The sequence below is a fragment of the Shewanella sp. MTB7 genome (assembly GCF_027571385.1).
In the GTDB taxonomy this organism is placed as follows: Bacteria; Pseudomonadota; Gammaproteobacteria; order Enterobacterales; family Shewanellaceae; genus Shewanella.
The window spans coordinates 5110858-5572230 of sequence record NZ_CP085636.1; the positions used below are offsets into that span (position 1 = coordinate 5110858).

Sequence of the window (461373 nt, forward strand, 5' to 3'; positions counted from 1 at the left end):
TCAGAATGATTGGCGATCCTAACACGCGTTATCGTGAAGATCCTGTGCGCATGCTTAGAGCCGTACGCTTCGCGACCAAGCTTGGTATGACTGTTGAAGAGAAAACTGCGACGCCTATCTATGAACTAGCGCCGCTACTTAAAGATATTCCTGCAGCCCGTATGTATGAAGAAGTACTCAAGCTTTTCTTCAACGGTCAGGCTGAAAACAACTTTACCATGATGCGTAAGTTTGGCTTATTTCAACCTCTTTTTCCGCTTGTAGACTTGCTACTAACCGAAGACCCTAAAGGTCCTACGACTAAGATGCTGCAAGTGATCATGAAAAACACTGACGCACGTGTACACGCTGAAAAAACGGTAACACCCGCTTTCTTCTATGCCGCTATCCTGTGGTATCCATTGACCCAACGTGCCGATGATATTGCACTCGAAAGCGGTCTAAGCTTGTATGATGCTTATTATGCGGCGATGGGGGATGTCATGGAGCAGCAGTGCCAGACCATCAGCATTCCTCGTCGTTTCAGTACGCCGGCGAAAGATATTTGGCAGCTTCAGTTACGCTTTGATCGTAACCAAGGTACCCGCGCCTTCAAGTTTATCGAAAATCCTAAGTTCCGCGCAGCCTACGATCTGTTGCTATTAAGAGGTGATGCTGAAGGCGGTGCTGTTGCTAAATCCGCTTCATGGTGGAGAAGCTTTGTCGATGCTGGAGAGGAGCAACGTAGCGTGATCGCTCGCTCAACCAATAAAGGGGGCAGTCGTAATCGTAACTCAAATCAGCGTAAGCGACGCAAGCCAGCCAATAAGACAGAAAAACCTGCTGAGTAATGACTAAGGTTTTTGTAGCGTTAGGGGCAAACCTTACCGATCCGGTGTCTCAGTTAGATAATGCGTGTCTTGCACTGGCTGAACTCGCTGAGGTTAATCCTGTTAACGGGTTAACCTCCCTTAACGTCTCCCCCTACTATCGCTCAGCGCCAATGGGTGAAGTTGAGCAGCCTGACTATGTCAATGCTGTTGCCAGCTTCGACACGGCTCTTTCTCCTATCGCACTGCTTGATGCATTACAAAAAATAGAGAACGAACAGGGCCGAGTGAGATTGGAACGCTGGGGCCCACGTACCTTAGATCTTGATATTTTACTCTATGGTAAGCAAATCATAGATTCTCCTAGACTCATCATCCCTCACTATGGCATGAAGCAACGCAGCTTTGTTCTTCTACCTCTGGCTGATATTGCACCTAGGATAACCCTGCCCTGTGGGACACCACTCAATCAATTAATTAATGTTGAATTAGCGGCTCAAATCGAACAAATAGTCAGATAACATTGAACTCAGCCCTTAGTTAGCATATAAAGCACACTACTAAGATTAAAACTGATGCCCAAGCAAGCTCGAAATGCAGGATTCAGCATATCTAGTATTAGCTTGGGTATAGACCTAAGTAACTGCCTCATTGTGTTGCTACTTATGTATCGTTTTTACATTAATAAACCCGATTAAGATCACCACTATGTCTAAGATAACTAGCTCTACCCTGCTCAAATTTAAGCAGGAAGGTAAAAAGTTCACTGCACTAACCGCCTATGATGCCAGCTTCGCCAGTGCATTCGATAGCGAAGGAGTCGACGTTTTACTCGTCGGGGACTCCATGGGAATGGTGCTTCAAGGACATGATGATACGCTACCAGTTTCAGTAGAAGATATTGCTTACCATACTCGCTGTGTTCGCCGTGGTATTAAGCATTCACTGCTTATTTCCGACATGCCATTTATGAGCTATGCCACCCCTGAACAAGCCATGCTCAATGCCACCACACTGATGCAGGCAGGTGCTAACATGGTTAAGGTTGAAGGCGGACATTGGCTGCTTGAAACCGTCACTAAACTGACTGAACGTGGTATCCCTGTTTGTGCTCATTTGGGCTTAACCCCTCAATCCGTTCACGTATTTGGTGGTTTTAAAATCCAAGGGCGAGATGCTGATAATGCTCAACGTATTCTTGATGAAGCTAAAGCATTAGAAGCTGCCGGTGCCCAGCTACTCGTGGTTGAATGTATTCCAGCAAGCTTAGCTCAAGCAATAACCGCAGCCCTGACTATTCCGGTTATAGGCATAGGTGCTGGTGCTGACACCGATGGTCAAATCTTAGTTATGCATGATGTCCTTGGGATCTCCAGCGGCTATATTCCACGTTTTTCTAAAAACTACCTCAAGCAAACCGGTGAAATTCGTGAAGCCATCCGTGCTTACATCGATGAAGTAGAGAAAGGGATCTTCCCTGGTAGCGAGCATACATTTAGCTGAAAATAAGAGTAAAGCCACTAGTTAGCTATCTATTAATGGCTTTTAAACTAAGTTATATGCTGACTATCTACCTTCAATAGTCAGCAGTGATTAAGGTATTACAGTAGTAAAATGATCACCACTCAAGAGATTCAACAGATCCGAGAACAGGTTCGAGTTTGGCGTGCAAAAGGCGAGAGTATCGCGTTTGTGCCTACTATGGGAAACTTACATCTAGGCCATATCACCCTAATTAAAGAGGCTGTTCAACGCGCTGACCATGTTGTTGCTTCCATTTTCGTTAACCCAATGCAGTTTGGACAAAATGAAGACCTCGATGCTTACCCCAAAACCTTAGCCGCAGATACACTCGCCTTGAGTGAAGCGGGAGCAGAGTTATTGTTCACCCCAACGCCTGAGATCATCTATCCCAAAGGTACGGGTCAACAGAGCTATGTTGAAGTGCCAGAAATTGGCGATCAACTCTGTGGTGCTAGTCGCCCGGGTCACTTCCGTGGTGTAGCAACCGTTGTTTGTAAGCTATTTAATATCGTCCAGCCAGATATCGCGCTATTTGGCCGTAAAGATTTTCAACAACTGATGATCATCAAAACCATGGTAGAAGATCTTTCATTGCCAATTGAAATCATTGGGGTCGATACCATACGCGAGGTTTCTGGCTTAGCCATGAGTTCACGTAATGGTTATTTGACAGCAACACAAAAGAGTCAAGCTGCCATATTAAAACAGACCATGGACAAGCTCTGTGCTGACGTCAAACAGGGCAATTCAATTGAATTAGCGATTAAGAAGAGTAAGCAGACTCTTATCGAAGCAGGCTTTACGCCTGACTATCTAGAGCTTCGTAGCGCAAACGATCTGTCTAAGGTCACTGATGAGCAAAGCGAACTCGTCATCCTTGTTGCAGCCTATATGGGAAAAACTCGTCTTATCGATAACCTCTGCTTTAAACGATAGTTGTTTAGGGGCATAACTGCTTATACCAATCAGTATAAAGATTTGATCGCTCAGCGAGAGTTTAGCGGTCCTGAGGCAAGGCAACGAGTGAAGAGCATAGTTATTCTACGGTTAAGCTCGTTAACACAGGATCAGAACCGCTAAAACTCGCCTGTAAGGAGTGTTTTTGGCTGCCTATTTCTGCGTTGAATGAACTCACAAGGGAACAACCATTATGTCATCCATTCGCCTTGAATTAGTTTGCCAAAAAACACTCTGAGTAGATCAACTTCTTATACTGATTGGTATTACGCCCCTACTCTCTCCTTTTCACCTCGTTACACTCAAAATTACTGTTACTTTTCAATGTACCCTGTTAAATCTAAGTTGCAAAAAACTGGTTTTATTGGTCAAGTTACGCCATAGTATTTAGAATTAGTTGATTAAGTGCTCCACAAGAGATATCAACGGTTTTTATCCTTAGGTCATTCTGACCAACAACTGTAATTAATAAGGGCAATACATAGGATGTACAGCCAATTGGCCAGAATATTCATTACAATCATAGCGCTATTTATAATGAATCAGGCACAAGCCGATATCATCTATAAGTGTGTCAAAGGCGAAAAGGTCGTATTCAGTCAAACCACCTGCCCCAAAGAGTTCAGTCAACTAAAAATAGAGTTTGATCTAGGAATAACAACCGAGACGGATTCCGATAAGCGTGAAAATAAAATCGATCCAATTAAAATATTACTCACCGATGACTCTCTCTCTATCGAGAAACAGATGCGCCTACTCGAAGCTGAGACTTATCGGTTAAATCAAGAAAATAGTTACTTCGAGATCCTAAGAACCAGTGAGTTACAAAAAGTCAGACGTCAAAAGTTTTGGCAGAAAAAAGAGACCAGTGATCCTGAATATCTTGCTGAAATAGAAACAATAAATATTTACTTTGATGAGATAATAGCTAGTAATAAAAAAATTATAATACTCCTCGATACTCGCAAATCACAAATTAAAATGGAAGTGGAAGATAAAGCAGCGCAATAATCTTACGCTATTCCTCACTCATTCAACTTCTGTTAACCGCGATCATTATGTGGCGGAACTTCACAAAACTGGTGACCAATACAGATGCCGCCATCCACGGCATTACCGCCCGATACAGACTCTAATAAAGCGTCCTCAATAAGCGTTATTCTATTATTTTGAACACTGCCAGACTCAGCTAAAGTTTGATTTGCGATGCTTGCTTTATCTTTATTCGTAGTTGTTTTCATTTTTCCATCCTTAAATTAAAACTCTGCCAAATTGGCACTGTATTTTCCCTATAACACCCGGTTCATCGCTACCCATCACATACCCAATGTGTTAACAATGGTTAGGTGCACACTGTACGAATCACTAACCTGATGCATTTTAACAATAGAAGTAAGGATGATTTGAGGGCTTAACAAGGTTGATTACCTCGCAAAACTAGGGTTTGTTAGCTTAGTAAACTATTAACAAACAAAAGAAAAAAACTAAAAACGTCCAAAATTAAAATTGGTTGCCGAAAAGCATAACATTAAAGAATAAAGCCTAAGATTGAACAAAAAGTTCAACATGAGCCCTGAATAACAGATTAAAATTAACAAGGATGAACCAGTATGTTCAAAAACTATCACTATAGCTTGGTCAGCTATTTAGTGTTTTCCCTTAGTCTTCTCTTTTCCCCGGGAGTCTATGCTGAAACTTGTTTAACCAGTCGTAATGAAATTAAAGATACCAGTCAAACAATCTTAATTTGTCAGCAGCAACTAAAACAAACCGCTCATGACTCTGAACGTTTTTACTCTCTGTCCCTCTCTCTTGCAAAACTTTATCAACAATCGGGCGATCTAAACTCTGCAAAGCTAATGCTAAATCAAGTATTAGCCAAATATACCAAGATTAACCAAATAGAGCAGGTCCAGGTAAACAGGCAGTTAGGGGTTATCTACTTTCATCAGCGTGATTATGAAAAATCATTTGATACTTTTGAACAAGCACTCAGCCTATCAATCAAGCTTAAAAACAGCACGTTTATCGCACTTGGTTACAATGATCTGGCCAATATTTATCATATCTATGGCGATCTCGAAACCAGCACCAGCTTGCTCTTAAAAAGCTACGACATTCATACGGCAGAACATAATGAACTTGGCCAAGCCAGTGTGCTCAATAATTTAGGTTCCCTCTATAAAGATAAAGGTGATTACAATGAGGCCATCGTTTCATACAGGAATGCTTACACTATCTACACTCGATTAGGCCGAGAGCTTCAAGCTGCTTTAACACTTTCAAACCTAGGTGAAACCTTTCAATTAAATGGTGATCCTGTTAAGGCTATTGAACTATTAAGTCAATCTGTTGAGAGCCTAAAACAGCTCAATTCATTTAGATTCCTAGCTGAGATCTACATTTTACTGGCTCAAATATCGGTTGACAATGTTTCAGCTGAGCAAGCTCAGTACTGGCTAGATCAATCCAGACTCACCACCAACTTAATTCAATCCTCGGAAAAAAACCCTAAATACTGGTTTGTTCAAGGCTTAGTATGGGAGAAAAAAGACCAACTTGATAAGGCTGCTGAAAACTATGAAAAAGCATTCCAACAGGTTAATCAGTATAAGGAGTATCCTTTTCAAAAACAGCTCTACACGGCAATGGCTGAACTCAATGAACAAGTACAAGACTACGAGGCATCCAGTAAGTATTGGCGCATCTATGCGGATACTCTTAACTCGCAGTTGACACTGAAAAATACCATTCACTCAAAGAATATTCGCAGCACCTTTACTTTTGAACCAAGCGAGTCATCAGGCTTAAATACCACGATAATACTTATTCTTATTTTATCGGTGTTACTTGTTTGTCTCACCTTGTATATTTTTCTTTCGAGAAAAACCAAATTGACTCCGACATACAAAGAGGAATCTGCTAACGGGAATGGTTCAATAAAACAACTTGAAAAAGTCCCCTTTGGTAGCAGTGCTGCCACCGACACTGATGCTGTTCAAGCAGAATCTCGAATTTCGACTCTGAGCCTAAGTGAGAGTGAACAAGCAGAGCAGATCCGACATCAGTTGATTGAGTTAATGCACTTAGCGCTACAGATGTGGGAGGAATCGACGCAAACCAGCAAGCTCGAACTCGCTCAACAGAGTAAAATATGGAGTGTGGGAATTGACGATGGACGCATAAGAGCCCGAGCCATGGAGCGGTACTTCGGTCTAAATACCTTACCGCAAAAACCCAGGTGGCGCTCTGTTGTACGAACCTGTAATTACGTTTTACAAAAGTGTCAGGGTAAAAGTCTTTATCGAGAGGAGCTAGAGGGTAAGCTAAAACATTTTCAGGATATGGTAAAAAGAAAAGCCATTATCGACAGTAAAAGCCCTGGGAACGATGAAGAGATCTGTGACCACCATTAACAAAACGCCCTTGTTTTATATCAATCTAGATAAAACAAGGGAGTTAATACCGTAAACAATTATCTAGCACTCGATGCTACCGGCATAGTATGTGTTGGTAGGTTATCCACTCTTCTCGCTTTACCGTAGTCTTCTTTATTCACCTCGATACACTCGCCTTTGACAAACTTAACAATTCTATCAGCAGACATAATCGTTTGCGGCCTATGAGCAATCATTACTCGAGTAATATTCAACTTACGTATCGAATTATTCACATGCTGCTCAGCGTGTAGATCTAAACTCGATGTTGCTTCATCTAAAAATAGAATTTTAGGGCGCTTATACAAGGCTCTGGCTAAAAGTAATCTCTGCACTTGCCCACCAGAAAGTGATGAGCCCATATCACCTATCAGCGAACGGTATCCCATAGGTAGCACCAATATATCCTTATGTATCCCGGCTAATTGGGCGCACTCCTCTGCCCAATTCTTATCCGGATCTTGGCTGAAAAAGCTAATATTTTCCATTATGGTACCTGACAACAGCTGATCGTTTTGCAACACACTGGCAATTTGGCTTCTGAAATTGAGCAGTCCTGTCTTTCTAATATCTTGATCATCAACCATCACCGCACCAGATGTAGGTTTGAGTAAGCCTAACATCACCTTCATCAAGGTGCTTTTACCACAACCTGACGGCCCCACTATAGCCACTGATTCACCTGGTTTCACAGAGAGGTTAATCTCACTCAGGACATCTGGCTCTTCATCAGAATAACTAAAACAGATCTTATTCATCAACAAGGATCCAGTCACATTAAACTCTTCATCGACTTCACCTAAATCAGCCTCCTCTTGAGTCAGAGTGATGTCACCAAGACGCTCTAGGTGCAATGAACACATCTTAAATTCAATATACTTATCGATTAAGTTACTTATTTTCTGTTCGAACTGAGTTTTATAAGAGACAAAAGCCAGTAGCATCCCCACAGTGAGCAGATTATCCATCACCATAGAGGCACCGTAATAGATGACTAAAATATTCTCTAACCCAAAAATCAACATACTAGTCCAACTAAAAAGCACACGTAAACGCTCCACTTTAATCGAAGTATTTGCCGTATCAACATTATAGTTATCAAATAGATTCAGTCGGTCACTCTCTTTAGTGAACAGCTTAATGCTTTGTATCCCTCTAACTGACTCCATAAAGTTACTGTCTTTCTTTGCCGTACACACAATATTCTCACGGCTGACACTTCTCAGTTTTTTATAAGAGATTGAACGAACAATCAAATATAAACCTGATGCAGCTAATACCAACAGCATCAAATCGACATTATAGATATACATCATCACCAACAGGCCTATCACAATTAATCCATCAACCAAGCTCTCAATCAAGGTTGTGGTTAACAGGTTTTTGAGAGAATCCAATGAGCGAAATCGTGAAACAACATCACCTATATGTCGCTTTTCAAAGAAATCCATCGGCAACTTAAACAGATGCCGAACAAGATTTGAGTTCATCTGCAATGACAGCTGGTTTCCCAGTAACATTATCACCAAAGAGCGCAGCGCCGTAGAGAGCGCCTGTAAGAGCAACACACCACCAAATCCGAATGCCAGTATACTCATCAGACTGTAATCATTAGAAATGAGCACATCATCAACGGTGAGCTGCATATAAATAGGCGTAACTAAGATAAAACTCTGTAACAACATAGAGAACAGGAATACGGTCAAGAGAGATCGTTTCCAGCCAACAAGGTTTGACCAAAAAGAGGTGAGTGTGGCTTTAGGTGGCTCCTCCTGAACTTTAAAGTTACCAGATGGGGTAAACTCCATCGCCACCCCAGTAAAGCAAGTCGAAAGCTCCTCTTTGGTACAGATACGCTCACCCAGTGCGGGGTCATGCAAGTGATATCGATTACCAGAGACCTTCTTTAACACCACGAAGTGATCTAAATTCCAATGCAAAATACAGGGTGTTTTGAGCTGATTAACAACATCAAGATCACACTTAAGCGCTCTGTGAGTTAACCCCACCTTGCCAGCAATGTCTGTCATCCCTTTTAAGGTAGAACCCTTCATCGACACGCGATGCAGTTGGCGTAACTGGAACATGTCAGTATTGTGGCCATAATAACTCGCGATCATCGCCATGCAGGCAAGTCCACACTCAGCCGATTCTGTTTGTTGAATAACGGGTAATACATGACCGCCTGAAAAATTGATTCTATCGATAAGAGATGACATTTATCTGTTCCTCAAGCTATAAATTGGTTCCAAAACCCACTGAACTAAGCTGCGATTCTCCAGTTTTACACTCGCCTCCAACTCCATTCCTACGCCCAATGTGATCTCTTCACCTTGAGCGCTCACTGACTGCGAATCTAAGCCAACGATCACCTTGTAGACCGCTCCAGCTAACTCAACACTGGTTTCCAGTTCCTCCGGAAGAGAGATCACTTTAGACACGCTCAACACCTTACCGGTCTGCAGACCAAAATGTTGATATGGGAAAGCGCTGTAGCGCATAGACACCTCTTGAGCTGGCTTAATAAAGCCGATAGACGTCGCCGGTACGTAAAGCTCAGCTTGAAGCTGTGAATCTTGTGGGATTAGGCTCACCATCACGTTACCAGGACGAACAAACTCCCCTACATGGGTCAGCTGATTGCCTATCACCCCATTTAATGGTGCATAGACCCGGTAATCGATATTGGATGAAACCTCAGTGATCCTTTGCTTATTCTCAATCAAGTTGCGCTTCAGGCGATTGAGCTTCTCTTTGAAGTGGCCAGGTTTAAGTTCAAGTTCATTGTTAAGCTCAACCAACAGGGATTGAGTCGAATTTAACTTCATCAGTAGATCATTTCGCTTAGACTGCAGCGATAAATGCTCCTCAATCACTTGGTCCAACTGAGCTTGATTGGTATGACCCGCCTTTAATAACTTTTCATTACGAGCCAGACCAGCAGAGGATAACTCAACTCTTTGATCGTAAATGGCTAGCTGCTCATTGATCTGTCTAATCTCAGTGGCTTTCGATGAAACTTTGCTTTTAATTAAAGCAACCTCTAAGCCTAATGCCTCCTCTGCGATGGTAATGTCTCGCGCCAAGGAAGACTGCAGCTCCATCTGTTGAGCTAAGATGCTTTGATCTAAGTTTTGGTCAAAAGAACTGTGTCTATCTGTCGAGATCACATAAAGAAGATCACCTTTGTTTACCGAATCTCCTTGCTGAACTAGTTGTTCTATAATTTGGCCCTCTCGCCTCGCACTGACCTTAACTAATCCCTTATCAACCGTAATCACACCAAATACGTCAGCGTATTTGGTGTAAGAACCAACAAAAAGAAAAACCAATAAGCCGGAGACAACCAGAAACATTAACACAGCTATCCACTGATACTCCTTAGGTTGCCTTAGAAAAACGGTCCCTAGAGAGTGGGTATCACCTTTCTCTAAAACCTCTTTTCTAAATAGCTGTTTAGATGGACTTAGCTCTTCCATGACAGGCTCCTATAACCATATGTTTAAATTAAGCCGCATCAGAAAGTTCTGCATGACGTCGAGCTAACTCTTGTAGCAATGACTCACTACGTTTAAGCTCTGTGTTTAATGCCATCTCACATAAACTTTTAGATGTATAACGCTGAGGATATTGCTTATACCAGCGCATAAATGTGTGTTCACCTAGCTGATCATAAATAAACTCATACTGCCAACGCTTCTTATTCATTAATGCTGTTTTACGCTCAGATAGAGAATAGCCATCTAGCTCACTCTCAGCCGAAGCAACACCTTCTGCTGTCATAGGAGAGTGATGAATATAGCCACCAAAAAAATCCTTACAGAACTGACCGTAGTCACGGGTAAATAACATAAAGTTATGCCACATTTCATCCAACACCACTAATGCACGGTCGATAACAACAGGCTGATCAATTCCTTGTTCACGCGCTTCTGCAGCCATCCATAACCAACGTTTTACATCTTCAAATATCTCTACTGCTTCAGCTTCTTCAACGCCATAGAGCTTAATAAAACGATCGGTAACATTTTTATTCTGGTAAGCGAGTACAGCTTCTATCTTTGACTTTTTCATATAGCCTCCGAACAGGTTATTTAGGGGGAATCACTCAGAAATACAAATAGGCATACATATAGGGTCACAACGACCCGGCAAACAAATATCAGAGCACGAGGAAGCTAGTCCGCCAGCAACGTTATTCAATAACTGCTCCTCAATGAGTACAAACTTCTCATCCTGTGCTTGTTGGCTGCCAACATGACTTGGTTGATTATCTACAGTTAATTTTTTCATAGTGAGCTCCTGCATAATGAGGTTTCTGTACGCCTTAGACAGCAATGGTTTGCTTAGTAAATTGGCTCAGTTCAGGGGTAAGCACCGTCTCGTCACCTAATCGTTCTTGACGATTCAAAGCCAGATTTAATAAAGCACTAGGGGTATATTTTTTAGGGTATTCCCTGTACCAGAGCAGAAACTCCTCTTTACCTAACTGGTCATACACAAACTCATATTGCCAACGCTTTTTTTCCAACATCTCCTGAGCAATCACCTGTGGCTCCTTGCCCTCCATTGAATCTCTGAACTCCTTTTCCATCGACTTAGTCATTGGCATATGGTTAATATAATGACCAAAAAAATGTTTACAAAATTTGATGTAATCGTTAGAGCAGAGAATAAAGTTGTGCCACATCTCATCGATAACGATAAGGGGAGTATCGATAGATAACTGAATATCTATGCCCAGATTACGTCTTTGGTAACAGAGCCACAGCCATTTTTTTGCACTATTGAAGATGACGCTTGTATCCGCTTTATCTATGCCATAAATCTCCATAAAGCGCTTCTCTACTGCCGGATTACTGTAGGCCAGTACCTCACTTAATGTTGTTTTCTCCATGATATATCTCCTTGTAAGGCAGGATGCTCGGAACACTGCAGTTCCGAGCATTAGCCTAATACTCTATTTAGTCATCGAAACAAAGTGATAGACAAAACTCGAGACAAAGCTCCAAGCAAAATGCTTCCGCACGTCCACCAGATACGTTTTCTAACAATGCTTCTTCAATTAGTTCAATCTTGTTATTTGTGTTCATGGGTAAATCCTATTTAATTTATTAAATGTTTAATTCAATTTGTAGTTAATATTAATTTAGTCATCAAAACAAAGTGATAAGCAAAACTCAAAACAAAGCTCCAAGCAAAATGCTTCCGCACGTCCACCAGATACATTTTCTAACAGTGCTTCTTCAATTAGTTCAATTTTATTATTTGCGTTCATGGGTAAATTCCTTATTTAAGTTTATTTATTTGTATTTTAATTTGCGTTTAACGAGCATTGAGATAGCTAAACTCTATTAATCAGGTTGAAAAATACATTGGATGCAACTAAGACAGCTGATACAGAATTCCTGCTCTCGTCCACCAGATACATTTTCTAACAAGGTTTCTTCAATTAGCTCGATTTTGTCATTTGTTTCCATGGTTAAATCCTCATTTCAATTTATATATAGTTAGTTATTTATGCCGTAAAGTGTTTATTTCCCTAAAACCTGTTTCACTAACCTGCTCTCATGTCATGTTTTGGTTTGAGAAGTTAAGTCCCTATATAGGTCGTCAACTCTTATCTATATACACGTCAATCAAACTTGCTTTTGAATCAGCCCTTCTGGGATTGAACAACTTCGGGGCTGACTTCATTTAGCGATATTAAAACCATGATGGGTAGGAGCATTAAGGGGTATTCACAGGAATATACGGGGTGTAACGACGGGGTCTTTTAAAAGTTAATTTACTGATAAAATTTAAATTTTTAGTGAATCCGTCCTAAAACGCCCCGCTAAAAAATTGCCATTGACGATTATTATTGGCGTTAAATAAGGGGGGTTTATTGATTAATTGAGGATAAATAGAGAAGTGTTTAACATTTGATAGCGGAAATGAGCTAATTAATGAGCTTAGTGATTAAATTTATATGAAGAAAAGAGAAAATATGACCGAAATTAACTGGCCACTGTTGTAGTGCAAAGCTTGGGGCTAAAGATTTTCCCCAAGCTTTTGAAGTCATACGCTACCTAGAAAATGAAAATTAACTTCTTAAGCCAATTCCACGGCTAATTAAGTAATAAGCCAACGCCCACAAACTGACACAAAATCCAACCATCACAGCGATCGAGAGTGGAATGCTGATATCCGCATAGCCTAAGAAACCATAGCGAAATACATTAATCATATAGACCACAGGATTAAGCTGGGACACCCCTTGCCAAAAATCAGGCAACAGAGATAAGGAGTAAAATACGCCCCCAAGATAAGTCAGTGGCGTCAGTACAAAAGTAGGGACAATACTGATGTCATCATAGCTTTTGGCAAATATCGCATTGATTAAACCGCCTAATGAAAACAAGATTGAAGTTAGTAATACCGTCACAGCAACCAATCCAGCATGTTGTAAGCGAATATCAACGAAAAACATGGCCACAAACGTCACAATAGCACCGACACATAAACCTCGAGCGACACCACCGCCCACATAACCAGCAATAATCACATAATGTGGTACTGGTGCGACGATTAACTCTTCTAGATTACGCTGAAACTTAGCGCTAAAAAATGAGGAAGCTACATTAGAGTAAGACGCGGTGATCACAGACATCATGATAAGGCCAGGAGCGATAAACTCCATATAAGAAACCCCTCCCATCTCACCAATACGTTTACCCACTAAATTGCCGAAAATAAGAAAATAGAGCGTCATGCTTATCGCCGGAGGCACTAACGTTTGTACCCAGATACGCGTAAAACGATTAATCTCTTTGGTTAAGATACTCTTAAATGCTATTGCATATAGGGCTCTCATATTCATGCTGATGCCCCTTTATCAACCGCTACATTGTTAACTGACGCTTGTAGTTCACCACTCTTATTTGTCTGAATAGCGCCTCTTTTCACCAACTCCACAAACAACTCCTCTAAACGGTTCGCTTTATTGCGCATAGATAGAACCTCAATACCTTGCTCACTCAACTGAGCAAAAACATGGTTAATACTCTGCTCTTTGGCAACATCTATCTCTAAAGTATGGGCAAAAGTTAAACGACAGGGAAAGCCTTCGAGCTCTGGGACTTGGCTCAAATCAGCACCGAGATCTAAAATAAAGGTTTCAAGATTCAAACGACTAAGCAGTGACTTCATACTGGTACATTCAACCAAGACTCCCTTGTCAATAATACCAATATTACGGCACAGCATCTCAGCTTCCTCCAGGTAGTGAGTGGTCAAGATAATCGTCACTCCCTGTTGATTTAGCTCAGTCAAAAAGGTCCACATAGAACGTCGAAGCTCAATGTCTACACCTGCTGTAGGTTCATCTAGGATGAGTAATTTTGGTTCATGCATCAAGGCACGAGCAATCATAAGGCGGCGTTTCATACCACCAGAAAGCGCCATGGCTGGACTATCTCGTTTCTCCCATAAATCCAACTGAGTCAGGTACCTCTTCGCACGCTCCATAGCAACAGATCGTGAAACGCCATAATAGCCCGCTTGGTTAACGACTATCTGTAGTACCTTTTCAAACTGATTAAAATTAAATTCCTGTGGCACTAGGCCAATGCACAATTTTGCCAGTTCAAGTTCATGGTCAATATCATGCTCAAACACTGACACTTTGCCCGATGTTTTTTGTACCAGTGAGCTGATCACGCCAATCGTCGTTGACTTACCTGCACCATTGGGACCAAGAAGCGCAAAAAAGTCACCTTTCTCAACCGCTAAACTGACCCCTTTGACCGCTTCAACACCACCTTTATACGTTTTTCTTAGATCAGTGATCTCAAGGGCGTAAATAGGGGCATTCTCTTTATTTGCCATGTGAATCCTAATGTCGATATGTCACCGAGAAGAAAAATCTGAATATGTTCTATTGAGTAAACTGCTGGTATTAGACGAAAATAATAATAGTTCGCTAACCATCAGGCTATATTGGAACATATGATTAAAAAAAAACCCGCCTGCGGCGGGGTTTTTCAAATTAATTAAATAAGTAACTTAATCTAATGGAATCACTTTAGCGATATAGGGTAGATTACGATACTGCTCAGCATAATCGATACCGTATCCGACAATAAACTCATCAGGAATGGTAAAACCAATAAAATCGACATGAACATCAACTTCACGACGCTCAGGTTTATCAAGTAGAGTACAAAGTGCGAGGCTTTTAGGTTCACGTAAGCTCAGCATCTCACGGATCTTATTCAGTGTATTACCAGAGTCGATAAGATCTTCGACGATCAATACGTCTCGTCCTTTAATATCAGACTGTACATCTTTGAGAATTTTAACTTCACGAGTACTCGTCATAGCGTTGCCGTAACTAGAAACAGACATAAAGTCGATCTCTACATGGCCTTTTATACGACGACAAAGATCCGCCATAAATACCACGGAACCCTTAAGCAAACCAACCATGAGTAGGCGTTCGCTATCGGCATAGTGTGCATTGATCTGTTCAGCTAACAGATCCAGTTTCTGGTCAATCTCTTCAACAGAGATCATCTCTTCAATCGTGTGTTTCATAGTGCTCACAGCATAGCCTTATAAGATATCTTACTTGATGCGATCTTTGGTATTATTTTTGCTCATAACCCCAGCGATTTGATAATTCATGTTCCACGCCCAGATGATCAAGAATCCGAGCGACCATGAAGTTTACCAGATCTTGAATCGATTTGGGATCATGATAAAAGCCAGGGGAAGCTGGCATGATGGTTACCCCTAGCCGAGAAAGTGATAACATATGCTCTAAATGTATAGAACTAAAGGGAGTTTCTCTCGGAACCAAGATTAATTGTCCGCGCTCTTTAATGACCACATCGGCAGCCCGTTCTAACAAACTATTGCTCATACCTGTCGCGACGGAGGCCAAAGTCCCCGTACTGCATGGGCAAATCACCATCTGTTTTGGCGCTGCAGAGCCCGAAGCTGGCGGTGAAAACCACTCATCCTTACCTAACAAATGAAACTCACCAGTAAACTCCACGCCTAATCCAGCAAAAAATGCCAAGATTTGCTCTTTAGCCTTATCACTGTTGCCGCTCAGTTTTAGGCCTTGTTCGGTGGCTAACACCACTCGGGCGGCGCTGGATATCATTAAGAACACCTGATAATCAGCAACTAATAAACACTCAAGTAACTTAAGCCCATAAGGAGCGCCAGAAGCGCCAGTCCAAGCTAAGCTAATGGATTTAGTTTTTTTTGGGTAATTCATAAAATCTCATCAAATATCAAAAAATAGTTTCAAGCTATAAGTACTGAGCTTTAAGCCAAATCTGAAAAAGCGGCGAGTCACGAGTTCAAGATTGAACTAAGACAGCAGCAACAAAAACAAGACCGTCATACTCAACTTTACTGTTACTAATGAGTGGCATCTAGCTCTCATCTTGATTGCTCGTAACTCGTGTCATATCGCTTATAACTCGTAACTGCTCTTAACTCTTAGCGTTTAACTGCTTCAATAGCTTCTGATGCAAACCGCCGAAACCACCATTACTCATTACAATAATGGTATCACCGCACTGAGCTTTACCCACTACCGCGTCAATGATCTCATCGATGTCATATAGCACATTAACCGGCAATGTTGCTTTTTTCATCGCTGCGGCCAAATCCCAATCTATATTATCTGCTTGATAAAGGTATGCTTCATTAGCAAGGGACATAGAACCCGCTAAGGTATCTTTATGGACACCACTCTTCATGGTATTTGAGCGCGGCTCCAGAATAATCGTTATTTTAGCTTCACCGACTTTAGCTCGAGTGCCCTGTAACGTCGTAGCTATGGCCGTCGGATGATGGGCAAAATCATCATAAACGTCAATCCCATTCACAGTGCCAATAAGCTCCATTCGACGCTTAGGCGACTGAAAGTTAACTAATGCTTCTATAGCTGATTGTGGTTTTACGCCGACATGGCGTGCAGCAGCAATCGCCATTGTGGCATTCTCAACATTATGCTGGCCGATCAAGCTCCAATCTAGGATCCCCTGAGATTTACCCTCGAAAAACAACTCAAATTGATGACCATCATCGGCAATCAGGCGCGTTGCCCAATCTCCTTGAACTGCATTTGGCTGAGATTGAAATTGGGTATTAAGTTCAGTATTAGAGTGAGAATAAGTCTCCTGTTCACTCCAACATCCCATCTCAATCACCTCAGCAACGACTTTACTCTGCCTAGGCCAGATGATTTTCCCTTCGCTCGGCACGGTACGGATAACGTGATTAAACTGACGCTGAATCGCTTTTAAATCATCGAAGATATCCGCATGATCAAACTCTAGATTATTGATAACTAAGGTGCGAGGCTGATAATGAACAAACTTAGAGCGCTTATCAAAAAAAGCACTGTCGTATTCGTCTGCTTCCACCACGAAAAAGGACGAGTTGCCCAAACGGGCCGATACCCCGAAGTTTTGTGGCACACCGCCAATCAAAAATCCAGGCTCATAACCACAATCCTCTAATATCCACGCTAACATGCTTGCCGTTGACGTCTTGCCATGGGTGCCGGAAACAGCCAATACCCAACGATCTTTGAGAATCTGCTCCGCCAAAAATTGTGGGCCGGAAGTGTATCTAATACCACGATTTAGCACTGCTTCGACACATGGATTACCACGGCTCATGGCATTACCTATGACCACTAAATCAGGGCCATCATCTTCATTTTTGCCAAGTTGACTAGGATCAAAGCCTTGGATCAATTCGATACCTTGTTCTTCAAGCTGAGTGCTCATCGGTGGATAAACATTAGCGTCGCTACCGGTAACCTTATGCCCTTGTGATCGAGCCAAGAGTGCGAGGCCCCCCATAAAGGTGCCACAAATACCAAGAATATGTACATGCATCGGGTAAGTACTCTGATGAGGAATAATCTGAAGGGTATTCTAACGGCATGGAAGTCCAATGTCAGTTATCTATGGTTTAAATAACCTTAATTCTGGATAAGCCATGATCTGTTACCTAGGGACTGGTTTAATTAACAGCCTTCGGTGTCTATAAAAAAACTTTCTGTAGTACCAGTGTGATTATAACTGGCGTAGCATTTATCTGCGATGAGCGTCCCAGTGCCATAACCTATGCGAGAATTACCATTATCTTCATAAACACTAAGGTCACCATAGGAAACAAAACGATTAGTATTGGTTTTAGTTTCAGACACAGCCCCTGATAGACCAAAAAAGGTTTCTAAGAAGTACATATTAGGATTGGTTGCTTCACTTTTGTTTTCAGGATAGCCACGCCAAAACTCATAATTCCCATAATCAGTTTCAATCGTAACTTGATCTCCTAGCTGTCCTTTTATTTGCGCTTGAAGATGCAATAACGTTGTCATTGACTTCATGTCACCTAAAAAACTCTTAACAGCACTCACTTTTGCATCTTGGCTTAAGTTAATAAATTTGGGAGCTGCAACGACAGCTAAAACCCCCAAAATGATAATAACAACCACCAACTCAATCAAGGTGAATCCACTGGGTTTACCTGAGAATTTAGACGAATACATCAAAAAACCAAACCAATAATTATTTTAACCTATTAAATCCACCTTTAACATCAAAGTCAATTTCATTCACATTCGACTGCGGATCAATTAACAATCATCAGTGACTAGCTCATAGATGACGCTACCACCAGCAACACCGGGATAGTACACAGATAAAAAACATTGAGTTGCAGCTGAGGCTGGATTATCGGTAAAAGAGATTAAGAAATGAGGCAATGTTGGACCGGTGCCACCATAGTGCTTACTAATTGTCAGTTCATCATCTAATCCAGCATACTCCTTAGCCGAAACAACGAATTTTATTAAACCGTAATAACCAATTAAATCCGCTGTACCATCGTTATCCATATCGATATTCGCTGATGAAGCATCTACTAACTCTTGACCTTGTATAACAGCTTTACTGTAACTGAAACTATTTGCTGTTGATAACGCTCCTTTAGCTCCCTCTAGAGCAGCCACCTTTGCGTCTTTATTTATAGAGATAAATTTAGGCGCTGCAACAACAGCTAAAACGCCCAAAATGATAATAACGACCACTAACTCGATTAATGTAAATCCATTGTGATGACGGAACAATCTCGCTCCTCCTACCTAAAATAATCGCGATAGTCAATATTAAAATAGCGATTAAAAATAATCACTATTTATCAATACTACAATATTTACTCTTAGATAGTAATAGAAAAGGAAGCTGTTATTTAGGCAGAGACAAAGGACGAAATTTTAGGGTGGAACTTTCATTAATCATCTTTATACAACTCTTGAATCGCTTTAATCTCCGAGGTGCTGGCAACAAAAACATCAACTAGATCAGGATCAAAGTGAATGCCAGATTGCTCCTTAATATAAGCCATAGAATCATCAAGGGTCCAAGCCTCCTTGTAAGGTCGTGAGGTCGTTAGCGCATCAAATACATCGGCAATACACATATTCTGCCTTCAATGGGAATTGCTTGTCCCTTAAGTCCTTTACTGTACCCCGAACCATCCCACTTTTCGTGATGATGAATAGCAATCGATCTTGCCATCTGAATCATCATAGAGGGATGCTCATCAAATAATTGCCTCACACTATCAACATGTTTTTTCATTAGAGAAAATTCATCATCATTAAGCTTACCAGGCTTTGTTAAAATATCTGAAGCGATCATGATTTTACCTATGTCATGCATTGGTGCCGCTTTCTCTATCATAAAGGCAACTTGTTCGTTTAAACCCAGTTTACGCGCTAAAAGGCCAGAGTACTTACCTACTCTAAGAATATGCTTACCTGTGGTTTCATCATGTAACTCAGCAACTATCGCCAGTTTATTAATCAGGAACTCTGTAGCTTGTTCCAGTTCTAACGTACGCAACTGCACTCGCTTCTCGAGCTCATCATTCAAGCGAGATTGTAGTCGATGCGCTTTGATAATGTTGAGCTGGTTCACCACTCGCAGCTTAAGTTCATACTCATTAAACGGTTTGCTTATAAAATCATTTGCGCCACCTTTTAATGCCTTAATATGTGATTTTTGATCGCTAAGACCGCTGACAACGATAACTGGCAACGCCTCTGAGCTATAGTCAGTCCGAATCAGATCCAGCACTTGATAACCACTAAGGTATGGCATTTCCAAGTCAAGGATCACCAACATTACATTCAAGTTCAGCCATCACCTTACGAGGATCGGTGACACTAGTAATGCTTAAATCCATATCAATTGTTTTAAGTATCTCATTCATAACAAGAACATTAGTGACGGAATCATCACAAATAAGAACTGTCACCTTACCTAACTCACCAGCATTTACACTCATGTTGCAATTCCCTATCAACGTACACAAGACAGATTGATAGCTTAAGAAACTATTAGTCCTATTTTAAATAGTCCTATTTTAAAAGTAGCGTCACTCCTAAGACATAACAAACTTATGCTTGATAAATCTTGTATCTTAATCTTACAAACTCTGCTTCTTACTCTGATGCATCTTAAACTCTACTGTTTCAATCAATTTCTCGGCATCGACTTCAGAGATCATGCCATCGTGAGTGAGATTCTGGATCATTTTACGCTCAGTATTAAGTAGTATCCTTAAGGCAAGATAAGACTCCACACGCTCGACCAAATGCGGTGATTGCTCTTTAAAATCGATTAATGTTTTTTTGGCGAACTGATTAACCAACTCAACTTGACCTAATGCAAATTCAAGCTGTTCCGGTTCTAATGACAGACTCGGCGCCAGCTCTTTTATATACTCACTCGCTTCAAATAAACCTCTTGCTGTCTCGAACATAATCACGTGTTGTCGATAGCTTGCAGCCCTCGCATAGGTACCAATAACAGGCACTGTACTGCATCTAACCGACCACTCAGGAATCATCCAATGCTTGATTATTGAAGTTCTCGGCCAGATCTGGGGCGTCCCATCTAAGGCTTTCTCGATTGCTGCAACTAAAATGTGGGTGGCATTTTGACTCAAAAGTCCCTTGGAAAATTGATTCCAATAAAACTGGCGTTCAGATTCCAATAACTTTCGCAGATATTCGACTTGAGTATCAATCTTCTCCTCCTCCACAAAATCCTTACCTACAGAGACGATATTCTTATCCACAAGAGGCCAGTTCACAGATTTCAGATACTCATCCTTCTGCAACTGCCCCCTCACTTTAACCATCTCATTAGATATTTTATGTTGTACCTTAGCAAAGGTCTGCTGCTTAGCTTTAGGCAGTTTATCTAGCCCCAATTTAGCCATCACGAAACGCATGGAGCTACCATTGACCACTATGGTTAACACCACAATTCCTGCTGTTAGAAAAAGCACCTGATCCCTAAGTTGAATATCCAAAGCCTCATTGGTCGCCACAATCAGGGCTAACGCCAGAGAAACAGCCCCACGTAAACCTCCCCATATCAAGACGATAGATTTTTCCTTAGTCAAGCCCACGCCTATTCTGGCAAGAATGGGCATCAAACCTAAAATCACGCTCGCTCTTATAATCAGTATTCCTAAAAAAATAACGGCGAGGTATTCCCAGTTAGCCAGATCCGCCAAGCCTAATCTCGTTGACACCACTAGTCCCACCAAAATAAAAATAAGCGTATTAAACAAAAATGAGAGGGTATGCCAGAAATGATGCAGATGTTCCATTACCTCTGGTGAGAATCGCGTTCGACCAGGACCGGCATAAATAAGCGCTAAGGTCACGACACTCACTACACCTGATGCGTGAAAAATATGCTCACTAACATAGAAAACCAAATAGGGTAAAACTAAGGTCAGCGCGATTTCAATCATGCTGTCATTAAACAATGAACCAATAAATGCTAGGCTAATCACGGCAACCAGAGCACCGATTATCCCCCCGATAGCAACAACACGGACAAACTCAATGATCACCTCGCTAGCCTTAAACTCTGGCTGAACTTGAGTCGCTAAAGAGAGAAACAGGGTAAAAAGAACGATAGCCGTACCGTCATTGAGCAAAGACTCTCCCTCAATCAAGGTTTGTAATCTAGCCCTAGAACACATCTCTTTTAACAGAGAGACGACAGCGACAGGATCCGTGGCACTGACAATGGCACCAAACATCAATGCTGCACCTATCGACCAGTTCCATGGCAGGACAGTTAGGCTCAATAATGCAGTAATTAAGGTACAGATCACCATGCCAGGAATAGCCAACACGGCAATTTGTGAAAACATGCGTTTAAAGAGATGAACTTCGAGTGAGAATGCTGACTCAAATACTAACGCAGGAAGAAAAATAAACATGATAAGATTCGCATCTAGCTGACTGGCAAGCACAAATGATTGCTTAAGCTCGTTGATCACAGGAGTTTGAGTCTCAAAACTTAAAGACCCACCAATCAACATTCCCAAAGTTAACAGGGCTACCGAATAAGGAATAGCAGTATTTTTCAATAGTCTGCGCAACATGATGCCCAGTAATATCGCAACGACAAAAAAAACCAATAACAGCAGGGTTGTCTGCATAACATAACCTCATACTTCAACCACACTATTAAAAATAGTCGTTAATCCACAATTATCCAATTGAAGCTAGAACTGAATGATACCCATCAGGTTTTATATAAAAATCTTAACCCTTTTTCAATTCTGCACCGTTTGTACCCATATCAAACGATCTGATAGAGTCATCAAGCACAGAAAAGCTGCTCTAATCATTAACCCCTTTTTAATCAAGTTTTGGAGTTGTTATGAAATATTCACTTTTACAAAGCATACTGGCAAGCACGTTCATTAGCGCGAGTTTATTTGCTGCACCTGCTTTACAAGCCAACGAAGCAGATTTCCCACACCTTGAAACTGTGGGAGTAAGCCAGTTAATTGTCGCGGCAGACATGGCAGAGATCAACGTCGAAGTCACCATCAAAGATAAAACGGCTAAAGGGGCTAAAGCGCTTTCAGATAAGGCGGTTGCCAAGTTTATCGAACGCCTGAAAGCTGCTGGAATAGCCCAGACAGATATACAAAGTGCTAATTTGAATCTCCAGCCTCAATATCACTACCAAAAAGATAAGCCTGCCGAGCTCACTGGCTACAACGCTAGCAGGCAAATTACCGTCACAGTAAAAGAGCTATCACGCCTTAACAATATCTTAGATTCAGCACTGGAAGAGGGGATCAATCGCATCAATAATATTGCCCTTAAAACCAGTAAAGAGAGTGAGTATATTGCTAAAGCACGACAAGCCGCCATTATCGACGCCCAAAGCAAAGCCAAGTCTCTGGCCCAAGGTTTCGGTGTAAAAATCGATAGTGTATGGGACATACGTTACTTCGCACAACATCCTGTCCAGCCTGTCATGCTAAGAATGAATGCAGCAAGTTCAAGTTTTGACGCCGCTGAAACTTATCAACAAGGGCAAGTCACCTTTACGGACAGAATAGAAGTCGTGTTCAAATTGAAGAATTAAACTTTCAGCTTGGTAGAGTAAAACCACTTTTGAATCGCTAAATAGTAAAAAGCCTGCGCAAATGCGCAGGCTTTTAGGGTAATCAAAACAGAGCTCAACATACAGCCCTTTAGCGACTTCTATTTAAAGAAAGTCACCGAATTTTGTCCCTTCACGCCATTCAACACCACAAACTCACCTTTGGCTAAAGTCAGGCCTTGAGCATTAGTAACATCACTAAAGCTGTATGCCGCTTCAATGCGATTACTGCGGGTAGACATCACTAAAATCTGCTCCGCACTTTGGCTTAACAAATAGGCCTTATCTTGCTCAATAACCAGACCTGTCACCATAGGGTATTTGTCAGCAGCATTAAGGATCTTAGCTTCGCTGTTCAACTCAAAATCTTGGTTACTGAAACGAGACACAACAAAGTTGTTGCGCACCTTAGCTGGTAGGGTAATTGTAACATACTCTTGAGTCACCGCATCCCAACCTAAACCACCAATGTAGTTGTACTTAGCTCGAACGGTAGAGAATCGACTACGTTTAAGCTCCTTCACACCATCAGTGCCATCCATGAACAACCAGTAACTATCAGCAATTTTAGCCAATGGATCGTACTCAAGACGCACATAGCTCTTATGATCAGCCGTCACTACCACGCTGTTATCACCGTCGAAAACCACGCCTGTAAGATTAGATACCTCAACTGAAAAAGCACCATCTATCATCACTGAAGCCAACACCTTACTTAGCTTACCATTGAGGAAATGAACCCAGTTATCACTCGTCACAACCGCATAAATATCACTATTTGGGCTGTAACTGATCCCCGTTGCTAGACCCGTGATCTCAACAGGTAACATCTGGGTTCCCACTAAGGTCAAATTCACATCATTGACTATGTCACTTCCTTCAACCACTGGCATATTGCCAAAGTCTGGACGCTCAATAGCGAAACTGCCACGGGCTGATAACGAAGAGAGCTTAGGCCAATTAGCCGTAGACCAAACAACCTTATCATTGTCGAAAGTCATACGGTACGGGTTACTCTGACCGATGAATGGGAAAGGTCCTGTCTGGCTAAATGCCTGCACGATATTGAAACCAATCACGACTAAGAACACCATCACAGTCGATTTGTTTAGCATCGTCCAACTGTTCTTATCCTCTTTCTCACTTAACTTATCACCCTGCAGCATCAGTAATACTGCTGCGAATAACAGGATAACCAGGAAAACAACCATCACCCACACATAAGTGTGCACGCCAAAAATAGCCGGACCAAAGCCTTGACCAATATCTTTTAATATATGGTTAGAGCTATGACGGTACCCAGCCCAAAGGCCATAAACAGAGGCAAATATTAGCGCCCCAAGGTACTTAGGCTTAAGTCCATAACGGGTTATGAATATTGCAATCAGTGCCACTAATACCATGGCAGTGCGCTCTTGCCAGCACAGAATGCAAGGGGTATCACCTAAGCCATAGCCTAAAATGATACACGCTATCCCAACAGGTAAGGCAATCAATGCCATAGCAGCAAGAGATACGATTTGGTTTACTGTCGATTCTTTCATTTTCATGCTCTTATAGATTCCCTGCTGGTACTAACATGCCCCAAGTGGCAATAATCCAAATGAGAATACTCATACCAATGCTGGCGCATAAACAAATATCAGCCATGCCCTGTTTATGAGGTTTAAATGCCACTAGGTAAGCAGTAAAGAAGATGAGACAGAAGAGTAAAAATTCCATAGTTTGATCCAAGTTATAAAAAATAAACGCGTCTTAGCGGTTTTATGACCGTTCAATTCAGATACCGATCTAAAGTCAGTGGTAAGCAACCAAAAAACGCTTCCTCTAACCCTGTTCCCCAACGAAGATCTTTGATGGTATGAATTCAAACGGACTCATGATGAATATTGCCAGCGACTCAAGTTCACTGATCAATTTCACGGTGTAAAATAACAAGTTACATTAGGGATAGATGCGATATAACGCATAGAAGTACCTCTAAAATTAAGACAACTCTTATATTTGGGAGTTACGTTTGACTGCATGACATTTTGTGACGATACCTATTTTTAGGTATATTAGAAATGTGAGCTAAACTTGGTTGCTATCGAGTCATTACATGGTCCACAAATAGGTAACACGGCACGACAGAAAAATGACTTACTGAAGAAAGGGACTTAAAGATAAAACAAAGGGAATGATAGCGTCACTCCCTTCAATAAAACGAAAACAAACTTGAATTAAGGTTAGTTAGGCCATAACCAAGCGGCGCCTCTTACTCCAGATGAACTGCCAAATCGATTTTTCACCACTGGCGTCATACACTCGCCGCCAAGTACATATTGTGACAACAGCTCAGGTAATCTTGAATAGATAGCGTCCACATTAGACATGCCGCCCCCTAATACTATGATGTCGGGATCCAGTACATTGATGACATGGGCTAAAGATCTCGCTAACCTGTCCATATAGCAATCAAAAGCCAGCATGGCAGAAGCATTTCCAGCTTTGACCAACGCCATGATCTCACTACCAGATGTGACTGTTTTGCCCTTATGCACTTGATGATAATCGCGCATAAATCCGGTTCCAGAGATAAACGTCTCGATGCAATTCTTATAGCCACAAAAGCAATCGGTAGTGTTATATTCATCAATCTTTAACCAAGGTAACGGATTATGGCCCCACTCACCACTGAGACCATTACAGCCCTGATGAACCTTACCACTCACGGCTAATCCCCCACCACACCCTGTGCCTATGATCACCCCAAACACTAAGCCTTTTCCTGCACCAGCTCCGTCAACAGCCTCAGAAACAGCAAAACAGTTAGCATCATTGGCGACTTTCACTTCACGGTTTAAGCGCTTACCTAAATCTATGTCTAATGCATGCCCGTTGATCCAAGTGGCATTAGCATTTTTCACCAAGCCCGTTTGCGGTGACAAAATGCCAGGGATCCCCACTCCGACGCTTGCCTGTTGCCCTAGCTTAGCTTCCACCTCTTCCACTAAGCTAACTATGCCGTCCAAAGTTGATTCATACCTACGTGGTGTCGGAATGCGCTTTCTAAATAACTCCTCACCCCGATCCCCTAAACACACCACTTCAATCTTAGTGCCGCCTAAATCAACTCCAATCCGTAGCATCTATCTAGTCCCGTTTATTTATCAAAAAAATATGTGTAAAGAACACCACCTCTAACCAACATGAGTTAACTCACATTACTTACAGGAGGTGCTCTGTTTATCAAAATGAGTTCTCTTATAAAGAACTCGTGGTAACAACAGCGTCATCAAGCTCTGAATATAAGTCTTTAGCCACCATAACTAAGCTTAATACTATACCGACTCAATTTCTCATGACTTACGTTGAAGTTTTGATCGAGAATAGTGAGCAGACCATTCACATCGCCAGTTTTAAACATGCCTGCCACTTTGATTTTTTTAAGATCCTCATCATCCGCCAGCTCAAAATGAATATCGGTATAACGGCTAATCTCCTCCATCGCCTCTTCAAGTGATTCGCCTCTGAATATCAAATTTCCGGTACGCCACGAGAGTTTAGTGGCAATCTCACCTGGGGTGACTTTCGATGCAACTTGAGGCAAAGGCTCTTTATTGTTGAGCATCACTCGCTGATCTTTTGCCACGGTCAATGCCGAACTGGTCACCTGAGGTCGTGACTCTTTACTCTCTTTCAGGAATGCTGCCGCACTCTTTTTCACTACCAGCACCTTGCCATCGGTCACTATCAATTCAACACTGCCAGGACGCACATCGACATTAAATGCGGTGCCCACAGCTCGAATAACTTTACCACCCGCGAGCACACTTAAGGGACGAGATGTGTCATGGGCAACCTCAATATTTATCTCCCCTCGCTGCAGCTCAATAATTCGTTCATTAACTGTATATCTCACCTGCACAAAGCTGTTGGTGTTTAACACTAAAATACTGTTATCAGGCAGGTTAATCGTATTGCTTTCACCGACTGCAGTTTGATAGCTGCTCTGCATCGCAATCAAACTCGAGGGCTGGCCATTAGGTTCAATCTCTTGGGTGAACAGATAAATACCAATACTTAAAAAAAGTAAAATAGACGCGGCGATAGCGCCCATCCACACCGGCAACCGTTTATTGGTCGGCTTAGTTTTAGGAAAGATATCTGACAGTCGTCCAAGCTCATCCATCTTGTCCCACATTTGGGCAATTTCGAATAACACTTTTAGGTTTTCAACATCACTGTGCAACCAAGTCGCTAACGCTAAACGTTCCTCATCAGTCAGCTCACGATCCATCTTGGCAATCCACTCACTGGCACGATCTAATCGTAGATCCTCAGCATTGGCGTCAGCATTTAATTGATGAATGTTACTCATGGCCACCTCCGCACTTGCCAGATGTGGGCACCACGTTCGCTTGAGTCTTGCTATTCTGGGTTTGTCGCATAAATACCGTACACCGTTTAATACCTTGAGAGATGTGCTTCTCAACTGTGCTTTCACTCAATCCTAGCTCACTAGCTATCTCTCGCTGAGAATAGCCATATACCTTTTTTAACACAAACACCTTGCGGCACTGCAGAGGCAGTAACCTAACCGCTTCGCAGAAGTGATCAAACTCAAGGCTAGTGATCGCATTGTCGTACACCTCATCATGTCTGTCACAAAGCGCCTTTTCAAACTCATGCCAATCTTCAACCCTATCTACCAGCCTGACACTGGCTCGTTTTTGATGATCTAACGCTAAATTCCGCGCCATCTTGAACATAAAGGACTTGGCAGAGTTAATGCTCTCTTTGTTCTCCACCTGGCATAAACGTACATAGGTTTCCTGCACGATATCCTCTATCTCATGGGGAGGAACAATCCGGGAAACCACCCGAGCAATCCCCTCTCTCGAGGCAAGGTAGGTCTTGTATATCAAGCTATCTTTTAACATATTGTCTTATCTATACCAGCCAATGACACTATCCAATCCTATTAAGACGAATCAGCTTCAAAAATCCGCCATAAGGTTGATTTTACAATTAGTCAAAGATGACCAACACCATCACCAAGCCGCACCATAAACTAGAATAAGGCTTTTACACCAAGCATACAACTGGATAACCTAGCAATAATAGCTATATTAAAAACAATAAAACTAAAACACCAATATGTTGTTTTAATAGAGCTTTAAATTGCTAACAATAAAAATATACACTTTGCACAATAGATGCATTGACAAAAAAAGCAGCGAAAAGCGAGCAGGTGGTTACACAAATGTTGCACAAAAATATAAAAATAATTAATTTTTTATGGAGGAAAAATTTCTATCAATCGTCTTCCTTTGGTGCATGGCGAAAAACCATACACATGAGGGACCGAAAACGGGTTCGGCAGCTCTTTTTTTTCTGTTTAGTCTCAGGTTTCACGCCAGGACTCATCGCTAAAGAAGCCATCGACAGTGTCGTTTTCGATATCCCCCAACAAAGGGCCTATTTGTCACTCATCTATCTGGCTGAGCAGGCGGACATCACCTTGCTCTTTTCATTTGAAAAGGTAGAGGGGATCGATGCAAATGCGATACATGGTCAATACGGAACCATGAAAGCCTTGGAGCTTATGCTCGAAAACACTGGGCTTGTTGCACAGATGAACGACAGTGGGCAGATCTCAATCTTATATAATAAAAATCATAAGAGACAAGACGATATGACCACCTACAACAAAAATAAAGTAGCCAGTGCAGTGCTCGCCGCAATGGGAACATTAGCCACATCACAACTATTAGCCGCAGACGTCGAAACCACAGCCGAACCTGCAATAGAAGTGATTGAAGTGACGGGGATCCGCGGATCCTTAAGTCGCTCCATGGATGTAAAACGCAGCGCCGAAGGGGTTGTCGATTCGATCTCCTCTGAAGATATCGGTAAGTTCCCTGACACCAACTTAGCCGAGTCGCTACAGCGTATTACTGGCGTTTCCATCGATCGCTCTGGGGGAGAGGGCCAATCGATCACCGTCAGAGGATTTGGCCCACAATTTAATACTGTGTTGGTCAATGGCCGCCAGATAGCCAGCGAGAGTGATACTCGCGGCTTTAGCTTCGACACCATCGCCGCCGAACTCGTGAGTAGCTTAGACGTATACAAGACCTCATCGGCCACCATGCAATCTGGCGGTATCGGCTCAACCATCAATATCAATACCGCAAAGCCTTTTGCCATCAATGGCTTTAAAGCTGTCGGTAGCGTCAAGGGGATCTATGATGAGAATAGTGAAGAGACCACTCCACAGTTTTCAGGCTTAATCAGTAACACCTTTTTAGATGACTCATTTGGCGTACTGCTAGGTGTTTCACATCAAGAGCGAAAGACACGCCTCAATCAAGCACAGATCGATGGCTGGTTAGAAAATGTCGGTATCCCAAACCCTAAAACTGAGTCCGGTGAGGACTACACAGGCAATATCTTCTCTGCCCGCAACTATGACCACAAAGTGACGTTCGAAGAGCGCAAGCGAACCAATGCCAACTTAGTGCTGCAGTACGCCCCCACTGACAACTTAGTGATCACCGCCGATGCACTCTACTCTGATTTCGATGTCGAAACCAACGCCACCTCTTACGGCCACTGGTTTACTGCGCCTAACGTAATAGGTGTTGATGGCGGCAGCCCGATTGTCGACGCTAATGGCACTGTGGTCGATATGTACCAAGAAGTGGGTCTAGCAACGGATTTCCATGCTAAAAAATTCGATCGTATTACCGATTCACAATCTTTTGGCATCAATGCCAATTGGGATGTGAACGACAACCTCAATATGAGTTTCGATTACAGTCATTCAGAGGCGAGTCGAGAAGCCAACAATGGTCGTGGCAACCAGTTATCACTCATAGGTTATGCCAACCGAGTTCGCTTTCAGGTGAACGACAATGTTCTGCCTAACGCCTCACTGTTTGAAAGTGCCAACCCCAATATCTACAGTGGTCAACAAGAGCTCGATGGCACAGCTTACGACCCATCTGTTACCCCCGCTGGCGTACAAGATTACCTAAGTACAGACAATAGTCGTGCCCATGTGATGCTACGTCGTGGTTGGGAAGTCAACGATGAACTAGACCAATTTAGATGGGACAATACTTGGCTTGCCGATGGTGATTCAGGCTTTAGTGCCGCACGATTTGGCTTGATGTACTCAACCGAAACTAAAAGCCTGAATCGCTGGGACAACGAAGGCCAAGGACTGCATTGCGCTTATTGTGGTTATCCGGACAGCCCAGTGATCAGCCCTGAATCACAATATATTTTTGATGCAGGCAGTGATTTCCTTAGCGGCGTCAGTGGTAGCGGCCAAATGCCAACATCCTGGCTTGCCCATGATGGTGAAGCTAACTTTGCCTTTTTGGAACAGTACTACGCCAGCACTCACAGCGACAGTATCAGCTTCGATGCAGTACTGCGTGATAAGTCCTACAGCGTTCAGGAAGATATTTATGCCGCCTACTTCGAAGTGGATTTTGAAGGTGAAGTCGCCGGCATGGTGATTTCGAGTAGTGCAGGCGTAAGGTATGAAACCACAGACACAGATGTTAAGGGCCGTGATAAACCGATATCTCAGCTCAATATTCTCGATAAAACCGAGATGCTCCCCGCCTACGGCACCGTTGCTGCCATCAGTCAGGCCAACAGCTATGATGCAATTTTACCGAGCTTTACGGTTAAATTAGAGATTACCGACGATCTGATCGCGCGATTAGCGGCATCGAAAACCATGACCCGTCCGACGTTAAACAGCATGTCGCCCATCACAGTAATCAACACCACCCGCCCTGGTGGCGATCTCACCTCCAACCAAGGTAATCCAAGGCTAAAGCCTTTCAGTTCAGAGAATTTAGATCTCTCTCTTGAGTGGTATTACGGCGAGGTCAGCTATGTCTCGGCGGGCTATTTTAGAAAAAATGTTGAAAACTTTATCGTCAATACCCAAGAGGATCTGACTTTTACCTTGAGTGATGGCAGCTTGTTAACCGATCCCTCAACCGGTGATGACACAGATAATCCCGACAGCAACGACGGCGTCGCTCATTTCACCAATACCCGGCCTAATAACGGTGAATCGGCAATTGTCGACGGTTGGGAACTTGCCATTCAGCACGGTTTTGGTGAATCAGGTTTCGGAGTGATGGCCAATGCCACCTTAGTAAGCAGCAACGCTGAACTCGATCCCGCGAACATCAGTCAAGTGTTCGCACTCACAGGATTAAGTGATTCGGTCAACTTGGTGGCCTTTTATGAGAGTGGCCCAATCCAGACTCGTATTGCCTGGAACTGGCGTGACTCATTCGTGCAGTCACTGACGCAAACCAATGGTGACGGCCCAACCATAGTCGAGAACTACGCTCAGCTCGACTTAAGTGGCAGTTATGCGTTCACCGATAATTTTGCCATCTTTTTTGAAGGCATCAATTTAACTGAAGAGTATGTCCATAAACGCGGACGCTTTGAAAACCAACTACTCTCAGTTGAAGACAGTGGCCGTCGATTCGCAGTCGGTTTACGCGGCTCATTCTAAGCCACTGACATTCAGTTTGTTTAGCCTACATCACCGACGATGTAGGCTAATTTCTGTCTCTAATAGTGAGCAGCATTATGCATAAACCAACAAAAAAAATTGTGATTGTCGGCGGCGGCACCGCAGGCTGGATAACGGCAGGCTGGCTGGCGGCGCACCACAGAAGCCATGATTCAGGCTGCACAATCGAAGTGGTTCTGGTGGAGTCTCCCAATACCAAATCTATTGGTGTTGGCGAAGGTACTTGGCCGACCATGCGCAACAGCTTAATTAAAATGGGCATCAGTGAAACCGACTTCATCCGTGAATGCGATGCCACCTTTAAACAGGGTGCTAAATTTGCCAAATGGGTCGATGGTACTCCGGATGACTTTTATTACCATCCACTGGTGCTGCCCCAAGGTTTTACCCAACAAGATCTTGCTCCCTATTGGTCATCTCAACAAGCCCGTGCTACCGAAGAGAATAAACATTCCTTCTCCAATGCTGTCTGCTTTCAAGAGAGTGTTTGCGAGCATGGCTTAGCCCCAAAAACCATCCGCACCGCCGAATACTCAGATGTTGCCAACTACGCCTACCATCTCGACGCGGGTAAGTTCTCCAACTTTTTAAAACACCACTGCACCGAAAAGCTTGGTGTCACTTACGTTTCAGCCGATGTTGTCGCTGTTAATGAACACGCCAACGGCGATATCGCCTCATTAAGCACTCAGGCCTTAGACCTGTCGAATAACGAGATAAGCGCCGATCTCTTTGTCGACTGCTCAGGATTCTCATCCCTGCTACTGGGTAAACACTACCAAGTGCCCTTTATCGATTGCAGCGATGTGCTGTTTATCGACACCGCATTAGCCGTGCATGTGCCCTATGACAAAGCCGATAGCCCAATAGCCTCTCACACCATTTCTACCGCTCAAGAGGCGGGATGGATCTGGGATATCGGTCTGCAACATCGACGCGGCGTGGGCTATGTCTACTCGAGTAAGTACACCGATGAGCCCACAGCGATGCAGGCCTTAGCCGACTATGTCGGACCTAAATTTGATTCATTAAAAGTACGTAAAATCCCCATTCGCAGTGGTCATCGAGCTACCTTCTGGCACAAGAACTGTGTCGCCGTTGGTCTGTCGGCTGGTTTTCTGGAACCATTAGAAGCCTCTGCCATCGTGCTTATCGAACTGTCGGCCCAGATGATCAGTGAACAGCTGCCGGCCAATCGTGAAGTGATGGATATCGTCGCCAACCGCTTTAATCAAACCTTTAGTTATCGCTGGGAGAAGATTATCGACTTTCTCAAACTGCACTACATCTTGAGTCGACGGGATGACACTGACTTTTGGAAAGATAACCGCGATCCCGCGACGCTCCCTGACAGCCTCAAAGATCTACTCAAAATCTGGCAACACAGAGCGCCTGCGGACATGGATTTCACCAGCAACAACGAAGTATTTCCCGCTGCCAGTTATCAATATGTGCTCTACGGCATGGGCTTTGAAACTGACTTTTCGATGATGCCTCATATGCTCAATGATTGGCACACAGCCCATAAGCAGTTTGCCAAGAACGAGCATCTTATTGAGCGAGCATTAGCGTCATTGCCGACCAATAGAGAGCTTATCAATAAGATAAATCAATATGGTTTTAACGACATTTAGCGCCATCGGGTTAATGCTATCGAATTAACGAATAAGAGAAAGAGAAAGAGAGTCTTAATATGAGTAATCTAGCTCAATTAAATTTGGCCAGTCACCGCAATATACAACTAGATCCACAGCAATGCGCCCAACATGGTGCTGAGCTAAACCTGATCCCAGTGATCTTGACTGAATTTCGCCAGTTAGTGACCCAGTATCCTATTGTGATCGCTAAGAATGGTGACTCGGGCGCTTTCACTCTGGTCGCCATGCTCGGCTTTGCTGACAAGGAAAACCTCTTCTGGCAAGACCATCAATGGCGCAGCATCTACCTGCCACTGCAGATCCGTCGGCAACCCTTTTTTGTTGGCCCTAAAGATGCCGCTACGGGAGAACACCCAGTCTGTATCGATATGAATAGCCCAAGCATCAGCCAAGCACAGAATGCGGTAGCGCTATATAACGACAGGGGGGAAGAATCAGATTATTTGCTTGAAGCCAAACAAAATCTCGCTCAATTACTGCAGGGAGAAGCTGATAATTACGATTTTATCCAGATATTGCAAAAGCTCAAGTTACTGCAAAGCCTATCGGTAGAGATAACGTTTGAACATGCCGCTCCGACTCGCCTCAATGGGCTTTACACCATAGATGAGAAACAATTTAACAACCTAAGCGATGCACAACTGCTGAGGCTACACCGTACTCACTTTTTTGAGCCTATCTACATGATGATCGCCTCACTAGGGCAGATTTATCATTTGATTGATCTTAAGAATAAGCGCGGTGGCACTGAAGATGATTACTAATATGAATGAAGACTTAACCTCAGCTGTGGGCGCTAAACCCACCTCCGATGTGAGCATTCACATAACCCCAGATCTGATCACTGAAACATTGGCACAATTTAACCCCGATGCCTGTGTGACAGTCCATTATGTGGGAGCCGAAAAAACACCTGTCATCATCATCGATGATCTACTCGCATATCCTGAGGCCATGGTAGAACTGGCCTGTCAGCCCGCAGAGTTTGTGGAAAACAGTCAAGATTTCTACCCTGGAAAACGCAAAACAGCGCCCCATGCTTACAGCGAACACCTTAAGCGGCAATACGCGGATCTTATCCGCTCACACTATCAAATTGAGCCAACAAGCCAGCCCAATTGCTTGTTATCAGCTTTTTCGCTCACCATGACCAAACCTCAATACCTGCGGCCCATTCAGATGTTGCCTCACTTCGACAGTCCCTTAAGCGAACAGTTTGCAGTGGTCCATTATCTGTTTCGTGGCCCACAGGGAGGCACCTCTCTCTATCGCCACAGGGAAACAGGCTTTGAGTCGATCACTCACTCGCGGCTCAGTCAATATGGCCAGAGATTAAAGCAACAAGCCTATGGCATGCATCTGCATCATGCGCCCGCCTACACCAACGGCAGCGGCCCCCTGTTTGAGCGAATACATACTATTGAAGCCAAATTCAATCGAGCGGTGATCTACCCCAGCAACTGCTTACATTCCGCCGATATCAGCAGCACAGCTGAACTGCCAGATGACCCAAGGACGGGTCGGCTTACGCTCAATAATTTCATCCTATTCCAGTAATAGATAGACCCAAAATAACTCAAATAATAAAGAGAACACTATGCAGCAACTTTCAACATTAGATGTCAGTATTTTCATCATCTACGTACTTGGGCTCATTACCATTGCCTATTTTGTGTCACGGGAAAAAGTGGGTCACCAAAAAGATGCTAGCGACTACTTTCTTGCGGGCAATAGCCTGCCTTGGTGGGCCATCGGCGCCTCACTTATTGCAGCAAACATCTCAGCGGAGCAGATTATCGGCATGTCAGGTTCAGGCTACGCCATGGGATTGGCTATCGCCTCTTATGAATGGATGGCGGCGATCACTTTGATCATCGTCGGTAAGTACTTCTTACCCATCTTTTTGAAAAATAAAATCTTCACCATGCCTCAGTTCCTCGAACAGAGGTTCGACCATAATGTCCGTATGGTGATGGCCTTCTTCTGGCTAGGGGTTTACATCTTAGTCAATCTCACCGCCATTTTGTGGCTCGGAGCCTTAGCCATCAACACTGTCACCGGCGTCGATATCACACTGGCTATGGCGTTCCTTGGTTTATTCTCCCTCGCCTACTCCCTCTATGGCGGCCTCAAAGCCGTGGCCTATACCGACATTATTCAAGTGGTACTCTTGGTCTTTGGTGGCCTATTTCTATGTTACACCACCCTCAATATGCTCAGTAATGATAACGGCGTAATAGCAGGGTTTGGCCTACTGCTAGAGCAAGCGCCACAGAAGTTCGACATGATATTAAGCCCTGATCACGAACACTACATGAGCTTGCCCGGCCTCTCCGTCCTATTTGGCGGCATGTGGATCATGAACATCTCTTACTGGGGTTTTAACCAATACATCATACAACGCGCATTGGCCGCCAAGAGCTTAGGTGAAGCGCAAAAAGGCATCGTGTTTGCCGCATTTCTGAAAGTACTGATGCCTGTTATCGTGGTCTTGCCAGGAATCGCCGCCTACATGCTGATGCCTGATTTAGATCCAGCAGACAAAGCCTACCCTATGTTGATGAGCCTGATGCCATCGGGCATTAAAGGTCTGGTCTTTGCCGCTTTGGTTGCTGCAATCGTGTCATCACTGGGTTCGATGACCAATAGTATCTCCACAATATTCACCATGGATATCTACAGTCACTACCGCAAAGGCAAGTCTCAACAACACTATGTGAGCGTCGGTCGCTACGTCAGTTTACTTGCCATGGTCATTGCTCTTATCACCACTAAGCCTCTGCTCGGTGAACTAGATCAAGCCTTCCAGTATATTCAAGAGTTTACCGGGTTCTTCACCCCAGGGATCGTGGTGATCTTCGTGATGGGCATGTTCTGGAAACACACCACAGCTAAAGGCGCGCTCACCGCGGCTTTAGGTTCAGCGGTGCTCTCGCTGGCCTTCAAACTCGGCTGGCCCACATTGCCATTTATGGATCGCGTTGGCTTAGTGTTTATTGCGTGCTTAGTGTTGGCAGCTGTGGTGTCCCATTTCGATAAGAGCTCTGCTCAAAGTCAGAATCAGTCTGTGGATATTGCCACGGTGGAGTTTGCCACGAGCCGCTCGTACAACGTTTCAGCTATAGCGGTTATTCTGATTGTCGGAGCGTTTTATGTGTGTTGGTGGTAGATGGGAGCTTATGTATATGAACATAGGTTGAGTCATTTTTTAGGTTAGTTTTGGTTTGTCCGTCATCCCGGCGATGCTTTTAGCCGGGATCTATTCTTTGTTGTAGAAGGTTAGCCTTCCCAAACTTCATTTGGATTAAGGTCGAGCTTCATCTCCCAATATTTATAATCAGACTCCGTCTAACAACTAACGTCGTGCAATTCCATTCCCATCTTGCAATAAAAAGTAGGGCAAGGAGGACAGCTCGTCTATCCAAATGCATCCATGCACAAAGGCCAGCTCGACATCCTTGTCTCTCGCTCATAAGCTCAGTTACCAAAGGTAACTATTCGCTGGGCGTCGGGAGATAGGAGATAAAAGACTCTGGGAGAAATTAGTTAATACTAAATTGAAGAGATAAAAAATCCTGTGTAGATACGGTTGCGGACGTTGATGGCAAGGCCAACAATGTTCCCTACATTTTCCGGCATTTCCTATATCCATATAGGTCAGATGCCATCGTCGAGCCCTCAAGGATGAGTTTATGGCGTTTTGCAGAGGTATTTGCACATGATGCCAATGAAGGTTGAAAGACCGGACAGCCTACACCATTAATATCCTTTGATTTACCTCCAGCTCTTCTCCGTGAGCTCTGTGTAGCGCAGCCTCTGTGGTGAGATAGATCTTTTGATTTTGCCTTAAGGCTTTTAGCTCGTAAGTCACCGCTATTCTAGAACATCACAAGATAAAGCGATTCACCACAGAGAACACGGAGAAGAGCAACAAGCTAAGGCTTAAACATTCATCTCTTGAACTTATCGCAGCGAACGTCCTCGTAGGCACAAAGTGCCGTCCTAGCAGGGCGAAGCCCGCCCTTCATTGCTTAAATTCAAAAGAATGGGTCCCAGAACAAGCCCGGGATGACGGCAATGGTAAATGCTCAGTTTTACTTTTACGGTAAGTAAAATGTTCCTGTAGCCATAGTCTATTCCGTATGCAACGCGTTCCGTACTCAAGTGAGTCGCCCGCGACATTCGTCTCAGTTTTTTCTAGCTGTGAGCGAAGCGTCCCGTCAACCGTCAGCGCAGCGTTCATCTCAGCTCTACACTTTGACTTTAAAAGAATTTAGACAACAAGGAGAGAGTACACCGACATAAGGGACTGCGTAGTGATAAATATCAATTGGTTACAGATTGATACATCGTCCCTGATGCAAGTGTCCGCCGATAACAATGAAGTTATTGGGGCTCATCCTTGTTAGACATGAATATATCGTTCCACACGCCATAAGTCGAACATTACTTCAACTTTCACCTTAAATACCAAACACTTAAAACAACCTTAAATTAGATTATTGTTTCAGTTCGAAAACAGATGGCAGTGCTTAACGCCTAAAAGCTGACTTAAATAAAGTAATTAACTGCTCTTGCAGGTCAACACAGATTTAAAAACTACCAATTTTCACTCGTAACTCGCAGCGAAACGCTCTAGCAGTGAACTTGTGAACGTCCTCGTAGGCACAAAGTGTCGCCCTAGCAGGGCAAAAGTCTGCCCTTTCCTGTCTTAGCTATTGAGCAAAGTGAGCTAGCAGGTGATCGATGGCTAAGCGTGCTCGCATCGGTAGAAATCGGCGATTTTGATACACCACCCAAGTGTGCGAATCGGTGCGCCAAAACGGGGCCAATATTGGTGTTAACTTGCCAAGTTTTATGGAGCGGGAAAAGTTACGCTGTGGCATATAAGCAATACCTAGGCCTTGTTCGCATGCGCTAATAACCGCATGAGCATTGTTGCTCTTCCATCGCCCATGCACTTTTATATTGTCCTGATAGCCTTGGTGTTCAAATAGCCAATGGTCATTATTAGAAACAATACAACTGTGATTTTTCAGCTCGTTTGGGTGCTTGGGTATCCCATATTTCGCTAAGTAAGATTCACTGGCAACAGCCATCATAGGATGAGCCAACAATTTACGTGCAATTAAACCTGAGTCTTCTAACTTGCCATATCTAATCGCAAAATCGATACTATCTTCAACAAAATTGACTTTCTTGGTATTAAAGTTGATCTCAATGGACAGATCTGGGTGCTGCAGTGCAAATTCGATTAACACAGGGGCGACTTGCTGTTCAGCAAAATTCCCTGCGGCACTGACTCGTAAAGTGCCCATAAGTTTAAGTTGCTGGGTACTAATTTGTTCATTCGCGACTTGTAGTCCAGTGACGAGATCTCGGCACTGATGGTAATAGTTTAATCCTGCTGGTGTCAGGCTCACCAATCGAGTAGTACGAGCGAACAAAGCACTGCCTAGCCTAGCTTCTAGTTTTGAAATTTGTCGACTAACATGGCTAGTACTACAGCCAAGTTGCTTTGCCGCCGTTGAAAACCCTTGGCTCTCAGCAACAGAAACAAACTCAATAATACCGTCAAAATTGTCTATTACCGTCTCTATTGTTGCCATATAACAATAGTAATTTGTCATTCTACCATATTGTTGTCAATCGGCTTTATTAATAAGATGCACTCAAGCTTAAGAGGGCAAATCAACACCGACTAAAAGGCACCTACAATGAAAAAAATACTTATCCCCGTGACTAACCACGCCACATTAGGCACTACAGACCAGCAAAACGGCACTTTCTCACCAGAGCTGACCCATGCACTGCATGTTTTTTTAGACGCTGGATTTGATTATGATATTGCATCGATTAAAGGCGGTAAGGCACCAGTTTACGGCGTCGATATGGAGGGGGACGCTGTTAACACTGCAATACAAAGCGACTCAACATTTACAAGCCGAATTGAAAATACCATCCCTGTTTCACAAATTAATGGCGATGATTATGATGCCATCTTTTACCCTGGTGGCTTTGGCTTGTTATCGGACTTAGCCACTAACTCTGACTTTGCTGCGATCAGTGCTAAGCATTATGAAGATGGCGGAGTGTTATCTGCTGTTTGTCATGGCCCTGCAGGCCTGCTACCTATCATATTAAGCAATGGTGAAAAGTTGTTAGCCAGCAAATCGGTCACTGGTTTTACCCGTGAAGAGGAGGTCGATTACGGCACTATTTCTCATGTTCCTTTCGTACTGGAAGAGTCTCTTGCCCGTACCGCTGCTCGTTATAGCAAGGGGCAGCCTTGGGGCGTGCTTGTCATTGAAGATGACCGTGTTGTTACCGGCCAAAACCCTGCCAGTGCGCACGATGTCGCTCAAGCAGTTGTGAAATTGCTAGCTAAATAAGCTAGCACAACAACCTTGAAATATGGGCGACTGATAGCAAATGCCACCACCCATTTTTTATATCGTGAACAGGCTATTCATCCTGTTGTAGTCCAATAAAGCTAACTCTGACCTTGCCGTCTCTTCCAAGCTTTGAGGCTTTAAAAGTGCTGAGTAGGCATGTAAAAAGCTAGCGGGGCCAACACTGAATCGAACAATGCCACATTTAAACAACCTATCGACAGAGCTGAGGCTATTATCGACCATCAAGTTCAACGGCATATTGATGTCACTAGCAAGCTCAGCGGCTATTTCTTCACAAACAAGTCCAGGAATAAAACCACTATTAGCGCCAGCGGCTTGATAGCGAGTTAAACGATGCTTGGTCATCTCAGTTGCCGCTTTTCCTACTGCTAACTCCCGAAGAAATACATCGGTGCGGGCATTAATAAACAGATTTCGACAACTCTTTGATGCCCGTATCGCTGCAATTTTAGCCATTAAAAGCTCAGGTTGTTGGTCACCATCTTCTAAGTTAATTCCAATAACGCCAAGGTTAACCAGCTCAGTGACCAAAGAGACCACCTCTGAGGGACTATCACTATAACCAGACTCTATATCTACACTGACGGGCAGTTTACTAACACGCACTATACGACTCACAGCGCCAATAAACTCTTGCCTAGGCAATACTTGACCATAGGGGTAACCCAATGACCGAGCCCGTGATGCACTACTGGTTGCCAGCGCCTTAGCTCCAGACTCTTGCAGCAATACTGCACTCGCTGCGTCCCATACATTCACTAACACGAGTGGCGCTGCTGTAACTTGGGTGACTGTCAGGGGATTAGTGGACTGGGTATGTAACTCTGTGAAGGCCTGTAAACGAGATTCAAACATAATTGCTCCATAATAAATTTAATACTCATGCGCGATATATACCAATCCTATTAACTATCTTATCTTTCAGCGGGAGCCTGAACTCATTACGTATTTAATGAGATTGGTATTACCCACTGTAGCAATCGAATCCCGTTTAACCTCGCGCTAAAAGGAACTTAATGTTGAAAATCTATTTAGGCATTATGTGCAGGCTTAAATATCTTTCAGACACTCGGTGATGCCTCTATCTCTCGGTTAGTTTCACTAACCCAGCCTCGCTGCCCAGTCACTGTAACCTCTACGTTTAAGGTTCCCAGAGAAGGTGAGCTAATGCCTTGCTGAGGGCTGATGATAGAATACACTCTGCCAGTGTCTGTATACCCCAATCTGGAAATGTCAGGGGCAAACATTTGAAAACAACGCTTGGGATTCAGGTTACCTTTTTCAGTCTCCCAACTGAATTCAGGCCATTTTACGGCTTGCTGACGCAGGTCAATATTAGCCATATTATCGAGCATAAGTAATGAAGTTAGCAGATTAATTACAGGAGAACATTACAATAAATTACAGTGACATACAGATGAGCAATATCATGTTTGACTCAACACATCTAAAAGTATATTCAGGGAGACACTTGGTTAAAAGAGGAATTAAACGGCTAATTACTTTCAATGCTCCCCAGATTAGTCACCATTTAACATTAACGTAAAAGCCAACCACCTTAATATCCAACACGGTTCTGAACTCACACACGTATAATCTCCACAAATAAACGCCATACATCCAAAGTATTAAATCACATCAAACAAACCATCTATCCAACCATAAATATAATAATTTTAATTGTATTTAAACCTATAAACACAGAGACACTTCCCGTGATTACTTTGTGACAATTAAACGGCCCCAATGTGACTAAAAAGTGATGACAGCGTGATAATCCTGCGATATTCAGGTCGCATTATCTCCAAGCAATCAAATTAAACCTGCAATTAAATAACCTGCAGAATTAATATTTCTTTTAAAATCGTGACAAATCTGGTGACTATATATGTATAAAAAATATTTATTATTAATTGTCGGTGCACTGACTATCAATCCCTCTCTAGCCGCGTCATTGGTAGTGGATTATAAAGATTCAAAAATTATCTATAACGGGGAGTCATCTGTAAATAAGGACGAGTTAATCGCTCAAGCTAAATTAATTGATATAGCAGATCGTCGATTTGAAAACAAATGGAAAAATAAAAACTCAACAGGGATTGCTAATGAATATACAGAATTCGGTATATTCATGAAACCAGGTGAAACGCCAAAGATAGGTAAAGCAGCGATAGCAGAAGAGTTTAAAAAAAGTATAAAAGGAGTCGACCGAGTCGAATTTTTTCAAGATGAATTAGAATTTTTTGATGGCTTAACGTCGGCTTATCAACGTGCACATATGTTGGGGTATGTCGATAGTTCTAAAATGCCAGTGTTCAAAGGTTCTTACATCATATTGTGGAAAAAGGTTAGCGGCCAATGGTTAATTCACTACGACATGTTTAATGCTGATGAACAATATGAAGACACTAGCATTAGCTATAGCGGTGTCGACAAAGTCAGTAGAGATGTCTTACTACAAGAAGCCGCAAAAATCGACATTGCTGACCGCCGATTTGAAGCAAAATGGAAAGCCAAAGACTATATCGGAATATCTGAAGAATACACCCATGACGGTATATTTCTCAAACCTGGCGTACCACCACGCGTTGGTCGTAAAGAAATCGCCAAAGAATTTAAAGATAGCGTTCAAAGTATTGATCATGTTGAGTTCTTTCAAGATGAACTTGAGTTCCTACCCGGTATGAAGTCAGCATTTCAACGAGCTCATATGACGGCTTACGTCGCAGGCAGAGACCACCCAGTATTTTTTGGTTCATATACTATTTTGTGGAAAAAAGTAAACCAAGATTGGTTGATCCAATACGACATATTCAATACTGACAAGTAGAACATTCACGCCATTAACGTTTCAATATTAGGGGTCATAATATGAGAGAAAAATTAGAGAGAAATATCAATTTTCATGAGGTAGCTGAGCAGTTTGGTACTCCTTTTTATGTTTATGATGGCAAAACATTAGTCGAAAACTACCAACAGTTAGCCAATAGTCTACCGCCTTGTGTGGATATTTTTTATGCGTTTAAAGTCAATCCTAATGTGTCTCTTTGTGCATTACTTAGAGCACAGGGTGCCAACGCTGAAGTGTGTTCATTAACCGAGTTAGAAATTGCGCTAAAAGCGGGATACGAACCTAATAATATTATTTTTTTAGGCCCATCAAAAACGGATGAAGAGATTAAACGTGCACTTGAAGTTGGTATATTTGCTTTAGTCATCGAATCAAGTGAAGAGTTCTACCGAGTAGATAAGATAGCTAAAAACCTTGCTAAGATGGCTAATGTTGCAATCAGAATTAATCCTGAATTTTCAACTAAGTACGCACCACTTAAAATGGGTGGAAGGCCAACACATTTTGGTATAGAAGAAGCGCAATTGTTTAACATTTTCACTAATTTTCTTGACGCCAAAAATGTCAATATCATGGGACTACATGTGTATAACGGCTCTCGTATTTTGGAAGCGCGCGGTATATACGAAAACACGCAGTACATTCTGGGATTATATGAAAGAATCAGCCAGACATTTAATCACAAATTCTCAATGGTCGATGTTGGTGGAGGTATGGGGGTTCCTTATTTCATCAACGAAAAGGAATTAAATATGGCCGAACTTGCTGACTTGTTAACGCCACTATTTATGCAATTCAATAAGCGCTACCCTGATACACGAATTCTAATGGAGTCAGGACGTTACATTGCAGCAACATCAGGTGCTTTTGTCTGCCGTATTAACAGCGTTAAACAATGTTATGGCGAAGAATTCTTAATCACCGATGGAGGCACCCATTGTCACCTTTCTGCCGTTGGTATTGGTGCTGTTGTCCAACGAAACTTCCCAACAGAAAACATTTCGGCAAATAATATTCTAGCTAAAAAAACTTATAATGTTGCGGGTGTGCTCTGTAATCCTGAAGACCTATTAGCGCGAAAGATTGAGCTTCCATTAAGTAAGACGGGGGATCTTATCGCCATATTCAAATCTGGTGCATACGGGCCATCTGCTTCTCCTGCTTTTTTCCACAGCCAGGGACATCCTAAAGAGATACTGATCCATCAAGGTCAAAGCTACCTCATTCGCATGCAAGATAAGCCGAAAGACATTATCAATCGGCAAATATTAGTCGATTCCATTTAATACCATTATCACGTAATTAAGCCATTGATCCACGATAGGTAAACCATTTACCTATCGTGGATCAATATTGCCAAATTAAAATAAAGAGAGGGAAATAAAATGAATGACATAATTGAATCAGTAAAAACAGCCTTAAGAGTCACAATAAACTTACCGGAAGATTTCACCATCACCATGGAGTCTCACTTACGTGATGATCTCGGTATTGACTCGTTAACTTCAATGGACTTTTTAATGTACTTAGAAGATCACATTGATGGGTTTCAAGTAGATGCGAGCACATTGACACCAGCACATTTCAACAGTGTTAGCGCCATTGTCGAATATATTTATTCCCAACTGCCACAAATAGATACCGCTAAGGTTATTTAAGGTGTTTTCAATGATCACGGATAGCAAAGATACAAGTATCAATATCCATTCGATGAATTCGGAAGCGAGTTCTAACGTTAATATTCATAATAACCTAAACAATAACACGATAAATAACATGGCCGATTATCTCTCGATAACGGCTAGGTATATTCCGGATAAAGTGGCACTAACCTGTGGCAGTTCAACATTCACATTTAAACAACTAGATCGTTATTCAAATAACCTAGCAAGCCTTTTTTATCAACGAGGACTTACAAGAGGCGATCGCGTTGTATGCAGCAATGGTAATACTTGGCAATCAGTGGTGTGCTTTTGGGCTGCACTTAAAGCTGGTGCGGTTATTTCATTGGTAGCTGATGATATATCACTTAGAATGCTTAAATATATATTGTCTGATTCAGAGGCTAAATTCCTAGTTACCTCCCCTCTTAATACTAATAAAGCAGATATTAACCCAATTAATATAGTGGAGGAGTTACTGGCGATAGATAGCTTGTCATTTATTATCAGCACCGATCAAATAGATGGTGACTTTTCACAGTCTATTTTAAGTTTTGAAGAATCTATCAATGTCGAAGTTCCAACTGTTGTTAACCACTGTTTGGATATTGACTTAGCGGCGATTATTTACACATCGGGTTCAACAGGTGACCCCAAAGGTGTCATGCTGACCCATAGAAATATGATCACCGCGACTGAATCTCTTAATCGTTATTTAAACTACACATCTGACGATGTTGTACTGTCAGTGTTACCCCTGTCATTTGATTATGGGCTGTATCAAATGATCATGAGTACTTCTGTTGGAGCAATGCTAATCCTTGAAAAGGATTTTACTTGGCCAATACTTTCACTGAAAAAAATAGAAACTGAAAAGGTCACTATCTTACCCATTGTTCCTACCATTGTTATTTTATTCGAAGATTGTGCGAACAAAATAAATTTCGATTTATCTTCAGTTCGTCTAATGAGTAATACCGGTGCAGAGGTTAACAAAAAACATTTGGATATCATTGCAAATAGATTTCCAAATGCACAAATGTTCTCTATGTATGGGCTAACAGAATGTAAACGCTGCTCCTACCTTTCTCCACAAGATCTACTGAAAAAACCCGGCAGTGTTGGTATCGCTATTCCAAATACTGAAATTTGGATCCTTGATGAGACAGGAAATCAGTTAGCGTCAGATCAAATGGGTGAAATAGTTATTCGCGGCGGAACTGTCATGAAAGGCTATTGGAGAAAACCAGAACAAACCGCTAAAAAGTTAAAAGATGGCCCTATTCCCGGCGAGAAAGTACTGCATACAGGTGATTATGGGATCAAAGATCAAGATGGATATCTCTATTTCAAGGGACGAATGGACGAAATCCTTAAATGCAGAGGAATGAAAGTAAGTCCACTGGAAGTAGAAGCGTTTTTAATGAGTATTGAAGGGGTAAAAGAAGCAGCGATTATTGGTGTTCATGACGAGATTCAAGGCACTATTTTACATGCTTTTGTTGCTCACGAAATGACGATATCAGATCCTGCTGAACGGATTTTAGAACGGTGTAAACAGGAACTAGCACCAAACAAGTGCCCGTCAAACATAACATTATTAAAACTGTTACCCAAAACGACTAACGGAAAAATAGATAAACACACCTTACGATCTAGTTTGAATTTAGCAACACTTGAACTGAACACGAGGGATAAATAATGAATATCAAAAACCTATCTTATGAAACGTCTTGCTCAACACTTTTTCACCATAACGAAATGGAATTCACGTTAAAAAATGGCCAAACAGTAGCGGCTACATTATCAGGAGATCCAACAAAGCCAATCGTTATTGCGCTACATGGTTGGTTGGATAACGCCAATTCATTCAGCTTAATCACCTCATTAATGCCTGACTATCGAGTGTTAGCACTTGATTTGCCAGGACACGGGTTATCCCAGCATATTGCAGCATGTCGTTATTATTACCCTTGGGAAGATGCGATTGTTGTTAAAGAAATAATGGAGATAATTGAAGCTAATCAATTATCTCCACAGCGACAATACGCATTAATCGGACATTCAGCCGGTGGCGGTGTCGCGACCATTCTAGCGAGCACCTTCCCGAATAAAGTTCATAAATGTATTTTAATTGATAGCCTCGGACTCGCGTTTACCACTGAGTTAGACCATTTAATCAAGCATTTCACTAGCACGGTTCGACGGGCTGATATGGCCGCGAGTTTAACACTCGACGGGCACTCTTCAGAAAACTTAGCCACTTTCAACAATATTGAGCAAGCCATTATTGAACGAGAAGAGGGGTTTTCAGGCAAGCTCAGCATTGAGGCGGCGACGGTATTAACCCACAGGTCACTGAAACAAGTTGCAGGTGGTTATCGCTGGCGATATGACCCCAAACTCATTCTTCAACCTGCCATTCAACTCACCCAGAGCCATGCCGAATCTTTTATTGCCGCGATAAAAGTGGATGTATTAGTGATACTTGGTGATAAAGGACTGTTTGGTGAGGGGCAAGGGAATAAACGGCTATTGCACTTTATCAATGCAAAAGTACATACGCTCGAAGGTGGTCATCATTTACATCTTGAATCCGCTAAAGAACAAGTCGCAGCACTGATAAATCAGTTTTTATCCACTGTCCCAGATCTAGATTAAGGAGTGACATCAATATGTCTAAAATAAACATGTCTCCAAGCAAACTGTCATATTTATCATTGCTCGCGCCTATGTTATTCGCGGTAACTACTCACGCACATGCAGGTGGCAGATTAGTGTTAAATGAAAATGCGTTTATTGATGCAAATTTAGGCCTCAAAGCGTCTGTTGCTTATGCCGAAAACCAAGCGCCAAACGGTAAAGATAACGCCTTCAATTTTGATCTAGAAAGTGCACGTTTTTATTTATCAGGCCAGCTATTTAACAATCTTACTTTTGAATTTACCACTGACTATAGTAATTTTGGTGATGCAGACAATAATAGTGATCTCCAACTACTCGATGCCTCAGTGAATTACCAGTTTAGCGAACGATTGAATGTTAAAGCAGGTCGTTTTATCCGTCCAATGGATCGCTCAAATCAAGCAGGCCCATACTTTTCAAATACATGGGATTATCCCGTCATTGCGGCAGTTAACGGTATCGCACCTATTATCGCTGGACGCGATGAAGGAGTTGTCGTTTGGGGGTACACCAATGGCGGCAAGTTTAAATATTATGGAGGTATCTTTGAGGGAGTTAAAGGGGGCAGTAATCAGTCCAGCTCACCATTATTGACCACGCGATTAGAGTACAATTTCTGGGATCCAGAACCTGGATATTATAGCGCAAACGCCCATTACGGTGATGCCAACATATTTGCATTAGGCTTTAATTATCACACTCAAGATGATGCGATATCTGCAGTAAATCAAACCGATAATGTGACGACAACCTCTGTCGATTTGTTAATCGAGAAAGTATTGAATAACGAGGGTGTTGCTACCTTAGAAGCCGCTTTTTATGACTATGATTATAACGAATTGAGTACCTTGCAAGGAGACGCCTATTTGGTGTCTATTAGCTACTTATTTCCAGCATCGTTACCTTCGGATAATCGTTTTCAAATCCTAGCTCGTCATCAACGTTTTAATCATGATGATGTCATTCCTGCTGTAATTACTGACTCATACAATCTACGCAATGAAATCGGTCTTAATTATATTATCAACGGTCATTCGGCAAAATTGAGTTTGGTTTACGCAAATGAAAAAATAGATGGCGGCGACAATGATGTGTTGAGATTTGGTGTGCAGTTTCAAACTTTTTAGGAAGAGATTATGAATGATTATTTAATTTCACCATCGATTTTAGGTGCTAATTTTGCGCGCTTAGGTCAAGAAGCCCAAGATGTACTGGAAGCTGGTGCTGACATGATCCACATCGACGTAATGGATAACCATTATGTGCCTAATTTGACCATGGGCGCGATGGCCTGCTCATCCTTGAGAAACTTTGGGATCACCGCACCATTAGACGTTCATTTGATGGTTAAACCCGTTGATCGTATTGTGGGTGATTTTATCGATGCGGGGGCCAGTATTATTACTGTTCATCCAGATGCCACAATACACCTAGATCGCACCTTACAGAGGATTAAAGAAAGTGGTTGCAAGGCCGGATTAGCGTTTAATCCAGCTTCGTCATTGGACGCGTTAAAGTATGTACTTGATAAAGTTGACAACATACTATTAATGTCGGTTAACCCTGGTTTTTGTGGGCAAACTTTTATCCCTAATGTATTGCATAAATTGCGAGAAGCCAAAAGGCTCATCATGCAATCAGGCCGTAATATTAGATTAGAAGTCGATGGTGGAATTACCATCGACACAATTAAAGCCGTCGCCGATGCGGGAGCAAACACCTTTGTCGCTGGTAATGCAATTTTTAAATCAGCTGATTATCGAGAAACAATTAACAAGATGCGCGAACAGCTGAAATAAAAACTGAAAAGATTCGATCTATTTAGGGAACAATACCAAGATGACCGCCATCTATCGGTTACTAATAATTGATAGATGGTGCTAAGTTGGTTAAGTGCTTCTACCGGAAAACATCATCATAGAAGTGGAGAACTGTTTATTACCCAAGCCAGTTCAAAGTGCAGGGTTTAATGATACCAATCAGTATAAGCCATTTACACTAAAGCCATTTTTGCTAAACTGAAGATAACAATCGACGCAGTGCAAAGGATAAAACCACATTTGAAGCCACTTTTAATGCTCTTCATCTGGTTAACCACAGCAAGCTTTATCACTGCTTGTAGTGAACAACAGATAACTCAAGCGCCGGAATCAATGCATCGCTATACTGACGTACGTCTTGTTGCCGCTCAATTGTCTCTAGATGCCAGTTTGTCTGCACTGCTCACCCGTGGCCAAGAGATTTCAGTTTGGGAGAACCAGAACAAGACTCTGATCCATCGTTGGAGCTCTACTGATCTGTTCGAACCTAGCTATATGTTAGCGCTATCAGGGAACAAACAAATCTTAGCCACCGCAGGTAAGCAACAAGTCACTCTATTTAATATTGTCACAGGTAAATTACACGCCAACTGGAGCGTAACGGGCTTTAAAGAGAACGCCACCATCGCCAGTTTATCCCTCAACCATACGGGCTCTGCAGTGTTAATAGGCTTAACCGAAGGGACCATAATTAATGCAAACTTGAGTAACGATACGCTCTCCATGTTCCACCTTCATAGCGGCCCGGTAACCAATGTGAGTTTTGCCGCACTAGGTGAGCAAGTACTCTCTTCATCTCACGACGGAAAAGTGCTGTTATGGGCAGCCAGTGATGGTCAGATCATCAAAGAGTTTAGCCGGGAATTTAGGATCACAAGTTTGGCTTATGATGAAAAAAACAGACGCCTCTTTTATGCCGACATCATCGATAACAACAGTATCGTCGATCCCACAAATGCTAAAGAGTTAAGCACACTTAATTATCTGGATCGCTACCGTTACTTCCGCCAAGCGCTTTTTGTCGAACGAGGAAACACCTTAATTACTTCATCATCAAAGCAAAGCTTAACCCGTTGGGATACAAAAACAGGGCAAGAACTAAGTACGTGGAATATCACCGCATTTACCCCCGGTACCACTGTACTTTCGATGGCATTAGACAGTGAAGGGAAGCTTTGGACGATTAGCTCAGATGCAGCGTTAGAGGAGTGGCTGTATTAGTTAATAGATGTCGGTAAGTACTTGACTCACCGATTCAACAAGACTTGAATGTAGCGGATATTTTAGTTGGGTGTTTAGAGAAGTTACTGTGTTAATAGTTGTCGGCTATATCCTGAACATGGATATAGCCGACAACATAGACGCACTAAGTATTAGTGCGCTAGAGACTAGACGTTAAACCTTAGACTTTGTCCCGGTTAAATATGGACGCGCCAGCAGGAATATCCCCACGAGAAGGAAGGGAATACTTAACATCTGACCCGCATTCAATACAAAACCATCCGCATAAGCCGCTTGAGTGACCTTGATAAACTCGATAGCAAATCTGGCACTGAATACTAGGCAGAGGAATAAGCCAAATATCGCGCCCTCTTTCTGCTTCATCTGCGTGTATTTATAGACGGCTGACAAAATAATAAAGATAGCCAGATAAGCAAAGGCTTCATACAACTGCGCCGGATGACGCGGCAACATGTCGATACGCTCAAACACAATCGCCCAAGGCACACTACTTGGCACACCTAAAATCTCTGAGTTCATAAAGTTTGCCATGCGCACGAAGAAGCCAAATATCGCTGTTGCTATCGCCAACCTGTCCAGCAGATATAGGAAAGGCATCTTGGTCTTTTTGTGATAATAGAATAGGGCCAGAATCGCACCTAAACCGCCGCCATGACTGGCGAGTCCACCTTCCCAGATGGCAAATATTTTAAGTGGATGGCTAAAATAATAAGCCGGATCATAAAAGAGGCAGTGAGCCAGGCGCGCACCAACAATAATTCCCACGACGCAGTAGATAAGCAAGTTATCCAATGATGCCACATCATGGCCTTCTTTAATGTAGATGCGTTTCATCACTTGAAAACCACAGGCGATTGCAGTGGCAAAAAGTGCACCATACCAATGTACAGTCAGTCCCATAAACGAGATTAATACGGGGTCGATATTCCAAATAAAGTGATCCAAAATAAGCCTTCCAAAAATTTGATGGGTCAATAATTACCAAACTGATTTTTCAGTTAACTCGGAGTTTTACCCTGATGCGGATCAATAGGCAAGGGATTACCCAATTGTTATGTAAGAATTCATCTTTTAATTGCGAAGGATCTGATAGACATGATGAATGACGACTAGCGACCAAAGACCAAAAACAACCACCGAACTTAGATCCCGACCTTATCACTTCTACGATCCATTAAAACCACATCACGCCATATCCCCTGCATTTCCCCCAATTTGTCTCTAACACCCAAGATTTTGAAACCACATTTTTGATGCAACTTAATGCTCGCTTGATTCTCAGGAAAAATAGCTGCCTGAAGTGTCCAAAAACCTTCGCCTTCAGAGTGTTTTATCAGCTCACAGAGCAAGCCATAACCAACACCATTCCCCTTGGCTTTATCACTGACATAGATACTCACCTCGGCCACACCAGCATAAACTTCACGAGTCGAAGTCGCAGACAACCCTGCCCAACCAACGAGCTTATGGTCGATTTCAGCCACGAGTCTACAACTGGTTAACATGGCTGCATCCCACTCTGACCAAGTTTTAGTTTTCAATGCGAATGTGGCATTACCGCCATCGATCCCCTCTTGGTAGATAGCGTTAACATCAGTAAAGTCTGTTGGTTCAAATGCTCTTGTTTTCATTATTTTGCTTCCTGTATGTCATCAGGCACATGTTTATAAAAGATGCATGTCGCCTCAAGCTCCCCATCAATACTAAAGGCAAAACCAGGGATATCTCCGACTCGCCGATAACCCCGTTTGAGGTACAACTTGTAGGCTAAAGAGTTTGTTTGTGTATCTAGGATTAACAAGCTGCGTGCTAACTCTTGTGCCACGGCTTCAATCTGGTGCATAAGCACGTTTGCAATGCCCTGCTTTCGTGCATCAGGATGCACCATTAACTTCTCTATTTCGGCTCGGTGTAAGCCATTTTTCTTATCTGATAAAGAGAGCTGAACTGTCCCTATGATCTGCTCATCTTGAGTCGCAATCAGGAGTCTTCTGCCACCTTTTTTCATGTCAGAGCCAACGCTATCCCAGTATTGCACCGCTTCAGACTCAGTAAAAGGAAGCATAAAACCGATAGAAGCCCCATGTTCGACGCAAGTCATCAGCAGTGAGATCAGGCCCTGTGTAAAGGATTCATTTGAAGAGGTAAGACTCGCTATCTCAATTATCTGCATTTTGACTCGTTAATTTGTGCTTTATTGCGCAACAAGTATGCAGATAATGTTCCGCTTTCTCTTTTTTCCTTTGCGCAAAATCGGCCAAGATTGGCTATTCAAACAATGACAACGGCAGACTAGACAGGAAAAAATAGTGAGATGCTGAGACAATATAGTCCCTATACAAGTTCAGGGTGATTATACCAATTACATTAAGTATCTGTTCATTCAGCGGGAATTCAAAGCGCTGAAGGCAAGGCGGATGATTGAAGCTAATAGTTATTCTATATCTAAATCATTCAACACAGCATCCAGGGCTTTGAAACCCGCCCTGCGGGAGGCTCTCAAACATTCCACTTCTGCTTTGCATTGACTTACAAGGGAATAACCATTCTTTCATCAATGCGCCTTGAATTGAAAAGTTTGAGCGCCTCTGAATTGATAACATATTTAATGTAATTGGTATTATATGGTTCACGAGTGCAAAACAAAGAAGCCTGACAATGTCAGGCTTCACTCATAGCTCAGCAGTTTAGCTTTTTGCGACATCATTAAACAGTTGTACGAACTTATCCAAACCTTCGCTAATGATCTCATCACTGATAGTCAGCGCAGGCAAAAAGCGGATAACATTACCGTAGAAGCCACACGCCAACAAGATTAGGCCATACTCCGCAGCCTTAGCAATAATGGCTTGAGTCAGCGCTGGATTGGGCTGTTCGCAGTCACCATCAATCACCAACTCAATGGCGATCATGGCGCCTTGATTACGCACTTCACCGATCAATTGCGGATACCTAGACTGCAGCGCCGTTAATTGCTCATTGAACGTGGCACCAATCTGAGCCGCACGCTCAACTAACTTCTCCTCTTTGATCACATCCAGTACCGCAAGAGCTGCCACACAGCCAACCGGAGAACCACCATACGTGCCACCTAATCCTCCTGGAAGTGGTGCATCCATAATCTCACTTTTGCCGACAACCGCTGCGATAGGGAATCCACCCGCAATGCCCTTAGCCATAGTGATCAAATCAGGCTCAACACCTGCATGTTCAAAGCTAAACATCTTACCCGTACGACCAAAGCCAGTTTGGATCTCATCAGCAATCAACACGATGCCATGATCATCACATAACCCACGCAGCGCTTGCAGAAACTCTGCAGGCGCAGCATAAAAGCCACCTTCACCTTGAACAGGCTCGACAATAATCGCCGCCACATCACAGGGCGCAATATCGACCTTAAACAGGTTATTTATCGCTTTGAGTGACTCCTTAACCGAGACATCGTGATAACTCATAGGATACGGTGCATGAAAGATATCACCGGTAAAAGGACCAAACTGGTGTTTATAGGGACTGATTTTTCCCGTTAGCGCCATGGTCAAATTGGTACGACCATGAAAACCACCGTTAAAGGCGATAACACCGCGACGACCCGTATGAGCACGGGCAATCTTGATGCAGTTTTCTACCGCTTCGGCGCCTGTGGTAACAAATATCGCTTTCTTATCACTCTCCCCTGGCGCAATCTCAGTCAGTTTTTCTGCTAACTCCACCGCTGACTCATAGGGATTAACCATCACACAACTGTGGCTGAAATTGTCCAGTTGAGCTTTAACTGCAGCGATGACTTTAGGGTGACTATGGCCGGTATTACACACCGCAATACCGGTACCAAAATCGATATAACGTTTACCTTCTACATCCCAAAGCTCAGCATTTTTAGCTCGCTCAACATAGGCTGAATACACATTACCTTGACCGCGCGCTATGGCCTTAACTTTTCTCTCTTGCAAGCTGCTATTTGTCATGATTTTTGTCCTATTCTAAACGCTATACAATTTCTAGGTTCTAGGTTCTAGGTTCTAGGTTCTAGGTTCTAGGTTCTAGGTTCTAGGTTCTAGGTTCTAGGTTCTAGGTTCTAGGTTCTAGGTTCTAGGTTCTAGGTTCTAGCAGGCGATACTAGCGATCTATACCGCCCATACAGAGGTACTTAATTTCTAAGTAATCGTCTAAACCGTACTTAGAACCTTCACGACCATTACCTGACTGTTTAACACCGCCAAAGGGAGCGGCGGGGTTGGAGATAATCCCTTCATTCACACCCACCATGCCATATTCAAGTCCCTCACCTACGCGCCACACACGGCCAATATCACGGGAGTAGAAATACGCTGCCAGTCCATATTCAGTATCATTAGCCATCTCAATCGCTTCGGCTTCGGTATCGAAAGTGATGATAGGTGTGACAGGGCCAAATATTTCATTGCACGCCAGTGCCATATCATTGGTCACATTGGTCACGATAGTCGGTTCATAAAAGCTGCCGCCATCAGTGCTGCGCTTACCGCCTTTGATGATGACACCGCCTTGCTCCACCGTCTTATCCACTAATGCCTGTACACCATCTACCGCAGTTGATGAGATCATAGGGCCTATATTGATGCCGACATCAAGCCCGTCACCCATTTTAAGGGTTTCTACCGCAGCGACGAACTTATCGGTAAATGCTTGGGCCACACCTTTTTGCACTAAAATTCGATTAGTACACACACAGGTTTGCCCTGCATTACGATATTTAGAGACTAACGCCCCCTGAACCGCGGCATCAAGATCAGCATCATCAAACACGATAAACGGCGCATTACCGCCAAGCTCCATGGAGATCTTCTTCACGGTCGTGGCCGTTTGAGTCATCAAAATTTTGCCTACCGCAGTAGAACCTGTGAAGGTGAATTTGGCGACATCAGGATGCTGAGTCAACACCTTGCCCATACCCGCGGAGTCCTCACCCACAACGACATTAAACACACCCGCAGGCACGCCTGCACGTTCGGCAAGCTCAGCCATAGCCAACGCAGAAAGAGGCGTTGAAGGCGATGGGCGCACAACAAATGTACAGCCTGCTGCCAGTGCCGCCGCCGCTTTACGCGCGATCATGGCATTAGGGAAATTCCATGGTGTGATTGAAGCGACAACGCCGACTGGCTGCTTGATGACGACGATGCGCTTATCAACCGACGGCGCTGGGATCGTATCACCATAAACACGCTTACCTTCTTCGGCAAACCATTCAAGAAACGCTGCTCCATAAGCAATCTCACCTTTGGCCTCTGCCAGTGGTTTACCTTGCTCAAGGGTTAAGATGCGGCCAAGATCATCTTGCGCCGCCATCATTAAGTTAAACCAAGTTCGTAGGATCACAGCTCGTTCATTGGCCGGCTTTTTTGACCATGCAGGCAGTGCGCGTTTTGCCGCTAATACTGCCATTTCAGTCTCGGCTATGCCAGCATTACGTACTTGGGCGACAACCTGGCCATTCGCGGGGTTGGTGACATCAAATCTTGCCCCTGTACCACTCCATTGACCGTCGATGTATGAACTGAGTTTAACTAATCCTGTGTCTTTAACTGCTTGCATGTTCACTCCTCCTTTGTGTACCACTGACGCTTGAGCCTTAAATAATTATCAAGATCTGCGGGTCACTTTGAGACTAAAAAGCGTTTCGAATAGAAACTATTGAATAACAAATCCACTTCATGTTAAATATAAAACATTAAACCTTATGTTTTATGTAGGTAAAACTTTGAAGAAACACTCCATCATTCCTAAAACCATAACTGAATATGATCTACGTCTGCTACGTATTTTTCGTACTGTGGTTGAAAACGGTGGCTTCTCCGCTTCAGAGACTGAACTAGGGATCACCCGCTCTACCATCAGCGTTCACATGTCGAACCTAGAGAGTCGGATGAAACTTAAACTCTGTAGTCGGGGTCGAGGTGGATTTTCACTGACCGAAGAGGGACAGGCCGTATACCATGCTTGCATCTCACTATTTGACTCCCTTAATGACTTCTCAATGTTAGTTAACAATTTAGGCCAAGAGTTAAGTGGGGAGTTAATCTTATTTTGCGCCGATCAGCTCGATAGCACCATGCAAAAAAAGCTGGCCGAAGTGATCCGTTTCTTGCATCAAAAAGAACCTCAGTTGCATCTGATCTTAGATGGGGATTCTATCCATAATATTGAACGTGCTCTATTGCAGGATAAAGCCCATGTAGGCTTACTTCCCAGTTATCACCAAATAGAAGGCTTGAGTTACCAAACCATATACAGCGAACCTATTTATCTGTGTTGCAGTCGCCAACATCCCTATTTCGATATGAAAGATGATGAGATCACTGTGGAGATATTAGCTCAAGCGCCCTCAATTCATCCCGGCATCGATATCGACTCAGAAGGCCGAGAACAACTTAAAAAACTCAATCTTTCTGCCAAGGCATATCAGTTTGATACCAGAAAGACCTTGATATTATCCGGCTGCTACATAGGATATCTACCCGTGAGTTATATTAAGCATGAACTTGCCACTAAGCAGATGCGGATCATCCATTTTAATACCACACAATATCAATTTAATCTCTCTATGGTATTTAAGAAAAATCCAAGAGAAACACACAAAGTTGCGCTATTAAAAGCCGCTTTCGACAAGGTATTTTCTTAACAGATTGAAAGTGTATTCAGAATTCGTATTTCGAAGCAGACAAGCATGGCGTTTATCTTCTTTAATAGGTTTGCCTAATTTAATATTCCTTCCTCGAATAAAGATAATTAACATTCAGGTTATCTTGTTAATCGTCTCTGTCCAATTAATAACCAAGTAAACAGGGGTAGATGGTTAAATTGACAGAAACCTCTTTTCATTTTCGGTATCACAAGCATCTAATATCTATGTCCAGATATATCAATTAGGGTCGTTCACATATCAAGTTTATGCATAACTTCACCCCAAAGAGCTGTAAAGCAAAGAGTATTTTATGCTAAAAAATCAAATGTAGTACCCCTTTGCTACCACGTTAACAGGCTAACGCATTACATTATCCCTTATTCGTCATAGGAAGTAGGTTGTCGTCATGGGCGAACATATGGTCTTTTTACTGGCTCGCTTCAAAGCACAAAGCGGTAAAGAGGATGCACTTCTTATACTACTAGAAAGTGTAGTTATGGCGGCTAGAAATGAATTAGGTTGCGTAGAATATGAGCTTCATAAAGAAAATAATAAAAGAGGACATTTCGTCTTTTTTAAAAAATTTGTTGATAATGATGCCTATGAAAAACATCAAAACACCATACACTATAAACGTCTGATGAGGGAGGCACCCAAGCTAATATCTACACAACCCGAAATTATCATACTATCAAAACATCTATAAATACCCTCATGAAATTAACAATGGTTCCGATAAGATACATAGCTACCAATTTATTTGCTGTTAATGAAATAATTGTAGAAAAGTATTATATGTTTAAATTCAACATATTAAAAAAATTCGGTTGAGGAGTTTAAATTAACCATTATGAGCAATCTTTTTTTCGATAACCCGACTAGTCACTATCTGCCTATTCAGAAATCCATTCGAATTCAGGGACACGTGACCAGTATATCTTTAGAAAAGCTCTTCTGGGATCTGTTAGATCAAATAGCGGAAAGCCAAGGGGTAAAGAGAAATCAATTTATTGCTAGCTTGTATATTGAAGCGCTGAATCATCATGGTGATGTTAAAAATTTCACCTCACTGCTTAGATCTGCTTGTGTCCAACATATTTTGTCAGATAAAGGCCGATAGTCAATAACCTCAGCCCTTCGAATAAAACTCTGACTAGTTAAAGCCTTTCAACATATCCTCATCAAACTGCTCCAGTGACACAGTAAGCTTATCTTCAGCAATAACATGCTGCAGTTCAGCAATGTCTTTCTCGACCTTACTCATTGTCAACGTGTTGTTATCTAAGAAATAAACTTGTTTTAAACTCTCATAGTAGTAGTTCAAAACGATCAAAGCATTGAGGTCATGTTTTTTTGCTGCGACTTTAATGGATTTCAGTCGACGATAGATGCGATTCTGTAGCGCCTTAAGCCGCCACACATAATAGACCTCAGTCATAAATAATGTACCTTTTATGCGAAGCATCACTACCACACAAATTACCACAGCAAAAATCACTCCAAGCAAATTAAGGCGAAAGTTTCCAGTTGATCCTTCACCTGCTATATTCTCGCTAACGTTGCTCCCAAAGGCTGCAATTAACAAGGCACCGAATGCCAAAGATAGAACACTCAAACCAATGACTAGAGCAATACTCACCAGATTAAGGTGTTTTTTATAGCGTTTTTTATCAATATCGATTAGTTTCACACGATTTCTCCTTCAATCTGCTTAACCAGATCCAGCGGTTCTTCTATTTGGTGGGATCGTTATCATACTATAAAGGTGGTGCTGAAAAGTTCCTAAATTGGTATGAAGTTTCAAACTATATTTAGCCATCATCGATACAACATCGTTTAGAAGTAAAAACATCTAGACGTCTAGATTGACAGGCATCCGAAAATCTCATATTCTCTCCACTATTGAGATGTACCATACTGCTATATTATTCAAAATGACGTTAGCAGCGTGTTCCCGCTAGGAGGGCAATGGAAACTTATGGTTCGATACATACCCAAACCACTTGGGTGTAAAATAAACAAAGAAAGAGAGAACACTTTGACGACTTCAAACAACACAACACCAAACCACACCCAAGGTATTGCGCCTACAGCCTCCTTCTTGGCTCTAGTTCCACTGTTTCTATTTTTAGCGCTATTTATCGGTGCTGGGGTATATTTCCAGAGCCAAGGTGTCGATTTCGCTTTCTATCAACTGCCAAGCGTTGTCGCTATTTTACCCGCCATTATCTTTGCACTTATCATCTCAAAACAGAAATTGAATCAGAGCATAGAGACCTTTATCGGCGGCATAGGCCACGCAAACATTATTGCTATGTGCCTTATTTATCTGTTAGCTGGTGCCTTTGCAGCTGTCGCTAAAGCAACCGGAGGCGTAGATGCCACTGTCGCACTCGGCTTGTCGTTAGTGCCATCTAACTTATTACTTCCTGGTTTCTTTGTCATTGCTGCTTTTATTGCTACCGCAATGGGTACCTCAATGGGCACCATCGCAGCCGTAGCCCCTATCGCTTTAGGTGTGGCTAACGAAGCGCAAATTGAACTGGCCCTTATGGCAGGTGCAGTTATATCTGGCGCCCTATTTGGTGACAACCTTTCTATCATCTCAGATACTACGATTGCCGCAACCCGTACCCAAGGTTGTGATATGAAAGATAAATTCAAAGAGAACCTAATTTTCGCCATTCCAGCATCGATCATCACGCTTATCGTCTTTACCTTAGCGGGCCAAGGTCAGGCTGATGTGGCGACCCAAGAATTTGATTTCGTTAAGGTCATCCCCTACTTAACCATTTTAGTGCTTGCTGTTTCAGGCTTGAATGTCTTTGTGGTACTGACTATCGGAATACTGCTAGCAGGTATAACAGGCCTATTTACCATGGATTACGGAGTGATCCAGTTTGGTCAAGATATCTATGCAGGCTTCAGTAACATGCAAGAGATCTTTATTCTCTCTATGCTAGTTGGTGGCCTAGCGGCACTGATGCAGCAGCAAGGCGGACTCGCCTTTGTCAGTAAGCAGATTGAAAAACTTATCACTCGATTCTCTAAAGCTAAAGGTGGGGCGTCGACACGGGCATCAGAGCTTGGTATGGCCGGTATTGTTGCGTTAACTAACACCTGTGTGGCTAACAACACAGTCTCAATTGTGGTTACCGGTGATATCGCTAAAGAACTAGCACAAAAGCATCAAGTAACCCCTAAACGTGCTGCTAGTATCTTAGATATCTTCTCTTGCATCATTCAGGGCCTAATCCCTTACGGTGCTCAAGCCCTACTTATCGCTTCTGTCTTTAGCATATCGCCATTAGAAGCGGTAACTCACGCTTGGTACTGCATGATCTTGGCCATAGTCGCTGTCACTATTGTCATTTTCCGCAAGCGAGTCGCTTAGTCAACAACCTAAACGACAATACTGGAAATCAGTCTTTAATTTGATAAGGGAGTGCAGATAACTGCACTCCCTTTTTATTTGCTAACCATTTAATCCCTATAAACAGTCCAGCAAAGAGCAATATATTTGCTAACAATTTAATGCTGATTAACACTGCCGTCCTATTGAGAATTGATATCACTTAAGGCAAGTTTATATAAGCAAGAAAGTGTGCATGTGATAAGGAGATCTAAAATGAGACTCAGTTCTCGTTTAATTTAGCAGTGCTGTAAAAGCACTCTTTAATTCCTTACAAAAGTGAACATAATGCCACAAGAACAAGAACTTGATACGCATTCACCTCGTTATGATCTTCACCGATTAGTGGTACTAATGATATTCGCTGGCGCTTTTATCTCCGCCATCGGAATCATTACGTCAGTCTGGGGAAAATACCAAGTTATCGGTGCTGAGGTATTTGTCAGGCGAGCTGATTTTTTAGGCGATTACATTAATTCCCCTCTCGCCTATATCTACAATCTCTCATTAGTTATAGCGGGGACTTGTATTTTGCTCTCTATGTATGGCTTATTTAGGCTCAGACTAGGCTACTACAGTTATTATATCGCTGCTGCTGGCTTCTGGGTCGGCCTATCCATCATCCTTATTGGGGTGTATCCCATTAACTATCCCGATGAACACCGCCTAGTATCCACCAGCTTTCTTATCAGTACTTTTGCGCTTCACCTACTGACTATTACTATGCGTTTTAATCATAAAGATATCTCCTCTAACAAACTTGTTTTAATTAGTACGTTAGGCTTAATGAATGCAACAGGGTTAATCTATCAGCTTGATTGGCAAACCTTAGATTTTGGCCACTGTCACCATCTTCAAAGAAAATTATGTTGGGTATCGTTAAACATGTGGTTTCAAATCAGTACCACCATGCTTTGGTGCTTGACTCTAGCGCTAACGGTCAGAAAACTGGCTAATAATACCAAGCTCTTTATGACGTAACGAGTTATAGACTAAATAATGGTAAACTGCGCTCAGTCAGCCTTATATGTGTATCCTAAGAAAGATGGAACAAGATCCCAGCAAAATGCGTCTGGCTAAATATTTAGCTCAAACCGGACTATGCTCCCGAAGAGCCGCGACACGATATATCCGAGATGGTCTAATCACTTTAGATGGGCGCTTAGCCAATCATATCGATACCGTGACCCTAAGCGGCACTTCTGACACTGCATCTTGCCTTGAAATGCTAGCGTTTGATGGTAAACCCATCACTGGCGTAGAGATGAAACAGTATTGGGTCTTACACAAGGCTGTGGGAACAGATTCACGCCTGTTAATCGATGATCCAGCCAGTCTACTACACCTTCTGCCAGCGACACCAAGACTCTATCCTGTGGGACGCTTAGATAAAGATTCTAGGGGCTTGCTACTGCTCACTAACGATGGCGAGTTAACTCTGACATTGATGCACCCAAATTTCGGTCACTGTAAAATTTATCATGTCAGAGTCGACCGTGCGTTTGACGATAACTTCCTCCACTTAATGGCTCAAGGCGTCAGCTACCGTAAGATCACGACACTCCCATGTTCAATGAAACGATTAGCTGACGATCAATTTGAGATAATACTGACTCAAGGGCTAAATCGACAGATCCGCCGTATGACTCAAACACTAGGATTTAAGGTTATCGATCTTAAGCGGGTGCAGCTGCAAACACTCCAACTTGGAAATCTAAATGAAGGAGTGATGCGAGAGTTAACAGCCCCAGAAATAGCGGCATTGAAAGAAAAAATAGACTGATCGTCAAGAGTCATGTTGAACTTATGTCAGGATCCAGCTTGAGCCACACCTCGATAAACCATCAGCTTCGCTTTATCAAAAAAGCGCCCGCTTTAACTTTTTCATCAATCCCTCGGTTTAAACTCAATTATAAATTCTATTGAAACAACGACCTGAATCCATTAGGTCATTTTTACCCTATACCGTCAGTTTCTCCAATGCTAAAAATACTCGCATCTACTACCAATCAGTATATAGATGTGATCATTCACAAGGAGAATACAGTGAAGAAAGTTAAGATTTTCAAACAAGGGTTATTGGCAGCGAGTTTAATTTCTGCCAGCATTTGCAGCTACGCTGGGGACTGGAACCTCGGCAGTGGCATTTATGACATTACAGGACCCGCCGGTGACACGCATATGTTGGGCTATGGATTCCTCAATCCTACCCAAGGAATTCAAACCCGGCTTTGGTCGCGTGCCTATGCGATAGAATCCTTTGGCACTGGCGATATGGTTATTTTCGTCTCCACGGATCTGCACAGTATGCCTCAGGGCGTAAAACAAGGGGTAATGGCTAAATTAACCGCCGCATATGGCGAGCGATACTCTGATGCCAATGTGATGTTAACTGCTACCCACAATCACAATGGCCCTGGTGGCTTCGATCATAATGTGCTGCTTAACGCCGGCACTCTGGGCCATGACAAAAGACACCACGAGGCAATTGTTGATGGCATTTTTCAGTCAATTAAAAAAGCGATTGAAACCCGAAAGCCCGGCGAGATCTATTTCAATAAAGGGGAGTTGAGCGAAACAGGGGTTAACCGTAACCCGACTGCTTACGCACTCAATCCAGATCGTGGGCAGTACGGTACTAACATTAATGAAAATATGACTCTACTAAAACTGGTGGCTGACGATAACACAGAGATAGGTAGCATAAATTGGTTTGGAGTACACAACACCTCATTCAGTCAAAATCAAAGACAGATCAGCGGTGACAACAAAGGCATCGCCAGTCAGTTATTTGAAAAAAGTAAAGGCAGCAACTATCAAGATGCTAGCACCTTTGTCGCTGCCTTTGCCAACAGCACGCTAGGAGATGTCTCTCCCAATATCTGTGGACAACGTAATGGCTGTCGTTACACCGATTCAGGCAGTGCTCTGCTCTCTGGCACCAAGCAATTTGATAAGGCTAACGAGCTGTATCGACAAGCAAGTTTTCGCTTGAACAATGAACTGCAATTCCGTCATCAATATGTCTATATGCCGGAATATACCGTCAATGAAGAGTTTGCCTATGAACAAAACCAAGCGAGAGTCTGCGAGGGGGAGTTTGGTCTGTCATTTCTAGCAGGTTCTTGGCATGACGGTTATGCGTCAATTCTTGGTACTTGGGAAGGAATGAGCTTAATCAATAATCCAGCCTTTGCCATGCCGGGACTACATTGGTTTGCACCTATAGCCCATAACCAAGTTAGCCGTAAAATCTGCCAATATCCTAAACCTGGCTTTATTGCTCGCAGTACGGTCATTGGCGATCTCTATACTGCCCATATTCCTTTCCAAATTTTCACTTTAGGTGAACTTGCTATTGTCGCAGCCGCTGGTGAAATGACCACCATGGCAGGACGACGCTTAGAGAATCAATTACTGGATCAACTTCGAAGCATCGGCGTAAAACATGTTGTAATAGCGGGCCTCGCCAACGCTTACCATGGTTACATCACCACACCGGAGGAGTATCAAGCCCAAAGATACGAAGGGGCTCACACCATTTTTGGACCTAATACGGCGCCAGCCTACATGCAAATCTACGCTGAGATGGCAGATGCCATAGTGAGTAACAGACCCGTTGCTGCAGGGCCCACACCTCCAGATCTCTCCCTCAGTCAGGTCTTACTGACACCTGACACGGTTGCTGACGGCAAACCCATTTATGAACACTTCGGTCAAGTACACCATGATGCCAACCCTGAGTACTTGGTCAATGATGAGGTCTATGTCAAATTCAGAGCTGGTACACCAAAGAACAACTATCTGACCCAAAATACGTTTTTAGAGGTACAGCGCTGGACAAATGGTCAGTGGCTAACCTACCGCACTGACAATGATATCGACACCACCTTTATTTGGTATAACGACCCTAACCTGCTGTGCATCGACTGCTCATTCGCTGAGGTGAAATGGACACCAGATGTTAAAACGCCAACGGGTATGTACCGAATCATGCATAAAGGATACTGGAAAGACGGCTTCAATCAGCACTATTACGAAGGTTATTCGCAGGATTTCCATGTCGCGAACATCAAGAACCACGTGGCATTAAGCAGCACTCACAACACTTATCTGTCCGCGGATCAAAATGGAGGGCAAGGACTCAATGCCAATGGGGTGGCTATCGACAGTTGGGAAACCTTCGGTGTAGTACGGTTTGATGAAAACCGCACTGTGGCTCAATCAAATCAATGCATCAAACATGGCGACACTATTGGACTAAGAACTGGAAATGGTCATTATTTCAGTGCTCCTGGTAATGGCGACTTGGATGCCGACCGTTCACACTTTAGAGCTTGGGAGCGTTTTAGACTCATCAACCTCAGCAATCCTAGCGGTTGCTTGCAAACAACCGATGCCGTCGCCTTGCAACACACCAGTAGCCAGAAATTTATAGCCGCTGAACCCAACGGACAAGCCGTGGCGAAATGGGCAGCCTTAGGGGCATGGGAAACCTTCGGAGTGACACTTATCGAAGAGAAACTTAAGCATGAGGAGATATCACTGCTCAGTGACCATGGCACTTATGTGTCTGCAGATAACGCTGGGGGCGGCCATGTATTTGCCAATCGGAATCACATGCAGAAATGGGAAAAATTCCAGCTGAGAACCCTGGAACCTGACAACGTATCCAACTGTATCCGCAGCGGCTCGCGCATCAGTTTACGCACCGACCGAGGCTTCTTTTTCAGTGCCCGCAGCAATGGAGACATGCTGGCTAATGGCGCAAGATTAGCCGAATGGGAAAAGTTCACCTTAACCAATCACAGTAACAGTGGTTGTATGCAGGATGGCGACGTTATTTCACTGCAAAGCACTCACGGTAAATACATGATGGCCAATGCTACAGGGCCGATGAAAGTGACTGCTGGTAGCCAACAAATCGCAGCATGGGAACGGTTTAGAATAACGATCCACTAAGCCAAATATTCACTAAGAAATGCTCGATTTAGTCGACATCTAGGGTACCTTTCAACGATTCTGTTTGTTAGGTGCCCTACTACTCTTTCACATCACTATTGTCTGTATAGCTTGATTCACTAAGATTTATCGACGGGATTTTTCAACAAGGCAACAAGTTCACTGCGACTGGCGATCCCCAACTTTTGGTACATACGATATAAGTGGTTAGACACCGTTGACGGTGATAACTCCAGCACTTTGGCCACCTGCTTAAAGGTCATCCCTTTTTCAAGCCAAGATGCGATCTCTAGCTCCCGCAAAGTCAGCTTATCCAAAGGTCCAATCAAGCGAGCCTCGATTTTAAACAAACTTTCAGCCGCGACGATATTGAACATCACTTCATCACACTTTATTTCTGCCGGCCCTTCGATCTTATAGGGAAAATAACTGCTATCGACAGAGTCTGACTCTAGACCGCTTAGGAATTGCTGAAAACCCGAAGAAATATGCCAGTAATAGCCATGTCGGTCGCAAATAGCGAATGCTTCACCATCACCTTGCTCGGGTAAACTGAGTTTGTAATTATGATCGCCAGCCGATACCAGATGTTGAACCAAACGATTAATAAGCAGCTGTTCTTCCTTGGTAAAGTCTTTTGACTCATCGGAACGATACAAACTAATTAACGAATACAGTTCACTGGACTTCTCTTTATATGCCGTCGAGATAATTCGGCTTATTCCGTAAGGCTTAAACAATATCTGGTAGAGCTCTGAAGAATAAAACTCGTCATCCGGTAAAATATCACTCATTAAAACACTGGTATTAAGGTTTTTCATCACCATCTTGGCCATCGGGTTATAGATAAGGCTATTCCTTAACTTTTCACCGTATTGATTATCCAGCCCATAGACCTCACAACAATGGAACTCATAAGTTTGATAACTTCCCGTGCCCCATAATGCAGCATCGGCGGAACACAAGTTAGCAAACTGCTCTAGAGCCCAAGCTCTAAAAGAGATCGGCTCCCAGTCACTCGCTCGGCAATATAAGTCTCTAATGAAGTTTTCCGAACCTGTCACCGTACACCTCTGCAATGTATGAATAAAATATTGTCCTAAACAACAAAGAACGGTACACGAGCGCAGTAACATCCGCTAGACATCATCAGCACTGTAGTGATTAACGCCAAAAAATAAGATTGATACAATACCACGTACTGAACAATCTTAATTGACAGCACAATGTTTCTCGATTGTAATCGAATGAAAAACTAACTGACTTGAGTCGTATTCGTCAATTTATTTCTGAATATTCTCTCTACACATAAAGTAAAAAACAGATTTAAACTTGTTATCTTCTTTAATCCTCTTTACGGTCCCCCGTGAACTAATGTGTAGATATTTTTGCGAAGTAATAGTTTTGCTCTTGGAGCACTCCTGCAGAGATTAAATGTCCGCTCATAGCACTCTATGAATCTAAAGAGATTGCCAACGTCTAGTGAACTGGGATTATAATGGTCGTGAATCGCACAAGAGTTAACTGCTAATGAAAATTTTAATAAACAATGACCGAGAAACTGTCGCGCGTTTGCGCGAGCGTATTCCGACATTCGAGTGTGTGCCGGGTTGTCACGATTGCTGCGGGCCAGTAACCACGTCCTCAGTAGAGATGGCGCGCCTACCGGTCAAGACTGACGCCGAACATGATGCCGCATTAGAGAAGTGGGATTGTGTGCACTTGGGCCCTAAAGGCTGCAATGTATACGAGCAACGCCCCTTGATTTGCCGAGTGTTTGGCACCACACCCAATATGCCCTGCCCAAATGGTTGTCGGCCAAAAGAGATGATAGACACGAAAACAGAGGCTGAAATTCATCACTACATCGCCAACACACGACAAGTATTGGTCTAATACCATCGGCATTAGCCCAATCGACAAGAGTCACCCGACCTGACATAAAAAAAGGCGTCTAAGTTTTCACTTAAACGCCTTATAGAACTTATAACTCGTAACCTGAGGCTAGTTAACAATTTCCATTTCGGCTAACAAGTTATCGGCATTATCCAGATACTTCATTACCCATAGCATATAACGGCTATCGACCTGAATAGAGCGGTTAGTCTCAGTATCGTAACCCCAATCACCAATGATGCTCTCATACACACCATCAAACAGCAGACCCACTAGCTCAGCACGACCGTTTAAGGTTGGCGAACCTGAGTTGCCACCAGTAGTATCTAAAGTTGACAGAAAATTAACAGGGACTGAATCGATTGATTTCATATAGAAATCGCCATACTGCTTCTGCTGAATAAGCTCAAGCTGCTTAGACGGTGCATCGAATGGGTTCGCACCAGTATCTTTCGCTAAGATACCCTCTAGACGAGTGAAAGGCACCGCCTTTAAACCATCTTGAGGCGAGTAGCCTTTCACATGCCCAACAGTCACTCGCAAGCTTGAGTTCGCATCAGCATAAACTGGATTGCCTTGCTCAGTATTAAAAGCGATGATGGCATCCATATACTGAGGGCGTACCTTCATCAACTTACCCTCAAGCTCTTTATCTTTCTTCTCAGAAGCCATATCGGTGTCATACATGTCAACGGCAAGCTGAATGAAAGGATCGTTTGATGCCTTAAAGTCAGCAACAGACTTGTTCATCCAAGCGAGACGAGTCTCCATATCACCGAGTGTTGTCTTGGCATACATCATGTCTAAAGTCTTAGACAGTTTCTTCTCATCTAAGGTCTTACCAATACCAAATGCCTTGTCCAGCGCAGGAATACGCTCACTCGCAGGCAATACGGCATAGCGCGTTAGTAAATCAAGCAGTACCGCTTTATCAACACTCGCCGCATAACGACGGTCGATACGTTCCATACCTGATTTAAAACGAACGATGTCACGCGCTTGATAACCTGGCTCACGCGCCATATCATCAAGCTGCTGTTCGTTGGCTAAACGGTAGAGTTTACGAGCTGTTGGCACCATAGTGGTATATTTGATATAGCCTAGGATAATGTCACGGGCTTGATTTTCTTGCCCTTCCACGATCAACTTATCCAGTTCAGCCATTGTCTGACCATATTGCTGCTGACGTTTACTGTCTTTGTTAATCCAGTTGGCCAACTCAGATTCACGTCCTTTACGTTCATTAAGCATGGTCGACTTACCATAAAACTCAATCATTGAAGTAAAGTTCTTGGCGTAGTTGGCTAAACCAGCGATCAGGTTTTCATACTTAATACGCTCATCACTGCCTTCTGGCGCTGTCTCTTTGATTATCTCAATAAAACGCTCACGCAGCATCTTGCCTTCTGGGTATGCCCATTCAAAAGTATTTTCAACTTCATTGGCTGTGCGGTAACGATTGGTACGGCCTGGATAACCTGCCACCATCACGAAATCACCTTCACTGACACCTTTAGCAGAGACTTTCAAAAAGCTCTTTGGCTCGTAAGGCACATTGTCTTTACTGAAATCAGCAGGCTTGCCGTCTTTAGACACATAACCACGGTAGAAGGAGAAATCGCCGGTGTGACGTGGCCACATCCAGTTATCGATATCGCCGCCGTATTTACCAACGCTTGCAGCCGGGTTATAAACCAGACGCACATCGCGGATCTCTAGCTGCTTCACTAAGTAGTACTCAAGGCCGCCGTGAAAACTATAAACCTTACAGCGATAACCATCTTCGGCCTCACATTCAGCCACTAACGCTTTCTCTTTCTGCTCAATGCCTAGGTAATAGTCGTTACCAACCTGACTCTCTAAGCCTGTTTTTACCTTATCAGTCACATCGGTTACCACTTCAGTCACGTAGATACGTGAACCGGGCGTTGCCTGTAACTCTTCACTATAAGATTTAGCTAAGAAGCCATCCTTAAGCAGGTTTTTCTCAGGTGTTGAATTGTATTGAATTGAACCATAAGCACAGTGATGGTTAGTCACGGCCAGTCCTTTAGAGGAGACAAACGATGCAGTACAGCCACCTAGGCTGATAACCGCATTCATCGGGAATTCAGTCAGCTTAGAGATAGATTTTACATCAATCTCTAGCCCTTTCGCGTTAAGTTCATCTGCCATTGCTGGCAGTTGGTGTGGTTGCCACATACCTTCGTCAGCCTGTGCGCCAAATGTGGCAGCAACAGCGACGGTGAGAAGCCATTTCTTCATGTTGTTAAATCCATTTTTTAATTATTAGTTTGATGATTCTCATCCTGTTTTACTCGCATCAATTGCTCAGCAGTTGCAGCCTATAAACTTCGCCTTAGCAAAATCGGAGCATAAAAAAAGCCGAGTTCGATATTTTCATATTCGAGCTCGACTTTATCATAGGCAAAGTGGCTTACAAACCCTTTGCATTAATCCCTTACAAAGCGAAGTAATCGGCAAAGTAAAGGATGTTATACGGTTACTTATCACTCAGTATTAAAGCGCCACCATCAACTGGGCTGCAATAATGACGATACCTAATACGCCAGTAATGGCTAGCGCCGGCTTGCCACCGCACACTTGATAACCTCCGCTCGCTTTAGGACGCTGTTTCAGTATCATCATAATCGGTAGGAAGATAATGATAAACACCAGAGGCACCGCCGCAAAACCCAATACGGCAACGAAGCCTTCAGGAATATAGAGGGCACATAACACTGGTGGAACGAAAGTAATTAACCACGTTTGAACCCGACCCACTACAGTGCTTTTCGCGCGAGTTAACTCACTAATAAAGTCATACAGACTTAAGGTCACACCGATAAAAGAGGTCACTAAGGCAAAGTCTGCAAACAGTGAAATGCACTTACTAACCCAAGGTTGTGAGGCGATATCTTGCAAGGAGGTAATCAACCTTGGCAGTGAACCGCCAAAGCTGTGGATCTCTTGTGCTCCCACGGTGCCCAAAGTCACTAATAACCACAGAACATAACAAAATAGTGGCAAGGTCGAGCCGATTAGCAACACCTTGCGTAAATTAAGCGCGTCGCCGTCTAAGTAACGCACTAACGTTGCGATACAAACATGAAAACCAAAAGAGGTGAACACCACAGGAATTGCGGCCATCCACAGGTCAACTTTCCCCTCTTCCATTGCCATTACAGCCATTTGTGATGGGCTGACTTCAGGAAGTAGAAAGCTAACAGTGATGACCAACAGCGCGATCATTAATGAAAATAAAACCCGTGATACCTTATCGACCCAAGCCACACCTAACCCAGCAAGCAAACCAAGCGTCAGGGTAAATACCACTACAGCAAGTTGATTATCTAAAGATATGCCGAACATGGTTTCAGCTTTCAACATTAGCAAAGATGAGCCACCAGTAATGTAAGCAGCAGTTAAGGCGAATAACAAACTGAGAAAGGAGGCGCCCTGTATTAGCTGCCCTTTCTTACCCAATATTTTGCCAGTAATTGCGTGCAGATTATCACCTACCCCAGCACGTAGATTAACTTCTAGCATCAACAGAGAGGTGTAAGCTGATAGACCCCAAATAACAACGAGTAGCACGATAGCGGGGATAATACCGAGTGCAGCAGTAGCTAAAGGCAGCGCTAACATTCCGGCGCCGATGGCCGTTCCTGCGACGATAGCGATAGAGCCAAGCATTTTTAAATTCACAAATTTGTCCTGTTAGATATATTTTTATTCTAGATTTTTGGTAAGTCTGATTTAGAACGATTTGGCAGGAATGGTTTAGCAAGATATGAAATCATGATTAACGGCCTCCAATCGAATCAGGTCTGCTGACCTTTGTGATCACAATTGGCCTCAATGACTAGTTAATAGTGTTATTTTCCCTATCGACAAAGCCACTGAGGCTGAATAAATCGAGAACAAAATAGATATACAGATTTCACTACAGCATAACTCTTGTAAAATGACAGAGGGGGACATTAACAGAGCCAAACCCAGTCGGCAAGCCACTTGTGAACAAATTAGACACAGACTCAAAATAGCAACATTTTGATATCATAAGGTTAAACTTTTCCTCTATCCGCTAAACATAAATTGCTGAGATTCACCTAGGCTGAAACCCGTGACAGTGATAACGCTTTCGACCTAAGCGTTTGATGCCTTGTTGCACTCTCGTTTTGAATCAGTATAATTCGCCCACTACTTCAGGGGAGTAGCCACCAAATGTGCCACTAGCAAACGGATTCATTTGGGTGAACATCAACATACTTGGCCACATCGTCATGGTATTCACGACAATCAAACATTAAGTAGAGATTGTTAGGCAAGACCTGAGCGCAGTTACCGCCAATATTGCTTGCAATATTTTAAAAGGGGGCCGGTTACTGTTCTCAGAATTTTAGCCCCCTGGGAACTCACTTAGTGGAAGCTTTACTCGCATCAACCTTCACCGTCGCCATTGCCGAAATCGGCGATAAGACTCAGCTACTCGCGCTTATCCTTGCAGCTAGATTCAGTCATCTTAGCGGAGCAAAAACGGCGATCATTCTCGGGATATTTATCTCAACCTTAGCCAACCATTTTGCCGCCGCTTGGGTAGGCCAATGGGCTATCGGTTTTATCAGTCCAGACCTAGCACGTTATATCGTTTCAGGGGCATTTTTCATCATTGCACTTTGGGTGCTAATTCCGGATAAGATGGATGAAGAGCAGAGTCGCTTTTATAAGATGGGACCATTCCTCGCCACCTTTATTCTATTTTTTATTGCCGAAATGGGCGATAAAACTCAAATAGCAACCGTCGTACTCGCTGCCAAATATGATGACCTTGCAATGGTGGTGATGGGCACAACATTGGGCATGATGCTCGCCAATGTACCTGTGGTTATCCTTGGGCATTTTAGTGCAGAGAAGTTGCCTATGACCTTGATACACAGGGGATGCGCTGTACTATTTGCACTATTAGGTGTCGCTACATTACTGTTTTAATCAAGCCACGAGTCACGGGCTAAAGACAGAGCAAAGAAAGTTGCGAGTTCAAGCTGAGAAAAGCTCTCAATCCTTAACCCGCAACCTTCGTTTTTAGTTTCTTTTGGATCTAAGCTTATAGCTCTAAACTGCTTTTAACTCGTAACTCGTAGCTAGAAACCCACAGCTGCTCTTAGCTGGCTTTACTTAAGCTCGTCAGCACTAATGCCCAGAGCCTTGGCAATACCTTCGCCATAAGCAACATCAGCCTTCATACAGTTCTGGATATGACGGATCTGAATATGTCTATCAGCACCGCCAACTTGAGCTGCAGTATTGGCAAATAATCTTTGCTGCTCATCACTGCCCATCAATCTGAACAGATCGCCAGCTTGACTGTAATGATCATCACCACTTTGGCTATAAGCATCCGCATCACCATCTATCTGCATTGGTGGCTCACTAAAGTCAGGCTGTTCCTGCCATTGGCCTTGAGAGTTTGGCTCATAACCTATGGTGCGACCCGCATTGCCATCGGTGCGCATTTGTCCATCTCTGTGGAAAGAGTGGAATGGACATTTAGGTGCGTTAACCGGGATATGACTATGGTTTACACCTAGACGATATCTCTGAGTATCACCGTAAGAGAACAAACGTCCCTGCAACATCTTATCAGGTGAGAAACCGATACCAGGTACGATAGTTGTCGGTGCGAATGCAGCCTGCTCAACATCAGCAAAATAGTTATCCGGATTACGGTTAAGCTCTAGTTCACCCACTTGGATCAAAGGATAATCCTTGTGTGGCCATACTTTAGTTAAATCGAAAGGATTAAACGGACAATCACCTGCCGCAGTCTCTTCCATGATCTGAACGTATAGAGTCCACTTAGGGAAATCACCTTGCTCAATCGCATGCAATAGATCAGCTTGATTACTTTCACGGTCCTTAGCAATGACCTCAGCAGCTTCTTGATCCGTCAAATACTCAATACCTTGCTGAGTTTTGAAGGTGAACTTCACCCAGTAACGCTTATCATCTTTGCTAATAAAACTGTAAGTGTGAGAACCAAAACCATCCATATGACGGAAAGATTTAGGGATACCACGATCACCCATGGTTATCGTTACTTGATGTAATGATTCTGGTGACAAGGTCCAGAAATCCCAGTTGTTGTTAGCGCTGCGCATGTTCGTGTGAGGATCGCGCTTCACCGCATGGTTAAGATCTGGAAATTTAAGTGGATCTTTAAGGAAGAAGACAGGCGTATTATTACCCACTAGATCCCAGTTACCTTGCTCGGTGTAAAACTTAATTGCAAAACCGCGAATGTCACGCTCAGCATCCGCAGCGCCACGCTCACCTGCAACCGTCGAGAAACGCACAAAAACTTCACTCTCTTTACCAATCGACTCAAACATCTTAGCTTTAGTAAACTTGCTAATGTCATGGGTAACAGTGAAACGACCAAAAGCACCAGAACCTTTAGCATGCATACGACGTTCTGGGATCACTTCACGGTCAAAGTGAGCTAGCTTCTCAAGAAACCAAGCATTCTCAAGCAGCATAGGGCCGCGCTTGCCTGCTGTTTTAACATTTTGATTATCGGGTACCGGTGCGCCAAACGCTGTGGTCAATTTCTTATCCATAATAAACTCCTAGAACTCACATCAATCATTATAATAAAGTTGGTCATCAGCTTAAAAACTTTAATTAAATTAATAATATCAGCATGAAAACAAACTGGTTACTTGGTCGTTCAAGAAAGCGAATAATCACGCTTTTCATTAACCCAAGTTTCGATCAGATCATAAATAGTTGCCATGGTCACCGTTCCTAACGCTTTATATTTAATAACGTGTAACTATGTCGATGAGATAAGAGTAGTTAAAAGTCACACAAGAATAAAGCGATTAAAACAGATTAACCTAAAAGGATTTGACGATTAATATTATTTCAGTAAAGGAACTCAGCAGCTTTTCATTTGCTGGAGAGTATTCTTTTAAGTTGTTAGTCACATTGATGTAAATCAATTAAGTGAATTAAATTTAATTTACTATCAATTAGTTAATGAAAATTAATAAACGTAAAGGAAAGCGTTAAACTGAGCTTAATAAATAAGAATCAAAATCTGGCAACGATATCAATCAGAAGCTGCGGGGTTATCTTTATGAAGCTTAACCAAGTAATAGGCATCGATGAGTACGATAAAGAAGTTAACCAATGCCACAGGAATGGCATCGATGGCTAAGCCATAGGCAACAAATAAAGCAGCACCAATCAGATTCCACCAGCGGAGTTTCTTGATATTTGACATCATCAATGAAATTGCAATCACAACTGAAGCTAGATACCCAAGCCACTCCCAAATGGTTGCGTTATCCATATAAGCTCTCCTGATAATCCCTTTGCTAGATAATCGTCATTATGAACAAAATCTGCTCACTGGAAAAGCTTAATTAATCAAATAACAACAATCCATTGATAACTAACGTTTAACGCTTAACAACCGCCGCAGTCATTCTAGGATTTACAACAAAAGCAGCATATGTTGCCGAACATAACTGCGCTAGTCAGCGATGACTATTTGATTTTTAACGCTTAACAACCGCCGCTGTCATTCTAGAGATGCAACATAATTCACCAGCGCTATTATGGATAAGCACTTCCCATACTGAGCTACGTTTACCTAAATGAACGGCTTTAGCTGTCGCGGTCAATATGCCATTACGTGATGCTTTAAGATGATTGGCGTTAATCTCTTGGCCGACGCAGTAGTACTGCTCAAAATCAACCGCAAAATTAGCGGCATAACTAGCAACAGTTTCCGCCAGAGCCACATTCGCCCCACCATGAACGATGCCAAGCGGATTGTGAATAGCAGGCGTTGCAGGCATCGTCGCTTTCATATAATCAGCACCGATTTCAGAGATTTTTATCCCCATGGTCTGCATCAAAGTCCCCTTTCCATGCATTCCAGAATCCATTTTAGCACAATCTTCTAAACTTACAGGTCTAAACCAGATACTCATACCTTAGCCTTTTATTATCATAATAAGCTCACAGTTTACTGGGTCACGCAGAAAATTTAAACAAGTGTTTGAGTTGAGTCTCGTTAAGAAGACAAAGCAAAGAATGATGGGTGGCTCTCGAACATTCTTATTTTTGATGCCAATTCGTTTGAAAACGATCGGCTTTAAGTGAACATTCGGGAGCCGTAGGGCAAGCGGTATCACTATTTTTCTTAACTAGCCCGGCAGATAAGCTGGGCTAGCTTAAATAGAGATTAAAGATCTTGGCTAACCGCTTCTAATGTTAACTTGATCATCTCATTCAGCGTCTGTTGGCGCTCTTCAGCCGTTAAGTGAAGTCCCTGTCTGATATGATCTGTCACTGTCATCATCGCCAGCGCATTAGCACCGTATTCAGCTGCCACACCATACAAACCTGCCGCTTCCATCTCGACACCTAAAATGCCGTACTTTTCCATAAGATCGTAACGCGCTTCATCGGAGCTATAGAAAAGATCAGAAGAGTAAAGGTTACCCACATGGTAGTTAACACCTAGTTTATCAGCCGCATCGGCCGCTTTTCTCAACAGATTGAAATCTGCAATCATAGCGAAATCGGTATTTTCAAAACGAGTACGGTTAACTGCAGAATCCGTACTAGCCCCCATGGCCATCACGACATCCATCAACTTAATCTTGTCACTTACAGCGCCACAAGAACCGATACGAATGATGTTCTTCACGCCATATTCAGTGATCAACTCTTTAGCATAGATAGAGATAGAAGGAATCCCCATGCCTGAGCCCATCACAGAGATCTTCTTACCCTGATACTCGCCCGTATAACCCAGCATGTTACGGACATCCGTCACCAACACTGCGTTGTCAAGAAAGTTTTCGGCGATATACTTAGCTCTTAGTGGGTCGCCAGGCATAAGGACAGTCGTTGCAAATACGCCAGCTTCAGCATTGATATGTGGAGTCATGTGTTTTTCCTAATAAGTTCAGTGCCGCTTCAATTAACGACACAATAAAATAATGTTAATAGCGATTAATGCGCTAAGGGTTAACTCGCTAAACTAAACAGTAAGCCTGCGATGGTACCGCTCATTAAGTTGGCTAATGCAGCAGCAATAAGCGCCTTCATGCCTATGGTACTAAGGTCATGGCGACGCTCAGGACAAAGTGCTGCTAAGCCACCTATCACCATAGCTAAAGAGCCGATATTGGCAAAACCACATAAGGTGAAACTGATAATAATCTGGGTCTTCTCAGACAGTTGATCGGCAACCTTAAGGAAATCGATATAGGCGACAAACTCATTGATCACCATTTTTTGACCAATAAACGACGCCGCTTGAACTGCTTCACTCCAAGGTACACCCATGACCCAAGCAAGTGGTGCAAGCAGATAACCTAAGATCATCTGCATGGTCAATTCACCAAAGCCGAACCAGCCACCAATCCCGCCGATGATGCCGTTCACCATCGCGATCAACCCGACAAAGGCTAACAACAGCGCCGATACCGCGATCACTTGTTGCATGCCCATTGCCGCACCGCCAGCTGCAGCATCTAAGACGTTGGCTGGTCTATCTTCCTGCTCATCCATTATCTTCTTGATGTCATTTTGAGGTTGCTCTGTTTCAGGCCAGATAAGCTTGGCAAACAGTAATCCCGCAGGCGCCGTCATAAAGGCAGCGGTCAAAACATATTTAACATCAACGCCCATCTGGATATAACCGATCATAGTGCCGCCGGCAACTGAGGCTAAACCACCGGTCATCACGGCAAACAGCTCAGAGCGGGTCATATGCTTCACGAAAGGGCGCACCATTGAAGGCGCTTCGATAGGACCAACAAAAATATTGGCTGTCGCTGAAAGGGATTCAGCACGGCTGGTGCCAAGCAGTTTCGAAAGACCGCCACCAATCACACCGATAATCAGCTGCATAATCCCTAAATAATAAAGAACGGCAATGAGCGAGCTGACAAACACCACCACAAACAGCACGTTAATAACGAAGATGAAGCCAACACCAAATTTGGCTAGGTCACCAAACAGAAAAGATAAACCCTCATTAGCATAACCAATGACGTGCATCACACCACCGGAAGCGCTGTCTAACATAGACTGCCCCATAGGCACATACATCACAAACGCACCGAAGGCGACCTGAAAGGTTAATGCACCTAGAACAGTGCGCAAATTGATCGCGGTTCTCTTTTCTGAAATAAGTACAGCCAAACCGATAAGGCTGATCATTCCCAACAAACTGATGAAAACTTCCATACATTTTTTACCGAGATAACGTTTAGATGTCGGCAGTTTATACAGGCTTAAATTAGCTGCAAGCGATATGCGTCAATTTATAAGAATTAAATGTCACTTTTAGCCGATTAAACCGCACAATAGTGCTTAAACGATAAAAACATCCCAGCAAGCACAACATAAAGATCACAGACTTCATAAAAAATATATGGAAAACAAGTAGAAAAACATAAAATAAGACGCAAATGCGTCAAGATGTATCAAGCGCATTCAACCAACCTATCGTCCATATCACGTTAGATTAAGATCTAAATAATACAAAACAGTAATTCAATAACCTATAGAAATAGCCTGTTAATCATAAAAATGACAGTTAAGCTGCATTTCTAGAAAGAAGGGGATATAAAAACCGCCTTAGGCTAAGTCGTTAACGATTTTAATAGCTAAAGGTGAGGGTTAACGTGTTCTAATGAGTCAGGATCACATCCTAATGCAGTGGAACTGCCCACATAAGTAATGCCTTTGTTAATATCAAAATCAGCAGCAATAATTTGAGTTTGTTTCTTGAAGAATTGATACAACAAATCAGCATCGACAAATCCTGTGTTGATGGCTTTATCTAACTTGGGATAATCATTGCCACCTGCCGCATTATAACTTGGGAGCGTAAAGCTATAATTATCACGTATATTGAAACCCCGATCGCCAATTTTACTGATGTCTACTGTGTTGTCAGTGCAGTTGACTAGCATCTCTATTCCGGTAATTTGCGCATAACCTCCAGAGCCTCTCGTTATCGTAGCAACTGACGTTAAATATTCTTTTATTTCAGCCCCCGTCATTGTATTGAAGGTGATAGTATTGCCAAAAGGTTGTACCGACAGTACGTCCCGGTAAGTGATCTCACCGGCTTCAATAGATGCACGCACTCCACCTGAATTCATGATGGCAAAATCAGCTTTTACTGGCCCACTGCTCTGTGCCATCGCGATTAAGCGACCTAAGTTAGTTTGTTGACTGCGCACCAAATCGCGATCGCCAATAAGCTCCCCTTTAGTGAAGCCGATAACCTCATCGAGCTTATTTTGTCCACGTAATTGAAAGGGCTCTAGAAAATCCTTCAGTTGTTGATCGGGCTTGATTGCTTTACCGACTAAGACTCGTTCAGCATTGGCGTCTTTAACTTTCAGGTTCACTGGAATTAACTCAAACTTAGCCAGATTCAATTTACCATTGAAGAATTCAAAATCTGCACGGCCCACATATTTGCCCCATTCATGAGCCTGCATTATCCATGTGCCATTTTGCTGATCAGGAATACACTTATCTCCAGGGTTAAAATTGGCATACTGTTCTGTATTGGGCTCCATACAAACCGGATTTTGGGAATGTCCACCAAAAATAGCCTGTAACATTCCCTCATCAACAGATCTTGCCATCAATACATCACCAGGCGCATTACTGCCATGTTGACCATTGTCATAATGTCCCATATGAGTCACTGCAAAAATAATATCAGCCGAGTGCTGCTGTTCTATCTCTGCGATAACATTTTTAATTTCTTGTTGGGGATGGGTAAAAGTCAGCTCACTCACATACTCTGGGTTACCAATTCTAGCCGTGTCTTCTGTTGTCATGCCAATGACGGCTAGCTTAAGGCCATCAAGCTCAAAAATTTTATAGGGTTCAAAGTAGCGCACCTGCTTAGCGACGCCATCAACTTCAACTGATGTATAGATGTTTGCTGCCAGCATAGGAAATTTGGCCCATTGCCTTTGCTTTTCCAGTATTGTTAGTGGGTTATCAAATTCATGATTGCCAACAGCCATCACATCATAACCAATATGAGACATACCTTTAAAATCTGGCTCTGCGTATAACAAGTCCGATTCAGGTACACCTGTATTAATATCACCACCAGAAAACAGTAAAACACGGTTTCCTTGGCCTTCGACTTCTTGACGTATGGAGTCAATCAAGGTTTTTCGTGCTGCCATGCCATATTCACCGTGCTTGTTCTCCCAAAAACGACCGTGGTTGTCATTGGTATGCAAAATGGTGAATTGAGTGCAGGCATCACCTGCTGCGGCGCACGTTGCAAAAGTCTGCGGGTTACCACACCCAGATAAAAGCGGCATGACTATTATAACTAGCAGGCTGCCGATAAAATTAACACGCATAGTAAACCTCACCATTTTATTGTGGCTTTGTGATCTATCCAAAGTGACGTTTGAGTGGGATAAGAAAAAGTCGAGATAGTTTCTCTCGACTTTTGTTTGCACTGTTATATCAACTAAGACTTAGCTTTTACGTCTACGCCACATGGCTAGTGGCAACAATAATCCCAGCAGACCACCGAGTGAACCAGCACCATCTAGCTCTGTCCAGCCATCACCTTGCACGTTTTTCACTGTAACAGTCACATTCTTGCTCACTGAGTTTATACCGTCAGTTGCAGTCACAACAAATATCAGTGAGCTATCAAGCAACACCTCAGGTGCGGTTAACTTAAGTATCGCCCCCTCGCCTTCAAACTCCACAGTTTCACCGGCAATTTGCACCCAACTAAAGCTAATTGCTTCGTTTGCTGGATCGGCACTGGCCTCTAATGTGATTGGTTCACCTTCTTCAACTGAAGTTTCGCCTAAGATGTTAATCTCGATAGCTAATGGCGCATCTTTTACCAGTAAATCGACCACTTCGTATGCTTCAAACTCACCATCACTTACCGTTAGTTTAAATTGGTATGGCGTGTCGACAGCAACAATTGGCGCTACTGCGGTTAACACCGCACCATCAGTGTCAAAGGCAAGTTCAGGCCCAGACACTTGAGTCCAAATGAAGGTTAGTACTTGTCCCTCTGCGCCTTTTGTCCCTGTTGCATCAAAGGTAAAGCTAGCGCCTTCGTTCACCTCAGTAGGCGCATCGATGACAAAGTCCACATCTAAATCAGGAACTGGCGCATCGTTACATAGAGCACCATAGATATCTTGCACCCATTCCGGACGGTCGATGTAGGGATTACGGTTACCTTGATACTCATAGACAGCCGTGTTGCGGTTTTGCTCTAAGGTATCAACGGGATCTTGTTTGTGCCACGCATACAAGGTACACAGTTTACCGGCTTCTAACTTCTCGCCATCGGTGCCTATGGAATCCACTAACTTAAGATCGCCATTATTACTCGAATGCCCGCCTTCATAACGAGTATCCATATAGAACATCATACGAGCCACATCACCTTTAACTGCATCTCTAGGCTCAAAGGTTCCGAGTTTAGTATCAACTAAGTTATCTGGTGCTTGTGATACTGGAGTACCACCGTTGTCGAAATCGTAGTTACTACGAGCACCGTTAACTTGTGGCATAGCGGGTCGTAAATGGTGAGCATCTGTGTTGCCATATCCCCCCTCTACACCGTGACTCTGGGGCCATACATGTTCACGGTTCCAGTCATCAGTATTGCCACCATTATCATGCTTGGAAATTGATTTACCGCTGTAAAGCATGATCACATTGTCTTTGTTTTCAGGGTCTTCATCTGAATAAGTTAAGATACTCCAGACCTGTTTATAGCTCACAGAAGTGTGACCAGTTGCAGCAATCGTTGTGAGCGCTTGCTTCTTGGCTGCTACGTCGGCAAAGTCGCCGTTTAGTACATCTGAGTAATATTCATCAGGGAGGTAGGTACTAGCATCGGCCACTTTGTCGATGATGTCACAGTTATTACAAGGTGCTGGATCGGGTTCCGGCTCCGGCGGAGGCGTAGTGCCATCACATGCACCTTCACCTGGACACCCTAGTCCATCTGAAGTGTTCATTTCAAACACAAGCCACTGATTATCATCACCAGGAAAACTGGATTCAGCTCCTGTGTCCCCCGTGGTTACACTGGCTTTACGGCGTAAGGTTTTATTCATGGTGGAAAAATCCGGATTACTAGGATCTGTCCAAGCAGGATCAGGCTGTTCGCCAACTTTGCCAAAACGGTCAAGGATCACATTATCCTTTGTCAGAACCAGCGCATCATCACCGTTATACCAAGTTACATTAGACTCAATACTACCAGTTAAGATAAATTCTGGATCGGCAGAGGCGTTATGGATTAACACACTAGCATTCGGTGCAAGCATGCCAGTAAGTACGGCGGTATTACCTGGGTCATCAAAACCTTTGCCATTAGAGTATAAGGTTAGTACGTACTCGTTAGCATCAAGGTTGACAGTCTCTGTGCCCAAATTGGAAATCTCTATTGCTTTATTGTTGCTAGAGCCTTCAATGTATTCGGTTATTACAAGATCTGCATTGGCATAGGTGGATAGAGTGCCACAAAGCATCGCCATGGCCATAGCGACTTTGGTTGGGTTGGTCTTCATATATATCCTTTGTTCTAATTATGTCCGTGGGACCATCAATTTTGCCGCCCAGATGCGTGGCATCTGGGCGGTCAACGATGTTGAATAGAATTAACCTCGGTTGAAGAAACGCCTGCGTAATCCAGCCAGACCTAACAGAGATAGCAAACCGATAAAACCGGTAGTACCGCCACTGCTATCGTTTGGTTCAGTGACCAAAGTAGGCACTAGGGTGTCACGACTCTTCACTTCGATAAGCAAGCTAGTCTGTGAACCTGGCACGACTTCGCCATCTCGACGTAGCTCCATATCGGCATGATAGAATGCTGCAGGGGCACCAAATACTTCCATCTCCACCAATAACTGCCCAGCTTGCTTGAGTACCACATTTGGCAATACCAACTGACTCAAGTCCAAACGGTCTTCGTCATTTCTCGGCGTCAAACTTACTGTTGCGATATCACCTTCCTGCGCGATATCACCCGGCACCAAGTAAGGCACAGTCATCAACTTGTCCCACAGAGCCAAGCGAACAGCATCACCACCATAGGTTTCGCCCTGCTGGTAACTTAAGGACATAATCGCAGGATCATGATCTGATGAGCGGAATTGATCTTCGGCGTAGAAATGTGTAGGTAGATCATCCGCTTTATACTCAGTGTTGTAATCATACAAAGCGGACTCTATCGCATTGATATGCCAGTCAGTGGCATCAATCAAACGATCAGACAATGACGGGCTAATGAGGATATGATCCAGTGAACCGACCTCATCATTGTATGAATAACTCCAAGGAGTCTCGCCACGTTCCTTCGCTTTTAGCCCGAGTACATCGATATAGCCATAGCTATGGGTGATAGCAACAGGATCACCCGCTGGATTAAACTGCGGCTGTTTATCGATGAAAGTGTGGCTAGCAGTCATCACGGTTTTATTACGGGGATTGCTGGTTAACACCAGCATAGGATCTTCCTGAGCATAGGCATTGAGATCACCGATAATGATGCGATCCCCGCCAATCTTCTCAAGCTCATCTCCCAAGCGAACCGCTGCGGCTACACGCAAGTTCTCACAAGAACCCTGCTTATCAGCATCCTTTGGATCATCTTCCCAGACCGTCGCATCACCAAACTCGACGCCCTGCCACTCCTCCCAACAGGTTGAGCCCTTGGATTTTAGATGGTTTACCGCCATAGTCAGACGTTTACCTGTCTGGTTAACGATAAAAGTCACCACTAAGGCATCACGGTTATAGTTTTGACCACTTTCCAGTATTTCACCTTTATCGTCTTTAATTATTTCATTGAAATCATTAACGATACTGGGCGCTTTTTGCTGAGGCAGAGCGATGACTCGAGTACGTTCAATGCTCACCTTGCTGGGGCGATAGATAATACCAGTAGTAATCGCATCGGAGCCAATGGAATCCAATTCATCAAAGACTTGGTTACCATTGTGATCGAAACCAACAAACACATAACGATTTTCAGTGGACTCATGTGGCTCAGCATCTGGGTACTCATCCCAGTAGTTACTGTTGACAGCATTAACCAAATCGGCGACTGCGCTATCAAGGCCAAAGCCATTGTTTTCCATCTCCATCAGACCAAGTACATCGGCGTCAAGCTTAAGAATTGCCTGTACTAATTTGGCCTTTTGCTGCTCATATTCATCATTACTGTCTGCACCACGATTTTGACCAAAATTATTTTGATCGCCACCGAAAGGAGAATTAAAGAAATTAAACAGGTTTTGGGTCGCTAAGGTAATTGTAAAGTGATCGTCTGGTGCCGTTTTATTCAAATCAGGCTTTTCACTGCGCTTAATATTACGCACAAAATTAGCCGATGTAAGTTCATTGGACACGGTCAGGCTGAAATTATTATAGCTGTAGCTTATTACGCCTTCCAAACCCACAAGACTGTCATCGATGCGAACATAGTTACGCTGAGGATCATCATAAAAACCTGGGTAGTAAGGAATGTGGCCATTCGGTGCTTTTACTGAGCTTTCGATGATTAAGCGATGGTCATCATTTTGCGCCTGAGCTGCAATTGCTTCGGGGCTACCAGCCACATTAAGCTGGTTAGGTTGCATATTGGGACGCAAATAAGCAGCAGATATGTTGTTACGGTAGCTATCGTAGTTAAATCCAAAGGTTTTCGAAACGCGTATATCTTGCTTGCCTTCAACCATAGGGTTTAAATCAGCTGGTAAGCGAACTAGCATGCCCTCATAACGCTCAAGGGTGTTGCCAAATAGTCCATTGTCGGATTCTAAAACCTGAATATCGACAGCATCAGTAGGCGTATAACTTGTATCAGTGATTAACGGATCATTAGTGGAAAGTTGAGTATGACCGTAATGCTCTACTACCTTACTTTCAAAACAAATGGTCTTACCTTCTAAGCTATCACCATCACCTTTGAAGGAAACATAGATACCGTCAGATGTCAGCGGATCATTATCTGAAACGAGATCTCGAATGTACAATCCAGAAATTGGGATCTTCTCTGATTTAACCACCACGCCTTCGACTATCACTGTCTCCCCAACAAACTCTGATGCGGCGCCAGAACCTTGGATCTCACCAATGCTATGGGTCACTTCACAGACAAAAACCTCAGGCGCCTCATACTTAGGTGCTAATACGGGAGAACCCATACCTGTAGTAACTGCAGGGCTAGTATTTAACCACTGCGTATCATCAAATGTAGCCGATTGCTCAGGAGTAGCTCCTTCAGCGGTAACTCGGCGCTGGAATGTGCTATCGAGTGCCCAATCGGTATATTGTGAATTAGGGCCTACGATGTCAATGATTTGGCCATTATGCTTTAAGAGAAAATTATCATCACCATTGATATACACATTGTCATAGTTGCCACTCCCTTCACCAACCAGATAAGTGCCGCCAGCGGCTTCTATCTGCGCTTTATAGCTCTCAGTGGCACCACTATTTAATAGCACCACCGATTTACCTGCTGGGATGGTAAAACCGGTTAGTAATAGGCTGCCATCAGGATTTTTTAAATCGTTAGAATGTTTACCACTAGCAAGAACTACAGCTTTAGTTACATCTGTAAACGTAAAGTCTTCAGAAGCATGGGTGTTCGTTATCTCTATAGATCCCATAGCGGGATTTTTTTCGTTTTGCACAATCTCAGTAATGAGCAGGTCGTTAACCCCAGCCTGAGCTCCAGTGGAAATTGCGCTGGCAATGGCCAGACAAATAATGCTTTTTTTCATATTAAACGCTACCTGTATCTTTATAATTGGTATGGTTCCGGTTAGAAAAACATCCGGACATAGGCATAGGCGGCTTCAGGAGCCTCCCCGACACGGCCTTCTAGTGAAAGCTCAATACTTCGTCCTGGTCGGAAATTGAAGCCTAAACTGCCCCAAACTCGCTCTTTACCAAAGACTGGTGGGAGTAGCTCATAATCATAATTAGGCCCCTCTATGTCCCAATTTTCATACCGTTCAAAGTTGTAAGAACTGATCAGTTCCCAAGCATCGTTAATTTGATATTTTGCGGAGAGCATTGCACCGTAGTTACGAAAGGTTTCATACTCTAAATAAGTTTCACCAGAGCGGTGAGTGGCGATGTCTTCATCTTCAATGAATCCATTAAAACCGAGCATCAGTTTTGGCAGAACAGTCAATCGTACACCTAACCCCAATAGTTGTTGTTCACCGTATTTACTAATACCGTTTGAACCACCACGAGTTTCAGCCCCTACAACAGCTGAGAAAAAGTCAGTGAAATAGCCAAAATATCCATTAACAATATCTCCCTGAAAATCACCCGCTTTATGTTCCCCCTCATAGGTATACGAGGCTCCAAAACGTAAATTAGTGAATTCAGCTTGATACTTTATGGTATTTTCTTGATCCCCAGCTTCACCTGTTTCAATGGATTTATTGAAGGTAAGATCACCAAAATGATCATAATCGTCAAACGCCGTATCGGTTAAACCGAATTCAACCCATTGATTTTCATCAAAGGCATAGCCTAAGTACAGTTTATCGATAGCTAATGCTAATTCACCACTACCACCTAACCAGTTTTCTCGCTGATAATCGACTTCGAGACGGTAAAGGAATTGTGAATGCTGCCCAGTGATGCCTAGAGTGGCAAAACTGTCATCTACATAACTTTTGGCATCATAAAATTCATCGTGATTATAATCGCTGTTGGCACCAATATGCCCACCAACACCTACCTCACCATAAATATTCATGTGATCACCATTATCATTGGTGTGTATTGTCGCGGCCTGCGAAATCCCCATAACAAATGAAGACGACAGTGTTATTGCAATGATTGTTCTTTTAAACATTGCTACTACTTCCATATGAGTTAAAGATTGGTTTTACCAACCCTAATAGATAGAAAAAGATGTACACACGTCAAAATTAAACATTTTCACAACATGATGCTTATTATTAAGTGTGATTATTCGGTAACAAAATACTTAGTTTGGAAATGTTTACACTGATCACATACTTGCAATATTAACAATCACTTATAAACACTTCCCCGCAAATCATCTCACACTCTATTAATAATTTACCTGTCAGCGTTCACAGTAATGCTCAAAGTAATTATTTTATACAACCGAATAGTTGAAAGTTGTTTATTTCAATATGGAAAAGTAAATAAGAGAGCGGATATAACTATCTGCTGCAAAAAAATTAGAAATACTCATTAACTTGACACCTGTCACACAAATTAAGCTTTCAGGGATTTTGTTTAAACGTTTAAATATTAAACTGGAATGGACAACTTAGTGAATGTGTTTTGTAATATTAAGGATATGGTGCTGTTTTCATTCCTCAATAGGAACCACTATGCAGTTACTTTTTACTCTGAAAAGCAAGCTAACAAATTTAGAGCTTATTGATTCAACAAGTAGCAATGCACTTCATAACTCACGGATTATAAAAACATTGTTGTAAAGCTTCGTAAGCTGACACGAAAATACGATAGCTTTGTGAGAGTTAGGTATGCTTAATGCAAGAAGGAGGGTCAGTGACTTATCAACTCAAAGGGCATGAGCCACAACTTAATCACAACGGCTGAATTTAACGTAATTTCAGTGATACGTTAAACCGATCTGAGGTTGATTTTATTAAAACTTAGCTCAAGAACTGAGGGCCAAGTGTTCAGCATAGTTTTGCGCCCACCGGAGTAACTCTACCCGATTACGGGAGTGAGTCTTTCTGAAAATAGAGGAGATATGGGCCTTTACGGTATGTTCGCTGATGCATAAATCATCGGCGATCTCCCGGTTTCGAGCGCCGCTGGATACCAGCCGAATAATAGTACGTTCGCGTTTGGTCAATATTTGTAATATATCTTCCGCATTTTGAGAATACTCATCACTGGTTTCTAACCGTTCGACCAACTTGCGAAACATTTTACTGATCAAGGTGCGATCATACCAAAGCTCATCCGCAACCATCTTTCTTAATCCCGTCAACATAAGATCCATACGCTGATCTGAATAGAGCAAGCCACGGATCCCCAACAAGAGAGCAGATGAGGGATCTAACGTATTTCTATTGACCTGATACAGAGCAACTGGAACATGGGGAACAAGGCGAATAGCGAGTAAGGGGATCCCTCTATTGTCTAGCGCTGCGCCTTCTTGAGCAATAAGGTAGAAGCTGTTACGAACACTTGCGGGATCAAGTTCGTAAACCTGTTTAATCACCCGAGTCTTCAATCCGATAGACTCAGCTAAAATAGCCAAATTACATGGCGTTGATACCTGATGGATAAAAACCAGCTCATCAACTTTACCCATCCATTCTTCTCCCTGAAAAATTTCTTAACTAATGTAAACAATTTGGCCAATATGAACAATTAGGCTCTATTGATCTTTCAAACATAAAGCCAACACATGTAACCATTCTGTCTCGTTTTCATTGGTTTGAATAGCATTAGTTTCCCCTCATAGTGAAAAATCATCAAACGATTATCAAATGATTACGGAATACTTATTAGCCAAACTCACCATCCGATGACCTTTTTTGATAAGAATCAAACTTTAAAAAAATCAGATTCTTAGCAGTGAGATTTACCTCAGACTAAGAGGCAAACCTAAAGATAATAGTTTTATCCCTTCAGCTGTGACAGCTGTTTATCATGGGTTGTCACCAAAAACAGCAGTCCCAAGATAGCCCCAAACAAAGCCATCCCCATATCGGACTGTGTATCCCAGATATAGCCCTGAGTACCTAAGAAAGCTTCCGCATCTTCACCGGTTAGTAGCGCAACCCACCACTCAATTAGTTCATAAAATGCCGACAGTGCGAGGGCAAAACAGACACAGATAAAGTTGCACCAAGAGCCCGATTTCAGTACTTCATTACGAATAAAAACCTCCCTAGCGATAAGCGCAGGAATAAAGCCTTGGGCAAAGTGACCTAGCTTGTCGTAATTATTCCTGTCACTACCCGAAACGTCTGCCAACCAATCAAACAGAGGCACTTCGGCATAGGTATAGTGCCCGCCCACCATCAAAATGACGCAATGGATCAGTATCAAAACATAGAGCAGGGGCGTTAATGGAAACCTTTTTCGAGTCAAAGCCAACAAAGGTAATGCAATTAACACCGGAGCAACTTCCAAAAACCAAGTGAATTGATCTTTAGGATCAATAGCGGACCAAATCAGGACGGAGAAGAATATAGCCAACCAAATATGCTGTTTATTCAAAATAAGAACCTCATAAATGTATAATCTCTATTGTTTTGTGATCAGAATAATAACTTTAGCCATCTAGCCCTCCACTCTGAACAAAAAAAGTGCTAATTTACTCTAGAGTAATAGACTGTATATAAAAATAACCTAAAACAACATAATACCAATAATTGAAGAGGCTACCTAAATCATGACGAAACATTCGCTGGACAAGGATAAGATCAAGATCCTGCTTTTGGAAGGCGTCCACCAATCTGCAGTAGATGTATTCAAGCGTGCTGGTTACTGCAATATTGAATACCACAAGGCATCTCTTGGGGAAGACGAGTTAATTGAATCGATAAAAGATGCTCACTTTGTTGGACTGAGATCACGCACTCAGTTAACTGAAGCGGTATTAAGCCAGGCAGAAAAACTGGTCGGGATTGGTTGCTTCTGTATCGGCACGAATCAGGTCGCTCTTAAGGCGGCTGAGAAACTTGGTATACCTGTATTTAATGCCCCATTCTCCAACACACGCAGTGTGGCTGAACTGGTACTCGGTGAGATCATCATGTTATTCCGCGGTATACCTCAGCGAAATGCCATGGCTCATCGTGGCGGATGGCTCAAGAGTGCAAGTGGTAGTTTCGAAGCCCGCGGTAAAACGCTCGGTGTTATCGGCTATGGTCATATTGGTACCCAACTGGGTATTTTGGCTGAAACACTAGGCATGCGAGTGATTTTCTTCGATATCGAAGATAAGTTATCACTGGGGAATGCCCAGCAAATTCATTCGATGCAAGAGCTAATGTCTCTTGCCGATGTGGTGAGCTTACATGTACCAGAAAACCCGCAGACCAAGAATATGATCGGCGCAACAGAACTGGCTTATATGAAAAAAGGTGGCATCTTAATTAACGCCTCTCGCGGTACGGTTGTCGATATCGACGCCTTAGCCTCGGCCCTTAAAGCTGAAAAGTTAGCTGGGGCGGCCATTGATGTGTTCCCAGTCGAACCTAAGTCTAACGATGATGAGTTTACCAGTCCCCTACGTGGTCTCGATAATGTCATCTTAACGCCACATGTGGGTGGAAGTACTCAAGAAGCCCAAGAAAATATCGGTATAGAAGTCGCCGGTAAGTTAGCTAAGTATTCAGATAACGGCTCGACAGTGACCGCAGTGAACTTCCCAGAAGTCTCACTAGCACCACATAAAGATGCGTCCCGCTTGCTGCATATTCACCACAACCGTCCAGGTGTGTTGATCAAGATTAACCAAGCGTTTGCAGAGAAGGGCATTAACATTGCTGCTCAATATTTACAAACCTCGGCTGAAATTGGCTACGTGGTAATGGAAGTCGATTCCGATCAAGCTGAAGAAGCACTCGAACAGATGAAGTCTATCGAAGGCACTATTCGAACTCGTCTACTTCACTAATTCCATACTAAAAGGGAGATGCGACGATAGTGGCAAATCCTCCTAAATAATAGCCCGTATAATTTATCGATTATGCGGGTTATTTCATTTAAGTAGACGCCGATTGGCGTTACACTCTTCACCACTTAACGCCCTTTTTGGATAATGATATGACCCAGTCAGTTTCTCAGCCCTGTTGGAATTCAAGCGAACCGCAAGCACAACTCATCTTTGCAAGATTGTCTCACATGGGACTGATGAGTGTGACAGGCGAGCAGGGCCGCAGCTTTATTCACGGCCAAATCACCACAGACGTCAGCTCGCTAGAAAGTAATCAGTGGAGTTGGGGAGCACACTGCGATCCTAAAGGTAAAATGTTAGCTTGCTTCAGAACCTTTGCTGTTGGAGATGCATTATTCATGATGATGCCATTAGACACCCTAGCAGCAGATCTGCCTCAGTTGGCTAAGTATGCCGTGTTCAGTAAGGCCGATCTTGCCGATGTGACTGCCAACTGGACTATCTTAGGTGTTGCGGGCGAACAGGCACAGGAGTGGATTAACAACTACTTCGGCGAAATCAGCCAAGCGCTCACCAAGATTCCTAGCGGCGTACTGCTTAAAGATGGAAAGCGCTTTATCATCGTAATAGAAAAAACTGCCGCAGAAGTACTAATAAACTCAATTAATCAGCCAATTCAAGATCAAAGCGTTTGGCAGGCTCAGGAGATCCAAGCTGGCCTGCCAAATATTGGCGCCTCACATCAAGGTCAATTTGTGCCTCAGATGTGTAACGTTCAAGCCATTGACGGCATCAGCTTCAAAAAAGGCTGCTACATGGGTCAAGAGACCATCGCACGCATGAAATACCGTGGCGGTAATAAGCGTGCCCTCTACATTCTATCTGGTACCAGCTCACAACCACTCACCTTAGAGAGTCGCTTAGAGCTGGCCATTGAAGATGACTTTAAGAAAGTGGGGGCAATTATCGAGCTGATTCAATCTGACAATCAGGTGTTATTCACCGCCGTACTGCCAAATGACACCGAAAACTCAGCCGTGCTCAGAGTAGCAGGTGATGAAAACTCAAGTCTGACGATTCAACCACTGCCCTACTCACTTGAAGAGCAACCCTTAGTTTAAGCTATAAATGACGAGTTGCGGAGTTGCGAGAAAGAAAGAAGCCTAGGGCGCCTTTCTTTCTCAGAATTAATCTGCTGGTTACAGAGTGCGGAAATAGTCTGAGAACTGTTCTAGAGAGGCTTCAATACTGCCACTATTATCGATAACCACGGCCTGCTTAGGCAGTACAAGAGGATAGGCTTTGGCCCGTGCTAAGCGCTCAATGATTTGCGTATCGGTTTCCCGGCCCCGCAAACGCAGCCGTTCAGCTAACGTCGCCTCATCAAGCTGCATCAACACAGGAAAGAGTCGATAACCGAACTTACTCTGCATTTGACCTAGGTATTCTCTCGAACCATTAATCACCACATCTAAGCCCTGATTGAGCCAGCTATCGATCTCATTTCCAACAGCATAATAATGTTGATGCGCCTGCCAATCAACCGAGAACAGCCCCATCTTTTTGCGGTACAAAAACTCTGGCTCCGATAACTCAATATGGTTTTCGCCTCCCGCAGCAGCACTACGAGTGATATAGCGATGAGCGTACAATATGACATCTGGCCACTTTGCTCTGACAGCCTGAATAAACGTGTCTTTACCTGATCCCGACGGCCCCATCACATAAAACAACCTGCCCATACCTTTACCCTCTTCACCTTAACTCTGGATCCATAACCACTCGCCTGAAGATAACATATCCCCCATAGCAAATGCTGCAAACTCCGCAGCAGAAATGCCTTAAGCAGACTTCGAAACAAACTTGAGATAGCTTATACCTACTAGCGATCAATAGCTGCGATCAACAAGGGCTCGGCTTTACAGCCCCTGATTATCACGCTAGCTTGATAGTTACTCCACTCTATCGAGGGCAGAACATTTTGAAACAAGCTGAACTTAGTGAAAACGAAAAACAGCAGTTACTGGCCAAACTAAAGCTTGAGCTCACCGAGCTTGAACAACAGCTTGAATTAGTCCATGAACGCAGCGCACCAGTGATGCTAGATCAGCAAGCTGTTGGGCGGGTTTCGCGCATCGATGCCATTCAGCAACAGGAGATGGCACAAGCCAGTGAGGCACTGATGCAACAACATATAGTGCGTATCAAGCGGATATTCCTCGACACACAGGAGTATGGCTTTTGCCTTGAGTGTGGCGAGTCAATTGGGCTGGGCAGGCTAACGATACACCCTGTAGCTGAGATGTGTATTCAGTGTCAAAGTGAGGCTGAAAACTGTTAGGTAGCAGCCCTCTTTAATATGGCCATCCAAGATTATTTACCTTTCAAGACCCTCGACTAAATAAACCTAGGTATTATATTGAAATCACACTCCACAAAACATTTATCAGTGTGAAACCATTATCGAAAACCAAAATATCGGCTATTTGATCTGTGAGTAGACAACCGAAGTACCGAACATAAGTTCGGTAAGCTTTTATTAATCATAGTGTTCAGTAACTAAGCGGTTTTGTTAAGTACTATCTAGCCATCGTCGACAATTTGCAGCACCTTGCCTTCGCTTACGTTCTAAGTGCTCACAGTAGGTATCGAGTTTTTCAAGCGTTCCTACTGCACCTTAAAATAATCGACTAAACTCAGTAGTGAGTTTTATCCAGTTTTCTGCTGGAATATTAAGTCGTTGGAGTATCTGTAAAGAGGTTCCGCCTATTGCACCGCGCTTGTCATTACGAACAATACGCCCTGTATCATCAACCAGCTATAGGTAGTCTTTGGCACTGAACATTAATCCTTTAGGGAGGTCCTTACGCTCATTGCCTACAAAAGGCAGTAAAGCACTAGGCTGCTCACCTTTAATAGCTGACTTGATTCTAAGTTGAATACTCGTATGGTTAAATTCCTCTGGCTTATCAGCCATTTTAGCCCTGATAGGGTTTAAGTCAACATAGGCCATACAAGCCAGAACGGCAGCCTCATCAAGCAAAGCTTGATGATGCCGCGCGCGAAAACTTTTAACAAAGAGTGAGAAAACTGTGAAAACTTTCTTTTTTATATATTGAAACTCTCTTTAAAATACTTAAAGCATAACAACCACAAGAGATCCTGGTGCAGTATGGTGCCCGTTTACTAATTTGATTGTCTTCTTCCGATTATGGAATATAAATAATCAAAGCCTCAGTAAAATGTTAGGGCTTTTATTCATACTAGATATCCACCTCTTTACTCGTAGTCGCCTCAGCAAACTCAGGCAAGCCTAATAAGTAAGCATAGGCCGCTTCTCTGGGAGTTAAGTCAGTATAAGTTTCATCATCTAGACGTAACTGAAAGACTTTAACGTGACGACCCTCTCTATACGTATCAATCGGTGGTAATTTATCGGTAACTGCCTGTTCACTAGCAAATACTCCCAGTTGGAAATTACAGTTATGTGTCCCACCTTCATGAGATAAAACCTCATTATCATCATTGAGGCTTTCACTAATATTCGCACTGTTACTTGTGGCTAGTTGTGTGATAACCAAGCAAGGGTTTTGCACAGTAAGGCTTGATGCGAGGGTTAATTGCTCTAATAGTAAAGACATAATGGTTCCTTGATTATTGTTCAGTAATTAACAGGGTTAGATTTTGATTGTGAATATTTTGAGTCGCATGAAAACGTATCTGACTAATGACTTTTATCCGGTAATGAAAATCATTGGTACTGGTGTTGTTATCTACAGTGGTCGATGAACCGCTTAAATGTTCAAAGCTGTGGTAACGATTCGTTTCCTGGTCATACTCAACTGTCGTAGTGCCGTTAAATATTCCGCTGGATATCGTGCTCCATCCCCCACTTCCAATCTTCCTTTGTAATTGCCAGCTAAGCTTAGGCTGTGCAGGATTCGTGCTATTACTTGTACTTGAGTAAGAGGCCGAGAGATAGAATGAAACCACCACCGTTTTACTATTACCATTAGTACCAAAAGGGCCAATAGTCAGCGGATAGCTATTGCTCGGGTATGGGGTTTTAACGGTGACAGTGCCACCATTTTTAAAGACGCCTGCCGACAAAGTTCCACCAAAATATGCATCACCATTAGCCGAAAGATATGTAATGGCGTTCGACTTTTTAAGTGCGTTGTAGTTAGGATTTGTCCCCGTGAGCAACTTAGGCCCGTACCACTCAACCAGACCATCAGGTCCAAACGGAGTCGCGCGCATCACTTTCATGAAGCCAGTGCCGACAAGACGAAATTCACCGCCCTGAATGATGGGGGATTCAATCAACTGACTCGCCTTAAAATGGCGTCCCTCGATGGCATCAGCGGCAATAGCATTGGCCGTTAAGCCGCCAAAGGTTGCAAGTTGGGCCGTTAACTGATTAAACAGAGCTGATGTACCTACAAGCTTTGTAATAAGCGCGGTATCAACTGACAGTTCATTGGCCGTTAAGCCTCCAAAGCTGGCCAATTTAGCTTTTAACGTGTTGAATAGACCTGTGTTAGCCAGGAACTGATTTGCCGAAATAATACCGCCGCCAACGTCAGTCACTGAAGGGTTAAACCAGTAATCCTCAGTGTTCACTCCAGCGTTATAGTAATTAAGTGCCCTTAACCTAACTTGCTTAGTACCCGGTTTTAATTTACAAATTGACCACACATTAAGTGAGTCAGGCACAGCGGCAATATCCACTTCACTGCCGACGATATAACCGCGCATCTGATGTGTTGCTCCAGTAGCAATATCACCCGACCAAAAATAAAAGTTAGTCGTGGATGACCCACCACTCCTAGTGCTCGCATTATAGTATTCGACACTGCCATCCGGCCCCCCTGTCGCATGCATACCAAAATAGCGCGTCCCCGTTGCGCCGCCACTTTTACGATAAATGCTAAAGTTCACTTCATAGATTTTGGTGTGGTCAATATCAAAGTAACTTGAGAGACCTTGGTAATTACCGGAAGTAATAACCTGCATAGCCTTCACGGTTTGACCTTTATGCACATGATTAACTAACGGCTTTGTAGACCAACCCGTTGTCTCTCCCGTCGCTGTAAAGTTATTCACAAGATTTCGGGCACGAACATCGAGCTTTTCAGTGGTAATGGCCTTAGCCGCTATGGCATTGGCCGCTAACCCGCCAAATTGGCCAAACTGGGCCTGAATTTGATTAAATAACCCTTGGTCTGCAATCAACTTCTGAATTAATGCGATGTCAACTTGCAACTTATCTGCCGTCACTGCATTGGCTTGCAGATGAATAGTGGCAATCGCTAAGGCAGCAATAGTCTCAGCTGTAAGTCCACCAAAATTCGCCATTTTTGATTTTAACTGGGCAAATTGAGCAGCATAACCAATCAAATATTGAATGGTGATATTGCCCATTAATACCGCATTTAAACGCTCAAGATTAAGGGTTGTGACCGAGGCTGGGGCATAAGAATCATAACTGTTGTTTGAATGGTCATAATACAAGTCTTGATTGTAATAAGGCGTAGCATTTAACGGCTGATCACTGCCAAAATGATACGATGCGCCACCAGGCCCACCGCCACGCAGCATAAAACAAAAGCTTTTATTATTATTGCAGTGGAAGAGATCGGCCAACAACGTTGTATAAGTTGAGGCATTCTGCACAAGGTGTGACTTATATGTAGCGCCTCCCCAGCCGCCAAAATTCCCCTCCCAATGCAACATGAGAGAGCCTTTGTGAGTCGGTATCCACCAATCATCTGGCCCTTGCTCGTAATAACTTCTCCATATCTTAATATTACGGTTCGCGTACTGATCACCACCATGGATGATCACTGGGTAATACCGATTAGAATCACCATAGACGACTAATCGCTGATAATGGGGTAAACCCGATTTGGATAAACTGTTTTTCAGCTGTCCAGACTCAACCAGCGTTAAACGACTATCAAGTGTCGATAACGCATAACTACTGGCACTTGCCTCGGCTAAATTAGCTTTGGATAATGCATAAGTCTCCGCAGCGGCTTGCGCACTGTTCGCCTTATTGCTCGCATCGGTACTGGCAGATAAACGGGCATCGTTGAGGTTAGATAATGGCTGTAAATTTATGTTACGGATACCCGCCGCAACATTTACAAAAGAGGAGTCCATATAAAGTTTAAGGTTTACTGGGGCACTCACCGTTCGCACCACCACGCCATTAATGAAGTATTTAACCTGAGTGCCGTCATAAGCCACAGATAAGGTGTCACCAACCACTGGGGCTACTGCTAACACCATCCCTTTGCTTAGCCCGCCTTCATAGACATAATACAAACTATTCGTGGGATAAAACGCATAATCAAGAGTGTTATAGCTAGCGTTAGAACTGGGATCGGCATTTAAACCAAACATAAAGCGGATCGCCCCCGCATTACCACTGGCGATGGTACAAGAGGCAACGGCACCACCTGTGAATGACTCTTTAGAATAAGCTTGTGAAGACCAATCACCTTGATAGCTCCCCGTTCTTGCCACGCTGCGACCCGTGGCAACCACGGCCCCCGTTGTTACCAGCTCAATATCAACCGAAGCCGCAATAGCAGAACCTTGCGCCGCCGCAGCCTTATTCAAAGCATCTAACGCAGCATTGGCCTCGGCAACACTTTGAGCATTATTAGCCTTGGTGGTGGCATCATTGGCCGCTGTAGATATCGCGCTACTCTTAGCAGCATCAGCCTTAGCCTGTGCCCCCGTAGGCGTTTCACCGCCTAAGCTATCTGCATTGATCCCCTGATTAAGCAGTTTATTAGCATCAAGCAAATCATTAGACAGCGAGTTGTTATTTAACGCATCTTGCAGGGCTAACAAGTCTTTGCTTCCGCCAGGCAACTTGCCAGCCATCAGATTATCAAGCGCAAGCTCTTCACTTGGAGTAAAAATACTCCCAATATCAGCAGCTATACGAGACCAGGCATAATCTTGATAATTTCCACTTGGGGTGGCGACGCTCTTCTCGTTAGCAACCCCCATATAAGCTTTGCCATCAGATAAAGTGCTGTCCGTAGTAAACCCCGCTCCTTCGTTATCATCAGCCCAAGCAAACCAGGTATAAGCACCTAGTCGCGCACCTATCTCGTTTTCAATCAGATTAAGAATGGCGGTTGGATCATCACTGGTTTGCGCCAATACAGGGCCGAACCAGGCACTGTGTCCAAAATTATTAATTGAGCGAGCCCAAATATAATGACTGGTATTAGGACTGCGACTCGGCCAGATAACTTCTTTACCTTTGCCTATTACAGCGGCACCGTTAAGGTCATTGCTTAAGCTTCCCATGACCTCAAACTCTGTGGTATTGGCGATTAAGGTTGAGGTGGTTGGACGTAACAGTAACTCAAGCGGCCCCGCGTTAACCTCAATTCCCACTACCGGCGGGGGCGCGCTGGCTCCTATAGATAACATGGCCGCCACGTTGGAGCGATTGGCAAACATGTTCACCGCCCATACGCTGATGTGATAACTACCAGCATCGAGTTTAGGGATATGATCGCGAGGGATGTCCGGATTGGCCTGATAAACCAGATCGCCTGTGGTGTTTGCCACTTCGAGACGATATCGATAACTCGAATTTTCACCTGGAGCAGACCAGCTAAGCACTCCCTGCCAGTTAGCGTCATCCCCAAGCGCTTGCCACATCAGATTGCGGACTGTGGGAACATTCGAAGGGTTAGGTAAATACGTATTGGCAGCTAAATCTCGCTGGGTATAACTTCCCATAGCAAAATCAAATATTGCTGGGGTTGATTCACGTAAAATAAGGTTAACTGGCTTCCCATAATCAAATACCCAATCAGCCACCATAAAGGTGCCATTGATCCCCAGCTCAGGCAGTTGCAACTGCACAACCGTGCCTACCGAAACCGACAAACCAATCATCTTACAAGGGAACGTGACCTGCATACCTGCACGGTTCATTTCGAGATGAAGTTTAGCCAGACGCTGCGCAGTCCAGTTAGACTGAGTGAACGGCAGATCTATATCATGATCGATATATTCATCATTATCTTGGGCCCGATAATAATCTGACTCATACGGGCTGAAATCTGTAGGCTGATAAAAGTTATCAGGGTCAACAAAGGTGCCTCGCACTGCATTGCATAAACTGGCTCTGGGTGTATACGGGCGAACATCAATCTCACCCGCACAATCATCTTCATTCAGCGTGACGACTGTAGGCCCTTGATACACACCAGCATAAAGATGATATTTCCCGCCGACATAGACCTGCATACCCGCACCAGCAGACAGTAACTTCTCTAATACAGAGGCCGGACTGGTATCTTGATTATAAGTCCCATTACAGCAATAACGGCGTTCAAACTCTTCACTTTGATATTCCACCTGTTGATCACTGTCATTCGCAGCACTCGCATAGCTGACATAGTCAACCTCGCTGGGCAATGCACCCACACCAGATTCAAAACAGGTATAGTCCAGCACACACAAGGCCCAGTTTTCACTCCACTGCCAGGTAGAATCATCATCAAATCGGTGACTACCAGTACCGCCAGCGCTGCTGTCTAAACGCGGATCGTACACTCGCTTCCCTTTCACCAGCGCCTTGATATTCGGCACGCCATTGGGAAACACTTCATTATTGTGCTTAAGACGCACATACAGATAAGTGATCCCATAACCAATGTGTTTATCTGTCCAGGCCAGGCATTGAGCAACCAAGGTACTATCAGCGGTTGTTTGATCGCCTAAATGCGCTTTAACCATCGCATCGTTGCGATACTGTCCTTCCATACCGGTTGCAGGCGTCCAAGCGAGATCATCCCCAAAATAGACCTCTTCGATGGCATCACATTGATGACCAGCCAACGCGATAACGAGGTGTAGATATTCATTATCATTTCCGCTTTCTTCCACAAAAATGAGCGGGCCAGAGACCATTGCACGGCCATAAATACCGCGGCGTGCTTCCGCCGGACTGCGCAACATCTGCTGCTGCGCATAGGCCTCATTGGAAAAGCTAGGTGCTGACACCGAGGGTGTCATTGCATAACTGAAGGCAGCAGCGGCCACCCCAATCGCAATCGCAGCGCCAACGGACACCGCTCCGGCAGCTGCCACACCAACGGCAATACCGATTATGACTGGCGGCATGACACCCTCCAGCCTTTAATGACTTCATCCACCGCTAAATGAGACACACCACTGGGCGTCATGACCCATACGATTGCTCCCCACACAATGCCCAATGTTGGCTCATCGACATGATTCATCACCAAGGCGATATCCCCCCGTGTGAGTTGCAGTGGTGCGAGAGACTGACCCAAACGGTCGTTAGCAATCTCCTCAATAGCGTTAAAACCTGCTCGTTTGAGGGCACGTTTAGCGCCCAGTTCGGTACGGTACTTACCTCTTAAGACCTGTGCTGGATCAACTTCTGTGACAAGGCGCACCCAATCCGCAGCGAACAAGCAACAATCTTGCTTACCCCAAGCAAAAGGTCTGTCACGTTTTCCGGCAATAAAGGCTTCAAATTGCACCATCTTATTTCATCCTCTGTGTTCGACCTGAGCCACGGTTACTGCCCCCGCTTCCCCCAACAACTTTGCCTGGTACGCCCCAGTGGATCTCTTTTTCAGCCATTTGGGAGACAAATTCAAAGAAGTTATCATCACGATATCGAGAGATTTGGTCTGCGTGGGTGTAACGACGATTACGTGAGTTTTTCCAATCGACGCCGCGACTATTTAAATCGAGTTGAATGGTTGATGGGTTAGCAATGCGCACATTCATGACATCCATGCGACCAGCAAACAGCGTATCGACAGCCACAATATTGCTATAGGGATCGAGTGCTGCGAGATACAACGCGCCGTGGCGATTCTGATATTTTTCACCTAGGGCAACGGCAGCCAATTCCTTTGGTATTCCCGATAATGTAAAGCGAAGACGATGAGGCTGAACCTTGCTGCCTTGTTTCACCGCCCCCACTTTCCCCAGCACGCCCGTGCCCTTAAACGTATGCTCCTGCCAAATGGCATCTCCAACACCACTGTGACAACGCAGCCAGCCAGACTCAAAATCCAACTCGGTCATCAAAATAGCACTCATGTCACGACGACGTAGGTATTGCTGCATCTCTGGACTGGCAAATTCAATCATGGTGTTAGCCTCCTCTCTGGTATTACGTTTATAGGGTTCATTGACTCACATCCTCAATAAAAGTGAGTGTTAACCCTGAAAGCACTAAGCGTTTAGATGAGCGTCGACCGCCCTGATTGTCATCTTTTAACATCATGACTGCGCTCGCTTGTTGAGTGATGATGGGTGAGCCATTGACGGGGGAGTAACGCAGTGGTGCTTCGAACGTCAGCAGGCAATTACCTAGACTATCCGCCATGGCATCACGGGTTAATATCACCAGTTGATTCGCTATCTGACAGTAATCACCCAAACGCAAAAAACGCATGGATGGCGTGACACCACTGATATTGAGCTGTCCACCTAACTGGTTAGCACCATTGACCACCGCATTTCCGCCAGCTAAACCGCGGGGTGAAGCAAAAGCATGATCCCACAACTGGATCCGTCCAGATGGCCCCCGTAACTGACTGACTAAGGCATGAAGCTCTGCCCCTTTGTCACGACTCAGGTTGCTAAAAGAGAGCTGAGCTTGCCAGTAAGCGCCAGGCAGGCTCATGGTCTGACGGGTGCCATTAAAGGGATTGCTAAATACCATGGTGCGAGGCACTAAACGCCAGTCACAACTGGTGGGATGAATATCGGTGGGAAAGGCGAGTATCATCATTAGCCCCCAGCCTGCCACACGTCACCGCGTTGATTTAAGTCATCAACCACCGCTGATTTCGTTAGTGCGACCAGCTCAGGTAATACTTGCTCTAAGGTGTCCACATCACGTTGGTTATTTACCACGATGGTGTTGTGCTGCTCAATCGAGACATTACGCCCACCTTTATTCGGGCTTGAACTCGCTGTCATCGCGTTCATCAAGGTTTGCTGTTGGTTGCGGGTATAGACCGTCTCGCCACCATCGAGGAGATAGGTACCTTCGCGGGGGATGGTTCCGCCACCATGAAATTGACCAATGATGGATGGAATAAGTGCCATCGCAGCCATCATGGCCATCATCCCGAAAGAGGGCGCACCGCCCATGGTCGCTATCGATGCAGTAACGGCTGCCGGAGCCATCGACGCCGTGATTGAAGCTCCAGTGGCCGCTGCTGTGGTGGTCGCTGTCGCCGCTGACGTTGTCATGATGCTCTGTTCTATCGCCGCCATTGCCAGTTTCTTAACGCTAATTTCAACCAATCCGGCAACCACACTTTTCAACGCCCCTTTGCCTATGCTCATCATGGCATCACCAAAGTTTTTCGACTCGAACAGTGCATCTGCAGTTGCACTACCAATGCCTGCAGCAAACCTATCGAAGGACTCTGACCACATGGCATCGAACTGAGTGGATACACCGCCATTAATCTCACTCATCGCCATTGCATGGCGCTGCTGCTCAGCTTCAATCAACAGGTTTATCTGATTACGTTTAAGGGCTTCAGATCCTGGCGTGTTCTGCAGTTCATCATTCAATATCCCTAGGTTCTCACTGTAATTTTGATTCTCACTGAAAGTAGGATCTAAATTGCCACGCAGTTGATCAAACTCGCTTGTTTCCTGTGGTGCTGCATACTCTTCCTTCAACGCGGCAAGCAGGGCTCGGCGTTTTTCCAGTGGCACATTAGTTTGTTCAAAGTAGATTTTAAGTAAGCGTTCCTTGTCGGCCACCTCATTGCTTGCTGCCGTCAGTGGATCTAATACCGCCAACAAACTCTTAAGCTGTTTTTCTTGTTCTTTCACTGCATCTGCCGCTTCTTTGGTTCCAACAGCGGCTTTTTTCTTCGCATCTAATGCTTTGGCTTCAAGTAATATTTGGGCATTAATGGCGGGATCGAGTTTTTTCAGCGAGCCATATTCAATCTCATAGCGCACTTTAGCCGCTTCACTCACTTCACCATAAAGCTGCTTTTGCTTGGTTAACCTGTCCAGCAGCTGTTGTTGGGCTTTATCGACCGGTTTTTTGTTCTTTATCGTTGTGGGTTGCTTATCAATGTTAGGTAAACCTTGATCAAACAACGCTTTTTGTGTCGCACTCGCTTCAGTCAACTTGTCGGTTAATTCACTGGCTTTGGTTTTCAAAACATCGAGTTTAACGTGCGATTGCAGCTCACCAGGTGTTCCTCTCAACAACAAAGCATGACCATTGACTCGCTCCATTTCAGCATTGGTTTTAATCAATTCACTGCGCCAGGCTTTCATCTGAGTGGAGAGCTTACTGATTTTGATTTGACGTTCTTGCTGGCTAAGCGCCTTAAATTGACCGTTAAGCTTTGCAACTTCCTCAGCCAAATTTAAGACTGGCTCTTTTGCCTCATCAGCCTGCATAGCAAAATAGGCAATCCCTGCCGCAGCCATCATGACAACGCCCACTGGCCCACCGGCTAAACTCATCGCCCCATTCATGGCGCGAGTGGCAAACGTCGCCCGATTTGTTGCGGCCGTGAGCGCCGCTCTTGCGGCGGTTAACCGCGTATCTGCAACAACAGCTTGGCCGGATGTCAGTACCCCTTTGCGTTGCGCCATCGCTTTTTGCAGCTCTGCTTGAGCCCCACTGATGGCCGCCGCTCTTGCCACGCCATCGGCGCGTGCTTTACTCAATGATGCAGTAGCTCCACTCACGGCAGCTGCACTGGTACGACTCATGGCAATGACTAACGCGCCGCCTAACACATCCATCAGCAGTTCAGCATTGTCCGTCGACCACATTAAGCCTTCAGTAAGAGTGGATAAAACAGGGGTTAAACTTGAATTAATCGGGGTTTCAAAGGCGACAATAAGCTGCTGATAGGCATTTTTCATGTCACGAGACTGGGCGCTGATGTTGCTAGCCGTCGCGGCTGCAGCCCCATCATATTCGCCAAGCGCCTTGATAAGGTTGTTACGTAAGAAATCTGCAGTGACCTTGCCATCAAGCACCATTTGTCTGAAGCCACCTGCAGGTAGGCCAGCTGCTCTGTCCATCTTATTCAGCAGACCAGGCATAGGCTCAACCAATTGATTCAACTCTTCGGCGCGAACGATGGGCGAAGCTAACGCTTGAGACAGGCCATACATGGATTGACCTAACTGATTAGAGCTCGCTCCCAGTGCAGATTGAGCGTTACTCATACCTTCTAGTATTGTGCGAGCTTGAATTTGAGTGAGCAGACCTGAATCTTGCAGATTCAATAACGCCGCGTAGTTATCCGCTAATGGGATTAGCTCTTTGTGGTGCGCTCGGGTGATCTGCATCAGGTATTCTTCATTGGCAGCATAGGCAGCGGTTGTTCCAGATAAGCTCTGCAGGCGGGTACGGATATCTTGAAAGGCCGCTAAATCCTGAGTGATTTTTTGCCCTAGATTGATGGCTGACAATCCAGCAAACGCACCAACGGCATAACTGCCCATGCGTTTGAGTGATTTGCCTGCCGCATCGCCCTGGCGTTGCACCTTCGCTAACCCTTGCGCAGCCTTGTTACCTGCTGGAGCGGTACGGTTCAAGCGGGTATTTAAGTCTGATACGACACGATCTGCACCTTTGACAGTACCAATCAGTTGTTTGCCATCTGCAGTTAAGGTCAACGCTAGCTTTAAATCACCCATGTTTCCCCTGCTTTGTCGTTAAAAATGGTGGTCACCGTATGTGCGATGAGTCTGAGCTTTTGATAATCTTGCTTGTCATACTCTGTGCCGCTCAGCTCACTGTCCGCTTTCACCGCTAAGACATCTAAACCCTCGCAAACCGCAATGCCAGGGCCATAGCTGTAACGCATCAAGTCTTGCACTTGCAGCCACCAGGTGATGGCTGTTTGATGTTCATCCCAAAACTCAATGTGTTGCTCTATCGTGGTTGTGGCTTTTATGCCCAACAGAGACATTTCCTCATCAATTTGACGTTGCTCGGCTTGCGATACTGGAGTACGAACATAGAGTTCCCGCACCCCATCTACGAGTTTTTTCTTGCGGCCTCACCTGAATTAGCCGCCCGATAGGCATGCAATAACGCATCGGTAAAGGGGGCATGTTGATAGAGGGCGGCACGGTTCTTTTTCGTGTCTGCTAACGGTTTTTTATCGCCTCCGGCAATGCCATCAAACCCTGCCAAAATGGCATCGAATAGCCGATGATTGCTCTCGCTGAGATGGGCCATATAGTCATCGACAGGCAGCAGGTTAAAATCGAGACTTATCTCTATCTCCTCCACCTTGCCGTTATCCATCGACAACTTGATGATGGCTGGCCAGTGTTTAACAAGGCGCGTTGGGGTAAATGTGAACATGTCATTCCTTATTTTTAGCGATAACTTTTAAGTGGCACTCAGTGAGCGGTGAGCTACTTATTGATAAGCACATCAACATTGCTCAATGGACGAATAGGAAGCTCATAGGTCAGCGTGCCATCTTGGTCGCCATACTCAGCGCGGCCCAACTGCAACTGCGCGGTTTTCCAGATAACTAGGTTATTGGCAACGCCATGTGACAGCTCAAACGTCAGCACCTGGGTATTGGAGGAAAAGGGGTCAAAAGAGGCCAACGAAGCTGCTTCAAATACCAGTTTCCCGCTTGGGGCATAGTCGGTAATTAACACCTCTTCATGGCCCACATACTCTTGATGAATGACTTCGTTGCCTTGGTCGTACTCGAAACTAATCAGCTTGATAGCACTGCCACCTAAGCTGCACGCAGAATTAGCGGCGCCCACCTTCATCGGGGTTTGCCAGGCACTGAAATCGGTAATAGGAAGTACTGCCGCGCTCACAGGCACAAACAAACCGGTAAAGGTGAACATCAGCTTAGGAAACTCTTTGGCTTTGGCCTCTAATTTAAAGCTCCCTCGTGCCCCGACTAATGCGTGCAGGGTGCCATCCATATAGAAATAGAAGGTGGCAGAGTCTGTCCCATTCTCATCAATGCTTTGCTCAACGCTGTCTGCTTTGACGGTGGTTTTTCTCAAACACGCCCCTAACAGTTTGTCATAGGCCGCAGGCGTCACGGCTGCACCAGAGCCAGCCCAATCGACACCAAACTCTAGTGACACATAAGTTTCAGTCTCAATCTCAGCACTATTACCTAGGTTGCCATCGTCGTATTTTAGCGCCGTATTTTCACCGGCTAACGGCGTGATTTTAACCTCGCGCCCCAATACCGCCACACTGGGCTCAGCGGCGGCAATAGCATCAACGCCATACGTTGCCTCTTTGGCAAAGACCAGGGCTTTTTTAGCAAATTTACGAGCCATGTTATTCTCCTGCGTTAATTCACATCTTCTGTATATTCGGTTATGAATCGGTCAAGCCAGGCCACATAATGACTGCCTATTTTGAGTAAACTGCCACCGGCTAATGCCAAAGGCTCTGCCTCATGATGAGGTTGCCAACCAAACAAGCGTTGACGCACTCGCTCCCGAATAGGCGTTAAACTGGGGTTCTTATCATTAATACTGGCCATCACGACAACCACCCCGAGTTCCAATTGCACTGTCTGCAGATAAGGGCCTGAGCCACGCACATCTGGTGTGGCCCGCTCGGACATCTCAATGACATACAGTTTGGGCAAACGCCTCGGCGTTTTATCATCCAACTCAGAAAGCTTAAGCAGCCCTTCGACCTCCAACCAAAGCTCTCCTTGTGGGGCGAGTTGGGTGATAAGCGGGGTGACTAAATCCAGCATCAGATAAAGCCTGTAGATTGACGGCGATTAAACACCGCACCATCACTCTCAATGGCGGGCAAATCATTACTGACTGGGCTATCACCTTCGGTTGTAATACCTAAGGTTATTCTTCCTGCCGCCACCATTTCCAAAAAGCGCACCGCGTCATCAAAGCGCTTACTCACTTGCTCACTTGCGCCGTTGTCATACAAACCATAACGGGCGATATCACAGCTGAGACGTTCAAGCATTTCAGGCGCGGTCACTAATGGCAGGGTGTAGCGTCCGGCTAGGTAACCATTAATAAGTGCCGTGGCATCGTTAAGGGCCACATCGAGCACGCTGCCAACAATCCCCTCCGCACTGCCATCACGGTCGGTGAGCGAGACAAGTTCATCCTCACCAAATCGAGCAATCATCTGCGCACTGGTGGCGTAGACCATGCAGGCAGGCACTGAGCCAGGCATTATTCTGTATCCTGACTGGCGGCTTGTGTTGATGAGCCATTGCTTTGAAGATGCTCAGCCCACAAACGGTCACGCTCACTGGCAGAGATAGGCTGACTCATCAACCTGCTCAGCACATCACATTGCGGTTTACCATCACCGGTGAAGTGGTCTTTATTGTCATGTTCTAGCGTTAAGACTGCCTCGGCAAAGCTCAGTACCATAAGCCCTTGCTCATTCGCCTTAACGTCTGAGCCCTTTGCTTGTAATGCGTCAGCCTCCACAAACTGGAGCTTAAGCCTTGGGTCGTCATGAAGCAGTGCCAGCTGTGACTCACTAAAGTCATCGACATTGAATGTGTTCTCACCTTTGCAAAAACTGACACCCGCGCGCCGATAACCGTGGTGCGCAAAACAGGTGATAACAGCAAGGCGTTGTTTATCTGCACCCGTAGACATTGATTTGGTCATTTAATGGTTCCTCCGATAGAAAAGTTCGAATTACATGAGCATAGGGCTACTAGCCGGAGCATCCAGCCAAGGCACCACGAGGATTTCAACCGCGTTATACAGTGGGTTTGTTCCGCCACCAGGCAGCTCACGCGTCTGGAATATCTCCTCCGCTGCAGATTCATGGTGTGGGCCAACGACCAGCAACTTAGGCATCACATTCAGTGGACGCCCTTCATCGGATTTAAGGCTCTTCATGGACGTTCGTGCGGCTTTAAAGTTGGCAGGGTTTAAGGTGGCTTTAGAGCCAAACGCTAACTGCCATAAACCAAAGCCAGCATTCACGCGGGCATCGATGCCATAACGATATTCATCACGCATAAATACGCTTTCATCGTCGTCTTTGGTCATCGCCTTAATGTCGTAATTTCTACGACGCTGGAACATCAGCGGTTTGATAGGGCGATTCACATCCAGCAGGAACCAAGGGGCACCGCTACCGGCTTGCATATTACTGACGGACGCAATGCCGTTATCTTCATTGCCCACAGGATGGTCGCTATCAAAGAAGTTCTGCTTGTCATAACACAAGTTGTTAAAACCAGCCCCAAGCAAGGTATACACCAGCTCATCGGGGTGAGTGGCAACGGCGTAGCCCATCTCTTCAAATAGCGGCGTAAACACACCGTAAGTATCGTCATCGATGTCATCACGAGGGATGGCCACACTGGATTCAAACTTTTTGTTTTTAACGCTGTAGTCATGTAAGGCCAAGCTTTTGAGCTGGCGGTCGCCTAACCATTCGCGCATACGAGGGAACTGGCCAAGCCAGGCATAGGTGGTGGTACTGGTGGTTGATGGTACAAGTGTCGCCACCTTACTCCACAACGGCGTGGTGTCTTTTAAACCCTTATTAAAGGATGTTTTAATCGCGGTAAATAGCGCCGCCAAATTGGTTTTATTGATGATCATGTTTTTCGCTCCTAACGGATAAATGGGCTAATGGCTGACGGGCTAAACGATATCGACCCAGACGCCTATGACATCCACATCGATAATCGTACCGAGCATCGAACGTGTGCCACCTCCATCACTTTTTGCGACGGTCTCGTCATCGACCACGAACGCATTGTTGCCAATATCGGCACGGGTGATGGAAGAGTCATTGATAAAACGGTGACAACCATTGGTGCTAGGGATGGACTCATCACCTGCTATACCGCTGCGATTGTCCACGTGTTCTCGTGCGACACCACGGGGCGTTAACCCTGTGGCCGTTTTCCCTGCTACGGCATTGCCAGCAACGTCGAGCATGACAATGGCACCAGCATAAATGAGAACTGCTGCGGCCATGGGGTCATGATGGTCACGATTGGCGCGAGTTGGGGTGGCTCTGTCTTGAGTTAGCATTAGGCTTCTTCCTCCTTCATTGAGGCCTTAAACTCTTCGGTTGAAAGGCCCATGTTTTTACAGACGGCTAATTGCTCAGCACTAAGCTGTGCATTGTTTTCACCTGGCTGTTGTTTACCCTGGGTTTGCGTGGTGGTCAGTGCTGCAATGGCGGGACGGTCTTCGAGCATGGCTTTAAGTGCTGCAACACCTTGCTGTTTGCCAAAGTCAGTCAGGTAGTCAATTTCAGCCTTAAGCACCTTGTCAGCGTTGTCTTTTAATAACTGCTCAACAGAATCTTTATCACTGCCAGCTTTTAGCGCAGCCATCGCGGTAACAGTTGCGTCATAAGTGGCTTTGGGTACGTACTTGCTCAAGTCCACTTCGCCGCCTTTGCTATCAGCACCACTAGCTTTAAGCGCTGCAACAGACTCGTTAGCTGTATTTAGCTCCGCCTCCAAGGTGCCTGTTTTATCGGCTTTTACCTTTAGGGCAGCAATAGTAGTGGTTGCTGTGTCGGTGACTGCTTTCAGGGCCGCTGCGTCACTTAAATCGCCAGGCTTCTCGATACCCAGCAAGCCAAGTAATAGTGTTAATGCCTCATTCATGGGTTTGTTTCCTTGTGTTGATTGAGAGGGAGTATTTGAATTAGCAGAATTGGAGTGAGCACTGGCGTTAAGCGCACCTTGCTTGAGTGCCGCAATCGCCTTCATGCCATCAAGGGCGGGGTCATTGGTTAGCGCAACGTGCAGTAACGCCAATGGGCGACCAGATTGGGCGTCATAGCTAAAAACAGCGGAGGTGTAGCGATACTCTTTATTGGCAATATATTTGGCAGCCGCAGAAGTCCAGTCGACATTGAGCGCAAATAAGCCTTCACCAGGGATATATTCCAAGTCACGAAACCACCCTGCAGCAGGTGCAGGTTTACCATTAGCATCGCTGTTGAGAGTTTGGTGTTCGTAGTCAAAATGAAAGTCGTTGCTGCGTTCAGTAACGTTGGTTTGAATGTTGGTATAGGCCAGCGCATCCATCAGCCACTTACCGCCAGGCACTTCGAAGGGCCGCCCATCTTTGGCCGCAAACTCACCATCAGGCAGCAGCTGCACGCGAGAGCTGTTATTATTGTTGTTAATGCCGAGCTGAGCTGTCTCACCATCAAAAGCGAAGGTGAGTACAGCCACTGCATTTTCATCTGAGCCGCGATGACCGTTACTCAGTGCCGCAATGGTGACGGGCTTAGGATGAGGCTCTTTAACGTGAGAGCTGAGAAGATTTGATGTCATAACTCCACAATGACCTATGTGGAGGAGAAGCTGTATTAACCTGAGTTAGTAAAGTTATTAAGGTTTAAATTCAAGCTAGCTATCTAGATAGTCTCCAAGAGTAGACTGTCTCGGTTTTTGATAAAAACGGGTTAACTTGTCGGATAACAAATTTTAAATGTCTTCTTTGATTGGGTTTATTAGGCTGGTTTTGTATTTGATTATTTGTTGACCCCTATCTGGTCGCATTGATAAGACTTATCGCCCTCCGCTCTACTCAGTAACCCCATTTATAAACCTTTTATAAACGCCGTAAGGAATTCTTAACAACTTTCACGTCTCTTTGTCTCATTTCATTTATAACATCGCTTAAAATGCGTTTGAGGGAGTTAATGAGTTCTTTTCAGATGATGCTCTATTAAATTGATAATCTCTTTACGCTCGAAGGGAGCAATGCCTAGAAACTCTCTAGCGACGATCTCTTGATTAGGCATCATGCTCTGTGGGCTTGTAGTACCACCAAACTGATGCATGGCGGCGTATTCTTCATTGCTCCCCAACTCAAGTTGATTGCGGCCTAATTGGTAATGAAGGCTATCTGCTAAGGTTCCCGATTCCGTTAATATGCGATCGGTGCGCTGCTTACGCTCTAAAGTCGTGCTACTGAGTTCGGCCCAGGGCGAGCCATCAGGGGCTTGCTGATCGATAAAGCGTTGTTGAGTGGACTCAAGCAAGTATTCACCTATCTCACCAAGTACCGGTGTCAGATCACCGCTTTGCTTGAGTAGGTTGTTAAGTGCTTTGGTGATCGCTGTTCGCCCCTTAGCTTCAACCTTGATATGAGTACCAGCCATTAGCTATTAGCCTGCTCATCAGGATGAAAAGCTGATTCGAGTCGCATAGCAATGAAAGTGCGTTCAGGCTCTACAGCCCTAGTAGCAATAGCATCACATTGGGCTTCTATATCATTTGGCCAAGGCTTATGGGCCAAGAGTGTATCTATCTGTTGTAAGTACTTTAGCTCCATCATAACCTCCCTAATTCAAGCATTTTCTCATCAAACCAGTTTACTACATCTGGCCATACTAGCTTCAGTTCATCTCTTCCCAGCATATAAGCTGTAAAGTGCTCTGCAAACCATTCTCTTTCTTTTATCGGATCACCATAATGTGTTAGATAGTCTTTGCTCGCTGGACTCGGTACGCCTAATTTATAATGAACTTGATGGCCCATTTCATGTACCCAAGTAATAAATCGACTTGTGTCATCATGAATGCTGCCGCCTGCTTCAGAAAATGCCCACCATAAAGATTTGTTATTAATGTCGTAAGGCCCCGACATATTATCACCTTGCTTAATGATGTCACGTATACCGTCGAGCATCTTAACCACATTGATATTATTGAAACGATGTAGGCTCGACACTTTAACAACAACATGATCAAAGCTCTGGCTGGTAAAGCCCTCAGGTTTCCGTTTAGAGGTAAATCTGGCTCTTGCCGCTAACGGACTAACACCTAAATAGTGACCCACCTCAGCCGCTATAGTGCGGCTTCTTACACCACCAGCCATTTCACTTGATTTGATAAATACCGTTTTACGATTGGTTTTCTTAATAAAACGAGCAAGTTGCTGAAACTGTGGTGCTGCCGGTGTATCCATCAACTGGGTGAATATGTGGTTTAGTCCATCAATATCGACACCTTTAACCGTGCTAAAAGCTGTCGGTATAAGACGTTCTGGTGCTTGGTAAACCGGAGCCTTTTGTGTAGCGAGTTGTTGTTGCTTAATCTGATTAGTCGAGCGCTTAGGGATATAATCAAAGCCAGGGTCAATACCTTTTGGGATTTGATGTACTTCACCCGTGGTTTTATCTTCCCAACCACGCATACCATCATTAGGGCGAGACGTAACAGATAACCCTCTTCGCTCAAACTCTGATTGACCTATTCCATAGATACGACACTTACAGCCCCAACCATTCGAAGCAAAATGAGTTTGCCACCATGGATCACTTTTTGGCAGAAGAGTGTCATGCCACTTAAGATGCAGCTCACGAGGGTAGCGGCTATCACCATGAGCATAGCGCCAATACTCGAACTGCTGCAGCTGTTCATATCGTCCGGCATTATAGCTTTGACGCATATTGGTATCGAAGATAACCTTCGCACGCCAGCTAGCCTTGCCAGTGTGTGCCCAGCCATGCTTGGCGACGATAGTATTAAACTCTTTTTTAAACCAAGTAAGCGACTTGCCATCAGCTATGGCAGCATCAACCGCACGCCTAAAGTCATTAAGCAGATCATCCTTCATCGCCCCTGCAACGCTAAAGCCCGAGTTATGACCATGACGCCACAGGTCACTCCAAGACTCTGTAGGCACGTTAAGCTTATTGCGAAAGAAGCTTATCTGTTCATTAAAGGGCAAAGAGCCATAGCGGGCATTTGAAGGCATTAGTTGCTCTCATTTACATCATGTTGGCCTGCTAAATCGGCGGTAACTAATGCCAACTGCAGTACTTCACTGGCTTCATCGATACTCAGGTTTAACTCGCTCAAACTCTGTTGAAGATCTTCCAAAGAATTTGCACCTTCAACGAGTTGACGCACCTCATCGGTGAAACCTTCGAGAATAGGCGACATGTCGGCCTGTAGCGTTGCCGACATCAAATCAACGGTATCGACTTCTTGTTGAGATTTAAGCGCCACTATCCGCTTAATGGCCATCTTTTTGAGTTTGGCTTGCTGCGCATCAAGTACTAATTCTGTGTCAACGGGCTTGGCCGTAACCTGTTTAGCCAGTACAGTCTCATTATCCTGAGCTACGGGGATCTGTAATTTGTCCTGGGCCCACTGCTGAGGAATCGCAAAACCGATATCCACCAACTTAGGCAGAGACTCTGCGTACCCTTTGAGGTCTTCGGCTTCAACCACATTAAACACTAAGCGAGGACTACGATTAGGCGTGCGATAGCTCTTACCATTGAGCATGTACATCGGCAGCACTAAGTCACAGGTTAAGGTGTTACCTATCTGCTTAAGATCTGAATCTCGCAGCTCCTGGCGTACTTCGTTATGCACATTGCCTAATGCATTGGTTGAGCTTTTACCGTCGGCTTGGCTGGTTAATGTACCGCCCAAAATGGCCTTAGAGATGGTTTTTTCCATTAAAGAGATCATGTATTCAAATGGGTCTTTATTGCCCTTAGCTGCCTCTTTAAAATCAATTTCCATTCCCTTGGGGATGATCCCCCCTGCATTGTGGCCAATGCTCATTACCGCTCGCAGCAGCGTCGCTTTCTCGCTTTTATCCGCACCTGTCGGGTATTTACCCAGGCGTAACGGTAAGCCGTAGATCTCCAGAAACTCGGCTAAATCACGTACGCCATAGTTTTTAAACAAAAATGGCCAAGCAAGTACCCGCCCTAAACCATTACGCCCTAAATAACCTGACTTAGTTTTATGCACATGACTTATCCAGCCAAAGCGCTGCAAAGCTGCGCCATTGAGCGTGTTATCACGTAGACGCAATTCGTTACGGTCGACAGCCTCGATATCATTCGCATTAGTTTGACCCGTCATAAACCAGCTGGGGTCTTTAAAGTTAAAGGCTGTGGGTAGCCAAAGCTTACTTTGTTGCTGCCACACTATTTCACTATTTGAAAAGCCTTTTAAGATAGCGTCACTCATATCAAAAATGAGATCGTCTAAGATCTGCATGTCTTCAAGCTGCTCAGCTAACATTTCAGCATCTTTAGTCTCGGCGGCACTGGCATTACGAGGTGGCATTATCTGCCATTCAACGTCCAATAATGCGCGGCGACGCTTTTGTAGCTCAGAGAAAATATGGCCGTCTTTCTCCTCCATATCTTCTGCCAGCTCACACTGTGCTATCAGATCGCCTTGTTCGGCCTGAACCAATATTCGAGCAAGTTTAGCCGGTGTTAACCCTCTGCTCGGGTGCTGGGCATAATGACTATGCAAGTGACCCAACTTGGCATTATCTGTTTGTGGCTTGGCTAACGCCTTTGAGCTGTTTTGTTTTATCGTGAAGCGAGTGCCATTCTTATCCGTATGAGTATCGCTTTTAAGCGTGTTATCTGAGGTGTTATCTGTATGAGTCGCCATGGTTAATAAGTTCCTCGATCAAAGCTGTAATCGTCATCAGTGTCATCGTCTTCATCAGCACTGCCTTTGCCTGGAATAGCGGTAAACTCAATGACGCCGCCATCCATCCAACTGGCACGTACAGCCATCGCTAACCCCACCGCAAAGTCACCGTGGCGCTGTTGGCCTGTGGTCGCGCTCTTATCAGAGCCTTTATCAATCTTGGGCGTACCATTGGTGACTTTGATTTTTGCCATGTCATCGAGGATGTCTTGATGGCGAGGAATACTGAGATTGAGATCTTCAAACTCAGCCTTAAGCTTGGGCATCCACTCGCGGTACCAGGCTTCACTTATCATCACTTGCTCGACCATCTCGGTGCCATAACGGAACATCGCCGCTTCAGCTAAGTAGCCACCATTACCCGTTGCATCGAAAGACATCCCCTGCAGGCGTGGCAAGTTGTCACAGATATAAAACAAAATCTCTCTTTGAGCGTCATAAGTGAGCTTTGCCAGCTCCACCACGAATGGGGTGCGCTTACTCAAATCAGGCTTGATTGTTAACGGTACAAATACAGACAAGTCACCACGGCGGGCAAAATCCTCACCAAAGGAATGATTCCAAAGCGGGTTTAGCTTATCCAGGTGGGGCTTAATCTGTTCACACCACTCTTTAACCTGAATATGTCGATGAGCCTCCGACCAGGTCTCAAAGTCTTTAGGCGCATTTAAGGTGATAATCGGAATAGAGTTATCTTTGACCATCGCCTCTTCGATAAGCACTCGTTTGATGTAGGTACCACCACCTTGCTTAGGCACGCAGCCATACTCCTCAAGCGCATCTTCTTCACAAGCCGTGGCTCTAAGCAGTCCGGCTTTCCATTCATCCTCTAGCGTCTGATCCCATTCAAGCTTACGGATTTGGCAGATACGCTGATATAAACCCTCAGCACAGGCATCGTCGAGAGTAATGCGGTGGACGCTGTAATCTTTTTTACCCGCTCTGGAATCATTAATCAGCTCATTAAACTGGTTATCGGTGCCGTTATGCGTACTGATAAGGCGCACCTTCGCGCCCCACATCGTCAAGGCCAATGCAGCCTTGAGCACTTCACCTAAACGGTCGTGAAATGCAGCTTCATCGATGGTGACGTTACCCTGCATACCACGTAGATTGCTGGGGTTAGAACTGAGCGCTTGGATTTTAAAACCGGAATCGAAGTAGATAGCAAAAGTGAGAATGTCTTTATCTTCGTTTTCATCACGAAATATTTCTTCCTTGATTTCTCCTGCAGCCTTGTTGAATGCTTTGGCCCACATGGCTGCAGCATCGATAAATTCGCGCGCCATCTCCTTATTCGAGCCCACATAAAAATGATTGGTGCCACCTGCACTGCGAGCAGCTGCTGCGGTTAACACACCATCAGCAGCTTCCGCCCAAGTTAGTCCAGTACGACGGGATTTTTCAGCAATCTTCAGTTGTGACTCATCGGCTATCCAACGCTTCTGGTAAGCCAGTAACACTTCAGTTGAATCAAACTGTGCCATTTCGGCTTGGATAGCCTGGGCAACTTGTGACACTTTGGGGTGAGTTTCAATCTGCGCGGATCTCACTAAGCTATTCCCAAGATTTCTTTCTTGAGTAGGCTAATGGCATCCTTAGTTAATCCAGCTGATTTGGCAACCTTTTCGGCAGTGTTCGCCGCTTCTTCGGCAAAGGCCTTACGGATTTCTTTTTCACGCTTATGGCTGGCCATAGCAGCAGATTCGAGACGCTGCACCGCGAGCATGGCATCTTTTATCATGCCGACATCTGCCGTTTCACCGTCTTCGTTTAATAGGGCTTTAAATAGCTGTGAACGGGCCATTTCTAAAATGAGTTTGGTTACTTCCCCCGTAGGTTTATCGCCAAGTTCGGCTGTCCATACTTTGGTGATTTCACGCATTTCACGCAGACTTTTACCCACGTTTTCCATCTTGCTGGCATAACGGTTTAACCCGGTGCGTGAGAGCTGTTGCTCTTCGGGCAGACCTGCAGCTTCTATCAGTGCATTAACTTCGTTAAGCAACTCCATTTGAGTGATAGACCCATCACGTAAACCACTGTCGAGGGTTTTGCGAATAGCATCGGGCAACAAATCGACTTTAGAGCGACGGCCACGAGTTGGAGAGTCAGTCATTAGCTTTGTTCTCAACATCTAAGCGCTCAAACTCTGAAAGCCAATACTTTCGGACTTCCTTTATCTGCTTTTGTAGTTCTGATTGAGCTGCATAGACCTTAGGTACGGCATTAAGGAGTGTTATTTCTAACTCAGGTAAATGAGGGGCCAGAGCGACGCTCTTAGCTAATACATTTTTTTTCAAATCTTCAATAACAAACAAATCAGCAATTAAACGTATGCCATCACGTTCGCCTTTATTTAGCTTTGCTCTAGCCATTACGACTCTCCTGCTCGTGGGCGCTTTATGCCAGGCACAACTGCACGGCCAACAGAAACATCCTCGCCCCTAGCAGTCAGTACAGCCTTTTGAGTTCCGCCGACTTTAGCTAGGTTAAGCATGCCTTGTTCGGCCAACCAGGCCAGCTGAGTTAGCAAGCCGTCTCGGCTAATATCGAGGCCATAGGCATTGAGTCCATCTTGTAAGATGGACTCATTTAAATCGAAGCCAGGAACCTCACCCAGTAGACGTAAAATAACCAGTCGTTGATGTTCTGACATGATCTCTTTTAGTGCCATTAGTCGTTCCTTAATTCGTTTTCCAGTAGAAGATCCGTTTTACGCTCAAGGCGACTAATGCCTTCTTGGGTGGCATTAATGGTTTCACTGAGACCGCTTAAGGTTTTATCCAAGCGGTGTACCTCTTCTTTCGTCGGCAAATGCCCAATATTGGCTTTTACCTGAGTGATTTGCAGATCCATGTGCGTGAACTTAACGGTTAGCGATTCATGATCTTTTCGAAGCGTAAAACGTTGGTTAAACCAAGCTAATAGGCCAACAACACCTAAGTAGGCTAAGGCTGATAACCATTTAAAATTGTTATTGATAAACTCAAGAAATTCGTTCATTTCATGCCATTTGTTAGCAACTGATTTTTCTCTTGACTAGATTTGGATGAGCCAAACCAAAAATTAAGGATTTGTGGGATCGCAGCGGTCAATACGCCAATCACAGTCCCTAACATGCCAAAAAGTAACGGATTAATTTCAATGCCTTCTTGCCAATTAACAGCGTAATAGGCCAGTAGCCCAGTAATGGTGAAGTAGCCAAGTACAAATAGGGCTGATAGCAGGACTTGTGGCCAGCTGTTTTGCTTGAACAATTCACGGGCATTGGCCCTATCTTGGTACTCCAAATCTTGCTCTTTAATGTTGAGTTCTTTGAGCTGTACTTTGAGACCAGCATCTATATTACGCAGAGCAATGAGCTGTTCTGGAGTCGCGTTCTTGATCTGTTTAGCCAACGCCTCCGGCTCCGTTTCATCGCTACCCAGTGCCAGCTGAATGGCTGATATTCCTAACGCTGCAAATGGGCCGCCGATGATCTTGCCTGCCAGTGGCGCAATGGCCGATATGGTTTTACCTAAATCAAAGTCGTCAAACCAGCTCATGATTAGCTCCTTAACATTTGGTGAATTTCACAGAGTGATTGCTTAGCAATACCAGGCACTGAGGGAGAGTGTTTTGCTCGTTGTTTTAGCCGCTCAGCCTGAATATCGACTAAATTCACGCTGTTCCAGCCCTGAATAAATTGGCTCTGCCAAGTAGCATCATGGCTATACAGAGGGCATGGCAAAGCCCTGACACAGTCATCCGCGCGTTCAGTTTCTGCTTTTAAACGCTGCTCGCGTCCTGATTGAAAGCGTTCACGTTGACGGCGGTTCATGCAGACGCTCGTATTGAAGACCTTGATTGCCATCCTTGCCAACCATAACGGTTAGCAGCTTGATAGGTAGCGAACTGGAGCTTAGTGAGTCGGTGCATCCAACCTAAAAGAAATGTTGCCTGGCTGGGGTCATTCATCACTATTCGGGCATATTTACGCCCACGTCGAGCCAGATAAAGAGTTAATAAGTCATTGTGATTTTGTCGGTCGATTGCCGCTAAGGTGTTGGGGCCAATGATGCCATCAGGTTTGGCTTTAATGGCACGTTGAATCATCTCAATAGCCATGCGTGGCCCGTGATTTACCGCAGCATCAAACACTGCGATGGCCAGTACATTCGGTAACTCATCACAGCGACACACACGCCAATAATCACGGTGATAGATACGTTTAGCTTTTTCTAAGGTAAGTGTATTGAAATCAAGGTTAGGATAAGCGCGGCGACTGAGGCCATATAACGTCTCACCACCTCGATCGGCAACATGATTAGAGTAACCCCCTTCAGCGGAAAGTATCCAATGAAAGCCAAGTTGGTAGGTCTGGCTAAGAAGCGCGAGTGTTGATACTGATTGGTTCGATGATAGCGCTTGATGATTTGATTTTTTCATACTGCCAGAGTGACAGTATGAGCTGAAAAGCTGTATTAACCTGAGTTAGTAAAACTTATAATCCTAACCATTGAAAAACTATAGTACTTTGGAAAGCCGCCATCGCTAGCGCAACATGTATAAGACCAACAAAAAGAACAGTATGATCAAAGTGAGCTTGAGGTGACTTCATGTTCTCTCTAATTAATTGGGTTATTTCAGTTTCAGGTACATGGCTTCTTAATTTAATTGACCAAGCATTTAGAAGTTTCTTACTTTGAGACAGTGCTGCCGCAGCGTGGAGGTATCTAGCGATGAAGCTCAGTATTAAATAAATACTAATGGTTGTAAAAAAAACTTCTGCCCCATGGCTTTGAAGTAAATCTCCCAATATTGCGCCTTTCGCAAATGAACCAACAGTAAAAATAAATGCTATAGATAACAAATCCTTGACTAACCCAGAACTCAAATCGGTAGATTTTTCGGCATACTTTGATGAAAACTGTTCGATATCTTCGTAAACTTCCTTTAACTCTTTTCTATACTCATTATTTCTTTCTGCTATGACAAATGAATACTTAGATTTAGCTTGTTCTAAGGCTGTATTCACATGCTCGATACCGTACTTAAGCAAGCTTCCACCAGCAGGAATATCGAGTGATAACCTATCTGATAGTAATTGCAATCGAGTTTCCGATTCATTGCCGTTATAGCACCACATAACAGCTTCTTTTAATTTTATAAGTTGATTTGTTGAAATATCATTAACCATAGAACGAAGTGAAACATTTAGGTGTTTGACACCATGCAATACTATTTTATCTTCAGAAAAAAAGTGCTGAGCTATACATGCAAAGAGAACTTTTGCATAAGCTAACCTAAAAGGCTTTGCGTATTCCCCCCCCCAGAACCCCCAGCTTAAATCGAAACTAGACGGACATATTCGAACACTATCATCAGCAATAATGTAAATACTTTTCTTTAATTTAGTTTCACTAGGGAAAGCACTATCAGTCAAACCAAACTCTTCTGGTAAATCTTCTCCAGCAGCAATTATTGCTAAGTTTCGCCCTCCAAATTCTTGCTCTTTTTTTAGTCCATAAACATGAATAATGACAGGTTTATTTTGGTTAATAGACCCAGTAGTAAATGGAGCCTTTAACCCTAAAGATGTTCTTGTATGATTTACAAAAGATAGAACTGAACAAAATAAAATTCTATGTTGATGGGAGTCTTGAACATTAAATAATTTAGCAATGAACCCCTCTTTATCGAAAGTAAGAGTCCAATCTGCCGTATCGCTTTGATTTTGAGTAGAGGAAAAGCTTTTAAGGAATTCATCTACATCCAAATGTTCAGTATCGACTTCTAAATTCAGACATTCTGTAAATTCATGAGATTTGGCTAATGTACATAATTCAAACAGAGTTGAGCGAACAACTTCATTCCAGTTACCAGCTAAAGCGTAGGCAGCCAGAGTTTCATTATTGGTGCCGGTAGCTTGTTTGATCAATAGCTCAATGCTATTGCATACACTATTTATCAATGACATTATAACTTTGTGAAATCACTTTATGTTCAATAGTCCCATCTGCTAATGTTGTAATAGTCACACCAGCATCTTCTGGTTTACCAGGCCACTCAATAATAACTTGCTTGTTGGTTTTAATTTTAGTCACTTCATCCTTTGCCACAATAGAATTTTTTCTCGCAACAAACTGCACACCATTAAACTGATGCTTATCCATAAAGGTATCGAAACTAGCGATGTTATCAACTTGCTTATGTGCATCAGGATCTAAACATACAAGATCTCGAATGTCATCCATACTTATCGAGCTGCCATCATTGGCTTTAATATAGTCAACAGCTTTGGCTTTTTTTAGATACGCTACAGGATCTCCATTGGCTTTAGCCCATTGATAAACCTTGGTTGGGACCATTCGACTGTAGCTAGAATCAACTCTCTGAAGTTGAACACCAAGAAAGTCTTTAAAATATTTGGTAATTGCTATTTCAGTATCAAGTGTACTTGCCGTTTTTCCTCGCTCAACAGCTAATACATCCCAATCAAAAGTGCTACTGACATCGATCAAAGCTCTTTTTTGAATAGCTTTCTTATCTTCAGATAGAGTATCTGCAATTTCAGTAAAGCTAACATGGCCTTTGTTATTAGGATCTCGCTTTTGAGCAAGTACTTTGGTGTAATCCACTTTTAGAAGAGCTATAAAATATTTCTTTACATTACCAACAATCATACTTGCATATGCAACAATTACGATACCATCTGACATGGGCCCTTGATGAATTTTCTTGAAGTCAGAAACAATCAATTTTGAAATACCTACAAATTTGTTATCCGGATCTGCAATGATTTCCTGACAATGCTTTACCAGCGTATTGTTTGCTTTATCAGAGAATTGATAGCGAGTTCCTTTAGCGGTTTCAAGTAACATGTCTTTAAAGAAATGTTCTTGTGTTCCAGTAAGTTGAACTGATTCTAGGTAATCGGGTTTTGGGGATTGGGTTTCAATAATATGATAAATGAAATGGTGAATTTCAAGAGAATCTCTCACACCTTGATTTAAAATACTTTCTCTTTCGCTCATCTTATATTCCTTCATTGATGATAACAGCAAAGAAGTGTTTGTTTGGCTTCCTTGCCTCATCTGATTGTGTGGTGTTTCTTTCTCTATCAACAGCTTAACTAAACTAGTACAAAGTTAATACGGGTTTAATTAAAAATTGTGAGATAAAAATTATTTTTATGTCTATTTTTTATCTCTGTAGGTTAGACAAAGGAGGAGCGTGAATGAATACTGCTTATGTTTTTAAATATTATGTGAATGCAAAGTAATCAAAGCCCGACTTTTTAGACTGTATTCTTACGAAGATGTGATGTAGATCTTTTGGTGCATCAATTGTGATGTTTTTAAAACTTTTTAAGTCACAAGCAATATAGCTGAATCAAGGTAATCATAAAGACCTTACACATTGAATTAAAATGTTATTTTTCATTAATGCTCCCCTTCAATTATGTACTTGATACTGTCACATAACTTACAAAAAACCATACCAACCTAACCCCAAAACAAGAGCGATAAGGGCTGTAATCAAGATGTATAGAACTTTATCAGTAATAGTTTGTCGGATGCGCCTTTCAGCCTCTAGTGCATGTTTAAGATCAAACAGCCGTTCATTAGGAAGTTGTAAAGCTTCATTATCACTTTTTAATCTCAGGTTTAATTGTTCAATTAAACGACAATACCATTCCATTAAAAAGCATTTGGCCTTATAAAATTCTTTACTAGATATGAGTTGATAACGAGGAGGAGTAGCTGAATCGTTAGAAACGTTAGAAACGTTACAATGATCACTTAAACTCTTCCAAATAACCCAAGATTCCTGCCCATTTTCCTGCAAAGATTCTAACTCAGTGATTTGAGTGACTAGCTTTTTAAGCTCAATAGATTCTGAAAAATTAATACATTCATCGACACTACGCTGGCCAAATGTAGCATCACTTTTCTCAGATGAAGATGAAGTTATTACTATATTCCCATGCGCAACAATATTGCTATTGCCGCCCACTGATTGGCCCTTTTCAAGTAAGGCTGGATCTTCCAATTTAAGCCTGGATGTATTTTCAGGCTTTTCGAGCATGCTATTACATTTCTCTGTTGCTTTGTTAGACATCATGCCTTTCACAAAACTGTCAGTATCTATGTCTTTGTCATCCATGAGTAATTACCTCGCGTGCTATTACTTTTATGTCGCAAATAACTGTATAACTTTAGCTCCTAATTCAACAGGATCGACTTCCACACTTTCGTCCTGTGCTTGTTTAAGGACCTGGTATATCTCCATCGCAACTGGATAAACCATTTCAGGATATGCCAATTTTAATCCTGAACGATGAATATATTTGGCGACAATCTCTATTGCTTTCTCTTGTAAATTAAAATCAAAGTCAGCTGAAAAACTACGTTTCCCAGTGATAATAAACTGCACATCAAAACCAAGTTCAGCCAATAAAGCGAGTTTGTCTGAAGGTATTGCATAACCAGCTTCCCATCGAATAAAGGTACCTTTATTTACCCCTATCTCTTCGAAAACTTCCTTTTGAGGAAGATTTAAATAGATTCGCTCAGCCTTTAAAAAGTTCAATTATTCACACCAAATGGTTGACAAGTTCAATATATTAAACCTATACTGAGCCCATCTTATTAACTTGTTTACGAATTGCACTTCGTAAACAACATATATGTACCAGAGGATTAAATCATGAAAGCCAATGAAATTAAAGCTGCTTTGCAAGAGCGAGGCCTCACTTACTCAATGATTGCTGATGCTACAGGGATTAAAATTGCCCATATCAGCGCAATTATCAACCGCCATAACAAATCCATGAGGGTTGCCAACATAGTGGCTAAAGCAATAGAACAACCTGTGGAACAGGTATTTCCCGAGCATTTTTCCGTGCTAAATCAACGTAAGAAAGATCAAGAGCGGCGTCAGGTCGCAGTTGATATTCTTCGTCAGCGTTTAGCTTCGTAGGTATAGAGGAAGGAACAAATAACAGACTCCGCCAATGGCTAGCTAGAGTCACATCATCCAGTTGATAAATATTTATTTGGGAAATATTTGTATGGCTTTCAATAAAACCAAAATGCACTATGAGCTTAATACGCATCAAACTCCAAGACAGCAGTTGCAGCATAGTGATGTCTTGCACCCAGACTCCCCATTGCACTACCTGCTGCCTTTGTGCCGAGTTCAGATGCGCCAACTGCTCAAACAAAGTACGAACATTCCCTATATCACTAGGCAACATAGGCGTACTGAGCAAGTTGATTTCAGCCAAAGTCTCTTCACTAAGAGCCTCGCCCAACCAATGGTTAAATACCTGACAACTTATATCCGTTTGCAATGTGCTGATTTTTTGCCTGCTCATAATTGCTTCTTGCTTGATTACCGTGTGACTGAAAATTTAGCTGATGGCCGCATAGTTTGTATAGATGCAGAGCAATACTTTGTTTGGAAGCACGCTTACAAAAGGAGTTTCTAATGGCTGCCCGAAATTGGAAAAGGCAAGTCCCCAACTCACTCAATCACGCGCTACGTCTGTGTAAAGAGCATGGTTTGGATAAACAGAACCTGTCAGTAGAACGGATTGCTGAGCGGATGGCCACCACCGTCGATACTCTATATAAATGGTTGGGGAGTGGCAGAATGCCAATCAACCAGCTAATTAACTATGAAAGCTTAACTACTGGCAATAGCCGCACTGGCCGCCCCTTCGTTACTGAATATTTAGCCCACTCTCAAGGCTACCTGCTAATAAAAATGCCCACGGGCCGTCAAGCTGAACACACTGAAGTGCTAGAACTGAATATCTTTATGCAACAGTTCATAGCCGAACTACTTAGTTTACAGGCGGGAGAAGGCGATGCTGACAAAGCCATCGTTACAGTAAAAACGTTAATTCAAGATCTGGCATTTCAACATAAGAATATTGAGCAGCATCAATCACCGCAGCTGGATTTAGGAGAGGATTCATGATGAAAAACACTACCAATAACGACAGCCAATATATCTCTAGTCACCTGCAACGCGCGTTTAAAGTGATTGATATCATGGTTGGGCATGAGGTTCTGGGGATCACCCCTGGAACATTGGCCAAATTAGCCAACACCGCACCAGCAAACATCACTCGCCTTCTAGATAATTTGGCATTAGCGAATCTTGCCGAACGTCTACCTAATAATCCAACCCGCTGGCGTTTAACGGCAAAGTTTGCCCAATACTCAAATTCAATATCACTAAACTTAAATCAAGCACAACTGCAACTACAGCAAGACCAACAAAACTACAGTTTACTGGCCGTTTAGCGCTAAGGAATTCTCATGAAAAAGACAGACACAAAAGTCAGAGATCTATCTCCAGAACAAGAAAAAGCGGTAGTAGATGCCAAAGAGGTGCTGGCATCTAAGCAAGATACGTTATTGCAATTAGGACAAGTCCAAGCATTTAATTTTATCAGCAAACTGGTAACTGTTACCGAATTGAAGGTTTTGCAAAACATTAAGGAATCTAAGTCTTATAAGGGCTTAACCTATAAAAATGAAAATGGCGAACTGGTAACAGTTACCAGTTGGGATGAATGTTGTCAGTACATATTACTCACTGACAGAAGAAATGTTGATAACCGACTAATCACTTTAGAACAGTTTGGCGAAGAGTTTTTTGAAGCTTCTAAAAGTATGGGGCTAGGTTACCGTGATCTTCGTAAGTTACGCCAGCTGCCGGAATCAGACCAAAATCTAGTCATCGATAGCGAAGCTATTGACATGGGCGACAAGGAAGCAGTGAAAGAGCTAATTGAAGATCTTACCGATAAGCATGCAACAGAGAAAGTTCACCTGAAGGAGCAATTGGGCGAAAGCCAGAAACTAGCAATGGTACGCAACAATCTACTACAAGACGCCAACAACCGCCTGAATATTACCACCGAAGAGCTAGAGCAGTTCAAGGTCCAAAAAAATAACGCACCAGAGCCAAATCAATGGGCCAAACAGGTACATGAAATAAACCAACTGAGTACCCGACTAGCTGCAAAGGCCATTGAATTAGCTGAACAGCTTGATGATGTGTCTGAAACGATTATGGCCACAGAGGTCAATGAGCAACACAGTGAACGCGCCATGGAACATATGGCCGCAGTGCAAGTGCATTGTGTCGACCAACTCTTTTTAGCCGTTAACGCTCTGTCAATTGAAACACGTCAACGCTTCGATTTTTACGTTAACCAAGGACGCCCCATGTACAGCGAGGCGGAAATTTTGGCGCTAGAAACTGAAATAGATGCACGAGGTTAACCATGGCCACACATACCCCTTCAAATATTAATATGCAGGACAGTTATCGCCAGCTGGCCAAGCAGTTAGATGCAGCACCTTCGGGTCATCAGGGGGTATTGCGTATTGCGTTTGAGGAAATGCACAACGTCTCTAAAAGAACCGTTTACAGTAACCTCAAAAAAATTGGCTGGAGTAGTGGACGCAAAATACGCTGCGATGCAGGAACAACCTCTATTGATGAAAAAACACTTGAAGAATTGGAAGCAGTAACCCGTTTAAGCCTACGTGCCAATGGTAAACATACTATGCCAACTACCGTTGCAGCCTCCATGTTAGTCGGCAGTGGACGAGAGATTAACTTGTCCAACTCACGCCTCAATGAATTACGCCGTCAGCGCAAGAGTACCGCGCAAGATCAAAAACGTGCCAGCCCACACCAGCAATTACGAACGTTATACCCGAATCATGTACATCAAGTCGATCCGTCTTATTGTCTGCTCTATTACGCACCAAGCGGTGAGCAACATGTGCAGAAGTTTGTTGATGAGTCCGACATGTATGCTAACAAACCTGAGAACCTGGAGAAGATAAGCAATCTTAAGTGTTGGCGCTATGTACTAACAGACCATTATAGCGGCAGCATTATCGTTCGCTATTATCAGAGCAAAGGTGAGACCAGTGCCAACTTATGGGATTTTTTACTCTACAGCTGGCAAAGCATCGACTCTCGCCCGTTTCGAGGGGTACCAGATATCATGGTGTGGGATAAAGGCTCAGCTAACACCAGTGGCGCGATTAAAAATGCACTTGATGCATTGCAAGTTGAACACATGACTCATATGGCCAAGAATCCTCGTGCGAAAGGTCAAGTAGAAAGCAGTAATAACATAGTCGAATGCCATTTTGAGAGCCGCTTGAAATTTGAGCCGGTAAACAGTGTCGAAGAACTCAACCTGGCTGCCGAAGCCTGGTACAACGCTTGGAACTCCAATCAACTCCCACGCCAAGACAGCCGTTTGCATCGTCGTGGTATGCCACAACCCATTGCACGATTTGATTTATGGCAGCGTATTTTGAAAACGCCGGAGAAACTGCGAGAACTTCCCCCTATAGAGATGTGTCGCTACTTATTGAAAGCCGCTCCAAAACCCAAAACGGTACAAGGCAGCTTAGATATCAGCTTTAAGCATCCTGCCGCACCTAAAAGCCAGCTGTACTCCCTCAAAGGGTTAGCCCATGTAGCAATTGGTGAAAAAGTGGCTGTAGCCCCGCTGTATTACGGTAACTGTCAAATCATGGTGACAATAAAAGATGGCTTAGGTGAAGAATATCATCATGTTGTAGAGCCTAAAGAATTCGATGACGCAGGTTTTGCCCTCGACGCACCGATATGGGGTGAGTCGATTAAAGCAATGCCAGATACCGAAGTTGAGAAGCGCAATAAAGCCTCTGACAGAACAGCATTTCCCAATATGGATTTAGATGACATTAAGAAAGCTAAAGCCAAACAGATCACCCCGTTTGAAGGCACCTTAAACGCCCACAGCCATTTACAAGACATCAAGCAACCCATCTTTATGCGTCGTGATGGCAGCAATATCGAACTCGCTGAGCAATATCAACCAGCCTCACGTGAGCCACTGAGCCGTATTGCGCTGAAGCGTTTAGTCGTGACGCAGCTAGACCGAGCGCTAAGTATTGAGGAAAGCCAACGCCTTGAGAAATACACGCACGTATTTGATGAAGATATACCGCAAATTGTAGCCACTTTACTGCAGCCTGTACAGCCACTAAAACGAGTGAAATAAGGACATTGAAATGAACGAATTAACGATTGACCATGTATTAAAGCGTCATGACATGACACGAATGGCGCTACTGAGACAATTAAATAACGAAGGCTATTCGATTGGTAAATGCTCTATGCGCAATCTTGCCGAAAAAAACCAATGTCCACGTCGTGCTCCTGCCGCTGCGGTGAGAAATGCACTTGGCCATTTATTAGGGAGCAGCATAAAAGAAGAGGAATTGGACACGATCTTTAAACATCAACCCAATGGAGGAACTAGCAACGTGGATATATCACAGCCCGTGTATGGCGTGATTGAGCAGCTTCAAATAAATGACCTGAGTCAAATGCAAGTCATTAACGCGTTAAAACACGATGGGATCACTCTATCACCCACCGCCATGAGCCAAATTCTACGCCACGGTATTTGGCCCAAAACGGTTAAACGCGTTGATATTGAAATGTCCATTAACGCTTGGCTCGCCCAATTTGTGTCTAAAAAGCAACTTAATGATATGTGGAAGGTACGTGGTGCAACAGTCAATGCCAATCCTAAAAAATCGTTAACCCCCTTGGACAATGTTGCACTTAAGTCACGTATCACTTTTGAGCAACCGGAGCCTGAAATGCTAAATCAAACCACGTTACGCCATTTTAAATTAACCCGTCATCCTTTTGAAAATGAAATACGAACGGAGGCAGACTTGTTCATGAGTGAGCAGCAAATGATGTTACGTGAAGCCATGGTGCAAGCCAGTATTGGCGGCAGCATCCTTGCGATAATTGGCGAGTGTGGCTCAGGAAAAACAGAAATACGCAAAGGCTGTTTGGAATACCTCAGACGCCATCATCCCGAAGTGATTGTGATTGAACCAATGGTGATCAACAAGAAGCGCCTGACTGCTGAGATGATTTTTGATGCCTTAGCCGAGGAACTGATGCTGACCTCATTGCCTGGAAGCCTTGAGCGTCGAGCACGTAAAGTTGAGAGCGCGCTGAAGCGTAGCGTGAAAGCGGGTAATCGTCATGTGCTGATTATTGAGGAGGCTCACGATCTGAGCAATGACGTTGTGAAATACTTGAAAAGAATATGGGAATTGAGTGATGGCTTTAATCGTTTAATCAGCATCATCTTAGTCGGCCAGCCTGAGCTTTCACAAAAGCTTGCCCCCTCAAACTACGAAGTACGAGAGTTCTCCCGCCGTTGTAATGTGATGAAGGTACCGCCACTGGGACGTTCACTTACTGACTATATTGCCCATAAGTTTAACCGTTGCAGTGTGGACTATTTAAATGTGATTGAGCCTTTGGCCATTGAGGCATTGCAACTAAGACTGCAAGCCAAGGTGAGTTATGGCATGGCGGCAAAAGCGAGCGAGCATCAGGACATGAGTTACCCGCTAATCGTGAACAACTGGTTAGTGTGCGCCATGAACTTGGCCGCCAACCTCGGTGAAACTCCCATTAGTGCAGATGTGATTAAGGAGCTGAAATGAACAAGGTCAATGAACTCGTAATGATGAATTTAGCCTATGCACTGAGGTGTGCGGCGGTTTTAGATAAAAATGGGATCACGATGAACCAGGTGATTTTAGACAGACGTAAGCCCTGTATAGAGGTCATAAATAATAAAAAGCTGGAACAATTAACCCCCGTTTCAATTGCTATTTCGAATCAGAATGGTCGCCGCTATGAGCGTTTATCTGCCGAAATAGAAGGCACTAATGTGCAGTGGCTTCAACCCATTAATAACTAAACCATCAATTAAACGGAGTAAGCCATGAATGAAATAACGTTACCACCAGGATTTATGTGTGATGCCAAGGGCAATCTAGTCGCGCTCAGTAACATTAAAGCCATTGACCTTATCCGCGATGAGTTAGTGGGTAAATTGTCCGGCTTAGCCATTAAGCAGCAGGCACAAATGCGAGCCTTTAAGACGTCTATGCTTAATGAACTTGAATCGTTTGTATCCCTGTCAGCCGATGAGTACCAGCTAAAACTTGGCGGCAAGAAAGGCAACATTACCTTATTAAATTTTAATAGTACCTTGAAAATTCAAATAGCAATAAGTGATCAACTGCAATTTGATGAACGGTTACAAGTAGCTAAGCAGTTAATTGATGAATGCATTCATGACTGGTCAAACGGGGCGAATGACCGCATTCGAACCTTAGTAGAGCATGCGTTTCAAGTTGACAAAGAGGGCCAAGTGTCAACAGCAAGAATTTTGGGCTTACGCAGACTCGATATGGAAGATGAACGTTGGGATCGTGCCATGAAAGCCATTGCCGATTCAATCCAGGTGACGGACAGCAAGTCTTATATTCGCTTTTACAAACGCAGCGACACTGAAAATGCGTGGCAAGCGATATCACTTGATATAGCAGCACTTTAGGAGGGAAAAATGGATAAAATAAGCGACGATTTCCAAAATATAGCTGATAACGCAAGAAGCACTGCAATTCAAATTCAGCCCATATTAAACCATGTTGCCCAGCTTATGGCTCATGAAGAAGTTGATGTTCCCATTGATGAACATTTTGATTTAATGTCGACATTCCCCGTTGAAACAGTCTTTGTACTCGCAACATTAGCAAAAGAGTACTCCGAGTTGAAATGCTCATTAGTTAATTGTCTTGATCTTAAGTCTGTTGCAATTTATGACATCTCTCTAACAAGCGAGAGAGACTTAACACTATTTAAAATAGGAGTGATTGCTGCACTGAATTTAACCTCTAATCCTTCTGCACTAATGGCTACCGATAACAATGATCAAACCAATTTATCTAAAAGCAACCTTTTAAGGATTCATGATGAAAAAGCAATTTAAGCCTAGATCTTGGTACATCAAGATGATCCATATTGGTAAGAATCAGTTAAAAGTTGATGAACAATCCTACCGTGCAAACTTGATGGAGCTAACAGGTAAGCGATCGTGCTTGGATATGGAGATCCCAGACCTCTTTAAGGTTTTGGAGTTTCTCAAGTCTAAAGGCTTTAAATTTAAGGCAGGTAAAGCAACCAAGTCAACCAAGAAGTCAGCACCAACACAACTTGATAAGCTACGCCATATTTGGATAACCATGAACCATCAGGGCTTTTTAAGAGATGGATCTGACCATGCATTAAATAAGTGGAGCATGGGGCAAACTAAACGCCTCAATAATGGTAATGCTATCGCCAAGCTGGAATGGCTACAACCCAACATGATTAGTGCTCTGATTGAGCAGCTTAAAAGATGGCACATGCGCATGCTTAGCGAGGCTATCGAGCATCAATATTTAGCGGCGGGTTTACTAAGCCAGGAAGGGCAGCTTAATGCAGAGGACTATCAAGCTTTTGTTGATCTTGATGATTGCTTAAAAAAGTCGAAAAACCAAGAAAACCTGAGTGGTATTTATAACGCATTAAGCATTATTTTGTCACATGACAGAACCACGCCTAAGCATAGTTGGTGATTAATGAGTCCTGTAATGGCTCTACGTATATATGTGGGGCCAGGGCAAAACATAACGAGAGAAATTTATGAGTCAACGTGAACGTTCTGCAGCATTTCTACTCGATATGATTATTCATATCGAGTCTTTGCTTATTGAGTTTGGCATTGAGAAAGATAAAGCTACAAAAGTCGCTCAGAATACTGTTGATAAAATCCGCCTAGCATATGGCCGTGAACAGTTTTACTTCCCACGTGGTGACAGCTTAGATGTGGTACTTTCTCATCATAAGATCTATGCAAAATTCAGAGGCAATAATCATGTCGAACTTGCTAAAGAATTTGATCTTTCAGTTCCCTATGTTTATCGCATTGTAAAAGCCATTCAAAGTGCAGAGATCGCAGAAAAACAGTCTGAATTATTTTAATCATTTGCGTTATCTCTTTCCTTCCTGAGTAACTGGTGTGTATTAAAAAGTATCAATAAAAAATCTATCACTAAACTGCCCCAGAATCAGTTTCAGATGATGAGCTGCACAGATAAACAATAGTCTGTTGACCTACTTTTGCTAACCGATAAGTGAATGCTACTGACTGCTTTAGATAAGACATCAATTTCAATGCTCACTTTCAATTTGCCGTGCTCGTTTATTCAGTGCCACTCTGGTAGAATGCTTATAAATCAATAGCTTTACTTTAGTAATCCTTAAATAATAGGTTTATTGAATGTGCATGCCCGTTTTGCAAAATATACGCGCATGCGCACTATACTAAGACGTTAGGCATTTAAGCTGTCAATTCAAATTTCGAGTATAAATAAAATATGTCAGACTTTTTAGTAGGTGTTCTATCTAGTGTTACAGCTACAATTATTATCGCAGTAATTGTCAAATGGATTTGGCCAGCCTTTAAGAATAAGTGCCTTTATAATGGTATTCGCATCGATGGTGAATGGGATATTGTTGAGCTACGGAATAATAAAAATACTAAAGTTGGGCGTATAAAGTTAAACCAAGACGGGCGTTACATTTCTGGTAGTAGCCACAGATCAAAAACACGAGATGGAAAGCAGTCAGAACGTAAATTTGAGTATTCTGGAGTAATATCTGGGAATCAAATTACTTTAATTTTTGAAGATTCTAACGGTGTTGGTTTTGATACGGGGACTTACGTATTCACAGTTCTTAATGACAAGAAAACCATGGATGGTATGGCTACATTCCACGGTAGAAAAGAAAATAAAATTGTCTCTGAACCGAGAACTCTAAGTAAAGTTTTAACGTAGTAAAATGCCTAACAGAGCGTTATGCACTTAAGTGGTTTACCGTCATCAAGGAGATTAAATGGCGTTTGCAAGCATGTTAAAAGACACCTTAACCATTCATCGAGCTAACGGTGAAACGATAGAGAATGTTAAGGGTAGTGTTCAAAAAAATAAAATTTACATTCAGCGTTCAGATATTTTAATAGAGTCAAAAGACAGAATTCAACGCTCCATGTCAAATGGTGGTGTAGAGGAATATGTAGTAATTGAGCCAGGGTTTCACGAAGGTTTAGGTAGTATTAAAGCTGGCTACCAAATGACGGTTGAAAAAATCCAAGGTGAAAATGAAAGTAGCACTAATACTGTTAAGGATGAAGTGTTGAATAACAAAGTTTTTATAGTCCATGGTCATGATGAATTAGCAAAAATAACTCTTGCACGATTTCTTGAACAAGGTGGGCTAGATCCAATTATTTTGCATGAACAAGCCAGCTCAAGCCAAACTATTATCGAAAAAATTGAGTCCCATAGTGATGTGGGTTACGCAATAGTTTTGTATACACCATGTGATGCAGGGGCAAAATCTGGATCTAAACTTGTTCCTAGAGCTCGTCAGAATGTTGTGTTCGAGCATGGCTATTTCATAGGAAAACTGGGACGTTCTAAGGTTACTGCTTTAGTCAAAGGACATGTAGAAACGCCTAATGACATTAGTGGTGTTGTGTACATAGACCTAGATGATCGTGGTGCTTGGAAAATGGACGTAGCTAAAGAGTTAAATAACGCTGGGTTTTCTTTTGATTTAAGTAAAGCAATGTGAGACTGACATATGAATTTACCAAGTTTAGAGTGGGTATTTGAAAGCTTAGAAAGTTGGATGAGGAATGCTTCAGTTCAAGAGCAGGAAGCTATGGGTTTATTTCTTGATGCGCTTAGCTCTACTCAAAAATATTTAGGTAGACTGCAAAGGGATATGTCATTCGCCAATATTGAAAGTGAGCATGAGTTATCAGATGCATGGAATGCTGCTGCAAAGGCTGTGCGAAAATATGACTACGATTTATATCAAAGATGCCTAGCGAAAGCTTGTCACTGGACTGGTTCCAATGAATTTAGAGGGTGTGAAATTTCCAAGTTAAATATTTCAATCGAAAAAATGATTAGTATTGCATCAAGTAAAAAACGTGCATAACGTTGATCAAACGGACGGTGTCTATTTTATTGGGTGAAGATCAGTGTAACAGTTGGCTCACGCTCGTTCCTCGCAAGTTTAGCCAACTATTTCACGCCGCTTAGCAAGGCGTTGAGGCTGTAGAATTATTCCCAAGCTGAAATTATGGGTGAAATTTACGTTCAGAGAATGCGTTAATGCAATTTTTTAAAAGACTACTGCCTCAGAATTCACGCAGCTACGCGTTTTTGGGCTTAATTTTTATCATTTTGTGAGTCTATTTTTTCTAGAAGAGTAATTCTACAGGCTCGTTACCGTATATCCACTTGCCATATTTTTCCTAATGATACTTATCACTTTAAGAGCCTTAAGCCTAAATCATTTATGTCCAGAAACGTGTTAGTGAGTGAATAATCAACAAAGACCATGCCAAGCTAGTACTCTTTTCTAGCTTGGTATGGCTGGTTAAATCAGGCATGATCTAGTTATCATAATCTGCTTAAACCCTCATTCTTTTAGTCCTATTGGATTTTAGCTTTGCACCAATTGCTAAAGGTAATACCCAATGAATCATTCAACAAAGAAAAGAAAAATCTCGAACAGGAGGTCTACCTAGATCACAATTTCTATTTTCACTATTTGAAACTCTTTTTAATATATCATCCCGCCAGATCTTAACTGATCCCTCCAGATCCCAGAGTTTTCTCGCTCTTTGCCAATAGTTTTCTCTCTCTGTATCAGCTTGAGACTTAAAACGCCCTTCCCAGAACCGCCCCGTGCAGTTATCTTCTTTATTCGCCATGCGGGCAATCGGCTCATTGAGTGCCCGCAACTATTTTGAAAACGTTAGCAAGATATATCGCTTAATCTACTTAGGTATTGAGCAATTGAATGCTTTAGACCACTAACTTCAACACTTTCAATTAATTCACCTTTAGCAAACTTTTGGGTGCTATCAGTGCCTTTAAATAATTGATGCCAATGTTCCACGACCTCTCTATCTGTCCAAGCATTTGCTTCATAGATATTAATCCTCAACACCAAGTGAAAATGATTAGACATCACCGCATAAGCGCTGACATCTATGGCAAAGATAGTGGCTAATTCTAACAATCTGGATTCAACCCAATCTCGGCGATGTTCATAAGATTGACCAGTATATTTATCAACTCCCGTAAGCCAGGATTTGCGCACACACCTAGACACACAGTGATAAAATGGCGTGTCTTCTAAACTGATTAACGTACTTCTTGGCCTAGCCATAGCAACCTCAATCCAACGACAATTATTAAAGCTTAGTCAGAGGTTGTTAGTTCATCCAGAGTTCTGGGTGGCCATGTTATTTATGTTATTTGTTCTAGGGACGAGTGGCGTGTTGCTCTCGTTGGCCGACTTTACTCATATCACGACTCCAGCGTAATTGCTCAATAAGACCAACTACGTTCTTTTCTTCAGGTGAAAACAGTAAAATACTATGTGCTAACATGCCTCTTTGTACCTTACCGCGTCCTGCATGGTCTAAGTCACCTTTTATCGAACGATGTTGGTATATGAGCGTGGTGGTATCTTCTAGAGCAAGTAATAAATCATGTTGTTGCGCTCGCTCTACTGTGGCTTGAAAACCAGACTCAGCGATGGCTTCAGCTTTGATGTTATCGTTGCGGATAAAGCGATACGCACCTTCCATATCTGCAGGAGACTGTGTCACATTCACGATAGGTTTCCCTGGTTCATTAGCTAGAGTAGAAGCTAACTTTACCAGACGAGCAGTTCTTCTAGGATCTCCTAAATCAGATTGCCCAAATTGCTGTTGTGCCCACTGTAGATGTTCATGAATCATCACTTTATCTCCTTAATAAGGTTAAAAGTTCGGATCATAAAATTGAAAATTAGTTCAAAAAAATCCCTGTTAATTTCTTAACAGGGATTTGTGTATAAGAGACAGCTAAAAAGCCCCTTAACCACATCGCTATTTTAAGTTAGTTAAACGCATTACGCTTAACCAAGGTGCGGCCATTAGACAGTTCAGCAGATCTACTATCTGCCAATGAAGCTGTACAGTTAGTTTTATTATAGATATTGCCACAATCCCAACCAATAGGCAGCTCTATCACAGATCCACCGAAGTTGGCACCGACACGAATCGCAGTTTTTAAATTGTTGAAGTTGAAAGTTTTATTACCTGAGTTGCTAAATACGTGAGTTTGAAAGTAAAGCGGTTTACCAACTTGAGTTAATGCTTGATAGATATTTCCACCAGTAGCTCTTTCATTATGCAGTAAGCTATTGTTGCCCAGTACACAACGATTTCCAAGTTGACGACGACAGAAGTTAAACAACTGAATCGTTTTGTTATAGCTAGTAGATGCGTTACCTGTACCATAGTTATACTGTTGGTATAGATGGCTGGCAAACAGCGTTGGCGTTTTTTGCCACACAGCATGAGCATTCACCTGATCTTGCAGACACCTAAAATCTTTTTCATTAGTGTAAGGTGCAGATCTACCCGCGCTGTTAGTTGCATTACGCATTCTAGAGATATTGGTCGCACGCACTTCAGAGCGACCTGTACGGTTCCACATAATCTCAGTATGGAACGTCATACACATCGCCGCACTTACTGCTCCAACTGAGATATTATTGTCATATCGGTTAGCCAACGCGGCCATCATATTACGGTAATCAGTTTTATACCTTCCCTGCCAAAACAGCGGTAAACTGTGCGTTTGGTTTGATGATGTATTCTTAAAGTGCCAAGTAACAGAACCAACACGATTCTTTACCCATTGTGGAGCATGAACTCCAGCACGGATACGAATAAGCACCTTGTAACCATTTTGGTTAGATATCCCATTTCTACTATTGTAAGCTCGTGCATCTTGAATCGCGGTATCAATAAGGCTGAAGTTAAACCGCCCCTTTACAGGCTCCAGATCTGACCAGCGAATTTGGCAATATCCACCGTCGACATCACCTCTAGGGAAATCACAAAAACTGGTTGCACTAGGTGCCTTACCTCGTAATACCAAGCCACTCGGGAACTTTTTTAGCGTTGCTCCGTGAGCTTCAATACTATTAAACCCAGACAGCATGATAGTTAATATACATATAGTTATAGCTAGTTGTTTCATTACTTTATCCTCATTTTATTTGAGTGTGTGTAACGTGTGTACAGATTACATAATCAAAACAACATATCATATTTATAATACTATAGGGTCTATAACAAGAATCTTAATAATGAACTTAAATAAAATTAAACAATAAAACACTCCAACAAAATAAGTAATATATTGAATAAATGACAAATACACATGCTTATACCATTTAATTATATAGTATAAGCATGTGTGTGAAATAAAATTACGAATATACTAACTTACTAGAAACAATGTTTCTTCCAAGGCACATTTTAATCTCCCACCTTCGTCCAGGAGATATTATGCATGCTATTGAGTATTAACGAGATCTTATTTATGAAGATCACATTGACAAAGAAAATAACCAATCTAGACAAGTACCACTCGATTTTAAATAGACAAAAGTATTACGTTATATACCATACCCTTATTGCCAATCTACTTTAGCTATTAAAACAATCGATACAATTGATTTGTACCTACCCATTTTTAATGTAATTTAAACACACGACATCAAAAAGAAACAAATATGAAACATACAGTATTTTGTTTATTTAAATTACTATTAATTTGTAATTCAGCACTCGCTGAAGTCCCTGACAACTCTATTCACTCTATCGCTATTCAGTTTTTTGAACCTTTACCAAACAAGATGCCAGGAAATAAAGATGACAATGATATAAAAATAGCACTGGGTAAAAAACTCTACTTTGACAATCAACTTTCCATCAATAAAACCCAGTCTTGTAATTCATGCCATAACTTATTAGACACAGATTCTAATCCTGGCTCAGGCACCGATAATTTAGCGGTGTCTGTTGGTGCTTTAGGCGTGTCAGGAACGAGAAATAGCCCTACGACTTGGAACGCTGGTTTTCAATTCTCTCAGTTCTGGGATGGACGAGCCAAAAATCTGATAGAACAAGCGAAATTCCCAATACTCAATCCCATTGAAATGGCTCTACCTTCAGAGAGGGAAGCCATTACTAGGTTGACAGACACAGGCTATTTAGACCTTTTTATTAAAGCCTACCCAAATCAAGTCTCTCCTCTCAATTTTAATAATATTTTAGGTGCACTGTCCGCTTTTCAAAGAACCTTAATATCTGAAGATAGATTTGACCAGTTCTTAAAGGGAGATAAAAATATTTTATCTCCAAAAGAGAAGACAGGCTTAAAAACATTTATCACTGCGGGTTGTGTCGCATGCCATAACGGGCCTCTTCTCGGAGGTCAGATGTTTACCCGAATGGGAGTCGTCAATCCATACCCCAATAAAGTTGATAAAGGCAGAGCTCATATCACGCAGGATCCAGCCGACAATTTTTTATTTAAAGTACCGCCATTAAGAAACGTGTCCAAGACCGCACCTTATTTTCATGATGGTGCCGGAATAACATTAGAACAAGCAGTTAAAGATACAGGATTCCATCAGCTTGGTATCACATTAACAAATGAAGAGACCCAGGGGATAACGAGTTTTTTAAACACATTAGAAAACTTAAAAGTCGTGACCAGATGAAATTTACTTTATAGAAGAAATCGAAATAACCTCAATATTATTCGAACTTATATTTTAATGTAACGGAGTCATTATTATGCTAAAAAAAACAATACTATCTTTTATGATATCAGCGGTGATGGTCACTGCGACCTCCGCAGCCGCAAGTGAAACCCCAAAATCAAATCACTTTTGGTGGCCTGAGCAGTTAGATTTAACCCCTCTTCGAAATCATGCAGCCGAATCAAGCCCGATGAATAGCGAGTTTGATTATGCTGTAGAGTTCGAAAAACTGGATTTAGCGGCAGTTAAAAGCGACATCGATAAAGTACTCACCAATTCGCAAGATTGGTGGCCAGCAGATTATGGTCATTACGGTCCCTTCTTTATTAGACTGGCTTGGCATGCAGCAGGAACCTATAGAACGCACGATGGTCGAGGCGGAGCTGGAGGTGGACAGCAGCGTTTTGACCCACTCAATAGTTGGCCAGACAATGTCAACTTGGACAAAGCAAGAAGGCTTTTGTGGCCCATAAAACAAAAATACGGCCAAAGTATCTCGTGGGCAGATCTGATTGCCTTAACCGGTAACGTTGCATTAGAATCAATGGGATTCAAGACCTATGGTTATGCTGGCGGTAGAGAGGATGATTGGGAACCTGATCTCGTCTATTGGGGGCCGGAGAGTAAGTTTCTAACCGATGAAAGACGTGATAAAAAAGGTAAACTTAAAGGCCCGCTAGCTGCGGTTGAAATGGGCCTTATCTACGTGAACCCTGTCGGCCCACACGGGAATCCTGATCCACTACTGGCCGCTAATGATATTAGAATGTCTTTTGGCCGTATGGCTATGAATGATGAAGAGATTGTTGCGCTTATTGCCGGCGGACATACGTTCGGCAAAGCCCACGGGGCGGCAAAGCCTGACAAGTGTGTAGCAGCAGAACCCGCCGCTGCCGGTATTGAGGAGCAAGGTTTAGGTTGGAAGAACAAGTGTGATGAAGGTTCTGGCGCTGATACGATATCCAGTGGATTAGAAGGTGCATGGACAATTACACCAACACAATGGACCACGAATTACCTCGATAACTTATTTACCTTTAACTGGGTTAAAACCAAGAGTCCAGCTGGCGCCATTCAATGGACACCCGATACCGATACCGCCTCAAAATTAGTTCCCGATGCCCATGATTCCACAAAGCGTCATGCCCCCATCATGTTCACGACCGATATCGCAATCAAAGAAGACCCTAAATTTAGAGCCATTGCTGAGAGATTTAGAAAAGATCCGAAAGAGTATGAACTCGCTTTCGCGAAAGCATGGTTTAAGTTAAACCATCGCGATCTCGGGCCTAGATCTCGCTATCTAGGTAATGAAGTCCCAACAGAAGTCCTCATGTGGCAAGACCCGATCCCAGAAGTAAACCATAAGCTCGTCAGCCAATCTGATATCACGAAATTAAAATCTGAAATCATGAAGTCAGGTCTTTCAATTCAAGATCTTGTGCTTACCGCTTGGGCTTCTGCATCGAGCTACCGAGGAACCGATATGCGTGGCGGTGCAAATGGCGCTCGCATCGGGCTTTCCCCGCAAAAAGATTGGCAAGTCAACAATCCTAAACAGCTAGCTAAAGTGTTAAAGACACTGGGGAAGATTAAAGATAACTTTAATAAGAAATCTAAAAAGGTCAAAATTTCTCTTGCTGATATCATCGTATTAGGTGGTGCAGCAGCCATTGAGAAAGCAGTAAAAGAGGCTGGATTTAATAATAAAGTGCCATTTGCCCCAGGCAGAATGGACTCAAGCCAAGCAATGACAGATGTTGCGTCTTTTGAAGTGCTTAACACCCCAGCTGATGGCTTTAGAAATTACTACTCTACGGACAGTACAAAGTCTCCTACTGAGATGTTAATTGATAAAGCGGATCTACTCACGTTGACGGTACCGGAGATGACAGCATTAGTCGGCGGGATGAGAGCATTATCTGCCAACGCTGATGGGTCTAACAATGGCGTGTTCACCGATAACCCTGGCGCGTTATCAAATGATTTTTTCGTCAACCTACTCGACATGTCGGTTAAGTGGTCAAGGAAACCTGGCAGTGAAAACATCTATGAAGGATATGACAGAAAAACAGGCAAGCTAAAATGGACCGGCACACCTGTTGATCTCATTTTTGGCTCCAATACCGAGCTGCGTGCCATAAGCGAAGTGTATGCTTCTGCTGATGCCGAACAGATGTTTATTACTGACTTTATCGCAGCTTGGCACAAGGTCATGACAAATGACCGATTCAATCTGCAATAAAAGAAGATTAAGCCGTGCGTATTGGTAGCCTTATCATCACACGTTAAACATAGCCCTCCCCCATTATAAATACACTTTATTCTGGGGACTTGGCTATACACGAGAATGCAAAAAGCAGTAGACCTGCAACCCTATGAAGCCGACTTTAAAATTTACCTGATGGAGCAACTTCGCATTTCAGCAGACAGGACAAGACAAGTGTCGGATCGAGCACACCAAGCAGACTAAAATTAAGGAGTGTTAACCTGATCGTTAAAATCTTCAAAACGAGCTATTTTTCGCACTTCATGATGCTATAGTCAGGCTATTACAAAATAATGAGTTTCAATTCACCGTTCAGGGGTTACCTATGTTAAATGAGAATCATGCACTTATTTTTGACTTCCCAGAATTTAAACAAGACATTGTTTATTTGAATCATAAAGACGAAACATTCCAAACATTATCCAAACAATATCACCTATTAGATTATGAAATTCGTGAACTAGAAGTAGCTGGCAGCCCAACCGATGATGAGCATATGCATCTGTTAAAAATAAAACGCGCGACTTTAAAAGATGTATTATTTCAACTATTAAAAGATCACCACGACAAGGCAATATCAACAAATTAAATCTAAAATAAGAGCTGGTAATGGATGGTACACCAGCTCAGATTTTTGTTGTTTATCACCTTATCAGTTCACTTACTAAGCATCATGACTTCAGCTCGTTACTCGCCTTCAACTGATAATACCAACCCCCATCAACATTAGCGCAATGTAAACGAACGCTCTTTTTTATTAGTGCTTTGATATGAAGATCAAATAGAACAGTTGCCCAATTCAACATAAATCAGTATGTTTTATATGATATTGGACAGTACCAATATATTGCACTAACTCGACTTACCATCGAAATTAAACCAAAAAATAATAGAAAAGGAATTTATTATGTCATGGGATATTAATAATGTAGCTCATCGTCTCTTGTGGAGATTTTCTCGTTCAATGCATGTTGATTACGTGCTCTCAATGGATCCACCAACCACTTTTAAACAAGGAGGTGAATGGACCAATTCCTTTGTCATTGAAGTTGCTTACGGTGCGGGAGCAGCAATGGTTCGTTCCCATGCTGAACAGTTCGCGTTGAAGTTTAATGCATGGATGATCATTCAAAAAGATGCTCAATATGAAGATGATTATACTAAGGATATGGCTATTAATGAATTATCTGACAGTCTAAGTGTTGCAGGCAGCAAATTGAGCTCCGTAGCTGACACAGTCAATAAAATATACTTATGTGTTGGTGAGGTGAAGGATGCATAAATTCATATTAGGTGTATTACTCGCAACCCAATCAATTAATCTTGCTTTCGCTGATGATGAATTTGAAAAGTCATCTCAAATACTCTGCCCTAGTTACTTGAATGAAACGCTTTGTACTGAACGTTTAGCCATGTTTAAAGAAGTCATGCTCAGTGAACCTAGCAACTTTGAAGAATTTTCTGATCAATTCAAAGCGTCTTTGGCCAAGAGAGTTAATGACTCCGAGGTGATGAACGATCTCTTATCCAGCCCATTTATGCGAGATAAGCTCAGCGCCTTACCTTTAGAGTTAGAATTTAAAATGTTGGACCGAAAGGAAGGTGATTCAGTCATAGGTCTAGGATTTAACTACTCAAGGTCTTTTAGTCGAAAAAACTTTGAAAGTGAGGGGAAATATAACACTTCCTTTCAATTTGCCTTTGATTTAAATGGCGTGGTCACACAAAATGCCGATGAAAACCCAACTAACTTTATCGTCTCAAAACTATCGGCTTACGGCAGTCTTGTGCCCTCTTTCAATTTAAATAAAGTCACTGTTGCAACCGTTCCTGATATTTGTGAAACTGCTGAATATGTTAACGACCGTGATTGTATTTTGTATGACGCAAATCAAATCAATGCATTTTTTGAACCTATTGCCAGCGCCTTTTATTTAGATTATGGCTTAGATATAGGTTACGAGACAGATCAATCATTTGAGGCATCAAACACAACAATTGGTGGCTTTCTAAATCTGGGCTATGAAGATTTTTCTAGAGACAGTTTTATGGGTTACTACAGCATTCGCCCCTCAATTCGCCTTGCTGTTGAACAAATAGCACCTTCTGACGAGACTCCAAGGGCGCTATTAGGTGAAGATGATTCGTACCAACGACTATATGGCGAAGCCTCAATTGTGTTGCCTTTACAGAATTTCATCAATATTCCCTACTACTTTAATTTCAGTTATCGGGCTTATGAAGAGATGAGTGCTTCAAACATTGTAAAAGATGCAAATTTAGATGCATTTCAATTGCGTACATATAGTTTGGTGACCCCATTTGGTGTAGCACTTAGCTACACTTCTGGCCGGCTCCCCTTTGGTGTAGAAAATGAGAAAACGGTTGAATTAGGTTATAAGATTTATTTCTAACCCTTAAGCGCCTTTATTGTAATACCAGTCGGTATAAAGATGTGATCACCCAGCGAGAATTTAGCGCTTCGGAGGCAAGACAGCGAGTGAAGAGCATAGTTATTCTACGTTCAAGCTCGTTAACGCAGCATCAGATGCGCTAAAACTCGCCTTTTAGGCGGCTTTTTGGCTGCCTACTTCTGCGTTAAATGAATTCACAAGGGAATAACCATTCCATCATCCATTCGCCTTGAATTAGTTTGCCAAAAAGACTCTGAGTAGATCACTTTCTTATACTGATTGGTATAATGCGCTGATTTTTATCTTGTTTAACTGCCTTTTCATCAAAACTCTTCCCATATAAGTTCTCTGCTTTAATCAGAAACGCACCCCAAGCATGTAACCAAATCTTGATCAATTTGTAAAAAAATGTAAAACTACTTGTTTCATTTATATGATAAATGATATTTATTTGGTTAACTCAATTTGGGATACCCGATAATGAAAATACCGATTAAAAAAATGACCATCAACATTACGACTTCGTTACGCTGGCCAGCAATGGGTCTTCTATTGTGGGGCTCAGCTATCGCAGCTGAGCAAACTCAACCCAATGTGGTCGTGGTCTTAGCCGATGATATGGGGTTTGGTCATGTGGCAATGAACCTAGATTTAGCAACTGCTGATAGCTATAACCCACAGAACCTTAAGCGTGACAGCGCGCGTCACACTCCGTCATTAGCACGAGAATATGCTCAGAAAGCCACCCCTATGCTGACTCAACTAGCCAGTGAAGGGGTAAGATTTACCAATGCCTATGTGCCTAGCCCTTTGTGTGGTCCCAGCCGAGCAGCCTTGATGACAGCTCGTTATCCTCAACGCTTTGGCGTATATAATAATGCCGATGTTAAAGCCGCTGGCGTCCCTGTTTCTGAGAATATACTAGCCAATAATTTCCGAAAAGCTGGCTATCGCACAGCTGCCATCGGCAAGTGGCATCTAACCAAAGGTAATGATAAAGGTACTGATGAGTTACCTCAGCATCCACTCGACAGGGGCTTTGACTACTTTTTTGGTTTTGACCGCTCTGGCACGCCTTATTATGGTTCCAAGATACTCAAAAAAAATCGTAAGCCGGTTAAGGCTGAAGGGTACCTCACCGATCAATTGACCGATCATGCGCTGGAGTTCATCAACAGCGATAAGGAGAAACCCTTCTTCCTCTACATGGCTTATAACGCGGTTCATGGACCATTAAACAAACCTGCACCTAAACAATACCAACAAGCCTTCAATAGTGGCGATAGGTATCTGGATAACTTCTATGCCTATCTTTATGCCTTAGATCAAGGTGTCGCCAAAATCGTCAGGCAACTAGAGAAAAATGGCCAGCTAGACAACACCATTATAATGTTTCTTAGCGACAACGGCGCTCCCGGCGGTAAACCATTTCCATTGCCGGCGAATGCACCATTTACAGGGTATAAAGGTCAGGTTTGGCAGGGTGGAACTCGGGTGCCTGTTGTCATTTGGGGCCCGGAACATCTGGTGAAAGGGGGGCGTGTGGATGAATCAGTGATCTCCTCCATGGATCTGTTGCCAACAGCATTAGCAGCGACGGGAGCATCATTGCCTGACAATTTGGACGGTAAAAATCTATTGCCTAAACTTAAGCAGGCAAAAGATGACTACCGACAGTTATTTTGGGCCAGTCAATTATCCCATCACTGGGGTTTTATTCGCGATGCAAAGGGTAAAAAGATTGAAGATAAATCGACAGCCGAACCTGCCTGGGCGGTGCGCAGCGGCAACTGGATGTTACGTTATTGGGCTGATAGTCAGTCAACAGAATTATTTGATATGACCTTAGATCATGGCGAAAGACAAGATATAGCTAACATGCACCCTGCAGTAGTGAAGCAACTGACGGCTGACTATAAAGTCTGGTTCGACACTTTAGCTAAACCTGCCGGTTGGCAAGCAAGTTATTGGGAAAGGTTGCGGATTAAATAGCGCCATCAGAGCCGGATCCTTTGAGGTCCGGCTTGGTGCTAACCAAGCTATTTTGATGGTGTTACTTAATACAAATAGATGGAAAAACAGTGATGAAAAAAACGTTCTCTTTATTATTAAGCAGTCTGCTCAGCGTGGGAGTCGGTGCCCACCAGTTGGAGCCACTGCACACGTTAGAGGCACAAACATCTGCTGTTAATTCTTCTCAGCAACCTCACAATGTGCTGCTGCTGTTAATCGACGATCTAGGCTGGACCGATTTAGGCGCTTATGGTAGTCAATATCACGAATCCCCCAATATTGACGCACTGGCTTCAAAAAGTCGTTTGTATACACAAGCCTATGCGTCGTCACCTGTTTGTTCGCCAACTCGAGCGGCGTTGTTGACTGGAAAGCATCCCAGCAGATTGAAAATCACCACTCATTTTCCCGGCCATAAAGAAAAAACACCCAAGCTGCAAGAACCCTGGAAAACAGACCACCTAGCCTTATCTGAGTTTACCCTCGCAGAGGCTTTCCAATCACGTGGTTACAGTACATTTTTTGCGGGAAAGTGGCATTTGGGCGGTGAAGGAAAGTTACCCACAGATCAGGGTTTTGATATCAATATTGGCGGCTTTAACAAAGGCTCTCCCAGAGGCGGTTACTACGATCCCTACAAAAATCCTAATTTGCCAAACCGTACCCCTGGCGAGCATCTAACCAAGCGACTTACAGATGAGACCATCGATTTTCTCAAGCAAGATCATAATGAACCATTTTTTGCCTTGCTGTCGTATTACGCGGTGCATACACCACTGGAGGCTGGGCCGGATAAACATGAGTACTTTGAAAAGAAAGCCAATAAAGTCGCTGGCGCTAAGGCTTTTTTGATTGATACAGATCACGATAGTCGCACTCAGCTTAACCAAGTCGATGCAAAATACGCATCTATGATTTGGGCAGTCGATAAGTCTGTGGGGCGTATACTCGCAGCACTGGAACAACAGGGGCTGGATAAAAACACCCTAGTGGTATTAACGTCTGATAACGGCGGCTTCTCTACTCGCAAGCAGGGAGACACGAGAGTGACAGCTACCGCCAATTTACCTCTACGTTCTGGCAAAGGGTGGATCTATGAGGGAGGCATTCGTATCCCGTTATTGATCCATCAACCGGGTCAACAAATACAGAGCCAACATGACACCTTAACGACAACCGTCGATCTTTACCCTACATTAACTGCAGTCGCGGGTGCTAAAACAGCAAAGAATATTGATGGTACTGACTTATTGATGCTGGATAACAACCCCGATATTGCCCGTCAACGCCCTGTTGTTTGGCATCATCCTCATTATCACGGCAGTGGTAATACACCCAGTGAAGCTATTCGTGTTGGTGATTGGAAACTGTTGCATTTTTATGAGCACGATACTGTCGAGCTATACAATCTTAAACAGGATATCGCTGAGCAAGTTAATCTAGCGGACAGTGAGCCTGAAAAAAAGCGCCAGTTACTGAACTTGTTGGATGAATGGTACACAGATAATGACATAGAAAGAGTCAGTCTTATTGAATAGGTAATACCAATCTAGGCTGACTGGAAACGCTCTAAAAATCAGTCAGTTTCAACAGAAAAAAACGCCACTGAATACAGTGACGTTTTAAGACTGCGAGTATTGTATTTCAAGCAATTGATTTAGTTTAGTTGTATATCAGGCACAGGTGTTGTTCGTTCGATAAACTGAGACTCAATAAGTTCAAGCGCTTCATCCAAGATCTCTTTTGATGCTTTATAAGCGGCGTCACTGTCTCGAGATTTAATGGTATCCAAAATATGTTGATGCTTGATCACATCAGCACCCGGGACACCTTTAATTTTATTGGTGTAACGGATACTAACTCTTAATGCCGTCGCGATAAAGTTGGTGAGCTGGTAGAAAAAACGATTACAGCTTGCTTCAAGAATTGCGGTATGAAATGCAATATCAGCTTCTAACGGATCATCTAAACCATTATCGGCATCACGCATTCTATCCAGCGCATTCTCAATGTTTCGCAGTTGTTCGGCATTGGCTTGTAGAGCAGCTAATGCGCAAGCTTGAGGCTCAATTGCCACTCTCATCTGAGTAAACTCATGTAAAAGCTGAATCGAGGGTTTACTGCTTAAAATCCAGCTTAAAACATCTGTATCGAATAGATTCCAATTGTGTTCTGGCATCACGCGGATACCTTGCTTAGGGCGTGAAGAGATGAGTCCCTTGGCTGACAGCATTTTCACAGCTTCCCGAGTTGCGCTCCGGCTCACACTGTATATAGAACAGAGTTCAGCTTCTGATGGGAGGCCACTTCCTACAGAATAACGGCCCTTAACAATCTCCATCCCAAGATCATGGGAGAGTTGATGAGTTAAATTGTGTTTCTCACGTAGATTCATAATACTCTTATTTATCATGTAAATAGCTGATGCATTTCCCTTTTATGACAATGCTATTAACGTCAGGGGTTAGCTCATACTACCTCAGATGTAAGCCTCTGGAAAACAAGTAAATCAAAAAACGTCATGAATATAAGCGTTACAGGTAGAAGCTGTAGTGAAAAATAGAAAGAAGTTGACTTAATGTTAAATATAGTATTAATATGATAATAGGGCAAGGAGATGATAATACAGACACTGTTAAAATAATTATATTAAATAATTTTAAACTTAGTGATTAATAGTATTTACCTACTGATCATCATCAAAAACTCACTAACAAGCAATGAGTTAAAGGTATTTCAATTGATTTATTGTCAGTGTGGTGGACGAAAGATGGCCTTTTTAAACCGAGTTTAATTGGTTGAAAAAGTTGCAAAAATGAACAAGCTGATACAGCTTTTCATTAGGGCCATTGATTAGGAGAAGAACTATGACCATCTCACAGCTTGATTACCGGCTTGGCGGACGCGGTGTATTTGTAACCGGAGGCGCTACCGGGATCGGGGCTGCACTTGTAAAAGCATTTATTGAGCAGGGAGCCAATGTTGTTTTTGTGGATATTAACAACGGAGCTGGTGAGGCTCTGTTACATGAACTGATGCCTAAAGCTGATCAGCAATTGCGTTTTTTACCACTGGATGTAACCGACACACAGCTACTGCAGCAAACCATCGCAGAACAAGCCGCGTTATTAGGACGCTTGGATGTCATGATTAATAACGTTGGCAACGATAATCGACATGATGCAGCAGAATTGGATGAACAGGACTGGATGCAGTGTATGGCAATTAATCTGCATCCTGCATTTTTTTCATCCCAAGCAGCCTTTAAGGCGATGAAAGAAGCCCAGTCAGGAGTAATACTCAATTTCAGTTCCAACATGGCCTATATCGGCGAACGTAATATGGCGGGTTACATCACAGCTAAAGCTGGGCTTGCTGGGATGACTAAAGCCTTGGCAAAGGATTATGGTGGTGACCACGTCAGAGTTAATGCCATTGTGCCTGGCTGGGTAGCCACAGAGCGTCAACTAGAGCAATGGCTGTCACCTGAACAAGAGCAACAACTAATGGAAATGGTTGCCATACAGAAACGTATTACACCAGAGGAGATTGCCCGTTTGGCACTGTTTTTAGCCTCTGATGACAGCACATTTATCACTGGTCAGTGCATGGTGATTGACGGAGGCAGAATATAAGTGATGGGGCAAGCTGATGTAATCGTGATTGACTGGGGGGCCAGTTGCTTAAGAGCCTATTTGTGTGCTGAAAGTAACGATGGCCTCAGAGTATTAGAACAGATCACAGGACCTGGTGTGACTAAGATTGGCCGCGAGTTCGAGGCTGAACTCACTAACGCGATAGCGCCTTGGAGCAAACAACATGGCCTGTTGCCCATTTTCATGTCGGGCCATATAGGTTCTAGTTTGGGCTGGCACGAAGCGCCTTATCTTTTTTGTCCAGTATCACCAGAAGATGTGGCTAAACACCTTGTACGGTTCAAATCTGCAGGTCACAAAGTCTATCTGGTTCCTGGGGTTAGCTGTATTGAACCTGGAGTTCATCGGGATGTAATGCGAGGTGAAGAAACCCATGTTTTGGGCTGGCTTAGATTAGATGAAGCCCATCGCCAAGGTAAACATCTGTTGTGCTTACCTGGCACCCATACTAAATGGGTATTGGTAGAAAACGGCCTAATAACCGTTTTCAAAACGGCGATCACCGGTGAGTTATTTGATCTACTCAGTCACCAAAGTGTGCTTATACAACACCAAACCGTTGAGATGGATATGCTGGCCTTTGAACGAGGTGTAAGACTCACCCTTGATAGCGATTATGGTCAGTTTGTACATAACTTATTTAGTGTTCGTACCTTGCAGGTATTAGGCGATTTGAAGCCAGAGCAGGCTCAATCTTACTTATCGGGATTGTTGATAGGAAGTGATGTCAAGGCTGCGTTAATGGCACCTGAGTGGAAAATTGATGAGTTAGTCTCGATTACCTTAATTGGTAGCCAGTCTTTATGCCGCTTATTTGAAAAAAGTTTAACAATGAAAAACCTTTGCACTGAAAATATAGATGATAAACAGACGTGTTTGAGCGGATTTTCCGCCATCTACCGTGCAGTTTTGCAGGAGTAAGTCGTGGCCATTATGTCACCAGAAACATCTGGTAAATGGTCAAATTGAAATAATAATATGCTCAAGTGGGGAAGTATATGGAATTAACCATGTTAGATCTGTCTGTTGTTGCCTTTTATGTGGTGGCTCTGATCACAATTGCGTTCTTCGTATCGCGAGAAAAAGCCGGTCATGTAAAAGATGCCAACGATTACTTTCTTGCGGGCAACAGCCTTCCTTGGTGGGCTATTGGTGCGTCATTAATTGCAGCCAATATATCAGCAGAACAAATTATTGGCATGTCAGGTTCCGGTTACAAAATCGGATTGGCTATCGCTTCCTATGAGTGGATGGCCGCCATTACTTTGATTATCGTTGGGAAATATTTCTTGCCAATCTTTTTGCAGAAAAAGATATACACCATGCCGCAGTTTTTAGAACAGCGCTTTGACTTCAGAGTTCGACTAACAATGGCGATTTTTTGGCTTGGGGTGTACATTTTTGTCAACCTGACGTCAGTATTGTGGCTCGGTGCACTTGCCATCAATACGATTGCAGGCGTAGACATGCTCTACGGCATGGGCTTTTTATGCTTATTCTCTATTGCCTATTCTCTTTATGGCGGATTGAAAGCCGTAGCCTATACCGACATTATTCAGGTCGTATTACTGATATTCGGCGGTTTATTCCTGACTTATACCACGCTTGAGTTATTAGGCGCTGGTGACGGTATTATGGCTGGGATCAATAATATCCTCACTCAAGCACCAGAAAAGTTCGACATGATTTTGGCGCCAGATCACCCCCATTATGTTGATTTGCCTGGCTTGTCTGTATTGGTCGGCGGTATGTGGGTGATGAACCTATCTTACTGGGGATTCAATCAATATATTATTCAACGCACTTTGGCAGCAAAAAACCTACGAGAAGGCCAAAAAGGTATCGCATTCGCCGCTTTCCTTAAACTGCTGATGCCAATTATTGTTGTGGTACCAGGCATTGCAGCTTACCTCTTGCTGCCAGATCTAGACAGACCTGATAGAGCTTACCCAGAGTTAATGACCATGATGCCAGAAGGACTTCGTGGGCTGATTTTTGCCGCTGTGATTGCAGCCATTGTATCGTCAGTGGCATCCATGACCAATAGTATTGCCACTATCTTCACCATGGATATCTACAACCCGTTGAGTAAAAAAGAGCATGCAGCAAAGCATCTAGTTAAAGTCGGCCGTATCGTCAGCTTACTGTCGTTAGTCATCGCCCTATTTACCGCTAAACCTTTACTGGGCAGCTTCGATCAGGCTTTCCAATATATTCAGGAGTTCACCGGCTTCTTTACACCAGGAATTGTTATCCTATTCCTGTTTGGCATGTTCTGGAAGAAAACCACCGCGAATGCTGGCTTAGCTGCTGCCCTAGGATCTGCAATATTGTCTTTTGTATTTAAGATATTTTGGCCGGAACTTCCCTTTATGGATAGGGTTGGACTCGTCTTCCTACTTTGTGGCCTGTTGGCGATATCCGTTTCTTTGATAGAACACAAAAAAGACCAGCCTAAGGTGATTGAACTATCTGATGTCGATTTTAATACCTCTCGCGGCTATAACATTGCAGGCATAGCAGTGGCGCTAATTCTAGTTGGCCAATATGCAACCTGGTGGTAACAACAATAATGTGAAAGCGACCTTTCTGTATTCAGTTCCGGTCGCTAACACGCTTGGTGAGGGAGTTCTTTGGGATGACCTCTCTCAAAAAGTCTGGTGGACAGACATAGAAGAATGTGTGCTGTACGCATTTGAACCCCAGCAGCAGACACTCGAACAATGGCAGATGCCAGAGCGTTTGTGTAGCTTTGCATTAACCGAAAAAGAGGGGCTAATCTTAGGGGCATTTGCCTCTGGATTCGCCCTTTTTTGTTTGCATAATAACCAACTGAAGTGGATTGCCAGACCAGAACTCACTTTGTCAGGCAATCGCCTCAATGATGGTCGAGTTGATGCGGCTGGGCGTTTCTGGTGTGGCAGTATGGTCGAAACAGATGAAGCACGCCCGAACAGTGGCAGTTTGTACTGTATCAGCAAGGGGATTTGTGATTGTCGCGAACAAGGCTTCCAGATTTTTAATGGCCTTAGTTGGAGTCCTGATAATCGTTGGCTTTACTGCGCTGATTCTGATCGCAATGTAATTTATCGTCACGCTTTTGATCATAATACCGGCCAGATTGGTATTGCAGAGGTGCTTGCCACTACACCAAAACAGATCCATCCCGATGGATCTATTATGGATAGCGAGGGGGGGTTATGGAATGCCCAGTGGGGAGGTAGCAGAGTTGTTCGTTATGATACAGCTGGAGAGATTCAATTTGTACTCAATCTCCCCGTGACTCAGCCCAGTTGCGTGGCATTTGGCGGTGAGGCAATGGATCTTTTGTTTATTACCAGTGCTAACCTTGGTCTAAACCAGCAACAGTTAGCTCAGCAGCCAACGGCAGGAGCCCTACTGGTTTATCAAATCCACGGTAAGCAAGGCTTGCCAACCCCGCGCTATCGACTCTAATCTCATTATCTAAAGTGGATAATCGCCCTATCATTATTGTTCACTTACTAACTTCATATTCCTTGTTAAATCATACTCTTGATTACAACTCCATCCCTATTCTATTAGCTAAACTTATTCATTTGTAACAAAAAGTTAGTTTGCACTGTTTGAATACTAGTCAACTTATATTAATTGTAGTATAAATACGATAAGAATAGTAAATATAAGAAAACAAGATGAGTGAGCTTATCCATATTTCCAACGACACTTTACGTCTGGTGGTATCACCAAAGTTAGGGGGGAGCATACTCAGCTTTGAAGCCTTGATAAGTGGCAATTGGCAACCATTTTTACGCAATTCAGGCAACGTAGAACATGTGTTGAATACAGCGAGTTTTCCTATGGTGCCTTTTTGTAATCGTATCCGAAATGGCCTATTTCATTGGCAAGACCAAGCTGTGCAGTTAAGTGCCAATCATCCTCCAGAACCCCATGCTATCCATGGCTTTGGTTGGCAGCAGCCTTGGGTGACAGAACATGTCTCACTCAATCAAATTCTACTTAGCCATAACGAAGAGGGGCAGAGATGGCCTTTTTGCTATTTGGCCCGTCAGCTCTTTACGCTCAGTCGCCGTAGCGTACGTGTCGAAATGACAGTGACCAATCATAGTCAGCAACTGATGCCAGCAGGACTTGGGTTCCATCCCTACTTTCCATTAACACCCGACGTACGCTTTATCACTCATTGCAGCGAAAAGTGGCTGGTTGATAATGATGCCATGCCGACCTCACGGGTTCCCGCACCGGACACCATGGCGAGTCTAATAGGCTTTCCTCTAGCTAACTCAAATTTGGACAATCTATTTGAAGGCTTTGATGGTCACACAAAAATAATCTGGCCTGGATCTGGAAGTCAGTTGGATATACGAGCATCCAATAATTGCCGCTTTCTGCAAATTTTTACTCCTGATAATGAAGATTACTTCTGTGTCGAACCACAGAGTATGTGTGTTGATGGCTTTAATCGACACCAACAAGGCGACACCAGTACTGGCGTCACCTTGTTGGCACCAGGAGAGACGCTGAAGATCTGGATGGAGCTATTTCCTACAAAGCTGGAGACGCCAACCTAATAGCATTTGTGACACTTATGTAACCTCTATATTAGTGAAACAAATATGTTAGCCTTGCTTTTAATCTTATTTATAGTATAAATAAGATTGTTATTAATTATAAGTATAAATGGGGTGTATGTAAGGTGAAAGTTTTGGTTACCGGAGGAATGGGCTATATCGGCAGCCACACGTGTTTGGCGCTGGTGAATGCCGGGTTCGAACCGATTATTTATGACAATTTATCTAATTCGAGCACTGGGGTATTGCAACAGCTTTGCCGCATCAGTAATTGTAAGCAGGCATTTGTTGAAGGTGACATACGAGATACGCATTTATTACAGCAAGTAATGACACAGCACGCTTGTGAAGCTGTGATTCATTTTGCAGCGTTGAAAGCGGTCGGAGAGTCAACAGAGTATCCACTACGCTATTACGACAATAACGTCGCTGGGAGCCTGTCACTATTAAACGCCATGGAAGAGTGCGGGGTTCGCAATATTGTGTTCAGTTCATCGGCGACAGTGTATGGCGATCCTGATCACATTCCAATTAATGAATCTCACCCAATTCGAGCAACGAATCCTTACGGCTGGACCAAGGTGATGGTAGAGCAAATGCTAAAGGATACCTGCGCAGCTCAACCTCAATGGCAGGCTATCTCATTGCGCTATTTCAATCCAGTTGGTGCCCATGAGTCAGGCTTACTCGGTGAAAATCCATTGGGTATCCCTAATAATTTAATGCCCTTTATTGCCCAAGTCGCCGTTGGTAAACGCGCTAAGTTACAAGTGTTTGGTAACGATTACCCCACTACAGATGGCACTGGCATCAGAGACTACATTCATGTGATGGACTTAGCTGAAGGCCATGTTCGGGCATTACAAGCAAAGATGGGACAAACCGGTTTTTTTGCTTACAACTTGGGTACTGGCCAAGGCTATTCGGTCTTAGAGATAGTGAACAGTTTTGCCGAAGCAAGCGGTCAGTCTATCCCCTATGAAGTGTCTCCTCGCCGCAATGGTGATATTCCCTGCTCTTACGCCGATCCCGCATTAGCACAACAGGCGCTTAAATGGCGAGCAAGTCGTAGCTTGCAACAGATGACAGCCGATGTGTGGCGCTGGCAATCCAACTACCCAAGCGGAATATAGGGAGCTGATAATGAATGCCGATGAATTACCCCATAGACGATATAACCCATTAATAGATGAGTGGGTTCTGGTTTCTCCACACAGAAACAACCGCCCTTGGAAGGGAGCAGTAGAAGCAAGTTCAACGGAGAATATCCCCTCTTTTGATGACACTTGCCCTCTTTGTCCCGGCAATGAACGAGCAAATGGTGAAGTAAACATTGATTATCCGAACACCTTGGTATTTTCCAACGATTTTGGTGCCATCATGCCCGTCTCAGCAAAGATTGCCGAATTAAACCAGCAGTCTATGTTAACGCGATCAGAAATGGTCACGGGAGAGTGCCGAGTGATCTGTTTTTCGCCAGATCACAGTAAAACCTTGGCACAAATGAATGTCACAGAAATCCGCCACGTAGTGGACACCTGGAAGCAAAATTATATTGAATTATCTGCACAGTATAACTGTGTGCATATTTTTGAAAACAAAGGTGCGGTAATGGGCTGCTCCCAACCTCATCCCCACGGGCAGATCTGGGCTCATCAACATAGGTCATCTGAAATTGAGAAAGCCAATACAAGCCAAGAAACGTACTTCCACCAGAAAAAGAGCGCGTTGTTGGACGATTATGTGCAGATGGAGATCAAAGACAGAAGCCGAATTGTCGCCGAAAATGCCAATTGGTTAGTGGTTGTGCCTTATTGGGCTAAATGGCCTTTCGAAACCTTGTTGCTCACCAAGCATTCATTGGTTGATATGGGGCAATTAAATGACAATCAAAGCGAAACTCTAGCCCAAATATTGTCAGAACTAACCATACGCTATGACAATTTATTCCGTTGCCGTTTTCCCTACTCCATGGGCTGGCATTGCGCCCCCAAGGATCTACAGAGTAACGCCCACTGGCGCTTACATGCCCATTTTTACCCGCCCTTGTTACGTTCAGCTACGGTGAAAAAATTCATGGTGGGCTATGAGATGTTGGCAGAAAGTCAACGTGATTTGACCGCAGAAAAAGCGGCACAGTTACTGAGAGATATCAGTACTGTACATTATTCTTTGGAGACTCAGCCGTGAATATTGACAAACTGTTCGATCAATTTGAAACATTATTTTCCAAATCTGCGGAAGGTTTAAGTAGCGCGCCCGGCCGGGTTAATTTGATTGGTGAGTTTACCGATTACAACGATGGCTATGTATTACCCTGCGCGTTGCAATTTAGGACTTATGTTGCTTATCGACGTCGCGATGACAATTTGGTAATGGCTTACTCCACCAATTACACAGGAGAGTGTGAAGCTTTTGAACTGGACACCCCTATTACCTATGGCATCAGCCATTGGGGCAACTATATTCGCGCTATCGCATACGTGTATCAGCAAAGTAACCATCAATTCGGTGGTTTAGATATTCTTATTAGTTCTAATGTTCCCCAAGGCGCAGGTTTATCCTCCTCTGCAGCGCTAGAAGTGTCGCTGGGGGGAGCATTAAATCAGGCATTTGATCTGAAATTGAGTTCCGAGCAGATCGCCTTGCTAGGTCAGCGGGCAGAAAATGATTTTATGAATTGTCAATGCGGAATAATGGATCAACTGGTCTCAGCTAAGGCAAGTCATAATCAAGCCCTGTTGATAGACTGCATGAGTTTATCAATTCAAAATTACCCTATCCCGGCAGATCTCGCACTCGTGGTGATTAATTCGAATTTTCCCCGTAAGTTGGTGGAAAGTGAATATAACCAACGTCGCACTGATTGCATGAATGCCGCGGCTAAAATGGGAGTTCCCACCCTACGTCAGGCGACGCTTGATAACTTGGAGTCAGCTCGAAATAACATGAGCTGTAACGAATTCAAACGTGCAAGGCACGTTATCAGTGAAAATCGGAGAGTATTGCAGGCAGCTAAGGCATTACAGCAAAATGATCTAGAAAAGCTCAGTGAATTGATGAGAGAGTCTCATCGTTCATTGCGAGAAGATTTTGAGGTTACTGTTCCAGCGACCGATGGCTTAGTTGAGATTTGCCATAATACTTTAGGTAAAGATTGCGCAACTAGGATGACTGGTGGAGGCTTTGGTGGCGCTGTAATATGTATATGTCACCATGACAATGTACCCAAAATTGTTGATGCAATTTCCAGTCAATACCTTAAGCAATTTGGTTTGGAGGAGACCATTTATGTGGCCAGTGCTGCTGAAGGATTAGTGACGGCCTTGTTCGAAGATAGCCAAGTCCTAGTAGAACAGTAAGGTCATAATGATGAAACTAAGTCGGATTAACTTGAGTATTACTTTGCTGCTTGGATTAGTTACTGTCGGTTGTGTACAGACAAAACAAAAAGAGCAGCATAGTCAGGTAAAAGAGCAAGGTAGACAGCCCAATGTCATTTACTTTCTGGCAGACGACTTGGGCCTAGGAGATTTAGGTAGCTACGGTCAACAACACATTCATACGCCAAATATTGATCGTCTTGCCAGTGAAGGGATGCAGTTTACCAGACACTACTCAGGCAGTGCTGTTTGTGCTCCTTCCAGAGCCAGTCTTATGACCGGCAAGGATATGGGACACACCAAGGTACGGGGTAATTATCAGCAAAAAAATGTGCCCGATACAGCGGAATATCAGGGACAATATCCCCTGCCCCAAGGTGCGATGACCTTAGCCCATCTGTTCCAACAAGCGGGTTATCGCACTGGTGCTTTTGGTAAATGGGGATTAGGTTCATTGCAAAGCAGCGGCGCTCCCGCCGCAATGGGATTTGATCAGTTTTATGGCTATCTAGATCAACGTCAGGCCCATAACTACTTTCCCCGTTTTCTATGGCAAAACCACCAGCAAGATTGGCTCAATAACCCAATGATTAATGTTCATCCTAAGGCTGGTAAAGACTCTAATGACCATAAAGAGTATATGGGTAAAAATTACGCTCCCTACAACATCGTCGCTAAAGCCAAGGCATTTATCCGCCAAAATCAGAGTGAACCATTTTTCCTTTACGTCCCCTTTGTTGTGCCCCACGCCGCGATTCAAATACCTGATGCTGAACTTGAGGCTTATGCATTTAATGAAACGCCCCATGTGATAAATAATGCCCGAGCTTATACACCACACCCGAAACCTCGAGCTGCAAGAGCCGCGATGATCTCCCGCATGGATCGTGATGTCGGTGACATGATGGCGCTATTGAAGGAGTTAGGACTGGACGATAACACTCTAGTATTTTTCTCCAGTGATAATGGTGCCACGACTGCCGGTGGCTCAGATATCGACTTCTTTAGTAGCACCGCAGGTTTACGAGGGGAAAAGGGAACACTTTATGAAGGTGGGATTAGAGCGCCATTAATCGCTCGCTGGCCTAATAAAATTAAACCTGGCAGTGAAAATAATCAGTTGTCCGCTTTTTGGGATATGTTACCAACATTTGCCGAATTATTGCAGCAACCCTCGCCTAACGATATTCAAGGGATATCTATCTTACCGGGGTTATTGGGTGAGCAAAATGATGAGCAACACGAAAGTCTCTATTGGGAGTTCCACAGTCGTAACCCTTCACAGGCTGTTGTGATGGGGGATTGGAAAGCGATTCGCCACTTCAACAAGGTGAAAGATGGTAATGGATTGATCCCCGGTAAAACCTTCCTCTATCATCTGGTCAATGATCCACAAGAGACGGTGAACCTCGCAGATATACACCCTCAATTAACAGCACGAGCAGAAACCATTATGGCTCAGAGACAGAGTGCCCCCCACGCTCCCTGGAATTTTTAGAGATTAGTAAACGCGTTTAGCTTTAGGTGTTCCAACCTTTGCCGGCCTTATGGTCGGCTTTTTTTGCCCTGAATTCTGCCTTTAATTAACATCACAAGAATTCATCAGCCCCTGTTTTCCGCCATAATCAGAGGCGATGAGTTAGCATACTGACCCCACCATAAGAAAGCTTGATAATCACTTTCAAGGAGAGATATCCAAGGAAAAAGCAGGCATAATTCATTGATGGTTATAATTTATACCGGTCAATAAAAAGGGACCCCAAGGTCCCTAACAGTAATCAATACATCTTATCGATCGAAACAACTCATGTTAGCGATAGCCACTGGCGATGATGTGCTCAAGTTTCAGCTTCATCTGGTTGACCTTATCAAGGTTATCAGCCGCCAAGTTGTTCTGCTCAGCGGCATCATTGGTGAGATTATACAACTGCTCGGATTTTTGCAGGCCAACTTCAATATCTTTGTTCTTTAACCAAGCAGGCAGATCTTCACCTAAAAATGGACGGATATACTTCCAACCTCCCTGACGTAAAGACACAGTACCAACAGATTCTTTCACCAAGAACTCTCTACCAGTATCTGTATTACCCAACCAAGCATCCACTTGTGGCAAACTGTCTATCGCCTCACCTTCTGCCAGCTCTAAACCCAGCAACTCAGCCATTGAAGCGTAGATATCAATTTGGGACGTTAATGCTGCACTCTCTTTCGGCTGCACATGACCGGGCCAATAGACAATTGCGGGCACTCGGGTACCAGCCTCATACGCACTATATTTACCACCTCTAAATGGACCGGAAGGCTTGTGTTCGCCTAGCATTTCAACCGCCATATCATGATAACCGTCATCCAACACGGGGCCATTATCACTGGTGAAAATAAGGATGGTATTATCGGCAATGCCCAATGCTTCTAGCTCCTTCACTATCTGCCCCGTCATCCAATCTAGCTGAATAATGGCGTCACCTCTGGGTCCCATACCGCTTTTACCCTGAAACCGTTTATGAGGTAGACGAGGCACATGGATATCATGCATCGAATGGAATAGGAAGAAGGGTTGATCCTTATGCTGACGAATAAAATCGACCGCCTTGGCGGTGAACACATCGGGAAAATCTTCATCCACCCAGTATGCAGACTCACCACCGTCCATACTCCCGATACGGCTGACACCGTTAACTATAGTATTGCTATGCTGGGGATCCGCTTTTACCCGTAACATCTCTGGGTGCGACAAGCCTGTCGGCAAGTTGCCGATGTTTTCTTTGTAGCTCACCGATAACGGATCTGCGCTATCTAGGTTAACAACATGATGATTTTCCAGAAATACCGTTGGCACTCTGTCACCTGTGGCTGGCAGCAAAAAGCTGTAATCAAAACCGATCTCCAAGGGTCCAGGCTTCACTGCCTGATTCCAATCAACCTCCCCATACCCCAACCCCAGATGCCATTTACCGATAACCGCTGACGCATAGCCGGCCTTTTTCAGTAACTTGGGCAGTGTCGCTTGATCTGGATTGATCAGTAACGGCGCATCTCCCGGTAAAATCGCAGCGTTAGAGCGAAAACCATGCTCACCTGTTAGCAAAGAGTAACGTGAGGGTGTGCAAGTAGCTGCTGATGCGTGGGAATCAGTCAACTTAAGCCCCTTGGCTGCAAGCGCATCAATATTAGGAGTATTAACTCCGGTAGCGCCGTAACTGCTGATATCGCCATAACCTAAATCGTCGGCGTAAATGATCACCAGATTAGGCTTTAGCGGCTTGGATTCCACTACAGTCTGGGCATCCATATCGGTTGCTGGTGCACTGATCTTGGTAACCTTAGGGGCATCGTTACACCCACCAAGGAGTAATCCAGTTGCCAGAGTTAACAACAAATGTCGTGCGAGGTTCATGGCGTTCTGTCCAATTTAATTTTATTTATATTATTAATACTATATTTATAGTGGTTATTGCAAATTAGTTACACACCATAGTGTGGTTTCACAGCACAATCAGCTGCTGCATTAGTAGATAGACTTGAGCTTAATGGCATCTTTAGCTTGGTACTCTGGGTTAGTTTCAGTCGCCCTAGGCGCATTCACCGAATCTTGCCATGTCAGTAATGCCTCGAGCATTTTGGCTGTTAACTCGGGTTGATGATCAGCTAGGTTGTCTTGTTCACTACTATCATTGACGACATCAAACAGGAGTTGCTTACCGGTTTCATCACTTTGGATCAGCTTATAATCCCCCATGCGGATGGCAGCTCCTGGGGTATGCTTCCAATAGGGATAGTCAGGGTTGCCACGGTATGGGCCGAATTGGTCGATATACACCGGAGCATGCCAAAATAGACTACGGTTCAATATCTCTTTACTCTGACCAGCTAAGCTGATGATATCGTTGGTAACAGAGGCATTTACTGTGTCGTGTTTGGTTAACGTTGAAGCGCTAGACAAGAGTTGAGCAAAACCGGCGAAGAGATCCGACATCTGCACCGGTGTCGCATTTTGACTATCAGCAGGCAGAACCGCGGGCCAAGTGAGCACTAAAGGCACACGGATCCCGCCTTCAAATAACGAGCTTTTATATCCACGATAAGGCAGTGAAGAGGTGGCGGGATCATAGCCACCATTGTCAGAAGCAAAGATAACCAAGGTATTGTCTCTAAGCCCCAGCTGTTCGAGCTGATGAATAATCTTACCCACGTTATCATCCAAATTACTCACCATCGCAGCATAAGCTGCACTCTTTATCTCTCCGTCTTGCTCGCGCTTTTTGTGGATCCGTTGCCAAGCATCAGGCGCTTCTATCGGCGTATGTACAGCATAAAAAGGTAAGTAAAGAAAAAAAGGCTTTTGCTGCCGAGCGATATATTGAGTGGCTTCACGGGTGATGCGATCACTGAGAAATTCATTGTTTCTGCCCTCCCCCTTAAGGCCAATTAACTCACGTTTGCGTTTACTGTAGGGATAGAAATAACTAGGTGGGTGACCAAGGTGAGAAGATGCATTGGCGTAATCAAAACCATATTCAGCAGGTGGCACCTTGCCCAGATGCCACTTACCTATCACAGCAGTACTATATCCTTGTTGTTTAAATTGATCGGCCACCGTAGTCAAACTCGAGTCCAGTTCGGTGATGTTAGGTACAGGGATAAGTTTACGATATTTGCTCTCACCTCTGGCGGAGCTGCCTACGGTTAAAATACCGTGCTCAGCGGGTGTTAACCCAGTTATCAAACTGGCACGGCTTGGGGCGCAATTCGCTGCATTGGCATAAGCCTGGGTGAAGCTAACACCTGAGCTGGCTAACGCGTTAATATTTGGCGTATCATATTGCCGGGCACCATAAATCCCAGTGTCCATGATACCGAGATCATCAGCATAGATAATAATGACGTTCGGTTGTACATGCTCACTGTTGTGATCCAGGCTTATCCTATCCTCACTACTTGCACAGGCTGTCATCGTTCCTAAACCTGTTATAACGAATGCTAAAATAAATAGTTTCAAACTGACCTCTCCCTAATGACTACTTGCAATGCGCGCGAGCTAACACCCCATCAAATATCTAATTTATATGCTTAAGTTAGCACTTTATTGTGCCAATTAAAGTCTAATTCAGATAAATACACTTTATGACTTATATTTAAAAAATGTATATAAATAGTTAACCGCTGTTGATTTTCTATTCAATTTAGCATATTAATAATACAAATCATAAAAACGAGAAACAATATCAAAAGCACAGGGTGTTATTACCTGCCTAGATAGCGTTTTACTGCTATAACAAATAAACAACATAAGGGGAGGAGATTATGGCTTGGTTTCATAAAAGTGCAGTATCTCTGGCATGTCTTAGCGTATTGACCAGCGCTTCCGGTCTGGCAACCGCTGCCGATGAAGCACATAAAAAACAAACTAAAAAAGAAGCAATGGAAATTATTGAGGTCAAGGGCATCAAGTCCAGCCTGAAAAAGGCACTCAACGATAAACGCTTTGCTAATCAGGTCGCAGATATGATCTCTGCCGAGGATATCGGTAAGCTGCCTGATGAGAACATTGCTGACGCATTGCAGCGTGTTACTGGCGTTACCATTGGTCGAAATTCAGGTGAAGGCACCACGATTAGTGTTCGTGGCGTTGCTCCAGGTTTAAGCAATGTTACTATTAATGGCCAAAGTCAGGCCAGTGCGTCAGGTGAAGGCCGCGAGTTCTCTTTCGACTCCATTGCCTCTGAGCATGTATCTGCATTACAGGTGATTAAAAGTCCCACTGCAGATATGGAAGAAGGCGGTATTGGTGCCACAGTGAATGTCGTGACCCGCCGAGCTCTAGACTTTAAGGATGACCGTACCAAGCTGACTGCATTTGCTGACTACTCTGAATTAACTCAAAAAACAGAACCGCGTCTTTCTGGGTTGATCAGCCGCCAGAACGAAGATAAAACTTTTGGTTTCTTACTGTCGGCTAACCACTCCGTCCGTACTCTACAAGAGGATGCCTTACGTGGATGGGGTTGGCGTCAAAATACAGTGAATGAAGACGATGGAGCCGTTGAAGGCGCAGATGTAGGCGATGAGTATTCTTATCTAAATCGACTTCGTTATCAAACAGGCACAAAAGAGCGCACTCGCACAGGCGGAACACTGTCGCTCCAGTGGCAGCCAACAGATACCTTTGAACTGTACCTAGACACCCTCTATAGCCAACTGACACAAGTTCGCGATGAATCCTATCTGGAAACTCGTTTCCCTGTCGCTGGAAATAAAAAAAAGAAAAAACCAGTAATTCTAAAAGGTTCTGACTCAGCAGTTATTAATGAGAATGGAACCTTAGTTGCGGCCCAAATCGACGCAGCACAGGTATTCAATAGCGCTTGGCATAATGAAGAAACCACTAAAACACTCACAACCACTTTGGGTGGTAACTATCTGCTGAGCGATAACTGGGAACTCGCCGGTGAAATCGGTTATTCACATATTGAACGTAACACCGACGACAATATCCGTTCTTTTGCTGAAGCTGATCATAAATTTGATCTGGATTATCGTCTAGATGGTCGTTTCCCTGTTATCGACTATTACAAAGATGCCAAGAATGACCCAATTAGCGATACCAGTGAGCTGGTTAACCCAGGTAACTCGGATATCTACACCAGCAAGCCAGCTAATCTGAGGGTGCAACTGTTTAATATTGAAAACACCAAGGCAACCGTTAAGTTTGATGTCATAGGAGCCCTAGACGGTGAATTCTTTACCGATGTGAAGTTCGGCACCATGTTTAAACATCAAAACAAGACCCGTACTAAAGACGAAGCCTTTATCAAAAAGTTTGAGGGTCATGGGCTGAATGAATTTAAGGGCGATACGATCACTGGACTGTATGAGGGCTCAGACTCAGAAGTATCTAGTCTTAGTTTTAACCAGACAGATCTATTCAAACTACGTGATACAGCTCAAGCTGAGGGCGTACCCTTAACCCTTGAGCCTGTTCCTGAGTTTAACTATGACGTCACCGAAAAAACCCAGGCTGCCTATGTACGAGTTGACTACAATACTGAAGTTTTCGGAGATATGCCTTTAAGAGGAAATATTGGTGTTCGATATGTGCACACAGATGTTGAATCTGTTGGTATCAGCCAAGAGCTCGATGGCACAGATATAGAACGAACAATAGAGAATGACTATAGCGATGTGCTGCCAAGCTTCAATGTTGCTCTTAGCCTCTCGGACGATCTACTACTGCGCGGTGCTATTGCCAAAGTGATGTCACGCCCCGCCTTATCGGATCTCTCAGCCCATAAGTCAATTAATGAAAATGGTGATGGCGAAATTACGATACGCCAAGGTAACCCAGATCTCGACCCATACCGAGCAACGTCCTATGACTTGTCACTGGAATGGTATTTTGATGAAGCATCCATATTGTCCCTTGCTGGATTTTACAAAGACGTAGATTCATTCATCTTCGATCTTCGCCATGACTCGACTCAGGAAGATGGTATCGACGTCGCGACTATCGAGCCAACCAACGGGGCAGGTGCTAAGGTTAAAGGTTATGAAATTGCCTTCCAGCATATTTTTGAGTATTTGCCAGGTTTCTTGGATGGTTTTGGTCTTAATCTTAACTATACCTATCAGGACAGTGATGCAGACTTCAATCGTGAAGGCGTCAGTAACAGTTTCGGTATGCCTGGATTATCCAGAGACAGCTATAACGCGGTGGTGTTCTACGAGAAGCATGATTTCAGCACACGTCTAGCCTATAACTATCGTAGCCAATATTTGATTGAGCCTTCAGGCCGTCAGGAAAATGTAATATTTGGCGATGATTATGGCCAATTAGATTTTTCAGCCAGTTATGACATCACTAAGCAACTGACTGTCAGCTTTAACGCAATTAATCTGACCGAAGCTGAGCAGCGTCAGTTTGCTGGATTTGAAGAACGTTTGTATGAAAACTATATTTATGGTCGCCGTTACCACCTTGGTTTCAGCTATAGTTTCTAAAATTCTGTTTGTTATCACCTAAGAAAAAGCCTCTCTTTTGAGGCTTTTTTTTATCGGTGTCATTTATTGCAACAAAAGGTAAGTTTTAAGATGCGTTTTCTCCTCTGTCTGTGGTTATTACTATTTCTGGTTGGGTGTCAGTCTCAACCCATTCCCCGCCCCAATGTATTGTGGATTTACGTTGAAGATATGAATAATTGGATGGGGGCTTTCGGTGATCACACTGTACCTACGCCGAATATTGATAAATTGGCCAAAGAAGGGGTTCGCTTTGATAAAGCGATGATGCCAGCCCCAGTTTGCTCCGCAGTGCGCTCGGCTATCATTGCTGGGGATATGCAAACCAGCATAGACGCACATCATCACCGCAGCGGAAGAGCTGGATATGAACCCGTGTATTTAGCGCATTCAAGTGTACCAGAACAGTTTCGACAACACGGGTACGAGACCTTTAACATCGGCAAAGATGATTACAATTTTATCTACGATAGAAGGGACTTCTATTCTTTAATGCCAGGACCTGCTCCTGGACATCATGGGGGTTTTGATGGTGCTGAATTTGATTGGGCAACAAAGTTAGGACAGTCAGGCAAACCTTTTTTTGGGCAAATTCAACTGCGTGGTGGTAAATTAAAAATCAAGAAACCTCCACTTGTCGTTGATCGCAGTTCAGTCACTTTACCCCCCTATTATAACGACCAACCCCTAACCCGAGATGCATGGGCTAAGCATTATGAGAATATTCATATCACTGACCTTCAAGTGGGTGACATCCTTAAGCAGCTACAGGACAACGGGTTACTAGAGAATACCGCCGTGTTCTTCTTCTCTGATCACGGCATGGGCTTTCTTAGGCATAAGCAGTTCTTGTATGACGGTGGGCTGCTGGTACCGTTAATCGTCAATTGGCCAGCAGGAAACGACAAAATTAGAGCCTTAGGCCAAGTGCGCGAGGAGATTGTCAGTGGATTAGATATTGCTGGCGCGAGCATGGGTTTGGCAGGGATCTCAGTGCCAGCACATATGACAACGCGAGATCTGTTTGCTGATGATTACCGCCCTAGAGAATGGGTTATTTCAGCACGGGATAGATGTGATTGGACTTTTGACCGTATCCGTTCAGTTCGGACTGAAAGGTATAAATATATTCGCAATTATTTCCCTGAACGGCCCTATATGCAGTCTCAATTTCGCGATCGTTGGAAGATGACTAAAGAGTATCGTCAGGCGTTTAGTCAAGGTAAGTTCAACTCGATTCAGTCTTTGTTTATGGCACAAAAAAAGCCAGCTGAGGAGCTGTACGATCTACAAAATGACCCCCATGAGATTGATAATTTAGCCGCCTTGCCTGAGCATCAAATACAGCTAAAACAACTTCGTCAAATTTTGAGCCACTGGGAGCAAGAGACCGATGATAAAGGTCAATATCCGGAGACAGACAAGAGTATTGCCGAAGTAATCCGTTATTTTGGAAATAATTGCCAAAGCCCAGAATGCCAACGTTACAGAGATAAGCATCAGTTATCTGGAAACTTAGCCTCGCCTCAGTAACTAGCAAAGCGTCGCCACCAATAAAGCTTCATATCTAAGCTTGCGCTCGTTCCCCCTATCGGATGTGCTAAAATTCGTCTTGCAGACATTTTTTAGCCACCGATTTTTGCGTTAAATGGCTTAACTCTAAGGCCCTCCTCCACCTATTACCTTGAACCATCTTGCCAGAAATACCTCTGAAAAAACGCTCTCTTATCCCGATTGGTATTACGACCTCTGTGATCATTGCTGTCAAATAACGTAAAGTTAATTAAATGTTCCATTTTTGTGTTGATAGTTAATTGTATTATTAATAGTATGATTGTAACTATAACTTACAAATAGAGAACTGCCTCACTATCGTTGAAGGACAGATCCTGGAGAGAAGCATGCGTATAGGAGCCATATTGGCATTGTTGTTACTGATGGCAGGTTGCCAGACAACAACTGCAGTCACAGAAAAACAAACAGATAAACGACCCAATATCTTATGGATATATGTCGAAGACATGAATGATTGGATGGGCGCTTTCGGCGATGACACTGTGCCTACGCCTAATATCGACAAGCTGGCGGGTGAAGGAGTGAGGTTTGATCAAGTCATCATGCCTGCACCAGTCTGCTCTGCAGTTCGTTCTGCCATCATCACAGGTGATATGCAAACTACACTAGGCACCCATAATCACCGCAGCTCCCGCTTCGATTATAACCAAATTAAATTGCCTCAAGGCCATAAGACTCTGCCTGAGCTGTTTCAGGAAAGTGGCTATGAAACCTTCAATATTGGTAAGGATGACTACAACTTTTCCTACGATCGTAAGCAGCTTTACTCCTTACATCCTGGGCCAAAAGTGGGGCATCAGGGAACCCAAGATGGCCCTGATTTTGATTGGGGAAAATCTCTGGCAACGTCCGGCAAACCTTTTTTTGGTCAAATACAGCTCCGTGGTGGCAAATACAAGGTGAAGAACCCTCCAGTAAAGGTTGACCGCGCTTCGGTAACATTGCCGCCCTACTACAATGACCAACCTTTGACTCGTGATGCTTGGGCTCGACACTACGAAAATATCCATTTAACAGATCTGGATGTTGGCAAGATTATGGCCGAGTTGAAAAACAATGGCCTGCTAGAAAACACTGTAGTGTTTTTCTTCACTGATCACGGTATGGGACTACTGCGTCATAAGCAGTTTTTATATGACGGTGGCTTGCAAGTACCCTTAGTTGTTAGCTGGCAGGGAGGCAATGACAAATTACGGGCTCTGGGAGCTGAGCGTAAAGAGCAAATTCGTGGTTTGGATATTGGTGGCAGCAGCTTAGGGCTTGCAGGGATCGACATTCCGTCATACATGACCACTGAGAACTTTTTTGCCACCGATTACCAACCTAAACCATGGATTGTTTCTGCTCGTGACCGTTGTGACTATACCTTTGATAAAATCCGCTCAGTACGTACAGAAGAGTTTAAATATATCCGCAATTATTATCCCGAACGTCCCTATATGCAGCCTCAGTATCGGGATAAGTGGCCATTGGTTAAAGAGTATAAAAAAGCCTATGCCAGCGGTCAATTTAATGCCGTTGAATCTCAGCTTATGGCAGATTCCAAACCAGCTGAAGAGCTCTATGATCTGAAAAATGATCCCCATGAGATCCACAATCTAGCGACTGTGCCTGCCTACGAAAATCAGTTAGTTAGCATGCGCGGTATACTCAATAACTGGGTTACAGATACTGATGATAAAGCACTATACCCAGAGAGTGATGCGGGCATTCGTGAAGTGCTGGAATTTTATAAAGACAAATGTCAAAGCCCCGAATGTCGAGGCTATCGTGCCCGTCATCCACTTACTAGCAGTAAGCACTAGAGGAGACTGACGATGGAAAGACGGACTTTTATTAAATCAATGTCAGGCATGCTCGCAGTGTCAACGACTGTGGGCTCTGTTTCGGCCTCGCTTGCAGAGGAAAATCAAATTTCTGTGGCTGAGTTTGGTCTACAACCTAACTCCCGAAATGACGCTATCCCAGCACTGCGCAAAGCACTGGCTTATTGTAAGCAAAACCCAGGCACGCGGCTGATATTTCCTCGTGGCCGTTATGATTTTTGGTACACCCTAGCCGATCAAGACTTTTACTACCTATCCAATAATGATGATGGCATTAAGCCCGTTGCTTTTCCGTTGACAGGTTTTAAAAATGTCACCGTTGATGGACAGGGTTCCCGTTTTGTTTTTCATGGCGGCATAGTGCCAGCAATCGTGCGTGGTTCCAAAGGCATCACATTAAAAAACTTCTCTATTGATTGGGACGTGCCTTTCAACTGTGAAGGCATTATCGAAGCCGTAAATGAAGAGCAAAGCTATGTGGATATCCGCATTAAAAAGGGCTATCGCTACAAGATTGAGAACAATCGATTTATATTTGTTGGCGAAGGATTTGAAAATCCTGTCATCAAAAACCTATTAGAATTTGATACTAAGAAAGAGGAGCAGGCGTTCATGGCCCGTGACAATTTCCAACGTGAAATTCAGCCTGTCACCTCAGAAATCAGACCCGGCGTACTGCGCATGAAAACCAAGTTCCGCACTTGGCCCTCAGTCGGCAACACCTTGCTCATTATGCAGGAAAAACGTGAATGGCCAGCGTTTGCAATTCAAGACACCGAAAATACCTGGCTAGAGAACGTTACTATTCATCACTCCGGCGCTATGGGCATTATCGCTCAGCGTGCTAACGGCGTTAAGTTAGAGAGATTACAGGTCCGTCCACGAGAAAATAGTGGCCGAATCGTATCCACCACAGTGGACGCCACTCACTTCGTGAACTGTCGTGGCCATATTATCCTTAAAGATTGCCTGTTTCAGGGGCAAATTGATGACGGTACCAATATCCACGGTATGTATGGGCGTGTTGCAAAGATCCATGACCGCTACACAGCAACCTTTGAATTGGTGCATTACCAACAATTAGGAATTGATATTTTTGAAGCTGATAGCAAGGTGAACTTCAGTGATGAGGCGTTAAAAGTGTTTCATGATAATGAGATTGCTTCTACCGTTCGCAAAGATGCCAAATACTGGACGGTGACCTTCAAGCAGCCACTAGATAAAGCACTGAAAGTTGATGATGTGTTGGACAATCTAACTTGGCAGCCAGATTATGTGATGATCTCCGGCAGTCGATTTATGCGTAACCGCGCCCGTGGCGCCTTGGTGTCAGTGCCCAGTAAAGTGATCATTGAAGGTAACTATTTCCACACTCCAGGTATGGGGATCAAGATAGGGTCAGGTGGCCTTAAGTGGTACGAATCCGGTCCGGTGACCTCAGTTGAGATCCGCAACAATGTATTCGATAACTGCAACTACGCCAAAGACGCAGCTACTATTGATATCGTGCCAGGTCGCAGTAAAACTGAAACAACACCATTCCACCAAAACATTAATATTCATCAGAATAAATTCCGAGTATTTAACGGACGGGTATTGACCGCAAGCCGTACCCATGGAGTTAACTTCGTCAACAATACCATTATCAAGTCTAATGCGTACCCAGCGAAAGAGAGCCGATTTGCTCCACTACAAATAGACAGATCAACCCAATTTGTCCACACAGGCAACGATTTCATTGGCTTCCCTAAAAACAGAAAGCGGGTGTCTATCAATGACATTAAAATTCAGCGTAAAACTGACAAAAACGGTGTTGAGGTAGAAATCTCATGAGACATTTACTCATAACATCTATCTTCGCTTGTCTATTGCCTTTAGGCGATTTGCAGGCGGCAGACACTGAAATCCGTGACAACCTTCTGTTTATCATGACTGACGAAATGAAGTGGGATGTGATGGGTGTTGCCGGTCACCCTATGGTGAAAACCCCCAATCTGGATAAGTTAGCTGCCCAAGGCACCTACTACAAAACAGCTTACACCGTCGCGCCAATTTGCTCTCCCTCTAGGCGTTCATTTTTTACCTCTCGCTATCCCCATGTTCACGGGGTAATCGATAACAGTAAGCAAGCGTTAGCCAATGATGGGGAAGTGGATCTGCAGACCATACTCAAGCATGAAGGCTACAATACGGCCTTATCTGGCAAACTGCATTTCTATCCTGAGTGGCATGATTGGAACTTTGATCATTTTTGGGCTCGCAGTAGCGAAGGTCCGAATCACGAAGAGACCTATAACCAATACATGATTGCTAAGCATGGTAATGATGCATTTAAGCCAGTGAAAGGCAGTGTGCTCTATCCTCAAGATCCATTGGGACACGATTTAGGCAAGTACCAGTTCGCGAAAGAGGATTTCGAAACTTACTGGCTAACAGATAAAGCACTTACATATCTAACCCAGCAGCAAAAAAAGAAAGCCGCAAAGCCATTCTTCTTGTTCCTCAGTTACAACGAGCCCCATAGTCCATATCGTGCTACAGAGCCTTATGCATCAATGTACGACCCAAAGGCGGTGTCTGTTCCTGTTATTCCAGAACATGCCAAAGCAGAACGTAAGCAGGCATTGGTAGACAACATTAAGGGGAAATCTCGACATCTTATTGATGATGAGCAGATGATGCGGGACTTAACAGCCCAGTATCTAGGCCATATTACCAATGTCGATGACAACGTTGGCCGCATACTCGACTATTTAGACCATTCTGGATTGGCAGATAACACCATCGTCGTGTTCAGTGCAGATCATGGCAACATGCTTGGCGAACACGGAAAATGGTTCAAGGGCGTGATGCACGAAGGTTCAAGCCGTATTCCTCTCATTATCCGAGCGGGTAAAAACACCCAATACGCCAAGGTTATGAATCGTGGCAAGGTGGTTGAACAAATCGTTGAAAGCATCGATGTGATGCCGACATTACTCGAGATGCTCAACATCAATAGACCTGCCGGTATGCAGGGACAATCTTTATTGCCGCTAACAGCGGGTAAAGCTGTTAATTGGAAAAATAGTGCATTTTCCCAGCGTTCCGATCACATGTTGAGGCAGGATAATTTCAAGTTGATTATGCCCGTTAAAAGTGGCAAGCGTGGTCAGTTGGAATTATATGATCTCGCCAATGATCCACTCGAGTATAACAACCTTGCGACAGAGCCGGCTCATCAGCAACGAATCGAACAGATGAAAAATGCAATCAGTGACTGGCAAGCAGATAAGCCAGCACCAATTTCTGTCGATGGGTTAACGCCACCTGCACACCTATTTAATTCTGCCGAGTTACGTCGTGACCATAAAAAGTCCACTAAGGCGATGCTGACCCACCATTCCAAAAAATTTCAGATTGTAAATATTGATCCTCAATCAAAATCAGGAAACAAAAATGACAATTAAAACCTGTAAATTCCAACCCTATGTACCAGGTCTATTGGCACTGTCTATGATCGTTTCAGGACTGACCGCTTGTACTCCCGCAGCGGAAGCTCAGAGCTCTAAGGCTGAGGATAAAAGCATTGAGACTAAGGAAATAGCCAAAGCTGATATGAGTCAACCCAATATTCTGATGTTGTTTGCCGATGATCTCGGCTGGACAGATCTTGGTTACCGCACGGGTCGCTGGGATACGCCGAATATCGATAGCTTAAAGTTGCAAAGTCTAGAATTCACTAGGGCCTATGCTGCATCACCTACTTGTAGTCCCAGTCGAGCTTCAGTGATCACAGGTCAACACCCAGCGAGGCTGAAAATGCCCCGCCATATTCCTGATGGGAAAAAAGATCTAGGATTTGATGAGTTCCACCGACCTACGCAAGAGTTTCATCTTTTGCCAACCGACCCAGCTCAGGAACCGTCACGAAACTATTTACCCTTGGAGGTCACCTCAATAGCCGAGGCGATTAAGCCTCTGGGATATTACACAGCATTTTCTGGAAAGTGGCATTTAGGCTCAGAAGATTATTATCCAATAAAGCAGGGCTTTGATGAGCAGTTTGGTGTTTCCACTGCCGGTCATCCTAAGAGTTACCGTGCGCCGTTTTGGGAGGAGTACCGCAACCCATATCCCGATGCTCCCAAGGGAAAATATCTTACCGAACGTTTGACTGACGACGTGGTGAGCTTTATCAAAGATTATGATAAAGAGAAGCCGTTTATGCTGACCAATTTTTATTACACGGTTCATACACCACATCAGGGACCTAAGGCGGCAACCCAAAAATACCTAGATAGAGGACTAGATAAGAAATACGCCAATTTTGGTGCAATGATTGAAGCATTAGACACCTCAGTCGGACGCATCTTACAAGCTTTAGATGAGTCTGGAATGGCAGACAATACCGTGGTGATATTCTATTCAGATCAGGGCGGTTATTTCACGAATGAGCCATTAAGAGGCGGTAAAATGGCGGGTAAAGCCCTCTATGAAGGGGGAGCTAGAGTGCCTTTGTTGGTGCGGTGGCCAGGGGTAACACCTAAGGCACAAAGCTCAGAACAGCTGGTGATGTCGACTGATATTCTACCGACTTTTGTAGATATTGCCGGTGGCGATCCAACTAAACTAAAGGATCTCGATGGGCAAAGCATAGTGCCGATGCTCAAAGGGGAGTTGTCTGAGCGGGAACATGTGATCCTTTATCGTAACTATGAAGACGCCTATGCCGCTGTTATTGGTCAACGTTGGAAACTGGTGGCCTTTATTTCGGGTAAGACAGAACTCTATGATCTGTTAGTCGATCCGAGTGAATCGACAGATCTATCTGAACAGCTACCTCAAAAAGTGGCTCAACTGAAGAAAACGTTACTGGAATGGCAATTGACAGTAGGTGTTAATCCCACACTGAAACGCCCAGATCTACTTTAGTCTTTAGTACTGCTGCAATGCTTATCTAACGCTCACTACACATGTTTAAGGTCTGAGGTCTTCCTTGTCGAAGTCACATTGTTTTTTTGTGACTTCGCTCTTTTTCTATTGTTAACCTCCATAGCTCCATCTCTTGAACTTCCTTTCTCCCTCTAACCCCACCTCATTAAAGATATGATCAATCCCCCTTATTTAGGGGAAGCTCTGCTTATATAGATGGTTAACGGTATTGCTGTAATTGGTTCAACATCTTGATATTACCTGTTTTGCGGGCTAAACCAATCCCAATCTCCACTAGTTGTGGAGATGCAGGGTAGATAGTCAGGTACTGCTTAAGATAGTTGAGTGCATCCGTGGTTCTGCCGTTATGATCAAGCGCCACCAAATAAACGTATTGGTACTGCACATTAGGCGGTGCCAGCTCCGCTGCCTGAGCAAGATATCGCTCTGCGGCAAGATAATCTTTGCTACGGATCAGCTGTAGCCCAAAACCATAGTTAAGATCCGCTGATTGTGGGTTATGTTCCAGCCCGTTTTCAAATACCGCTTTCGCCTTCACTGCTTGCCCTGTTGCCCGATAGATATCGGCTAGATTCACATAGCTGGGTTCAAAATAAGGATCGGTAATAATGCTGGCACTAAGATGCTTTTCTGCTTCTTGCCAACGCCCGGTGGCCAATAGTTGTAACCCCAAATTTAACCGCCCTTCCCCCCGCCAGGCACTGACCTCGTTGGCACGTGTCAACTCTTGGTTGGCTTTTGCCTTCGAATCAGTTCTTAAAGTTCTCGCGGCTGCAACACGCACTGCTCGTAGAGGGTCATTTAGCAAGGGAGTTAATTCTCTCACTCGATCGTCTTGAGGCAATAAATATCCCAGCTCTGCTGCTGCCAAACGGATCAATGGCTCAGGTGATCCAGCGAGGCTGCTGAACCAATCTGGGCTGACTTGCGTATGGGTGATAGGTAAGAGTTGCAGTGCACTGGCACGGCTAATAGCTTCAATAGTGGCGTCATCAATGATATTTTTGTGTTGTACTGCAGTGACAGGCTTTCCAGCTCTTAGGTTCATCAAGGATTTTCGGTTCGGCTCAAGCTGCATATCTCCCCCAAACCATTGTTTAACCTTGCCACTGGCCCAACTGGCTGTTTCATCCTGGTGGCAGCGGTTACAAGCATTAGGAGTCCCTAAGCTTTGACTGAGTGCAGGTCGAGGGATACTAAAGCTATGATCTCTGCGATCATCGACCCCCATATAGCGGGTTTGCGGCATGTGACAGTCAACACAATTGCTGCCTAGTGTCCCTGCTTGATGATTCAAATGATTAGACGTATTGAAGTGCTCGGGACTGTGGCATTGCAAACACAAACCATTGCCTTGGGCTTTGAGTTTCATAGTGTGACTGTCATGGCAATCCAGACAGTTAACACCTGCACTGTACATCTTGCTCTGCATAAAGGAGCCGTAAACATACACCTCCTCCTTGATCTGGCCATCCACATGATAGACAGGAGCATTGATCAACTGCGGGGAAAATTGGTCCAAAAATTTGTCGCTGGGGCTGATTCCGTCGGTTAATGGGGAACGAAGTGAGTGGCAGGCATAGCAGGTTTCCATAAATTGATTGTCTCTGGGCTCCCCCTGCCAGGAGGCCATTTTTGCGCCAGGTAATCGTTGCCACATCCCTTTATCCTTGCGGATCATTGGGTTGTCAGTAAGCTCTTGTTTACCTGTTGTTGCAGATACTTTCTTGTTTGATGCGTATGTACTGGCATGGTCAGACATATCACCATGACAGGAGAGACAACCGACATTGATATTATCCCATTGAGTGTTGAAGCTTTGCTTGCTGAGAGAGTAGTTACGCTCAAGTCCATCAGAGTGGCAGTCGGCACACATGCCGTTCCAATTTTGTAAAGGTTGGCGCCAATGCAACCTGTCATTAGGGGGGATCTCTTCATTTTGGTAATTGTGATACCAACGCTGCCCTCCCTCACTGTTGGGACGACTATCCCAAGCGAAGGGAAGCACATGTAGTTTCCCTTTGCCGGTATCCACCAAATATTGCTGCAATGGGTAGTGTCCAAAGCTGTATTTCACCTCGAAGGTTTGAATACTTTTTCCCGGATGTTTATCGCTTTTATCATAACTGACGTCGGCGAAAAACTGCTTGCCTTTACGGTAAAAGCGAACTTTTTGGCCATGATGTCTGGCATGGGTATCTGAAAAATCCCCGAGTACAGCCTCCGATGTCGCCACAGCCATCGCCTTAGCATGATCTGATGTTTGCCAGTGTTTTGCCTGTTGTTGGTGACAGGCAATACAGCTCCCATTACTTTTCGACTCAACTTTTCCCATCGCCAATAGCACAGGTGAGAACCCAAAGAACATCAAAATACACAGACGCAGCACTGTCACTCCAAATCTTCGACGAGCCTTGCCGTGACGGACAAATGCTGTGAAGATGTTATTATTTGTTAATTATCATACATGATTTAACGCTTGGGGCGCTATTACGCAAGTGATGAGTGAAGGAGAATAAACCGAGTAGTGTCAGTAACACTTGTACCAATTTTGCAGTTAAAGTACTAAATACTCTATTATGGATTTAATAATTTTTATAAATTACAATATGATAAGAGACAATTAAATATTTTCTCAATACTAGAACAGTGCAACTATTTAAGTTTGAAATAACATTTAGTTAACCTGTAAAAAAAGGTAAATCCATCATATTAGAAATATTATTTATAACATTAGAAATATTTGAGCTTCGCACAAATAAAATCGTCATTAAAAAAGGGCAAACTAATCACCCTTTGTAATCTCTTTTATCATAACAATTAGTTATTAGTCTGTAGGTTTAATCTAGCATCCTGCATACTGTTGCTTTGCAAATAAGTTGGACTAACCTTGTTCATCGCCTTTAATTTTGGCAATTCAGCCATTGCGCCATGTAAACGATCTGCACCGTGATTAATAGCTCGATGAATATTGGTAGCAACTGTCTCAGTTTGAATATAGATAGGGTTACCCGCATTACCTTTACGTCTCAGGTGATAGGTAACATCATTGCGATCATTTTCATCACCAATATCCGTTAGACCCAGTGAGTTATTACCTAAAATACAACGCCCAGGTGCCTGCTGCAGGCAATAGTCCATCAGAGAGTTTACAAAAGCAGGCTTCTTCGCGTTACCATTTTCATAATCCTGCCACATGTTGTAAGCCATGCCTATGTGGGTTTTAGGCCATTTTTGGGCCGCGACACGTATCTGCCATTTTAAACAATTTTCATCTTTACGTAGAGTCAGACCATTATTACGCATAATCTGAATATTAGTTTTGCCATCTGGACGGTTGTTATCCCTTGGGTTACGCCACATGGTCTCGGCATTGTGAGTCATACAGCCGGAAACGGCGACCTCTCTGAGTAAAGGATGGTTGTCATATTTTGCACCTAGCTTGGTCTGAAAGTTACTCCATAATGGTCTGAATTTTCTGGCTTTCCAAAAAAAGGGCATGTTACCTTGCTTGCCGTTTTTATACTGGGCGAAAAATTGCCCGGTTTCCTGCCCAACCCAAGCAGGTGAATAAATTCCTGCGAAGACCCTTAACTTGATCCCTAATTTATTTGCGGGGTGAGCGTTGTTCCATGTTGTGACAGCTGCAATGGCATCATCAAGCACATTGCTTGAGCGAATAGCACCATTTTTAGTGGGTTGCAGATGTGCCCACTCTGCCTGTACCACAATACCATCGACATGATTAGCCCAAGAGGAGCCATTCGGATTATCGAAGTGATTACGTAGGCCAACAGTACCATTGTGATCACCACGTAGTACAAAACCTTCTAGTCTGTCTTTTGCATCAACCAGTGCACTGCTCGCTGTTAGGCAAACTAACAGAGTTGCAAGTAAACGTTTCATAATATTACCTTTTATAATAATACTCACTTAACTGCCAGTGATATTTTAAGCTGCACTGGCAATGACAGGTTTCAATGACCGCTGACTATCGAAACGTAACGAGTCTGTTTCAGTTGTGCATTTTTTGCACAACTGAAACAGACACGTATATGTAACACATGTATTATTATATGACAATAACGGTATTTACATTTGATTCAACTGATGGCTTGCTATTTGGCACTCTTGTGGGCGTTAACCCACGAGCTAGCATGGAAAAATAGGACAAGAAATTAAGGCCATAGGGAAAAGTACCGCGCACTTATTTAATAATTAATCACAACACGCTGAAATATATCTTTACTCACATAGGTCTTCTGATTGTCATTATTAAGACAGTACTTCATTCATCCTTTGGTGAAATATCGCTTAATAGACCTAACTGAACAACGACTTCGTTCGAATACCCAAATATGTATGACTCAGGAACTCGCTCATGAAATATCAATCAAGCACAGTTAAGAAACTTACTGCTATAGGCCAAAAAATTGAGAAAGCAGGTTTACCTTTACTCTACCTCTCCTTAGGCGTTATCTATATTTGGTTTGGTGGGATCAAATTCTCAGCCGGACAAGCTGAAGGTATGTTCGGCATGATTAATAACAATCCATTAGTGTCATGGCTCTATGTATTCTTATCTAAAGAAGGATTAGTGACTTTTCTTGGCAGCGTAGAGATCATGATTGGGTTACTGATTTTAGGCCGCTTTATAAACCCTATTTTATCGGCTATTGGTGGTTTACTTTCAATCACACTATTTACTGTCACTCTGAGCATGATGATATTTTTACCGGGTATTACAACAGAGGCAGGCTTTCCAACTCTGAGTTTTGTTGGTGAGTTTTTACTAAAAGATATCGGCTTATTTGCCGCATCTGTGTTCATTGCTGGCAATAGCTTAACAGTGTTAACTTGCAATCATCCTGATAGCAAATAACCCGTTCTGCGTGAGCTTAGGGCTCGTTAGCCCTAAGCTCACTAAACACGACGAAATAGATGTCATCTTAGTATTGATAAATTGTGACCATTTTACCTGTAATCGATATAGGGTTTAAAAGCCGTAATCGAAGTCATAACGCATGCCAACCATTAGCTGGTCATTATCTTCACGGTAATCAAATGCTGTCTTCTGATATTCAACAAATAGACGAAAATCTGCTGTTCCCTGCCACTCTAACGTCGTGTTATAGGCAGTGTAATTACCTGAAACAAGATCCCCAAAACCATCATCAAAGGCCGAAACCCCGACTTTTAGCTTATAGATCTCGGTGATAGCATAAGCTGCAACAACATCCAATGTTGAACCACTAGTATTATTCACCTCAACATCTTGATACGCAGCAGCAAAATATAGAGGGCCGAAGTTTTTGGACAATGATACACCATAGGTTTTCTCATCATTACCGTCATTAAGCTTCTTACTGTAATAAGCAAAAGCCGCACGAATAAAGTCGGTAGTGTACTCAAGACCAGTGTTAAAGAAGTCACTCGTATTATCAGGTCTGCTGCCATCAAATTGTGAATCTACAGAGAAACTTAGATCGCCAAAGCTTTTACGGTAAGTAACTAAGTTATTGATACGAAATGGGCTGGCACTGTCATAGGCCAATGGCGTCGCAGCGCGGTTAAAGATATCAACCGGATCAGCAATGATACGGTATTGAGTCGATGATTGCTTACCGATAGCCACACGTCCAAAGTCTCCTTTAATACCAACATAGGCCTTTCGCGCTTCACCAAAATCGCCATTGGCCTGAATGTTTACTTTGAACTCTCCACGGGCAAACGCGACCAATGAATCATTCACTTTATGCTCTGTGTAAATCCCCAGACGAGACAAAGCATCACCCACGTCCCAAACATCATCAGAATCAGTGTGAGTTACACCAAATGTTGGGCGCAATGAACCATAAAAGTTAATACTGGTATTTGATGCTGCACTACTTGTCTCTCCATCAACCTCTAGCGCAGCCAATCTTTGCTGAATGGCATTCAGCTCTTTTTGTAATGCCTCTTTACTCACGCCAGCATCATTAGCTTGAACCACAGACATTGGGATTGTTAAAGCCAAAGTAAGCAGGGATAGTTTTACTGTTTTATTTTGCATTTTTACATCCTTTAACATTATAAAACAATGACATACAACAATAACTGACATTGCAATGGGTAAATCTTCCCTAAGAGCTGCGCAAGCACAGTCCGTAAAAGGAACAAACACGTAAAATTGGGGTTAGTGATTAATCGCGGTAGCTATCGATATCAGGGCAACTGCAGATAAGGTTTCTGTCACCATACACATTGTCGATACGATTGGTGCTAGGCCAAAATTTGGCCTGAGTTTGGTTAAGCCCAGGGAAACAAGCGACTTTGCGTGAGTAAGGATGATCCCACAGCGTTTGGCTCAGATCATTCATCGTATGGGGTGCATTCACCAAGGGGTTATCTGTTAGCGTCCACTCTCCACTTTCCACTTTGGCGATTTCAGCACGTATCGTAACCATGGCATGTATAAATTTATCCAATTCAACCAATGACTCGCTCTCAGTTGGCTCTATCATCAAGGTCCCAGCAACAGGAAATGACATGGTCGGTGCATGGAAACCAAAATCCATTAAGCGCTTAGCCACATCCTCTTCACTGATCCCCGAGCTCTCTTTAAGGGGGCGCAGATCGATGATGCACTCATGGGCAACACGGCCTTCTTCACCAAGATAAAGCACGGGATAATGAGGACGTAGTTTTTCCATCAGATAGTTAGCATTCAGTATGGCAAGCTCTGTCGCCTGAGTTAGACCATCGGATCCCATCAGAGCGATATAAGCCCAAGAGATAGGCAGTATGGAAGCACTGCCTAACGCCGTAGCAGCAATGGCTCCAGAGGTCTGATGAATACTGTGTCCCGGTAGAAATGGGGCAAGATGAGATTTCACACCGATAGGGCCCATTCCCGGGCCGCCACCACCGTGTGGAATACAGAAGGTTTTGTGTAAATTAAGATGAGAAACATCAGAACCGATAAAGCCCGGTGACGTTAATCCCACTTGAGCATTCATATTGGCACCATCGAGGTAAACTTGACCTCCGGCGGTATGTACCCGCTCACAAATTTCACGAATGCCACCTTCATAAACACCGTGTGTCGATGGATAAGTGATCATGATGCAAGACAGACGATCTGCATGTTCCTCAATCTTGGCAGCCAAGTCATCGATATCCACATTTCCTTTGGCATCACAACCAACAATCACCACCCGCATCGACACCATAGCAGCACTGGCAGGATTGGTGCCGTGGGCAGAACTTGGGATCAAGCAAACGTTACGGTGCAGGTCACCACGGCTAGCATGGTATTTCTGAATCGCGATTAAACCAGCGTATTCCCCCTGTGCACCTGAGTTAGGTTGCAAGGAGAATGCATCGTAGCCGGTAATACATTTGAGCATCTCACTCAACGAATCACTGATCTCTTGATATCCCACGCTCTGCTGCGCTGGCACAAACGGATGTAACTGGTTCAACTCAGGCCAGGTCACGGGGATCATCTGCGCCGTTGCATTTAACTTCATGGTGCAAGAGCCAAGTGGGATCATCCCATGCGTGAGTGAAAAATCTTTATTTTCCAATGACTTCAAATAACGCAGCATTAACGTTTCGCTATGATATTGATTAAATACCTTATGAGTTAGATAGCGTGACTCGCGGCGACAATCCGCCGGAATAGCCGCAAACTCATCGCTTGATGCCTGAACCTCAAAGTCGCTAACCCGCAAGGCTTGCCCCGTGATCGCCAACCAAAGCGCTTCGATATCGTCAGCGCTGGTGGTTTCATCAATACTGATCCCTAAGCGGCTTGGCAGAAGACGTAGGTTAAGCCCTACATCCAAAGCACGCTGGTAGATTGCTTGAGTCTGTTCATTAGTTGTTATGGTTAAGGTGTCAAAAAAAGCCTCATGGGCCAGCTTGAAACCCGCCTCTTTCAAGCCTAAAGCCAAGATCGCTGTTAGATGATGTACTCGTCGACCAATTTTCCTCAATCCTTGCGGTCCATGATAGACTGCATAGAAAGCCGCCATATTGGCCAACAGAGCCTGAGCGGTACAGATGTTTGAGGTCGCTTTTTCACGGCGAATATGTTGTTCACGAGTCTGCATTGCCATACGCAAAGCTTGCTTACCTTTAGTATCGATTGATACACCTATCACCCGACCAGGGATCGTGCGTTTGTATTTTTCTCGCGTGGACATGAATGCCGCGTGAGGACCGCCGAATCCCATGGGAACACCGAAACGTTGTGAGCTACCAATAACGACGTCCGCGCCCATCTCGCCCGGCGCCTTGAGTAAGGTGAGCGCAAGTAGATCTGTCGCCACGACCACTAATGCTCTCTTTTCTTGAGCCTGTTTAATCAGCAGTTCAAGGTTTTGCACTTGCCCTGTAGTGCCAGGGTATTGCAGTAAGGCACCAAATACATCCATCTTAGGCAGCTCGCTGGCAGGCGCAACCAGGATATCAAAACCAAAACAGTGGGCTCGGGTTTTGATCACATCTAAGGTTTGAGGGTGAACATCACTGGCAACAAAAAACAGGTTACTCTTGCTCTTTCCAGCTCGTTTACACAGGGCCATCGCCTCGGCAGCCGCTGTAGCTTCATCCAACATGGAGGCATTTGCTAGCTCCATGCCGGTCAGATCAATGATCATCTGCTGATAATTGAGTAACGCTTCGAGTCGACCTTGAGCTATCTCAGGTTGGTAAGGCGTATAGGTCGTGTACCAACCTGGATTTTCCATCACGTTGCGTAAAATTACGTTAGGGACATGCGTATCGTAATAGCCTTGACCAATGTAACTTTTATTGATCATATTCTTAGCAGCGATGGCCTTAAGAGTCGCCAACATCCCCGCTTCGCTCTGGGCAGATTCGAGCTCTAGGCCTTGATCCAACCGGATATTACTCGGTACGGTTTGAGCGATAAGCACCGCAATAGAGTCACAGCCTATCGCTGCTAACATCAGCTGCTTTTCCGCTTCATCGGGCCCGTTATGACGTGCGATAAACGCGTTATCAGTGCCCAGTTGGGCTAATAAATTACTATTACTCATCTCATCCCCAAGAATATTGCTGGCCATCAAAATCAACTCGCCCAGCGGTTTAATCTAGTTATTTAACCCAGTTGCTCTACTTAGCTATCTAAGCTCGCGACATAGGAGTCAAAGTTCATCAGCGTCTCAAGTTCTTGCGGCTTATCGAGTTTAATCTTGGCTATCCAACCCACTTCAAACGGTGAATCATTCACGATCTCAGGGCTATCATCCAGCGCTTCATTAACCGCAATAATGATGCCCGATACTGGTGCATAGACATCCGATGCTGCTTTAACTGACTCCACCAGTGAGAAGTTTTCCGTGGCGACGGTCACGTCACCCTCTTCTGGCAACTCAACAAACACCACGTCCCCAAGTAATCCTTGGGCATGTTCGGAGATCCCAACTGTCACGGTGCCATCACCATTGTCCTTGACCCATTCGTGAGTAGCGGCAAACTTATAATTAGACTCAACTGAGCTCATTGGTTAATTCCTATTTTTATTGTTTAATTGATGCTTAGCGATACAGAGGAAATCTTGCACACAATGCGTGTACTTGCTTAAGCACAGTCGACTCAACTTGACTGTTGTCATCGGGATTTACAGCCAACCCATCGAGCACATTGCCAATCCAGTGACCAATTTGAATAAACTCATTCTGCCCGAATCCTCGACTGGTGCCCGCAGGTGTACCTAAACGTATGCCCGAAGTCACCATAGGTTTTTCAGTATCGAAAGGAATGCCATTCTTGTTACAGGTGATCCCAGCACGCTCTAAACTCTCTTCCGCTTTATTGCCCTTTAAGCCTTTAGGCCTAAGGTCTACCAACATCAGATGAGTATCTGTGCCATTGGTTACGATATCGCAGCCGTGCTCTTGCAAGGTCTTAGCAAGTGTCTTGGCATTGTTGATCACTTGCTCGATATACTGGATAAATTCAGGTTCCAACGCTTCGCCTAGCGCTACAGCCTTAGCGGCTATCACATGCATCAGCGGCCCGCCTTGTAGACCGGGGAACACTGCAGAGTTTATTTTCTTGGCAATATCTTCATGATTAGTCAGCACCATCCCGCCACGTGGACCACGCAGAGTTTTGTGCGTCGTCGTCGTGACAACGTGGGCATGAGGAAGTGGGTTTTGATGGTAGTTTGTGGCAACCAGACCAGCAATATGTGCCATGTCGACCATGAGATAAGCACCAACTTCGTCGGCAATGGCTCTGAAACGAGCAAAATCTATCTCACGCGGGATCGCTGAGCCACCAGCAATGATCATCTTAGGTTTATGCTCGCGAGCCAACATCTCTACCTGAGCAAAGTCGATTAAACAGCTATCTTTGAGCACCCCATATTGTATGGCATTAAACCACTTCCCCGATTGAGCTGGACGTGCACCGTGAGTCAAATGACCACCGGCATCCAGTGACATGCCTAGAATAGTATCACCGGGCTGAAGCAGCGCTTGAAAAACTGCACCATTGGCTTGTGCGCCAGAATGCGGCTGCACATTGACAAACTCTGAACCAAACAAAACCTTAGCTCTATCGATTGCTAACTGCTCCACGATATCGACAAATTCACAGCCACCGTAATAACGACGACCGGGATAGCCCTCTGCATACTTGTTGGTTAATGAAGTTCCCTGCGCTTCTATCACCGCCTTCGACACAATGTTTTCAGACGCGATTAGCTCTATCTGTTGCTCTTGTCGTTTGGTTTCAAGATCGATAGCAGCTTGAATTTTATCATCGGTAGCGGCTAATCCTGCGGCAAAAAAATGTTCGAGTTCTTTGGAGCTGTATATGCTTTTCATTATGCTTCCTTAATTGGCAATTGATGGCGTTAAATAACCAAGCCACGTTGCAAAATTTTGTTGTATATCGACATCAGATACCTTATTCAATAAATCATCTGGCATAAGCAATTCGGTAAATTAGGTTACAGTCCACCATAGGGCCCACAGTATGAGATTTCGACGGGTTGATGCCGATATTAACCAAGTCAAAAATACAATGTGCCATTCACATTTCTCCAAGAGCACGACCAGTTCACATCTTATAAACATATCAGGCTTATTTTTCACAAACAACACAAAAGTTTCCAATAGGAAACTTAATTCATTATTTGATATGTAAATAATTGATTTATAAGATTGTTTATTTTGTGTTAAATCTGTTCATCTGCTGAGCCGAATATGCCACAATAGTAAAAATCCCAGCAGAGATAGTCATTAAGCATATGAAAAACAAAAATGAGACTGACTCAGCTCCTTCGATGAACATAGTCAGAAATAAAGGCAATGAGCCCAAAATAAAAACTGTTCATATAGGCCAGCAAGTTAAGGCAATAAGAACCCAAAATAAGTTCACTTTAGAAGAAGCTAGCCGTCGAACCGGTCTGGCTAAATCCACCTTATCAAAAATTGAAAATGAGCAGATATCGCCAACATTTATGGTATTGCAGAAATTAGCAGCTGGGCTCGAAATAGATCTGCCTCAATTATTCTCCCAGCCAAGTAAAGCACAAGCCAGCGGACGCAGAGATATAACCAAAGCCAATACAGGTAAAGCTCACCTGACGCCGACCTATGAGCACGAACTGCTCGCAACAGAACTCAGCAATAAGAAAATGTTGCCCTATAAGACCTGTATTCGTTCGAGAAGCTTCGATGAATACGACGATTGGATCCGTCATGAAGGTGAGGATTTTTTATTTGTATTAGACGGTGATATTCAATTATTCACAGAGTTCTATGAACCCGCATTCTTAAGTAAAGGTGATAGCGCCTATTACGATGCGACCATGGGTCATGCCGTTATATCTGTCAGTGAACAAGATGCTCATATCCTCTGGGTCACCTCCACATAATGTGTCGTCATCATTTCAGTTAATTCCCTGCAGCAGAATTGATGTTCACAGGCATACTCTTCTGTTGTTTGTCACACCACATTCGATAGCACTCCCATACACTTCCCTCATCTTGCTGAATTAAATAATCAGAAAAACTGTGAAATTATTCATTATTAGATAATTAATCTCTAACTCTAAACTCAATTCAGAACAAATTTAAAATTAAATATCCACCACATTCTACTATTTAGTCAATAACTTAGGTTACTAATATAAGTTATTCATGCCGCTGATTAAAAATTAACCCTTGAATAATATTCTCAAAAGCTCTAGTTTTTTCACTATTGGAAACTTTGTAGCTACAAAAAATAAACATCTGACCATTAAAGAGTCAGAACAGATTGAAGTAACAAAAAATTATAATAAAATTAGAGGTTAACAATGGAATTTATTACAAGCGCTATCACATACATCAACGGCATTGTCTGGGGACTCCCCATGCTTATCGCCATTTTAGGCGTCGGCCTGTTCCTGACCATAGGTCTGAATTTAATGCCGATCTTAAAACTGGGTTCAGGATTTAAGCTCCTTTGGCGAGGCCGAATTCCTGAAAAAGATAAAAAAGTAAAAGGTGAGATTAGTCCTTTTAATGCCTTAATGACTTCACTTTCTGCAACAATTGGAACCGGTAATATTGCCGGTGTCGCCACCGCTATCTTCCTCGGTGGTCCCGGCGCACTCTTCTGGATGTGGTGTACAGCACTGGTCGGCATGGCAACCAAGTTTGCCGAGGCTGTACTAGCCGTTAAATACCGAGAAATCGATGAAAATGGCAATTACATCGGTGGTCCCATGTATTACATCAAAAATGGTCTCTCCAAGAAATGGGCTTGGCTTGGCACCGCTTTCGCTCTATTTGGATCCATTGCAGGTTTTGGTATTGGTAATACAGTACAAGCAAACTCAGTCGCCAACGCGATCGAGTCAAACTTTGGTGTCGCCTCTTGGATAACCGGTCTCGTTATGATGATCTTGGTCGGTCTAGTCTTGATGGGCGGAATTAAACGTATCGCTGACGTCGCCGGTAAACTCGTCCCATTAATGGCAACCTTCTATATTGCAGGCGGTATAGCGGTACTGATTGTTAACGCCGCAGAATTACCAGCAGCGCTCATGCTTATCTACAAGAGTGCCTTTACTGGTACCGCCGCAGAAGGCGGATTTGCGGGTGCCGCGGTTTGGGCCGCGGTTCGTTTCGGTGTCGCACGTGGTGTGTTCTCTAACGAAGCAGGATTAGGTAGCGCGCCAATTGCTCACGCAGCAGCCCAAACTAATAACCCCGTAGCTCAGGGTTTAGTTGCCATGTTAGGTACGTTTATCGATACCTTAGTCGTTTGTACCATTACTGGCCTTGCCATTATCGTCACCGGCGAGTGGACCAGTGGTACTACTGGTGCAGAGCTCACCTCGGCAGCATTTGGTTCATCAATCCCATACGGTAACTATATTGTAGCTATTGCTCTGTCTATCTTCGCCTTCACGACTATTTTAGGCTGGAGTGTTTACAGCGAAAAATGTGTTCAATATCTGCTTGGCGTAAAAGCTGTTGTTCCTTTTAGGGTACTTTGGATTCTAGTTGTCCCCATCGGCGCAGTAAGTTCATTAGAATTTATCTGGTTACTGGCAGATACATTAAACGCCATGATGGCCATTCCAAACCTTATCGCTTTAGCCTTATTGAGCCCTATTGTGTTTAAGCTGAGTAAAGAGTATTTCCGCAAAGAAGCTGAAACAAACAGCGCTGAAGTGAAAGTCGAAGAATCTTAATGCCCCCTTTTAATTTGTCATAAATATAACCGCCCTGATTGATCAGGGCGGTTTACGGAGTTGAGCATGACACAAGCACTAAAAAAGACCCCTTGTTATCATTTACACCTAGAAGCTGACGCTAAAATGGTGCCTTTTGCAGGCTATGATATGCCTGTTCAGTACGCTCTAGGCGTCAAAAAAGAACACTTACATACTCGCGCTGCCGCAGGGCTATTTGATGTCTCTCATATGGGTCAACTTAGGCTGCACGGCACTGGTGCTGCCAAATTTCTAGAGAGCTTGGTTCCGGTGGATATCATTGACCTGCCTCAAGGTAAGCAACGTTACGCACTTTTCACCAATGAACAAGGTGGATTACAAGACGATCTTATGGTCAGTAATCTAGGCGATCATTTTTTCGTGGTCGTAAATGCGGCCTGTAAAGCCCAAGATATCGCCCATCTACGCACTAATTTACCTGAAGATGTTACCCTTGAAGTCTTAGAAGATAGAGCACTATTAGCACTGCAAGGCCCCTTAGCCGTCAATGTCATGGCAAGGCATATTCCTGAATCTGCAGCCATGGTATTTATGGACTCAAAAGTGCTCAATTTCGCTGGCGTAGAGTGTATTTTTGGCCGAGCGGGTTACACAGGAGAAGATGGCTTTGAGATATCTATTCCCGCCGAGCACGCCGAACGATTAACGCGACTTCTGCTCGCTGAAGCTGAAGTTGAGTGGGTAGGGTTAGGCGCTAGGGATTCCCTTAGACTCGAGTCTGGACTCTGCTTATATGGCCATGATATCAACACAACTACCACACCTGTCGAAGCCAGTTTACTCTGGGCCATCAGTAAAAATCGCCGTTCTGACGGTCTGCGTGCTGGCGGCTTTCCTGGCGCAGAGATCATACTCGACCAACTTGCCACGAAAGATATCAGCCGTAAACGTGTCGGCTTGAAAGGACTTGGCAGGGCGCCAGTACGTGAAGGAGCTGAGCTGTTCAATGCCGAAGGAGACAAAATTGGTGTCGTCACCAGTGGCACAGCAGGGCCGAGTTGTGGATTTCCAGTTGCCATGGGCTATGTCGCAACTCACTATGCACGCTTAGATACAGAGATTTTTGCAGAGGTCAGAGGGAAGATGCTACCAATGCAAATTGCCAAAATGCCTTTCGTCGAGCAGAGATATTTTCGAGGTTAGTTAGTCCTGTATGAGGGCATTAAGTTGACCCAATTGAGCATAACCAAAATCCACCTTCTGCACCCGACTTCTCAATTGAGTGGCATAAGGGGAATGAGTTCAATCTTAAAAGAGTCTCTCTATCAATAAGGAATTATATGCAGGTTTTAGTACTTGGTGGGGGAGTAATAGGCTTAACGTCGGCCTGGTATCTGGCACAAGCAGGTCATGAGGTCACAGTCATAGAGCGTCAGCAACACAGTGCTAAGGAGACCAGTTTTGCTAATGCCGGTCAGATATCTTACGGTTACTCCTCCCCTTGGGCTGCACCTGGAATACCCACCAAAGCGTTAAAGTGGTTGATTCAAAAACACGCACCGTTAAAAATTAAACCCTGCATTTCACCAGAACTCTTTTCTTGGGCAAGTAAAATGTTGGCTAACTGCAATCAAGCCCGTTATCAAGTGAATAAGTCACGCATGTTGCGCGTGGCCAATTATAGTCGCGACTGTTTAATTGAGCTGAGACAACATCATGCCATCGATTACGAGGGGCGTCAGCTAGGTACTTTACAAGTGTTTAGGCAGCATGCCCAGATAGACGCGGTGGCCAAAGATATCAAGCTGCTTCAAGAGAGTGGCACCCGATACCAAGAGCTCGATGTCGAGGCTTGTATTCAAGCAGAGCCAGCATTAGCCAATGTACGAGACAAGATTGTAGGAGGCTTGCGCCTACCGGATGATGAAACCGGTGATTGTTATCTGTTTTGTCAGCAATTAGTCACCTTAGCGAAACAAGCTGGCGTTACTTTTAAATTCGGCACTGAAATCCTAGGCCTCAACCTGATGGATGGTAAAATAAGTTCAGTATCGACCAACGAAGGTGAGCTCAGCTCTGAGGCTTATGTGGTCGCAATGGGCAGTTACTCAGCCTCCTTATTACAACCATTAGGCTTATCTATTCCCGTCTATCCCGTAAAAGGCTATTCATTAACTTTGCCTGTACTTAATAACGAGCGCGCTCCTGTATCTACTGTGATGGATGAAACCTATAAGGTCGCCATCACCCGCTTTAATCAACGTATTCGTGTCGCTGGCACGGCTGAACTCTCGGGATATAATCTCGATTTAAGCCAGCAGCGAAAAGAGACCATCGCTATGGTCGTCAATGATCTGTTCCCACAGGGTGGTGACATGGAGCAAGCCGTGTTTTGGACAGGACTCAGGCCTATGACCCCTGATGGCACGCCAATTATTGGTAAAACACCTATATCAAACTTATTTACCAATACAGGACACGGCACCCTTGGCTGGACTATGGCCTGTGGCTCAGGAAAATTACTCGCGGATCTAATCAGTAACCTAATACCGGATATCGATCCTAAAGGGCTAGATATCTATCGCTATTAACCTCCAAATAATCTCATCATCTTATTAACATGGTAAAAGATAGATTAGAAATGATAGATTTAGATTAGAAATGATAAAAGTAACACACGATGTAGTAGGAGTGTTTAACACGTAAACTCAGACCAAATAACCTCTCCGATTAGCTCACTACCTGTTTTTTCTCCGTCGGAACACATGTTTTCCATCTAGGAGGTTATCTCGTGCTTAATGATATTTCACTGTTCGTCAAAATCTGCCGCTTCAACTCATTCAACGATGCAGCGAATCAACTAGGACTCTCGTTGGCCACCATAAGTCGTAAAATCAATCAATTGGAAAAGAGCTTAGGCACAAGTTTATTTTTTCGTGATAAGAATGGATTAACACTCACTCTGGCAGGTAATGAGATCTTAAGTGCTTGTCAGCCCTCAATTGAACATTTAGAGGAACTTCTCAGTTCCTTGGAAGTAAAGAACTACTGTGATAAAGGCAGCGTCATGTTTGTTGCCCCAACCAACTTCATATCTCGATTATTTAGCGAAAAATTTTTCGATGAATTCTTTAATGAACATCCGGATATAATGGTGAATTTTGACCTGAGTAATGAGCGCTGCAACCTCAACCAGAAACAGTTTGATCTTGCCATGCGTTTTGGCGATTTAGAAGATTCAGGCTTTATTTGTAAAACCATAGGTAAAGCGGAATATATCTTAGTCGCATCGCCTAAGTTAATTGAGGAGTATGGCCAACCGAATACCTTAAGCGAGCTAGATGTATTGCCGAAAATTATCTTCTCGCCCATTCGTAACTGGCAATTCACATCAACTAAAACGGGATTAGTCGACTACTATCCTCAGGGTGACTTTCTCTCTAATGATGTTTCACTGTGTATTAGTCGAACTTTAGCTGGTCATGGCGTCGGTTATTTAGCCAAACTCTATATCAAAGAGGAGTTATTGAAGGGGGAATTAGTCACACTATTACCTCAGTATAAGCCGCAACATCGCTTAATAAATTTGCTCTGGCCAAGTAAACCGGTCCCCTATCGAACCCGACTATTAATAGATTATTTGGCCAAAAAGTTAGCTAAACCAAGCTAAGTAGAAAAAGTGTGGTCAGATAATCTGACCACAGGTGTGACTAAGGATTGGTGGAGGCAGTTGGCTCATTATTACTGGGTTCTATTAACTTCGCTTGCTCGGCTTTGAAGAGAGAAACGGCAAGTTTAACATCCTCCACAAATACTTTCTTATCCCCTTTATCGCTAATGGGCAGCACCAGATAATGTATCCCGCCATCGGGGTTTTTTACTCCACTCGCGATAAGGGCATCTCCTTCACTCGCAGTGCCAAAGTAGTCGGAGACAATATCCATATGACTCACGCCAATACTGGCTAAGTACTCAGGCTCCGTATTATCAAAAAGTAAAATATCACCAGACTTTGAAATTCTTGCTAACTCACTTTCAGTTTCACTATCAAATGGATAATTAACCGTATTTACATACTTAATACCCTCAGCTTCAATAAACTCATAAAGCTCAGTACTAAATTCATTAATAGGTTCAGATAACCAGCTACTCTCTTTGACTGGTTCAATATCAACGTCTCGAGACTGAACATTTGAAGTCAACTGTCTAACAACACTGGGGACCGGAGGGCTGTCAAGGTCGAACACCTCTTCAGTACTTATTAACCTCTGTTCATCCTTAACTTGATGTTCACTCGAACTGGGTAGATACTGATAAGCCACAACTAAAAAACTTCCCAGAAATGCGGTTCCTAGCAACAATTTAACTGGTTGCATCACTTTTCCTCCTCTTGCGATGAAGATATGTTCTCTATCGACAAAGATCTAACCCGTACCGATAGAGAGTCTTATACTAATAGACTAGATGTATAAATTATTAGCCCAGCTCACGTTAACCTGACGGTTAATCTGGGTCCAACTGCTGCTATCATTATGGTTTTTCCAAGTAAAATCTGTGTACCAAGTACACCAATCTCGGCCATAGTAATAATCAGTTTTTCTCCAACCTGCATATAAATTAAATCGAGTACTCGTTTGACCATCTTCCAAGACATTTTTTCTATAAACCACCGCAGCCTCAGGTTTAAAGTCTGATCTCATCACTACTGGTAGCTGATTTTTGTCAATTAAATTACCTGCATTGCAGCTAGTCCAACTCGACAATAACCAGTTTTTAGGCGGGGTGTTGTTACGAATGGTTTTATTCTCAATGTTCCAGCTTATGGTATCGTTGTTTTGACTAAAGTCAGCAACAGTTTCAAACTCCGCCTGATCATAAGTCACACGATGACTCCAATCGACTCCTCCACCTATAGTTGGCGATTGCCCAGCCGTAAAGCCTAAATTAAAACCTATCGCTTCGCTCACACTCGCTGTGGCAATGGAGTTTGCTGGCGCATGATTAATATGCCTTAAGGGGGAGCCACTTACATAAGCCACTTTGAGTTTAAAAGCCGTTGGTACCGAGTAGCGATAATCTCCTCCATAAGTATATTCGTACATGGTCGCCTTAGAGGGAACATTAGTCATATCGAAACCTGAGCCCCCTTTAAGTATCAACTTAACTTCTTTAACCCCTGTCGGCACATGAGATTGATTCCAAACATTTTGCACTGTATAGATTAATCGAATCTTTTTGGCTCTTGCATCAGCATCATCTAGCTCAAGTAAACTTGAAGTGTAAGCTTTCAAAGTATCTTCAGCATGTGCAGCACTAGCAGTTCCACAGAGGCCAAGTAGAATTGCAGTATATAGTTGTCTCTTCTTCATTCTCATATTTCCCATATAGTGAGTCAGCAACCCAAGAATAGGGCTGCTGGCGATTTTAGACTTTGAGCTGGGGGTATTGGGAATCATAAAACCTCATGGCTTAATATAAACCAACTGACTCTCCCCTCTATTTTCAGCTGAATATAAATTCAACTTTCAAGATGCTTTACTCAACGGTAAAGACCTCAAAAACACCATACATGACTATATTGACTTCTAGAATGATCAAAAATAGGAACATAAATCTCAAAATCGAGACGGTAGAAGTCATTTAGTTCGAATAGCGCGAGCTGAATGGCAAGTTCCGCTAATACGAGTCAAGTCACTTTCTCAGTCGCTGGATATTGGAATTTGGGAAGAGAGGATTAAACTGAGTATTTACTCATAATTCAACAGGGGTAAAAAAGAGGCTACCAATATAACAGAAGCAGTGATTCTGTTACGCTATTTTAGGCGGAAGTTCGATTAAGATAAGAGCGTCCCAATACCAGCAGCATGATCCCGCCTAATACCATACATGAGGCGATAACCAAACGCTGTGACACGACTTCATTAGCGAAGAGTACGCCACCAATGGCAGCGATAATTGGCACTAGAAGTTGCACTGCTGCCGCTTGTGTTACCGACAAGCCTCTAATGGCAAAATACCAAACTGAATAACCAACCCCAGAGGCTATCGCACCTGACATCACCGCCAACATTATACCCGCTTGAGACAGGTTAGCATTTTGAATTGTGACAAGAAGCAAAATAGCGATAAAAGGTAATGTTCTCATAAAATTATAAGCCGTATCTGAGATTGGATCTGTACATCCCCTGCCTCTTACGGTGTATACGCCCCACGCAACGCCTGAAATAGTCATTAAGATAAAGCCTGTCATTGATGGCGTGCTTAGACTCGGCATCACTAAATAAACAAATCCGCTAAAAGCGATCACAACTCCAGTCCACTCAAGGTAATGCAACCGATTACCTGAAAATATGCTTATCAAGATCATCGTGATCTGCACCGCACCAAACAGGATTAACGCACCGATCCCTGTATCGAGAGAAACATAAGCATATGAAAAAGTCACCGCATAGAGGAAGAGTAAAAAACCAGCTAACCAAGATCCCTTGGCTTGATTACCACCTAGTACAGTAGACGATTGCCTTTGCTGGATAAACTTAGCCAGTAACAAGATAATCACTAGCACTAAGATCCCAGACAGCAACCGAATGACGGTAAAACTTGCAGCATCAATGGCTTCATCACCTAACGCCAGACGACAAAAGACTGAGTTACCAGCGAATGCTAATAATGCAAAACCAGTCGCCAACAGGATTTTTAACTTAGCTGGATTCATCACAAGATTGATCCTATAAAAAATGACTAAAATAAATTACTGACACATAGTTAAGTATCTGCAGATACAAATATTTGAACGAAAATTCCTGCCAACAATCAACATCATAAACTGAATTTATTCAGTTCTTAAGTTCAGTAGTCACCACTAATTTACTGTGTAACGTCTTATGAACCGGACACTTTTCCGAAATAGCCAACAAGGCTTGTTTTTGCTCATTACTGAGATCACCGATCAACTCTATCTCTCGAGTTAACGTGTCTAACTGCCCCTTGCCTGACTCACAATTCTCACAGTCCTGTATATATGTTCTATTATGAGTAAGATCTATCTTAATATCTTGTAATGGCCACTTTTTTCGCTCCGCATACATACGCATTGTCATGGAGGTACATGCACCAAGTGCAGCTAGTAGATGCTCATAGGGATCTGGCCCCAGATTTTTACCTCCAACCTCTAAGGGCTCATCAGCCAGCCATGTATGGCTATCGCTAATGATGGTTTGAGTAAACTTATGATCTCGTTCTTCAACTAGAAGGTGTCCTGAGGCAACCTTTTGCAACGACCGAGGAGAAATTGAAAAGTCCAGATAACGACTGCTCCAACTGGCAATCACATTGGCGACGTAATCTGCATCAACTTTATTGGTTAACAGATGATTGGCTGAATCTAAACTTACGAAGCTTTTAGGGTGTTTTGCCTGAGTGTATATACTTTCCGCCTGATCAATAGAAACCGTATCATCAACGGGCGAGTGCATCACTAGTAGGGCTTTTTTATCCAAAGTAAAACCCTGTTTAGCATGTTGTGCCAGATCATCTATAAACTGTTTTTTAATGGTAAATTGTCGGGGGCCTAAATTGACATGTGCTAGCCCCTGGGACTTAATTTCATCCATTGAAGCAGCAAAGTTATGTTCTACATGCTCAGGACTTGCAGGAGCCCCGATGGTCACAACCGCCTTGCTTTCAGGGATCTGATTGGCAATGGCTAACACTGCAGCTCCGCCTAAGCTATGACCAATAAGTAACTGCGGCGCGTCATATTCATCCCTTAAAAAATCAGCTGCTGCTTTAAGATCATCAAGATTGGAGGAGAAGTTAGTATTAGCAAAGTCACCATCACTATTACCCAAGCCGGTAAAATCAAATCTGAGGACGGCAATTCCTTGCTGAACCAGTGCACGGGAGATCCGTGAGGCTGCGGCAATATCTTTACCACAGGTAAAGCAGTGAGCAAAAAGCGCATAAGCGCCTATCTCTCCAACGGGCCGCTCTAACAAGCCAGCTAAGATCACACCTTGACTGGGAAACTCGATTTTTTCTCTCATCTTAATAACCTCGTAGTAAGGGCAATTTATCGGACATTTAGAGTATGTAAGTGAAGCTTACGACATGACTCAATATGAGACCTGACCAAACAGTAAAAGCTTTCCTATTGGTACATTACCTCAAAGACTTTAGATTATCAGATACGCATCACACTTCAGGCTTAATCTAGATATAAGTCTGTCGACAAAAATCACAATTCACATTAAATTATATAAAATTTACATTACATTACTAAGAACTTAGGTAAACAAACCACACCTAGCACTTCAGAATACGCAACTCTAATAAACTTAAGCATTAACATAAGTCCAACCCCTGTCTTTCTTCAAGATAAGGGAACTCTTTGTAGTGCATATTCTCTCAATAATGTTTTCAGTTGTTATGGATAATAAAAAAATGAAAAAACACTTTGAACTCATCGATAAACAAACATTTTTTGGTGCATTAGCGCTCCTTTTCGCCGTGGTCATCCCCTTAATTATTTTCCCTGAAGAGGGGGCTGAGTGGATTGCTGTAGCAAAAACGTTTATGACTGACAAATTAGGTTTCGCCTATTTAGGCTTAGGCTTATCTGCATTTTTCTTTATGATTTACATCGTTTTTTCTGATATTGGTCAGATCAAGTTGGGGGATCCAGATGAGAAACCTGAATTTGCCCTTGCCTCTTGGGCCGCCATGCTTTTTTGTGGTGGCATCGGAGCCAGTATTTTGTACTGGGGAACCATTGAGTGGGCCTATTATTACCAAAACCCACCTTTCCAACTAGAAGCTGGCAGTGAAGAAGCGATTCGTTGGGCTGCGACCTATGGTCTTTTCCATTGGGGACCCATTGCCTGGTGTATCTATATGATCCCAGCGATCCCTATCGCCTACTTCTTCTATGTTCGCAAACAACCTGTACTCAAAGTTTCAGCGGCATTGATGCCTGTGATTGGTGAAGCCAATAGTGTTGGTAAGTTAGGTAAGTTCATCGACATCCTGTTTATTTTTGGTTTATTAGGCGGCGCTGCAACCACTTTAGGTTTAGCTGCTCCACTGATTAATGAGGGAATAAGTTATCTATTTGGCATTCCGGCAACGACCGGCAGTCAAATTGGTGTACTCATGTTATGTACCGCATTATTTGCCTACTCCTCTTATCAAGGTATGGACAAAGGTATTAAGGTACTGAGTAACATTAACTTTTGGGGCGCATTAGCCTTATTAGCTTTTGTACTTGTTTGTGGGCCTACCATCTTTATGCTAGAAACCGGTCTGGATTCAATCGGCCGTATGCTATCTAACTTCTTCGTTATGGCAACTTGGGCAGAACCTTTTGGTGGCATGGGTCCATTTGAAGATACTCATTTCCCACAGGATTGGACCATTTTCTACTGGGCGTGGTGGTTGGTCTTTGCGCCAAGTATGGGTCTGTTTGTTGCTCGAATTTCTCGCGGAAGAACCATCAGAGGCATGGTCGCAGGTGCGGTGTTCTTTGGCTCACTCGGCTGCTCAATGTACTTTATGATCTTAGGGAACTACGGACTGTCGTTACAGTTGTCTGGACAACTCGATGTGATCAGTATCTTGAATATCGAGGGCCCTACTCGCGCTATTTTTGCTATTTTGGAACAACTTCCTTTTAGCACGGTAGTCATCGCTGTATTTACCTTGTTATGTATCATCTTCACCGCAACGACTTTCGACTCAATCTCATATATTCTGGCATCCGTTGTACAGAATAATGTCACAGAAGATCCGATGCGTTGGAACCGATTATTCTGGGCCTTTACCCTCTCCTTAATGCCATCAACATTGATGTTTATGGGCGGGTTAGCCACATTGCAAACCGCAGCGATTGTGGGGGGACTCCCCTTGCTAGTCATTGCAGTCATGTTGATGATTTCGGGCGTTAAAGCCGCAACTTTTGATTTGAGCCATCAAGATGATTATGTGGATCCGGTGATCCACATTTCTGAGCTACCTGACGTGGATCCTTGGAGCAAAGAGGGTCAAGCCCTAGCACGTTTCGAGCTACTACGTGATAGCGCAATTGAGGCTGCAGACCTTGAACGTGAAGCGTTAGACGCTATCTGGTTACTCAAGAAGCAGCTACGCAGAGAAGCACTTTCTCGAGGCGAATCTAGCTTAGATCTTGGTGATGCACCTGATGAAATCATCACTGAGCTATACCGACTGGGCGAAGAAGCAATGAAAGCGAAGGAGCGTAAATTAGAGGCTTCTGAGCAATCACAAGCCGCTCGTACAGCCTTTGATGACCTTATGCGTGACAAAGCTGACGATGAGCAGCTACTCGCTCAAGAGGAAGTTAAAGCTGCCATTCAGGCCAGACTCAATAACCCAATTTAATCGTTGATTAAGCTATAGCACTTAATAAAAAAAGCGGGTTTGCCAATGGCAAACCCGCTTTTTTATTATTTATCTTAGTTATAAATATATATTAGAAATAGTAAGACATCGCAATCGTAAAGCGACTGTTCCAGCTGTCATCGGCATCATCAGCCAATCCAAGACCATCATCACCTAGCCAAACCGCATTCTTGCCTAAGTAATGATCGAAATAGATATTAAACTTGCCATAGCTGACATACATACCAGTAGTATTCACATAAGACTTATCAAACTTTTCCAAGTCAGGTGAAACCACTGAGTAATCGTTGTAGAAGGTAATAGAGCCCCAAGTCGTTGGGATCTTCTTCGAAAGGTTAGCTGCAATAGTACTGGCTTTGGCGGCTGCACCGTAAGTGCCATTACCTAGCCCCATTATAACGATATCAGTATCAATCAGACCATCATCGTATTGATCGAAGTCTACTGCGGCATATTGCAGTTGTAACTGGTAGCCTTCATAAGTAGCGTCGAAAAATGCAGTGTAGTTTAAAGTATCACCATTTTCACCAGCTTTATTATCATAGAGTTGACCAATCTCAACCGACGCGCCCACTAATAGCGCGAAGTTATCTTGATCATAACGATAAGATTGGCGAGCGGCGATAGTATTAGAGCGTGTAGAATTGTAAGCCATAACATCACCGTCGGCATTTGTATATTCTACGTTCGAAACCGTACCAGCGAAATCACGACCGTCGCCATAAGCTGAACCCGTTAAATAAGCAATTTCAGTTTGGAAACCATCGGCGTAACGGTAGTCCATCGACGCACCTAGACCGTAATCATCTTCGATACCGTAGTAATAGTTTACAGAGTACCACCAGTTATGGGATGTCAGGTTGTTACTGCCCGAAGGCTTGCGGATTAAACCCGCATTAAAGGTAAGATCGTCACTCGCTTTATACCAGAAATAACCATGCTTTAAATAGTCATAGCCACTCTTCAAACGGTAATTGACGGACACCCCGTACTCATCATTTTCCCCGAAAGAGTCATCAAAAGTTAGCATCACTTGTGAAAAAGAGATGTCACCTTTACGATCTTCTAGCTCTTGAGAGAAATCGCTGTAATCATAAGTAAATTCGACTCCACCACCCAAACCAGCAACTGCTGCTGTCGATGTAGAAGCTAAGAGAAGAGCAAGTGACGCAGTTATTTTATTAATTTTCATTTTATGTTCTTAAGGTTAATACTTAAACCAGCACTTAAGCCTATGCCAATTCACTGCCGGCTTCATTTTCCAGCTTAGGTATTATTATTGTTTTTATGCCGTATTATGTTTACACTTAATACAGGCCGCATTGTTCAACAGCATATGTTAGGCATTGCTTATCTAGTGATTATTTTATCGTATTCTATGGTGCAAAATAAACATTCGAATCCATCATCCGAATCACTATTTATATCAACCAATAATAAAACATAAAAGTTATCAACTACCACTTGCAAAAGAACCACAACCCCGCTGGAATCCAGTTACAACGCAGCTACAATTTCAGCCCAACCAAGTTACAACTTTAGCTTTAATAGATAAACTTTCACTTTTAATCAAACAGAGATACATTTCATAGTTAATATTAAAAGATAATAAAAACATTAATAGTCCACATATTTACTGCTTGATTAATTACGTTACCACTTATCGTTATTTATACTCAACCACTGTCATTTCAACTTTAGACTTTGCTCACTAATAATAGTGACATATCGTTATCAGCATAAAATAACCCTGGTATAAACTGAATTTACATCACTGCAAGCAGATACAAACCCATCAGAGTTTAAAATTTAAACTCTCAGGTATAGTGACGCCGTGCCCAGCTAAGCCATTAAGTGACAAATAGCCATTATTTTTTGTATATCCTCCCCATTCATCCACAAGAATTAGGGGAGTAGCCAAGTCAATACAGGTCATCAACAATTTCTCTGGAACTGACTTGGCTAAGTGCATCACGGCGGCGGCGGCAACAGGCGAGCACCAGACTCCATCCATTCTTAAGGGAACTGAATGAGCGACCAAGATATCTCGTGCAGCTTGAGCGATGGCTAAAGAGCCGAGATGAGAAGGTTTTACCACCGCTGCCGACACTACACCATCACTGCAAGCTCGAGTGATCGCAGCTAGGGATTTTAAGCATTGATCAAAGCAGGTCTTCTTACCCGATTGCTCCGCAAAGTCCCTGTTCTCCTCATAGGTGTAACACGGCTCCTCCCAAATAAAGCGATCGTCATCATAGTGAGAGGCAAACACCTTAGCGGTATCGAGATCCAGCGCGCCATTAAAATCGAGCAACAATGATTGTTCCTTACTGAGATAAGGCAATATGGCGTCGATACGCGCGAGGTTAAGATCGACGCTTTTACCGTCCAGCTTAATCTGTACCACGCGCCGCCCTTCAGCCCTAACGCTCATATCGCTGGCCATTTTTTCTGGGGCCTCACATGAAAGTGATAAATAGTCAGCCAATGGCGCATCTGAACTGCCGCCAAAAACCGAGTACATTGGGACATTCGCAGACTTACACAGCAGATCGTAATAGGCCGTTTCCAGTGCAAATGAAAGCGCATTATAGCGGCAGTCTCTGGCGCGGAGTTTAGCTGCAAGATGTAAGACTTCATGGAAGCTAAGATCCTTCAACTCCTGAAGTAGCGCATCTTCCATGTTGAATATTGTCGCTAAGTCATAGCCAGGATCAGTGATCAGCTCACCATGTCCGGTCAATCCATCTTTTCTGCTTATCTTCAGAATTCGAGAATAGATGACTTTTTGTGTGACATAAGACATCACATAACCATCACCCTCAAGTTCAGGTCTGAATTGTGCTACTGATAATGTTATATCGCCCACGGTATTCTCCATTAAATTTATGATTCAACTATTACTTTTAACTTAGGACTAGCACTTACTTGTTGACGTTGACTCAAATATCCTTGAGTCATCCCTGAAAGGATGATGAATATGCAGCCAGAAATTTGCAGCGCATTCAAAGACTCAGAAAATAGTACCCAACCTAAGCCAACCACAACGATGGCTTCGACATACGCCAAAGTGCCATAGGTCACTGAAGGTAGATTTCGCAATGCTTGCACGGCACACATGGTGGCAAAAAAACCTGAGATCAGTCCAATGGCGATTAGCCAGAATGTCTGATCTAAACTGGGTATCTGTGGTGTACTCAATACAAAAGGCAGAATGCATAAGGCGCCGACAGACAGTTGCACCAAAGTACTTTGATAGGGTGAATCTGAAGAGGGCTTGCGGTTCAGCAGCATAAAGGCGCTATAGGCAACGAGTGAAAGTAAGGAGTAGAAAATGCCGTATATTTCATCCTCCCTATCACTAAAATCTAAGGTAAACTCCATCATCATGCAAAAACCAAACAAAGCAGTGGCAATGACTACAATATTTTCTATACGGAGTTTTTCATTAAAAAAGAAGTGGGCGTATACAGCACAAACAAGTGGTGCCAAATAAATAATCATGATGACATTTGCCATGTCGGTATAATTCATGGCTTGTATATAGAAAAACATAAACCCGGCCAGAGTTAAACCATTCACAACTGTCCTTGCTTTAGGTTTGTGAATAATCTTCTCTCCTTTACGCATAGTCATCATATAAATAAGCATAAAGAATGCACCTAAGAATAGGCGATAAAATGTAATGTGTTCGGCAGGCATTTGCGCGTAACGAGCAAATGCAGCCACGCTGCCAAAACTTGCAGCGGCTATTACAGCTAGAAATATAAATTTATAATTTGAATGTTGCACAATAGATACTCTAGTCACCACCTCGAAAGAATTCACACTCGCTCTTAACCGAGGCGGTTCCACTTTTATTAAATGAAAGCGATAACTTCTATTTCAACTAGTGCATCTTTAGGGAGTCTAGCAACCTCAACACAAGAGCGTGCTGGTGAATGCTCAACACCAAAAACTTCACTGTAAACTTCATTAAATGAAGCGAAATCTTCCATGTCTGATAAGAAACACGTGGTTTTAATCACATTACATAATGAAGAACCACCTTGCTCGAGTATAAATTTAACATTCACTAAGCACTGTCTAGTTTGCTCCTTAATTCCACCAGGAATAAATGCCATTGTGCTAGATTCTAAAGGTAATTGTCCTGAAGTGTAGATAAGGTTATTGATAGAAATCGCCTGGGAGTATGGACCGATAGCTGCGGGTGCTAATTCAGTGTGTATTATTTTTTTCATTATTTTTCCAAATTGCAATTAGTTAATTAAATGTGATCCGTTGAGCGGAATTCACGAAGATACTTATAAACAGCATGACGAGTAATACCTAAACTTTCAGATGCTATGTTGACGGCACCTTTCAATTCAAATATTCCGTTATTCATTAATTGCCAAACTATGGCTCTATTTTTTCCCTTTATACCAATGGAGGGATCATTTTCTACATCCGTAATGGCCATATTTAGTGTTCTATATATGGTATCTTCGCTATTGGTACTGAACACTTCATTGGATAAACTGGCATTAGGTATAAGTGTTTTTATGATGTCAGGAAATGGCAAAGAGAGATTTATATTCACACAAAACAATCCAATTGCATTTCCTTCCGAATTTGTAATTACACTCGTGGTTGACTTTAAATGCCCCCCCTCATTATTTTCGGTGAAATAACTCTTAGGGGCCATTTCGCCTGTAGCTTCAATAACTCGAAGCATTTTTAAACCTAGGTTAGTTATTGGAGAACCTATTTCTCTCTGTGTGTTATGCCCATTTACAATTTTTACTACCGATTCATCAATATTGTGCAGAGAGTGAATCACAACCTCACAATGTGGGCCAATAAGATCGGCGACAGACTCGGCTAACGGAAAATAACATTGGAGACTTCTATGGTCTTCCTCTGTAAACCCTAGGTTTCTACGTAAAAAAACTTCCTTCATATTTAACTGCACCACCTAATTAAGATAAACATAATCAACAACAGTGCTAAATAAATGTTAATAAGCACAAGTTAATAAACATTTAAACAATTAACTTTTAAATTAATTAATTAACGCAAGCGATGGATGCTTACCCATCAATAAATGTAACTATATATACGAGACTCTCAAAAGACAAGTTTGACTTTGAGCGATAAGTCACAAAAAGTTGATTAAACATAATGAATAATAGCCGCCATCGCGAATCAGATTGCCACAAAGTAAACAAAATGTAACTTTGATCGCGTAAACAAAAGTTAACTTCCAATGAACAATAATTACATATGGAAGTATTCAAAACCCACAAACTTTAAATGTTTGGAGTGATGCTTAATGACAGCTAAATATATTAACGAAACGACACCTCAATTGAATACAAAAAAGAAACAATCCTCAATTGATTATGTTGTGACTATTCCAGTAATTGGGATTTTAATTGCGTTATGTTTATTTTTGTTACTTGATGTTGAAAGAAGTGAAAAGGTAATTAAATCTGTTCTTATCTGGATTGAATTTGAACTTGGTTGGCTTTATATCATTACGATGATTGGCACATCGATATTGGCAATCTGGTTAGCTTTTGGTCGATTTGCACATGTCAAACTCTGTGCGCCAGGAGAGCAAGCTCAGTTTTCTGTAGCAAGCTGGTTCTGTATGATCTTTATGACAACCATGGCCGCGAGCATCATGGTTTGGGGCTTTGTTGAACCTTCCTACTATTATACCTCTCCCCCTCATGGGCTAGAGCCATTCTCTGATGAAGCATATGTATGGTCGCTAACACAAACCATGTTTCACTGGAGCCCTGTAGCCTACTCAATTTATGTCCCATTTTCTGTCACACTCGCCTACTTTATCCATGTAAGAAAGAAAGATGTATTCAGAGTGAGTCAAGCTTGTAGCGTCGCGATTGGTGAAAAAAATGCCAATGGTTGGGTCGGTAAAGTTATCGATATTCTCATCCTTTTCGGTGTAATAGGCGGCATGTCAACGTCCTTTGGACTGGCAGTCCCTGTTGTGCTTGAAGGTGTAGGCCGTGTAACGGGTATAGATGCTGACTCTACCGGCTTACTGATCGGACTTATGGCTGCTTGGTTACTGGTTTTCGGTATCAGTCTTTATCGCGGACTCGATGGTGGTATGAAGCTTATCAGCTCTTTCACCGCAGTTGTCGGCGTTACTTTTGTCGGTTTGCTGTTTCTCTTAGGTGATTCAGTTTTCGCATTGAAGATGGGGATCAACAGCTTAGGTCAGATGCTTCAAAACCTCATCTCCATGACTACCTTTATGGATCCTATCTCTAAAACAGGCTTTGTGGAGTCTTGGACCGTATTTTACTGGGCATGGTACACAGGCTTCGCCGCGGCTGTAGGTCTGTTCATCGCCAAGATTTCTCGTGGTCGTACAATTCGTGAAGTTGTTTTTGGCTCAACGGTCGCCATCTCAGCTGGCGTCTACATTATTCAGATAACATTCGGCTCATACACCATAGATCAACAGATCTCAGGCGTGCTCGATGTCGCAGCTTCAATTACCTCTATCGGCACCAGTGCAACGGTTCTTGAAATTGTTGAAACACTACCATTTGGCGGTTTCATGGTGGCAATGCATGCGATTCTGTTATTTGCATTCGTGGTGACCTCTCTGGATGCGACTGCGTTTACCTGCGCAAACCTTTCATCAATTCGCCTTAAAAGCGATGACGAGCCAGCGGTAAATAGCAAGTTAACCTGGGCGGTGATCTTAATGTTGCTCACAGGTACATTAACAATAATTGGTGGACTCTCTGCGGTACAAGTGTCATCACTTATCGTCTCTGTTCCCTTAGTATTCATTGCCGGAATATTGGTGGTATCCCTTATAAAAATGCTCAACGAAGACTTCCCTGTGACTGATGATAAGTTCATCTACGTTGACTACAAAACTAAATCTGAGGAAAAATAACATGGCTAATACAATCGAATTCTCACTATATGATGCTTTTACTAGCCTACCTTTCGGTGGTGGACAAGCTGGTGTTGTCGTTAGCAAAGGCGAGCTTAATGCCGAATTAAGACAGAATATTGCCTTCGAAGTGGGTAAAGCCGCGACTGCCTTTATCAGTGATTATGATGCGAATTCAATCACGGTTCGTTTCCATTCCCCGACAACTGAATACCCTATGTGTGGCCATGGCACTTTATGTGTTGTGACTGAGATGCTGACTCGTGACATTTACAACTGGGCAGAGAAGAGTGAACTCGGTCTAGATCTTAAACTGCCGCAGACCACATCACGCATTGAAGTGGTACGCAACGAGGAAGGCGATGCTGTCATAATGTTAGATATCGTGCCTCACCAGTTCCCAGAAAGTAGCTTTGATGCTGAAGAGATCACTAAGTTACTGTCTGTCAATGTCGAGGATATCAATACTGATATGCCGATCGAGCTTGCCTGTGGCGACTTTAATCACCTGGTGGTTCCTTTTAAAACCCTTGAAGCGGTAGCGAGAATTCAACCAAATTACACTGAACTAAATAAGTACTGCATCGACAACAATGTTCAAACGGTTATCTGCTATTGCGACGAGACTCAAGATCCGCGCAATGTTGCTCACTTACGTGACTTCTGCCCAGCCGTTGGCGTCGATGAGTCTGCTGCAGGTGGTACCACCAACGCTGGTCTTGCCGCCTATCTGTTTAGAAATGGTCTGAATAAAGTGACCCCAAGCGGAATAATTAAACTTCGCACCGAACAGGGCATCGAAATGAAGCGTCCGAGTACCATTGAGACTGTCATTAACAGTCAAGACGGTGAACTAGTGCGCTTACAAGTGGGTGGCGTTGCCATTAAAACCGTTAGTGGCCACCTGCCATTTATTACCGAATCAGACCTAGGAAAGTAATTATGTCTACTCCATTTTCATTAGAAAATAGCCAGAAATTTTATCAAGATATGCTGGTTTGGGATGGGCACGCCGGTATTTTCCCAAGCCCGAATGTGGATCTCAATAAGTTAATTGAGTGGCATGAGTCTGGTGCGAATTACATCAGCATCAATGTGGGCTTTGATGTGATGAACTTTGAGCAAACAATGGCAACGCTTGCAGCGTACCGCCGCTGGTTTGCCACTACACCCCACAAAGATATTATTCTAGCTTCAACCGTTGCCGATGTTATCCAAGCCAAGAAAGATAACAAGCTGGCGGTAACGTTCGATATTGAGGGGGTCAATGCCCTCAATGGTAATGCCGACATGGTGCGGGTGTATCACGCCCTGGGTGTTCGTCAGATGCTGCTATCTTACAACCTTAATAACAAGGCTGCTGGCGGTTGTCATGGTGAAGATATGGGGCTAACCGAATTTGGTCAGCAGGTCATAGGTGAAATGAATGACGTGGGCATGATTGTTGACTGCTCTCATACTGCCTATAAGACCACCATGGATATGATGGCGTTATCTTCTAAGCCTGTGGTTTTCTCCCACTCAAATCCCAAGAATATCTGTGACCATCAACGCAATATCTTAGATGAGCAGATCAAGGCCTGTGCTAATACTGGCGGCCTTGTCGGTGTCGTGGGAATGGGAATTTTCCTCGGTAACAATGAGTCAACCACAGAGAATTACTTAAAACATATCTGCTACTTGACTGACTTGGTCGGGGCTGAACATGTTGGATTGGGCTTAGATTACTCACCAAAAATGGATCTGGATGTGGGTGAGATCTTAAGATCTAGACCCGATTTCTGGCCACCAGGTAATGCTTATGATACCAAAGACATTGGTCATTACTCACCGGCTCAGTTCCATGAACTACTTGAAGCTATGATGAAAAAAGGCTTCAGCCAACATGAAATTGAGGGCATTTTTGGCGGCAACTTTATGCGCGTAGCCAAAGCGGTTTGGGCAGCATAAGTTAGACCGTAACAGCTTTAAGTCTTTGTCTTAGCAGATAAAAAGATTATAGATGCCTTTGATATCATTAAAGGCATCTATTTATTTGATTGAAGTTACCTCATACAGCTCACAACTTGCTACAATCCAGCTTTTCCTGCCCAGAATCTATGCTGTAAACATAGGTTTGTTGATAATCAACGCCATTGTATTGCTGAGCAAAATGCACTGCTTGATAGCTGCATAAACCATCCTGTCTCTGCATCACAATCACACCGGCAATGTAACGCCCAGTCTGGATCCCAGTCAGCTTATTTCGCAGTATTATCCAATCATTATCCCGGATATATGCATCGAGAATAGACTCATTCCACGACTCTTTATTGGCACGCTGTTTTGCTGCATTTAGTGCTTGCTGCTGCAGTTTGTCATCCTTCAAGCCTCGATTGGGAAGTCGATTGCTCGCCGTACGCTCAGCATCTTGTTGACGATAACGCGCATCCACGGCATTTTTAGCCAACAGCGCATAATTAGCTAAGGTGTTATCAATATCCTGCTGCATCTTCTTATCCGCAGTAAGCGTACGAACATAGATTGGATCTTGGGCAAACAGATTATAATGGCTGTTTTTATCCCAAAGCGCTTTGCCTAATTTGGCCTTCGCGTAGAAGAATACTCCCTTTGACTCCTCAATCATAAACCGTCCCATATTGCCCATCTCATAAACAGGCTTACCTATTGCCTGACTGAGTTCTGCAACATAGACAAAACGATCTTGAGTACAAGATCTACACTTATCTCCCTCAAGGGACACTGATTTTTCAGGATCAAGCGTCAGCTCGAACTGATCATAACTCTTTCCATTTATCTGATACCTAGCCGCACTGTAATAGTGACCACTACCACCTTCTATCACAACTTTCTCGACTCCTTCCCCAGTAATTAGCCGCTTTGACTCAGTAATTACAAACACTTTTGCAGTACTAAGATCTATCCCTGGTGTTCCTCGCTTTCGATACACGTTTATGTAAGCGATATTCTTCCAAATTGCTTTACCTAACAAACCATCGGCCATCACAGATACAAAAGTATTGTCGTCATAATGAATCAGATAAATCCCCATGCTATTAAAGAAGACGGCACGTTGAAGCTCAGTAGATTCCTGTTTCATAAAAGAGTAGATCGCCGGAGGACAACGCTGACAACCCGCTGTCGCAATGACGGTTTTCCCCTGATGCTCCCCAAGTTGTATCAGCAACTCTTGGGTCTGCCCAGCACCGCTACGTTCAGCTTGAGCCAGATCATAAACCCCATTAACCAGCTCCGGTGATAAACTGCCTGCACACACATTAAGATGGTAGACAAGCATCCAGATTGAGATCACCGTAGCAACTATTACTCTCATATATTTTTCCTTGATACCCTAGTGAGATTTAATCTCTGCATTCGATATCACGCACCAAATGCAGGCTAATAACTCAACATAGACCTTACAGGTCAAGTTCACAAATATCAGGAAAAGATGAATCTCATCAATTAAGGGGAATGTTCTAGAATATGACTATTTTCAACTACGCCTTTTCCTAGAGCACCTATAATGATTAAGTGCTGTATTTTTAAGGCGGTACCTAAGAAAAATGAGCGATGTAGGATACAATGCAAAGGAATCTGTTTTTATTATTTTCTTCACCTGATAATGAATTTGAAACTCGTCTCTATACGACAAGAATCGCTCGTTATTTTAGCCAAAGCATTAAAAACTCGCCCCTACTACTCATTGCCTCACTTATACTATGTGGCTATCAATTTTATTTAAAATCGACTTTGATTTCATTGATTATTTGGCAAGGCGCACTTTCAGTTATCGTCCTTACTATCTATGTAGTTGACAGAAAAGGCAACGCCCAAGTGGCGTTAAACATGGATTATTTCACGCTCAAAAAACAGCTAATCCAACGCTTTTTTCTTGGCTTATTCATTGCCGTATTATTTGGTATTAGTCCCTTCATTTTATTGGCCGATGTGCCACTTGATCATGTACAGCTTTATTATATTTTTTTGGTGTGTTTCTTTGCCATTATTCTTGTGAGCAATATTAGTTTTCCGGAATATTACATTGCCTACGGCATCATTATTCTCCCCATGATTTTTCTTCATGCACTAACCCGATTCGACGATCACAGTAAAGGAGTCATCGCTTTTTCATCTTTCTTTTTACTAATAGGGCTCATGCTAATGATCCGTAAATCAATAGAGATGTCCGAAGGTGCGTTAAATGAGGTAACTTATAGTATTACTTTAAAAGATCAAATGCTTGAAATGATAAAGATGCAAAAATTAATAGAGCATCAAGCACATCATGATGAACTAACGGGATTGGCAAACCGTCGTAAATTTGAAGAAGAAGCAGCAGAAATAGAACATAGGGCAAGGGATTTCGGTAATATTTTTGGACTTATTTATGTTGATTTGGACAAGTTCAAACCGATAAACGACACCTATGGTCATCAATATGGAGATTGGGTACTACAGGAGATTGCTAAGCGAATAACTAGCTGTACTCGTGAAACAGATCTTGTCTGTCGTATGGGGGGAGATGAGTTTTGTGTATTGATAAAAAACATAACCAACAAAGAGGAATTGGAAAATCTATCTACCTTATTAAGAGAACGGATAACAATGCCATTTGCTATCAATGGGATAGATTTTAATTTAGGTGCCAGTATGGGCTCAGCTATTTATCCAGCCGACGGTGAAAACGTAGACTCCCTTGTTTCGACTGCCGATCACAAAATGTATAAAGAGAAAAAAACGGCACAAGGTTAGCGACCTTCAATTAACGTTTATTACCTAAATAACATGCAAATGTTTTAATTACCTCTGTTGTCATCCCATTCGCAGCACGCTCTACTCCCCAGCGATACATCTGTTAAAATCCATTCTTATTAATACGAATTTATCTATAAATGACCAAGAAAATTGCTGGAGACAGATGTGTTAACAACACCAAGCAAAGATGATTGGATCCGTGGTGGCTTGTACGCCATAGCGATGGGCACACCGCTACTTTTAGCTCCGTGGCTACCCAGCACAATATCGGTATTTGTCACGCTTGGAGCCATGTTTACCCTAAGACTCGATCCCCGCAGTCATTCCAAGCATCAGGTAATGGCGATGATGGGGGGAATGCTATTGGTAATATCCGCTGGCATGTTTGGTAAGTTACTTGTCGGTCACCGAGATTTGACCATTATGGCACTTGTTCTTATCAGCTTTCTTGCAGGTCAACCCCAACCGGAACAAAAATACTTTGCTTTACTGGGTAAATTTGTGGCTGCCGCCTTTGTACTCGAAGAAGTGGGCGGTCCAGCAACACTGACAACAGCAATGGCTTATCTTAGCGGAGCGGCATTCGCGCTGCTTCTGACCTTAATTCAAGGGCGCTTTTTTCCTACGCAGGCAACAGGCTGGTCGCTTTCCACTGAATGGCACGATCTGCGAACGGGTCACATCAATGGCCCATTGTACGGTTTGGCTCTACCATTGACGGTCTTAGCTTCAATTTTAACTGCCCACTGGCTCAATGCGCAGCATGAGTCCTGGGTTGGTCTAACGGTTCTTTTCGTTATGAATGTTGATGCAGCAAACGCTTGGAAAAAAATAGGCATGCGCATTATTGGCACTTTAATGGGAGTCATCTGTGCTTATCTGGTCGTTATATTTTTCCCCAACTGGACTTTCCCTTTTATTATTATGTTAACAGCGCTTTTTATGCCAACATTATTACGACAAAATTACATACTTCATAATTGGTTAACGACTATATTCGCCTTGCTTGTCGTCGATCTAGCTATGCAGCAAAATGGGGGCGATGAATCTCTGATCCAATGGCGTTTTATTGATACTCTGATCGGTTGTGCTTGGGTTGCAGTGAGCTTGATCTTGCTACGTCTTGGAAGAAGATGGTGGCCTAATAAACCTTAAGCTCGCTAGGGCGATAATGCCTTAATATTTTTTACGTGAAACAATTCAATCAGTGTTGATTTTATGTTAAAACGTGCATACTTTGATAATAGATAATAACGCCAACTCACTTTAGAGAAAATGACATGAGACACACAAAATTTTCTGACCATTTAGCAAATAAAACAATCCCTTACAACACCGTCACTTTACCTTACGAACAGCCTAAACTGAATGTGAACTATTGGATTGTGGATAATTTTTTTTCACATCAAGAAGCTGTGACAATTGCTAATCGTTGTTTTAATAAAGACACAAAAAAATGGAAATTAGGGAGTCCTTATACCAAAGAGTTATGGCCAGGTATGCGCGCAGGTAAAGCACTAAAAAAAGATGAATTACTCAAAGTGGAGAACTGGGTCAAAGGAGAAATAGGTAAAGATAAAATATGGGTAGAAGAAGACGAGCAAGTTGTTGTCGATTCAAATACGGTTATTTTAGTGGGGGCTGATGAAGGTAAAGCAAGACCTCATGTAGATAACCGAAAGTTATGCCGTTATGGTGCAGTGTTATATTTAAGCCTAAATCCAGCTGCAGATTCTGGCACTTCATTCTATCGACTAAAATATGCCAATGGTGCCGCAGGTGGGAACTTGGTAGAAGATCCTTATTATAATTTGGTTGATGCATTAAAAACCAATAGTTTACCTGCTGATGCATGGTATGAAGATTATTGTATCGAAAACAAATTTAACCGATTAATTTTGTTTAAGAGTAATATTGTACACAGTGCTAGTGGCTATTTTGGTAAAAAAAAGCGGGATAAACGTTTGGCAGTGACATTTTTCTGGATGACCGAAAAATAATGGCTAATTTTTAATTTAAGCATAGAGTGTTGTATACCAGCATAAGAACAAACATATCAGAACCAGCCTTGCACCATCAAAAGTGGGTAGATCTAGCCACCAGTAAATAGCACACACCCCTTTAAAATACTTATAAATAAGATTTAAAAACCACAAGATGTAAAATTAAAAACATTTTATGTTACAATCTGGCAACCTGAATCCTTTCGTAAAAGATGATGCCGATGACCAGAACTGCCTATATTACAATTTTAATTTGGTTTACCTTAGTCATTAGTAAAACAAGTTACGCTACTTTTTCAATCGTGGCAGTAGATCCAGAAACGAGAGAGGTGGGCACTGCAATAGCCACCTGCATTCATAACTTTGACCTATCCCGTGTGGCTAAACTTGTACCAAATAAAGGGGCTGTAAATACTCAAAGTTATGTTAATTACACCAATACCAGCAATGCAATCTCTCAAATACAAGACACTCTCTCAGCAATAGAACTTATCAATTGGCTTAAAGAAAATGACGCCCAAAACCGTCCTGAAATACGTCAAAATTTAGCCACGACTATTGACGCTCAAGGACAAGTTGATAGTGCTGCTTACACTGGACAGAGTTCGACAGACTACAAAAATCATATCCTTGGCAGGACCTACGCTATCGCAGGAAACATTTTATCTGGACCGTCTATTTTAAGCGCTATGGAACACGCTTTTATCAGTGAGGAAGCAGACTTAAGCCATAAACTTATGGCGGCAATGCAAGCCGCTAAGCAGCATGGTGCCGATAGTCGTTGTAAACAAACCTCTTCAGCGTCAGCTTATCTAGGTGTAGCCAAACCAAATGATAATATTGCCATGCCATTTATGCATCTGGTTGCTCGACCACTTGACCGTAATCTTGACCCTATAGATGAATTACAATCACTCTTTCTATCTTTTAAAGAACAGCAACTTCTGCTAAATCAGCACCATGATTCCGATAACGATGGGATCCCTGATCGCCTTGAATCCCCTCGCCTTGCTGATCATCCCATAAATACAGGTGTATTTAGCTATGCCACTGGCAACAACCTATTCACATCAAATGGCAAACTTCACCGAACAGACGTCAGTACACGAAACGTTTCAGAGTTAGTGCTGACCTTAGTGATGGGTCAAGATATGTACAAACTCACTCCAGGGAAGCATATCGGATTTTCATTTATAGATGAAACTGGCACTCAGATCACTGTAAAAGATTCGGTTATTGGCCAAACAGCCTTTGCACAACCAGGGGCTAATAATACAGGAGTGTTGACCGCCGTTGGCAATGATCAACATGGTCGTCAAGTTGCCCTGCTTTTGTATCTGGACGGTAACCTCAGTACCGGGGCTTTTTATGCGTTAGACTCCTATGTTCCCACCACCGCTAATAACCGAGATGTAGAGTTACCCGGGATCCCATACAACCCAGATGAATACACTGATAGTGACGGTGACGGGCAAGCTGATTATCTCGACTTAGACAGTGATAATGATGGTATAACTGACGCAGTAGAATACCCCGGTCTTGTGAATTATCCCGTTAATGTCGGTGTATTTAGTTATGCCACAGACAGTAATCTATTCACCTCAAAAGGCAAACTTCATCGAACTGATGTGAGTACTCAGGATGTATCGGGCTTAGTGCTTACTTTAGCCGCTGGACTTGATATGTATAAACTGACCTCAGGTGAACATATTGGCTTTTCATTCATCGATGAAACTGGCACCCAAATCATCGTCAAAGATTCGGTCATTGGCCAAACGGCCTTTGCACAACCTGGAGCCAATGAAACCGGAGTACTAACAGCGGTAGGGCATGATCAAAATGGCCGTCAAATTGCCCTATTGTTATACCTAGATGGTAACCTCAATACAGGGGCTTTTTATGCGCTAGATTCCTATGTTTCCACTAATGCTAATAACCGAGACATAGAGTTACCCGGAACCCCATATGACCCAGATGAGTACGCTGATAGTGATGGTGATGGGCAAGCCAACTACCTCGATTTAGACAGCGATAATGATGGTATTACTGATGATTTAGAATACCCTGAACAAGTGAACTATCCCGTTAATGTAGGGGTATTTAGTTATGCTACAGGCAATAACTTATTCACATCCAATGGCAAGCTTCATCGAACTGATGTGAGTACTCAGGATGTGTCAAACTTAGTGCTCACTTTAGCCCCTGGACTTGATATGTATAAACTCACTTCCGGTAAACATATTGGCTTTTCATTCATTGATGAAACAGGCACTCAAATCACCGTAACAGATTCGGTCATTGGTCAAACAGCGTTTGCACAGCCAGGGCCTAATGACACTGGTGTCCTAACCGCCGTTGGCAGTGATCAAAACGGCCGTCAACTCGCGTTGCTTTTATACCTAGATGGTCATCTCAGTACTGGCGCATTTTATGCTCTAGACTCCTATGTCCCCACATCAGCAAATAATCGGGATGTGGAACTGCCAGGTACACCATACGCGCTTCAATTATATTAAAGCAGAGGATGACTCTGGATAAGTTGAACATGAGTTGAAACACTACAAATCTATTGGCTACAAATCCCTTCCACCACGATCGCTGCGATCTGAGATAAGCACTCCATGTGCAAAAAAGGGAATGAACCTAAGTCCACTCCCTTTCAAATTTAACTTTAATAAACAGTAATCTAAAGCCTAGTTCCTATGAATTAGAACCTTAGACTAAAAACTACCTCATTTCCCACGCTCTGTAAGTACGGCCTTTAAGCTTACCGTTGGTGATCTTATGCAGAGCACGCTTAGCGACTTTACGATCAACCGCTACGTATGAACGGAATTCGGTGATCTTAATCTTACCCACTTCAGAACCTTGAATGCCATCTTCACCAGTTAACGCACCTAAGATATCACCAGGACGAACCTTATTCTTCTTACCGCCATCAATCTGCAAAGTCACCATTTTAGGCAGAGTTGGCAAGGTGTCTAACAAATTCTCTGGTGGTAACGCTTCGCTCGTGATTTCGCGATCAAGATACTCTTCTAATAGCTTAACCTTGTAATCATCTTCGCTGTTAAAGAAAGTATAAGCGGTGCCTTTACTGCCCGCACGGCCAGTACGACCTATACGGTGAATATGCACTTCAGTGTCATAGGCAAACTCATAGTTAACCACCATGTCCAAGGCTTCGATATCCAGACCACGTGCAGCAACATCGGTAGCCACCATGACTGAAGCACTCTTGTTAGCAAACTGCATCAAGGTGATGTCTCTGTCTCTCTGCTCAAGATCGCCGTGCAAAGCCACAACACTGAAACCATCATTGGCTAAAGTCGCAGCAACATCTTTGGTTTCGCGCTTAGTATTACAGAAAACTACGGCACTCTCTGGTCTATGCTGCAGTAATAATAGACGCAGTGCTTTTTGGCGATCTTTATTGCTTTCTAGCTGATAGAAATGCTGATCGATGGTGTTATCGTCATGGGTGGAGGTCACCTTAACGACAACAGGTTTAAACATGATCTCTTCAGCGATCTTCTGGATCTGCTTAGGGAAAGTTGCACTAAACAGTAATGTCTGACGCTCACGAGGCATCTCAGCCATGATGTAGTCTAGATCCGGCAAGAAGCCCATTTCTAACATACGATCCGCTTCGTCAAGCACTAGCGTATTAACATGCTCAAGGTTTAAACGCTCACGCTGAAGGTGATCGATAATACGCCCAGGTGTTCCCACGATAATGTGCGCGCCATGCTCAAGTGAACCAATTTGCGGTCCCATAGGCACGCCACCACATAGGGTTAATACCTTGATGTTGTGGATACCACGGGCAAGAGTCCGGATCTCTTTCGCCACTTGATCGGCAAGTTCACGAGTCGGACACAGTACCAAAGATTGAATACGAAAACGCTTTACGTCTAGCTTGTTCAATAGACCCAAACCAAAGGCCGCAGTCTTACCTGAACCTGTTTTACCTTGGCCAATAACATCTTCACCATTTAATATCGCTGGTAGACTCTGAGCCTGAATTGGCGTCATCGAGTCGTAGCCCATAGTTTTTAGGTTATCTACTAGTTCAGGTTTTAGCGTTAATGTCGAAAATGACATATTACTGTCTGCATTTGGGGTAACTTGGCTCAAGGTCTATTCCTATTTTTATCACGACGAGACACTCATCATGAAAGCGACAATCAAATCTATGATTTATATATACCGCTGATATCAATCGAATTTATCGAGCCTGGTCTTATCGTGTGAAATAGACAATATTGCGGCTAGATAATAATGGGCGTGATTATAGCAAGTATTGAAATGAGTTGCTTGCATCCTTAGTGCTTACTGGAATAAACAACAAAAGAAGAAACTAAAGTGGGAGATGTTTTAAAATGCACCTAGCGGCGAATATTCACAGCTAGGTTTGTTCTTAATTGAAATAGATGCGTCCTATTCAGCCAGCTGGCCTCTCAAGGTTAACGCTATTCTATCTACCCACCAATCAACGGCATCACGTGCGTCGTCGGTAGAATCGATCATGGTACTGAGATCTTTACTGCCCGCTTTTCTATCGATAACAGCAACGATCGGATCCCCTGAACTGGCGTCACTGATCATCATCTCTATGGTAGCACTACCGACATTGGTGTGCTCGCCAGTGACAACCTTGGCAATCGTGGAAATACCGAGTCCAATCGGAAGTAGGCTACTGGTGACCGCTAGAATAGGATTAGGTGTTTCAATATTCGTTAGAGCAACGCTTATTCTTAAGGTCTTCTCTTTTGGCATATCCACCAGCTTAAAATGAGTTGAGGCCTTCTCTCTTATTTTCTCAATCAGATACTCTGAGACTTCGACGATCTGCTGCTCAGATAAATTGTCATAACGAGTCTTATCATCCAATACTAACCAAACCTGATCGATCATAACGCTATCATACTGCTTAAGTATCTCGTTCAAGTCTTGAATGCTCTTTATGCCTGGCTTAGCCCAAATTAGATCGCTCCCCCCATCAGGACCTGGTCTGAAGTCATCAAAAGTGCTAAACATCTGTGACTGACGGTAATCCTGAATAACACCACAACCAGAAAGCATCAATAACATGACACTCACTAAAATTCGATAAAGTTTCATAAAAGATCGTACCTTTGATTAAATATAATTATACAGGAGTGTAGTAATGGTGTTAGCTGCGTGAAGTTTACTCAAAAAAAAGAGCTAGGGATAGTTATATATTCAAAATACATAATGAAGATAAATAAAAAAGCCCCGACTAAACGGGGCTAAAATAATACAGTGATGAAGCGTTAGCTTAAGCTATAACGGCCTCTACATCATTAGGCTTATCGGCGTCTAATCGCTTGATCACCACACCATAGATAATCAAAGAGATCGCTGACACTGTCGCGATTGCCGCAAACACATACCAAATGTAGTGGGCATTGGCCGACGCACTGACCCAAGCTTCATGGGACTCGAAGGTACGTGGATCAGGGCAGTAAGCTTGCAACAGGTAACCAGACAAACCGAAACCGAGCAGCGAGCTGATAAAAGAGTGCAGGTGTGAGAAACCAAGGTATAGCCCCTCTTCCCCTTTTGGCGCCTGCAAAGAGAAATACTCTAAAAAGCGTGGCGAGATAAATGACTCTGCCAATCCCTGAAACATGATTCCCAGTATCATCATGGCTGCAATGGGATGCATCTGCATAAAACCAAGGTCAATATTGCCCTCCAACATATTCCCAGAAGCCATTAAGAGGGCCGAGAATGGCATGATAAACATGCCTATAGTCATGGAGAACAGTGCACTTTTCCTACTCATCAATGAGGTCACAAAGCCCACGGTAAGGAAAACCACTAACGGATTTACGTTAGCGTACCAAGATGGCGATGCCCCTTCACCCGCCATACGCAGAACATACTTAGGCATGGTGGCGTACAACTGATGTTGCACCATCCAAAAGCCAGTAATGATTAAGATAAGTGCGATCAGGCGGCCATTAGTCAACACTTTTCCTAAGGCACGAACGACCTCAGCCATAGACTTGCCTTCAGTATTGGACTCGGCATTTTTAAAGAAAAAGAAGATACTAATAAACGCCACTAAGGTCATACCCGCAGCAAAATAATTTAAATTAATTAACCCCAGATCCCCCATCGACTCACGTAACGGCTTAACCACCGTTTTACCAGAGAAAGCGCCGATATTAACCATCATATAGAAGATGGAGAAACCTTTTGCCCGATTAGCCGTCGTAGTGGATTTGGCAACCGTTGCCGTGATCACCGCCTTAATAAACGAGCCACCAATCATGATTACAATAAGAATGGGAATAATCGCCCAGCGAATATCGGCGCTTTGTAAGCCATGATAGGTCACATCTCTACCATATTCGACTAGCCCTTTTCCCTCAAGTAGTGCGGGAAATATTGCCAAGCCAGAATAACCAATAGTCAACAAAGCAAATGCTAATAAGAGTGCGCTTCTAAAACCTATTTTATCTGCCAGAGCGCCACTAAAGGTGGGTAATAAATATAAACCTGCTGAAAATGAGCCCGCCAGCCACGCCGCTTCAACATCAGTAAAACCTAAAATGCGCGACAAATAGAGAGTGATCACAATGAACACTCCATAATAGGCGGCACGCTCTAATAGCTCTACCCCGTTTGCAATCCAAAATGTTCTAGGAAAACCCTGCTTCGTCCCCGAAGCCGTATTATTATTCATTTTATTATCTTCCGGTTCTAAATTGTCAATTAAAGAGTTTCATTACGAATTAATTCAAGCTAATGGCTTAGCGTTAATGATGCAAACTTCACCATGTCGATTTAATCTCTTTTCTATATCGATGTAAGATACCTAAGCAATGAACTGTTACTCATTTGAACAATTCTTTAACCCCGGCCCCCACCAGTAGTAAAGATACTAACATGATTGCAGGGCGCTAAGTCAGTTGAATCTAAAGGCTAAACAGCTCTTTATGTAAAGCAAACTCTCCAGACATCACCTAATCCGTGACGATATTTTTAGCCACGCGGATCCCCAAACGTTTACCCAGACGATGTAAATTTGCTCTATCGGTTTGCAGACGTTTTGCTGCCGCAGACCAGTTGCCAAATTCTTCGGACAGGACTTGAGTGATCACTCGGCGCTGAAATGCTTCGGTAGCCAGTTTCAAGTTAATGTCAACAACAGGTGTTGAATCTAAGTTCTGCTCACTTGGCAATGACAAGCCAGAATGATGACTCGAACTTAGTAACTCTGACTGTGTAGCGACAAGGTGCTCCATATGCGCCAAACCAATGCGAACAATCACTGATTTTGCACTGCCTTTGGCACGTAAAGCTGCGCGAGCGATCACATGCTCCAGCTCCCTGACATTACCAGGCCAATCATATTGGTTAAGTACCTCTAAAGCAGCGGCAGATAGCGTGAGTTGCTGCATACCTAGCTTTCTTCGAGTTAACTCAATAAAATAACCACTGAGCAAGGTTATGTCGCCTTCACGGACCCGAAGAGGGGGAACCGAAATGGGATACACACTCAGTCGATGATAAAGATCGGCTCTAAAACGCCCCTCAGCCACCTCCAATTTTAGTTTACGATTTGTCGCTGCCAAGATACGAACATTGACCCGTTCGATATCATCTTTACCAACAACCTGAATCTCTTGGTTTTGCAGTACCCTTAACAGCTTACTCTGCACCGAGAGCGGCAGTTCTCCTATCTCATCGAGAAATATGGTACCGCCATCAGCCAAACTAAACTTACCAATCCGACTTCGGTCAGCGCTGGTAAATGCCCCTTTTACATGACCAAACAACTCACTCTCAATGAGACTTTCAGGCAGTGCAGCGCAGTTGACATATACCAGCGGCCCCTCGACTCGTTTAGATTGTCGGTGCAGTGTTCTGGCCACCAGCTCCTTACCTACGCCGGTTTCACCTTCAATTAGAATGGAAAAATCTGAACTAGCCACCATATCTATTTCACGCTTAAGTTTAAGCATGGCAAGACTGTTGCCGATAAGTTCCCCACCATCTTTGACCAAGGCTTCATGGGTTAGCTCAGCCACTACCTGCTGATTATGCAAAGAATGCTGTTCCAACTCCTGTAATAAAATGGCTGTTTTCAGCGTTGCAGCCGACATCGCGGAGATGATATCTAAACTTCCCTTGGGAATGTCGTCAAAAACATTAGGCGTCATACTGTCCAAGGTAAGCACCCCAATTAATCTCCCATCAGACATTAAGGGCAAACCCATACAGGCATGAACAGGTAAGTCACCTTCGTGGGCGAGTAACATGCCATCATAGGGATCGGGTAATGGACTACTGGCGACAAAACGTATCGGGGTCGATGACTCGCAAATAGCAGCAAATCTTGGATGGACTGTAATTTCAAAACGACGCCCTAAGGTATCCGGAGTCAGACCCTGTTGTGCCAACGGCTTAAGAAAGCCTGACTGCACATCAAGCAGAACTACGGCATCACACTCCACCGCATGCCTGATGGTGCTCAGTAAACGCTCGAATCTATCTTTGGTGGTTAAACTATTGGCTAGATCCAGAGCTAACTCTATTAGGGTTTGCGATGAGATCTCCCCCATAATTTACCTCTCTACTTCATTGATTTGTCTATTACGTTGATTCACAAGTTAGCATGACCTGATACAAAAAACACCACAAGAGTCATTATGACTACATTACCATGTGGTCATAATGACTCATAATAATAACAAGGTAAATTAAAACCATTAAAAAACAACTAGATATATAGTTGGCACAGTATTCGCTAAATAGATGGAGTGAGGGGGAATAAGTCCAATCAAGCTGTAAAATAGCACTAGGTTGCTCCACACACGATAGACAACAAGATACCAAGTCAACATTAAGGAGTCTACGTATGAGAACAGCAAACACTGTCACTCAGTCACACTTTTCAACGACATGGTCTAGCCTTAACAATGACAACTTAGAAAACCAACATAACCGGAATTTCTCACTGGTTTTACTTAGTGGTAATAGCATCATGTCCATCTCCATGATAGGCATCATAATTTGCATCGTTATTGGCTATACCCACGATGAATATTTCTCTTTATGGACACAAGTAGCAAGCCATGTTGCGCTCATTTTTTTAGCTACAGCAGTCAAAATAGGTTACGTGATGCGTTGTATCGGCCTACATGGACTAGGCAGCATTCAACTTTAAACATCTCAATATACATAGACCACTATTTTTAATTAGCATTTGATCAATAAGAGCAGTAGATGAGCAGATCCCTTCATATGATAAATGAACCAAGTAAGCAACAGGCCAGCAAGGCAAGACTCAATCAACAACTAAACTCAACTGGGGAGCTTGAAGAAAAAATCGACCTTCCACCTAAGATATTAGCTTTTACTCAACTGCCTATATGGGATCTGGCTTTTCGTCCTTGGTTCCTTATCAGTACCTTAAGCTCAATCTTGAGTATCGGAGTATGGATCCTCTTTTTACATGGATACCTTCCCGCGCTAGCCACTGCGGGTTTAACACCAGTGGCTTGGCATATTCATGAGATGTTGTTTGGGTTCGGTGTAACCATAGCGGTGGCTTTCCTGCTGACTGCAGCACAAACTTGGACCAATAAGCGCAGTATCAATGGCGGTGCCCTGCTTACTCTCACTTTGATCTGGCTAATGGTACGTATTTTACTTTGGAGTGACGATCCTAGAGTTCAGGTACTCGCTATTGTTCTTCAGGGAGTTTGGTGGTTAACCAGTATCGGTTTTCTGGCTTCTATGGTTATCAGGGCCAAGAGTCGACGAAACTATCAATTTATCCCACTGCTGTCGGTCATGATGCTGCTTAATATGAGTTTTTTAATTGCCGATTATAGCGGCAATACTGAACTTGCTTTACACCTAGCCCGCACCACGGTCTTAACTTTCGGGCTGCTAGTTGGCATCGTTGGAGGCCGAGTTATCCCTTTCTTTACAGGACGCGGCGCAAGCAATGCTAAAGTGGTAGCAACACCTATCCTCGACAACATTCTGCCTGTGGTCACCATTATCGGTGTCTGTATCTTCTTCAGCGGCTATTTTTTTGAACTACCTTTCACACCTGCCATCGCCTTAATCAGTGCCGGTACTATCCACCTATTGAGATTATGGTTCTGGGATCCAATCTCCACCCGAAAAGTCCCACTGCTGTGGTCTCTACACTCAGCCTATTTGGCTCTTGGACTCGGACTTATCGCATTAGGGTTAAGCTATTATATCGACTTAATTCGCTTTGCCGATGCACTCCACCTCATCACCATTGGCACCATAGGTGGCATGATATTAGCTATGATTGCCAGAGTATCTCTAGGCCACACAGGCAGACCGCTTAAACCGCTCCCATCGTTGAATATCGCTTTCGCGTTGGTATTTATCGGCACGCTAATACGATTTATTCTGCCACTATTCAATATGCCTATATTAGCTTGGGACATCAGTGCCTTCTGCTGGATAGGCGCTTTTTCCATTTTCGTCTGGCACTACACTCGCATCCTGATGAGCAAGAGAGTCAGTTAAGCTGGTATTACCTTTTATCTCAATCGACATCAAATTACATCATAACAACACAACTTAGATTACAAGGATATTTAGATGTTATCTGAAAAACATATCAGCATAGTTAAGAGCACCATTCCCCTTTTAGAGTCTGCTGGTACAGCGATCACTGAACATTTCTATCAACGAATGTTTATCCATAATCCTGAACTGAAAGATATTTTTAATATGAGCCATCAAAAAATAGGTGGCCAACCCGCAGCCCTGTTTAATGCCATCGCTGCTTATGCTAAAAACATTGATAATTTAGGGGCTCTATCTGGCGCCATTGAACGTATTGCCCATAAACACACAAGTTTCAATATTCAACCGGATCACTACCCAATAGTGGGCCACCATCTACTTGAAACTCTGCGAGAGTTGGCCCCCGATGCTTTTACGCCAGAGGTTGAAGAAGCCTGGGGCGCTGCCTATGGTCTACTCGCTGGTATCTTTATCCAACGTGAAGATGAACTGTATCAAAAGAGTGCTAATCAAGCAGGTGGTTGGCTTGGTGCAAGACAGTTCCGAGTGACAGATAAACGTGAAGAATCAAGCCTAGTCACCAGCTTTACCTTTAGTCCTATCGATGAGCAGCCAGTGATTGACTATGAGTCGGGTCAGTATTTAGGCATTAAAGTCGCGCCGACTAATCACGAGTATCAGGAGATTCGTCAATATTCGCTGTCAGATAAACCCAATGCCAGCAGCTACCGAATTTCAGTCAAACGTGAAGCCATTGGGATACCCGGTGTTGTCTCAAACCATCTGCATGATCACCTCAATGTTGGTGATATTGTTGATATCTATCCACCAGCGGGTGATTTCCATTATGTCGAACGTAGGGCACCTGTAGTGCTTATCTCTGCTGGCGTTGGCGTCACCCCTATGCAATCTATGCTGGAGATGTTGGCCGATAAACAATTTGATAAGCCCGTCTTCTATTTACATGCTTGTGAAAATATAGAGCAACACTCATTTAATCAACGTGTAAACCTGTTAAGTGAAAAGATAAACCTTCAGCACCATACCTGGTATCGAGATGCCAGTGGCCTGAGTGAAACAGAGTTGAGCGTTAATGTTCAGCAAGGATTTATGAATTTAGCGCTATTGAAATCGCAACTACCTCTAAGTGATGGTGACTTCTACCTTTGTGGTCCTGTTGCCTTTATGCAGTTTGCCAAGCAGCAACTCGTTGCATTAAACGTCAGTGATGATCGCATCCATTATGAAGTCTTTGGTCCACACTCGGCTCTGTAAGGGTTAAGTTGAAAATCAGGAGTTGAGGGCAAAATCATTGCACTCGACTCCTTCCCCAGTCCTAATACTGCATGAATAATTCAATTAAGCTGATTAGATAACTACTTAATCAAATAGTGATTATGCAGCTCGCCCCCTTCATCGCTGTAGGCTTGCCGACCGATAATTTGCTCCCTGTCGATACTGCTGATCACCTGCAAAATATCCATCAATATGTTTTGCTGATACCGGTAAGCACTGTGAACAGACACTTGTTCGCCATGGGAATCCTCAAGCCCTTTTAGTACGGTACTGTTAGCATAATTCCCGGCATTGACCCCGACAATATTACCTCGAAGATTATAATAGTCATCAATACCATGGCGTCCCAACCGGTCACCGCCAAACCGTTTAACACTGGAAGCTTTCAACGCCCTATCATGCTTTGAGTAATAGACATGCACTCGGCGGGAGAAGTCTGCAATATAACGACCTTTGCCGTCGAGTTCGATATCGCCCGATGCCAAATCCGGCGCTATCATCACGGTTTCATCAAACAACATCCGCCCCATAGGGGAACCAAGATCATCGGACAGATACTCCATCCCTTTACGCAGCAAGTAGTTCCCCATTGAGTGAGCAATGCAAAAAGAGGTCGAGAAACACGTTCTGGCGTTGCGGGTAACCAACTCATTGAGAGCCAGCAAGAAACGAGTAAAAGCACCGACAGAGTCCCGAACCTCCTCCCGGTCTGACAGGTACATGGACGCCTTGCCTGATGAAGGCCAAGAAAATCCCACAATCACAGGCGGGTAGCCACAGAGCTCATCACTGCCGAGCTTCTGTTCCAGCTCATGTACTACATCCACACTTTCGCGGTAATTTGTGTTGTAGCCATGAATATAAATGCCCACCTTAGGCGTATTCACTCCGGACGCTTTTAGTCGGGATAACTCTGCCATTAACGTCTGCTCAAATCCCCTTCGACCCGCTTTGGTAAAGACACCATCAGAACTGGAATAGTCATACTGATAATCAAACTTTTTCCCGGCTCTCTCCTCATCACCATATTCGCCATTATTAATCCGTCTATTCGTCACCATAAATAGCATATATATACCCCTTTTATTCCCCAACAAAAATAGAGTCTACTCATAGAAATAAAGCAGCATCCCCACCTGCAATAAACCGATAGATTTATAATATTTTTTTACTGTGATTCATCCTGTAGCTTTTTATTACCAAGCTCGCCACAAACAAGCCCATCAACACACCGCCGAGGATAAACAACACATCCCCCAGCATTCGTGCCCAGACAAAACTGCGCACCAACTCACTCTGCAATACTTCCGGGGTTCTGGCATACCAATACCCTTTTTCAAGTACCGCACGGAATTGGATTAATCCCACAGGTAATAGCGACATACTCAACATGGCAGCGAGACCGATATTGAGCGCCCAGAAAGATCCTTTAAGTAAGTTATTAGTGCGTTTATCCAGATCGAAATGGTGCCGTAAACAGATCAACATCAAACCGATGCCCAACATGCCGTAAACTCCCATAAACGCCCCATGTGCATGAGTTGCAGTGGTGTTTAACCCCTGAATAAAGTACAAAGAGATTGGAGGATTAATCAAGAATCCCAGTAAACCCGCGCCCACTAGATTCCAGAAAGCTGAAGCGACAAAGAACATAATGGCCCACTTATATCTGGCCATCCAGGGCGCTTTATTACCCATGGTATAAGTTTGATAAGCTTCAAAACCGATCAAGCTCAGCGGCACAACCTCCAAGGCGGAGAACATGGAGCCCCAGGCTATCACTGACGTAGGCGTTCCAGTAAAGTACAGATGATGTAAGGTACCGAGAATACCGCCAGTTAAAAATATCGCGGTCGAGAACAAAACTGCAAAGGTGGCACTGCGGCCACGAATAAGCTGCAGCCGAACAAATATCAGGGCCAATATCGCAGTAGCAAAGGTTTCGAAGAAGCCTTCTACCCAAAGATGCACCACCCACCAACGCCAATATTCGTTGATGGCAAGGTTGGTATGTTCACCCATCATAAAGACCGCACCATAGAAAAAACCAATACACAGGGTTGACACATAAAGGAGGATAAACAGCGGTTTTTGCTCTGACTTATCTTTAAATACCGGGTACACCGCCATCGTGACCAGCACCAACCAAAACATCAATCCCGCAAATAACAATATTTGCCAGAAACGCCCAAGATCGACATATTCCTGACCCTGATGACCAAACCAATATCCGGTTTCTAAACTCATCCAATCTTGCTGTATCGCGAGCCACTCGCCGATCATAGAACCGACCACTACGATCAGTAATGCTACCCAAAGCAAGTTAATGCCTAACTTCTGGTATTTTCCTTCTTGCCCCGACAAAGCAGTAGCGACAAACAGTCCCGTTCCTAACCAGATGGTCGCGATCCAAAATACGGCAATTTGAGTATGCCAAGTACGCGTTAGCGAATAGGGAAAGACATCGGCAATAGGAATACCATAGAACTCTTGACCTTCAACGCCATAGTGAGCCGTTAACCCACCAAGAAAGATCTGCACCACAAACAGGGCAATAGCGGTATAGAAATATTTGTAGGTTGCCCTCTGGGCTGGCAACGCATTGCGCTCCATCAAAGGATCGTCATCGACGTGGGGCAGTTCATCATGCTTGATAGCGGAGTGATACCAAGCTAAGGCCCCCACACCACCCAGCAAGAAAACGATACTTAAAATGGACCAAAAAATGGAGTCTGAGGTGATCACATTGCCCACTGTGGGGTCATAGGGCCAGTTATTGGTGTAAGTATACGCTTGTCCTGGTCGTTCAGTAATTGCAGCCCAAGCAGTCCAGAATACAAAAGCAGTAAAAGCTTCCCGTCGCTCCAGCGTACCTAAGGTGTTATCCATCATCGCGTAATCATTACGTAGCTGTTCTGTCTCAGGTTCATTACCAAACAGAGAAACATAATGTGCTGTTACCACGGCAATGGCCGCAACCCGAACCGGTGACAGCGTTATGCTACCATCATCAGAGTTATAGGTATTTTTTCTAGCCTCACGTCGGTAAGCATCCGTTAAGATCAGCTGCTGTTCATAGCTAAGTAAATCAAACTTATCCTGATACAATCGGTTGGCGGAAACTTCTAGCCAAGCCAGCTGTTCTCGGTGGAGCCAATCTGCAGTCCAATCTGGGGCGATGTAAGCACCATGCCCCCAAATGCTACCCAGCTGATGACCACCCATAGAGCGCCATGCCATCTGACCGGTATCGATATCATCATAGCTATAAACTTGATTTCCCTCTGTATCAATGACGATCTGGGGAATTGGTGGAGCTTGTCGGTAAATTTCACTACCAATAAACAAGAGAACAGAAAAAGAAGAGACACAAACAGCAAGTAAAACGATAAGAGCGTTACGGCTACGGCGTTCCATAGTAGCCTCCACTTGGAGTGTTGTACCAATAATCTAAACATTCATTTTATATGAATCAAGGTAAAACGCCCTAAAGAGGATAACAATATAGCAAGCACTTTAGGCGTTCCAAATAATTATAAGTCATGAAATAAAGGACTTATTTCAAGATTGAATTCATCGCCCCCTCCCTTCATCAGCACCGAATCGTCTTGCTATCCCGTCAAGGTTCAACCTACAACCCTATCTATATCAGCCCACCCTCCTCCTCGCTCTTAATGAACAATTCGGTTATTCTTTGGAAAATGTAATATGAACCAAATAAGAGCCTATCCGCTATGACTGACACATCAACGAAACCTAATATCAGTAAACAAGCACTCATCGATATTCTAAAATCTTGGAGTGATTCAAGCATCACTGCAGAGCAACTTCAGGATTGGATGGTGACTCATTTTGATCCCGATGAAACCGATGTCGGTCTAGGGGAACCGGAATGGACAGTAGAAGCGATGAGTATCGTGATGAATGAGTACGAAATAGCTAAGTTGCCTAAATTTCGCATAGAGAACGTACAACTAGCTATCGACTTCATTCAAGCCGATGAGTCACACTTTAATCAAACACGTCACCTCTTTCTACGCGAAGGCTTTAGCGATTAAATCACGATAGCTACAATAAGAGTAGGCTCGATAATGTTGAGCCTACAGATAAAGAAGCGGTTTAATAAAAACTACATTTTACTCGCAAATTGATAATGAGATAATAAGCCTGCAGTAGACAGGCTTCGTTCAATTAAAAGTTAGCTGGATGCCCTTGATCATACTTGCTATGTTTCTCGTATATCGGGATGGTTTTGCCACGCTGGCATCGTGCGCATGTATTCCTTTGTGGTATTTTCAGCTCCGCCTCTAGAGAGTTCTTTATTCTCCTTCATGACCCACTGAACCATTCGTTCAAATCTCTCGCTAAACGCCTGTAACTTGCCATTACCATCAGTGCAATACTGGCAATAAGTACCATCATTAATTGACATACCACAACTTTCACAATGATTAGAATGTTTCATCTTTTTGTCTCTTCTTGGTTAATATAGTTTGAGAAGCGGACGCGATAGATTCAAGGCTTTTAATTAAAGCAGTGCGCTCGCTAGCTGTTAATAGTTCCATGCTGTTTTCCAGCAACTCTCTATCCAGCACTTCCTGAGTTTTATTAAATATTTCTCGGCCACTTTTCGTCAGCCAAACAAAGGTTTTGCGTTTATCTCGATCATCTTTAACCCGATCAACATATCCATTGGCTTGTAATCTATCAATAAGCTCACTCATTGCAGATTGGGCACGATTAAAATGGCTAGCGGCTTCAGTAACGGTTAAAGGACCACTAAGTACAAGATGATTCATTACCGCTATTGCCTCAGAGGAAGGCCTTTGTACATCGTTTTCCCAAGAGGAATGAAGGTTCCTATATACGCTCTGGTATAAAGAGATAAATTGTTCAGATGAATCGTCTATTTTCATAATTCCAACTCTATCAAACGAAATTACATCGTCAATCCCGATGCATTCTAGCCAAAAGACTCAGTGACTAATCTCCTAGTGTAAAGCGAGATAATCACTCCACAACCCCTACCGACAGTAAATCTGATAAAACTTGCACTTGAGATAACGGTGTTCAACACTGACATATGCTAAAACTGTTACATTTTTAAAGTCTCAGTTATAGATTGATTTAATTGATGCTTGTATTATTTACAGGCATAAAAGTAACCAACAAAAAAATAACGAGTTAGATATTGGTTTTAAGAAAAAATAAAACTATATCGCCTAGGAATAAATAATAATGAAAACAAAACTAACCCTAGCTGCAGTATGTATGTTGGCTGGCAGCGTTCAAGCACAAACGTTATTACTACAAGAACCCAGTATCGCCCAAGATAAATTAGCCTTTGTATATGCGGGGGATATTTATGTATCTGACCAACAAGGTAAACAGGTAAAACGTATTACCTCCCATGCAGCCAATGAATATAGCCCTCATTTATCGCCAGATGGTCAGTGGGTTGCATTTACTGCCGACTATGAAGGTAATAGTGATGTGTATCTGGTACCTGTTGATGGTGGTCAACCACAACGATTAACTTGGCACCCAGATGTTGATGAAGTGAAAAGTTGGTCTGCCGATGGCAAGAGTATTTTATTTACTTCTCGTCGTGACATCGCACACAACCGCACCGGACAACTATTTAGTGTACCTATGCAAGGCAGCTTCCCTACCAAAGTGATGGAGGCGGTGGTTTTAGATGGAACAATGAATGCAGATGGTTCTAAATTAGCTTATAACCCTGAGCGCTTAGCCCATGGCGGTAAAAATGGCTGGCGTAATCACCGTGGTGGCACTACGCCGCCAGTGTGGATTTACGATCTAAACCAGCATAGTTATGAGGAGGTTCCACACGGTAACTTTTCTGATAGCTCACCAATGTGGGTTGGTGACCATGTGTATTTTATTTCAGATCGCAGTAAGCATAAGAACATCTACAGTTTTAAACATGGTCAGGTAAAACAAGTTACCCATTTTAGTGATTGGGATATTGCTAATGCCAATGCATTTGGCACTGATATTGTCTTCGAGAAGGGCGGCGCATTATTTGTACTTGATACCCTATCAGGTAAAAGCCGTCAGCTTAATATCGATATTCAAGCCGATTTGCCTCAACGTCGCAGCCAATGGAAAGATGCAATGCCAGCACTCTCCAGCAGTCAAATTTCAGCGACAGGCAAACAAGTACTGCTAAGTGCCCGTGGTGAAGTGTTTAGCGTTCCTGTAAAGGATGGAAGCACCTACAACTTGACCAACACATCGGGTCAGAATGAGCGTGATGCTTTGTGGTCACCCCTTGGTGAACAGGTTGCCTATATCACAGATAAAGGGGGAGACTATCAGTTGGTATTGGCGGATCAGTTTGGACAGATCCAAAAAAACGTCGATTTAGGCAAGCATACCGCCGACTTTACCCTGTTTAATTGGATGCCTGACGGGAAACATATCGTTTATGGTGACTCCAATATGGCCTTATGGTTAATTGAGCTTAAGTCTGGTAACAAAACCAAAGTCATGAAGAATATTGCGATGACACGTTATGATGTGGTGAGTTCGCCTGATAGCAAATGGTTAGCCTATACCCAAAATAACACTAACTATTTGCGCGACTTGTATTTATACAATATTGCTGAGAAGTCACACCATAAAGTCACCGATGGCATGAGTGATAATGCAGAACCTGCATTTAGTCCAGATGGTCAGTATCTGTATTTTGCCTCTTCAACAAACAAAGGATTAACCGCATTCGGACTCGACCTATCCAGCCAAGAGCAACCGCTTCGTTATGGCTTATATGCTGCTGTATTACAAACAGAGGGTAAATCACCATTAATGCCTAAACTTGCTGACGAAGCATATCGCCATCTTGACGGCAGCAAGGATGAAGACGAAAAAGATAGCGAGGCTTCTACGCCTAACATCGACATCAAAGGCCTATCATCGCGAATTATATCCCTGCCAGTACCACAACGTAATTACTGGGGATTAACGGTTGCACAAGACAACAATTTGTATTTCATTGAAGGGGTGCAAATAGGCTCTAGTATTGAAATTGATGGCAACCCATTAAACACTTCACAGTTAAAACGTTTCAATTTCGAAGAGCGTAAAGTAGACAATGTGGCTGACAATATTGAGTCTGTTACCGTTTCTGCTGATGGAAAGCAATTATTATTAGTGGGAAGTGGCAATGAAATTTCTACTGCCGAAATTGCAGAAACGATTGAAGTTAAGTCACTAAACACCGCAGATGTTAAAGCCCTCATTAATCCAGTCCAAGAGTGGGCTCAAATATTCGACGAAGCATGGCGCAATGAGCGTGATTATTTCTACGACCCCAACATGCATGGGCTGGATTGGCAGGCGGTATACGATAAATACCAACCACTACTAAAACATGTCGGTCGCCGTGAAGATCTAAATAGCTTAATGCGTGACATGATTTCAGAAATGGAAGTGGGTCATAACTATATTGTCGGTGGTGATGTTCACCGTGAAGAGACGATATCAGTGGGGTTATTAGGCGCTGATGTTCAAATCGATAAGGGCCTTTACCGCATCACCAATATTTACACTGGAGAAGCTTGGAATCCGCACCTTAAAGCACCATTGGCGGTACCTGGCAATAAGATTAATGTTGGTGATTACATTCTAGAAGTTGATGGTCAATCGGTAGATGCCTCCGTTAATCTCTATTCACTGTTTGTCGGCAAGGTGGATAAACAAGTTCGCTTAACCATTAGCCACGATGGCAAAGCTAACAATGCCCGCACTCTTGTGGTCGAACCAATTAAATCAGATTTCAATTTACGTCACTGGAACTGGGTTGAAAGCAACCGTAAATATGTCGAAAAAGCAACTGATGGCAAAGTGGGCTATGTGTATTTACCCAACACCACAACAGCTGGTTACACCTCATTTAACCGCATGTTTTTCGCTCAAGTTGATCGTCAGGGCATTATCTTGGATGAACGCAGTAACGGTGGTGGTCAAGCCGCCAACTATATTATTGATGTATTGAGCCGTCAGCATTTGTCGGGCTGGAAATACCGTTCAGGTGATATGGTTTATGACACGCCAGCAGGGGCAATTTATGGCCCTAAAGTGATGTTAATTGACCAAGATGCAGGTTCCGGTGGCGATTTTTTACCTTACGCATTTAAGCGTCTAGAACTCGGGACTTTAATAGGAAAAACAACATGGGGGGGCTTAATTGGTATTTCTGCCAACCGTAACTTTATTGATGGCGGCCGAGTGACAGTGCCAAACTTTAGGTTCTTTACCCCAGATCATGAATGGCGTGTTGAAAATGAAGGTGTGACGCCAGATATTGAAGTGGAATTAGATCCGGTTGCCGTGAATAAAGATAAAGATCCTCAATTAGATCGTGCCATTATAGAAGTTCAGCAACAGTTAAAAGACTTTAAGCCTGTGCGCCATGATACTCCACCGGCTTTCCCAACTGAGTTAGGTCAGTAATATATTTACTGCCTTAATTCGCGCTAAAAAGAGAGCCTCTAATGGGATATCGTCCCATTAGAGGCTAGATTTAAATCCTACCGAACAGTTAAAACACAACCTTCAATAGTCCAATACCCATTTAATCAGAAGATAACGAATAAAGAATGGATCCCGGAACAAGCCTGGGATGACGGCAATGGGAAAATCCTCAGCTTTTTCTAGCAGCGTTCTAGCCGTGAGCTTGCGAACGTCCTCGCAGACACGTAGGTCGCCCTAGCAGCAATGCCAAATGCTCAGTGTTGCTTTTACTGTAAGCAAAGCATTCCTGTAGCCGCAGGCGATTCCGTACTCAAGTACGTCGCCCGTCCTTCTCAGCTTTACTAGCAGGGCGCAGCCCGCTCTACAGCACCAAAGCTTAAGGTTTAAACACCCCAATCACATCACCCGACGCCTTCTTGGCAACTTGCTCATCCATTTGCTGTTCGCTGTAATCACATTCGATACACTCAACGGTTTCTACCCCATTGAGCTTATAAAGGACAATGCTATCCATGGCTTTACATTTAGGGCATTTAGCTCCTGCGACAAAACGCTTTTTTACTTTCATGTCAGCCATCTCTTTCCAACCCTATATTTGAATTATTCTCTGTTAACGTCATATTTTGCCATAAACAAAAACAGATCACCCGACTCTTGCCTTTTTATTACTCTGTTAATGGCTCTCTTTCTTATACCGATTGATGTGATACCAATTGGTATGAGAGCCACTTGTGAGATATCATCTGCGGCAATTGCATTCGGTCACCAAGTCCTATTCCATGATATCCATCACTCAAGCACAGCTTATCCGCGGTACTAAGACTCTCTTAGATGAGACCTCATTAACCATATACCCTGGCCATAAGGTTGGATTAGTGGGTGCTAACGGTACTGGTAAATCATCACTGTTAGCCCTGATTTTGGGGCATATTAGTTTAGATAAAGGCGAGTTCAGCCTGCCAAGCGGCTGGAAAGTAGCAACAGTGGCTCAGGAAACGCCTGCTCTGGACGTTTCAGCACTGGAATATGTCATCGATGGCGATACTGAGTATCGTGAACTAGAGGCACAACTAGCCAAAGCCCAAAGTGATGACAACGGTAATCTCATTGCCCTGCTTCACGGTAAAATTGATGCTATCGGTGGCTATGCCATTCATTCTCGAGCAGCAAGCTTGCTTGCAGGTCTAGGTTTTGCTGAAGCTGAGCAAAGCAATCCAGTAAAGAGCTTCTCTGGTGGGTGGCGTATGCGCCTCAACTTAGCTCAAGCGCTATTATGCCGATCAGATCTCTTGCTTCTCGATGAGCCAACCAACCACTTAGATTTAGATACCATGTATTGGCTGGAAGGTTGGATTAAAGCCTATCAGGGAACCCTAATTTTAATCAGTCATGACAGGGATTTTATCGACGGTATCGTCTCTGAAATTATTCATGTTGAGAATACTAAGCTCAACTACTACAAAGGCAATTACACCGCTTTTGAGCGCATTCGTGCTGAACGTATGTCTCAACAACAAGCCGCCTATGAGCGTCAGCAAAAAGAACGTGACCATATGCAGTCATTCGTCGACCGTTTCCGTTACAAAGCCAGTAAAGCTAAGCAAGCCCAAAGCCGCTTGAAAGCCTTAGAACGAATGGCTGAACTGCTCCCTTCTCAAGCCGACAGTCCGTTTCATATGACCTTTAGAGAGCCTGATGCTCTGCCTAATCCATTAGTCACCATGGAACATGTCTCTGTGGGTTACGGTGATAAAGAGATCCTAAAAAGTGTGCACCTGAATTTAGTCCCCGGCGCACGTATTGGTCTGCTAGGTCGAAATGGTGCCGGTAAGTCGACCCTGATTAAGTTGCTCTCAGGCGAGCTTTCTCCATTGAAGGGCAAGTATGAGACCAACCCAGGTCTGAATATCGGCTACTTTGCTCAGCATCAGTTAGAGAGCCTACGCTTAGATGATTCACCGCTGCAGCATCTTTCGAGACTTGCACCGACTCATAAGGAGCAAGAGCTACGCAACTTCCTCGGTTGTTATGGGTTTAACGGCGATATGGTACTTTCACCCGTGCGCCCCTTCTCCGGTGGTGAGAAAGCCCGTTTAGTACTGGCGCTATTAGTATGGCAACGCCCTAACCTGTTACTTCTCGATGAACCAACTAACCACTTGGATCTGGAGATGCGTCACGCCCTGACCATGGCCCTGCAATCATTTGAAGGCGCCATGATCATCGTCTCCCACGACAGACATTTATTAAGACTAAGTTGTAGCGATTATTATCTGGTCGATGATGGTCATGTGCGTGACTTTGATGGCGACCTCGATGATTATCATCAATGGCTACTCGATGCAGCGAAGGCCGCTAACAAAGTAGAAGCTAGCTTAGACTCAAAACCAGCTCAAGATAAAAAACTGCAAAAGCGCCTCGAGGCAGAGCTTAGACAAAAGCTATCACCTATGCGTAAAATTCAGAATAAACTCGAAAGTGAGCAAGAGAAAGCAAATAACCGCTTAGCAGAAATTGAGGCGATGCTTGCAGATATGAGCTTGTATGAAGCTGAAAATAAGGATAAATTAACTCAAGTATTAACTGAGAGAACTAAGCTCACTCAAGCCCTTGAGGAGAGTGAGATGGAGTGGCTAGACATTCTGGAGTCCATTGAAGAGATAGAGCTCGAGGTTCGCTCTTCTATTTAACTCCATTTTTTTAGCCGAATCCTCTTTTTGGCAAGGAAATGCTAGATGACATACTTAAATCAGTTTGATATTTCGTTGTGGCAAGCTTGTGACACCTATTACCGAGAGCACCAGGCTTTATATTTACAACTTCAAGATGAACATGAAGTTAATGTCAATTTGCTGCTGCTCTCAACCTGGCTGGATAAACAAACCTACCAACTGCTTCCCCAAGCTTGGTCACAATTAACTCAAGAGATCCGACGCTGGGAGGAACGAGTTCTGCTCCCCTATCGAAAATTACGTAAGTTAAGTAAAAACGGCCTAATTGATACTGACTATCAACAGATGTTGGATGTAGAGTTGATGCTGGAACGAAAGGCTCAGGCACTGATTTTACACAAGCTAAGACAACTGCCTCAGGAAGGTACACGCTCTAACTTTGAAGTTTTCCTCGAACTCTATCAACTGAACTCAGCGGATTATCTGCAGTTGGCCGCATAGAGACAAAAATGGCATGAGTCACCTCATGCCATCCTTAAGCTGTATCTTGAATTGGTTGATGAAACAGGCAGAATCATTCGCGATGACAAGCGAGGTGCAATCTCTTCCAATGCTGAAAAGATACTGGGCAGATTAAATATCCCCAGTGATAATTGGATAAAAATCATCTCTGATTTTGGCAAACTATTTCATGGCCCTGTTGGTACTCTTCAAGAATTAACCCGTTATTGTGAACATTTAGGAAAGCGACGAAGGCATTTCTCTCGCAGCTGTCAGCACCTTCAAGCTGACTAATGGCATAATTCAATTTAAACAAAAATGAACTCATAGATACTGAGTCAAAAAGTCTTGCCTGAATCACATAATTTACTCCTAAATACACTGTTCCCCCCTCCGTTATAGCCTAGTAAAGTTAGAACACTCGCTAGATTGTCTTACGTAAACACATAGGGCATTAAGCACTTGCTGAAGACTCGATATGTTATTGATTAGTAATGGGTGGCTTGATATTCCACTCTGATTTATTCTATCGGTCGAACTTTAACAGTAGATTAAATCGTTTTTCGTAAGCTATTAGTTTATCGGATAGTGCTTTAGCCGCCTCCTCTCTCAGCGCTTTTGTATGAGCTTTAAGGTCTTTTTCCCAAGAGTTGTTGTCAAATGCCGCATGCCAAGAGTGTTTGTTTGTGATGCAGCTAAGCCATGCTTCTTCCAATACCTTAGGATGGTACTCCTCTATGAAGTATTTTAATTTGTAGTGACATACTATTAGGTTCTTGGATTTGGCTTGTAGGGTGATGCACGTTTCAAGCAGCTCTTCCAAAGTGTCATCCAAAGTATCGGGGGGCAAGTCTCGAATAGCGCTATCGTAGATATCTAGCATTAAATCATTAGCTATGTATGTGTGCTAGGTTCCATGTCAGGGACTTTGGAGTAGTAGTTCAGGATGCGTCCAGTAAACTTATAATGTGCTTGATTAACCAAGCTTTCTGTTTTTTTTGTAAGCCTGCTAATGCGAGCTGCAGTTATCCTGCAATCAATGACCTCTGTTCTTACCTTCTCTTTCTTAACCATGCGCTGGCGGAACAATTAATAGCTACCGCTCCGATTAAAGCAATGCTAGCAGCAGTTATAGCTGTTGTAGTCGCATTGCTGTTCTGCTCCAAGGCCTGTAGTAACTTAGTTTGTTGTTCGGTGTTCTTATGGAGATTGGTTGCTAGTCGTAATAAAACGCTATCGTTCACGCTGATACCTCCTAACTAATTGAAGAATATATATTATCACGAGTGAGGAAAATAACATGGCTATCCAATAACACGATAGATTAACCAGATCACCCTGTGCGCTGAGATAAATCGGTAGAGGATTAACGGTTCCACTCAAGATATTGATCAGCCTTTAATGGATTAGGCTCTTTGAACAGCAGATCTTATGCTAGTTATTATTTTTTAATCTGTTGGAAGTGGCATTTTGTAAGGTTGAATAGTTTTTCCTTATAGATAGAGGATCTGAATAAATTTGCATCATGTTGGACATTTCAATTCCACCAATTTCGAAAAGGCTATCAGTTTTGCTAAGGGAACCAAGGTAAATGCTCTCGTTGTATATGTTCAAATTTACATCTATGATTTTAATGTCTAAATAGCATCGCACCTTAGATTTAGTTGACTTGAAAATATGGAAAAAGTGGATTGCATTGGTTATTTTGTAGCTTAGTTTAGTCAAATCATTAGGCTCTAATTTTATCCCAATGGTCTCCGTCATATCTCCATTAAATATTCTTTCAGCCTCTTCAGTTTCAAATTTCCTTCCTTTGACTCGCAGAAACATGCTATCTAAGTAAACAGCTTGATTACCACGGTTACTGAACAAAACAGTCAGCGTTGTATAGCCATTAGCGGGGTCAGTGTAGACATTCATTTCATTAATCATTGCTCTTACATCAACTCGGTTTAGAAAGTCTAATGTTTGATAGTATTTATAAAAACCAAAGAATAGTGTGGCAATAGCAACAACTGTTTCGAAGAGATTTATTAAATGGAGCCATACATTAGATAAAACGGTTAGGAGAACTAAGCCAGAGAAAAATATTAAAGGCAAAAATCGTTGGTGTGTTGTCATCTTTTACACGCTCTAATCGTTTGATTTAATGCTTAATAATACCACACTTCCAATTTGGCCTCGTTAACTGGGAAATAACATGGCCATATATAATTTATTGTGGGTGGCCTGATTAAATCCCAAACAGCCCTCACTTGATGGTGTCCATCTTAGATTTCCAAAGCAGTGTTTGATAACTCGAAGTTAAATCGAAGAGATAAACACTCAGGTGTAGGTGCGGCAGTGAGCTTCGATGACAGGGATGTCATCGTAGAGACTACAGGGATTGTACTTGCGTCGTCTCACTGAAGTATCTGCACATGAGGTCGCTCTTAGGCATCCTGCCTTCGCGACATTGGTGCATCCATGCACGGCACCTGCTGCAAGAAATTAACTGAATTGAAGTAATGGCTTACAGTTAGTTAACCAAATACCAATCTCGAGTTACGAAAGGAATGGCAAAGCCGTAACTAAGAAGCTGTTAGCTCTTTTGCCAGTTTAGTCGCATTTCTCGCAGTCATGCCATAAATAGACAGTTGTGGGTTCGCCCCTAAGCTAGTTGGAAATATCGATCCATCCATCACCGACAGGTTTTCATAGTAATGAGAGCGGCCATAACTATCGACCATGGCCATTTTAGTATCTTCCCCCATGGGACAGCCGCCCATGACGTGCGCCGATGCGACAACAGTCTTCAACGGTGCCAGCTCCATACTGGCAATCGCTGATTTAGCCTCTTGCCAACTATTGAGGTAAGGCATACCTTCACTGATAGGCAATACCTGATTAGCGCCAGCGGCAAACTGTAGCTCAGCCATGCTGGCAAACGCTCGCCGTGCTGAGTGCCAAAAAGCATCGGTAAGGGGATAATCGAGGGAAAACCCCGTGTCTGTTAGATGGACCTGTCCACCTTGGCTATCGGGATGGTAACCATCACGCACCAGCGCAATCGTTACCTGTAATTGATTGAAATCTGCCATCAAGGCTGCGTGACTCTTGCCATAACCTATGGTCTTTGAAGCGATAAGTATCGGGTGAACTGGCGGCACTTCAAGTTTATAACCTAGTTCACCTGCGGCGCCGTCACGCCAGACAAACTCATCACTATAGATAGATTGCGGTGCACCGCTATGGGCATTAACCGGATCATCAAACAGAGCTCCACTTAATAAAGTTGGATGTAAGAAAGTCCGTTTTCCCAGAAGTTGATAAGGATCTGCAACACCTGAACGCATTAAAACAGTTGGAGTATGTATCGCACCTGCAGATAAAATGTAGTGTTTAGCCTTAAAAATTAGCTCTACTGACGTTGGCTGTAACTGCTCATCCAGTGCTTGAGCCTTAATGCCGGTGATCTTACCGTCCTGATGCTCAAGCTTCATCACCTTAGCCCGGCTAACAAGGGTAGCCCCCATATTTAGCGCCGATGGGATTGTCGTCACCAACATAGATTGTTTGGCATTAACCGGACAACCCATACCACAGTAGCCTGTATTCCAGCAGCCCTTGACGTTTCGCTTAATGACGGTGAAATCCCAATCCAGCTTTTCGCAACCTGTCTTTAACGCCTGATTATTTCGATTAGGTTCATATTCCCATTTGGAAATATTAAGACGCTGTTCCATCTTCTCAAACCAGGGATCAAGCTCGGCACGGGAGAGACCGGAGACCGATTTCTCCTTAGCCCAATACTCTAATGCCGGCGAAGGTGTTCGAATAGAAGTAGTCCAGTTTACTGTGGTTGAACCGCCGACGGCACGGCCCTGAAAGATACCAATCGCTTTATCTTTTGTTTTCATCCCAGCCGCTTGATGATAGAGATTGGGATAAGCGCGTCTCTCCTCCATATTAAAACTCTTGGATGATTTAAGCGGGCCTCCTTCAACAATAATCACAGTGAGTCCGGCCTGAGTTAAGATCTCAGCAGCAACTCCGCCACCAGCACCGCTGCCAACGATAACGACATCGGCCTCAAGGGTTTTCCCCTGACTGAGCTGACTAGCATCAATATGTTTCCAACCCGACGCCAGGCCCTCTTCTATGGGATCTTGTATAGCCACCGCATCACCTCCATCACACATGTTTTATTATTGTTTTATTCAGATGCACCAAGGCTCGTCTGCTTTGTACTTGTTACTCTTCAAAAAAAGTGGGTTTAGTGTAATTAAGCTGCCCCCAGTTTTCAGGGGATGCGTAATAGCTCGCCATCACTAGCTCCCTAAGGCCTTGATAAGCTGCGATCAGTAGATCTAAGAAACTGTTTCGCCAATACTCCAACATGGAGATCAGTTCATCGGGAGAGCGCATCATTAATGGTGTCAGACTACCAGTCAATACCAACAAGCCTAACCTTTGCTCCAACATATTCAGCAATTGTTCAAGCTCATCTTGCCCCTCTTTCGGCAAATAAGAAATAGTTTGCGCTATAGCATCGAGTGTTCGATTTTGGGCAGCAATCCGCATTGACTCCACATTAGGCAGAGCATCTTCTAAAAATACCGGAAGCAGCACACTAAACAACAGTCTGTGTTCACTATCGAGCGCCTTATTCACCCGAATATGATCAGGAGAATAGATACTCACCCCCAGTGCCAACGCCGCCGTTCCCACGAGTGCTGTGGTTAGAAAAGTACGTCGTTCCATGCTCCTCCCTTAAAATGATGATGTATTGAGGTTTTATACCAATAACAGACCACTTAACTATCAAGTGAACCTAAGCTGTTGGCTATTTATGCTACAATCATTCCCATATAATTAAACACACGTTTTAATTTTCAGCAATAGCTAATACATTATGAAGCAGACTTTTTCCCCTCCTTGGTGGGCCAAAAACCCCCATATCCAAACGATTTTACCGCTATTAACTAAGGTGGACAGACCAGCGTTACGTCGAGAACGCTTTGAACTCAAAGATGGTGACTTCATCGATCTCGACTGGTTAAATGTCCCTAAAGAAAGGGAGGTAATACTGATCATCATCCACGGACTCGAGGGCAGTGCCGAGTCTCACTATGTGCGTAGGCTGCTGCATGATTGTGGTAACCATGGCCTTTGTGCCTTAGTTCATCATCACAGAAGTTGCTCCGGTGAGTCCAACCGGTTAGCAAGAAGTTATCACAGTGGTGATACCCAAGATCTACAAGAAAACCTACAACACCTTAAGCAGCGGTTCCCAACTTCGCCTCTGCTGGCCGTTGGATACAGCTTAGGCGGCAATGTGCTCACTAAATATCTAGGGGAATATGGAGAAAACAGCCTACTCAAGCGCGGCGCTGTCATCTCGGCCCCCTTGAAGTTATCTGCCTGTGCTAAACGCTTAGAGAAAGGTTTCTCTAAGCTATATCAAAGTTATTTAATCAAACAGTTACAGCAAAAAGTCACAAATAAAATTAAAGATGATTCTCTGCGAGACGCGATGCCTGTATCCTTAGCACAAATTAGGCAGCTCGATACCTTTTACGCATTTGATCATAGGGTAACAGCCCCTCTTCATGGCTTTACTGGTGCCGATGATTATTATCAACAAGCCAGTGGCATCGACTACTTGTCCACAATATGCCAGCCGACCTTAGTGCTTCATGCTGCCGACGATCCCTTTATGACCGCCGACGTGATCCCTGCTGCAGATAAGATCTCGCCCCATGTCACTTACGAACTGCATGATCAAGGTGGTCATGTTGGATTTATTAATGGTGGCAATCCATTACGACCTAAGTATTATCTAGAGCAGAGAATACTTAATTTTTTATTAGTATTAGAGAGTGAAAACTAAAATGTTGGTTCCATATGATTCATTAGTGCAGCTTCCTACAGACACCTTCGAGACATTAATAAAAGAGTTTCTTTTCACTCAACTCGAAGACGGTAGCTTTTCAAACACCGATGCTGATGGTCTAAAAACTGCCATAAACCAGTGTAAACAGGCACTTAAACAGGGTATTCTGGTGGTAGAGTTTAGTGAAGAAGATGAGTCCATTGCGATTCGTCAACGAGAACAGCTAGGCCGCTAAAATTAAACCTTCAGATCAGCCAAGTTTGACCTTTGGTGACTGATTACCGTATAAATAGGGGTTCGCCACTAAATTCTTGTTTGTTTTTACAGCTTCCATTTAGGGAAAAATTAATGTCAGCAAAACACCCCATTATCGCAGTAACGGGCTCCTCAGGAGCCGGTACCACGACAACGACAAGGGCCTTCAAACATATATTTCGCCAGCTTGGGATCAATGCTGCGACAGTTGAGGGAGATAGCTTTCATCATTATACCCGTCCAGAAATGGAACTTAAGATACGCCAAGGGCAAACTGGTAATAAAAACATCAGCTATTTTGGTCCTGAAGCCAATGATTTTGATAAATTGGAGCAGTGTTTTAGTGACTACAGTGCAACAGGTCAGGGCGAAACGCGTTCTTATCTGCACACTTTTGACGAAGCGGTCCCCTTTAATCAGATGCCAGGCACATTTACCCAATGGCACTCTCTACCTGAAAATACCGATATGCTTTACTACGAAGGGCTTCATGGTGGTGTTAAGACTGATTCCTGCAATGTAGCCGAACATGTGGATCTGCTTATCGGCATGGTACCCATCGTTAATTTGGAATGGATCCAAAAGATCATTCGCGATACGTCGGACAGAGGTCATAGCCGTGAAAAAGTAATGGGCTCAATCGTACGTAGCATGGATGATTACATCAACCATATGACACCTCAATTCTCTCGTACTCATATCAATTTTCAACGAGTGCCAACGGTGGACACTTCAAACCCCTTCAGTGCTAAGAGTATTCCCACACTAGATGAGAGTTTTGTAGTGATCCGTTTTCGCGGCATAAAAAATGTCGATTTCCCCTATTATCTAAAAATGATAGATGGCTCTTTTATGTCTCGAATAAATACCTTAGTGGTACCAGGTGGCAAGATGTCACTGGCGATGGAGTTAATCCTAACCCCACTTATTCGGGATCTACTTGAGAAACGTAAGCAACTTTTATCTCTGGACAGTGAATAAGCTCTCAGATTTACTTAAGCTTTATTTAAGTATCTTCAAGTAGACTTTATCTCGTCGGGATTTCAGGCGAAAGACTGATGAGTTAGCATGCTCTTGGGAGTAAATTCCCCCATCTTTATCTGTTTGTTCTCTTGAGTATGCTGGCTATTCTAACCTCTTTCTATCATTGATAAGTAAATTCCACATCCATGCTTTATCTGTTTGTTCTCTTGAGTATGCTGGCTATTCTAACCTCTTTCTATCATTGATAAGTAAATTCCACATCCATGCTTTATCTGTTTGTTCTCTTGGGCTTGCTAACTATTTTAACCTCTTTCTATCATTGATAAGTAAATTCCACATCCATGCTTTATCCGTTTGTTCTCTTGGGCTTGCTAACTATTTTAACCTCTTTCTATCATTGATAAGTAAATTCCACATCCATGCTTTATCTGTTTGTTCTCTTGGGCTTGCTAACTATTTTAACCTCTTTCTATCATTGATAAGTAAATTCCACATCCATGCTTTATCTGTTTGTCCTCTTGGGCTTGCTAACTATTTTAACCTCTTTTTATCATTGATAAGTAAATTCCACATCCATACTTTATCTGACTCTTGGTTTATAAAAAGCTCTTGAATGCGGCTATTCTTTTCAAAAAAGGCCCTAGGATAAACAAATTCCTAGAACCTAGAACCTGCTAGTACTCAAGCCTAGAACCTCAAGCCTGGCCCTTGAAACGAAAAAAACCAGCCTCAAACTGAGACTGGTTTTATCATAACTTCAGTACTTGTTATTGAAGCGTTATCTCGCTCGCTTAGCGCTTATACCAATCAGTATAAAGATGTGATCGCTCAGCGAGAATTTAGCGCTTCTGAGGCAAGGCAACGAGTGAAGAACATAGTTACTCTACGTTTAAGCTCGTTAACATAGTATCGGATGCGCTAAAACTCGCCTGTAAGGAGTGTTTTTGGCTGTCTACTTCTGCGTTGAATGACCTCACAAGGGAATAACCATTCCATCATCCATTCGCCTTGAATTAGTTTGCCAAAAAACACTCTGAGTAGATCACTTTCTTATTCTGATTGGTATCATACGATACACCAGCAGATAGAGCACTGGCAGGATAACTAAGGTCAGTAAGGTCGAAGAGACAATACCACCTATCACAACCGTCGCCAGTGGACGCTGCACTTCTGCGCCTGTACCCACGTTCAGTGCCATAGGCACGAAACCTAAGCTGGCAACTAATGCCGTCATCAATACCGGACGCAGTCGTTGACTCGCACCTTGCTTAATCGCGTCGATAAGCACTAGCCCTTGCTGTTTAAGCTCCTTAATGAAACTTAACATCACCACACCATTTAACACGGCGATGCCTGAGAGGGCAATGAAGCCAATAGCCGCAGAGATAGACAGTGGCATATCTCTGAATACCAAGGCCATCACACCACCAGTTAGCGCAAGTGGCACACCGCTAAAGATGATTAGCGAATCTCGAACCGAACCGAAGGCGCTATACAGTAAACCAAAGATAAGCAATAAGGTGAGAGGAACTAAGATCATTAAGCGATTAGATGCCGACTCCAACTGTTCAAAGGTGCCACCATATTCACTCCAGTATCCGCTAGGCAGGTTAAGCTCTTTGCCCATCACTAGCTTAGTATCTTGAATAAAGGAACCCAGATCTCTGCCCTCTACGTTAGCGGTCACCACAACATGACGCTTACCACTTTGACGGTTTATCTGATTTGGACCGATTTTAAACTGGATATCGGCCACTTCCCCTAGAGGGACGTAGCTAAGATCTGGGTTTAGATCCGCAGGCAGTGCGATAGGCAAACTGGCTAATGCCCGCAGATCTTGGCTGATGTGATCTTCCATTCTCACCACTAGCTTAAAACGGCGATCTCCTTCATAGATAAGACCGACTGGTACGCCCGCAACCGCCGTCTGCAACGCTTGCTGCACATCGATTATCGTCAGACCTAGCAGGGCTAAATGATCGCGATTGGGCTCAATAGACAGAGTAGGTAAACCTGACATCTGTTCTACTCGCACGTCCTTCGCACCCGCTATTTTCTTAAATAGCGCTTCGGCCCGATCGCCTGCTTCCTTAAGCGTGTCCAGATCATCACCGTAGATCCGTAAAGCCACATCGGCCCTGACCCCCGCAATTAACTCGTTAAAGCGCATCTCAATAGGCTGAGTGAACTCATAGTTGTTGCCAGGAACTTGTTCAACATGCTCCCTGAGCTCATCCAAAAACTGCGCTTTACTCTTAGTCGGATCCGCCCACTCTGATCGTGGCTTGATGATCAAGATGGTATCGGCAACACTGGGTGGCATAGGATCGGTTGCCACTTCTGGGGTACCAATCTTTGAGAATACCCGCTCGACTTCATCGAGCTCGCCAATAACCAGCTCCAGCTTTTTCTGCATCTCGGTAGACTGTTCAAGGCCGGTACCTGTGATGCGCATGGCGTGCATAGCAATATCGCCCTCATCGAGCTTAGGTAAAAACTCAGAACCTAAACGGGTGATCTGATAGCCTGTCACTGCGATCAAGCCTATTGCGGTTAGCAAGATAACGGCCGGGCGCTTAAGCGAGAAAAACAACACAGGCTCATAGAGACTGCGCGCCTTCGCCATCAGCAAGTTTTCTTGCTCGTTAACCTTACCTTTAACAAAGAGTGCGATGGCTGCAGGCACAAATGTCACCGACAATATTAGCGCTCCAATAAGCGCCGCAACCACGGTAAAGGCCATCGGGTGGAACATCTTACCTTCGACACCGCTAAGGGCGAAAATGGGCAGATACACCAGCATGATAATCAGCACGCCAAATACGGCTGGGCGGAACACTTCACGGGTCGCCTCGAAGACGACTTTGACTCGTTCCTCTAATGAGAGTAACCGGCCATATTTATGCTGCGCCATACCGAGACGGCGCAGGGCGTTCTCTACGATGATCACCGCACCATCGACTATGATGCCGAAATCTATGGCACCTAAGCTCATTAAGTTGCCTGAGACCCGATTGGTTGTCATTCCTGTTATAGCGAACAGCATACTGAGTGGGATCACCAGCGCTGCGATAAGTGCGGCGCGAAAATTACCCAGTAGGGCAAATAAGACTACGATGACCAGAACAGCACCTTCGAACAGGTTTTTCTGTACTGTGGCAATGGTCTTATCGACTAAATTGGTTCGGTCATAAACTGCTTCCGCCACTATGCCTTCAGGTAGACTGGCATTCACTTCAGTGAGCTTATCGCCCACCTCTTTGGCCACCACTCGGCTATTCTCGCCTAATAACATGAAGGCAGTACCCAGTACTGTTTCTTCACCATTTTGGGTTGCGGCGCCAGTTCTTAACTGCTTACCGTAGAAGACCTCAGCCAGATCGCCAATACGCACAGGGGCATCGTCACGCTTAGTCACCACCACCTGACGGATCTCTTCCAGATCTTTAAGCTGACCAGGGGATCGAACTAACCACTGCTCGCCATTTCTCTCAATGTAACCGGCACCCGCATTACGATTATTACGTTCAAGAGCCGTGATGATGTCATTGACCGTGACCTTAAATGCCAACAGTTTACTGGGATCCGGTGCCACCTGATATTCACGTTCATAGCCACCCAGACTGTTAATCTCGGTCACTCCAGGCACTTTGACCAGCTGTGGACGAATGATCCAATCTTGAATGGTGCGCAGATCTTCGGCGCTGTATGGCGTACCATCCTCTTTTAATGCGCCATCAATGGCACGAATAGAGTAGGTAAATACCTCACCAAGGCCACTACTGACAGGGCCTAGTGCGGGCTCAGCTTCGGCGGGCAACTCACCACGAATGCCTTGTAAGCGCTCGGATATTTGTTGTCTCGCCCAATAGATATCAGTGCCTTCCTCGAAGATCACTGTAATTTGAGATAATCCATAACGTGAAATTGAACGGGTGTGATCGAGATTCGGTATCCCTGCCATGGCATTTTCAATCACGTAGGTCAGGCGTTGCTCCGACTCCAGCGGTGAGTAGCCGGGGATAGCCGTATTAATTTGCACCTGAACATTGGTAATATCGGGTACTGCATCAATAGGCAGCTTTAGGGTGTTGTAAACACCCAGTAACGCGACAAGCAAGGTTATCGCCAGTACAAGTAAGCGCCTTTTTAAAGCGAAGGAGATGATTGTATCCATGATTATTTTCTCCTAGTGTACGTGCTTAGCAGCATTTTTCATGATATCCGCTTTTAATAAATAACTATTTTCAGTGACATATTCACTGTCGATATCGAGACCTGTCAACACTTGGGTATAGACACCATCACTCTCGCCTAAGGTCAACATACGTACCTCAAAGGTGTTGCCATGCTTAACAAATACTGCAGGCTTATCCATGAAGGTTTGTAAGGCATCGACACGAACAGCCAAGGGCACTGCCTTGGTATGAGTTTCGATAACGGCCTGAATGTGCATACCGGGACGCCAGTGTCCATGTTCATTATTAATCACAGCGCGGACTCGGGCGATATGCCCCCCAGTCATGGTAGGCGCGATATAACTGATGGTACTGCTGGCAGAAGCGCTATTATGCTCATTACTATGACCACCAGCATTGGTTGCTTCATCGCTATGGTCATCACCTATGGTGACTTTCTGACCCAGTGATAGCTTTTCTATGCTCTTAGGAAAAGCAGATAGATCGATCCACACGGATGAAAGATCGCTGATACGAACAAGTGCACGGTTATAGGTATTATCCCCCAAACTCAATAACTGTTCGGTGATCTGACCGCCCGCAGGGCTCTTGACCTGATAACTCTGCAGCGTATTTGAGTTACGCACAGTGGCAATCACCTGCCCCTTGTGAACACTGTCACCTATGCTCACATGCATCTGCTCGATAACACCGGCATAGGGTGCGGTCACACTAAATTGCTTTTCAGTAATGGGAGCGACGATGCCAAACAAGGTGTCGGTAAAGATGAGTTGCTTGCTACTGGCTTGCTGAGTAGCAATGTTAGATAACGCCAAAAGGCGGTCGTTTATCTCAGTACGACCATTGTAATTTTCATAGTGCCAGTCATAAGACTCACCTTTAAAGCCTGCATGTACTTCGACTTCAAAGGAGTGAGGCTCGGCCACACTCTGAGTGCTGACCAGATACTCTCCCTCTGGGGTAAAACTAATTTTATCAGTTTTGCCACCAAGACGGTTAAGCAGCAGCTCCAGTTCGATGGCATCAGGCGCAACTTTTTCACCCTTATAGTAAGCATAAATACGCATCTCAGGTGGGATGCCTGACTCAGCCATGGTCACTTCTATTTCAAACTCACCACTATGCAACAGACGACCACCATGAGGCCCTTCGGGAATATGTTCCTCCTCCTCTTCATGGCCATGTCCGTGATCACCGCTAGCCCAAGCAGAACTCATGGGTAACACAGTGGTGAGACTGACTGTTGATAATGCGAAAACGACGGCCAAAAGTGCCGATGAAAGCTTGTTTAATTTGAGATTCATTATTTGTTCTCCTGTGCCAATTTAGGCTCAGTGTGTAACCCAACATTTAGCGGGTTATTTGAAATAGGGGATGTGTAAACATTTGAAAGTGCAGTGGTCATCGATTGCCCTGTAATACGCTCGAGCTCGAGTCTCTGCTGATAAACCGCCACTTTCGCTTCGATAAGTTCACGCTCAACATTAAACAGCTCAGTCTGTGCATCGACCAATTGCAATACATTGGCTTGCCCCGTCTGGTAAGCACTTTGGGTCTCCTTAAGCAGACGCTGAGCCAAAGGGAGAAGCTCCTCCTTGAGTTGAGAGGCTTGTCTGGCGTTGTTGATCATGATCTGGTGAATTTCGAGTAAGGTAAGCTTAAGTTGACCACGGGCCAGCTTTTGCTGCTCCATTGCCATATCTTCATTAGCTTTAGCGGCCAAAATATTACCTTGGTTTGGATTTGACAGTAGGATCGGCATAGAGAGGTTAAACATCAGGGCGCCGTCATCAAATCCATCATAACTGCGTACGCCAACACCTAAGGTAATATCATACTGAGCTTTGGACTCCTCCATGCGACGCTTGGCATACATTAACCGCTCGACACTTAACAATTGCAGGTATTGAGGTGCGGTTTCAATGGCGTTGAGCACACTGGCAGCGGTTGGAATTACCGTTATCATATCCAACTCCCCGACTACACGATCAAAATGAGCTTCACTGGACCACATGGCAGCCAATCTGTGTTTAGCGATTTGAGTGTCGCCCTCTAACGCTTGTTGAACGGCTCTGGCCCGCATTAACCTTAGCGCCATCTTAGTCACATCAGCCTGAGCGACTGCACCAGCCTTTGCCCGAGACTCAATGGTTTTTAGCGCCTTATCCTCAACCTCAATTCGTTTAAGGTTCCACGCTTGCAGCGCCTGAAGTCGCAAAACCTGATAGTAGGCCTGAGTAGCTTGAGACAAGATATCCAAACGAATCAACTCATACTCAGCTAACTTCTGACGTTCGCCAGCCTGAGCAAAATCGATCCGTCGCTGACGCTTATCACCAAGCTCAACCAACTGACTTAGCCCTAAGCTAATCTCGGCATTGTCCACCCCTTGCTTATCTCCTGTTCCGAGCACATTTTCCACTTCAACAGAAAACTCAGGATTGGGTGTGATGCCGGCTTGTATAGTCAAGGCCTCATTAACCCTTAACTCATAGGGAAAAGTCTGTAGCCGGATGTTGGACAAGAGGGTTTTTTCCAACACCCAAGACAAGGTAATTGCGTTATTGCTTGTTTCTGGTTGCGTATTAGTGCCTTGCTGAGTATCTGCTTGTGCAAAACTCATGCTTACAAATAGAACAAACATACACAGAACCACTGTCACCAACCCACGTTGGCAAGCAACAAATGTGATCTCTAGATATCTCTTCACGAGAATGAACTCCAGTTAATTAGCCTGCAAGTTTGAAGTTTATTAGGGTAAAAAAAGCGCTTAGCTCGTTCTACAAATACCTAATAAATCAGCGGTACAAAGCTATTACTTGAGTCTTTAACGCCTACTTTTTTGCACATCAAAATGTGCAGAGAATACTTGCTGATAGTTCGATAATATTACCGAATATCCTCAATTTCACTTATGAATAGACCCTAAGACTCAATCAAAAAATGATTAAATACTATGATAAATACCAATCGGTATAACTGAACTCACGCGTGAGGCGGGGGGATAGGCGGGGCGTAACTTCTATTTTGATAGAGAATCGAAAAAAGGTATACATCTTGACCAGGCATGAAGGCGGTCAAAAAGCTTAGCTCAATAGGAGGATGGCATGATGTATGAAAATCATCATCATCGTGCTCATCTTGTTCTGTCGCGGTTCTTGCATTAGCACAAGAATCTCCCACTTGGTGACAACAAGATGTTTGTTCTTCACTATTTTGAGTCATCAGAGCTTGCGATGCCTCTTGAGAGGTCTGCTCATTAATATGAATATCTGAAGCTACACAAGTAGGAAAAAGTTGCGACAGGAAAACCACCAGTAAGAGAACTAGTGTCAGCTTAGATTGTATGATCTGTGTTGATGCTTTAATACTAAACAAGCTTGGTTTCCAGTGTCTAAAAAATAATGGCATTAAACCAATAGGGTATTAAACCAGAGTCAGATTTTCAATTCTAGATAAATAACATCAATGTTCACCTGAGAGTGAACAAATATCAATTAAACGTGAGCAAGGTAGCAAAATAGCACAGAAAGAGAAGAGAAATACTCTAATTTAAATATCTATTACTCAACGATTAAAGATATGGACTCACGGAAAGGTTTATTTTGTTCATAGGTTTGCAGGCGCAACAGAAACTCGTCGGAACGATCGACATGCTCACTCAGTTTCAAGGCATGAATTGCTTTTTGTTGGATAAGAATCGCCGAATTAAAATCACCCGTTTCCGCATAGGCGGCTGCAAGGTTATCTAAATTAGTAGGATCTTCTTGATCGGCCTCGACTAAACGTTGAGCCAGTGCTAATGCTTTCTCACCATTACGGTACTTGGCTTCCGGACACGTAGCTAAGATCCACGCTACATTCCCTAATGATACTTCATCGCCTACAGCGCTAAAACGTTCGACTGCTTTACCACAATGACGCTGTACCCCTTCACCACCAGCAGCATAAATAAAGCCCAATCTGAATTCTGCCCACTTGCTGCCCCGCTCACTGAGCGCCAGATACCAACGCTCAGCGACCGTTAAATCCCGAGCAACAATATTACCTTCAAAAGAGAGATCTGCGAGGGTTTGTTGCGCTTTAATATGTCCCAGCTCTGCGGCCAATGACACCCATTTGATTCCGAGCAGTTGATCTTGTTCAACAAAACGTCCGGAAAGATACATTAATCCCAATAGAAATTGTGCCTCTTGCTCACCCTGTGTCGCTTTCAACTCAATATGGGCAAGTTTACTAGCAGCAACCGCTGTAGCGGGTTGAGGAATAGAGAAAGCATACGCTGCGGTGCTCATTATAGAAGTAATGACAAATCCAGCTGCAATAATTAACGGATGATATTTCACACACAACTCCAATGAAATAAGCAATCTAAAAGGACATATACCCAAACCACTGCAAGATGCTGCATTCAGCGAGTCGAGCAGTAACAAAACGAGAGCCAGTATACAAAATAAAAATAAAACTATGACAAAACAAGTCTTTTTTATAAATGGACTATAATTCAGCTAAAAATTGAGACAAAAGTGCAACTGACAAGAAAATAAAAGAAAAGTTCCCCCACAAATTAAAATAAGATGTGATTCACTCTGCATTGTTTAGTCATTCCCCATGCCTGCATGCTTTATTAGTTGACTTATATCACTAATGTATCAAAATGCTCGGCAATTTATACCCACCAACTACATGTATAAATAGCACTTGAGTTACATTCATTTTGTCTAAATTTAGACCTCCATCTAAGTTTTACGGACTTAATTGACGTAAACTGCTTATTTAGCATATTCTTGTATTTAATTTAAACAGTCGAGGAACACAGGCATGGCTCTTATTGGTAAGCCTAAACCAGATCCTACTTTGGAATGGTTTTTATCACACTGTCACATTCATAAGTATCCAGCCAAAAGCACTTTGATCCACGCTGGTGAAGAATCTGATACTCTTTACTATATCGTCAAAGGCTCAGTCGCTGTTTTAATCAAAGATGAAGAAGGTAAAGAGATGATTCTCTCTTACCTGAACCAAGGCGATTTTATTGGTGAACTTGGTTTATTTGAAGAACAAGCTGAGCGTACAGCTTGGGTTCGCGCTAAACAGCCTTGTGAAATTGCTGAAATATCTTACAAGAAATTTAAGCAACTAATCCAAGTTAACCCTGAAATTTTGATGAAGCTTTCATCTCAGATGGCCTACCGTCTGCACAGCACTAGTCAAAAAGTCGGTGATTTAGCCTTCCTTGATGTTGCTGGGAGAATTGCCCAAACATTACTACATTTGGCGAAGCAGCCTGATGCAATGACTCACCCTGATGGCATGCAAATTAAGATCACTCGTCAAGAGATTGGTCAAATTGTAGGTTGTTCACGTGAAACTGTTGGCCGTATTCTCAAGATGCTTGAAGAGCAAAGTTTGATTCAAGCTCACGGTAAAACAATCGTAGTATACGGCACTCGCTAAGCTAACTTTCAGTTAGCTTTAAGATAGCTTCGATAAAATGGCCTGAGATTATCTCAGGCCATTTTTTTGGAGAAATGCTAATGACAAGAGCTCAATTATTTGGCTTATTAGCTCTTGCGACCTTACTACCTATAACATCTCTTGCTACTACGCTTATCGAACTTGAACACAACCAAGCCAAGCAGTTAGTTAGCACTGGTATGATCCTTTCTCTTGATGTCACCTTAACCAAGACAAAATCTTTTTGTTTTGGCAAACTCATTGATGCCCACCTTTATCAAGACGAAGGAAAATGGCGTTATGATTTGCAAATTAAGGCGCAACGTGGCCAAATCATAGATCTAAGTCTCGATGCCAGCACCGGACAACCTAATCCTTATAAATCACTGCCTAGTGAATGCCGGGCTTTTGAAAAGTAACCCCTGACTGCATCTACTCCTATGATACTTTTTTATTGACAGGTTCCTATGAAATTACTGCTCGTTGAAGATAATGAATTGCTTGTTGCAGAGTTAGAGAAGCAATTAAAACAAGCCGGATACGTCACGGATGTAACCGATAAGATCAGTGAAGCCGATTATCTGCTTAAAGAAACACATTACGATTGTGTGATTTTAGACATAGGCTTACCTGACGGTAATGGTTTAGAGCTCTTGACTCGATGGCGTAATCAAGGCATTAACACCCCCGTCATCATGCTAACGGCAAGAAGTCAGTGGCATGAAAAAGTCGAAGGTTTCAATGCTGGCGCTGATGATTATTTAGGCAAGCCTTTCCATACTCAAGAGCTATTAGTAAGGATCAATGCTCTAATACAAAGAGCGCACGGAAAAGCGAACACTCCCTCTAAAGAGCTTAGCTTTGCTGGCGTGACTTTAGATGAAGATCAGCAGACAGTACTGGTCAATGAGGAGAAGTTCGAGCTCACAGCAATGGAATTTAGGTTACTGAAGATATTCATCATGTCACCTAAAAAACTTCTCTCAAAAGCTCAGCTCACAGATAAGTTATATCAGTTTGATGATGAAAAAGAGAGTAACGTGGTTGAAGTATATGTCACTCACCTACGTAAGAAACTCGGTAAAACCAGCATTGAAACACGTCGCGGCCAAGGGTATATCTTCCACGGCATTAGAGAATGATATCAATCAAGACTAAGCTCAGCCTCTGGTTAACGGGTTTAGTCATCTTATCTACCGCTGTTGGCATCGTCTTTTTTGAAACCATGCTGCGCCAAGCCTTTCATGACTCCATTATTGCCAGATTGCAGGAAGATATTGAACAAGTGATGTTAGCAACACATCTTGATGGTGAACAGCTAAGCATAGATCAGAGTCAACTTTCCGGATTTTATAAGCCAGTATTTTCAGGACGATATTATCAACTTGATTTTGCAGATCAAGAGATCCGATCTCGCTCTTTATGGGACCAAAGACTTGATATAAAAAAACTCACTCTTGGGGAAACTCGAGTGTGGCAAGCCAAGGGTCCCTTAAACCATGATATACAACTGCTCTCCATCGGATTGGGCTCTAAATCAGTGGATGTCAATGCAACCTTAACCGTTGCTCAAGACTTAAGTATTGGACGTAAGGTTTTCACTCAAATTTATGGTACTAAATTTGGTGTCAATTTGGGCATGTTATTAATGATGATAGCGGGAATATTCTTAGTCTTAAGGCAATCCTTTAAGCCAATAAATCAGATACAAGACGCACTATCTAAGCTCAGAGAGGGAGAAATAACCTCACTGGAAGTTAACCAGCTTCCCTCAGAACTGCGTCCCCTAGCTGTCACTTATAATGACCTATTAACCTATTCAAGTAAGCAAATGGAGCGCAGTCGCAACAATATTGGCAATCTAAGTCATGGACTTAAAACACCACTGGCCGTCATGCAACAGCAAGTTGAAGCTTTAGGATTAAAAGATCCTGACTCCGCAATCGCACTGCAGAAGCAGTTAGATCTTGTCCATAAGATGATAGAAAGAAAGTTAGCAGCAGCTAGGATCACGGGGGATATGTTACCTGCTGCACAGATGCAGATCCCCAAAGATCTTCAAGATTTGAGTAAAACATTAACAAAGGTACATTTTAATAAACAGATCATCTGTACCTTCGACATCCCAGAGACGCTCACCCGACTTCCTATACATAGAGAAGATGGAATGGAGCTTATCGGAAACTTACTCGACAATGCTCATAAATGGGCAAAAGAACATGTTGAAGTGAGCATAATCAATGATGACAAAGGTATTAGTTTAGTCATTGAAGATGATGGATCAGGCGTTGCCGATAATGAGTTAAATCTCCTCACTACTCGAGGTAAACGTTTAGACGAAGCGACTATCGGTCATGGCCTTGGACTCTCAATTGTTAAAGATATTGCCGAACAATATGGTATACAACTCGCCTTTACTAGAAGTATGAAACTGGGTGGTTTGCGGATAAAGCTGGAGTTTTAAAAGCATCAAAGTTACTGAAACCAAAAGGCCGTCACTTTAGACGGCCCTATTATCGCTATACTTAGCTAACACTTAATGTTTAGCTTACATTAGTGCTTTCAAAGATCTTATCTGCAGAAGCCGCCACAAAGCCAGTATAGAGTTCACCGTCAGCCTTAGGGTAACGCAATGCAAATTCATAAAAACAGCTTGGGATCGACTTCTGAACGTCTTTAAAACTAACTTCTATCTTATCTGCCATCGTTGAAGACTGCTCAAGTAAGACTTCAGCCGACCCTTTCACTTCACCACCCGCCGAGTTCAAAATGAAATCACCTTTTTTCAAGGTTTCATTCACATCTAGAATTGTCGAGTATCCAGGAAGGTGATTAATTGAAATTGTAAAGTGGTTAGCACGGTAACCAAAGGCTGCCACCCAAGCCGCGTATTCACTCTCGGCAAGTAGCGCTTCATAGGTAGTAAAATCAAGATCCCAATGACGCCCTGAATAGAGAAAGTTATCAGCAGTGGTCGCTTCAATATCAATCTGTTCGACTAAGCCTTTAATAATACTCTGCAACTGCGGGCTAAATGTTTCAACCATCAATTCAGAGATAAACACCTTAGGCTGAGTCGGATCTGGGTGTTCGAAATGTTTAGCTTTCAACTTTTTTGTTTCGAAGTGGTAATCGCCACTGTCTACGTATCCCAAACTTTCAAAATGAGCGGCTAAAACCGTTAAGTTGACCTTATCAATATTGAACGTACGCAAAGCGATATGATCATTGATGAGCGTTTCTCCCATTGACAAAAGTTGATGAACCTTAGCTGCAGAAGGCGTCATCTCAACATAATCATTCCATAGGGATTCAAATAGCTTGTTAACATTGGTGTGCATTTATTTATCCTTAACAACATCGTGTTACTCAGTCATAGCCGAGCTATGCTGCTTTATTATTTTCACGATATAGGTACAGCGAGAGTAAAGTGGTTTAAACCTATCTGACTTTCTGTACTGGTTATAAAAAAGGGAGGCTGCGCCTCCCATCATATTTTTAACAATTATATACTTAAACCCGGACTCAAACTCGTGGGTAGGCTGACACTATCAGCTTCAACAGAAGCAACGGGATAAGCACAGTAATCCGCAGCATAAAATGCACTTGCTCTGTGGTTACCCGATGCGCCAACACCACCAAATGGTGCAGCACCAGAAGCACCTGTGATCTGCTTATTCCAATTAACGATACCCGCACGGATACGTGCTAAGAAGTATTCGTAATCGTCACGATTATCAGCAAGAATACCGGCAGATAGGCCATAACGCGTCTTGTTGGCTAGCTTTATAGCCTCATCAAAGTCTGTATAACGAACCACCTGAAGCAGAGGACCAAAATATTCTTCATCTGGCAACTCAATCACTTGAGTGACATCAATAAGTCCCGGTGAAACCAAACCAGTGCCCGCTTCAAGATGTGTTAACTCAACCAAAGAGCTGGCACCTAATTTAAGTAAAGTGGTTTGAGCTTCAACCATGCCTTTCGCGGCTGTTTCTGAGATCATAGATCCCATAAATGGCTGAGGTTGACTGTTCCAAGCACCTACTTGAATGCGCTTAACGGCATCAGCAAGTTCTGCCAGTAATGCATCACCCTCAGCGCCCTTCTCAACATAGAGACGACGCGCACAGGTACAACGTTGACCCGATGAGATATATGCTGATTGGATAATGTCATGTACCGCGGCTTTAGTGTCTTTAACCCCTTTGATGATTAGCGGATTATTGCCGCCCATCTCTAAGGCTAAAATTTTACCCGGCTCACCAGCATATTGCTGGTGCAAAATATGACCAGTACGAGAGCTTCCCGTAAAGAATAAACCATCGATTTGCGGGTGTGATGCTAACGCTTTACCTGTGTCAACTTCGCCTTGAACCAAGTTAATGACACCTATTGGTAATCCGGCTTTTTCCCAACATTTTAGCATTAGTTCTGCCACTTTAGGCGTCAGTTCCGATGGTTTAAAAACCACGGTATTCCCCGCAAGCAATGCTGGTACTATATGGCCATTTGGCAGATGACCGGGGAAGTTATAGGGACCAAACACAGCAACCACACCATGGGGCTTATGACGTAGAACGGCACGTCCCGCGGGTATATCGCTCTCAGTGCTGCCGGTACGCTCTTTATAAGCCGCCACTGAGAGACCTATCTTACCTATCATGGCACTCGCTTCTGTTGCAGTCTCCCACTGAGGCTTACCGGTTTCCTGGGCGATAACTTCTGCTATCTCAGCTTTGTTTTCTTCGAGCTGAGCCCGGTAAGCTTCAACGATCGCCAGACGCCCTTCAAATCCAAGCATAAACCAATCGAACTGTACTTCACGAGCCGCTTCAACCGCTGTATTGACCTGTTCTGTTGTTGCGGTTTTACTGCTCCAGATCACTTCATTATTAGCGGGATTTTTAGATGTCACATCGTGACCTAGACCAGCAATCCACTGGCCGTTTATAAATTGAGTCATTATTTTTTCCTACATAGCCAAAATACGAATTTGCTCACCTTGCTTAACCAGCAAGCCTGCCGCTAACTCAGGTGAGATAACAACCTCGTCACTCTCTTGACTAACAAGCAGTGTCGAAGAGGCCGCACGATAGTCCGCTAATTGTGTGTTTGAGATGACATAGTTAATGTCAGATGCTGCTGGTACGCCAATTGTGACTGTCAGTAAACGGCTCTCTTTGACCGCTCGGATATCATTAATATTACATTCGACTGTTGGACCACCATCGAAAATATCCACATAGCCACGACACCTGAAACCCTCAGCCTGAAGTAAACTCAACGCAGGACGAGTATTAGAATGCACCTCACCGATCACCTTTTGCGCCGCTTCGGGCAATAGGCACACATAGACCGCATTTTTAGGCATCATTTCAGCCATAAAGGCTTTCTGACCAAGACCAGAAAGATAATCCGCTTCAACGAAATCGATCCCTAAGAAATGCTTTTGTAGCCAATCATAAAATGGGGAGTTACCCTCTTTATCACTTTCTCCACGCATCTCAGCGATCACAATTTCACCAAATCTCTGCTTATGTTGGGCTAAAAACAGGAAGCGACTACGGGACAACATACGGCCATTGTTATTCTTACGATATGATCCGCGTAAAAACAGCGTACACAGCTCTGCTGCACCGGTGTAATCGTGACACAAAGTCAATGTCTCAACCTCATTTCGAACTTCTATCTGCTCGGAATGATATACCTCTGTACCTAACCTGTAATGGTAGAAGGCATCCACCATTCCAACAGCAGCCTCTATACCACATGTACCAACAACTTCACCCGTTTCGGTGTCTTCAAGTACCATGAGATAACCTTCATCAAAAGGTTTATCCACCTCTTTTAGAAATGAAGCTTCTACTCTGGATATTTTGCTTCTAAGTAGTGCTTCATTGACAGGCAATGATGTAAACCCGTGGCCAGATTCTTCAGCTATCTGATACAGCGCGTCATAATCGCTAGATCGTATAGGGCGTATTATTAACATCTCTGAGTCTCCTCACTTTCACTCTCTACTTAACCTTACTTGTTTTAGTTACGACAAGTGTTAATGGGTTAAGATTCAAGTATTCCTAATGACCAAAAAAGAGTATTGGACTCACCAACACTCTATATGCCAATTAGGCCGCAACGACTTTAGCGACGGCACGCTCAAAGCGAGCTAGACCTTCAGCAATATCAGCTTCTGGAATAACCAGTGAAGGGGTTAAACGTATCACGTTAGTACCCGCAATTAGACACATTAGTCCTTCACTCACTGATGCAACTAGGAACTCTTTAGCACGTCCTTGATATTTATCATTCATTGCAGCACCAAGCAGTAGACCTTGTCCACGAACTTCAGAGAACACCTGGTATTTATCATTAATCTTGTTCAAACCATCACGGAGCAGTTGTTCACGAAGCTTAACGCCGTTAAGAACTTCAGGAGTATTAACAACATCCAAAACTGCATTCCCGATAGCACAGGCTAGTGCATTACCACCATAAGTAGAGCCATGAGTACCGATCTTAAGGTGAGCCGCAATCTCTTTAGTTGTCAACATAGCCGCGATAGGGAATCCACCACCGAGCGCTTTAGCTGTCGTCAGAATATCAGGCACTACGTCGCCGCGCATGTAAGCATAAAGCTCACCAAGACGACCAACACCCGTTTGCACTTCATCAAATATCAGCAGGGCGTTGTACTTATCACACAAGGCTCGAACCGCTTTTAGGAACTCCGGATCGGCGTCAATAATTCCGCCTTCACCTTGAAGAGGCTCCATCATCACCGCACAGGTTGTATCAGAGAATACAGCTTCTAAAGCTGCAATATCATTGAACGGTACGTGGGTAATACTTTGTGGTTTAGGGCCGAAACCATCAGAATAAGCTGCTTGTCCACCGACACTAACGGTAAAGAAAGTACGACCATGGAAAGCTTTGTCGAACGCGATGATTTGATCTTTCTCTGCACCAAACTTGTCCATGGCATAGCGACGAGCAAGTTTAAGTGCCGCTTCGTTTGCTTCGGCACCTGAATTTGCAAAATAGACACGATCAGCAAAAGTTGCATCGACTAACTTAGTTGCAAGTGCTAAAGCTGGCTCATTGGTCATCACATTAGACAGATGCCAAAGCTTCTCACCCTGCTCTTTCAGTGCGCCTACCAAAGCTGGGTGACAATGACCCAAACAGTTAACGGCAATACCACCCGCAAAATCGATAAACTCATTACCCTCTTGATCCCAAACTCGGCTTCCTTCTCCACGAACAGGAATAACAGCCGAAGGCGCATAATTAGGCACCATCACCTCATCAAACTGGGCTCTTGTCAGGGTCTTGTTTACGCTCATACCTTCTCATCCTTTATTGTTGTGATGGCTCTGAAAGCCACTATGCCCGCATTTTTCTTTATAACAACTCATGATAGCGGTGCTTATTTTCATTACTTAATAGACATTAATAGCGAAAATGTGATCAAAACGCCAGTTTCTTACACCCAACTAAGATCTATTGCACACATTTATTGCATAAAGAGTTGAGTTTAAGAATTATACAAGCGTTTATAGCGGGGGTTTCGAGCATAATTAGTCATAAAAAAAGTTATTCGAAACCATTTCATCTAACTATTCACCAAAATCGCATAGTTAACAAATAAAGAACCTTAAATAATGCTAAGTTAACCACTAATAACCATCAGCTTTAAGTGTAGACAATCCCTTTGTTGTTTTACCTCTAATTGAAATAATGTTTAACCTTGGTAAATCCTCAAAGGAGATCAGATTATATCTAGCTTGCGATAGTTTTGACCTTTGAGCCTAATTAACTCTTGTTCACTCAACTCATAATAGTCGAACATAATGCGCTTTTCTTGGGGATCGAGCTGTCTCATCTCTTCTAATAGCACCACTTTAGCGTAGCAATTTGCTCTAGCGACAATAGAAGCATTTTCTGAGAGATCTTTATAACTCAAGTTATTGTCTAATTCGGCCATCACTGACGCCATTGCACTGTCATTAAAGTTTAACTCTTGTAATAGCTGCCAGTTCAATCTATCACCGTGGTGTATGACTAATTCATACACCTTCTGTGATGGAAACTCAGTAGCTAAAACGGCATCATAGAGTTCTTTGTCTCTGCTATTACTGGCTTCACGCAACCAAAGTCCCCATATTTCCTCAAACAACAAGGCACTATTTTTCAATACAACAGAAGGCCCTAACTGACTTAACAAGGTACAGGTATAAACAAATGCGCCATCTTTTTCGTGGAGTTTTGCCAGAGCCTGAGCCGCGATCGCACTCACCATGGAGTAGCGCCACAGCTTTCGAGTGGTCCACAGTAAATTTGCATGACCCGAAGGTAGCCAGTTTCTTAAACAAAAATAGGGGACCAATAATTTAATATTTTCAATACCGATAAAATTAAGCACCAGCTTTAGATCCGTCACTTTCACATCAGACCCTTTTGGACGCCGATGCCTGAAAGAGGGACTGTTTACAATGTTAAGAAGATCCCTGACTAGCCATGACTCATTAGCGATTAAAGGGCGCAAACGATTAATATCAAGATTATCCCCTTGCAAGAGCTCTAACATCAATAACTGAGCTTCATTAATTCCAGCACTTCTTATAACTGAATCTACCGAAGCCAATCTATGTTCCACAGCATTACTCACGGTTTCAATTAATTGGTGCGATACACGATCAAATACGTGTTTTGCCTCAATCTGTTTAGCTAACCTCCCTAATACAGCCTCACGCTCTATGGCCAGCTTATTGGCGTCACTCTCCAACTCTGCATCCAGTTCATCAAACATAGAATCAGACTTTTGCTTGTCCACAATCAACTGCTGATAAAGTCTATGCTCTATTTCAATAACCTTACCTGGCCTCACTCCACCTGCCACCGATATCGCCACTGTCCATTGTTCCTCAAAAAGGTATAAGTGATAATTTAGCACTTTTTCTTAACAACATTCATAAATTACCGATAAATAACAGGTTAAATCTTGTCATTCAACAAGTAACTCGTGAATTAAGTCGCTTTCGAGCTTTTTTCTATCCTCTAAACAAGAAAGCCTCCGGATGGAGGCTTTCTTGTTTAGTCAGAACTAAGTGTATTATTTAAGTTCCTGTTCAAACAGCTTATAGATTCGACGATACTCATCTAGCCAACTAGATGGTTCCTTGAAGCCATGTGGCTCAACAGGATAGATGGCCGTTTCGAACATAGGCTTTTCCAGCTCAATCAAACGTTGTACTAAACGAACGCTATCTTGAAAAAAGACATTGTCATCGAGTACTCCGCTCATTATCAACAGTGGTTTTTGTAGACCTTGAGCATATTCAATCGGCGAACTACGCTCATAAGCGATAGGATCGACATCCGGCGTGTTAAGGATATTTGAAGTATACGGTGCATTATAATGCGCCCAGTCAGTTACCGGACGTAAAGCTGCCCCAGCTTGAAATAGCTCAGGCTCGTTAAATAGCGCCATAAAAGTCAAGAAGCCACCGTATGAACCACCATAGGTACCAACCTTATTAGCGTCAACATTCGCGTTTGCAGCCATCCAGCTTACGCCATCTTTTAGATCTTCAACTTCTGGCGTGCCCATTTGACGATACACAGATGTACGCCAATCACGGCCATACCCTTTTGAACCGCGATAATCCATATCCATCACCACATAACCCTGTTGGGTAAGTAAGTTATGGAACATAAACTCTCGGAAGTACCCAGAGAAGCCATAATGAGCATTTTGCAGGTACCCAGCCCCATGGTTAAAAATCACCGCAGGATACTTGTCTGCCTGGCTCTTATCATACCCTTGTGGCAGATAGACTCGGGCATACACGTCATCAGCACCATGGCTTGATGCCACGGTGACAACCTCAGGCGCTTGCCAAGGATAGCTTTTGAAAGCAACACTGGTGTAAGAAGTCATCTTTTTAAGCTCGCCGCCAATAGGCTGTAAATAAAGCTCACTCGGCTCTGTACGACGAGAAGCATTGAGTAGCAAACTCTTACCATCCGGGCTCAAGCTGTAATCTAGCTGACCATCCCACAGAGTTAACTGCTCATCTTTACCTGTATTGATTTCAACACGATAGACATTATCTATACCAGGGTGACGTTTGTTCGCCTTGTAGTAGATAAACTGAGCTTTAGGGCCAAGGGTAATGTCACTAACGACATACTTACCTTGGGTCAAAGGCCCTGCTTGTTTACCTGCACGCTTAAGATAGATATGGGAATAACCGGTCTCTTCTGACAAATAGTAGAGATCATCGCTGTCTGGCAACCAACCAAATTGATTAAAGTTATAATTAATCCAAGCATCATCATGCAATCTATGTTCAGTCTTAAGTGAGCCTTTAGCCAGATCCAATGTCGCTATCCAGCGATCTTTATTGTCGATAGCTTCCAACATTATAGCAACTTGGTTCTCAGTGTTTTGCCACTGAATAGCGCTTTGTTCCCAGCCCCAATCTTGTATTAACTGAATTTTACGCGGCGCGCGTTCGCTCTTATAGGACCCGCCCTTCGCCTTGGCATTTTCAGCCTTAACGTCAGCTAACACATCTTCATCGAAGCCCTCAAGCCCTTCGATGGTGATAGACCGTTCGGTATGAGTATCGAGATCTAATAACATTAAACGCTCACCCGGATTTTGATCTTCCGCTACACGCGCTCTAGCAGGTACAGCATCAACATACCCATCTTTTCCAAGATAGTTAGGCATGATGTCATGTTCATCACGCCAGCTATATTTTTTATCCACTAATGAAAGCAGTACAAATCGTCCATCCGGTGAGACGCTTAAGTTTGAGACCGTTTCACTATCTCCGAGATACCAAACTTTACTCGCCAGAGTTGGATCTTGTTCAGCTAAGTCTGCCTTGTACTGCTCTCTCTTCTTATCATTATCGTGTTGCTGTGCTACATATTGGATCAACCTATGTTGCTGCTTAGCAATATAGCTTGAAGGCTCTTCTACAACCTTAGGTTTAGCTGACATTTTGATGCTGGCAACTTGCTCATGCATCCCCGTGTAATGGTGAATACGATAGATGTCATTTCCTTGCCAATAAGCGATATCACCATTATTTAAAAAGCGCACGCCATTAATCGGTACATTTTGTCTAGTCAGTTGTGAAATCAAGCCCGAACTTAACTGTTTTACAAAGACGTTACCTTGATAGATATAGGCTTTTTTGGCTTTATTGTTATCAAGCACCCCATACTTCTGAGAGGCTTTGTGTAGCTCATTGAGCGACAATTGAGTGGCTTTACCATCACTTAACGCTTGTTCATAGTAGCTTTTAACTGGGTTACCATGAGCTTGTCGAACAAAATAGATTGACTGACTATCATCTCCCCAATATGCACCTTTGGCTAATATTCCCATCCAATCAGGATTAGCCATAATCTGTTTTAGGCTTAATGCTTCATTGACCTTAGGGGGAGTGGCGAGTAAAACCAGACTTTGTGATTGGCTAATCTGCTTGCTTACTGCTTGATCACTTGGGGTGGCCATACAGCCACTTAAAATGGCAATAGCCAGGACACTAAGTCCCGAATGTCTTATCAGACTTGTCATTATGCTTCCTTTTTTATTCTTCAATGATCCTAACCATCTCAAATAGAGAGTCGTACTGCGTCATTGATATTATTTTGCGATATTTATATCACAAAATAGACACTATTTAGTCTGAAAAATAAGGAAAACTTGTAACAAGCTGAGAAAGTTAAAGTGCGAAGGGCTTCAGACTCTACAAGGATTGCATTAACCTAAGTTAAGAAAGTTCTGCAATAACTCATGCCCTTGTTCAGTTAGCACTGACTCAGGATGAAACTGTACCCCATAAATAGGCAAGCTGATATGACTCATTGCCATAATTTCACGTCCGTGAGTCTCATCATCAAACCAGGCGTCAAGGGTAAAGTTATTGGGCAAGGATTCAACCAACAAAGAGTGATAGCGCGTCACTGTCAGTGGCTGATTTAATTCGCTGAAAAGTCGCTCACCGGAATGACCAATGTTGCTGATTTTACCATGCATAACTCGTTTGGCACGTATAACTTGAGCACCGAAGACCTGCGCGATAGCTTGATGACCTAAACACACTCCTAGAATAGGCAGCTTTCCTGCAAAATATTCGATAGCGGCTAACGATATTCCAGCTTCATTAGGGCTACGTGGACCCGGAGAGATAACAAGATGGGTTGGCGCTAATGCCTCTATTTCAGTAATGGTGATCTCATCATTACGCTTGACCACGACCTCTTGACCTAGCTGCTGGAAATATTGCACTAAGTTAAAAGTGAAAGAGTCGTAGTTGTCGATCATTAAAAGCATAAAGCGGTCCGAAATATGTAACGATAAAGCCTAGTAATTTGCCGCAGATGCTACCACAGAGTCCTGTTTGGATCACCACACATGACACTAAATGGCGATGCTTAAGCCGAGATAAATATGCATAAAAAAAGCCAGTCATATGACTGGCTTCCTTTTATTAGTTAAAAACTACTTAACCAATGTGAGATGACCTCGACGTTTTGGCTCTGATACTTTGGAACTATCATCGACAGACTCCTCAGTGACAAGTTTATCTTTTGCTTCTTCAACAACAGATAAACCTGACTCAAACTCCTCACCTTCAAGTTGATATGCATCTTCTAAGTCAAAAACAGTGCCGGCACCATTTTCTCTAGCATAAATAGCAACTATCGCAGCCATAGGAAGAACAACTTGTTGAGGAACACCACCAAAACGTGCATTGAACTCAATATACTCATGTCCTATCTGTAGGTTATCTACAGCAGAAGAGGTAATATTAAGAACAATTTGACCATCTTTCACATATTGTTGTGGAACCTGAGTACCTGGAACGTAAGCATCAACAACTACATGTGGGGTCAGCTCGTTATCCATTAACCAGTCATAATATGCTTGCAGCAAGTATGGACGATTCGGGGTCATAGACATAATTTAGTCACCCATGCGCATTTCGCGCTCGGCTTCAGTCAATGACGCTTTAAATGATTCACGATCGAATAGCCGTGTCATATACGCTTTAACTTCTTTAGCTGTACGAGTATCGAGTTCGATGCCAAGAACAGGTAAACGCCATAGCAGCGGACCTAAGTAACAATCTGCTAAACCAAACTCTTCCGCCATAAAATATGGCATCTCATTAAATATTGGTGCGATAGACGTTAAGCCTTCTTGCAACTCTTTACGAGCCGCATCGGCACGGTCACCACTGCGGATACGTTCCACTAATGAGTACCAATCCTTTTGGATTCGATGCATCATCAAGCGTGTACGTCCACGGGATACAGGATAAACAGGCATTAGAGGCGGATGAGGAAAACGCTCATCCAAATACTCCATAATAATTCGAGAATTATAAAGTATTAGTTCACGATCAACCAAAGTTGGCACTGTGTTATAAGGGTTCAATTCGATTAAATCTTCAGGCATATCATTTGGTTCAACCTGAAGTACATCAACTGTAACTCCTTTTTCAGCTAAGACGATACGAACTTGATGACTATATAGATCGTCAGCACCTGAATACAGGGTCATGATTGAGCGTTTATTGGCAGCAACAGCCATTGATACCCTCCGAGATTTTATGGGAAAAGCAAAAAAACAAAAAGCAAAACGAGGGGCAAAGCCCCCCGTTTACAGTATGCGAATAATACATTCTAACCTTTCTAAAGATTAGTGTACATCTTTCCAGTACTCTTTCTTCAACAAGTAAGCTATCACGAAGAAGATAAACAGGAAGCCCATCACCCACCAACCTAAGCTTTCACGCTCAAGCTTAACAGGGTCGCCCGAATAAACGAGAAATCCTGTGATGTCTTGGACAACCTGATCATACTCTTCAGCAGTTAACTTGCCACCAGTAGCAACTACAGTACCATCTTCTTGCATAACAGGCAGGCCTTGCAGCTCTTGCAGAACATGGGGCATACCCACTGCTGGGAAGACAGTATTGTTGACACCAAAAGGACGATTTTCATCATGGTAGAAACCTTTCAGATAAGAGTAAATCCAATCTTCACCACGAACTCGAGCAACCAAAGTCAGATCAGGTGGAGCAGCACCAAACCATTTAGCGGCATCTTTCGTCGGAATGGCATTCTCCATCAAACTACCAGGTTTGATGTTGTCATCGAACATGTACTTAGCACGCATATCATCTAGTGGGATGCCTAAGTCATTCGCGACACGGTCATAGCGCTGGTATTGAGTACTATGACAACCTGCACAGTAGTTCTGGAAGCTATCCAAACCACGCTGAAGCGACTCTTTATCATGTAGATCAATATTTGCACTTTCTAAATGCACATTAGAGCCAGCAGCAAACGCTAAGGACGGTATTAAGGTAACTAATGCAATAATTAATTTTTTCATTAGTGAGTCAACCTCTCTGGTACAGGCTTAGTCTTCTCATTCTTACTGTATATCCAAAGGAATACGAAGAAGCCGAAGTAAGTCAGAGTAAAGATTCGAGCGGCAATGGTCAGTTCTGGAGTTGCGGGTACAACACCTAAGTAACCCAAGACCACAAATGACACGGCAAACTGAGCAATGTTCAGCTTATGAGTCAAGCTACGGTAACGAACCGACTTCACCTTACATCTATCTAACCAAGGCAATACAAACAGTACTGCAATCGCAAGTCCCATACCGATAACTCCGAATAACTTATCGGGTATCGCACGTAAGATGGCATAGAAAGGGGTAAAGTACCAAACTGGTGCAATATGATCTGGGGTCTTCATTGGATTCGCCGCTTCGAAGTTCGGCTTCTCAAGGAAATAGCCGCCACCTTCAGGCATAAAGAACAACACATAACAGAAGACAATCAGGAAGCCAGCGACGCCCATAATATCTTTAACAGTATAGTAAGGGTGGAATGGGATACCATCGATAGGCCAACCGTTCTCATCTTTGTTCTTCTTAATTTCGATGCCATCGGGGTTGTTAGAACCTACCTCATGCAATGCAATTAAGTGCAAGAAAACTAAAACAACCAGAACTAAAGGCAATGCAATAACATGCAGTGCAAAGAAGCGATTAAGCGTTGCCCCAGAGACGACAAAGTCACCACGAATCCACAAGGTTAGATCATCACCAATAACAGGGATTGCACCAAACAAGGAGATAATAACCTGTGCGCCCCAGTAGGACATCTGACCCCATGGTAGCAAGTAGCCCATAAAGGCTTCAGCCATTAGCACTAAGAAAATCAGCATACCAAAGAGCCATAATAGCTCTCTAGGCTTCTGGTATGAACCGTAGATGATGCCTCGGAACATATGCAGATATATCACCAAAAAAAATGCCGAAGCACCTGTTGAATGCATATAACGTAGTAACCAACCATACTCAACATCACGCATGATGTATTCGATTGAAGCAAAAGCACCTTCAGCCGTAGGTACATAATTCATGGTTAGCCAGATCCCTGTCAGTAACTGGTTAACCAGAACTAACATAGCTAGCGATCCGAAAAAATACCAAAAATTAAAGTTCGTAGGTGTTGCATATTGACCGACATGACGATTATAAGTAGCCGTCATCGGGATGCGAGCATCAATCCAATCAACAATATTTTTAACCATTACGCAGCCCCTTGATCGACACCGATGATGACATTTCTGTCATCGATATATTGATGAGGTGGAACAACTAAGTTCAATGGAGCGGGTACACCTTGAAATACTCGACCGGCCATATCAAATTTAGAACCATGACATGGACAGAAGAAGCCTGAAGGAACGCCTTCAACCTGCTCACCAAATGTGTCTGGTAGATAAGTTGGAGAACAACCTAGGTGAGTACAAAGACCCACTGCGATAAAGAACTCGGGATTGATCGAGCGTCCAGCATTCTGTGCATAAACAGGCTGCTGTTCTTCCACTGATGCAGGATCACGAAGTTGATCATCCAATGTTGCGAGATTAGCAAGAATCTCTTCAGTACGACGGACAACCCATACAGGTTTTCCACGCCACTCAACACGGATCAATTGACCCGGCTCTACTTTACTTATGTTTACTTCAACCGGCGCACCTGCAGCTTTCGCTTTGGCACTCGGATTCCATGACTTTATAAAAGGCACCGCTACAGCGACGGCACCTACACCACCAACTACGGCGGTGGCTGCGGTCAGAAATCTGCGGCGTCCGGTATCGACTGGCGCATTGCTCATCCACTTATCTCCAGAGAGTGTTGGAATTTTTGTTTTAAATTTTAATAATTTGGTGTTTACCTCAGAACTAAAAAAAGAAACTTGAGGTGGTACTCATTATAGCCAAAAATTAGAAGCAGATCATAGTAAAACAGTGGACAAAGTTAACTATGTTAGAAAAACATCAAACTTAGCTCGAAAAACACACGTTATAACTAAGGTTTTAGAGGTATTTGAACAGAAGAGGGGGGAAAAATAAATAGCATTTATTGCTAAATTAGATAGTTGGTTATCATAAGTAAAAAAAAGCTCGGACTAAGCCGAGCTTTTAATTAAAAGGGCTTTATTTACCCTGAGAGCTATTCATGTATTTGAAGAACTCATTATCAGGTTCTAAGATCATGACATTTGAACCACTAGCAAAACTCTCCTTATAAGCTTCTAAGCTACGGAGAAAACTGTAAAACTCAGGATCTTTGGAATAGGCATTCGCATAAATCTCAGCCGATTGCGCATCCCCTTCACCTTTAACTTCCAAAGCTTTACGTTCAGCATCTGCAATTAGGATAGTAACTGATGCATCTGTTTTCGCACGAATAATCTCAGATTGCTCCATGCCTTGCGCTCTGTGCTCTTTTGCCACAGCGGTACGTTCTGCACGCATACGCTGGTAGATGCTCGAACTAACGTTAGCAGGTAAGTTAATCTGCTTAACTCTTACATCCACCACTTCAATACCCAGATCAGATGCACTTTCAGCTGCATTAGCTAAAGCATCTTGTTGAAGCTCATCACGACTACCCGAAACAATCTCTTTAATCGTGCGACGACCAAACTCGGTACGAAGATCATTATTGATTTTGCGTTGTAGCAGTGACTCTGCGGTAGCTTTAATACCACCACCAGTAGAAAGATAGTATTTCTCAAAATCAGCTATTCGCCACTTCACGTAAGAGTCAACCATAAGGTCTTTCTTTTCTGATGTGACAAATCTGTCAGCCGCGCCATCCATGGTTTGGATACGAGAGTCAAGAAATTTAATCTTATCTATCATAGGCAGTTTAAGATGAAAACCAGGCTGATAGACACGAGTTACACCTTCATCTTTTAAAATCTTACCAAAGCGTGAAACAATCGCTCTCTCACCTTCATTTACAACCAAGATGGAGGACAAAAATACCGCGACAAGTACTGCAGCAATAATGGCGACTAATCTTCCCATTTTTAATTCCTCCCTTGACGTTCGGCACGTGATGGACGTGAGTTAGCCGGCATACTGTTTTGGCTCAGCGTATTACTTGACGAATTAAGTGAAGAAGCTGAACTCACCTTGCGAGGCTTAGTATCAGATTGACTATTTTGCATCAATTTATCTAAAGGTAAGTACATCATGTTGTTGCTACTCTTAGAGTCAACCAACACCTTATTAGTCCCTTTCAAAACTGATTGCATAGCGTCTAGATACAAACGCTCACGTGTCACTTCTGGTGCAGCCTGATATTGAGGTAATAACAATTCAAAACGTGCAATTTTACCTTTAGACTCTAAGATTTCACGCTGTTTATAAGCGTTAGCTTCCTGTTCCATACGTTGAACCTGACCACGAGCTTGAGGCTCGACAGCTCTAGCATAAGCTTCAGCTTCACGAATAAAGCGCTGTTCATCTTCTTGAGCTGAAATAGCATCATCAAAGGCATCTTTAACCTCCTCCGGCGGACGTGCTGGTAAGAAGTTGACATCTTCAACCATAATACCCAGCTTATACGGCTTGATAATACGCTCGACTTCAGCCCAAGTATCACGACGAATCTGATCACGACCGGTGGTCAGAATGTCATCCATCTTATTGTGACCAATAACATAGCGTAAAGCACTATCAGTCGCTTCACGTAAACTTGCATTAGCATCAACAGCACTAAACAGAAAGTTATATGGATCTACAACACGGTATTGCACATCTAGTTCGACTAAAACCACATTCTCATCAGCAGTAAGCATGCTTCCTGAGGCTGGAATAGAACGAACTGTACTCACATTGACAGGGAAAACTTCATCAATAAAATTAGCCTTCCACTGCAAACCAGGCTCGACTTCACCGATATATTTACCAAATCTGAGTTCAACACCTTTCTCAGCTTCTTTAACTGTATAAAAGCCAGACAGCCCCCATACAACAACTGCGATACCCAACACTATAATTAAGCTAAACGAGCTGAAGCTCGAGCCTGAACCATTGCCTTTACCGCCAAAGCGCTTAGAGATGTTACGAAAAACTTCATCTAAGTCCGGTGGTCCCTTGTCGTTTCCACTTTTATTACCCCAAGGGTCTTTACCCTTGTTACCGGGCTCATTCCAAGCCATTTAGCACTCCACAGGTGTATGAAATAAATGAGATCACTAAAAACTACTCAACTGCCGAATGTACGACAATAAAAGTTTCTAACTCCCCTTCGCTCTGTTTCACAAGTCGATGCCAATCGGCCTCTAACAAGCGAACAGACAAGATACAGTTCCCCAGATCGTCATATTCTTTCTGCTGTATCACATCAAGTCGGTATAACTGACCAAGATAATGTCCAGCCGTAGCTGGAATTTCTAAGTCTAATGTTAAAGTCGTCTTTCCAACAATACTGTTGATAGCTTCCTTTAATAACGCTAGACCCTGTTGCTTCTGAGCTGAAACCCAGACTCGAATCGGAACGCCTTCATCATCATAATCGATTTTAGGGCAAACCTCATCCAACAAGTCAATCTTATTACAAACAATAAGTTGCGGAACATCTTCAGCACCAACCTCCTTAAGTACAAGTTGAACTTGTTCAAAGTTATCCCCCATATTATCGTCATGACAATCGACAATATGGAGTAATAGATCGGCTTCACGTGTTTCTTGCAGTGTCGCTTTAAACGCCGCCACTAAGTCATGTGGCAAATGACGAATAAAACCAACAGTATCAGCCAGAATAATATCGCCATCATCCAGTTCCAACTTTCTTAATGTCGGATCTAAGGTGGCAAAAAGCTGATCAGCAGCATACACATTTGATGCAGTAAGAGAATTGAATAGCGTCGACTTACCTGCGTTGGTATAACCAACTAACGAGACAGTCGCTAAATCACTGCGACGCCTAGCTCTTCGACTCTGTTCACGTTGCTTATCTACTTTCGCTAAACGCTTATTGATGGTGCTAATCCGGCCTCGGAGTAAACGTCTATCGGTCTCGAGCTGAGTTTCCCCAGGACCTCGCATACCAATACCACCTTTTTGGCGCTCCAGATGAGTCCAGCCACGTATAAGGCGCGTTGACATGTGGCGTAACTGCGCTAGCTCTACCTGCAACTTTCCTTCGTACGTGCGTGCTCTCTGAGCAAAAATATCTAAAATTAGCGTAGTACGATCCAAAACACGACATTGGCAGACCATCTCAAGGTTTCTCTCTTGAGCAGGACTTAATGCATGATTAAAAATCACCACATTTGCTTCTGTCGCAGCAACCATAGCAGCTAACTCATCAGCTTTACCCGAACCTACAAAAAACTTTCGGTCCGGTGAACGACGGCTCCCTGTTATCACTCCAATACACTGGGCTCCAGCCGACTCCACTAAAAGCTCAAGCTCGACTAAATCTTCCCTGCGTTCCTCATCGGAGAAATTGATATGAACAAGAACCGCATTTTCTCCTGCCTCATAACGATCAAACAAGAAGCAAACTCCTTAACAATTATGACTCACTAGTCTCATCACTCTGACCATTAAAACCACCGGCTGGTGTTGGGGCAGGTGTTGCGTGATGGGCACTCACGTTAAATGGACGAGCTGGCACGACAGTTGAAATGGCATGCTTGTAGACCATTTGACTGACCGTATTTTTCAGTAAAATAACAAATTGATCAAATGACTCAACCTGTCCTTGTAGTTTGATGCCATTAACAAGATAAATAGAAACAGGAACGCGCTCACGGCGCAGTGCGTTCAAAAACGGGTCTTGTAAAGATTGCCCCTTAGCCATTTTGTAATTTCCTTTTTATTAAAAATAAGTAGTAAAACTAATGCAACGTAAATTTTGTTTAGTTTTAGTATTATATAGTAAGAACTAACTTACTAGCGACATTGTCGCAATACAATGCTTAGGTTTGACTCTAAGCCACTTTCCAGCCAATTTAGGTCAGGCCACCCTCTTAACCATGTTAATTGACGTTTAGCTAATTGCCTAGTAGCAACTACCGCTTTTTCGACCATAGTGTCATAGTCATACTCGCCATCTAGGTGTTGCCAACATTGTCTGTAGCCAACACACCTCATCGAAGGCAGGTCTATATGCAGCTCATTTCGTTCCCTGAGCGACTGCACTTCTTCAACGAATCCTTGATTTAACATCAATTTGAATCTTTCTTCTATAGAAAGATGTAACACTTTTCGATCTTTCGGCGAAATAGCAAACTGAACCACGTCATAAGGTAGGGGTTCAGATTTGATTTTTGTTAACTCTGTTAACGACTTACCACTAATTCTATAAACTTCGATAGCCCGGGATAATCGTTGCGGGTCATTTGGATGTATACGCTCAGCAGAAACAAAATCTATCCGTGTGAGTTCATCATGCAAATATTGCCAGCCATGAGTATCAGCTTCAATTTGTATCTGCTTCCTAATGACATCATCAGCAGCAGGAAGTGGTGACAAACCTTCTAGCAAGGCTTTGAAGTACATCATCGTTCCGCCAACTAATAGTGGAGTTTTTCCTTTAGTTAAAATATCTTCTATCGCTAGCAGAGCATCGATTCTAAAATTTGCTGCCGAATAACTCTCCTGAGGATCACGAATATCAATCAATCTATGTGGAGCCTTTATAAGCTCTGCTGCACTGGGCTTTGCACTACCGATATCCATTCCTCGGTAGATAAGAGCAGAATCAACTGATATTATTTCACAGTTATGCTGTTCAACCAGCTCTATAGCTAGCGCCGTCTTACCCGAAGCCGTAGGACCCATTAATGTTAGGATCTGAGGTAAAACACCATCACGTGTTTGTGTAAACGAACTATCTTCAGTCACTCGGTTGCTCTTCTAGCCAAGACTGCCAAGGTAAAACCTTAGCCTTCTGTGTTAATTCATGTTGAATGTCTTTATCCAACATACTAAATGCACGCCAGGTTTCTACTACCGACTCAAATCTTGCTTTATCTTGAGTTACTAGCCAAGAGGCCAGAGCCTCGTGACTCGGTTCTTCGAACCTAAGCCACTGCAATAGCTCAGGGATCACTGTGACTAATTGACTCTGTCTTAAATATGGGGGCACTTTTTTTATAATCAACTGCCCGAGACGGATTGTTATTTCAATGCCTAATTTTCTTAGCAGTAGCTCCCTCTCATCGATAGTATTTAACCAATCTTCATCGAACTTGATTGACACAGGCATAAGCAAAGGTTGGCTGACTAATCCACTGGTAATCTTGCCCATAATGTCTTTCTTAACAAGCCAATTTGCAATAGCCTCTATCGATAACAGAGATAACTTATCATCCACAACATGCACCCAATATTCACCTGCTAACACTGGTGGCATCAGGCTCGTCGAATCGCTATTAGGCTGAGAATGGGCTCGATCAACCTCTGGTGTCTTTAACAACCTTGTATAAGCAGCGATTTCACTTGCTGAAGGTAGCTCAGCTTGAGAACGAGACGCCCCATTGCCTCTGTTATATGAAGAAACCAAATTTGATTGACCCAATGAAACACTCTGTGTTCCTCTTGAGCCTCCCCCTAAGTTAGTCAAATAACTTGATGGGTTCACCTCTGCGACACGACTCTCTGATAAAGGTTTGTTTTGAGACCAATCCTCTTGAACAGACTTTCCCTGATTTTTCTCAGGAAACTGCATTGAACTTCGAGTAACTTGTATCAATGCCGATTGTAAGGCTTGTAGGATATAATCATGAACATAGCGACTTTGATGAAACCTCACTTCATGCTTAGCAGGATGGACATTGACATCCACTTGATTAGGTTCAATCTCTAGCATCAGCACATAAGAGGTTTGCTCGCCAGTGCCATACTCAGCAAAAGCTTGCTTTACTGCATGATTCACTAAACGATCGCGGATCAACCTGCCATTAACATAAAAGAATTGGGTATCGCTGGAGGGCGAGTCAAAATAGGGCGACTGTATAAAACCACTTAACTTCAACCCTTCATGTTGAGAATTAATCTCGATCGCTTGTTCAGCAAAAATTTTTCCGCTGACTTGAGCTAAACGCATCAAGTACTGATCTTGATTGTTAGCAGGGCGATAATTACGAACCTGTTTACCGTTGTGTTTTAACGTGAAATGGATCTCTGGTTTTACCAAAGCAATACGCTTCAGCCATTCATCAATATGAGTAAACTCAGTTTTATCACTTTTTAGGAATCGTCTCCTAGCTGGAGTATTAAAAAACAGATCTACCGCTTCAATACTTGTGCCTACAGGATGAGCCGCTGGTATGATCTTCACAGCCATATCAGAACCTTCAGTATAAGCTTGCCACGCTTCAGTTTGATCGCTAGTACGTGACGTTAAGGTCAACCGAGAAACTGAACTAATACTTGCTAACGCTTCACCACGAAATCCAAAGCTTAAAATGGTATCAAGATCATCTAAAGTACTCAACTTGGAAGTCGCATGTCTGGACAGCGCGAGCGACAGCTCTAGTTTAGGGATCCCGGAACCATTATCCTGGATCTTTATCAGCTTACTCCCCCCCTTATCTATCTCTATATCGACACGGGTTGCACCAGCATCTAAACTGTTCTCTACCAACTCTTTTATCACTGAAGCGGGTCGTTCGACTACTTCACCAGCAGCGATTTGATTTGCCAATTGTGGCGATAGAATCTGTATAGTCATATCTTTTATCTTAAATAGTTAAGGCCAGTAGCAAATATGCTCCTAAGCCTATAGCAAACTACGCCCTGGGAATAACCAACTTTTGGCCGATTCTTAAGGTATTTGTCTTCAAACCATTAGCCTGTTTTATACTGACTATCGAAACTTGATACTTATGCGCGATTACTGACAAAGATTCTCCTTTACGAACCTTATGCTTAATCAAACTTTTATTCGCCATTAAGGAATTGACTGGCGGATTAGATTCAAAGTATTTAAGCACCCCTTTATGTACCGCATTAGCGATATTGTTCTGATGATCTCGTTGCGATAATAGCTTCTCCTCTTTATGATTCGAAATAAAACCCGTTTCAACCAAAATAGAGGGGATATCAGGGGATTTCAAAACAGCGAAACTAGCCGATTCAGGCTTATATTTGTGTAACTTAGTCACTTTACCTAAGTTTGACAGTACATCATCAGCAATGTTGTGGCTGATCGCCATCGATCTATCCATGGACATGTCCAATAAAGTCATTGCTAAATATTGTTCGTTGTCAGTATTTTGAATTATTTCACCAGCTCCACCTAATAACTCTGAATGTTTCTCTCTATGTTCGAGCCAACGACCAATTTCACTGTTAGCCCGCCTCATTGATAATACCCAAACTGAAGCACCTCTAGGTTGAGGCGATGTAAATGCATCGGCATGAATAGAAATAAGAAGATCAGCTTTACTGTTTCGTGCAATATCAGAGCGTTTATTGAGATTAACAAAATAGTCACCAGAACGGGTCATCACAGCTTTCATTCCAGGAGTCGCATTAATCTTAGCTTCTACTTTCTTTGCTATCTGCAAAACCACTTGCTTCTCGTAGATCCCAGATGGTCCTATTGAACCAGGATCATCACCCCCATGCCCAGCATCTATAGCAACCACAATATCCCTAAGCTTAACTTTAGGCTGACTAGCATTTATCACAGGGTTCGAGCCACTGGCATCGAGATCAACCACGAGTCGATTTCCATAGGGAGCTGTCGGAGCCAGGGAAAATAAGTTAGATTTAACTGGCTGAGTCAGATCAATAACCAGTCTTAACGTCCCTTTAGATGGTGGCTTACTAATTCGAACTCTTTTTACTAATTTGCTATTGTTAGCCAATTTATCCAGATTAAAAGAGGTAGAAGTATCTTGCAGATCAACAACTAATCGATAGGGATTAGTTAAGGTGAAATTGGAAAAATCAGGTGCTTTACTGAGATCAAATACAACTCGAGTCGACTCTGGAGCCGCCCAAATTCTTACCCCATCTAGCTTATTCGCGCTGTAGGCCAAAAAAGATGAACACAGAGTCACCGATAGTATGAAAAACTGTAAAATCGTAGCTACTTTTATCATTATTATTTGAATTTACTCAGTAACAATTGCCCTTTTTCGGAACCCGAAACAATCTCAACCTCTCGACCTGTATCGACATATTTTATGTGACAACTAATATCAGCATCAGGTATTAATCCATAACCACGGTCTGGCCACTCAACAACACAGATACTGGTTTCGGTAAAATAATCTCTGATCCCCATATACTCTAGCTCTTCAGGATCGCTTAAACGATAAAGATCGAAATGGTATAGATCAACCCCTGCTAACTCATATGGCTCAACTAAAGCATAAGTGGGGCTTTTCACCGCCCCCTTATGGCCCAATGCTTGAATTAAACCGCGACTCAAAGTCGTTTTACCGGCACCAAGCTCACCTGAAAGATTTAAGATCAATGGAGGCGTAATAATTGCGGCTAAACGCTGTCCTAATTCAACCGTATCTAGCTCATTATCTAAGTACACTTTAATTGATGCCATGGCCTCTATTTTTAAAACTCTAAAGTCGATTCTAACCCGATACTTTATATTAAATAGCTTACTAGCTAAACCGCTTTTACTCAATTGCTGTAAAACTTTACTAAAACATTAAAGATCATTAACTAAGCATCTAATATATTTAATTAAATATCTTGCTAATAAGCAACTATCACCTTCCATGACAGTACGTTCGACAATCTCACTTTGAAAACATAGCCCTCAAGTAGTAGAAGAATATGACAGGAACTACCTTACTAAGATGTTGACAGGATGTAAGCAGTCCCCCTACGATTTCGATTAAGTCGATTAAGTCGCTTAACCGTGTAATGACTGACTCTCACAATTGAATTTAATCTTAAATTCGTAAAGAGAAACAAGTATCACTACACTGTGGGGAGAGATAATTAATCTTTAACAGAACATTTATATTGGAGCAAAAGGATGAAGCTCTTTACTTTAGCCATTCTAGCACTATCTTTGCTGTTGATTAGCCTGCCACTACAATCAAATATTTTAATACAGGCATTACTGCTTATCTGTATTCTCTTGGTTGCTTTTGGTATATATAAAGCAATAATTCAGCTAGATAACGACAAAGATCAGGACTGAATAATGACCTGAAATAAATGTTACACCCATTCTGTACCTCTGCACTTTTGTTAAAAAACAACAACGAAAAAGGTACCCTAAGGTTCCTTTAAAGGGGTAGTGATATCAACAACTTACCCCATAAAACAATCACTTAGTTGATATTCTAAGTGATTGTAAGATAGCTTAAGAGATACTATTTTGGCAAATTGTGGACAATGGGCTAAACGTTATCGCATCTTGTAAATGGTCTGGGGCGAGGTGCGCATAGGCCATTGTTTGCATAATCGTTGAATGCCCCAAAATACGCTGTAGTGTTAAAATATTCCCTCCGTTCATCATAAAGTGACTAGCATATGTGTGGCGTAAAACATGCGTTGCTTGACCTTTGGGTAGTTCAAACTTAAGTGACTGTAGTAACATCCTAAAATCATTATAAGAAGCGTTAAATAGTCGACCACTTCTACCGTGATAAATTTCAGCAAATAGATTGCTGGATATAGGGATTGTCCTATTTTTGCCGTTTTTTGTGTCGACAAAGGTCACTCTACAGTTAGCAACTTGTGAGCCTTGTATGTTGGCGGCTTCACTCCATCGGGCACCAGTAGCAAGGCAAATTTTCGCTATTTTACGCGCATCACCTGTTAGATTGTTAAGCAATAGCTCGATTTCGCTAGAAGATAAAAAACTCATCTCTTTGGAATTACTTTTCATTTTAGCGATACCTTTTAATGGGTGTTCACCGTGAAACTGTCCAGCCTTAATTAATACAGTGAATAAACTGCTTAATAACATGTGGTCACGATTAATTGTGCCAGCGGTCGCGCCTCCTTTGGAGCGTTCGGCACGGTAATCCATAAACATACTGATATCAAATTGGTATGCCTTAGGGTTGCCAAGCAATGCGTTAACCGCTTTTAACTTTCTAAACTCATTATTAGCCTCTTTTAAATGTTGGCCGTGGTATTTAAACCAACCATCAATAAGCACTGATAAGTGTCGTGTATCACGGGCTTTGTTAACCCATTCCTTACTATTTTGAGTGGCTATAATCCACCGCTCAAACTGTTGAGCCTCCGCTTTAGTCGAAAATGACTTGCGGTATCTTTTTCCGTTGCGCCCACGAGGGCGAATATCGACCATATAACCGTTAGGGGTTGCCTTAATTGACATAGTAACCCCCTTGCTTGTTCCACTTGTAAAAAGCGGTCGCGGCAATAATTATGCTTTTTTGCGTACTGAGCCTGATTTTTCGTGCGTGTCTTGATTAGTTGAAAAAGCCGGACACACTTGACCGGACTCAGGCGCTGTCGTGCCCGTCATCAGCCATAGCGTGTATTTTTTTAGCATTGGGTGTTCTGTGATTTGCTTCATGTTTTTGAGTGTCGGCTCGGACACTCCCTGTTCATATTTTTCTATCGTTCTTATTGGTATATCAGTAAGTTGGCTTAACTCTGTTTGAGTAAGGCTCTCTTCTTTTCTGATTAATTTTAGTTGTTTTGAAAAAAACATATTTAAAAACTCTCCAAGTTAGGGTATCTTGTGAACTCCCCATATATGGGGATATTCTCTTACAATCACTCACAATCTCTTGGAGTATATCAAATTGAGCAAACCAACTGTTGTTATCCAGCTCGACCTTCCCGCCATTCCTATCGAAGAGTACGCCCGAAGATCAGGCCAGCCACTGAGTCACTGCGAATCTCAATCGAAAACAGGGGAGCTGCCAATTATTCAAGCTGGTCGTGGTTGTAGAAAATATGTGAATTTAATTGCTATGGCTCAGACATGTTCAGAGGCGGCTCAGTGGAATATGAAAGTACCTGCTGCTGAATATTCGCTATGACAAACATTCAAAACGACATACCAGAAACACCAAGTCCATTCGATGCGGCGAGAGAGTTAATAGGTCGTAGTCATGTAGCCAGTTTATATGACCGACTTACCGAACAACAAAAAGCCATGATCTTGTTTGGCGCAAAGCTCAAACCAAGTTTGTATATCTCGAAGTCAATAGACGAAATGAGCTATGACGAACGCGAAGAAATAAGACTATCAATCATTGCACTGGGTGAAATTAATCACGTTTTTGGCGGGGGGATGTTGAGTCGTGAACAGTTCAGCCACAAACCCAAGAGAAACACTAAAACACAGGCGTAAAAAAGCCACTTCAGTTCGAGCTGAAATGGCGTATCAATTCATAACTTAGGGAAGTATAAAATGATAAATCAGATCTTAGCAGTAGAACAACCCGCTTGCAACTCTGCATTCATTCCTGCAATCAAGTGGGAATTCGATTTAACCAATCAACAACATTTAGACATGCGTCGGTTAATGGCCGATGTCTATCAACGTAATGCTGCATCGTTAAACAAATGTAATAACCGCTCCGATTATTACAGTGGTATGGCATACGGACTATCCCGCGTTGCTAAGGATGTTCTCAAAGATAATACGTTACGTATCTTATGCCTTGATTTGCTAGAAGCAATCGGCTTGCAAGATGCGCTGCATTTCGAACTGAGGAGTTAAGCCATGGCTAAATTATTCTTAGTTACCCACGGTATTGTCACAGTATCCAGTCCACGCTGGAATGTTAACTTTCCCGTTAAACAAGTTTGTGTCACGTACACGCCTGACAATCATGACGGATGGGGCATTGCTCAGTATATCGATTCAAGTGAGATTGGTGAGTTCAATCAAGAACGAGCTGACGCTTTTGCGTTAGACGCCGAATCTAAACTGCGCATTCCGCTAAGGGCACCAGCATGAATCTTCTGAACTCAGTCAGCAACTATCCCCCACGGCCAAAAGCCGAGTATAGAGATAAGCCAACGGATGCTAGCCGTCATCAATTGGCATGCCGCCAAAAAATAGCACTCATCAAAGAAGCTAGAAGCCTTGGTATCAGCGTTTCAGAATTAACCGGAGAAGTATCATGAACAATAAAAGGATTTCCTATTTTATTTCCCATCTTGTTAACGGCCCAGTTAACGATTGCAAAGGCATACTTGAGTGTGAATTAAGGCTTGATCCACAAGGAGCGCTGCTCGCCGCAACAAGCGCACTTGAAGAACTAAAGCGAAGAGATAAAAACCGCGCAGACAAAAACGGCCAACCTTCTCGTAAGGAAGCACTGCAAACCATCATAAATAAAGCCAATAAATTACTGGCTGGCCGCAAGGAGCAGCAATCATGAAACTCGTCCCAATCGAAGTATCAAAAATTAAAGCGTATGTGGCTTTCGTCATCAGCTGCTCTAAGTGTGGATCGGAACTCGTTATTTTAGCTAAGAAGCGATGCAGTACTAATGAAATTATCGATTTAGCTGGTAAAGAAGGCTGGTACGGGTGCGAAGCATTGGATGAAACGTGTTTAGTCGCCTGCCCGTCATGCGTCAGCGTTAAGTTATTGGCGGCAACTGAAAAGAACACGCCTTAATAAAGAAATTGAGAGAGGCAGTTCAGGCTCCTTATGTCATTAACAGCCCACGAGTTGGAGAGCCGTCATGACTACCTGTGAAAGTAATGTCGAAAGCATCTATGCCGCTGAAATAGCCAAAAAATGGATATCCTCAAACGCCATCATTCTTGATACAGAAACGACAGGTCTTGAATGGGGCTGTGAGGTTGTCGAGGTTGCCGCTATTGAGTTAGCCACTGGCAACATCATTATGAACACCCTAGTTAAGCCCACTACACCAATCCCTGATGAAGTTATTGCTATACACGGGATCACTAATGACATGGTTGAAAACGCACCTGAATTTAATCTTGTATTAATAGATCTTTTAGAGACCACTCTCGGGCGTGAAATTGTTGCTTGGAATGCTTCATTCGATTTGAGGCTATTGCTATCAACACTGCATATAACCATGCCTTTCACAGTTGAATGTCAATTAGTCCCATGCATACGGCAGCATTCAGATAATACGAATCGTTGGCACTGCGCCATGTTGAATTATGCCCAATTCAGGGGAGATTGGAACAACGCCTATGGTGAATACAAATGGCATTCACTCGAAAATGCAGCAAAGCAAATGGGTATTGAACTCCCATCTACACGTCATCGTGCGCTTGAAGATTGTCAATTAACACGTGAAGTGATCCTCAAAATGGCGAGGCGTAGCAATGAAAAACCCTGAATTTAATCATCTTCTAAAACACTACCGTCACCATAAGGTTATGTTGCGCCACGCAATGGTCATTGACCGTGTCGAACGCTCCACTGACTCGGCACTCGGCATGGCTGCTGAGCGCGGCGCGCTTGATTGTCTTTACTATCAAGCGCACGGTAAAGGGTTGATCAATCTCGCCAAAGGCATTCGCAGAACCATTGAGAAAGTGAAGGCAGCACGTTGAACCTGCTTAGTCTCCTTGTTCACCTGAGCATTAATTCACGCACATGATTAATGCTCAGGTATTAACTTCTCGCCCTAAAAAGCCCTACAGGTTAAATAACTTGCCTTCCCCTATGCCTGATAATCTACCCGTCAGGACAGGATTAAAGCCTAATCTTTGGGCGGTCGATTTATGGGAAGACGAAGCCGTTAACCCTCGCCGCCAGTAGACATAGAAGCACTGTACGAGTCGATTTTCAACCGCCCTAAAAGAGCCATTGAGCTCCCTATGATTAGAGAGCTTATCGCGCCGTTGCCTCATCGTATCCGCAATAGCCTCATGAAAGATTTTTACACAGATGAAAAAAGAGAGGGGCGCGATAACGCCCTCCTTTTAGTCAGTAAAAGACTGCAACAAATGCTACTCGTGTGGAAAAGTTATCCGTTCTACAAACTGCCATATCTGCAACCTGTTGGTGGTGATGAAAACGACGAAGAAGAAATTAAACCCGCCATCAGGTTTAAGGCGCCACGAAAGCTTATGCCTGCAAGTGACGTGTCATTTGTCAGCATCATTATGGGTATTGACCGCGATGATAAGCACTATAACGACGAAGTAGAGCAAGACATTCACCCCCCATTTTTAGGTTATGAACTGCTACGCCAGCGCAAAAGTAAACGTATGACGGCTGTGGCAAATAGAATTGCTTACAACGTCATGCAAGTTGCATTAGAGGCGAAGGAAAAAGACGGGGAAGATAGACGCTTCACCGCCTACTTTGCAGCAGCCACACTGTGTGAACAATGGGACATCATTCCGCCTTACTTAGCCGCAGTAAAACGAGACCATGTTTTAGCTGCTGCTGAATGCGGACTTCTGCGCATGACCTGTCCCAAATGGTGGGGAAAACAATTAAACAGAATGCGTGACTTGTGCTGTGAACACATGAACGTTGCAGCGGGATTGGTATCTGACTCGCGCCCATACGTCAGCGAGGAAACACTTCAAGAATTTATTCAGCAACAAAAAAGTGCCATGAAGTGGCTAGAAGACACCATGATTGAAAATGATGAAGGTGTGGTCTTGCCATTGGTCGAGGCCGCTATGGCGGGTAATGCCAACCCATCAAATCGTTTAGTCGAACTCGTTGTTCGTGCCCGTGGTGTTGAGGAAATGGCTAAGGACGCCGGAATGATTGGTTTTATGATCACCATTACCTGTCCAAGCAAATACCACGCTAACTCATACAAGTGGAACATGACCAATTATAAAGTCGCGCAAGAATACCTGGTCAAACAGTTCGCCAAACTCCGTTCGGCTTTGGATTACCGAGGGATTAACATTCCTGGCATTCGTGTCGCTGAGCCTCATAAGGACGGAACGCCACACTGGCACATGTGCACGTTTATTCAGCCTGAGCATGAGGAAACCTTCAAAAAATTGGTGACCAGATATGCTTTCCAAGTTGATGGCCATGAAAAAGGCGCAAAGGAAAAACGGTTAGACATAAAGCCTATCGATAAGCGAGGTGCTGTGGGTTACGTCATTAAGTACCTGTCAAAAAACATTGAAGGTGAGTTCATGCAAGGTGAATTGGATTTAGAAGCCAACGTTGAGGTTTCTGAGGGCGCAAAATTTGCGAGAGCGTGGGCCAGCCGATATCACCTACGTCAATTTCAATTCTATGGCACTGAATCCGTACAAGTGTGGCGCGAGTTAAGACGTATCAAGGTTGGTCCACAATCTCCTGAAATAGAAGCCGCTAAATCTGCTGCTTGCGCATCGGATTGGAAAGGCTTTGAAGCTGCAATGAAAACCGCAAAGCTAACGCTGAGCTATGACATTACCGAATGTGGTAATGAGTACGGCGAAGTGGTCAAGCGGGTGCAAGGGCTTGACGGGATAGCGTTCGGGCAACATCGAAACATCATCACGCGCGGAGAAAAATGGACATTACGAGGTGCCTCCGACACTGAGAAAGACGCTTACCAAGCCCTTAAGAAACGTCGAGCTTTGTTCTTTTTTTGATGCACGTCAAATGCCAGAAAATGAGCGCATGAGCAAGAAAGAACTTAAGAAAAAAAATGCCAAGGTGGAAGCAACCACAGCATTCGGGCTTGTCGCCTTTGCCTGTCGCTTCTGCTCTACCTTGGACTTGTAGGAATAACTGTACAGGCGCCATTTCAAGCCGTCCGAGACATCAAATTTCAGAGGATAACTTTAGAGAATTAGCCTCTAACGGGGTAACAGATCCCCATACATTAGACCAAATCGCCAACGGCTCAGGAATATTGACTGACAGGGGTAAAGTTTGGTGGCTCAGAGAGGGTCAGTTGTGGTTCGAACATCAGCTAGATGAAGATGATCATGAGTTTGAATTCTTTTAGAAAGGACAGTGAATGCGTATAACCTGTAATGTATGCGGCAGTAAATCAATCATTCAAAGCACAAAGGATGCAATGCCTGGCTACGCCAAATTTTACTGCATTTGCACCAACCCAAAGTGTAGTCACTCGTTTGTGGCATCCTGGTCATATGAGAAAACCTTGAACCCAAGCCTACAGCAAACAAATGAGCTGCTCATCAATATGGTGCAACGAATGGAACCTGCACAGCAAAAAAAACTGATTAAACAGTTACAGCTAACGTACCTGTAATCCTGAAAGACGGAGAATAATAGTATGTCAAAGGGGGTGAGGTACTCGGTTGAAATGCTTGATTTTATCAAGTTGAATTATAAGACAATAGAAATTAACCATTTAACCATTTAACCATTGTTTTTAACCAGAGATTTAATCTTGATAAAACCCCTTATCAAATAAGAAGGGTCATTTCCAATAACAAATTTATTAATGACCGAAATTGGAGGGCGCCTAAGTCCAAAAAAAGTGTTCCGAGTAACATCAGAATAGAACAGCTTGCGTTTATTGCTGAAACGTACTTGGTATACCGAGCGGTAGACATACCCAAACTGTTTTATCAACAGTTTGGTATTCACAAAACCTATCAGCAAATTAAATCCTTAATTGATAGGAATGGCATTCGGTTGGGTCGTTCGTGGCATTCAAAGCCAGGGGGCGTGCTAAAGGCAAGTTCGAGTACTTTTAAAAAGGATCGGCTTCCACATAACCATTTACCCATTGGTCGTTTTCGAGTGACGAATACAGGGTTTCCACAATACACAGCCCGAAACCTACCTGTGATCAGTGTTTGGCATCACCTCAACACCAAAACGCCATCCATACACTCAAGGCTTGGTAACTGGCCGCGACATATTGGCCGCGCTGAATCAACATCGGTGCTTTACAGTGCGTCTCGTTGTTTGTGCGTCTTTGTGTCAAATTCAGTGCGGGATCATCATAGTGAAGCATCCAGCCATACCCACGGAATCTACAGGGCCACGTAAAACCCACGGAATCCGTACAACTCCCCCCCCAAAGCTGCGGGCTTTTATACTAAAAAATTGCAGAAATATTTTGCCATGCAAAAAGCCGCTAAGCCACGCCCCGTATGGGCTTAGGTAGGGTAAAACAGATTGTATATTTCTGCACAAGTGTGCAAGAAATTGCAGTTTTGTGCAGAAATGAAAGATCAAGCCCACGCAGATAAAACAGTCTAACTAATTGATAATAATATAAAACCCTCTATTTTCCGTGGGGTGTAGATAAAAAACAGTGAAGTAAAAAAGATCGTGAGTGATCGCAAAGATCGAGAAGAGACGGGCATTGCAGAGCATATTAGCAAAAACTGGAACTGCACAAAGCTACACAATTAAACTCTAATATAACTAGTCATCGTTTTGCAAAATAAAAGCCACGGAATTTAGCAATAGAAAGATTGCGTGTCTTTAGCGCAAACACATTTATGCCCCAAAACGAGCTTGAAGCCATTTTTAGCTATGCACATACCCTATCCATTTCCCCTATTTTTTCTTATCAGTTGCAGCTCGATTTTTCAGATGCTGAGTCTCAGTTAATAAAAATAAAACTACACCCTTGTTTACATTGGTCTAGGCATGTGTATAATTGACGCAAATTGGAAATGGTAATGACACATTAGAGCTTAATCTATAAAGCATTTATGCCCCTTTATGAGTTTCAGATGATGAGAGACACAGATAAACAACAAGCCTGCTGACCTACTTTTACTAATCGATAAATGGCTGTTACTAATTACTTTGGGTATACGGATTAGAGTGCTTATTAATCAATGGCTTTACTTAAGCTCGGCTTAACTAATAGGTTCATAAAATGTGCATGCCATTTTGCAATATATACGCGCATGCGTACTATACAAATATTAGCTGCCATAACGTGAATTTAGATTTAGGGGGATAAATTTTGATACCTTTACCATCCAATTATAGTGATTTCGATCCGGCATTTTCTACTAGTTGGGAGAAACTGGAATATCCAGTTGCAACCACACCTCGCCACTACCTTGATTTTGCAATTCAAGATATGGAAGAAAGTGGGGAGATAAAATCTGAGAGATCTTTAGTTAATACGTTATCAAATGCAAAGCGGGCTTTACATCTACAAGTTGAGACAATAGCGAAAGGTTTTGGCTTTCCAACTCCTGAACGAGGTTATCCAAATTTTCATCGCTATCTTGAATATTGCCAAAAATGTGGAGTTGTGACACCAAAGATTCTGAAAAGATTAAATACTGTTCGAAATAAAGTTGAACATAAATATTACATCCCTACAGAGTCTGAGGCAAAAGATTTTATTGATATCGTGGATCTATTTTTAGCTGCGACAGACAAGTTTATCTATCAATTTCCAACATACTTAGAATGGCTGCCAGTTAACACTGATGATAGTGTAATATTTGAGATTACAAGTATACAGTTGAAACCCAATACTGGATGCTTAATGTTAGTCCCCGAAGTTGATCTCCCTGACGATGAATTGCATTTAGATCCAAGCTTCGAGGAATTTTTTATTTGGCTAAAAGTGCTTTGTAATGCAGTACATAAGCTACACCTTGAATCTAGCAGCTAACAATTGCATCAACACGATTTACTACATTCGGCATTCTAAATTGTCTTTTGGTTTACCGTATTAGTGGTAAATTTAAGCTTAATCTGCATAGTAGCAAACGTGTTATGCAGGCGTTATGTTCATCGGAAGTGAGGTTAAAATGTCAAAGAGAGACGCTTCTTTCGAGTTAGATGAAAAGATTGCAAAGGAAATAATAAAACAGTTACATAATAATCAAAAAAACTGGAGAAGAAAAAGGTTTAGAGAAGCCTACTATTTTCTAACTGGTAAGAATAAAATCCCCTCGAGAAAGAGAGCTGAATTTTTAGTTGAAAAGTGGTACGGCCATAAATATTGTAATGAAAATTCTGACTATGTATCAGCTGTTCTTCTGCTTAGTGGAAAATGGATTTCGAAAATACCTAGACTTAAAAATGGAATGTCCCAAGATGTAAAAGTTAAGTACGCGCGGGGTGATTTAAGCACCTGTTCTTGCCCAGTTGCTTATAGAAAATGAACATAACAAGACACTGTAGGCAGATTTAACCAGATTGGCTGCGTTCGTGCATTACGGACTATAATTGTGCAACCCGGAGTTGGGGGACAGTATAATTGATTGCCATAGTTTCCCTAATGACAATCATAATTCTAAAAGCTTTAACTCTAAATCACTTTTGTCCAGATACGTTTTAGAGTGATCGCTCTAAGACACTTTTGCCCCTTTCCTCGTTAGTACAATTACTCAGTCATTTTGTAACAATCAGAATTTCCCATAAGAAATCTATTGAAAAAAGTATCAAATAGCACGTAATTATCGTTACGTATTTTTGTTCAGTTTAAGCATCGCTTCTAGAGTGGATTGCTAAATATCAGTAAATATGTCGATTAAGTTAAAGTGCCTAAATCTTATGGGGGCCACTTATCCTAGTTGCATAAATATCAGCGTATTGATACTTTATTATTTTTAATAAACAGTCACCTACTGCTAATTTAACTTTTATAGCGTCAGAATAGGCATGTTGTGAAATAGCCCCTTTTTAAGATGGGTGGCTTGATAAATTTTGATTTTGATTTTATCGCCATAGTAATAAACACATGATAGAAGTGTTACATATCAGGAGACATAATGAGCACAGAAGAGGCACCTATTTACAAACAAATGAGAGAGGCAGAGGATCAAATAAAAAAACAGTTGTTATTCTGTATACCTTTGACCTTGTTAGCGGTAACCTTCCCTCTTGCTGCATGGTTTTCTCATTTTGTTCCATCAGGTGAGCCACCAGATGTTTGGTTTCAACGGAGTGGTTCAATAACTGTATTACTAGCAGTTTGGATGGAATACAATCTTATGAAAGTAAATGAGCATGTGAATCCATCAGGAAGCACTTACAGCCAACAAGAAAATCTATCTCAAAAATATGTAAAGAAATTTAAAATTGCACAGTACATTATAGTCATTTTAGCTATCTCTGGTACGCTGATTTGGGGCTATGGCGATCTATTAAAAAATCAATAAATTAAGATCTCCCATTTGCGGAGTAAATCGTCTGCCAGTATTTACTCACTAATATCTGGCATTATGAGGTAAATCAATGTTAATAGAACGTGACGGTCAAATTATTCAAATAAGAGCGTCAGCACTGGGAGACCTAATTAAAGTCGTTATCCTTCAGGTGTATGGGAAGCTAGATGACTTTAAAGAACGCTATGATAAGTATGGTGGAATGCATTTATCTAAGGAGCAAATCGACACAGAATGGCCGAACTGGACAAGTCGGTGGATCGTTGCTCAAACATTTACAGCAATGGCTCTTGAGGCGTTCTATTACGATTATATTCAAAATGAGGTTTCCAAAACTCAGGCTGAGAAGAAACGTACACCACCTGAAAGATTTCAGTACATTTGCAGTCAACATTTGGGTATTGATAACGAAGAAATAGCGCAATGTTTAGATAATATAGCAATGCTGAATGTGACAAGAAATCACTGGATCCATAACAAGAGTGCTGAGTTTGATAAGTATCAAAAAGTGAAAACATTCTACAGCCCTGATGAATGCGTTCAGCTCTTAATAGATGTTTTTACCGTTATTAATAAGCATGATTTGGATTGTGTTGTAGCAAGAGAAACTTGTTCTATATTAGAGCAAGTTCAGCAAAGTGTGATAAATGAGGTAGATAGTTTAAAGCCTCATAATAAGTCAATTAACGCAACAGTTTAGACTGGTTCATGAAGCGTTACGGTATATTCGATTGCCTACTTTTCCCTAATGCCAACAGTTATTTTCAGAGCTTAAGCTCTAAAACGTTTTTGTCCAGAAGTGATTTAGAACGATACTCAAAGTATTCTATATTTACATATCTAAGCAATAAAAAACCGCCAATTAAGGCGGTTTTTGACTGACAGAACAGTCACACCTTAGTAATCTAGAGATATTACTTTAAGCGCGAATCAAGTCGCTATCTGAAAAAAAACCTTCTTTTTTGTCTTCACCATCAGACCACTCACAAACATACATTGCTAAAACGGCACCAGAAGGGGCGCCAAGAAAAGGACATGTTGCCCTTACGATAGTCATAACCGTTTCATTTCCATTAGCCTTAACAAAATCACCTACTTCATAATTTTTAAAAATTTCAACACTCATATTATCAATTTCCTTATGCTGTAAGGTACTTCAATTCAAATATTTATAAGCAATATTCATCGTTCTAGAATGTAAGGAGTTTGATATAGCAGTTGCAATATCACTACTGGATAACCACTTATATCAATTTCTCTCATTTAAGTATTTTCGCTAACCCTAAATCTTCTTTTTCATTTTACATCTAACCACTTCATGGGGAGGTAGAACTGCTATTCGATTCTACTCTTTGCAATTAAAAAGCCCACAAAAATGTGGGCTTTTCATTCCTAACGGTTAGATGTGATCAGCGAATTGCCAGTTCCTTGCTGTGCAAGGCTTTCAAGGCGATATTAAATCACCCTAAGGAGCCTTTGATATTAAGGCGTATACATAGCTCGCAGATAAAATAATACGTTATGGAAAATGTTTGATTTACATCATAAAATTGACAATCCAAAACTGATAATTAAAAGGTTTACTATGAAATACAATGATGTTTTAGCGGCTTTAGACAAAAATAGTGATGGTTCTTTTTCTGCCGTTGAATATGACCATGATTCAAAATATTTTAGTTCTTATTCCGTATCTGTAAATAAAGAGGAAGAGGATCAGCAACTGATTGTTGTGTTATTTGACGGTAGGGCTTTATTCAGTTTCTGTGGTGATGAAGAGGTTTTTCTAAATAATGATGTACCTGACAGCATACATAACTTAAATTTCAAACCAAGTTCAGACTATCCTGACCTGTTCTGTGATTACACTTCTGAATATGTCGCCTACTGCTTATTTCCTGAATTGCCAGATCCTGAAAAATTTACAACAACGAAAGAGGAAGTCGATTTTGCTAATCGTCTCAATCAATTAATGAACAAAGTAACTAGCTAAATATACCGTTATTCATTAAATCCTATGACCAATATCTAATGTGGTAAAAAGAAAAACCGCCAATTAAGGCGGTTTTTTGTTTCCTAACGGTTAGGTGTGGTCAATGCGTGGTCAGCGAATTGCCAGTTCCTTGCTGTGCAAGGCTTTCAGGTCGATATATAAGCCCCTTGCGGGGCTTTGGACAACATAGGAAACAATTGGCTTTATATTTTAGTCATGACATAACTTCATCAGCCTCTCAGCTTCTTCTATTGCTGAATCAAACTCACCAAATTTCCCTACCGGCCCTGGATACTCTCTAATCTCATAGAAAACCTCTTTTTCACAATCATATTTTCTAGCAAATTGTTCTAGCTCAAAATACCCACTTTCAGATTTTACAACATCAATAAAGCATTTTTCACTTATTGAATATATTGTTTTATGGGCTCATACAAATCAGCAACAGAAACGGAAACCTCATGCAAAATACATTTATTGAATATATATCTACGTCCATCAGGTGAATGGCCAATGAATCCTTCGCCATGACTCCCTGCTCTGTTAAAACAACTCAATTCAGTTTGCGACAGAACCTGCTGACCTCTTATTTGAAAATCCCATTAAAAAAGAAGTAGATAGTTAGTTTTTACTATTGCATTGTGTATCCATTGAAAACTAAGGGGGGAGGGTTAAAATGACAAGCATCAATATAAAGCAAAAATAGAGACAGCATTACTAAAATCAATAGAGTTACAAAAAGCATTATCAGACTTGAATAGCGAAGTATGTAATGAAATGGGTAGTAAAGAACGGGATAACTTAAGTTACACAGAGGAAGAACTACTATCTGAAATGATAAGGCCGCAGATTACAGAATCCGTGAATTTGCGAGGTCAAATGATGGTGCTGAGCAATATATAACCGCTAAAATGAGAGGTGGTACAGTCACCACCTCTTTACTTGATGGAGTGCTAGATATGGCATCACCCGAGCTTACGGAAAAATTGATACTTTTAGTTAAATTGGCTGGCCCAACTCGAAAAGCTTAAAGCTTAATAAAAAGTTTAAAAGGGGTTTCTCCGACTCACTCCGCTATCCAAAAAGCAACCAGAGGCACGACAACGGATTATATTGTAGGTTGCTATATAGAGGATTTAGAGAGGGTTTTAGCATTAAAAAAGACACTAACTGACGCAAAATGACGATATAAAATTTGTGTCTAGTGTTTCTTGTTTCTGTGTTCTGTGTCTTTTCATATTGCCGCTGTCATATAGGACTTATCTTTTAAATTCCCTTAATAAGATTTATCTTGCGACTTTTGTAACATAAGTTCTTCGTATGTAAATTGCAAATGATAATCATTATCATTTAGATATTTTTCATTTATACTCGCCAGCATCTTTTCTTATCAATGAGGATACTCTAGTGTTGTCACGTTCTATTAAATTGTTTTCATTATCATTTATTGCACTTTCCATTCAATCTCATGTCTATGCGCAAAGCGAAAACATGCCGTTAACTGCCGAGCAATCAAAGCAAGAGATAACGGATCCAGCACCAAATAAAGTGCTTGGAGCGCCAAAGGTTGATCCAATTGAAGTCATAAAAGTAACAGGCAGATCTTACCCACGAGAGCTAAAGCTAACCCCTCCTGGAACCGCTATTATCACCATGAAGGAGATTGAGGAGCAGCAGTCAACTCAATTTGCAGAGCTGGTCGACGAACTTCCCGGCATTAACATTGACGGGGGCACACGCGTTGGCGGCGAGCGAATTAATATCTGGGGTTTTGGCGATGAAGAAGATCTCAATCTGTATTTAGATAACGCACCGCAGGGCTTTGAGCAATATCGCTACGGCTCATTCTTTATTGATCCAGACCTTATTAAACAAGTTCAGGTCATAAAAGGCGCTCACGATGTACGTTCAGGTAATGGCGGATTCGGTGGCTCAATGTATGTGACCAGCAAGAGTGCTGAAGACTTTTTAAAACCAGGTGAGCACTTTGGCGCGCGAGTTAAAGCAGGATATAGCGACAATGATGACGAAAAACGCAGTTTAATTAGTTTATATGGTCAGGTTAACCGCCACCTTTCAGCAATTGTGAACTACACCTACCGTGATGCAAACGATACCACTTTAGGCAATGGTGTTTGGGGAGACAATATTGCCGATGAGGGGGAACCGCCAGAGTTTGATAGCGGTAATGAAGCTAAGTTACGCTATTCGGGTTATCGTCAAAATAGTCTATTGGCGAAAATTGATTTTGATTACGGCGCTCACTTACTGTCATTGTCGATGATCGATTATAAAGACGAAGGTCAAAAGCCTTGGGCAAACCGTCGCGGCCAAATGCCAAAAATTAGCAATTATAACATTAAAAAATATGGTGGTTACGAAACCGCACTCTATGCAACTACTGCGGACAACACCTATCAAGACACCAATTACTCGTTAAATTATCGCTACACTCCAAGCAACGATTGGATTGATACCCAACTTGTTGTCTCCACCAGTGATAATCAGCGACATTGGGTCCGCCCCGATATTGCATGGGAAAAAATGTATGTATCAGTGGGTAACTTTGGACACGAGTCTTGGCTTGATTACAAACGTTCGTTTGTAGATATCAATAATACCAGCTGGTTTGGCGATAATAACCTTATTGTGGGACTGCAGTATTTGAGTTCAGACCGTGATTCCTTAGTCTATAACAAGACTTATGAAAACAAAGAAGCCAAAAACTTTGGCCTGTATACGCCTTATTACCAACCGAGCGGAAAACAGCAAACAACAAGCGCATATGCTGAGTTTAATTATCAAATAACTGATAATTTGTCAGTAAAACCGTCACTTAGATACGACCATATACGTAGCGAAGGCAAAGGCAATTTAGCATCAGATTATAACGACTTGGCCGCAGGTCATGATTATAGTGCAGTTTCTCATTCAGGCTTGTCTCCTCGTTTAGGCATTAACTATCTGCTTAGTGAACAAACACAATTTAGTTTCGACTATGCCTATACCCTGCAAGCGCCTGTTATTGATGATATCTACACAGTGCAATACGCCAAAGCCAGCAAGGCAATCATGTCTAGTCGAGATCTTGAATTAGAACGTTTACATGCGTACAAACTTGGTGTCACTCAAGTCAATAACGATCTATTTGCCAATGATGATGTACTCTCTACTCAAATCACCTTGTATTACCACAAAGGTGAAAACGATATAGCAAAACGTTCTGGAGTGCATTCTGTAGAACAGGCACAGGGTTATAACACTAACCTTGGCGGTTACTACAATAAAGGTGCCGATTTAGTGATCAACTATCGTTACCACGATCTGTTTGCTGATTTAGATGCGTCTTATATTACCGGTAAACATAATGGCAGCTTAAAAGACTCAACAGGTGAAGACGAATATCTTGCCGACTTAGCGCCAACCAATATTGGCTTAAAGCTGGGTTATTACCTTACTAACGATTTGATGTTTGCTTGGCGCGGTAAATGGTACGACAGTAAATCTGAGGACCATATGCCTGCTGCAAGTAGTTTTAGAACTGATCAGCCAACGGATGCTTACTTTATTCAAGACTTCTATATTGCTTTCACTGGCGAGTCTGGTCCATTGAATAATTGGGAAGCTTATTTAACGGTGAAGAATATTACTAACCAGTATTACAAACCTTACATGGGCGATGGTGTTGCAGCTGCCGGCAGAGATGTCCGAGTCAGCGTTGCTTACAAGTTCTAACTTGTTTAGCTCTTGTTTCGCTCTTGTTTAAGAGCTCATTTGAGCTGCTAAGTTAACTCTTTAACTAATGGATAATGCGGTTAGCCAAAAAGCCATTTAAAAAGGCGCAGCGTTAAAAGCTGCACCTTTTTTCGAACGCTTAGCTTTAATTAGCTATATTTTACGCTGCACGCTCTGTTCCCAAAACTATTGCGATAAGTGATGGGTCTTTGCTGATAAACGCAATACCTGCCCGCCTCGCTCAGCGGCATCTTGTGTTTGCTGTAAACTTTCCAGTGATAGTTCACTAATCACTTGAATAGAATGGCTGATCTCATTTGCTACTGCGGTTTGCTGAGTCATGGCCCAAGCATTTTCATCGCTCATAAGATTCATCTTTTTAATGGACTCTCGTAGAGCTTCAAACGACTCATCGACCTGTCTTGCAAGATCTACAGATTGCTCTGCTTTTTGCTGACCAAACTCCATGGCTTTGGCGGCTAAAGTGGTATTTTGCCTAAACTTACTGATAATTGTCTCAATGTAAGCAGTTGATTCACTCGTTCGACTTGAAAGTTGACGCACTTCATCGGCAACAACGGTAAAACCGGTTCTGTCGCAAACTGAGATCTTGTTGCTATAATTTGAGAGCGCAGGATCTCTCAGATACAATTAGGCCGCTAAAGAATAAAATTGTTCCCATGGTGTCATCTTTTCAGTGGTGTTCATTTGCCCTTGCTTTATCATGGACCAGAGCTCCACTCCTGCGAGTGTTGATCCTGCACCTTCCCAGGACTTCCAACCCAAACATTGATGCATCTTTCCTTTCACTTTTCGATGGCTCTGCTCAACAATATTATTCAGATATTCTATGGCTAAAACCTCAATCATAAACAGCATGTAACCAGACAACCAAAGGCGAACATTAATGGTATCTAATGCCGCGGCATTCACCCCACTTTTATCAATGACGACCTTTTCAGGTAAACCATGCTGGTTGATGGCTTTATTGAAAAATGCCCGTGCAGCAGGCTCATCGCGGGTTTCACTCAAATAAAAATCAATAATCGCGCCGAATTTATCCACGGCACGATAATAGTAAACCCAACGACCTTTAACTTTCACATAGGTTTCATCCATTCGCCAGCAACCTGATACATAACGCTTTTTCTTTCTGAATGCTACTTCGAGTTGCGGCGCATATTTGATAACCCAACGGCTCAGTGTTGAGTGGTCAAAATGGATATTTCGCTCAGCAAATATCTCCTCTATTTCACGGTAACTGAGTTTATAAGCAAGGTAATATCGAAGGGCTTGCATGATGATATCTGTTGGGAAGTGGCGTCTCGAAAAGTTAAGTAGCATTGATAAAGTTGGTTAAGAGATCATCGCTCATGATAAACCAGCTCCTCAGTTTGCGACAGAACCGAGATTAGAGCGATCCTCTGATATTAGTGGTTTTAACATGACAAGTAATTTGGCGATTACTTGTCATTTTTTATCTGCTCTATTTATCCCTTAAATCGCAGTGGTTATTGTTAATAATATTTACGAACTAACGCTATTTTCACGTTGATAACTTTTATCAGCTTTTAGTTTGACGTAATCTTCACGTTTTAAAATATTGTTTTTATATTTTTATGTTTTTTTTACATTTTTACTTCCTTAAACCACAGTGGTTGTTAAATTGTAAGTGGATGGGGAGTTAGATCACAAAGTATATATTCTGATTGTTTAATCTGTTGCTGAATCTTATTTTCAAGGAACAGTTATATGAAAAAGCAAATTATTACTGCACTTTCTGTTTTTCTAGTCACACCTGCAATATCTGCAACATCAGTCGACATTGGTTATAAAGCTTATACTTCAGAGACTAAAGATGACAATGGTGGAGCTTATGAACAACCTTTTGTTAAGTTAACTCATTTTAATAAAGCTGACTGGGGGACGTTGTTAGCTTATATAAAGTTAGAGAATGTTGGCGAGGTTAAGGATGCGCAGGATGATAAAGATGGCAAATTAACAGTAAAATCATTAATTGTTGTCGATAAACAAATTGCTAAAACTAAATACAACTATTGGGCACAAAACTTTCTTTCGTCTAACCGTACCGTAATGGAAGATAATTTATATTTAGGTGTAACCACTAACCGAAAATATGGTGATCTGTTTATCAATGCTGGTGCAGGTTTAAATTACACCGCTGCCAGTTTTTCACCAACAGGCGCTCACTTTGATGGATTAAGTGGTTATGCGGCGGTAATTAATGCGAGTTACCCTTTTTCAGCACTAGGACTAAAGCACTCATTGGCGGTTAATTATGAAGGCCAGTTTGATCGAGATGAAGAGCATATGAGTACACTCGCTTATGACAGCTACGGTCATCAGATAATAACCACACTTAAGACAAGTATAAGCCAGTCATTTTATACAAAATTACATCTAACACATTTCGATAGCTGGGGAGCTGCACCTAATGATGGCATCGAGTATGGCGTATCAGTTGGCTTTACCTTCTAGTTTAGATTAACTCAATAGGAATAAAATCGTGATTAAGAAAACAATAATTGCAAGTGCTATCTTGGCACTGACAGTGGGCTGTACTGTACAAGATTCAGGAAAAACCGTAACCAGTGAAGGTGCAGCGTTTGGTAAGCATGGCGAAATAAAAGTGCAAACCGCGACTAAATATGGTCAATTGATTGATATTAATATTTTAGAGCAAAAGGAGAATAAGGTATTAGCGGCTTCAGTTTATACTGAAATGAAAGACGCTATGATTAACCAAAATACCACTGAAGTTGATGCTATTAGTGGGGCAACTGTAACAAGTAACGCATTTAAAGAAGCTGTTGAGAGTTCTCTTGCTGCAGCCGGAGTCACTTTAATCGCTGGATTGGCTGCAAACAATGATAGTGCTAAAGATATTATTGATACTGAACAAGCATTCGACGTGGTTGTTATCGGCTCCGGTGGTGCGGGTTTAAGCGCTGCGATCACGGCAAAAAATGCAGGGGCTTCGGTTGTTATTATCGAAAAAATGCCAACTGTGGGTGGTAATAGCCTCATTACTGGTGGCCAGATGAATGTACCAGGTAACTGGGTCCAGAAATCAATGGGTATTGAAGATAACATCGATATCTTTGTAAAAGATACACTTAAGGGCGGAGATTACTTAGGCGATCCAGAAATGGTTCAGCTAATGGCGGAGCAAGCTTTACCTGCTGCAGAATGGTTACGTGATTACATTAAAGTTGATTTCTATTCAGACCAGCTTTTCCAATTTGGTGGACATAGTGTGAAACGCGGCTTGATCCCTAGAAACCACACAGGCGCTGAATGGATCAGTAAGTTCATGGCAAAAACGGATGAACTACAGATCCCTATTCATACTCGTACCACTGCGACAGCTTTAATTAAAGATCAAAATGGTCGCGTGATTGGTGTTGAAGCAGAAAAAAATGGCCAGAAGATTACTTATATTGCTGACCGCGGCGTAATTATGGCGACGGGTGGCTTTGGCGCTAACGTTGCAATGCGAACTAAGTATGCTCCTGAGTTAGATAGCCGTTACGGCACGACTAACGCTCGTGGCATCATGGGGGACGGTATTGTGATGGCTGAGAAACTAAATGCCAAGACGCATAATATGGAATCAATCCAGACTTACCCTATCTGTCATACCGACACGGGGGTGATCTCTCTTATTGCTGATTCTCGTTTCTTTGGCGCTATCCTTGTAAATAAAGAAGGTAGTCGTTTCGTTGAAGAGCTTGAGCGTCGTGATGTTATCAGCCGTGCAATTTTGGCACAAACTAACCAACAGGCTTATGTGTTGTGGGGGAGTGAAATTGAAGAAATTGCTGATACTGTAACAGTACATAAGAATGAGTTCGAGGAACTAAACCGCAAAGGCATGATGTTCAAAGCTGACTCAGTTGAAGAACTGGCAAGTAAGTTTGGTGTTGATAAAAAGGCATTAATGGCTCAAGTAAATCGTGTTAATCAGTTTGCGAAGGCGGGTAAAGATACAGAGTTCAATCACCGCGGTGGTATGAAGCCACTACTAAAAGCACCTTTTTATATGTTAGTGGCTAAACCATCTGTTCACCATACTATGGGTGGCTTGATGACTGACACGAAAACTCGCGTATTGGATACACAAGGTAAAGTTATCGACGGTTTATATGCCGCAGGTGAAGTGACTGGTATGACTCATGGCTCTAACCGCCTAGGTGGTAATGCGATTACCGATATCACAGTATTTGGCCGCATCGCAGGTAAAGAAGCTGCAGCGGCGCTATAAAAATTAGTGTTAGTAAAATAATCAATGCCGTTCACTTTCGTGAATGGCATTTTTTACTATTAGAAAGTTACGTAATCGTATAGCTCACCACGAACCTATTTTTAACCAAACAACTTTACCTGATGTATATCCGTTAATCGCCTCTACTGTTGCCATGCGATATTACTTATCTTATAAACTCAGTTACCGTGAAATTGAGGAGATATTTGCTGAGCGAAATATCTATTTTGACCACTCAACACTGAGCCGTTGGGTTATCAAATATGCGCCGCAACTCGAAGCTGTATTCAGAATGAAAAAGCGTCATGTATCAGGTTCCTGGCGAATGGATGAAACGTACGTAAAAGTTAAAGGTCGTTGGGTTTACTATTATCGTGCCGTGGATAAATTCGGCGCGATTATTGATTTCTATTTGAGTGAAACCCGCGATGAGCTTGCTGCACGGGCTTTTTGCAATAAAGCCATCAACCAGCATGGTTTACCTGAAAAAGTCATCTGTGCGTTCATATTAAAGTTTGATACATCATAATAAAGTCTGATCATTTCTAATATAGTTTGATATTTTTTGCAGGCAGAAACGGAGTAGGAGTAACGCATTTCTGCCCCAAAGCTTGCTAAAATAAAAACTTATGCTCATGGTTCTTATCTAGAGTAGCCCTTAAGAAAGTAATCTGTTGTTGCTTGTTATTACAAGAGTCAGCTTTACTCCCCCCAACAGTCAGTCCTTACCATTGAACGTGATTATAAATAAGATAGCGCTCCGTATTTAGTCGTAGATAAAGTAAATGGAGCAGTTGAATTCTTCTTGAAGAATCAGAGAGGACTTAGATACGCATTCTTATCTTTCCAACATTGGATAGGTGAAGAATAATAAGTGTGCGAGGTTAAATAAGAAGTGCACAAGTACAGCAGCCCATAGGCGACCGGTTAAATGAAAAATAAGCCCATATCCAATACCTGCTAACCCTGCAAATATTACTAATAATGTGCCTCCAGCAAAGTGAGCTAGACCGAATAGGCAACTGGCAACAGCAAGCCCAAAAATCCAGCCAAAACGCTGACTAACTCCTTGTTGAACAATCCCTCTAAAGAATGCTTCTTCTGCAACACAAGTAAAAAGCAAATTGTTTAGCATAAATAGCCACAACCAACTAGGGACCGATAATTCAGGTTTTAGTGCGCCGAGTATGGCTGCGATGGGTAATAAGACAAATAATGGAATAATCGTGGCGATGATGGCCCGTGTATTCATTTTTTTGCTTGTACCTAGTAAGGCAGGATAGGCGAGTAACAGTCCAAAAAATGCAAGTGGTTTATCAAGATTTAAGTACATAGTGAAGGAAGTGCTATGGCTACTGGCGTAAACATTATCCAGTACTTTTAGGTTATCAAATCCAGGTATAAAGTGAAGGAATAATGCCAAAGACCAGAGCATTACAAAAGTTAAGCCGGCATAACGTAACCAACCTGTCTGTTTTTGAGTTTGATAAGCAATAGCAAAGCCTATCAATACACTGGTAAAACCTACAATTGATAACCTTTGTTGAGATAAGGCACTGATTAGAGCTATAGCAACAAATATAACAGTTGCTTTAGACTTATGGTAAAAAGCAGTAACGACAGCAATAGCTAGCGCCCCCCAAATCCATATGGCTGGATCAATTGACATATAATATCCTGATTTACATTAGACATAGTTAATTTAACTTTAAGGGATAATAATTGATTGTCTCTTGTAACACTAGCCTGTGATCACCCTAAAACGTTTTTGCCCCAAAACGTGTTTCGCTGCTCAAGAGGCAAATTTGCCGAACAAAGCTTGGCTTTAGAAAAGCGAATGTGAAAGGGGTTTACTGAATAGAAAATTTTTGCCTACACCCTCCTTTGCTTTTATCGAAGTTAAAATCAGCTCAAAACGCTTCGATAAATTAGAGGGTAAAATATAAGTATTTATATTTCAAATACTTAATCTTTTAGTGTGGACTTACAATGGACTCGATAAACGTTCTTGTTCAACTTTGCGGAGTGACCAACCAGAAAACCAAAGGAGAATGAGAGATTAGTTGATTTACATTAATAGGTTACAGTGATTCGTTAAACCGATTTGGAGTTAGTTAGACGTGATATATAATGTAATTATCCCCATAAACCATAAGCGAACTTACTCTCGCCATGAAATAACCTCCGCAGTAACACGTATAATTTAGAAATGCAATTTCATTCAAAAAAGCTAATGGACTACATGTATTATACAAGTGCCTTTTTACCACCCCAAAGTCAACCTAATTTATATATACGGTATTTATGAATCATTATAGGATGCAGGTCGTCGCTAGTGAGTAATATTTATAGTTAGCTATATTACTTAACACTTCGATTGAAATTAACCGTCTTTAATGTACGTAGTCGCTTTAATACAATTAAGTCTCTATGTCCTCTGTCGATGTATACAATAATGGTAAATAATGATGAATAATTTAAAAAAGACACTGCTCGCAACTACACTCCTTTCTGTATGTGGTATCGCAAATGCTGTAGTTACAACGGGTCAATTGAGTTTTAACTTCAGTGGTGTTATTCCCGCGGCGCCGGTGGTGACTGGAACCTTAGAATTTGAAACGGTAACAGGCGCCCCATATGTACCAACAGCAATAGTACTAGAAACCGTCAGCACTGATGCAGGCTTTACATTACGCTCTAATACGGCAGAAAACTTTCGCTTAACAACATCGGCAACGAGCTTTTCAGCAACAGCAGTTACAGCTCAATTGTTAAGTTCAGTTGTTGCCGGTAGTGGTATCAAGGCGGGTGTAACAGCGCCAACATTAGGTATTACCATCAACGGAATGACACTTACTGCAACAGCGCAAGCTATTGGTACCCCTGTCGCTTCATCGACATCACATAATGTGGCAATGACGGCTGAAATTCAAGTGCCGACAGCCGCCGTAAATACAGCAGGTGGTAACGTTACCGCTAACGCCGCAGTTGTATTTGCTGTCGATATTAATGCGTAAATAATATATGTACGCGGCAATGACTGTCGTTGCCGCACTTTTGGAAATATATGATGAGAATAATATTCTTTCTTATGTCATTACTGGCTAGCAGTATGGCTCACGCTATTAATGTCGATAAAATGGTCCTCGTTGCCTCTGATGGACAGATTGATCATATTACTGTAATGAACCCAGATACCTTCCCGGTCTTTGTGCGTGTAGAGCTCTCTGAATTATTGAGTTCAGGTGAGGAGCAAGTATTTAATGAGCAAGATTTTAAACATTGGCCTGTATTTGTTGATAATGATGAATTAATTATTGATCCTAATTCAAGAATAAAAATATCCATCAATAATCTCACTCACATGCTCGGCAACATTCAAGATAAAGACCGCATTATTGGCATTAGCTTTATACCTGAATCTTATCAAGCCAATAATCAATCTACCAAAGCTTCATTAAATATATTGATGGGCTTTAAAGCATGGTATGTGATGCCACATGGCAAAGATATAGTCAGCGGTCATGCGGATGTAATTAAAAATAAAAAAGGCAACAATCAATATCAACTGATTAATAAAACAGACACAGTGCTCAAGTTTGAAGTTAATGCTTGTAACGTCATGAATGAAATTGACTTAACAAAATGTACCGACTCTATTATGGTATTAGCGGGTAAAACAAAAGCACTAGACTTAAGCGTAGTTACGACAGCAGGTGATATCAATATCAGTATAGCTGATTTTAAAAACAGATTAACGCTTAATAAAATAATCCCTATTAACTAATTTCACCTCAGCTATTTATTTTAGTTGATAGAATAGTTGGGTTAATAAATCACTGCACTGGTAGTTATTAGTTATTTTGTCACGCAATCGATACTTATTCATGCGGACTAATAATTGCTGCCAGCATAATCATCAAATACATTTTAGGCTATTGACTGTGAATAAAAAAATATTACTCATTTTAGTGGTTATGAGTCAATCTTCATTTCCTCAAGCATTAGCAGGTAAAATAAATGGGAGTCCGCTAGCATTAAACAAGAGTGTAGTTTCAGCATTGACCGATAATAATAGATATACAAATATAAAATTAAGTAAACAGTTAAATACTCAATTAAACTCCATTAGCTTATTAACCACCTCCTCGAATAAAGTAGGCAATTATAATAGATTATTGGCCTTTAAACCGCGCATCATTAACGTCATTATCGTCGGCAGTGAAGAGACCATTAAGCCGTTAACGATTGATGCCGAAGTGTCGTTTTATGCAGCCGTAATTAATGATACTCAAACAGTATACAATCACTTTATTCATGCTGGATTATCACCAGAGGGTGCGCAGCGTATTGCAGATGAATTGCACGTGGGCGTCACGCACAGCGAGAGCTGCATGGGTGAACGCAGTGAGTGTAAACTGCCCAATGACCAATTACGATTTGTTAATGACTATTATGGTAAAACCTTGCGCGTATTTATTCCAACGTCATTGTTTACTCAGCAAAGTTACGAACCACGTTTTTTAAACAGTAATGCCACTAATCAAATCGTGTCGAATATCTATGCCAACTATGATAATTCTTTTACTGAAAGTTATTTTGCTAACCTCAATAACTATATTGGTATTGGTCGCGGTTATGCTCGCGTGGATGCCAGAATCAATCAATATGAGCCAAAACTCACCCGAGCTGAATATATTTATGATTTCGACCGCTATACCGCAACGATTGGATTATCTGAGAGCCTAGACTCACAATCGCTTGCTAGCCAAAGTAGTTTGTTGTCTGGCGGCGAATTTACGGGGGTAAGCCTGGCTAAAACCAATAACTTACTGGTCAACACTCAGCGTGAGCAACAGATTATCTTTTATAGCCCATCATCAGGGTTACTGGAAGTATTGCGCAATGGAGAGGTGCTTTATCAGCAGTTTGTCAATGCTGGCCGTGGACAAATTAATTATGCTGTATTGCCCGTAGGCAGTTACAACGTTGATGTGGTCATTAAAGATAATGATACCGTGGTTTATAACAGTAAAGAGTTTATTTATAACCTCAATTTGAAAAACAGTCAGGCATTCTCACCCTATGCCCGTGTGGGGTCATTCTCTCAGAATGAGTCAAACTTCACCTTATTCGAGGCCGGTGCCAGCTGGCCTATCACTAATCATATTAATATGATTGCCAATGGCTATCTGCTCGATAACCGTGCTGGCTATTCATTAGGCGCCAATTACCAATATGAAAACTTTAGTTCTCGGCTGAAGTTCTCAATGACAGATAACGCCTATCAAACTGAGTTTGATGTGAACTACGGTTATCTGAATTTCAGGCTCACCGATAATCGTGGTTTTAATGACACGACGACAGATAATAATCAGGTCAATGAGGCTATTGGCTTACGAGATGGACTTATGGGCAATTTATCGTTGAACTACCCCATTTCATCGACATTGTCGATTTATGGTAATGGCTTTTACTCCACCTCGCCATTACAAGATAACGCTGTTTACAGTGGCTCTATTGGCCTAAATTACCAGCATAGCTCCGCCATTTCTGGCAGTGTCAGTTATGAAGCAAGTAATAATAATAATCAATTTGCAATCAATATCAGTATTCCATTTACCAGCTTCTTAAATAGTAATACTTCAGTGCGTGTATCTAAGCACAATGATATTCAAACATCACTGAACTATAACGATAAAATCAATGACAATTTGGCCCTCAGTATGTCCAGCTCTGCGCGTTATATTGATAGCAGCGAGCATCATCTTAATAAAACATTCACCGCCGCACTCACCAATAATACCGATTATTATTCTGGCTCTGTGCGTTATAACACCTATGACGGTCAATCGGGTTATGGTGTGAACTTTAGTACCACCCAATTTATTAATTCACGCGGGTTATTTTACAGCAACAATCAATACAGTAAGTCAGCTATCTATATCGATAATCGCTTAAATAAGGTTGGGGATATTGGCAATATCAATTTATACAATGTCGAGCAGCAATATTACTCACAACATGATATTGACACTGATAAGATGATTTATCTCGATGGCTATGACCAATATAAAGTGAAGTACCAATTCGATAAACCTAACCAATATTTCATGGGGGCATCACTCGACGAGCAGGCTACCGTCGATTTATTACCCGGAAAAGTGATGATAATTGATGTAGATATTACCTCATCGAGCCAATTAACAGTCATAGCCCCAACCTACAAAGGGAGCATGCAATGTCGCGGTGAGGCGTGTTTAAGCACATCAGAAATTAAAACGGGTGTATATAAAATGACGGTAAAACCCAACATGCCATTTGATGTCATCATCGGCGAGCAACGTTGCTGGCAAGGCGCACTGAAAGTTGATACTAATCGTGCTGTTATCTGTGGAGGTCAATCATGAACATACGGATATTATTAGGGTTGATGATATTTTTTCCTGTGGCGGCAACAGCCAAGATGAGTATTAGTGACACAATCACACTGAACGTCACAATCCCTAATGCGGCACCCTCTATCACCCTCTTAAACAGTGAAATCACAGATAATAATTACCGAAAACTTAAATGGATGCAGGACTCTAGTGATGGGGTGGGACAAGTTGGGAAATTTGACCCGATATTTTATCAAATACGTACCACATCACCAACGGCAGTCTCAAATTATACCTTTCATGTCAGCAATAAATACTTAAATTGCGTCAGTAATTCATCAGAAAATATTGTCGACAGTCTCCAATTATCAATTGGAGACGTGAACGAAGCCAGCGGAAAGCTGATGTTGAGCGGGGATTATTGGCACCAAGTCACCATACCTGATGGTACCACACACCATATTTCAGAAGTCATGCTGAAAATCAATTTTCCGTGGATGAATATGGTAGACCAAAGACAGCACTGGGATTGCTTTGGCAATATCGTACTACTAGTCGCATCAGAATTATAATTATTAAGTGAATAACATGAAAACACTCCACGTCATTATATTATTTATAAGTATTATATTCAGTCATAGTACGTACGCTTTACCCACTCCCATCACATACAATATCAGTATTGATTATGACCCTATCACCAATCGACTCGAAAATGGCAGGATTAGTGGGGGACAGGGTGAACTCTTTTTACATCATGCTAACGGGCTCATTGTCGTTAAAAATAAAAAAGAAGCTTATAACGGTGTTTACCCGCATAGCTCTGATTCTGGTAATCAACAATTATATTTGGGAAGAAATTATTCTAATTTTGATCTAACGTTAACAGGTGTAGATAATAATCATGTTAGGATTAATAATAGCTTATTCAGTTCATTAATGAGATTTAATTTACTGAATACTAACAATGGCGGATGGTTTGTTGGGGGTGATATTGATTGCACTTATGTTGAACGTCAAGAGTCAGGGTTTATCTCATTATATTTAGCTAGAATTCGCAATACCATAGGCAGTAATTGTCGTCATGCCCAAACGAGACACCTTTCCTTTGTAGACAACAGTATACCGTTTAATGATTCTGGTGAAATGAACTTTTCATTTGATTATGATGATGCCTTATTAACGTTCTTAGCACGCCCGACAACAATATCAGGTGATTATATTGGTAGTGTTATGTTTAACGGTGAAAGTATTAAATCAAGGGTGCAGTCAGATAATATATATCGAGAACAATACACTTTTAATTTTAAAATTACCAAAAAGCGCTCTTTGTTAAACTTCTCATTTCCAAATTCAGCGACCAAAACGGCTAACTTTACTCATCAAAATACCTCGCAAGGCCATATAGGACAAGCTAGATTAAACGTCGACATTAATGGTGCCTTTGATTTAGGGGATAAACTTAACTTAACCCTAACATCTACCAATGGCGAAACCAATCAACTGCGAATGAAACATCAAACGACAAACAACTATATTAACTACTCGGCTAGATTTGTTGATCTCCAATTGGGTGACAGTGTTAATTTACAACATAATATTGCCACCTTAATCCGCATCACTAAACACGCTAATTTTTCAGGTTTATTGACTTTTAACTATCAGGCGCCTCAAGGCATTCCTACTGGTAATTATTCTGATACGGTAATTATTATAGCCGCATTCGATATAAGCACTGATTAATGGAGTATATGATGAACGACACTAATAATTATATTGAAATAAAAATGGCACTTAGTCAATTACAGTCTGATATTATCAACTGTATTATGGCGGGCCATTACGAAGAGTTCAAAATATTAGAATTTCTCTATCATAAAGAAATAACAGCATTAACCCACATTAACTATTTTCCCGCTGATAATCACAATTATATCACCGCTGACAATTTATTGTATATGCACCTTAAAACGGCCATTGCCAGTAGAAAAATCAAACCTTACATTCAACCTATTGTTGATAATAATAAACAAATAATAGGCGGTGAAGTCTTAGCTCGCTGGATGGGAAAGGACAATTTAATCAGTCCAAGTTATTTTATTCCATTGATGGAGGATATGGGACTATTGGTTGAAATGACGGCCAGTTTACTGGAGCAATTAATTGCAGCACCCTATCAATATCCGAAGAAAACGAGATTAAGTATTAACATAACTGAAGAAGTATTAATCGATGAGACAATATTATGTTATATTAACGTACTATCAGCCTCATTCATCATCATCTTAGAGATAACTGAAACCAGTAATTTCAGCTATTCAACAGAAATAATTAATATTATGCATAAGCTACAATTGCAAGGGGTGAAATTTGCATTGGATGATTTTGGTATAGGGTATTCAACCCTCGCCAGTTTTAATCAATATCCCTTTGATATAATAAAAATAGACCGCTCTTTTATCGAAAATATTGTCACTAGCCGTAAGCTACAATTGACTGTGCTCAATATCGCCCAACTTTGCCAACTTTTTAATATTATAGCTGTAGCAGAAGGCGTTGAAACACAAGCGCAAGAAGATTATTTACGATCCATTAATATTAATCATTATCAAGGTTATCTGTACAGCCTTCCACGCCATTTTGAAGAATATTTATTAATGATATCGACAATGAACAATGAACAATCAACTGCCAATGCCGATATAATTCATGCCCCCTGAACGGCATCGTAATACTGTTGTTGTCATTACATTTAAGGCTATTTTATGTTGAAAAAGTGGATCATATGCTTATTATAACTTCTCTTATTACTGTGTCTGCAGCAATAGCTTACCCCCCCCTAACTCAACCCGATTTTTGGTATACTGGCATGGATATTGGTCATGTCAACGTTGATGACATCGTTAAGGAGTATGCATCAATTCAATGATTACCTATCAACAGATCTTGTGTATCAATATTTAGAAGCTTTGTTGCAATGCTCAACTTCTCTTGTCTTTGAACGTGATCAGGCTACTCGGTAGCTTTTGGGTATATTGAGAGTATATTTCACTCAGCGAAAACTTCCTCAATTTCACGGTAGTTGAGTTTATAAACGAGATAATAGCGAAGGGCTTGCATGATAATATGATGAATAATGTCGGTTTAAAAAGTTGACGTTCGTGTAGTGGATGCTAAAAATTAAGACCTGAACGTCATCAATTCTTTAATTGGTTTCGTCAATTTATCGACAGACTCATAGCTGATGGAAATGGTCCAAAATAATGCTTATCAAAGTAATTGAACTTTTTTCATATTAACTCCGTAAAAATCATTAGAACAGTAACATCTTAGTACAAATCAACCAACTGTCGCAATGTGACCCACGTAATCTATCTTTATTAATATGAGAGTTTCATTCTGTTTTGTTGGCGACTACTTAATCGACGGTGTGAAGGCGGTTTCATGATATTGGCGTAGATACTAAGATTCTTACCCGAACAGCTAACCATTTTAATAGGCACAATATTAAAAAAACCGCCAATTAAGGCGGTTTTTTTAATTCCTAACGGTTAGGTGTGGTCAATGCGTGGTCAGCGAATTGCCAGCTCCTTGCTGTGCAAGGCTTTCAGGTCGATATTAAATCACCCTAAGGTACCTTATCGCATACTTAATCTGGCGTAAAAAAGTTAAAGATCATCCATGCGAATCGAGCTGTGTACCAAACGTTGCTGTTGAATTTTTTCGACGCGAACTAAATCATTAAGTACCCCAGCAATCTCATTTGACGAAGAATGTTCGGCGGTTTTTTGCAACAGATCGATTAATCGATTATCCAAATCTAAGTGAAGCTCTAAAATATCCTCTTCAGACATATTTGCAGTCAGGGTAACCTCATTACACCGTCTAATAAAATCTTCAAACGTGATGTCTTTATACCAAGTATTTAAGACTTTTTTAGGTGCTTCATCAATATAGTTTTCTAACTGTTCTGCGACAGCATTTTGATGCTGTTTAAAATACACAAGCAACATTTTCACTCGAGAAGAATCTGCATCGTTAAGCAATCTTGCATACAACTGTGCCATTTCATGTCGACAAGTAGCAACATAACCTAATAGTTCATTGAGCTGTTGAAATCGCATTGCTTTCTCTCCAAAATATATTGGTTACACCCGTAAGTACGAATTATTATGCCGTCAAAAAAGATGAGAATATTTGAACAACTTCAAATTTTGAGGTTTTCCGGCATCCAACACTAATCTTTATCAAGAAAGTTGCTAAGCCGTCACATAAACCACCATCAGAAGAGCTAAAAGCAGATTCAGGTTTCGAGATAGGCTATACCTTGGCAAAAAAGAAGGTATCGACTCATTCTACAAACACAACTGAGCTAATGTCGCTTAATCTTTTAACATTATTTGGATTTATTGGGAGTTTAAAACTAGTAGGAAGATTGGAGCGACATATCGGGTTCGAACCGATGACCTATACCTTGGCAAGGTATCGCTCTACCAACTGAGCTAATGTCGCGTAAATCTTTTTACTTATCGAACTTGGTATTTCAATAAGTTTAAATTGGAGCGACATATCGGGTTCGAACCGATGACCTATACCTTGGCAAGGTATCGCTCTACCAACTGAGCTAATGTCGCGTAATCTTTTAAATTGGAGCGACATATCGGGTTCGAACCGATGACCTATACCTTGGCAAGGTATCGCTCTACCAACTGAGCTAATGTCGCGTAATCTTTTAAATTGGAGCGACATATCGGGTTCGAACCGATGACCTATACCTTGGCAAGGTATCGCTCTACCAACTGAGCTAATGTCGCGTAATCTTTTAATTTGGAGCGACCAGTCTTTTGTAAAGAGTGGTTCGAACCGTCTCTTGCTTCGAGAAGTCTATACCTTGGAAAAAAAAGATATCAACTTTTTCGAGTGAATCAACTGAGCGAATTTCGCTTTCAAACTTTAATTTGGAGCGACATATCGGGTTCGAACCGATGACCTATACCTTGGCAAGGTATCGCTCTACCAACTGAGCTAATGTCGCATAATCTTAACTGTCATCATTAACCAAAGGTATTGTATTTCACCTTTTGTCAACTGAGATAGTGTCGTAAATATTTACTATGAGAGAGGTAACTGCACGTCAAATTATTCTCTTATATCGACTCTTATCTGCTACAGCAGTAGAGTTGAGGCCGCATTATATGAGAATTTCATATTGCTGCAACCCCTTCTTGAAAATAAAATGACTGATTGGTCAAATTTTAAATACTTTTGCTCGATAATACTGCAATTCAGCGATAGATTCCTGAATATCGATCAATGCTTTGTGGGTGCCTAGCTTGGTAAAGCCATTCATCACCTCTGGTTCCCAGCGACGAACAAGCTCTTTTACTGTACTGACGTCAATATTTCGGTAATGGAAGTAATCTTCCAGTTCCGGCATATATAATGTCATGAAACGACGATCTTGACCTACACTGTTGCCACACATAGGAGAATCACCCGCAGTGACATGCTTCGAAAGAAACTCAATAGTCATTGCAACAGCTTGCTCTTCGGTAAATTGGCTCAAGCGAACTCTATCAACTAACCCAGATTCACCGTGGTGCTTTTTATTCCAATCATCCATCTTTGCGAGTTGCTCATCAGATTGATGTATAGCAATGACAGGTCCTTCTGCGACTATGTTTAGTTCTTTGTCTGTCACTATTGTTGCAATCTCAATGATTCTATCAATGTCAGGCTCAAGTCCTGTCATCTCCAAATCGACCCAAATGAGATTGTTTGCATCTGCAGCCATAAATCTGCCTTTTTCCCTGTTTGCCTAAATTCAGGCTTTTTTGTTTAAGACCGTGTATCATACTGCTTTTTTAAGCGACACAAAATAACCTTATTTAACGATGACAAAACTGTGAGTAAAAAGAAACCCCTAAGTCAAGGTCAGCGACGCCGTATGCGAGCCAATCAAGAAAAAAGACTGCAACGGCAAGATTCAGGTAATAGTAGCCCTGATTTACAGGATAGTTCACTTGGGCCAGAACAGCTCGGAACTGTTATATCCCGTTTTGGTCAACATGCCGATATAGAGACTATATCTGGTCAGGTTGTACGCTGCAATATGCGCCGAAATATCCAAAGTCTAGTCACTGGCGATAAAGTTATTGCTAGGCTGTCTCAGGATACTGAAACGGGAATAGCTGGGGTCGTAGAAGCCGTTCACCCCCGTCATTCCTCACTTTCTCGCCCTGATATGTATGACGGCATTAAGATCATTGCAGCCAATATTGACCAGATATTAATAGTATCTTCGATTGTACCCAGCTTCACAACTCAAATAATTGATCGCTATCTGGTCGCTGCTGAAGATACTGGAATTAATCCTGTAATTATTTTAAATAAAATCGATCTAATTTCATCTGAAGAACAAGATTCTATTGAAGCCGCCCTCCAACGATATCGTGATATTGGTTACCAAGTGTTGAAGGTTAGCAGTAAAACTGGCGAAGGTGTTGATGAGATAAAGGCACTACTCGATGAGAAAGTTAGCGTATTTGTCGGTCAATCGGGTGTAGGTAAATCTTCACTCATTAATTCTATGATGCCCGACGCAGAGCTTCTTATTGGTGATGTTTCCGAAAACTCAGGTCTAGGACAACATACAACAACGACTGCAAAACTGCTTCACTTTGCAAGTGGTGGAGATCTTATTGACTCACCAGGTGTTCGTGAATTTGCTTTATGGCACCTTCCAGCCGAGAGAGTAGGTTGGTGTTTTATTGAATTTAGAGATTATCTAGGCACATGTAAATTCAGAGATTGCAAACATAAAAACGATCCTGGGTGTGCCATCACCCAAGCCTTTAATGAAGGTCTGATTGCCGAAGATAGATATAACAATTATCACAAAATCATCGGTAGCTTGGATGAACAGCGTCATGCTCGACACTTTAGAGCTGACACAGAAGAATAAATAGCTTAATAGCGAAAAATGAAGGGAAGTAAAAATTGGATAAAGTAAAAATTGCGCTGCAATACATGATGCCCAAACGTTTAATCTCTCGTCTTGTGGGTAAGTTAGCGGCTGCGGAAATGGGTAGCGTAACGACAGTTGCAATAAAATGGTTTATTAAACAGTACAAAATCGATATGAGCGAAGCAGCTCAGAGCTCGCCTGAAGGATACCGTACCTTTAATGACTTTTTTACTCGAGCCTTAAAACCTGGTATACGCCCGATCTCAGAAAATAAAGAATATATTGTTCAACCAGTAGATGGTGCTATAAGTCAATGTGGATCAATAAATCATGGCCAAATATTTCAAGCTAAAGGTCATGAATATTCAGCACTTGCACTTTTAGGCGATCAAGCTGAAGACGCCAAACGGTTTGAGGAGGGTGACTTTGCCACTATTTATCTGGCGCCAAAAGATTACCACAGAATCCATATGCCTATTAAAGGCACGTTATCGAAGATGACCTATGTTCCTGGCGATCTGTTTTCCGTAAATCCGTTAACGGCCGAAAATGTGCCCGGTTTATTCGCCAGAAATGAACGCGTTGTCGCTATCTTTGAAACAAAGATAGGTCCAATGGCTATGGTACTCGTCGGCGCGACGATAGTTGCTAGCATAGAAACAATTTGGGCTGGCACAGTAACACCACCAAGTGGTAAAAAAGTATTTACTTGGGAATATCCAACTGAAGGCCCAGAAGCTCTGACTTTAGAGAAAGGGGCTGAGATGGGCAGGTTTAAGCTAGGAAGCACGGTTGTAATGCTCTTCGCTAAAGACGCTTTGGATGAGTTTGCTGATGGTGTGACTCCGAAGTCGATTACACGTATGGGTCAGCCATTCGCAAAAATCGAAGATTAATGTCTTCAACCGCAAATAATAAACAATCAGGATTATTAGAGTTACACATTGCAGTGTTGCTATTTGGTGGCACTGCACTCTTCTCAAAACTCATCCCTCTCAATGCATTAAACATAACGATATTACGCTGTGCTGTCGCAGCTCTTGTATTAGCCTTAATTGTTAAAGCTAGCAAAAGCAAATTACGACTACATTCATCAAAAGATTACTTTGTCGCTATCGGATTAGGTATTGTAGTCAGCTTGCACTGGGTGACTTATTTTTCCTCGATGCAATTGTCTTCAATTGCAATCGGAATGATAGCTTTCTTTACCTACCCCGTTATGACTGTTTTGGTAGAACCTATTTTCACCGGAAATAAAATAAAAAAAGGAGATGTTGTTAGTGGCTTAATTGTTCTTCTTGGAGTGATCCTTCTTATTCCTGAGGCCAATTTAGGTAATGATGTCACCTTAGGCATTGCGATGGGAGTTTTGTCCGCTGCATTTTTTACCGCTCGAAATCTACTGCATAAACGATATTTTTCAGCCTACTCAGGTTCCAAAGCCATGTTTTACCAAACTGGAGTAGCGGTACTGTTTCTTGCCCCTTGGAGCACTATCGATACAAGCCAGATAGAACTGAATGTTTGGTGGTTGGTACTCCTACTGGGCGTTATATTTACTGCGGCCCCCCATGCCTTATTTACAGCAGCCCTACGCCACCTAAGTGCTAAAACGGTCAGTTTAGTCTCCTGCCTTCAACCTTTTTACGGAGCGGTATTAGCGTTGATATTTCTTGGTGAAACCTTAGATATAAAAACCGTGATAGGCGGAGTACTGGTCGTTGTCACCGCTATATTCGAGACTCAACAGAGTCGAAAGCAACAAAAACGATAACTTCAACGAACCCAATCACCAGTGAGATATATGGTCTGATACTCGCAATTCTAAAGATTGGCATTCGGCACTGCGATTAAATTTATTGAAAATAAATTACCAAGGATATCAATCTTGCATTTTATTGGTAATATACCTCAGTCGCTCTCTCAACCAGCATCAGGCCATGTTTCAAACTATCCGCCCAATTTTACTTTTCATTTTTTTCATCTTTTCCGTTACCGCTAGCGTTGCGAATCCTTTAGATATAAATAAACGCTTAGGTTTAAACCAACCTCAAACCGAGCATCTGACTTTAGAAGATAAATTGGCCCATCTAGAACGCAGCACAAATGAACTTGCCGAAATAGAAAAAAACTATCTAGATTTAATCAGTAACTATCAAACCCACAAGCTGAATATCGAACATCAACTGCAATCAGCTCAAGCACCGTTAACTTGGTCAAAAAACCAAGGGCTAACTCAACAAGCTTCATTTGCTTATTTAAGGTTGTCAGAATTAAAAGAGATAGAAGCTGAGCTTAACTTAAAGATAACGGCTCTCATCAAAGAGCATAATCAACTTCCAAGTAAAATTACAACTGCAAGAAAAACCCTCTTAGCCCATAATAAAAATAAACCACAAGCGATAGGAAGCACTGAAGACAAGTTACTTACCGCACAAAGACAGCTCTATACTCAAAGCCTTTCGACACTCGAAGCTGAACTTGCGAGCAGCCAAAAGCGTATAAACCTCAATCAGCAACAGATGCAATTGGTAAGAAAACAGTTATCTCAGCAAGAGAGCTTAATTGAATCACTTAATGGAGAGATAGCACTCCAGCGCCAGCACAAAACAGACTCAACCATAGCCAAGAGCATTATTGAAACCTCTAACGAGCAAAATCCACTGACCCAAGAGCTGAGTCAGAAAAATCGTGATTATGTCGAAGAGTTGAAAAACGTAATCCAACGCACCAATGAAACGGTTAAACAACAAGAAAATGCTGAAAACCTCTATCAACAACAAGCTAAACAGTTGGCTAATATCCAACAACAAATCAGTTGGATTAAACTAAGCTCCGCCTTTGGTGAGCGTTTTTTACAAATACTGCAGTCACTCCCCTCTCCTCCGGATCAAGAGAAATTACAGACAAAAATTGCTCATAGCAGATTAATTAAATATCAATTAGAACAAGATCAAACATTAAATAACCAACAGCTTTTATCGACAGGATCATTTACTGAACTGCAAAATAAATTGCTTAACTCGCAACATGAACTTTTAATTCAATTGCTACAAGGATACGAACTATACCTCAGTGAACTTGCCGATCTTCGTGTTATATATGAGCAAGTTACCCAACAAAACCTTACCATTAAGAGCACTCTCAATGAACATCTGTTCTGGGTTCCTAATGCAAACTCAATCGGTAAATTATGGTTCACGGATATCATTCAGAGTACACAATGGATCATCAATCAAAAGCCATTGACTAAAGTCTCTGAATCTATAAGTGTACAAAGTGAACTCTGGTCATGGTGGCTTATCCTCTTAATTATCTGTTTGATAGCTCAAGATACCTTGACACCAAAGTTTGACAAAAGCATGGCTCAAGATGTCAGTCTGGTTGGTAATGTAACTCAAGACAGCTTCTTCTATACCTTAAGAGCACTCGTTAACACTTTCATGTACAGCACCATTATGCCTTCTCCGATCATACTCGCCGGGGTAATAATGTTAGAATCAGATCAGAATATCGTTTCAGCAATCGGTATGGGACTGCTCTCAATTGGCTTAGTGTATCTTTTATATCGTTTGACTTACTTACTAGCACTAAAAAATGGTTTATTAATTGGTCATTTCAAAGGTAATAAAGAGATGATTCGTGAGGGCCAACTTAAGCTGAAAAACTTTACTATTATTGCTATTCCCTTCTTCGGAATCATGGGATTTACTGAGGTAATAAATGATTCAGTGCTAAGGAATAGCATCGGGAGGGGGGCATTTATCTTCTTCAGCATCTTGCTGTTTATGTTTTATAAAGAGATTCTTTCACTGTCTAAGGTCGAACGTCATACCCACCAAGATGGTAAAAATAAGAAGCTACTACAGCGGCTTCTATGGGCCATTCTTTTGATCGTCCCACCTGTTTGTTCAGTGTTAGCATTTAGAGGCTATTACTACACGGCATTCCAGATGTTACTGCAGTTACAGATATCTTTATTACTCTCTCTCGGCTTTATGTTGCTTTACCAACTGACAAAACGTTGGATGTTAATTGAACGCCGACGCATAGCCTTTGATCGTGCTAAAACCCGCCGAGCCGAAATACTCACTCAACGGGAGAGAGGCGAAGAGACACAAAGCAATAATGATTCTTTGGACACCTACGAAGAGCCTCAGGTCGATTTAGAGACCATTTCTAGCCAATCCCTTGGCCTCATTCGTTCACTGCTCACTTTAGCCTTCCTGATGAGCCTGATTGGCTTATGGACCCAAACCCATACTGCATTGTTCTCATTACTCGATGGAGTCACCTTATGGACTAGTAATACGATGGTGAATGGGATCGAGCAACCCATACCTATCACACTAAAATCCTTACTGTTGAGCCTGATTATTGTTGGATTCTCACTCATGATAGCCACTAATTTGCCCGGTTTAATCGAGTTGACTATTCTACAAAGGTTAGATCTGACCCATGGTACTGGCTTTGCTATCACCACCGTCAGCCGTTATCTGGTGGTCTTTTTTGGTATTTTGAGCGGTTTCTCTACATTAGGTATGGAGTGGTCAAAACTGCAATGGCTTATCGCCGCACTTTCTCTGGGGCTAGGTTTTGGTCTACAGGAGATCTTTGCCAACTTTATTTCAGGCCTAATTATACTGTTTGAAAAACCGGTACGTATTGGTGACACCGTCACGATCAGGGATCTCACAGGTACAGTGAGTAAGATTCAAATTCGTGCCACTACCATTATCGATTGGGATAGAAAAGAGATCATTATTCCCAATAAAGCATTTATAACCGAACAACTGATTAATTGGTCTCTTTCTGATCCAATCACCCGAGTCATTGTCTATGTGTCAGTTGCACGGGATTCAGATCCGGTTCGTGTTGAATCAGTATTATATCAAGCAGTTAAAGAATGTGATGAGGCTTTAGCGATCCCAGAGCCCGAAGTGTGGTTTGCAGGATTTGGCAAACACACCCAAGATTACGAAGTCAGAGCTTACGCCAAAGATATGAATACTCGCTGGCCATTGCGCCATAAGTTACATAAAGAGATAAGCAAAAAATTACGTGAAAATAATCTTGAACTAGCCTTCCCACAACTGGAAGTTCATATTAACAGCACACAGAATAAAGATACTCAAGGACTCATTAGAACTTAATGATTATTTTTGCACACAGAGGAGCGAGTGGCTACGTCCCTGAAAACACTTTAGCCGCAATGAAAAAAGCCATTGAATTAGGTGCAAGAGCTATTGAGCTTGATATTCATAATGTTGAAGGTGAACTGTATGTTTATCACGATAGAAGATTGGATCATAAAAGCAGTGGGAAAGGATTAATTGATCAAGTTTCTAGAAAGTACTTAGACACTATTTCTGTTGAACAAGAGCCCATTCCAACTCTATGGGAAGTCATGTCTTACCTCAGTCAATACGACTGCATTGTTAATATAGAGCTAAAAGGCATGACGTGTTTATCTCCTTTTATAACACTTTATCCTCGTCTCTTAGAAAAACTTAATTTTAGCATTGAACAACTCCTAATCTCATCATTTCATCATGGATTTCTTCAACTATTTCGTCAGTCATTTCCGCAAGCATACATAGCCCCTTTAATCGAAGGCGTACAACTTAATAACACCTATACTGCATTATGCTTAAATGCTTACTCTATCCACCTAAGCATCAGTTTTATCAATCAAGAGCTTGTAGACGAGGTCCACGCAGAGGGATTCAAAGTATTTGTCTATACTGTCGATCATATTGATGATATTAAAATGTTATCAAACATGGGCGTCGATGGTATATTTACTAATTATCCTGATAGAGCATCCAAATTTCTAGAGGAGAGATATATTCTCACCTAAACTTTAATTAGGTAAAGTTAGATTTGGCGATTTTTCTGCGCCCAACTACCTATTAGCAAAAAAATCACGATCACAAACCATAACAGCCAAGGAGCAGGCAGATTAGCCATGTTCTTAGCAAGTAATGGGCTGACGGTCACGATCAGCAGGCCGTAACCAAATGCATTAACCATAACAAAAGTAAATGTACGCAATACAAAAGAACGACCGAGTAATTTACGTCTAAGGAAACGATTAACACCAGCCCCGAAGGCCACAAGAAAACAAGCTATAATTGCAGTAGCAATCTCATTCAACCAAGGATAGAGCAAACTACCAAGTTGATGAAATATTGAAATAATTTGTTGCATATTCAGGTCTATTAATAATAAATATAGCTAAGAATAAGCGGAGAAAGTATGAGACACAAGTTACTATTACTAACCAGTAAAAATGAACGTTACCGGGAGCTACTCGCATCTTGTCATCTTCCCGAGATCATTTTACTTGGTGATGAACCTAGTAGCATTTTAGAAGCCAATATTTGGCTGGCAGAACCAGCACTAGCTGCACCTTTGCTGCCTCATGCGAATAGTTTAACCTGGATGCAGTCGACAATGGCTGGGGTAGATGCCTTAGTCAAACCTCGTCAACGTAAAGATTATCAATTAACGAATGTTAGAGGCATTTTTGGTCCTCTTATGAGTGAATACTTGTTTGGCTATTTGCTTGCACATCAACGTGAACACTTAAAATATAAAAGCCAACAAGCAGAAAAACTTTGGCTTCCTGGTAACTTTAAAACCTTACAGGGACAAAACCTTCTACTTTTAGGCACTGGAAATATAGCAAAACATCTTGCCCAAACAGCTAAGCATTTTGGTATGAATGTCACAGGAATTAATCGTGAAGCCAAACCCACTAAAGGATTTGATAAGGTAGATACACTAGCCAATATCTCTCAGCACTTAACACAAGCTGATGCTGTAGCAAGTATCTTACCGAGTACCTCACGGACAAGAGGAGCACTCAATGCAAAACTCCTCTCCCAGATGAAGCCTGAAGCCATATTTTTTAACTTGGGACGAGGTGATGTACTCGATATTGACGCACTCTACATGCAGTTGGTTGAAAACAGCAATCAACATGCAATATTAGATGTCTTCAACCAAGAGCCTTTACCAAAAGAGCATCCTATATGGACACTAGAAAATGTAATCATTACGCCACATATCGCAGCTCCTAGTTTTCCTGAACAGGTCGTAGAAATATTTTCAAATAACTACCATAAGTTGCTACAGGGCGAACAGTTGTCACACGCAGTAAATTTTGCTCGAGGATATTGATAGCAAATGATTAGTCCCGTAAAATAGAAAAATCTCTTGCGATAATTTTTGGCTCATCACTTCAATCTGCATATTGTCTAGGATTCTCTCTAGTCACACTTCCTTAATAAAGCCAACATAACAATATATACCCAACTCTCTATGCCAATTGGTATAAGAGATAAGGGAAGCTTAGCCTCCCTTATCTCTACCGTCATATTCAGACATTAATTTTATAAAGTTTGTTTCTGACTTCGCTTAAGAAATTGCTGTACTAATGTTTTCTGAGAATTAATATTGGTAACTACAACATGATTTAATTCCACCATCTCATTACCTAAATTATTGGATGAAGTATTAAGTTTAGAGATATTCACCATGCTACGATTAACCTCGTTAGAGACACTTGACTGCTCCTCAACAGCACTCGCAATATGATGAGTCATATCTGAAATAGAGACTATCGCCTCTTTAATCGTTCTCAATGCATTACCGGCCTGGGCAGCTTGATCTACACACTGTGTGGCTGAATCCGCGCCTTGATGCATACTCTGTACAGCCTTTGCCGTTCCTTGTTGCAGCAGGTTAATCATATTCTGAATTTCAGTTGTTGAATCATGAGTTCGCTTAGCTAAGGCCCTAACTTCATCTGCCACAACTGCAAATCCGCGCCCCTGTTCACCAGCTCGTGCCGCTTCAATAGCTGCATTTAATGCGAGTAAGTTGGTTTGTTCTGCAATACTTTGAATCACATCAAGAACGGTACCTATACCTTTACTCTGCTCCTCTAAATCAGCAATAACCAGAGATGTTTCAGTTAGCTGCGTTGACATCAACTCTATTGATGCTATCGTTTGTGTCACAATAGCATCTCCCGCATTAGCCTCATCCGATGCTGATTGAGAGGAATTTGCTGCATCTGAACAATTTGAAGCCATATCACCTAACGTAGCTGTCATTTCCTGCATCGCAGTTGCAACTTGCTCTACCTCAAGGGTTAATGAGTCACTGTTACTCTTGACCTCTTCCCCTTTACTCACAGATTCAGTCGCTTTACATGCAGACTGCTCACAGGAGTCAAGAGCTCGACCCAACATAGCTTTCATTTCAGATGATTGCATTCTTAATGCTAACTCAATCTGAGCAACATCATCTGTATGGCCAGTATAGAGGTAAGACATCAGTGGGTTTGAATAAATAGCCTTACATTGGGCAATGATTGCCTTATACCGAGTTAGTAAGACGTTTAAACCTGTTATTAAAACAACAGCAGTTACAGCAAACAATCCCATACCAAGCATGCCTGATTGTATTGCAACATACAACATAGGCAAAAGAGCTATGACAGCAAGCGTTATAAGCTTATTTGGTAAACTCATTACTCGCTTTAATTTAGAGATGTTCCCTTTGTCATTTAATTCTTTATAAGCGGCTTCAGCACGAGTAATCTGCTCAGATGTAGGCTTGGTTCGTACCGATTGATACTCCACCACCCTTCCGCCTTCAGATATAGGAGTAACAAATGCATCCACCCAATAATGGTCACCGTTAGCACAGCGGTTTTTGACCATCCCTTTCCAAGGGTGTCCCGCCTTAATCGTTGTCCATAGATCACCAAATGCCGCTGGCGGCATATCCGGATGACGCACCATGTTATGGGGCTCACCGATCATTTGATCTAAGGAATAACCTGCAACATCACAAAATGAAGGATTTGCATATTTAATGATACTGCTAGTATCGGTTGTCGACAGTAATATCCAATCAGTAGGATAATCGTAGTTTTTTTGAGTGACAGGTAAATTTTGTCTCATGCCTTAACTCCACTAAAATAATGCTATTTTTCTTGATTTACCCACTAGAATAGCTGCTATCGAAGAAAAAAACGACAGTCAAAGTTAAATTGACACAAAAAATAACTTATAACGCTAACAAGTAGGTTTGGATTCAACTTTTCACTATGTAATAAATATAGCTCACACTTTTTAATAACGTGTCACTAGTTTTTTGTAGTGGATAATAACTAGCAGCTATTAGCATTGAGAACTATTTTCATTTATACTCGCGTTAATAAATATTCTAGGTACCAAGAAATGTATGTTTGCCTTTGCCATGCTGTAACTGATACTGAGATTAAACAAGCAGTCTGCTTGGGGGACAGTTCTTTAGCGGACGTAAAAAAGCGTTTAGGAGTTGGCGATCAATGTGGTAAATGTGTCAAAATGGCGACTCAAATCATCCAAAGACAACTGGATGTTGAACCAAACTATTATGAAGTTGCCTAAAGTAAATCAATGAAAATTTCTTGTCCTGACCTATATGGACATAGAAAATACCAAATGATGGACGGAACATTTATTGGTAGACACAAAAAAGCTGCCAAATGGCAGCTTTTTTGATTATATCAATCACTATTACTCAGCAGGTGCTGATGTTCCTTCACCAAGTTCAACACTATCTACACGTTGAAGCCCCCTTGGAAGCTTAGCACCACGTCTACCTCGTTCACCTCGATAATGCTCAAGATCACTTGGCTTAAGGGTCAGTTTACGCTTCCCAGCCCAGAGTGTTACACAGGTATCTTCAGGTATAACTTGCAGATGAATCAGCAGTTCCTCACGTGCCTTGGCACGCTCACCCGGAATGCCTATAATCTTATTCCCTTTACCTTTAGACAACTGTGGAAGAGCTTCTGTTGAAAATAACAGCATTCTTCCTTCGTTCGTTATCGCAAGAATTGACTCAGATTTGGATCTATCGACTAACTTCGGAGTAATAACTTTTGAATTAGCTGGTAATGTAAGTAATGCCTTACCCGCCTTGTTTCTGGAGATCATATCCTTATAAGAACCAACGAATCCGTATCCGGCATCTGAGGCAAGTAGATAAAATTTGTCTTCATCATCGAGTAGCACATGTTCCATGTGCTCACCAGGAGAAAGGTTAAATCGAGTAGTAATAGGTTCTCCCTGACTTCGTGCCGACGGTAGGGTGTGGGTTTCGGTGGCAAATGCTCGACCAGTCGAACCAATAAAGACACTTGTTTGGTTACTTCTGCCCATTGCTAAACAATGGAAGTTATCACCAGCCTTATAGGATAGAGCTGTAGCATCGATATCGTGCCCTTTAGCACAACGTACCCAGCCTTTCTCTGACAATACTACCGTAACGGCTTCCACGGGAGCTAACTCATGCTCAGTTAATGCTTTAGACTCACCACGTTCAATTAAGGGAGAACGTCGGTCATCACCATAAGTTTCACCGTCTTGTATCAACTCTTTTTTTATCAACGTCTTCATTCGTCTATCTGAGCTTAACAACAGCTGTAGCTTGTTACGCTCAATTTCAAGCTCTGACTGTTCGCTCTTAATCTTAAACTCTTCCAACTTAGCCAAATGGCGCAGTTTAAGATCAAGAATCGAGTCTGCCTGCAACTCAGATAATTGATAACGAGACATTAATTCAGCTTTGGGGTCTTCTTCATAACGAATAATTTCAATGACTTCATCGATATTCAAGAATGCAATCATCAAAGCATCAAGGATATGGAGTCTGGCTAATATCTTATCCAGTCGATGTTGAACACGACGTGTCACCGTCTGAAAACGATATTCTAGCCATTCAGTCAAGATCTGTAGCAGGCCTTTCACCTGTGGTCGGCCATTTAACCCCAGAATATTAAGGTTAACACGGAAGAACTTTTCTAAATCGGTTGTGGCAAATAGGTGAGCCATTACCTGATCACAGTCAACTCGATTTGAACGAGGAACGACGATCATACGCACCGGATTTTCATGATCCGACTCATCTCTAAGATCGACAACCATAGGCAGCTTCTTAGCCTGCATTTGACCTGCTATCTGCTCTAAAATTTTCCCACTACTCGACTGATGAGGTAAAGCTGTGATCACAATCTCACCATTTTCAATCGTATAAACAGCACGTGCCTTTATCGACCCACGTCCCGTCTCATAAATTTTTACAATATCAGCCGCTGGAGTAATGATCTCTGCCTCAGTCGGATAATCGGGGCCGGGAACAAACTCCATTATTTTGGCTAAATCGGCTTTAGGATTGTCAAGTAGCTCAATGCAAGCAGACACTAGCTCTCGTGTATTATGTGGCGGCACATCGGTAGCCATACCAACAGCAATACCTGTGATACCGTTAAGCAAAATATGCGGTAAACGTGAAGGGAGAACCAAAGGTTCCTTCATAGTACCGTCGAAGTTAACCCCCCAATCTACCGTTCCCTGACCTAACTCACTGAGCAAAATCTCAGAAAATTTAGATAAACGAGCTTCGGTATAACGCATTGCAGCGAAAGATTTCGGATCATCTGGTGCTCCCCAGTTACCTTGACCATCAACCAAGGGGTAACGATAGGAGAATGGCTGAGCCATCAATACCATAGCTTCATAACAGGCACTGTCCCCATGGGGATGGTATTTACCCAGTACATCACCGACTGTACGCGCTGATTTCTTATGCTTAGACTGAGCTGACAATCCCAATTCGCTCATAGCATAGATAATACGACGTTGAACTGGCTTAAGGCCATCACCTATATGTGGCAATGCTCGGTCCATGATGACGTACATGGAGTAGTTTAGGTAAGCATCTTCCGTGAAGCGGCGCATCGACATCTGCTCAACGCCATCTAGACTCAAATCTATCGCATCACTCATTATTCATTATCCTGTTCTGGCTCAGGTTCAATCTCTTCATTAATAGTTTCTTTGTAAAATAAACGATAAATATTGCCTTTCAGATCATCTGAGATGTACATTGCTCCATCAGGAGCTGTTAATAAAGAGTAAGGTCTAGCAACTGGAAACTCTCCATCTAAAAAGCTAATAAGGGTACTGCGTTTTATAATCTTATTATTTTCAATCTCTAACATGACCACTTGGTAACCAATCTTGCTTGAGCGATTCCATGAACCGTTTTCAGCAACAAACATCTGATCATGATATTTTTCAGGAAATTGCTGGCCGCGGTAAAAATGTAGCCCCATTGGAGCGACATGAGCAGGAAGCTCGTAATTAGGCAACGTTATTTTTAAATTCTTAGGTTTTTCATAAGCTGGTTCAATAACTGTTGAAGCATGGAGATAGGGAAAACCATAGTGAGCACCTACCTCTTCAACACGATTAACCTCGTCTGGTGGTAACCTATCTCCCATCCAATCCCTACCTAGATCGGCAAACCACAAACTGTTATCTATTGGGGACCAATCAAAACCGGTAACATTGCGGATCCCCAAAGCGATCTGTTCACTACTGCCAGTCTTGAAATCGATAGCGATAATGCTTCCAAAGGGGTCTTCCGCCTCACAAACATTACAAGGAGCCCCTATGGCGACGTATAAGCGTCCATCGGGACCAAAGTGCAGTGCTCTATGACTTTTCTTTGTCTTGCCGGGTAAGCGATCATAAACCTCTTTACCTCGACCTGGACGCCTTAGTCGGTTTTCAATATCGACAAAACGTATGATTCGCTCCTCCACAGCAGCGTAGAGATCACCATCATGAAAGGCTATCGCTTCTGGATTATCCAGCCCTTTTGCAACAACATAGCGCTTATCAACCCGGCCATCTTGGTTACTATCGACTAATGCGAGTATGGTGCCATTTTTATGGGAACCAACAAACAGTGTACCTTTATCGCCTAACGCCATCTGTTTAGCATCGCCGAGATCAGAGGCATAGAGAGTTAGGCCAAACCCTTTAGATACAGTGATCATCTTAGGTTGTGAAGCAGCCTGTATCGACAGGCTAAAAAGCCCGAAAATACACGCCCAAAACAAGTAGGTCCACCTATGATTCTTTGTCTGATTCAACAACATTATTATTATATAAGCCTAATTCAATATTGATTGGCACAACAAGCGGTCTAAAAATCGGCTAGGTCACCCTTAGTTTCTAACCAAATTTTACGATCTCCAGAACGTTTTTTAGCAAGTAACATATCCATCAAAGCCATCGTATCATCGACATCGTCGATGGTTAACTGAACAAGTCTACGTGTATTGGGATCCATTGTAGTCTCTCTTAATTGCAGCGGATTCATCTCACCTAGTCCTTTAAAGCGAGTAACTTGAACCTTGCCTTTCTTTTTTTCAGCCGCTATACGGTCTAAAATACCCTGCTTTTCTGCTTCATCGAGTGCATAAAATACCTCTTTACCGACGTCAATACGAAACAGTGGCGGCATAGCGACATAAATATGTCCGTGCTCAACCAACACTTTATAATGCTTCATAAATAAGGCGCACAACAGTGTGGCGATATGTAATCCATCGGAGTCCGCATCAGCCAATATACATATTTTACCGTATCTTAGCTCAGAAATATCTTCACAATCAGGATCGCACCCTATCGCGACAGAGATGTTATAAACCTCTTGTGATGCCAACACTTGGCTCGCATCCACTTCCCACGTATTTAAAATCTTACCACGTAGAGGCATGATAGCTTGAAATTCTCTATCTCGAGCTTGTTTTGCACTTCCGCCCGCTGAGTCTCCTTCGACTAAAAAGAGCTCCCCTCGCATCGGATCTTGACCACTACAATCAGTGAGTTTTCCCGGTAGTGCGGGACCTGAAGTAATCTTCTTACGCGCCACTTTTTTAGCTGACTTCAGGCGTTTTTGCGCATTATTAATGCACATATCAGCCAAAGATTCTGCAAGAGAGGTATGAGTATTAAGCCATAGGCTGAAAGAGTCTCTTAGAATACCGGATACAAATGCAGCACACTGTCGACTCGATAATTTCTCTTTTGTCTGACCAGCAAACTGTGGATCTTGCATCTTCACTGATAAGACAAAGCTACATCGATCCCAAATGTCCTCAGGAGTTAACTTAATTCCTCTTGGAATAAGACTACGGAACTCACAAAACTCCCGCATTGAATCCAATAATCCTTGTCTGAAGCCGTTAACATGGGTACCGCCTAATGGCGTTGGGATCAAGTTAACATAACTTTCATTGAGATAATCACCACCTTCAGGCAGCCAAGTAATCGCCCACTCAACCGCTTCATTATTACCTTTCATCGCACCAATAAAGGGGTCTTCCGGTAACATTAACGAATCTTTAGTTGATGCAATCAAATAATCTGTTAATCCACTTTCAAAATACCATTCTGTGGTTTCATCAGTTTGCTTATTAACGAACTTAATCTTTAACCCAGGACATAGAATAGCTTTGGCTCTTAACAGATAAGTCAATTTAGGTATCGAAAAGTTTGCAGAGTCAAAGTAGCTTGGCGTAGGCCAAAAATGTACCCGAGTACCGGTATTTCGTCGACCACAAGTTCCCGTTTCTCTTAGATCTTCAACTTTATCACCATGCTCAAATGCCATATCGTAAACGAGGCCATTTCGACGCACGCTAATTTCAACTCGACTAGACAGGGCGTTTACAACAGAGATACCGACACCATGTAAACCACCAGAGAATTGATAGTTATCATTAGAAAATTTACCGCCAGCATGGAGTTTAGTTAAGATAAGTTCTACACCCGGAATCCCCTCTTCAGGGTGAATATCAACAGGCATACCACGGCCATCATCGATCACCTCGAGAGAGTTATCTTTATGCAAAATAACCTCAATTTTAGTTGCATGCCCCGCCAACGCTTCATCGACACTGTTATCGATAACTTCCTGGCCCAAATGATTGGGACGCGTGGTGTCGGTATACATACCTGGGCGGCGTTTTACAGGATCCAGTCCATTAAGGACTTCAATTGCATTTGAGGTATATTGATTTGTCATGGCACACATATTTTATAGTTATTAAGGCCATGTTGCGGCCCTGAATGGTTATTTGTCAAGAAACAGAAACTGACAGATCCTTGGTAACGTCTTTTCATAGCCAACAAAGCTATGGTCACCACCTGCTTCAAGCAAGATTTGGCAGCAATGATATTTCTGAACGGCTTGTCGATAATCGAGTACTTCATCACCCGACTGCAGTAACACTAAAAAGCGATCAGGATTTAGGATCACTTGGGTATTAAATTCTTTTACATCATCTTTATGCTGAGGTATCACGTGGTAATGTTCATCGATATAAGGATTATATTGGGGTCCTATAAACTCGTCGAACAGCTCAAATGGTTTCACTGCGGGATTGATCAGTACACCTCGCCCACCGTACTTCTCAACTAAATAACTGACATAATAACCACCAAGAGATGAGCCAATAAAGGTCAGTGCCTCGCCTTTTATTAATGCCGACTCAACAATCGAAGATAGCAAGATCATACCATCTGTGGGGTCAGAAGGTAATTGAGGCTGATGGAAAATGATATCGGGATAACATTCAGCCATAAACTGAGCAGTTACGACTCCCTTTTCTGATAATGGGGAACTGTTAAACCCATGTATATAGAGCAGCATAATCCCCCGTACATAAGATTAAGCGAACTATAATCTTAAGGTTTTAATTGAACTTTAAAAATTCACAAAAGGAAAGATGGAATGCTAACACTTGCTTGGATTTCTACCAAGCAACATAGGTAAATTAAGTCACCCCAAACGATTAAATTTATTGCAAAGCGGCGTAAAATAGCATTAGTTCAAAACCTCTAATAACCGTTAGCGCTTTTATCCGGTGAAAAAAGCTCACCTGGTACCCGATAAATATTGGTTAAGATACTGCCATCAGCTTTAAGCTCAAGTAGTCTATAGCCAGGCTGAAGCGCATCCAAGGCAAAATAGGAAGATTTAGGTTTAAACTGGATACAGGTCGATGGTGTGGCCATAAGCTGTATTGGGCCATAATGACCAGAATATTGCAGATCTATCTGCTGGTGCACATGCCCCCATAGCAAGCCTTTAACCTGTGGAAGCATAGCGACCTGCTCAAGAAACTCACTTCCATTACTCATCCAATGCTGATCCAACCAAGCACAATTGACCAAAATGGGATTATGGTGCATCACCAGTAAAATATGACGTTCAGGTTGATCCTCGGCAGCAGCTTTTATCAGCTCAAGCTCAGATTCAGACATATAGCCGCCAGGTTTACCATGAACCGTAGAGTCCAGCATAATAATTTGCCAGCTTCCGGCTAAGATACGCCTCTTGCCAAAAATTTTCGGCCCCTGCATATTCAAGCGCATAATCCGAGGATCATCATGATTACCAGGTAGATAATGACAGGGCAGACCGAGATGTGAAATCGCTTTGACAAAGTTATGATACGACGCTGCAGAATAATCTTGACTGATATCTCCTGATGCCAACATAAAATCAATAGGATAACTAACTGCATCGATGGTATTCAGAACAGCTTGCAAACTTAGAGCTGTATTAACACCTAATAGCTGTGCATCATGATCGGCAAACAGATGTGGATCCGTAACTTGTACGATCTTCACGCTGGTTTCAACATCAATGGAATAAGAGATAGCCTCTTCTAACACATTCTAACCCTAAGATTCTGACAGACAAATGGGACTCATATGGCCACCTATCTTTAATAACTCTTCCAAAAAAGCATTCACTTGATACTTTTCGTCTCGATGGTACATACGTATATTTGGATAATCATATACTGGACTTAACTGAGAAATCTGTCGACTAGTTAACACTTCAGCTAATTTAGCATCATGATAAACACGAACAGAGACACAAGGTGCATGGATATAGTCAGATTTACCTACGCCCCGCGAGATCTCAATCAGCTGGGTATAGTTAGTATTCTCAATTAATCGAACGCTCAAACAGCCCATTTTATCTTCAACTAGCCAAGTATCACCTTGATGAGTCTCCATAGGTAGCCATTTTAAGATATGAAAATAGTTTCGCCCACAAAGAGCTAAAAACTTATTGATATCGGGTTGGTACCTCTTATGGTTCAAATGACTCTTAAGAGGATTAGCCATCTTGCTCACTCACAATCTCCTATTCCCAAAAAGTTATCAGGGTTATTCATGTAAATTTAGATAATTTAACTCAAGCCATTGCAGCCCAATGACGGTCGATGCATTATTGATTATACCATCTTTAACTAAAGTAAAAGCTTCTACACGACTCATAACGTGCACCTGTATATCCTCATTTTCGTCATCGAGTCCATGAACACCATTCGCTAAACTTGCGTCCACTTCAGCCCAAAAAAAATCAAATTTCTCACTTGTCCCGCCCGGACTGGCAAAGTAACTAGAGATAAAGTTCACTTGTTTAGCGTTAAGTCCGGACTCCTCTAGTAGCTCCCTGTGAGCAACATCTATCGCCAACTCTCCGGGCTCGATCATTCCTGCCACTAACTCAAACAGCCAGGGTGTTTGCCCTGAGTGAATAACAGGAATACGGATCTGCTCAATCAAGATCACCTGATCTGTCTTAGGATCATAGGGCAACACTACAACGGCATTGCCTCGCTCAAACACTTCTCGTCTAACTTCTCCGCTCCAACCACCTTTGAATAATTTATGCTTAAATCGATATTCATCCATGGTAAAAAAGCCATTAAATACGTTCTTAACTTCCAATAATTCGATATCTTGACGATTGAATCTTTGCTTCATTCCCATCCCTCTATTTATTCAGTCCTACAACAAGTCTGAACGAAAAATAATAAAAGACACCTAGAACACTAGAGTAACGTCAAATTAGAGAGAAAAAACATAATTATCATCAAAAAATGTTACACTTCCAAGTTGACTTAAAAACAGATAATTTCTTAATATCTACCTTTAAAAGATTATCACCATTAAGTTTAGATGTATCGGGAAGCGTCGGGAAGCGCAAACCACCTCTCATTTATATGTGAGGTTTCATTTAGCTCTAAGCAGTTAATTTGCTCCTCCAGTGGAGGATTTTGTCTAAAAAAGGACAACTAATGAAATTCAAGATCCGAACGATATGTGCAGCCCTAACGCTTGCAGCAACGACGTCAGCGGTTCAGGCCGACGATTTATTGCAGATATATCAACAAGCCTTAACCAATGACCCTATCGTACTGCAAGCACAGGCTCAACGTGATTCCTTATATGAAAAGATTGAAGAAAATCGCGCACCTCTACTGCCAACCATTAGTGCAAGTGTCGGTTACAATAAAAATTGGCATAATGAAGACACCGTAGAGAATACCAACGCAAGTGGTCTCAATGCAGGTGTGAGCCTTAACCAAGTGATTTACGATCATAGTGCTTGGGTTGGCTTAAGCTTAGCGGAGCTTGCAGCTTCTCAGGCTGATTCTATCTATGCTTCAGCGCTGCAAACCTTAATTATCCGTGTTACTGATGCTTACTTTGCCGTGCTTTCAGCTAAAGATGACTTCGAATTTGAAGGCGCAGAGAATAATGCGATTGGACGTCAACTAGAGCAAACAAAACAACGCTTTGCCGTCGGTTTAACGGCTATTACCGATGTGCATGAGGCTCAGGCTCGATATGATTTATCTCGAGCATCTGTAATTTTAGCTCAAAATCAACTGATCAATAGTTATGAAGCTTTACGTGAAATAACGGGAATTGATTATCAAAAAATCGACATATTAAATACCAATCGTTTCTCTGCTGTGCTTCCAACACCAGCATCGTCGAGTGATTGGGTTAAAATAGCCGAAACTAATAGTGTTGACTTAATGACAACTCGTATTGGTAAAAACATCGCTAATGAGAGCATCTCTCTTTATAAAGCTGGTCACATGCCTTCTTTGAGCTTAAATGCAGGTTATACCACTAACATTGAGCAGAGAAAAAATAGTAACTCTCAAAATGAATTTGATGATGCCAATATAGGTTTGACACTGAGTGTCCCAATTTTTCAAGGCTTTAAAGTCAGTTCTCAAGTCGGTCAAGCTCAATATCAATATGTTGAAGCAAGTGAGAAGATGGAACAGACCTACCGTAAAGTCATTAAAGATATACGTAACAACTTTAATGATGTAGGAGCTTCTATCAGTTCAATAACGGCTTATGAGCAGTCAGTTGTTTCATCAGAAAGTGCACTAAGTGCAACTCAAGCAGGTTTTGAAGTTGGTACCCGTACGATAGTTGATGTGCTAAACCGTACTCGTGATCTTTATAACTCGAAGCGTCAGCTATCAGATGCACGATACAGTTATATAAAATCAATTCTAGCGTTGAAACAAGCTGCTGGAACGCTGAACGAAGATGATGTTATTGATATCAATAATGGATTGATAGCACAAACGGTTAATCCATAATCCGCTCAATATAAGCTTGGCTTTTACAGTAAGCGATACCAACCGGTATAAAAAAACCGCCAGCTAGTTAAATTAGCTGACGGTTTTTTTTATGGCTCTTAACAACTAGGTGCTAACGCACTAGAAAGCCAGTTCAACACCAGCAAAGTAACCATTAAACTGAGAGTTGGTACTCACGCCATCAAAGTCGTTCACGTCGAAGTTAAAGTCACGGTAACCGACACGAACCTTAGTATCGAGGGCCACACCATCAAACTGCCAGCCTAGACCGACAGAGTAATCGTACACACTCGTTTCATCGACACCGACCATAACTTCTGCAAAGCCGTATAGACCAAGGCCTGGAATGCCCACTTGCGCATCGGCGTATGCCATCACAACACCACTATCAAGATCCTTCTCTGACGATATACGGCCTTGAGTATCGGTGTGATTGACGCGCAACGAACCATTCATCTTCTTATAGGCAGCACCTAAGTCCAATGCAACCAAATCATTGTCTAGCAGCTCATAGTAAAGAACGAAATCTGTATTGCTTAGATTAGTACTGGTGTTTACATCACCGGTAAAGGTTTCTCCACCAAAATCAAAACTGTCCACGGTAGCACTGCCGTTACTGTCTAGACGGTTCTCTCTAATTTTAACATTAGGAATAAGTGGAATTGGATGCTCAATGGCAACCCAGAAACTGCCTTGTGATGAAGAGCTGTAATTAAAATCTTGCTGTGCTTGGCCATTCTCAGCAAAGGTACCACTGGTATCAGCTTGCCAATAATCACCACCCACTTTAAACCCAACAAGTGTAGCAGCCTGTGCTGAGGTGATAGCGAAAGAACCTAATAGCGCACATGCTAAAATTGTTTTTTTCATTTTGTAATTAACCTTTCGTTAATAAGTTATTTAAATCAATAACCGCAGCATTAGCGCGGGAAATATAGTTGGCCATCACTAATGAGTGATTAGCCACAAGGCCAAAGCCAGAGCCATTTAACACAATTGGACTCCAAACTGCTTGCTGTGTTTCTTCCAGTTCACGAATAATCTGCTGTAAACTGACTCCTGCATTCTTCTTTTGCAATACATCGGCAAAATCGACTTCAATCGCTTTCATAAAATTGAGTAATGCCCAACTGGCTCCACGCGTCTCATAGAAAACATCATCAATTTGCCACCAACTGGTTTTAATCTGCCTGCTGCCAAGATTAGGAGTGGATTGTGTTGCTTCACTATCGCCCGCAAGATCGGTATTTAAACGATCTTGTCCAACACTCGCAGACAGACGCTGAGACATGCTGCCTAGACGTTTTTGAACCTCTTTAAGCCACTCGTTTAAGTTATCTGCACGGGCATAAAACTGCGCGTCTCGATTATTAACATCGGCAATTTTAGCCCGATAGACTTTAAGCAACTTAATGGCTTCTTTATACTCGCCTTCTGCACTGGGCACTAACCAACTCGTGTGCTCAATATTGAGTTTAGAATGTGCGGCAAGTAGATCCTTATCTGCTGTAGATTGAGATTGAGAACGACTGAACTCTTTACGCATAATTAAGGCAAGATCTCTCGCTTGCTCCAAAGCCCCAAATTCAAATGCCGGCATATTATCCAGAAAGATAGAAGGAGGTAAAATATCATTAGATAACCAGCCACCGTTCTTACCTAATAAAGTCTCCATGGTTAATATTAATGAGGTTGTAGTAGCATAACCAACCACCTCACTGCCGTTTGCGACAATTAACTCTTGGGACTCAATGACATCTGGCTCGATGCTCGCCCAAACACTGACAAAATAACCGATTAAAAGTATAAATACGGCAATGCCAGCACCTTTTTTCCATGTCATTTGCATCTGTTATGCTCCTTTGTATTCCAAATTTAATTAATGATGATGCTCATGGCCATCCATTTTAGCCATACCTTGCTTACTTACCTTTAAGCTAATCGGTAACTTGCTGCCATCATCAAACTTTAACATTAAGTCTACACTCTCCCCAGAGACCAGCGGCTGGTTTAACCCTAATAACATCACGTGCTCACCAGATTCACTCAAGGTTAATCTGCCATGTTCAGGGATCTCAAAATTTGGCACCTGCCGCATCTTAACCATCCCATCCTCCTCCAATACCGTATGTAACTGCGCTTCGTTGGCAAAGGCAACTTCAACGCCAATCAAATTCACACTAGAACCGTGATTCATCAGAGTAAAATAAGCCGCACTATTGGGAACGTTCGGGGGCATAGCCCTGACATACCCATCGACAAACATAACACTAGCCAGAGAAGAGCAAGATATCGACATCAAAATGAACAAATTAAACACTTGTTTGAATATCTGTTTCAATGTATTAAACTCCATTTAACCCCATTCGTCTAAGAGGATATAACGACATGAGTACAATTCAGGTTCAGGATGAGCAAGGCGTTAGAATAATTACTATTAATCGCCCAGAAAAACGTAATGCACTCAGCCTCGAGATGTATACGAGTCTCACAGAATACCTTATCCTAGGTGAGTCAGACAACGCAATTCATGCCTTTTTAATCAGAGGCCAAGCAGAATGTTTCACCTCCGGCAATGATGTTGCTGACTTTTTAACAAATAGTAACTTAGACGCAGAACATCCTGCTTTTCGATTTCTGTTTACTCTGCTTGATCTAACTAAGCCTATTGTTGCAGCAGTAACAGGTGCTGCCGTTGGTATCGGAACAACCTTATTACTCCATTGTGATCTGGTTTATGCTGCCCCATCTGCAAAATTCCAACTACCTTTTATTAACTTAGCTCTTGTACCTGAAGCGGGAGCAAGTTTGTTACTTCCTCAACTTGTTGGCTTACAAAAAGCATCTGAGCTTATACTCCTCGGTGAGAGTTTCGATGCCCAAACCGCAAAATCACTCAATATTATTAATGAGCTAATATCAAATGAGATGATATTTGAACACGCACTATCGAAAGCGGTAAAACTTGCCAGCCAGCCCCCACAGGCCCTGCAAGCAACGCGGGCTCTGCTTAGACCTAATAAAGAGAACGTTAGAGAGCAGATGATGATGGAGCTTAAAGAGTTTGAAATAAGATTAAGAAGTGATGAAGCTAAGATGCGGTTTCAAGCTTTTTTGAAGAAATAAATCAGCAACAAAAATAGTTAAGCTAGTCTATTTGGCTAGCTTGGCTTACACCCCAAGTTGCAATCAAGAGCAGTAACACTGGCCACAGAAGTGAAAACCCAGCAAAAATCATGATTAACGCGGCTGTAATACACAGCGAAGAAACGAGAGCGATAAAGCTAAACGCTAATGTTAACCACAGTATTACCAACAATAAAACCACGCCAGTAACAACAATATTCCACACATTCTCACTCATCCAGAATACAGGTTCGGAGCTTAAAACGGCTCCTGTGAAAAGTTGGGCTGTTCCCCAAGTCTGTACCGCCGCAATCAAAATACTTACAGCCAAAATGACGATACTGAATCCAACAAATAGATTCAAAACTCTTTTTTTTGCGAATTTTCGTTTAAACATCAAAATCGGTACGCTCGTATAGACAGTACTCTACACTCGATTTATTGCGTTTATTATCAGTAACCACTTTTTTGCCACTTAGGTAATACTAAGGCCAGTACAAAATAGACCAATAGTCCCAAACCTGGATTCATCACTACCGCTAAAGCCCACACGACTCGAGTCCACAAACAAGACCAAGCAAATTTGTCGGCCATCATAGCTGCAACACCACAAACCAAACTATCAGGCTGTTTCATCCGGGATATATACCCACTTAGTGAATCTAAACTACTCATAAACATCTCCTTTTTCCCTCAAGAATAAATGACTTTTCAAACCTAATTGCCAGTCTTAAATTTTGTGCCAGTTAAACCTGATACAATTAACGCGCAAAGCGCAAAACTCAATACAGGTATGAATAACAAAGCTGCTATTTGCGAAGTAAATAACATCATTATTTTTCAACCATGGCACTCGTCATTACCGCTTCTTTCGGCTCTTGAACAAGTTGATTCGCTTCATAAGCTTCATTACGATCGAACATGCTTGATGAAAGTTGTGCCTGCAATGACATGCTTAACTCTCTTTGGGCCAACTGCATCATACCTTGCATTTGTGTAGCGATATTTTGCTCAATGTTACTGGTTAAATCAGTTGGAATAAGTGTATCGGCATTGGCTGTTGCTGTTGCTCCCATTAAAACCGCAATGACTAGAGATGTTTTTGCTATTTTACTGATAGTTGAATTAAACATGATTCTTTCCTTTCTATGGTTTAGATAATTTGTAGAGTGATTAACCCTTTGACATAGAAAGTATTGCGAGTAGCGTGCCAACTATTTGCAAACATAATAAACAGCTGATTAATAATAGGTTATTACTTAATCATTACATGTGAGAGACGAATACATAGCTGGAGTTGATAAGCTTTTAGTAAATTTCACCATCGGCAGGTTAAAATTACTAACGATAAATACATTGAGGTAAAAATAGATCCGTTATAACTAAAAAACCGCCATAAAGACGGTTTCTAAAATGATGGAAATGCCTATATATTCATATTTTTTCTTGCTTGTTCAATGACTTCTATTCCTGAATCTGGTTTGTGAGCATTTTCGCTAATGTAGCGTCTCCAGATCCGTGAGCCCACCTCGTTCTGGAATAATCCCGTCATATGACGAGTAATATGATTCAAGCGACCACCGGCTTGTAGATGTTTCTCTATATAAGGAATAAACTTCTCTAAAACAGCATCTCGACTTAAAACAGGTTTTTCAATGCCACAGAGTTGTTGATCGATCTCTGCCAGCATATAAGGATTCTGATACGCTTCACGACCGACCATTACACCGTCCAATTTCGTGAGATGTGCCTTGCACTCTTCCAACGACTTAATCCCCCCATTAATTGAAATACTTAACTCAGGATAGTCCCTCTTCAGACGATATACTCTCTCGTAATCGAGTGGTGGGATCTCACGATTCTCCTTTGGACTTAATCCCTGCAACCACGCTTTTCTAGCATGAATGATAAAGGCATCACAGCCAGAATCTCTAACTGTTTCAATAAATTCGATTAAAAACTCATAGCTATCTTGATCGTCGATACCAATACGTGTTTTTACCGTGATTGGAATATCAGCAACCGCTCGCATCGCTGTCACGCATTCAGCCACAAGTGCAGGCTCAGCCATTAAGCAGGCACCAAAACGTCCACTCTGCACTCGATCAGAAGGGCAGCCTACGTTCAAATTTATCTCATCATAACCACGTTCGAACGCAAGCTTGGCACACACAGCAAGATCATGTGCATTTGAGCCTCCTAGTTGTAGTGCTAATGGATGCTCCTCATCGTTGTAAGCCAGGTAATCTCCTTTACCATGAATAATTGCACCAGTCGTTACCATCTCGGTGTAGAGCAATAATTCTGATGACATCAGGCGAGCCAGATAACGATAATGACGATCGGTCCAATCGAGCATAGGCGCAATTGAGAAGGTTCTATTTAGTGGTTTCATTGGTGTTGCTGGCTTACAGCCTAATTTACTTGATGGTATCATTTATTCTGAGTTGCCCTGAATTGCCTGTAATTTCGTCGAGTTTCGTTGTATGGTGTCCCATATGGGCCCCTCAATGGGGTAGGACGATTTGGCGAAATTCACTGATATGGCATCTTTTACAATAGAGAAACGAGCAAAAGCAAGCGGCGAGTTTAGTTACCGTTGTACTGTGCGCGTCAAAGAATCTGGCGAAATTATACATCGTGAGTCAAAAACTTTCAGTAAAAAAGAAGTCGCTCGCACCTGGGGGAAAACTCGATGTGATGCAATTGAGCATCATGGGGCACTCAATAAACACAAAGTGGTGCCCCTTGGGGCCCTATTAAACTTATACTTTGAAGATCATGACTTGTGGAATAAAACGGGCCGAACAAAACGCTATGTCATTAAAATGCTTATTGACTGTGATATCTGCAAAATTAAAAGCGACTCTTTGAAAACCAGTGATCTCATTGAGCACTGTAAAAATAGACGGGCAGCGGGTGCAGGCCCTGCAACTATTTATCACGACATCGCTTATCTTCGCAGTGTAATGAAAAAGGCTTTACCCGTTTGGGATATTACAGCCAACTATCAAATTTTTGAAGATGCAGTCCCCGTTCTCATCGAAATGGGTTTAGTCGGGAAAAGTCAAAAACGTACACGCCGCCCTACTGAGAACGAGCTAGACAAACTTAAAGATGGCCTGCAAGCAAGAATGGATTATCGCCCCAATGGCATTACTCGGATCCCTTTTATCGATATCTTGGATTTTAGTATCCTAACTTGCATGCGGATTGGTGAGGTCTGTAAATTACGCTGGGAAGATTTAAACCAAGATCATAAAACCATTTTAGTTCGTGATAGAAAAGACCCAAGGAAAAAAGCCGGTAATCACATGATTGTGCCTTTGCTTGCTGGCTCATTTGATATTGCTAAGCGTCAAGCTGAGAATGACGTTTTTATATTTCCCTACAACCCTAAATCTGTAACCGCTGGTTTTCAGCGTGTACGTAACGAACTTGGCATAGAAGATCTTCGCTATCACGATTTGAGAAGAGAAGGAGCAAGCCGATTATTTGAAAAGGGTTACTCTATCGAAGAAGTGGCTCAAGTAACTGGTCATAGGAACTTAAACATACTCTGGCAGGTTTACACCCAGCTGTTCCCGCACAAACTACATGATAAATTTGCTAATTAATCATGTAGGCTTTTGAGACTTGGGTTTGAGCCCCGATTACTCCACCAATAACTAAGAAAGGCTAACCTTAACAATCTATACTTTTACATTAATTTCAATACATTATGAATTAGCCACCTTCCTTTAGAACAGCTGAGCCCCTCTTTTTACTAACTCACAGTCACACTTCAATGGCGTAAAAATGCCTCAATGGTGACAGCAAAATTATAGCGCGCCGTTTGACGCGTTGAATCCCTACTATTGATTCAGCCTAAAGTTATCACTCTAAGCCATTTTTGCCCCAAAGTTAGCTAACCTTCTAATGACGATTGATTACATTTACGGCTCTTCTCCGCTTAGGTGAGTCTATTCATATCAAAGATCATAAATAACATTATTATTTACAACACTTTCTTATTTGTTAATAAGCGAATATACCTTGTCATCATTATCATCAGCCCTATTTAGCTTTAAAGGCCAATGTGTGAAGTCTTTTTCTATAGAGAAAGGCTCTCAGTCAGTTCTTGTGCGATGCAGCCGAGATCGACGGTTTAAGGTTAAAGAGCCAAGAACTAAAAGGCTTTGTACAGTCGATCACTATGTAAGAAGACAGGGACACGATCTACCTGTTAGTGGGCGTCCCTGTAGTATCGAAGTTGAACTCGCTCAGACCAAAGACAAAAACGGCAGAAGGTTAATTGAGGCTACAGAATACGTTGCAAAAGGAGCGCAATATACCGTTCGATTCTGTCAGTTCATCAGTGGGTTGTGCCGGCACATGAGCATTCACGCAGTCTCTCAACATCTAGGTATTCGTTGGGAGACGGTAAAAAACATTGATGAGGAATATCTCCATTCAACCCTGCCAGGCCTAGAGCCCGAGAAGCTTACCAACTTAATCCACATTGGCGTTGATGAGGTCGCCAGAGCTAAAAGGCATGACTACATGACCGTTGTATACGATTTGGTTTCTGGTCATTTAATTTGGGTCGAGCACGGTAAAAAAGCCACTATCCTTATTTCGTTCTTCGAGCAACTATCAACAGCGACGAGAGACGGCATTAAAGCGGTTTCAATGGATATGGGTCAACCTTATCAATCGGCAGTAAGGAAAATGCTGCCTAACGCCGATATCGTCTTCGACCGATTTCATGTGATGCAAAACTACTGCTTACTCATCAAGAAAGAACGCGCCAAAGTCTTTCGAAATAGTTCTCATGATGCTCGAGCGCGAGGTCTATCAAGATCACCGGGTGACGATCTACTGTGGTGCGAAGTTTGACGCTAAGAAGAATATCCTGCCACCCGTAGGCTTTATGACTACCAAACACGTCAAGCGATCTAAACGAGTTGAATGGGAGCATGTGGTCCCAGCGGAAAACTTTGGTCGCTCTTTTAGTGAATGGCGCGATGGCCACGCCAGTTGCGTTAATAGCAAAGGTAAATCATTTAAAGGCCGTAAGTGCGCCAGTAAAATGAATACTGAATACCGCTACATGCAATCAGATATACACAATCTTTTCCCCGCAATTGGTGCTGTAAACGCGATGCGTAGTAACTATAACTTCACCATGTTGCCAGCTGTTAAATCCGAGTTTGGTAGCTGTGATATGCGGATCGATAACAGAAAGGCTCAGCCACCGGTTACCGCTCGCGGACGTATAGCCAGAACTTACATGTATATGGACCTCACATATCCAAAGTACAAAATGAGTAAACAGCAACGCCAACTGATGCAAGCCTGGGACAGACAAGATCCTGTTTCAGCATGGGAGTGTAAGCGATCTAAACGTGTCGAGAAGAAACAAGGCAACCCTAATCCTGTTGTAGTTAGCCGGTGTAAAACCGCAGGTTTGTAGAATACACCGTCGACTCACGGCTTTAATGCATTACAAATGTAATACATTAATTTTGGAGCGTAACCTAGTTTATAATTAACAAAGGTTAGTACTATGTCGTTGGGTTATTGTGATAGGTCTGGTTTATCACTATAAATATCTTCAATATTAACATTTTCAATAATTTTTTCTTTAGAGTAAGTCAGTAATTCAATTCCAATTGTTTTACTATCCTTTAACCATAACTTAGCATCAGCCACATTTTCAAAGGTTTTAATCACTGAGCTCCTTCTAAAAAATATATAGCATTTCTCGGACACCTCTAAGTTGACAAAGCTTGTTGGTGAGAAAGCACCTCCATCGTACGGTACAATTAGTATATCTGTAGAGGGGGTTAGTTTAATAAGTGAAATATAACGTTTAGTATCAAAATTCCATCCAAGTGTTTGATAAACAATGAAACAGATGAGGAATAAAATAATTAAACTAGCATTTCTCTTTTTGGATAATAGAGCTATACCTATTATAATTATACATAAGCATGCGGTTGAATATATTAAATCATATAACTTATATTTTTCAGAGTAAAACCAAGAGTATTCAAGGTTACTCAAGGATAGTAGGGTACCAATTAATACTGGTAACAACACAAGTAAAAAACCTAGATATTTCTTAATCATATAATCTCATGCTAAAAAAATCGAGTTGACTGTATTGTAACAGGCAACTCGCTTTTGTTATATTTTCTAGTTAGGTTGTTGTGCCGGTAAATCAGTAATTCTCACTGAGCCACCTCCACCCCCACCACAACTTCCGTAGCAACTTGAAGCACCAATGAAAGAACCACTGCTTCCCCAGCCGCCAGAGTAACTTCCTTCACCGCCCCCGCCACCAGAACTATTGTCATCTGAATCATCTGAATCGCAAGAGTCAGAATTAGAGTCGGAATCAGGATCATTTTCATAAACATCTTTAGAATAGCTATGCCCACCTTCAATAGGGGCTGCATCGTCAAGATTATCACCTTCCCCTGTTCTAATTGCATGTACGATATTTGAGGCTAGCCTACTAACATCACCAGCATCGGGGTGGTTTGTATTATCGTAGTTTTGCCATTGTTGCACTATAGCTCCAGCAGTTAAAGCTTCCTGTCTATTAAACCCCATTTGAGCAGCAGCTGCACCATAAAACCAATTACCGAACTCCTGAGAAGACATATAATTAGGATTATTTTTAAGGTCATATTTACGATGAGGAGCAAACATAGATGCCATTACACTTGCTCTCACTGCTAGTCCCCCATCCGGAAGTCTAGATGCTGCCACACCAGCTCTGTCAAATTGCTTTAGGTGCTTGTTAGTATTAAAATTTTCAGGCTTTCCTGCAGGTGATTCTTGTTCGGGTGTACAAGAAGCATGTACTACACCACTTCCAAATAATAGGGGTATTAATATTGCTAATTTAAGGTTCTTCACAATATCTATCCCCCCTTCTACAACGTCTTTCATCTTCCCTAGGAGGAGGTGGAGGCGTGTAAACTACTTCACCATCAGCAAAGTCTATTATTACTTGAGCCGTACTATCTACCATTAGAAAAGATATCGTTAAATTCTTATTCGAATTAAGGTAAGAGGTAGGTATTATTTTAACAGCCAAATTCTTATTTGTAGTATTGGACTGAACCGCATTTCCTCCATCTATAGCTGAATTATATTCAGCTATATAGGAAGAAGTTCCACCTTCGTTTAAATCAAACAATGTTATTTTGTTTTTTACATTGTCACCTGAATAAGCTAGCAATTGTACAGGTGTATTTTGTGGGATATTGCTTAGTGAAAAGCAATTGTCATAGCTTTCACTTCTTTTAAGCTCCATTTCTAAGGTTGTATTTTCTTCCAGTGAAACACATTCAATAGTATCCGCAAACGAACTAAAACATACTGAACTTAACATCAGTCCTAGTATAAATTTTTTTGACATACTTCTAATCTCCCTTTTATTTTATCCTGCTGGTTGAATCTACTGTTAAAATGGTTAATCAGTCAATGAGTGATTTGTTTTTTGCTTAAAACCAGCTTTTTGAGCTTTAGTTTTCTACTTAAATGGTACTTTCGACTTAGATTTATTGGTGGCGTAAATTAATCAGTGATATTTAATTAAATCGAATATTTCTTTAATCCACTGAGTTTTAAAACCACTGTTCATTTCCCTTGTCCTACCAACGATACAACAGTGATAACCACCGCTGTTTCAAATGTGATGTCTCAGCTCTATCGTCCTGGCGTTCGTTACTACCGGATCGGTGTTGGCTTGATTGATTTAGCCAGTACTCATAACGCTCAGTTAGATCTATTTAACCAATCAAAATCTAACCCCGCACTTATGCGTGTTTATGATGACCTTAACCAGCGTTATGGTACCGATACTGTATTTTTAGCTGCTCAAGGAACTGAGCAGAAATGGACCATGAGAAGGGACCTACTGACTCCACAGTACACCACCAATTGGCATAGCCTCCCACAGATCAAGTGCTGAAAACTCTAGTGGGTAACTAGGTTATGCCCCAAAGTTGGCTAGCCTTCGAATGAAGACTGATTACATTTTATGATCTGGTTCATTTGAATTTTTGGTATTGGGTGAGTTCTTGAAGGTCTGCCCTTCATTGTGATCTATCGCTTGCAGCGTGCTTACGTGCAAGTAATCTCTCGGTACGCTGTAAACCCATCCATGGGCGCTCTACGATTTCATCCCTGAAATCGAAGTCCTCGAGCTCACTTACACCTGTTCATAAGTCTCTTCGATTCGGCCTTTTCGCTGGGGTGCGTAACACATTTCTGCCCCTTTATGTGTTATCTCCTGTAATTTGTCCTATGCAGCACTGACCTCTTTGTAATACTTTTTCTCATCAGTCGGAAAGGTATGGGTTCCGTCTAGCTAGCGACAACCTTTTAGTTAACCAGTGCTTGTATTTTATACAGTAGTATTGGTTTTGTGCGGTTTATCTCTCAATTATGCGCAATCAGTTCACGGTTTGCTATTGAGTGAAAAGAAAAAGAGGCGTAAATTCAGTTAGATGAAAGTGTGCGTTCATGAAAAGTTCAGATAACCGGAAAGCAAAGTGTGCGACTCACTTTTCTCCCTAGGTGTATTGGATACAATCTTGAGCGTAAATGTTTAATAATCTGTTATTAATGAATTTTTCAAACTTTTTACTGTGCACGCTTTCTCAACATGGCTTGGCAAAACGCGCAAGCCGTATATACAAATGTTATGTGCAAAGTCTGATATGAAGATAATCGACATATTTAAATGGATTTTATGGCTTCCAGTGCTGGCTATAGGAGCGTTGATCGCTTTCTTTTTACAGCTACTAGAAAAGAGAATTGAACGAAGCTTCGAAGAAGTTGAAAATGTATTGCTGGAAATGGAATCGGGAGTTGTTAGCGAAGATCTATGGGACGATTTCTTAAGTGTACCAATTTTCAATAAACAACTTGATAAAATACGAGAGAAAGTAGAGGTTCTTTGGGCGTACGATGATTTTCAAACTAAAAATGACGATGGTTACTACGTTCTTAACGAAAAGGGATTATCTGATATCAGGGAAATAATAAATGAGCTTAGAAATACATAACAAACAAATCATGTCGCAGCAAAGCTGCTGGAACCTCCGTTTCGGCGCTTCGCGCCTACACTGCGACCCCATATTTGGGCGTTATACGTATAGGTGAAAATGTCAGACTATAGATGGGGGCTGCTTGGCTTGCGGTAAAGGTAACTCTGCACAAGAAAAGTATTGTGAATTTTGTGGGGCAAGTTCTACTGCAACAAGTTGGGAATTAGAAGCCCATGAATTTGTGATGAATCATCTTAAAAATAACGGTGAAGAATCCAAATGTAGTTCATGTGGTTGTACACCTCATAGAGTTAAATTTAGCGAAGACCCTTTTGTATATTTTGAATCTCGTCAGAGACCATTAATCAGAACTATGTTTGTGATCTCAACTTGCATTTCCTGCAAACTAGAGGTTAAAACAGAATATGCTGTACCAACGTTTCGAAAACTTTATCGTTGGGTTGCTGGTAAAGACATAGAAAATGAATGGTGGCTTAAAAAATAAATACGTATAATCGGGTAGCCGGAGGTGTCTAGCCTCCAGCCCCACACCACCCTGCATGCGGCTCCGCACACGACTAAATGGATTTATGAGGTAGGGCGAAGCAGGATGCCAGAGCCGAGGGCGGTTCATTTAGAACGCCTAGCCTAAACTTTCTGGTTAGGGTAATGAACTGCGATCCATCCATCTCTTAGTGAATATAATCCTGCTTTCTTAAGATAGTCATTAGTAATGATAATGTGAGTCGCATAGTTTAGAGCCTTAGCACTAACACACTATGTCCAGGAACGTTTTAGACCGATCGCCTTAAAACGTTTTTGCCCCTTTATGAGTCATTGGCGATATGTAGCGCAGATTTTCAACAAAGCAATTGACCTACTTTTACTAATCCATAAATGGCACTTACTGATCACTTTCGGTAGACATCTATATCAATGCGCACATTTTTGATTAAGTATGCTCGTTCTATCAACAACACTCTGCTAGAGTGCTTATGAATCAATGGCTTTGCTAAAGCACGGCTTAGATGATTGGTATAATAAATGTGCATGCGTGTTTTGAGAAATACGCGAAATGCGAACTATACAATGATTCAGTGTATAAGGAAGTATCGTGCAAGTAGTAGATATCAGGGAATATGAAGAAGAGTTTGTTCTGCACTTTGGGGGCGAACGAAAAAAAATAAATGCTTATACATTAGCATCTACGTTAGTTTCACTTGCTGATGCTATTAAAGAAGCCAGTTCAATTATTAATCCTGGCTATGAAGTCGAAGTTTTGGTGGAGGCTTTTGGAGAAGGAAGTTTCCGAGCTAAAGTTAAAACTGCATACAAAGGTCTTCAAAATTTATTCAACTCTAACCGTTTAGAAGCGATTGCTATTGGAATAATCACTTCTTTTATTTACCAACACACCTTAGCCCCAGACACTGAAGTTAAAGTTATAGTTAACGATACTCAAGTAATTATCCAACAGGGTGATAAACAAATTATTGTGCCTAAAACGGTTTATGAGGCACAGAAAGAAGTAGAGAAATCTGAAAAGTTCAGAACTAGTATATCCAAAACTTTTGAGGCTGTTGAGAAAGATAATAATATAACTAGTTTTGGATTCACTAAAAATATTGATGACAAAACTCCCGATATCTTAATACCAAGAAAGTACTTTTCATTATTATCACAACCAATAGAAATTGAAGAGCCTCAACGAGAAATTCGAGAAGTAGCAGAACTGCAAATAAAAAGAGCAATACTTGAGCGTACAAAACGAAAATGGGAATTTATTTGGCGCGGAATTAAAATTTCTGCACCTGTATTATGTGAAAACTTTTATAATGACTTTTTCTCCCATAAAATCACAGTTGCACCTGGTGACTCTCTAGAAGCGGTGTTGAAAATCTATCAATCTAGAGATGAAGATACTGGAATATATACAAATTCAAAATATGAAGTTATCTCTGTTCATAAACACATCCCGAGAAATATGCAAACTGAGTTAGACGTAGATGTAGTGACATAGTTAATTTGGCCAACTGATTAAAGGTGATATGATCACTTCAGGAACAACATATTGTTGGTGTTGATATCGACGAGAGTGATAAAGGGGTCGGAGCGAATTAGGGATCTAAGATACTTTTTCTCATCTGAGTCACCCGCATTAGAGCAAACAATCTATCTCGTTAATAAGATGGTACGCCCCAACCTAGTGTTAAACTCCAGTTTGTCTGGTTAACAAATAAGAGGTGATCATCATGTCTAACTTTCGCGTTATAGGGATTGATTTAGGTAAAAGCACATTTCATCTTATTGCTCATGACTATGCCGGGAGGGAAGTGCTTCGTAAGAAATTAACCAGACCGAGGCTGATTCAATTTTTATCCATTCAAGAGCCAACCATCATTGCAATGGAAGCCTGTGGTGGCTGCCATTGGCTTGCTAGAAAATGTGAGTCATATGGTCATCAAGTTAAATTGATCCCCGCTCAATATGTAAAACCTTACGTTAAAACTCACAAAAATGACTTCATTGATGCAGATGCCATTGCTGAAGCGGCAATGAGGCCCAGCATGAGATTCACATCACCAAAAAGTGAAACCGCACAAGTCGCCACTGTCATTCGTCGTATACGTTCGGGCTACATCAAAGAAAGAACTGCCAGCATGAATAGAATTGGCTCTATGTTGCTTGAGTTTGGTATGAGCTTTCCTAGAGGCCATGCCCATATGAAAAAGCTGTTCCAATGGCTAGCAGATAAAGGTGAACCGATCCCTTTAACATTGATGGTCGAGTTGCAGGAGTTACATGAATACTACAAACATCTGAACGAATTAATAAAAAAACAAGATAAGAAATTGCAGTTGTTACTTAATGAAAACCCATTAATGCAGTTACTACAGTCAATACCTGGTGTAGGGCCAATGACAGCTGCTTGTTGCTTATCAAATGTAGGGAACGCATCAGATTTTAAGAATGGCCGAAATTTTGCTGCTTGGATTGGTCTGGTTCCGTTTCAATACTCCACAGGGGGAAAGACAAGAATGCTTGGCATTTCTAAACGGGGTAATAAAGAACTGCGAGAATTGTTTGTTGATGCCGCACGAGTCATTGTGTCAAGGCCTGAGACATCTGAACGGTATTTTGGTCATTGGTTAACAGAGTTAAGAATGAGGAAACCGTTCAATGTTGCGGTTGTCGCATTAGCAAATAAATTAGCGCGTATAGCTTGGTCAGTAATGACAAGCCAGAAAGCGTTTGAGTTAAGAGTTTAAATCGAGTTACTACCGAGTTTGCAGATGATAAAAATAGATGACAAAACGGTTAGACCACCAGATTGAAGACCTGATGGACAGAACAGCAATTAATATGCTTTCTCGTTTTTGAGGACAATCTGGCGCGGATCTCATCGTAGAGCTGGGACTAATGAAGGTCTCAATAGACTCTGAATACATTAGCGCAAACCAACTCCTGTTATCTTGCTTTATTATTTGCAATAACGGGGCGTACCATACATTCTGTCCAGTTACGTCTTAGAGCGATCACTCTAAGACGCGTGTTCACCAAGGAACTTTGTCGTGCAACGGTAAAAGAATCCACTTTTGGATTTAGGATCCAATTCAATTTATCTTTCAGTTTAAAAATTCGCTAAGACTCTGTTTTTAATTAATTATATACTCTCAACTTACATTGCTTAAATTAGATAAACTCCACGTAATCGAGACAAAACCCAGTGTATATGCGGGTTTCACGGCTTCCCCTCCCTTCCTTTCGCATCAATAAAACTGAAAAAAACTGCGATCCTTTCAGATCTCCGATCCTTGCAAAGACCTTGTAGCGGCGCGGGCTAGAGATATGAACTGTAGTAATAGAAAACTGAAAAAAAATGGCAACAAAAAGCCCGCAGGAGGGTGAGGAAGAGTGCGGATTCCGTGGCGTGAGTTATCTATTCTGGTCCAATCGAGCATAGGAGCGATCGAAAAGGTACGGTTGAGGGGGCTTGATAGCGGGTTTCATGATTTGAGACGACATACGAGCAACCAATAAATAAACAGGGTAAAACGAACATAGCCGCGCATTTTACACTGACAAAATTCAATTTTAAAGCTGTACTCTAGTTCAAAATAGCCTAATCTTTATTAGAGTAGCTTTACAAAGGCTAAATCAGCTCAATATCATTTTCAGTCTGGGGGAAAGTAAGTATATGAATGTTAATTTTATTAACCCTTTTCTTGAGTCGTTAATTAACGTCATCTCGACCATGGCTAGTATGGAGTTAACTCCAGGTAAACCTGGGATCAAGAAAAATAATCTCGCCAAAGGAGATGTATCCGGCCTTATAGGTATGGTAGGACCACAAACCAAAGGCTCACTCTCCATCACCTTCGAACAGAAGTTAATCTTGGAAATTATGCAAAACATGCTGGGGGAAAATCCCGGAATCATCAACGAGGAGATCACAGATCTTGTCGGTGAGATCACGAATATGGTAACAGGTGGTGCTAAAAATAAACTCGGAGATAAAGGTTATGAATTTGATATGGCGACTCCAGTCGTGGTCTCGGGAGCAGGACACAGCATATCTCATAAAGCCAATGGTAAAAAAATTATCATGCCTTTTACTAGTTCACATGGGAGTGCTTTTATCGAAATCTGTTTCGAAGACTAATCCAAATCTAGACACTAAATCGAAAGCCGATCCTCTATCACCCAATAAAACATTGCCAAAGTGGTATCAATCGACCGCTGCAAAGAAACAATTAAAATGGTTGATTGACCATGACCCAAAATTGACGTTCAGCACCGCTATAAGCAAACTCAGTCCTTACCACCACACCTTCGACCTCAAAACGCATACCGGCACCTAAGGTCCACTTCATGTCTTGATGCAGTTCACTAAAGCTAAACTCATCACTCACTTGACCCGTTTCAGCAAACACCACCCATTGCCACCAAGGCACATTGTAAAGATTGAAGACAGGGAGTGATTGAAGTGGCTGCCACTTAGGTTGCATCCTATACTCAGCCGAATAAAGTATGGCACTGCGGCCTACAAATTGATGACTCGAATATCCACGCAAGCTATCAAACCCACCTAAACTGATCCCAGCAAAAGAGGGTGGCCTATGATAATCTCCAGAAGCTTTATCTTCATCGTTCCAGGTCGGAGTATCGGCCACATAAAGATTAAGCGCCAACGTTTGCTGATTGAACCAGCTATTTTCTCCAAGGGATAGAAAAGCACTCTGTTCAAACTCCCAAGTAGTCCAACTCTCCCGACCAGCCTTGTTGTTATCTCCTGAAACACTAGCACCAAAATCACGACTGAACGTTAAACTCGTACGGCCACCGTTATGGCTATTTTTGCCATTATCACGATTATCCCAATCCAGTTTAAGCTTTAACCCTTGCGCTTTAGTGGGTAGCTCATCAAAGCCCATAAGTTCACGAGTCTTAATAAACGGTGTTAAGGTTACACTCGATACCCCAGACTCTCTGGGATCCCAACTAATATTCTTTCTCACCGGGATCAGGCTTCTGGCTGCACCTTGTGAGCCCCTTCCCCAAGGTAGAACATACTTTATATGAAGTCTCGCATATGTCTCATCGCCGACGGTTATAACCTTGTCTGTCGGGACTCCTACTTTACTATTAACACCTTGCGTACCTTCGGTAGCAGAAGGAATAAAATAAACGCCTTGCTTGTAATTAGCACGATAATATTCCCCTGAAAACAACCATTGATCGAGTTTAGGGAGTTGATAATTATTGATACCAAGGTAAGTAAGCCAGCTATCATTCTTGCTATAAAGACCAATACCAAACAACGATGCTTGGGCTTGACCTGCATGTTTTAGCACGCCAGCGGCGCCTATTGTGGCACTTAAGTTTTCCGTCGAAAAAATGAAAGGAACGGCAACAAAGTCAGCTTTATAGTCACGATGAGTTGTACTTTTTGAAGGAGTGGCCTCTATCGCGGTAGAGCTAAGCATTTCATCAGCATCGATAAGATTGGCTTCAGTAGCGCTAGCTGCTATGAGGTTAAAGGTACAATAAAGTATTAATATAATTCGATAACTTGTGGTTCTTTTCAGCAAACTTTCCACCTAAAACAATGAGCATAAACTCATAAGGTTGATATAAATATATTCAGTTTATCTCTTTGATAAAATACAAAGCTTGAGAGTCTATTAATTTAAGCAGACAGCAACTCGAGGTGTTAACTTAGTCACGAGTTCATAAGCTATAGTGCCAATATGCTCAGCGACCACTTCAATCGGTAACTCTTTCCCCCATAAAATGGCATCATCACCGATACAGTCTTTAGCATCTTCTCCCAGATCGACCGTCAACATATCCATGGATACACGACCGACAACCGAGACCCGACGGCCATTGATCCATACAGGTGTACCTTCTGGAGCATTACGGGGGTAACCGTCGCCATAGCCAATCGCGACAACACCGAGTCGGGTATCCTTTTGGGCACGCCAAAAACAACCATAACCCACAGACTCACCCGCCTTGTGATCCCTAACTGCAATAAGTTGAGATACCAGTTCCATAGCAGGCTCTAGACCATGATTACGCCCCAAATCCCCCATCACTGGAGATACGCCATACAGAGCAATACCAGGACGGATCCAATCGGCTTGGCTATCTGGCCAATATAAGGTCCCTGCAGAGTTCGCCAATGTACGGTAACCCGTGGTATTTTTTGTTAATACCTCAAAAACCTTTAATTGTTCAGCTGTCATTGGATTATCTGGTTCATCAGCACAGGCAAAGTGGGACATGATATGGATAGGTTTGGCGACTTGAGGACAGGCTTCAAGTCTGGCGTAGACTTTGGCAAATTGTTCGGGAGTAAAGCCCAGTCTATGCATACCTGAATCAAGTTTTACCCATACAGTGACAGGCTTAGCCAAGGAGGAGCGTTCGAGCATTCCCAGCTGCACTTCATTATGCACTACAGTATCGATATCATGCTCGACTAAGGTAATTAGATCCACTTGCCTAAAGAAACCTTCGAGCAAAACAAGTTTTGCCTTAACTCCACCGAGCCTAAGTGCTAATGCTTCTTCTAGACGAGCCAAACCAAAACCATCAGCCTCGGTAAGACAGTTAGCGACATTGAGCAAACCATGGCCGTAACCATTGGCTTTTACAACCGCCATAACTTTGCTGTTAGGCGCAATTTGACGTAAACGCGACAAATTATTTTTGAGCGCTTGAGCACTGATCTCTGCACGGGGAAAGGGTTTCAAGCCATAACCTTAATCTATTGAATCAATAATATTGTTAGTATGTAATGAATCTATGCTTAATCCTCTTCGAACTGAGGACCCGCATAGTTATCAAAACGAGAAAACTGACCTTGGAAAGTTAATGCAATACGCCCAATCGGCCCATTACGTTGCTTACCAATAATAATTTCAGCCACACCTTTATGTTCAGAATCATCATTATAAACCTCATCACGATAGATAAACATGATGAGATCCGCATCTTGCTCGATCGCACCCGACTCACGAAGATCTGAGTTTATAGGACGTTTATCAGCACGTTGTTCCAATGAACGGTTTAGCTGTGAAAGAGCGATAACAGGGATCTCTAATTCTTTAGCAAGTGCCTTCAAAGAACGCGAGATTTCAGAAATTTCCAAGGTACGATTGTCTTTAAGTGCTGGTACCTGCATTAACTGCAAGTAATCGATCATGATCATCGATAACCCACCGTGTTCACGCGCAATACGACGTGCTCGGCTACGCACATCCGTTGGTGTCAAACCAGAGCCATCATCGATATACATCTTGCCTTGCTCAAGCATGATCCCCATCGTTGAGGACACCCGCGCCCAATCATCATCATCGAGCTGACCGGTACGGATCTTAGTTTGATCGACACGGCCTAATGAGGCCAACATACGCATCATGATCTGTTCTGAAGGCATCTCGAGGCTGAAAATAAGCACAGGTTTATCTTCGTTGAGTGCCGCCTGCTCACACAAGTTCATCGCAAAAGTGGTCTTGCCCATAGATGGACGAGCAGCAACGATAATCAAATCACCGGATTGGAAACCTGCTGTCATCTTATCCAAATCGTTAAAACCGCTCGACACCCCAGTGACACCATTACTAGGGTTATTATAAAGTTTCTCAATTTTATCGACTGTTTTCTCGAGGATAGTCTTGATCCCTTCGGGACCTTCGTTGGCATTGGCACGAGACTCTGCAATTTTGAAGACTTTAGTTTCAGCAAGATCGAGCAACTCACTTGAACTACGCCCTTCGGGGTTAAAACCCGCATCGGCGATCTCATTAGCAACCTTGATCATATCGCGTACAACGGCACGCTCACGAACAATGCCCGCATAAGAAAGTATGTTTCCAGCACTGGGAGTGTTTTTTGCAATCTCACCTAAATAAGCAAAACCGCCAGCATCCTCTAATTGATCTTCAACTTCTAACTGTTCAGAAACCGTGATTAAATCAATTGGGTTACCTGCACTCGTCAGTGTTGCCATTGCGGTAAAGATCATACGATGTGAACGAGAGTAAAAATCTTCTGCCACAACGGCTTCACTCACTCTATCCCAGGCATCGGAATCGAGCATCAATCCACCCAATACAGACTGTTCTGCCTCTAACGAATGCGGTGGCATTTTGAGTGCATCCATCTGGATATCTCTAGGCTTCTTTTTGGCCTTGAAGGCACCTTGTTGTGACATTTAATCTCCAAATTCCCAACAGTTAAACAAGATATGATATAAAATCGGGTCAAATAAAAGGAACGCTTACGCTCCAATCCAAACAACAATTAAAATAAGGAAAAAACATGCGCAATGCATTGATCTCAGCAGTTCTGCTGTCTTCAGGTATAGTATTGGCATCAAGTACCGCATTGGCTGAGAGAGCCAAGACAACCTTATCAGATGCCACCTATTGCAGATTAACTCACTGAACGCGAAATGAAAATCCCGACCAAGCAACCTGCCGGTCTAACGCAGTATCCGATGAACCCTGTTGTTGGGCTCGGGTATTGTACCGCCAGTTTAGTATCCTCCCAAGGCTTAGTTGTCACAAACCATCACAGTGCCTATCGCTCAATTCAATTTAACAGTAAAAAAAGAACACAATTACATTGCTAATGGTTTTTTGGCCAGCAGTAAAGCACAAGAACCCTGCGCAGATCTAAATAAACATCTCCATAGCCAAACGACCTGAGAATGCTCGTTTCAGAGGCCTTGCGCGATTAGTTTGCCAAAAGCACTCAGAGTCGTTAACTTTCTTATACTGATTGGTTTCAACTCGTTACTCACCATATTTCAGGCATAAAAAAACACCGCCTAATTAGATTAGTGCGGTGTTTCCTCTTTAAACTTAGTGTTTTATATACCTAGGTATTAAACGCTTAGCTTTAAACTAATATTAAGCTTCTGCAACAACAGAAATTTTAACAGTAGTTTTAACTTCAGTGTGAACTTGAACTTCAACTTCGAATTCACCAGTAGTGCGTAAAGCACCTAGTGGAAGACGAACTTCGCTCTTAGCAAGTTCAACACCAGCAGCTGTAACTGCATCAGCGATATCACGGTTACCAATTGAACCGAATAGCTTACCTTCGTCACCAGCTTTAGAAGCGATAACAACACCTTCAAGTGCGTTGAGTTTCTCAGCGCGCTCGTTAGCAGCAGTAAGACCCGCAACTAACTTAGCTTCTAATTCAGCACGACGTGCTTCAAAGACTTCAGTGTTAGCAGCGTTAGCAACAACAGCTTTACCTTGTGGCAGAAGGAAGTTACGTGCGTAACCCGCTTTAACTGCAACTTGGTCACCTAGATTTCCTAGGTTTGCGATTTTATCAAGTAAAATAACGTTCATTATTAATTCCTCTAAATTATTGCAGTATTACTGATGTAAATCAGTGTACGGCAGTAGAGAAAGATAACGAGCACGCTTAATAGCGCGAGCTAGTTGACGTTGATATTTAGCATTTGTACCAGTGATACGACTTGGAACAATTTTACCACTTTCGGTAACATAATTCTTTAGAGTAACGATATCTTTGTAATCGATCTCAGTTACACCTTCTGCAGTAAAACGGCAGAACTTGCGACGACGGAAATAACGTGCCATGTGACAGTCTCCTAAGTTTTCAATTCGACATTTTCAGCATGTAATACCAAACGATTCTGACCATTTCGACTCTGTTGAAGAGCGATAAAACCTTGAACCTCGATATCCACACCGGCCTTCAGTTTATCTGCAACGCTTTCAAAGCGTTCGCCACTAAATATCACCTGTATCTGACAGTATACGTTTCTTAGCATTTCAGCTTCGAGACACTGAGATTTATGTTCCAACATGATCACACTATGTGCGATACCTGCTGGGCTATGAAAGCTTCTGGAACGCGTAATGGTTCCTGATAACACCAAATGGTTTATGGCCACAGAGAAACTTACTCGGCTGTGTTTTCAGCAGCTTCTGCAGTAACTTCTTCAGTTGCTTCAGCAGGCGTACGACGCTCACCTTCGCTTGAACGACGTGAATCACGTTCGTCTTTAGCTTTAGCCATTGGAGATGCTTCAGTGATAGCAGCTTTAGTACGCATAACCATGTTACGCAATACAGCGTCGTTGAAACGGAAAGCTGTCTCAAGTTCTTCAACTGACTCAGCAGTTGTTTCTACGTTCATAAGAACATAGTGAGCTTTATGCAGTTCGGTTATTGGGTAAGCCAGTTGACGACGACCCCAATCTTCTAAACGATGAATTTGACCGCCAGCTTGGGTAATTACACCCGTGTAACGTTCAATCATACCAGGTACTTGTTCACTCTGATCAGGGTGAACCAAAAATACGATTTCATAATGACGCATATTTTTGCTCCTTACGGTTATCTAGCCTCGTTGTTGGCTCAGTCAAACCAAATTGAGGCAAGGAACTAATTAAAGTGACTGATTTAAGCCGCGGAATCATACATAAGAAATCAGCGCTACTCAAGCTAATTTTTTAGATATACCCAAACAAGCTAAAAATGCTCGTTTCAGGGACTTTGCGCAAGTTCAATTCGAGGCGCAATGGCGTTGAAAATGCTGGCTTGGGTATATTCACTTTGCCGATAAGATGCATTGTAGGTATGATATTGGTACGAGAAAAATGCTCCTCCCGTATTAAAAGAATAATAGTAAGAATAACAATAATGTTTAAAACGATCGCAGTACTACTTTTTTTGACCTTTCCTATCACCTCTTGGGCCTTAGTGCCACCGGATTATCAAGAGCCACCAAGCGATTTTACTGCCGAAATTGAAGCAGGCTTTCAGCTAAACACGGGCAATACTGAATCCAGTAGTTTTAACGGTCGAACTAAATTGGTTTACGACACGGTCCAGACCAAACAAGAAGCGACATTTAAAGCTTACTTTGCAGCAGACGATGAAAAAACAACTTCAGAGAAATATGATATTCAACTTCAGTCTAACTACAAGTTAAACAGTGACTGGGGAGGATATGTATTTGGTCGAGGTGATTTCACTTCAGACAGATTTGGTAGTTACACCCAGATATCAACATTATCCACCGGTTATGGTTTCGATGCAATTTCAGACCTCAACACCAGCCTGAGCCTAGAAATTGGACCAGGTTACCGATATAACATGCCAATTGAAACCGAGTCAGAACCAGATCCTGAAGCTAATGCAGATATCATCGTACGAACCGCGGTTAAATTCGAGCAAAGACTACAAGAATATACCACTCTAAATGCCGACCTTACTGCCGAGACTGGCGAAGACAACAGCACACTCACACTGGATATGAACTACAAGAACACCCTATTTCAAGATTGGGCCTTCAAGATAGGTGTCAACATCAAGTACACCAACATTGTCCCAGAAGGTACCAAGCAGACTGACACCATCACCACATTCAACTTACTGTATACGTTCCAATAAAAGGTCTGATGTGCTAATAAATAGATATTAGACTTTAGATAAGTGTTCATAAATGATCAACTTATTTGGTCATATCACGGCTAAACAGAAAACAGAAAACAGAAAACAGAAAACAGAAATAGCAAACTACATCCGCTCAGTTAACTAACGCAAGCTTATTTTCTTCCAGTTCATCTTTATGAACGACCTGATTACGTCCCCGCTTTTTTGCACTATACATGCGATTATCAGCAATTTTAAGCAACTCAGATTGTTTCATATTATATTTATGCTTAGCTAAGCCACCGCTGATGGTGATAACGACACTTTGTCCATTACATTCAATAGGTTGCTGAGCTACGTTCTTTCTTATTTCCTCTGAAAAATACACAGCACGTTCAATATCAGTAGTATCTAACCAGATACAGAACTCCTCACCGCCAATACGAAACACTCTACTTTCATCGACTAATGTTTTTAAACAGTTAGCAACTAAAACAAGTACCTTATCTCCGATATCGTGACCATAGGTATCGTTGATGGATTTAAAATCATCAAGATCGAGTAACAGTAAATACTCTCCTTGATGATCACTAAAAACATCAGAAAATGCCAAACGGTTATTGGTCTGCGTGAGCGAGTCACTGTGTGCCAGCTTGATTAATGAGTCATGGGCGCTTGCTCTACTAAGTTCATAATAGTGTGAAACCGTCCAGATACAGATGTAACAAAATAGAAAATTTATCATCACAGGCTCGATATCAAACTCCCCAAGCAAGACGAGCTTGATGAAGAGGATCGTACCAATAGATAGGAAAACAAAAAGCGAAACCCGAAAAGCAAACCGTTTCCCAAGCAGAAGGTAGGAGATGATGGGAAAAGAAAAAGCCCAAACAAAGAGTGCATCAACTAACGGGAAGCTGTAGGTGCCAAATACAATCAAAAAGGCCAAAAATAGTAGATAAAAGTAAAGTTTGTTAACACTGTAATTGTTCTTTTTGCTGTTATTCCAGAAAATATCAAATGAGAAACCGGCAAAAATCAGTTCTAAAGTAGCAAAAGCGTAGGCTTGATGATAAATGGCATTAAAGATGGCAAATGAAATCGCCGCAATAAAGAGTGTAAAGCTCAATGAGCCGAGTACTTTTGATCTTATTTGATTGGTGAGATCGAGCCCGCTGTCATTCATGATTCCCTCCCTAAAAACATATCTTTTGAAATGATAATAACAATCATCCGTTAATGCAACAAGCTGTTAACCTTGAAATAATTAGCTAACATACACTTTTAATTGTTTGATTAACAATGCATAGTCGTTAAATAACATCTAAAAATAACTCCAAAAGGATATGGAATGTGCACTCGAATTTTTAATAGCTTGAACCTAGAGTTCCCCATGACCGGAAGAAACTTTGACTGGTTTAGCCCACTAACCACTTACCTATATAGAATCCCCAATAGCAAAGAGATACGCAAAGGCAGCTTAAAACAACAAGCTCACCCGATGGAATTCTCAACCCATGAGGTTTTCACCTGGCAGGCAAAATATTCCAGTATCGCCTCATTAGTAGGAAACGACGAGCTTGGATTAGGCAGTATTGATGGGATCAATAATCAAGGACTTGCCGTCAATGGTCTTGAAGATCTGTTTGCTTACTTTGAAGATAATGACAACATTATCGATGCGGGTAAAATAAAACCTCTCGCCCTGCTAAAAGCCATTGAGAAAGACCGCAAAGCATTCCTTGATCAGCTAGAAATAGGAGAAGATGCACAGCTACTGAGCTCTCTTCGCTGGGTACAGTTCACTTTAGATTGCTTTGATACTGTTAAAGCAGCAAGCAACTACTTCCGTGAAAATCCAGATCGACTCTATATCTATAGCGATGATGTGCCAGATGGATTAGACACAGTCACCAAGGCTAAGCTGCACTTGACTCTCTCAGATAGAGAGGGTAATTCTGCCATTATTGAACTGAGAGATGGCAAGTTTAAAATATACGAAAGCCCTGAGTACAATGTTGCAACGGTAAACCCAGGTTATGATATTCAATTGGAACTATTGAAACCATGGCAAAAAAAGTGGCAACAAGAGGTCCAAATACAAGACACCCTAGCTGGCTTCACCTTATTTGAAGTGCCTGGTGGTCCCGTATCCCAACAACGCTTTGCCCGCGCAGCTTACTATTATGAGTTTTCTCAGTCTGCCAGCAATCGCCAAAATGCCTTAGCTCAAACAAGAGCACTTATGGCTTCCACTGCAACGCCGCTCTGTTATAACTCGATGAAACACGCTACCGTTAAGGGACAGTCTTCAAATACGCAATGGTGCAGTGTCAGCGATCATGCAGCCTTGAGTTATCACCTTATAAGTACCTACACCATGGCACCAGTGTGGGTGAACTTTGATAGCCCAAGCGACGCCTGTGAGCGTCTCCTCATCCTTGAAAGAGACACTGATGGAGAAGCGATATCCAGCGCTCTCATGGGAGATGTACAACAACAGCTACGCCCCTGCAATAATCCCTTTATCTAACCCATAAACCATAAAATTGAGCTAACTTGCCTATACCAAGTTAGCTCGAATATCGGTTGTGATGTCATCGAATTGATTCACGGTAAGTTTGAAATCTTTTTTTGATCTTTCATTTCTTGCTTTACACGTTATGATGCGCCTCTCTTTATTGAAAGCCGCTAATAAGACAGATCCTAGGACGTTCGCCAGCTCACGGCTAGAGCGCAGCTAGGTTCTAGGTTCTAGGTTCTAGGTTCTAGGTTCTAGGTTCTAGGTTCTAGGTTCTAGGTTCTAGGTTCTAGGTTCTAGGTTCTAGGTTCTAGGTTCTAGGTTCTAGGTGGCATAAAACGCTAATATTGAAATATTTTCAATATAAATTCATCTATCTTGTCGGATAACAAGTTTCAAATATCTCTTTTAGTTGGGTTCATTGGACATATTTTGTATTTGAATGGTTTATGAGAAACCATGGCCCTAGATGTATTTATTGCTTGCAGCAAGCCAACGTGTAAAAACTTCTGGAACACGAGATTAGGTACTTGCTAGATAACAAACTTCAAATACCCTTTTATTGGGATCTTTGAACTAACTATATATTTAGCTAATTTATTGAGCCATCCATTGTTAAAGCAAGATGGTTCTCCTCACTTACCTTCACAATACCAGATAAACGAATAACAGTAAGACACTGATTTAATTAATTTAAATAGATATTATTTTGTATTTTATTCATTTTCAGTAAGTGGATACCCATAAAATTTAACCACTTAGATAATGAATTCGGAGACTCGGTATTTTTCAAGATAGTTACCACTTGAAAAACTAAATTCTTTCCATAATTTTAGCAGTCAAACAGAGCTATTCACCACGGAGGGCACGAACATCACGGAGAAGTGTGAAAACAAGTTACAACACTCATAAAGCTACTGATTAACAGGTGTAGAGCAGCTGCGAGCTTCCAAAACAGGGATGTTTTGGCAGAGCCTACAGGGATTGTACTTGCGGCAACTCGCAGATGTAGCTGCACATTAGCCCACGGCAGGTGGTAACTAACCATGCAGGAATGACCTTCAACAACCCTATTCAATTCTAAGTAAAATTGTAATTTCAACTGGAGACAATCACTTACAATAGATCCTGAAACCAGTTCAGGATGACGGCTGAAGAGTCAATAATTCAAATAAAAAACAAAGCCAATATACTCCCACAGGAAGCTAACATAAGTGTTCAGATACAAAAATGCCGATGAGGAGTAATCCACATCGGCATTCATCTAAGCTAAATCAAATCAAGCTAAAGAAAATTAGCCTAATCGAATTCGCGATTAACTTAGTCTCTGGCGTACAGCTTCAAACAAGCAAATCCCGCTCGCTACAGAGACGTTCAAGCTTGAAACAGATCCTGACATAGGGATTGATGCAATCGAATCACAACCTTCACGTGTTAGACGACGTAGGCCTTTATCTTCGGCGCCCATGGCTATCGCCAATGGTCCCTTAAGATCGGTTTTGTACAGGTCATTATCAGCTTCACCAGCCGCACCCACAATCCAAATACCTTTATCTTGTAGGCTCTTCATGGTGCGCGCTAAATTGGTCACTTGAAATAAAGGCACGACTTCAGCCGCGCCACACGCCACTTTACTCACTGTTGGCGTTAAGCCGACAGAGTTATCACGTGGCACTATCACACCGTGTGCACCGGCAGCATCAGCATTACGCAAACATGCACCTAAATTGTGCGGATCTGTCACGCCATCTAAAATAAGAAAGAAAGGCATGTCAGTTTTTTCAACTAGAGCAATAAGATCTTTCTCATTCAGTTGTTTAACTGGTTTTACTCTTACTAACACGCCTTGATGTTGTCCATTATCAGATTTTTCATCAAGGACTTTACGCGCAGATGTTTGCACCGAAACACCAAATTCTGCGGCGGTTTGAACTAGCGCAGTCAATCTTTGGTCATCACGACCAGCCTGCACCCACATTTCGATCACACGCTCTGGACTATGTTTTAATACAGCTTCAACAGCGTGGATCCCAAAAGTGATATCTTGTTTTTTCATCTATTTACTGTCTCTATTACTTACTTGCTTTGACTTTACTTTTGGCCGTGCTCTTTTTTGCTGAAGACTTTTTAGCCTTCGACTTCTTAGCTGCCGATTTTGTTTTAGCGCCAGACTTTTTAGCTCCACCGCTTTTACTTGTTTTGCCAGAATCTAGGCTATTTTCGCCTGAGCCTTTACTCGCACTGGTTTTTGAGCGAGAACCACGTCGTTTAGGCTTATCGCTCTTTTCCCCTTTGCCTAGCTTGGCGCCTTCTGCGTTAACACGCTCTCTGGCAGTCATCGGCTTCTTACCACGGCTTGGGCGTTTAGATTTACCCTCTTCGCCCGCCATCATCAATTCTATCTGGCGATCATCTAAGTTGACAGCTGCGACCTTAACGGTCACCGCATCGCCAAGTTGATAAATTTGACCTGAGGTTTCACCCACAAGACGCTGACGCATGTTGTCGTACTGATAGTAGTCACTGCCTAGGCTCGATATATGCACTAAGCCATCGATAAACAGTTTATCTAAACGAACGAACATACCGAAATGAGTCACTGAGGCGATCACAGCTTCAAACGTATCGCCGACGTGATCTTGCATAAACTCACATTTTAGCCAGTCACTAACATCACGAGTTGCTTCATCTGCACGGCGCTCAGTGGTTGAACACTCTACACCTAACAAATCTAACTCTTCAAGCTGATAGTTATAGCCACCACCTGGTGTCCACTTCTCTTTTCCTTCACCCGCCTCTTTCGCTAATAGATAGCGGATCACGCGATGTAGAATCAGATCAGGATAACGACGGATAGGCGAAGTAAAATGAGAATATGCTTCGAGTGCTAACCCAAAGTGACCTTCATTATCTGGAGTATACGTTGCCTGTTTCATGGATCTGAGCAACATGATCTGAATCAATTCAGCATCAGGCCTATCAGCAATCTTCTCCATAATCGCCTGATAATCTTTAGGCGTTGGCTCAAGCCCGCCATCCATCGTCAAACCACGCTCTTTAAGGAAATCTTTAAAGTTGGTGAGTTTCTGCTCCGATGGTGACTCATGCACTCGGTAAAGCACTTCACCTTTATGCTTCTTAACAAACTTAGCTGATGCCACGTTAGCTAAGATCATACACTCTTCAATGATCTTATGGGCTTGGTTGCGGTTGCTCGGCACTATGCTGTCGATCTTGCGATCCGCATTAAACACAAACTTAGTTTCAGTGGTTTCAAATGCAATAGCACCACGTTCAGCTCGAGTCTTATCTAAGGTAAGATATAAAGATTGCAGCGTCTGAAGGTGTGGCAATATCGGTTTAAGTTTATCACTCACCTCTCCACCTTCAAGCATATCAGCAACTTGAGTGTAAGTTAGCCGTGCATGAGAGTGCATCACCGCCGGATAAAACTTATAACCAGAGAGTTTACCGACAGCTGAGATAGTCATCTCGGCCACCATACATAGCCGATCAACCTCAGGCATCAATGAGCATAACCCGTTAGATATCTTCTCCGGCAGCATAGGGATCACTTGCGATGGAAAATAGACTGAATTACCACGAGCTCGCGCTTCTTTATCTAACGCAGATTCTGTACGCACATAATGGCTCACATCAGCGATAGCCACCCATAAACGCCAGCCGCCACTCTTTTTCTTTTCAGCATAAACTGCATCATCGAAATCTCGAGCATCTTCGCCATCTATGGTAACTAAGGGCAGTTTACGTAGGTCGATACGGCCTTTTTTATCATCTTCGGTCACTTCATCAGGGATCGCACGCAGTTTTTTCTCGATAAGGCTAGACCAGGTATGGGGCAGATCATAATTGCGCAATGCAATTTCAATCTCCATGCCAGGAGCCATCTGTTGACCGAGTACTTCAGTCACCTTACCCGCGGCTTTAACGTAACGCCCAGGTCGACGCGTCAGCTCAAGCACAACGATATCGCCCTGACGTGCACCATTTCGATCTTCATCTGGGATCAAGATCTCTTGAGTTATACGTCTGTCATCGGCAATAACAAATGCCATACCAGAGTCGAGGTGGAATCGGCCCACAAGCGCCGCAGCTCTTTGTTGAACCAAACGTACAATTCTGGCTTCGCGGCGTCCCTTGCGATCGACACCAGCTTTTTGCGCCAGCACTTTATCGCCGTGGAAGTACATCAACATGTCGCGGTTATTAATAAAGAGGTCGTCACCGCCCTCTTCCAACTTTAGGAAGCCGAAGCCATCTTTATGGCCTATGATGGTACCGGTTAACAGATCCATTCTCTCAGGTAAGCCATAAGCTTGACCACGGGTAAACACCAACTCACCGTCACGCTCCATCGCACGGAGTCGACGTCTTAATGCTTCAAGCTGTTCTTCACTTTCAAGCTTGAGTGCTGCGGCTATGCGTTCACGGTTAAGGGGTGATGTTTCAGAGCGCAAGTAATCTAAAATATACTCACGGCTAGGAATGGGGTTTTCATAGTTTTGCTGTTCACGCTTTAAATGCGGATCTTTGATCATTCAATATCTCAAATTTTTACCCAGAACTCTATCTAGGTCATACAAATTAAATTGTATTATTTATCGGGATTTCAGGTGCTGCAGCTTAATCCTGGCAACAATGCTAGGCGGTATTTTCTGTTCAAGCACCTTCAATAATTCGTAGGCTTCTTTCTTGGTTGCCTCATCGCTAAATATGTCGTTGTATAGCCACAGGTATCCCAGCTCAAAATCTCTGTAACTGCCATACCCTTCACCAAATAGTCTCACTAACAACATACGGGCAGGTAGATCACCGCTTGCCGCAGCAGGTAACACATACTGGACAGCTCGATTTTTGTCTTGGAATACAAATGTACCATGATAATAGTATTCAGCAATTCGCACCATCGCTTCGGCACTACCTTGTGCAACGGCGTCTCTCATTAACGCCATTCCCCTTGGAGGATTGGCTTTCACGCAAGTGCCATAATTCAACATTTCCCCCCAAAGATACTGATAAAGCGGCTGCTTAAGCACCTCAGCTCTCGCTTCAATATCTTGGACTAGCTGACAATCATCTTCCTTTACACGGGCCAGATATTGTTTGCTACGGATAAGCTCAATTAACTGCTCTTGGCTATAGATATCTACAGCTTGAGTTTCAGCTTGGCTAGACAAAGGAGCCACTAGTATCAGCAATATGATAAATGCAGAGCATGACAAATTTGCTATAGAACCTATCAACTTTTTTCTTAACATGGCTTACTCACAAAATATTTTTCTATATTAAGTGTAAGTAGCGATGAGATAAAACACTCTTGAACATTAAGTACTTTCTCTCATCAATACTTACCTTCCCTATCCATAATAGGTCATCGGCAGTATAGCCCATTTCTTAAGGGCGACTATATTTCTCTCTGTTAATATGTAGACATAACAATAACTAAGATTTATACCCTTCCTTGGTAAATCTTCATAAATGTTCCTGACATAACGAAGATTTATACCCTTCCCTGGTAAATCTCCATAAATGTTCCTGACATAAAAAGACCGCTTTCGCGGCCTCAATATCATTAACTAAACGGATTCACCAGAATCATGGTCTCGTTTCTATCCGGACCCGTTGAGATAATATCGATTGGCGTTTCGAGTAACTCTTCAAGACGCTTAATGTAGTTCAAAGCGGCTTGAGGCAGTTGTGCTAAAGAAGTCGCACCGAAAGTCACTTCGCTCCAACCTGGCATAGTTTCAAGTACAGGTGTCACCATCTCATAACCTTCGGCTGCAAGTGGCGTCACTGTAGCAATGCTACCATCTGGGTATTGATAACCAACACAAATCTTAACTTCTTTAAGACCATCTAATACATCTAGCTTGGTCAAGCAGAAGCCACTGATACTATTAATCTGTACTGCACGCTTCATTGCTACGGCGTCTAACCAACCTGGACGACGTTTACGACCAGTAGTTGCACCAAATTCGTGACCTTTGACACCGAGGTAATCACCAATTTCGTCTTTCAACTCTGTAGGGAAAGGACCAGCACCAACACGTGTGGTGTAAGCCTTCATGATACCTAAGACGTAGTCTAGATGACGTGGACCGAATCCAGAACCTGTCGCAACACCACCTGCAGTAGTATTTGAAGAGGTTACAAATGGATAAGTACCGTGGTCGATATCAAGCAATGTACCTTGTGCGCCTTCAAATAGAATTGGCTCACCAGCTTTACGTGCCTGATCCAGAAGTTCAGTAACATCAACACACATGCTCTTCAGGTAATCAGCGATAGCAAGCGCATCTTTCAATGTCTCTTCGTAATCGACGGCATCACAGTGATAGTATTGGGTTAGCATAAAGTTGTGATAAGACATCACCTCTTTTAGCTTCTCTGCAAATAGCTCTGCGTTAAACAGATCGCCAACACGAAGACCGCGGCGTGAAACCTTGTCTTCATAAGCAGGACCGATACCACGACCCGTTGTACCAATAGCTTTGTTACCGCGAGCTTTTTCACGGGCAACATCTAGAGCACAATGGAATGGAAGGATGAGTGGACATGCTTCAGAGATAAGTAGACGTTCCTCAACAGGAACTCCACGCTCTTTAAGCATATTGATCTCAGTCATCAGAGCGTCAGGTGCAAGCACCACACCATTACCAATAATGCATTTTACATTATCGCGTAAGATCCCTGATGGAATAAGATGAAGAACGGTTTTTTCGCCATCAATAACTAAAGTGTGACCCGCATTGTGGCCCCCTTGATATCGAACGACATATTTTGCCTGTTCGGTAAGTAGATCAACTATCTTACCCTTTCCTTCGTCACCCCATTGGGTGCCAAGAACTACGACGTTTTTGCCCATTATTTGCTGCACGGTAGTGGTTAAAACGGGATTTTAGCAGATCTATAGGGGCGGTAGGCAAGTCATTTATGAAAAAATAATCAACAAAACCACACCAGCGGTCACTAAACCACCACCCAAACGTTGTAGAAGCTGCTGATTTTGATTAGAAATATCTTTTAAATAGGCTTTCCAACGATTAGGAAACAAAAGTGGCCCTATACCTTCAATAATAAGCACGATCCCGAGTGCAAGCATGATTAACTGTAAAGACATAATAGTAAGTTCCTAATAGTGAACAGTCTGTATCGACTGCTGCATATTTTAGCCAAAACATTCACAATGATACAAATTACAGATAATAAAAAACCCAGCATAAGCTGGGTTTTTTGTATTCTGAAAGCGAAAATTAACGCTTAGAGAATTGTGGCTTCTTACGTGCTTTACGTAAACCAACTTTCTTACGCTCAACTTTACGAGCATCACGGGTAACAAAACCAGCAGCACGAAGTGAAGGACGTAGAGTTTCGTCAATTTCCATCAATGCACGGGTAATACCGTGACGAATTGCACCTGCTTGGCCAGTGTTACCACCGCCCTTTACAGTTACAATGATGTCTAGCTTGTCAGTCATTTCAACTAGCTCAAGTGGTTGACGAACAACCATACGAGAAGTTTCACGACCAAAATATTGATCAAGAGGAAGCTTGTTAACAGTAATGTTACCAGTTCCTACTTTCACGAATACGCGAGCTGTAGATGTTTTGCGACGGCCAGTGCCGTAGTACTGAGTTGCAGCCATTAGCTTAATCCCGTTTAGATATCAAGAACTTGAGGTTGTTGTGCAGCGTGGTTATGTTCTGTACCAGCGTAAACCTTAAGTTTACGGAACATGGCACGTCCTAAAGGACCTTTAGGTAACATACCCTTAACCGCTTTCTCGATAATCATTTCAGGCTTATGAGCTTGCAACTTTTCAAAAGTGATTTGCTTAATACCACCAATGAAACCCGAATGCGAGTAGTACACTTTGCCTTTCGCTTTATTACCAGTAACAGTAACTTTCTCAGCGTTAATAACGATGATGTAGTCACCGGTGTCAACATGTGGCGTATACTCTGGCTTGTGCTTACCACGTAAACGTGATGCAATTTCAGTAGCGATACGACCCAAAGTTTTACCTTCAGCGTCGACGACAAACCACTCGCGAGTGACTGTCTCTGGTGTAGCAGTAAAAGTAGTCTTCATTTTACAAAAACCCAATGTTAAAATTCTGTCTCAAATGCTCTACCAATTATTTGATAAAACACAAATAGTGCCATTCCCCACCCCTTCGAGCAAAGAATTAGGCTTTACAACATCCATCATATAGACGGAGTAACGAGGGCAGGTGGCGGATTATAGACAAAGCTGAGCTAAAAATCACCTAATTTTTACAATGTAAGTGATTTAAATCGATCTTTACTCCTATCTTACCAATAGGAGTGACTAATAATATCTTTGCTCAGTTTACGGCAGATGCTCTAAAGCCAGATAATCATGGGATTGCATCTCGGTTAATCGTGAGCGACAACGTCTGAATTCAAAGGTTAACAAACCTTGAATATAGATATCTTCAAGGGGGACTTCAGCAGAGAGAATAAGCTTGACATTGCGTTCATAAAACTCATCGACCATCGCCAAGAATCGACGTGAAATATCATCCCCAGTAAGCTTATCTCCCATCTGCTCAACACCACTGAGTAACACTGTATGGTAAAGACACGCCAACTCCATATAATCACGCTGGCTTCTAGGTCCATCACACAAGTCCCTGAAATTGATCAGTAATACACCTTGGGCTTGTTGTCTAATGGCAATATTTCGTCCATCAATATCGATATCCGTTCTTGATACTTCAGATTCTGGGGCTAATTTTTCAAAATAACTAAGCAAGTTTTTATCGGCTTGAACATCAAGGGGAAAATGATAGATCTCCGCTTGTTCTAAGGTACGTAATCGGTAATCGATGCCTGAATCAACATTCAACACTTGGCAATGTTTATTAATTAATGCGATAGCGGGAATAAAACGAGCACGCTGCAGACCATTGCGATATAACTCATCGGGAATAATATTCGAGGTGGCGACTAATGCCACTCCCTCTTTAAATAACGCTTGAAACAAGGTTCCCAGTAACATGGCATCGGTAATGTCAGACACAAAGAACTCATCAAAGCAGATCACCTGATATTTTTCTGACATCTGCTTAGCAATAACGAGCAGAGGATCCCTTTGCCCTTTTAAGTTATCGAGATCTAGATGCACCTGATGCATAAAACGATGAAAATGAGCCCTGAGCTTTTTATCTCCAGGAAGCGAATCATAGAAGGTATCCATCAAATAGGTTTTACCGCGTCCAACCCCTCCCCACAGATACAAGCCTTGAACCATTTGTGCTTTAGCACCGAGAAAAGAGAAAAGTTTAGTCAGGCCTGTCGGTTTACTGTTTAGCAGTTGGATCTCATCAAAAACCCGTTGCAGACTTTTTACAGCTTGCTCTTGGGCTGGATCATGGGAGAAATCATCACGGGTGAGGTCTTGCTGGTAATGTTGCCATGGCGTTAGATGGGGCACGTCTAATGATCTCTTCTATCTTAAAAATTCATCTAAATGGTATCATGCCAAGAATCACCAATGTTAATATTGTTTCCATCATCAGTTTTGATGAAAAACCCAGAGGATTCATCTATGGAATGGCCGTTAGTTGTTGCCACTTTTGTGCTAGGTATCGTTTTAGGTTATGTGATCAGATCAATTTTTGCCAAGAATAATGACTCGAATGGTAAAGATAAAGTACTGGAGCAAACACGTTTAGAACTTAGTCAGCACAAGCAGGAGGTCACTGATCATTTTGAAGATCATTACCAACAACTTGCAGAACTTACTGAGCAACTCAATAAGGTCAATAAACAGTGGAATGAAGCCGCTAACACATTAGCGCCTAAGAACAGTGTTAAACCTTTGGCCACTTTCAGTATTATTAAGGCTGAAGAGATGAAACAGAGCTTCAACGCATTAACAGACCAAGAGCACGAGATGCACGACCAAGAGACCGACAGCATCATTATAGTGAATAAAAATAATTAATCTTTATTCATCAAGATGAACTTTCATACCATCGTTTAGGTCGGACTTCATAACGAACTGTGATCACAGCTTGAAAAAGCATTGATATTCTTTAATATTCATAAGTGATCACATTTCCATATTTGACTTTGGAGCCATGAATTGATGAAAACGAAATTAAGCTTACTCTCAGTCGTCCTGTTAACGGCCTCTCTCACCTTGACTCCAGCCATATCTCAGGCAGCAATACCAATTGCCGTTAATGGTGATGTCATTCCAAGTCTTGCGCCGATGTTGGAACGCACAACTCCTGCTGTGGTAGCCATCGCCGTTGAAGGCACCCATGTATCGAAACAGAAAATACCGGATGCCTTCCGCCACTTTTTTGGCCCTAATACCCCACAGGAACAGCTTCAGGAGCGTCCTTTTCGTGGACTAGGTTCAGGGGTAATCATCGATGCTAAAAATGGCTACATCGTTACTAACAATCATGTGATTGAGGGTGCCGATGAAATTTTGATTGGTCTACATGATGGCCGAGAAATCGAAGCAACATTGATTGGCGCCGACGCTGAATCAGACATTGCATTATTGCAGATTAAAGCCAAAAACTTAGTCGCACTAAAACGTGCTGATTCTGACGAGCTTAAAGTGGGAGATTTTGCTGTCGCCATAGGAAACCCCTTTGGTCTAGGGCAAACCGTTACATCAGGGATTGTCAGTGCCATGGGTCGTAGCGGTTTAGGCATCGAGATGCTTGAAAACTTCATTCAAACCGATGCCGCCATTAATAGTGGCAACTCAGGTGGTGCCTTAGTCAACCTTAATGGTGATCTTATCGGTATCAATACCGCAATTGTCGCGCCAGGTGGCGGTAACGTCGGTATTGGTTTTGCCATCCCAGCTAACATGGTCAATAACTTAGTCGATCAAATTATTGAACATGGTGAAGTGCGTCGCGGCGTACTCGGCGTGTCCGGCAGAGATTTAAACAACGAGCTTGCACAGGCGTTTGGACTCGACACTCAACATGGTGGTTTTGTCGATCAGGTTATGGAAAATAGTGCAGCAGATAAAGCGGGGATTAAAGCGGGTGATATCATCGTCAGCGTCAATGACCGTAAAATTAAGAGCTTTCAGGAGTTACGAGCGAAAGTGGCCACTATGGGGGCTGGCGCTAAGGTCAAATTTGGTTTGATCCGTGATGGTGACTCGAAAACAGTCTCTGCGACACTTGGCGAAGCTAGCCAAACGACTGAAACTTCTGCAGGAGCTGTTCATCCAATGCTGACAGGTGCAGCACTTGAAAATAGTGATGATGGCGTCAAAATTACTGATATTGCGCAAAACTCACCAGCTGCAGCGAGCGGATTACAAAAAGGCGACATCATTGTCGGCGTAAATCGCAACTCAATCAATGATCTCAACTCCCTTAAAGCTAAGCTAAAAGAGCAGCAAGGTACTGTGGCATTGAAAATACAGCGTGGCCATAGCAACCTTTTCTTAGTCTTAAGATAAACCAAAGGATTGATGGTTAACACTCGATGTTAACCATCAATCCTCTCATGCTTATTAAGAACAATCGTGTTAATCTAATCCAAATTTTGCTTAACTATCTAAAACATGGCTATAAAAAATACATTATTGTACGTTGGTAAGGCTGTCACCTTTGGCCTCATCATGGCTGCAGTCTTTATTTTCGTCACCCCACTGCTTAGCAATAATCCTTCAAACCTATTTTTTCAAAAACGTGGTGACAATGGTTTCGAACTCTCTTTTTCTAAAGCCGTCAGACGAGCAGCCCCCGCGGTTGTTAACATCTACAGCCTGAGTGTTAACCGCAACCAACCGCTAAATTCAGGATCTCTACAGGGTCTAGGCTCCGGCGTCATAATGAGTAAAGAGGGTTATATCCTCACTAATTATCATGTCATAAAAAACGCCGATGAGATTGTTATCGCTTTACAGGATGGTCGCAAATTTACCTCTGAAGTGGTCGGTTCCGATCCCGTTACCGATCTTGCAGTATTAAAACTAGAAGTAAAGGTTGAGGGAGATACACTCCCTATTGTGCCAGTCAACTTAGGTGTACCAGCTCAGGTCGGCGATGTCGTTTTAGCCATTGGTAACCCCTATAACATTGGACAAACCATCACCCAAGGCATTATCAGCGCAACAGGGCGTAATGGCTTAAGTTCTGGTTACTTAGATTTTCTACAAACTGATGCCGCGATTAATGCCGGTAATTCAGGTGGTGCACTGATCGACACCAGTGGCCAACTTATCGGCATAAATACTGCTGCTTTTCAGGTGGGAGGTGAAGGTGGCGGTCATGGTATCAACTTCGCCATTCCAATCAAATTAGCCCATAGCATCATGGGTAAACTGATTAAAGATGGACGTGTCATACGGGGAGCATTAGGCATCACCGGTGAACCTGTTGGACCTGTGATAGCCCAAATTCTTAATCTGCCAGATCTTGCAGGGGTTGTTATCACAGCGATCGATCCTAATGGCCCCGCCGCTAAAGCTCAATTGCAACCCAGAGATGTCATCACTAAATATGAAGGTGAACTTGTACCCGGTGTCGAGATGCTGATGGACAGAATTGCCGAATCAGCACCAAATAAACAAGTCACGATGACCATTATTCGTAAAGGTAAAGTCTATGATGTGCCAGTGACTATCGGTGAAAATGTGGCTGAAGACTCTTAATACACAATAGCAGAAGGATCTGAATAATCCCCGTCGCTATAAACAAAAAGCCACTCGGTAAACGAGTGGCTTTAAACACTAAAACTTAAGCAAATACTGGTTAGCTTACACGAACAATCTGTCCGCCTAAGCCTTTGAACTTATCTTCAATATGTTCATAACCACGATCCAGATGGTAGATACGATCAACGATAGTTGTGCCATTGGCCACTAAGCCTGCAATAACCAAACTCGCAGAAGCTCTTAGATCCGTAGCCATGACTTGAGCACCATTAAGTCTATCTATGCCCTGAATGATACAAGTGTTCCCTTCTAATTCCATATTAGCGCCCATACGGATAAGCTCAGGAACGTGCATAAAGCGATTCTCAAAGATGGTTTCAGTGATGGTCGAAGTGCCCTCGGCTAACACGTTCAACAAACAAAACTGTGCTTGCATATCGGTTGGAAAACCAGGGTAAGGCACTGTTTTTATATTCACAGCCTTAGGTCGCTTACCTTGCATATCCAGCTCAATCCAATCACTACCTGTGGTAATACTCGCACCAGCATCTTCAAGCTTTGCCAGTACCGCTTCAAGTGTGGATGGATCAGCATCAATACAACGTATCTTGCCACGCGTAACGGCAGCTGCAATCAAAAAGCTACCCGTCTCGATTCTGTCAGGCATCACTCGATAATGACAGCCTTGTAAAGATTCGACACCTTGAATTCGAATAGAGTCCGTGCCTGCACCTTCAATTTTAGCCCCCATAGCAATCAAGCAATTTGCTAAATCAATAATTTCAGGCTCACGGGCTGCATTTTCAATGACAGTCTCACCATCGGCAAGTGTAGCAGCCATTAACAAGTTTTCAGTAGCGCCAACACTAATCATATCCATGAAGATATGTGCGCCTTTTAGGCGACCATCAACACGAGCTTTGATGTAACCCTCTTCAACTTCAATTTTTGCGCCCATTTGCTCTAAACCATGAAGATGAAGATTCACAGGACGCGCACCGATGGCACAACCACCAGGCAGAGACACATCAGCGGTTCCGAAGCGAGCCAGCAAGGGACCTAAAATAAGGATTGATGCACGCATAGTTTTAACTAAGTCATAGGGTGCACAGAAGTTATTTAGCGTGGTCGTTGAAATACGCACACTGTTATCATTATGCGTCACTTCGGCGCCAAGGCAACGAAGCAGCTCGCAACTGGTATTCACATCCCTAAGATTAGGAACATTACTTACAATAAAATCGGTTTCAGCTAAAACACCCGCCATCAAGATAGGTAGCGCGGCATTCTTAGCGCCCGAGATTACAACATTACCGGCAAGCGCACCGCTTGCCTCAATTTTTAATTTATCCACTTTCACTCTCAGCTTACATGTTAAATACTTTTTCACGCTTCCATTGTGTCGGCGTGAAAGCATTGATCGTTAGCGCATGCAGTTCACCGCTAGTGATACGATCCATTAGCGGTCCATAGATGGTCTGCTGCTGCTTTACACGTCCCATGCCATCGAAACATTCACCGACGGCAACGATTTTATAGTGGGTTCCAGCTTGGGTCACATGAACTTCATCTAATGAAAGTGCATCCAATAACAACTGCTCTATCTCTTTAAGTTTTACCGCTTCTTCGCTAACTTGCTCTGTCTCGTTAGAATTCATGGATCTGTTTACCTTGTATTACTTCTTGCTGTGAAGAAGAGTTCTAAATCATATAAATCGATCAGTTTTGAGAGTTGCTCCGAGGGAGAAACAAAGCTCAAAGCGCGTTGTTCGGCTCTTGCTAAGCTCATCAACTCTAAAATAAAGGCGATCCCAGCACTGTCACTGTATGAGAGTGTAGAAAGGTCGATGACCTCTACGCCTTTACTTAAGAGCGAGTATCTCTGTAACCACAGTGCAGGCACTTCGGCTTGGGACAAGCGTCCACTAATATGGCACACAGAGCCTTGCTGAATAAAATCGGCCACTTAAGCTTTCTTATCCGTAGCAGCACGATGGATGGAGGTCTTAGTACGTTCCTCAAGCTCAGTGATCACAGTATCAATCCCCTTTTGACGGATAAGATTTGAAATTTCTGCACTTTTTGATGCAAGTAAACTTACACCCTCAGCCACAAGATCAAACGCCTTCCAGCTATCATCTTTAAGACGACGAACTCTGAACTGAAGTTTAATCGGTGGTCGACCTACATCGACAATCTGTACGTCCACATTAACCATCTTCTCTTTACTGAAATCAGCTGATGGAGCGAACCTTACCTTTTGGTCAGTGTATTCAGTAAATGCCTGAGCATATGTAGAGATTAAATACCCTCTAAACGCTTCAACAAACCGCTCACGTTGCACTTTAGTCGTCTGCTTTAAATAGGTTCCCATCACCTTATAAGAAGCATATTTGGCATCGATATAAGGCATCAACTCATCCGAGACTATCACCTTTAAGTGGTCAGGATTGATCTCAATAATGGCAATATCATGATGAAATCTGTCAAACGTATTATTGGCAACGGTTTCCACCATAGCATAGGGGTCCATGCTGTTCACCTCAGACTCTTCACTATGTGCTAACACACTTACCATCACTAATACGACTGAAGCAGCAAGTTTATATATTCGATTAACCATTCTCATTCCTTAATTCTTTGACGACGAACTGTATAAAAATTGGCCAATCAGTTCCTCTAACACCAGTGCAGAGTGAGTATCATCGATGCGATCGCCATCCACTAGCATGGCTATATCGTCATCGATAAAGCCAGGAGTAAGGCCTAAAAACTGCTCCCCTAACAAACCTGATGTCAAAATAGACAGACTACTGGTTTCTGGAAACTGATTAAATTTATTATCCATCGCGATTTTAACCACAGGGACAAGCTCAGTAGGGTCGAGGTTAATTTCACTCACTCGCCCGACTACGACACCACCGACTTTTACCGGAGAGCGCACCTTTAACCCACCAATATTACTAAATTTAGCGTATAGGGTGTAATTACTGCCATTAGATTTAACTTCCACATTGGCGACATTAAACACCAAAACTAAAAACGCAGCTAAGCCTGACAAAATAAACAAGCCCACCAATATTTCGATTTTACGTGTCAACATACTCTTATTTCCACTCTATGTTTGAATACCATCACGTCAATATCCATGTTCATCCATTAACTACCAAACATCATGGCTGTAAGCAGGAAGTCTAACGCCAACACAGCCAGACTTGACTGCACAACTGTTTGCGTCGTTGCCTTACTTATTCCTTCAGGGTTTGGTACTACCTGATAGCCACGATACAGGGCAATCCAAGTCACCACGACCGCAAACACTACACTCTTAATTAAGCAATTGACGATATCTTGTCGCCACTCGACCGAAGCCTGCAAAATAGACCAAAAGCTACCACTATCTATCCCTTTCCATTCAACTCCAACGATGTATCCGCCGTATATCCCCACAGCGGTAAAAATAAGAGTCAACAGGGGTAAACTCACCACTCCAGCCCAAAAACGCGGGGAAATTATCTGCCTTAGCGGATCAATCGCCATCATCTCTAGGCTTGATAATTGCTCGGTGCTTTTCATCAAGCCTATCTCGGCTGTCAGCGCAGAGCCCGCACGTCCGGCAAACAACAACGCGGTGACCACAGGTCCTAACTCACGAAGTAAACTGAGTGCAACCATAGGCCCTAAACTCTCTTCGGTACCGAAGCCAACAAGAATATTATACCCTTGCAGAGCCAAAACCATGCCGATAAAAAGTCCTGAGACGAATATAAGCACCACAGATTGCACACCAACTACGTATAATTGCTTAACAAACAAAGAGAAATCTTTTGCCCTCGGCTTACGTGCAATGGCTCCCCATAACATCAAACCAGCACGACCAAAACCGCTGATCAATTCAATGCTCGAGCGCCCCAAAACGGCAACTTTATCTAACAAATTCATTTTACCCCCCACACAGTAGCAGAGGGGACTGAACATAAATTCAATATCATCATCTTATCCAAGCAAGTCCCTTTGATAGTCTTGAGCAGGAAAATGAAAAGGCACCGGCCCATCGGGCTCGCCACCGATAAACTGCTTTAACTGCTCAATCTCAGAAGCTTTAAGCTCAGCAGGTGTTCCTTGGGCTATCACACGTTTATCTGCCATTACATACACATAATCAGCAATACTGAGCACCTCCAGCACATCGTGAGAGATCACCACAGAGGTCAGTTGCAACGCATCAGACAGTTCACGGATCAGCTTAACGAGCACCCCCATAGAGATAGGATCTTGTCCTGCAAAGGGTTCATCGTACATCACCATCTCAGGTTCGAGCGCAATCGCTCTGGCCAACGCCGCTCTGCGCTGCATCCCACCGGATAATTCATTGGGCATCATGTTAGCCGTACCGCGCAATCCAACCGCTTCAAGTTTCATCAAGACGATACGTCTGATTATGGTTTCCGGCAGACCGGAATGCTCCCGTAAGGCAAAGGCCACATTATCGAATACGTTCATATCAGTAAATAGCGCGCCGCTTTGAAACAACATGCTCATACGTTTACGCAGTATGAACAACTCCTCTCTGCTGCACTTATGTACATCAACACCATCGAATAACACTTGGCCGACATTGGGTGTCAATTGCCCGCCTATCAATTTAAGCAAGGTGGTCTTGCCTATCCCACTGGGACCCATAATAGCCGTGACCTTCCCTTTAGGAATAGACAGACTAATGTCATCAAAAATGACATGTTCACCACGACTGAAACCCAAATTGTGGATCTCGACCAATGATTTTTGCTCAGCTAATATCTTTTGCTCCATCATGCATCCATTCCACTTAACGTGAGTTAACTGTCCAGTTAAACAGCCTAACGAAAGAATAAAAAACCAAATTGTGGATCTCAACCAATGATTCAGGCTCAGCTAACACCTTATTATCGATCATGTATCCATCCCACTTAATGTGAGTTAACAGCCCGGTTAAACAGCCTAACGAAAGAAAAAGAGGCAAATTGTACGTAATTGAACTATTCGGTACAACTGAATCGACACTATCTTGTCGCAATACTTTCAATTTGGCTCAATTACAGCGAAAATACGCGTCGGCCTATCTACTGAGTAATTTGATGTTATTTAATATTTTCATGCTTACCGTCGGATTAGTCACGCTAGTTTGGAGCGCTGACAAGTTTGTTTACGGTGCTGCTGCTTTTGCTCGCAATTTTGGCCTCCCTCCAATGTTAATCGGATTAACCATCGTCGCCATGGGTAGCTCAGCCCCTGAAATGTTCGTCGCTGCGACCGCTTCAATGGAAGGCATGACAGATACAGCCATTGGAAATGTTTTAGGATCTAACGTCGCAAACATCACGCTAATATTAGGACTCACCGCACTGTTGGGAGCCATTGCTGTTAGTTCTCAAACCTTAAAGCGTGAAATTCCACTGATGATCATTGCCACCGCTATCGCAGGCTACTTCCTCCATGACGGTATGCTGACCCGTCTAGAAGGCTTCATGTTGTTGGGTCTCTTCTTCATCCTTATGGGTTACTTTATCTGGCACGCCGTCACAAATAAGAAAAAAGATGCCTTAGAAGATGAGTCGGACAGTGAGATCCCAACAGGAGTACCAACATCCAAGGCTGTGATGTGGTTAGCTGTCGGTATTGTGCTCCTTCCCCTCTCAGCTGATTGGATGGTACAAGGGGCTGTTGGGATTGCAAAAGCCTATCATTTGTCTGACTTAGTGATAGGGTTAACCATTATTGCCATAGGTACCAGTCTTCCTGAACTTGCTGCATGTGTTGCGGGTGTACTCAAAAAAGAGGATGATCTGGCCATAGGCAACATTGTAGGCTCAAACCTATTCAATATTTTAGCGGTGTTGGCCATTCCGGGCATTATTGCTCCAGGAGTCGTTGACCCAGCAGCCAGTACTCGTGACTTTTACATGGTGCTCGCAACCAGCAGCGCCCTTGCCATATTTATACTATTAAGCGGCCGGGAACGATCCTTAAAGCGCTGGCACGGTGTGGTATTACTCTGTACCTTCATCGCATATCAGTTAGTCCTGTTTCAGGTTTAACTTAACCGGTTTTTAGTAAATATAAACTGACATATTTTATTAAGCTTAATCTAAACCTAGATAGCCTTAAACAAATAGAGAGATCAAGATGGTAGATGTAACTCAACTTCGCCAATGGGGTAGAAATGTTATCGACATCGAGCGTAATGCACTCGATAACCTATACCAATACGTCGATTCTCCAGAGTTCTCCCAAGCCTGTAAGCTAATTCTTAATTGCACAGGCAAAGTCATCGTAATGGGGATGGGTAAATCAGGACATATAGGCAATAAGATTTCAGCAACACTCGCTAGCACTGGCACACCGGCTTTCTTTGTTCACCCGGGTGAAGCAAGCCATGGGGATCTGGGAGTGTTAGGCGAAAATGATATTATTTTGGTTATCTCTAACTCAGGTGAAGCCAGCGAAATACTCACCTTAATGCCCGTCATTAAACGCATGGGGCTGCCCGTTATTGCCTGTACAGGTAATCCGGACTCCAACATGGCTAAATTATCTGTAGTACATCTATGCATAGAAGTACCAGAAGAGGCTTGTCCCTTAGGCTTAGCACCAACGTCTAGCACAACGGCAACTTTGGTCATGGGGGATGCCTTAGCGGTGGCTCTTCTGCAAGCCAGAGGATTTACCAAAGATGACTTCGCACTCTCTCATCCTGGTGGTAGCCTAGGACGTAAATTACTGCTCAAGGTAAGTGATGTTATGCATGCAGGTAAAGACCTGCCGTCTGTTAGCCATGATATTTGTATCACCGAAGCCCTCTATGAGATCTCTAAGAAAAGTTTAGGTATGACGGCGATCGTCGATGGGGATAATAAATTAGTCGGTATTTTTACTGATGGCGATCTAAGACGTGTTATTGATAGCGAGGTTAACTTGCGCACCACCTCAATCAGTGATGTTATGTCTAAAGGCTGCGTCACAGTCTCTGCCGATATCTTAGCGGCTGCAGCACTGAAAATAATGGAAGATAAAGACATCAATGGCTTGATTGTCATTGATACGGATCAACATCCAATAGGCGCGTTAAACATGCTCGACATGGTTAAAGCTGGGGTTATCTAACGTATTCCCTTGAGGGCTCAAGCCCTCTTTTAACCAATATAAGCCACCTTAAACCTGATGGCAAAACGACTTTCTCCATGCAATGAAAATGCATGGTATTGCGACAACGGAGATTCTTTAATATGTCACACCAAGGCTTTTACGGTCCTATCGAGGATACTGTTTGGCAAAAAGCCAGAAAAATCAAACTCCTAATTTGTGATGTTGATGGAGTATTTTCCGATGGTTTAGTCTACATGAGTAATACTGGCGATGAGCTTAAAACCTTCCACACCCGTGACGGTTATGGAGTCAGATCTCTGCTCACTAGTAATATTCCAGTGGCTATTATTACCGGCAGAAAGTCAAAAATCGTCGCAGACCGCATGACTGCACTTGGGATCACTCACATCTATCAAGGTGTCGATAACAAGCTGGTCCCCTATGAGGAGCTGCTGTCTCTATATCAGGTGAATCCCGAAGAGGTTGCCTATATCGGCGACGATATGGTCGACCTACCAGTGATGGAACAAGTAGGATTATCGGTATGTGTGGCTGACGGTCACCCATACGTTCAACAAAGAGCCGATTTTGTCACCCAGATTAAAGGCGGTCATGGGGCTCTGCGTGAGTTGACAGACTTATTGCTTCTTAGTCAGAATAAGTTCGAAACAGCTCATGGAATGAGTATATGAATAGAGTCACTCTGGCCATTATCGTCTTCTTTGGCACTGCCTTGCTGCTCTACTGGCAAGTGCAATCCAAACGAGGAGAGACAGCGTTAACTATCGATGTTAGCTCACGGCCTGATTACATCGCAGATAATCTTAAAAGTGTTGAATACAATGAACAAGGCTTAGTTAACAGTCGAGTTAGCGCTAAGCATATGGAACACTTTGAAGAAGAGAACATGACCTACTTCACCGATCCTATCTATCTGGTGTACCCTGAACAAGGTCAGGCTCAATGGCAGCTGCAATCGACAAAAGGCACCATGAATAAAGGTTCGGGTAAAGTGATACTCGAGAACAATGTTATTATCAATGCTATAAACTCGCAAGAACCAATTCAATCAATAAAAACCAGTTATCTAGAGTTAGATCTTAATACTATGATCATGACATCCGATAGAGAGATCTACATTACTGGTAGTGACTTTATTATTAAGGGGGTTGGCTTGTATGCCGATCTCAACGCAGAAAGTGTTAAATTGACCAGCCAGGTTAATGGCACATATTCAGCACAATAGTTACCCTCACCTAGAGAGTGCTCAAGTACCTAGGTGATTATAATTGACAATTATTAGGTCAAATTGAAGGAATATATGAAACAAAATACCTGTGTCATCACAGCTTTACTCTGCCTAGTTAGCTTTAGTAGCTTAGCAAAAGTTGATGATTTACGACAAGAAGTTAAAATATCTGCGGCAAGTCAAGAAGCTGATATTAAAAATAATCAAATCATATTTAATGGCCCAGTTGAAGTGACTCAAGGCTCAGTAAGAATACATGCTGATATGCTCAGAGCTTTCACCAAAGAGGGCTCTGGTGGGCGTATTTTGGTTGCCACAGGTAATCCGGCAACCTACTCACAAATAATGGAAGATGGCCGTCCGGCACATGCCAGTGCCAAAGAGATCCGCTACGAACTATCTAAGCGCACGCTTATCTTGAAGGGCAATGCGACACTTGAGCAAGATGGCAGTCAAGTTACAGGCGATCAAATTCAATATAACATTGCTAAACAACAGCTCATTGCCGAGAGCACAGGTAATGATCGTGTTATCACTATAATTCAACCTGAAAGTTATCAAGAAGACACAAAGCCAGAGACACAACCCGCTCCTTCAAAAGCTCAGCCAGAAGCACAAGTTGAACAGCCAAAGACACTAGCCGAATCTGCATTAAACACTCAGGAGATTAAATGAGCTCTTTGACGTTAAAGGCTGTAAACCTAGCGAAAAGCTATAAGAACCGTGCCGTAGTACAAGATGTCAGCTTAACCGTCAAAACCGGCCAAATTGTTGGTCTACTTGGACCTAATGGTGCAGGGAAGACCACCACTTTTTACATGGTCGTAGGGCTAGTTCAAAGTGATAAAGGGCGGATCTTTATTAATGATGATGATCTCACCCTAGATCCTATGCATCTGCGTGCTCGTAAAGGCATAGGCTACTTGCCCCAAGAAGCAAGCATCTTTAGAAAGTTATCGGTCAGAGATAATATTATGGCCGTACTGGAAACTCGAGATGAACTTGATAAAAATGCACGAGAAGAGCAACTAGAACATCTACTGGAAGAGTTTCATATTACTCATATTCGAGATAGTCAAGGAATGTCGCTTTCCGGCGGCGAACGTCGACGTGTAGAGATAGCAAGAGCATTAGCCGCGAACCCAAAGTTTATTTTACTCGATGAACCTTTTGCTGGCGTCGATCCTATCTCGGTCATCGACATTAAAAAAATCATTTTACAGCTCAAGAGTCGCGGTCTTGGAGTGCTTATTACTGATCACAACGTGAGGGAAACATTAGACGTTTGTGAGCATGCTTATATCGTGAGTCATGGAAATTTAATTGCCGAAGGAACACCCGCAGAAATCTTAGACAATCAGCAAGTACGAGCGGTGTACTTAGGAGAACAATTCAAGCTATAGTTAATCTAGGGAATGATTTCCCCCCTAGAAAATGGATATGATACATCGATATTACTCATTCTAATGAAGTGTATTTAGGAAGCGAAGACTTCCAAAATAACTCCAGCAGGCTTTCTCATTTTAATAAGTACAAAGAAGGGAATAGCAGTACATGAAAGCGTCACTCCAGCTCAAAATGGGTCAACACTTAACCATGACTCCACAGCTTCAGCAGGCCATACGTCTGTTGCAGCTATCGTCACTGGAACTGCAACAGGAGATCCAACAAGCACTAGACTCCAACCCTCTACTTGAGTTGGATGAAGAGCAGGTCGACGCAACAGCTGACAATAGCGATGCCAAGATAAATGATGAAACAGATTTCAGTGCTTCCGCTGAAACTGTCGTCGAAAAAGACAGTTCGACATTGGAAACTTCCGAGGCCTTAGCACAAGATTCTATGCCTGAAGATCTGCCTATGGATACCACTTGGGATGAAGTCTATACGGCAAGCCCTAATTCAGCTTCGGGTGCAATGCGAGACGACGATCTCCCCTTTCAAGGTGAAACCAGTGAAGGTTTATTTGAGCATCTTGAGTGGCAAAAGAATTTAACCCCATTTTCAGATAACGATCTCGCCATTGCTACCGCCATTATTGATGCGGTCGATGAACGTGGTTACCTGACACAAAATACTGACGATATTTTAGAGGCTATGGGCGATCCCGAAATTGAACTCGATGAAGTGGAAGCTGTACTTAAACGTATTCAACATTTTGACCCTATTGGAGTCGCAGCACGCGATCTCAGCGAATGTCTTTTCATCCAGCTCGCTCAATACGCTAGCACAACGCCTCATATTGATAACGCCAGACTGTTAATCAAAGAACACCTGGATCTTATCGCCGGCCGAGACTTCCGTCTCTTAATGCGTAAAACCAAACTAAAAGAGGATGAGTTAAGGCAAGCAATAGAGTTGATTCAAACCTTGAATCCCCGTCCAGGACTCGCCATAACACCAAACCGTGATGAATATGTGATCCCTGATGTCACAGTGACCAAGAAAAAAGGTCGTTGGATAGTTGAACTAAATCCAGATTACTTACCCAAAATAAATGTAAACCAACATTATGCATCCATGGCCCGCAGCACTAAAAGTCAGGCAGACAGTCAGTTTATTCGTGGACACTTGCAGGAAGCTAAGTGGTTTATCAAGAGTTTAGAAAGTCGTAGCGATACTTTACTTAAAGTTTCGAACTGCATTGTTAAGTTTCAACAAGGCTTCTTTGAATACGGTGAAGAAGCGATGAAGCCTATGGTGTTAAATGACATCGCTGAAGAGGTCGAGATGCATGAATCGACCATTTCACGTGTCACAACCCAAAAATATATGCACACCCCAAGAGGTATTTTTGAACTGAAATACTTCTTCTCAAGTCATGTGGGTACCGACGACGGTGGCGAATGTTCATCAACCGCAATTCGCGCCTTTATTAAGAAGCTAGTTGCTGCAGAAAACCAACAGAAACCATTAAGTGACAGTAAGATGGCACTACTGTTAGCTGAACAAGGCATTAAAGTAGCGAGAAGAACCATAGCCAAGTACCGTGAGGCTTTGCTCATACCACCATCAAATCAAAGAAAGAGCTTATAGAATATTTTTGAAAATTAAGATATTAATATGTTGAGGTTAAACATTGTGACGTTAGTCAGATACCTAAATATGCAATGTAAACCTCTAATCGACGAGCGTGCTTTCAAACACAATCGAGTCCGGAGGAGTATTTCTATGCAAATTAACGTAACAGGTCATCATATCGAAATCACAACATCTCTTCGTCAGTATGTTGAAGAAAAATTTTCAAAGCTTGAACGACATTTCGATCAGATCAATAATGTGCACGTTATTTTAAATGTTCAGAAAATGCAGCAAATAGCAGAAGCTAAACTTCATCTTGTTGGTGGAGAGGTTTTTGCTATGTCAGAACATGCTGACATGTATGCCGCAATCGACTCCCTGATAAATAAGCTCGACCGTCAGGTTATTAAACATAAAGAGAAGCAAATAAAACACTAACGATGGAATTAAGCACTATCCTGCAGCCGGAATGTACAACTTGCGCCACTCCGGGCAGTAAGAAAAAGGTACTGGAACTTATAAGCGATCTTGCCGCTGTCCAGTACCCTAACCTTTCCTCTCAAGAGATTTTTGAAAGTCTTTTAGCCAGAGAGAAAATGGGCAGCACAGGTATAGGTAACGGCATAGCCATTCCACATGGAAGGTTAGCCAATATTAGTCAACCCGTTGCGGTACTCATAAAGTGCGAGGAGCCAATTGCTTTCGACTCTATTGATAAACAGCCGGTAGATATATTATTTGCACTATTAGTTCCAGCTGATCAATGTGAGCAGCATTTAAGTACCTTATCTGCTATGGCAGAAAAGCTTAATGACAAACTAATTTTAAAGCAGTTACGAAAAACACAAGATGAGTCAGAACTTTATCAGGTGATAACACAATGAAACTGGTTATGGTATCCGGTCGCTCCGGTTCGGGAAAATCTGTCGCCCTCAGGGTATTGGAAGATCTCGGATACTACTGTGTCGACAACTTACCTTTGCCACTTATGGACACATTACTTGAACAGCTCAAAGATAGCACAGACCTTGTGGCTATTAGTGTGGATGTTCGTAATATGCACGAAACAGAGTTAGAGAAACAGCTTTCAAATCTACCAGAAGGTACTGAGCTATTAAGTTTCTTTCTAAACTCAAGCGATGAAGTTCTACTCAAACGTTACAGTGAAACACGTCGTCTCCACCCACTATCAAAAAATAAAACCTCACTCAAAGAGGCGATAGATCATGAAAGAGTGCTGTTAGAACCACTCTCTAAACTTGTCGATCATTATATTGATACCTCAAACCTGAATATTTACGATCTCAGCAACCGAGTTAGGGAGATCTTATTAGGCAGTGTGGATAAAGAGTTAGTCATTAACTTTGAATCATTTGGATTCAAATATGGTATGCCCGTAGAAGCTGATTTTATGTTTGATGTCAGATTTTTACCCAATCCCCATTGGGAGCCAGAGCTTAGACCAATGACAGGCCTCGATGAGCCAGTACAACTTTTCCTTAGCCAGCAGCCCACTGTTAATAAGTTTATCTGGCAAATTGAGAATCTACTGGAAACTTGGTTGCCACAACTGGAACGCAACAATCGCAGTTATCTCACAATTGCAATAGGGTGTACCGGTGGCCAACATCGATCTGTCTATGTCACAGAGCAGCTAGCTAAACTCTTTAGCAAAAGCAAACATACAGTCCAAGCTCGCCACCGTGAATTAAGCAATGACTAAACTGGAACGTCAGGTTACCATCTGTAACAAGCTAGGCCTCCACGCACGGGCAGCAACTAAACTTGCAATACTTGCTTCGGAATTTGATGCCCAAGTCACCATCATACAAGGTGATAAGAAAGCCTCTGCGGCGAGTGTGTTAGGCCTATTAATGTTAGAAACGGGTATAGGGAAAACCATAACCCTACTCGGAGAAGGTCAAGATGCAAGTGCGGCACTCGATGCCATTTGCGCCCTAGTTGACGCCAAATTTGATGAAGCTAGTTAAACCTCACCACTAAGCATCACAAAAATTTCATATAACCACCGTAAATCTGTATTTAGCCCTAGATACAGATAGCTCAGAGGGGAGCGCTATGCCAATTGAAGTATTAGATAATGCGCTTACTGATCAACGATTAAACCAGCTAACTCAAGCCCTAGGCAGCGGTATGTTTGTCCACGTCAGAAATATGCTCCATGATATGGCAGCCTCTGACATCGCCTTTATTCTCGAATCATCCCCGCCCAGAACTCGTCAGGTCTTATGGCAACTCATCGATCAAGATCAAACCGGTGAGATCCTCGATGAGCTCGGTGAAGATCTCAAAGACAGTTTTATAAAACAGATGAGTCCCGAACGAGTTGCAAAAGCAGCCGCTCGCATGGACACCGATGATCTCGCCTATATATTACGTAGCCTGCCTGACAGTGTGTTCAAACAAGTTCTGCAGACAATGAGTAGTCAAGATCGAACTCGGGTTGAACAAGCTCTTTCTTACCCGGAAGACACGGCTGGCAGTATCATGAATACCGATACAGTAACACTACGCCCGGATGTCAATATCGATGTGATTCTACGATATTTAAGGATTAGAGGAAATCTTCCTGAAGCCACTGATACTTTATATGTAGTTGATAAACAGGACCGATTACTTGGTGGTGTAGAGCTAGCAGATCTGCTGACTTGTGATCCGAACTCATCCATACGAGATATTATGGATGACAAGCTCGAAGGTATTCCTGTCGGCATGTCAGACATTGAGGTGGCACAACTCTTCGAACGTCATGACTGGATATCAGCGCCTATTATCAGTGATGACAACCAGCTGCTTGGTCGTATTACCATCGATGATGTGGTCGACGTCATCAGGGAAAATGCCGAACATTCCATGATGGGAATGGCGGGTATGGATGATGATGCAGATACTTTCGGTCCAGTATTAAAAAGTACGCTTCAACGTTCACTTTGGCTAACCATCAACCTGTTTGCCGCACTTTTGGCTGCCTCAGTCAGTAATATGTTCGAAGGGACAATAGAGCAGTTCGCAACCATTGCTATTTTGATGACCATTGTCCCCAGTATGGGCGGTGTTGCCGGTAATCAAACCTTAGCCTTGGTGATCCGTGGTCTCGCATTAGGACAGATAGGCAAAAGTAACTCCCGTTGGCTCATCGGTAAAGAGCTGGCGATTGGTTTTCTCAATGGGCTCCTTTGGTCAGTGCTCGTTTTTATCGCTATCTGGCTCTGGAAAGACGATCTTGCTTTAGGAGGACTCATTGGTGGGGCCATGTTGATCAATATGACCGTGGCTGGATTTGCAGGCGCATGTATTCCTTTACTGCTTAAGAAGATGAAAATCGATCCTGCACTCGCTGGCGGTATGGTACTCACCACGGTCACAGACATCATTGGTCTGTTTGCCTTCCTAGGTTTAGCCACTCTCTATTTACTTCACTAGCAATTATAACCAAAGGGAGCCTAGTCGCTCCCTAGATATAATTTAAATTAATGGCGCATCAAAGCCATACTTAGCCAAAATAGTTTGTCCGTCATGTGACAAAATATACATGGCTAAGTCAGCGGCCTCATCCTGTGAATTATCTAACACCATCAAACCATAGTTAGCCCCCACCGACAGTGACTCTGGAATGGCCAAAATCTGCAGTGATGGCAGCTCTTTTTGAGCTAATACGGCATTAGTGCAGTAAGTTAAGAAGATATCGGCTCGCTTATTTTCCATCACCCAAGCGTAGGGACTTCTTCCCTTAGGTGCTTGAGCCGAATCGGCGCCACCGGTCAACTGTAACGCCTTACTCTGTAGACGAGATTGAGCACCCGGCACTAACGTCTCCGCCTTAGCAAACAACTTCCAAGCATAATCTCCAGCCGGATCAGCTTTAGGTGTCGATGTGCCTAACTTAATCTTATTGTTGAGCATACTATCGAGTAGACTTGAGCTGGTAACCTCAAGCTCGGGTTGGGCCATTGCACACAGTTTATTACGGGCAAACATCACAACCGAGCCACCTTTATTTGCCTGTTTAAGGGCATGTGGATGTTTCATGTTTGCTGAAGCATAAAGGTCAACGCGCTCACCTTGCTCAATACGTTTACGCAATAAGCCAGATGGTGCGTACTGAGCATGGACCGGCTCTCCCCCTTGTTGAACATAAGATTCAATAATCTCGTTCATCGCCTTTTTCAAGCTTCCCGCCGCCCTAAGTTCAATCGTATCAGGCTGCTTTATTTCCGCCGCTGTTAACATCAAAGGTGACAACAGCACCAAACTGACTATCCATCTTTTCATCGCATTGTCCTTACTCTCTTTAATTATGTCCACATCAAGCCATAACCCCCATAGGGCAACAAGTAAACCTAAGATGATCTTTGGTAAAATGAGAATAAGATCGCGAGCTTTCGTTCAGGGAAAGACAAAATGTCCATGTTATAAAGAAAAAAAGCTGTCGTAAGACAGCTTCTAATAATCACAATATAACATCGATTTTAAGAGAGTGGACTCAATACAATTTCCACACGACGATTTTGTGCACGCCCCTCTTTATTGGCATTCGATGCAATAGGTCTAGCTTCTCCAATACCATCAGATTTTACTCTGGCATAGTTAACTTTTTGAGAAACTAAATAATCAGCCACTTCAACAGCACGAACTTTAGACAACCTTAAATTGTAAGACTCAGAGCCAGAACTATCTGTATATCCAAGCACATTTAAACGTGTTTTGTCGTACTCTTTAGCAACGAGAGCCACACTGTTGAGCACATTCTTTGCCGCTGCGCTCAGGTGAGTCTCATCGACCCCAAAAGTCACTTCATTAGGCATATTTAATACGATATTATCGCCACTGCGTGTCACACTCACACCCGTTGATTGAAGCTGTTTTCTTAACTCCGCTTCTTGGGTATCCATGTAGTAACCGATGCCACCACCTAGGGCTGCACCGGAAGCAGCACCAATCAAAGCGCCTTTACCTCGGTCACTTTTACTTGATGAAATAACACCAATAGCCGCACCAGCGATTGCGCCTATGATAGCACCATTGGTCGCCTTGGCATTTTGTGACTCATTACTATAAGGATTGGTTGTTTGACAGCCAGACAACGCGATAAGTGAACAAGCTAAAACTGCTTTTACAGCAAATGGGGGTTTCAAATTTTTCATTTTTACTCCAAGCTGGCCTTGAACGGAAATGAAGTCATTAATTCCGTTCAGATAACACTGGTTTATAACTAATAGAAAATGGTTCAGCCATTTAAGGCCTCGGCATTGTCGCATATACCAGCCACATATCAATCATGAATAGCTAAGCTCCCCCTGAGAGAGTATCGACAAATATTTCACAAAACCATGTAATAATACCCATCGATATTGAACAAAGAAGAGAAGCAAATGCCTCTAACAAAACTGTTAGTTATTGAAGACAACGTCGATGTTGCAGGGATATTAGCTGACTACTTTGACGCACAAGGCGCCGACGTTGACTTTGCAACCAATGGTGAACTCGGTTATCAGCTGGCAGTAAAAGAGAACTTCGATGTCATCATCTTAGATATCATGCTTCCCAAGATGGATGGGTTAACCTTAGCCAAAAAACTCAGAGAAGTAGGCTGTGCCACACCGATCATCATGTTGACCGCACTGGATGATAAAAAAGACCTACTCAGTGGATTCTCATCAGGCGCGGATGACTATTTAGCTAAACCTTTCGATCTAGATGTACTCAATGCCCGCGTTACAGCCCTGCTCAATAGACACAGAGGCAACGTCGCCCTTTGCACATTACGTTATGGACCCTTGGAGCTGAATATCGCTGAGCATCAGTTGTACCGTTCAGGACACAAGGTCGCATTGACCCCCATTTGCTATCAAATTCTGCACGTTTTGATAAAAAGAGCACCCAACTTAGTCAAACGAGAAGAGCTTATCGATGAATTATGGGGCGACACTCCACCGAGTAACGACATTTTACGTAGCCACATGTATCAGTTAAGAAACCAGCTGGATAAACCTTTCGGCACACCTATATTGGTCACCATTCCTAAGGTGGGCTTTAAACTCGAGTTACACAGCTAACGATGAATAATGATAAATACCCTGCAAATACGCTGACTCAAAAACTCAGTGTCTATTTTGCGACCATAGCCATTCTTGTGGCTGCCTTATTGTTTATTTTTAGCCAAGCAGTACTTTATTGGTTAGAAGATGAGTTAAACAGGCGTGTACTCTCGCAAAGTGCAGCTCCAGCGATAGTTCAGTTTCTCAAAGGGGAGAGCCCCCCCTTAATGATTGCAACCAATATTACAGCCTACAACAACTTAAATAGTTTGCCGGACAAATACAGCAGCTTAGTAAAATACCCCTTGGACTTTCTCGATGAGATAACGGTCAATCTAAACAATGATCTATTTATCTATCGTACTGAATACCTTGATCATGGGCAGAAGATTCCCTTGCTGCTAGTCATGGATGCCGAACAGGCCGAGCTTTCAGAAAACGAGTGGCGCAGCATCAACTTCGGTTCTATCCTTTTCATGTTATTGCTTTTTATTCTGTTTGGTTACGCAATAGCTAAATTGACAAGACGTTTGGTCACTCCTGTCAAACAATTGAGTAAACAGCTCAAGTCTGATACCTGTGGAATGCCATTTTCCGTGCCAGGGAGTACGGTCACAGAGTTTAAAGAGCTGACTTCATGCCTTAATCACTACCGCTCCCAAAACGAATTACTCATTCAACAAGAGCAGGCATTTGCAAAATATGCTAGTCATGAGTTAAGAACCCCGTTAACTATTATTCAAGGTGCGACTAGATTACTTGAGCTCGAAGGTGACGCAACCTTTAATGCCAGACAAAGAGAGAGAATAACCAAAGCCGCCACCGATATGAATCACACCATCGAGGCATTGTTAAGCTTAGTGAAACATGAGCAAGGAAGAGAAATTGATAGCCGAAAATTTAATCAAGCCGAAATGGAGCATATTATTGAGTACTTACAGCCCTTGGCAGACTCAAAATCGATCACGATTAAGCTGATATTAAATGCTGAACCCTTAATCCAACCAAGTCCACCTGTGATGCGCATGCTATTGAGTAACTTACTAAGCAACGCCATCAACGCTAGTGAGCCAGGTTTTATCACCATAGAGATAGATAACAACTGCATTCGCGTGATCGATCAAGGTTGTGAGGTTAGCCAGCCAAAGATAGGACAAGAGGGACATGGACTCGGTTTACTCATTGTCGATGCCCTATGCCAACGCTATGATTGGAAATTCAGCTTAACCCCTTACGAACCTAAAGGCTGTGTTGCCAGCTTACATTTTGCATCGTGATCCTTACTCGGAGATAATCACCTTAAACTGACTTAACAAGCCCACATCATCCTGACGACCATATTTAATCAAGATATCGTCTTTACCATCATAATTAAGGTCAGCAATCGATAGCATATCTCCCTCTTTAGGAAGATTAACTTCTATCTCCTCACCCCGCCTGCCAACTAAACTTGAACTCGGTTCACCTAAATACACTTTTAGTTCAGTATCACCATCAGACAGAAGCAGATCTTGATATTTATCCCCATTAAAATCGGCAAGCTTTATCACAGGCTGACCACTCTGCCCAGATGTTAAGCTAAAACTCAACTCCACCTCTTTGGAAATATTCGGCTTCTTTGTAAACCGACCATTCCCATCCATCTTAAATAGATACACGTCTTGATCGATGCTGCCTGAAATTAATGCCCCGATAATCTGAGATAACCCAATATCAAAACCTGACACCATGACTTCTAATATGTCATCATTATCAATATCAATAAACTCAAATCCGGTTAACGTTCCTTCAGCGTGGATCACACTATTAGGCTCAATAGAGAAAGATAATTCCCCCTCTTTGCTCTCCCCAAGAAATATTTCGTAATCATTCACCCTATCCAGTACGCCAGAGCTTTTGGTATATCGAAGCACAATATCGGTTATCCCGTCATTATTAATGTCGCTGATCTCCTCAACTTTACGGTAAACTAATGAACTTTGATCTAACTGATTTCCAAAAGCATCTCTCTTAAGCCACCAATCAACCCCACTGAGCGCTTGTCTCATTGGATGATAACTCGCGATAGCATTAAAACCTCCCTGACTCGTTTGAAAATAGCTCTCCAGCTCACCTTCACCGATTTTGACAATATCTTTGTGTCCATCTAAATTCATATCGGCCAGATATAATGTAGATTCGGTATAGTTAACACTCTTTTCATACACATTAATAAACGGCTTGATAGGTAAAGTTTGGCGAGCAAAACCGCCCTCTTCTTGAGTAAGTAACAAGGTGATATCTGTAAAACCTGAAATCATAATATCAGCTCTGTTATCACCATTAAGATCTTTGACAAAATCCCCCCGACTAAGGTAATCCGCACGGGATTTAAGCGTCATGGGATTAATGTCTGCGATCACCTTAAATGGAGCAGATTTATTCGCAGGCATAAACTGCAGCAAATGTTCACTGGACTGAAAATAGAGTTGCTGAGTGCCCTCCTCTTCGTCACTAATATCGAAACAATGAAATGAAAATGGCAATAAGATTTTATCCACCAGACTGTATCTCATAGACTCAGGGATTCGGGCAAAAATTCCAAGCCATCTCTGTTTATCATCATCCACCCCAAACGCTAATAACTCCTTGCCAATATTCGGCAAAACATCGACGGCAAGTAACGTATGGGTCAGCGAAAATGGTGCGTTAATGACTTGCTGAGTAAAGACTAAATCTGGATTTTTATCAGCAGCATCGACGCTTAATGGATAACCTACTAGACCTATACCGGCAACCAATATTAATCCTAAACCGGTTAGCTTTACTGTTATTTTTACCATTTACGCCAAACTCCCTTCAGGTGAATACCTACGATATCGATATGACTTACTAATCTATCGACTCTGACGCAAAAAGGAAGTTTAGGTTTACGCTCTGTTACAAACTAGATCTAAGACAAACAAAATTTCCCAGCCAGACTTGCATCACTTATCGACTAAAGTCGCCATCAAGACTGCTTATGGTTAAATATAGCTATCAAGCTAAAGCACCTCCTTTTAAAACAGATCCCAACCAGAGTAAAACAGGGTATCATTCACAAAAAGAACACAAATTACCTACATGGAAGCACAAGAATGTTTAAAAAAAGTTTAATCAGTTTGAGTGTCCTTTTAGCACTTATGGCTTGCGACAACGTCGATATCAAAACATCCACAGTTCAAGACTCTGCGAGCCCACAGACATCCACACCAATAACACAAGCTACCCCAGTAATGGAGCTTGATGCCACAGTCGAAAAATTTGCCAAGGACTTCATTAATAAGCAACCAGCCCTAGCCACCTCTCTTAATCTATCTAAAGAGATCGCAGCAGATTTTCAGCGCCGTCTACCAGATTACTCCACCAGCGGTATGCAAGCACTACAAGAGGAGATGCACTTAACCGCATCTCAATTTGCCAATATCCCAACCGATGCATTTTCAGATGATGAGCAACGCCATGCTACTGTCAATCAGGTTATCGCTAACTACTATGCCGGTGATAAAATGTTCGGCGCCGGATATATCGATACCTGGGGAGGACACCTTCCCTATATCGTTAACCAGATCAGTGGTCCACTCATCGACATTCCGGCAATCTTAAGCGATCAACAGAGCGTCACCAACATTGAAGAAGCACAAGATTACCTTGCCCGCTTAGAAGCCTTAGCAATAATGGCTAATCAAGTAAAAACCAAGGTTATTGATGATGCCAAAATAGGCGTAATACTCCCTAAACCATTATTTACCAATACGTTAAAATACCTAGCTAGCTTTGTCGCCAACCCAGCCAACGAACATAGTCTAGTCACCAGCTTTAATGACAAACTAATTAATATCAAATCGTTAGAAAAACAACAGCAACTAGATTTGCTTGAGTCAGCGAGTAACATCGTGTCGCAGAAGATATACCCAGCCTACCGCGAAATTGATAACCTGATGCAAGAACTGCAGGATAAAGCGCCTGAAAACGTCGGCATATGGGCCCAACCCAATGGTGAGAGCTTCTATCAGCATGGGATCACTTATCTCGCCGACTCAACGCTTAGCGCCGATGAAATCCATCAGTTAGGCGTGGCTGAAGTTACCCGCATTACCGCCGAAATGGACAACATCTTAAAGGCTAATGGTTACAGCGAAGGAACTGTTGGGGAGCGCATGATCCAACTTAATAATGAGCCTCGCTTCCTCTATGAGGATTCCGATAAAGGCCGAGCGCAACTGCTCAACGACCTAAGCCGAGATATCGAAATTGTCATGGAAAAAGCCCCACAACTGTTTTCGACTTTACCGCCCCAAGAAGTCATCGTTAAACGTGTTCCTGTTGAAACAGAAGCGGGTGCGGCAGGCGGATCTTATATGCCACCAGCATTAGATGGCAGTCGAGCCGGCGTCTTCTTTATCAACTTGATGGACATGACTTCAATCTCCAAGTACGGACTGAAAACATTAACTTATCACGAAGCGGTACCTGGGCATCATTTCCAGATAGCCCTCAATATGCTGCAAACAGATATCGGCTTGATGCGTCAAAATGCGTCCTTTAATGCCTATATTGAAGGTTGGGCACTGTACTCTGAGCAAGTCGCTTTTGAGATGGGTATGTATGATAATGATCCTTGGGGCAATTTAGGCCGTCTAAAAGCTGAGGCTTATCGAGCAGCAAGACTGGTGGTTGATACTGGACTGCACCATAAAAAATGGAACCGCCAACAAGCCATTGAATACTTTGCCCAAGCCACGGGCTCAACTCAAACTAATGTGGCCTCAGCCATTGACCGCTATATCGCTTGGCCAGGGCAAGCACTGGGCTATAAGCTGGGAATGTTAAAGTTGATAGAACTCAGAGCCAAAGCACAGCAGGCAATGGGTAAGCAGTTTGATATCCGTCAATTCCATGACCTCATACTGCTTCCGGGTGCCCGCCCGATGAATGTGGTCGAAGCCGATATTGATCGCTGGATTGCCGAAAGCGGCCAAGCTTCTCAGCCTATCTCATAGTTATATACCCTTCAGTAATGGATCGCTGAGTGGCCTGTACTCACGCAGCGATCGTCTCCTTTTCTCCACGCTTTAATGGTTAACAGTAATTCACTTCATAGACAATTTAGAGTGACAGAGATCACATACCTATTCTCTGTTCAGTGAGAGAATGCGCGCCTTTAAATAGTCAAATCAACTCAAGTTATTAAATATGCATCCCACAAGATCAAACCATGTATCCCCTTCATTTAAAGGCAATGCACTCGCAGCCATCTCGTTTCTATTATGGGGTTTGATGCCGCTCTATTATCATTTTCTGCCTAATGCGAGTGTCAATGAATTATTGGCGTTTAGGATCCTTTTCTCGGTTCCTTTTATGGCATTAGTCTTTCTAGTAATGGGGCGCAGAATGCCTGCTATTTCACAGCTCAAGGCCGACAAAAAATCTGTCGTACTCTGTGGACTAGCGTCACTGATCATGTGTGTCTCTTGGTATAGTTTCACTTGGGCTATCACTCATGGACAAGTTCTCGCTGCCAGCTTAGGTTTTTTCATCAACCCTCTTTTGGCCATTGGTTTAGGTGTCTTATGTTTAGGGGATAAATTAACTGCAGCGCAAAAAATGGCGGTAGTATTAGGGATATGTGGCATTAGTTATATGGTCTATAGCTACGGCGAACTGCCTTGGCTTGCACTCTGCATGGGCAGCTTCTTTGCCCTTTACGGTTTATGTAAAAAGTTTATTCGCTTCGATTCCCTCACCTCAGTAACACTGGAAGCCATCTGGTTATTACCTTTTGCTGCAGCTTATCTGATCTGGTTATGGAGTTCAGATCAAAGTGTCGCCATATCGTCAGCATTATCAGGAGAGTTCTCTATATTGCTGCTCTATATTGGGACAGCGCCTCTGACCCTAATGCCATTAGTCTTCTTTGCTTTGGCTATCAGGGCCACCAGCTTATCTATGATAGGGCTAATGCAATATATCGAGCCTAGCTTGCACTTCCTTCTCGCTGTTATTTTGTTTAATGAACATTTAGATAATGTCAAAGCGATCAGCTTTGCATTGATCTGGACGGGACTGCTGCTATGCTCCCTAGAAGCCCTGCCAGCACTAAAACATCGACGAGCTCGACATAATAACTAAACTTATGGTCTTTAAGGGCAATGATTTAATTCCTCTAATATGTCATCAACAACTTGATGGCTAAATATCATCGACATATGTAGATAGACGTTAAATTGCTTGTTCACTGCCACAGGCCAATGGGAACGACTCGGCGCAACGGTATAATCAATCCTTGCGCTATAGGAAAAAAGCGACAGTTCACTCACTGTACTGACCGTCTCATCTAGTAAGCTTAACAATTCACTGTTCGGCCTAAGCTGTTTGAAAGCTTTTGACGGATAGGGAAGATAAGCCATATAACTGCCACGATGGGGGCTTGAGATAGTGAATAAGTGCGTAGTGCGTAAGTGCCCCTCTAACTGTTGCAGATAATAGCGAGCAACTATTCCCCCCATACTAAAGCCAACAATAGCGATCTCTCGCTCATATCCGAAACGATTGTGGATCTGCTGTTTCAAGTTTTCAGCAGCAAGCTCAACGCCATCTCTGCCATCGAAGGGAGCTAAGGTAGGGGCAAAACAATCGAAGCCCTGAGACTCGAATTGTCTCTTCATCCAGTCCATCACCCTGCCAGTATTAAAAATACCGTGTACTAAAACTAACTTTGGTCTATTCATCTGTCAGTAAGCCTCAAATTTTACGCCGATTTTAGCGAGCAATTTTGTTATCATTGCGCAGCGGCAACGGCCTGCAATCAATATTAGCCATTTAAACGAGTTATTTACCATGTCTATCTCTACATTTTTAGCTTCCGCCCTCGAAAAACGTCACCCGTTACTTGCCCAAGCTAAGACAAGCAATACTGATTGTTATCGTGTATTTCATGGCACTGTCGAAGGCGTAAATGGCCTAAACATAGATAGGTATGGTGAAGCGTGGTTAATACAAACTTTTCATCAAACACTCAATGACCTAGAGCTAACAGAAATTCGAGATGCGTTAACGCAAGTCGAAGCACTGCCCATTATCTACAACGATCGCTCCGATAAAAACTCTCGAGTGATGAATCAACTTGATATTTGTAGCGAAGACATTGCCAATCAAACTCTGGTGATGCATGAAAATGGCATTAAATTTATCTCTAAGCTACGCCACGAAGGACAAGATCCGCTGCTGTTTTTAGATATGCGTGTCGGCCGTGAATTTGTCAAAGCCAACAGCAACAACAAAACCGTACTCAATCTGTTCTCATACACCTGTGGCATAGGTGCAGCAGCTGCTGTCGGCGGAGCAAAACGTGTGGTCAATATCGATTTTTCATCATTCGCCTTAGAAGCAGGCCGCAAAAATGCTGAGCTTAATGGTGTATCAGATGTTTGCCAGTTTATTCAAAGCGACGCCTTCCCAGCACTGCGTCAGCTAGCCGGACTTAAAGTGGGAGGCCGCCGTAATCAAAAACTACCCGCCTACCCCAAAATGACCGCGACACAGTTTGACCTGGTTTTCCTCGACCCACCACGTTTCGCCAAAAGTGCCTTCGGTACCGTGGATCTGATCAATGATTATCAAGGTCTATTTAAACCCGCCATGTTAACCACCAAGAAAGGCGGCACCATCGTCTGCTGTAACAATGTCGCCAAAGTTGACCGTCAGGCTTGGTTTGATAGCTTAGTCAAATGTGTCGAAAAACAGGGACGCAGTGTCGTCAACCACCAGTGGTTAAACTGCCATGAAGACTTCCCTTCGTTTGATGGTAATCACCCATTGAAGATGGTCGCTTTAACTTTAGGTTAAAGCCTTTAGTTTCAGTGTTGGATGACTTGTCGGATAACACGTTTCAAGTATCTTTGAAGTTGGGTTCATTTGGCAGGTTTGGTGTTTAATTGTTTTTAGGTAAGCATGGCCTCAATGTTGTTTATTGCTTGCAGCAGGCCGATGTGTAAACACTTCTGTGACACGCCGCAAGCACAATCCCTGTGGGCTCTACCGTGACATCCCTGTCACGGAAGGTCACAGCCGCATTCACACCTGATTATTTATCTCTTCGATTTTGCCTAATTCGCTACGACCCGTTTATTAGTGCCCTTCTAAAGAAGGGCTTTTACGGGGTCTCTCAACGTAAATGTCACCCATTATTTCAACTTGGGAGTAATTCTACAGACTCGGTACTGGTAACAACGGCGCGTTAGCTTGTCATTCAAAAACAATGACAAGACTCAATCGTCAGATTTTATTGCACTTGTTAATGTGGTATTCACCAAAGTATTTGGCATTTAATAACCCCGAACGACGAAGAAAAGTACACATATCGCAACTATAAGCGTATATAATCGCAGGGCCGAGATTTCCATTCTCTGCCTCTGAAGCCAAATATGCATTGAACTCTTTTTTGCTTTGCCGACGCCCATGATTTGAAGCTAGATTGTGTTCACCAATAGGGGTTGTACCGTTAGTAACATATTGTTTTGCTGCTGCCAATGTTGGTAATGGCCCGAAGTCATGTTTTTGTTCACTATTTAGTACATACCAGCTTGAACCCTCTTTGATAATATACCTTCCATCAGATACAGAGTATTGACCTGACTGAATCCTTTTTACAGCAACCATGCTTCTCCCCATTGCCTAACGTTTGATTAAACAACTGCACAAAAATCAAAGCCACCCATTATAAATCAATAGCATACTGAATCTTTAGCATACGGTTTAATGCTCTACTAGTTTACGCAAGACCCCAAGCGAGTGGTTCAAACTTTACGGTGCTGTAACGGAGGAAAAACCATTGTATTCGGCATATATGATGAAATTCAGGCAGAACTTTTTGACTCTGTGTTTATGAGCCTATTTTAGGGTGAAATGTTTAACATTCTTAGTCTGCTTGTAGGTGCTGACAGCTACGAGAGAAATGCCGTCGTCGCTTTCCCAAATGTTCACAATAGCGGGTTAGCTCTTGCAGTGTTCCTACTGGACCATGAAATAGTTTGCCAAAGTCAGTAATGATTTTTATCCAGTTATTACTGGGAATATTGAGTCTGTGAAGTATCTTTTCAGCACTAGCAGAAATTGCGCTTCGCTTGTCATCACAAATGATTCTGCCCGTTTCATCAACTAATACAAGATAGTCCTTCAGTGTGAAATTTATCCCTTTAGGTTGATTAAGGCGTTCATCCCCAATAAAGGGTAGTAGCTTCGCTGGCTGCTCATCGTTTATGGCAGACTTTATTCTAAGTTGGATACTAGTGTGATCTGATTACTCTGGCGTATCAGCCACTTTTGCTCGAATGGGATTGAGGTCAACATAAGCCATGCAAGCCAATACTGCAGCTTCATCCAATAACGCCTGACTTTTAAAGCGCCCCTCCCAAAATCGCCCCGTACAACCATCTTCCTTATTCGCCATTCGAGCAATGGGTTCGTTTAATGCTCTCATAAACCAAGATATGTCACTTAATCGACTTCGGTATTCGGCTATCGAATGTTTTAAATTGTTAACTTCATGGCTTTCAATCACTTCACCTTGAGCAAACTTCTGAGTAATGTCAGTCCCTTTGAATAGTTGATGCCAGTGCTCCACCACTTCTCTATCAGTCCAACGATTAGACTCATAAATATCAACGTTCAGAACAAGATGGAGATGGTTTGACATCACTGCATAGGCGGCAACATCAATTGCAAATACACCCGCTAACTTTAGCAACTGAGATTCGACCCAACCACGCCGATGGTCATAGTTTTTCCCTGTGAATTTATCATCCCCCAAAAGTATGGCTCGTCGAGATACTCGTGAGCAACAATGGTACCAAGGCGTGTCTTCAATACTAATTTGAGTTATTCTTGGACGCGGCATAACAACCTCTCACTTAAGCTCATCATTAAAGCTTAGTAAGTGACATGAAGTTATGCCATTTAGAATGGGTGGCACTATTTCCCTGTCGAGATACTCGTGAGCAACAATGGTACCAAGGCGTGTCTTCAATACTAATTTGAGTTATTCTTGGACGCGGCATAACAACCTCTCACTTAAGCTCATCATTAAAGCTTAGTAAGTGACATGAAGTTATGCCATTTAGAATGGGTGGCACTATTTCCCTCTATTTCCTCTATTTCCCGCACTATTTCCAAACAAAGCGATTCACCACGGAGAAAATCAACAGCAAGAGCTCCTGCTCTTCTCTGTGATCTCCGTGAAGCGTAGCGCTCCGTGGTGAAAATTTTTTTGCCTTAAACTTTAAACACTTTTAACCACGAATGAGGCAACTTGACGGCTCCAGCCGTAAAAATGTCATTCAATAAAACTCAAATCGAAGCACTGTATTACAAACCACCTAAGGTGAGCTTAGTTGGGTCTAATAGCACCTCTAACTCTCCTCGTGGGATATCCGTTTCCTCTTCGGCAACGTCGAGTACTGGTCGACCCTCCTTGTAGGCTTTCTTGGCAATATCAGCGGCTTTGGCATATCCAATAATCGGATTCAAAGCGGTGACTAAGATGGGGTTACGCGCCAATACTTTCTGTAACTGCGCCTCATTGACAATGAAAGTGGCTATCGCTTTGTCTGCCAGTAGATAACTTACATTGGCAAGTAGATTGATACTGGAAAGCAAGTTGTCTGCAATCATAGGCAACATGACATTTAATTCAAAATTACCTGATTGACCACCAATGGTGATGGCGCAATCGTTTCCAATAACCTGAGCGGCAACCATAGCGGCAGCTTCAGGGATCACTGGGTTTACCTTACCCGGCATAATCGATGACCCAGGTTGCAAGGCTTGCAGTTCAATCTCACCAAAACCCGCTAACGGCCCTGAGTTCATCCAACGGAGATCGTTAGCTATTTTCATCATAGACACCGCGATGGTTTTCAGCTGACCCGACAAAGCAACCGCGATATCTTGAGTGCCTATGTGACTGAAAAAATTGTTCGCGGACATAAAGGTTAAACCGGTTGCTTCACTGAGTATACGGTTAAACTCGGCGGCGAAATCCTTATGGGCATTAATGCCTGTTCCCACCGCAGTGCCTCCCTGCGCGAGGCTGTGTAACTTAGGCCTTATTCCATCAATCAGTTCGATATTTTGCTCTATCTGGCTCGCCCAACTCAGCAAGCTCTGGCTCATACGCACCGGCATTGCATCCATCAGATGAGTTCGCCCAGTCTTCACATGATGATCAACTTCATCGGCTTTTTGCTTAATCACTTTCAACAGATGCTTAAGCGCAGGTAGAAGGTGTCCGTCTAGCTCCATCGCCGCGCTGATATGAATACAGGATGGAATAATATCGTTGCTGCTTTGACCATAATTAACATGATCATTTGCGCCGACGGTTTGGCCCGCTATTTTAGAGGCCAAAGTGGCTAAAACTTCATTGGCATTCATATTCGAGCTGGTGCCCGAGCCAGTTTGAAACACGTCAACAGGGAAATGTTGCATCATATTTTGCTCGTTAAGCAGTTGGCTTACTGCATCTGAGATTGCATCAGCCATATCTTGTGGTAACAATGCTAGTTTGGCATTAGCTTGAGCCGCAGCCGATTTAGCCATAAGTAAGGCTCTAATAAAGGCTTTAGGCAGAGTTTTGCCACTGATAGGAAAGTTATTCACCGCTCGCTGGGTTTGAGCACCATAGAGCGCTGAAGCCGGAACCTGAAGTTCTCCCATACTGTCTCTTTCAATACGTGTATTCATGATCTTTCTATTCATCCTCATTGCCGTTTGATATACATTGCCCCCGTTTCTATGAGCTGTTTCAGTGAGCAAAACCAGGTTTAAAGAACTGGCTAGTGATTCTTAATTCATAAAAGAGTTTTTCTAACTCTTGTTTTTGAGAATCACAATCCACCAGCCTCGACAACACGCTAAGAGGCTTATAGATGTTATCTAAGCACCAGAGCCGCCAGTGACTTGAGAGCATGTCATCAGATAAAGTATCGAGCAGTAATTGATATTCCGCGACATAAAGAGACCAAGCGGCATGCTTACACCCTCCCACCAAAGCTTCCTCCATGGAAAACCAGATCAGCACCAAACTTGGATTATCAACCTCTTCACCATGGCGTATCTTATGGCGCAGCACATTAATCGCAGGATCTTGACGTTCAAACTGTGGGAAACATTGACACATACAAACCACTTAATGAGAATAACAATTAATCTCATTAAGTGGTTTTATCTATGATAAGTCAACGATATTTACTCAATTCAGTAATTAGCTAACTTAGCTAAGCATAAACTTGCAGATTAAAATACTTACTGATTTGTTATCTATTCCTTGTGAGATTTGACATATAAATTAGCAAATGGCTGGGCTGTTAAGCCATGGGCAAGAATACTCATTAACACGGTCAAAGTGACGATGGCATAGATGGTTTCTAACCCTTGCATCGTCCCCATATCATGAACAACGATTAACACGTACAGAATTGAAGCTATGCCCCGTGGGCCAAACCATGCGATAAACGCCATGGTAGCTAGATCCAATTTGGCACCAATCAAACTGATCATTACAGGAAGCATTCTCAGTACGGTTAGGCTTAAAAAAGCATATAAAACAACATCAAAAGTAATATAGGGTAAGGTGATAGGAACAAAGACCAAACCGAATAAAAAGAAGCTCACAAGTACAAATAATTCACCTTCAGTCTCGGTAAAACCCTCAATATGTTGTCTGGTTGTTTCACTCGTATTGCCCGCGTAAAGACCCGCAAAAAAAGCAGCGATAAAACCATTACCACCGAATGACTCGGCCAAATAAAAAGACAAAATAGCTAAAGCTATGGGAATAAGATTCTCATAATTCAACTCCATCCATCTCCTCTCAACGGCCTTCATGGTGAACTTAGTGCCTAGGTAGCCAACAGCGCCACCCACCAAGGCCCCAAACACAATTTGTTCAACCACATAGCCCATCCAGTCGTTATTTTGGGTTTCCGTTAAGCCACTAAGGATCATTGCAACCACAGTTAACACTATGGGGAAGACGATACCATCGTTTAAGCCACTCTCAACATTGATGCTCAAGCGGATCCTTTCAGGCACTTTTGGATCCGTTACCACAGCTTTGCCCAACGCGGCATCAGTCGGCGTAAGCAGTAACGCCAGCAAGAGCAGATAAGTCACAGGCTCGTCGGGGAAGATAAGCGTTGCAACAAAAGTTCCGGCAACAATGGTGATAGGTAAACCTATGAATAACAGACGAGCGGGGATTTTCCAGGATTGTTTTAATAACTTGAAATCCAGCAGAGCAGCATCGGCAAACAACACTAGGACCAAAGCGATCTCAACGATTATTTTCACAAAACCAGCATCGACCTCCACCTGAGTAATATTAAAGCCTAAGGGAGAAATTAATATCCCAAAGCAGGTAAACATCATGGGGCCAGAAATATTAAATCGGGACAAAGCTTTAGAGATATAGCCGTAAAGCAGTACCAGTAAGGCGATGATTAAAATTACGATATGGTCGTCCATGTACACCCTCAAATACGATACAATTACGTTGAATTCACGTGGGATTTAAGCAGTTACAACTTCAGCGACCTAGATTAGCAAATATGCGCTTATTTAGCATGTACTGAATGTGAGTTCCAAGCCATTACTGCATTAAAATGAGTTCACTTTAATCAACTATTTTAGACATATATTTCAACTATAAATTATAGTTTGAAGTTAGGGTTCTTAAAGTGGCCTGCATCAGTAAACCATAATGAAAGCACCATCTTCAAGCTAGATCCTGAAACCAATTCAGGATGACGACAGGCAGTATTAACCATTTCTGAAAACTCAAAATTCAAAGCTATTCGTAAAACCTAATCAACCTTCATTCAATAACTTACAAGATTTTCGCCACGGAGTTCACTGAAGACACGGAGAGAATCAAAAGCAGCTCACTACAACTCAAAAAAGCCAAATCGAAGAGATATCCTGCTTTAAATCATCAGGTGTCGATACGGCTGTGACCGTCCGTGACATGGATGTCACGGCCGGGACTATAGGGGTATATTTGTGTCGTGTCACAAAAATTTCTACACATTAGCTCACCGCAGGTGATAAGTAACAATGAAAGTTCGACTTAAAAAAACTCCCAATACCAACTCAGCCAGAAGCTAAATCAGAAAATGAAACCTACCTTCATTCGAAGGCATCTACATTATGGTGTAACAATATTAAACACGCCTTTTGGCTTATCCAGTAACCCGAAAAAGCTCACCAGATCGAGCTTACTGCCCTCAATACCCAGTTCATCTGAAAAGAGTATATCCGCAGCACTGGCGCTACCTATGATGATATCGATAAAGAGCTCATGACTGATATTCAATGTCGCATCGGCATCGGCATTTTTCGGTGCTTTTCTATGGTTTAACACCGCATTTTTAAGGGTCAGTACGTAATTTTCATCGAGATCGGTGAAATGGATATTGAGTACAAGTTCCTCACCAAACGCATCAGGGCCTACCACTCGTGACGCCATGGATTGCAGGAAGTTCTCCACCGGCGATCGCAATAAGATCTGTTTCATCGAAGCCAGATCAATTCCCTTCTCTGGTGCTCCGTGGCGCAGCTCATACGCGGCTGAAAGGTAAACATCTCGCCAAGGAGCCGACTCAGCCTGATAACCTAACTGATCATAGGTGTTAGCCAATAAGGCTTTGGCCGCACTATTGTCGCTGTCGGCGAACACTAAGTGATTTAGCAGCTCAGCAGCCCAACGATAACTTCCTTCAGAGTAAGCTGCCTGAGCATGCTTTAACACCGCGTCAGCCCCTCCCATCACCGCGACATACTTAACAGCCGCACTTTCTTGGGGCAGAGGGTCTAAATTCACAGGATTGGCGTCATACCAGCCAAGATAAGCTTGATACACAGCTTTGGCATTATGCTTGGCCGTTCCATAGTACCCTCGACTCGAAAATGTATTCGATAACGAAGGTGGCATCTGGATCTCTTCTGCAATCTCATTTGGCGTCAAACCAGCATTAAGCATACGTACCGATTGATCATGAATATATTTATAGGTATCTCTTTGCGTCTCTAAGAAGTCTGAGATGGCACCATTACCCCATATGGGCCAATGGTGACTGCCAAAGTAGACTTGTGCCTCTCCTTGCTCCATTAACGCATTATCGATAGAACGGCTCCACTGTAGCGCATCCCTCACTTTAGCGCCCCTTAAGGTATAGAGGTTATGCATAGTCTTAGACACCAGCTCAGCACCGCAATAGGCTTTCTGCTCAGGCAGATAAAAAGTGAACTCGGCGGGAGCTTCTGAGCCCGACACGATTTGAAAATCAAATTGGATCCCATCAATGATATGTGACTCATCAATTTCAACCGAGAGAGTCGGTGATAAAATACCAAAGGTGCCAAACGCTGGCTCTTTACCTAAACCTGAGTCGATATGCCCTCTCTCGCTCCGAGGCAGTTGCTTACCATACATATACATGGCGCGGCGACTCATGGCCGTTCCCGCCATGACATTTTCACTGGTCGCTTCATGCATAAATCCAGCGGGGGCGACAATATCGATCCCAGCCAACTCAGTGTCAATATCTCCCTTAAAAAGTCCTAGTGCCCCACCAAAATGATCCATATGGCTGTGGGTAAATATAATGGCAGCAACGGGCTTTTCACCTAGCTGTTGATTCACGAAGTCCATCGCAGCACGAGCGGTTTCGGCGGTGGTGAGCGGATCGACAATGATCCAGCCACTTCTCCCCTCAATAAGGGTCATATTAGCCAGATCGAAACCACGGATCTGATACACCCCCTTAGTCACCTCGAACAAGCCTTGGATATTATTCAGGCTAGCCTGACGCCACAGGCTAGGATTCACACTGGCGGGGGCGTCTCCATGAATAAACTCATATTCAGGTGTGTTCCATATCGTCTCCTCTTGTGAACCACTCACTTTGAGATTAGGAAGAGTGGCAATTAAGCCACGTTTGGCATCAGTAAAATCTTGGGTGTTTTCAAATGGAAGCTGCGTTAGTAATTGGCTATTAGCCGCAATGGTGTAATCCGAAGCCGGAGAGAAACCCTCAGCATCTACGCGACTTGACTCACTCCCATTTATCGGTGGCTTATCCGGCACACATGCCACCAACAACAAGCTCATTGAGTAAGGAAGTACAAAGCTAAACGCTTTGCCGGCTTGCTCTCTTATGGATTTAACATTAGTCCTGATATTCGGGCTCGAGAGTGTCGTAAAGTAGGTAGGAAGATTCAACATATGGCTAAGCTCTATCGATAACAATTCAAACTAACCTATTACATCTCCACAACACTGGGGTTATCATTTTCCGCCAACCATCAATTAAACAGAATTTGAATCATGTTCTATTTTTTGTAGGAGGCGCTTAGGTGTAGACGGTATCGGCTGGGACTAATCCCATACCAGAGATGAAATGCTCGGGTAAAGTTACTTAAACAGGTATAACCGAGCTTATCGGCCAATTGAGTCACACTTAGCTCACTATTTCCCAGATAATAATGCGCCAGCTCCTTACGTTTATCTTGCAATAACAGCCTAAAATTGGTGCCCTCTAATTGCAGGTATCGACTCAAGGTTCGCTCACTGATGTTATAGATTTTTGCCGCTTTAGCAGCCGTTGGATCACCAACAACTAGCATTGCATGTATCGCCTGATAGGTCTTCTCTCTCCATGTAAGCGCCTGCATCTGATGTAAATATTGGCGCACTTGATGCTCGTTCTCTGCCGCCAATTTAGGATCTGCCATCACAGTGGACTTTTCAAGCATACCTCTGTCCATCCACATACAGTTTTCCTGTTTGTTAAATGAGACTTTGACCTTAAAGCACGCCACCCAAGGAGTAGGATCTTTTGGCTCTGCTCGCATCAAGTCGACACGGTGAATAAAGCTGGAGTCACCTATCATCAAGTCACCGTGGTGCATCAAGGTGGCAAAAAATGCATCTATTGCCATATGACTAATATCAACCCCATCAAGAGGTGTAATAGTGAAACCTAGCAACTGAGGCGTTCGCTGTAACTTGATGCTGGCTGAGTTACTCACCAACGCATAGTAACTAGGTAACCTCTCAAAAGCTAAAGCTAAGGTATCAGAGGTCATCATCAGACGCCCCAGAGCCCTAAAATGCATTGGGTAGGCATACTGACCCACCCTTAGACCAAATGAAGCCGACTGTGTCGCAACTTCGACACCATGCCAAAACCGAGTCATCAAATCGATGGGAACGCGAGAATCCGGATCCGATTCTAACTGAGCCAAGGACAAACCTGCATCTTCAAATATCGCGCTAGGCTCTATACCCGAAGCATTTAAGCTTCGCGCTACGGCTAATGACCAAGCTGCAATGGTTGTATATTTGGCTTCAGTTGATCTTGTCTCATGTTCTGATAACACTGAAACCAAGTTCTCCGGAATAGATCCCCCAAACTTCATAAGCTAAGCTGGAGCACGTAACATATGAAACTCATCTTCATCCTCAGCTACTAAAGTAAACCCTAAGCGTAAATAGAGTTCTTTAGCCGGATTAGCTTTCAATACAGTGAGCTCAATCGGTTTACCACTACTCATCGACCACTCGATAACCCGACCCAGTACCATCTTACCTAAACCATAACCCTGATGAGCAGGTGAGATTTGGATCTGCATGATCTCAAACTTGTCACTCTCCTCGCGAAACTTCAATGTCCCAACTCTCTCTTGCTGACAGATGATCAGATGTGAGCAATCATAAGCCTCATCGAGCCGAGACAGATGCTCCGCTTGAGTCAAGAATATTCCCGCTTCCTCTAAGTGATCCACCATAGTCAAAAGCCTCAGTGTTAATAAAAAATCACGATCCTCGGATCCAGCCTTAACCAGCCCAAAATCCATTCGGTTTCACTCCCTATTGTGCAAATGTTATCCATTATATTTAGGCTATCAGTTTTGCGTTTACATTTCTCCCTTGTAATTTTCAACCAACCTAAACCAAAAAAGAAAATATAGAATAAACAGAGCTTCATATGAATACTACACCCTAGTAGCACCCACAAGCAGTAAACAACACTAAAAACACCGAAAGAAATGACTATGTCATATATACAAAATTTCATTACTCAAAGATTAAGTATAAGAAAAAAGTAAAAATAACAAATTAATCACCATCAAAAATAAAAACAACACATCAACGTAACTAGATGTTATTAATGAATATAAAAGCAAACATATAAAAATAATCTTTATAGATAATTTATTTTCTTTACTTCTGATTAAAATGAGAATACATTCGCAAAAAATAACCATTCGTTGGTTAATCACGACTTACACCACCAAAGACACCTAGACTAGTTAAAAACAAGTTAAAGGGGATGAATGTGACAATTAACACTAATGAAACAAACAAAAATAGCACGTTCGTCCCAGTAGCAGGGCTATCGTTTTTCGCTGTGGCTTCCGGCTTTTTAATGAGCCTAATCCCACTATCGTTATCCTCTTTCGGACTTGATGATTCACTTGTGCCATGGCTTGCCAGTATCTTTTACTTTGGTCTGCTTATCGGTGCAACTTGCATAGAAAGTATCGTTGCAAAAACCGGACACAGAATTGCATTCATCCTGTTTTTGGCCTTACTGATCTCGACCATAGTCTTGATGTTATGCTTTCCAAGTGCTGGAACTTGGTTACTGGCTCGATTTATTGCAGGTTTTGCTGTTGCTGGTATATTCGTTGTCGTCGAGTCTTGGCTACTGATGGCGGATAACGCGAAACAGAGGGCTAAACGTTTAGGCCTATACATGACCTCTCTTTATGGCGGCAGCGCCTTAGGTCAGCTGGGTATAGGTCCTGTTGGAATCAATGGGGTATTACCTTACTTATGTGTGCTCGTGCTATTAATGCTAGCAATATTGCCTCCTTTATTGATAAAAAAAGGGCAGCCTAAAAACGAGCATAATCAGAAAATGAAGTTTCGTGAAATAAAGAAACTTAGCCGCCCTGCAATGCTCGGTTGTCTAGTTTCAGGACTGTTACTTGGGCCTATATACGGAATAATGCCTGTTTATATTACCAATCAGGTGGGCTCAGCAGAGCAAACTGGTATATTGATGGCTACCATCATTTTGGGTGGCATGTTAGTGCAACCACTAGTGAGCTATTTATCGCCTAAGATGAGTAAAAGTTTGCTGATGGCACTTTTTTGTCTGTTCGGTACACTGGCTATAATAGGCATTTTAGAGTCACACTCATTTATGGTACTCACTGCAAGTTACCTATTGTTGGGCGCTTGTAGTTTCGCGATATACCCAATAGCTATCACACTCGCTTGTGATGCAATAGCAATGGAAAAAATCGTCTCAGCAACTGAGATAATGTTATTGAGCTACAGTATCGGCTCAGTGTTTGGTCCCTTGTTGGCATCGAATCTATCGGATTCTCCCAATGCATTGATCTTCTATTTAGGCGGTTGTTTAGCGACGACTTGCCTCTATATGTTTATCAAGAGTGTTGAAAAGATCCACACTGGTCAGACACCTATTCCAGGCGCTTAACCCTAAAAGGAGGCTTTCAGCCTCCTTTTTTATATCCCATTTTTATGCCTCTACATTTAGAGCCAATACCTCGCTATCTCGCCTACTCATAAACAGTGCAAATGTAGTAGCAGTGCAAATCCAAGTCTCACTATTGCAACACGCAACCAAATCCAAATTTTTAACCAACTGATAAATAAACTGATCTTTTTTGGTTCGAAAATTGCCTTATCTAACTATCAGAAGATGCAAATTGCGCTAGAAAAAAATGTTCGAATGTAATGAGCAAGTACATAAATAAAGCGGTAGGTAACAATTATGAATCAACATGAATTTCCAGATTTCGACACCTTGATGAAAATGGCAAAAAATAATCCTGAAAAACTTGATAATTTACTTAGGGATGAGATCAATCAGGTGATAGGCAGTGCATCGGAAGAGCATCATCATCGTCTAAGGGGCTTGCAGTTTCAAGTTGATGCCCAGCGAATATTAGCTAAAAACCCGATGGATGCCTGTATCCGTATTTCACAGATGATGCACAGATCTTTAGGTAAGTTGCATATGACACTTAATGAGTTTTCCGAACAGCATGATCACAGCAACTGGGCATTAAATGACTTGTCAGATAAACAACACGATGTCAGTGATATTATTTACTTTGAGCGAAGTAAACACTCACCTGAAGCAACATAATTTTTTATCATTGTCTAAAAGCGGGTAAACATTGGAACACTTTTGCCCGACTTAACCACAAGCTAGTAGTGCTATTGGGAGGTTTAATGATGTGGTGAAACTTTAACTCATGTCAATTTATCATCAAGCTGAACACATCACGTACTATTCGCTAAAGCCCTTTCCAATCTCTTCCCACTTTAATAAGTTCACCCTCTCATTTTTATTACTTTTCTACACTTAAAACAAAATTAGTTACACAAAATAAGTAGCATTCATATTATTGACTATAATTTGGACAGGTACAGGAAGGAAAGACGTTATAAAACCTAAAATACCTGCGCAATTAAGAAGAAATAACCGACATTGAGATGTCATCACTATTTTCCTTTAAGCATGATACAGATTAAGAGGTAACCAGATATGGCCGGGTTTATAAAAAATTTCTTTTCTTCATCAAAGACCCCATCTGCAACCGATGAAGCACAAAATGAACTTAGAAATAAGCAGATGCAGGAGGCTATCTCTGCTGCGGGGAGCCAAGCTGTTGAAAAAGTTCTGGGTCAATCTGTAGATTCTGTGATCATGATAGATGGCCAAAATATCGTCACTTTTATCAATGATGCTGCGATGAAAATGTGGGGATACCGCAAAGAAGAGGTGATCGGGAAAAACGTAAAAATGTTAGTCCCTAAAGAGCTCCAATCCCAGCATGATGGCTTTGTTAACAAAAATCGGCGTACCCGTGAAGATGTTATTGTGGGAACCAGTCGTGATGTTGAGCTTGTGCGTAAAGATGGCTCTAAGGTATGGATTAATTTAGCTCTCTCCAGATTAGATAATGAAGGTGAGGTTGGTTACGTTGGTTTTGCACGGGATATTAGTGCACAACGTCAGGCTAGTGAAACCATGCAACAAGTACTTGAGCAAGCTCTCGATGGAGTTATCACCATAGATACTCATAATATCGTCACATTTATGAATCCGGCAGCTGAAAGTTTATGGGGCATATCCAGGGAAGATGTCATAGGTAAAAATGTAAAGATGTTGGTTCCTAATGAGTTAAAAGCCAGTCATGACACTTTAGTCAATGCTAATCGTAATACAGGCATTAATAAAATAGTCGGTACCAGTCGAGATCTGGACTTAATCCGACCCGATGGCCGAACCATTCAAGCTAATCTTTCTCTCTGTAAAATAAAGGTAGGTGGTCAGATAGGTTATACCGCCTTTGTGCGTGACATTACCGAGAATAAGCTGGCACAAGAAGCAATAGATCAGACCTTGGAGCAGGCCTTAGACAGCGTAGTTTCTATTAATGAGCACAATATCGTGACCATGTTCAATAAAGCAGCAGAAGAACTGTGGGGTTATAAACGTGATGAAGTTATTGGTAAAAATGTCAAAATGTTAGTGCCATTAGAACTGCAGGCAAACCATGACAATTTAGTCAATGCAAACAGAAATACCGGTATAAATAAAATTGTCGGCACCGTTAGAGAAGTCCCCATTTTTTGTAAAGATGGCGGTAAAAAATGGGGTTCACTCTCACTCTCTAAGGTTGAGGTCAGTGGGCGAATTTTATACACAGCCTTCCTTCGCGACGTAACTGAAGAGGTCGAGATGCGCGATGGTATGAATGAAATTATGGCCAATGTGGCTAAATCCAGCAGCGAGATTGCCGATATCGCTAAAGTTATCGATGGGATATCCAACCAAACTAACCTACTCGCCCTCAATGCCGCCATCGAAGCCGCGCGTGCCGGAGAGCATGGACGAGGATTCGCGGTCGTTGCTGATGAGGTTCGCCAATTGGCATCTCGTTCATCTGAATCAGTGACAGAAATAAACAAACTGTCTGAAGAGACTCAGCGATTCTTGCAAGATTTAGCCAGAAACCTCAAACTCGACCAAATATAATGAATTAAAATAAAACACCTCTCACTTTATTCAAGTGAGAGGTGTTTTATTAAAAAATCAACTGCTAACTAAAGTTTCGCAGCTTACCCATTTATAATTAACATTAGCCATATATACACAAGTAAGCCGTTTGAATAGAAACTTTCACCTGAAACTTAGCGTCACCAACCACATCAAATTTATCGCCAGCATTGAAAGTCTGCCATTCATCACTTCCAGGCAAAAGCACAGTCAATGCGCCCGATAGCACCTGCATCACTTCAGGCTTAGCAGTACCAAATTCATACACTCCCGCTTCCATCACACCTACAGAAGCAGGCTTACCTTCGCCTTGAAAACCAATCGACTTAACTTGCCCTTCAAAATACTCATTTACGGCTAACATCTTATTTCTCTTTAATAGAATAAATTTCCCCGCAAGATATACCACAAAAGGCTCAATATGGTTTCACTATTTAACTTTTAATGAACTTATAGATAAACCTGTCCGTTTTGCCACGAGTCTCATCTTCGAACACATTTATCGCCTTGTTATCGTCAGGATTCTTCAAGTAAAAAGCTTCCTCAACTAACCTAAAACCCGCCTCTTTCATCTGATACTTGACGATGTTTGAGTCAATTCTATGCACTGAATTTGGTGCGTCATAACCTGAACCTCTTACAGCCTCATGATCAATGATGATAAATACACCATCATCTTTCAACGACGCCCTAACCTTTGCCAGCGCTGCCTTATGATCGACGGCCTGTTGACGAAACTCAGTTTTCTTACCGGTTTTGTCATCCACATTATAGGTAAAGAAAAGGTCATGATAATTTAAGGCGGTAAAGGCAATATCGATACTTTTGTCGGGAATGTCCATATCAGCAATATCGATTTTGTCGAAACGAACCACATTATTTAAGCGATTATCTTTGGTACGCTCTATGATACGTTTTTCAGCAAAACGCCATATCACATTGTCATTTTGAGCATAAACCTTTCCTGTCGGGCCTACTGCCATCGAGAAGAGCTCTGAATACCAACCTCCGCCAGCAAACAGATCCAAAATATGATCGCCACTTTCCACACTGGCAAATTGCATCACCTTTGCGGGTTTACGTGCATCATCCCGCTCACTGTCTTTTGCAGGGCGATCACTGCTCACTAATATTTCATTCAATTCACTTAACGACAAAGGAGCGGCGTCTACAGTCGTCAAACTCGCCCCTACTATCAAACCAGCTAACATTGGTAATCTCATCATTATCCCTTAACCTGTTAAGTTGTGATTTGGATCTCTACTCTCAGCAACTTACCAGCAAAATCCCAAAGCAGGGATAAGCTTTACGCTGACCAATTGTTACAGAGCGTTACAAACAAGCCAAACCACATCCTCCATAGAGTACAACTTGCAGTAATCTCTGACATAAAATAATAAGCCTACCGCTACAGACCTTAATAAGTGCGCCCAAGACATTTAATCGATATCTACAACTGTGTGCTTCATCACGCTTTGAGCTCTTTCTCACTAATAACATCCTGGATAAATGTATATTGAAAATGCTCAACATAAGCTTGATACTTTCGAGCTTTTTTCACCTTAAATTTTTACCCTAAATAAACAATTTTATTCAAAAAATAATTCAATTAGAGAGTAACGATGAATAATGATAATAAAGATGTCGCATCAGGTTTAAACCGTCGAAATTTTTTGAAAACCTCGACTGGATTAGTGCTTGCAGGTGCTGGCACTATGATGTTTCCATCAATCGCCGCAGCTAAAGGAGATGGAGAAGGGGTTACCCAGTTTAAAGGCCATCATTCCGACAGTAAATTGTGGAGAAAAGTACGTAAGGAATTTGTATTAAATAAGCGCACTACTTACATGAACGTGGGCACCTCTGGCTCGATGCCGAAAAGCATTTTAAAGTCTTACGCTCGTAGCAATGAGATGATCTCAGCTAATCCTTGGCAGAGCAATGTGCCAACAATTGAACTGGCTAAGCAGGTCGCTCCAGGCTTTGGTGCCGATGATCACGAACTCGTATTAAACCGTAATACCACTGATGGTATGAACTCCATAATTAACGGCTTGCAGTTCGAAGACGGCGATGTCATTTTATCGACTCACCATGAGCATCCTGCTGTAACAATACCGCTTAAACACGTAAGTGAACGCTATGGTGTTGAAGTCGTCGAAGTTGAGATCCCTGTATATACCGGCGAGAACGAGATCTCAGAAGATGACTTTGTTAACGCATTTGCCGATGCTGTCGCTGAATACGGTAGCCGAGTTCGTTTGATTGTTTTCTCTCATGTGACCTACACCACGGGAACCACCTTACCGGCTAAGCGTATTTGTAAAGAAGTCGCTATTCCAAATCGTATACCGACACTCATTGACGGTGCCCATACTCCGGGTATGTTTAATCTCAACTTCCACGACATTGACTGCGATTTCTACTCAGGGGCTGGCCATAAATGGCAGTGTGGCCCAGGCGCAACTGGGATCCTGTATGTACGTGATAATGCCCAGCGTTTAGCCGAGTTTTGGAATGACCGTGAAACACCACTTTGGTGCATAAACTCATCCTCTTCCTCGACTGCACTGCAAGCTAAGTTGCAGTCTATTGGTCAAGATAACTACCCAGCTAAGCAAGCGTTAGCCGATTGTTGCGCTATGTGGGAAGAGATTGGCAGAGATGTGATTGAAGAGCGAGTGCTGGATCTCAGCGAGCTATGTAAAGAGGAGTTATTCGACACCTTCCCGTTTGCCAGCTTCTATGCACCTAATATCCGTGAGCTATCAAGCGGTTTAACCACCTTTAACCCCTTTTATGACCAATACGACGGCGAGTTATTAACCGAATTTCGCGATCGTCTACATGAAGAGTATGGCTATATTGTGCGCACGACCTCTTTCTATAACAAAAAAGAGGATATGCAAAAAATCCACACTATCCGGATCTCGACCCACCTCTTCCATGATGAAGATGATGTCGAAGGATTAGTCAAAGCGATGAAACGTCTATACCGAAAAATGTCGTAATCAATACCTATATTAACTCATAAAAAAACGGCTTTGAGGCATCCTCAAGGCCGTTTTCTATCTAGTTCTTTCATGCAATGGCACTGCAGGTCTCTTGTTCCAAAAGCAATTGTGTAAATGCCTCCGCAGTCACAGGGCGACTAAAGAGAAACCCTTGACCAAACTCACAACCATGGCTTTGCAGGAATTGAGCTTGCTGCTCATCTTCGATCCCTTCGGCTACAACTTTTAATTCCAGGGATTTAGCCATGGCAAGTATCGCCGTTACTAGAGCTCTATCTGCCTTACTTGACGCCATTTTGTTAATAAATGCACGATCAATTTTTAACTTGGAGAATGGGAACTTTTGCAGATAACTCAAGGCTGAATACCCAGTACCAAAATCATCAATTGAAAACTCAATACCCAACTGTTTAAGGTAAGCCAACATAGTCATCAAACTATTGTCTTTTTCAATTAATAAGCTTTCAGTCACCTCCATATCTAACTTATCTGCAGCAAGACCTGTTTCAGCGAGAACTTCAACGATCCTAGCCTGTAACTGCTCGCAATATCTAAACTGTACACTAGAGAAATTAATCGCGATTTTTATCGGACTTATCCCTTGCCACTTTGCAGCTTGTGAACATGCCTTATGTAGAACTATATCCCCAAGCTTATGAATTAAACCATTTTTCTCAGATAACGGAATGAATTCCTCTGGCGATACAACACCTAGCTCATTATCAGTCCACCGCATTAATGCTTCGGCACCGACTATTTTTCTGCGAGATAAATCTAAAATCGGTTGATAGTAGATCTCAATATCACCAAGATTTATCGCCTGATGCAGACGAACAGTTAGCGCTAATTTACGCTGTATCTCTTGATTCATACGCTCGTTATAGAAACTATAGCCATTTCGACCCGCATCTTTTGCCCGGTACAGCGCAGTGTCAGCCTTTTTAAGTAGAGTTTCCGCGCTATCTCCATCCTGTGGATAGATAGACATACCAATGCTGGTCGACACAAAAAACTCTTGGCAATCGATAAGAAATGGTTGCTCGAAGAGTCTCAATATCGAATTTGACTGCATCTTAGCCATATTTTGATGAGGTAGTTCAGACATAATAATCATGAATTCATCCCCGCCAAATCTAGCCACTGTGTCAGTATTTCGCACAGAATTGAGTAATCGTACGCTGGTTTGTTTTAATAGCTCGTCTCCAGCTTGATGCCCCACGGTATCATTGACCTGTTTAAAATTATCCAAATCAAGGAACATAACCAACACTTTAGTTTGGTTAGCCTGAGCAGTTCCAATTGCCTCATCTAATTTAGCCATACTGTGGGTTCGGTTCGCTAAACCAGTGAGTTCATCGTGAGTCGCCTGATAAGCGAGCTTATTCTCTGACGCTTTACGCTTATCGACCTCTTCAAGTAACAGTACATTTTGGTTAGTTAGTGCCTGTTGCTGCTCAGATGAAACGAGAATTTGAGTCTGTAACACTAAGTTAACGTTATTTACCCTCATTAAATAAAACAAACCGAGCATGACAGGCAGTGCCAATAAAGAGATCCCCGCAATAAACCAAGCTGAGGTGAAAATATCCTGCTCGTTAACAGGCTCAAACCAACTCTTTAATTTAAAGGGAGTCCCAGTAATGTCTTTCTCGAGGTAGATATTATGAGCTGATATATTGCTGTGACTTTGGGGCTTTCTAGGATTAAATGACCCAATCGCTTTATAAGAGCCCCTGGATACTGGATTAAACACAGCTAATTGCTTAAGCGAGTCCCACACTAAGATATCACCAAGTGGTGTAACCAACTTTAAACAGCTACCACTACTCTCATGCTCTTGAGTTGAAAGCTGGTGAATAACGACATCGTTATTAATCTCTGCAATCAATACTGCGACAGGTTTACCTTGATGGTAAATTGTATTTAGAAGCGTAATCGCTGGCCCATCTTGGGTTGATAGCATCACTATTTTAATATCAGCCCTTTCCATCAATTTCATTGGGACCTGGCTAACATCGAAAAACATATCTGGTTCAGTGTCAGCGATAACCGTTTCACCTAAACCAACAACCAGTAGCCTTTGATAAATCTGATGTTGATCTATCATACTCGTTAGAGTAAAAGTGTTGATTGCCTGCCTTAGATTAAACAGACTCGAGCTAAGTCCATACTCCAGAGACATCCCTGCAGCTCGGTTAGAAAAATAAGTGTTAATCGCCCCATTTTTGCTCAGATTGCTAATATTCTCCTGACTCACATCGAAGAAAAAGCTCAAATTATCAGTATAATTACTGACTTTAAGATCCAAAGCATTATGTTGAGATTCTTTTAATCTGCTTTGACCTAAGTTGGTCACTGTCAGGATTAAAAATAGATAAGCCGTTAAAAGAATGCCAGCGATAATAATGGCAGTTCTACTGTTAAACCATTTCTTTATATTCATAATATCTATTGGGATTCTATCGGAAGAGAGAAATAATCTTGGTAATAATGAAACACACTTGGATAGTATTTCTTGATTAGCTGCTTGTAACTTCCATCAAGTCTGATCTGCTTTAAATACGCATTAAAAGCTTCCCTTAGCTTAGGTGAGCCTTTTCTAAATCCCATCGCCATTCTCTGCTCTTCAGAGATAGGACCAATAACCTTGATCTTATTCGGCCATTTTTCCAATGCAATGAGTGAATCGGCAATATCTAACAATGTCATTTCCGCTTCATTATTTAAGATAGCGGGTACCATCTCATTTAATTGCAGCTGCTTGGCAGATAATATCACCTTGGCATTTGTCTTATAGAGGTTATAAAGATCGGGATCCAGACATGATTGCTTCATCGCCAGTACTTCTCTACCTTTAATTAATGATTTAACAGCAGTAATATCTTTGTTTATTGAACCACTTGGTACAATTGGGTCAAGATCTGACTCTATACGTGCAATCAACCAAACAGCAGAGGGAAAATAGTCATCAGAAAAATCGACGATCTCTTTACGCCAATCTAAAACAGTCACACCATGGGCCATCACATCGCCTTCAATGTCCTGACTTTCTGAATAGATCACTTGATTATTGATAAACTGACCATTTCGCCCTGTTAGCTTACCGAAGACGGTCGTCCAAGTTGCTGGAATGAACTGATACTCCACCCCCAGATGTGTTGCAAAATTTTGCATCAACTCTATATCTAAACCACTGTGAATCTTTTTGTTGCCTTCGGTATACTGAGTAACAAAACTCGCGTAGGGAACACCAAGATGACGTAATATCCCTTCAGCTTGGATCTCATCTAAATCTCGTGCCATCACTTGAACTGAAATTCCACCTAAGAAGATCAAAAAAAGACACTTTGTGATTAGCTTAGATAGTGCAAAAAATCGCATCGTTAATATCTCTCAGTTTGTTTAAAGAATCGGACAGATTCGGCTCGCAGTATACATTCCAAGCCCAGACTTACAACTTCCCCTCCCCCACTTTGAGACATTCTAGGCAGAAAAAACCTGCTGAAATCCAGTCATAACAATCCAGCTTAAAATAGCCAAATTAATCTCATAATGTCGGATACAATTGCAACAAGTGATCAATTTTCAACCGCCCCACTTAACTTGCAACAAATTAAACTAGTGACTAGTCAATTGTATACTCAGTTCAATTTTAATACAAATATTAGCTTGTGCTCAATTTAAAACACACTCACCTTTTCGACAATAATCATCTCCTGCGGCACATCGTCATGACCCATGACGGAGATGGTTTTCACTTTAGCTATCTTATTAATCACCTCCATGCCAGCGCTCACCTTACCAAAAACCGCATAACCCCAACCTGTATTGGTCGTCGCGGTATGATCTAAAAATGTGTTATTTGCCAAGTTAATAAAGAACTGCCCAGTCGCTGAGTGCGGTGCATCGGTTCTCGCCATTGCCAGTGTCCCGATCACATTCTTTAGGCCTTTATTCGCCTCATTGACTATGGCTGCCCGCGTTGGCTTCTCATCCATTTCGGCAGTAAACCCGCCCCCTTGCACCATAAAACCACTGATGACCCGATGAAAAATCGTCCCATCGTAAAAACCATCCTGACAATACTTCAAGAAGTTTTTCGCACTCACAGGTGCACGCTCAAAATCTAACTCAATCTCGATATTGCCCAAATTTGTAGTGAAAATAATCATAGAAACCCTTAAAAAATAAATGAGGCTATATCTAGCCTCTCATTAGCAAAATCTAAGAGAATTGCCCCACTATAATGGTGAGGCATAACTGTCAGTTTACTGTGAAAACCACGCATCATTCCATGCACTACCAGTACCTGGAGCATAGTGAGTGGCAGAGCCTCCACACCAACCACTGTTAGGCCATGGACGACACTGATATAGTCCACCAGCATTGGTCACAACATCACCTGCTTGGTACTGGGTGCCTGATACATACTCAGGGTAGTCGCCACCTTCACTGTCCTCTTCAACCAAGCTCACAGCTGAGCGATAGATGAGGTTGTTAGCTTTAGCCTCAACGACCACCTCATAGCTGCCAGCTTCTAGGTTAATGGCCGATAGTGTTAATGTTCCCTCATTACTTAACTCAACCTCAGCACTGGCAAAAGTGTTGCTACCTTGAACTAAACTTGTACTCACTACCATGGTTTGATTCACGTTAACTGAAAAGTGAATATCAACCGAGCCTTGCTGAAGCAGATAGCGCGAAGATAACCCAGCCACACCAAGTGTTGGCTTTACAACAGGTGGAGTCCCACCATCGCAATCGCTGTCACCCTTTGACGTCCAGACACCCCATTCACCAGTAGTGCCGGGCTCATCACCTTTCGTCCACCAGCCAGCAAGCCAACTTTTACTCTTGTGACTGACCGTCTCACCACCAAGGTAAACCGTCGTGCCATCCCACGCGTTATCACAAACAGCACCTTGCTCTTTAACTGTCACAACACGCTCAACACGAGACTCTTGTCCAGCACCATCCGTCACACGATAAATCAGCGGATATTGACCCACATGCTCGCTATTGACCTCACCTTCAACAGAGATACTCGCCGTTAAATCACCATCTTCAGCATCATTTGCACTTACACCCGCCATCACATTAAACTGGCTACCTAAGGTGATAGTAATATTTGCAACGCCCGTGAACTCAGGCTTAGTGTTATACACCTCAACAGTGCGAACTTGCTCGGTGACGTTATCATCACTATCTGCAACTTTATAAGTTAGTGCATATAAACCAAGTTCACTGGTATTAACACGACCTTCTACTTGAATATCAGCAGTAATATCGCCATCTTCCATATCACGGGCATTGACCCCAGCTAGCGCATCAAAATGACCACCAAGCGTCACTCGTACATTACTCAATCCCGAGAAAATAGGCTTGCCGTTATCCGGTTCTGGAGGAAGGATCTCTTGGCCATGAATAAATGGGCCGTATGCCTTAATGAATGACTCTTGATAGGTCAGCCCTGCTGAATTTTGTCCCATATCCCAGTTAATGGACCAGGTCATCACGCCACGCAGAGGCTGACCCTGCTGCTTTAGTTGGTTGAATGCAGCGTACAGCTTCTGTGGATCATTAATAAATCCTGTTGCTGCGGCATCGATATTAGTTGGAATACCAAATACTAACTTATCGTGGGGGATTTTAGTGAAACCATTGGTGCCATTGGCCAACGCGTCAGCAATATGATAGATAAACTCCTGTTTGAGATTATCGTTATTCTGTGCTATCCAACCTAAGCCTTCGATATAGATACCATCGCCACCTTGATTATAAAACTGGGGGTTTATCCAGTCATAATAACCCTCTAATGCCGTGATATAAGGGACATACTTGCCACCGCTTGTAAGGTAAGGAAACTCTGGGGCCATGGTGATCAAAAAGTTCTTATTTTGAGCATGGTAGTAGTCTTTAACAATGCGTAAAGCTGCTGGGATCACCACTTGGTTATCAGCTGCGGTAACAGCGGCTTGTTCTAAATCGATATCGAGTCCATCGAAGCCATACAGCTCCACAAGGCGGATAATCTCATCGGCTAAATCTTGCTCTTGACCCAGTCGCAACTCAATGTGGGCATCCGCGCCACCAAGGGCTATCAAGACCGAACGTCCCTGACGGTTAAGTTCGCTGATTTGATCGATAAACTGGCTTTCTGTTAAGCCAATGTCAGGATCTAGCTTGAAGGTAGGTATAGTGCCAGCGGCACCATAAGCTTTCATAAATGACACATCGACCACATTGTACTGTGGATCGATTTCGGCTAAAGAAACACAAGGGGCTACGCCGCCTTTATAACCCGCACCACCGCACCAGTTATGCCAATAGCCAACAACCACGCCAGACTCAGGATTAACCATGTCGCTACCATTAGCAAAAACGGGTACCGACAAAGAACTTATTGCCAGAGTAATGCCAGCTCCGACAAGATTGAGTGTTAACGATTTCATTAATTTATGCCTTTTCATTGAATACAGAAAAGTAACAGGCACGCCTACGGCGCAACCGACGTCACTTGAGGTAACTCCACTACCATAGGGCCAAGCCCCTTAGGCTGGATGCTTTGCGTCACACGCTTTCACATGTTTTGCCTTTTCACCAAGTGCATCATTGCACTAATAAAAATCACGATGATTATTATCTGTAATGCTAATTTTGTAAATCAAAATACACGAACAAGCATTTACTTAAGAATCTGATTGACCTAAAGCCATCTTCCTCCTAGAATCTGCTGCCTTTTTGTCCACCACATGCATTATGAACACACCTGTAGATACCCGTTTAGCTTGGCTTAGGGTCTTTTTAATGGCGCTTGCTGCCTTTATTTTTAATACCACAGAATTTGTACCTGTAGGCTTATTAACTAACCTAGGCCAAAGTTTTGATATGAGTGCCGCCGAAATCGGCCCTATGATCACCATCTATGCATGGGTGGTCGCGCTAACGTCCCTACCGGCCATGTTGTTGCTGGCACAGGTAGAGCGAAAGCGTCTGTTAATGGCTATCTTTATCCTGTTCATTATTAGCCATTTAATTTCGGCAATGGCCACCAGCTATCATATTCTATTAGTTTCACGCATAGGTATTGCATTGGCACATGCCGTATTCTGGTCCATTACTGCAGCCATGGCGGTACGTTTAGCACCTCCTGAAAAAGCCTCTCAAGCCTTAGGTTTGCTCGCGACGGGAACAGTGCTCGCTATGGTACTTGGTATACCTTTAGGACGTATTATTGGGCAATACCTTGGTTGGCGAGTCACCTTTGCCGGAATCGGTTTGTTAGCTTTCATGGTCATGTTGGCACTATGGTATTGGCTACCAAAAATTGAGGCATCTAATAGCGGTGATCGTCATAGCTTACCGACATTGATGCGCAATAAACCTTTGCTTTGGCTCTATCTGTTAACCGTGATTGTGGTGACGGCGCAGTTTACCGCATTCACCTATCTAGAGCCCCTCATTCAACAAGTATTTAAATTCACTCCAGAGATAACCACTTGGGTTTTACTGATTTTTGGAGGGGCTGGAATCATAGGAAGCTTACTGTTCAGCCGTTATAACGGCCAACACCCACAGTATCTGATGTTGAGCGGTATACTGGTACTTGGCGCTTCTTTATTTGCACTAGCGAAAATGGGGACTCATTTACCGACACTGATATTACTGGCCTTTATTTGGGGAGCCGCCATGATGCTCAGTGCATTAGCACTTCAATACCGAGTGTTGAAATACGGCTCGGCCGCGACGGATATCTCTATGGCTATTTATTCAGGAATATTCAATATAGGCATTGGTGCAGGCGCCTTGCTTGGTAGTCGAGTGACAATGAATTTTGGGGTCGAATATAACGGGCTGGTGGGTGGCATCATCATATTACTGGCACTGTTGCCACTTTGGTATCTACTGGTAAAGCGTAAACCTATATTCCATTGTGCTGACTCCATTTAGCCATAAATAAGTGCAGCATTGTTAGTTGTGCTGATGTTTAGCCACTAAAGCTTCAACTTCATCATGTAAATCTTGCCCGTGAGAATCGATAAGTGCGAGTTGCTTGCCCAATATCCGGGACAGTTTCACCCTGTCCTGACATGTCTCGCATACCAACAAATAGTCGGGAGTAAATCGCCAGACTGGGATGAAAAAGAGTGAGGCCCATTCGATTTCCTTATACAAACGCCACTGCTTATCCTCGCCACAACGTAGGCAGTGGCAAGTCATCAAGGGCGCTAACAACTCATACTTTTTGTCCATACCCACAAGAAACAACATGCTCAATCTCCTTAAATCGTTCAGCTTTATCGAACAATTTATTGTGCATTGAAACATAAGAAAAAGACACTTGTTATACCTTTCCTTGTAACATTTCTTTACTTGGGTTTGGAATAACGACTTTAGCGACCAACACTCCCTTAGACTTAATCCGCTCAGCCGCGGCCTCAATAGCTGCCGTCACAGAAGCGATGTCCCCTGTTAACGTAATATATCCTTTGCCCCCTATCGCCATAGCCATATGTACACCAAGAAGTTCGATATTGGCTGCTTTTACCGCGGCATCGGCCGCCTCAACAATGGCCGAAACAGAAAAAGTTTCAATGATACCGAGTGCGCCGGTCTCCTCAACCACCCGGGTGCCTGATATTGCAGGAAAAACATCAGGATGAACATTAGAGATAATCAGATCGTCAATAATGTCACCGCCACCGACAAATAAACCCGCTTCAACCGAGGCTTTTACTGCCGACACATCACCACTGACCATCACCATAAACTTACCGGGGCAGATAGTACGGTTAAATAGAATTTCCACATTTGCCGCTTTCAACATTGCGTCAGCCACTAAATAACCACGAGCAATCGAATTAACTTCGAGACATCCAATTGAATTTATCATGAGTTAACTCTTATTATAGATTGTTCAATAATGATGCATTGATCAACTGACCTCACTTGTCCATCAATGCTTGCATGAACGGCTACACTCAAAGCATCTGCTACAGCTTGACCAATTAATTGCCCCTTAACTACAAAATCTCCAACGTTAACCACCGCCATAGCGGGCTTTCCTATATGTTGAGATAGAGGGATTTTCACTTTAGTAATAGCCATAGGTAGCGCGGTTCCTTGTTGGACACAGCCCTGTAACAGCGCGTCAAACTCGACAAATTTAGCTTTAATATGAACATAATCACTCAACTCTAACCGGCGAACTAACCGTTTAGTGGGCACACCGCGGTATTCTCGCAGTGGATGCACATCCACAGTTTTCCCCTGCAATTGCAACGGTGTGAGTAACTGACTATTTTCACTTAGCTCACGTTTTATCATGTGACAAATACGACTCGGATCTAGCCCTTCAGGGCATGACCACATGGTACACAAATTACAACCGCTACAGGTTTGTGCTGCCACTGCAAAGGGTAAGTTATTGTCTCCTGAAACTTGTAGAGCTCGCATGGCTACATTCGGTTGAATGGGATAACCAAGTAATCTTCTAGGGCACATAGAGCTGCATATACTGCATTGATCGCATGTAGCCTTAGCATTACGTAACACCTCTCGATCGCTACGCATTTTTATACGAGCCACCCGCGAATTACGCGGTAACACCAGTAAACCGCTAGATATTTTCGTCACAACTCTAGTAAGATCTTGTGTCACCGAGCCCATCATGGGACCACCTTCGATAACGACATACTCACTGCAGGTTATGCCTCCGGCTAAATCTATCGCTTGTTGATATGTTATGCCTACGGGTAACCATGCTGTATAAGGTTTTGTGACGGCGCCATGTACCGTTATCATGCTTTGCGTAACTGGTATTCCATTAGCAGCGCGATAGACATTAATAAATGACTCAATGTTGTTGACCATGACGCCAATATCTTTAGGTAAGCCGCCTGATGGTATGCGTTTGCCAGTGATAGCGTATACCAGTTCAACTTCATCACCAGCAGGATAAACATCCTCCATCAAATACAGTTCAATAGCTTGGGGTAATTGAGCTGTCAATATTGCTATCGTATCGCTATTCTTCTTTTTAATGCCAATAACACCACGTGTTGCGCCGACCTGCTTCATAGCAAGTAACATTCCGCCAAAAAGCTCAGCAGCCCAGCCTTGCATTAGCACTTGGTCTTTATATAGCAATGGCTCACATTCTGCGCCATTGGCTAATACCCAATTCACTTGACAGTCCAGCTTAACGTAAGTGGGAAATCCCGCTCCACCGGCGCCAATCACGCCACCTTCTTGAACCTGTTTTAACAAACATTCCATTAAACGCACCCCCTATATATCGAAATAGGATCACAATCCTATGGATAATATTTGTGTAGAAGAGTTAAGTCTCAATAGTTAACATCAAGATCATATTCGGATAAAATTTGGCAAAATAATATAACGTTCAACCAACCCCAACATGAAGTTTTTTAGTGCTTTCACGATATTCACATGGTGTGATTTCATGATGATGTTTAAATTGTTTTATGAAGTAACTTGAACTACCAAACCCAACGGCTTTTGCTATATCGTCAATACTTAGCGGGCTCTCACTCAATAAAGAGTTGGCTTTTAGAATCCGTTGATGATTAACATATTGATTAAATCCAACTCCCATCAGCTTTTTGAATATTCGACAAAAATAATATGGGCTGAGATTAACATAACTAGATACCATTTCTAATGAAACATTATGTCGCATATTTTTATTTACAAACGAAATAGCTTCGTCTATTTGATACTGATACTTATATTGTTTTATCGTCACTATCTCATTACAACCCAACAAATACTCATCATCAACGTCATCAATAATATCCAATATTTCATTACCGAGTAACCTTGAAATCATTTTTGCTGAAGATAGAATTTTATTTAAAGATACTGTTTTTATTTGTCCATGCAGAACTTTTAACTCATTATCTTGCCTAGATATATCTCTTGAAAAATGTTCTATATTTGATATGACATTATTTTTAACTTTGACTTGCCCACACTGTATAAAACCTAGTAAATTCCCTTTTTTAATGATAGGGACTGAAAAGTCTACTAACCCAGCATGACATGTATAACAGAATGCTTTATTTTCTTTTAATGAATTAGCTCCTCCGAGTCTATCGCAATTAATGCAAACATTTAAATATTCCTTATTTGATCTTATTTTATTGCAAAACTCGCTAAAGTTAACACGAGGAGAGATTTCATTGCCTCGAACATCGACTAAAACAGTCGCTAATTCTGTCGCACAAGAAAAATCATAAATAATATCATTAATAGCTTTAATAGAATCTTTCAAATTTTGCATTAAATAATGTCTCTAAGCTAATCCAAGGTTAAAAACTCACAAAATAGTACATTATTAACGGAGAGTTTTATTGATTAACATCCCACTTTTTAACATTTTCATTCTAATGAAAAAACAATATTTTCCTATCAAAACTAACCTGAATACTGCATGGAATTTTTAAAATAAAAATTTATTGCTCAAAAATGACAATTATTTGTTATTGATACTTTCTATAGTGTCAATTTTTTTGCGTTTGTTTCTTTTATGCTGTCACCAGAAACTAAAGTAGTAGGTATTTTATCAAATAAAGGAAATGAATCATGCAACAAGAAGCGTTAGGTTTAGTGGAAACGAAAGGTCTGACCGCAGCAATTGAAGCGGCTGATGCCATGGTTAAGTCTGCCAATGTTCATCTTGTCGGTTATGAAAAAATCGGTGCAGGTTTAATCACCGTTGTTGTTCGCGGTGATGTTGGTGCGGTAAAAGCTGCGACGGAAGCGGGTTCATGTGCCGCCAAAGCTGTGGGTGAAGTGATAGCTACACATGTGATCCCACGTCCACACATGGATGTCGAAGCCATTTTGCCAAAGGCGAAAAAGGAAGATAAATAATGGCAACACTATCATCCCTCGAAGAGATTGTTGCTCAAGTCATGGCACAAGTTGGTGATCTAGGTGGCGGTGATGTGGCAACAACGTCTTTCGCAGAAGAAAGTTCCAATAAAATGAAACTAGGCACCGCTATGACGAGAAAGAAAAGTGCGATGACGGAATTTGTCGGCACCGCCATTGGTGACACCATAGGTTTAGTTATCGCTAACGTTGATAGCCAATTACTCAAAAGCATGGGAATTGATAGAAAGTATCGCTCTATCGGTATCTTAGGTTCTCGTACTGGTGCAGGCCCTCATATTATGGCTGCTGATGAAGCCGTTAAAGCCACAAACACTGAAGTGATTAAAATTGAATTAGCCCGTGATACTAAAGGGGGCGCTGGACATGGTAGCTTAATTTTGTTTGGTGGCGTTGATGTTTCCGATGTGAGGCGAGCAGTGGAAGTGGCGCTCGGTGAGCTGGAGCGTACTTTCGGTGATGTTTACGGCAATGATGCAGGTCACGTAGAGTTGCAATTTAGCGCCAGAGCAAGCTCTGCACTTGAAACTGCCTTTGGGGCACCGCTAGGAAAAGCTTGTGGCGTTATCGTTGGGGCACCAGCGGCCATTGGTGTTCTTATGGCTGACGCTGCAGTTAAGTCTGCGAATGTCGAAACCGTTGCTTATAACTCTCCAAGCAGTGGCACTAGCTATTCGAACGAAGTCATTCTTATTGTATCTGGTGACGCTGGTGCTGTACGTCAAGCTGTAATAACGGCTCGAGATGTAGGTATCAATCTGCTTGAAACAATGGGCGGAGAAGCTAAGCCAACAACTGATAAATCCTATATTTAATATAAGGTAACAAAAATGACTATTAGAGGTTTTGGTGAGCCCACAGCTCGTATCATTGCACTAAGAGAACAAATTTTAAATGCTTGCCCATGCATCGAAACTGACCGTTCAATCTCTATTACTAACTCGTATAAAGATACTGAAGGTTTACCCATCATTATTCGCCGTGCAAAAGCGTTTGAGCGTATTTTAGCTGAATTGCCGATTGTCATTCGTGACGGTGAATTAATCGTAGGTAGTGCGACCGTTGAACCCCGTTCTTCTCAGATCTATCCGGAGTTTTCGAATACTTGGATTGAAGATGAGTTTGACAGAATTGGTGATCGTAATGGCGACTCTTTCCAAATTACTGAAGAAGATAAGCAGAAGCTTCGCGAGCTTGTTTTCCCTTATTGGAGCGGCAAAACAACAAGTGAACTAGCAACGTCATATATGTCAAGTGATACAAAAGAATGCATCGATAAAAATGTGTTCACTGTTGGCAACTACTATATGAATGGCGTGGGTCATATCGCTGTTGATTACGGGAAAATCTTAAAAGTCGGTTATAAAGGTATTATCAGAGAAGTAGCTGAAGTTATGCAAAGCGCTGATAAAACAACCCCTGACTATATTAAGAAAGAGCAATTTTTAAAGAGCATCATTATTGCGTGTCATGCCGCAATTCAGTTTGCCAAGCGTTACGCTGCCAAAGCACAAGAATTGGCACAAACTACAACAGGTAAGCGCAAAGAAGAGTTATTACAGATCGCCGACATTTGTAGCAAGGTGCCAGAAAATGGGGCGACAAACTTCTATGAAGCTTGCCAATCTTTCTGGTTTGTTCATCTTTTGATTGGTTTAGAGTCGAACGGTCACTCCATCTCGCCAGCTCGGTTCGACCAATACATGTTGCCATACTTCGAAATGGATAACACTATTTCAGAAGATGAAGCACAAGAACTTCTTGATTGTATTTGGGTAAAACTAAATGATATCAACAAGGTTCGTGATGAAATGTCAACAAAGGCATTTGGTGGCTATCCCATGTTCCAAAACTTGATCGTGGGGGGTCAAGATGGGAGTGGTCAGGACGCGACCAACAAGCTTTCTTATATGAGCATGAAAGCCACAGCACATGTCAAATTGCCTCAGCCGTCTTTCTCAGTTCGAATTTGGTCAAAAACAAAGGATGAATTCCTGTCCAAAGCCTGTGAACTTAGCCGACTAGGCCTTGGTGTGCCAGCATTCTATAACGATGAAGTGATTGTTACTGCACTGGTTAATCGCGGCGTTACACTTAAAGATGCACGTAATTACGGCATTATTGGTTGTGTGGAACCTCAATGCCCAGGCAAAACTGAAGGCTGGCATGATTCGGGATTTTTCAACTTAGGTAAACTGCTGGAAATCACCCTTAATGGCGGTAAAGTTGACGGTGAACAACTTGGTCCTATGACGCCTAACTTGACAGAAATCAAACAGCTTGAAGACTTACTAGCGGCTTATCAAAAGCAAGCGGAATATTTTGTCTTCCATCTGGTTAATGCTGATAACTGTGTCGATATCGCTCATGCTGAACGTTGTCCTTTACCCTTCTTATCTTGTATGGTTGATGACTGTATAGGTGCGGGTAAATCCCTGCAAGAAGGCGGCGCTGTCTACAACTTTAGTGGCCCTCAAGGTGTTGGTTCTTCCAACGTGGGTGATTCATTGGCGGCGATTAAAAAGCTTGTCTTTGATGAAGGCAAACTCACGCTTCAACAAATTAAAAATGCCCTTGATAGTAACTTTGGTTATGGCAAAGACGCACCAATTGTGAGTGCGAACAAAGATGAAGCCTTTGATGTTGTTATGGAGGCAGTAAAGAGAGTGCTAGAAGAAAATGGCTCTTTACCCGCTAACATAACTTCAATCGCTAAAGCCGCAATCTCATCAAACAGCGAAGGGGAAGCGATTCGTCAAATGATGTTGAATTCGCCTAAGTTTGGTAATGACATTGATGAAGTGGATATGTTAACTCGCGAAGGTGCGGCAGTGTATTGTCGTGAAGTGGAGAAATACACAAACCCCCGTGGTGGTCGCTTCCAAGCAGGCCTATATCCAGCCTCCATCAATGTGATTATGGGATCTGTCGTCGGTGCGACTCCTGATGGCCGTCTTGCTAACGAGCCTTTAGCCGATGGAGTCTCTCCAAGTCGGGGCATGGATAAGAGTGGACCAACAGCTGCAACAAACTCGGTTGCTAAGCTTGATCACTTCTTAGCGTCAAATGGCACCTTGTACAATCAGAAATTCCATCCATCTGCACTTGAAGGTGAGAAGGGATTGCAGAATATGAGTGCTTTGATGCGAAGTTACTTCGATCAAAAAGGGATGCACGTACAGTTCAATGTTATCGATAGAAAAGTCTTACAGTCTGCACAGAAAGAGCCAGCAAAATATCGAGATCTTGTTATACGTATTGCAGGATACAGTGCTCAGTTCATCTCGCTCGATAAGAGCATTCAAGATGACATCATTGAAAGAACTGAACATATATTCTAAATGTCAGTTAACAGCCTTTTCTAGAATAAAGAAGAGGCTGTGTCTCTGAATATTTACTATTTATTTCAATATGTTTAATTCGTGACACTCATGACTTGGCGTATAAAGTAAGTCTGTATTATATGAAGGCAAAGACTAATGAATGATAATGACGTGAAAGGCTGTGTTTTTAATATACAGAAATTTTCTATTCATGATGGCCCTGGTATTCGAACTATCGTGTTTTTAAAAGGATGTCCTCTTTCTTGTCAGTGGTGCAGCAATCCTGAATCTCAAGAGTTTTCAATTAGTATTTTATTTGATAACAGTAAATGTAACTCTTGTGGGAAGTGCCTTGATGTTTGTAATGTCAGAGCAATTAATTTACGGGGTGCAAGTTTAATTGACAGAGATAAATGTATTAATTGTGGGGCTTGTGCTGATATTTGTCCGAATGGCGCTTTAATTAAGTCTGGGAACATCACCTCCGTAAAAGAAATATTAGACGAAGTATCTAAGGACTCGGTGCACTTTCGTCGCTCCAACGGTGGTCTGACCCTATCAGGGGGAGAACCATTAGCCCAACCAGATTTTGCTGAGGCCTTACTCATTGGGGCAAAAGAGAGAGGTTTTCATACGACAATGGAAACGAGTGGCATTGCGCCAAGTGACGTATTAAAGAGAATAATTCCTCTACTTGATTTAGTTCTTCTTGATATTAAGTCTTTCTATACCGAGCCCCATGAGAAATTTGTTGGTGTAAAAAGTGAAATGGTACTTAAAAATGCATTAATTATTTCTGAACTCGCAAATGAACTAGCTATTCGTATCCCAGTCATTCCAGGATTCAATGACGATAAAAAAAGTATTAGTGCAATTGGAAGTTTTGCAACACATCTAAAGAACGTGTCAAAGATATATTTGTTGCCTTATCACAATTACGGTCAAAGTAAGTACAAACTTATTAATAAGGAGTATGAGTTTTGCGGTGTTGAAATCCCATCAAAAACGACGGTTGAAAATTTTAAAAAAATAATAGAATCATTTGGATTCCCCTGTCAAATTGGCGGGTAAAAAGGAAAGTATAATGGTGAATTTTAAATCTAAGTTAATAAGTCAGTGTCTAGCCGAAATGATTGGTCTTGCCCTTATATTATTTATGGGGGCGGGTTGTGTCAGTGTGGCTGTAGTATCTGGTGCAACGATGGGAATTTGGGAAATATGCATTATCTGGGGCATAACGTTTGCTCTGGCAATATATTTAACTGCTGGGGTTTCTGGTGCCCACTTAAATCCGGCTGTAACCATCGCATTATGGTTGTGTGCAGGCTTCGACAAACGAAAAGTATTGCCATACATATTCGCACAAATGGCAGGCGGTTTTATTGGTGCTGCGCTAGCTTATCTATGCTATTTCAGTTTGTTCGAAGCATATGAAGTGACCCATAGTATTGTTCGCGGTTCGGAAGAAAGTTTAGTCTTAGCCAGTATTTTTAGCACTTATGCTAACCCCAATATCACAGTAGCTCATGCTGCCGTCATCGAGGTCCTTATTACGGCTATTTTGATGATGTTAATCATGGCGCTTTTGGATGATAAAAACGGACTTCCTAAAGGTCCGTTAGCGCCTTTGCTTATCGGTCTCCTTGTTGCGGTTATTGGTGGAGCAACGGCACCATTAACTGGCTTTGCAATGAATCCAGCCCGAGACTTTGGCCCTAAATTATTTACTTTTTTTGCGGGTTGGGGGGAGATGTCTTTCACCGGAGGCCGAGATATCCCGTACTTTTTAGTGCCATTAATTGCACCCGTTCTCGGGGCATTTTTAGGCGCAAAACTCTATTTAGCAGCCTTTGACAAAATTTTATCAGGCAATAAAGCAGAAGAAAAAGAGTTTGCTGAGCAAAACGAGAAACTAATCAATATTTAAGTGAGATTCGTCATGAATAAATCTTATGGGTTTGTTGAAGTTAGAGGATTAGCTTTGGCTATCACCACGGCGGATCTTATGGTTAAGTCCGCCAACGTAGCGCTTATCGACGCTGAAAAGACTAATGGGGGTGGGTGGATTCTTGTCAAAGTAGCTGGCGATATAGGTGCTGTACAAGCCGCAGTTGAAGTCGGCTCAAATCATGCTAAGCAACATAATGGCTTGATTGCTGCAAATGTAATCGCGAGACCAGATTCAGAACTGGTTAATTTACTAAATAAGCAGATAGAAACAAAGCGGGAACTTGAACCAGAGCTGCAATCAGAGCATGAACCAAAACTGGAACGGGTTCCTGAGAAGAGGACAGAACTTACAGAAAAACCTGAGTCAACCCAGGCGAAAAAGTCAAAAAAATCAGCAACAAATAAACGCGTTAATGTGGAGAGAATGCCGTAAATGACGACTCAACTTGAAGCATTCACCAACGAGATTATTGGAAAACTGCGTAGCCGCGATATTCCTATTGGTATTTCAAATCGTCATGTGCATCTTTGTGAAAAAGATTATCAAACGCTATTTCCAAATGAGCCTATTTCAATCTCTAAAATGCTGACTCAACCAGGTCATTTTGCATCGAATCAAAGTGTTGCTTTGATAGGGCCAAAAGGGAGCATTGAAAAGGTGCGCTTATTAGGTCCTCTAAGACCTAAAACACAAGTTGAAATATCACTGACCAACGCCAGAGAGTTAGGGGTTCATGGCGTTATTCGTCAATCCGGTGATCTTTCACAAACGCCTGGCATCATTATTAGCAGTGATGATGGTGAAGTGAAAATTGATGAGGGGGTCATTGTTGCAAAACGACATATTCACATGAGTACCTTAGATGCGTTGATTTTCGGCTTGAAAGATAAACAGTGTATATCAGTCTACATCGGCAGCGGTGCTAGAAAAACACGCTTTGATCAAGTGACAGTTCGTGCTGATCCTAATAGCAGATTAGAGATGCATCTTGATACTGATGAAGCCAATGCGATAGGGCTTAGTGGGAAAAGTGATTTTGCCACTATTTTGAAGGATGGTTAAGCCATGGATCCACAGACCACAAACCAAATTGTCGTCAAAGATGGTTGTGCAAATGTACAAGTTAACCATCTCCTTTTTGGACTGAATGGTTTAATGAAATGCGTAAAAGATCCGAGCGGTATTACTTGTATTCGAGTGATACTGCCAGATCCTACCTTTATAAACGCACTGTTTGCGCTTGATGGGTCCTTGCCTACAGTTCAAGCAATTTTTGAAGCATTAGCGATCGGTATTGAAGTTGAATTAACTATTCATAGTCAACTTTTGCCTATGTTGTCTGTTGGACCTGTAGCTATATTACCTGTAGACATATCCGATCATAAAGGATTACCCGTTGAGTTAGTAACAAGCTCAATCATCAATTACCCAGACGTTGCATTGTTTGATCATTGCTGGCTTTTGACGGTTGATAAGCCTCTGGTTACTGACTTAGCTAGGGAGCACATGCGAAATCACAAAATTAAATTAGTAAGTAAACGAGGGGGGTCTTGCTAATGCTATTGGCAAAAATCGTAGGTTCCGTAGTCGTCACTCAAAAAATTAATTCTTTAGTCGGGAAAAAACTCATGTTAGCTAAATGTGTTTCGACTTGCGGTGAAGAGATGTCAGATGAAGTCATGGTCGCAGTGGATACGGTGGGGGCCGGTATCGGCGATTTGGTGTTGTTATCTCAAGGTACCCCAGCTCAAACGTATTTTGAGTCAAATAGCCAAGGTATTGATTGTGCCGTTGTCGGGATTATTGACACCGTAAATAATCATTAATCTGATTTAACTTATATAAAAAGAGAAATATTAATGAACAATGATATCAATATTTTGGTAAACACCATTATTAAGGAAAATTGTCAGAGTCATTTTGTGGACAATAAACATGTTGGCTCATCTTATGGAGCACATTTTGAATCTGTTAATGAGGCCATTGCTGCAAGTAAAGAAGCCTTTCAACTTTTTGACAATGAGCCCCTTAAAATTCGTCAGATAATCATCGATGAATTACGTAAGCAACTCGATACGTTTATTCCTAAGTTGGCTGAGGATGCTTGTTTTGAAACTAAGATGGGTAATATTACTAATAAGATTGAAAAAAATCATGCGGCATTGCATAACACCCCTGGCACTGAAGATTTACGCAGTGAAGCACTAACTGGCGACGATGGCCTCACGCTGTTTGAGCATTCTCCCTATGGCGTTATTGGTGCAATCACGCCAAGTACAAACTCTACTGAAACAATAATCAATAATTCGATAAGTATGCTTGCTGCGGGTAATACGATTATTTTTGCTCCTCACCCAGCGTCTAAAAACATCTCGAAATGGTTAATAAATAAAATTGAAGAGATAATTTTCAGTATTACTGGTATTCATAACCTAGTTGTTAGTGTGAAAGAGCCAACCTTTGATACCACTAAAACTATGATGAATCATCCGGATGTTCGCTTACTAGTGGTAACAGGTGGCCCTGGCATAGTACATATGGCGATGAAAACGGGTAAAAAAGTGATAGGCGCGGGTGAGGGAAATCCACCATCCATCGTAGATGAAACAGCAGATATAGATAAGGCTGCCAAAGATATTATTGATGGCGCGTCGTTCGACTTTAACGTGCCCTGTATTGCAGAGAAATCTTGTGTTGTTGTTAGTAGCGTTGCAGATCAATTAATACAAGAATTTTCAAACAATGGTGCTTGGGTTATTACCGAGGCGAGTGAAAAACAATGTTTAATGTCATCGATAGCGACAGAAGACGGCGTTATCAATAAGGAGATGGTTGGCAAAAGTCCTGCAACCATCCTTCAAGCTGCAGGCATTAGTTATCAAGGTACTCCAAAATTAATTGTACTAGAAGTGACAAATGATCACCCTCTTCTGTATATCGAACAATTGATGCCAGTATTGCCGGTAACTCGAGCTGTTGATTTTGATTCTGCACTCAACCTTGCTATTAAGATTGAGCGTGGATGCTTGCATACTGCCACGATGCACTCACGAGACGTGTACAACCTGAATAAAGCAGCCCGAGCCCTTCGAACCAGTATTTTTGTTAAAAATGCACCTTCATATGCGGGTATTGGTGTAAGTGGAGAAGGCTTCACGACATTTACTATCGCGACACCTACAGGAGAAGGAACAACATCAGCGCGTACCTTTACTCGTAATCGTCGCTGTGTGCTTAGTAAAGCCTTTAATGTGCGTTAGGGAGCTTGCTCACTAACGCAGTCCAACTAACGAAAAACTGTATTAACGTGATTATCGAGTCAATTTAGCACTTGAATCTCGACAGGTAATAACCATGACTAATTTCACTGAAAATATGAATACAAATCGCATCATTCAGGAATCTGTACCAGGCAAAGAGGTGACGCTTATTCATCTTATTGCCAACCTTGAACCCAGTATTTCGGAGCTACTTTGCCATAAAGACCAAGATGAAACAGCTATCGGAATCGTGACCATCTCCCCTGGAGAGGCTGCCATTATTGTTGCTGATTTAGCGGCTAAATCTGGTTCAATTGTTGTAGAGCAGCTCAATTTTGATTGTGGTTCAGTTGTGATTAAAGGCGACCTTTCATCTGTTGAATACGCATTAAATCATGTTCGCAACACATTAACCAAAATGATGCACTTCGCTGTTTGTCCCATAACGCGAACATAATAATATTACGAGAACGATATGAACCAATATGTATTATCTGTCAATGCAGGTAGCTCGTCACTTAAATTTAGACTGTATCAGATGCCCAAAGAAACCGTCTTGCTGTCTGGTCAGTTTGACGGTATTCACTCTGATAAAATGGTTTTTGTCGCGAAACATGGAACTCACACTTCAAAAATACAACTTGCAAACAAAGACTTTGAATTTGCAGCCAATTTTCTGCTGCAATATATGTTAAATAACAAGATTGTGGCAAACTTTGAAGCAATCAATATTGTTGGTCATAGAGTGGCCCACGGAGGTGATAAGTTCGATGACGCTGTCACTGTGACTGATAGTGTATTGCTGGGGATCGATGATTTATGTAGTTTAGCGCCTCTGCATAATCCCAACAATCTGCTTTGCATTAAAATTTTCCAAAATGCCTTACCCATAGCTAAACAAGTGGCTGTGTTTGATACCGCTTTTCATCGAACAATGTCCAATGAAACCTATCTGTATCCCCTCCCCTACGAACTCTATGAAAAACACAGGATCCGTAAATTTGGTTTTCACGGGATAAGCCATCAGTACGTGGGGATTGTGCTGAAGGAAGAATATTCTGAACGTAAAAACCTGAAAGTGATTAATTGTCACCTTGGAAACGGTGCCAGTATTTGTGCAATGCTTGATGGTCTATCAGTCGATACCAGCATGGGGTTTACACCGTTATCTGGACTCATGATGGGCACTCGTTGCGGTGATATTGATCCTGCTCTGCCTGCATATATATCAGAGGTGACAGGAAAAGGAATTCAAGCTGTCGTTAAGATGATGAATTTTGAATCCGGTGTTCTGGGGATCTCTCAACTCTCTAATGATTTTCGACTTATCGTCGATGCAACAAAAGAGGGTGACTTAAAAGCTGCACTAGCACTGAAAATGTTTATCAATCGTGTTGTTAAATTTATTGGTTCATACACCGCAGTATTGAATGGCATCGATGTGCTCAGTTTTACCGGTGGCATTGGCGAAAACTCTGATCACATTCGCAGTGAAGTGTGCAAAAACCTTAAGTATCTTGGTCTTGAATTGGATCAAAAAGCGAATAAAAGTAATGCAAGCACGATTAGTTCTGCATTGAGTAAAGTCGTAGTCCAAGTGATTAATACCGATGAAGAGCTAATGATTGCTCGCGATTCTTGCCGAATTACTTCGTCACTTTGAGCCCTAAAAATTCGAGGTTTAATATGATAAATTCTATTGGTTGTATTGAGTTAAGTTCGATTGCAACTGGGTACATTGTTGCTGATGCCATGATAAAATCAGCTAACGTAGAAATTGTTTGGAATGAGATCCATTGTCCCGGTCGATTAATGTTGATGATATTAGGTGATACTTCATCGGTGAGCGCTGCGATAGAGGTGGGATTAACCAAAGGTGGGGCTCAGGTCGTCAATAGTTTAGTGTTATCACGCATTCATACTGATGTTTTAGAAGCCATAAGAAAACGTAAGTCGACCAAAAATATAAAATCACTTGGTGTCCTCGAAGCTCAATCTATTTCCTCTGCAATCGAAGCAGCTGATATAGCAGTTAAATCTAGTAATGTGGAAATATTAAGTATTAATGTTTCTATCGGTATTGCCGGTAAAGGTGTGGTAACGATAACGGGGGATATCGCGTCAATCACTTCAGCAGTCGAAATTGCGGTTAAGAATGCAGCCAACAAAGATACGATTTTACATACTGCTGTCATTGCTAATCCGAGTCCAAGCATATTGACTCGTAAGCGTCCCTGACAAACTACACACAGCATGGTTAACAACCTCACTTAGATCAGTTATACAAATCATCTCTTAACTGGTCTTTGTAGAGACTGAATCCGTACCGATTTACATAGTCAATCCCTGCTTAATTAATTGCTTACGCCAAACCTCTAGTTAACCAGCAAGATAAACTGTCTTATTGGTTAACGATTAAGTTCGCCTTAACGCTTCTTACTATCCTGTGCAATATACTCTATGACTTATCATTTCCACCAGATACGCGGTGATGAAATGAATTCGCTATTTAGAAATCGGCCATCATGGTTTTATAGCGACAATCATCTTCATACATTTGTTGAAATACCCTGTACTTAGCATCATAGAAGCGTTTGCTTTTATCAGCCGTTGGAGTCACCATTTTACCGATGCGGCTCATGGCACTCATCGCATCAGGGATCGTGGCATAAAACTCAGCAGCAACAGCGCCGAGCATCGCTGAACCTAATAACACTGCTTCACTTTCTTCTGGCAGCAACATGGCACACCCAGTTGCATTGGCATGCTCTTGAATAAATACCGGATTCTTCGTTCCACCGCCACAAGCCATAATCGTGTCAATGGCATAGCCTGAACTGTTCATCTCTTCGATAATATGCCGAGTCCCCAGAGCGATAGCTTGCACTGTGGCTAAATATTGCAACGCCATATCATCCAACTTTACTCCCATGGTCAAACCACTCATGGTTCCCGTTAAATGCGGATTAGCCCGGGGAGAGCGATTACCGTTAAAGTAAGGCAAAACATGGCGGTCACGGGTCAAGAAAGCAATATCTTCCTTACTTCCTGCCAGCTCATATAGCCGTTCATTTAATAGCTGGTAAACAGTGATATCCGTCGATTTAGCCTGTTCTAGGGCTTGTTCATAATAAGGGTGCCCAGTAATGACATGATCAATCAATACGCCTGTAGCCGATTGCCCCCCTTCGTTAAGCCAATGCCCAGGGATCATAGCGCTATAATAAGCCCCCCAAATTCCATTGATAAAACGCGCCGTTTTTGAGGTAGCCATATGGCAAGTAGAAGTACCACCAATCAATGCCAAGCGCTGATTAAAATCGGCTGTCTCACCGCTCATTCCTGCCGCGCCTAATACCCCAATACCACCTGCATGAGCATCAATAATCGAGGTCGCAATTTTAGTGCCTTGCAATAGCCCTAGTTCGCCTGCAGCCTGAGCTGTCAGACCATTGCCGATAGCCTCACCCATGGGACGAATATCATTGCCTATTGAACTGGCATTATTGTGCAAAAGATCCCCCAAGCCAATGGTATTGAAGTAATCCTTATCCCACCTATTCTCATGGCCAAGATAGGTCCATTTACACACTGTTGAGCATAAAGAGCGACTATTTTCATTGGTCGCCTTCCAAGTGAGAAAATCAGGCAGATCGAAGAAATAGCCAGCCTTAGCCCAAGTGGATGGCATGTTTTCTTTCAGCCACAAGAGTTTAGGTGTTTGCATCTCGGGGGAGATATGGTTACCGACAAAGGCAAGCACGGGATGCTTAGTGTCATTGATACGCTCAGCCTGAGCGATTGCTCGATGATCCATCCACATCACAATATTTTGTTCACTGCGCCCTGTAGGGCTCACCGTCAACGGCAAACCATGTTTATCCAACACCACCATGGAGCAGGTTGCATCAAAGCCGATGCCTTTAACTTGAACCGAGTCAATATTAGCCTGTGATACGGCATCACGCACCGCCAAGCAAACACACTGCCAAATATCATCGGAGGATTGCTCAACAAAATGGGCTTTAGGTTTAAAAATACCAATATCTCGTTTAGCCTCTCCGGCTTTACGGCCTTGGCTATCAAATACGCCAGCACGAGCACTGCCACTACCTACGTCCACACCTATAAAAAAACTGGTCATGATGACTTCCTATGATTTGTACTGTTGTAGGCCAATGAAAACAATGAGGATACCGCCCCACAGCGCCATAGTGAGATAACTACTCACACCCAGTAAATTCAATCCACTCTCAAGCGCTTGCAATACCACTAGCGCCAAGAAAATACCGATAATACGACCGAATCCGCCATCTGGATTAATCCCACCTAACACAGAAGCCAAAATGGCGACCAAGAGGTAAGACTCTCCATAGCCCGCTTTAGCTGAATTAAATTTAGCCATCATAATAATAGCGGCCAGCCAGCAGAGAATAGAGGAGATCATATAGACATATACCAGTGACTTCTGAGTGTTAATACCAGAAAAGCGGCTGGCTTTTTCGTTGGAACCAATCAGATAAATAGCGCGCCCTAATGCGGTATGTTCAAGTATCACCCAGAGTCCAAAGGCAAACGTCCCGAAAAATATTAAGGGCGTTGGGATCCCCAAAATATCACCATTACCTAAGAAGAGCAGCACATCGGGGAAGCCTGAAATAACACTCCCCCCAGACAGCAACACATTGAGGCCATTGATGAAAGTCATCATGCCTAAGGTAGCCAAAATAGGAGACACACCAATATAGGCAATGAGAAAACCGTTAGCTAAACCGACAACCACCGCCGTGGCTAGCCCAGCAGCCAAAGCCGCCATCAGCATCAAACCACTATCAGGTGACTGGGTGATAATACTGGCCATAACAAGCGAGCAAGCATTTGTGGTGGCAATAATGGAGAGATTGATGCCACCAGTGAGCATACAAACCGCCATTGCCAAGGCAAAGATCCCGAGTAAAGGAAGCTGTGATGACATGGATTGCAAGTTGGACAACGAGAAAAACGTTCCGCCTAAACTAATCGCCATTAGCGCCATAATGGCTGCCAAAATCACCAGTAAATAACGGATATTACGATCTGTCGGCAGTTGTATTAAATTCATAAATGCTGGCATCAGGCCTCCTGCTTAGCTTGTTGTTTTTCGTTCAGCGCGGTCATACTAATACTGATCAAAATGATCAGTCCTGTTAATACTGTATGCCAATAAGAAGGAACGCCCATTAAGGTCAGACCATTTTTAAGCACAGCCAACAATGCCACGCCGAGCATGACCCCAAGCAAGGTTCCTTTACCACCACTCATACTCGTACCACCTAATACGACAGCGGCGAGTACTGTCAGCTCAAAACCCATTAACGAGTTAGGCGCCACAGATTGGGTAATTTGGGTCTGCACCACCGCGGCAATTCCCGCCATTGCGCCCATGTAGCCATAAACAAACAGATTAAGACCAAATGGATTCATCCCGATACGGTGAGCAGCATCAGCATTACCGCCCATGGCGTAGATTTGTCGACCAAGGCGGGTTTTATTCATCAATAGAGAGGTAAACACCACCACCACCAAGAGCGTGATCATGGGTAAGTTTAAGCCATAGTCGTAGCCGTCAGTTGCAGTGAAACGAAACACCTCGACCCCATCCATAAACCAATCTGGGAAGCCGTATAGCCACTCACCATTGCTAAAATAGATAAGCAGGCCAAAGTAGACATTTAACATGGCGATAGTAATGATAATCGCCGGCACTTTTAACTTGTATACTAATATCGCATTAACCAAACCTAAGGTGATACCCACCAGTGCTGCAATACCAAATGCGATAGCAAAATTACCACCGTTAGCAAGCACAAAACTGGCCATTAAGTATTGGCCTATCGCTGCGGTAGCAGGGAATGAGATATCGATACCACCAGCAATTAACACCACAAATAAGCCACAAGCCATGATGCCGAGAATAGCCGAGCTCACTGTCATGTCGAAAATATTGCCTAGGGTCATAAAGTCTTCGGTGCCTATAGACAAGCCAAGGACCAATAAGGTTATCAGCAGGGCTAAATAGAACTCATGATGTTTGAGTAAAGAGGATATAGAACCTTTAGACAACTCAAGCATTAACGGCCTCCATTATCTGCTGTTGAGTACATGTAGATGGTATAAATTCATGGGTAAAACGGCCCTCTTTCATCACTATCACTCGGTGGCTGTTATAGAATACTTCAGGGATTTCATCGCTGATCATGATGATCGCGATGCCCTTGGCGGCGAGATCTTTGGCGATCTGATAGATACTTTCTTTATTGGCGATATCCACACCAACTGTTGGCGAATCCAAGATCAATACCTGCGGCTCAGCGGCTATCCATTTTGCGATGGCAATTCGCTGGGCATTACCGCCAGACAGACTACTAACAGGCAGTTGCGGATCTGATACCTTGATCGACAGCGATCTTATCAGTTTGCTTACTAACGCTTTAGCTTTGGTGTGATCCAGCAAGGCTTTCCTTATTCCTTTACCAGACAGTCGCGGTAAGATCGTGGCAGTAGTGTTATCACTAATGCTTTGATCCATCACCAACCCTGTGGTCATCCGATCTTCGGTGACATAACCAATACCATGAGCAATAGCATCGCGATTTGACTTGAAAACGACCGATTCGCCAGCAAGCTTAATCCCCCCCCTATCGGGCTGCGTCATGCCAAACAAACTCATGCATAACTCACTGCGACCGGATCCCAAAAGACCAGTAATAGAGACTATCTCACCACTGCGCACCGTGAGGTCGATATCATAAAATTGGCCTGCTTTAGTCAGCTTATTGGTAAGTAGCTTTATGTCACTGTCATCAAGTTTGGCCTCAAAGCTGCCAATGGGAGTGAACTCGAAACGTTGCCCTGTCATCAGATAGGCCAACTCATCGCTGTCAACATCCTTTGCATCATAAGTGCCAATAGTACTGCCATCGCGAATAACAGTGATGCGATCGGAGATCTCCATCACCTCATCGAGTTTATGGCTGACAAAGACCACGGTAATATTGCGCGATTTAAGATCGGCCACCACCTTGATAAGCTGATTCACTTCGGTGCGAGTTAGCGAAGCTGTCGGTTCATCCATGATCACGAGTTTGGCATCAGCGGCCATAGCACGGCAGATCGCCACTAACTGACGCTGCGCAATACTCAATTGTTCAACACGTTTATCCAAGGGCAAACTCACCCCAACACTGTCCATCGCTTTTTGGGCAATGGTGCGGATCCGTGAACGGCTTACGAATCCTTTATACCATTGAACATGATCTTGAATAGCGATGTTTTCCGCCACGCTCAAGTTAGGAAACAAAGACAAGTCCTGATAGATAACTTGCACTCCATGCTCTATGGATTGCTGTGGAGTAAGGCGGTTATAGTGCTGACCATCCATGATGATTTCAGCGCCAGATTCAGGGGCGTGTACACCGGAAATGATCTTGAATAGGGTACTTTTACCACAGCCATTTTTCCCCGCTAGGCAATGGACTTCACCGCGATTAAAACTGAGGTTTATATCATTGAGAGCTTTAACTGAGCCGAAATGTTTCGACACCCCTTTGAGAGTAATAAAGGCTTGTTTGGACATAGTGATACCACTCGGCTGATTGCCTAATAAAGTGACTAGAAAAATAGCTTTAAAAAATTGAAGTGGTTGCCCGTATAAGAACAGGCAACCCATATTTTATCCCTAAACCACCTGAGAATGCTCGTTTCAGAGGCATTGCGCGAGTTCAATTCTGGACGCATTGGCGTAGGAATGGTGACTCCCTTTTAAGCTAATGGAACAACCATTAGCTACGAACAATGTCTTGCCTAAAGTACATTAAATTCCCACTGAATCCTGCATTTCTAAGTAGCTCGGGCATAGTTAGCGAGCGCTAACTATAGATTTAACTACCTAGAAATCTAAGCTGCGGGCATTAGACTTATCGACTTCAAGGATTCGATTGAACTTAATAACGCGAGTTTCAATGTTTATCTCTGCCTTACCCAGTTTATTCACCTCAACACCCTCTTCTATCGCCTTACCATCAAGCATCATCTTGGCAACGGCAACCATGGCATAACCCGCATCAGCAGGGTTCCACAGGAAGCCTTTATCAATCTCACCGCGCATCAGATATTGCGCCGCCTGACTTGGCATTAAGATCCCGACAGTGTCAATCTTATCTTTGGCGCGTTTTTTCTTAATCGCTTCACCAGCACCAATCAAACCTAATGAACCGTAAGAGATGATCCCTTTCATATCAGGGTAAGCTTTCATCAGATCATTCGTGGCGCCATAAGAGGCATCTACACTTTCGGCCACAGGCATACGACTGGTGACTTCAAACATCTCTGGGTAAGTCTTTTTTTGGTAATCGATAGCCAAATTTGCCCAGTTATTATGCAGCGGTACGGTCAATGAACCCACAAAAACAACATAGCCTCCCTTACTATCCATATGCTTAGCCATCTCATCCATGGTCGATTTGGCATAGGCGAGGTTGTCTAACATCTCAATATTCCAGTCAGCATTATGCTTATCTGGTGACTCATGGGTCAGTACAATAATGCCTTTATCACGAGCCTTCTTAAATACAGGTTCAAGCACAGTCACATCATTAGGCACCACAGTGATGGCATCCACCCCTTTGGCAATAAGATCTTCAATCATTTTTACCTGTTGGGCAGGATCCGGCGTTGCAGGGCCAACTTGACGAGCATTTACCCCTAAATCTGCGGCTGCCTGCTCAACACCTTTATTCATCTGGTTGAACCAAGGAATACCCGATACTTTAACGACGTTGACAATCTCATAATCTTTGGCACAAACACCTGCAGATAATAGTGCCAGAGAAACAGCAGCAACTTTAAAGAATACTTTTTTCATCTTGGTTCACCTTGTAAGAATTTATACAGGCAATCACTTGCCCTGCAGAATGGACTCAATATAAAGTGATGAGGTGAAGAAATCCGCTGAACAGATGAATAACGTGATCGATGCACGTTACTGTTAAATATATGAAAAAATCAAAGAAGTATTAGGTTACCAAGGGTAATTGATGAAATAAAACAACGATTCCAAACTAATAATCTGCATATTTAATAATAATTTGATCACGTAAAACCAACAGACTTCATTGCTTTTTCATTCGTAGTTTCTAGGTTAATAAAACCACATGAAAATAGATTTCAAAAATCAAACCTAGATCACGAATCACCACTTTATACCTGCTAGCAGTCCAGAAATAATGAAATATTCCAGTCTAACAAGTCACCAAAACATAGGACTCTGTCAATAAATTGATTCGAAAAAACGTCATTTAACAACACAAGCGACCATCGCCGTCTCTTATACTGAGACCAATACTCTTAATGCATCCCCTTGCCATCGACACCAGTCGATCCATCCCCTTGGTATTTTGTATCCATTCCAAGCCTCAATATTAATTAAGGTTCTTGAATTTCCGTTAAAACAGACAAGCCACTATTTATATTAATTAAAATAAAGATGAGCACACTAAAAATATTTAGTTACATTTATTATCTAGAATTATTTCACAAGAAATTTTCATATGGTTAAAAATAAGAATATATTTTATTTCATTACTACCAGCAACCATTCAAGATGTTGATTGTTATTAAGTTTAATTTCGTGATACATTTGTTATAAAATACACAGATTCTCGTGAGGTATAATTATTTTTTAGCCGTAGAATCATCCCACGTTATTAATATTAGTAATAAGGGATTATTTTGAATATATATGTTCAACATAGAGCATTCAATATAAAGCAGACGCTATTATTTGCTTTATTATTAAACACACCGATAGTAACTCACGCTGAGGAGCTTAAAAATAATAACATTGATGATTACCTTAATTTAGGCACAGCTGACAGTATTTATGGTGGTGATGATTTTTACGCACATGATAGAACTCAAATTGGTAACCAGATAAAAACCTTTATTCCTCCCTTATTAACTCCCGCAGTCACTCAGCATGCTTATGTTTTACCACCAGGGGCTTTCCGAATAGATTTTTCCCAGCGTTATTTATCCTTGGACGGGAATGATTTTTTTAAAGATGGAAAACCTAATACTGATGTATTTAGTAATTTCGAAGTTGATCGGCAATTATCCGACCTCGACTTGTTTTATGGCTTTGATTTAAATACAAAATATCTACACAGTTTTACACTACGTGTGAATATACCCTATCGTAATGTAGAAACAAACGGCTCTATTAACCCTAACGGCCAACCCTTTATTAGCTTAGAAAATGCCGGTAGTTCCTCTCATCTTGGTGATGTCGGGATCTTTTTAAAGAAGAAAATTCTCGATCAAGCCAATAGTGGCTTTGGTTTAGCCATGGTTGGGGCGGTATTTCTACCCACTGGCAGCAACGAAGCCACATTTGGCAGTAATGGACGTATTAGTGCTCGACGACCTCAGCCCCCCAATACAGTAGCGGCACAAGGCTTTGATGCCGTACAACGAGCAAATGTTGCCAATGGTACTTGGGGAGATGGTCGTTGTTTCTTCAGAAATTTCAATATCGATAATAGGGCTTTGTGTAATAACAACCCAGCTTTCAGTGCGCCTTCAGCCGCGGTACAAAGTTTCTCACCCGGTGGCAGCAACTTCGACAACTCGTTTGTGGGAGACTTTCCCTTTAACAATGGTGTTTTTGGCCGCTTTTCCGCAGATGGTCGTCTACCTTCAATTTTACAATCAGGTACGGGATCGACCAGTTTCTTAGTCGGGGCCTTTTTAACTAAACAGTTCTCGGAGAATAGCTTCATTGGCCGTTCAGCGTTACATGGGGGATTTAGTCATAAATTCATCTCAGAAGATGACGGTATTGATCCAGGCGATATCACTACCTATTTCACCTCCTTCGTTAAACCCATCTACAAAGATTACTTATCACTGGATTTAAGCTTGATCGCTTTCGATCGCGAAGAGGACACCTATGCCGGTAATATTCCTGAACCAGAAATTCATACTTGTGTCGCCGAAGATCTTGGTGTGATAAGTAACTGTGGCAGTGTTGGTGATGAAGCCTTTGTGTTTGATGTTGGCCATCGTCCAGGATTTTCAGGTGGGTTAACCGGTTTTGTCGCACCCTCATTAATCTTTAGCCCTAATCCCCAGCTCCGCTTTACCCTCTCATCACTCTTCCGCGTTATTGAACCTGACTTAGGTCCAGCACCAGAAGCTGTTTTCCGTTTCTCCATCAGTACGATTCTTTAAGCAAGGAAGAGCATAAAATGAAAAATAAACAGTTTGTTATCAAAGTATTTTGTATTTCGATCGCCAGTGCATTCATCACCCAAGCATTGGCTAAAAATTACATTTTAACGCCTGACCAGAGAACCGTTGCGATAAAAGGCGGCTTTTCACAACCTGATTTATCCCAATATCGCTCAAGCATTAACAGCAAAATTATTGATCGCACTTTTTATACCAATGAAGCGACTTTTATGGCAAATGAAGGTTATAAAACGGGAATGGAAGGCTATAACGACATGGTTAAAGCCAGCTTTCCTATTGCCTATAAAAGAGCATTTCAGTGGGTAACAGCGCGTGAAATGTACTTTTATGCCCGTTATTTACTTGATTATATTGGCGGACGTAGTCACGCGGGTGTGCATATGGTGCATGGTCCATATTTCAGTATGAAAGCAGACAAGCACAGTCAGTTCAATAAATTAGTTCGTGACCGAGGTGAACGTCAATTTTCCAACAAAGACATTCTATTAGGGATGGAGCTACCCCTTGTTTATCAACGAACCGGCTTCCCGCGTGTGTTCGACGATATTCAACCAACCTATTTACAATATAAATCGCTACAGCCCTTCTTTACAGGTCAACTAGACAATACCGACAGTTTCGACGATCCCATTAGTGGCAAAAAAGGTGGCTGGGGAGTGCCTAATACCTATTTCAACGACTTGCCTCAACGCTTTGATCATGGCGACATGGACACAACCTTTAACTTAGGTGCTATGGGGCAATTTGTGAAACGCCGCTCACAATGGCTAGACCGATTTTTCCAAGCCAATCACAGGGGCACAACCCATATATCAAAACATAAAGAGGTGGCGCTATTAGGTAATGATGCTGAAGAAGGTATGCGTGGTTGGGGGCTCACCATGAGTGCTTTGAACGCCATGCTGCAGGTTAAATCCTCCATGTTTACCGATGGTGAAAAGCTCATAGGCATCAACACCGAGACCTACGATCCCAAAAATGGGTTTAAGTACCTCCCCCATGAAATAAAGCCAAATTTATTATGGGTTGGCGACATTCCTGAGCGTGTTTGGGCCATGGATATCCAAGACCCAAGTAGTCAATTATGGGATCAAGCTTCTTGGATATGGGCAACATCAGCCTATGCTGTGGCGGCAAATCGTCGTGGTGACTTTTTCACCGACAACCCTCCAGTTGATGGCGGTTTAGTCGAAAAACGCACTGGGTTACTTGCCGAATCAATTGGTAATGCTGTCTTTAGTAATATTCAAGCCATGCACACGGATAACAATATACTGGTGTCTCAATGGCATCCAGAGGAAGGTAAAGGCTCAACCATTTCACTCAAGGATATGGCAATGGCATTGGTTGCCATCAATGATATGGCGCAGTCATGGCAAAATATGGATCGCAAACCAGAACTTGTTCAGCAAGCAAAGACACTACTGGTCAATAACGCTGACTTTTTAATTAAGGTGCAAAATCCTAATGGCAGTTTCAACAGCAGTTACAGCACATCAGGGCAAGCAAAGGGGGAAAATGGTCTTGCAGTATCGCAATTTGAGGGGATCCGGGCATTAATTGCAGCTTATTACTCCAGTCGTGATGAAAAGTACCTTACTGCAGCTCGAAAAGCCTATAACCATGTTAACCGTGACTATTGGCAAGTAAGAGATGGTGTTTACCGCAGTGAATTAAACAGTGATATTGCCTCCGTCACTCCCTATTCTGTTGGTATTACCATGGCAGCGCTACGTGAAGTGATGTTTACTACTCCAAGCTATTTACTTGAAGATCAAGTAGAACATATGACACGTTGGTGGGTTCAAACTGTTAACCAAAGCGGCTTGTTATTGTCTGAGCATCAATCAACAGGAGAAGTATTCACTGGATATGGTACCGGTGATGACGATGCCGATGGTATTCCCTATGTGAGTAAAGCGCATGGCAAATATGGTGCAGCTCCTGTTATGGCTGCAGAAGTGAAAATCAACCTTGGTGCGGCATCAAATTCAGCGTTTAATGCTATCGAAGGTGATATTCATCAAGGCGAGAATGTTGATCATGTCGCCATGAATTTTTCACTAGCACAGCACCCTTCACTTAAAAGTTCACCACAGTTAGCACTCACCAACCCAAATGTTGATGGTTTAGTTAACCGCGCTGATCTCGTGCGCACAGACGGCTCTCACATTCCTCTGCAGCCATCAAAACCCATACTTATTGGTAAAGGCACACAACATGATCTGACTGGAAAACAAATTTTTGAAGCCAACTGTATGCTTTGTCATGGCCAAAATGGGGAAGGCATTGACGGAAAACCGTTGAAGAATTTCATGGAGTATCCAGCAGCAACGATGGAAGCATTCATTTATTCTGGCAATCCCACCGCATCAATGCCCGCTTTTGGTATTGGTAATAATGACAAGGTGGGTGGCACGTTAACCAAAGACGAAATTAAACGGGTTGTGAGCTACGTCCAAAGCAATAGCTTTAAGCATAACTACGCTGAATCGCAAAAAGGCCATGTCATTAACGGGTTTCAAGCGAAAGATATTTGGTTCTATCTATCTCGTTATAACGTGCAACATCGAGGAGAAAAAATGATAGATGCCAGCATTGCTCAACAATACATAAATCAAATGCCGGATCCAGCCAAGGTCAAAGCGACTCAATATGAGAATATACAACGCAATAAACCAGATGCAGAAGTGACTCAAACTGATATGTCTCAATAGCCATCTATATTGAATAACTCACTCTTTGTCATGAGTTAACTAGAAAGTAGCTTACTGCTTGCGCAGTAAGCTACTTTTCTATCAGAGAAAATGAATATATCCTCTGCTCCAACGGCTAGGCTAAAAACAGCATTAGTTGAAGGTTTACTAATAATTATTATCTATTATTTAACATCTAAAACTTAACGGCCTTAAATCTGTCTAAAGCTAGATTGCACGGGGCTTACAACACATCTTATGCTAAAATCCTCTTTCAGCTTTATGAATGTGTAATACCAATCAGTATAAAGATGTGATCGCTCAGCGAGAATTTAGCGATTCTGAGGTAAGGCAACGAGTGAGAAGCATAGTTATTCTACGTTTAAGCTCGTTAACACAGCATCAGAAGCGCTAAAACTCGCCCTTTGGGGTGTGTTTTTGGCTACCTACTTCTGCGTTGAATGAACTCACAAGGGAGTAACCATTATTTCATCCATTCGCCTTGAACTAGTTTACCAAAAGCCACACTGAGTAGAGCACTTTCTTATACTGATTGGTATGGATCTCATTTGTTTGACTGAACCTAGTGATTAACTGATGAGGAAATAAGAGATGAGTAAATTAAACGCTGAAGAGCGTAAAGCCCGAGATAATGAACGTTTTTCACAACGAGTCGATGAGCGTAGAGTAAAAGGCGAAGATGTCGTAGCCTACGCACTAGCTAATAAGAAAGCCTATAAATTTCTGACTAAACCAGAGAAGCACGAGCTTAAGCAAAGACAAATAGCACTTCAAAATGAAGTACAACTGACTGAGCAAGAAAAGCAGAAGCTTAGAGATGAGCAAGAGTTAGACAAGGTTCAAACGGCATTTACCGAACTGTAAAACAGTCATAGTTAATTGATTATGGATGCCGTGTTCAAAACCCATTAAGACACCGCAACATTGAGTCAGGGATCCACAAACATACGATTAAGCTCGTTGGGATCCCGCAGACTTTTAGCCTACTTTTTATAATTAAACTACTGCACCCACTGAATTAACTCCTTAGCACCTCTGACAGCAAACTGCCTCTCAATAAGGTTACCCGCTGGATCGAAGAGTAATATTTCAGCAGCGCCGGCGCGGTATTTAGCGATCAACAGATCTCCCTCAGGTGTTCCCACTCTAGCGAGAAGAAAAAGCACTTTATCACCAAGATGAGCACGAGCTTCATTCATCTGTTCTGTCTGGCTACTACTCACAGCTAAATTAACATCATAGACAAACACCAATGCAGGTATACCTGTACCAATTTGCTCGTGGGTCGCCTTAAACCCTTTGGGCATCATCATTAACAGCAGTCCAAAAAGTATCACTATGGAAGTGATAACACCGATAGCAATCCAAGGCTTACGGCGTAGAGAGTTTGAGTTTGAATTAGATTTACCCATGATGACAAAGCCCTTTTAAACTGTTGATTGATATAATCGAGCCTCCAATTGTAATCAACAAAACTGAGGCTAATATTAAATACGCCTAAGCGTTCTTAGCTAAGTGCTCTTAGGTATCTTCTCCACACTCTATTTTCCCAAAGACAGTTGAACTCTCATTCAGAATAGTGAGTGACTATGTTATTTCCCGCGATTGTCCAGTAATAGTTGACCGGAACGTGTGTCTAGATACTCCCCATGTGCCACTTTTCGCCTGCCGTTCACCCATAGATCACGTAAACCAGTTGCATAAACTTCTGGCAGTTCTATCGTCGAGTGGTCACAGAAATTAGCATCAAATAAACTGATGTCGGCATAGTAGCCTGGCGCTAACTTACCCCGTTTGTGGAGCGAAAAAGTCTCTGCGCTCAAGGCCGTCATTTTATAAATAGCCTTCTCAAGTGGCAGTAACTGACGCTGGGTGACAAATTGGTGAATAATCCGCGGAAATGAACCACAAACTCTAGGATGGAGTCGGCCTCCGAATATCGTATCGGTACCCACCATGCCCCGCGGATGCTGAAAAATCCGCTCTACCAGTTCCTCATCCATGAAATAATCAATCATACGTACGTTACCACGTTCACTGACAAGAAGATCAAGCACAAAATCAACTGGGTGCCGATCAGTTTTTAGGGCACACTCGGCTATAGAGCAGCCCAACCACTGCTGAGCCGCTAGACTTTCGACTTCACAAATTAGAATATTCTCCCAGCCCAATAAAGCGGGCAGATTATCCCAGGGCTCACCAGTCTGAGGTAAAATCCGTTCAGCAAACCAATCTCGAATCTGTCGCCGGATATCCGACGCTTTCAATGCGATCATCAGATCATCCGGTGCATATGTGCGAATGAGGCTCGGAGGTAAAATAGCAAGAAGTGTGGTACTGCCATAATGATAGGGGTACTGATCAAACGTGAGTTCATGGCGATCAATCAACGCCAGTAACGAGGTTAATTTTGATGCATTGCGGCGGCCGATCAGCTTTAGGTGAGAAATGTGTAGCTGGCATCCAGCCTGTTGCGACAAAATGATCGTCTCCTGTAAAGCCTCGAGAATCTCATCACTTTCACTGCGCATATGCACAACCAATGGCTTATGGTGTACGGCGGCAACCTGGGCTAACGTTGCCAGCTCATGCCGATCACTAAATAACGCTGGGTGATAGATCAAGCCTAAACTGATGCCACGAGCACCAGCAATCAAGGCTTCATCAGCTAGACTAGCCAGCCTACGGCGCTGATTTTTATCCATCGCCAAACTACTGTTGCCACAGATCTGATAACGCAATAAACCATGGGGAACGAAAGAGGAGAGATTGACCTCCAGCCCACGTTGCTTAAGGGCTGAACCATAACTCGTAAAACTATCCCAGTTCCAATCAATATCAGGGTTACCAATGATCAGCCGCTCCCTGACCTCCCCCTGAAGTGCCTTCGGCAGTGGAGCCACACCAAGGCCGCAGAGACCGACAAGTTCTGTAGTGATACCTTGCAGTACTTTAGGCTTAAAACCCTGTGGTAAAAAAGTCGCTAGATCGCCATGGCTATGGACATCAATAAACCCCGGAGTAACATATGCGCCATCCGCGTCAATCACGTTATCAGCAGCGGTTGTAATGAGCGGTGCAACAGCAGTAATCATCTGGTTATCAATGAGGAGATCACCTTTAAACGCTGCCCCACCACTTCCATCGATTACGGTGGCATTTCTGATCAACTGACGCACGATTTCACTCCATATCTATGCTTAGCCAGCACCAGCATAAAACAATGCTTATGCCATAAATGAGATCAGAGTAATACTTTAAAAATATTGAAATAAGAATAGAAACGTAGGCTTACTCCCAAGGCTTAGTATGTAATCGTTCTTTCAATAGCTGAATAAAACCTGAAATACGCGCCGAACGCTCTTTTTCTGGGCTACTTAATAACGCCACAATGTTGGCGTTAGGTAGTGAGTAACTTGGCAATATGCGCACCAACTCACCACTACTGAGCTGAGGTTGTACATCCCACTCAGAACGCATAATGATTCCTAACCCTGCAATAGCCCAATCTTTAATCACTCGGCCCTCATTACTTGCCAGTGTTGGCGTGATCCTAATCATCTCTTGTTTGCCATTGTCAAGATGAGTAAAAGGCCACAAAGTGACATCTTCGTTATTTTCTCTTAACGCGATACATGGAAGTTTCAATAGATCTTGAGGGACTTTAGGCGTGCCCATCTGCAATAAATATCCAGGAGAGGCACAAATAAATCGTTGATTAGTTGCCAAAGTGATCATTTTTAATGAGGAGTCATTGAGCGCACCGATATAGATGATGATGTCCCACTTATGATGGCTAGACCAATTAGGGTTATCAGATAACTCAAGTTCAATATCCAGTTGAGGGTGTTTAACTTTGTATTCACCAAGTAAAGGTGCGACATAGTCATTACCAAAACCAAGCGGGGCTAACACTCTTAGCTTGCCGCACACATGCTCCTTTAACTCATCTAACTGCTCCTGTAACTCATCTAACCCTCGTAAAATAGGTAGGCCTTTATCCAGTAGAAGCTGCCCCTCTTCGGTTAGGCTAACAATTCTAGAGGGGCGCTGGATTACTTTAATAGACAGTTTTTTTTCAATATGCTGCAATCTAAGCGTCACCGAAGGTGGGGTGATATTTAACGCCCTTGCCGCTTCAGCTAGGGTTCTATGGCTTGCAATTGTGGTGATAAATCTTAGATCTTCAGTGGTGATCATTTAGTTCAAACCTAATCTATACCTTAATAAGTATTAATGTAAAACAAAACAAACTTCTTGGATACTGTTAAGCAATTCGATGGTTTGATGCCGCTCAAGTGCATCAATTATTTGCAACCTCAGGAAAATGATCATGTTACCCAGTAAAAGCTCAAATCCACACTTGTTAAGCCTATATCAGGCTCTCGATACGCCTTTCTTGTTGGTGGATAAACAAACAATGCTTAACAACTTAGCTAAGTTACGCAATAAAATTGAAGGTTTAGGGGCAGAATTAAGACCTCACTTTAAAACCGTAAGAGCCCTCGAAGCTGTGGGTCATCTGCTACCACAAAAAACATCTGCAATTACGGTATCAACGGTAAAAGAAGCCGAGGTGCTAGTCAGTCAGGGCTATAGCAATATCGTTTATGCAGTAGGTATTTCAGAGGGTAAATTACCGAGAATTGCTCAGCTTATATCCAAAGGGGCTGAGGTAAGAGTATTACTCGACACCATAGAGCAAGCTGAGTTTATTAATCGATATTGTGAGCAACATAGCTGTGTCATTCCCGCACTCATAGAAGTTGACTGTGACGGACATAGAGGCGGTATTCATCCTGATGATCCTCAGTTAATAGATATCGCTAGACGATTGCATCAAGGCGCAGCAAGTTTTCACGGTGTATTAGCCCATGCAGGCGAGTCCTACCTTTGTTTCGAGCCAAAAACATTAGCAGAAGCTGCCAGTAACGAAGCCAAAATGACACTTAACGCGACTAACAAGCTTCGCGCAGCAGCGATCCCTTGCGACATCGTGAGCATAGGCTCGACGCCGACCGCCCATAGTTATCAAGACTTAGCGGGGATCACCGAAGTTAGGGCGGGGGTTTATGGTTTCTTCGATCTCGTCATGGCTGGGATCGGGGTCTGCAAGCTTGAGGATATTGCGGTTAGCGTGGTGACCACGGTTATTGGCAATAACAAAGAAAAAGGTTGGTTGTTTATTGATGCGGGATGGATGGCACTGTCAGCTGATCGCGGCACAGCAGATCAACCTAAAGACTGTGGTTTCGGTTTGGTTTGCGAAGCTAATGGGGCCTTGCTCGATGGCTTGCAGGTCATCTCGGTTAATCAGGAGCACGGCATCATAGCCGCTGTGGGTAATGATGCGATCAACCTTGAAGAGTTCCCAGTTGGCTGCCGATTACATATTTTACCAAATCATGCCTGCGCCACAGCATCTATGCATCAGCACTACCATGTGTTTGATACGCAGGATGAAACCTATGAGATTTGGAACCGAATTCAGGGCTGGTAAAATGATATATTTAAACGAAGCGCAAACCGCAAAACTCATTACCCATCAACTGGCTTACACGGCAGTAAAAGATGCTTTTATTGCGGCCATAACAGATGAAGCGACACTGTTCCCCGTGGTCAATGCATCGGGCCCACAAGCGGATTCGATGTTTTCATTAAAATCAGCGTCCACAGCGACATTAGTTGGCTGGAAAACCGGTAGCTATTGGCCGGGAAATCAGACCAAAAATATGCCATGCCATGGTACCAATGTGTTCCTGTTAAGCCCAGAAACTGGCGAGCTCGTTGCTGTCGTTGCTGCAACACAAGTTAATGCCTACCGCACTGCAGCTGCAGACGCCATTGCAGTCGATTATCTAGCGAGAAAAAATGCCTCAGTATTGACCGTGTTTGGCAACGGACACCAAGCAGAATATGAGGTGTTAGCCATCGCAGAGGTGCGTGACATCACTAAGGTGATTGTGGTTGGCCGAGATGAAAAACGTTGTGCAGACTTCATTAAGCGCCTCAAAGATAAAGGCTTACAAGCCGATGTAGAAGTGAGAAACGCACAGTATGGCTGCGAAAATGCAGATATTATCGTGACAGCAACAACAGCCACGGCACCATTATTTCAGGCTCATTGGGTCAAACCAGGTAGCCACATATCTGCGATGGGAGCAGACAAAGTCGGCAAGCAGGAGTTACCTGTTGAGTTGTATCCAGACGCAAGTTTATTTTGTGACTATCAAGCACAATCCCTTGTTATCGGTGAATTTCAGCATGCTAATGATGCGCCAGTAACTGAGATAGGTAATGTCCTCATAGGCATGTCGACTGGGCGAGTTGGCAGTGAAGAGATCACTGTTTTTGATAGTTCAGGCATTGCGATTCAAGATCTGTTTGTTGCCGCTAAACTGCTTGAGCTGAGTAAATAAAAGACAAAACATATCTTTTTTGAAATTAGTATAGAAATGCTAATGTCGAGTTAACATAATCATATAGGGTCAAGATGGTGGCTAGCTTAGTTACTTATTCTTGACCCGCATATTCCGAACACTTCTCTGCCTCCCCTTTATATACCTGTTTGACTCTATTTGTTTATCTTCTATTCTCGGTAGATAATGATTTCAAAACTATTTCAATTAAAAAGGTTTCACAATGATTGAGTCTCTGTTTGATAAATATGGGGGATTTGACACATTTGCCCTCGTTGTGAGTAGTTTCTATCAAAAAGTGTTAGATAGCGATGAGCTGGAACATTATTTTAGAAACGTCAATATGGACAGTTTGATGGCTCACCAAACAAATTTTATAGCCAAAGCCTTAGGTGGCCCAGATGCTTATGAAGGACGCGATCTTCGCCAAGCTCATATCAATTTTGATATTACTTTATCTCACTTTCAGGAGATTGCTGAGTTGCTCGAAGAGTCACTTGAGGAAGCGGGCGTTGAAGGGCAGGATATCGAGTCAATTATAAAGATAGTAAGAAGTTTACGAGATCAAATTGTAACCTAACCATAAGAAAATGCACTAAATTTAGGATGAATATATGCAGCCAGTAACTTTTGAGCTATTTGACCTAATGGATTATGGTGTTGGCTTATGTTCTGCTGTTTCCTTAGAAGTTTTAGAGGCAAACTCAGCTTTGATTGCATGGTTAAGTTTAGGACCAAATAAGAACTATTTAAGTGACCACATTAACGCTGAGAACCTAGCTCGTATCAAACGTTCAATTGAAAAAAAGCGAAAGTATCGTTTCTGTCAAACCTATTTGATTCACTCCCGTGAAGATACAATAGAATTTATTTGCAGTACCATCTCTTTGTCAAATAACCAAGAGTTCTTGCTCATCCAAGCTTCTGTGAATAACTCCGATAAACACTTGAAGGCGCTAGCTAAGAATCATGCCGTTTTATTAGAGAAAAATAATCAATTACTCTTAAAGGAGAAGTTAAAAGCTGAAGAAGCAAATAATGCTAAAGATAAGTTTCTTGCAGCAATGAGTCATGAGTTAAGAACCCCGCTGAACGGTATATTAGGTATGGTGCAGCAACTAGAAAAATCAAACTTAACCCTTTCCCAAAATCATTATCTGAATACGATTAACAGTTCGGGTCAGCAATTATTGGCCGTGATTAATCAGGTGTTAGATTATTCCAAAATAGATTCGTCGGAAGTCATTTTGCATCCCGTGGTAAGCGATATTTCATCGATCATGACGCAAGTATCACAAATTTGTGGTGAAAAGCTTTTATCTGATCGTAATGTCAATTTTCATACCCAAATAAGTCCCGATATACCTTTAGTCATTGTCGATGACATTAGGTTAAAGCAAATTTTAATCAATTTAGTTAGCAACGCGCTGAAGTTCACTCACCAGGGAGAGGTTCATCTCATCTTGGAACTGAGCTCAACGAAAGCAAAATCCTGTGAATTAATATTTAAAGTGATCGATACAGGTATCGGAATTTCAGATGAGAGAGTTGAACATATCTTTGAGCCGTTTATTCAACACTCATTTTCTACAACACGTGAATACGGCGGCACAGGCCTTGGTTTATCGATTTGTAAACAGTTAGTTGAAATAATGGGAGGAGCGATTAGTGTGACAAGTCAGCTCAATGTCGGCAGTCAATTTATGGTTAATCTATCTTTGAATATCAGCCATGATACTGAAATTAATCGAGAAGACAGTCTAACAGATAGAAGCAGTTATGATGTTTCTATCATCAAGGGAAAACGAATTCTGATCGTTGATGATATTGCAATAAATAGAGAGATAATCAAAATGCCTCTTGAAGAGTTTGATACTCAATTATACTTTGCTGAAGATGGGGTACAAGCGATAGAGATGTTTAAGAAACATGATATTGATTTGGTTCTTATGGACTGCCTTATGCCCGTCATGGATGGGTTTGACGCGACAAAAGCAATACGTAAAATGGAAGCTATTGGTAACCGAGTGCCAATTTTTGCGGTGACGGCGAGTATTTCTGAAGAGTTAACTCTATCCTGTAAGCAGGCTGGCATGGATGAAGTGATGCTTAAACCTTTTGATTTTGAAGAATTAATTAAAAAAATCTCCTATAGTTTAATCAATTAAACATCTCGAAAAAACACCCGTTAACCTAGCCCAAGCCATTATTTAATAATCAATAAGATAATGATATGGAATTAAGATGACCTTATAAAAAATCCCTACTTATCGCTAAGTAGGGATTTTTAATTTAATCAGACTTTTAATCTAACTCGGTGTAAAGGCACTTAAATTACTGGCCTTTAGCCACACAGTTGAACTCACCGCTGTAGTCAAAGTTAAAGTGGAACTTAGTAAAGCCTTCAGTACCTTCTTTGGTACCTGGCGCTTTTTCTGTAGAAAGACCTGTGATTCCATTGTCTGCACAACGGAAAGCTTCATCAAGTGTTGCTGATGTAAACCAAACGCTGTCTGTAGTTGGTGCTACAAGCTGGAACACTTCGGCATTAGGGAATGCCAATGTAGCATTGCCTTCATTCTCAGCTAGCACATCTTCTAGGTAGAATTGAACTAACTCACGGTTATTAAAGGCTGCTTCTTCTTTAACCAGCACAGCTTTATCAACACCAGGCATGCTCTTATTAGACGCACGGTAGTTGTTAGTGATGACATAAATTTCAGCATCATCAGCAATTTCAACACCGTTATAGGTCAGGCTAGTTAGCTGTTCGTTGTCTGTAACCTCATGCTCAAAGCCATTAATGTTGATGTACTTTGATTTATTTTCAACGTTAACAGTGTACTTAAGCAGGCCTTCACCTGATTGGCTGAAACCACCAAAGAAGGCATCAAAGTTATAACCTGGGAATGACTCATTGAGGAATCTTTCACCTTCAGCTAAAGGTAGGCTGTTGTATGCGTTTGAGTTAACCCACTCAATCCAGTTCTTCATATCTGAACCAGTCATCTTTAACACTGCTGGCGTATTGTTATCAAATACATAGATATCAGCAACTGATGCGTTAGTTAACTCACCTTCTTGGATGTTGGTATAATCTTGCGCCCCATTACGGCCAGACTTGAATGGCGCAGAAACAGACAAGAAGATCGCATCTTCACCAGCAGAGGCAAATTCACCTGCGTCTTTCCACTTCATTAACTGATGCAGTTGTGCCTCGTTAACAACCTGAATAGATAAGTCTGGTACGACTTGTGGGAAGAAACTGTTCATGTTCACATCGATTGACGCGATTGATGTAGACATGTAATCAATCGTTCCTTGATGCTCATCAGCCACTAAATCTTCGATAATACGATTTGAACTATTAGGGATTAGTGAGCGTAGTTTTGATGTTGACTTAGTATGGTCAACGCTCCAGCTTTCGCCGTTATCTTTCGTTGTTAGAGTTAAGTCAATAACACCTAACTTAGCACCCCAGAAACCTGGCATAACAGCTGGAACACCATTAATTAATCCAAGCTTTGCATCTACACCTTCGATTTCACCGTATTCACCGGTTGTATTCGGGAATTCACGATGGTCATGACCAAACATGATTGCATCAATATCATCAACGTAGGCTAGGTGCAGTGTTGCGTTTTCGGCAAACTCATTGTCATTGTCATTTAGGCCTGAATGAGGAATCGCAACAATAATATCAGCGCCTTCAGCTTTCATTTTAGGAACATAATACTCAGCTGTTTTCTTGATGTCAGACACCATCACATTACATTCAAGTAGTGATGCATCCCAGCCCATAATATTTGGAGGAGTAAAGCCGATAACACCGACTTTAACTAGGTAAGACTCACCATTACTGCTCTTAAATTCACGATCTAAGATCACGTATGGCAGGTACTTATGTTCAGCATTGTCATAAAACTCTTCAGTGATACGAACTTCACACTCTTCTGCAGCATTGCTTACTTTCTCTAGTGACTTGTCAACTTTCCATACGTTGGCACTCACATAAGGGAAGTTTGAACCTTTAAGTGACTCATCAAGGAACTCAAGACCGTAGTTAAACTCATGGTTACCCAAGTTAGCGGCATCGTATTGCAATTCGTTCATTGCTTTATAAACAGGGTGGGTATTTTCTTTAACGTGCTCAGTACCCAGCGAAGCCATATAGTCGCCCATTGGGCTACCTTGGATTAAGTCGCCATTATCAAACAACATGCTATTTGCAACTTCTTCGCGTGCAGCTTCGATAACCAAAGAGGTACGTGCTAAACCCCATTCAGGCAGTTTAGTTTCGTTGGCTTCTTTGCTGACAAAGTAATTGTATGGCATTACGTTGGTGTGGATGTCTGTTGTTTCCATCAAACGAACAGTGATGGTGTTGTCGCTAACATTATCATTATCATTTGATGAGCTGTTACAACCCACTAGTGCCGCAGCAATGCTTGAAACAAGCAGAAGCTTTTTAGTACTTAATTTCATCTTTACTCCAAAAACCATTTTATTATTTTTAATTAAAATCATTACCACCACTTAAGAACTCGATAGTGTATTCTCAAATGAAGTAGGAAATATCGACCAATCATGTTCAATATCAATAAATTCGGAGTAAAATTAAATAAAAAAGACAAGTAAGTAAAGTGAACAATATATGTCTTACAACAAGCGTTAACAATTTAAATTAATAAGTAATTAACTGTGCAAACAAATTAAGTAATAAAATTAAAAATGTACATAATAGAAAGGCATAACAAACAATAAAGAACCTCATCTAGGCATATACACAATCTCAAAGCCAAGTACAACTACACAACCAAGCTCCACCCAATTACACACAAAGAAAACCTTTAACGCTTTTCAATTACAATGATTGCATTAATATTCGTGAATTAATGCCACATAAATATACATTCAACATCGCAACATCGTCCATAAAATAGAACGCTCAAACCAAATAACAATTTAAACCAATAAGAAACAACAAGCTAACTCACTACACTATAAAAAATCATTATAGAAAGATGTGATTAAGTCATATTTATATCTTTAGTAAGCATGCCTAGATCACTCATTTGCTGAATTAGTAAGTAATTATCTATCCTGTTGATATTTAATGATCAAAACAGATCAACTCTGACTAGAGACTAAAATTTAGTGATGTTTTTTATCGCAAAAATATTTTCAATAAATATAATGTTTAACACTGAAAACCATCAATATCAACAACGCAACGAGAGCGCTTAAGCAACAAATGAAACACCATGCGAACAATATAGATACGTAATAGCAACCTAGCTAAATAACTCTGCCAGCAAGGTTACCAAGAAAAACATAACTAAAACTCCCGCCATTATTTCTGTGAAGCCCAGCCCCTTTTTTTCAAAATAGAAGTGCACGTAATTAACTATGTCGGTCTATATTGGTTTGTCAGACTCTGCCTCTAATTATCTGGGTGGCTATGATTATCTATAAAATCTGCATCCAGAATTACCTGTGGCTTTGTTAATCATTAATCGCTATGTTACTTTTCAGTATCATCAAGATATTAAAATTGAATTTGCTACTATGTTGACTCCCCAAAGCTTATCGTTTTTATCCTTGCTCGCCGCCAACAATGACAGGGAATGGTTTAAAGCCCATCAGGCTCAGTATGAAGAGTTAATACGCACGCCTGCGCTTAAGTTTATTGAACAGATGCAGCCCCATGTTCACGCTCTGTCTCCCAGATTAAACGCTATAGCCAAAAAGGTAGGTGGCAGCCTGATGCTTCCCCAACGCGATGCTAGGTTCAGTAAAGATAAAACGCCATATAAACTTTATATAGGCATTCGATTTCGTCATTTTCAAGCTCAAGGAGCGCCAGTCCCTAGACTTTATCTGCATATAGCCAACGACTCTTGCTTTTTAGGTGCCGGAATTTGGAATCCAGATAGTAAGGCGCTCAATAAAATACGCACCTGTATTGATGAAAACCCCAATGCCTACAACAAGGCCTTAGCCCAACTGCGTGCCGGCGGCTTTGAAATGCAAGGAGCCAGCCTTATTCGCCCACCCAGAGGTTATGACAAAACTCACCCCATGATCGATGAACTCAAGCGCAAAGAGTTTTTCGCCATTAAAAAGCTCACCCCAGAGCAGATTTTTGCTGAAGATTTTGTCTCTTGGTGCGCCGAGGAATTTAAGCAGACTCAAAAACTAATGAGTTACTTGTGTTTTGCACTGGATTTGGATTACTAAGGCGGCTCTTCTCCGCTTACATGAGCTTGATATTTGGATAAAAGGTTGAATGGGTGTCAGGGACTGATGTTTGTCTGATCTTGAGTTTGAAATATTCAATGTCTCGTATTCCTCTAGCTCTTCGCCTGAGTAAACCAATAGAGACATTCCCTGCTTCAACTCGAGCGTTGGTTAATTTATATTTTGCGTAATTACAGACGCCGACTTTTCTATCCAATAGTGCGTCAGCATAATTACACAAGGACAATATCCTCGTTGACTTAGCAAGATCGCACCAAGCTTCAAGTGCCTTTACCATCGACTTGTAACACGGTTCATCCCATATCGCTTGTAACTGCTCTTTCAGCATATAAACAATGCAGAGAGTCTTGTTACTCTCGAGTAAGTCACCAAGTCTATCAGACTGTCTTTCATCCAGTTTATGGGCATTTTTCAGCAAGAGAAACAACGTTCCTTTAAGCATTTTTTTATCTTCATGAGAACCATTTCGAAAGGCTTTGGCGCGTTCTTTTTTGATTAATAAGCAATAGTTTTGCATCACATGAAATCGGTCGAAAACGATATCGGCGTTAGGGAGCATTTTTCTTACTGCGGATTGATAAGGCTGACCCATAACCATTGAAACCGCTTTAATACCGTCTCTCGTCGCGGTTGATAGTTGCTCGAAGAACGAAATAAGGACCGCTGCTTTTCTACCGTGTTCGACCCAAATTAAATGACCAGAAACCAAATCGTATACCACTGTCATGTAGTCATGTCTTTTAGCTCGGGCTACCTCATCAACGCCAATATGGATTAAATTGTTAAGCTTTGCGGGCTCTAGGCCTGGTAGGGTTGAATGTAGATATTCCTTATCAATGTTCTTTACCGTCTCCCAGCGAATACCTAAATGTTGAGAGACTGCGTGAATGCTCATGTATCGGCACAATCCACTAATGAACTGACAGAAGCGAATGGTATATCGCGCTCCTTTTGCAACGTATTCAGTCGCCTCAATTAACCTTCTTCCGTCTTTATCTCTGGTCTGAGCGAGTTCGACTTCGATGCTACAAGGACGTCCACTAACAGGTAGATCGTGTACCCGCCTTCTTACATAGTGATCAACTGTACATCGCCTTTCAGTTCTTGGTTCTTTAACCTTAAACCGTCCGTCTCGGCGGCATCGTACAAGAACAGAGTGAGAGCCTTGTTCTATAGAAAAGGACTGCACACATTGCCCTTTAAAGCTAAATAGGGCGGATGGTAATGATGGCAAGGTATATTCACTTATTCACAAATAAAAAAGTGTTGTAAATGATAATGTTATTTATGACCTTTGATATGAATAGACTCACCTAAGCGGAGAAGAGCCCTAAGGCTACAGCTTATTGAAGCTTATTGGGGGCAGAGTAAGATAGACTCAAATGAATAGTTTCTGAAGCCACAGCTTGTAACAACAGACTCGATTGCTAGAATGGCTGCATATATCTTGAGGTAGCTTGGGTATAGAGTGTACGAATTATGAAATATTAGCTTACAGGAGAAATATCATGGGCTTTGCGCTTTGCGATCTCACAGTAACCAGCACCGCTTTTACTCAACTAAGCTCGATTCCTAAATCACATACAGGTGAGGCTGAGAATATTTCCCCACAGCTCAGTTGGACAAATATTCCTGATGGCTGCAAATCATTTGCCGTTGTCTGTCATGATCCCGATGCCCCCTTGGTGAGCCCTGATGGCTCATACGGCTTCGTACATTGGCTTGTTTACAATATCCCATCTAATATTTTTCAACTTGAAGAAAACAGCAATCTTTACACCTCTGGACTTAACAACTTTGGGCGAGGTGAGTACGGTGGACCAATGCCTCCCAAAGGCCACGGCATTCACCTGTATTACTTTTGGGTTTTGGCACTGGATGCGCAGTTGGATCTCCCCAAAGGACTGAGCATGAGAGAACTGCTAGCTAAAGTTGAACCTAACTTGATTGGCATGAATCGCTTGGTCGGTAAGTATCAGCGAGACTGAATTTAAAACTAAATAAATGGGGTTTGTGGATCAGAGGGGATGAGTAAACCGGAGGAGAGACAACTCTTACTCTTATCCTAATTATCTTAGTCTTATCAAGGATAACTTTTTGAAACAGGCGTCACCTCGATCTTATCGGGCCGATTGCCATCAAGCGTTAACACTGTAAAACGCCACCGCTCCCACACAAATACATCTCCTACCTTGGGCATGCTATCTAGACACCACATAAGCATGCCGCTTAGGATGTGGTAGCCATGCTGCTCCTCATCGGGGAGGGCGTCTAGCTCCAGTAGATCTTTGAGCACCAAAATAGGGATAAGTCCATTCATGGTCCAGCTGCCATCAGTGTGTTGCTTGGACCCGATATCATCGGGTGAATGAGATTTAAACTCGCCGGCCAGCGCTTCAAGCAGGTCAGTGGGGGTCACTATGCCTTGCAGATCGCCATATTCATCGACAACAAAGACTAAATGTTCACCAGTGTGACGAAAAAAAGCCAATAGCTGGCTACCGCTCCAGCTCTCAGGAATAAAGACGGGCGGAACTGCTGCTGACTTTATTGCCGCGTTATCCAGCGCCCCTGATATTTTTATTTTCAGTAGCTTCTTTGCAGACAGCACGCCAATTGGGTTATCTATCTCTCTATCAATAATGGGAAAGCGCTCATGCTCTGCGGCTAATAAAGATGTTAGGTTGCTATCTATAGGCTTACTTAAATCAAAGGCTAAGATGTCGCTGCGGGGGGTGAGTAAAGATGACACTTTACGGTCATCGAGATGGAAGACATTGCGTACCATATCTCGTTCCTGAGGCGCAATGCTACCACTGCGAGCCCCCTCCATTAGCAGGGCAAAAATATCCTCTTCGGTGATGGCTTCCTCACCGCTTCCTCGACCTTTACCCAACAGGTTAAGCATGAGGTCAGTCGACCAGGCCAGTAGCGTCACAAAGGGTCGAGATAGCATGGCTAGAAAGGTGAGTGGCCTAGCAACTAAGCGGGCAAAAAGTTCAGGATGGAGCTGGGCCAGTCTTTTGGGCACCAGTTCACCAATGACAATAGATAGATAAGTGATCCCCAGTACAACAATAACAGTTGAGGCCATAGAGGCCGTTTTTGAAGACACTCCCCACGAAGTTAGATACTCGGCTAATGGTGCCGCCAACGCCGCCTCACCATAGATACCATTAAGCAGGCCTATGGTGGTTATGCCAATCTGTACTGTAGATAGAAATCGAGTGGGATCTTGTTTGAGTTTAATCGCATTAGCAGCGCCACTATCTCCTTTATCGGCAAGCTTTTGTAACCGGCTATTGCGGGCTGAAACCAGTGCAATTTCAGACATAGCAAACAAGCCATTAAGAAGAATAAGCGCCATTAAGATCAACACGTCCATGCAAACTCCTTAAAAATACAAGCGACTCGTTAACTTTGCACCAAGCTGCGTTAAAGGCAAAGTATTTATTTAAAGTCTGCACAGTTAAATCGATTAATATTC

At 42.7% G+C, this 461373-nt stretch carries 411 protein-coding genes, 5 tRNA genes, 13 pseudogenes and 1 riboswitch (1 of these 430 only partly in view); of the genes and pseudogenes, 199 read left to right on the forward strand and 230 right to left on the reverse strand.

The window, feature by feature from the left end:
• The 5 genes from HWQ47_RS22180 to HWQ47_RS22200 all read left to right on the forward strand — a co-directional run.
• A protein-coding gene (locus HWQ47_RS22180; RefSeq protein WP_269968170.1) for a polynucleotide adenylyltransferase PcnB crosses the window boundary here: on the forward strand, positions 1 to 830 show its 3' portion. 439 nt of this gene lie to the left of the window's left edge; only the last 830 of its 1269 coding nucleotides appear in the window; the start codon falls outside the window, past its left edge; it ends in the stop codon at positions 828 to 830.
• On the forward strand, positions 830 to 1330 hold the full coding sequence (gene folK / locus HWQ47_RS22185) for a 2-amino-4-hydroxy-6-hydroxymethyldihydropteridine diphosphokinase (protein ID WP_269968171.1): 501 nt from the start codon (positions 830 to 832) through the stop codon (positions 1328 to 1330). The genes HWQ47_RS22180 and folK overlap by 1 nt, the downstream gene beginning before the upstream one ends.
• A gap of 187 nt (positions 1331 to 1517) precedes the next feature.
• Complete coding sequence (panB, locus tag HWQ47_RS22190) at positions 1518 to 2312, forward strand: 3-methyl-2-oxobutanoate hydroxymethyltransferase (protein WP_269968172.1); 795 nt, start codon at positions 1518 to 1520, stop codon at positions 2310 to 2312.
• A gap of 111 nt (positions 2313 to 2423) precedes the next feature.
• Positions 2424 to 3269: a pantoate--beta-alanine ligase gene (gene panC / locus HWQ47_RS22195; protein WP_269968173.1), complete on the forward strand. Its 846-nt coding sequence runs from the start codon at positions 2424 to 2426 to the stop codon at positions 3267 to 3269.
• A gap of 519 nt (positions 3270 to 3788) precedes the next feature.
• Entirely contained in the window at positions 3789 to 4301 is a 513-nt protein-coding gene (locus HWQ47_RS22200) for a DUF4124 domain-containing protein (RefSeq protein WP_269971827.1), read from the forward strand.
• Between the two features lie 32 nt (positions 4302 to 4333).
• Here HWQ47_RS22200 and HWQ47_RS22205 read toward each other — a convergent pair whose 3' ends face one another.
• On the reverse strand, positions 4334 to 4531 hold the full coding sequence (locus tag HWQ47_RS22205; RefSeq protein ID WP_269968174.1) for a hypothetical protein: 198 nt from the start codon (positions 4529 to 4531) through the stop codon (positions 4334 to 4336).
• 369 nt (positions 4532 to 4900) lie between these two features.
• On the opposite strand from HWQ47_RS22205, the gene HWQ47_RS22210 reads away from it, so the two are divergent.
• Positions 4901 to 6706: a tetratricopeptide repeat protein gene (locus tag HWQ47_RS22210; RefSeq protein ID WP_269968175.1), complete on the forward strand. Its 1806-nt coding sequence runs from the start codon at positions 4901 to 4903 to the stop codon at positions 6704 to 6706.
• Positions 6707 to 6765: 59 nt separating this feature from the next.
• Here HWQ47_RS22210 and HWQ47_RS22215 read toward each other — a convergent pair whose 3' ends face one another.
• The 18 genes and pseudogenes from HWQ47_RS22215 to HWQ47_RS22305 all read right to left on the reverse strand — a co-directional run bounded on the left by HWQ47_RS22215 (position 6766) and on the right by HWQ47_RS22305 (position 22276).
• On the reverse strand, positions 6766 to 8946 hold the full coding sequence (locus tag HWQ47_RS22215) for a peptidase domain-containing ABC transporter (RefSeq protein ID WP_269968176.1): 2181 nt from the start codon (positions 8944 to 8946) through the stop codon (positions 6766 to 6768).
• Entirely contained in the window at positions 8947 to 10206 is a 1260-nt protein-coding gene (locus tag HWQ47_RS22220; protein WP_269968177.1) for an HlyD family secretion protein, read from the reverse strand.
• A gap of 28 nt (positions 10207 to 10234) precedes the next feature.
• Entirely contained in the window at positions 10235 to 10801 is a 567-nt protein-coding gene (locus tag HWQ47_RS22225; RefSeq protein WP_269968178.1) for a hypothetical protein, read from the reverse strand.
• 30 nt (positions 10802 to 10831) lie between these two features.
• The gene (locus tag HWQ47_RS22230) at positions 10832 to 11020 is read right to left on the reverse strand and encodes a hypothetical protein (protein ID WP_269968179.1); all 189 of its coding nucleotides are present in this window, start codon (positions 11018 to 11020) and stop codon (positions 10832 to 10834) included.
• Between the two features lie 34 nt (positions 11021 to 11054).
• The gene (locus HWQ47_RS22235; RefSeq protein ID WP_269968180.1) at positions 11055 to 11624 is read right to left on the reverse strand and encodes a hypothetical protein; all 570 of its coding nucleotides are present in this window, start codon (positions 11622 to 11624) and stop codon (positions 11055 to 11057) included.
• 67 nt (positions 11625 to 11691) lie between these two features.
• Positions 11692 to 11820 (reverse strand): hypothetical protein, encoded by a 129-nt coding sequence (locus tag HWQ47_RS22240; protein WP_269968181.1) that lies wholly within the window; start codon positions 11818 to 11820, stop codon positions 11692 to 11694.
• A 56-nt stretch (positions 11821 to 11876) separates the two neighbouring features.
• The gene (locus HWQ47_RS22245; protein WP_269968182.1) at positions 11877 to 12005 is read right to left on the reverse strand and encodes a hypothetical protein; all 129 of its coding nucleotides are present in this window, start codon (positions 12003 to 12005) and stop codon (positions 11877 to 11879) included.
• 76 nt (positions 12006 to 12081) lie between these two features.
• Complete coding sequence (locus HWQ47_RS22250) at positions 12082 to 12207, reverse strand: hypothetical protein (protein WP_269968183.1); 126 nt, start codon at positions 12205 to 12207, stop codon at positions 12082 to 12084.
• Positions 12208 to 12812: 605 nt separating this feature from the next.
• Positions 12813 to 13583 carry an ABC transporter permease gene (locus HWQ47_RS22255; protein ID WP_269971828.1) on the reverse strand — a complete coding sequence of 257 codons (771 nt, stop codon included), beginning with the start codon at positions 13581 to 13583 and terminating at the stop codon, positions 12813 to 12815.
• Positions 13584 to 13585: 2 nt separating this feature from the next.
• Positions 13586 to 14596, reverse strand: coding sequence for an ABC transporter ATP-binding protein (locus tag HWQ47_RS22260; RefSeq protein WP_269968184.1), 1011 nt, complete (start codon positions 14594 to 14596; stop codon positions 13586 to 13588).
• A gap of 177 nt (positions 14597 to 14773) precedes the next feature.
• Positions 14774 to 15304 (reverse strand): hypoxanthine phosphoribosyltransferase, encoded by a 531-nt coding sequence (gene hpt, locus HWQ47_RS22265; protein WP_269968185.1) that lies wholly within the window; start codon positions 15302 to 15304, stop codon positions 14774 to 14776.
• Between the two features lie 52 nt (positions 15305 to 15356).
• Entirely contained in the window at positions 15357 to 15995 is a 639-nt protein-coding gene (locus tag HWQ47_RS22270; protein ID WP_269968186.1) for a flavin prenyltransferase UbiX, read from the reverse strand.
• Positions 15996 to 16215: 220 nt separating this feature from the next.
• Positions 16216 to 17634, reverse strand: coding sequence for a UDP-N-acetylmuramate:L-alanyl-gamma-D-glutamyl-meso-diaminopimelate ligase (gene mpl / locus HWQ47_RS22275; protein WP_269968187.1), 1419 nt, complete (start codon positions 17632 to 17634; stop codon positions 16216 to 16218).
• A gap of 131 nt (positions 17635 to 17765) precedes the next feature.
• Complete coding sequence (locus tag HWQ47_RS22280) at positions 17766 to 18293, reverse strand: type II secretion system protein (RefSeq protein ID WP_269968188.1); 528 nt, start codon at positions 18291 to 18293, stop codon at positions 17766 to 17768.
• Positions 18294 to 18380: 87 nt separating this feature from the next.
• Positions 18381 to 18872, reverse strand: a complete 492-nt coding sequence (locus tag HWQ47_RS22285) for a type II secretion system protein (RefSeq protein WP_269968189.1) — start codon at positions 18870 to 18872, stop codon at positions 18381 to 18383.
• A gap of 164 nt (positions 18873 to 19036) precedes the next feature.
• A pseudogene (locus HWQ47_RS22295) lies at positions 19037 to 19932 on the reverse strand (HD-GYP domain-containing protein).
• The gene (locus HWQ47_RS22300) at positions 19916 to 20095 is read right to left on the reverse strand and encodes a hypothetical protein (RefSeq protein ID WP_269968191.1); all 180 of its coding nucleotides are present in this window, start codon (positions 20093 to 20095) and stop codon (positions 19916 to 19918) included. The pseudogene HWQ47_RS22295 and the gene HWQ47_RS22300 overlap by 17 nt, the downstream one beginning before the upstream one ends.
• Positions 20096 to 20236: 141 nt before the next feature.
• Positions 20237 to 22276 (reverse strand): cation:proton antiporter, encoded by a 2040-nt coding sequence (locus tag HWQ47_RS22305; protein WP_269968192.1) that lies wholly within the window; start codon positions 22274 to 22276, stop codon positions 20237 to 20239.
• A gap of 224 nt (positions 22277 to 22500) precedes the next feature.
• Between HWQ47_RS22305 and HWQ47_RS22310 the strand changes: the two genes are divergently transcribed.
• Positions 22501 to 23220: an oxidative stress defense protein gene (locus tag HWQ47_RS22310; protein ID WP_269968193.1), complete on the forward strand. Its 720-nt coding sequence runs from the start codon at positions 22501 to 22503 to the stop codon at positions 23218 to 23220.
• A 119-nt stretch (positions 23221 to 23339) separates the two neighbouring features.
• Here HWQ47_RS22310 and HWQ47_RS22315 read toward each other — a convergent pair whose 3' ends face one another.
• From HWQ47_RS22315 to HWQ47_RS22335, 5 genes are all read right to left on the reverse strand, one after another.
• Entirely contained in the window at positions 23340 to 24788 is a 1449-nt protein-coding gene (locus HWQ47_RS22315; protein ID WP_269968194.1) for a disulfide bond formation protein B, read from the reverse strand.
• Between the two features lie 4 nt (positions 24789 to 24792).
• Positions 24793 to 24960 (reverse strand): hypothetical protein, encoded by a 168-nt coding sequence (locus HWQ47_RS22320; protein ID WP_269968195.1) that lies wholly within the window; start codon positions 24958 to 24960, stop codon positions 24793 to 24795.
• A 506-nt stretch (positions 24961 to 25466) separates the two neighbouring features.
• Positions 25467 to 26369 (reverse strand): fructokinase, encoded by a 903-nt coding sequence (gene mak / locus HWQ47_RS22325; protein ID WP_269968196.1) that lies wholly within the window; start codon positions 26367 to 26369, stop codon positions 25467 to 25469.
• A 167-nt stretch (positions 26370 to 26536) separates the two neighbouring features.
• Positions 26537 to 27601, reverse strand: a complete 1065-nt coding sequence (locus tag HWQ47_RS22330; RefSeq protein ID WP_269968197.1) for a FecR family protein — start codon at positions 27599 to 27601, stop codon at positions 26537 to 26539.
• Positions 27594 to 28163: an RNA polymerase sigma factor gene (locus HWQ47_RS22335; RefSeq protein WP_269968198.1), complete on the reverse strand. Its 570-nt coding sequence runs from the start codon at positions 28161 to 28163 to the stop codon at positions 27594 to 27596. Before HWQ47_RS22335 ends, HWQ47_RS22330 begins: the two co-directional genes overlap by 8 nt.
• A gap of 755 nt (positions 28164 to 28918) precedes the next feature.
• Here HWQ47_RS22335 and HWQ47_RS22340 point away from each other — a divergent pair.
• The 5 genes from HWQ47_RS22340 (at position 28919) to HWQ47_RS22360 (ending at position 36628) form a co-directional block, all read left to right on the forward strand.
• Positions 28919 to 31780, forward strand: a complete 2862-nt coding sequence (locus HWQ47_RS22340) for a TonB-dependent receptor (RefSeq protein ID WP_442802044.1) — start codon at positions 28919 to 28921, stop codon at positions 31778 to 31780.
• A 77-nt stretch (positions 31781 to 31857) separates the two neighbouring features.
• On the forward strand, positions 31858 to 33435 hold the full coding sequence (locus tag HWQ47_RS22345; protein ID WP_269968200.1) for a tryptophan halogenase family protein: 1578 nt from the start codon (positions 31858 to 31860) through the stop codon (positions 33433 to 33435).
• Positions 33436 to 33494: 59 nt separating this feature from the next.
• Positions 33495 to 34223 (forward strand): SapC family protein, encoded by a 729-nt coding sequence (locus HWQ47_RS22350; protein ID WP_269968201.1) that lies wholly within the window; start codon positions 33495 to 33497, stop codon positions 34221 to 34223.
• Positions 34213 to 35016 (forward strand): DUF6445 family protein, encoded by an 804-nt coding sequence (locus tag HWQ47_RS22355; RefSeq protein ID WP_269968202.1) that lies wholly within the window; start codon positions 34213 to 34215, stop codon positions 35014 to 35016. The genes HWQ47_RS22350 and HWQ47_RS22355 overlap by 11 nt, the downstream gene beginning before the upstream one ends.
• A gap of 40 nt (positions 35017 to 35056) precedes the next feature.
• Positions 35057 to 36628 carry a sodium/sugar symporter gene (locus tag HWQ47_RS22360; protein WP_269968203.1) on the forward strand — a complete coding sequence of 524 codons (1572 nt, stop codon included), beginning with the start codon at positions 35057 to 35059 and terminating at the stop codon, positions 36626 to 36628.
• 1546 nt (positions 36629 to 38174) lie between these two features.
• Here the strand turns inward: HWQ47_RS22360 and HWQ47_RS22365 are convergent.
• The gene (locus HWQ47_RS22365) at positions 38175 to 39047 is read right to left on the reverse strand and encodes a LysR family transcriptional regulator (protein ID WP_269971830.1); all 873 of its coding nucleotides are present in this window, start codon (positions 39045 to 39047) and stop codon (positions 38175 to 38177) included.
• 129 nt (positions 39048 to 39176) lie between these two features.
• Here HWQ47_RS22365 and HWQ47_RS22370 point away from each other — a divergent pair, with 129 nt between their 5' ends.
• Positions 39177 to 39851 carry a type 1 glutamine amidotransferase domain-containing protein gene (locus tag HWQ47_RS22370; RefSeq protein WP_269968204.1) on the forward strand — a complete coding sequence of 225 codons (675 nt, stop codon included), beginning with the start codon at positions 39177 to 39179 and terminating at the stop codon, positions 39849 to 39851.
• Between the two features lie 57 nt (positions 39852 to 39908).
• Here the strand turns inward: HWQ47_RS22370 and HWQ47_RS22375 are convergent, their stop codons facing one another.
• Positions 39909 to 40730, reverse strand: a complete 822-nt coding sequence (locus tag HWQ47_RS22375; protein ID WP_269968205.1) for an isocitrate lyase/PEP mutase family protein — start codon at positions 40728 to 40730, stop codon at positions 39909 to 39911.
• A gap of 206 nt (positions 40731 to 40936) precedes the next feature.
• A complete protein-coding gene (locus HWQ47_RS22380; protein WP_269968206.1) occupies positions 40937 to 41218 on the reverse strand; it encodes a hypothetical protein in 282 nt (93 codons plus the stop codon).
• 545 nt (positions 41219 to 41763) lie between these two features.
• Here HWQ47_RS22380 and HWQ47_RS22385 point away from each other — a divergent pair.
• From HWQ47_RS22385 to HWQ47_RS22420, 8 genes are all read left to right on the forward strand, one after another.
• Positions 41764 to 42705 (forward strand): YybH family protein, encoded by a 942-nt coding sequence (locus HWQ47_RS22385; RefSeq protein WP_269968207.1) that lies wholly within the window; start codon positions 41764 to 41766, stop codon positions 42703 to 42705.
• 41 nt (positions 42706 to 42746) lie between these two features.
• Complete coding sequence (locus HWQ47_RS22390) at positions 42747 to 44012, forward strand: hypothetical protein (RefSeq protein WP_269968208.1); 1266 nt, start codon at positions 42747 to 42749, stop codon at positions 44010 to 44012.
• Between the two features lie 99 nt (positions 44013 to 44111).
• Positions 44112 to 44384: an acyl carrier protein gene (locus HWQ47_RS22395; RefSeq protein WP_269968209.1), complete on the forward strand. Its 273-nt coding sequence runs from the start codon at positions 44112 to 44114 to the stop codon at positions 44382 to 44384.
• A gap of 10 nt (positions 44385 to 44394) precedes the next feature.
• The gene (locus HWQ47_RS22400; RefSeq protein ID WP_269968210.1) at positions 44395 to 46089 is read left to right on the forward strand and encodes a class I adenylate-forming enzyme family protein; all 1695 of its coding nucleotides are present in this window, start codon (positions 44395 to 44397) and stop codon (positions 46087 to 46089) included.
• Positions 46089 to 47048 carry an alpha/beta fold hydrolase gene (locus HWQ47_RS22405; RefSeq protein ID WP_269968211.1) on the forward strand — a complete coding sequence of 320 codons (960 nt, stop codon included), beginning with the start codon at positions 46089 to 46091 and terminating at the stop codon, positions 47046 to 47048. The genes HWQ47_RS22400 and HWQ47_RS22405 overlap by 1 nt, the downstream gene beginning before the upstream one ends.
• Before the next feature lie 14 nt (positions 47049 to 47062).
• Positions 47063 to 48199 (forward strand): porin, encoded by a 1137-nt coding sequence (locus tag HWQ47_RS22410; protein ID WP_269968212.1) that lies wholly within the window; start codon positions 47063 to 47065, stop codon positions 48197 to 48199.
• A 9-nt stretch (positions 48200 to 48208) separates the two neighbouring features.
• The gene (gene rpe / locus HWQ47_RS22415; RefSeq protein ID WP_269968213.1) at positions 48209 to 48871 is read left to right on the forward strand and encodes a ribulose-phosphate 3-epimerase; all 663 of its coding nucleotides are present in this window, start codon (positions 48209 to 48211) and stop codon (positions 48869 to 48871) included.
• A 261-nt stretch (positions 48872 to 49132) separates the two neighbouring features.
• Complete coding sequence (locus HWQ47_RS22420; protein WP_269968214.1) at positions 49133 to 50113, forward strand: WD40 repeat domain-containing protein; 981 nt, start codon at positions 49133 to 49135, stop codon at positions 50111 to 50113.
• Positions 50114 to 50287: 174 nt separating this feature from the next.
• Here the strand turns inward: HWQ47_RS22420 and lgt are convergent, their stop codons facing one another.
• The 5 genes from lgt to HWQ47_RS22445 all read right to left on the reverse strand — a co-directional run bounded on the left by lgt (position 50288) and on the right by HWQ47_RS22445 (position 55714).
• Positions 50288 to 51079, reverse strand: coding sequence for a prolipoprotein diacylglyceryl transferase (gene lgt / locus HWQ47_RS22425; RefSeq protein ID WP_269968215.1), 792 nt, complete (start codon positions 51077 to 51079; stop codon positions 50288 to 50290).
• A 197-nt stretch (positions 51080 to 51276) separates the two neighbouring features.
• Positions 51277 to 51765, reverse strand: coding sequence for a GNAT family N-acetyltransferase (locus HWQ47_RS22430; RefSeq protein ID WP_269968216.1), 489 nt, complete (start codon positions 51763 to 51765; stop codon positions 51277 to 51279).
• The gene (locus HWQ47_RS22435) at positions 51765 to 52307 is read right to left on the reverse strand and encodes a GNAT family N-acetyltransferase (protein ID WP_269968217.1); all 543 of its coding nucleotides are present in this window, start codon (positions 52305 to 52307) and stop codon (positions 51765 to 51767) included. Before HWQ47_RS22435 ends, HWQ47_RS22430 begins: the two co-directional genes overlap by 1 nt.
• A gap of 514 nt (positions 52308 to 52821) precedes the next feature.
• The gene (gabT, locus tag HWQ47_RS22440) at positions 52822 to 54105 is read right to left on the reverse strand and encodes a 4-aminobutyrate--2-oxoglutarate transaminase (protein ID WP_269968218.1); all 1284 of its coding nucleotides are present in this window, start codon (positions 54103 to 54105) and stop codon (positions 52822 to 52824) included.
• Between the two features lie 151 nt (positions 54106 to 54256).
• Positions 54257 to 55714: an NAD-dependent succinate-semialdehyde dehydrogenase gene (locus HWQ47_RS22445; RefSeq protein WP_269968219.1), complete on the reverse strand. Its 1458-nt coding sequence runs from the start codon at positions 55712 to 55714 to the stop codon at positions 54257 to 54259.
• A 166-nt stretch (positions 55715 to 55880) separates the two neighbouring features.
• Between HWQ47_RS22445 and HWQ47_RS22450 the strand changes: the two genes are divergently transcribed.
• The 3 genes from HWQ47_RS22450 (at position 55881) to HWQ47_RS22460 (ending at position 57924) form a co-directional block, all read left to right on the forward strand.
• Positions 55881 to 56801: a LysR family transcriptional regulator gene (locus HWQ47_RS22450; protein WP_269968220.1), complete on the forward strand. Its 921-nt coding sequence runs from the start codon at positions 55881 to 55883 to the stop codon at positions 56799 to 56801.
• A 409-nt stretch (positions 56802 to 57210) separates the two neighbouring features.
• The gene (locus HWQ47_RS22455) at positions 57211 to 57510 is read left to right on the forward strand and encodes a putative quinol monooxygenase (protein WP_269968221.1); all 300 of its coding nucleotides are present in this window, start codon (positions 57211 to 57213) and stop codon (positions 57508 to 57510) included.
• A 144-nt stretch (positions 57511 to 57654) separates the two neighbouring features.
• Complete coding sequence (locus tag HWQ47_RS22460) at positions 57655 to 57924, forward strand: ribbon-helix-helix domain-containing protein (RefSeq protein WP_269968222.1); 270 nt, start codon at positions 57655 to 57657, stop codon at positions 57922 to 57924.
• A gap of 33 nt (positions 57925 to 57957) precedes the next feature.
• On the opposite strand, the gene HWQ47_RS22465 is transcribed toward HWQ47_RS22460, so the two are convergent.
• The gene (locus tag HWQ47_RS22465) at positions 57958 to 58494 is read right to left on the reverse strand and encodes a DUF3087 family protein (RefSeq protein ID WP_269968223.1); all 537 of its coding nucleotides are present in this window, start codon (positions 58492 to 58494) and stop codon (positions 57958 to 57960) included.
• Between the two features lie 288 nt (positions 58495 to 58782).
• Between HWQ47_RS22465 and HWQ47_RS22470 the strand changes: the two genes are divergently transcribed.
• The 4 genes from HWQ47_RS22470 to HWQ47_RS22485 all read left to right on the forward strand — a co-directional run bounded on the left by HWQ47_RS22470 (position 58783) and on the right by HWQ47_RS22485 (position 65178).
• Positions 58783 to 60198, forward strand: coding sequence for a Na+/H+ antiporter NhaC family protein (locus HWQ47_RS22470; RefSeq protein WP_442802040.1), 1416 nt, complete (start codon positions 58783 to 58785; stop codon positions 60196 to 60198).
• A gap of 306 nt (positions 60199 to 60504) precedes the next feature.
• Positions 60505 to 61197, forward strand: a complete 693-nt coding sequence (locus HWQ47_RS22475; protein ID WP_269968225.1) for a DUF998 domain-containing protein — start codon at positions 60505 to 60507, stop codon at positions 61195 to 61197.
• A 64-nt stretch (positions 61198 to 61261) separates the two neighbouring features.
• Positions 61262 to 61999, forward strand: a complete 738-nt coding sequence (locus HWQ47_RS22480) for a pseudouridine synthase (RefSeq protein WP_442802041.1) — start codon at positions 61262 to 61264, stop codon at positions 61997 to 61999.
• Between the two features lie 263 nt (positions 62000 to 62262).
• Positions 62263 to 65178, forward strand: coding sequence for a neutral/alkaline non-lysosomal ceramidase N-terminal domain-containing protein (locus tag HWQ47_RS22485; protein WP_269968226.1), 2916 nt, complete (start codon positions 62263 to 62265; stop codon positions 65176 to 65178).
• Between the two features lie 119 nt (positions 65179 to 65297).
• On the opposite strand, the gene HWQ47_RS22490 is transcribed toward HWQ47_RS22485, so the two are convergent.
• Complete coding sequence (locus tag HWQ47_RS22490) at positions 65298 to 66242, reverse strand: helix-turn-helix transcriptional regulator (protein ID WP_269968227.1); 945 nt, start codon at positions 66240 to 66242, stop codon at positions 65298 to 65300.
• 478 nt (positions 66243 to 66720) lie between these two features.
• Here HWQ47_RS22490 and HWQ47_RS22495 point away from each other — a divergent pair, with 478 nt between their 5' ends.
• Entirely contained in the window at positions 66721 to 67074 is a 354-nt protein-coding gene (locus HWQ47_RS22495) for a YkgJ family cysteine cluster protein (protein WP_269971832.1), read from the forward strand.
• A gap of 108 nt (positions 67075 to 67182) precedes the next feature.
• Here HWQ47_RS22495 and HWQ47_RS22500 read toward each other — a convergent pair whose 3' ends face one another.
• Positions 67183 to 69339 carry a S46 family peptidase gene (locus HWQ47_RS22500; RefSeq protein WP_269968228.1) on the reverse strand — a complete coding sequence of 719 codons (2157 nt, stop codon included), beginning with the start codon at positions 69337 to 69339 and terminating at the stop codon, positions 67183 to 67185.
• A gap of 255 nt (positions 69340 to 69594) precedes the next feature.
• A complete protein-coding gene (locus HWQ47_RS22505; protein WP_269971833.1) occupies positions 69595 to 70770 on the reverse strand; it encodes an aromatic amino acid transport family protein in 1176 nt (391 codons plus the stop codon).
• A gap of 729 nt (positions 70771 to 71499) precedes the next feature.
• Between HWQ47_RS22505 and HWQ47_RS22510 the strand changes: the two genes are divergently transcribed.
• Entirely contained in the window at positions 71500 to 72066 is a 567-nt protein-coding gene (locus HWQ47_RS22510) for a TMEM165/GDT1 family protein (RefSeq protein ID WP_269968229.1), read from the forward strand.
• Between the two features lie 182 nt (positions 72067 to 72248).
• Here HWQ47_RS22510 and HWQ47_RS22515 read toward each other — a convergent pair whose 3' ends face one another.
• The 11 genes from HWQ47_RS22515 to HWQ47_RS22565 form a co-directional block, all read right to left on the reverse strand.
• Positions 72249 to 73694, reverse strand: a complete 1446-nt coding sequence (locus tag HWQ47_RS22515) for a catalase (RefSeq protein ID WP_269968230.1) — start codon at positions 73692 to 73694, stop codon at positions 72249 to 72251.
• A gap of 494 nt (positions 73695 to 74188) precedes the next feature.
• Positions 74189 to 74431, reverse strand: a complete 243-nt coding sequence (locus tag HWQ47_RS22520; protein WP_269968231.1) for a YgjV family protein — start codon at positions 74429 to 74431, stop codon at positions 74189 to 74191.
• Positions 74432 to 74639: 208 nt separating this feature from the next.
• Complete coding sequence (locus HWQ47_RS22525) at positions 74640 to 75077, reverse strand: PaaI family thioesterase (RefSeq protein ID WP_269968232.1); 438 nt, start codon at positions 75075 to 75077, stop codon at positions 74640 to 74642.
• A gap of 254 nt (positions 75078 to 75331) precedes the next feature.
• Positions 75332 to 76042, reverse strand: a complete 711-nt coding sequence (deoD, locus tag HWQ47_RS22530) for a purine-nucleoside phosphorylase (RefSeq protein WP_269968233.1) — start codon at positions 76040 to 76042, stop codon at positions 75332 to 75334.
• Between the two features lie 80 nt (positions 76043 to 76122).
• Positions 76123 to 77349, reverse strand: coding sequence for a NupC/NupG family nucleoside CNT transporter (locus HWQ47_RS22535; protein WP_269968234.1), 1227 nt, complete (start codon positions 77347 to 77349; stop codon positions 76123 to 76125).
• Positions 77350 to 77771: 422 nt separating this feature from the next.
• A complete protein-coding gene (ushA, locus tag HWQ47_RS22540) occupies positions 77772 to 79508 on the reverse strand; it encodes a bifunctional UDP-sugar hydrolase/5'-nucleotidase UshA (RefSeq protein WP_269968235.1) in 1737 nt (578 codons plus the stop codon).
• A 120-nt stretch (positions 79509 to 79628) separates the two neighbouring features.
• Complete coding sequence (locus HWQ47_RS22545; protein WP_269968236.1) at positions 79629 to 81704, reverse strand: endonuclease; 2076 nt, start codon at positions 81702 to 81704, stop codon at positions 79629 to 79631.
• A 90-nt stretch (positions 81705 to 81794) separates the two neighbouring features.
• Positions 81795 to 84929, reverse strand: a complete 3135-nt coding sequence (locus tag HWQ47_RS22550) for an ExeM/NucH family extracellular endonuclease (protein ID WP_269968237.1) — start codon at positions 84927 to 84929, stop codon at positions 81795 to 81797.
• A 41-nt stretch (positions 84930 to 84970) separates the two neighbouring features.
• Positions 84971 to 86023 carry a porin gene (locus HWQ47_RS22555; RefSeq protein WP_269968238.1) on the reverse strand — a complete coding sequence of 351 codons (1053 nt, stop codon included), beginning with the start codon at positions 86021 to 86023 and terminating at the stop codon, positions 84971 to 84973.
• Between the two features lie 804 nt (positions 86024 to 86827).
• Positions 86828 to 87493 carry a helix-turn-helix transcriptional regulator gene (locus HWQ47_RS22560; protein WP_269968239.1) on the reverse strand — a complete coding sequence of 222 codons (666 nt, stop codon included), beginning with the start codon at positions 87491 to 87493 and terminating at the stop codon, positions 86828 to 86830.
• A 311-nt stretch (positions 87494 to 87804) separates the two neighbouring features.
• Positions 87805 to 88407: a DUF2238 domain-containing protein gene (locus HWQ47_RS22565; RefSeq protein WP_269968240.1), complete on the reverse strand. Its 603-nt coding sequence runs from the start codon at positions 88405 to 88407 to the stop codon at positions 87805 to 87807.
• Positions 88408 to 88582: 175 nt separating this feature from the next.
• Here HWQ47_RS22565 and serA point away from each other — a divergent pair, with 175 nt between their 5' ends.
• Both serA and ygfZ read left to right on the forward strand, forming a co-directional pair.
• Positions 88583 to 89812 carry a phosphoglycerate dehydrogenase gene (gene serA / locus HWQ47_RS22570; protein ID WP_269968241.1) on the forward strand — a complete coding sequence of 410 codons (1230 nt, stop codon included), beginning with the start codon at positions 88583 to 88585 and terminating at the stop codon, positions 89810 to 89812.
• A 149-nt stretch (positions 89813 to 89961) separates the two neighbouring features.
• Positions 89962 to 90933 (forward strand): tRNA-modifying protein YgfZ, encoded by a 972-nt coding sequence (ygfZ, locus tag HWQ47_RS22575; RefSeq protein WP_269968242.1) that lies wholly within the window; start codon positions 89962 to 89964, stop codon positions 90931 to 90933.
• 78 nt (positions 90934 to 91011) lie between these two features.
• Here the strand turns inward: ygfZ and phnN are convergent, their stop codons facing one another.
• Positions 91012 to 91554, reverse strand: a complete 543-nt coding sequence (gene phnN / locus HWQ47_RS22580) for a ribose 1,5-bisphosphokinase (protein ID WP_269968243.1) — start codon at positions 91552 to 91554, stop codon at positions 91012 to 91014.
• Positions 91555 to 91793: 239 nt separating this feature from the next.
• On the opposite strand from phnN, the gene HWQ47_RS22585 reads away from it, so the two are divergent.
• Positions 91794 to 92153, forward strand: a complete 360-nt coding sequence (locus HWQ47_RS22585; protein ID WP_269968244.1) for a TraR/DksA family transcriptional regulator — start codon at positions 91794 to 91796, stop codon at positions 92151 to 92153.
• A gap of 231 nt (positions 92154 to 92384) precedes the next feature.
• Here HWQ47_RS22585 and HWQ47_RS22590 read toward each other — a convergent pair.
• The 32 genes and pseudogenes from HWQ47_RS22590 to HWQ47_RS22745 form a co-directional block, all read right to left on the reverse strand.
• A pseudogene (locus tag HWQ47_RS22590) lies at positions 92385 to 92861 on the reverse strand (transposase); the annotation flags it as partial.
• 214 nt (positions 92862 to 93075) lie between these two features.
• Entirely contained in the window at positions 93076 to 93453 is a 378-nt protein-coding gene (locus HWQ47_RS22595; protein ID WP_269968245.1) for a hypothetical protein, read from the reverse strand.
• Positions 93454 to 93466: 13 nt separating this feature from the next.
• Positions 93467 to 98977 (reverse strand): phage tail protein, encoded by a 5511-nt coding sequence (locus tag HWQ47_RS22600; RefSeq protein WP_269968246.1) that lies wholly within the window; start codon positions 98975 to 98977, stop codon positions 93467 to 93469.
• Complete coding sequence (locus tag HWQ47_RS22605) at positions 98962 to 99366, reverse strand: DUF6950 family protein (RefSeq protein WP_269968247.1); 405 nt, start codon at positions 99364 to 99366, stop codon at positions 98962 to 98964. Before HWQ47_RS22605 ends, HWQ47_RS22600 begins: the two co-directional genes overlap by 16 nt.
• A 1-nt stretch (position 99367) precedes the next feature.
• On the reverse strand, positions 99368 to 99985 hold the full coding sequence (locus tag HWQ47_RS22610; protein WP_269968248.1) for a hypothetical protein: 618 nt from the start codon (positions 99983 to 99985) through the stop codon (positions 99368 to 99370).
• Positions 99986 to 100022: 37 nt separating this feature from the next.
• Complete coding sequence (locus tag HWQ47_RS22615) at positions 100023 to 100631, reverse strand: hypothetical protein (protein ID WP_269968249.1); 609 nt, start codon at positions 100629 to 100631, stop codon at positions 100023 to 100025.
• On the reverse strand, positions 100631 to 103537 hold the full coding sequence (locus HWQ47_RS22620; RefSeq protein ID WP_269968250.1) for a tape measure protein: 2907 nt from the start codon (positions 103535 to 103537) through the stop codon (positions 100631 to 100633). The genes HWQ47_RS22615 and HWQ47_RS22620 overlap by 1 nt, the downstream gene beginning before the upstream one ends.
• Positions 103525 to 103875, reverse strand: coding sequence for a hypothetical protein (locus HWQ47_RS22625; RefSeq protein ID WP_269968251.1), 351 nt, complete (start codon positions 103873 to 103875; stop codon positions 103525 to 103527). The genes HWQ47_RS22620 and HWQ47_RS22625 overlap by 13 nt, the downstream gene beginning before the upstream one ends.
• Positions 103876 to 103880: 5 nt before the next feature.
• Positions 103881 to 104213: a hypothetical protein gene (locus tag HWQ47_RS22630; RefSeq protein WP_269968252.1), complete on the reverse strand. Its 333-nt coding sequence runs from the start codon at positions 104211 to 104213 to the stop codon at positions 103881 to 103883.
• Positions 104214 to 104266: 53 nt separating this feature from the next.
• The gene (locus HWQ47_RS22635; RefSeq protein WP_269968253.1) at positions 104267 to 105172 is read right to left on the reverse strand and encodes a phage tail tube protein; all 906 of its coding nucleotides are present in this window, start codon (positions 105170 to 105172) and stop codon (positions 104267 to 104269) included.
• 14 nt (positions 105173 to 105186) lie between these two features.
• Positions 105187 to 105603: a phage tail terminator protein gene (locus tag HWQ47_RS22640; RefSeq protein ID WP_269968254.1), complete on the reverse strand. Its 417-nt coding sequence runs from the start codon at positions 105601 to 105603 to the stop codon at positions 105187 to 105189.
• Entirely contained in the window at positions 105603 to 106052 is a 450-nt protein-coding gene (locus HWQ47_RS22645) for a gp436 family protein (protein ID WP_269968255.1), read from the reverse strand. The genes HWQ47_RS22640 and HWQ47_RS22645 overlap by 1 nt, the downstream gene beginning before the upstream one ends.
• Positions 106052 to 106501 (reverse strand): HI1506-related protein, encoded by a 450-nt coding sequence (locus HWQ47_RS22650; RefSeq protein ID WP_269968256.1) that lies wholly within the window; start codon positions 106499 to 106501, stop codon positions 106052 to 106054. Before HWQ47_RS22650 ends, HWQ47_RS22645 begins: the two co-directional genes overlap by 1 nt.
• A gap of 30 nt (positions 106502 to 106531) precedes the next feature.
• Entirely contained in the window at positions 106532 to 107452 is a 921-nt protein-coding gene (locus tag HWQ47_RS22655; protein ID WP_269968257.1) for a Mu-like prophage major head subunit gpT family protein, read from the reverse strand.
• Between the two features lie 42 nt (positions 107453 to 107494).
• Positions 107495 to 107890, reverse strand: coding sequence for a hypothetical protein (locus tag HWQ47_RS22660; protein ID WP_269968258.1), 396 nt, complete (start codon positions 107888 to 107890; stop codon positions 107495 to 107497).
• Positions 107890 to 109155 (reverse strand): phage protease, encoded by a 1266-nt coding sequence (locus HWQ47_RS22665; RefSeq protein WP_269968259.1) that lies wholly within the window; start codon positions 109153 to 109155, stop codon positions 107890 to 107892. Before HWQ47_RS22665 ends, HWQ47_RS22660 begins: the two co-directional genes overlap by 1 nt.
• Before the next feature lie 368 nt (positions 109156 to 109523).
• A complete protein-coding gene (locus HWQ47_RS22670; RefSeq protein ID WP_269968260.1) occupies positions 109524 to 109988 on the reverse strand; it encodes a phage virion morphogenesis protein in 465 nt (154 codons plus the stop codon).
• Entirely contained in the window at positions 109988 to 110164 is a 177-nt protein-coding gene (locus HWQ47_RS22675; protein WP_269968261.1) for a hypothetical protein, read from the reverse strand. The genes HWQ47_RS22670 and HWQ47_RS22675 overlap by 1 nt, the downstream gene beginning before the upstream one ends.
• The gene (locus tag HWQ47_RS22680) at positions 110161 to 111588 is read right to left on the reverse strand and encodes a phage minor head protein (RefSeq protein ID WP_269968262.1); all 1428 of its coding nucleotides are present in this window, start codon (positions 111586 to 111588) and stop codon (positions 110161 to 110163) included. The genes HWQ47_RS22675 and HWQ47_RS22680 overlap by 4 nt, the downstream gene beginning before the upstream one ends.
• Positions 111588 to 113261, reverse strand: coding sequence for a DUF935 domain-containing protein (locus HWQ47_RS22685; RefSeq protein WP_269968263.1), 1674 nt, complete (start codon positions 113259 to 113261; stop codon positions 111588 to 111590). The genes HWQ47_RS22680 and HWQ47_RS22685 overlap by 1 nt, the downstream gene beginning before the upstream one ends.
• Before the next feature lie 2 nt (positions 113262 to 113263).
• Positions 113264 to 114790 carry a terminase large subunit domain-containing protein gene (locus tag HWQ47_RS22690; RefSeq protein WP_269971834.1) on the reverse strand — a complete coding sequence of 509 codons (1527 nt, stop codon included), beginning with the start codon at positions 114788 to 114790 and terminating at the stop codon, positions 113264 to 113266.
• Between the two features lie 65 nt (positions 114791 to 114855).
• Entirely contained in the window at positions 114856 to 115422 is a 567-nt protein-coding gene (locus tag HWQ47_RS22695; protein WP_269968264.1) for a DUF3486 family protein, read from the reverse strand.
• Positions 115415 to 115681, reverse strand: coding sequence for a hypothetical protein (locus HWQ47_RS22700; RefSeq protein ID WP_269968265.1), 267 nt, complete (start codon positions 115679 to 115681; stop codon positions 115415 to 115417). The genes HWQ47_RS22695 and HWQ47_RS22700 overlap by 8 nt, the downstream gene beginning before the upstream one ends.
• The gene (locus HWQ47_RS22705) at positions 115681 to 115980 is read right to left on the reverse strand and encodes a VpaChn25_0724 family phage protein (protein ID WP_269968266.1); all 300 of its coding nucleotides are present in this window, start codon (positions 115978 to 115980) and stop codon (positions 115681 to 115683) included. The genes HWQ47_RS22700 and HWQ47_RS22705 overlap by 1 nt, the downstream gene beginning before the upstream one ends.
• Positions 115980 to 116309 (reverse strand): DUF2730 family protein, encoded by a 330-nt coding sequence (locus HWQ47_RS22710; protein ID WP_269968267.1) that lies wholly within the window; start codon positions 116307 to 116309, stop codon positions 115980 to 115982. Before HWQ47_RS22710 ends, HWQ47_RS22705 begins: the two co-directional genes overlap by 1 nt.
• The gene (locus tag HWQ47_RS22715; protein ID WP_269968268.1) at positions 116306 to 116851 is read right to left on the reverse strand and encodes a hypothetical protein; all 546 of its coding nucleotides are present in this window, start codon (positions 116849 to 116851) and stop codon (positions 116306 to 116308) included. The genes HWQ47_RS22710 and HWQ47_RS22715 overlap by 4 nt, the downstream gene beginning before the upstream one ends.
• A 2-nt stretch (positions 116852 to 116853) precedes the next feature.
• A complete protein-coding gene (locus HWQ47_RS22720; RefSeq protein ID WP_269968269.1) occupies positions 116854 to 117126 on the reverse strand; it encodes a hypothetical protein in 273 nt (90 codons plus the stop codon).
• Complete coding sequence (locus HWQ47_RS22725; protein WP_269968270.1) at positions 117123 to 117734, reverse strand: glycoside hydrolase family 108 protein; 612 nt, start codon at positions 117732 to 117734, stop codon at positions 117123 to 117125. The genes HWQ47_RS22720 and HWQ47_RS22725 overlap by 4 nt, the downstream gene beginning before the upstream one ends.
• A gap of 55 nt (positions 117735 to 117789) precedes the next feature.
• Entirely contained in the window at positions 117790 to 119226 is a 1437-nt protein-coding gene (locus tag HWQ47_RS22730) for a hypothetical protein (protein ID WP_269968271.1), read from the reverse strand.
• A gap of 22 nt (positions 119227 to 119248) precedes the next feature.
• Positions 119249 to 120322: a nucleoid-associated protein gene (locus HWQ47_RS22735; protein WP_269968272.1), complete on the reverse strand. Its 1074-nt coding sequence runs from the start codon at positions 120320 to 120322 to the stop codon at positions 119249 to 119251.
• Between the two features lie 451 nt (positions 120323 to 120773).
• Positions 120774 to 121454, reverse strand: a complete 681-nt coding sequence (locus HWQ47_RS22740) for a hypothetical protein (protein ID WP_269968273.1) — start codon at positions 121452 to 121454, stop codon at positions 120774 to 120776.
• A 27-nt stretch (positions 121455 to 121481) separates the two neighbouring features.
• A complete protein-coding gene (locus HWQ47_RS22745) occupies positions 121482 to 121880 on the reverse strand; it encodes a helix-turn-helix domain-containing protein (RefSeq protein ID WP_269968274.1) in 399 nt (132 codons plus the stop codon).
• Positions 121881 to 121997: 117 nt separating this feature from the next.
• On the opposite strand from HWQ47_RS22745, the gene HWQ47_RS22750 reads away from it, so the two are divergent.
• The 15 genes from HWQ47_RS22750 to HWQ47_RS22820 all read left to right on the forward strand — a co-directional run bounded on the left by HWQ47_RS22750 (position 121998) and on the right by HWQ47_RS22820 (position 132257).
• Positions 121998 to 122270 carry a helix-turn-helix domain-containing protein gene (locus HWQ47_RS22750; RefSeq protein ID WP_269968275.1) on the forward strand — a complete coding sequence of 91 codons (273 nt, stop codon included), beginning with the start codon at positions 121998 to 122000 and terminating at the stop codon, positions 122268 to 122270.
• A gap of 91 nt (positions 122271 to 122361) precedes the next feature.
• On the forward strand, positions 122362 to 122781 hold the full coding sequence (locus HWQ47_RS22755) for a hypothetical protein (protein ID WP_269968276.1): 420 nt from the start codon (positions 122362 to 122364) through the stop codon (positions 122779 to 122781).
• Positions 122781 to 123275, forward strand: coding sequence for a hypothetical protein (locus tag HWQ47_RS22760; protein ID WP_269968277.1), 495 nt, complete (start codon positions 122781 to 122783; stop codon positions 123273 to 123275). Before HWQ47_RS22755 ends, HWQ47_RS22760 begins: the two co-directional genes overlap by 1 nt.
• Positions 123272 to 123604 carry a hypothetical protein gene (locus HWQ47_RS22765; protein ID WP_269968278.1) on the forward strand — a complete coding sequence of 111 codons (333 nt, stop codon included), beginning with the start codon at positions 123272 to 123274 and terminating at the stop codon, positions 123602 to 123604. The genes HWQ47_RS22760 and HWQ47_RS22765 overlap by 4 nt, the downstream gene beginning before the upstream one ends.
• A gap of 15 nt (positions 123605 to 123619) precedes the next feature.
• Positions 123620 to 124591 carry a hypothetical protein gene (locus HWQ47_RS22770; protein WP_269968279.1) on the forward strand — a complete coding sequence of 324 codons (972 nt, stop codon included), beginning with the start codon at positions 123620 to 123622 and terminating at the stop codon, positions 124589 to 124591.
• A gap of 2 nt (positions 124592 to 124593) precedes the next feature.
• Positions 124594 to 126381 carry a hypothetical protein gene (locus HWQ47_RS22775; RefSeq protein ID WP_269968280.1) on the forward strand — a complete coding sequence of 596 codons (1788 nt, stop codon included), beginning with the start codon at positions 124594 to 124596 and terminating at the stop codon, positions 126379 to 126381.
• Between the two features lie 10 nt (positions 126382 to 126391).
• Entirely contained in the window at positions 126392 to 127858 is a 1467-nt protein-coding gene (locus HWQ47_RS22780) for an ExeA family protein (RefSeq protein WP_269968281.1), read from the forward strand.
• Positions 127855 to 128118: a hypothetical protein gene (locus HWQ47_RS22785; protein ID WP_269968282.1), complete on the forward strand. Its 264-nt coding sequence runs from the start codon at positions 127855 to 127857 to the stop codon at positions 128116 to 128118. The genes HWQ47_RS22780 and HWQ47_RS22785 overlap by 4 nt, the downstream gene beginning before the upstream one ends.
• A gap of 24 nt (positions 128119 to 128142) precedes the next feature.
• Positions 128143 to 128760 carry a DUF3164 family protein gene (locus HWQ47_RS22790; protein ID WP_269968283.1) on the forward strand — a complete coding sequence of 206 codons (618 nt, stop codon included), beginning with the start codon at positions 128143 to 128145 and terminating at the stop codon, positions 128758 to 128760.
• A gap of 9 nt (positions 128761 to 128769) precedes the next feature.
• Positions 128770 to 129195 (forward strand): hypothetical protein, encoded by a 426-nt coding sequence (locus HWQ47_RS22795; RefSeq protein WP_269968284.1) that lies wholly within the window; start codon positions 128770 to 128772, stop codon positions 129193 to 129195.
• A complete protein-coding gene (locus HWQ47_RS22800) occupies positions 129176 to 129823 on the forward strand; it encodes a gp16 family protein (RefSeq protein WP_269968285.1) in 648 nt (215 codons plus the stop codon). The genes HWQ47_RS22795 and HWQ47_RS22800 overlap by 20 nt, the downstream gene beginning before the upstream one ends.
• Positions 129824 to 129890: 67 nt before the next feature.
• Positions 129891 to 130229 carry a Mor transcription activator family protein gene (locus tag HWQ47_RS22805; RefSeq protein ID WP_269968286.1) on the forward strand — a complete coding sequence of 113 codons (339 nt, stop codon included), beginning with the start codon at positions 129891 to 129893 and terminating at the stop codon, positions 130227 to 130229.
• 395 nt (positions 130230 to 130624) lie between these two features.
• A complete protein-coding gene (locus HWQ47_RS22810; protein WP_269968287.1) occupies positions 130625 to 131086 on the forward strand; it encodes a hypothetical protein in 462 nt (153 codons plus the stop codon).
• Between the two features lie 58 nt (positions 131087 to 131144).
• Positions 131145 to 131885, forward strand: a complete 741-nt coding sequence (locus HWQ47_RS22815) for a nucleotide-binding protein (protein WP_269968288.1) — start codon at positions 131145 to 131147, stop codon at positions 131883 to 131885.
• 9 nt (positions 131886 to 131894) lie between these two features.
• Complete coding sequence (locus HWQ47_RS22820) at positions 131895 to 132257, forward strand: hypothetical protein (RefSeq protein WP_269968289.1); 363 nt, start codon at positions 131895 to 131897, stop codon at positions 132255 to 132257.
• 718 nt (positions 132258 to 132975) lie between these two features.
• On the opposite strand, the pseudogene HWQ47_RS22825 reads toward HWQ47_RS22820, so the two are convergent.
• From HWQ47_RS22825 to HWQ47_RS22835, 3 genes and pseudogenes are all read right to left on the reverse strand, one after another.
• Positions 132976 to 133499, reverse strand: a pseudogene (locus HWQ47_RS22825) (transposase); the annotation flags it as partial.
• A gap of 97 nt (positions 133500 to 133596) precedes the next feature.
• Positions 133597 to 134076, reverse strand: a pseudogene (locus HWQ47_RS22830) (IS4/Tn5 family transposase DNA-binding protein); the annotation flags it as partial.
• Between the two features lie 139 nt (positions 134077 to 134215).
• Entirely contained in the window at positions 134216 to 135367 is a 1152-nt protein-coding gene (locus HWQ47_RS22835) for a beta-galactosidase (RefSeq protein WP_269968290.1), read from the reverse strand.
• Between the two features lie 538 nt (positions 135368 to 135905).
• Between HWQ47_RS22835 and HWQ47_RS22840 the strand changes: the two genes are divergently transcribed.
• The 7 genes from HWQ47_RS22840 (at position 135906) to HWQ47_RS22870 (ending at position 145174) form a co-directional block, all read left to right on the forward strand.
• Positions 135906 to 136898, forward strand: a complete 993-nt coding sequence (locus HWQ47_RS22840) for a cytochrome-c peroxidase (protein ID WP_269968291.1) — start codon at positions 135906 to 135908, stop codon at positions 136896 to 136898.
• 76 nt (positions 136899 to 136974) lie between these two features.
• Positions 136975 to 139185: a catalase/peroxidase HPI gene (gene katG / locus HWQ47_RS22845; protein WP_269968292.1), complete on the forward strand. Its 2211-nt coding sequence runs from the start codon at positions 136975 to 136977 to the stop codon at positions 139183 to 139185.
• A 349-nt stretch (positions 139186 to 139534) separates the two neighbouring features.
• On the forward strand, positions 139535 to 139798 hold the full coding sequence (locus HWQ47_RS22850; RefSeq protein ID WP_269968293.1) for a YdcH family protein: 264 nt from the start codon (positions 139535 to 139537) through the stop codon (positions 139796 to 139798).
• A gap of 318 nt (positions 139799 to 140116) precedes the next feature.
• Positions 140117 to 140491: a hypothetical protein gene (locus HWQ47_RS22855; protein ID WP_269968294.1), complete on the forward strand. Its 375-nt coding sequence runs from the start codon at positions 140117 to 140119 to the stop codon at positions 140489 to 140491.
• Positions 140484 to 141623 (forward strand): hypothetical protein, encoded by a 1140-nt coding sequence (locus tag HWQ47_RS22860; RefSeq protein ID WP_269968295.1) that lies wholly within the window; start codon positions 140484 to 140486, stop codon positions 141621 to 141623. The genes HWQ47_RS22855 and HWQ47_RS22860 overlap by 8 nt, the downstream gene beginning before the upstream one ends.
• Before the next feature lie 480 nt (positions 141624 to 142103).
• Complete coding sequence (locus HWQ47_RS22865; RefSeq protein WP_269968296.1) at positions 142104 to 143615, forward strand: sulfatase-like hydrolase/transferase; 1512 nt, start codon at positions 142104 to 142106, stop codon at positions 143613 to 143615.
• A 92-nt stretch (positions 143616 to 143707) separates the two neighbouring features.
• Positions 143708 to 145174, forward strand: coding sequence for a sulfatase (locus HWQ47_RS22870; protein WP_269968297.1), 1467 nt, complete (start codon positions 143708 to 143710; stop codon positions 145172 to 145174).
• 119 nt (positions 145175 to 145293) lie between these two features.
• On the opposite strand, the gene HWQ47_RS22875 is transcribed toward HWQ47_RS22870, so the two are convergent.
• Complete coding sequence (locus tag HWQ47_RS22875) at positions 145294 to 146031, reverse strand: FadR/GntR family transcriptional regulator (RefSeq protein WP_269968298.1); 738 nt, start codon at positions 146029 to 146031, stop codon at positions 145294 to 145296.
• A 472-nt stretch (positions 146032 to 146503) separates the two neighbouring features.
• Here HWQ47_RS22875 and HWQ47_RS22880 point away from each other — a divergent pair, with 472 nt between their 5' ends.
• From HWQ47_RS22880 to HWQ47_RS22920, 9 genes are all read left to right on the forward strand, one after another.
• Positions 146504 to 147271, forward strand: coding sequence for an SDR family NAD(P)-dependent oxidoreductase (locus HWQ47_RS22880; RefSeq protein WP_269968299.1), 768 nt, complete (start codon positions 146504 to 146506; stop codon positions 147269 to 147271).
• 3 nt (positions 147272 to 147274) lie between these two features.
• A complete protein-coding gene (locus HWQ47_RS22885; protein WP_269971835.1) occupies positions 147275 to 148213 on the forward strand; it encodes a 2-dehydro-3-deoxygalactonokinase in 939 nt (312 codons plus the stop codon).
• A gap of 77 nt (positions 148214 to 148290) precedes the next feature.
• On the forward strand, positions 148291 to 149856 hold the full coding sequence (locus tag HWQ47_RS22890) for a sodium/sugar symporter (protein ID WP_269968300.1): 1566 nt from the start codon (positions 148291 to 148293) through the stop codon (positions 149854 to 149856).
• Entirely contained in the window at positions 149840 to 150748 is a 909-nt protein-coding gene (locus HWQ47_RS22895; RefSeq protein WP_269971836.1) for an SMP-30/gluconolactonase/LRE family protein, read from the forward strand. Before HWQ47_RS22890 ends, HWQ47_RS22895 begins: the two co-directional genes overlap by 17 nt.
• Before the next feature lie 218 nt (positions 150749 to 150966).
• Positions 150967 to 151863: an aldose 1-epimerase gene (locus HWQ47_RS22900; RefSeq protein ID WP_269968301.1), complete on the forward strand. Its 897-nt coding sequence runs from the start codon at positions 150967 to 150969 to the stop codon at positions 151861 to 151863.
• A 125-nt stretch (positions 151864 to 151988) separates the two neighbouring features.
• Positions 151989 to 152996: a UDP-glucose 4-epimerase GalE gene (galE, locus tag HWQ47_RS22905; protein WP_269968302.1), complete on the forward strand. Its 1008-nt coding sequence runs from the start codon at positions 151989 to 151991 to the stop codon at positions 152994 to 152996.
• Positions 152997 to 153006: 10 nt separating this feature from the next.
• The gene (locus HWQ47_RS22910) at positions 153007 to 154053 is read left to right on the forward strand and encodes a UDP-glucose--hexose-1-phosphate uridylyltransferase (RefSeq protein WP_269968303.1); all 1047 of its coding nucleotides are present in this window, start codon (positions 153007 to 153009) and stop codon (positions 154051 to 154053) included.
• On the forward strand, positions 154050 to 155225 hold the full coding sequence (gene galK, locus HWQ47_RS22915) for a galactokinase (RefSeq protein WP_269968304.1): 1176 nt from the start codon (positions 154050 to 154052) through the stop codon (positions 155223 to 155225). Before HWQ47_RS22910 ends, galK begins: the two co-directional genes overlap by 4 nt.
• A 7-nt stretch (positions 155226 to 155232) precedes the next feature.
• Complete coding sequence (locus HWQ47_RS22920; RefSeq protein ID WP_269968305.1) at positions 155233 to 156744, forward strand: arylsulfatase; 1512 nt, start codon at positions 155233 to 155235, stop codon at positions 156742 to 156744.
• A gap of 312 nt (positions 156745 to 157056) precedes the next feature.
• On the opposite strand, the gene HWQ47_RS22925 is transcribed toward HWQ47_RS22920, so the two are convergent.
• Complete coding sequence (locus tag HWQ47_RS22925; protein ID WP_269968306.1) at positions 157057 to 158643, reverse strand: sulfatase family protein; 1587 nt, start codon at positions 158641 to 158643, stop codon at positions 157057 to 157059.
• A gap of 111 nt (positions 158644 to 158754) precedes the next feature.
• Positions 158755 to 160245, reverse strand: coding sequence for a sulfatase (locus HWQ47_RS22930; protein WP_269968307.1), 1491 nt, complete (start codon positions 160243 to 160245; stop codon positions 158755 to 158757).
• Between the two features lie 305 nt (positions 160246 to 160550).
• Here HWQ47_RS22930 and HWQ47_RS22935 point away from each other — a divergent pair, with 305 nt between their 5' ends.
• The 6 genes from HWQ47_RS22935 (at position 160551) to HWQ47_RS22960 (ending at position 171577) form a co-directional block, all read left to right on the forward strand.
• Complete coding sequence (locus HWQ47_RS22935; protein WP_269968308.1) at positions 160551 to 163244, forward strand: TonB-dependent receptor; 2694 nt, start codon at positions 160551 to 160553, stop codon at positions 163242 to 163244.
• 90 nt (positions 163245 to 163334) lie between these two features.
• A complete protein-coding gene (locus HWQ47_RS22940; protein ID WP_269968309.1) occupies positions 163335 to 164795 on the forward strand; it encodes a sulfatase family protein in 1461 nt (486 codons plus the stop codon).
• A gap of 368 nt (positions 164796 to 165163) precedes the next feature.
• Positions 165164 to 166642 (forward strand): sulfatase family protein, encoded by a 1479-nt coding sequence (locus tag HWQ47_RS22945; protein ID WP_269968310.1) that lies wholly within the window; start codon positions 165164 to 165166, stop codon positions 166640 to 166642.
• Between the two features lie 12 nt (positions 166643 to 166654).
• Complete coding sequence (locus HWQ47_RS22950; protein WP_269968311.1) at positions 166655 to 168496, forward strand: alpha-1,3-galactosidase-related protein; 1842 nt, start codon at positions 166655 to 166657, stop codon at positions 168494 to 168496.
• Positions 168493 to 170112: a sulfatase family protein gene (locus HWQ47_RS22955; protein ID WP_269968312.1), complete on the forward strand. Its 1620-nt coding sequence runs from the start codon at positions 168493 to 168495 to the stop codon at positions 170110 to 170112. Before HWQ47_RS22950 ends, HWQ47_RS22955 begins: the two co-directional genes overlap by 4 nt.
• A complete protein-coding gene (locus HWQ47_RS22960) occupies positions 170102 to 171577 on the forward strand; it encodes a sulfatase (protein WP_269968313.1) in 1476 nt (491 codons plus the stop codon). The genes HWQ47_RS22955 and HWQ47_RS22960 overlap by 11 nt, the downstream gene beginning before the upstream one ends.
• Before the next feature lie 220 nt (positions 171578 to 171797).
• On the opposite strand, the gene HWQ47_RS22965 is transcribed toward HWQ47_RS22960, so the two are convergent.
• Both HWQ47_RS22965 and HWQ47_RS22970 read right to left on the reverse strand, forming a co-directional pair.
• Positions 171798 to 173987 (reverse strand): tetratricopeptide repeat protein, encoded by a 2190-nt coding sequence (locus tag HWQ47_RS22965; RefSeq protein WP_269968314.1) that lies wholly within the window; start codon positions 173985 to 173987, stop codon positions 171798 to 171800.
• Between the two features lie 431 nt (positions 173988 to 174418).
• Complete coding sequence (locus HWQ47_RS22970; protein WP_269968315.1) at positions 174419 to 175504, reverse strand: hypothetical protein; 1086 nt, start codon at positions 175502 to 175504, stop codon at positions 174419 to 174421.
• A 475-nt stretch (positions 175505 to 175979) separates the two neighbouring features.
• On the opposite strand from HWQ47_RS22970, the gene HWQ47_RS22975 reads away from it, so the two are divergent.
• Complete coding sequence (locus tag HWQ47_RS22975) at positions 175980 to 176480, forward strand: DUF417 family protein (protein WP_269968316.1); 501 nt, start codon at positions 175980 to 175982, stop codon at positions 176478 to 176480.
• Between the two features lie 114 nt (positions 176481 to 176594).
• Here HWQ47_RS22975 and HWQ47_RS22980 read toward each other — a convergent pair whose 3' ends face one another.
• The 5 genes from HWQ47_RS22980 to HWQ47_RS28135 form a co-directional block, all read right to left on the reverse strand.
• The gene (locus tag HWQ47_RS22980; RefSeq protein ID WP_269968317.1) at positions 176595 to 177650 is read right to left on the reverse strand and encodes a porin; all 1056 of its coding nucleotides are present in this window, start codon (positions 177648 to 177650) and stop codon (positions 176595 to 176597) included.
• 130 nt (positions 177651 to 177780) lie between these two features.
• A complete protein-coding gene (gene gcvP / locus HWQ47_RS22985) occupies positions 177781 to 180645 on the reverse strand; it encodes an aminomethyl-transferring glycine dehydrogenase (RefSeq protein WP_269968318.1) in 2865 nt (954 codons plus the stop codon).
• 80 nt (positions 180646 to 180725) lie between these two features.
• A complete protein-coding gene (gene gcvH / locus HWQ47_RS22990) occupies positions 180726 to 181112 on the reverse strand; it encodes a glycine cleavage system protein GcvH (RefSeq protein ID WP_269968319.1) in 387 nt (128 codons plus the stop codon).
• A gap of 34 nt (positions 181113 to 181146) precedes the next feature.
• Complete coding sequence (gene glyA, locus HWQ47_RS22995) at positions 181147 to 182442, reverse strand: serine hydroxymethyltransferase (RefSeq protein ID WP_269968320.1); 1296 nt, start codon at positions 182440 to 182442, stop codon at positions 181147 to 181149.
• A 94-nt stretch (positions 182443 to 182536) separates the two neighbouring features.
• Positions 182537 to 182650: a serine dehydratase beta chain gene (locus HWQ47_RS28135; RefSeq protein WP_442802042.1), complete on the reverse strand. Its 114-nt coding sequence runs from the start codon at positions 182648 to 182650 to the stop codon at positions 182537 to 182539.
• Between the two features lie 217 nt (positions 182651 to 182867).
• Between HWQ47_RS28135 and HWQ47_RS23000 the strand changes: the two genes are divergently transcribed.
• The 5 genes from HWQ47_RS23000 (at position 182868) to HWQ47_RS23020 (ending at position 188958) form a co-directional block, all read left to right on the forward strand.
• Positions 182868 to 183497 (forward strand): helix-turn-helix domain-containing protein, encoded by a 630-nt coding sequence (locus HWQ47_RS23000; RefSeq protein ID WP_269968321.1) that lies wholly within the window; start codon positions 182868 to 182870, stop codon positions 183495 to 183497.
• Between the two features lie 423 nt (positions 183498 to 183920).
• Positions 183921 to 185306 (forward strand): alanine/glycine:cation symporter family protein, encoded by a 1386-nt coding sequence (locus tag HWQ47_RS23005; RefSeq protein ID WP_269968322.1) that lies wholly within the window; start codon positions 183921 to 183923, stop codon positions 185304 to 185306.
• A 66-nt stretch (positions 185307 to 185372) separates the two neighbouring features.
• Positions 185373 to 186491 (forward strand): glycine cleavage system aminomethyltransferase GcvT, encoded by a 1119-nt coding sequence (gcvT, locus tag HWQ47_RS23010; protein ID WP_269968323.1) that lies wholly within the window; start codon positions 185373 to 185375, stop codon positions 186489 to 186491.
• Positions 186492 to 186616: 125 nt separating this feature from the next.
• Positions 186617 to 187879 (forward strand): D-amino acid dehydrogenase, encoded by a 1263-nt coding sequence (locus HWQ47_RS23015; RefSeq protein ID WP_326515413.1) that lies wholly within the window; start codon positions 186617 to 186619, stop codon positions 187877 to 187879.
• Positions 187880 to 188079: 200 nt separating this feature from the next.
• Positions 188080 to 188958, forward strand: coding sequence for a LysR family transcriptional regulator (locus HWQ47_RS23020; protein ID WP_269968325.1), 879 nt, complete (start codon positions 188080 to 188082; stop codon positions 188956 to 188958).
• Positions 188959 to 188998: 40 nt separating this feature from the next.
• Here the strand turns inward: HWQ47_RS23020 and HWQ47_RS23025 are convergent, their stop codons facing one another.
• From HWQ47_RS23025 to HWQ47_RS23040, 4 genes are all read right to left on the reverse strand, one after another.
• Positions 188999 to 189664 (reverse strand): hypothetical protein, encoded by a 666-nt coding sequence (locus HWQ47_RS23025; RefSeq protein WP_269968326.1) that lies wholly within the window; start codon positions 189662 to 189664, stop codon positions 188999 to 189001.
• An 84-nt stretch (positions 189665 to 189748) separates the two neighbouring features.
• The gene (locus HWQ47_RS23030) at positions 189749 to 190657 is read right to left on the reverse strand and encodes a leukocidin family pore-forming toxin (RefSeq protein WP_269968327.1); all 909 of its coding nucleotides are present in this window, start codon (positions 190655 to 190657) and stop codon (positions 189749 to 189751) included.
• Positions 190658 to 191106: 449 nt separating this feature from the next.
• On the reverse strand, positions 191107 to 192003 hold the full coding sequence (locus HWQ47_RS23035) for a DMT family transporter (RefSeq protein ID WP_269968328.1): 897 nt from the start codon (positions 192001 to 192003) through the stop codon (positions 191107 to 191109).
• A 121-nt stretch (positions 192004 to 192124) separates the two neighbouring features.
• Positions 192125 to 193333: a bifunctional alpha/beta hydrolase/OsmC family protein gene (locus tag HWQ47_RS23040; protein ID WP_269968329.1), complete on the reverse strand. Its 1209-nt coding sequence runs from the start codon at positions 193331 to 193333 to the stop codon at positions 192125 to 192127.
• A gap of 397 nt (positions 193334 to 193730) precedes the next feature.
• On the opposite strand from HWQ47_RS23040, the gene HWQ47_RS23045 reads away from it, so the two are divergent.
• Entirely contained in the window at positions 193731 to 195683 is a 1953-nt protein-coding gene (locus HWQ47_RS23045) for a BCCT family transporter (protein WP_269968330.1), read from the forward strand.
• A gap of 91 nt (positions 195684 to 195774) precedes the next feature.
• Here the strand turns inward: HWQ47_RS23045 and HWQ47_RS23050 are convergent, their stop codons facing one another.
• The 5 genes from HWQ47_RS23050 to HWQ47_RS23070 all read right to left on the reverse strand — a co-directional run bounded on the left by HWQ47_RS23050 (position 195775) and on the right by HWQ47_RS23070 (position 200646).
• Positions 195775 to 196896 carry a hypothetical protein gene (locus tag HWQ47_RS23050; protein ID WP_269968331.1) on the reverse strand — a complete coding sequence of 374 codons (1122 nt, stop codon included), beginning with the start codon at positions 196894 to 196896 and terminating at the stop codon, positions 195775 to 195777.
• Between the two features lie 603 nt (positions 196897 to 197499).
• Complete coding sequence (locus tag HWQ47_RS23055) at positions 197500 to 198573, reverse strand: mandelate racemase/muconate lactonizing enzyme family protein (protein WP_269968332.1); 1074 nt, start codon at positions 198571 to 198573, stop codon at positions 197500 to 197502.
• 17 nt (positions 198574 to 198590) lie between these two features.
• Positions 198591 to 199532, reverse strand: coding sequence for a DMT family transporter (locus HWQ47_RS23060; protein WP_269968333.1), 942 nt, complete (start codon positions 199530 to 199532; stop codon positions 198591 to 198593).
• A gap of 32 nt (positions 199533 to 199564) precedes the next feature.
• On the reverse strand, positions 199565 to 199945 hold the full coding sequence (locus HWQ47_RS23065; RefSeq protein ID WP_269968334.1) for a RidA family protein: 381 nt from the start codon (positions 199943 to 199945) through the stop codon (positions 199565 to 199567).
• Positions 199946 to 199971: 26 nt separating this feature from the next.
• On the reverse strand, positions 199972 to 200646 hold the full coding sequence (locus HWQ47_RS23070; protein ID WP_269968335.1) for a helix-turn-helix transcriptional regulator: 675 nt from the start codon (positions 200644 to 200646) through the stop codon (positions 199972 to 199974).
• 372 nt (positions 200647 to 201018) lie between these two features.
• Here HWQ47_RS23070 and HWQ47_RS23075 point away from each other — a divergent pair, with 372 nt between their 5' ends.
• From HWQ47_RS23075 to HWQ47_RS23085, 3 genes are read left to right on the forward strand one after another with little or no spacing between them, the layout of a single operon-like run.
• Positions 201019 to 202629: a BCCT family transporter gene (locus HWQ47_RS23075; RefSeq protein WP_269968336.1), complete on the forward strand. Its 1611-nt coding sequence runs from the start codon at positions 201019 to 201021 to the stop codon at positions 202627 to 202629.
• A 1-nt stretch (position 202630) separates the two neighbouring features.
• On the forward strand, positions 202631 to 203569 hold the full coding sequence (locus HWQ47_RS23080; RefSeq protein WP_269968337.1) for a PhzF family phenazine biosynthesis protein: 939 nt from the start codon (positions 202631 to 202633) through the stop codon (positions 203567 to 203569).
• 2 nt (positions 203570 to 203571) lie between these two features.
• The gene (locus HWQ47_RS23085) at positions 203572 to 204579 is read left to right on the forward strand and encodes a dipeptidase (protein ID WP_269968338.1); all 1008 of its coding nucleotides are present in this window, start codon (positions 203572 to 203574) and stop codon (positions 204577 to 204579) included.
• Between the two features lie 109 nt (positions 204580 to 204688).
• Here HWQ47_RS23085 and HWQ47_RS23090 read toward each other — a convergent pair whose 3' ends face one another.
• On the reverse strand, positions 204689 to 205963 hold the full coding sequence (locus HWQ47_RS23090; RefSeq protein WP_269968339.1) for a hypothetical protein: 1275 nt from the start codon (positions 205961 to 205963) through the stop codon (positions 204689 to 204691).
• A gap of 251 nt (positions 205964 to 206214) precedes the next feature.
• Here HWQ47_RS23090 and HWQ47_RS23095 point away from each other — a divergent pair, with 251 nt between their 5' ends.
• The 4 genes from HWQ47_RS23095 (at position 206215) to HWQ47_RS23110 (ending at position 211906) form a co-directional block, all read left to right on the forward strand.
• A complete protein-coding gene (locus tag HWQ47_RS23095) occupies positions 206215 to 207384 on the forward strand; it encodes a GGDEF domain-containing protein (RefSeq protein WP_269968340.1) in 1170 nt (389 codons plus the stop codon).
• A 168-nt stretch (positions 207385 to 207552) separates the two neighbouring features.
• Positions 207553 to 208542, forward strand: a complete 990-nt coding sequence (locus HWQ47_RS23100) for an FUSC family protein (protein ID WP_269968341.1) — start codon at positions 207553 to 207555, stop codon at positions 208540 to 208542.
• Between the two features lie 125 nt (positions 208543 to 208667).
• Positions 208668 to 209387, forward strand: a complete 720-nt coding sequence (locus HWQ47_RS23105; RefSeq protein ID WP_269968342.1) for a DUF6445 family protein — start codon at positions 208668 to 208670, stop codon at positions 209385 to 209387.
• Between the two features lie 224 nt (positions 209388 to 209611).
• Positions 209612 to 211906, forward strand: coding sequence for a DUF1028 domain-containing protein (locus tag HWQ47_RS23110; protein ID WP_269968343.1), 2295 nt, complete (start codon positions 209612 to 209614; stop codon positions 211904 to 211906).
• 211 nt (positions 211907 to 212117) lie between these two features.
• Here the strand turns inward: HWQ47_RS23110 and dbpA are convergent, their stop codons facing one another.
• The 4 genes from dbpA to norR form a co-directional block, all read right to left on the reverse strand.
• Entirely contained in the window at positions 212118 to 213494 is a 1377-nt protein-coding gene (dbpA, locus tag HWQ47_RS23115; protein WP_269971837.1) for an ATP-dependent RNA helicase DbpA, read from the reverse strand.
• A gap of 336 nt (positions 213495 to 213830) precedes the next feature.
• The gene (locus tag HWQ47_RS23120; protein WP_269968344.1) at positions 213831 to 214514 is read right to left on the reverse strand and encodes a DUF3313 domain-containing protein; all 684 of its coding nucleotides are present in this window, start codon (positions 214512 to 214514) and stop codon (positions 213831 to 213833) included.
• A 178-nt stretch (positions 214515 to 214692) separates the two neighbouring features.
• Entirely contained in the window at positions 214693 to 216108 is a 1416-nt protein-coding gene (locus HWQ47_RS23125) for an MFS transporter (RefSeq protein ID WP_269968345.1), read from the reverse strand.
• 280 nt (positions 216109 to 216388) lie between these two features.
• Entirely contained in the window at positions 216389 to 217990 is a 1602-nt protein-coding gene (gene norR, locus HWQ47_RS23130) for a nitric oxide reductase transcriptional regulator NorR (protein ID WP_269968346.1), read from the reverse strand.
• 296 nt (positions 217991 to 218286) lie between these two features.
• Between norR and HWQ47_RS23135 the strand changes: the two genes are divergently transcribed.
• The 3 genes from HWQ47_RS23135 (at position 218287) to hmpA (ending at position 221222) form a co-directional block, all read left to right on the forward strand.
• Positions 218287 to 218595 carry a hypothetical protein gene (locus tag HWQ47_RS23135; protein WP_269968347.1) on the forward strand — a complete coding sequence of 103 codons (309 nt, stop codon included), beginning with the start codon at positions 218287 to 218289 and terminating at the stop codon, positions 218593 to 218595.
• Between the two features lie 59 nt (positions 218596 to 218654).
• Positions 218655 to 219944, forward strand: a complete 1290-nt coding sequence (locus HWQ47_RS23140) for an NnrS family protein (RefSeq protein ID WP_269968348.1) — start codon at positions 218655 to 218657, stop codon at positions 219942 to 219944.
• A 75-nt stretch (positions 219945 to 220019) separates the two neighbouring features.
• Complete coding sequence (gene hmpA / locus HWQ47_RS23145; protein WP_269968349.1) at positions 220020 to 221222, forward strand: NO-inducible flavohemoprotein; 1203 nt, start codon at positions 220020 to 220022, stop codon at positions 221220 to 221222.
• Positions 221223 to 221323: 101 nt separating this feature from the next.
• Here hmpA and HWQ47_RS23150 read toward each other — a convergent pair whose 3' ends face one another.
• Together HWQ47_RS23150 and HWQ47_RS23155 are read right to left on the reverse strand one after the other, a co-directional pair.
• The gene (locus tag HWQ47_RS23150) at positions 221324 to 222313 is read right to left on the reverse strand and encodes an alpha/beta hydrolase (protein WP_269968350.1); all 990 of its coding nucleotides are present in this window, start codon (positions 222311 to 222313) and stop codon (positions 221324 to 221326) included.
• 85 nt (positions 222314 to 222398) lie between these two features.
• Complete coding sequence (locus HWQ47_RS23155; protein WP_269968351.1) at positions 222399 to 224660, reverse strand: nitric-oxide reductase large subunit; 2262 nt, start codon at positions 224658 to 224660, stop codon at positions 222399 to 222401.
• Positions 224661 to 224977: 317 nt separating this feature from the next.
• On the opposite strand from HWQ47_RS23155, the gene HWQ47_RS23160 reads away from it, so the two are divergent.
• On the forward strand, positions 224978 to 225301 hold the full coding sequence (locus HWQ47_RS23160) for a hypothetical protein (protein ID WP_269968352.1): 324 nt from the start codon (positions 224978 to 224980) through the stop codon (positions 225299 to 225301).
• 167 nt (positions 225302 to 225468) lie between these two features.
• On the opposite strand, the gene HWQ47_RS23165 is transcribed toward HWQ47_RS23160, so the two are convergent.
• Positions 225469 to 225708, reverse strand: a complete 240-nt coding sequence (locus HWQ47_RS23165) for a zinc ribbon domain-containing protein (protein WP_269968353.1) — start codon at positions 225706 to 225708, stop codon at positions 225469 to 225471.
• On the reverse strand, positions 225695 to 226159 hold the full coding sequence (locus tag HWQ47_RS23170; RefSeq protein WP_269968354.1) for a MarR family winged helix-turn-helix transcriptional regulator: 465 nt from the start codon (positions 226157 to 226159) through the stop codon (positions 225695 to 225697). The genes HWQ47_RS23165 and HWQ47_RS23170 overlap by 14 nt, the downstream gene beginning before the upstream one ends.
• Positions 226160 to 226481: 322 nt before the next feature.
• Between HWQ47_RS23170 and HWQ47_RS23175 the strand changes: the two genes are divergently transcribed.
• On the forward strand, positions 226482 to 229721 hold the full coding sequence (locus HWQ47_RS23175) for a S41 family peptidase (RefSeq protein ID WP_269968355.1): 3240 nt from the start codon (positions 226482 to 226484) through the stop codon (positions 229719 to 229721).
• Between the two features lie 397 nt (positions 229722 to 230118).
• Here the strand turns inward: HWQ47_RS23175 and HWQ47_RS23180 are convergent, their stop codons facing one another.
• Positions 230119 to 230319, reverse strand: a complete 201-nt coding sequence (locus HWQ47_RS23180) for a YheV family putative zinc ribbon protein (RefSeq protein ID WP_269968356.1) — start codon at positions 230317 to 230319, stop codon at positions 230119 to 230121.
• 202 nt (positions 230320 to 230521) lie between these two features.
• On the opposite strand from HWQ47_RS23180, the gene HWQ47_RS23185 reads away from it, so the two are divergent.
• The 3 genes and pseudogenes from HWQ47_RS23185 to HWQ47_RS23195 all read left to right on the forward strand — a co-directional run.
• Positions 230522 to 232432: an ABC transporter ATP-binding protein gene (locus tag HWQ47_RS23185; RefSeq protein ID WP_269971838.1), complete on the forward strand. Its 1911-nt coding sequence runs from the start codon at positions 230522 to 230524 to the stop codon at positions 232430 to 232432.
• Positions 232433 to 232477: 45 nt separating this feature from the next.
• Positions 232478 to 232915: a TIGR02444 family protein gene (locus HWQ47_RS23190; RefSeq protein ID WP_269968357.1), complete on the forward strand. Its 438-nt coding sequence runs from the start codon at positions 232478 to 232480 to the stop codon at positions 232913 to 232915.
• Positions 232916 to 232948: 33 nt separating this feature from the next.
• A pseudogene (locus tag HWQ47_RS23195) lies at positions 232949 to 233209 on the forward strand (transposase); the annotation flags it as partial.
• A 232-nt stretch (positions 233210 to 233441) separates the two neighbouring features.
• On the opposite strand, the gene HWQ47_RS23200 reads toward HWQ47_RS23195, so the two are convergent.
• From HWQ47_RS23200 to HWQ47_RS23215, 4 genes are all read right to left on the reverse strand, one after another.
• Positions 233442 to 233798, reverse strand: coding sequence for a hypothetical protein (locus HWQ47_RS23200; RefSeq protein ID WP_269968358.1), 357 nt, complete (start codon positions 233796 to 233798; stop codon positions 233442 to 233444).
• Between the two features lie 551 nt (positions 233799 to 234349).
• The gene (locus HWQ47_RS23205) at positions 234350 to 235036 is read right to left on the reverse strand and encodes a hypothetical protein (protein WP_269968359.1); all 687 of its coding nucleotides are present in this window, start codon (positions 235034 to 235036) and stop codon (positions 234350 to 234352) included.
• 449 nt (positions 235037 to 235485) lie between these two features.
• Positions 235486 to 237075, reverse strand: a complete 1590-nt coding sequence (locus HWQ47_RS23210; RefSeq protein ID WP_269968360.1) for a GMC family oxidoreductase — start codon at positions 237073 to 237075, stop codon at positions 235486 to 235488.
• A gap of 73 nt (positions 237076 to 237148) precedes the next feature.
• Positions 237149 to 237658, reverse strand: a complete 510-nt coding sequence (locus HWQ47_RS23215) for a twin-arginine translocation signal domain-containing protein (protein WP_269968361.1) — start codon at positions 237656 to 237658, stop codon at positions 237149 to 237151.
• A 151-nt stretch (positions 237659 to 237809) separates the two neighbouring features.
• Here HWQ47_RS23215 and HWQ47_RS23220 point away from each other — a divergent pair, with 151 nt between their 5' ends.
• From HWQ47_RS23220 to HWQ47_RS23230, 3 genes are all read left to right on the forward strand, one after another.
• On the forward strand, positions 237810 to 238787 hold the full coding sequence (locus HWQ47_RS23220) for a hydrolase (RefSeq protein WP_269968362.1): 978 nt from the start codon (positions 237810 to 237812) through the stop codon (positions 238785 to 238787).
• A gap of 1 nt (position 238788) precedes the next feature.
• Complete coding sequence (locus HWQ47_RS23225) at positions 238789 to 239025, forward strand: YheU family protein (RefSeq protein ID WP_269968363.1); 237 nt, start codon at positions 238789 to 238791, stop codon at positions 239023 to 239025.
• A gap of 113 nt (positions 239026 to 239138) precedes the next feature.
• Positions 239139 to 240026 (forward strand): phosphoribulokinase, encoded by an 888-nt coding sequence (locus HWQ47_RS23230; RefSeq protein ID WP_269968364.1) that lies wholly within the window; start codon positions 239139 to 239141, stop codon positions 240024 to 240026.
• 1045 nt (positions 240027 to 241071) lie between these two features.
• Here the strand turns inward: HWQ47_RS23230 and HWQ47_RS23235 are convergent.
• The 5 genes from HWQ47_RS23235 to HWQ47_RS23255 all read right to left on the reverse strand — a co-directional run bounded on the left by HWQ47_RS23235 (position 241072) and on the right by HWQ47_RS23255 (position 248574).
• Complete coding sequence (locus HWQ47_RS23235; protein ID WP_442802043.1) at positions 241072 to 244206, reverse strand: efflux RND transporter permease subunit; 3135 nt, start codon at positions 244204 to 244206, stop codon at positions 241072 to 241074.
• 12 nt (positions 244207 to 244218) lie between these two features.
• Positions 244219 to 245532 (reverse strand): efflux RND transporter periplasmic adaptor subunit, encoded by a 1314-nt coding sequence (locus tag HWQ47_RS23240; protein ID WP_269968365.1) that lies wholly within the window; start codon positions 245530 to 245532, stop codon positions 244219 to 244221.
• Entirely contained in the window at positions 245532 to 246938 is a 1407-nt protein-coding gene (locus HWQ47_RS23245) for a TolC family protein (RefSeq protein ID WP_269968366.1), read from the reverse strand. Before HWQ47_RS23245 ends, HWQ47_RS23240 begins: the two co-directional genes overlap by 1 nt.
• Before the next feature lie 275 nt (positions 246939 to 247213).
• Positions 247214 to 247606, reverse strand: a complete 393-nt coding sequence (locus HWQ47_RS23250) for a hypothetical protein (RefSeq protein ID WP_269968367.1) — start codon at positions 247604 to 247606, stop codon at positions 247214 to 247216.
• Between the two features lie 185 nt (positions 247607 to 247791).
• Positions 247792 to 248574, reverse strand: coding sequence for a tetratricopeptide repeat protein (locus tag HWQ47_RS23255; protein WP_269968368.1), 783 nt, complete (start codon positions 248572 to 248574; stop codon positions 247792 to 247794).
• A 475-nt stretch (positions 248575 to 249049) separates the two neighbouring features.
• On the opposite strand from HWQ47_RS23255, the gene crp reads away from it, so the two are divergent.
• The 4 genes from crp (at position 249050) to HWQ47_RS23275 (ending at position 252149) form a co-directional block, all read left to right on the forward strand.
• Positions 249050 to 249685: a cAMP-activated global transcriptional regulator CRP gene (gene crp, locus HWQ47_RS23260; RefSeq protein WP_012144207.1), complete on the forward strand. Its 636-nt coding sequence runs from the start codon at positions 249050 to 249052 to the stop codon at positions 249683 to 249685.
• 80 nt (positions 249686 to 249765) lie between these two features.
• The gene (locus tag HWQ47_RS23265) at positions 249766 to 250104 is read left to right on the forward strand and encodes a PepSY domain-containing protein (protein ID WP_269968369.1); all 339 of its coding nucleotides are present in this window, start codon (positions 249766 to 249768) and stop codon (positions 250102 to 250104) included.
• Positions 250105 to 250152: 48 nt separating this feature from the next.
• On the forward strand, positions 250153 to 250827 hold the full coding sequence (locus HWQ47_RS23270; protein ID WP_269968370.1) for a response regulator transcription factor: 675 nt from the start codon (positions 250153 to 250155) through the stop codon (positions 250825 to 250827).
• Positions 250824 to 252149, forward strand: coding sequence for an ATP-binding protein (locus HWQ47_RS23275; protein ID WP_269968371.1), 1326 nt, complete (start codon positions 250824 to 250826; stop codon positions 252147 to 252149). The genes HWQ47_RS23270 and HWQ47_RS23275 overlap by 4 nt, the downstream gene beginning before the upstream one ends.
• Positions 252150 to 252228: 79 nt before the next feature.
• Here the strand turns inward: HWQ47_RS23275 and HWQ47_RS23280 are convergent, their stop codons facing one another.
• From HWQ47_RS23280 to tsaE, 20 genes are all read right to left on the reverse strand, one after another.
• On the reverse strand, positions 252229 to 253026 hold the full coding sequence (locus HWQ47_RS23280) for a DUF1338 domain-containing protein (RefSeq protein WP_269968372.1): 798 nt from the start codon (positions 253024 to 253026) through the stop codon (positions 252229 to 252231).
• A gap of 164 nt (positions 253027 to 253190) precedes the next feature.
• Positions 253191 to 254651: a succinylglutamate-semialdehyde dehydrogenase gene (gene astD / locus HWQ47_RS23285; protein WP_269968373.1), complete on the reverse strand. Its 1461-nt coding sequence runs from the start codon at positions 254649 to 254651 to the stop codon at positions 253191 to 253193.
• Between the two features lie 9 nt (positions 254652 to 254660).
• Positions 254661 to 255680: an arginine N-succinyltransferase gene (gene astA, locus HWQ47_RS23290; protein ID WP_269968374.1), complete on the reverse strand. Its 1020-nt coding sequence runs from the start codon at positions 255678 to 255680 to the stop codon at positions 254661 to 254663.
• A 133-nt stretch (positions 255681 to 255813) separates the two neighbouring features.
• On the reverse strand, positions 255814 to 257031 hold the full coding sequence (locus HWQ47_RS23295) for an aspartate aminotransferase family protein (protein ID WP_269968375.1): 1218 nt from the start codon (positions 257029 to 257031) through the stop codon (positions 255814 to 255816).
• A gap of 425 nt (positions 257032 to 257456) precedes the next feature.
• Positions 257457 to 258599 carry an HDOD domain-containing protein gene (locus HWQ47_RS23300; protein WP_269968376.1) on the reverse strand — a complete coding sequence of 381 codons (1143 nt, stop codon included), beginning with the start codon at positions 258597 to 258599 and terminating at the stop codon, positions 257457 to 257459.
• Between the two features lie 201 nt (positions 258600 to 258800).
• A complete protein-coding gene (locus tag HWQ47_RS23305; RefSeq protein WP_269968377.1) occupies positions 258801 to 261284 on the reverse strand; it encodes a S9 family peptidase in 2484 nt (827 codons plus the stop codon).
• A 186-nt stretch (positions 261285 to 261470) separates the two neighbouring features.
• A complete protein-coding gene (locus HWQ47_RS23310) occupies positions 261471 to 262043 on the reverse strand; it encodes an anthranilate synthase component II (protein ID WP_269968378.1) in 573 nt (190 codons plus the stop codon).
• A gap of 168 nt (positions 262044 to 262211) precedes the next feature.
• Positions 262212 to 262676, reverse strand: a complete 465-nt coding sequence (locus tag HWQ47_RS23315; RefSeq protein ID WP_269971840.1) for a ClpXP protease specificity-enhancing factor — start codon at positions 262674 to 262676, stop codon at positions 262212 to 262214.
• Positions 262677 to 263306 carry a stringent starvation protein SspA gene (gene sspA, locus HWQ47_RS23320; protein WP_269968379.1) on the reverse strand — a complete coding sequence of 210 codons (630 nt, stop codon included), beginning with the start codon at positions 263304 to 263306 and terminating at the stop codon, positions 262677 to 262679.
• A gap of 108 nt (positions 263307 to 263414) precedes the next feature.
• Positions 263415 to 264113, reverse strand: coding sequence for a cytochrome c1 (locus HWQ47_RS23325; RefSeq protein WP_269968380.1), 699 nt, complete (start codon positions 264111 to 264113; stop codon positions 263415 to 263417).
• A complete protein-coding gene (locus HWQ47_RS23330; RefSeq protein WP_269968381.1) occupies positions 264113 to 265327 on the reverse strand; it encodes a cytochrome b in 1215 nt (404 codons plus the stop codon). The genes HWQ47_RS23325 and HWQ47_RS23330 overlap by 1 nt, the downstream gene beginning before the upstream one ends.
• A complete protein-coding gene (petA, locus tag HWQ47_RS23335) occupies positions 265327 to 265917 on the reverse strand; it encodes a ubiquinol-cytochrome c reductase iron-sulfur subunit (RefSeq protein ID WP_269968382.1) in 591 nt (196 codons plus the stop codon). Before petA ends, HWQ47_RS23330 begins: the two co-directional genes overlap by 1 nt.
• 322 nt (positions 265918 to 266239) lie before the next feature.
• Complete coding sequence (gene hflC, locus HWQ47_RS23340; protein ID WP_269968383.1) at positions 266240 to 267118, reverse strand: protease modulator HflC; 879 nt, start codon at positions 267116 to 267118, stop codon at positions 266240 to 266242.
• A 2-nt stretch (positions 267119 to 267120) separates the two neighbouring features.
• Positions 267121 to 268257 carry an FtsH protease activity modulator HflK gene (hflK, locus tag HWQ47_RS23345; RefSeq protein WP_269968384.1) on the reverse strand — a complete coding sequence of 379 codons (1137 nt, stop codon included), beginning with the start codon at positions 268255 to 268257 and terminating at the stop codon, positions 267121 to 267123.
• A gap of 43 nt (positions 268258 to 268300) precedes the next feature.
• Positions 268301 to 269599 carry a ribosome rescue GTPase HflX gene (gene hflX / locus HWQ47_RS23350; RefSeq protein WP_269968385.1) on the reverse strand — a complete coding sequence of 433 codons (1299 nt, stop codon included), beginning with the start codon at positions 269597 to 269599 and terminating at the stop codon, positions 268301 to 268303.
• Between the two features lie 19 nt (positions 269600 to 269618).
• Complete coding sequence (hfq, locus tag HWQ47_RS23355; RefSeq protein ID WP_269968386.1) at positions 269619 to 269906, reverse strand: RNA chaperone Hfq; 288 nt, start codon at positions 269904 to 269906, stop codon at positions 269619 to 269621.
• A 92-nt stretch (positions 269907 to 269998) separates the two neighbouring features.
• A complete protein-coding gene (gene miaA, locus HWQ47_RS23360; RefSeq protein WP_269971841.1) occupies positions 269999 to 270889 on the reverse strand; it encodes a tRNA (adenosine(37)-N6)-dimethylallyltransferase MiaA in 891 nt (296 codons plus the stop codon).
• Between the two features lie 55 nt (positions 270890 to 270944).
• On the reverse strand, positions 270945 to 272783 hold the full coding sequence (mutL, locus tag HWQ47_RS23365) for a DNA mismatch repair endonuclease MutL (RefSeq protein ID WP_269968387.1): 1839 nt from the start codon (positions 272781 to 272783) through the stop codon (positions 270945 to 270947).
• A gap of 58 nt (positions 272784 to 272841) precedes the next feature.
• Entirely contained in the window at positions 272842 to 274161 is a 1320-nt protein-coding gene (locus tag HWQ47_RS23370; RefSeq protein WP_269968388.1) for an N-acetylmuramoyl-L-alanine amidase, read from the reverse strand.
• 2 nt (positions 274162 to 274163) lie between these two features.
• Complete coding sequence (gene tsaE, locus HWQ47_RS23375) at positions 274164 to 274622, reverse strand: tRNA (adenosine(37)-N6)-threonylcarbamoyltransferase complex ATPase subunit type 1 TsaE (protein WP_269968389.1); 459 nt, start codon at positions 274620 to 274622, stop codon at positions 274164 to 274166.
• Between the two features lie 441 nt (positions 274623 to 275063).
• Here tsaE and HWQ47_RS23380 point away from each other — a divergent pair, with 441 nt between their 5' ends.
• Positions 275064 to 275231 carry a hypothetical protein gene (locus HWQ47_RS23380; RefSeq protein WP_269968390.1) on the forward strand — a complete coding sequence of 56 codons (168 nt, stop codon included), beginning with the start codon at positions 275064 to 275066 and terminating at the stop codon, positions 275229 to 275231.
• Positions 275232 to 275396: 165 nt separating this feature from the next.
• Here the strand turns inward: HWQ47_RS23380 and HWQ47_RS23385 are convergent, their stop codons facing one another.
• Entirely contained in the window at positions 275397 to 276383 is a 987-nt protein-coding gene (locus HWQ47_RS23385) for a phage integrase (RefSeq protein ID WP_269968391.1), read from the reverse strand.
• A 48-nt stretch (positions 276384 to 276431) separates the two neighbouring features.
• Positions 276432 to 276722, reverse strand: coding sequence for a helix-turn-helix domain-containing protein (locus tag HWQ47_RS23390; protein WP_269968392.1), 291 nt, complete (start codon positions 276720 to 276722; stop codon positions 276432 to 276434).
• A gap of 94 nt (positions 276723 to 276816) precedes the next feature.
• On the opposite strand from HWQ47_RS23390, the gene HWQ47_RS23395 reads away from it, so the two are divergent.
• The 16 genes from HWQ47_RS23395 to HWQ47_RS23465 all read left to right on the forward strand — a co-directional run bounded on the left by HWQ47_RS23395 (position 276817) and on the right by HWQ47_RS23465 (position 286757).
• Positions 276817 to 277056, forward strand: coding sequence for a hypothetical protein (locus HWQ47_RS23395; protein WP_269968393.1), 240 nt, complete (start codon positions 276817 to 276819; stop codon positions 277054 to 277056).
• On the forward strand, positions 277053 to 277370 hold the full coding sequence (locus HWQ47_RS23400; RefSeq protein ID WP_269968394.1) for a hypothetical protein: 318 nt from the start codon (positions 277053 to 277055) through the stop codon (positions 277368 to 277370). The genes HWQ47_RS23395 and HWQ47_RS23400 overlap by 4 nt, the downstream gene beginning before the upstream one ends.
• 60 nt (positions 277371 to 277430) lie before the next feature.
• On the forward strand, positions 277431 to 277742 hold the full coding sequence (locus tag HWQ47_RS23405) for a hypothetical protein (RefSeq protein WP_269968395.1): 312 nt from the start codon (positions 277431 to 277433) through the stop codon (positions 277740 to 277742).
• Between the two features lie 3 nt (positions 277743 to 277745).
• Positions 277746 to 277982, forward strand: a complete 237-nt coding sequence (locus tag HWQ47_RS23410) for a hypothetical protein (RefSeq protein ID WP_269968396.1) — start codon at positions 277746 to 277748, stop codon at positions 277980 to 277982.
• A complete protein-coding gene (locus HWQ47_RS23415) occupies positions 277979 to 278152 on the forward strand; it encodes a hypothetical protein (protein WP_269968397.1) in 174 nt (57 codons plus the stop codon). Before HWQ47_RS23410 ends, HWQ47_RS23415 begins: the two co-directional genes overlap by 4 nt.
• A complete protein-coding gene (locus HWQ47_RS23420) occupies positions 278149 to 278409 on the forward strand; it encodes a hypothetical protein (protein WP_269968398.1) in 261 nt (86 codons plus the stop codon). Before HWQ47_RS23415 ends, HWQ47_RS23420 begins: the two co-directional genes overlap by 4 nt.
• Positions 278406 to 278651 (forward strand): hypothetical protein, encoded by a 246-nt coding sequence (locus tag HWQ47_RS23425; RefSeq protein ID WP_269968399.1) that lies wholly within the window; start codon positions 278406 to 278408, stop codon positions 278649 to 278651. The genes HWQ47_RS23420 and HWQ47_RS23425 overlap by 4 nt, the downstream gene beginning before the upstream one ends.
• Positions 278652 to 278718: 67 nt before the next feature.
• On the forward strand, positions 278719 to 279354 hold the full coding sequence (locus HWQ47_RS23430) for a 3'-5' exonuclease (RefSeq protein WP_269968400.1): 636 nt from the start codon (positions 278719 to 278721) through the stop codon (positions 279352 to 279354).
• Entirely contained in the window at positions 279341 to 279571 is a 231-nt protein-coding gene (locus HWQ47_RS23435; RefSeq protein WP_269968401.1) for a hypothetical protein, read from the forward strand. The genes HWQ47_RS23430 and HWQ47_RS23435 overlap by 14 nt, the downstream gene beginning before the upstream one ends.
• Positions 279572 to 279967: 396 nt before the next feature.
• The gene (locus HWQ47_RS23440) at positions 279968 to 281578 is read left to right on the forward strand and encodes a replication endonuclease (protein WP_269968402.1); all 1611 of its coding nucleotides are present in this window, start codon (positions 279968 to 279970) and stop codon (positions 281576 to 281578) included.
• Between the two features lie 56 nt (positions 281579 to 281634).
• Entirely contained in the window at positions 281635 to 281937 is a 303-nt protein-coding gene (locus HWQ47_RS23445; RefSeq protein ID WP_269968403.1) for a hypothetical protein, read from the forward strand.
• A 12-nt stretch (positions 281938 to 281949) separates the two neighbouring features.
• Positions 281950 to 282207: an ogr/Delta-like zinc finger family protein gene (locus HWQ47_RS28140; protein ID WP_443020105.1), complete on the forward strand. Its 258-nt coding sequence runs from the start codon at positions 281950 to 281952 to the stop codon at positions 282205 to 282207.
• 1683 nt (positions 282208 to 283890) lie between these two features.
• Positions 283891 to 284556, forward strand: coding sequence for a hypothetical protein (locus HWQ47_RS23450; protein WP_269968404.1), 666 nt, complete (start codon positions 283891 to 283893; stop codon positions 284554 to 284556).
• Positions 284557 to 284671: 115 nt separating this feature from the next.
• A complete protein-coding gene (locus HWQ47_RS23455) occupies positions 284672 to 285052 on the forward strand; it encodes a hypothetical protein (RefSeq protein ID WP_269968405.1) in 381 nt (126 codons plus the stop codon).
• Positions 285053 to 285661: 609 nt separating this feature from the next.
• On the forward strand, positions 285662 to 286051 hold the full coding sequence (locus HWQ47_RS23460; protein WP_269968406.1) for a hypothetical protein: 390 nt from the start codon (positions 285662 to 285664) through the stop codon (positions 286049 to 286051).
• A 76-nt stretch (positions 286052 to 286127) separates the two neighbouring features.
• Positions 286128 to 286757, forward strand: coding sequence for a hypothetical protein (locus HWQ47_RS23465; protein WP_269968407.1), 630 nt, complete (start codon positions 286128 to 286130; stop codon positions 286755 to 286757).
• Between the two features lie 219 nt (positions 286758 to 286976).
• Here the strand turns inward: HWQ47_RS23465 and HWQ47_RS23470 are convergent, their stop codons facing one another.
• On the reverse strand, positions 286977 to 287183 hold the full coding sequence (locus tag HWQ47_RS23470) for a hypothetical protein (RefSeq protein WP_269968408.1): 207 nt from the start codon (positions 287181 to 287183) through the stop codon (positions 286977 to 286979).
• A gap of 459 nt (positions 287184 to 287642) precedes the next feature.
• Here HWQ47_RS23470 and HWQ47_RS23475 point away from each other — a divergent pair, with 459 nt between their 5' ends.
• Both HWQ47_RS23475 and HWQ47_RS23480 read left to right on the forward strand, forming a co-directional pair.
• A complete protein-coding gene (locus tag HWQ47_RS23475; RefSeq protein ID WP_269968409.1) occupies positions 287643 to 288047 on the forward strand; it encodes a hypothetical protein in 405 nt (134 codons plus the stop codon).
• Between the two features lie 1407 nt (positions 288048 to 289454).
• The gene (locus HWQ47_RS23480) at positions 289455 to 291782 is read left to right on the forward strand and encodes a TonB-dependent receptor domain-containing protein (protein WP_269968410.1); all 2328 of its coding nucleotides are present in this window, start codon (positions 289455 to 289457) and stop codon (positions 291780 to 291782) included.
• A 186-nt stretch (positions 291783 to 291968) separates the two neighbouring features.
• Here the strand turns inward: HWQ47_RS23480 and HWQ47_RS23485 are convergent.
• Both HWQ47_RS23485 and HWQ47_RS23490 read right to left on the reverse strand, forming a co-directional pair.
• Positions 291969 to 292370 (reverse strand): annotated as a pseudogene (locus tag HWQ47_RS23485) (methyl-accepting chemotaxis protein); the annotation flags it as partial.
• Positions 292371 to 292433: 63 nt separating this feature from the next.
• Positions 292434 to 293126, reverse strand: a complete 693-nt coding sequence (locus tag HWQ47_RS23490; RefSeq protein ID WP_269968411.1) for an IS6 family transposase — start codon at positions 293124 to 293126, stop codon at positions 292434 to 292436.
• 408 nt (positions 293127 to 293534) lie between these two features.
• Between HWQ47_RS23490 and HWQ47_RS23495 the strand changes: the two genes are divergently transcribed.
• The 3 genes and pseudogenes from HWQ47_RS23495 to HWQ47_RS23505 all read left to right on the forward strand — a co-directional run.
• On the forward strand, positions 293535 to 294281 hold the full coding sequence (locus HWQ47_RS23495; protein ID WP_269968412.1) for an outer membrane protein OmpK: 747 nt from the start codon (positions 293535 to 293537) through the stop codon (positions 294279 to 294281).
• A gap of 28 nt (positions 294282 to 294309) precedes the next feature.
• Positions 294310 to 296067: a flavocytochrome c gene (locus tag HWQ47_RS23500; RefSeq protein ID WP_442802117.1), complete on the forward strand. Its 1758-nt coding sequence runs from the start codon at positions 294310 to 294312 to the stop codon at positions 296065 to 296067.
• Between the two features lie 136 nt (positions 296068 to 296203).
• A pseudogene (locus tag HWQ47_RS23505) lies at positions 296204 to 296563 on the forward strand (IS6 family transposase); the annotation flags it as partial.
• 342 nt (positions 296564 to 296905) lie between these two features.
• On the opposite strand, the gene HWQ47_RS23510 reads toward HWQ47_RS23505, so the two are convergent.
• Complete coding sequence (locus tag HWQ47_RS23510) at positions 296906 to 297736, reverse strand: CPBP family intramembrane glutamic endopeptidase (protein ID WP_269968413.1); 831 nt, start codon at positions 297734 to 297736, stop codon at positions 296906 to 296908.
• Between the two features lie 796 nt (positions 297737 to 298532).
• Here HWQ47_RS23510 and HWQ47_RS23515 point away from each other — a divergent pair.
• The 7 genes from HWQ47_RS23515 to HWQ47_RS23545 all read left to right on the forward strand — a co-directional run bounded on the left by HWQ47_RS23515 (position 298533) and on the right by HWQ47_RS23545 (position 305376).
• Positions 298533 to 299084: a hypothetical protein gene (locus HWQ47_RS23515; protein WP_269968414.1), complete on the forward strand. Its 552-nt coding sequence runs from the start codon at positions 298533 to 298535 to the stop codon at positions 299082 to 299084.
• Between the two features lie 50 nt (positions 299085 to 299134).
• Positions 299135 to 299854 (forward strand): hypothetical protein, encoded by a 720-nt coding sequence (locus HWQ47_RS23520; RefSeq protein WP_269968415.1) that lies wholly within the window; start codon positions 299135 to 299137, stop codon positions 299852 to 299854.
• Between the two features lie 157 nt (positions 299855 to 300011).
• Positions 300012 to 302477, forward strand: coding sequence for a TcfC E-set like domain-containing protein (locus HWQ47_RS23525; RefSeq protein WP_269968416.1), 2466 nt, complete (start codon positions 300012 to 300014; stop codon positions 302475 to 302477).
• Positions 302474 to 303019: a hypothetical protein gene (locus HWQ47_RS23530; protein WP_269968417.1), complete on the forward strand. Its 546-nt coding sequence runs from the start codon at positions 302474 to 302476 to the stop codon at positions 303017 to 303019. The genes HWQ47_RS23525 and HWQ47_RS23530 overlap by 4 nt, the downstream gene beginning before the upstream one ends.
• A gap of 16 nt (positions 303020 to 303035) precedes the next feature.
• Positions 303036 to 304190: a hypothetical protein gene (locus HWQ47_RS23535; protein ID WP_269968418.1), complete on the forward strand. Its 1155-nt coding sequence runs from the start codon at positions 303036 to 303038 to the stop codon at positions 304188 to 304190.
• 8 nt (positions 304191 to 304198) lie between these two features.
• Positions 304199 to 305167 carry an EAL domain-containing protein gene (locus HWQ47_RS23540; protein ID WP_269968419.1) on the forward strand — a complete coding sequence of 323 codons (969 nt, stop codon included), beginning with the start codon at positions 304199 to 304201 and terminating at the stop codon, positions 305165 to 305167.
• A 65-nt stretch (positions 305168 to 305232) separates the two neighbouring features.
• Entirely contained in the window at positions 305233 to 305376 is a 144-nt protein-coding gene (locus tag HWQ47_RS23545; protein WP_269968420.1) for a hypothetical protein, read from the forward strand.
• 122 nt (positions 305377 to 305498) lie between these two features.
• On the opposite strand, the pseudogene HWQ47_RS23550 reads toward HWQ47_RS23545, so the two are convergent.
• From HWQ47_RS23550 to orn, 8 genes and pseudogenes are all read right to left on the reverse strand, one after another.
• A pseudogene (locus HWQ47_RS23550) lies at positions 305499 to 305619 on the reverse strand (IS6 family transposase); the annotation flags it as partial.
• Between the two features lie 496 nt (positions 305620 to 306115).
• Positions 306116 to 306571, reverse strand: a complete 456-nt coding sequence (locus tag HWQ47_RS23555; RefSeq protein WP_269968421.1) for a hypothetical protein — start codon at positions 306569 to 306571, stop codon at positions 306116 to 306118.
• A 312-nt stretch (positions 306572 to 306883) separates the two neighbouring features.
• Positions 306884 to 306959, reverse strand: a tRNA-Gly gene (locus HWQ47_RS23560).
• A gap of 46 nt (positions 306960 to 307005) precedes the next feature.
• Positions 307006 to 307081: transfer RNA gene (locus HWQ47_RS23565), tRNA-Gly, on the reverse strand.
• A 14-nt stretch (positions 307082 to 307095) separates the two neighbouring features.
• Positions 307096 to 307171, reverse strand: a tRNA-Gly gene (locus HWQ47_RS23570).
• A gap of 14 nt (positions 307172 to 307185) precedes the next feature.
• Positions 307186 to 307261: transfer RNA gene (locus HWQ47_RS23575), tRNA-Gly, on the reverse strand.
• A 145-nt stretch (positions 307262 to 307406) separates the two neighbouring features.
• Positions 307407 to 307482: transfer RNA gene (locus HWQ47_RS23580), tRNA-Gly, on the reverse strand.
• Positions 307483 to 307695: 213 nt separating this feature from the next.
• Positions 307696 to 308241, reverse strand: a complete 546-nt coding sequence (gene orn, locus HWQ47_RS23585; RefSeq protein WP_269968422.1) for an oligoribonuclease — start codon at positions 308239 to 308241, stop codon at positions 307696 to 307698.
• A gap of 111 nt (positions 308242 to 308352) precedes the next feature.
• Between orn and rsgA the strand changes: the two genes are divergently transcribed.
• The 5 genes from rsgA to HWQ47_RS23610 all read left to right on the forward strand — a co-directional run bounded on the left by rsgA (position 308353) and on the right by HWQ47_RS23610 (position 315274).
• Positions 308353 to 309411 (forward strand): small ribosomal subunit biogenesis GTPase RsgA, encoded by a 1059-nt coding sequence (gene rsgA / locus HWQ47_RS23590; RefSeq protein WP_269968423.1) that lies wholly within the window; start codon positions 308353 to 308355, stop codon positions 309409 to 309411.
• 35 nt (positions 309412 to 309446) lie between these two features.
• Positions 309447 to 310310 carry an archaetidylserine decarboxylase gene (gene asd / locus HWQ47_RS23595; protein WP_269968424.1) on the forward strand — a complete coding sequence of 288 codons (864 nt, stop codon included), beginning with the start codon at positions 309447 to 309449 and terminating at the stop codon, positions 310308 to 310310.
• Complete coding sequence (locus tag HWQ47_RS23600; RefSeq protein WP_269968425.1) at positions 310310 to 311188, forward strand: DMT family transporter; 879 nt, start codon at positions 310310 to 310312, stop codon at positions 311186 to 311188. Before asd ends, HWQ47_RS23600 begins: the two co-directional genes overlap by 1 nt.
• A 166-nt stretch (positions 311189 to 311354) precedes the next feature.
• The gene (locus tag HWQ47_RS23605) at positions 311355 to 314567 is read left to right on the forward strand and encodes a mechanosensitive ion channel domain-containing protein (RefSeq protein WP_269968426.1); all 3213 of its coding nucleotides are present in this window, start codon (positions 311355 to 311357) and stop codon (positions 314565 to 314567) included.
• Positions 314567 to 315274: a glycerophosphodiester phosphodiesterase gene (locus tag HWQ47_RS23610; protein ID WP_269968427.1), complete on the forward strand. Its 708-nt coding sequence runs from the start codon at positions 314567 to 314569 to the stop codon at positions 315272 to 315274. Before HWQ47_RS23605 ends, HWQ47_RS23610 begins: the two co-directional genes overlap by 1 nt.
• Before the next feature lie 17 nt (positions 315275 to 315291).
• Here the strand turns inward: HWQ47_RS23610 and HWQ47_RS23615 are convergent, their stop codons facing one another.
• Positions 315292 to 315624, reverse strand: a complete 333-nt coding sequence (locus HWQ47_RS23615) for a DUF3392 domain-containing protein (protein ID WP_269968428.1) — start codon at positions 315622 to 315624, stop codon at positions 315292 to 315294.
• A 48-nt stretch (positions 315625 to 315672) separates the two neighbouring features.
• Between HWQ47_RS23615 and HWQ47_RS23620 the strand changes: the two genes are divergently transcribed.
• Positions 315673 to 316599, forward strand: a complete 927-nt coding sequence (locus HWQ47_RS23620; RefSeq protein WP_269968429.1) for a D-2-hydroxyacid dehydrogenase — start codon at positions 315673 to 315675, stop codon at positions 316597 to 316599.
• 212 nt (positions 316600 to 316811) lie between these two features.
• Here the strand turns inward: HWQ47_RS23620 and HWQ47_RS23625 are convergent, their stop codons facing one another.
• Complete coding sequence (locus HWQ47_RS23625; RefSeq protein ID WP_269968430.1) at positions 316812 to 318392, reverse strand: methyl-accepting chemotaxis protein; 1581 nt, start codon at positions 318390 to 318392, stop codon at positions 316812 to 316814.
• A gap of 279 nt (positions 318393 to 318671) precedes the next feature.
• Here HWQ47_RS23625 and HWQ47_RS23630 point away from each other — a divergent pair, with 279 nt between their 5' ends.
• Positions 318672 to 318863 (forward strand): bacterioferritin-associated ferredoxin, encoded by a 192-nt coding sequence (locus tag HWQ47_RS23630; protein WP_269968431.1) that lies wholly within the window; start codon positions 318672 to 318674, stop codon positions 318861 to 318863.
• A 129-nt stretch (positions 318864 to 318992) separates the two neighbouring features.
• Here HWQ47_RS23630 and parC read toward each other — a convergent pair whose 3' ends face one another.
• The 7 genes from parC to nudF all read right to left on the reverse strand — a co-directional run bounded on the left by parC (position 318993) and on the right by nudF (position 327122).
• A complete protein-coding gene (parC, locus tag HWQ47_RS23635; RefSeq protein WP_269968432.1) occupies positions 318993 to 321266 on the reverse strand; it encodes a DNA topoisomerase IV subunit A in 2274 nt (757 codons plus the stop codon).
• Positions 321266 to 322426, reverse strand: a complete 1161-nt coding sequence (locus HWQ47_RS23640; protein WP_269968433.1) for a PQQ-dependent sugar dehydrogenase — start codon at positions 322424 to 322426, stop codon at positions 321266 to 321268. The genes parC and HWQ47_RS23640 overlap by 1 nt, the downstream gene beginning before the upstream one ends.
• 47 nt (positions 322427 to 322473) lie before the next feature.
• Entirely contained in the window at positions 322474 to 324360 is a 1887-nt protein-coding gene (gene parE, locus HWQ47_RS23645; RefSeq protein ID WP_269968434.1) for a DNA topoisomerase IV subunit B, read from the reverse strand.
• A gap of 48 nt (positions 324361 to 324408) precedes the next feature.
• Positions 324409 to 324987: a YqiA/YcfP family alpha/beta fold hydrolase gene (locus tag HWQ47_RS23650; protein ID WP_269968435.1), complete on the reverse strand. Its 579-nt coding sequence runs from the start codon at positions 324985 to 324987 to the stop codon at positions 324409 to 324411.
• Between the two features lie 188 nt (positions 324988 to 325175).
• Entirely contained in the window at positions 325176 to 326015 is an 840-nt protein-coding gene (gene cpdA / locus HWQ47_RS23655; protein ID WP_269968436.1) for a 3',5'-cyclic-AMP phosphodiesterase, read from the reverse strand.
• Positions 326016 to 326024: 9 nt separating this feature from the next.
• Positions 326025 to 326477, reverse strand: coding sequence for a DUF1249 domain-containing protein (locus HWQ47_RS23660; protein WP_269971843.1), 453 nt, complete (start codon positions 326475 to 326477; stop codon positions 326025 to 326027).
• 42 nt (positions 326478 to 326519) lie between these two features.
• Complete coding sequence (gene nudF, locus HWQ47_RS23665; RefSeq protein ID WP_269968437.1) at positions 326520 to 327122, reverse strand: ADP-ribose diphosphatase; 603 nt, start codon at positions 327120 to 327122, stop codon at positions 326520 to 326522.
• 314 nt (positions 327123 to 327436) lie between these two features.
• On the opposite strand from nudF, the gene tolC reads away from it, so the two are divergent.
• Complete coding sequence (gene tolC / locus HWQ47_RS23670; protein ID WP_269968438.1) at positions 327437 to 328768, forward strand: outer membrane channel protein TolC; 1332 nt, start codon at positions 327437 to 327439, stop codon at positions 328766 to 328768.
• Positions 328769 to 328888: 120 nt separating this feature from the next.
• On the opposite strand, the gene HWQ47_RS23675 is transcribed toward tolC, so the two are convergent.
• The 3 genes from HWQ47_RS23675 to HWQ47_RS23685 are packed head-to-tail and all read right to left on the reverse strand — an operon-like array spanning position 328889 to position 331124.
• The gene (locus HWQ47_RS23675; RefSeq protein ID WP_269968439.1) at positions 328889 to 329638 is read right to left on the reverse strand and encodes a TIGR04219 family outer membrane beta-barrel protein; all 750 of its coding nucleotides are present in this window, start codon (positions 329636 to 329638) and stop codon (positions 328889 to 328891) included.
• Between the two features lie 7 nt (positions 329639 to 329645).
• Complete coding sequence (locus HWQ47_RS23680; RefSeq protein WP_269968440.1) at positions 329646 to 330617, reverse strand: DUF2333 family protein; 972 nt, start codon at positions 330615 to 330617, stop codon at positions 329646 to 329648.
• Positions 330618 to 330647: 30 nt separating this feature from the next.
• Positions 330648 to 331124: a copper chaperone PCu(A)C gene (locus HWQ47_RS23685; RefSeq protein ID WP_269968441.1), complete on the reverse strand. Its 477-nt coding sequence runs from the start codon at positions 331122 to 331124 to the stop codon at positions 330648 to 330650.
• Positions 331125 to 331156: 32 nt separating this feature from the next.
• Here HWQ47_RS23685 and HWQ47_RS23690 point away from each other — a divergent pair, with 32 nt between their 5' ends.
• Entirely contained in the window at positions 331157 to 331894 is a 738-nt protein-coding gene (locus HWQ47_RS23690) for an enoyl-CoA hydratase-related protein (protein ID WP_269968442.1), read from the forward strand.
• A 22-nt stretch (positions 331895 to 331916) separates the two neighbouring features.
• Here the strand turns inward: HWQ47_RS23690 and HWQ47_RS23695 are convergent, their stop codons facing one another.
• The 4 genes from HWQ47_RS23695 to dusA all read right to left on the reverse strand — a co-directional run bounded on the left by HWQ47_RS23695 (position 331917) and on the right by dusA (position 334289).
• Complete coding sequence (locus tag HWQ47_RS23695; RefSeq protein WP_269968443.1) at positions 331917 to 332291, reverse strand: hypothetical protein; 375 nt, start codon at positions 332289 to 332291, stop codon at positions 331917 to 331919.
• Positions 332292 to 332347: 56 nt separating this feature from the next.
• Positions 332348 to 332569, reverse strand: coding sequence for a PspC domain-containing protein (locus HWQ47_RS23700; protein ID WP_269968444.1), 222 nt, complete (start codon positions 332567 to 332569; stop codon positions 332348 to 332350).
• Positions 332570 to 332727: 158 nt separating this feature from the next.
• A complete protein-coding gene (locus HWQ47_RS23705; RefSeq protein WP_269968445.1) occupies positions 332728 to 333027 on the reverse strand; it encodes a hypothetical protein in 300 nt (99 codons plus the stop codon).
• A gap of 293 nt (positions 333028 to 333320) precedes the next feature.
• Positions 333321 to 334289 (reverse strand): tRNA dihydrouridine(20/20a) synthase DusA, encoded by a 969-nt coding sequence (gene dusA, locus HWQ47_RS23710; protein WP_269968446.1) that lies wholly within the window; start codon positions 334287 to 334289, stop codon positions 333321 to 333323.
• Between the two features lie 148 nt (positions 334290 to 334437).
• Between dusA and HWQ47_RS23715 the strand changes: the two genes are divergently transcribed.
• From HWQ47_RS23715 to HWQ47_RS23725, 3 genes and pseudogenes are all read left to right on the forward strand, one after another.
• Positions 334438 to 335511 carry a site-specific integrase gene (locus HWQ47_RS23715; RefSeq protein WP_269971844.1) on the forward strand — a complete coding sequence of 358 codons (1074 nt, stop codon included), beginning with the start codon at positions 334438 to 334440 and terminating at the stop codon, positions 335509 to 335511.
• A gap of 418 nt (positions 335512 to 335929) precedes the next feature.
• Positions 335930 to 336718 (forward strand): annotated as a pseudogene (locus HWQ47_RS23720) (transposase); the annotation flags it as partial.
• A complete protein-coding gene (locus tag HWQ47_RS23725; RefSeq protein ID WP_442802105.1) occupies positions 336699 to 337349 on the forward strand; it encodes an endonuclease in 651 nt (216 codons plus the stop codon). The pseudogene HWQ47_RS23720 and the gene HWQ47_RS23725, both read left to right, overlap by 20 nt.
• Before the next feature lie 104 nt (positions 337350 to 337453).
• Here HWQ47_RS23725 and HWQ47_RS23730 read toward each other — a convergent pair whose 3' ends face one another.
• From HWQ47_RS23730 to HWQ47_RS23740, 3 genes are all read right to left on the reverse strand, one after another.
• Positions 337454 to 338008: a hypothetical protein gene (locus tag HWQ47_RS23730; RefSeq protein WP_269968447.1), complete on the reverse strand. Its 555-nt coding sequence runs from the start codon at positions 338006 to 338008 to the stop codon at positions 337454 to 337456.
• Between the two features lie 66 nt (positions 338009 to 338074).
• Positions 338075 to 338836: a polymorphic toxin type 44 domain-containing protein gene (locus tag HWQ47_RS23735; RefSeq protein WP_269968448.1), complete on the reverse strand. Its 762-nt coding sequence runs from the start codon at positions 338834 to 338836 to the stop codon at positions 338075 to 338077.
• Positions 338790 to 339308, reverse strand: a complete 519-nt coding sequence (locus HWQ47_RS23740) for a hypothetical protein (protein WP_269968449.1) — start codon at positions 339306 to 339308, stop codon at positions 338790 to 338792. Before HWQ47_RS23740 ends, HWQ47_RS23735 begins: the two co-directional genes overlap by 47 nt.
• A gap of 186 nt (positions 339309 to 339494) precedes the next feature.
• Here HWQ47_RS23740 and HWQ47_RS23745 point away from each other — a divergent pair.
• From HWQ47_RS23745 to HWQ47_RS23770, 6 genes and pseudogenes are all read left to right on the forward strand, one after another.
• Positions 339495 to 339863 (forward strand): annotated as a pseudogene (locus tag HWQ47_RS23745) (DUF4113 domain-containing protein); the annotation flags it as partial.
• A 751-nt stretch (positions 339864 to 340614) separates the two neighbouring features.
• Positions 340615 to 340962, forward strand: coding sequence for a hypothetical protein (locus HWQ47_RS23750; RefSeq protein WP_269968450.1), 348 nt, complete (start codon positions 340615 to 340617; stop codon positions 340960 to 340962).
• Between the two features lie 124 nt (positions 340963 to 341086).
• Positions 341087 to 341449 (forward strand): hypothetical protein, encoded by a 363-nt coding sequence (locus HWQ47_RS23755; RefSeq protein ID WP_269968451.1) that lies wholly within the window; start codon positions 341087 to 341089, stop codon positions 341447 to 341449.
• A gap of 609 nt (positions 341450 to 342058) precedes the next feature.
• The gene (locus HWQ47_RS23760; protein ID WP_269968452.1) at positions 342059 to 342964 is read left to right on the forward strand and encodes a hypothetical protein; all 906 of its coding nucleotides are present in this window, start codon (positions 342059 to 342061) and stop codon (positions 342962 to 342964) included.
• Between the two features lie 232 nt (positions 342965 to 343196).
• Positions 343197 to 344213, forward strand: a complete 1017-nt coding sequence (locus HWQ47_RS23765) for an IS110 family transposase (protein WP_269967860.1) — start codon at positions 343197 to 343199, stop codon at positions 344211 to 344213.
• 929 nt (positions 344214 to 345142) lie between these two features.
• Positions 345143 to 345607: a chemotaxis protein CheX gene (locus HWQ47_RS23770; protein WP_269968453.1), complete on the forward strand. Its 465-nt coding sequence runs from the start codon at positions 345143 to 345145 to the stop codon at positions 345605 to 345607.
• A gap of 91 nt (positions 345608 to 345698) precedes the next feature.
• Here the strand turns inward: HWQ47_RS23770 and HWQ47_RS23775 are convergent, their stop codons facing one another.
• The 3 genes from HWQ47_RS23775 to dnaB form a co-directional block, all read right to left on the reverse strand.
• Complete coding sequence (locus tag HWQ47_RS23775; protein ID WP_442802058.1) at positions 345699 to 346931, reverse strand: hypothetical protein; 1233 nt, start codon at positions 346929 to 346931, stop codon at positions 345699 to 345701.
• 198 nt (positions 346932 to 347129) lie between these two features.
• Positions 347130 to 348206 (reverse strand): alanine racemase, encoded by a 1077-nt coding sequence (alr, locus tag HWQ47_RS23780; RefSeq protein WP_269968455.1) that lies wholly within the window; start codon positions 348204 to 348206, stop codon positions 347130 to 347132.
• Positions 348207 to 348262: 56 nt separating this feature from the next.
• Positions 348263 to 349669 carry a replicative DNA helicase gene (dnaB, locus tag HWQ47_RS23785; protein ID WP_269968456.1) on the reverse strand — a complete coding sequence of 469 codons (1407 nt, stop codon included), beginning with the start codon at positions 349667 to 349669 and terminating at the stop codon, positions 348263 to 348265.
• 107 nt (positions 349670 to 349776) lie between these two features.
• On the opposite strand from dnaB, the gene HWQ47_RS23790 reads away from it, so the two are divergent.
• The 3 genes from HWQ47_RS23790 to HWQ47_RS23800 are packed head-to-tail and all read left to right on the forward strand — an operon-like array spanning position 349777 to position 350165.
• A complete protein-coding gene (locus HWQ47_RS23790) occupies positions 349777 to 349902 on the forward strand; it encodes a hypothetical protein (RefSeq protein ID WP_269968457.1) in 126 nt (41 codons plus the stop codon).
• A gap of 52 nt (positions 349903 to 349954) precedes the next feature.
• A complete protein-coding gene (locus HWQ47_RS23795; RefSeq protein ID WP_269971845.1) occupies positions 349955 to 350089 on the forward strand; it encodes a S46 family peptidase in 135 nt (44 codons plus the stop codon).
• A complete protein-coding gene (locus tag HWQ47_RS23800) occupies positions 350034 to 350165 on the forward strand; it encodes a hypothetical protein (protein WP_269968458.1) in 132 nt (43 codons plus the stop codon). Before HWQ47_RS23795 ends, HWQ47_RS23800 begins: the two co-directional genes overlap by 56 nt.
• 204 nt (positions 350166 to 350369) lie before the next feature.
• Here HWQ47_RS23800 and rplI read toward each other — a convergent pair whose 3' ends face one another.
• The 4 genes from rplI to rpsF are packed head-to-tail and all read right to left on the reverse strand — an operon-like array spanning position 350370 to position 351822.
• Complete coding sequence (gene rplI, locus HWQ47_RS23805; RefSeq protein ID WP_269968459.1) at positions 350370 to 350822, reverse strand: 50S ribosomal protein L9; 453 nt, start codon at positions 350820 to 350822, stop codon at positions 350370 to 350372.
• A gap of 27 nt (positions 350823 to 350849) precedes the next feature.
• Positions 350850 to 351077, reverse strand: a complete 228-nt coding sequence (gene rpsR, locus HWQ47_RS23810) for a 30S ribosomal protein S18 (protein WP_076415822.1) — start codon at positions 351075 to 351077, stop codon at positions 350850 to 350852.
• Positions 351078 to 351088: 11 nt separating this feature from the next.
• On the reverse strand, positions 351089 to 351394 hold the full coding sequence (gene priB / locus HWQ47_RS23815; protein WP_269968460.1) for a primosomal replication protein N: 306 nt from the start codon (positions 351392 to 351394) through the stop codon (positions 351089 to 351091).
• A gap of 8 nt (positions 351395 to 351402) precedes the next feature.
• Complete coding sequence (gene rpsF / locus HWQ47_RS23820; RefSeq protein WP_269968461.1) at positions 351403 to 351822, reverse strand: 30S ribosomal protein S6; 420 nt, start codon at positions 351820 to 351822, stop codon at positions 351403 to 351405.
• A gap of 323 nt (positions 351823 to 352145) precedes the next feature.
• On the opposite strand from rpsF, the gene HWQ47_RS23825 reads away from it, so the two are divergent.
• Complete coding sequence (locus HWQ47_RS23825; protein WP_269968462.1) at positions 352146 to 352898, forward strand: DUF481 domain-containing protein; 753 nt, start codon at positions 352146 to 352148, stop codon at positions 352896 to 352898.
• Positions 352899 to 353034: 136 nt separating this feature from the next.
• Here the strand turns inward: HWQ47_RS23825 and HWQ47_RS23830 are convergent, their stop codons facing one another.
• Positions 353035 to 354066 carry a GGDEF domain-containing protein gene (locus HWQ47_RS23830; protein ID WP_269968463.1) on the reverse strand — a complete coding sequence of 344 codons (1032 nt, stop codon included), beginning with the start codon at positions 354064 to 354066 and terminating at the stop codon, positions 353035 to 353037.
• A 165-nt stretch (positions 354067 to 354231) separates the two neighbouring features.
• Between HWQ47_RS23830 and HWQ47_RS23835 the strand changes: the two genes are divergently transcribed.
• Positions 354232 to 355413, forward strand: coding sequence for a linear amide C-N hydrolase (locus HWQ47_RS23835; RefSeq protein WP_269968464.1), 1182 nt, complete (start codon positions 354232 to 354234; stop codon positions 355411 to 355413).
• 1303 nt (positions 355414 to 356716) lie between these two features.
• Here the strand turns inward: HWQ47_RS23835 and rlmB are convergent.
• The 8 genes from rlmB to zapE all read right to left on the reverse strand — a co-directional run bounded on the left by rlmB (position 356717) and on the right by zapE (position 364885).
• Positions 356717 to 357457 (reverse strand): 23S rRNA (guanosine(2251)-2'-O)-methyltransferase RlmB, encoded by a 741-nt coding sequence (gene rlmB, locus HWQ47_RS23840; protein WP_269968465.1) that lies wholly within the window; start codon positions 357455 to 357457, stop codon positions 356717 to 356719.
• A gap of 16 nt (positions 357458 to 357473) precedes the next feature.
• On the reverse strand, positions 357474 to 359960 hold the full coding sequence (gene rnr / locus HWQ47_RS23845; RefSeq protein WP_269968466.1) for a ribonuclease R: 2487 nt from the start codon (positions 359958 to 359960) through the stop codon (positions 357474 to 357476).
• 60 nt (positions 359961 to 360020) lie between these two features.
• Positions 360021 to 360680 (reverse strand): tetratricopeptide repeat protein, encoded by a 660-nt coding sequence (locus tag HWQ47_RS23850; protein ID WP_269968467.1) that lies wholly within the window; start codon positions 360678 to 360680, stop codon positions 360021 to 360023.
• 314 nt (positions 360681 to 360994) lie between these two features.
• Entirely contained in the window at positions 360995 to 362290 is a 1296-nt protein-coding gene (locus HWQ47_RS23855; RefSeq protein ID WP_269968468.1) for an adenylosuccinate synthase, read from the reverse strand.
• 66 nt (positions 362291 to 362356) lie between these two features.
• Positions 362357 to 362545, reverse strand: coding sequence for a DUF2065 domain-containing protein (locus HWQ47_RS23860; protein WP_269968469.1), 189 nt, complete (start codon positions 362543 to 362545; stop codon positions 362357 to 362359).
• A gap of 133 nt (positions 362546 to 362678) precedes the next feature.
• Entirely contained in the window at positions 362679 to 363071 is a 393-nt protein-coding gene (gene rpsI, locus HWQ47_RS23865) for a 30S ribosomal protein S9 (protein WP_269968470.1), read from the reverse strand.
• Positions 363072 to 363085: 14 nt separating this feature from the next.
• Positions 363086 to 363517: a 50S ribosomal protein L13 gene (gene rplM, locus HWQ47_RS23870; protein ID WP_013049718.1), complete on the reverse strand. Its 432-nt coding sequence runs from the start codon at positions 363515 to 363517 to the stop codon at positions 363086 to 363088.
• Between the two features lie 261 nt (positions 363518 to 363778).
• Entirely contained in the window at positions 363779 to 364885 is a 1107-nt protein-coding gene (gene zapE, locus HWQ47_RS23875) for a cell division protein ZapE (RefSeq protein ID WP_269968471.1), read from the reverse strand.
• Between the two features lie 114 nt (positions 364886 to 364999).
• Here zapE and HWQ47_RS23880 point away from each other — a divergent pair, with 114 nt between their 5' ends.
• From HWQ47_RS23880 to degS, 3 genes are all read left to right on the forward strand, one after another.
• Entirely contained in the window at positions 365000 to 365398 is a 399-nt protein-coding gene (locus tag HWQ47_RS23880; RefSeq protein WP_269968472.1) for a ZapG family protein, read from the forward strand.
• Between the two features lie 144 nt (positions 365399 to 365542).
• Complete coding sequence (locus tag HWQ47_RS23885; RefSeq protein WP_269968473.1) at positions 365543 to 366895, forward strand: DegQ family serine endoprotease; 1353 nt, start codon at positions 365543 to 365545, stop codon at positions 366893 to 366895.
• A gap of 105 nt (positions 366896 to 367000) precedes the next feature.
• On the forward strand, positions 367001 to 368092 hold the full coding sequence (degS, locus tag HWQ47_RS23890) for an outer membrane-stress sensor serine endopeptidase DegS (protein ID WP_269968474.1): 1092 nt from the start codon (positions 367001 to 367003) through the stop codon (positions 368090 to 368092).
• A gap of 100 nt (positions 368093 to 368192) precedes the next feature.
• On the opposite strand, the gene murA is transcribed toward degS, so the two are convergent.
• From murA to HWQ47_RS23925, 7 genes are read right to left on the reverse strand one after another with little or no spacing between them, the layout of a single operon-like run.
• Positions 368193 to 369449: a UDP-N-acetylglucosamine 1-carboxyvinyltransferase gene (murA, locus tag HWQ47_RS23895; RefSeq protein WP_269968475.1), complete on the reverse strand. Its 1257-nt coding sequence runs from the start codon at positions 369447 to 369449 to the stop codon at positions 368193 to 368195.
• A 13-nt stretch (positions 369450 to 369462) separates the two neighbouring features.
• Positions 369463 to 369753 carry a BolA family protein gene (locus HWQ47_RS23900; RefSeq protein ID WP_269968476.1) on the reverse strand — a complete coding sequence of 97 codons (291 nt, stop codon included), beginning with the start codon at positions 369751 to 369753 and terminating at the stop codon, positions 369463 to 369465.
• An 8-nt stretch (positions 369754 to 369761) separates the two neighbouring features.
• Positions 369762 to 370061, reverse strand: a complete 300-nt coding sequence (locus HWQ47_RS23905; RefSeq protein WP_269968477.1) for an STAS domain-containing protein — start codon at positions 370059 to 370061, stop codon at positions 369762 to 369764.
• Positions 370062 to 370673, reverse strand: coding sequence for an MlaC/ttg2D family ABC transporter substrate-binding protein (locus HWQ47_RS23910; protein ID WP_442802057.1), 612 nt, complete (start codon positions 370671 to 370673; stop codon positions 370062 to 370064).
• Positions 370674 to 370727: 54 nt separating this feature from the next.
• On the reverse strand, positions 370728 to 371198 hold the full coding sequence (mlaD, locus tag HWQ47_RS23915; protein ID WP_269968479.1) for an outer membrane lipid asymmetry maintenance protein MlaD: 471 nt from the start codon (positions 371196 to 371198) through the stop codon (positions 370728 to 370730).
• A 56-nt stretch (positions 371199 to 371254) separates the two neighbouring features.
• Positions 371255 to 372037 carry a lipid asymmetry maintenance ABC transporter permease subunit MlaE gene (mlaE, locus tag HWQ47_RS23920; protein WP_269968480.1) on the reverse strand — a complete coding sequence of 261 codons (783 nt, stop codon included), beginning with the start codon at positions 372035 to 372037 and terminating at the stop codon, positions 371255 to 371257.
• Positions 372038 to 372091: 54 nt separating this feature from the next.
• Positions 372092 to 372907: an ATP-binding cassette domain-containing protein gene (locus tag HWQ47_RS23925; RefSeq protein ID WP_269971846.1), complete on the reverse strand. Its 816-nt coding sequence runs from the start codon at positions 372905 to 372907 to the stop codon at positions 372092 to 372094.
• A 305-nt stretch (positions 372908 to 373212) separates the two neighbouring features.
• Between HWQ47_RS23925 and HWQ47_RS23930 the strand changes: the two genes are divergently transcribed.
• The 12 genes from HWQ47_RS23930 to mgtE all read left to right on the forward strand — a co-directional run bounded on the left by HWQ47_RS23930 (position 373213) and on the right by mgtE (position 382934).
• Positions 373213 to 374172, forward strand: a complete 960-nt coding sequence (locus HWQ47_RS23930; protein ID WP_269971847.1) for a calcium/sodium antiporter — start codon at positions 373213 to 373215, stop codon at positions 374170 to 374172.
• Positions 374173 to 374260: 88 nt separating this feature from the next.
• Positions 374261 to 375238, forward strand: coding sequence for a KpsF/GutQ family sugar-phosphate isomerase (locus HWQ47_RS23935; RefSeq protein ID WP_269968481.1), 978 nt, complete (start codon positions 374261 to 374263; stop codon positions 375236 to 375238).
• Between the two features lie 122 nt (positions 375239 to 375360).
• A complete protein-coding gene (gene kdsC, locus HWQ47_RS23940; protein ID WP_269968482.1) occupies positions 375361 to 375912 on the forward strand; it encodes a 3-deoxy-manno-octulosonate-8-phosphatase KdsC in 552 nt (183 codons plus the stop codon).
• The gene (gene lptC, locus HWQ47_RS23945) at positions 375909 to 376466 is read left to right on the forward strand and encodes an LPS export ABC transporter periplasmic protein LptC (RefSeq protein WP_269968483.1); all 558 of its coding nucleotides are present in this window, start codon (positions 375909 to 375911) and stop codon (positions 376464 to 376466) included. The genes kdsC and lptC overlap by 4 nt, the downstream gene beginning before the upstream one ends.
• 75 nt (positions 376467 to 376541) lie before the next feature.
• Positions 376542 to 377144 (forward strand): lipopolysaccharide transport periplasmic protein LptA, encoded by a 603-nt coding sequence (gene lptA, locus HWQ47_RS23950; RefSeq protein WP_269968484.1) that lies wholly within the window; start codon positions 376542 to 376544, stop codon positions 377142 to 377144.
• Positions 377141 to 377872, forward strand: a complete 732-nt coding sequence (lptB, locus tag HWQ47_RS23955; protein WP_269968485.1) for an LPS export ABC transporter ATP-binding protein — start codon at positions 377141 to 377143, stop codon at positions 377870 to 377872. Before lptA ends, lptB begins: the two co-directional genes overlap by 4 nt.
• 151 nt (positions 377873 to 378023) lie before the next feature.
• A complete protein-coding gene (locus HWQ47_RS23960) occupies positions 378024 to 379505 on the forward strand; it encodes an RNA polymerase factor sigma-54 (RefSeq protein WP_269968486.1) in 1482 nt (493 codons plus the stop codon).
• 135 nt (positions 379506 to 379640) lie between these two features.
• The gene (gene hpf / locus HWQ47_RS23965) at positions 379641 to 379928 is read left to right on the forward strand and encodes a ribosome hibernation promoting factor (protein ID WP_269968487.1); all 288 of its coding nucleotides are present in this window, start codon (positions 379641 to 379643) and stop codon (positions 379926 to 379928) included.
• Positions 379929 to 379930: 2 nt separating this feature from the next.
• A complete protein-coding gene (gene ptsN / locus HWQ47_RS23970; protein ID WP_269968488.1) occupies positions 379931 to 380374 on the forward strand; it encodes a PTS IIA-like nitrogen regulatory protein PtsN in 444 nt (147 codons plus the stop codon).
• Positions 380371 to 381213, forward strand: coding sequence for an RNase adapter RapZ (rapZ, locus tag HWQ47_RS23975; RefSeq protein WP_269968489.1), 843 nt, complete (start codon positions 380371 to 380373; stop codon positions 381211 to 381213). Before ptsN ends, rapZ begins: the two co-directional genes overlap by 4 nt.
• Positions 381206 to 381481, forward strand: a complete 276-nt coding sequence (locus tag HWQ47_RS23980) for an HPr family phosphocarrier protein (protein ID WP_269968490.1) — start codon at positions 381206 to 381208, stop codon at positions 381479 to 381481. The genes rapZ and HWQ47_RS23980 overlap by 8 nt, the downstream gene beginning before the upstream one ends.
• 88 nt (positions 381482 to 381569) lie before the next feature.
• Positions 381570 to 382934 (forward strand): magnesium transporter, encoded by a 1365-nt coding sequence (gene mgtE, locus HWQ47_RS23985; protein ID WP_269968491.1) that lies wholly within the window; start codon positions 381570 to 381572, stop codon positions 382932 to 382934.
• A 42-nt stretch (positions 382935 to 382976) separates the two neighbouring features.
• Here mgtE and HWQ47_RS23990 read toward each other — a convergent pair whose 3' ends face one another.
• A complete protein-coding gene (locus HWQ47_RS23990; RefSeq protein ID WP_269968492.1) occupies positions 382977 to 383783 on the reverse strand; it encodes a molybdate ABC transporter substrate-binding protein in 807 nt (268 codons plus the stop codon).
• A gap of 197 nt (positions 383784 to 383980) precedes the next feature.
• Entirely contained in the window at positions 383981 to 384655 is a 675-nt protein-coding gene (locus tag HWQ47_RS23995; RefSeq protein WP_269968493.1) for an OmpA family protein, read from the reverse strand.
• Between the two features lie 228 nt (positions 384656 to 384883).
• On the opposite strand from HWQ47_RS23995, the gene HWQ47_RS24000 reads away from it, so the two are divergent.
• Positions 384884 to 385567, forward strand: coding sequence for a response regulator transcription factor (locus tag HWQ47_RS24000; RefSeq protein ID WP_269968494.1), 684 nt, complete (start codon positions 384884 to 384886; stop codon positions 385565 to 385567).
• Positions 385568 to 385569: 2 nt separating this feature from the next.
• Positions 385570 to 386826 carry a sensor histidine kinase gene (locus HWQ47_RS24005; RefSeq protein ID WP_269968495.1) on the forward strand — a complete coding sequence of 419 codons (1257 nt, stop codon included), beginning with the start codon at positions 385570 to 385572 and terminating at the stop codon, positions 386824 to 386826.
• Between the two features lie 3 nt (positions 386827 to 386829).
• On the opposite strand, the gene HWQ47_RS24010 is transcribed toward HWQ47_RS24005, so the two are convergent.
• Complete coding sequence (locus HWQ47_RS24010; RefSeq protein ID WP_269968496.1) at positions 386830 to 388371, reverse strand: FG-GAP repeat domain-containing protein; 1542 nt, start codon at positions 388369 to 388371, stop codon at positions 386830 to 386832.
• A gap of 294 nt (positions 388372 to 388665) precedes the next feature.
• Here HWQ47_RS24010 and HWQ47_RS24015 point away from each other — a divergent pair, with 294 nt between their 5' ends.
• On the forward strand, positions 388666 to 390570 hold the full coding sequence (locus HWQ47_RS24015) for a DUF885 domain-containing protein (protein WP_269968497.1): 1905 nt from the start codon (positions 388666 to 388668) through the stop codon (positions 390568 to 390570).
• Positions 390571 to 390763: 193 nt separating this feature from the next.
• Positions 390764 to 391699, forward strand: coding sequence for an EamA family transporter RarD (rarD, locus tag HWQ47_RS24020; protein WP_269968498.1), 936 nt, complete (start codon positions 390764 to 390766; stop codon positions 391697 to 391699).
• Between the two features lie 11 nt (positions 391700 to 391710).
• Here rarD and HWQ47_RS24025 read toward each other — a convergent pair whose 3' ends face one another.
• The gene (locus tag HWQ47_RS24025) at positions 391711 to 392298 is read right to left on the reverse strand and encodes a lipase family alpha/beta hydrolase (protein ID WP_269968499.1); all 588 of its coding nucleotides are present in this window, start codon (positions 392296 to 392298) and stop codon (positions 391711 to 391713) included.
• Positions 392299 to 392407: 109 nt separating this feature from the next.
• Between HWQ47_RS24025 and HWQ47_RS24030 the strand changes: the two genes are divergently transcribed.
• On the forward strand, positions 392408 to 393415 hold the full coding sequence (locus tag HWQ47_RS24030) for a class I SAM-dependent rRNA methyltransferase (protein WP_269968500.1): 1008 nt from the start codon (positions 392408 to 392410) through the stop codon (positions 393413 to 393415).
• Between the two features lie 429 nt (positions 393416 to 393844).
• On the opposite strand, the gene HWQ47_RS24035 is transcribed toward HWQ47_RS24030, so the two are convergent.
• From HWQ47_RS24035 to HWQ47_RS24070, 8 genes and pseudogenes are all read right to left on the reverse strand, one after another.
• Positions 393845 to 394228, reverse strand: coding sequence for a hypothetical protein (locus tag HWQ47_RS24035; protein WP_269968501.1), 384 nt, complete (start codon positions 394226 to 394228; stop codon positions 393845 to 393847).
• A gap of 259 nt (positions 394229 to 394487) precedes the next feature.
• A pseudogene (locus tag HWQ47_RS24040) lies at positions 394488 to 395465 on the reverse strand (transposase).
• Positions 395466 to 395932: 467 nt separating this feature from the next.
• Positions 395933 to 397309, reverse strand: coding sequence for a class II fumarate hydratase (locus HWQ47_RS24045; RefSeq protein ID WP_269968502.1), 1377 nt, complete (start codon positions 397307 to 397309; stop codon positions 395933 to 395935).
• A gap of 61 nt (positions 397310 to 397370) precedes the next feature.
• On the reverse strand, positions 397371 to 397745 hold the full coding sequence (locus tag HWQ47_RS24050) for a hypothetical protein (RefSeq protein WP_269968503.1): 375 nt from the start codon (positions 397743 to 397745) through the stop codon (positions 397371 to 397373).
• A gap of 140 nt (positions 397746 to 397885) precedes the next feature.
• The gene (locus HWQ47_RS24055) at positions 397886 to 399091 is read right to left on the reverse strand and encodes a cation:proton antiporter (RefSeq protein WP_269968504.1); all 1206 of its coding nucleotides are present in this window, start codon (positions 399089 to 399091) and stop codon (positions 397886 to 397888) included.
• Between the two features lie 679 nt (positions 399092 to 399770).
• A complete protein-coding gene (locus tag HWQ47_RS24060; protein ID WP_269971848.1) occupies positions 399771 to 401735 on the reverse strand; it encodes an alkyl/aryl-sulfatase in 1965 nt (654 codons plus the stop codon).
• A gap of 221 nt (positions 401736 to 401956) precedes the next feature.
• Complete coding sequence (locus tag HWQ47_RS24065; protein WP_269968505.1) at positions 401957 to 403045, reverse strand: AraC family transcriptional regulator; 1089 nt, start codon at positions 403043 to 403045, stop codon at positions 401957 to 401959.
• Positions 403046 to 403048: 3 nt separating this feature from the next.
• Positions 403049 to 403483: a GNAT family N-acetyltransferase gene (locus HWQ47_RS24070; RefSeq protein WP_269968506.1), complete on the reverse strand. Its 435-nt coding sequence runs from the start codon at positions 403481 to 403483 to the stop codon at positions 403049 to 403051.
• Positions 403484 to 403965: 482 nt separating this feature from the next.
• Here HWQ47_RS24070 and HWQ47_RS24075 point away from each other — a divergent pair, with 482 nt between their 5' ends.
• The 4 genes and pseudogenes from HWQ47_RS24075 to HWQ47_RS28145 form a co-directional block, all read left to right on the forward strand.
• Positions 403966 to 405138, forward strand: a complete 1173-nt coding sequence (locus HWQ47_RS24075; RefSeq protein WP_269968507.1) for an MFS transporter — start codon at positions 403966 to 403968, stop codon at positions 405136 to 405138.
• 297 nt (positions 405139 to 405435) lie between these two features.
• Positions 405436 to 405813, forward strand: a complete 378-nt coding sequence (locus HWQ47_RS24080) for a DUF3135 domain-containing protein (RefSeq protein ID WP_269968508.1) — start codon at positions 405436 to 405438, stop codon at positions 405811 to 405813.
• A gap of 489 nt (positions 405814 to 406302) precedes the next feature.
• Positions 406303 to 407361: pseudogene (locus tag HWQ47_RS24085) on the forward strand (bifunctional diguanylate cyclase/phosphodiesterase); the annotation flags it as partial.
• A gap of 120 nt (positions 407362 to 407481) precedes the next feature.
• Positions 407482 to 407712, forward strand: a pseudogene (locus HWQ47_RS28145) (methyl-accepting chemotaxis protein); the annotation flags it as partial.
• 103 nt (positions 407713 to 407815) lie between these two features.
• On the opposite strand, the gene ppnP reads toward HWQ47_RS28145, so the two are convergent.
• Together ppnP and HWQ47_RS24095 are read right to left on the reverse strand one after the other, a co-directional pair.
• A complete protein-coding gene (gene ppnP, locus HWQ47_RS24090) occupies positions 407816 to 408097 on the reverse strand; it encodes a pyrimidine/purine nucleoside phosphorylase (RefSeq protein WP_269968510.1) in 282 nt (93 codons plus the stop codon).
• Between the two features lie 70 nt (positions 408098 to 408167).
• Positions 408168 to 408959, reverse strand: a complete 792-nt coding sequence (locus tag HWQ47_RS24095) for a class I SAM-dependent methyltransferase (RefSeq protein ID WP_269968511.1) — start codon at positions 408957 to 408959, stop codon at positions 408168 to 408170.
• A gap of 396 nt (positions 408960 to 409355) precedes the next feature.
• On the opposite strand from HWQ47_RS24095, the gene HWQ47_RS24100 reads away from it, so the two are divergent.
• On the forward strand, positions 409356 to 410744 hold the full coding sequence (locus HWQ47_RS24100; RefSeq protein WP_269968512.1) for an aminotransferase class V-fold PLP-dependent enzyme: 1389 nt from the start codon (positions 409356 to 409358) through the stop codon (positions 410742 to 410744).
• Positions 410745 to 410814: 70 nt separating this feature from the next.
• Here HWQ47_RS24100 and HWQ47_RS24105 read toward each other — a convergent pair whose 3' ends face one another.
• The 4 genes from HWQ47_RS24105 to HWQ47_RS24120 form a co-directional block, all read right to left on the reverse strand.
• Positions 410815 to 413190: a putative bifunctional diguanylate cyclase/phosphodiesterase gene (locus HWQ47_RS24105; protein ID WP_269968513.1), complete on the reverse strand. Its 2376-nt coding sequence runs from the start codon at positions 413188 to 413190 to the stop codon at positions 410815 to 410817.
• Positions 413191 to 413195: 5 nt separating this feature from the next.
• Positions 413196 to 414128 (reverse strand): transporter substrate-binding domain-containing protein, encoded by a 933-nt coding sequence (locus tag HWQ47_RS24110; RefSeq protein ID WP_269968514.1) that lies wholly within the window; start codon positions 414126 to 414128, stop codon positions 413196 to 413198.
• 299 nt (positions 414129 to 414427) lie between these two features.
• Positions 414428 to 414919, reverse strand: coding sequence for a peptidylprolyl isomerase (locus HWQ47_RS24115; RefSeq protein ID WP_269968515.1), 492 nt, complete (start codon positions 414917 to 414919; stop codon positions 414428 to 414430).
• 96 nt (positions 414920 to 415015) lie between these two features.
• On the reverse strand, positions 415016 to 417199 hold the full coding sequence (locus HWQ47_RS24120) for an immunoglobulin-like domain-containing protein (RefSeq protein ID WP_269968516.1): 2184 nt from the start codon (positions 417197 to 417199) through the stop codon (positions 415016 to 415018).
• Positions 417200 to 417265: 66 nt separating this feature from the next.
• Positions 417266 to 417351: riboswitch (cyclic di-GMP riboswitch) on the reverse strand.
• 155 nt (positions 417352 to 417506) lie between these two features.
• Between HWQ47_RS24120 and HWQ47_RS24125 the strand changes: the two genes are divergently transcribed.
• Positions 417507 to 418697, forward strand: a complete 1191-nt coding sequence (locus HWQ47_RS24125; RefSeq protein WP_269968517.1) for a sugar transporter — start codon at positions 417507 to 417509, stop codon at positions 418695 to 418697.
• A gap of 21 nt (positions 418698 to 418718) precedes the next feature.
• Here HWQ47_RS24125 and HWQ47_RS24130 read toward each other — a convergent pair whose 3' ends face one another.
• From HWQ47_RS24130 to HWQ47_RS24145, 4 genes are all read right to left on the reverse strand, one after another.
• Positions 418719 to 419018: a zinc-ribbon domain-containing protein gene (locus tag HWQ47_RS24130; RefSeq protein ID WP_269968518.1), complete on the reverse strand. Its 300-nt coding sequence runs from the start codon at positions 419016 to 419018 to the stop codon at positions 418719 to 418721.
• A gap of 73 nt (positions 419019 to 419091) precedes the next feature.
• Positions 419092 to 419640, reverse strand: a complete 549-nt coding sequence (locus HWQ47_RS24135; protein WP_269968519.1) for a BMC domain-containing protein — start codon at positions 419638 to 419640, stop codon at positions 419092 to 419094.
• Positions 419637 to 421025 (reverse strand): 4Fe-4S dicluster domain-containing protein, encoded by a 1389-nt coding sequence (locus HWQ47_RS24140; RefSeq protein WP_269968520.1) that lies wholly within the window; start codon positions 421023 to 421025, stop codon positions 419637 to 419639. Before HWQ47_RS24140 ends, HWQ47_RS24135 begins: the two co-directional genes overlap by 4 nt.
• 127 nt (positions 421026 to 421152) lie before the next feature.
• Positions 421153 to 422052: a PocR ligand-binding domain-containing protein gene (locus tag HWQ47_RS24145; RefSeq protein WP_269968521.1), complete on the reverse strand. Its 900-nt coding sequence runs from the start codon at positions 422050 to 422052 to the stop codon at positions 421153 to 421155.
• A gap of 302 nt (positions 422053 to 422354) precedes the next feature.
• On the opposite strand from HWQ47_RS24145, the gene pduA reads away from it, so the two are divergent.
• The 13 genes from pduA to HWQ47_RS24210 all read left to right on the forward strand — a co-directional run bounded on the left by pduA (position 422355) and on the right by HWQ47_RS24210 (position 433438).
• A complete protein-coding gene (gene pduA / locus HWQ47_RS24150) occupies positions 422355 to 422645 on the forward strand; it encodes a propanediol utilization microcompartment protein PduA (protein ID WP_269968522.1) in 291 nt (96 codons plus the stop codon).
• A complete protein-coding gene (gene pduB, locus HWQ47_RS24155; RefSeq protein WP_269968523.1) occupies positions 422645 to 423481 on the forward strand; it encodes a propanediol utilization microcompartment protein PduB in 837 nt (278 codons plus the stop codon). The genes pduA and pduB overlap by 1 nt, the downstream gene beginning before the upstream one ends.
• Positions 423482 to 423496: 15 nt before the next feature.
• The gene (locus HWQ47_RS24160) at positions 423497 to 426007 is read left to right on the forward strand and encodes a glycyl radical protein (RefSeq protein ID WP_269968524.1); all 2511 of its coding nucleotides are present in this window, start codon (positions 423497 to 423499) and stop codon (positions 426005 to 426007) included.
• Between the two features lie 138 nt (positions 426008 to 426145).
• On the forward strand, positions 426146 to 427060 hold the full coding sequence (locus HWQ47_RS24165) for a glycyl-radical enzyme activating protein (RefSeq protein ID WP_269968525.1): 915 nt from the start codon (positions 426146 to 426148) through the stop codon (positions 427058 to 427060).
• Between the two features lie 13 nt (positions 427061 to 427073).
• A complete protein-coding gene (locus tag HWQ47_RS24170) occupies positions 427074 to 427916 on the forward strand; it encodes an MIP/aquaporin family protein (protein WP_269968526.1) in 843 nt (280 codons plus the stop codon).
• Positions 427917 to 427928: 12 nt separating this feature from the next.
• Positions 427929 to 428372, forward strand: a complete 444-nt coding sequence (locus HWQ47_RS24175) for a BMC domain-containing protein (RefSeq protein WP_269968527.1) — start codon at positions 427929 to 427931, stop codon at positions 428370 to 428372.
• A complete protein-coding gene (gene pduL, locus HWQ47_RS24180; RefSeq protein ID WP_269968528.1) occupies positions 428373 to 429002 on the forward strand; it encodes a phosphate propanoyltransferase in 630 nt (209 codons plus the stop codon).
• Positions 429003 to 429005: 3 nt separating this feature from the next.
• Positions 429006 to 429497, forward strand: a complete 492-nt coding sequence (gene pduM, locus HWQ47_RS24185; RefSeq protein WP_269968529.1) for a PduM family microcompartment protein — start codon at positions 429006 to 429008, stop codon at positions 429495 to 429497.
• Entirely contained in the window at positions 429497 to 429766 is a 270-nt protein-coding gene (locus HWQ47_RS24190; protein WP_269968530.1) for a EutN/CcmL family microcompartment protein, read from the forward strand. The genes pduM and HWQ47_RS24190 overlap by 1 nt, the downstream gene beginning before the upstream one ends.
• A 33-nt stretch (positions 429767 to 429799) precedes the next feature.
• Positions 429800 to 431200 (forward strand): aldehyde dehydrogenase family protein, encoded by a 1401-nt coding sequence (locus HWQ47_RS24195; RefSeq protein ID WP_269968531.1) that lies wholly within the window; start codon positions 429800 to 429802, stop codon positions 431198 to 431200.
• Between the two features lie 94 nt (positions 431201 to 431294).
• The gene (locus tag HWQ47_RS24200) at positions 431295 to 431657 is read left to right on the forward strand and encodes a BMC domain-containing protein (RefSeq protein WP_269968532.1); all 363 of its coding nucleotides are present in this window, start codon (positions 431295 to 431297) and stop codon (positions 431655 to 431657) included.
• Positions 431658 to 431675: 18 nt separating this feature from the next.
• Entirely contained in the window at positions 431676 to 432863 is a 1188-nt protein-coding gene (locus tag HWQ47_RS24205; RefSeq protein WP_269968533.1) for an acetate/propionate family kinase, read from the forward strand.
• A gap of 23 nt (positions 432864 to 432886) precedes the next feature.
• Positions 432887 to 433438, forward strand: coding sequence for a BMC domain-containing protein (locus HWQ47_RS24210; RefSeq protein WP_269968534.1), 552 nt, complete (start codon positions 432887 to 432889; stop codon positions 433436 to 433438).
• 271 nt (positions 433439 to 433709) lie between these two features.
• On the opposite strand, the gene HWQ47_RS24215 is transcribed toward HWQ47_RS24210, so the two are convergent.
• The 5 genes from HWQ47_RS24215 to HWQ47_RS24235 all read right to left on the reverse strand — a co-directional run bounded on the left by HWQ47_RS24215 (position 433710) and on the right by HWQ47_RS24235 (position 440102).
• On the reverse strand, positions 433710 to 435344 hold the full coding sequence (locus tag HWQ47_RS24215; RefSeq protein WP_269968535.1) for an FGGY-family carbohydrate kinase: 1635 nt from the start codon (positions 435342 to 435344) through the stop codon (positions 433710 to 433712).
• A gap of 9 nt (positions 435345 to 435353) precedes the next feature.
• Positions 435354 to 436313: an ABC transporter permease gene (locus HWQ47_RS24220; RefSeq protein WP_269968536.1), complete on the reverse strand. Its 960-nt coding sequence runs from the start codon at positions 436311 to 436313 to the stop codon at positions 435354 to 435356.
• Entirely contained in the window at positions 436313 to 437311 is a 999-nt protein-coding gene (locus HWQ47_RS24225) for an ABC transporter permease (RefSeq protein ID WP_442802055.1), read from the reverse strand. The genes HWQ47_RS24220 and HWQ47_RS24225 overlap by 1 nt, the downstream gene beginning before the upstream one ends.
• Positions 437304 to 438908, reverse strand: a complete 1605-nt coding sequence (locus HWQ47_RS24230) for a sugar ABC transporter ATP-binding protein (protein ID WP_269968537.1) — start codon at positions 438906 to 438908, stop codon at positions 437304 to 437306. The genes HWQ47_RS24225 and HWQ47_RS24230 overlap by 8 nt, the downstream gene beginning before the upstream one ends.
• Positions 438909 to 439127: 219 nt before the next feature.
• Complete coding sequence (locus HWQ47_RS24235; RefSeq protein ID WP_269968538.1) at positions 439128 to 440102, reverse strand: autoinducer 2 ABC transporter substrate-binding protein; 975 nt, start codon at positions 440100 to 440102, stop codon at positions 439128 to 439130.
• Between the two features lie 866 nt (positions 440103 to 440968).
• Between HWQ47_RS24235 and HWQ47_RS24240 the strand changes: the two genes are divergently transcribed.
• The 3 genes from HWQ47_RS24240 to HWQ47_RS24250 all read left to right on the forward strand — a co-directional run bounded on the left by HWQ47_RS24240 (position 440969) and on the right by HWQ47_RS24250 (position 446070).
• Positions 440969 to 442468 (forward strand): hypothetical protein, encoded by a 1500-nt coding sequence (locus tag HWQ47_RS24240; RefSeq protein ID WP_269968539.1) that lies wholly within the window; start codon positions 440969 to 440971, stop codon positions 442466 to 442468.
• 17 nt (positions 442469 to 442485) lie between these two features.
• The gene (locus HWQ47_RS24245; protein ID WP_269968540.1) at positions 442486 to 445206 is read left to right on the forward strand and encodes a c-type cytochrome; all 2721 of its coding nucleotides are present in this window, start codon (positions 442486 to 442488) and stop codon (positions 445204 to 445206) included.
• Positions 445207 to 445797: 591 nt separating this feature from the next.
• Positions 445798 to 446070, forward strand: coding sequence for a DNA polymerase III subunit epsilon (locus HWQ47_RS24250; protein ID WP_269968541.1), 273 nt, complete (start codon positions 445798 to 445800; stop codon positions 446068 to 446070).
• A gap of 137 nt (positions 446071 to 446207) precedes the next feature.
• Here HWQ47_RS24250 and HWQ47_RS24255 read toward each other — a convergent pair whose 3' ends face one another.
• The 3 genes from HWQ47_RS24255 to HWQ47_RS24265 form a co-directional block, all read right to left on the reverse strand.
• Complete coding sequence (locus tag HWQ47_RS24255; RefSeq protein ID WP_269968542.1) at positions 446208 to 446618, reverse strand: hypothetical protein; 411 nt, start codon at positions 446616 to 446618, stop codon at positions 446208 to 446210.
• 180 nt (positions 446619 to 446798) lie between these two features.
• Entirely contained in the window at positions 446799 to 448385 is a 1587-nt protein-coding gene (locus HWQ47_RS24260; protein WP_269968543.1) for an N-acyl-D-amino-acid deacylase family protein, read from the reverse strand.
• A gap of 112 nt (positions 448386 to 448497) precedes the next feature.
• Positions 448498 to 449406 carry a LysR substrate-binding domain-containing protein gene (locus HWQ47_RS24265; protein ID WP_269968544.1) on the reverse strand — a complete coding sequence of 303 codons (909 nt, stop codon included), beginning with the start codon at positions 449404 to 449406 and terminating at the stop codon, positions 448498 to 448500.
• Between the two features lie 133 nt (positions 449407 to 449539).
• Between HWQ47_RS24265 and HWQ47_RS24270 the strand changes: the two genes are divergently transcribed.
• From HWQ47_RS24270 to HWQ47_RS24285, 4 genes are all read left to right on the forward strand, one after another.
• Entirely contained in the window at positions 449540 to 450706 is a 1167-nt protein-coding gene (locus HWQ47_RS24270; protein ID WP_269968545.1) for a DSD1 family PLP-dependent enzyme, read from the forward strand.
• Between the two features lies 1 nt (position 450707).
• Positions 450708 to 451625, forward strand: coding sequence for an ornithine cyclodeaminase family protein (locus HWQ47_RS24275; protein ID WP_269968546.1), 918 nt, complete (start codon positions 450708 to 450710; stop codon positions 451623 to 451625).
• 223 nt (positions 451626 to 451848) lie between these two features.
• Positions 451849 to 452205: a group I truncated hemoglobin gene (locus HWQ47_RS24280; protein WP_269968547.1), complete on the forward strand. Its 357-nt coding sequence runs from the start codon at positions 451849 to 451851 to the stop codon at positions 452203 to 452205.
• 34 nt (positions 452206 to 452239) lie between these two features.
• Positions 452240 to 453793: an ATP-binding protein gene (locus tag HWQ47_RS24285; RefSeq protein WP_269968548.1), complete on the forward strand. Its 1554-nt coding sequence runs from the start codon at positions 452240 to 452242 to the stop codon at positions 453791 to 453793.
• Positions 453794 to 453959: 166 nt separating this feature from the next.
• Here the strand turns inward: HWQ47_RS24285 and HWQ47_RS24290 are convergent, their stop codons facing one another.
• Positions 453960 to 456110: a bifunctional 2',3'-cyclic-nucleotide 2'-phosphodiesterase/3'-nucleotidase gene (locus tag HWQ47_RS24290; RefSeq protein WP_269968549.1), complete on the reverse strand. Its 2151-nt coding sequence runs from the start codon at positions 456108 to 456110 to the stop codon at positions 453960 to 453962.
• Positions 456111 to 457193: 1083 nt separating this feature from the next.
• On the opposite strand from HWQ47_RS24290, the gene HWQ47_RS24295 reads away from it, so the two are divergent.
• Positions 457194 to 457865 (forward strand): DUF2461 domain-containing protein, encoded by a 672-nt coding sequence (locus HWQ47_RS24295; RefSeq protein WP_269971850.1) that lies wholly within the window; start codon positions 457194 to 457196, stop codon positions 457863 to 457865.
• Positions 457866 to 457881: 16 nt separating this feature from the next.
• Here the strand turns inward: HWQ47_RS24295 and HWQ47_RS24300 are convergent, their stop codons facing one another.
• The gene (locus tag HWQ47_RS24300) at positions 457882 to 459120 is read right to left on the reverse strand and encodes an ISL3 family transposase (protein ID WP_443020106.1); all 1239 of its coding nucleotides are present in this window, start codon (positions 459118 to 459120) and stop codon (positions 457882 to 457884) included.
• A gap of 274 nt (positions 459121 to 459394) precedes the next feature.
• Here HWQ47_RS24300 and HWQ47_RS24305 point away from each other — a divergent pair, with 274 nt between their 5' ends.
• A complete protein-coding gene (locus tag HWQ47_RS24305; protein ID WP_269968551.1) occupies positions 459395 to 459874 on the forward strand; it encodes a YbhB/YbcL family Raf kinase inhibitor-like protein in 480 nt (159 codons plus the stop codon).
• Between the two features lie 95 nt (positions 459875 to 459969).
• Here the strand turns inward: HWQ47_RS24305 and HWQ47_RS24310 are convergent, their stop codons facing one another.
• The gene (locus HWQ47_RS24310) at positions 459970 to 461271 is read right to left on the reverse strand and encodes a hemolysin family protein (RefSeq protein ID WP_269968552.1); all 1302 of its coding nucleotides are present in this window, start codon (positions 461269 to 461271) and stop codon (positions 459970 to 459972) included.
• Positions 461272 to 461373: the final 102 nt, after the last annotated feature.

Excerpts from the sequence above, each read along its gene's own strand:
- folK (WP_269968171.1), top strand. The coding sequence starts at position 830 with ATGACTAAGGTTTTTGTAGCGTTAGGGGCAAACCTTACCGATCCGGTG.
- panB (WP_269968172.1), top strand. The coding sequence starts at position 1,518 with ATGTCTAAGATAACTAGCTCTACCCTGCTCAAATTTAAGCAGGAAGGT.
- panC (WP_269968173.1), top strand. The coding sequence starts at position 2,424 with ATGATCACCACTCAAGAGATTCAACAGATCCGAGAACAGGTTCGAGTT.
- HWQ47_RS22205 (WP_269968174.1), bottom strand. The coding sequence starts at position 4,531 with ATGAAAACAACTACGAATAAAGATAAAGCAAGCATCGCAAATCAAACT.
- HWQ47_RS22210 (WP_269968175.1), top strand. The coding sequence starts at position 4,901 with ATGTTCAAAAACTATCACTATAGCTTGGTCAGCTATTTAGTGTTTTCC.
- HWQ47_RS22215 (WP_269968176.1), bottom strand. The coding sequence starts at position 8,946 with ATGTCATCTCTTATCGATAGAATCAATTTTTCAGGCGGTCATGTATTA.
- HWQ47_RS22220 (WP_269968177.1), bottom strand. The coding sequence starts at position 10,206 with ATGGAAGAGCTAAGTCCATCTAAACAGCTATTTAGAAAAGAGGTTTTA.
- HWQ47_RS22225 (WP_269968178.1), bottom strand. The coding sequence starts at position 10,801 with ATGAAAAAGTCAAAGATAGAAGCTGTACTCGCTTACCAGAATAAAAAT.
- HWQ47_RS22230 (WP_269968179.1), bottom strand. The coding sequence starts at position 11,020 with ATGAAAAAATTAACTGTAGATAATCAACCAAGTCATGTTGGCAGCCAA.
- HWQ47_RS22235 (WP_269968180.1), bottom strand. The coding sequence starts at position 11,624 with ATGGAGAAAACAACATTAAGTGAGGTACTGGCCTACAGTAATCCGGCA.
- HWQ47_RS22240 (WP_269968181.1), bottom strand. The coding sequence starts at position 11,820 with ATGAACACAAATAACAAGATTGAACTAATTGAAGAAGCATTGTTAGAA.
- HWQ47_RS22245 (WP_269968182.1), bottom strand. The coding sequence starts at position 12,005 with ATGAACGCAAATAATAAAATTGAACTAATTGAAGAAGCACTGTTAGAA.
- HWQ47_RS22250 (WP_269968183.1), bottom strand. The coding sequence starts at position 12,207 with ATGGAAACAAATGACAAAATCGAGCTAATTGAAGAAACCTTGTTAGAA.
- HWQ47_RS22255 (WP_269971828.1), bottom strand. The coding sequence starts at position 13,583 with ATGAGAGCCCTATATGCAATAGCATTTAAGAGTATCTTAACCAAAGAG.
- HWQ47_RS22260 (WP_269968184.1), bottom strand. The coding sequence starts at position 14,596 with ATGGCAAATAAAGAGAATGCCCCTATTTACGCCCTTGAGATCACTGAT.
- hpt (WP_269968185.1), bottom strand. The coding sequence starts at position 15,304 with ATGAAACACACGATTGAAGAGATGATCTCTGTTGAAGAGATTGACCAG.
- HWQ47_RS22270 (WP_269968186.1), bottom strand. The coding sequence starts at position 15,995 with ATGAATTACCCAAAAAAAACTAAATCCATTAGCTTAGCTTGGACTGGC.
- mpl (WP_269968187.1), bottom strand. The coding sequence starts at position 17,634 with ATGCATGTACATATTCTTGGTATTTGTGGCACCTTTATGGGGGGCCTC.
- HWQ47_RS22280 (WP_269968188.1), bottom strand. The coding sequence starts at position 18,293 with ATGTATTCGTCTAAATTCTCAGGTAAACCCAGTGGATTCACCTTGATT.
- HWQ47_RS22300 (WP_269968191.1), bottom strand. The coding sequence starts at position 20,095 with ATGAGTGTAAATGCTGGTGAGTTAGGTAAGGTGACAGTTCTTATTTGT.
- HWQ47_RS22305 (WP_269968192.1), bottom strand. The coding sequence starts at position 22,276 with ATGCAGACAACCCTGCTGTTATTGGTTTTTTTTGTCGTTGCGATATTA.
- HWQ47_RS22310 (WP_269968193.1), top strand. The coding sequence starts at position 22,501 with ATGAAATATTCACTTTTACAAAGCATACTGGCAAGCACGTTCATTAGC.
- HWQ47_RS22315 (WP_269968194.1), bottom strand. The coding sequence starts at position 24,788 with ATGAAAATGAAAGAATCGACAGTAAACCAAATCGTATCTCTTGCTGCT.
- HWQ47_RS22320 (WP_269968195.1), bottom strand. The coding sequence starts at position 24,960 with ATGGAATTTTTACTCTTCTGTCTCATCTTCTTTACTGCTTACCTAGTG.
- mak (WP_269968196.1), bottom strand. The coding sequence starts at position 26,369 with ATGCTACGGATTGGAGTTGATTTAGGCGGCACTAAGATTGAAGTGGTG.
- HWQ47_RS22330 (WP_269968197.1), bottom strand. The coding sequence starts at position 27,601 with ATGAGTAACATTCATCAATTAAATGCTGACGCCAATGCTGAGGATCTA.
- HWQ47_RS22335 (WP_269968198.1), bottom strand. The coding sequence starts at position 28,163 with ATGTTAAAAGATAGCTTGATATACAAGACCTACCTTGCCTCGAGAGAG.
- HWQ47_RS22340 (WP_442802044.1), top strand. The coding sequence starts at position 28,919 with ATGACCACCTACAACAAAAATAAAGTAGCCAGTGCAGTGCTCGCCGCA.
- HWQ47_RS22345 (WP_269968200.1), top strand. The coding sequence starts at position 31,858 with ATGCATAAACCAACAAAAAAAATTGTGATTGTCGGCGGCGGCACCGCA.
- HWQ47_RS22350 (WP_269968201.1), top strand. The coding sequence starts at position 33,495 with ATGAGTAATCTAGCTCAATTAAATTTGGCCAGTCACCGCAATATACAA.
- HWQ47_RS22355 (WP_269968202.1), top strand. The coding sequence starts at position 34,213 with ATGATTACTAATATGAATGAAGACTTAACCTCAGCTGTGGGCGCTAAA.
- HWQ47_RS22360 (WP_269968203.1), top strand. The coding sequence starts at position 35,057 with ATGCAGCAACTTTCAACATTAGATGTCAGTATTTTCATCATCTACGTA.
- HWQ47_RS22370 (WP_269968204.1), top strand. The coding sequence starts at position 39,177 with ATGAAAAAAATACTTATCCCCGTGACTAACCACGCCACATTAGGCACT.
- HWQ47_RS22375 (WP_269968205.1), bottom strand. The coding sequence starts at position 40,730 with ATGTTTGAATCTCGTTTACAGGCCTTCACAGAGTTACATACCCAGTCC.
- HWQ47_RS22380 (WP_269968206.1), bottom strand. The coding sequence starts at position 41,218 with ATGGCTAATATTGACCTGCGTCAGCAAGCCGTAAAATGGCCTGAATTC.
- HWQ47_RS22385 (WP_269968207.1), top strand. The coding sequence starts at position 41,764 with ATGTATAAAAAATATTTATTATTAATTGTCGGTGCACTGACTATCAAT.
- HWQ47_RS22390 (WP_269968208.1), top strand. The coding sequence starts at position 42,747 with ATGAGAGAAAAATTAGAGAGAAATATCAATTTTCATGAGGTAGCTGAG.
- HWQ47_RS22395 (WP_269968209.1), top strand. The coding sequence starts at position 44,112 with ATGAATGACATAATTGAATCAGTAAAAACAGCCTTAAGAGTCACAATA.
- HWQ47_RS22400 (WP_269968210.1), top strand. The coding sequence starts at position 44,395 with ATGATCACGGATAGCAAAGATACAAGTATCAATATCCATTCGATGAAT.
- HWQ47_RS22405 (WP_269968211.1), top strand. The coding sequence starts at position 46,089 with ATGAATATCAAAAACCTATCTTATGAAACGTCTTGCTCAACACTTTTT.
- HWQ47_RS22410 (WP_269968212.1), top strand. The coding sequence starts at position 47,063 with ATGTCTAAAATAAACATGTCTCCAAGCAAACTGTCATATTTATCATTG.
- rpe (WP_269968213.1), top strand. The coding sequence starts at position 48,209 with ATGAATGATTATTTAATTTCACCATCGATTTTAGGTGCTAATTTTGCG.
- HWQ47_RS22430 (WP_269968216.1), bottom strand. The coding sequence starts at position 51,765 with ATGAAAACAAGAGCATTTGAACCAACAGACTTTACTGATGTTAACGCT.
- HWQ47_RS22435 (WP_269968217.1), bottom strand. The coding sequence starts at position 52,307 with ATGCAGATAATTGAGATAGCGAGTCTTACCTCTTCAAATGAATCCTTT.
- gabT (WP_269968218.1), bottom strand. The coding sequence starts at position 54,105 with ATGACAAATAGCAGCTTGCAAGAGAGAAAAGTTAAGGCCATAGCGCGC.
- HWQ47_RS22445 (WP_269968219.1), bottom strand. The coding sequence starts at position 55,714 with ATGCAAGCAGTTAAAGACACAGGATTAGTTAAACTCAGTTCATACATC.
- HWQ47_RS22455 (WP_269968221.1), top strand. The coding sequence starts at position 57,211 with ATGGGCGAACATATGGTCTTTTTACTGGCTCGCTTCAAAGCACAAAGC.
- HWQ47_RS22460 (WP_269968222.1), top strand. The coding sequence starts at position 57,655 with ATGAGCAATCTTTTTTTCGATAACCCGACTAGTCACTATCTGCCTATT.
- HWQ47_RS22470 (WP_442802040.1), top strand. The coding sequence starts at position 58,783 with ATGGTTCGATACATACCCAAACCACTTGGGTGTAAAATAAACAAAGAA.
- HWQ47_RS22475 (WP_269968225.1), top strand. The coding sequence starts at position 60,505 with ATGCCACAAGAACAAGAACTTGATACGCATTCACCTCGTTATGATCTT.
- HWQ47_RS22480 (WP_442802041.1), top strand. The coding sequence starts at position 61,262 with ATGGAACAAGATCCCAGCAAAATGCGTCTGGCTAAATATTTAGCTCAA.
- HWQ47_RS22500 (WP_269968228.1), bottom strand. The coding sequence starts at position 69,339 with ATGAAGAAATGGCTTCTCACCGTCGCTGTTGCTGCCACATTTGGCGCA.
- HWQ47_RS22505 (WP_269971833.1), bottom strand. The coding sequence starts at position 70,770 with ATGCTTGGCTCTATCGCTATCGTCGCAGGAACGGCCATCGGCGCCGGA.
- HWQ47_RS22515 (WP_269968230.1), bottom strand. The coding sequence starts at position 73,694 with ATGGATAAGAAATTGACCACAGCGTTTGGCGCACCGGTACCCGATAAT.
- HWQ47_RS22520 (WP_269968231.1), bottom strand. The coding sequence starts at position 74,431 with ATGGATAACGCAACCATTTGGGAGTGGCTTGGGTATCTAGCTTCAGTT.
- HWQ47_RS22525 (WP_269968232.1), bottom strand. The coding sequence starts at position 75,077 with ATGAGTATCTGGTTTAGACCTGTAAGTTTAGAAGATTGTGCTAAAATG.
- deoD (WP_269968233.1), bottom strand. The coding sequence starts at position 76,042 with ATGACTCCACATATCAATGCTGAAGCTGGCGTATTTGCAACGACTGTC.
- HWQ47_RS22535 (WP_269968234.1), bottom strand. The coding sequence starts at position 77,349 with ATGGAAGTTTTCATCAGTTTGTTGGGAATGATCAGCCTTATCGGTTTG.
- ushA (WP_269968235.1), bottom strand. The coding sequence starts at position 79,508 with ATGCGTGTTAATTTTATCGGCAGCCTGCTAGTTATAATAGTCATGCCG.
- HWQ47_RS22545 (WP_269968236.1), bottom strand. The coding sequence starts at position 81,704 with ATGAAGACCAACCCAACCAAAGTCGCTATGGCCATGGCGATGCTTTGT.
- HWQ47_RS22550 (WP_269968237.1), bottom strand. The coding sequence starts at position 84,929 with ATGAAAAAAAGCATTATTTGTCTGGCCATTGCCAGCGCAATTTCCACT.
- HWQ47_RS22555 (WP_269968238.1), bottom strand. The coding sequence starts at position 86,023 with ATGTTTAAAAGAACAATCATTGCAATAACACTGTCGTCTTCATTTGTT.
- HWQ47_RS22560 (WP_269968239.1), bottom strand. The coding sequence starts at position 87,493 with ATGGGTAAAGTTGATGAGCTGGTTTTTATCCATCAGGTATCAACGCCA.
- serA (WP_269968241.1), top strand. The coding sequence starts at position 88,583 with ATGACGAAACATTCGCTGGACAAGGATAAGATCAAGATCCTGCTTTTG.
- ygfZ (WP_269968242.1), top strand. The coding sequence starts at position 89,962 with ATGACCCAGTCAGTTTCTCAGCCCTGTTGGAATTCAAGCGAACCGCAA.
- phnN (WP_269968243.1), bottom strand. The coding sequence starts at position 91,554 with ATGGGCAGGTTGTTTTATGTGATGGGGCCGTCGGGATCAGGTAAAGAC.
- HWQ47_RS22595 (WP_269968245.1), bottom strand. The coding sequence starts at position 93,453 with ATGTCTTTACTATTAGAGCAATTAACCCTCGCATCAAGCCTTACTGTG.
- HWQ47_RS22600 (WP_269968246.1), bottom strand. The coding sequence starts at position 98,977 with ATGCCGCCAGTCATAATCGGTATTGCCGTTGGTGTGGCAGCTGCCGGA.
- HWQ47_RS22605 (WP_269968247.1), bottom strand. The coding sequence starts at position 99,366 with ATGGTGCAATTTGAAGCCTTTATTGCCGGAAAACGTGACAGACCTTTT.
- HWQ47_RS22610 (WP_269968248.1), bottom strand. The coding sequence starts at position 99,985 with ATGATTGAATTTGCCAGTCCAGAGATGCAGCAATACCTACGTCGTCGT.
- HWQ47_RS22615 (WP_269968249.1), bottom strand. The coding sequence starts at position 100,631 with ATGATGATACTCGCCTTTCCCACCGATATTCATCCCACCAGTTGTGAC.
- HWQ47_RS22620 (WP_269968250.1), bottom strand. The coding sequence starts at position 103,537 with ATGGGTGATTTAAAGCTAGCGTTGACCTTAACTGCAGATGGCAAACAA.
- HWQ47_RS22630 (WP_269968252.1), bottom strand. The coding sequence starts at position 104,213 with ATGTTCACATTTACCCCAACGCGCCTTGTTAAACACTGGCCAGCCATC.
- HWQ47_RS22635 (WP_269968253.1), bottom strand. The coding sequence starts at position 105,172 with ATGGCTCGTAAATTTGCTAAAAAAGCCCTGGTCTTTGCCAAAGAGGCA.
- HWQ47_RS22640 (WP_269968254.1), bottom strand. The coding sequence starts at position 105,603 with ATGCTGGATTTAGTCACCCCGCTTATCACCCAACTCGCCCCACAAGGA.
- HWQ47_RS22645 (WP_269968255.1), bottom strand. The coding sequence starts at position 106,052 with ATGCCTGGCTCAGTGCCTGCCTGCATGGTCTACGCCACCAGTGCGCAG.
- HWQ47_RS22650 (WP_269968256.1), bottom strand. The coding sequence starts at position 106,501 with ATGACCAAATCAATGTCTACGGGTGCAGATAAACAACGCCTTGCTGTT.
- HWQ47_RS22655 (WP_269968257.1), bottom strand. The coding sequence starts at position 107,452 with ATGATCATCAATAAAACCAATTTGGCGGCGCTATTTACCGCGATTAAA.
- HWQ47_RS22660 (WP_269968258.1), bottom strand. The coding sequence starts at position 107,890 with ATGCTAACTCAAGACAGAGCCACCCCAACTCGCGCCAATCGTGACCAT.
- HWQ47_RS22665 (WP_269968259.1), bottom strand. The coding sequence starts at position 109,155 with ATGACATCAAATCTTCTCAGCTCTCACGTTAAAGAGCCTCATCCTAAG.
- HWQ47_RS22670 (WP_269968260.1), bottom strand. The coding sequence starts at position 109,988 with ATGGCTGGTACTCATATCAAGGTTGAAGCTAAGGGGCGAACAGCGATC.
- HWQ47_RS22675 (WP_269968261.1), bottom strand. The coding sequence starts at position 110,164 with ATGATGGAGCTAAAGTACTTACAACAGATAGATACACTCTTGGCCCAT.
- HWQ47_RS22680 (WP_269968262.1), bottom strand. The coding sequence starts at position 111,588 with ATGCCTTCAAATGCCCGCTATGGCTCTTTGCCCTTTAATGAACAGATA.
- HWQ47_RS22685 (WP_269968263.1), bottom strand. The coding sequence starts at position 113,261 with ATGGCGACTCATACAGATAACACCTCAGATAACACGCTTAAAAGCGAT.
- HWQ47_RS22690 (WP_269971834.1), bottom strand. The coding sequence starts at position 114,790 with ATGGCACAGTTTGATTCAACTGAAGTGTTACTGGCTTACCAGAAGCGT.
- HWQ47_RS22695 (WP_269968264.1), bottom strand. The coding sequence starts at position 115,422 with ATGACTGACTCTCCAACTCGTGGCCGTCGCTCTAAAGTCGATTTGTTG.
- HWQ47_RS22700 (WP_269968265.1), bottom strand. The coding sequence starts at position 115,681 with ATGGCTAGAGCAAAGCTAAATAAAGGCGAACGTGATGGCATACGTTTA.
- HWQ47_RS22705 (WP_269968266.1), bottom strand. The coding sequence starts at position 115,980 with ATGGCACTAAAAGAGATCATGTCAGAACATCAACGACTGGTTATTTTA.
- HWQ47_RS22710 (WP_269968267.1), bottom strand. The coding sequence starts at position 116,309 with ATGAACGAATTTCTTGAGTTTATCAATAACAATTTTAAATGGTTATCA.
- HWQ47_RS22715 (WP_269968268.1), bottom strand. The coding sequence starts at position 116,851 with ATGAGCTGGTTTGACGACTTTGATTTAGGTAAAACCATATCGGCCATT.
- HWQ47_RS22720 (WP_269968269.1), bottom strand. The coding sequence starts at position 117,126 with ATGAACCGCCGTCAACGTGAACGCTTTCAATCAGGACGCGAGCAGCGT.
- HWQ47_RS22725 (WP_269968270.1), bottom strand. The coding sequence starts at position 117,734 with ATGAAAAAATCAAATCATCAAGCGCTATCATCGAACCAATCAGTATCA.
- HWQ47_RS22735 (WP_269968272.1), bottom strand. The coding sequence starts at position 120,322 with ATGAGCGAAAGAGAAAGTATTTTAAATCAAGGTGTGAGAGATTCTCTT.
- HWQ47_RS22740 (WP_269968273.1), bottom strand. The coding sequence starts at position 121,454 with ATGGATGACAAAGACATAGATACTGACAGTTTTGTGAAAGGCATGATG.
- HWQ47_RS22750 (WP_269968275.1), top strand. The coding sequence starts at position 121,998 with ATGAAAGCCAATGAAATTAAAGCTGCTTTGCAAGAGCGAGGCCTCACT.
- HWQ47_RS22755 (WP_269968276.1), top strand. The coding sequence starts at position 122,362 with ATGGCTTTCAATAAAACCAAAATGCACTATGAGCTTAATACGCATCAA.
- HWQ47_RS22760 (WP_269968277.1), top strand. The coding sequence starts at position 122,781 with ATGGCTGCCCGAAATTGGAAAAGGCAAGTCCCCAACTCACTCAATCAC.
- HWQ47_RS22765 (WP_269968278.1), top strand. The coding sequence starts at position 123,272 with ATGATGAAAAACACTACCAATAACGACAGCCAATATATCTCTAGTCAC.
- HWQ47_RS22770 (WP_269968279.1), top strand. The coding sequence starts at position 123,620 with ATGAAAAAGACAGACACAAAAGTCAGAGATCTATCTCCAGAACAAGAA.
- HWQ47_RS22775 (WP_269968280.1), top strand. The coding sequence starts at position 124,594 with ATGGCCACACATACCCCTTCAAATATTAATATGCAGGACAGTTATCGC.
- HWQ47_RS22780 (WP_269968281.1), top strand. The coding sequence starts at position 126,392 with ATGAACGAATTAACGATTGACCATGTATTAAAGCGTCATGACATGACA.
- HWQ47_RS22785 (WP_269968282.1), top strand. The coding sequence starts at position 127,855 with ATGAACAAGGTCAATGAACTCGTAATGATGAATTTAGCCTATGCACTG.
- HWQ47_RS22790 (WP_269968283.1), top strand. The coding sequence starts at position 128,143 with ATGAATGAAATAACGTTACCACCAGGATTTATGTGTGATGCCAAGGGC.
- HWQ47_RS22795 (WP_269968284.1), top strand. The coding sequence starts at position 128,770 with ATGGATAAAATAAGCGACGATTTCCAAAATATAGCTGATAACGCAAGA.
- HWQ47_RS22800 (WP_269968285.1), top strand. The coding sequence starts at position 129,176 with ATGATGAAAAAGCAATTTAAGCCTAGATCTTGGTACATCAAGATGATC.
- HWQ47_RS22805 (WP_269968286.1), top strand. The coding sequence starts at position 129,891 with ATGAGTCAACGTGAACGTTCTGCAGCATTTCTACTCGATATGATTATT.
- HWQ47_RS22810 (WP_269968287.1), top strand. The coding sequence starts at position 130,625 with ATGTCAGACTTTTTAGTAGGTGTTCTATCTAGTGTTACAGCTACAATT.
- HWQ47_RS22815 (WP_269968288.1), top strand. The coding sequence starts at position 131,145 with ATGGCGTTTGCAAGCATGTTAAAAGACACCTTAACCATTCATCGAGCT.
- HWQ47_RS22820 (WP_269968289.1), top strand. The coding sequence starts at position 131,895 with ATGAATTTACCAAGTTTAGAGTGGGTATTTGAAAGCTTAGAAAGTTGG.
- HWQ47_RS22835 (WP_269968290.1), bottom strand. The coding sequence starts at position 135,367 with ATGAAACAACTAGCTATAACTATATGTATATTAACTATCATGCTGTCT.
- HWQ47_RS22840 (WP_269968291.1), top strand. The coding sequence starts at position 135,906 with ATGAAACATACAGTATTTTGTTTATTTAAATTACTATTAATTTGTAAT.
- katG (WP_269968292.1), top strand. The coding sequence starts at position 136,975 with ATGCTAAAAAAAACAATACTATCTTTTATGATATCAGCGGTGATGGTC.
- HWQ47_RS22850 (WP_269968293.1), top strand. The coding sequence starts at position 139,535 with ATGTTAAATGAGAATCATGCACTTATTTTTGACTTCCCAGAATTTAAA.
- HWQ47_RS22855 (WP_269968294.1), top strand. The coding sequence starts at position 140,117 with ATGTCATGGGATATTAATAATGTAGCTCATCGTCTCTTGTGGAGATTT.
- HWQ47_RS22860 (WP_269968295.1), top strand. The coding sequence starts at position 140,484 with ATGCATAAATTCATATTAGGTGTATTACTCGCAACCCAATCAATTAAT.
- HWQ47_RS22865 (WP_269968296.1), top strand. The coding sequence starts at position 142,104 with ATGAAAATACCGATTAAAAAAATGACCATCAACATTACGACTTCGTTA.
- HWQ47_RS22870 (WP_269968297.1), top strand. The coding sequence starts at position 143,708 with ATGAAAAAAACGTTCTCTTTATTATTAAGCAGTCTGCTCAGCGTGGGA.
- HWQ47_RS22875 (WP_269968298.1), bottom strand. The coding sequence starts at position 146,031 with ATGAATCTACGTGAGAAACACAATTTAACTCATCAACTCTCCCATGAT.
- HWQ47_RS22880 (WP_269968299.1), top strand. The coding sequence starts at position 146,504 with ATGACCATCTCACAGCTTGATTACCGGCTTGGCGGACGCGGTGTATTT.
- HWQ47_RS22885 (WP_269971835.1), top strand. The coding sequence starts at position 147,275 with ATGGGGCAAGCTGATGTAATCGTGATTGACTGGGGGGCCAGTTGCTTA.
- HWQ47_RS22890 (WP_269968300.1), top strand. The coding sequence starts at position 148,291 with ATGGAATTAACCATGTTAGATCTGTCTGTTGTTGCCTTTTATGTGGTG.
- HWQ47_RS22895 (WP_269971836.1), top strand. The coding sequence starts at position 149,840 with ATGCAACCTGGTGGTAACAACAATAATGTGAAAGCGACCTTTCTGTAT.
- HWQ47_RS22900 (WP_269968301.1), top strand. The coding sequence starts at position 150,967 with ATGAGTGAGCTTATCCATATTTCCAACGACACTTTACGTCTGGTGGTA.
- HWQ47_RS22910 (WP_269968303.1), top strand. The coding sequence starts at position 153,007 with ATGAATGCCGATGAATTACCCCATAGACGATATAACCCATTAATAGAT.
- HWQ47_RS22920 (WP_269968305.1), top strand. The coding sequence starts at position 155,233 with ATGATGAAACTAAGTCGGATTAACTTGAGTATTACTTTGCTGCTTGGA.
- HWQ47_RS22925 (WP_269968306.1), bottom strand. The coding sequence starts at position 158,643 with ATGAACCTCGCACGACATTTGTTGTTAACTCTGGCAACTGGATTACTC.
- HWQ47_RS22935 (WP_269968308.1), top strand. The coding sequence starts at position 160,551 with ATGGCTTGGTTTCATAAAAGTGCAGTATCTCTGGCATGTCTTAGCGTA.
- HWQ47_RS22940 (WP_269968309.1), top strand. The coding sequence starts at position 163,335 with ATGCGTTTTCTCCTCTGTCTGTGGTTATTACTATTTCTGGTTGGGTGT.
- HWQ47_RS22945 (WP_269968310.1), top strand. The coding sequence starts at position 165,164 with ATGCGTATAGGAGCCATATTGGCATTGTTGTTACTGATGGCAGGTTGC.
- HWQ47_RS22950 (WP_269968311.1), top strand. The coding sequence starts at position 166,655 with ATGGAAAGACGGACTTTTATTAAATCAATGTCAGGCATGCTCGCAGTG.
- HWQ47_RS22955 (WP_269968312.1), top strand. The coding sequence starts at position 168,493 with ATGAGACATTTACTCATAACATCTATCTTCGCTTGTCTATTGCCTTTA.
- HWQ47_RS22960 (WP_269968313.1), top strand. The coding sequence starts at position 170,102 with ATGACAATTAAAACCTGTAAATTCCAACCCTATGTACCAGGTCTATTG.
- HWQ47_RS22970 (WP_269968315.1), bottom strand. The coding sequence starts at position 175,504 with ATGAAACGTTTACTTGCAACTCTGTTAGTTTGCCTAACAGCGAGCAGT.
- HWQ47_RS22975 (WP_269968316.1), top strand. The coding sequence starts at position 175,980 with ATGAAATATCAATCAAGCACAGTTAAGAAACTTACTGCTATAGGCCAA.
- HWQ47_RS22980 (WP_269968317.1), bottom strand. The coding sequence starts at position 177,650 with ATGCAAAATAAAACAGTAAAACTATCCCTGCTTACTTTGGCTTTAACA.
- gcvP (WP_269968318.1), bottom strand. The coding sequence starts at position 180,645 with ATGAGTAATAGTAATTTATTAGCCCAACTGGGCACTGATAACGCGTTT.
- gcvH (WP_269968319.1), bottom strand. The coding sequence starts at position 181,112 with ATGAGCTCAGTTGAGTCTAATTATAAGTTTGCCGCTACTCACGAATGG.
- glyA (WP_269968320.1), bottom strand. The coding sequence starts at position 182,442 with ATGAAAAGCATATACAGCTCCAAAGAACTCGAACATTTTTTTGCCGCA.
- HWQ47_RS28135 (WP_442802042.1), bottom strand. The coding sequence starts at position 182,650 with ATGGCACATTGTATTTTTGACTTGGTTAATATCGGCATCAACCCGTCG.
- HWQ47_RS23000 (WP_269968321.1), top strand. The coding sequence starts at position 182,868 with ATGAAAAACAAAAATGAGACTGACTCAGCTCCTTCGATGAACATAGTC.
- HWQ47_RS23005 (WP_269968322.1), top strand. The coding sequence starts at position 183,921 with ATGGAATTTATTACAAGCGCTATCACATACATCAACGGCATTGTCTGG.
- gcvT (WP_269968323.1), top strand. The coding sequence starts at position 185,373 with ATGACACAAGCACTAAAAAAGACCCCTTGTTATCATTTACACCTAGAA.
- HWQ47_RS23025 (WP_269968326.1), bottom strand. The coding sequence starts at position 189,664 with ATGCAACCAGTTAAATTGTTGCTAGGAACCGCATTTCTGGGAAGTTTT.
- HWQ47_RS23030 (WP_269968327.1), bottom strand. The coding sequence starts at position 190,657 with ATGAAGAAGAGACAACTATATACTGCAATTCTACTTGGCCTCTGTGGA.
- HWQ47_RS23035 (WP_269968328.1), bottom strand. The coding sequence starts at position 192,003 with ATGAATCCAGCTAAGTTAAAAATCCTGTTGGCGACTGGTTTTGCATTA.
- HWQ47_RS23040 (WP_269968329.1), bottom strand. The coding sequence starts at position 193,333 with ATGAGAGAAAAAATCGAGTTTCCCAGTCAAGGTGTGATCTTAGCTGGC.
- HWQ47_RS23045 (WP_269968330.1), top strand. The coding sequence starts at position 193,731 with ATGAAAAAACACTTTGAACTCATCGATAAACAAACATTTTTTGGTGCA.
- HWQ47_RS23050 (WP_269968331.1), bottom strand. The coding sequence starts at position 196,896 with ATGAAAATTAATAAAATAACTGCGTCACTTGCTCTTCTCTTAGCTTCT.
- HWQ47_RS23065 (WP_269968334.1), bottom strand. The coding sequence starts at position 199,945 with ATGAAAAAAATAATACACACTGAATTAGCACCCGCAGCTATCGGTCCA.
- HWQ47_RS23070 (WP_269968335.1), bottom strand. The coding sequence starts at position 200,646 with ATGAAGGAAGTTTTTTTACGTAGAAACCTAGGGTTTACAGAGGAAGAC.
- HWQ47_RS23075 (WP_269968336.1), top strand. The coding sequence starts at position 201,019 with ATGACAGCTAAATATATTAACGAAACGACACCTCAATTGAATACAAAA.
- HWQ47_RS23080 (WP_269968337.1), top strand. The coding sequence starts at position 202,631 with ATGGCTAATACAATCGAATTCTCACTATATGATGCTTTTACTAGCCTA.
- HWQ47_RS23085 (WP_269968338.1), top strand. The coding sequence starts at position 203,572 with ATGTCTACTCCATTTTCATTAGAAAATAGCCAGAAATTTTATCAAGAT.
- HWQ47_RS23090 (WP_269968339.1), bottom strand. The coding sequence starts at position 205,963 with ATGAGAGTAATAGTTGCTACGGTGATCTCAATCTGGATGCTTGTCTAC.
- HWQ47_RS23095 (WP_269968340.1), top strand. The coding sequence starts at position 206,215 with ATGCAAAGGAATCTGTTTTTATTATTTTCTTCACCTGATAATGAATTT.
- HWQ47_RS23105 (WP_269968342.1), top strand. The coding sequence starts at position 208,668 with ATGAGACACACAAAATTTTCTGACCATTTAGCAAATAAAACAATCCCT.
- HWQ47_RS23110 (WP_269968343.1), top strand. The coding sequence starts at position 209,612 with ATGACCAGAACTGCCTATATTACAATTTTAATTTGGTTTACCTTAGTC.
- dbpA (WP_269971837.1), bottom strand. The coding sequence starts at position 213,494 with ATGTCATTTTCGACATTAACGCTAAAACCTGAACTAGTAGATAACCTA.
- HWQ47_RS23120 (WP_269968344.1), bottom strand. The coding sequence starts at position 214,514 with ATGAAACTTTATCGAATTTTAGTGAGTGTCATGTTATTGATGCTTTCT.
- HWQ47_RS23125 (WP_269968345.1), bottom strand. The coding sequence starts at position 216,108 with ATGAATAATAATACGGCTTCGGGGACGAAGCAGGGTTTTCCTAGAACA.
- norR (WP_269968346.1), bottom strand. The coding sequence starts at position 217,990 with ATGGGGGAGATCTCATCGCAAACCCTAATAGAGTTAGCTCTGGATCTA.
- HWQ47_RS23135 (WP_269968347.1), top strand. The coding sequence starts at position 218,287 with ATGAGAACAGCAAACACTGTCACTCAGTCACACTTTTCAACGACATGG.
- HWQ47_RS23140 (WP_269968348.1), top strand. The coding sequence starts at position 218,655 with ATGAGCAGATCCCTTCATATGATAAATGAACCAAGTAAGCAACAGGCC.
- hmpA (WP_269968349.1), top strand. The coding sequence starts at position 220,020 with ATGTTATCTGAAAAACATATCAGCATAGTTAAGAGCACCATTCCCCTT.
- HWQ47_RS23150 (WP_269968350.1), bottom strand. The coding sequence starts at position 222,313 with ATGCTATTTATGGTGACGAATAGACGGATTAATAATGGCGAATATGGT.
- HWQ47_RS23155 (WP_269968351.1), bottom strand. The coding sequence starts at position 224,660 with ATGGAACGCCGTAGCCGTAACGCTCTTATCGTTTTACTTGCTGTTTGT.
- HWQ47_RS23160 (WP_269968352.1), top strand. The coding sequence starts at position 224,978 with ATGACTGACACATCAACGAAACCTAATATCAGTAAACAAGCACTCATC.
- HWQ47_RS23165 (WP_269968353.1), bottom strand. The coding sequence starts at position 225,708 with ATGAAACATTCTAATCATTGTGAAAGTTGTGGTATGTCAATTAATGAT.
- HWQ47_RS23170 (WP_269968354.1), bottom strand. The coding sequence starts at position 226,159 with ATGAAAATAGACGATTCATCTGAACAATTTATCTCTTTATACCAGAGC.
- HWQ47_RS23175 (WP_269968355.1), top strand. The coding sequence starts at position 226,482 with ATGAAAACAAAACTAACCCTAGCTGCAGTATGTATGTTGGCTGGCAGC.
- HWQ47_RS23180 (WP_269968356.1), bottom strand. The coding sequence starts at position 230,319 with ATGGCTGACATGAAAGTAAAAAAGCGTTTTGTCGCAGGAGCTAAATGC.
- HWQ47_RS23185 (WP_269971838.1), top strand. The coding sequence starts at position 230,522 with ATGATATCCATCACTCAAGCACAGCTTATCCGCGGTACTAAGACTCTC.
- HWQ47_RS23190 (WP_269968357.1), top strand. The coding sequence starts at position 232,478 with ATGACATACTTAAATCAGTTTGATATTTCGTTGTGGCAAGCTTGTGAC.
- HWQ47_RS23200 (WP_269968358.1), bottom strand. The coding sequence starts at position 233,798 with ATGCTAGATATCTACGATAGCGCTATTCGAGACTTGCCCCCCGATACT.
- HWQ47_RS23205 (WP_269968359.1), bottom strand. The coding sequence starts at position 235,036 with ATGACAACACACCAACGATTTTTGCCTTTAATATTTTTCTCTGGCTTA.
- HWQ47_RS23215 (WP_269968361.1), bottom strand. The coding sequence starts at position 237,658 with ATGGAACGACGTACTTTTCTAACCACAGCACTCGTGGGAACGGCGGCG.
- HWQ47_RS23220 (WP_269968362.1), top strand. The coding sequence starts at position 237,810 with ATGAAGCAGACTTTTTCCCCTCCTTGGTGGGCCAAAAACCCCCATATC.
- HWQ47_RS23225 (WP_269968363.1), top strand. The coding sequence starts at position 238,789 with ATGTTGGTTCCATATGATTCATTAGTGCAGCTTCCTACAGACACCTTC.
- HWQ47_RS23230 (WP_269968364.1), top strand. The coding sequence starts at position 239,139 with ATGTCAGCAAAACACCCCATTATCGCAGTAACGGGCTCCTCAGGAGCC.
- HWQ47_RS23235 (WP_442802043.1), bottom strand. The coding sequence starts at position 244,206 with ATGGATACAATCATCTCCTTCGCTTTAAAAAGGCGCTTACTTGTACTG.
- HWQ47_RS23240 (WP_269968365.1), bottom strand. The coding sequence starts at position 245,532 with ATGAATCTCAAATTAAACAAGCTTTCATCGGCACTTTTGGCCGTCGTT.
- crp (WP_012144207.1), top strand. The coding sequence starts at position 249,050 with ATGGCTCTTATTGGTAAGCCTAAACCAGATCCTACTTTGGAATGGTTT.
- HWQ47_RS23265 (WP_269968369.1), top strand. The coding sequence starts at position 249,766 with ATGACAAGAGCTCAATTATTTGGCTTATTAGCTCTTGCGACCTTACTA.
- HWQ47_RS23270 (WP_269968370.1), top strand. The coding sequence starts at position 250,153 with ATGAAATTACTGCTCGTTGAAGATAATGAATTGCTTGTTGCAGAGTTA.
- HWQ47_RS23275 (WP_269968371.1), top strand. The coding sequence starts at position 250,824 with ATGATATCAATCAAGACTAAGCTCAGCCTCTGGTTAACGGGTTTAGTC.
- HWQ47_RS23280 (WP_269968372.1), bottom strand. The coding sequence starts at position 253,026 with ATGCACACCAATGTTAACAAGCTATTTGAATCCCTATGGAATGATTAT.
- astD (WP_269968373.1), bottom strand. The coding sequence starts at position 254,651 with ATGACTCAATTTATAAACGGCCAGTGGATTGCTGGTCTAGGTCACGAT.
- astA (WP_269968374.1), bottom strand. The coding sequence starts at position 255,680 with ATGTTAATAATACGCCCTATACGATCTAGCGATTATGACGCGCTGTAT.
- HWQ47_RS23295 (WP_269968375.1), bottom strand. The coding sequence starts at position 257,031 with ATGAGCGTAAACAAGACCCTGACAAGAGCCCAGTTTGATGAGGTGATG.
- HWQ47_RS23305 (WP_269968377.1), bottom strand. The coding sequence starts at position 261,284 with ATGACAAGTCTGATAAGACATTCGGGACTTAGTGTCCTGGCTATTGCC.
- HWQ47_RS23310 (WP_269968378.1), bottom strand. The coding sequence starts at position 262,043 with ATGCTTTTAATGATCGACAACTACGACTCTTTCACTTTTAACTTAGTG.
- sspA (WP_269968379.1), bottom strand. The coding sequence starts at position 263,306 with ATGGCTGTTGCTGCCAATAAACGCTCAATCATGACCCTGTATTCAGGT.
- HWQ47_RS23325 (WP_269968380.1), bottom strand. The coding sequence starts at position 264,113 with ATGAAAAAATTAATTATTGCATTAGTTACCTTAATACCGTCCTTAGCG.
- HWQ47_RS23330 (WP_269968381.1), bottom strand. The coding sequence starts at position 265,327 with ATGGTTAAAAATATTGTTGATTGGATTGATGCTCGCATCCCGATGACG.
- petA (WP_269968382.1), bottom strand. The coding sequence starts at position 265,917 with ATGAGCAATGCGCCAGTCGATACCGGACGCCGCAGATTTCTGACCGCA.
- hflC (WP_269968383.1), bottom strand. The coding sequence starts at position 267,118 with ATGGGAAGATTAGTCGCCATTATTGCTGCAGTACTTGTCGCGGTATTT.
- hflK (WP_269968384.1), bottom strand. The coding sequence starts at position 268,257 with ATGGCTTGGAATGAGCCCGGTAACAAGGGTAAAGACCCTTGGGGTAAT.
- hfq (WP_269968386.1), bottom strand. The coding sequence starts at position 269,906 with ATGGCTAAGGGGCAATCTTTACAAGACCCGTTTTTGAACGCACTGCGC.
- miaA (WP_269971841.1), bottom strand. The coding sequence starts at position 270,889 with ATGGGTCCTACGGCTTCGGGTAAGACGGCGCTAGCTATAGAGCTGGTT.
- mutL (WP_269968387.1), bottom strand. The coding sequence starts at position 272,783 with ATGACTATACAGATTCTATCGCCACAATTGGCAAATCAAATCGCTGCT.
- HWQ47_RS23370 (WP_269968388.1), bottom strand. The coding sequence starts at position 274,161 with ATGATAAAAGTAGCTACGATTTTACAGTTTTTCATACTATCGGTGACT.
- tsaE (WP_269968389.1), bottom strand. The coding sequence starts at position 274,622 with ATGGCATCAATTAAAGTGTACTTAGATAATGAGCTAGATACGGTTGAA.
- HWQ47_RS23380 (WP_269968390.1), top strand. The coding sequence starts at position 275,064 with ATGAAGCTCTTTACTTTAGCCATTCTAGCACTATCTTTGCTGTTGATT.
- HWQ47_RS23385 (WP_269968391.1), bottom strand. The coding sequence starts at position 276,383 with ATGTCAATTAAGGCAACCCCTAACGGTTATATGGTCGATATTCGCCCT.
- HWQ47_RS23390 (WP_269968392.1), bottom strand. The coding sequence starts at position 276,722 with ATGTTTTTTTCAAAACAACTAAAATTAATCAGAAAAGAAGAGAGCCTT.
- HWQ47_RS23400 (WP_269968394.1), top strand. The coding sequence starts at position 277,053 with ATGACAAACATTCAAAACGACATACCAGAAACACCAAGTCCATTCGAT.
- HWQ47_RS23405 (WP_269968395.1), top strand. The coding sequence starts at position 277,431 with ATGATAAATCAGATCTTAGCAGTAGAACAACCCGCTTGCAACTCTGCA.
- HWQ47_RS23410 (WP_269968396.1), top strand. The coding sequence starts at position 277,746 with ATGGCTAAATTATTCTTAGTTACCCACGGTATTGTCACAGTATCCAGT.
- HWQ47_RS23415 (WP_269968397.1), top strand. The coding sequence starts at position 277,979 with ATGAATCTTCTGAACTCAGTCAGCAACTATCCCCCACGGCCAAAAGCC.
- HWQ47_RS23420 (WP_269968398.1), top strand. The coding sequence starts at position 278,149 with ATGAACAATAAAAGGATTTCCTATTTTATTTCCCATCTTGTTAACGGC.
- HWQ47_RS23425 (WP_269968399.1), top strand. The coding sequence starts at position 278,406 with ATGAAACTCGTCCCAATCGAAGTATCAAAAATTAAAGCGTATGTGGCT.
- HWQ47_RS23430 (WP_269968400.1), top strand. The coding sequence starts at position 278,719 with ATGACTACCTGTGAAAGTAATGTCGAAAGCATCTATGCCGCTGAAATA.
- HWQ47_RS23435 (WP_269968401.1), top strand. The coding sequence starts at position 279,341 with ATGAAAAACCCTGAATTTAATCATCTTCTAAAACACTACCGTCACCAT.
- HWQ47_RS23440 (WP_269968402.1), top strand. The coding sequence starts at position 279,968 with ATGCTACTCGTGTGGAAAAGTTATCCGTTCTACAAACTGCCATATCTG.
- HWQ47_RS23445 (WP_269968403.1), top strand. The coding sequence starts at position 281,635 with ATGCCAAGGTGGAAGCAACCACAGCATTCGGGCTTGTCGCCTTTGCCT.
- HWQ47_RS28140 (WP_443020105.1), top strand. The coding sequence starts at position 281,950 with ATGCGTATAACCTGTAATGTATGCGGCAGTAAATCAATCATTCAAAGC.
- HWQ47_RS23455 (WP_269968405.1), top strand. The coding sequence starts at position 284,672 with ATGTTCATCGGAAGTGAGGTTAAAATGTCAAAGAGAGACGCTTCTTTC.
- HWQ47_RS23460 (WP_269968406.1), top strand. The coding sequence starts at position 285,662 with ATGAGCACAGAAGAGGCACCTATTTACAAACAAATGAGAGAGGCAGAG.
- HWQ47_RS23465 (WP_269968407.1), top strand. The coding sequence starts at position 286,128 with ATGTTAATAGAACGTGACGGTCAAATTATTCAAATAAGAGCGTCAGCA.
- HWQ47_RS23470 (WP_269968408.1), bottom strand. The coding sequence starts at position 287,183 with ATGAGTGTTGAAATTTTTAAAAATTATGAAGTAGGTGATTTTGTTAAG.
- HWQ47_RS23475 (WP_269968409.1), top strand. The coding sequence starts at position 287,643 with ATGAAATACAATGATGTTTTAGCGGCTTTAGACAAAAATAGTGATGGT.
- HWQ47_RS23490 (WP_269968411.1), bottom strand. The coding sequence starts at position 293,126 with ATGCTACTTAACTTTTCGAGACGCCACTTCCCAACAGATATCATCATG.
- HWQ47_RS23495 (WP_269968412.1), top strand. The coding sequence starts at position 293,535 with ATGAAAAAGCAAATTATTACTGCACTTTCTGTTTTTCTAGTCACACCT.
- HWQ47_RS23510 (WP_269968413.1), bottom strand. The coding sequence starts at position 297,736 with ATGTCAATTGATCCAGCCATATGGATTTGGGGGGCGCTAGCTATTGCT.
- HWQ47_RS23515 (WP_269968414.1), top strand. The coding sequence starts at position 298,533 with ATGATGAATAATTTAAAAAAGACACTGCTCGCAACTACACTCCTTTCT.
- HWQ47_RS23520 (WP_269968415.1), top strand. The coding sequence starts at position 299,135 with ATGATGAGAATAATATTCTTTCTTATGTCATTACTGGCTAGCAGTATG.
- HWQ47_RS23530 (WP_269968417.1), top strand. The coding sequence starts at position 302,474 with ATGAACATACGGATATTATTAGGGTTGATGATATTTTTTCCTGTGGCG.
- HWQ47_RS23535 (WP_269968418.1), top strand. The coding sequence starts at position 303,036 with ATGAAAACACTCCACGTCATTATATTATTTATAAGTATTATATTCAGT.
- HWQ47_RS23540 (WP_269968419.1), top strand. The coding sequence starts at position 304,199 with ATGATGAACGACACTAATAATTATATTGAAATAAAAATGGCACTTAGT.
- HWQ47_RS23545 (WP_269968420.1), top strand. The coding sequence starts at position 305,233 with ATGCTTATTATAACTTCTCTTATTACTGTGTCTGCAGCAATAGCTTAC.
- HWQ47_RS23555 (WP_269968421.1), bottom strand. The coding sequence starts at position 306,571 with ATGCGATTTCAACAGCTCAATGAACTATTAGGTTATGTTGCTACTTGT.
- orn (WP_269968422.1), bottom strand. The coding sequence starts at position 308,241 with ATGGCTGCAGATGCAAACAATCTCATTTGGGTCGATTTGGAGATGACA.
- HWQ47_RS23600 (WP_269968425.1), top strand. The coding sequence starts at position 310,310 with ATGTCTTCAACCGCAAATAATAAACAATCAGGATTATTAGAGTTACAC.
- HWQ47_RS23605 (WP_269968426.1), top strand. The coding sequence starts at position 311,355 with ATGTTTCAAACTATCCGCCCAATTTTACTTTTCATTTTTTTCATCTTT.
- HWQ47_RS23610 (WP_269968427.1), top strand. The coding sequence starts at position 314,567 with ATGATTATTTTTGCACACAGAGGAGCGAGTGGCTACGTCCCTGAAAAC.
- HWQ47_RS23615 (WP_269968428.1), bottom strand. The coding sequence starts at position 315,624 with ATGCAACAAATTATTTCAATATTTCATCAACTTGGTAGTTTGCTCTAT.
- HWQ47_RS23620 (WP_269968429.1), top strand. The coding sequence starts at position 315,673 with ATGAGACACAAGTTACTATTACTAACCAGTAAAAATGAACGTTACCGG.
- HWQ47_RS23625 (WP_269968430.1), bottom strand. The coding sequence starts at position 318,392 with ATGAGACAAAATTTACCTGTCACTCAAAAAAACTACGATTATCCTACT.
- HWQ47_RS23630 (WP_269968431.1), top strand. The coding sequence starts at position 318,672 with ATGTATGTTTGCCTTTGCCATGCTGTAACTGATACTGAGATTAAACAA.
- parC (WP_269968432.1), bottom strand. The coding sequence starts at position 321,266 with ATGAGTGATGCGATAGATTTGAGTCTAGATGGCGTTGAGCAGATGTCG.
- HWQ47_RS23640 (WP_269968433.1), bottom strand. The coding sequence starts at position 322,426 with ATGTTGTTGAATCAGACAAAGAATCATAGGTGGACCTACTTGTTTTGG.
- parE (WP_269968434.1), bottom strand. The coding sequence starts at position 324,360 with ATGACAAATCAATATACCTCAAATGCAATTGAAGTCCTTAATGGACTG.
- HWQ47_RS23650 (WP_269968435.1), bottom strand. The coding sequence starts at position 324,987 with ATGCTGCTCTATATACATGGGTTTAACAGTTCCCCATTATCAGAAAAG.
- HWQ47_RS23660 (WP_269971843.1), bottom strand. The coding sequence starts at position 326,477 with ATGGCTAATCCTCTTAAGAGTCATTTGAACCATAAGAGGTACCAACCC.
- nudF (WP_269968437.1), bottom strand. The coding sequence starts at position 327,122 with ATGAAGCAAAGATTCAATCGTCAAGATATCGAATTATTGGAAGTTAAG.
- tolC (WP_269968438.1), top strand. The coding sequence starts at position 327,437 with ATGAAATTCAAGATCCGAACGATATGTGCAGCCCTAACGCTTGCAGCA.
- HWQ47_RS23675 (WP_269968439.1), bottom strand. The coding sequence starts at position 329,638 with ATGAAAAAAACAATTTTAGCATGTGCGCTATTAGGTTCTTTCGCTATC.
- HWQ47_RS23680 (WP_269968440.1), bottom strand. The coding sequence starts at position 330,617 with ATGCAAATGACATGGAAAAAAGGTGCTGGCATTGCCGTATTTATACTT.
- HWQ47_RS23685 (WP_269968441.1), bottom strand. The coding sequence starts at position 331,124 with ATGGAGTTTAATACATTGAAACAGATATTCAAACAAGTGTTTAATTTG.
- HWQ47_RS23690 (WP_269968442.1), top strand. The coding sequence starts at position 331,157 with ATGAGTACAATTCAGGTTCAGGATGAGCAAGGCGTTAGAATAATTACT.
- HWQ47_RS23695 (WP_269968443.1), bottom strand. The coding sequence starts at position 332,291 with ATGTTTAAACGAAAATTCGCAAAAAAAAGAGTTTTGAATCTATTTGTT.
- HWQ47_RS23700 (WP_269968444.1), bottom strand. The coding sequence starts at position 332,569 with ATGAGTAGTTTAGATTCACTAAGTGGGTATATATCCCGGATGAAACAG.
- HWQ47_RS23705 (WP_269968445.1), bottom strand. The coding sequence starts at position 333,027 with ATGTTTAATTCAACTATCAGTAAAATAGCAAAAACATCTCTAGTCATT.
- dusA (WP_269968446.1), bottom strand. The coding sequence starts at position 334,289 with ATGAAACCACTAAATAGAACCTTCTCAATTGCGCCTATGCTCGATTGG.
- HWQ47_RS23715 (WP_269971844.1), top strand. The coding sequence starts at position 334,438 with ATGGCATCTTTTACAATAGAGAAACGAGCAAAAGCAAGCGGCGAGTTT.
- HWQ47_RS23730 (WP_269968447.1), bottom strand. The coding sequence starts at position 338,008 with ATGATTAAGAAATATCTAGGTTTTTTACTTGTGTTGTTACCAGTATTA.
- HWQ47_RS23735 (WP_269968448.1), bottom strand. The coding sequence starts at position 338,836 with ATGAAAGACGTTGTAGAAGGGGGGATAGATATTGTGAAGAACCTTAAA.
- HWQ47_RS23740 (WP_269968449.1), bottom strand. The coding sequence starts at position 339,308 with ATGTCAAAAAAATTTATACTAGGACTGATGTTAAGTTCAGTATGTTTT.
- HWQ47_RS23750 (WP_269968450.1), top strand. The coding sequence starts at position 340,615 with ATGAAGATAATCGACATATTTAAATGGATTTTATGGCTTCCAGTGCTG.
- HWQ47_RS23765 (WP_269967860.1), top strand. The coding sequence starts at position 343,197 with ATGTCTAACTTTCGCGTTATAGGGATTGATTTAGGTAAAAGCACATTT.
- HWQ47_RS23770 (WP_269968453.1), top strand. The coding sequence starts at position 345,143 with ATGAATGTTAATTTTATTAACCCTTTTCTTGAGTCGTTAATTAACGTC.
- HWQ47_RS23775 (WP_442802058.1), bottom strand. The coding sequence starts at position 346,931 with ATGCTTAGCTCTACCGCGATAGAGGCCACTCCTTCAAAAAGTACAACT.
- dnaB (WP_269968456.1), bottom strand. The coding sequence starts at position 349,669 with ATGTCACAACAAGGTGCCTTCAAGGCCAAAAAGAAGCCTAGAGATATC.
- HWQ47_RS23790 (WP_269968457.1), top strand. The coding sequence starts at position 349,777 with ATGCGCAATGCATTGATCTCAGCAGTTCTGCTGTCTTCAGGTATAGTA.
- HWQ47_RS23795 (WP_269971845.1), top strand. The coding sequence starts at position 349,955 with ATGAACCCTGTTGTTGGGCTCGGGTATTGTACCGCCAGTTTAGTATCC.
- rplI (WP_269968459.1), bottom strand. The coding sequence starts at position 350,822 with ATGAACGTTATTTTACTTGATAAAATCGCAAACCTAGGAAATCTAGGT.
- rpsR (WP_076415822.1), bottom strand. The coding sequence starts at position 351,077 with ATGGCACGTTATTTCCGTCGTCGCAAGTTCTGCCGTTTTACTGCAGAA.
- rpsF (WP_269968461.1), bottom strand. The coding sequence starts at position 351,822 with ATGCGTCATTATGAAATCGTATTTTTGGTTCACCCTGATCAGAGTGAA.
- HWQ47_RS23825 (WP_269968462.1), top strand. The coding sequence starts at position 352,146 with ATGTTTAAAACGATCGCAGTACTACTTTTTTTGACCTTTCCTATCACC.
- HWQ47_RS23830 (WP_269968463.1), bottom strand. The coding sequence starts at position 354,066 with ATGAATGACAGCGGGCTCGATCTCACCAATCAAATAAGATCAAAAGTA.
- HWQ47_RS23835 (WP_269968464.1), top strand. The coding sequence starts at position 354,232 with ATGTGCACTCGAATTTTTAATAGCTTGAACCTAGAGTTCCCCATGACC.
- rlmB (WP_269968465.1), bottom strand. The coding sequence starts at position 357,457 with ATGAAAAAACAAGATATCACTTTTGGGATCCACGCTGTTGAAGCTGTA.
- rnr (WP_269968466.1), bottom strand. The coding sequence starts at position 359,960 with ATGATCAAAGATCCGCATTTAAAGCGTGAACAGCAAAACTATGAAAAC.
- HWQ47_RS23850 (WP_269968467.1), bottom strand. The coding sequence starts at position 360,680 with ATGTTAAGAAAAAAGTTGATAGGTTCTATAGCAAATTTGTCATGCTCT.
- HWQ47_RS23855 (WP_269968468.1), bottom strand. The coding sequence starts at position 362,290 with ATGGGCAAAAACGTCGTAGTTCTTGGCACCCAATGGGGTGACGAAGGA.
- HWQ47_RS23860 (WP_269968469.1), bottom strand. The coding sequence starts at position 362,545 with ATGTCTTTACAGTTAATCATGCTTGCACTCGGGATCGTGCTTATTATT.
- rpsI (WP_269968470.1), bottom strand. The coding sequence starts at position 363,071 with ATGGCTGCAACTCAGTACTACGGCACTGGCCGTCGCAAAACATCTACA.
- rplM (WP_013049718.1), bottom strand. The coding sequence starts at position 363,517 with ATGAAGACTACTTTTACTGCTACACCAGAGACAGTCACTCGCGAGTGG.
- HWQ47_RS23880 (WP_269968472.1), top strand. The coding sequence starts at position 365,000 with ATGGAATGGCCGTTAGTTGTTGCCACTTTTGTGCTAGGTATCGTTTTA.
- HWQ47_RS23885 (WP_269968473.1), top strand. The coding sequence starts at position 365,543 with ATGAAAACGAAATTAAGCTTACTCTCAGTCGTCCTGTTAACGGCCTCT.
- degS (WP_269968474.1), top strand. The coding sequence starts at position 367,001 with ATGGCTATAAAAAATACATTATTGTACGTTGGTAAGGCTGTCACCTTT.
- HWQ47_RS23900 (WP_269968476.1), bottom strand. The coding sequence starts at position 369,753 with ATGAATTCTAACGAGACAGAGCAAGTTAGCGAAGAAGCGGTAAAACTT.
- HWQ47_RS23910 (WP_442802057.1), bottom strand. The coding sequence starts at position 370,673 with ATGGTAAGTGTGTTAGCACATAGTGAAGAGTCTGAGGTGAACAGCATG.
- mlaD (WP_269968479.1), bottom strand. The coding sequence starts at position 371,198 with ATGTTGACACGTAAAATCGAAATATTGGTGGGCTTGTTTATTTTGTCA.
- mlaE (WP_269968480.1), bottom strand. The coding sequence starts at position 372,037 with ATGAATTTGTTAGATAAAGTTGCCGTTTTGGGGCGCTCGAGCATTGAA.
- HWQ47_RS23925 (WP_269971846.1), bottom strand. The coding sequence starts at position 372,907 with ATGGAGCAAAAGATATTAGCTGAGCAAAAATCATTGGTCGAGATCCAC.
- HWQ47_RS23930 (WP_269971847.1), top strand. The coding sequence starts at position 373,213 with ATGTTATTTAATATTTTCATGCTTACCGTCGGATTAGTCACGCTAGTT.
- HWQ47_RS23935 (WP_269968481.1), top strand. The coding sequence starts at position 374,261 with ATGGTAGATGTAACTCAACTTCGCCAATGGGGTAGAAATGTTATCGAC.
- kdsC (WP_269968482.1), top strand. The coding sequence starts at position 375,361 with ATGTCACACCAAGGCTTTTACGGTCCTATCGAGGATACTGTTTGGCAA.
- lptC (WP_269968483.1), top strand. The coding sequence starts at position 375,909 with ATGAATAGAGTCACTCTGGCCATTATCGTCTTCTTTGGCACTGCCTTG.
- lptA (WP_269968484.1), top strand. The coding sequence starts at position 376,542 with ATGAAACAAAATACCTGTGTCATCACAGCTTTACTCTGCCTAGTTAGC.
- lptB (WP_269968485.1), top strand. The coding sequence starts at position 377,141 with ATGAGCTCTTTGACGTTAAAGGCTGTAAACCTAGCGAAAAGCTATAAG.
- HWQ47_RS23960 (WP_269968486.1), top strand. The coding sequence starts at position 378,024 with ATGAAAGCGTCACTCCAGCTCAAAATGGGTCAACACTTAACCATGACT.
- hpf (WP_269968487.1), top strand. The coding sequence starts at position 379,641 with ATGCAAATTAACGTAACAGGTCATCATATCGAAATCACAACATCTCTT.
- ptsN (WP_269968488.1), top strand. The coding sequence starts at position 379,931 with ATGGAATTAAGCACTATCCTGCAGCCGGAATGTACAACTTGCGCCACT.
- rapZ (WP_269968489.1), top strand. The coding sequence starts at position 380,371 with ATGAAACTGGTTATGGTATCCGGTCGCTCCGGTTCGGGAAAATCTGTC.
- HWQ47_RS23980 (WP_269968490.1), top strand. The coding sequence starts at position 381,206 with ATGACTAAACTGGAACGTCAGGTTACCATCTGTAACAAGCTAGGCCTC.
- mgtE (WP_269968491.1), top strand. The coding sequence starts at position 381,570 with ATGCCAATTGAAGTATTAGATAATGCGCTTACTGATCAACGATTAAAC.
- HWQ47_RS23990 (WP_269968492.1), bottom strand. The coding sequence starts at position 383,783 with ATGAAAAGATGGATAGTCAGTTTGGTGCTGTTGTCACCTTTGATGTTA.
- HWQ47_RS23995 (WP_269968493.1), bottom strand. The coding sequence starts at position 384,655 with ATGAAAAATTTGAAACCCCCATTTGCTGTAAAAGCAGTTTTAGCTTGT.
- HWQ47_RS24000 (WP_269968494.1), top strand. The coding sequence starts at position 384,884 with ATGCCTCTAACAAAACTGTTAGTTATTGAAGACAACGTCGATGTTGCA.
- HWQ47_RS24005 (WP_269968495.1), top strand. The coding sequence starts at position 385,570 with ATGAATAATGATAAATACCCTGCAAATACGCTGACTCAAAAACTCAGT.
- HWQ47_RS24010 (WP_269968496.1), bottom strand. The coding sequence starts at position 388,371 with ATGGTAAAAATAACAGTAAAGCTAACCGGTTTAGGATTAATATTGGTT.
- HWQ47_RS24015 (WP_269968497.1), top strand. The coding sequence starts at position 388,666 with ATGTTTAAAAAAAGTTTAATCAGTTTGAGTGTCCTTTTAGCACTTATG.
- rarD (WP_269968498.1), top strand. The coding sequence starts at position 390,764 with ATGCATCCCACAAGATCAAACCATGTATCCCCTTCATTTAAAGGCAAT.
- HWQ47_RS24025 (WP_269968499.1), bottom strand. The coding sequence starts at position 392,298 with ATGAATAGACCAAAGTTAGTTTTAGTACACGGTATTTTTAATACTGGC.
- HWQ47_RS24030 (WP_269968500.1), top strand. The coding sequence starts at position 392,408 with ATGTCTATCTCTACATTTTTAGCTTCCGCCCTCGAAAAACGTCACCCG.
- HWQ47_RS24035 (WP_269968501.1), bottom strand. The coding sequence starts at position 394,228 with ATGGTTGCTGTAAAAAGGATTCAGTCAGGTCAATACTCTGTATCTGAT.
- HWQ47_RS24045 (WP_269968502.1), bottom strand. The coding sequence starts at position 397,309 with ATGAATACACGTATTGAAAGAGACAGTATGGGAGAACTTCAGGTTCCG.
- HWQ47_RS24050 (WP_269968503.1), bottom strand. The coding sequence starts at position 397,745 with ATGTGTCAATGTTTCCCACAGTTTGAACGTCAAGATCCTGCGATTAAT.
- HWQ47_RS24055 (WP_269968504.1), bottom strand. The coding sequence starts at position 399,091 with ATGGACGACCATATCGTAATTTTAATCATCGCCTTACTGGTACTGCTT.
- HWQ47_RS24060 (WP_269971848.1), bottom strand. The coding sequence starts at position 401,735 with ATGAGCTTGTTGTTGGTGGCATGTGTGCCGGATAAGCCACCGATAAAT.
- HWQ47_RS24065 (WP_269968505.1), bottom strand. The coding sequence starts at position 403,045 with ATGAAGTTTGGGGGATCTATTCCGGAGAACTTGGTTTCAGTGTTATCA.
- HWQ47_RS24070 (WP_269968506.1), bottom strand. The coding sequence starts at position 403,483 with ATGGATTTTGGGCTGGTTAAGGCTGGATCCGAGGATCGTGATTTTTTA.
- HWQ47_RS24080 (WP_269968508.1), top strand. The coding sequence starts at position 405,436 with ATGAATCAACATGAATTTCCAGATTTCGACACCTTGATGAAAATGGCA.
- ppnP (WP_269968510.1), bottom strand. The coding sequence starts at position 408,097 with ATGTTAGCCGTAAATGAGTATTTTGAAGGGCAAGTTAAGTCGATTGGT.
- HWQ47_RS24095 (WP_269968511.1), bottom strand. The coding sequence starts at position 408,959 with ATGATGAGATTACCAATGTTAGCTGGTTTGATAGTAGGGGCGAGTTTG.
- HWQ47_RS24100 (WP_269968512.1), top strand. The coding sequence starts at position 409,356 with ATGAATAATGATAATAAAGATGTCGCATCAGGTTTAAACCGTCGAAAT.
- HWQ47_RS24105 (WP_269968513.1), bottom strand. The coding sequence starts at position 413,190 with ATGAATATAAAGAAATGGTTTAACAGTAGAACTGCCATTATTATCGCT.
- HWQ47_RS24110 (WP_269968514.1), bottom strand. The coding sequence starts at position 414,128 with ATGCGATTTTTTGCACTATCTAAGCTAATCACAAAGTGTCTTTTTTTG.
- HWQ47_RS24115 (WP_269968515.1), bottom strand. The coding sequence starts at position 414,919 with ATGATTATTTTCACTACAAATTTGGGCAATATCGAGATTGAGTTAGAT.
- HWQ47_RS24120 (WP_269968516.1), bottom strand. The coding sequence starts at position 417,199 with ATGAAATCGTTAACACTCAATCTTGTCGGAGCTGGCATTACTCTGGCA.
- HWQ47_RS24125 (WP_269968517.1), top strand. The coding sequence starts at position 417,507 with ATGAACACACCTGTAGATACCCGTTTAGCTTGGCTTAGGGTCTTTTTA.
- HWQ47_RS24130 (WP_269968518.1), bottom strand. The coding sequence starts at position 419,018 with ATGTTGTTTCTTGTGGGTATGGACAAAAAGTATGAGTTGTTAGCGCCC.
- HWQ47_RS24135 (WP_269968519.1), bottom strand. The coding sequence starts at position 419,640 with ATGATAAATTCAATTGGATGTCTCGAAGTTAATTCGATTGCTCGTGGT.
- HWQ47_RS24140 (WP_269968520.1), bottom strand. The coding sequence starts at position 421,025 with ATGGAATGTTTGTTAAAACAGGTTCAAGAAGGTGGCGTGATTGGCGCC.
- HWQ47_RS24145 (WP_269968521.1), bottom strand. The coding sequence starts at position 422,052 with ATGCAAAATTTGAAAGATTCTATTAAAGCTATTAATGATATTATTTAT.
- pduA (WP_269968522.1), top strand. The coding sequence starts at position 422,355 with ATGCAACAAGAAGCGTTAGGTTTAGTGGAAACGAAAGGTCTGACCGCA.
- pduB (WP_269968523.1), top strand. The coding sequence starts at position 422,645 with ATGGCAACACTATCATCCCTCGAAGAGATTGTTGCTCAAGTCATGGCA.
- HWQ47_RS24160 (WP_269968524.1), top strand. The coding sequence starts at position 423,497 with ATGACTATTAGAGGTTTTGGTGAGCCCACAGCTCGTATCATTGCACTA.
- HWQ47_RS24165 (WP_269968525.1), top strand. The coding sequence starts at position 426,146 with ATGAATGATAATGACGTGAAAGGCTGTGTTTTTAATATACAGAAATTT.
- HWQ47_RS24170 (WP_269968526.1), top strand. The coding sequence starts at position 427,074 with ATGGTGAATTTTAAATCTAAGTTAATAAGTCAGTGTCTAGCCGAAATG.
- HWQ47_RS24175 (WP_269968527.1), top strand. The coding sequence starts at position 427,929 with ATGAATAAATCTTATGGGTTTGTTGAAGTTAGAGGATTAGCTTTGGCT.
- pduL (WP_269968528.1), top strand. The coding sequence starts at position 428,373 with ATGACGACTCAACTTGAAGCATTCACCAACGAGATTATTGGAAAACTG.
- pduM (WP_269968529.1), top strand. The coding sequence starts at position 429,006 with ATGGATCCACAGACCACAAACCAAATTGTCGTCAAAGATGGTTGTGCA.
- HWQ47_RS24190 (WP_269968530.1), top strand. The coding sequence starts at position 429,497 with ATGCTATTGGCAAAAATCGTAGGTTCCGTAGTCGTCACTCAAAAAATT.
- HWQ47_RS24195 (WP_269968531.1), top strand. The coding sequence starts at position 429,800 with ATGAACAATGATATCAATATTTTGGTAAACACCATTATTAAGGAAAAT.
- HWQ47_RS24200 (WP_269968532.1), top strand. The coding sequence starts at position 431,295 with ATGACTAATTTCACTGAAAATATGAATACAAATCGCATCATTCAGGAA.
- HWQ47_RS24205 (WP_269968533.1), top strand. The coding sequence starts at position 431,676 with ATGAACCAATATGTATTATCTGTCAATGCAGGTAGCTCGTCACTTAAA.
- HWQ47_RS24210 (WP_269968534.1), top strand. The coding sequence starts at position 432,887 with ATGATAAATTCTATTGGTTGTATTGAGTTAAGTTCGATTGCAACTGGG.
- HWQ47_RS24215 (WP_269968535.1), bottom strand. The coding sequence starts at position 435,344 with ATGACCAGTTTTTTTATAGGTGTGGACGTAGGTAGTGGCAGTGCTCGT.
- HWQ47_RS24220 (WP_269968536.1), bottom strand. The coding sequence starts at position 436,313 with ATGCCAGCATTTATGAATTTAATACAACTGCCGACAGATCGTAATATC.
- HWQ47_RS24225 (WP_442802055.1), bottom strand. The coding sequence starts at position 437,311 with ATGCTTGAGTTGTCTAAAGGTTCTATATCCTCTTTACTCAAACATCAT.
- HWQ47_RS24230 (WP_269968537.1), bottom strand. The coding sequence starts at position 438,908 with ATGGGTTGCCTGTTCTTATACGGGCAACCACTTCAATTTTTTAAAGCT.
- HWQ47_RS24235 (WP_269968538.1), bottom strand. The coding sequence starts at position 440,102 with ATGAAAAAAGTATTCTTTAAAGTTGCTGCTGTTTCTCTGGCACTATTA.
- HWQ47_RS24245 (WP_269968540.1), top strand. The coding sequence starts at position 442,486 with ATGAAAAATAAACAGTTTGTTATCAAAGTATTTTGTATTTCGATCGCC.
- HWQ47_RS24250 (WP_269968541.1), top strand. The coding sequence starts at position 445,798 with ATGAGTAAATTAAACGCTGAAGAGCGTAAAGCCCGAGATAATGAACGT.
- HWQ47_RS24255 (WP_269968542.1), bottom strand. The coding sequence starts at position 446,618 with ATGGGTAAATCTAATTCAAACTCAAACTCTCTACGCCGTAAGCCTTGG.
- HWQ47_RS24265 (WP_269968544.1), bottom strand. The coding sequence starts at position 449,406 with ATGATCACCACTGAAGATCTAAGATTTATCACCACAATTGCAAGCCAT.
- HWQ47_RS24270 (WP_269968545.1), top strand. The coding sequence starts at position 449,540 with ATGTTACCCAGTAAAAGCTCAAATCCACACTTGTTAAGCCTATATCAG.
- HWQ47_RS24275 (WP_269968546.1), top strand. The coding sequence starts at position 450,708 with ATGATATATTTAAACGAAGCGCAAACCGCAAAACTCATTACCCATCAA.
- HWQ47_RS24280 (WP_269968547.1), top strand. The coding sequence starts at position 451,849 with ATGATTGAGTCTCTGTTTGATAAATATGGGGGATTTGACACATTTGCC.
- HWQ47_RS24285 (WP_269968548.1), top strand. The coding sequence starts at position 452,240 with ATGCAGCCAGTAACTTTTGAGCTATTTGACCTAATGGATTATGGTGTT.
- HWQ47_RS24290 (WP_269968549.1), bottom strand. The coding sequence starts at position 456,110 with ATGAAATTAAGTACTAAAAAGCTTCTGCTTGTTTCAAGCATTGCTGCG.
- HWQ47_RS24295 (WP_269971850.1), top strand. The coding sequence starts at position 457,194 with ATGTTGACTCCCCAAAGCTTATCGTTTTTATCCTTGCTCGCCGCCAAC.
- HWQ47_RS24305 (WP_269968551.1), top strand. The coding sequence starts at position 459,395 with ATGGGCTTTGCGCTTTGCGATCTCACAGTAACCAGCACCGCTTTTACT.
- HWQ47_RS24310 (WP_269968552.1), bottom strand. The coding sequence starts at position 461,271 with ATGGACGTGTTGATCTTAATGGCGCTTATTCTTCTTAATGGCTTGTTT.